At 48.0% G+C, this 461,373-nt stretch carries 379 protein-coding genes, 5 tRNA genes, 3 pseudogenes and 1 riboswitch (1 of these 388 running past the window's edge); of the genes and pseudogenes, 262 read left to right on the forward strand and 125 right to left on the reverse strand.

Annotated features, from left to right (window positions below; genetic code table 11):
- Positions 1-32, forward strand: the 3' end of a protein-coding gene (locus CWC46_RS09875; RefSeq protein WP_021016752.1) for a right-handed parallel beta-helix repeat-containing protein. 1,630 nt of this gene lie to the left of the window's left edge; the window shows 32 of its 1,662 coding nt (coding positions 1,631-1,662); the start codon falls outside the window, past its left edge; it ends in the stop codon at positions 30-32.
- A 9-nt stretch (positions 33-41) separates the two neighbouring features.
- Here the strand turns inward: CWC46_RS09875 and CWC46_RS09880 are convergent, their stop codons facing one another.
- Positions 42-923: a LysR substrate-binding domain-containing protein gene (locus CWC46_RS09880; protein WP_021016751.1), complete on the reverse strand. Its 882-nt coding sequence runs from the start codon at positions 921-923 to the stop codon at positions 42-44.
- Between the two features lie 118 nt (positions 924-1,041).
- On the opposite strand from CWC46_RS09880, the gene CWC46_RS09885 reads away from it, so the two are divergent.
- A complete protein-coding gene (locus CWC46_RS09885; protein WP_021016750.1) occupies positions 1,042-2,574 on the forward strand; it encodes an MFS transporter in 1,533 nt (510 codons plus the stop codon).
- On the opposite strand, the gene CWC46_RS09890 is transcribed toward CWC46_RS09885, so the two are convergent.
- A complete protein-coding gene (locus CWC46_RS09890; RefSeq protein WP_021016749.1) occupies positions 2,553-3,329 on the reverse strand; it encodes a YdcF family protein in 777 nt (258 codons plus the stop codon). The two genes, CWC46_RS09885 and CWC46_RS09890, sit on opposite strands and share 22 nt — an antisense overlap.
- Positions 3,330-4,414: 1,085 nt before the next feature.
- On the opposite strand from CWC46_RS09890, the gene CWC46_RS09900 reads away from it, so the two are divergent.
- The 14 genes from CWC46_RS09900 to CWC46_RS09965 all read left to right on the forward strand — a co-directional run bounded on the left by CWC46_RS09900 (position 4,415) and on the right by CWC46_RS09965 (position 16,664).
- Positions 4,415-5,806 carry an NAD-dependent succinate-semialdehyde dehydrogenase gene (locus CWC46_RS09900; RefSeq protein WP_021016747.1) on the forward strand — a complete coding sequence of 464 codons (1,392 nt, stop codon included), beginning with the start codon at positions 4,415-4,417 and terminating at the stop codon, positions 5,804-5,806.
- Between the two features lie 277 nt (positions 5,807-6,083).
- A complete protein-coding gene (locus tag CWC46_RS09905) occupies positions 6,084-6,554 on the forward strand; it encodes a GNAT family N-acetyltransferase (protein ID WP_021016746.1) in 471 nt (156 codons plus the stop codon).
- Positions 6,555-7,033: 479 nt separating this feature from the next.
- A complete protein-coding gene (locus CWC46_RS09910; RefSeq protein ID WP_021016745.1) occupies positions 7,034-7,768 on the forward strand; it encodes a helix-turn-helix transcriptional regulator in 735 nt (244 codons plus the stop codon).
- Positions 7,769-7,971: 203 nt separating this feature from the next.
- A complete protein-coding gene (locus CWC46_RS09915) occupies positions 7,972-9,477 on the forward strand; it encodes an asparagine synthase family protein (protein ID WP_021016744.1) in 1,506 nt (501 codons plus the stop codon).
- 8 nt (positions 9,478-9,485) lie between these two features.
- The gene (locus CWC46_RS09920; RefSeq protein ID WP_021016743.1) at positions 9,486-10,238 is read left to right on the forward strand and encodes an enoyl-CoA hydratase/isomerase family protein; all 753 of its coding nucleotides are present in this window, start codon (positions 9,486-9,488) and stop codon (positions 10,236-10,238) included.
- 12 nt (positions 10,239-10,250) lie between these two features.
- On the forward strand, positions 10,251-11,072 hold the full coding sequence (locus CWC46_RS09925; protein WP_021016742.1) for a TauD/TfdA dioxygenase family protein: 822 nt from the start codon (positions 10,251-10,253) through the stop codon (positions 11,070-11,072).
- Positions 11,073-11,126: 54 nt separating this feature from the next.
- Positions 11,127-12,257: a proline dehydrogenase family protein gene (locus tag CWC46_RS09930; RefSeq protein WP_021016741.1), complete on the forward strand. Its 1,131-nt coding sequence runs from the start codon at positions 11,127-11,129 to the stop codon at positions 12,255-12,257.
- Entirely contained in the window at positions 12,258-12,536 is a 279-nt protein-coding gene (locus CWC46_RS09935; protein ID WP_021016740.1) for a 2Fe-2S iron-sulfur cluster-binding protein, read from the forward strand.
- Complete coding sequence (locus tag CWC46_RS09940) at positions 12,530-13,405, forward strand: SUMF1/EgtB/PvdO family nonheme iron enzyme (protein WP_021016739.1); 876 nt, start codon at positions 12,530-12,532, stop codon at positions 13,403-13,405. The genes CWC46_RS09935 and CWC46_RS09940 overlap by 7 nt, the downstream gene beginning before the upstream one ends.
- Positions 13,395-13,928 carry a carbapenem self-resistance protein CarG family protein gene (locus CWC46_RS09945; RefSeq protein WP_021016738.1) on the forward strand — a complete coding sequence of 178 codons (534 nt, stop codon included), beginning with the start codon at positions 13,395-13,397 and terminating at the stop codon, positions 13,926-13,928. Before CWC46_RS09940 ends, CWC46_RS09945 begins: the two co-directional genes overlap by 11 nt.
- Complete coding sequence (locus CWC46_RS09950; RefSeq protein ID WP_021016737.1) at positions 13,925-14,479, forward strand: hypothetical protein; 555 nt, start codon at positions 13,925-13,927, stop codon at positions 14,477-14,479. Before CWC46_RS09945 ends, CWC46_RS09950 begins: the two co-directional genes overlap by 4 nt.
- 191 nt (positions 14,480-14,670) lie before the next feature.
- Positions 14,671-15,918, forward strand: a complete 1,248-nt coding sequence (locus tag CWC46_RS09955; RefSeq protein ID WP_021016736.1) for an MFS transporter — start codon at positions 14,671-14,673, stop codon at positions 15,916-15,918.
- An 85-nt stretch (positions 15,919-16,003) separates the two neighbouring features.
- Positions 16,004-16,309, forward strand: coding sequence for a M24 family metallopeptidase (locus CWC46_RS09960; protein WP_201797194.1), 306 nt, complete (start codon positions 16,004-16,006; stop codon positions 16,307-16,309).
- A 217-nt stretch (positions 16,310-16,526) separates the two neighbouring features.
- Entirely contained in the window at positions 16,527-16,664 is a 138-nt protein-coding gene (locus CWC46_RS09965; protein ID WP_084297648.1) for an isochorismatase family protein, read from the forward strand.
- An 82-nt stretch (positions 16,665-16,746) separates the two neighbouring features.
- Here the strand turns inward: CWC46_RS09965 and CWC46_RS09970 are convergent.
- From CWC46_RS09970 to CWC46_RS09995, 6 genes are all read right to left on the reverse strand, one after another.
- A tRNA-Arg gene (locus tag CWC46_RS09970) sits at positions 16,747-16,823 on the reverse strand.
- 200 nt (positions 16,824-17,023) lie between these two features.
- The gene (locus CWC46_RS09975) at positions 17,024-17,884 is read right to left on the reverse strand and encodes a D-amino-acid transaminase (RefSeq protein ID WP_021016734.1); all 861 of its coding nucleotides are present in this window, start codon (positions 17,882-17,884) and stop codon (positions 17,024-17,026) included.
- A gap of 41 nt (positions 17,885-17,925) precedes the next feature.
- Positions 17,926-18,906, reverse strand: a complete 981-nt coding sequence (dgcA, locus tag CWC46_RS09980; RefSeq protein WP_021016733.1) for an N-acetyl-D-Glu racemase DgcA — start codon at positions 18,904-18,906, stop codon at positions 17,926-17,928.
- Positions 18,903-19,904 (reverse strand): N-acetyltransferase DgcN, encoded by a 1,002-nt coding sequence (gene dgcN / locus CWC46_RS09985; protein WP_021016732.1) that lies wholly within the window; start codon positions 19,902-19,904, stop codon positions 18,903-18,905. The genes dgcA and dgcN overlap by 4 nt, the downstream gene beginning before the upstream one ends.
- Positions 19,905-20,533: 629 nt before the next feature.
- The gene (locus CWC46_RS09990; protein WP_071790887.1) at positions 20,534-20,746 is read right to left on the reverse strand and encodes an Hha/YmoA family nucleoid-associated regulatory protein; all 213 of its coding nucleotides are present in this window, start codon (positions 20,744-20,746) and stop codon (positions 20,534-20,536) included.
- Between the two features lie 185 nt (positions 20,747-20,931).
- A complete protein-coding gene (locus tag CWC46_RS09995) occupies positions 20,932-21,648 on the reverse strand; it encodes a GNAT family N-acetyltransferase (RefSeq protein WP_021016731.1) in 717 nt (238 codons plus the stop codon).
- A 584-nt stretch (positions 21,649-22,232) separates the two neighbouring features.
- On the opposite strand from CWC46_RS09995, the gene alaC reads away from it, so the two are divergent.
- Complete coding sequence (gene alaC / locus CWC46_RS10000) at positions 22,233-23,468, forward strand: alanine transaminase (RefSeq protein WP_021016730.1); 1,236 nt, start codon at positions 22,233-22,235, stop codon at positions 23,466-23,468.
- A 146-nt stretch (positions 23,469-23,614) separates the two neighbouring features.
- Positions 23,615-24,016, forward strand: a complete 402-nt coding sequence (gspS, locus tag CWC46_RS10005) for a type II secretion system pilot lipoprotein GspS (protein WP_021016729.1) — start codon at positions 23,615-23,617, stop codon at positions 24,014-24,016.
- 5 nt (positions 24,017-24,021) lie between these two features.
- On the opposite strand, the gene gspB is transcribed toward gspS, so the two are convergent.
- A complete protein-coding gene (gene gspB, locus CWC46_RS10010; protein WP_021016728.1) occupies positions 24,022-24,657 on the reverse strand; it encodes a type II secretion system assembly factor GspB in 636 nt (211 codons plus the stop codon).
- Positions 24,658-26,080: 1,423 nt separating this feature from the next.
- Here gspB and gspC point away from each other — a divergent pair.
- The 12 genes from gspC to CWC46_RS10070 all read left to right on the forward strand — a co-directional run bounded on the left by gspC (position 26,081) and on the right by CWC46_RS10070 (position 37,527).
- The gene (gene gspC, locus CWC46_RS10015; RefSeq protein ID WP_037381905.1) at positions 26,081-26,899 is read left to right on the forward strand and encodes a type II secretion system protein GspC; all 819 of its coding nucleotides are present in this window, start codon (positions 26,081-26,083) and stop codon (positions 26,897-26,899) included.
- 43 nt (positions 26,900-26,942) lie between these two features.
- Positions 26,943-29,030 carry a type II secretion system secretin GspD gene (gene gspD / locus CWC46_RS10020; protein WP_237160223.1) on the forward strand — a complete coding sequence of 696 codons (2,088 nt, stop codon included), beginning with the start codon at positions 26,943-26,945 and terminating at the stop codon, positions 29,028-29,030.
- Positions 29,027-30,523, forward strand: coding sequence for a type II secretion system ATPase GspE (gene gspE / locus CWC46_RS10025; RefSeq protein WP_021016725.1), 1,497 nt, complete (start codon positions 29,027-29,029; stop codon positions 30,521-30,523). Before gspD ends, gspE begins: the two co-directional genes overlap by 4 nt.
- 1 nt (position 30,524) lies before the next feature.
- A complete protein-coding gene (gene gspF, locus CWC46_RS10030; RefSeq protein WP_021016724.1) occupies positions 30,525-31,751 on the forward strand; it encodes a type II secretion system inner membrane protein GspF in 1,227 nt (408 codons plus the stop codon).
- A gap of 31 nt (positions 31,752-31,782) precedes the next feature.
- Positions 31,783-32,232 (forward strand): type II secretion system major pseudopilin GspG, encoded by a 450-nt coding sequence (gene gspG, locus CWC46_RS10035; RefSeq protein ID WP_021016723.1) that lies wholly within the window; start codon positions 31,783-31,785, stop codon positions 32,230-32,232.
- 6 nt (positions 32,233-32,238) lie between these two features.
- Positions 32,239-32,778, forward strand: coding sequence for a type II secretion system minor pseudopilin GspH (gene gspH / locus CWC46_RS10040; RefSeq protein ID WP_021016722.1), 540 nt, complete (start codon positions 32,239-32,241; stop codon positions 32,776-32,778).
- Positions 32,779-32,780: 2 nt separating this feature from the next.
- The gene (gene gspI / locus CWC46_RS10045; protein ID WP_021016721.1) at positions 32,781-33,158 is read left to right on the forward strand and encodes a type II secretion system minor pseudopilin GspI; all 378 of its coding nucleotides are present in this window, start codon (positions 32,781-32,783) and stop codon (positions 33,156-33,158) included.
- The gene (gspJ, locus tag CWC46_RS10050; RefSeq protein WP_021016720.1) at positions 33,155-33,859 is read left to right on the forward strand and encodes a type II secretion system minor pseudopilin GspJ; all 705 of its coding nucleotides are present in this window, start codon (positions 33,155-33,157) and stop codon (positions 33,857-33,859) included. Before gspI ends, gspJ begins: the two co-directional genes overlap by 4 nt.
- Positions 33,856-34,851: a type II secretion system minor pseudopilin GspK gene (gspK, locus tag CWC46_RS10055; RefSeq protein WP_021016719.1), complete on the forward strand. Its 996-nt coding sequence runs from the start codon at positions 33,856-33,858 to the stop codon at positions 34,849-34,851. Before gspJ ends, gspK begins: the two co-directional genes overlap by 4 nt.
- Positions 34,848-36,050 (forward strand): type II secretion system protein GspL, encoded by a 1,203-nt coding sequence (gene gspL, locus CWC46_RS10060; protein ID WP_021016718.1) that lies wholly within the window; start codon positions 34,848-34,850, stop codon positions 36,048-36,050. The genes gspK and gspL overlap by 4 nt, the downstream gene beginning before the upstream one ends.
- On the forward strand, positions 36,047-36,541 hold the full coding sequence (gene gspM, locus CWC46_RS10065) for a type II secretion system protein GspM (RefSeq protein WP_021016717.1): 495 nt from the start codon (positions 36,047-36,049) through the stop codon (positions 36,539-36,541). The genes gspL and gspM overlap by 4 nt, the downstream gene beginning before the upstream one ends.
- 134 nt (positions 36,542-36,675) lie before the next feature.
- Positions 36,676-37,527: a prepilin peptidase gene (locus CWC46_RS10070; RefSeq protein WP_084297661.1), complete on the forward strand. Its 852-nt coding sequence runs from the start codon at positions 36,676-36,678 to the stop codon at positions 37,525-37,527.
- Positions 37,528-37,579: 52 nt separating this feature from the next.
- Here the strand turns inward: CWC46_RS10070 and ypdK are convergent, their stop codons facing one another.
- Positions 37,580-37,654, reverse strand: a complete 75-nt coding sequence (gene ypdK, locus CWC46_RS23635) for a membrane protein YpdK (RefSeq protein ID WP_101377546.1) — start codon at positions 37,652-37,654, stop codon at positions 37,580-37,582.
- Between the two features lie 364 nt (positions 37,655-38,018).
- On the opposite strand from ypdK, the gene CWC46_RS10080 reads away from it, so the two are divergent.
- The 7 genes from CWC46_RS10080 (at position 38,019) to CWC46_RS10110 (ending at position 44,738) form a co-directional block, all read left to right on the forward strand.
- Positions 38,019-39,083, forward strand: a complete 1,065-nt coding sequence (locus CWC46_RS10080; RefSeq protein WP_416354399.1) for an ABC transporter substrate-binding protein — start codon at positions 38,019-38,021, stop codon at positions 39,081-39,083.
- Positions 39,080-40,096: a FecCD family ABC transporter permease gene (locus CWC46_RS10085; RefSeq protein ID WP_021016713.1), complete on the forward strand. Its 1,017-nt coding sequence runs from the start codon at positions 39,080-39,082 to the stop codon at positions 40,094-40,096. Before CWC46_RS10080 ends, CWC46_RS10085 begins: the two co-directional genes overlap by 4 nt.
- Positions 40,093-40,860: an ABC transporter ATP-binding protein gene (locus CWC46_RS10090; protein WP_021016712.1), complete on the forward strand. Its 768-nt coding sequence runs from the start codon at positions 40,093-40,095 to the stop codon at positions 40,858-40,860. The genes CWC46_RS10085 and CWC46_RS10090 overlap by 4 nt, the downstream gene beginning before the upstream one ends.
- The gene (locus CWC46_RS10095) at positions 40,860-41,594 is read left to right on the forward strand and encodes a molybdate ABC transporter substrate-binding protein (RefSeq protein ID WP_021016711.1); all 735 of its coding nucleotides are present in this window, start codon (positions 40,860-40,862) and stop codon (positions 41,592-41,594) included. The genes CWC46_RS10090 and CWC46_RS10095 overlap by 1 nt, the downstream gene beginning before the upstream one ends.
- Before the next feature lie 108 nt (positions 41,595-41,702).
- Complete coding sequence (gene dbpA / locus CWC46_RS10100) at positions 41,703-43,082, forward strand: ATP-dependent RNA helicase DbpA (RefSeq protein ID WP_021016710.1); 1,380 nt, start codon at positions 41,703-41,705, stop codon at positions 43,080-43,082.
- 215 nt (positions 43,083-43,297) lie between these two features.
- Entirely contained in the window at positions 43,298-43,864 is a 567-nt protein-coding gene (locus tag CWC46_RS10105; protein ID WP_037381902.1) for an RBBP9/YdeN family alpha/beta hydrolase, read from the forward strand.
- A gap of 127 nt (positions 43,865-43,991) precedes the next feature.
- A complete protein-coding gene (locus CWC46_RS10110; RefSeq protein WP_021016708.1) occupies positions 43,992-44,738 on the forward strand; it encodes an SDR family oxidoreductase in 747 nt (248 codons plus the stop codon).
- Between the two features lie 91 nt (positions 44,739-44,829).
- Here CWC46_RS10110 and CWC46_RS10115 read toward each other — a convergent pair whose 3' ends face one another.
- Positions 44,830-45,645 (reverse strand): 5'-nucleotidase, lipoprotein e(P4) family, encoded by an 816-nt coding sequence (locus CWC46_RS10115; RefSeq protein ID WP_021016707.1) that lies wholly within the window; start codon positions 45,643-45,645, stop codon positions 44,830-44,832.
- Positions 45,646-45,909: 264 nt separating this feature from the next.
- Here CWC46_RS10115 and CWC46_RS10120 point away from each other — a divergent pair, with 264 nt between their 5' ends.
- From CWC46_RS10120 to CWC46_RS22830, 6 genes are all read left to right on the forward strand, one after another.
- Complete coding sequence (locus tag CWC46_RS10120; RefSeq protein WP_021016706.1) at positions 45,910-47,187, forward strand: O-acetylhomoserine aminocarboxypropyltransferase/cysteine synthase family protein; 1,278 nt, start codon at positions 45,910-45,912, stop codon at positions 47,185-47,187.
- A gap of 628 nt (positions 47,188-47,815) precedes the next feature.
- The gene (locus CWC46_RS23480) at positions 47,816-48,394 is read left to right on the forward strand and encodes a DUF6387 family protein (RefSeq protein ID WP_021016704.1); all 579 of its coding nucleotides are present in this window, start codon (positions 47,816-47,818) and stop codon (positions 48,392-48,394) included.
- 38 nt (positions 48,395-48,432) lie between these two features.
- Entirely contained in the window at positions 48,433-48,708 is a 276-nt protein-coding gene (locus CWC46_RS23485) for a DUF6387 family protein (RefSeq protein ID WP_021016703.1), read from the forward strand.
- 197 nt (positions 48,709-48,905) lie between these two features.
- Positions 48,906-49,076, forward strand: coding sequence for a helix-turn-helix transcriptional regulator (locus CWC46_RS10130; RefSeq protein WP_021016702.1), 171 nt, complete (start codon positions 48,906-48,908; stop codon positions 49,074-49,076).
- Positions 49,077-49,510: 434 nt separating this feature from the next.
- Positions 49,511-49,894, forward strand: a complete 384-nt coding sequence (locus CWC46_RS10140) for a hypothetical protein (RefSeq protein WP_021016701.1) — start codon at positions 49,511-49,513, stop codon at positions 49,892-49,894.
- A 266-nt stretch (positions 49,895-50,160) separates the two neighbouring features.
- Positions 50,161-50,520, forward strand: coding sequence for a hypothetical protein (locus CWC46_RS22830; protein WP_021016700.1), 360 nt, complete (start codon positions 50,161-50,163; stop codon positions 50,518-50,520).
- Positions 50,521-50,857: 337 nt separating this feature from the next.
- On the opposite strand, the gene CWC46_RS10145 is transcribed toward CWC46_RS22830, so the two are convergent.
- Entirely contained in the window at positions 50,858-52,237 is a 1,380-nt protein-coding gene (locus CWC46_RS10145; RefSeq protein ID WP_021016699.1) for a DUF4062 domain-containing protein, read from the reverse strand.
- Positions 52,238-53,009: 772 nt separating this feature from the next.
- Here CWC46_RS10145 and tnpA point away from each other — a divergent pair.
- From tnpA to tnpC, 3 genes are all read left to right on the forward strand, one after another.
- A complete protein-coding gene (gene tnpA, locus CWC46_RS10150; protein ID WP_021016698.1) occupies positions 53,010-53,312 on the forward strand; it encodes an IS66 family insertion sequence element accessory protein TnpA in 303 nt (100 codons plus the stop codon).
- Entirely contained in the window at positions 53,306-53,641 is a 336-nt protein-coding gene (tnpB, locus tag CWC46_RS10155) for an IS66 family insertion sequence element accessory protein TnpB (protein WP_101377488.1), read from the forward strand. Before tnpA ends, tnpB begins: the two co-directional genes overlap by 7 nt.
- A gap of 66 nt (positions 53,642-53,707) precedes the next feature.
- Positions 53,708-55,240, forward strand: a complete 1,533-nt coding sequence (tnpC, locus tag CWC46_RS10160; RefSeq protein WP_101377489.1) for an IS66 family transposase — start codon at positions 53,708-53,710, stop codon at positions 55,238-55,240.
- A gap of 396 nt (positions 55,241-55,636) precedes the next feature.
- Here tnpC and CWC46_RS10165 read toward each other — a convergent pair whose 3' ends face one another.
- The 4 genes from CWC46_RS10165 to CWC46_RS10180 form a co-directional block, all read right to left on the reverse strand.
- Positions 55,637-56,683 (reverse strand): hypothetical protein, encoded by a 1,047-nt coding sequence (locus CWC46_RS10165; RefSeq protein WP_021016695.1) that lies wholly within the window; start codon positions 56,681-56,683, stop codon positions 55,637-55,639.
- A 20-nt stretch (positions 56,684-56,703) separates the two neighbouring features.
- On the reverse strand, positions 56,704-57,378 hold the full coding sequence (locus CWC46_RS10170) for a hypothetical protein (RefSeq protein ID WP_021016694.1): 675 nt from the start codon (positions 57,376-57,378) through the stop codon (positions 56,704-56,706).
- A gap of 182 nt (positions 57,379-57,560) precedes the next feature.
- Entirely contained in the window at positions 57,561-58,811 is a 1,251-nt protein-coding gene (locus CWC46_RS10175) for a tyrosine-type recombinase/integrase (RefSeq protein WP_021016693.1), read from the reverse strand.
- Positions 58,812-58,990: 179 nt separating this feature from the next.
- Positions 58,991-59,065, reverse strand: a tRNA-Arg gene (locus CWC46_RS10180).
- A gap of 911 nt (positions 59,066-59,976) precedes the next feature.
- Between CWC46_RS10180 and mlaA the strand changes: the two genes are divergently transcribed.
- Entirely contained in the window at positions 59,977-60,738 is a 762-nt protein-coding gene (gene mlaA, locus CWC46_RS10185) for a phospholipid-binding lipoprotein MlaA (protein WP_021016692.1), read from the forward strand.
- A gap of 210 nt (positions 60,739-60,948) precedes the next feature.
- Here mlaA and fadL read toward each other — a convergent pair whose 3' ends face one another.
- Positions 60,949-62,205, reverse strand: a complete 1,257-nt coding sequence (gene fadL, locus CWC46_RS10190) for a long-chain fatty acid transporter FadL (protein WP_021016691.1) — start codon at positions 62,203-62,205, stop codon at positions 60,949-60,951.
- Between the two features lie 391 nt (positions 62,206-62,596).
- Here fadL and CWC46_RS10195 point away from each other — a divergent pair, with 391 nt between their 5' ends.
- The 4 genes from CWC46_RS10195 (at position 62,597) to sixA (ending at position 67,970) form a co-directional block, all read left to right on the forward strand.
- Positions 62,597-62,893, forward strand: coding sequence for a YfcZ/YiiS family protein (locus tag CWC46_RS10195; RefSeq protein ID WP_021016690.1), 297 nt, complete (start codon positions 62,597-62,599; stop codon positions 62,891-62,893).
- Positions 62,894-63,106: 213 nt separating this feature from the next.
- Positions 63,107-64,420: an acetyl-CoA C-acyltransferase FadI gene (gene fadI / locus CWC46_RS10200; protein WP_021016689.1), complete on the forward strand. Its 1,314-nt coding sequence runs from the start codon at positions 63,107-63,109 to the stop codon at positions 64,418-64,420.
- Positions 64,417-66,621, forward strand: a complete 2,205-nt coding sequence (fadJ, locus tag CWC46_RS10205; protein ID WP_021016688.1) for a fatty acid oxidation complex subunit alpha FadJ — start codon at positions 64,417-64,419, stop codon at positions 66,619-66,621. The genes fadI and fadJ overlap by 4 nt, the downstream gene beginning before the upstream one ends.
- An 860-nt stretch (positions 66,622-67,481) precedes the next feature.
- Positions 67,482-67,970, forward strand: a complete 489-nt coding sequence (gene sixA, locus CWC46_RS10210) for a phosphohistidine phosphatase SixA (protein WP_021016687.1) — start codon at positions 67,482-67,484, stop codon at positions 67,968-67,970.
- Between the two features lie 34 nt (positions 67,971-68,004).
- Here the strand turns inward: sixA and smrB are convergent, their stop codons facing one another.
- The gene (gene smrB / locus CWC46_RS10215; RefSeq protein WP_037381893.1) at positions 68,005-68,547 is read right to left on the reverse strand and encodes an endonuclease SmrB; all 543 of its coding nucleotides are present in this window, start codon (positions 68,545-68,547) and stop codon (positions 68,005-68,007) included.
- A gap of 170 nt (positions 68,548-68,717) precedes the next feature.
- Between smrB and prmB the strand changes: the two genes are divergently transcribed.
- The 6 genes from prmB to CWC46_RS10245 are packed head-to-tail and all read left to right on the forward strand — an operon-like array spanning position 68,718 to position 73,312.
- Positions 68,718-69,650, forward strand: a complete 933-nt coding sequence (prmB, locus tag CWC46_RS10220; RefSeq protein WP_021016685.1) for a 50S ribosomal protein L3 N(5)-glutamine methyltransferase — start codon at positions 68,718-68,720, stop codon at positions 69,648-69,650.
- A gap of 47 nt (positions 69,651-69,697) precedes the next feature.
- A complete protein-coding gene (gene aroC, locus CWC46_RS10225; RefSeq protein WP_021016684.1) occupies positions 69,698-70,783 on the forward strand; it encodes a chorismate synthase in 1,086 nt (361 codons plus the stop codon).
- A 6-nt stretch (positions 70,784-70,789) separates the two neighbouring features.
- Positions 70,790-71,620 (forward strand): penicillin-insensitive murein endopeptidase, encoded by an 831-nt coding sequence (gene mepA / locus CWC46_RS10230; protein WP_037381890.1) that lies wholly within the window; start codon positions 70,790-70,792, stop codon positions 71,618-71,620.
- A 3-nt stretch (positions 71,621-71,623) separates the two neighbouring features.
- Complete coding sequence (locus CWC46_RS10235) at positions 71,624-72,427, forward strand: sulfite exporter TauE/SafE family protein (protein WP_021016682.1); 804 nt, start codon at positions 71,624-71,626, stop codon at positions 72,425-72,427.
- Positions 72,424-72,990, forward strand: a complete 567-nt coding sequence (locus tag CWC46_RS10240; protein ID WP_021016681.1) for an elongation factor P hydroxylase — start codon at positions 72,424-72,426, stop codon at positions 72,988-72,990. Before CWC46_RS10235 ends, CWC46_RS10240 begins: the two co-directional genes overlap by 4 nt.
- A 34-nt stretch (positions 72,991-73,024) precedes the next feature.
- Positions 73,025-73,312, forward strand: coding sequence for a YfcL family protein (locus tag CWC46_RS10245; protein ID WP_021016680.1), 288 nt, complete (start codon positions 73,025-73,027; stop codon positions 73,310-73,312).
- A 71-nt stretch (positions 73,313-73,383) separates the two neighbouring features.
- Here CWC46_RS10245 and mnmC read toward each other — a convergent pair whose 3' ends face one another.
- Positions 73,384-75,402 (reverse strand): bifunctional tRNA (5-methylaminomethyl-2-thiouridine)(34)-methyltransferase MnmC2/FAD-dependent 5-carboxymethylaminomethyl-2-thiouridine(34) oxidoreductase MnmC1, encoded by a 2,019-nt coding sequence (mnmC, locus tag CWC46_RS10250; RefSeq protein ID WP_021016679.1) that lies wholly within the window; start codon positions 75,400-75,402, stop codon positions 73,384-73,386.
- A 159-nt stretch (positions 75,403-75,561) separates the two neighbouring features.
- Between mnmC and fabB the strand changes: the two genes are divergently transcribed.
- Positions 75,562-76,776, forward strand: a complete 1,215-nt coding sequence (fabB, locus tag CWC46_RS10255; protein WP_021016678.1) for a beta-ketoacyl-ACP synthase I — start codon at positions 75,562-75,564, stop codon at positions 76,774-76,776.
- A 114-nt stretch (positions 76,777-76,890) separates the two neighbouring features.
- On the opposite strand, the gene flk is transcribed toward fabB, so the two are convergent.
- The 4 genes from flk to CWC46_RS10275 form a co-directional block, all read right to left on the reverse strand.
- The gene (flk, locus tag CWC46_RS10260) at positions 76,891-78,039 is read right to left on the reverse strand and encodes a flagella biosynthesis regulator Flk (RefSeq protein WP_021016677.1); all 1,149 of its coding nucleotides are present in this window, start codon (positions 78,037-78,039) and stop codon (positions 76,891-76,893) included.
- Between the two features lie 314 nt (positions 78,040-78,353).
- Positions 78,354-79,871, reverse strand: a complete 1,518-nt coding sequence (locus CWC46_RS10265) for a tripartite tricarboxylate transporter permease (RefSeq protein WP_021016676.1) — start codon at positions 79,869-79,871, stop codon at positions 78,354-78,356.
- A 15-nt stretch (positions 79,872-79,886) separates the two neighbouring features.
- Complete coding sequence (locus CWC46_RS10270; protein ID WP_021016675.1) at positions 79,887-80,318, reverse strand: tripartite tricarboxylate transporter TctB family protein; 432 nt, start codon at positions 80,316-80,318, stop codon at positions 79,887-79,889.
- A gap of 11 nt (positions 80,319-80,329) precedes the next feature.
- The gene (locus CWC46_RS10275; protein WP_021016674.1) at positions 80,330-81,310 is read right to left on the reverse strand and encodes a Bug family tripartite tricarboxylate transporter substrate binding protein; all 981 of its coding nucleotides are present in this window, start codon (positions 81,308-81,310) and stop codon (positions 80,330-80,332) included.
- 357 nt (positions 81,311-81,667) lie between these two features.
- Here CWC46_RS10275 and tctD point away from each other — a divergent pair, with 357 nt between their 5' ends.
- The 16 genes from tctD (at position 81,668) to hisP (ending at position 97,336) form a co-directional block, all read left to right on the forward strand.
- Complete coding sequence (gene tctD, locus CWC46_RS10280; protein WP_021016673.1) at positions 81,668-82,342, forward strand: transcriptional regulator TctD; 675 nt, start codon at positions 81,668-81,670, stop codon at positions 82,340-82,342.
- Positions 82,329-83,723 carry a sensor histidine kinase gene (locus CWC46_RS10285; RefSeq protein ID WP_021016672.1) on the forward strand — a complete coding sequence of 465 codons (1,395 nt, stop codon included), beginning with the start codon at positions 82,329-82,331 and terminating at the stop codon, positions 83,721-83,723. Before tctD ends, CWC46_RS10285 begins: the two co-directional genes overlap by 14 nt.
- Positions 83,724-83,865: 142 nt before the next feature.
- The gene (pdxB, locus tag CWC46_RS10290; RefSeq protein ID WP_021016671.1) at positions 83,866-85,002 is read left to right on the forward strand and encodes a 4-phosphoerythronate dehydrogenase PdxB; all 1,137 of its coding nucleotides are present in this window, start codon (positions 83,866-83,868) and stop codon (positions 85,000-85,002) included.
- Positions 85,003-85,089: 87 nt separating this feature from the next.
- Positions 85,090-86,100, forward strand: a complete 1,011-nt coding sequence (locus CWC46_RS10295; protein WP_021016670.1) for an aspartate-semialdehyde dehydrogenase — start codon at positions 85,090-85,092, stop codon at positions 86,098-86,100.
- The gene (gene truA, locus CWC46_RS10300) at positions 86,100-86,924 is read left to right on the forward strand and encodes a tRNA pseudouridine(38-40) synthase TruA (protein WP_021016669.1); all 825 of its coding nucleotides are present in this window, start codon (positions 86,100-86,102) and stop codon (positions 86,922-86,924) included. Before CWC46_RS10295 ends, truA begins: the two co-directional genes overlap by 1 nt.
- A 67-nt stretch (positions 86,925-86,991) precedes the next feature.
- Positions 86,992-87,654: a DedA family protein gene (locus CWC46_RS10305; RefSeq protein WP_037382169.1), complete on the forward strand. Its 663-nt coding sequence runs from the start codon at positions 86,992-86,994 to the stop codon at positions 87,652-87,654.
- 231 nt (positions 87,655-87,885) lie between these two features.
- A complete protein-coding gene (accD, locus tag CWC46_RS10310) occupies positions 87,886-88,797 on the forward strand; it encodes an acetyl-CoA carboxylase, carboxyltransferase subunit beta (RefSeq protein WP_037381885.1) in 912 nt (303 codons plus the stop codon).
- An 84-nt stretch (positions 88,798-88,881) separates the two neighbouring features.
- Positions 88,882-90,150 (forward strand): bifunctional tetrahydrofolate synthase/dihydrofolate synthase, encoded by a 1,269-nt coding sequence (gene folC, locus CWC46_RS10315; protein ID WP_021016666.1) that lies wholly within the window; start codon positions 88,882-88,884, stop codon positions 90,148-90,150.
- On the forward strand, positions 90,140-90,847 hold the full coding sequence (gene dedD / locus CWC46_RS10320; RefSeq protein ID WP_021016665.1) for a cell division protein DedD: 708 nt from the start codon (positions 90,140-90,142) through the stop codon (positions 90,845-90,847). The genes folC and dedD overlap by 11 nt, the downstream gene beginning before the upstream one ends.
- Positions 90,848-91,133: 286 nt before the next feature.
- The gene (gene cvpA, locus CWC46_RS10325) at positions 91,134-91,625 is read left to right on the forward strand and encodes a colicin V production protein (protein ID WP_021016664.1); all 492 of its coding nucleotides are present in this window, start codon (positions 91,134-91,136) and stop codon (positions 91,623-91,625) included.
- Between the two features lie 30 nt (positions 91,626-91,655).
- On the forward strand, positions 91,656-93,173 hold the full coding sequence (gene purF / locus CWC46_RS10330; protein ID WP_021016663.1) for an amidophosphoribosyltransferase: 1,518 nt from the start codon (positions 91,656-91,658) through the stop codon (positions 93,171-93,173).
- A gap of 147 nt (positions 93,174-93,320) precedes the next feature.
- Positions 93,321-93,890: a UbiX family flavin prenyltransferase gene (locus tag CWC46_RS10335; RefSeq protein ID WP_021016662.1), complete on the forward strand. Its 570-nt coding sequence runs from the start codon at positions 93,321-93,323 to the stop codon at positions 93,888-93,890.
- Between the two features lie 408 nt (positions 93,891-94,298).
- A complete protein-coding gene (locus CWC46_RS10340; RefSeq protein ID WP_021016661.1) occupies positions 94,299-95,078 on the forward strand; it encodes a lysine/arginine/ornithine ABC transporter substrate-binding protein in 780 nt (259 codons plus the stop codon).
- Between the two features lie 68 nt (positions 95,079-95,146).
- A complete protein-coding gene (locus CWC46_RS10345) occupies positions 95,147-95,836 on the forward strand; it encodes a histidine ABC transporter permease HisQ (RefSeq protein ID WP_037381883.1) in 690 nt (229 codons plus the stop codon).
- Positions 95,829-96,545: an ABC transporter permease gene (locus CWC46_RS10350; protein WP_021016659.1), complete on the forward strand. Its 717-nt coding sequence runs from the start codon at positions 95,829-95,831 to the stop codon at positions 96,543-96,545. Before CWC46_RS10345 ends, CWC46_RS10350 begins: the two co-directional genes overlap by 8 nt.
- 17 nt (positions 96,546-96,562) lie before the next feature.
- Positions 96,563-97,336, forward strand: a complete 774-nt coding sequence (gene hisP, locus CWC46_RS10355) for a histidine ABC transporter ATP-binding protein HisP (protein WP_021016658.1) — start codon at positions 96,563-96,565, stop codon at positions 97,334-97,336.
- 222 nt (positions 97,337-97,558) lie between these two features.
- Here the strand turns inward: hisP and CWC46_RS10360 are convergent, their stop codons facing one another.
- The 3 genes from CWC46_RS10360 to yfcG form a co-directional block, all read right to left on the reverse strand.
- Positions 97,559-98,464, reverse strand: coding sequence for a TIGR01777 family oxidoreductase (locus CWC46_RS10360; RefSeq protein WP_021016657.1), 906 nt, complete (start codon positions 98,462-98,464; stop codon positions 97,559-97,561).
- Between the two features lie 150 nt (positions 98,465-98,614).
- Positions 98,615-98,986 carry a dihydroneopterin triphosphate 2'-epimerase gene (gene folX / locus CWC46_RS10365; protein WP_021016656.1) on the reverse strand — a complete coding sequence of 124 codons (372 nt, stop codon included), beginning with the start codon at positions 98,984-98,986 and terminating at the stop codon, positions 98,615-98,617.
- Between the two features lie 88 nt (positions 98,987-99,074).
- On the reverse strand, positions 99,075-99,701 hold the full coding sequence (gene yfcG, locus CWC46_RS10370; RefSeq protein ID WP_021016655.1) for a GSH-dependent disulfide bond oxidoreductase: 627 nt from the start codon (positions 99,699-99,701) through the stop codon (positions 99,075-99,077).
- A 343-nt stretch (positions 99,702-100,044) separates the two neighbouring features.
- Here yfcG and eat point away from each other — a divergent pair, with 343 nt between their 5' ends.
- The 5 genes from eat (at position 100,045) to yfcD (ending at position 104,955) form a co-directional block, all read left to right on the forward strand.
- Complete coding sequence (gene eat / locus CWC46_RS10375) at positions 100,045-101,430, forward strand: ethanolamine permease (RefSeq protein WP_021016654.1); 1,386 nt, start codon at positions 100,045-100,047, stop codon at positions 101,428-101,430.
- A gap of 14 nt (positions 101,431-101,444) precedes the next feature.
- On the forward strand, positions 101,445-102,836 hold the full coding sequence (locus tag CWC46_RS10380; protein ID WP_021016653.1) for an ethanolamine ammonia-lyase subunit EutB: 1,392 nt from the start codon (positions 101,445-101,447) through the stop codon (positions 102,834-102,836).
- A complete protein-coding gene (gene eutC, locus CWC46_RS10385; protein ID WP_021016652.1) occupies positions 102,833-103,633 on the forward strand; it encodes an ethanolamine ammonia-lyase subunit EutC in 801 nt (266 codons plus the stop codon). The genes CWC46_RS10380 and eutC overlap by 4 nt, the downstream gene beginning before the upstream one ends.
- Positions 103,634-103,715: 82 nt before the next feature.
- Complete coding sequence (gene yfcE, locus CWC46_RS10390; RefSeq protein ID WP_021016651.1) at positions 103,716-104,267, forward strand: phosphodiesterase; 552 nt, start codon at positions 103,716-103,718, stop codon at positions 104,265-104,267.
- A 79-nt stretch (positions 104,268-104,346) separates the two neighbouring features.
- Positions 104,347-104,955 carry an NUDIX hydrolase YfcD gene (yfcD, locus tag CWC46_RS10395; RefSeq protein ID WP_021016650.1) on the forward strand — a complete coding sequence of 203 codons (609 nt, stop codon included), beginning with the start codon at positions 104,347-104,349 and terminating at the stop codon, positions 104,953-104,955.
- 320 nt (positions 104,956-105,275) lie between these two features.
- Here the strand turns inward: yfcD and pta are convergent, their stop codons facing one another.
- Both pta and ackA read right to left on the reverse strand, forming a co-directional pair.
- The gene (gene pta / locus CWC46_RS10400; RefSeq protein WP_021016649.1) at positions 105,276-107,414 is read right to left on the reverse strand and encodes a phosphate acetyltransferase; all 2,139 of its coding nucleotides are present in this window, start codon (positions 107,412-107,414) and stop codon (positions 105,276-105,278) included.
- Between the two features lie 77 nt (positions 107,415-107,491).
- On the reverse strand, positions 107,492-108,694 hold the full coding sequence (ackA, locus tag CWC46_RS10405) for an acetate kinase (RefSeq protein ID WP_021016648.1): 1,203 nt from the start codon (positions 108,692-108,694) through the stop codon (positions 107,492-107,494).
- A gap of 417 nt (positions 108,695-109,111) precedes the next feature.
- On the opposite strand from ackA, the gene yfbV reads away from it, so the two are divergent.
- The 4 genes from yfbV (at position 109,112) to CWC46_RS10425 (ending at position 112,831) form a co-directional block, all read left to right on the forward strand.
- Positions 109,112-109,567: a terminus macrodomain insulation protein YfbV gene (gene yfbV / locus CWC46_RS10410; RefSeq protein ID WP_021016647.1), complete on the forward strand. Its 456-nt coding sequence runs from the start codon at positions 109,112-109,114 to the stop codon at positions 109,565-109,567.
- Between the two features lie 154 nt (positions 109,568-109,721).
- On the forward strand, positions 109,722-110,216 hold the full coding sequence (locus CWC46_RS10415; RefSeq protein ID WP_021016646.1) for a YfbU family protein: 495 nt from the start codon (positions 109,722-109,724) through the stop codon (positions 110,214-110,216).
- An 18-nt stretch (positions 110,217-110,234) separates the two neighbouring features.
- Positions 110,235-110,891, forward strand: coding sequence for a sugar phosphatase (locus CWC46_RS10420; RefSeq protein WP_021016645.1), 657 nt, complete (start codon positions 110,235-110,237; stop codon positions 110,889-110,891).
- Between the two features lie 104 nt (positions 110,892-110,995).
- Positions 110,996-112,831: an SLC13 family permease gene (locus CWC46_RS10425; RefSeq protein ID WP_021016644.1), complete on the forward strand. Its 1,836-nt coding sequence runs from the start codon at positions 110,996-110,998 to the stop codon at positions 112,829-112,831.
- Positions 112,832-112,841: 10 nt separating this feature from the next.
- On the opposite strand, the gene yfbR is transcribed toward CWC46_RS10425, so the two are convergent.
- On the reverse strand, positions 112,842-113,441 hold the full coding sequence (gene yfbR, locus CWC46_RS10430; RefSeq protein WP_021016643.1) for a 5'-deoxynucleotidase: 600 nt from the start codon (positions 113,439-113,441) through the stop codon (positions 112,842-112,844).
- Between the two features lie 163 nt (positions 113,442-113,604).
- A complete protein-coding gene (locus tag CWC46_RS10435; protein WP_021016642.1) occupies positions 113,605-114,819 on the reverse strand; it encodes a pyridoxal phosphate-dependent aminotransferase in 1,215 nt (404 codons plus the stop codon).
- A gap of 1,356 nt (positions 114,820-116,175) precedes the next feature.
- Between CWC46_RS10435 and lrhA the strand changes: the two genes are divergently transcribed.
- The 14 genes from lrhA to nuoN all read left to right on the forward strand — a co-directional run bounded on the left by lrhA (position 116,176) and on the right by nuoN (position 132,845).
- A complete protein-coding gene (gene lrhA / locus CWC46_RS10440) occupies positions 116,176-117,105 on the forward strand; it encodes a transcriptional regulator LrhA (protein ID WP_021016641.1) in 930 nt (309 codons plus the stop codon).
- Between the two features lie 612 nt (positions 117,106-117,717).
- Complete coding sequence (locus CWC46_RS10445; protein WP_021016640.1) at positions 117,718-118,161, forward strand: NADH-quinone oxidoreductase subunit A; 444 nt, start codon at positions 117,718-117,720, stop codon at positions 118,159-118,161.
- An 18-nt stretch (positions 118,162-118,179) separates the two neighbouring features.
- Complete coding sequence (locus CWC46_RS10450) at positions 118,180-118,854, forward strand: NuoB/complex I 20 kDa subunit family protein (RefSeq protein ID WP_021016639.1); 675 nt, start codon at positions 118,180-118,182, stop codon at positions 118,852-118,854.
- Between the two features lie 101 nt (positions 118,855-118,955).
- On the forward strand, positions 118,956-120,755 hold the full coding sequence (nuoC, locus tag CWC46_RS10455) for an NADH-quinone oxidoreductase subunit C/D (protein WP_021016638.1): 1,800 nt from the start codon (positions 118,956-118,958) through the stop codon (positions 120,753-120,755).
- 2 nt (positions 120,756-120,757) lie between these two features.
- On the forward strand, positions 120,758-121,309 hold the full coding sequence (gene nuoE, locus CWC46_RS10460; protein ID WP_021016637.1) for an NADH-quinone oxidoreductase subunit NuoE: 552 nt from the start codon (positions 120,758-120,760) through the stop codon (positions 121,307-121,309).
- Entirely contained in the window at positions 121,306-122,655 is a 1,350-nt protein-coding gene (gene nuoF, locus CWC46_RS10465) for an NADH-quinone oxidoreductase subunit NuoF (protein ID WP_021016636.1), read from the forward strand. Before nuoE ends, nuoF begins: the two co-directional genes overlap by 4 nt.
- A gap of 120 nt (positions 122,656-122,775) precedes the next feature.
- The gene (nuoG, locus tag CWC46_RS10470; RefSeq protein WP_021016635.1) at positions 122,776-125,502 is read left to right on the forward strand and encodes an NADH-quinone oxidoreductase subunit NuoG; all 2,727 of its coding nucleotides are present in this window, start codon (positions 122,776-122,778) and stop codon (positions 125,500-125,502) included.
- The gene (gene nuoH, locus CWC46_RS10475) at positions 125,499-126,473 is read left to right on the forward strand and encodes an NADH-quinone oxidoreductase subunit NuoH (protein ID WP_021016634.1); all 975 of its coding nucleotides are present in this window, start codon (positions 125,499-125,501) and stop codon (positions 126,471-126,473) included. The genes nuoG and nuoH overlap by 4 nt, the downstream gene beginning before the upstream one ends.
- A gap of 16 nt (positions 126,474-126,489) precedes the next feature.
- Complete coding sequence (nuoI, locus tag CWC46_RS10480) at positions 126,490-127,032, forward strand: NADH-quinone oxidoreductase subunit NuoI (protein WP_021016633.1); 543 nt, start codon at positions 126,490-126,492, stop codon at positions 127,030-127,032.
- A gap of 10 nt (positions 127,033-127,042) precedes the next feature.
- A complete protein-coding gene (gene nuoJ / locus CWC46_RS10485; protein WP_021016632.1) occupies positions 127,043-127,603 on the forward strand; it encodes an NADH-quinone oxidoreductase subunit J in 561 nt (186 codons plus the stop codon).
- Positions 127,600-127,902: an NADH-quinone oxidoreductase subunit NuoK gene (gene nuoK / locus CWC46_RS10490; protein WP_021016631.1), complete on the forward strand. Its 303-nt coding sequence runs from the start codon at positions 127,600-127,602 to the stop codon at positions 127,900-127,902. Before nuoJ ends, nuoK begins: the two co-directional genes overlap by 4 nt.
- Positions 127,899-129,749, forward strand: a complete 1,851-nt coding sequence (nuoL, locus tag CWC46_RS10495; protein WP_021016630.1) for an NADH-quinone oxidoreductase subunit L — start codon at positions 127,899-127,901, stop codon at positions 129,747-129,749. Before nuoK ends, nuoL begins: the two co-directional genes overlap by 4 nt.
- Before the next feature lie 96 nt (positions 129,750-129,845).
- On the forward strand, positions 129,846-131,381 hold the full coding sequence (gene nuoM, locus CWC46_RS10500; RefSeq protein ID WP_021016629.1) for an NADH-quinone oxidoreductase subunit M: 1,536 nt from the start codon (positions 129,846-129,848) through the stop codon (positions 131,379-131,381).
- Between the two features lie 6 nt (positions 131,382-131,387).
- The gene (gene nuoN, locus CWC46_RS10505) at positions 131,388-132,845 is read left to right on the forward strand and encodes an NADH-quinone oxidoreductase subunit NuoN (protein ID WP_021016628.1); all 1,458 of its coding nucleotides are present in this window, start codon (positions 131,388-131,390) and stop codon (positions 132,843-132,845) included.
- A gap of 214 nt (positions 132,846-133,059) precedes the next feature.
- On the opposite strand, the gene CWC46_RS10510 is transcribed toward nuoN, so the two are convergent.
- Positions 133,060-133,257, reverse strand: coding sequence for a YgaP family membrane protein (locus CWC46_RS10510; protein WP_021016627.1), 198 nt, complete (start codon positions 133,255-133,257; stop codon positions 133,060-133,062).
- 361 nt (positions 133,258-133,618) lie between these two features.
- Between CWC46_RS10510 and CWC46_RS10515 the strand changes: the two genes are divergently transcribed.
- Positions 133,619-133,924 (forward strand): ElaB/YgaM/YqjD family protein, encoded by a 306-nt coding sequence (locus tag CWC46_RS10515; RefSeq protein ID WP_237160224.1) that lies wholly within the window; start codon positions 133,619-133,621, stop codon positions 133,922-133,924.
- Positions 133,925-134,050: 126 nt separating this feature from the next.
- Here CWC46_RS10515 and CWC46_RS22835 read toward each other — a convergent pair whose 3' ends face one another.
- A complete protein-coding gene (locus CWC46_RS22835) occupies positions 134,051-134,266 on the reverse strand; it encodes a hypothetical protein (protein ID WP_021016625.1) in 216 nt (71 codons plus the stop codon).
- 456 nt (positions 134,267-134,722) lie between these two features.
- On the opposite strand from CWC46_RS22835, the gene CWC46_RS10525 reads away from it, so the two are divergent.
- The 9 genes from CWC46_RS10525 (at position 134,723) to CWC46_RS10570 (ending at position 150,557) form a co-directional block, all read left to right on the forward strand.
- Positions 134,723-135,844, forward strand: coding sequence for an acyl-CoA dehydrogenase family protein (locus CWC46_RS10525; RefSeq protein ID WP_021016624.1), 1,122 nt, complete (start codon positions 134,723-134,725; stop codon positions 135,842-135,844).
- A 98-nt stretch (positions 135,845-135,942) separates the two neighbouring features.
- A complete protein-coding gene (locus CWC46_RS10530; protein WP_201797195.1) occupies positions 135,943-136,965 on the forward strand; it encodes an HAD-IIIC family phosphatase in 1,023 nt (340 codons plus the stop codon).
- A gap of 103 nt (positions 136,966-137,068) precedes the next feature.
- Positions 137,069-137,662, forward strand: a complete 594-nt coding sequence (locus tag CWC46_RS10535) for a hypothetical protein (protein ID WP_021016622.1) — start codon at positions 137,069-137,071, stop codon at positions 137,660-137,662.
- Positions 137,663-137,708: 46 nt separating this feature from the next.
- On the forward strand, positions 137,709-138,371 hold the full coding sequence (locus CWC46_RS22840) for a hypothetical protein (RefSeq protein WP_021016621.1): 663 nt from the start codon (positions 137,709-137,711) through the stop codon (positions 138,369-138,371).
- A 9-nt stretch (positions 138,372-138,380) separates the two neighbouring features.
- Positions 138,381-139,118, forward strand: coding sequence for a hypothetical protein (locus CWC46_RS23520; protein WP_021016620.1), 738 nt, complete (start codon positions 138,381-138,383; stop codon positions 139,116-139,118).
- A gap of 250 nt (positions 139,119-139,368) precedes the next feature.
- Positions 139,369-142,116: a pentapeptide repeat-containing protein gene (locus CWC46_RS10555; protein ID WP_021016619.1), complete on the forward strand. Its 2,748-nt coding sequence runs from the start codon at positions 139,369-139,371 to the stop codon at positions 142,114-142,116.
- Between the two features lie 98 nt (positions 142,117-142,214).
- Entirely contained in the window at positions 142,215-146,588 is a 4,374-nt protein-coding gene (locus tag CWC46_RS10560) for an NHL repeat-containing protein (protein ID WP_021016618.1), read from the forward strand.
- Between the two features lie 68 nt (positions 146,589-146,656).
- Positions 146,657-149,212 carry an NHL repeat-containing protein gene (locus CWC46_RS10565; RefSeq protein ID WP_021016617.1) on the forward strand — a complete coding sequence of 852 codons (2,556 nt, stop codon included), beginning with the start codon at positions 146,657-146,659 and terminating at the stop codon, positions 149,210-149,212.
- A 7-nt stretch (positions 149,213-149,219) separates the two neighbouring features.
- Positions 149,220-150,557: a collagen-like triple helix repeat-containing protein gene (locus tag CWC46_RS10570; RefSeq protein ID WP_021016616.1), complete on the forward strand. Its 1,338-nt coding sequence runs from the start codon at positions 149,220-149,222 to the stop codon at positions 150,555-150,557.
- Here the strand turns inward: CWC46_RS10570 and CWC46_RS10575 are convergent.
- Positions 150,538-150,777, reverse strand: coding sequence for an acyl carrier protein (locus tag CWC46_RS10575; protein WP_021016615.1), 240 nt, complete (start codon positions 150,775-150,777; stop codon positions 150,538-150,540). The two genes, CWC46_RS10570 and CWC46_RS10575, sit on opposite strands and share 20 nt — an antisense overlap.
- Before the next feature lie 193 nt (positions 150,778-150,970).
- Between CWC46_RS10575 and CWC46_RS10580 the strand changes: the two genes are divergently transcribed.
- On the forward strand, positions 150,971-164,713 hold the full coding sequence (locus CWC46_RS10580; RefSeq protein WP_021016614.1) for a type I polyketide synthase: 13,743 nt from the start codon (positions 150,971-150,973) through the stop codon (positions 164,711-164,713).
- A gap of 29 nt (positions 164,714-164,742) precedes the next feature.
- Here CWC46_RS10580 and CWC46_RS10585 read toward each other — a convergent pair whose 3' ends face one another.
- From CWC46_RS10585 to CWC46_RS10595, 3 genes are all read right to left on the reverse strand, one after another.
- Positions 164,743-166,098: a 2OG-Fe(II) oxygenase gene (locus CWC46_RS10585; protein ID WP_021016613.1), complete on the reverse strand. Its 1,356-nt coding sequence runs from the start codon at positions 166,096-166,098 to the stop codon at positions 164,743-164,745.
- 11 nt (positions 166,099-166,109) lie between these two features.
- On the reverse strand, positions 166,110-166,871 hold the full coding sequence (locus tag CWC46_RS10590; RefSeq protein WP_021016612.1) for a TIGR02466 family protein: 762 nt from the start codon (positions 166,869-166,871) through the stop codon (positions 166,110-166,112).
- 198 nt (positions 166,872-167,069) lie between these two features.
- Positions 167,070-167,918, reverse strand: coding sequence for a 3-hydroxyacyl-CoA dehydrogenase family protein (locus CWC46_RS10595; protein WP_021016611.1), 849 nt, complete (start codon positions 167,916-167,918; stop codon positions 167,070-167,072).
- Between the two features lie 84 nt (positions 167,919-168,002).
- On the opposite strand from CWC46_RS10595, the gene CWC46_RS10600 reads away from it, so the two are divergent.
- Entirely contained in the window at positions 168,003-168,743 is a 741-nt protein-coding gene (locus CWC46_RS10600; RefSeq protein WP_021016610.1) for a 4'-phosphopantetheinyl transferase family protein, read from the forward strand.
- Between the two features lie 289 nt (positions 168,744-169,032).
- Here the strand turns inward: CWC46_RS10600 and CWC46_RS10605 are convergent, their stop codons facing one another.
- Entirely contained in the window at positions 169,033-169,920 is an 888-nt protein-coding gene (locus CWC46_RS10605) for a PhzF family phenazine biosynthesis protein (protein WP_021016609.1), read from the reverse strand.
- A 178-nt stretch (positions 169,921-170,098) separates the two neighbouring features.
- Here CWC46_RS10605 and CWC46_RS10610 point away from each other — a divergent pair, with 178 nt between their 5' ends.
- The 14 genes from CWC46_RS10610 (at position 170,099) to CWC46_RS10675 (ending at position 185,347) form a co-directional block, all read left to right on the forward strand.
- A complete protein-coding gene (locus tag CWC46_RS10610) occupies positions 170,099-171,691 on the forward strand; it encodes an ABC-F family ATPase (protein ID WP_021016608.1) in 1,593 nt (530 codons plus the stop codon).
- 624 nt (positions 171,692-172,315) lie between these two features.
- Positions 172,316-173,443, forward strand: coding sequence for a hydrogenase 2 small subunit (gene hybO, locus CWC46_RS10615; RefSeq protein WP_021016607.1), 1,128 nt, complete (start codon positions 172,316-172,318; stop codon positions 173,441-173,443).
- A gap of 3 nt (positions 173,444-173,446) precedes the next feature.
- Positions 173,447-174,463, forward strand: a complete 1,017-nt coding sequence (gene hybA / locus CWC46_RS10620; protein WP_021016606.1) for a hydrogenase 2 operon protein HybA — start codon at positions 173,447-173,449, stop codon at positions 174,461-174,463.
- On the forward strand, positions 174,450-175,649 hold the full coding sequence (gene hybB / locus CWC46_RS10625) for a Ni/Fe-hydrogenase cytochrome b subunit (RefSeq protein ID WP_021016605.1): 1,200 nt from the start codon (positions 174,450-174,452) through the stop codon (positions 175,647-175,649). Before hybA ends, hybB begins: the two co-directional genes overlap by 14 nt.
- Positions 175,627-177,333: a hydrogenase 2 large subunit gene (gene hybC / locus CWC46_RS10630; RefSeq protein WP_021016604.1), complete on the forward strand. Its 1,707-nt coding sequence runs from the start codon at positions 175,627-175,629 to the stop codon at positions 177,331-177,333. The genes hybB and hybC overlap by 23 nt, the downstream gene beginning before the upstream one ends.
- On the forward strand, positions 177,333-177,833 hold the full coding sequence (locus CWC46_RS10635) for a HyaD/HybD family hydrogenase maturation endopeptidase (protein WP_021016603.1): 501 nt from the start codon (positions 177,333-177,335) through the stop codon (positions 177,831-177,833). Before hybC ends, CWC46_RS10635 begins: the two co-directional genes overlap by 1 nt.
- 49 nt (positions 177,834-177,882) lie before the next feature.
- Entirely contained in the window at positions 177,883-178,380 is a 498-nt protein-coding gene (hybE, locus tag CWC46_RS10640) for a hydrogenase-2 assembly chaperone (RefSeq protein WP_037382133.1), read from the forward strand.
- Positions 178,381-178,384: 4 nt separating this feature from the next.
- On the forward strand, positions 178,385-178,726 hold the full coding sequence (hypA, locus tag CWC46_RS10645; protein WP_021016601.1) for a hydrogenase maturation nickel metallochaperone HypA: 342 nt from the start codon (positions 178,385-178,387) through the stop codon (positions 178,724-178,726).
- A 77-nt stretch (positions 178,727-178,803) separates the two neighbouring features.
- Positions 178,804-179,853, forward strand: coding sequence for a hydrogenase nickel incorporation protein HypB (gene hypB / locus CWC46_RS10650; RefSeq protein ID WP_021016600.1), 1,050 nt, complete (start codon positions 178,804-178,806; stop codon positions 179,851-179,853).
- The gene (hybG, locus tag CWC46_RS10655; RefSeq protein ID WP_021016599.1) at positions 179,844-180,131 is read left to right on the forward strand and encodes a hydrogenase maturation factor HybG; all 288 of its coding nucleotides are present in this window, start codon (positions 179,844-179,846) and stop codon (positions 180,129-180,131) included. The genes hypB and hybG overlap by 10 nt, the downstream gene beginning before the upstream one ends.
- Positions 180,118-181,233, forward strand: a complete 1,116-nt coding sequence (gene hypD / locus CWC46_RS10660; RefSeq protein ID WP_021016598.1) for a hydrogenase formation protein HypD — start codon at positions 180,118-180,120, stop codon at positions 181,231-181,233. Before hybG ends, hypD begins: the two co-directional genes overlap by 14 nt.
- Positions 181,233-182,261, forward strand: a complete 1,029-nt coding sequence (gene hypE / locus CWC46_RS10665; protein ID WP_021016597.1) for a hydrogenase expression/formation protein HypE — start codon at positions 181,233-181,235, stop codon at positions 182,259-182,261. The genes hypD and hypE overlap by 1 nt, the downstream gene beginning before the upstream one ends.
- Positions 182,262-182,453: 192 nt before the next feature.
- A complete protein-coding gene (hypF, locus tag CWC46_RS10670; RefSeq protein WP_021016596.1) occupies positions 182,454-184,739 on the forward strand; it encodes a carbamoyltransferase HypF in 2,286 nt (761 codons plus the stop codon).
- Positions 184,740-184,870: 131 nt separating this feature from the next.
- A complete protein-coding gene (locus CWC46_RS10675) occupies positions 184,871-185,347 on the forward strand; it encodes a YlaC family protein (RefSeq protein WP_021016595.1) in 477 nt (158 codons plus the stop codon).
- A gap of 159 nt (positions 185,348-185,506) precedes the next feature.
- Here the strand turns inward: CWC46_RS10675 and agp are convergent, their stop codons facing one another.
- Entirely contained in the window at positions 185,507-186,817 is a 1,311-nt protein-coding gene (agp, locus tag CWC46_RS10680) for a bifunctional glucose-1-phosphatase/inositol phosphatase (protein ID WP_021016594.1), read from the reverse strand.
- A 213-nt stretch (positions 186,818-187,030) separates the two neighbouring features.
- Here agp and CWC46_RS10685 point away from each other — a divergent pair, with 213 nt between their 5' ends.
- The 5 genes from CWC46_RS10685 (at position 187,031) to fdhE (ending at position 194,000) form a co-directional block, all read left to right on the forward strand.
- On the forward strand, positions 187,031-187,366 hold the full coding sequence (locus CWC46_RS10685) for a YgaC family protein (RefSeq protein WP_021016593.1): 336 nt from the start codon (positions 187,031-187,033) through the stop codon (positions 187,364-187,366).
- A 1,102-nt stretch (positions 187,367-188,468) separates the two neighbouring features.
- Positions 188,469-191,519: a formate dehydrogenase-N subunit alpha gene (fdnG, locus tag CWC46_RS10695; RefSeq protein ID WP_021016592.1), complete on the forward strand. Its 3,051-nt coding sequence runs from the start codon at positions 188,469-188,471 to the stop codon at positions 191,517-191,519.
- 12 nt (positions 191,520-191,531) lie between these two features.
- Positions 191,532-192,452: a formate dehydrogenase subunit beta gene (gene fdxH / locus CWC46_RS10700; RefSeq protein ID WP_021016591.1), complete on the forward strand. Its 921-nt coding sequence runs from the start codon at positions 191,532-191,534 to the stop codon at positions 192,450-192,452.
- Positions 192,439-193,074 carry a formate dehydrogenase cytochrome b556 subunit gene (fdoI, locus tag CWC46_RS10705; protein ID WP_021016590.1) on the forward strand — a complete coding sequence of 212 codons (636 nt, stop codon included), beginning with the start codon at positions 192,439-192,441 and terminating at the stop codon, positions 193,072-193,074. The genes fdxH and fdoI overlap by 14 nt, the downstream gene beginning before the upstream one ends.
- Positions 193,074-194,000: a formate dehydrogenase accessory protein FdhE gene (gene fdhE / locus CWC46_RS10710; RefSeq protein WP_021016589.1), complete on the forward strand. Its 927-nt coding sequence runs from the start codon at positions 193,074-193,076 to the stop codon at positions 193,998-194,000. Before fdoI ends, fdhE begins: the two co-directional genes overlap by 1 nt.
- Positions 194,001-194,050: 50 nt before the next feature.
- Here the strand turns inward: fdhE and rpiB are convergent, their stop codons facing one another.
- Positions 194,051-194,506: a ribose 5-phosphate isomerase B gene (rpiB, locus tag CWC46_RS10715; protein WP_021016588.1), complete on the reverse strand. Its 456-nt coding sequence runs from the start codon at positions 194,504-194,506 to the stop codon at positions 194,051-194,053.
- 419 nt (positions 194,507-194,925) lie between these two features.
- Between rpiB and alsR the strand changes: the two genes are divergently transcribed.
- From alsR to alsK, 6 genes are all read left to right on the forward strand, one after another.
- Positions 194,926-195,804, forward strand: coding sequence for a transcriptional repressor AlsR (gene alsR, locus CWC46_RS10720; RefSeq protein WP_021016587.1), 879 nt, complete (start codon positions 194,926-194,928; stop codon positions 195,802-195,804).
- 156 nt (positions 195,805-195,960) lie between these two features.
- Positions 195,961-196,893 carry a D-allose transporter substrate-binding protein gene (alsB, locus tag CWC46_RS10730; protein ID WP_021016586.1) on the forward strand — a complete coding sequence of 311 codons (933 nt, stop codon included), beginning with the start codon at positions 195,961-195,963 and terminating at the stop codon, positions 196,891-196,893.
- A gap of 58 nt (positions 196,894-196,951) precedes the next feature.
- Positions 196,952-198,484 carry a D-allose ABC transporter ATP-binding protein AlsA gene (gene alsA, locus CWC46_RS10735; RefSeq protein WP_021016585.1) on the forward strand — a complete coding sequence of 511 codons (1,533 nt, stop codon included), beginning with the start codon at positions 196,952-196,954 and terminating at the stop codon, positions 198,482-198,484.
- Between the two features lie 11 nt (positions 198,485-198,495).
- Complete coding sequence (gene alsC, locus CWC46_RS10740) at positions 198,496-199,443, forward strand: D-allose ABC transporter permease (RefSeq protein WP_021016584.1); 948 nt, start codon at positions 198,496-198,498, stop codon at positions 199,441-199,443.
- A 9-nt stretch (positions 199,444-199,452) separates the two neighbouring features.
- A complete protein-coding gene (gene alsE / locus CWC46_RS10745; RefSeq protein WP_021016583.1) occupies positions 199,453-200,127 on the forward strand; it encodes a D-allulose 6-phosphate 3-epimerase in 675 nt (224 codons plus the stop codon).
- 1 nt (position 200,128) lies between these two features.
- Positions 200,129-201,088: an allose kinase gene (alsK, locus tag CWC46_RS10750; RefSeq protein WP_021016582.1), complete on the forward strand. Its 960-nt coding sequence runs from the start codon at positions 200,129-200,131 to the stop codon at positions 201,086-201,088.
- Between the two features lie 211 nt (positions 201,089-201,299).
- Here the strand turns inward: alsK and CWC46_RS10755 are convergent, their stop codons facing one another.
- Both CWC46_RS10755 and CWC46_RS10760 read right to left on the reverse strand, forming a co-directional pair.
- Positions 201,300-202,493 carry a multidrug effflux MFS transporter gene (locus tag CWC46_RS10755; RefSeq protein WP_021016581.1) on the reverse strand — a complete coding sequence of 398 codons (1,194 nt, stop codon included), beginning with the start codon at positions 202,491-202,493 and terminating at the stop codon, positions 201,300-201,302.
- Positions 202,490-203,098: a TetR/AcrR family transcriptional regulator gene (locus CWC46_RS10760; RefSeq protein ID WP_021016580.1), complete on the reverse strand. Its 609-nt coding sequence runs from the start codon at positions 203,096-203,098 to the stop codon at positions 202,490-202,492. Before CWC46_RS10760 ends, CWC46_RS10755 begins: the two co-directional genes overlap by 4 nt.
- Positions 203,099-203,217: 119 nt before the next feature.
- On the opposite strand from CWC46_RS10760, the gene CWC46_RS10765 reads away from it, so the two are divergent.
- Genes CWC46_RS10765 through CWC46_RS10775 form a run of 3 tightly spaced genes read left to right on the forward strand, consistent with a single transcriptional unit; the run spans position 203,218 to position 208,931 of the window.
- On the forward strand, positions 203,218-204,360 hold the full coding sequence (locus tag CWC46_RS10765; RefSeq protein ID WP_021016579.1) for an efflux RND transporter periplasmic adaptor subunit: 1,143 nt from the start codon (positions 203,218-203,220) through the stop codon (positions 204,358-204,360).
- Positions 204,361-204,362: 2 nt separating this feature from the next.
- Positions 204,363-207,503: an efflux RND transporter permease subunit gene (locus CWC46_RS10770; protein ID WP_021016578.1), complete on the forward strand. Its 3,141-nt coding sequence runs from the start codon at positions 204,363-204,365 to the stop codon at positions 207,501-207,503.
- Positions 207,504-208,931, forward strand: coding sequence for an efflux transporter outer membrane subunit (locus CWC46_RS10775; protein ID WP_021016577.1), 1,428 nt, complete (start codon positions 207,504-207,506; stop codon positions 208,929-208,931).
- A 114-nt stretch (positions 208,932-209,045) separates the two neighbouring features.
- Here CWC46_RS10775 and CWC46_RS10780 read toward each other — a convergent pair whose 3' ends face one another.
- Both CWC46_RS10780 and CWC46_RS10785 read right to left on the reverse strand, forming a co-directional pair.
- Positions 209,046-209,822 (reverse strand): ABC transporter substrate-binding protein, encoded by a 777-nt coding sequence (locus CWC46_RS10780; RefSeq protein ID WP_021016576.1) that lies wholly within the window; start codon positions 209,820-209,822, stop codon positions 209,046-209,048.
- Between the two features lie 69 nt (positions 209,823-209,891).
- Positions 209,892-211,055 carry a methionine aminotransferase gene (locus CWC46_RS10785; protein WP_021016575.1) on the reverse strand — a complete coding sequence of 388 codons (1,164 nt, stop codon included), beginning with the start codon at positions 211,053-211,055 and terminating at the stop codon, positions 209,892-209,894.
- 157 nt (positions 211,056-211,212) lie between these two features.
- Between CWC46_RS10785 and CWC46_RS10790 the strand changes: the two genes are divergently transcribed.
- Together CWC46_RS10790 and CWC46_RS23250 are read left to right on the forward strand one after the other, a co-directional pair.
- Positions 211,213-212,094, forward strand: a complete 882-nt coding sequence (locus tag CWC46_RS10790; protein WP_037382119.1) for a LysR family transcriptional regulator — start codon at positions 211,213-211,215, stop codon at positions 212,092-212,094.
- 426 nt (positions 212,095-212,520) lie between these two features.
- Positions 212,521-212,988, forward strand: coding sequence for a GyrI-like domain-containing protein (locus CWC46_RS23250; protein ID WP_021016573.1), 468 nt, complete (start codon positions 212,521-212,523; stop codon positions 212,986-212,988).
- A 201-nt stretch (positions 212,989-213,189) separates the two neighbouring features.
- On the opposite strand, the gene ggt is transcribed toward CWC46_RS23250, so the two are convergent.
- The 7 genes from ggt to CWC46_RS10835 form a co-directional block, all read right to left on the reverse strand.
- A complete protein-coding gene (ggt, locus tag CWC46_RS10800; RefSeq protein WP_021016572.1) occupies positions 213,190-214,953 on the reverse strand; it encodes a gamma-glutamyltransferase in 1,764 nt (587 codons plus the stop codon).
- A 395-nt stretch (positions 214,954-215,348) separates the two neighbouring features.
- Positions 215,349-216,602 carry a glycosyltransferase gene (locus tag CWC46_RS10810; RefSeq protein WP_021016571.1) on the reverse strand — a complete coding sequence of 418 codons (1,254 nt, stop codon included), beginning with the start codon at positions 216,600-216,602 and terminating at the stop codon, positions 215,349-215,351.
- A 433-nt stretch (positions 216,603-217,035) separates the two neighbouring features.
- Entirely contained in the window at positions 217,036-217,794 is a 759-nt protein-coding gene (gene dhbA, locus CWC46_RS10815; RefSeq protein ID WP_021016569.1) for a 2,3-dihydro-2,3-dihydroxybenzoate dehydrogenase, read from the reverse strand.
- The gene (locus CWC46_RS10820) at positions 217,791-218,669 is read right to left on the reverse strand and encodes an isochorismatase family protein (protein ID WP_021016568.1); all 879 of its coding nucleotides are present in this window, start codon (positions 218,667-218,669) and stop codon (positions 217,791-217,793) included. The genes dhbA and CWC46_RS10820 overlap by 4 nt, the downstream gene beginning before the upstream one ends.
- A 17-nt stretch (positions 218,670-218,686) precedes the next feature.
- Positions 218,687-220,300 carry a (2,3-dihydroxybenzoyl)adenylate synthase gene (locus CWC46_RS10825; protein WP_021016567.1) on the reverse strand — a complete coding sequence of 538 codons (1,614 nt, stop codon included), beginning with the start codon at positions 220,298-220,300 and terminating at the stop codon, positions 218,687-218,689.
- Positions 220,297-221,499, reverse strand: a complete 1,203-nt coding sequence (locus tag CWC46_RS10830; protein WP_021016566.1) for an isochorismate synthase — start codon at positions 221,497-221,499, stop codon at positions 220,297-220,299. The genes CWC46_RS10825 and CWC46_RS10830 overlap by 4 nt, the downstream gene beginning before the upstream one ends.
- A 189-nt stretch (positions 221,500-221,688) precedes the next feature.
- A complete protein-coding gene (locus CWC46_RS10835; protein ID WP_021016565.1) occupies positions 221,689-223,905 on the reverse strand; it encodes a TonB-dependent siderophore receptor in 2,217 nt (738 codons plus the stop codon).
- 315 nt (positions 223,906-224,220) lie between these two features.
- Between CWC46_RS10835 and fes the strand changes: the two genes are divergently transcribed.
- From fes to CWC46_RS10850, 3 genes are read left to right on the forward strand one after another with little or no spacing between them, the layout of a single operon-like run.
- Positions 224,221-225,528 carry an enterochelin esterase gene (gene fes, locus CWC46_RS10840; RefSeq protein ID WP_021016564.1) on the forward strand — a complete coding sequence of 436 codons (1,308 nt, stop codon included), beginning with the start codon at positions 224,221-224,223 and terminating at the stop codon, positions 225,526-225,528.
- Positions 225,529-225,551: 23 nt separating this feature from the next.
- On the forward strand, positions 225,552-225,779 hold the full coding sequence (locus CWC46_RS10845; RefSeq protein WP_021016563.1) for an MbtH family protein: 228 nt from the start codon (positions 225,552-225,554) through the stop codon (positions 225,777-225,779).
- Positions 225,780-225,838: 59 nt separating this feature from the next.
- Positions 225,839-234,415, forward strand: a complete 8,577-nt coding sequence (locus tag CWC46_RS10850) for a non-ribosomal peptide synthetase (RefSeq protein WP_021016562.1) — start codon at positions 225,839-225,841, stop codon at positions 234,413-234,415.
- Between the two features lie 131 nt (positions 234,416-234,546).
- Here CWC46_RS10850 and CWC46_RS10855 read toward each other — a convergent pair whose 3' ends face one another.
- The 3 genes from CWC46_RS10855 to fepD are packed head-to-tail and all read right to left on the reverse strand — an operon-like array spanning position 234,547 to position 237,437.
- A complete protein-coding gene (locus CWC46_RS10855) occupies positions 234,547-235,359 on the reverse strand; it encodes an ABC transporter ATP-binding protein (RefSeq protein WP_021016561.1) in 813 nt (270 codons plus the stop codon).
- A gap of 24 nt (positions 235,360-235,383) precedes the next feature.
- The gene (gene fepG, locus CWC46_RS10860) at positions 235,384-236,418 is read right to left on the reverse strand and encodes an iron-enterobactin ABC transporter permease (protein ID WP_021016560.1); all 1,035 of its coding nucleotides are present in this window, start codon (positions 236,416-236,418) and stop codon (positions 235,384-235,386) included.
- Positions 236,419-236,429: 11 nt separating this feature from the next.
- Positions 236,430-237,437, reverse strand: a complete 1,008-nt coding sequence (gene fepD / locus CWC46_RS10865; protein ID WP_237160226.1) for a Fe(3+)-siderophore ABC transporter permease — start codon at positions 237,435-237,437, stop codon at positions 236,430-236,432.
- A 221-nt stretch (positions 237,438-237,658) separates the two neighbouring features.
- Here fepD and entS point away from each other — a divergent pair, with 221 nt between their 5' ends.
- Entirely contained in the window at positions 237,659-238,936 is a 1,278-nt protein-coding gene (gene entS / locus CWC46_RS10870) for an enterobactin transporter EntS (protein WP_021016558.1), read from the forward strand.
- Positions 238,937-239,018: 82 nt separating this feature from the next.
- On the opposite strand, the gene fepB is transcribed toward entS, so the two are convergent.
- A complete protein-coding gene (fepB, locus tag CWC46_RS10875) occupies positions 239,019-240,047 on the reverse strand; it encodes a Fe2+-enterobactin ABC transporter substrate-binding protein (RefSeq protein ID WP_021016557.1) in 1,029 nt (342 codons plus the stop codon).
- 30 nt (positions 240,048-240,077) lie between these two features.
- The gene (locus tag CWC46_RS10880) at positions 240,078-241,550 is read right to left on the reverse strand and encodes an AMP nucleosidase (protein ID WP_021016556.1); all 1,473 of its coding nucleotides are present in this window, start codon (positions 241,548-241,550) and stop codon (positions 240,078-240,080) included.
- 602 nt (positions 241,551-242,152) lie between these two features.
- Here CWC46_RS10880 and licT point away from each other — a divergent pair.
- From licT to CWC46_RS10895, 3 genes are all read left to right on the forward strand, one after another.
- On the forward strand, positions 242,153-242,980 hold the full coding sequence (gene licT, locus CWC46_RS10885; protein ID WP_021016555.1) for a BglG family transcription antiterminator LicT: 828 nt from the start codon (positions 242,153-242,155) through the stop codon (positions 242,978-242,980).
- Between the two features lie 167 nt (positions 242,981-243,147).
- Positions 243,148-245,043 (forward strand): beta-glucoside-specific PTS transporter subunit IIABC, encoded by a 1,896-nt coding sequence (locus CWC46_RS10890; RefSeq protein ID WP_021016554.1) that lies wholly within the window; start codon positions 243,148-243,150, stop codon positions 245,041-245,043.
- Positions 245,044-245,069: 26 nt separating this feature from the next.
- Positions 245,070-246,542, forward strand: a complete 1,473-nt coding sequence (locus CWC46_RS10895) for a glycoside hydrolase family 1 protein (protein WP_021016553.1) — start codon at positions 245,070-245,072, stop codon at positions 246,540-246,542.
- A gap of 157 nt (positions 246,543-246,699) precedes the next feature.
- Here CWC46_RS10895 and CWC46_RS10900 read toward each other — a convergent pair whose 3' ends face one another.
- The 4 genes from CWC46_RS10900 to CWC46_RS10915 form a co-directional block, all read right to left on the reverse strand.
- Complete coding sequence (locus CWC46_RS10900; protein ID WP_021016552.1) at positions 246,700-247,599, reverse strand: DMT family transporter; 900 nt, start codon at positions 247,597-247,599, stop codon at positions 246,700-246,702.
- Between the two features lie 5 nt (positions 247,600-247,604).
- Positions 247,605-247,832 carry a 2OG-Fe(II) oxygenase family protein gene (locus CWC46_RS10905; RefSeq protein ID WP_084297645.1) on the reverse strand — a complete coding sequence of 76 codons (228 nt, stop codon included), beginning with the start codon at positions 247,830-247,832 and terminating at the stop codon, positions 247,605-247,607.
- On the reverse strand, positions 247,823-248,290 hold the full coding sequence (locus CWC46_RS10910; RefSeq protein WP_021016551.1) for a GNAT family N-acetyltransferase: 468 nt from the start codon (positions 248,288-248,290) through the stop codon (positions 247,823-247,825). Before CWC46_RS10910 ends, CWC46_RS10905 begins: the two co-directional genes overlap by 10 nt.
- Positions 248,291-248,529: 239 nt before the next feature.
- The gene (locus CWC46_RS10915; protein ID WP_021016550.1) at positions 248,530-249,321 is read right to left on the reverse strand and encodes a sulfite exporter TauE/SafE family protein; all 792 of its coding nucleotides are present in this window, start codon (positions 249,319-249,321) and stop codon (positions 248,530-248,532) included.
- Between the two features lie 105 nt (positions 249,322-249,426).
- Between CWC46_RS10915 and CWC46_RS10920 the strand changes: the two genes are divergently transcribed.
- The 3 genes from CWC46_RS10920 (at position 249,427) to ada (ending at position 252,906) form a co-directional block, all read left to right on the forward strand.
- Positions 249,427-250,812 (forward strand): aminotransferase-like domain-containing protein, encoded by a 1,386-nt coding sequence (locus CWC46_RS10920; RefSeq protein WP_021016549.1) that lies wholly within the window; start codon positions 249,427-249,429, stop codon positions 250,810-250,812.
- Positions 250,813-250,979: 167 nt separating this feature from the next.
- The gene (locus CWC46_RS10925) at positions 250,980-251,591 is read left to right on the forward strand and encodes a DNA-3-methyladenine glycosylase family protein (RefSeq protein WP_021016548.1); all 612 of its coding nucleotides are present in this window, start codon (positions 250,980-250,982) and stop codon (positions 251,589-251,591) included.
- A gap of 223 nt (positions 251,592-251,814) precedes the next feature.
- The gene (gene ada, locus CWC46_RS10930) at positions 251,815-252,906 is read left to right on the forward strand and encodes a bifunctional DNA-binding transcriptional regulator/O6-methylguanine-DNA methyltransferase Ada (protein WP_021016547.1); all 1,092 of its coding nucleotides are present in this window, start codon (positions 251,815-251,817) and stop codon (positions 252,904-252,906) included.
- A gap of 10 nt (positions 252,907-252,916) precedes the next feature.
- Here the strand turns inward: ada and CWC46_RS10935 are convergent, their stop codons facing one another.
- The gene (locus CWC46_RS10935) at positions 252,917-256,999 is read right to left on the reverse strand and encodes a CHASE domain-containing protein (RefSeq protein WP_021016546.1); all 4,083 of its coding nucleotides are present in this window, start codon (positions 256,997-256,999) and stop codon (positions 252,917-252,919) included.
- Positions 257,000-257,410: 411 nt separating this feature from the next.
- Between CWC46_RS10935 and CWC46_RS10940 the strand changes: the two genes are divergently transcribed.
- Positions 257,411-258,358 (forward strand): diguanylate cyclase, encoded by a 948-nt coding sequence (locus CWC46_RS10940; RefSeq protein ID WP_021016545.1) that lies wholly within the window; start codon positions 257,411-257,413, stop codon positions 258,356-258,358.
- A gap of 174 nt (positions 258,359-258,532) precedes the next feature.
- On the opposite strand, the gene CWC46_RS10945 is transcribed toward CWC46_RS10940, so the two are convergent.
- Positions 258,533-259,639, reverse strand: coding sequence for an ABC transporter ATP-binding protein (locus CWC46_RS10945; RefSeq protein ID WP_021016544.1), 1,107 nt, complete (start codon positions 259,637-259,639; stop codon positions 258,533-258,535).
- 356 nt (positions 259,640-259,995) lie between these two features.
- Between CWC46_RS10945 and CWC46_RS10950 the strand changes: the two genes are divergently transcribed.
- From CWC46_RS10950 to CWC46_RS10975, 6 genes are all read left to right on the forward strand, one after another.
- Complete coding sequence (locus tag CWC46_RS10950; protein ID WP_021016543.1) at positions 259,996-261,231, forward strand: extracellular solute-binding protein; 1,236 nt, start codon at positions 259,996-259,998, stop codon at positions 261,229-261,231.
- Between the two features lie 60 nt (positions 261,232-261,291).
- Positions 261,292-262,599 carry a carbohydrate ABC transporter permease gene (locus CWC46_RS10955; protein ID WP_021016542.1) on the forward strand — a complete coding sequence of 436 codons (1,308 nt, stop codon included), beginning with the start codon at positions 261,292-261,294 and terminating at the stop codon, positions 262,597-262,599.
- A gap of 10 nt (positions 262,600-262,609) precedes the next feature.
- Positions 262,610-263,461 (forward strand): sugar ABC transporter permease, encoded by an 852-nt coding sequence (locus CWC46_RS10960; protein ID WP_021016541.1) that lies wholly within the window; start codon positions 262,610-262,612, stop codon positions 263,459-263,461.
- Between the two features lie 4 nt (positions 263,462-263,465).
- Positions 263,466-264,668: a glycoside hydrolase family 53 protein gene (locus CWC46_RS10965; RefSeq protein WP_021016540.1), complete on the forward strand. Its 1,203-nt coding sequence runs from the start codon at positions 263,466-263,468 to the stop codon at positions 264,666-264,668.
- A gap of 144 nt (positions 264,669-264,812) precedes the next feature.
- A complete protein-coding gene (locus CWC46_RS10970; RefSeq protein ID WP_021016539.1) occupies positions 264,813-266,873 on the forward strand; it encodes a beta-galactosidase in 2,061 nt (686 codons plus the stop codon).
- Between the two features lie 72 nt (positions 266,874-266,945).
- Positions 266,946-267,260 (forward strand): PTS sugar transporter subunit IIB, encoded by a 315-nt coding sequence (locus CWC46_RS10975; protein WP_021016538.1) that lies wholly within the window; start codon positions 266,946-266,948, stop codon positions 267,258-267,260.
- A 181-nt stretch (positions 267,261-267,441) separates the two neighbouring features.
- On the opposite strand, the gene CWC46_RS10980 is transcribed toward CWC46_RS10975, so the two are convergent.
- Positions 267,442-268,692: a maltoporin gene (locus tag CWC46_RS10980; RefSeq protein WP_021016537.1), complete on the reverse strand. Its 1,251-nt coding sequence runs from the start codon at positions 268,690-268,692 to the stop codon at positions 267,442-267,444.
- Between the two features lie 263 nt (positions 268,693-268,955).
- Between CWC46_RS10980 and CWC46_RS10985 the strand changes: the two genes are divergently transcribed.
- Positions 268,956-270,038, forward strand: coding sequence for a LacI family DNA-binding transcriptional regulator (locus tag CWC46_RS10985; RefSeq protein ID WP_021016536.1), 1,083 nt, complete (start codon positions 268,956-268,958; stop codon positions 270,036-270,038).
- A 322-nt stretch (positions 270,039-270,360) separates the two neighbouring features.
- Positions 270,361-278,958 carry a glycoside hydrolase family 94 protein gene (locus CWC46_RS10990; RefSeq protein WP_021016535.1) on the forward strand — a complete coding sequence of 2,866 codons (8,598 nt, stop codon included), beginning with the start codon at positions 270,361-270,363 and terminating at the stop codon, positions 278,956-278,958.
- A 158-nt stretch (positions 278,959-279,116) separates the two neighbouring features.
- Here CWC46_RS10990 and eno read toward each other — a convergent pair whose 3' ends face one another.
- The 5 genes from eno to CWC46_RS11015 form a co-directional block, all read right to left on the reverse strand.
- A complete protein-coding gene (eno, locus tag CWC46_RS10995) occupies positions 279,117-280,403 on the reverse strand; it encodes a phosphopyruvate hydratase (RefSeq protein ID WP_021016534.1) in 1,287 nt (428 codons plus the stop codon).
- Between the two features lie 12 nt (positions 280,404-280,415).
- Complete coding sequence (locus CWC46_RS11000) at positions 280,416-280,841, reverse strand: adenine nucleotide alpha hydrolase family protein (RefSeq protein ID WP_021016533.1); 426 nt, start codon at positions 280,839-280,841, stop codon at positions 280,416-280,418.
- Positions 280,842-281,126: 285 nt separating this feature from the next.
- Positions 281,127-281,196, reverse strand: a riboswitch (Fluoride riboswitch).
- Between the two features lie 154 nt (positions 281,197-281,350).
- Positions 281,351-282,046 carry a LutC/YkgG family protein gene (locus tag CWC46_RS11005; protein ID WP_021016531.1) on the reverse strand — a complete coding sequence of 232 codons (696 nt, stop codon included), beginning with the start codon at positions 282,044-282,046 and terminating at the stop codon, positions 281,351-281,353.
- Positions 282,046-283,467, reverse strand: coding sequence for a LutB/LldF family L-lactate oxidation iron-sulfur protein (locus tag CWC46_RS11010; protein WP_021016530.1), 1,422 nt, complete (start codon positions 283,465-283,467; stop codon positions 282,046-282,048). Before CWC46_RS11010 ends, CWC46_RS11005 begins: the two co-directional genes overlap by 1 nt.
- 9 nt (positions 283,468-283,476) lie before the next feature.
- Positions 283,477-284,196, reverse strand: coding sequence for a (Fe-S)-binding protein (locus CWC46_RS11015; RefSeq protein ID WP_021016529.1), 720 nt, complete (start codon positions 284,194-284,196; stop codon positions 283,477-283,479).
- 410 nt (positions 284,197-284,606) lie between these two features.
- Between CWC46_RS11015 and CWC46_RS11020 the strand changes: the two genes are divergently transcribed.
- The 4 genes from CWC46_RS11020 (at position 284,607) to CWC46_RS11035 (ending at position 288,819) form a co-directional block, all read left to right on the forward strand.
- Positions 284,607-285,416, forward strand: coding sequence for a helix-turn-helix domain-containing protein (locus CWC46_RS11020; protein ID WP_021016528.1), 810 nt, complete (start codon positions 284,607-284,609; stop codon positions 285,414-285,416).
- A 592-nt stretch (positions 285,417-286,008) separates the two neighbouring features.
- On the forward strand, positions 286,009-286,365 hold the full coding sequence (locus CWC46_RS11025) for an Aca2/YdiL-like domain-containing protein (protein ID WP_021016527.1): 357 nt from the start codon (positions 286,009-286,011) through the stop codon (positions 286,363-286,365).
- A 12-nt stretch (positions 286,366-286,377) separates the two neighbouring features.
- Entirely contained in the window at positions 286,378-286,956 is a 579-nt protein-coding gene (gene aroL / locus CWC46_RS11030) for a shikimate kinase AroL (protein WP_037381862.1), read from the forward strand.
- A 651-nt stretch (positions 286,957-287,607) separates the two neighbouring features.
- On the forward strand, positions 287,608-288,819 hold the full coding sequence (locus tag CWC46_RS11035) for an MFS transporter (protein WP_021016525.1): 1,212 nt from the start codon (positions 287,608-287,610) through the stop codon (positions 288,817-288,819).
- Between the two features lie 42 nt (positions 288,820-288,861).
- On the opposite strand, the gene CWC46_RS11040 is transcribed toward CWC46_RS11035, so the two are convergent.
- The gene (locus tag CWC46_RS11040; RefSeq protein ID WP_021016524.1) at positions 288,862-289,758 is read right to left on the reverse strand and encodes a LysR family transcriptional regulator; all 897 of its coding nucleotides are present in this window, start codon (positions 289,756-289,758) and stop codon (positions 288,862-288,864) included.
- 744 nt (positions 289,759-290,502) lie between these two features.
- Between CWC46_RS11040 and CWC46_RS11045 the strand changes: the two genes are divergently transcribed.
- From CWC46_RS11045 to CWC46_RS11070, 5 genes are all read left to right on the forward strand, one after another.
- Positions 290,503-291,771, forward strand: coding sequence for an MFS transporter (locus CWC46_RS11045; RefSeq protein WP_021016523.1), 1,269 nt, complete (start codon positions 290,503-290,505; stop codon positions 291,769-291,771).
- A gap of 74 nt (positions 291,772-291,845) precedes the next feature.
- The gene (gene ydiB, locus CWC46_RS11050) at positions 291,846-292,712 is read left to right on the forward strand and encodes a quinate/shikimate dehydrogenase (RefSeq protein WP_021016522.1); all 867 of its coding nucleotides are present in this window, start codon (positions 291,846-291,848) and stop codon (positions 292,710-292,712) included.
- Positions 292,713-292,870: 158 nt separating this feature from the next.
- Positions 292,871-293,629, forward strand: coding sequence for a type I 3-dehydroquinate dehydratase (aroD, locus tag CWC46_RS11055; RefSeq protein ID WP_021016521.1), 759 nt, complete (start codon positions 292,871-292,873; stop codon positions 293,627-293,629).
- 386 nt (positions 293,630-294,015) lie between these two features.
- Positions 294,016-295,611, forward strand: coding sequence for an acyl CoA:acetate/3-ketoacid CoA transferase (locus CWC46_RS11065; protein WP_021016520.1), 1,596 nt, complete (start codon positions 294,016-294,018; stop codon positions 295,609-295,611).
- A gap of 14 nt (positions 295,612-295,625) precedes the next feature.
- Positions 295,626-296,777 (forward strand): acyl-CoA dehydrogenase, encoded by a 1,152-nt coding sequence (locus CWC46_RS11070; RefSeq protein WP_021016519.1) that lies wholly within the window; start codon positions 295,626-295,628, stop codon positions 296,775-296,777.
- Between the two features lie 277 nt (positions 296,778-297,054).
- Here CWC46_RS11070 and CWC46_RS11075 read toward each other — a convergent pair whose 3' ends face one another.
- Positions 297,055-297,966, reverse strand: a complete 912-nt coding sequence (locus CWC46_RS11075; protein WP_021016518.1) for an AraC family transcriptional regulator — start codon at positions 297,964-297,966, stop codon at positions 297,055-297,057.
- Positions 297,967-298,875: 909 nt separating this feature from the next.
- On the opposite strand from CWC46_RS11075, the gene CWC46_RS11080 reads away from it, so the two are divergent.
- The 4 genes from CWC46_RS11080 (at position 298,876) to CWC46_RS11095 (ending at position 302,305) form a co-directional block, all read left to right on the forward strand.
- Entirely contained in the window at positions 298,876-299,640 is a 765-nt protein-coding gene (locus CWC46_RS11080) for an electron transfer flavoprotein (protein ID WP_021016516.1), read from the forward strand.
- A gap of 22 nt (positions 299,641-299,662) precedes the next feature.
- On the forward strand, positions 299,663-300,616 hold the full coding sequence (locus CWC46_RS11085) for an electron transfer flavoprotein subunit alpha (RefSeq protein ID WP_021016515.1): 954 nt from the start codon (positions 299,663-299,665) through the stop codon (positions 300,614-300,616).
- A gap of 109 nt (positions 300,617-300,725) precedes the next feature.
- Complete coding sequence (locus CWC46_RS11090) at positions 300,726-302,015, forward strand: FAD-dependent oxidoreductase (protein ID WP_021016514.1); 1,290 nt, start codon at positions 300,726-300,728, stop codon at positions 302,013-302,015.
- Positions 302,012-302,305, forward strand: a complete 294-nt coding sequence (locus CWC46_RS11095; RefSeq protein WP_021016513.1) for a ferredoxin family protein — start codon at positions 302,012-302,014, stop codon at positions 302,303-302,305. Before CWC46_RS11090 ends, CWC46_RS11095 begins: the two co-directional genes overlap by 4 nt.
- On the opposite strand, the gene CWC46_RS22850 is transcribed toward CWC46_RS11095, so the two are convergent.
- Positions 302,302-302,448, reverse strand: a complete 147-nt coding sequence (locus CWC46_RS22850; RefSeq protein WP_157831366.1) for a hypothetical protein — start codon at positions 302,446-302,448, stop codon at positions 302,302-302,304. The two genes, CWC46_RS11095 and CWC46_RS22850, sit on opposite strands and share 4 nt — an antisense overlap.
- 93 nt (positions 302,449-302,541) lie before the next feature.
- Here CWC46_RS22850 and fadK point away from each other — a divergent pair, with 93 nt between their 5' ends.
- Complete coding sequence (fadK, locus tag CWC46_RS11100; protein ID WP_021016512.1) at positions 302,542-304,233, forward strand: medium-chain fatty-acid--CoA ligase; 1,692 nt, start codon at positions 302,542-302,544, stop codon at positions 304,231-304,233.
- A gap of 130 nt (positions 304,234-304,363) precedes the next feature.
- Here fadK and CWC46_RS11105 read toward each other — a convergent pair whose 3' ends face one another.
- The 3 genes from CWC46_RS11105 to CWC46_RS11115 all read right to left on the reverse strand — a co-directional run bounded on the left by CWC46_RS11105 (position 304,364) and on the right by CWC46_RS11115 (position 308,051).
- Entirely contained in the window at positions 304,364-305,350 is a 987-nt protein-coding gene (locus CWC46_RS11105; RefSeq protein WP_237160215.1) for a helix-turn-helix domain-containing protein, read from the reverse strand.
- A gap of 147 nt (positions 305,351-305,497) precedes the next feature.
- On the reverse strand, positions 305,498-306,799 hold the full coding sequence (locus CWC46_RS11110) for an MFS transporter (protein ID WP_021016510.1): 1,302 nt from the start codon (positions 306,797-306,799) through the stop codon (positions 305,498-305,500).
- Positions 306,800-306,884: 85 nt separating this feature from the next.
- Positions 306,885-308,051 carry an acyl-CoA dehydrogenase family protein gene (locus tag CWC46_RS11115; protein WP_021016509.1) on the reverse strand — a complete coding sequence of 389 codons (1,167 nt, stop codon included), beginning with the start codon at positions 308,049-308,051 and terminating at the stop codon, positions 306,885-306,887.
- A 598-nt stretch (positions 308,052-308,649) separates the two neighbouring features.
- On the opposite strand from CWC46_RS11115, the gene CWC46_RS11120 reads away from it, so the two are divergent.
- The 9 genes from CWC46_RS11120 (at position 308,650) to CWC46_RS11160 (ending at position 318,419) form a co-directional block, all read left to right on the forward strand.
- A complete protein-coding gene (locus CWC46_RS11120; protein WP_021016508.1) occupies positions 308,650-309,798 on the forward strand; it encodes an acyl-CoA dehydrogenase in 1,149 nt (382 codons plus the stop codon).
- 86 nt (positions 309,799-309,884) lie between these two features.
- Complete coding sequence (locus CWC46_RS11125; RefSeq protein ID WP_021016507.1) at positions 309,885-310,436, forward strand: desulfoferrodoxin family protein; 552 nt, start codon at positions 309,885-309,887, stop codon at positions 310,434-310,436.
- Between the two features lie 258 nt (positions 310,437-310,694).
- On the forward strand, positions 310,695-311,561 hold the full coding sequence (locus CWC46_RS11130) for a LysR substrate-binding domain-containing protein (protein WP_021016506.1): 867 nt from the start codon (positions 310,695-310,697) through the stop codon (positions 311,559-311,561).
- A gap of 149 nt (positions 311,562-311,710) precedes the next feature.
- Positions 311,711-312,595 (forward strand): carbohydrate ABC transporter permease, encoded by an 885-nt coding sequence (locus CWC46_RS11135; RefSeq protein WP_021016505.1) that lies wholly within the window; start codon positions 311,711-311,713, stop codon positions 312,593-312,595.
- A 10-nt stretch (positions 312,596-312,605) separates the two neighbouring features.
- Positions 312,606-313,565, forward strand: coding sequence for an ABC transporter permease subunit (locus tag CWC46_RS11140; protein ID WP_021016504.1), 960 nt, complete (start codon positions 312,606-312,608; stop codon positions 313,563-313,565).
- Positions 313,566-313,613: 48 nt separating this feature from the next.
- Positions 313,614-314,855, forward strand: coding sequence for an extracellular solute-binding protein (locus tag CWC46_RS11145; protein ID WP_237160216.1), 1,242 nt, complete (start codon positions 313,614-313,616; stop codon positions 314,853-314,855).
- Between the two features lie 21 nt (positions 314,856-314,876).
- Positions 314,877-316,442, forward strand: a complete 1,566-nt coding sequence (locus tag CWC46_RS11150; RefSeq protein WP_201797196.1) for a CehA/McbA family metallohydrolase — start codon at positions 314,877-314,879, stop codon at positions 316,440-316,442.
- Entirely contained in the window at positions 316,432-317,154 is a 723-nt protein-coding gene (locus CWC46_RS11155; RefSeq protein WP_021016501.1) for an HAD family hydrolase, read from the forward strand. The genes CWC46_RS11150 and CWC46_RS11155 overlap by 11 nt, the downstream gene beginning before the upstream one ends.
- Before the next feature lie 131 nt (positions 317,155-317,285).
- Positions 317,286-318,419, forward strand: a complete 1,134-nt coding sequence (locus CWC46_RS11160) for an ABC transporter ATP-binding protein (protein ID WP_021016500.1) — start codon at positions 317,286-317,288, stop codon at positions 318,417-318,419.
- A gap of 262 nt (positions 318,420-318,681) precedes the next feature.
- On the opposite strand, the gene CWC46_RS11165 is transcribed toward CWC46_RS11160, so the two are convergent.
- Both CWC46_RS11165 and mtfA read right to left on the reverse strand, forming a co-directional pair.
- Positions 318,682-318,757: transfer RNA gene (locus CWC46_RS11165), tRNA-Asn, on the reverse strand.
- A gap of 148 nt (positions 318,758-318,905) precedes the next feature.
- Positions 318,906-319,664, reverse strand: a complete 759-nt coding sequence (mtfA, locus tag CWC46_RS11170; protein ID WP_021016499.1) for a DgsA anti-repressor MtfA — start codon at positions 319,662-319,664, stop codon at positions 318,906-318,908.
- Positions 319,665-319,757: 93 nt separating this feature from the next.
- Between mtfA and CWC46_RS11175 the strand changes: the two genes are divergently transcribed.
- Positions 319,758-319,847 (forward strand) — tRNA-Ser (locus CWC46_RS11175).
- 918 nt (positions 319,848-320,765) lie between these two features.
- On the opposite strand, the gene CWC46_RS11180 is transcribed toward CWC46_RS11175, so the two are convergent.
- From CWC46_RS11180 to moeA, 6 genes are all read right to left on the reverse strand, one after another.
- Positions 320,766-322,241: a diguanylate cyclase gene (locus CWC46_RS11180; protein ID WP_021016498.1), complete on the reverse strand. Its 1,476-nt coding sequence runs from the start codon at positions 322,239-322,241 to the stop codon at positions 320,766-320,768.
- A 369-nt stretch (positions 322,242-322,610) separates the two neighbouring features.
- A complete protein-coding gene (locus tag CWC46_RS11185; protein WP_021016497.1) occupies positions 322,611-323,165 on the reverse strand; it encodes a flavodoxin family protein in 555 nt (184 codons plus the stop codon).
- Between the two features lie 231 nt (positions 323,166-323,396).
- Positions 323,397-323,996, reverse strand: a complete 600-nt coding sequence (locus CWC46_RS11190) for a nitroreductase family protein (protein ID WP_021016496.1) — start codon at positions 323,994-323,996, stop codon at positions 323,397-323,399.
- A gap of 175 nt (positions 323,997-324,171) precedes the next feature.
- Positions 324,172-324,567, reverse strand: a complete 396-nt coding sequence (locus CWC46_RS11195) for an acyl-CoA thioesterase (RefSeq protein WP_021016495.1) — start codon at positions 324,565-324,567, stop codon at positions 324,172-324,174.
- A gap of 95 nt (positions 324,568-324,662) precedes the next feature.
- Positions 324,663-325,415 carry a molybdopterin-synthase adenylyltransferase MoeB gene (gene moeB / locus CWC46_RS11200; protein WP_021016494.1) on the reverse strand — a complete coding sequence of 251 codons (753 nt, stop codon included), beginning with the start codon at positions 325,413-325,415 and terminating at the stop codon, positions 324,663-324,665.
- Positions 325,415-326,650 (reverse strand): molybdopterin molybdotransferase MoeA, encoded by a 1,236-nt coding sequence (gene moeA / locus CWC46_RS11205; RefSeq protein ID WP_021016493.1) that lies wholly within the window; start codon positions 326,648-326,650, stop codon positions 325,415-325,417. Before moeA ends, moeB begins: the two co-directional genes overlap by 1 nt.
- Positions 326,651-326,778: 128 nt before the next feature.
- Between moeA and CWC46_RS11210 the strand changes: the two are divergent.
- Positions 326,779-327,081: pseudogene (locus CWC46_RS11210) on the forward strand (glutathione ABC transporter permease GsiD); the annotation flags it as partial.
- A gap of 47 nt (positions 327,082-327,128) precedes the next feature.
- On the opposite strand, the gene CWC46_RS11215 reads toward CWC46_RS11210, so the two are convergent.
- The 6 genes from CWC46_RS11215 to bioA form a co-directional block, all read right to left on the reverse strand.
- Positions 327,129-328,826 carry an NAD-dependent malic enzyme gene (locus tag CWC46_RS11215; RefSeq protein WP_021016491.1) on the reverse strand — a complete coding sequence of 566 codons (1,698 nt, stop codon included), beginning with the start codon at positions 328,824-328,826 and terminating at the stop codon, positions 327,129-327,131.
- Between the two features lie 170 nt (positions 328,827-328,996).
- On the reverse strand, positions 328,997-329,884 hold the full coding sequence (cdd, locus tag CWC46_RS11220; RefSeq protein ID WP_021016490.1) for a cytidine deaminase: 888 nt from the start codon (positions 329,882-329,884) through the stop codon (positions 328,997-328,999).
- A gap of 195 nt (positions 329,885-330,079) precedes the next feature.
- Positions 330,080-330,775, reverse strand: a complete 696-nt coding sequence (locus tag CWC46_RS11225; protein WP_021016489.1) for a CidB/LrgB family autolysis modulator — start codon at positions 330,773-330,775, stop codon at positions 330,080-330,082.
- Complete coding sequence (locus tag CWC46_RS11230) at positions 330,775-331,170, reverse strand: CidA/LrgA family protein (RefSeq protein WP_021016488.1); 396 nt, start codon at positions 331,168-331,170, stop codon at positions 330,775-330,777. The genes CWC46_RS11225 and CWC46_RS11230 overlap by 1 nt, the downstream gene beginning before the upstream one ends.
- 173 nt (positions 331,171-331,343) lie before the next feature.
- Positions 331,344-333,323: a glycoside hydrolase family 3 protein gene (locus CWC46_RS11235; protein WP_021016487.1), complete on the reverse strand. Its 1,980-nt coding sequence runs from the start codon at positions 333,321-333,323 to the stop codon at positions 331,344-331,346.
- A gap of 611 nt (positions 333,324-333,934) precedes the next feature.
- Entirely contained in the window at positions 333,935-335,233 is a 1,299-nt protein-coding gene (gene bioA / locus CWC46_RS11240) for an adenosylmethionine--8-amino-7-oxononanoate transaminase (protein WP_101377549.1), read from the reverse strand.
- Between the two features lie 91 nt (positions 335,234-335,324).
- On the opposite strand from bioA, the gene bioB reads away from it, so the two are divergent.
- The 4 genes from bioB to bioD are packed head-to-tail and all read left to right on the forward strand — an operon-like array spanning position 335,325 to position 338,941.
- Entirely contained in the window at positions 335,325-336,362 is a 1,038-nt protein-coding gene (gene bioB, locus CWC46_RS11245) for a biotin synthase BioB (RefSeq protein ID WP_021016485.1), read from the forward strand.
- Positions 336,363-337,511 carry an 8-amino-7-oxononanoate synthase gene (bioF, locus tag CWC46_RS11250; RefSeq protein ID WP_021016484.1) on the forward strand — a complete coding sequence of 383 codons (1,149 nt, stop codon included), beginning with the start codon at positions 336,363-336,365 and terminating at the stop codon, positions 337,509-337,511.
- Positions 337,498-338,268 (forward strand): malonyl-ACP O-methyltransferase BioC, encoded by a 771-nt coding sequence (bioC, locus tag CWC46_RS11255; protein WP_021016483.1) that lies wholly within the window; start codon positions 337,498-337,500, stop codon positions 338,266-338,268. Before bioF ends, bioC begins: the two co-directional genes overlap by 14 nt.
- A complete protein-coding gene (gene bioD / locus CWC46_RS11260; RefSeq protein WP_021016482.1) occupies positions 338,261-338,941 on the forward strand; it encodes a dethiobiotin synthase in 681 nt (226 codons plus the stop codon). Before bioC ends, bioD begins: the two co-directional genes overlap by 8 nt.
- Positions 338,942-339,471: 530 nt before the next feature.
- On the opposite strand, the pseudogene CWC46_RS11265 reads toward bioD, so the two are convergent.
- Together CWC46_RS11265 and CWC46_RS11270 are read right to left on the reverse strand one after the other, a co-directional pair.
- Positions 339,472-340,196, reverse strand: a pseudogene (locus CWC46_RS11265) (transposase).
- 154 nt (positions 340,197-340,350) lie between these two features.
- Positions 340,351-341,271, reverse strand: coding sequence for a LysR family transcriptional regulator (locus tag CWC46_RS11270; protein WP_021016480.1), 921 nt, complete (start codon positions 341,269-341,271; stop codon positions 340,351-340,353).
- A gap of 156 nt (positions 341,272-341,427) precedes the next feature.
- Here CWC46_RS11270 and CWC46_RS11275 point away from each other — a divergent pair, with 156 nt between their 5' ends.
- From CWC46_RS11275 to acnB, 10 genes are all read left to right on the forward strand, one after another.
- On the forward strand, positions 341,428-342,513 hold the full coding sequence (locus CWC46_RS11275) for a 4-oxalomesaconate tautomerase (protein ID WP_021016479.1): 1,086 nt from the start codon (positions 341,428-341,430) through the stop codon (positions 342,511-342,513).
- 76 nt (positions 342,514-342,589) lie between these two features.
- Entirely contained in the window at positions 342,590-343,825 is a 1,236-nt protein-coding gene (locus CWC46_RS11280) for an MFS transporter (RefSeq protein WP_021016478.1), read from the forward strand.
- A 64-nt stretch (positions 343,826-343,889) separates the two neighbouring features.
- Positions 343,890-344,753: a fumarylacetoacetate hydrolase family protein gene (locus CWC46_RS11285; protein WP_021016477.1), complete on the forward strand. Its 864-nt coding sequence runs from the start codon at positions 343,890-343,892 to the stop codon at positions 344,751-344,753.
- A 15-nt stretch (positions 344,754-344,768) separates the two neighbouring features.
- Positions 344,769-345,794, forward strand: a complete 1,026-nt coding sequence (citC, locus tag CWC46_RS11290; protein ID WP_021016476.1) for a [citrate (pro-3S)-lyase] ligase — start codon at positions 344,769-344,771, stop codon at positions 345,792-345,794.
- A gap of 15 nt (positions 345,795-345,809) precedes the next feature.
- Positions 345,810-346,103: a citrate lyase acyl carrier protein gene (gene citD, locus CWC46_RS11295; protein WP_021016475.1), complete on the forward strand. Its 294-nt coding sequence runs from the start codon at positions 345,810-345,812 to the stop codon at positions 346,101-346,103.
- A complete protein-coding gene (gene citE, locus CWC46_RS11300) occupies positions 346,100-346,975 on the forward strand; it encodes a citrate (pro-3S)-lyase subunit beta (RefSeq protein ID WP_021016474.1) in 876 nt (291 codons plus the stop codon). The genes citD and citE overlap by 4 nt, the downstream gene beginning before the upstream one ends.
- Before the next feature lie 10 nt (positions 346,976-346,985).
- Positions 346,986-348,509: a citrate lyase subunit alpha gene (citF, locus tag CWC46_RS11305; RefSeq protein ID WP_021016473.1), complete on the forward strand. Its 1,524-nt coding sequence runs from the start codon at positions 346,986-346,988 to the stop codon at positions 348,507-348,509.
- Positions 348,506-349,045: a citrate lyase holo-[acyl-carrier protein] synthase gene (gene citX / locus CWC46_RS11310; RefSeq protein WP_021016472.1), complete on the forward strand. Its 540-nt coding sequence runs from the start codon at positions 348,506-348,508 to the stop codon at positions 349,043-349,045. The genes citF and citX overlap by 4 nt, the downstream gene beginning before the upstream one ends.
- The gene (citG, locus tag CWC46_RS11315; protein ID WP_021016471.1) at positions 349,023-349,862 is read left to right on the forward strand and encodes a triphosphoribosyl-dephospho-CoA synthase CitG; all 840 of its coding nucleotides are present in this window, start codon (positions 349,023-349,025) and stop codon (positions 349,860-349,862) included. The genes citX and citG overlap by 23 nt, the downstream gene beginning before the upstream one ends.
- Positions 349,863-349,906: 44 nt before the next feature.
- Positions 349,907-352,504, forward strand: coding sequence for a bifunctional aconitate hydratase 2/2-methylisocitrate dehydratase (acnB, locus tag CWC46_RS11320; RefSeq protein ID WP_021016470.1), 2,598 nt, complete (start codon positions 349,907-349,909; stop codon positions 352,502-352,504).
- A gap of 756 nt (positions 352,505-353,260) precedes the next feature.
- On the opposite strand, the gene CWC46_RS11325 is transcribed toward acnB, so the two are convergent.
- Both CWC46_RS11325 and CWC46_RS11330 read right to left on the reverse strand, forming a co-directional pair.
- Positions 353,261-353,629 (reverse strand): cytochrome b562, encoded by a 369-nt coding sequence (locus CWC46_RS11325; protein ID WP_021016469.1) that lies wholly within the window; start codon positions 353,627-353,629, stop codon positions 353,261-353,263.
- 570 nt (positions 353,630-354,199) lie between these two features.
- Positions 354,200-355,624: an EmmdR/YeeO family multidrug/toxin efflux MATE transporter gene (locus CWC46_RS11330; protein ID WP_416354390.1), complete on the reverse strand. Its 1,425-nt coding sequence runs from the start codon at positions 355,622-355,624 to the stop codon at positions 354,200-354,202.
- A gap of 538 nt (positions 355,625-356,162) precedes the next feature.
- Here CWC46_RS11330 and dsrB point away from each other — a divergent pair.
- Positions 356,163-356,369 carry a protein DsrB gene (gene dsrB, locus CWC46_RS11335; protein ID WP_021016467.1) on the forward strand — a complete coding sequence of 69 codons (207 nt, stop codon included), beginning with the start codon at positions 356,163-356,165 and terminating at the stop codon, positions 356,367-356,369.
- Between the two features lie 53 nt (positions 356,370-356,422).
- Here the strand turns inward: dsrB and CWC46_RS11340 are convergent, their stop codons facing one another.
- Positions 356,423-358,153, reverse strand: a complete 1,731-nt coding sequence (locus CWC46_RS11340) for a methyl-accepting chemotaxis protein (protein WP_037381855.1) — start codon at positions 358,151-358,153, stop codon at positions 356,423-356,425.
- A 1,326-nt stretch (positions 358,154-359,479) separates the two neighbouring features.
- On the opposite strand from CWC46_RS11340, the gene flhD reads away from it, so the two are divergent.
- The 14 genes from flhD (at position 359,480) to CWC46_RS11410 (ending at position 374,329) form a co-directional block, all read left to right on the forward strand.
- A complete protein-coding gene (flhD, locus tag CWC46_RS11345) occupies positions 359,480-359,830 on the forward strand; it encodes a flagellar transcriptional regulator FlhD (RefSeq protein ID WP_021016465.1) in 351 nt (116 codons plus the stop codon).
- 5 nt (positions 359,831-359,835) lie between these two features.
- On the forward strand, positions 359,836-360,414 hold the full coding sequence (gene flhC / locus CWC46_RS11350) for a flagellar transcriptional regulator FlhC (RefSeq protein ID WP_021016464.1): 579 nt from the start codon (positions 359,836-359,838) through the stop codon (positions 360,412-360,414).
- Between the two features lie 126 nt (positions 360,415-360,540).
- A complete protein-coding gene (gene motA, locus CWC46_RS11355) occupies positions 360,541-361,428 on the forward strand; it encodes a flagellar motor stator protein MotA (RefSeq protein ID WP_021016463.1) in 888 nt (295 codons plus the stop codon).
- Positions 361,425-362,525: a flagellar motor protein MotB gene (motB, locus tag CWC46_RS11360; RefSeq protein WP_021016462.1), complete on the forward strand. Its 1,101-nt coding sequence runs from the start codon at positions 361,425-361,427 to the stop codon at positions 362,523-362,525. The genes motA and motB overlap by 4 nt, the downstream gene beginning before the upstream one ends.
- An 11-nt stretch (positions 362,526-362,536) precedes the next feature.
- Positions 362,537-364,570, forward strand: coding sequence for a chemotaxis protein CheA (gene cheA, locus CWC46_RS11365; protein ID WP_037381852.1), 2,034 nt, complete (start codon positions 362,537-362,539; stop codon positions 364,568-364,570).
- A 36-nt stretch (positions 364,571-364,606) separates the two neighbouring features.
- The gene (cheW, locus tag CWC46_RS11370) at positions 364,607-365,104 is read left to right on the forward strand and encodes a chemotaxis protein CheW (RefSeq protein WP_021016460.1); all 498 of its coding nucleotides are present in this window, start codon (positions 364,607-364,609) and stop codon (positions 365,102-365,104) included.
- A gap of 137 nt (positions 365,105-365,241) precedes the next feature.
- A complete protein-coding gene (locus tag CWC46_RS11375; RefSeq protein ID WP_021016459.1) occupies positions 365,242-366,930 on the forward strand; it encodes a methyl-accepting chemotaxis protein in 1,689 nt (562 codons plus the stop codon).
- Positions 366,931-367,451: 521 nt separating this feature from the next.
- Positions 367,452-368,324, forward strand: a complete 873-nt coding sequence (gene cheR, locus CWC46_RS11380) for a protein-glutamate O-methyltransferase CheR (RefSeq protein ID WP_021016458.1) — start codon at positions 367,452-367,454, stop codon at positions 368,322-368,324.
- Positions 368,324-369,376 (forward strand): protein-glutamate methylesterase/protein-glutamine glutaminase, encoded by a 1,053-nt coding sequence (locus CWC46_RS11385; RefSeq protein WP_021016457.1) that lies wholly within the window; start codon positions 368,324-368,326, stop codon positions 369,374-369,376. The genes cheR and CWC46_RS11385 overlap by 1 nt, the downstream gene beginning before the upstream one ends.
- 34 nt (positions 369,377-369,410) lie before the next feature.
- The gene (gene cheY, locus CWC46_RS11390; protein WP_021016456.1) at positions 369,411-369,800 is read left to right on the forward strand and encodes a chemotaxis response regulator CheY; all 390 of its coding nucleotides are present in this window, start codon (positions 369,411-369,413) and stop codon (positions 369,798-369,800) included.
- Between the two features lie 9 nt (positions 369,801-369,809).
- Positions 369,810-370,454, forward strand: coding sequence for a protein phosphatase CheZ (gene cheZ / locus CWC46_RS11395; RefSeq protein ID WP_021016455.1), 645 nt, complete (start codon positions 369,810-369,812; stop codon positions 370,452-370,454).
- A gap of 230 nt (positions 370,455-370,684) precedes the next feature.
- On the forward strand, positions 370,685-371,836 hold the full coding sequence (flhB, locus tag CWC46_RS11400) for a flagellar biosynthesis protein FlhB (RefSeq protein WP_021016454.1): 1,152 nt from the start codon (positions 370,685-370,687) through the stop codon (positions 371,834-371,836).
- The gene (gene flhA, locus CWC46_RS11405) at positions 371,829-373,910 is read left to right on the forward strand and encodes a flagellar biosynthesis protein FlhA (RefSeq protein WP_021016453.1); all 2,082 of its coding nucleotides are present in this window, start codon (positions 371,829-371,831) and stop codon (positions 373,908-373,910) included. Before flhB ends, flhA begins: the two co-directional genes overlap by 8 nt.
- Positions 373,910-374,329 carry a flagellar protein FlhE gene (locus CWC46_RS11410; protein WP_021016452.1) on the forward strand — a complete coding sequence of 140 codons (420 nt, stop codon included), beginning with the start codon at positions 373,910-373,912 and terminating at the stop codon, positions 374,327-374,329. The genes flhA and CWC46_RS11410 overlap by 1 nt, the downstream gene beginning before the upstream one ends.
- Positions 374,330-374,378: 49 nt before the next feature.
- Here CWC46_RS11410 and CWC46_RS11415 read toward each other — a convergent pair whose 3' ends face one another.
- From CWC46_RS11415 to flgA, 3 genes are all read right to left on the reverse strand, one after another.
- Positions 374,379-374,816 carry a flagella synthesis protein FlgN gene (locus CWC46_RS11415; RefSeq protein WP_021016451.1) on the reverse strand — a complete coding sequence of 146 codons (438 nt, stop codon included), beginning with the start codon at positions 374,814-374,816 and terminating at the stop codon, positions 374,379-374,381.
- Positions 374,817-374,821: 5 nt separating this feature from the next.
- Complete coding sequence (flgM, locus tag CWC46_RS11420) at positions 374,822-375,118, reverse strand: flagellar biosynthesis anti-sigma factor FlgM (protein WP_021016450.1); 297 nt, start codon at positions 375,116-375,118, stop codon at positions 374,822-374,824.
- A gap of 139 nt (positions 375,119-375,257) precedes the next feature.
- The gene (flgA, locus tag CWC46_RS11425) at positions 375,258-375,875 is read right to left on the reverse strand and encodes a flagellar basal body P-ring formation chaperone FlgA (protein ID WP_237160230.1); all 618 of its coding nucleotides are present in this window, start codon (positions 375,873-375,875) and stop codon (positions 375,258-375,260) included.
- Between the two features lie 207 nt (positions 375,876-376,082).
- Here flgA and flgB point away from each other — a divergent pair, with 207 nt between their 5' ends.
- The 11 genes from flgB to flgL all read left to right on the forward strand — a co-directional run bounded on the left by flgB (position 376,083) and on the right by flgL (position 386,445).
- Positions 376,083-376,496, forward strand: coding sequence for a flagellar basal body rod protein FlgB (gene flgB, locus CWC46_RS11430; protein ID WP_021016448.1), 414 nt, complete (start codon positions 376,083-376,085; stop codon positions 376,494-376,496).
- A 30-nt stretch (positions 376,497-376,526) separates the two neighbouring features.
- Complete coding sequence (gene flgC, locus CWC46_RS11435; RefSeq protein WP_021016447.1) at positions 376,527-376,931, forward strand: flagellar basal body rod protein FlgC; 405 nt, start codon at positions 376,527-376,529, stop codon at positions 376,929-376,931.
- Positions 376,932-376,943: 12 nt separating this feature from the next.
- Positions 376,944-377,618: a flagellar hook assembly protein FlgD gene (gene flgD / locus CWC46_RS11440; RefSeq protein ID WP_021016446.1), complete on the forward strand. Its 675-nt coding sequence runs from the start codon at positions 376,944-376,946 to the stop codon at positions 377,616-377,618.
- A gap of 63 nt (positions 377,619-377,681) precedes the next feature.
- Positions 377,682-378,890, forward strand: coding sequence for a flagellar hook protein FlgE (gene flgE / locus CWC46_RS11445; protein ID WP_021016445.1), 1,209 nt, complete (start codon positions 377,682-377,684; stop codon positions 378,888-378,890).
- A 21-nt stretch (positions 378,891-378,911) separates the two neighbouring features.
- Positions 378,912-379,670 carry a flagellar basal body rod protein FlgF gene (locus CWC46_RS11450; RefSeq protein WP_021016444.1) on the forward strand — a complete coding sequence of 253 codons (759 nt, stop codon included), beginning with the start codon at positions 378,912-378,914 and terminating at the stop codon, positions 379,668-379,670.
- Positions 379,671-379,697: 27 nt separating this feature from the next.
- The gene (gene flgG / locus CWC46_RS11455; protein ID WP_021016443.1) at positions 379,698-380,480 is read left to right on the forward strand and encodes a flagellar basal-body rod protein FlgG; all 783 of its coding nucleotides are present in this window, start codon (positions 379,698-379,700) and stop codon (positions 380,478-380,480) included.
- 129 nt (positions 380,481-380,609) lie between these two features.
- A complete protein-coding gene (locus CWC46_RS11460; protein WP_037382091.1) occupies positions 380,610-381,326 on the forward strand; it encodes a flagellar basal body L-ring protein FlgH in 717 nt (238 codons plus the stop codon).
- Between the two features lie 16 nt (positions 381,327-381,342).
- The gene (locus CWC46_RS11465; RefSeq protein ID WP_021016441.1) at positions 381,343-382,452 is read left to right on the forward strand and encodes a flagellar basal body P-ring protein FlgI; all 1,110 of its coding nucleotides are present in this window, start codon (positions 381,343-381,345) and stop codon (positions 382,450-382,452) included.
- Complete coding sequence (gene flgJ, locus CWC46_RS11470; RefSeq protein ID WP_021016440.1) at positions 382,452-383,411, forward strand: flagellar assembly peptidoglycan hydrolase FlgJ; 960 nt, start codon at positions 382,452-382,454, stop codon at positions 383,409-383,411. The genes CWC46_RS11465 and flgJ overlap by 1 nt, the downstream gene beginning before the upstream one ends.
- 119 nt (positions 383,412-383,530) lie before the next feature.
- A complete protein-coding gene (gene flgK, locus CWC46_RS11475) occupies positions 383,531-385,450 on the forward strand; it encodes a flagellar hook-associated protein FlgK (RefSeq protein ID WP_021016439.1) in 1,920 nt (639 codons plus the stop codon).
- Between the two features lie 32 nt (positions 385,451-385,482).
- On the forward strand, positions 385,483-386,445 hold the full coding sequence (flgL, locus tag CWC46_RS11480) for a flagellar hook-associated protein FlgL (protein WP_021016438.1): 963 nt from the start codon (positions 385,483-385,485) through the stop codon (positions 386,443-386,445).
- 232 nt (positions 386,446-386,677) lie between these two features.
- Here the strand turns inward: flgL and fliR are convergent, their stop codons facing one another.
- From fliR to fliF, 13 genes are all read right to left on the reverse strand, one after another.
- On the reverse strand, positions 386,678-387,460 hold the full coding sequence (gene fliR, locus CWC46_RS11485) for a flagellar biosynthetic protein FliR (RefSeq protein ID WP_021016437.1): 783 nt from the start codon (positions 387,458-387,460) through the stop codon (positions 386,678-386,680).
- A gap of 2 nt (positions 387,461-387,462) precedes the next feature.
- On the reverse strand, positions 387,463-387,732 hold the full coding sequence (fliQ, locus tag CWC46_RS11490; RefSeq protein ID WP_021016436.1) for a flagellar biosynthesis protein FliQ: 270 nt from the start codon (positions 387,730-387,732) through the stop codon (positions 387,463-387,465).
- A 48-nt stretch (positions 387,733-387,780) separates the two neighbouring features.
- A complete protein-coding gene (gene fliP / locus CWC46_RS11495; protein WP_021016435.1) occupies positions 387,781-388,563 on the reverse strand; it encodes a flagellar type III secretion system pore protein FliP in 783 nt (260 codons plus the stop codon).
- On the reverse strand, positions 388,560-388,976 hold the full coding sequence (gene fliO, locus CWC46_RS11500; protein ID WP_021016434.1) for a flagellar biosynthetic protein FliO: 417 nt from the start codon (positions 388,974-388,976) through the stop codon (positions 388,560-388,562). The genes fliP and fliO overlap by 4 nt, the downstream gene beginning before the upstream one ends.
- Positions 388,976-389,392 carry a flagellar motor switch protein FliN gene (gene fliN / locus CWC46_RS11505; RefSeq protein ID WP_021016433.1) on the reverse strand — a complete coding sequence of 139 codons (417 nt, stop codon included), beginning with the start codon at positions 389,390-389,392 and terminating at the stop codon, positions 388,976-388,978. Before fliN ends, fliO begins: the two co-directional genes overlap by 1 nt.
- A complete protein-coding gene (gene fliM / locus CWC46_RS11510; protein WP_021016432.1) occupies positions 389,385-390,407 on the reverse strand; it encodes a flagellar motor switch protein FliM in 1,023 nt (340 codons plus the stop codon). The genes fliN and fliM overlap by 8 nt, the downstream gene beginning before the upstream one ends.
- Positions 390,408-390,412: 5 nt before the next feature.
- The gene (fliL, locus tag CWC46_RS11515; protein ID WP_021016431.1) at positions 390,413-390,898 is read right to left on the reverse strand and encodes a flagellar basal body-associated protein FliL; all 486 of its coding nucleotides are present in this window, start codon (positions 390,896-390,898) and stop codon (positions 390,413-390,415) included.
- Positions 390,899-391,047: 149 nt separating this feature from the next.
- On the reverse strand, positions 391,048-392,337 hold the full coding sequence (locus tag CWC46_RS11520) for a flagellar hook-length control protein FliK (protein WP_021016430.1): 1,290 nt from the start codon (positions 392,335-392,337) through the stop codon (positions 391,048-391,050).
- Positions 392,334-392,780 (reverse strand): flagellar export protein FliJ, encoded by a 447-nt coding sequence (fliJ, locus tag CWC46_RS11525; protein WP_021016429.1) that lies wholly within the window; start codon positions 392,778-392,780, stop codon positions 392,334-392,336. The genes CWC46_RS11520 and fliJ overlap by 4 nt, the downstream gene beginning before the upstream one ends.
- Positions 392,777-394,159, reverse strand: coding sequence for a flagellar protein export ATPase FliI (fliI, locus tag CWC46_RS11530; protein ID WP_021016428.1), 1,383 nt, complete (start codon positions 394,157-394,159; stop codon positions 392,777-392,779). The genes fliJ and fliI overlap by 4 nt, the downstream gene beginning before the upstream one ends.
- Positions 394,159-394,869, reverse strand: coding sequence for a flagellar assembly protein FliH (gene fliH / locus CWC46_RS11535; RefSeq protein WP_037381849.1), 711 nt, complete (start codon positions 394,867-394,869; stop codon positions 394,159-394,161). Before fliH ends, fliI begins: the two co-directional genes overlap by 1 nt.
- Complete coding sequence (gene fliG, locus CWC46_RS11540) at positions 394,862-395,854, reverse strand: flagellar motor switch protein FliG (protein WP_021016426.1); 993 nt, start codon at positions 395,852-395,854, stop codon at positions 394,862-394,864. The genes fliH and fliG overlap by 8 nt, the downstream gene beginning before the upstream one ends.
- Positions 395,851-397,572 (reverse strand): flagellar basal-body MS-ring/collar protein FliF, encoded by a 1,722-nt coding sequence (fliF, locus tag CWC46_RS11545; RefSeq protein WP_021016425.1) that lies wholly within the window; start codon positions 397,570-397,572, stop codon positions 395,851-395,853. Before fliF ends, fliG begins: the two co-directional genes overlap by 4 nt.
- Positions 397,573-397,912: 340 nt before the next feature.
- Here fliF and fliE point away from each other — a divergent pair, with 340 nt between their 5' ends.
- A complete protein-coding gene (gene fliE, locus CWC46_RS11550; protein WP_021016424.1) occupies positions 397,913-398,227 on the forward strand; it encodes a flagellar hook-basal body complex protein FliE in 315 nt (104 codons plus the stop codon).
- 158 nt (positions 398,228-398,385) lie between these two features.
- Here fliE and fliT read toward each other — a convergent pair whose 3' ends face one another.
- Genes fliT through fliD form a run of 3 tightly spaced genes read right to left on the reverse strand, consistent with a single transcriptional unit; the run spans position 398,386 to position 400,662 of the window.
- Positions 398,386-398,751, reverse strand: coding sequence for a flagella biosynthesis regulatory protein FliT (gene fliT, locus CWC46_RS11555; protein ID WP_021016423.1), 366 nt, complete (start codon positions 398,749-398,751; stop codon positions 398,386-398,388).
- Positions 398,752-399,162: a flagellar export chaperone FliS gene (gene fliS, locus CWC46_RS11560; RefSeq protein WP_021016422.1), complete on the reverse strand. Its 411-nt coding sequence runs from the start codon at positions 399,160-399,162 to the stop codon at positions 398,752-398,754. It lies immediately after the preceding gene.
- A gap of 27 nt (positions 399,163-399,189) precedes the next feature.
- Positions 399,190-400,662: a flagellar filament capping protein FliD gene (gene fliD, locus CWC46_RS11565; RefSeq protein WP_021016421.1), complete on the reverse strand. Its 1,473-nt coding sequence runs from the start codon at positions 400,660-400,662 to the stop codon at positions 399,190-399,192.
- A gap of 290 nt (positions 400,663-400,952) precedes the next feature.
- On the opposite strand from fliD, the gene CWC46_RS11570 reads away from it, so the two are divergent.
- The 13 genes from CWC46_RS11570 to CWC46_RS11625 all read left to right on the forward strand — a co-directional run bounded on the left by CWC46_RS11570 (position 400,953) and on the right by CWC46_RS11625 (position 421,207).
- The gene (locus CWC46_RS11570) at positions 400,953-402,152 is read left to right on the forward strand and encodes a FliC/FljB family flagellin (protein WP_101377495.1); all 1,200 of its coding nucleotides are present in this window, start codon (positions 400,953-400,955) and stop codon (positions 402,150-402,152) included.
- A gap of 144 nt (positions 402,153-402,296) precedes the next feature.
- Positions 402,297-405,980: a glycosyltransferase gene (locus CWC46_RS11575; protein WP_021016419.1), complete on the forward strand. Its 3,684-nt coding sequence runs from the start codon at positions 402,297-402,299 to the stop codon at positions 405,978-405,980.
- Positions 405,981-406,632: 652 nt separating this feature from the next.
- Entirely contained in the window at positions 406,633-410,157 is a 3,525-nt protein-coding gene (locus CWC46_RS11580) for a glycosyltransferase (protein WP_021016418.1), read from the forward strand.
- Between the two features lie 89 nt (positions 410,158-410,246).
- The gene (locus CWC46_RS11585; RefSeq protein ID WP_021016416.1) at positions 410,247-411,371 is read left to right on the forward strand and encodes a DegT/DnrJ/EryC1/StrS family aminotransferase; all 1,125 of its coding nucleotides are present in this window, start codon (positions 410,247-410,249) and stop codon (positions 411,369-411,371) included.
- 80 nt (positions 411,372-411,451) lie between these two features.
- Positions 411,452-412,522 (forward strand): class I SAM-dependent methyltransferase, encoded by a 1,071-nt coding sequence (locus CWC46_RS11590; protein ID WP_021016415.1) that lies wholly within the window; start codon positions 411,452-411,454, stop codon positions 412,520-412,522.
- 133 nt (positions 412,523-412,655) lie between these two features.
- Positions 412,656-413,834, forward strand: a complete 1,179-nt coding sequence (locus tag CWC46_RS11595) for an ATP-grasp domain-containing protein (RefSeq protein ID WP_021016414.1) — start codon at positions 412,656-412,658, stop codon at positions 413,832-413,834.
- Positions 413,834-414,961, forward strand: a complete 1,128-nt coding sequence (locus tag CWC46_RS11600; protein WP_021016413.1) for a Gfo/Idh/MocA family protein — start codon at positions 413,834-413,836, stop codon at positions 414,959-414,961. The genes CWC46_RS11595 and CWC46_RS11600 overlap by 1 nt, the downstream gene beginning before the upstream one ends.
- Before the next feature lie 66 nt (positions 414,962-415,027).
- Positions 415,028-417,460: a glycosyltransferase gene (locus tag CWC46_RS11605; RefSeq protein WP_021016412.1), complete on the forward strand. Its 2,433-nt coding sequence runs from the start codon at positions 415,028-415,030 to the stop codon at positions 417,458-417,460.
- Positions 417,461-417,875: 415 nt separating this feature from the next.
- Entirely contained in the window at positions 417,876-418,598 is a 723-nt protein-coding gene (locus CWC46_RS11610; RefSeq protein ID WP_021016411.1) for an RNA polymerase sigma factor FliA, read from the forward strand.
- 51 nt (positions 418,599-418,649) lie between these two features.
- Positions 418,650-419,162: a flagella biosynthesis regulatory protein FliZ gene (gene fliZ, locus CWC46_RS11615; RefSeq protein ID WP_021016410.1), complete on the forward strand. Its 513-nt coding sequence runs from the start codon at positions 418,650-418,652 to the stop codon at positions 419,160-419,162.
- A 161-nt stretch (positions 419,163-419,323) separates the two neighbouring features.
- Positions 419,324-419,605 (forward strand): hypothetical protein, encoded by a 282-nt coding sequence (locus CWC46_RS22855; protein ID WP_021016409.1) that lies wholly within the window; start codon positions 419,324-419,326, stop codon positions 419,603-419,605.
- A gap of 82 nt (positions 419,606-419,687) precedes the next feature.
- The gene (gene phoH, locus CWC46_RS11620; protein WP_021016408.1) at positions 419,688-420,476 is read left to right on the forward strand and encodes a phosphate starvation-inducible protein PhoH; all 789 of its coding nucleotides are present in this window, start codon (positions 419,688-419,690) and stop codon (positions 420,474-420,476) included.
- Positions 420,477-420,736: 260 nt separating this feature from the next.
- A complete protein-coding gene (locus tag CWC46_RS11625; protein ID WP_021016407.1) occupies positions 420,737-421,207 on the forward strand; it encodes a VOC family protein in 471 nt (156 codons plus the stop codon).
- Positions 421,208-421,426: 219 nt separating this feature from the next.
- Here CWC46_RS11625 and CWC46_RS11630 read toward each other — a convergent pair whose 3' ends face one another.
- A complete protein-coding gene (locus CWC46_RS11630; protein WP_021016406.1) occupies positions 421,427-422,035 on the reverse strand; it encodes a TetR/AcrR family transcriptional regulator in 609 nt (202 codons plus the stop codon).
- Between the two features lie 105 nt (positions 422,036-422,140).
- Here CWC46_RS11630 and CWC46_RS11635 point away from each other — a divergent pair, with 105 nt between their 5' ends.
- Both CWC46_RS11635 and CWC46_RS11640 read left to right on the forward strand, forming a co-directional pair.
- Complete coding sequence (locus CWC46_RS11635; protein ID WP_021016405.1) at positions 422,141-423,106, forward strand: alpha/beta hydrolase; 966 nt, start codon at positions 422,141-422,143, stop codon at positions 423,104-423,106.
- A 37-nt stretch (positions 423,107-423,143) separates the two neighbouring features.
- Entirely contained in the window at positions 423,144-423,905 is a 762-nt protein-coding gene (locus CWC46_RS11640; protein WP_021016404.1) for an SDR family oxidoreductase, read from the forward strand.
- A 436-nt stretch (positions 423,906-424,341) separates the two neighbouring features.
- Here the strand turns inward: CWC46_RS11640 and CWC46_RS11645 are convergent.
- A tRNA-Ser gene (locus tag CWC46_RS11645) sits at positions 424,342-424,431 on the reverse strand.
- Positions 424,432-424,617: 186 nt separating this feature from the next.
- Positions 424,618-425,256 carry an RpiB/LacA/LacB family sugar-phosphate isomerase gene (locus CWC46_RS11650; RefSeq protein WP_021016403.1) on the reverse strand — a complete coding sequence of 213 codons (639 nt, stop codon included), beginning with the start codon at positions 425,254-425,256 and terminating at the stop codon, positions 424,618-424,620.
- A gap of 279 nt (positions 425,257-425,535) precedes the next feature.
- On the opposite strand from CWC46_RS11650, the gene CWC46_RS23640 reads away from it, so the two are divergent.
- The gene (locus CWC46_RS23640) at positions 425,536-425,646 is read left to right on the forward strand and encodes a TetR family transcriptional regulator C-terminal domain-containing protein (protein WP_157831367.1); all 111 of its coding nucleotides are present in this window, start codon (positions 425,536-425,538) and stop codon (positions 425,644-425,646) included.
- Positions 425,647-426,060: 414 nt separating this feature from the next.
- On the opposite strand, the gene fabA is transcribed toward CWC46_RS23640, so the two are convergent.
- Both fabA and CWC46_RS11665 read right to left on the reverse strand, forming a co-directional pair.
- Entirely contained in the window at positions 426,061-426,579 is a 519-nt protein-coding gene (gene fabA, locus CWC46_RS11660; protein ID WP_021016402.1) for a bifunctional 3-hydroxydecanoyl-ACP dehydratase/trans-2-decenoyl-ACP isomerase, read from the reverse strand.
- A 67-nt stretch (positions 426,580-426,646) separates the two neighbouring features.
- Positions 426,647-428,399 (reverse strand): annotated as a pseudogene (locus tag CWC46_RS11665) (AAA family ATPase).
- A 207-nt stretch (positions 428,400-428,606) separates the two neighbouring features.
- Here CWC46_RS11665 and matP point away from each other — a divergent pair.
- A complete protein-coding gene (gene matP, locus CWC46_RS11670) occupies positions 428,607-429,062 on the forward strand; it encodes a macrodomain Ter protein MatP (protein ID WP_037382084.1) in 456 nt (151 codons plus the stop codon).
- Here the strand turns inward: matP and CWC46_RS11675 are convergent.
- Both CWC46_RS11675 and CWC46_RS11680 read right to left on the reverse strand, forming a co-directional pair.
- On the reverse strand, positions 429,040-429,588 hold the full coding sequence (locus CWC46_RS11675; protein WP_021016399.1) for a 2-thiouracil desulfurase family protein: 549 nt from the start codon (positions 429,586-429,588) through the stop codon (positions 429,040-429,042). The two genes, matP and CWC46_RS11675, sit on opposite strands and share 23 nt — an antisense overlap.
- 108 nt (positions 429,589-429,696) lie before the next feature.
- On the reverse strand, positions 429,697-429,882 hold the full coding sequence (locus CWC46_RS11680; protein ID WP_021016398.1) for a GhoT/OrtT family toxin: 186 nt from the start codon (positions 429,880-429,882) through the stop codon (positions 429,697-429,699).
- Between the two features lie 682 nt (positions 429,883-430,564).
- Between CWC46_RS11680 and CWC46_RS11685 the strand changes: the two genes are divergently transcribed.
- The 5 genes from CWC46_RS11685 (at position 430,565) to mdoH (ending at position 438,514) form a co-directional block, all read left to right on the forward strand.
- Positions 430,565-430,837, forward strand: a complete 273-nt coding sequence (locus CWC46_RS11685; protein ID WP_037382079.1) for a hypothetical protein — start codon at positions 430,565-430,567, stop codon at positions 430,835-430,837.
- A gap of 152 nt (positions 430,838-430,989) precedes the next feature.
- Positions 430,990-431,259, forward strand: a complete 270-nt coding sequence (locus CWC46_RS11690) for a hypothetical protein (RefSeq protein ID WP_157831368.1) — start codon at positions 430,990-430,992, stop codon at positions 431,257-431,259.
- 657 nt (positions 431,260-431,916) lie between these two features.
- On the forward strand, positions 431,917-433,587 hold the full coding sequence (locus tag CWC46_RS11695) for a methyl-accepting chemotaxis protein (protein WP_021016395.1): 1,671 nt from the start codon (positions 431,917-431,919) through the stop codon (positions 433,585-433,587).
- 855 nt (positions 433,588-434,442) lie between these two features.
- Complete coding sequence (locus tag CWC46_RS11700) at positions 434,443-435,978, forward strand: glucan biosynthesis protein (RefSeq protein ID WP_173861227.1); 1,536 nt, start codon at positions 434,443-434,445, stop codon at positions 435,976-435,978.
- On the forward strand, positions 435,971-438,514 hold the full coding sequence (gene mdoH / locus CWC46_RS11705; protein WP_021016393.1) for a glucans biosynthesis glucosyltransferase MdoH: 2,544 nt from the start codon (positions 435,971-435,973) through the stop codon (positions 438,512-438,514). Before CWC46_RS11700 ends, mdoH begins: the two co-directional genes overlap by 8 nt.
- 109 nt (positions 438,515-438,623) lie before the next feature.
- Here mdoH and mdtG read toward each other — a convergent pair whose 3' ends face one another.
- Together mdtG and CWC46_RS11715 are read right to left on the reverse strand one after the other, a co-directional pair.
- Positions 438,624-439,850, reverse strand: coding sequence for a multidrug efflux MFS transporter MdtG (gene mdtG / locus CWC46_RS11710; protein ID WP_021016392.1), 1,227 nt, complete (start codon positions 439,848-439,850; stop codon positions 438,624-438,626).
- Between the two features lie 146 nt (positions 439,851-439,996).
- A complete protein-coding gene (locus CWC46_RS11715; RefSeq protein ID WP_021016391.1) occupies positions 439,997-440,917 on the reverse strand; it encodes a Kdo(2)-lipid IV(A) acyltransferase in 921 nt (306 codons plus the stop codon).
- A gap of 373 nt (positions 440,918-441,290) precedes the next feature.
- Between CWC46_RS11715 and trhO the strand changes: the two genes are divergently transcribed.
- A complete protein-coding gene (trhO, locus tag CWC46_RS11720) occupies positions 441,291-442,340 on the forward strand; it encodes an oxygen-dependent tRNA uridine(34) hydroxylase TrhO (RefSeq protein WP_021016390.1) in 1,050 nt (349 codons plus the stop codon).
- 241 nt (positions 442,341-442,581) lie between these two features.
- On the opposite strand, the gene bssS is transcribed toward trhO, so the two are convergent.
- The 3 genes from bssS to pyrC all read right to left on the reverse strand — a co-directional run bounded on the left by bssS (position 442,582) and on the right by pyrC (position 444,605).
- Positions 442,582-442,836, reverse strand: coding sequence for a biofilm formation regulator BssS (gene bssS, locus CWC46_RS11725; RefSeq protein ID WP_021016389.1), 255 nt, complete (start codon positions 442,834-442,836; stop codon positions 442,582-442,584).
- A 359-nt stretch (positions 442,837-443,195) separates the two neighbouring features.
- Complete coding sequence (gene dinI / locus CWC46_RS23000; RefSeq protein WP_021016388.1) at positions 443,196-443,435, reverse strand: DNA damage-inducible protein I; 240 nt, start codon at positions 443,433-443,435, stop codon at positions 443,196-443,198.
- 126 nt (positions 443,436-443,561) lie between these two features.
- The gene (gene pyrC / locus CWC46_RS11730) at positions 443,562-444,605 is read right to left on the reverse strand and encodes a dihydroorotase (RefSeq protein ID WP_037382078.1); all 1,044 of its coding nucleotides are present in this window, start codon (positions 444,603-444,605) and stop codon (positions 443,562-443,564) included.
- A 181-nt stretch (positions 444,606-444,786) separates the two neighbouring features.
- On the opposite strand from pyrC, the gene CWC46_RS11735 reads away from it, so the two are divergent.
- Complete coding sequence (locus tag CWC46_RS11735; RefSeq protein ID WP_021016386.1) at positions 444,787-445,074, forward strand: putative quinol monooxygenase; 288 nt, start codon at positions 444,787-444,789, stop codon at positions 445,072-445,074.
- A gap of 74 nt (positions 445,075-445,148) precedes the next feature.
- On the opposite strand, the gene rne is transcribed toward CWC46_RS11735, so the two are convergent.
- Positions 445,149-448,364 (reverse strand): ribonuclease E, encoded by a 3,216-nt coding sequence (gene rne / locus CWC46_RS11740; RefSeq protein WP_021016385.1) that lies wholly within the window; start codon positions 448,362-448,364, stop codon positions 445,149-445,151.
- Positions 448,365-448,946: 582 nt separating this feature from the next.
- On the opposite strand from rne, the gene rluC reads away from it, so the two are divergent.
- The gene (gene rluC, locus CWC46_RS11745; protein WP_021016384.1) at positions 448,947-449,903 is read left to right on the forward strand and encodes a 23S rRNA pseudouridine(955/2504/2580) synthase RluC; all 957 of its coding nucleotides are present in this window, start codon (positions 448,947-448,949) and stop codon (positions 449,901-449,903) included.
- 43 nt (positions 449,904-449,946) lie between these two features.
- On the opposite strand, the gene CWC46_RS11750 is transcribed toward rluC, so the two are convergent.
- Positions 449,947-450,531, reverse strand: a complete 585-nt coding sequence (locus CWC46_RS11750; RefSeq protein ID WP_021016383.1) for a Maf family protein — start codon at positions 450,529-450,531, stop codon at positions 449,947-449,949.
- 140 nt (positions 450,532-450,671) lie between these two features.
- Here CWC46_RS11750 and yceD point away from each other — a divergent pair, with 140 nt between their 5' ends.
- From yceD to CWC46_RS11815, 13 genes are all read left to right on the forward strand, one after another.
- Entirely contained in the window at positions 450,672-451,193 is a 522-nt protein-coding gene (yceD, locus tag CWC46_RS11755; RefSeq protein ID WP_021016382.1) for a 23S rRNA accumulation protein YceD, read from the forward strand.
- 16 nt (positions 451,194-451,209) lie between these two features.
- Positions 451,210-451,380, forward strand: coding sequence for a 50S ribosomal protein L32 (gene rpmF, locus CWC46_RS11760; protein ID WP_021016381.1), 171 nt, complete (start codon positions 451,210-451,212; stop codon positions 451,378-451,380).
- 28 nt (positions 451,381-451,408) lie between these two features.
- The gene (gene plsX / locus CWC46_RS11765; protein ID WP_021016380.1) at positions 451,409-452,452 is read left to right on the forward strand and encodes a phosphate acyltransferase PlsX; all 1,044 of its coding nucleotides are present in this window, start codon (positions 451,409-451,411) and stop codon (positions 452,450-452,452) included.
- Positions 452,453-452,458: 6 nt separating this feature from the next.
- Positions 452,459-453,409, forward strand: coding sequence for a beta-ketoacyl-ACP synthase III (locus CWC46_RS11770; RefSeq protein WP_021016379.1), 951 nt, complete (start codon positions 452,459-452,461; stop codon positions 453,407-453,409).
- Positions 453,410-453,427: 18 nt separating this feature from the next.
- Entirely contained in the window at positions 453,428-454,357 is a 930-nt protein-coding gene (gene fabD / locus CWC46_RS11775) for an ACP S-malonyltransferase (RefSeq protein ID WP_021016378.1), read from the forward strand.
- Positions 454,358-454,370: 13 nt separating this feature from the next.
- The gene (fabG, locus tag CWC46_RS11780) at positions 454,371-455,105 is read left to right on the forward strand and encodes a 3-oxoacyl-ACP reductase FabG (protein ID WP_021016377.1); all 735 of its coding nucleotides are present in this window, start codon (positions 454,371-454,373) and stop codon (positions 455,103-455,105) included.
- A gap of 155 nt (positions 455,106-455,260) precedes the next feature.
- A complete protein-coding gene (gene acpP, locus CWC46_RS11785) occupies positions 455,261-455,497 on the forward strand; it encodes an acyl carrier protein (protein WP_016940845.1) in 237 nt (78 codons plus the stop codon).
- A gap of 83 nt (positions 455,498-455,580) precedes the next feature.
- On the forward strand, positions 455,581-456,822 hold the full coding sequence (fabF, locus tag CWC46_RS11790; RefSeq protein WP_021016376.1) for a beta-ketoacyl-ACP synthase II: 1,242 nt from the start codon (positions 455,581-455,583) through the stop codon (positions 456,820-456,822).
- 128 nt (positions 456,823-456,950) lie between these two features.
- Positions 456,951-457,754, forward strand: coding sequence for an aminodeoxychorismate lyase (gene pabC, locus CWC46_RS11795; RefSeq protein ID WP_021016375.1), 804 nt, complete (start codon positions 456,951-456,953; stop codon positions 457,752-457,754).
- A gap of 5 nt (positions 457,755-457,759) precedes the next feature.
- Entirely contained in the window at positions 457,760-458,776 is a 1,017-nt protein-coding gene (gene mltG / locus CWC46_RS11800; protein ID WP_037382077.1) for an endolytic transglycosylase MltG, read from the forward strand.
- A complete protein-coding gene (tmk, locus tag CWC46_RS11805; RefSeq protein ID WP_021016373.1) occupies positions 458,776-459,429 on the forward strand; it encodes a dTMP kinase in 654 nt (217 codons plus the stop codon). Before mltG ends, tmk begins: the two co-directional genes overlap by 1 nt.
- A complete protein-coding gene (gene holB, locus CWC46_RS11810; RefSeq protein WP_021016372.1) occupies positions 459,429-460,442 on the forward strand; it encodes a DNA polymerase III subunit delta' in 1,014 nt (337 codons plus the stop codon). The genes tmk and holB overlap by 1 nt, the downstream gene beginning before the upstream one ends.
- Positions 460,443-460,460: 18 nt before the next feature.
- Positions 460,461-461,258: a metal-dependent hydrolase gene (locus CWC46_RS11815; protein ID WP_021016371.1), complete on the forward strand. Its 798-nt coding sequence runs from the start codon at positions 460,461-460,463 to the stop codon at positions 461,256-461,258.
- The last annotated feature ends 115 nt before the right edge of the window (positions 461,259-461,373 follow it).

Here is a 461,373-nt window from a genome sequence, read left to right on the forward strand (position 1 = left end):
GAGCTTTTGCCACTGGAAACCCGCCGGGTTGATAACGATGATTACCCTAGCACTTGTTTTTCGGTCAGAAAATCAATAAACACCCGTACCTTTGGCAGCATATGGCGGCTGCTTGGCCACACCACCGAGAACTTTCCACCTTCTTTTAGATAAGACGATAATACTGACTCCAACTGTCTCGAAGCCAGATAACCACGCACGATAAACTCCGGCAAATAGGCAACGCCTAGCCCTTGCAATGTCGCCTGCAATATAGACTCCAGGTTGTTGCTGCTCAGCGCCAGCGGCAGTTCCAGTGGTGTCGGGGTATTAATTCCCCACGTCTCCCACAGGCCGTTCCCCGGGAAACGGTAGCGTAGACAAGCGTGATGCTGTAGGTCTTCTGGCGTCTGCGGCACCGGATGTTGTTTGAAGTATTCCGGGCTCCCGACAATCGAAAAACGAAACGGCCCCAGGCGGCGCGACATCATTTGTGAGCTACTCAGTTCGCCACTGCGGATCGCAATATCAAACCCTTCATCAATCACTGCCACTATCCGATCGCTGAAATCGAAATCCAGTTCTACCTCGGGATAACGCTGACGAAACTCAGACAAATGCGGTAACAGCATGCGGTAGCCGATGGCTGGGGCGGTAATGCGTAGTTTCCCGCGCGGTACGGCGGAAATCCGCACCAGTTCCTGCTCGGCTTCTTCCAGTTGCACCACGATATTCTGGCAGCGTTCAAAGAACATCTGACCTTCATCAGTCAGGCTGATGCGACGTGTACTGCGGTTAAACAGGCGCACGTTGAGTTTCTCCTCCAGCCGCACCACACTTTTTCCGACCGCAGAAGCGGATATGTTCATTCGCTCTGCCGCTGCGGCAAAACTCTGGCTTTGCGCTGCGCGAACAAAGGCCAGTAATCCGTTGAGATTATCCATTTCATCCTCTCACTCATTAGAGCGTTTTAGTCCGTAATAATCGGAAATAAAGCCTGTTTCGATAAGATTGACGACATTTTATCATTATTAGCATGTTTTCTTTCTGTTGGGGATACTAATGAATTCATCATCCACCCATCCGGCAGGTAGCCTTCGGGTTCTGGTCACGGTGTGTCTGGCGGCGGTGATCCTGCCGCTCAATTTTGTCAGTGGCGCGGTGGCGACACCGGCTATCTCCCATGAACTCGGCGGCAGTGCACAGGCGCTAAGCTGGATAACTAATGCTTTCATGCTCAGCTTCGGTTGCTTCCTGATGGCAGCTGGCGCACTGGCCGATGAAATTGGTCGCAAGAAAGTGTTTATCAGCGGCGTCTCACTATTTGCCCTGCTGTCATTGTTACAGGCATTCAGTAACAGTTTGTTGTGGATTGATTTGCTGCGCGCTGCACAGGGGATCGCCGCAGCAGGGGCCTTGGCCGGTAGCGCCGCGGCACTGGCGCAGGAGTTCGACGGTGCCGCTCGCACCCGGGCTTTCAGCCTGATGGGCAGCAGTTTCGGCGTCGGGCTGGCGTTTGGGCCGTTTCTGGCCGGTGTGCTTATTGCGCATTTTGGTTGGCGCTCGGTATTTTTTTCCGCCACGGTAATTGCGGCTCTCTCACTGATCATCGGCGCATCTAAAATGCGCGAAACGCGCAATCCTCAAGCGTCGGGCATCGACTGGCCGGGCACCGTGTTGTTTACCGCCATGCTGGCGTTGCTAACCTGGGCGTTAATGACCATTCCACAGTTCGGTCTGCAAAGCCCGATGGTACTGACACTGCTGGTTGGTGCCGCACTGTTGCTGGCGTTGTTTGTGGTGATTGAGCTGCGTGTGAAACATCCGATGCTGGATTTGTCGCTGTTCCGCTATGTCCGTTTTATTGGCGTACAGGCGCTGCCGTTGGCGACGGGTTTTTGTTTTGTTGTCTTGCTGGTAATACTGCCGATGCTGTTCATCGGTGTCGCCGGGCTGAGTGAGGAGTGCGCTGGTCTGATTATGATGGCGCTATCAGTACCGATGTTAATCGTACCGCTGCTGGCCGCCTGGCTGACGCGCTGGATTTCAGCGGGTGTGCTATGTACCTCCGGTCTGGTAATTGCCGCAGGCGGTCTCGGCTGGCTGAGTCAGGCCGTTCTGGCACAGAATATTACGGGGATGATTGCGCCGATGTTAGTGATCGGTGTTGGCACCGGTCTGCCGTGGGGGTTGATGGACGGGTTATCGGTCAGCGTGGTTCCCAAAGAACGTGCAGGGATGGCGACCGGTATTTTCAGCACCACACGTGTTGCCGGTGAAGGTGTTTCGTTGGCAATAGTTGGCGCCATTCTCGCTGCACAGCTCCATGATGCGTTGGTTTCGCGTTTCGCTTCCGGCGATATCAGCCAGGCAGCGCAAAGACTGGCAACGGGCAATCTTTCGCTGGCGAAACAGCTGATTCCGCAGGCCAGTACGGCGCAACTTCAGCAACTGTACGCTGCGTCTTTGCATCCTTTGTTGTTATGCCTGATGGCGATCACGCTGTTTTCCGCGCTGGTGGTGTTGCTGGCATTGCGCGGAAATGCGCAACCCCGTGAGGTGATGGCGATTTGTCAGAAGGATCTGTCGCCATAATTCACTTCCAGTACCGGACGCAGCCGTGCGTAGATTGTTTCAATCTCCGCCGGTATATCCACCTCGGCGATAAAGTCGGCACCTCGCGGGCCGTATCCTCCTGGTGCATTGCGCAGACGGGGGATCTCCCCCAGCAGCAACGAAGCAAAACGGGGTAGTGACCACAGACTCTGGTTATCCCTTCCGGCAAAACGCAGGCTTTCGCCATCGCGCTCAAGCTGTGGCACAAATGTCGGCCAGTTAAGGAAACTGATTTCAGGACGATCACGCCAAACGTGGCGGAAACTGGCGTCGGTACGTAATTGCATCAGCGGATCCTGGGTCAGGGTGATTTGCATATGCGTATCACCGGCGGCTTCCAGCACACGGCGTGCCTGTAATGCATTATCGCCGCAGTTGGCCGACGCAGTTTCTAATAGCAACTGCTCTGGCGACAGCGCAAAGCACTGCACGCCGATGTCATATAACACTTCCGCTTCGCTGCGCCCATCCGTGGCAATGTGCTGATAACGCGGATGTTGCTGCACCGCTTGGTATAGCAACGTTGTGGAATGACCGATGCCTCCGGCAATCAGCAATCTTGAAACAGAACCCTGAATCAGTGCCTGAAATGCCGCCTCGGCAGTAGGTAAAATCGCGTTGCCCAGCAGGATCAATAGCGAAGGCTTGCCAACCGGCCCGTGTCCGGTCGTCTGATCATAAGCGAGAAAACGTGCCAGTTGATTCATATCGGCAATAACAGCATCAGAAAACATCACCATCTCCATTCAATAAGTTCTGACATCAATAATTGCTTAACCTGACGCAAAAAGGTAAAAATTTCATCACTAACTCAGTAATCAATAAGATTAAATGCAAGTCTATAGAACAAAAATTATTGTTAAGACGCGGTTTGCTTCAAGGTTGACGTCACCGGATTTCTCTTCTGAATGAAAATAATACTCAGTTTTATCTGAGATAGTTTACCGCTTACTTAACGCCAGTTTTACAGCAAACAGGATATACCCGTCATACTTCAATTTTCAGGTGTGTTGGCTGCGTTCTTTCACCCGAATCACTTATCTGAGTAAGCTCATCGGGATTCACTCTCTTGCCGCCTTCCTGCAACTCGAATTATTTTGGGTATAAACGATCCGCCAGTAAAACGATCCATCCACTTGACTACCGACGCCTTATTAAGGCGGTGAGATATACGACGGGTCATTACTATCAATGGTAATGACCAGAGTGTACCAATCATAATGGTGTTATTAATTTATTTAATGAGCATCTGGCTATTATATTGACTTAACGATCCAATCATTCCATGTGTAGGCATTATAGTTAGTAACAGAATATTTTATTTATGAGAGAACTATGAAGCAATTAATTTTAAATTTAGTGGCTTTGTAATCCCTCCGACTTCAGTACCTCGGTTATCGAGACGCCTTCGTCGGATAGTTGTGGCCATGCTGATCGTCTTCCCGAGCGTTGGAAGGTGAGGAGGACGGGAGCGATGGAACACTCATTGTGGGTCTATTTGTGAATTTAGTTAAGAGTGATGAAGAATAGTGTTGCTTGCGTAAACAATGTGACACATCGTACGATGCCAGACAGTGGAAAGAATTAATATAGGATCAACGGGACGTCTACCTCGCCAGATGTTTGAGAGTGCGGGAAGTACTCGACCTCCGTGTGAAAGAGATCATTCTGACTGATCACCCAATATTCCGTATGGGTCCCGGTCAATGAGGCCTGCGAGCGGATAGTGCGCGTCGATGCGCTACCGTTCGTGATCGACATGGTTTCATGGTCCGCCGTGCGTGTTTAAGTCCACAAGTAACTATAGAGGATCATCAATATGGCATACGCTAGCACCAATCCCTACACGGGAAAAACCCTGAAGACGTTCCCTAACGCTACCGACATGGAAGTGTCGCAGGCATTGGAACAGGGTCAAGCAGCGTTCCTTAAGTGGAAGGATGTCACTATCGCTGAGCGTGTTGCAGTGCTACAGAAGGCGGCTGATTTGCTGCGCAAGAAATGCACTGAGTACGCCGGGGTACTGACTCTGGAAATGGGAAAGTTGCTAAGCGAAGCGAAAGCGGAGGTTGAATTGTCCGCGGCGATTTTTGAGTATTACGTCGAGAACGCTGAAAAGCTTCTGGCACCGCAGACGCTGCCATCCAAGGATCCGGCAGTGACTGAAGCGATGATAGTGCACGAACCGCTGGGGATTATTCTGGCGATTGAACCCTGGAACTTCCCGTATTATCAAATCGCCCGCATCATCGCCCCACAGTTGGCCGCTGGTAACGTGGTCGTGCTTAAGCATGCCTCTAACGTACCCCAGTGCGCTGACGTCTTTGAGAAATTGATGCTTGAGGCCGGTTTGCCGGTCGGCGGCTTCAAGAATCTCTACGCCACCCGCAGCCAGATCGAGATGATGATTAACGACCCACGCGTGCACGGCGTGGCGTTGACGGGCTCGGAAGACGCTGGTGCCATTGTTGCTGCCCAGGCGGGCCAGGCGCTGAAGAAATCCACGATGGAACTCGGTGGTGCTGACGCCTTTGTGGTATTGGCCGACGCCGACCTGGATAAAGCGGTGAAGTGGGCGGTGTTCGGACGCCACTGGAATGCGGGTCAGGTATGTTGCTCGTCCAAGCGCCTTATCGTGGTCGAGGCCATCTACGATGAGTTCGTCAAACGCTATGCTGCGGGTGTGGCCGCGCTCAAGGCCGGCGACCCGATGGATCCATCTACCACTCTGGCGCCACTGTCTTCTCAAGGTGCAGCCGATGATGTCATAAAACAGGTTGAAAAAGCGGTTGCTCAGGGGGCTACTGCTACCGTGATCGGTGCCGAAGTACCATCCAACGGTGCTTTCGTCCGACCCGTGATGTTGACCGAATTGACTGTGGATAATCCCGCTTATTATTGGGAGTTCTTCGGTCCGGTGTCGCTGATCTTCAAGGCAAAAGACGAGACAGAAGCCATCGCTATCGCCAACGACTCACCGTTTGGCCTCGGTGGTTCGGTATTTACCCGGGACATTGCGCACGGTGTTGACGTAGCCAAAAAGATCTCTACTGGTATGGTCTACATTAACCACCCGACCGCTGTGAAGGCTGACCTGCCTTTCGGTGGTGTGCGTCGCTCTGGTTATGGTCGTGAGCTGATTGATCTGGGCTTGAAGGAGTTTGTTAACCACAAGTTGATCGGTGTGACGGATATTGATGGTGCGTTTTGACGTGTTGTTAGCGCGGCCTTTTAGGTCATGAACGTTCCCATCATGATGACTTCATGCCAGCCGATTCATCGGTAGCAACGAAGGCCAAATGCATGAAGGGTGACTTGTCTGCCGGGTATTCCTGTTTCGTTGGGAACGCCCGGCAGGCGGACTAGGACGGTCTGGATCAGTGACAGTAATTTGCCCAGCACAGCCGATTTACGTTCGGTGAATTACGCCTCTCGCCTCATTTAGCATTTTTGATAAGGGTGACAACGACATTACGTGAGTGCAGCCAATGTTTACTATTTCGGAAGTAAAAAAGGACTCACTTGAGCTGAAAGCGCTTATCTCTGAGCTGGATGCTTTTCAATTGCCACGCTATCCCCTGGAAAGCGCTCACTGTATCGATTTAAGTGCACAAGATGATGATGCGATTTGTTGTTTATTAGTTCGAAATTCAGATGGGGCAGCTATAGGTTGTGGTGCATTATTATTTCAGGATGGAAATGCGGCTGAAATAAAAAGGGTTTTCATTAAGCCATCCTGCCGAGGTGTAAAGTTAGGGTATAAAATCATTTCCCATCTCGAAAAAGTCGCTATTGTGAATGGTTGTAAAATAGTGAGACTCGAGACAGGTATTTATCAACAATCTGCGATAAATCTGTATCAAAATTGTGGCTATCAATTTTGTGATCCTTTCTTTCCATACACTCAGGACCCACTGAGTGTTTATATGTATAAATGTTTAGATAAATCTCATCGTTAACAGAAATGGCGACATACTGATGGAGTGAATATATTAAAATAGTCAATTATGAAATTTATATTACCATATCAGCCTCTCCTTTTTCGTTGCAACATGCCTATATTACCAACAGAGTGTTAATAAAAACATTGCAAAATAAATAATAAATCCATTAATTGTTATTGGTGATAATCATTTTATCCTCAGCATACTTTACGTTGTCAATGTGTTTGTGCTGGTCGCTTTTACTCACTTCAGTTACTTACTTATACCAGCACCTGGGGATTGACTTGACTGCCGCCTCCCTGTGATTCGAATTATTTAAGGTGTGTTTAGTTAATATGAATATAAAATGTTGACGAATTGTTTATGCATTGATATGGTTGGTAACCATTAGAGTCATGATGTTACATATCAATAATAATGACTGGGCTTGTTTTATCAGGGAAAATATCGGTAATTCTCGCGTTTTTTACTAATATTTTCTGGGAATATTGTTGATGAATAAAGAGATCAGTTATTTTATAGAAAGAAAGCTAAAGGCCTATGGGAATGTTTTATTCGCTTACTTTATGATGGATAAATCTTCTTTATCAAATCCTGTTTTTATTTCTAACTACCCCCAAAAATGTATTGATACCTATATTGATAATAAACTTTTTATCAATGATCCTGTTATACATTACTCTTTAAAAAGAGTAACTCCATTTTCCTGGGATGATAACGATCTCGCTGTATTACGGTCCGAAAATGAAGATGTTGCCATGTATCTAAGGGAGCATGACATCACTGTAGGTTACACATTTGTTCTTCACGACCATGATAACAATCTGGCGATCCTGACTATTGCTAACAATGATGAAAAAAATGATTTTGAGGATTTTATAAAGAACAGAGAGAATGATTTACAAATGTTGTTAGTGACTACTCACGAAAAAGCAATGAAACATAAACACTTCGTTAAAGGTAAAACGGCGCCCTTGGATTGCTTGCAAAGTGCATTGATTACACCACGTGAAACAGAAGTACTTTTCTTGGTCAGTAGAGGGAATACTTATAAAGAGGTGTCCAGAACACTGGGTATCAGTGAAGCAACAGTGAAATTCCATATCAATAACTCTGTCAGAAAACTTAATGTCATTAATTCTCGCCATGCCATAAGCAAAGCACTTGAGCTCAATCTGTTTCGAGCCTTTACGGGATCTCTCATGACCAGAAAATTGGTTGCAATATAGTATATTTTAATACTTATATTTCGTTATATGGCTGACCAACCTTTAGATGATGCTGTACATCTATTACCTATATAAAAGAATAGTATCACCTATACCAATAATATTTTCAGACTATTCTTTTACGAAGGTTGTTTTTTTATCTGATTAGTTATAATTAACGCAGAATTAAAAATCGATCTCTTCGTCATATAAGGTATATCACTGTGAGCAATGGTTTTTGTGTCATTTATAAAGGAACAGATGCCGATATAGACAAACTTCAACAATCCTTTAGTGGCAAAGGTGAAGTATTACATAGCGGGTATCTTTATATAGGTCAAAATACACCCTACCATAAATTCCCTTTTGAAAAAGGGACTGCTTATCTTATTGGCACACTCTACAATCCAGATTTTCTGAAAACGGTAGCCGGAGTGTGGGATGGGGAAGCCTATACCGCAAATAATGCCGCTTTACTGGCTCTGCTGTATATGCGTCTTGGTGAAGGGGCGCTTGCGATGGCAGAAGGAGAATTCTGCTTCTTGATTGAGGATCCTCAAGGTGAATTGACCTTGGTGACCGATTCACGGGGTTTCTCACCTGTTCATGTTGTAGAAGCGGGAAAAAATTGGGTTACTAATTGTCTAAAATTTGTGACTACGGTTGAAGATGAGAACGCATTATATTTTGAAAGTGAAGATCGGGTTTGTCAGCGTTCTCTGCAGGCTGATGATTATACACCCATAAAAAATGCTCAGCGTCTGAAACCGGGTTCAATCAATGTCATTACCTATGATAGTGAAGGTTATTTATTTAATAACTGCAAAGCACTGGTTAGCCCATCCAGTAATCACACCTTGTACCTGCACCGCAAAATCCTTCTTGGTCTGATCGAACGTTACCTTACCGCCCCTCTCGACGAATTATCCCAATGTTATGACACGGTAGGAATTCCCCTTTCGGGTGGCCTCGATTCTAGTCTCGTCACCGCCATGGCCAGCCGTCGTTTTAAACAGCTTAATACGTATTCGATTGGGACAGAACTTAGCAACGAGTTTACGTTCTCTCAACAGGTAGCTGATGCTTTGGGAACTCACCATCAGGTGAAGATTCTTTCCGAAGCCGAGGTTATCAACGGCATTATCGAGTCTATTTACCACAACGAAATTTTTGATGGTTTATCTGCTGAAATTCAGTCGGGTTTATTTAATGTCTATCGGCAGGCACAGGGGCAGGTGAAATGCATGCTGACGGGTTATGGCTCTGACTTACTGTTTGGCGGCATTCTTAAACCCGGCATGCAATACGATAATCCTAACCAACTCCTATCCGAGCAAGTTTATCGCACCCGTTGGACTGGGGAGTTTTCAACACATGGCGCTAGCCATTATGGAATTGATGTTCGTCACCCCTTCTGGACGAATCATCTGATTGCCCTCTGCCATACGCTGGAGCCTGATTACAAAATTTATGACAATGAAGTCAAAAATATCCTGCGTGACTATGCCGATACGCTTCAACTGCTACCGAAAGAAATCGTTTGGAGAAAGAAAATAGGTATCCATGAAGGATCATCGGTTAATCAGGCGTTTGCCAATGTCCTTGGATCCCATGTCGATAATTATCAGGTCAAGAGCCGTTTTACCTACCGTGTTTATAAAGCATTTCTACAGCGGAGACTGACCATCGATGAAGTCACTCCATCACAACTTAGCGCTTTGATTAATTAGGAATAATTATGGTATTAGAAGAAAACCGAGGAGCGGTTAGGTTAATTACGCTGAACCATCCTAATGAGCATAATCCTTTCAGCCGTTCACTTGAAAATTGTGTCAAGGAAGCACTTGCCCGAGCCAATGATGACGATGCTGTGCGAGCCGTGGTGGTATATGGCGGAATTGGCCGTTCTTTTTCTGCTGGCGGTGATTTCAATGAGGTTAAACAACTGTCCCATAGCCGCGATATTGAAGCCTGGATTGATAGAGTTATCGATCTGTATGAAGCCGTACTGAACGTAAATAAACCAACGTTGGCCGCCATTGATGGCTATGCCATCGGTATGGGATTCCAGTTTGCCCTGATGTTTGACCAAAGATTAATGTCAAAAACGGCGAATTTTGTCATGCCAGAATTAAAACATGGCATCGGTTGTTCCGTCGGTGCGGCAATTCTGGGATTTACCCATGGCTTTAGCACGATGCAAGAGATCATTTATGAGTGTCAATCGCTTGATGCGACACGCTGTATTGACTACCGGCTGGTTAATCAAATCGTGGACAGCGAGGTGCTGCTGGATATCGCCATTAAGCGAGCGGAAAGCATGGCAAATTATCCAGTTGCTGCGTATCGCAATACAAAGAAAACAGTAAATCAACCGTTTATCAGTCTACTTGAAGAAACGCGCGAAGCGTCGAAATGGGTTCACAAAGCGGCTTTTCAGGCGAGAGATGCTCAACATCATTTTAAAGAAGTGCTAGGCGAAAAATATTAAAAGGAGAGGGTAATGGATAACAATGTGAAATTTAATCCGATCATGGCATCTGGTTTTGGTGCTTATATCGATCATAAAGATTTTCTGGAAGCAAAAACTGAAACCATAAAAAAACTGCTGATGCGGCAGGGATTTGTGGTGGTTAAAAACCTGGATATTGATGCCGATACCTTTCGCGATATTTATTCTGCCTATGGCACTATCGTAGAGTATGCGGACGAGAAAATCGGTGTGGGGTTTGGTTATCGGGACACACTAAAGCTGGAAGGGGAGAAAGGTAAAATTGTCACAGGACGTGGTCAATTACCTTTTCATGCCGATGGTGGCCTACTGCTTTCTCAAGTTGATCAGGTATTCCTGTATGCAGCAGAGATCAAAAACGTGAAATTCCGAGGCGCGACTACGGTATGTGATCATGTCCTTGCTTGCCAGGAAATGCCCGCTCACTTATTACGCGTACTTGAGGAAGAGACCTTTGAAGTTCGCGTTTTAGAACGAGGATATTATGTTGATGTATCACCTGCGGGGTGGTTTAAGGTACCCGTTTTCACTGATCTCGGCTGGGTGAGAAAGATGCTTGTTTATTTCCCATTTGATGAAGGGCAGCCAGCTAGTTGGGAACCGCGTATCGTCGGTTTCAGCGACCAGGAAACCCGAACTTTCTTTAAGGAATTAGAAACGTTCTTCAAGCAACCCCGCTATTTCTACAAACATTTCTGGGAAGATGGTGATTTGCTCATCATGGATAACCGCCGCGTGATTCACGAACGTGAAGAATTTAACGACGATAATATTTTGCGTCGACTCTATCGCGGACAAACAGCTGATCTTTGATCCACCTCTTTCCGGTGTATTTATGCGCCGGAAGGTTATTCTCTGGGAATAAAAATGAACAAAGATCTCGCCATAATCTATAAACGTTACTCTTCAAGTGAACTACTTTTTAAATATTTATCAACAAAAACGCTTACTCATAAATTGACACGTAAATTCTCACTTCTTTTCCTGAAAAAATATCTATCTCGACCTAAAGGGAAACTGTTTTCATTAATTAATGACATCTATTTTGGTGGTCAGACGTTAGATGAAGTAAAACAGACCGCTGTTAATCTGGCGCAAGCGGGTATCTCAAGTATCCTCGATTATGCAGTCGAAGGTGAAAACGATGAAGCACAGTTTGATTACGCTGTGGAGAATACCCTGCGTTTAATCGACATGTCACAAAAAATGGAAAGTATTCCATTTGTGGTCATCAAGCCCTCTTCACTAGGGCGCTCGGCAATATATGCCAGACAGAGTAGGGCATCTGTGCTGAACGCCTCGTCAGATGAAGAATGGGCTGGAATTGAGGCTCGATACCGCCGTATTTTCGAATACGCCGAAGCTCACAACGTCCGGGTAATGGTTGATGCCGAGCAAACAGCCATTCAGCCGGCAGTGGATCGGTTGGTGTTGAATATGATGCGCGTGTTTAATGTCAGAACCGCCACCATTACGCTAACGTTGCAATTTTATCTGAAAGACCAATTGCGCCTTCTTGATGAATATTACCAGGAGGCCTGTTTATATGATTTCGTATTAGGCGTGAAGGTTGTGCGTGGTGCTTATCTGGAAGAAGAAAAAAAAGTTAATGGTGGCGCGTGCTGCTTTTCCACCAAGCAAGAAACGGATCGCAGTTATAACGCAGCCATTGACTATATTTCACCACGCCTTGACAGGATTTCACCCTTCTTCGCTACACATAATGAAGACAGTCTGTCTCGTATTATGAAAAGTGAAGTGCTACATGCTCACCAGGTCTGGGTGGGGCAACTGTACGGCCTGGGAGACCACATCACTTATTCCTTATCGTGCCTGGAATTTCGTGTGTGTAAGTACCTACCTTATGGTCCTCTTGATAAGTCGTTACCCTATTTATTGCGGCGAATCGAAGAAAATGCGATTGCCACGGCAACGTTTAAAAAAGAAAATAAACTCCTGCAGAAGGAGTTACTGCGACGTTTGGCCGGAGGAGTATAAATGGCTGATTATCAATGTAAGGTAATTAATTCCAATACTACGTTTTTACTGTCATCAGATGAAACTATTCTGAGTGCAGCCTATGAGGCTGGCGTTAAGCTTCCCTACCGATGTGCCGCTGGTCATTGCGGCGTATGTAAAGTGCGTCTCACGGCCGGTAAAGTCAAAATGGATCACTCCGGCGGTATATCGCGCAACGACATTGCTAGCGGATATATCTTGCCATGCTGCTCTATACCACTCACTCACCTCGAAATTGAACCTGGGTCGTCATGTTGAAAAATCGTATTGCTTATTTTTTGCTACTTTTCACTTTCCAAAATGTGGGTAGCGCCCACGGAGAAATATTACCGATAGATGAAGTAAACGTAGACGGGGGGGATTTCTATGTCGGCCTCGTTTTTGGTAAAGAGGATTATGCAGCCCACGCCAACACGCATCTGACACCGTTTTCTATCATGAGAACGGAAGTTACGTATCACCAATATCAGGCATTGCAAGCATGGGCGGAGACGCGAGGTTATCAAATAAGTGGTGGTTGTAACGGCGCTACGTTTGAAGACTGCTGGCCATCAGAAAAAGACGGCGGTCGGCATCCTGTCACTAATGTTTCCTGGTGGGACGCGGTTATTTTCGCCAATGCATTAAGTGCCCAGCACAACTTACAACCCTATTATGTTACCGCCGACGGCCAGGCACTGAAAATTCCGCCAGAAGAGGGTACCGACCGCGGTATACGAGAAAATCCTCAGGCATCGGGCTATCGCTTGCCTACGCTAGCAGAGTGGCAGGTAGCGGCCAGAGGAGGAAATAAAGGATTGAGCGATGGAACCTATGGCAGCCGCTATGCAGGTAAAGACCAACCAGCGAGTGTTGCAAACCTCCCGGTATCAGGAACCCAGACATTCAGCACGCTACCCGTGGCCTCTAAACAACCAAATTCGCTGGGTCTGTATGATATGAGCGGTAATGTTTCTGAGTGGTTGAATGAGAATTACGCGGTAAAGGGCGGCAAAAAGATGTACTACTTTTGCGGTGGAAGCTATATGGATCGGGTTGGTTCATTAGCGAGTTGCGATGTACATACTCCCGGTTTTGCCATGTCTGATATTGGTTTTCGTTTGGTGAGGCCGATCGATGATAAATAAATGCTTCTGCTTATTTGCCCTGCTTATTAGCTGCGCAAACGCCTATGCTTTGACACCGGTAACGCTGAAAAATGGCGTCAATCAATTGGATATAAACCAAGATGGGTTAAAGGATTACGTCGTTCTGGCGCAGTTTGATAACAATACATCGCATCCCAATCTTGGGCTCACCTTTTTTATCCATCGTCCGGATGGTGGATACAGCATCATGCCGGTAACAAATAGTTCCGAATTCACCTGGTTTGATTATCGATTGTCTGCCAGCGCTGATTTTCTTGTTCAGGATAATCGGCTGTTCAAGATAAAAAAACACTATTATCTAGTGACGGCGAGGAAGACAGAGGAAGATTTATTCGATGTCGGCAAAGTTTCACTAACGATTTATCGTTTCAAGGTTTCGCGAGATGATCCCGGCGTGCCACTCTATGAATGGTCGATGAGTAAGACCGTAACAGCCCAACGCTCCTATCAGTCGGCCGATGAAGCTTATCAGGAAGTTGATGAGGCAATGTTAACAAGATGAAAATCTACCCCCTGATGCTCTTGATGTCGCTGTTTTCTGGTGATGCGTTGGCAAAAAATGACAGTAATACCTACCGGCAATTACTTCAGGATTTTTTTGGTGCAGAGCCGCCACTGTGTTTGGGAGAAAGAGCGTGGCCGGTGAACAGTCATACTCATGATTCGCCCTGGGTCAGCGGTCGCCTGAATGCGCTGGTGGATGCACGGCTGGCACGAAAGACTCAGGAGGGCAAAAAAATAATTTATAATTTGACTCCTCTTGGGGCGAAAAACTGGCGGAAATATGGTGACTTATGTTACGGCCGAATGCATGTCACACGTATTGAAAAAGTCGATCACATTAACCGCGAGTTGACGGTGGTCTATTTCTACTACCGCCTGGAGCCGCTAGAACGTTGGGCTCAAAATCGTTCGCTACGTTTTGCTTTTAGTGAGCTGGATAATCTGGTGAACGGAATGGATAAGATACGTTACACCGCTACTATCCGCGAAACCCTGGGTGGCGCGGCCAAACTACAAGATTACCCTACACCGGTTGAGCTGGATTATTGATCGCTAACGAGCAGGTAAGATGTCCGCTTGACACTTATTATTGCATCTCTCTTTGTTCATCCCATTGGCTGCGATGGGCAACCTGTTCGGCCGCTTTATGTCATTGGCACACACTGTGAACACACCCGTTGGTTTATGTCCACCGATAGTCGTTGTCCCGGCTACTGGACCGAAGATCTGGAGTATCTACCATGACTGATGCCGTAACTGTGCTGCGTGGCAACCGCCATCGTTGGAAAGTGCTGGGTATTGGCGTAATAGCGAATGTCTGCTTTTCGATGATCGTGGGCGGTCTGCCGGCGACTGCGGTGTTTGTGCGCTCCGGCTACCACATTACCAATGCTGAACTGGGATTTGTGTTGGGGATGTTAGGGCTTGGAATTGCGCTCAGTGAGCTGCCGTGGGGACTGCTCACCGATCGCTGGGGAGATAGGCCAGTATTGTTGACTGGACTGTTCAGCACTGCGGTGATGTTGCTATTAATGGCGGCGTTTGCTGCGCCATATACTGATTTTATTCCCGCTTATGGTCTGTTGATTGCAGGCGTTTTGGCGATTGGATTACTGGGCAGTAGTGTCAATGGTTCCAGTGGGCGGGCAATCATGGCTTGGTTTCAGGAAGGCGAGCGCGGTTTGGCAATGAGTATCCGTCAAACTGCCGTGCCAATGGGCTATGGCCTTGGTGCTCTGCTGCTGCCTTTTCTGGCGGCAAATTACGGGTTTGTGGTGATGTATATCGTGGCGGCGATATTGTGTGTGGTTGCCGGCTATTATGCCTGGTTATGGTTGCATGAACCGGATCCCCAGCATCATGCCAGCATGGCAGCGGGGATTCAGTTTCAGGTAAGTAAGGGGCCGCTGCATGATATTGCTGTCTGGAAAATTGTGTTGGCCATCGGCTTTTTGTGCGTCCCACAGTTGGCTTTACTGACCTTCGGCTCAGTATTTCTGCATGATTTTGCCCATCTGGACATGATGTTGGTATCGGTTAGTCTGGCCGTGATCCAGGCTGGAGCGATAGTTTTCCGTATCTGGAGTGGTCGTTGGACCGACAAAAACAAGAACCGTAAAAATTATCTGAGAACCTGTACCGCAATGAGTATTGTGGCATTTGCTGCGCTTGGTTTACTGGTCCATTACTGGCCGGGTATGCAGAATGGATCCCTGTCTACCGGGTTGCTGGTGGCCCTGTTTGTGTTCTCGGGCGTAGTGGTTTCTGCCTGGCACGGTGTGGCCTATACCGAGCTGGCATCAATGGCTGGCGTTAAACGTGCCGGTACGGCGTTGGCGATGGGAAATACCAGCGCGTTTATCGTTATGTTTATCACCCCGATAGCCATTCCCTGGTTGCTGGTTTTTGCCACCTGGAGTTCAGTCTGGTTGGTTTCGGCATTGTGTGCCGTAGGCGCGCTGATCTTCTTCCCGAGAGTCGGAAAGTAACGGTAGCTGGAGTTATGGATCGTACTCGCTCAAGAGTGATGAAGAAATAGCTGTCCTGAAGTGGTCGGCGGACGTCGGTAATAAAATGAGCTCAGCGATGCGCGGGTGGGTCTGCTGGCAAGTTCATCCCCTCATTCATTCGCTGACGCCATATAACATGATCGGCGCGGGCGAGCGTATCACTGACCTGCCTGAGATGGCCCGTTATGGAAAAGTGCTGCCATTCCCGTCGATGGGCACCGACCGGGTACTCGAAGCCGGAATGGTATTTTCCCTTGAGCCCAACTACGGCATCGGTCGGCGAGTGATCAATCTCGGCGGGACCGTTATCGTCGGCGAGAACGGCGGGATTGAGCTCAACAGCAACTCGACACGATTGATGCATGCTTAGCGTTTATCCGGGGAAAACGGACACCGGTTTTTAAAAATAAGATATTTTAAAACAAGGAATTATCGCATCTATGCACTCTCGCTCCAGGTAGGACGGTTGCTTCTTTATAGTCAAGCCGCCGTCCTTTCTCACGGCGTTCCTTCGTCGACTGAAGGAGAGCGGTTTCGTGACGCCGGCGGTCTAACGCAACCTACAAGCGTAAATCGACCCGAGCGATATGCATGACCGTGATTATACCATCATGGTGGTCGAGGATGCCTGTGCGGCCAGTTCTGAAGAAGAGCATCGGGAGTCCATGAAAGTTCTGGCGACGATTGCCGGGGTCGTTTCGGTAGAGAATTTGAAAGATCTATGATGAGGCTGGCGCGATTGTAGAAGTGTATATGCTGAATTGCAAAGAAAAAGCAGACTTTGAAAGAAGAGAATAGAAGAAAAGATGGTACGCCCTACTGGATTCGAACCAGTGACCTACGGCTTAGAAGGCCGTTGCTCTATCCAACTGAGCTAAGGGCGCTTTACGCGGATACTGTTGAATATACGATTGTTAAATAGATAACAGTGGGCTGGATTATACCCACCCGTCCCGGTGAGTCAATGTATTGGCGTGTGATTCAGACCATACGGCCAATCCCTGAACAAATACGCCACCGGCGAAGGGGATAATGACTGATAAGGCGTCGCCATCTTTGTACTACAGATGGCGGTTAAGCAGCGTTACTTCACTTGCTTGAGCACCATCTCAATATAAATTTCTCGTAACCGACGGGTTATTGGCCCCGGTTTTCCATCACCAATGATTTTGTCGTCCAGGCTGACAACCGGCAGCACAAATGTGGTCGCGGAACTAATGAAAATTTCACTGGCATGGTAAGCCTCTTCTGGCGTGAAACACCGTTCCTCCAGACTAAGGTGGTCCTGCTCGACCAGTTTCAACAGTGACTGGCGGGTAATGCCATGCAGAATATCGTTACTGAGCGGGCGAGTGACGATGGTTTTATCGGCCAGAACGATGTAGCAGTTGCAAGAGCTGCCTTCGGTAATGAAACCATTCTCAACCATGAAGGCGTCATCCGCATGCCGGGAGTGGGCATACTCTTTTGCCAGGCAGGCCGCCAGCAGGCTCACTGTTTTTATATCACGGCGATGCCAGCGAATATCAGGACTGGTCACCACATGCAGGCCACTTTCGGCCTTGGGATTGTCGAATATGGCGCGGGCCTGGGTAAACAGCACCAGCGTAGGTCTCACATCGGCAGGCGGGAAGTGAAAATCACGATCGCCCGCATTACCCCGACTGAGTTGCAAATAGATACCACCTTCTTGCAACTGATTTTTTTCGATCAAGGTTTGGTGGATATTTCTCAACTCGTCAACCGACATCGGTAAAGGTAGTGACAGCTCATGGCAGGAGCGCTGCAAACGCGCCATGTGGCCGTCGAACTCCGCCAGTTTTCCATGAATTACCGAGGTTACCTCGTAGACGGCATCAGCGAAGAGAAAGCCGCGGTCAAAGATGGATACCGTGGCATTCTGCTCTTCGACAAACTTCCCATCAACATAAACAATACGTTGCATCACAATACTCCTGATCATTATTCAATGCACGACGATGTGCGTTATCCCCATAAGGCAGCTTGCGGCGGCAACATGGTGCTGCTGTTATATTGCAGACCTGCGTCACGATCGCGTTGTAGTAACAACGGGCCGTCGAGATCAACCACACTCGCTCCTTGTGCCACCATAAATGCCGGGGCTATGGAAAGTGACGTGCTGACCATACAGCCAACCATGATCTGCATCCCTTTATTCAGGGCAAGTGCGCGTAAGCGAAGCGCTTCAGTCAGACCACCGGTTTTATCCAACTTGATGTTTATCATGTCATAACAATCCAGCAGCTTGTCCAATGACTGACTGTCATGGCACGATTCATCGGCACAGATAGGTATCGGATGAGGCAATGTCGCCAGAATGGCATCTTTTCCAGCGGGAAGCGGTTGTTCGATCATTGTGACGCCGAGCTGTGCCAATTCAGGAACCAGTAAGGTATACAATGTGGCGTCCCAGCCTTCATTCGCGTCGACGATCAGTCGGGCGAGGGGGGCGCCTTTACGTACGGCGGCGACGCGCGCCAGATCGTCTTTATCAGCCAGTTTCAGTTTCAGTAATGGACGATGGGCATGCTGTTGCGCAGCCCGATACATATGCTCCGGTGTATCCAACGACAAAGTATAAGCCGTTTCCAACGTGGTGAGATTAGGATAGTTCAATCGTTGCCAGATCCGCTGTTGGTGCTGTTTACATTCCATATCCCAGAACGCACAGTCGAGAGCGTTGCGGGCTGCACCTGCCGGAAGCCGGGTTTGCAATGTTTCCCTGTCCATATCATTGCGCAAATCGCTGGTGAGCGAGGAGAGTTGTTCCATTACACTCTCTATTGATTCACCATATCGAGCATAAGGAACGCACTCACCATATCCGGTCAGGTCGCCGGAATGCAGGGCTACCGTCACGACATCAGCCTGCTTTTTACTGCCACGCGAAATGGTAAAAACATGACTCAGTGGCCAGCTCTCATGAAAGAATTCTATTGATTTCATATTGTTGCCAATTGGTCCACAATGCGCCCAACGCCTTGACGGAAAGTATCCACCGTGGGAAGTCCCAGTTTGTTTTCGATATTGGTCATTAACAGTATGGCTTCCTCGTCGCTAAGTGCCGCCGTATTGACCGAGATACCGACAAATCGGCAATCAGGGTTGGTTAATCGGGCCATGGCAAGGTTCAATGCCATACAGTCAGCCAAATCGGGGATCGGGTAATCGACGCCGCGCATGGTTTTGCGGGTCGGTTCATGACAAAGTACCAGTGCATCAGGCTGAGCCCCATGAATGATACCGGTGGTAACGCCCGCAAAAGAAGGGTGGAACAGAGAACCTTGCCCTTCGATAACATCCCAGTGGTCGGCATCATTTGCCGGTGTAAGGGTTTCTACTGCACCGGCGATGAAATCGGAAACCACCGCGTCAATGCTGATACCCGCACCGCTGATAAGAATACCGGTTTGCCCTGTTGCTCTGAATGTGGCTTTGCCACCACGGGCGAGAATCTCTTTTTCGATGGCCAGCGCGGTATACATTTTTCCACAGGAGCAGTCGGTACCAACCGGTAATAATCGCTTCCCTGAACGTTTACGTCCGTTGGCTACAGGATAGGACTCGGTGGGATGGCGGACATCAGACAGTGAACGACCGAGTTTGGTCGCCAGTTCACTTAATGCCGGTACATCGGCCAACTTATTGTGCAATCCGGCCGCCAAATCCATTCCGGCTTCCAATGCTTCACTCAGTACGGTAATCCATTGTTCCGAAATAATGCCACCCCGGTTAGCCACGCCAATGACCAGCGTTTGTGCCCCGGCCGCCCGTGCTGCGTGAATATCGACGTCCGGCAATCCACAATCGGCATGGCAACCTGGCATACGATATTGTCCGACACAATATTCCGGATGCCATTGTTTAATACCGATAGCCACTTTTGCGGCTAATTGATCGTGGGCATCACCAAGAAATAACAAATAGGGCTTTTTAATATCCATTCTTTTTCCTCATAAACGTTATAGGGCGAATAAGTGAAACATGGTCAGATGGTGATTTTATTGGGGTATAAAAAGATTGTGTAATTGATAATATATGTAGTTGTTTATGTCAATACATCTTGCTTATCTAATTCATAAAATCAGATTATAGTATTTTTATGGATTTTTAATCCAATAATTTAAATCTGACAAGATTATTATGCTGTATAAATTAATTTTATCTGTTTTTTGCGGTTTTTTATAAAAAAGAGGATTCGTAATGAAATGTGTTTCTTATTATATGTTTGATTTTTAAGTATTTTTATATTTTCCGTTTTATGATCAAATGCACCATTTTGGTGCGTTGATTTATTATTGGGCCCTAAAATAAAGCATGCCTGATATTGTTTTAAGTTTGTTAATTGATATCAGCGAGACAGTGATTGTCTGAGATCGAGGGAACTCGAGTCTATTCAAGGATGCAGATAAGATAAGTAATGATATAAAGGTAATGTAATAACCACATTACACCCTCTCAACGCGCCTTTCTCTTTATCCGTACTTTATCTGTTCTACTTGTTGAGGCAGTAATAGGATTATATCTAAAATAACAGAATGAGGTGTGTTTATTACCATAATCATTATAGAATTTACTGAATTAACTTTAATTTTAACAATCTTATAAAATAAAACCATTTGACATATGACCAGACGAAGTCGGTGCTTTTTTTATACATACGATTCATGGTTAATTCAGCCAAGCGATAATCTGTTGCTGAGTTAAATCTTTCTTCCTTGTCGTCACTCGTTAGGCGTATTTCCCCAGTTATTCGATCTGATGCGTCTATTTTTTGCCAATGAATTTAATGATAATAATCAATTACCCCTTATGGTTTATTCTTACATAAAATGTAAAATCAGTTTTTTCAGATTGAAGAGCCCACTATCCATAGGTTCTTCATCTTATAAAAAACTGAACTGCCCACGCTGGGTAATCGCAATCCGGTGCTTAACCTGTTCGCTCAGGATTAACCATTATAGAAAATGATTAACGTTCTCCTGTCGGAGGCATAAACTTAGCCAGACTTTGTTTTTGCTTACCCATTTCGTCCATGTTAGCCGGGTTTAGCCAAAGTTGCATAGCCTGACGGATCCCTGGCCACTCGTCATCAATGATCGAATACCAGCGGACGTCACGACTATGCCCCTTGGAGACCTGCGTCTGTCTGAGGGTACCTTCATATTTAAATCCCAGACGTTCTGCTGCATTAATCGCATTCTGATGCAGACTGTCACATTTCCACCCACATCGCCGGTATTGCAACGTTTCCAGCGTATAAGACAGCAAAAGATATATTGCCTCGGTACTACATAAGGTTCGTTTCATCAAAGGTGACCAGTTTATCCACCCTATTTCTATAGCGCCATTATTTGGATCGATGTGTTGCAAAGCGACAAAACCCACAGCTTTACCTGTGGAAGCGCTAATCACTGCATAAAAAAGAGGATCCTTGCTTTGAGCAAGAGAAGCAATGTAGTGATCGCATTGCTTAATAGTGATGGGTCTTCTGATGTGAAAGTAGGTCCAGTCGCGCTCGTCATCAATGCAGTACCAAGCGGCAAATAAATCCTGGCTATGCTTGATGTCAATCGGCTCAAGAAGACAATAGTCTCCTCTGAGGATAATTTTTTGAGGGAGAGGTCGAGCCTGCCAGTCGGGTAATGATTTGCCCAATTCTTGACCATAAATATTTATTTCTGTCATTATCAAGCCCACCTGTGTTGTCGAATTTATAAAAAATGTAGACAAAGCATCCAGAAAATATTTTCACGCCTATTCGGCTGGATCTATCTCAATTCAATACCTTTCCCAGCGGCAAACAGGCAAGCTTTGCCACTTGGTCTATCCAGTTGATCATAGAATAACCCCATCAAATTGCTATATTACCGGGAACACTTACCTTATATATCGCACATAATCCGAATGACTATACACACGTTGGATAATATCCACGTTGTTCATGGTGTTGAATATGATACAGGGCAAGGGATGGCTCAATATTCTGCAACGCACAGCATTACCCTGATAATTTGACTCAACCAATCGCTTATATGGGGCAACTGTCCTATTAACCATTTTGTAAAAATGGATATACAACACATTATTCTTTGTATCGTTACCAAAGGTTATTTTGCAGAATAAAGTTTCGCCAAAGCTGAGATTTAGATAAAAATTTGTTGGTAGTGATATCGACAGACTGCGTAATCTGAGATAGTTTGAGTGACAGCTCTGAATGGGCTACAGCGTCGCTCGGACGGTCCGGGCGCTCACGTTACTTCGAGGATCTTATGGCTGATTTCAATTCTCCGCGTTGTTTTACTCGTATCGATCGTCTTCCCCCTTACGTATTTAATATCACTGCTGAATTAAAAATGGCTGCGCGTCGCCGTGGCGAGGATATTATTGATTTCAGTATGGGTAATCCGGACGGCCCGACGCCACCCCATATTGTAGAAAAACTTTGTACCGTAGCGCAGCGTGAGGATACCCACGGTTATTCCACATCCCGCGGCATTCCGCGGCTACGCCGTGCCATCTCTCGCTGGTATGCCGATCGTTATCAGGTTGACATTGATTCAGAAAGTGAAGCGATCGTGACCATCGGCTCGAAAGAAGGGCTGGCGCACTTGATGTTGGCCACACTCGATCATGGCGACACGGTATTGGTGCCCAATCCCAGCTATCCCATTCATATCTATGGTGCGGTTATCGCCGGTGCTCAGGTCCGCTCTGTACCATTGGTGGAAGGTGTGGACTTCTTTAATGAACTGGAGCGGGCAATCCGCGAAAGCATCCCCAAACCCAAGATGATGATTTTGGGTTTTCCATCAAACCCGACGGCGCAATGTGTTGAGCTGGATTTCTTTGAGCGGGTGGTGGCGCTGGCCAGGCAGTATGATGTATTGGTAGTCCATGATCTGGCCTATGCAGATATCGTCTATGATGGCTGGAAGGCCCCGTCCATTATGCAGGTGCCGGGTGCGAAAGAGATTGCGGTTGAATTTTTCACGCTATCCAAAAGCTACAACATGGCTGGCTGGCGAATCGGCTTTATGGTGGGGAATGCCGAACTGGTCAACGCGTTGGCCCGTATTAAGAGCTATCACGATTATGGTACTTTTACGCCATTGCAGGTAGCTGCTATCGCAGCATTGGAAGGGGACCAACAGTGTGTGCGTGATATTGCCGAACAATATCGGCAACGTCGTAACGTGTTGGTGCGTGGTCTGCATGAAGCTGGATGGATGGTCGATGAACCCAAGGCTGCCATGTATGTGTGGGCAAAAATACCGGATGCCTATGCTCACCTGGGATCGTTGGAGTTTGCCAAGCGTCTGCTTTCTGAAGCGAAAGTCTGTGTGTCTCCGGGGATCGGTTTTGGCGATTATGGCGATACGCATGTACGATTTGCATTAATAGAGAATCAGGATCGTATCCGCCAGGCAGTCAGGGGAATCAAGGCTATGTTCCGGGCGGACGGTTTGTTGCCAGCGCTTCGTTCAGGCGCTGCCAAGGTTGATTAAGTAGTGCGACAGCCTTTTTTGCCGGCAGAGAAATTTTTCTGATAGTTTGATCACGATGTGCTTTACCGTTACTTGTAGCGGTAAAGTGATAGTGTTTTTCTATCAGCCCTAATAGATGGAACTTAACCAATAAGACGAGTCATGTCATGCGCTTATCGCCATTGAAAATCTTGTTTATCAGTATATTTTGTCTCAGTGTCGTGGGGTGCCAACATTCTGCGCCGGTGAAACCGGCTTCTGGTCATCAGGCAGTGAACACGCCAGTTAATGAGCAGATTAATCAACTTGCCTCGTTAATTGCAGCTGGCAATTATCTGAAGCTGCAATGTAATCGCAGTGATTTGCCAGATAATAACACTATGCAGAAAACGGCATTACAGTTGGCGAAACAGAAAGGGTGGGACACCAGTCACTACCAGGCATTGCCGCAACTCAGCGCGAATCTGTATCAAGGGTTATTAAAAGATGGCACATTGAAAGCAACGCAGTGCTCCGCTTTTAATCGTTCGCTAGAACCATTTATTGAGGCTATGCGCAGTAACAAGTGACATTGTCATTCGGCGGGAGGTGCTGCCGGCTTTCCTCCCGGCCAGTCTTCCAGTGCATCAAGGATAACGGGTTCACCGTTAAAGCTGAACACGGTGACATCCTGCTCAATTCGCTCAATAATCAATCCTTTTATCGGGCTGTCTCCCTCATGATAAAGCTGCCGATTAAGCGTAATGCTGCGCTGTTTCTGTCCAGAGGTATAGACATGTGCGCTATAGATTAACGGCGGTAATTCCCCCGGTTCCACTGTATTCAGCGCACTATTATTGATGGTGTGCTTTACCGGGAGTCTGTTTTTTTTATGCTGTGTTTGAGCGGGGGTCAGGTTTCCCACCAGGCGGCCGGTTGTGTTTTGAGCCTGAACAGTGTGCGGCAGAATGGACGCGGCAATAGCGGTGGTGGGAACTATCAGCGGGGGATTTTCCATTTCCGTCCAACGTTGATGACTTAGCCATCCAAGAGAAATCAGCAGCGTGGCGTAAATTGCCAGCAGGTAGCCGGGAATACGATAACCCGCGGTAACGTCCGTGGCTGATGATTTGACTTCCGGTGTTTTATCCACATCTACCTCAAACGTTATCTCAATGTGATGCTCATCCCAAGCAAACGGCAAGAACAGCAGGAGCCAGCAGCATTTCATGCCTTATTTTTAATAAAATGGGAAGCGTTAAAAAGTCTCTTACACCATTTGTGTGACCTGAACTTCATTTCGACAAAAAACTGTTATCTTAGTAATTAATACCGGCAAAAACTTGAGCTTTGTCGCAAAAAAAATACATCAATATGTTTTAATGAAACAATGTTTTGATATTGTTTTTTTGTTGTTTCTTTTTAAGTTATAGTGCTAAATAAAATCAGTGTGTAAGACAAAATGTTGGAGGTTAAATAGTCGAATCAGGATAACAATAATATTATTGTCATCCTATGATAATGATGATAACGGAAAATCTGTGCCAATAGGTATAAGTGGATTTTATGGGCATTTTATTTTGTTTGATGTTATTAAACCGTTATAACCATGATATGGCACTGTATGCCAGATAGATTTCAAGTGCATGGGGAGAGCAGTGAATGATTCCCGATGCACTGACATGATTTATTGATTTTAATAAGTGAAAAACGTGTACAGAGCCAGTTTCAATACTGGCTATATCCAAAATAATTCGAGTTACAGGAAGGCGGCAAGAGAGTGAATCCCGATGAGCTTACTCAGATAAGTGATTCGGGTGAACGAATGCAGCCAACACACCTGCAACTTGAAGTATGACGGGTATATAGTGGTTCTTGGAAGATCGGACAACAACGCCAACACCAACACACCATATGACGGGTATAAAATAACGAACGATAAGTATAATGATATTGCTGTTTTTTAGTACACCATATTTGAATTATGCGTTTGCTAATAATTAATATTTTCATGTTGTGATTAATGAAAGCAGATTATAGACATGGTGAATGTTTGTAATGAACGTGTCATGTGTTTATTATCAGGATATTACCCGTTTCTAGATCGCAGTCGCATTACTAATATCGAAGAAGAACTCAATTGATTTATCTCGGTGATTGTTCCTGATTTTTGGTTAAATGTGAGTCTATACCCAAAATAATTCGAGTTGCAGGAAGGCGGCAAGAGAGTGAATCCCGATGAGCTTACTCAGGTAAGTGATTCGGGTAAACGAACGCAGCCAACACACCTGCAGCTTGAAGTATGACGGGTATATATCCAGAAAAGAGTGTTACATAAAAATAAAGAGGTTTTTGCTCTAGTGACGGGAATCTGCAATTACTGCTTAAACACCATTTCTATTGGTGATGGATATACAGTGATGGCATATGTCTATGGTTTCCCCTTAAACCGGGATGTGTTTCATTGGGGAGCGTATTAAATATATATCGACCGGGATTATTATCCAAGTATGCAATAAGACAGCAGAAGTGGTAGGCAGCATGATGATGTTTTCACCTGTGAATGCCTGCCATGTAGTAAACCCTTTGCTTCATATCATCTCCGCGGGTGGGGGAATAATAGGGCCGCGAACAAATAGGGACAATGTTTGCAGATGAAAATTTCACGACTGCCACCTGTATCTCCGCTTGTGATCAGGCGTACTTTGCTCTGTGTGTTGCTGTTACTGATTTGTCAGCAATTGGCGATGTTAGTCTGGCAGATGGTATTACCACAAAATATGCCACTGCCTGCTGCGCATGTCATGCCGGTACAGGCTAAACAGCAGTCTGTGACGCTGGGTGCTTTCACATTATTTGGTGTCTCGTCTGAAAAAACTAAAACGGCTGGCGGGCTGGATTCCGTCCAATTGAACAATCTACCGCTTTCTTCTCTGAAATTAAGTCTGACTGGCGTTGTCGCCAGCCGCGAGAGTGGCCGATCAATAGCTATTATTAGTAAGGATAATCATCAGGTTAGCCGTGGCGTCGGTGAGCGGGTACCAGGCTATGATGCCAAGATTGTCTCTATTCAGTCGGATAAAATCATATTGCAGTATCAGGGACGCTATGAGGCGTTGGGCTTATATGATCAGGAGCGGGGCGGTCAAACCGATATCGCGCAGTTGAAGGAGCAACTACAACAACGTCCTGCAGCAGCGATTAGTGATTATCTCGCTTTTTCTCCTGTGATGACAGATAGCAACAAACTTTCCGGCTATTTACTTAATCCTGGAAGAGACAGTGATGCATTCTATCGGGTTGGTTTTCAAGACAACGATCTGGCTGTGGCGATGAACGGCCTGGATTTGCGGGACGAAAAGCAAGCCAAGAAAGCGATGGAACGCATGTTGGATGTGCATGAGTTCACCGTGACAGTAGAGCGGGAAGGGCAGCGGAAGGATATTTATTTAGAGCTTGGGGGAGACGAGTAAAGTGTTTGCTAAAGGAATAATAAAACGCTGGGGTTGGTTAGGCATAATCGCCCTTTTGCTCGGATCATCCTGTGGATGGGGCGCCGAGTTTTCAGCCAGCTTTAAAGGCACCGACATTCAGGAATTTATTAATACCGTCAGTAAAAACCTGAATAAAACTGTCATTATCGATCCGACGGTACGTGGCACCGTAACGGTACGCAGCTATGACATGATGAATGAGGGGCAGTATTACCAGTTCTTTCTCAGTGTGCTGGATGTATATGGTTTCTCTGTCGTATCAATGAATAACGGTGTGTTGAAAGTGGTTCGCTCAAAAGACGCCAAGACATCTTCAATACCGGTAGCCAGTGACGAGCAGCCGGGGGTAGGCGATGAATTGGTTACCCGCGTTGTCCCTGTCAATAATGTTGCCGCCCGCGATCTGGCGCCGTTATTGCGTCAACTGAATGATAATGCCGGTGCGGGCAGTGTCGTACATTACGAACCTTCCAACGTTCTGTTGATGACCGGGCGTGCCGCTGTCGTGAAGCGGCTGATGGAAATTATCGATGAGGTAGATAAAACCGGTGACCGCAATGTCGTGACTGTTCCGCTGGTTTACGCTTCTGCGGAAGATGTGGTCAAACTGGTAACCAATCTTAACAAGAGTGATGAGAAAAATAGCTTGCCGAGCACAATGCTGGCAAATGTGGTGGCGGACGAACGCACCAATTCGGTGGTGGTGAGTGGTGAAGCGCACTCCTTAAAGTGGGCAGTAGACATGGTCCATCAACTGGATCGCAAATCGGTGGCACAAGGCGGGACTCGGGTCATTTATCTGAAATTTGCCAAGGCATTGGATCTGGTGAATGTGCTTACGGGAAGTAACAGCGGCAGTAGTAATAGCCGAAATACGTCCAGCAGTAGCGGCAACAAAAGCAAGTCGGGAAGTTCAGACTCAAGTAGCAGTAGTAGTACAAGCAGTTCGTCTTCTGGTAGCAGTTCTTCTGATAGTACCAGCACGGGGTTTGGTTCCGCTTTTGGCAGCAACTCGAGTTCCGGTGGAAAGACCATCATCATTCAGGGCAAGGAAGTGACCATTCGGGCGCACGATCAGACCAATTCATTGATCATTACCGCGCCGCCTGATATCCAGCGCGATCTGGAAAAGGTTATCGATAAACTGGATATTCGCCGTCCACAAGTGTTGGTTGAGGCCATCATTGCGGAGGTCCAGGATGCGGATGGCCTTAATCTGGGTATCCAGTGGGGTAACAACCGTGCGGGGATGACGCAGTTTACCAACACTGGTATGCCCATTTCGACTGCGATGATAGGTACTGATCAATACCGTGCAGACGGTACGTTAACCTCGGCTTATTCCAGCGCGCTTGGCAGTGTGAATGGTATTGCAGCCGGTTTCTATCACGGGAACTGGTCAATGTTGCTGACAGCATTGTCCAGTAATAGCAAGAACGATGTGCTGGCGACGCCCAGCATTGTTACGTTGGATAACATGGAAGCGACGTTCAACGTGGGGCAGGAAGTCCCGGTTCTTACCGGTTCTCAGACGACCTCCGCCGACAATATTTACAGTACGGTGGAGCGCAAAACAGTGGGTATCAAACTGAAGGTTAAACCGCAAATTAACGACGGTGATTCAGTGTTGCTACAAATCGAGCAGGAGGTCTCCAGCGTTGCGGACTCCAGCAGCAGTACAACCAGTGATCTGGGCGCGACCTTCAATACCCGCACAGTGAATAATGCTGTCATGGTGAACAATGGCGAAACCGTCGTGGTTGGCGGGCTGCTCGATAAATCTACCGTCGAGACGGATAGTAAGGTTCCGCTACTGGGCGATATTCCCTGGTTGGGTAGCTTGTTCCGTTCCAAGAGCCGTACGGTGTCAAAACGTAATCTGATGCTATTTTTGCGGCCAACCATCATTCGTGACCGCGAACAGTTTCGGGATGCATCGGTGGCTAAGTATCGTTCCTTCGATCATGAACAGGATCAACAGCGTGGTGCGGGGCAGGGAGAGCGAGTATTGAATAATGATACGCTGCATTTACCTTCTGGCGGCAATACCTACATCTTCAGTCAAGTACAGTCCGCCATTGCCACGTTTTATCCTCGGGAGGGCCGATGAGCGAATCGCTTATCGACGCTGTCGAGTCACGTCCTCTGCTGCCATTCGCCTATGCGCGAGCCCAACAGATTCTGCTGTTACAGGGTGAGCTAACCTCGGTTGCACAGGTTCTCTGTGTACCGCAAACATCGGCGATGGCGCTTCTGGAAGCGCGGCGCGTGGCAGGAGTACCGCTAAATATCAGTCGGGTGAGTGCCGAAGCGTTTACGCGAGAGCTGGTGATGCGCTATCAGCGCGATTCAGAAGAAGCGCGGCAACTGATGGAAGACATCGGTAACGATATTGATTTCTATACATTGGCGGAAGAGCTGCCCAATAGCGATGATCTGTTGGATGCTGAAGATGATGCGCCAATTATCCGCCTGATTAATGCCATGCTGACGGAAGCCATCAAAAACAAGGCATCCGATATTCATATTGAAACCTACGAACGTAATCTGCTGATTCGTTTTCGTGTCGATGGTGTATTGCGGGAAATTTTGCGGCCGCAGCGCCAGCTGGCATCGTTGCTGGTTTCGCGTATCAAGGTTATGGCCAAACTGGATATCGCCGAGAAACGTGTCCCGCAGGATGGTCGTATGGCATTACGCATTGGTGGCCGTGCCATTGATGTGCGGGTTTCAACATTGCCATCAAACCATGGTGAGCGGGTGGTGTTGCGTCTGTTGGACAAAAACAGTGTGCAGCTGGACCTGGATGCACTCGGTATGACAGAGAACAACCAGAAGCAGTTGGACACGCTGATTCACCGGCCACATGGCATCATCCTGGTGACCGGGCCGACCGGCTCGGGGAAAAGTACCACGCTTTACGCTGCGCTCAGCCGCCTTAATGCCACCGAGCGCAACATCATGACGGTGGAAGACCCGATTGAATATGAATTGGATGGTATCGGCCAGACGCAGGTGAATACCAAAGTGGATATGACATTTGCCCGTGGGTTGAGGGCCATTCTGCGCCAGGACCCGGATGTCGTGTTGGTTGGAGAAATTCGTGATAGCGAAACAGCACAAATTGCGGTGCAGGCATCCCTGACCGGTCATCTGGTGTTATCCACACTGCATACCAACAGTGCGTTGGGTGCGCTGTCGCGCCTGAAGGATATGGGCACCGAACCTTTTTTGCTGTCTACCTCTCTGCTGGCGGTGTTGGCCCAGCGGTTGGTGCGTACCCTGTGTCCGGAGTGCCGTCAGCCTTATGCGATTGATGAAGAGCAAGCCCATCAGTCCGGTCTGCCTGTCGGTACGACATTGCATCATTCGGTGGGCTGTGAGCAGTGCAACTTCACTGGCTATCGCGGCCGTACCAGCATCCATGAACTGTTGTTGATTGATGACCGGGTCCGGACGGCTATCCATCGTGGTGACGGCGAATTGGATATTGCCCGTATGCTGGGCCATAACCGCACCACTATTCGTCAGGATGGAATGGAAAAAGTATTGGCCGGTATCACTACCTGGGAGGAAGTGGTGCGGGTGACCAAAGAGGAATGACATGGCGCTATTTCAGTATCAGGCGTTGAACGCGCAGGGGAAAAAATGCCGTGGCTTACAGGAGGCCGACTCCGCTCGTCAGGCGCGGCAGCTTTTACGTGAAAAGGGACTGACGCCGTTGAAAATGGATGAGCAACGTGGTGAAACGACGGCGCAAAAAGGTTTTGGGTTGTCATTACGACGCGCTCACCGTATCAGCTCGGGTGACCTGGCATTGCTGACCCGACAACTGGCAACCTTGGTTGCCGCGGCGTTACCGTTGGAAGAGGCGTTAGATGCGGTTTCGAAGCAGAGTGAAAAACCGAAGCTGAGCCAGTTGATGTCATCGGTTCGGATGAAGGTCATGGAAGGACATTCGCTGGCTGAGGCCATGAGCAGCTTCCCCGGCAGTTTTGAGCGATTGTATTGTGCCATGGTGTCAGCCGGAGAGGCCTCCGGTCATCTTGATGCGGTGCTTAATCGTCTGGCTGATTACACCGAACAGCGCCAGCAGATGCGTGGGCGTATTCAGCAGGCGATGATTTACCCTTGCGTGCTGACGGTGGTAGCCATTGCGGTGGTGAGTATTTTGCTAACGGCAGTCGTGCCTAAGGTAGTGGAGCAGTTTATTCACATGAAACAGGCATTGCCATTGTCAACCCGCTTGTTGATGGGGATAAGCGATGGAGCACGCACCTTCGGGCCCTGGGTGGTGTTGGCTATGGTACTCGGCATTATGGGGCTACGGGTGTTGTTACGTCAGGAACAGCGGCGTATTGCCTTTCATCACCGCCTACTGTTTTTACCGCTGATTGGACGTATTGTGCGGGGCCTGAATACCGCCCGTTATGCCAGAACCCTGAGCATTCTCAATGCCAGTGCAGTGCCACTGTTACAGGCGATGCGCATCAGCGGTGATGTGATGACCAACGATTACGCTCGCTTTCGGCTGAGTCAGGCGACCGATGCGGTACGCGAGGGCGTCAGTTTGCATCGGGCGCTGGAGAAGACGGCGCTGTTTCCCGCCATGATGCGCCACATGATTGCCAGCGGAGAACGCAGCGGTGAACTGGATAGCATGCTCACTCGTGCCGCCGACAACCAGGACCGTGAGTTCAATGCGGAAATGACGTTGGCACTGGGGCTGTTTGAGCCGTTGCTGGTGGTCAGCATGGCTGGGATCGTGTTGTTTATCGTTTTGGCTATTTTACAGCCGATTCTGCAACTGAATACCCTAATGAGCATGTAGTAAAGACTGATATTGAATGAGGTAATAAAAGATGGAACGACGTCAACGAGGTTTTACCCTGTTGGAAATCATGGTGGTTATCGTCATTCTCGGCATATTGGCGAGCCTGGTGGTGCCTAATCTGATGGGAAATAAAGAGAAGGCTGACCGGCAAAAAGCAGTTAGCGATATCGTGGCGTTGGAGAGTGCGCTGGATATGTACAAGCTTGATAACAACCGTTATCCCTCAACGGAGCAAGGATTGCTGTCGCTGGTGAAAAAACCAACGGTACAACCAGAACCACGCAACTATCCACAGGATGGATATATTCGCCGTCTGCCGCAGGACCCGTGGGGCGCGGAGTACCAACTGCTTAATCCAGGACGTCACGGCAGGCTGGATATTTTCTCCTATGGTCCAGATGGCATACCGGATACGGAAGATGACATCGGCAACTGGAATGTTGGCACGCGTGCGCACAATAGCACCACTAACGAGTAATCAATTGTGCGGCAACATGGATTTACTCTGCTGGAAATCATGTTGGTCGTCCTGTTGGCTGGACTGGCCGCCATGATGGTCATGATGTCCATCCCGGTTCCCAAGTCGCAGGACAGTGCCTGGCAAATGTCCCGTTTCCGGGCACAACTGGAATTCGCGGTGGCGGACAGCCAGATGAATGATCACATCCTCGGTATTTACATCTTCCCTCAGCGTTGGCAGTACGTTTTGTTACAACGTCAGGTGATGGATTTGCCTGATGATCAACAGCGTTTGAGCTATGCGTGGCAACCATGGACACCCCATCGCATGGCATCGGTTACCGAGTTGCCTTCGGTATTTCAACTGGAACTGGCGGGTGCGGGAAAAGCGGCAGGCAACAGCAAGCGCGTTTCTGCTGCTGACAGAGACCCCGATATTATCGTTTTGCCCGGCGGTGAAGTGACGCCGTTTCGGCTGGCATTTCGAACTAAAGATCAGCGCGCGACCTGGCTACAGGTGGATGAGAACGGCAATTTGCTCACGTCACAGGGTGTGGAAAGATAGCGATGAAGCAACAAGGGATGACACTGCTGGAAGTGATGATCGCGCTGGTGGTTTTTGCGCTGGCAGGCCTGACGGTGTTAAAAACCACCGCGCAGCAGGCTGGCACGCTGAGTCGACTGGAGGAGAAAACCTTTGCTTCCTGGATTGCGGACAATCAACAGGTACAGGTGCAACTGGAGAACAGTTGGCCGGATACCCGCTGGATAGAGGGCGAAGTTCCCTTTGCCGGAACGCTGTGGTACTGGCGTTTGCAAGGTGTGGAGACGGCCGATAGTCATGTACGCGCGTTAGATGTCGAGGTCCGTCACAATAAAAACTCACCGTCGTCGGATGCCTGGTTGCGCAGTTATGTGGTTCGTAAGGGAGAGCCGGCACAGTGAAACCCTATTCAGCGATACGTGGCTTCACCTTACTGGAAATGATGTTGGCGCTAGCGGTATTTGCGGCGCTGAGCCTGAGTACCTCTGAAGTGTTGAATGGCGTAATACGCAACGATACGGTCTCAGCGCGCAAAGCCGGTAGACTGGCCGAGTTGCAGCGTGCATTTTCGCAGATGGAGCGGGATTTCTCACAGATTGTTCCCTATCGTCGTGCAGGAAGCAAACATGGCTTTTATGCCGGGCGATATCAGTTTGACAGCAACGACTGGGCTGTCAGTTTTATCCGCAATGGCTGGCTTAATCCACTGGGTGTATTACCGCGCTCAGAGCTGCAACCCGTGAGCTATCGTCTACGTAACAATACCCTGGAACGTCTGTTTTATGATTCTCCCGATCCACTCAATGGGCAGGAACCGGCAATCCGGCCGTTACTGACCCATGTCGATGGTTTCGTCCTGCATTTTTTTGGAAAGAGAGGCTGGCAGGATCGTTGGGACGATCCCGATAATCTGCCGGAAGGTATTGCTGTGGTTGTGAATCTGCGGGATTACGGCGAAATAACGCGGTTGTTCCTGCTGACGCATACTTACAAAGAGAAGAAAAAGAATAAGACTGGTACACAGGATGGCGACACGGAAGCGCGTCAGGATACCACCTATAACCCTGATGCGGGGCAGTCTGCGAGCGGGAATGGTTCATGAACAGTCGGCAGCGTGGTGTCGCGTTGTTGGTCGTGATGCTGATTCTGGCACTGATGGTGACCGTAGCGTACTCGATTACCGAGCGAACAGGCATGGCCTGGCAACGTACGGAAAGTCAGCTTAACCGGATGCAGGCGAAGTGGTATGCCCGAGGCGCGGAAGCTTTGGTAGAAAGCATCTTGTTGCAGGATGCGCTAGCCTCACCGAAGCAGACTTCTCTGGGGCAATCCTGGTCGCGGGTGATGCACCAGACGTTGTCCGATGGCGGAGAAATCCGCAGTCAGGTGCAGGATGGTTTGACCTGTCTAAATTTGAATGCACTGAATCAACATGACAACAAGAATGGAAATACGGAAAAAACCAGCGATACGCTGATGTCTGCGCCTTATGCCGCGAAAGTATTACGGCAACTCATTATTGGTCTGGGCGAAGATGCCACACGGGCGGACAACGTGGTTGACGCTATCCGTGACTGGATCGATGAGGATAGTCAGCCACGAGCCAAGGGCGCTGAAGACGAAAGCTACCCGGCCTATCATCCTGCAAACCAGAATATGGTGGATGTGAGCGAACTGCGCGTGGTGTCCGGGATGGATACCGCGCTTTATCGCCGGTTATTACCGTATGTCTGCGTCCTGCCAGTGAAGACGATGATGATTAATGTGAACACCCTCCGTGTTGAGCAGGCTCCGCTGATGTCTGCATTGTTTATGGGAGAGCTTAATACCGAGGATGCGCAAGCAGTATTGTCACAACGTCCGGCGAAAGGATGGGGCAGCGTGAACGAATTTATCCGGTTGCAGCAGTTACCTGATGGCAGTAAGGCTGGCGCACAGAAAGTGCTGGCGATTAAAAGTGAATGGTTTTTTGCCGATGTGCAGGTTCTGGTCGGTGACAATGACTTTTACCAGCGCAGTCTGTTCCATATTGATGGTAAGAAAATTGATGTAATACAACGGCAATACGGGGGATATAGGACGGTGAACCCATGAACAGGACAGAGAACGCCAGTGGGAAACAGCATCTTGTCGTGCGTTTATCCGCAGACGCGACAGACAGTCTTGAATGGCTGATTTGGTCACCCGGTCGTCAGTTGGTTGTCGCTCAAGGGAGCGGTACGGTAGCGGAGTTGAAGGAGAGTTTGGCGGCTTGCCCGGTAGTTTCCGCCCGGGTGCTGGTCCCTTCTACTGACGTGGTTTTTCATACATTGACGTTGCCACGTCAGTCACGACGGCAATTGTTACAGGCAATTCCCTTCATGTTGGAGGATCAACTGGCGGCAGATGTTGAAAAACTGCATTTTGCCGTTGTAGAAATACGTGATGAGCAGGGTACGGTCGCCGTTGTGCAGAAAGATCGGATGAGGCAATGGCTGAAACAGTGCCACGAGATTGGGGTCAGTGTGGAAACGTTGTTGCCGGATGTGTTGGCATTACCCCGGCTGGACAGTGCCTGGAGTGCGTTGAGTCATCACGATTTGTGGTTGTTTCGACAGGATAGCGGTATCGGCATGGCGGCAGAAACCTGCTGGTATCAGGAATTGATAAACGCGTTTCAGCCATTGCCGGCAGTACATTGCTACAGCCCGGTTCCTGCCGAAGCTATCACCTGGCAGCCACAACCTGTCACGGACTTGTTGACACTGGCCGCGAAAGCCTCATTACCGGTGAGTATGGATCTGCGACAGGGCGAATTTGCGCTGGTGAAATCCTGGCGTCAGGCTGTTCAGCCATGGCGTGGTGTATTGATCGCGCTGTCCGTCTATCTCTTGTTGCTGGCAGGGGATGCTGGTTGGTCACATTATAAACTTTATCAGCAGGCAAATTATTGGCATCAGGAGAGTATCCGTGTTTACCGCAAGCTGTTCCCGGAGGAAACCACGGTTGTCAATCCACGGGCGCAGATGCAACGTCATTTGCAGCAGGCCCAAGTGGGGAATTCGTCCGCTACCCTGACCGAACAGATAAGTCGCTTACAGCAGTTGGTCGCTCACAATGCCGGAATTCAATTACAGTCACTGTCTTATGAACATGCCCGGGGTGAGTTGCGGTTGAATCTACGCGCTAATTCATTTGAACAAATGGAGCAGTTTCGTCAGCAGGCGATGGCTTATTATCAGATTCCACCGGGTGAGATAAAGCAGGAAAAGGACCATGTGGAAGGGCAACTGTTATTAAGGAGTCAGCCATGAATGAACTGCGGCAACGCTGGCAGAGTATGAGCCTTCGGGAGAGGGGGTTGATGCTGGTATGTGTGGGGTTGGTGGTTCTGTGCTTGCTGTATTACCTTCTGTGGCAACCCTGGCAACGACAAAGCCAGCAATGGCGGCGGATGATTGAACGTGAACGACAGACGGTCAGTTGGATGCCGAAGCAGGCGGCGCGGCTACCGACATCGAGGGGACTGAAACCGCCGGTGAGTGGACGGGAGGTCAGCCTGACAGTACTAATTCCGCAAACCGCCGCACAATATGGCATCACCATTCAACGTTTACAGCCGCAGGGAAATCAGGTGTCGGTGACATTGTCTCGCAGTGATTTTAATACCTTGATGCGCTGGCTGTTGGAACTGGAGCAGAAAAACGGTGTGACTACTCAGGTACTGGATGTCGCCGCGGTGGAAAACAGTACGGGAGATGTAGACGTGAATCGACTGTTGCTGGAACGATTAAAGGGTGGCTAACATATTGATGGTTCGCCACAAAATGCGGGATGCCGTGCAAACATCATCGTCGGATTACGGTGATGATTGGTTTGATACCCAGGCTATGCCAGCATCGTTATCACAGCAGGGAGAACAGGGGGGAGTAACGCATGATGGATCTAAATACATTTGCCACTGTATTTCCGTGGACATGGCAGGCCGCTCTGTTTGTGTGCGGATTATTGATTGGCAGTTTTCTCAATGTGGTCATCCATCGCTTGCCAATTATGCTGGAGCGTCGCTGGCAGCAGGAAGCCTGTTTTCATCTTGGTCTGGCTGAACCAGAGCCCGTTTCTCGCTATGATCTCTGGTGGCCGCCCTCTACCTGCCCTGATTGCCAGCAACCGCTGCGTTTCAGAGATAACGTTCCTGTACTGAGCTGGCTGTGGTTGCGTGGGCGCTCTCACTGTTGTCTCCGACCTATTTCCTGGCGCTATCCGCTGATTGAAGTGTGTACCGCGCTGCTATTTGTACTGGCTGGCAGTTGGTGGGCACCGGGATTGGCGTTACTGGGAGGACTGGTACTATTCTGCTTCCTGTTAGTGCTGGCGGTGATTGATATCCGAACCCAATGGTTACCGGATGTGTTGACGTTACCGTTGCTGTGGCTGGGGCTTCTGTTTAATCTGTTTGAAACCTTTGTGCCCTTGGGTCAGGCAGTAGTGGGTGCAATGGCGGGTTATCTTTCACTGTGGTTGATTTATTGGCTGTTTAAACGCTTCACGGGGAGAGACGCTCTGGGATACGGTGATTTCAAGTTCCTGGCCGCACTGGGTGCCTGGGTGGGATGGTCGGCATTACCAAACCTGGTGCTGATCGCTTCATCACTGGGATTATTACTGACGCTGTTGTGGCGTGGTGCTCGGCGGCAGAATATACAGCAGCCGCTGGCGTTTGGCCCCTGGCTGGCGCTGGGTGGCGGCATCAGTTTGGTACTGAATGCCGTTAGTGGATTGAGTGGGTAATGCCAGGACTCCCCCAGGAATTAAGCGGTATCCTCGGTCAACATACCGGGGTTTACTCCACCATCAGTATGAAAGTCCCTACCCACAAAAACAGGATGAATGAAACCCCCATAAAGAAGTACTTCATTTATTTTTCTCCAGAAAAAGTCACTTGAGCAACGATGGCGATTGCACGTTTATTGTTCAGGGTATCATACCGACAATTACCCCACTGACGGTGCCCTGTATCATCGTCGGACTCATATCAGTCATGATGGAATTGGCGCTAAATTTACGCCTGGTATGGAGTGTAATTCAAGCAATAAATTCCTTTATAAACAGCTAATACCACTAAAAGTCGCTGCATGATATTACGTGCTATGGCGCTATTTTCCCCCATCACTAATTGACATATTCCCAGTCGGTTGAAGCCTAATAATGCGCGAGATCAGTATTTTTATACATTCAATCGTTATATTGTTTTATATATAACGATTGGCAAGGGAAAAATGATGCAAAAACAATGGCGGTCATTACTGATTATTGCGCTTTTCATGATTTCGACATCGGGGTGGGCAACGCGTCAGGTTACTGATCAACTAGGACGTCGTGTCACCATACCGGACCAGGTAACCCGAGTGGTCGTTTTGCAGCACCAAACGCTGAATCTGCTGGTGCAACTGGATGCACAGGACACGCTGGTCGGCGTCTTGTCCAGTTGGAAAAAACAGTTGGGTGAAGGTTATTTACGCTTGGCACCCCGCCTGGCAACGCTGCCAATGCCGGGTGACTTGACGCAAGTTAACATTGAAAGCTTGCTTAAACTGGCTCCGCAGGTGGTGTTTGTCGCTAACTATGCGCCGCCTGAGATGCTGTCACAGATTGAACATACAGGCATTCCGGTGATTGCGGTTTCGTTGCGTCAGGATAAAGCCAGTGAGGCGGATAAGATGAATCCGGCGATGGATGATGAAAATGTGGCTTATAACGAGGGACTGAAAGCCGGTATTCGTCTGATTGGCAACGTAGTTAATCGCCAGTCACAGGCAGAAGCGCTGATTGCTTACACGTTTAAACAGCGCCGTATCGTGGCGGCGCGTTTAAACGATATTCCGCTGAACAAACGGGTGCGTGTTTATATTGCGAATCCTGATCTCACGACCTACGGATCAGGTAAATATACCGGGCTGATGATGTCCCATGCCGGGGCTATCAATGTTGCTGCCGCTTCGGTGAAAGGATTTCGGCAGGTATCGATTGAGAGCGTACTGCAATGGAATCCACAGGTCATTTTAGTGCAAAACCGTTACCCGGATGTGGTGGGACAAATCATGCATGATCCGGCATGGCAGTCGATTGATGCGGTGAAACATCACCGAGTATATCTGATGCCTGAATATGCCAAAGCCTGGGGCTATCCGATGCCGGAAGCACTGGCGATTGGTGAATTATGGTTGGCAAAGCAGCTTTATCCGGCGCGTTTTAAGGATATCAATATGCAGCGTGCCGCCAATGACTACTACCGGCGCTTTTATCGTACGGATTACCAACCCGCTGTTCTCGCTACAGTAAAATGATGAGGGGCAGTTACCGAATCACGTTGTTGTTGATTGTACTCTTGACGTTACTGATCGCCGTGGGATCGCTCGCGGTGGGTCAGTTTGATCTGCCTATTGAGCGTATTATGTCGATTCTGATTTCACCGTTTACTGGCGTAGATTCGACTATCACTGAGGTGGAAAGGCAGGTGGTGTGGGATGTCCGGCTACCGCGCGTATTGTTGGCATTGTGCGCCGGTAGTGGGCTGGCGCTATGCGGTGCCGCATTGCAAGGGGTGTTTCGTAACCCGCTGGTTGATCCACACATTATTGGCGTGTCGGCTGGTTCCGCTTTCGGTGGCACATTGGCTATCCTGTTTGGCTGGCCGCCTTTGTTGTTACTACTGTCCACGTTTACCGCCGGCATGGTAGCCCTGCTGTTGGTGTTTATGATCGCGTCACTGTTGGGCAGGCAACAGATTCTGGTATTAATTCTGGCAGGGGTACTGCTCAGCGGTTTTTTCGGCGCGCTAGTCAGTCTGATGCAATATCTGGCGGACACGGAAGAAAAACTACCCAGCATCATATTCTGGTTGTTAGGCAGTTTCGCTACGGCACAGTGGGATAAAGTGATGATGCTGGCCGCATCGTTGACGGTGGCCGGTGGACTTTTACTGCGATTACGCTGGCGCATCAATGTGCTTTCCATGGGAGAACAGGATGCCACCACGTTGGGTATTCCCGTTCCGCTGTTACGTTGGCTGATTCTGACGCTCTGCGCGCTGATTGTCGCCGCACAGGTTGCGGTAAGCGGCTGTATTGGTTGGGTGGGCCTGGTGGTTCCTCATCTCGCGCGCTTGTGGGTCGGTCCGGATCATCGTCGTCTGTTGCCGGTATCGATGTGGTTGGGCGGCGGTTTTATGGTGTTGGTTGACGATGTGGCCCGCAGCCTGACGACGGCGGAGTTACCACTTAGTATCATTACGGCATTGTTGGGCGCACCGATGGTCGTGCTGTTGCTGTGCCGTAACCGAAGGGAGAATCGACTGTGACTGCCCCGATGTTGACAACAGAAAATCTGGGGTGTGGTTATTCTGCCAGGCAAGCGCTGTTTGCTCCGTTGAATCTCCACATTCAGGCTGGTGAGATTACCGCCATACTGGGGGGCAATGGACGAGGGAAAACCACGCTGATGCATACGCTGCTTGGGTATTTATCACCGTTAGCTGGCCGTGTGACACGTTATGGCAGTATCGGGTTTGTGCCACAGCGCTTTGCGCCATCTTTTGCCTACAGTGTGCTGGATATTGTACTGATGGGACGGGCAAGTAAGATTGGCTGGTTATCCATGCCTTCAGCGCAGGATATCGCACTGGCTAACGCAGCATTATCTCAACTGGATCTGATGGATCTGGCGGATCGACCATTCAACACGCTATCCGGCGGGCAGCAACAGCGGGTATTGATTGCCCGGGCACTGACCACGGAGTGCCAGATCCTGATGTTGGATGAACCTACGGCGGCACTGGATTTACAGCATCAGGCCAGCGTGTTGCAACTGCTGCGACGGCTGGCAAAGGAGCAGGGGATTAGCGTGGTGTTTTCCACCCACGATCCCGCGCAGGCGATGATGATCGCGCAGCGCTCACTATTGCTGATGAATGACGGTGAATGTCTACACGGGCTAAATGGTGACGTTCTGACGGAAGACAATCTGACCCGGTTGTATGGCATCCCGGTCAAAATGCTGACTGTTGCGTTCGCTCAACAGCATTATCGTACCTTGATCCCTCTGTTTACGGCGATGGAGTCCTGATGAATCGGGCATTACGTGTCTTTGCCGCAGGAAGTCTGAGACAACCTTTCAGCGTGCTGCTGAAAACATTCACACAACGCTATGGTGTGGAAACAGAACCCACGTTTGGCCCTGCGGGGTTGTTGTGCCAACAACTGATGAGCGGGGGTGTCGCCGATTTGTTTGCCTCCGCTGACTGTGGGCATCCGTTACGCTTACAGTCGCAGGGAATGACCGGGAAAACGGCTCGTTTTGCGACCAATCAGCTGTGCATAGTGATGCGCAATGATCCCGCATTGACCGGACAAGACTGGTTGTCAACGTTGCTCGATTCGCGCTTCACACTATCAACTTCTACACCGGGTAGTGATCCTGGTGGCGATTATGCGCATCAGTTTTTTGATCGGATCGAGTGTTTGCATCCCGGTAAAGGAAACCTGCTGCGCAGCAGGGCGAAACCTTTACTGGGTGCGGGACTCACGTCATTGCTTCCGGCGGGGACGATAGCTAGCGCTAACCTGATCCTTACCGGACAGAGTGATATCCATATCGGTTATGCCAACTACATTCCACAGATGCGACGTTATCCCGAACTGCACATTGTTAAACTGGCAGCACCTTATGCCGTTACGGCAGAATATATGTTGGCAACGCTCAAACCTGAGCAGCCAGAAGCGGTATTACTGGCGCGTTACCTGCTGTCTGAAACGGCACAGTGTTGTCTGGCCGAATATGGTTTCGGAATGATGATGTAACGAACGGTGTTATTTTGCCGCACGGTCAGGAGAGCGATTCTGGTATGATGTCTGTCGTTTTACGCTGGCGATGGGCTGGCGTCGCCTTCGCTAACGGGAGCACTTACCTTGATTTCCACCGATTTTTCTTCTCTCCCACTTCCAGCGTCGCAATTATCCAATTTGCAGGAACTGGGGTATGCCTCGATGACACCCGTGCAAGCGGCTGCGTTACCCGCCATTCTGCGCGGTGAAGATGTGCGGGCCAAAGCCAAAACCGGCAGTGGTAAAACGGCCGCTTTTGGTATTGGTCTACTAAACACCATCGAGACAAGTTCATTTACCACTCAGTCGTTGGTGTTATGCCCCACGCGAGAGTTGGCCGATCAGGTAAGCAAAGCGCTGCGTCGACTGGCGCGGTTTACCCAAAATATTAAAATCCTGACCCTGTGTGGTGGGCAGCCGATGGGGCCACAACTAGATTCGCTGGTTCATGCGCCTCACATCGTGGTGGGAACACCGGGGCGGGTTCAGGAGCATCTGCGAAAAGGGTCATTGTCTTTGGCCGCGATGAAAATTCTGGTACTGGATGAAGCCGATCGTATGCTGGATATGGGGTTTACCGAGGCGATTGATAATGTGATCAGCCATACGCCATCTCAGCGACAGACGCTGTTGTTTTCCGCTACGTATCCGGCGGAAATTGCGCGTATCAGCGCCCGGGTACAGCGTCAGCCAGTCAGTATCGAAGTTGATGAAGAACACGATGATACCGCTATTGAGCAGCATTTTTACGAAACATCCCGTGAACGTCGGCTTCCGCTGCTGGTTGCACTATTGAGCCAGCATCAGCCGGCCTCCTGCGTGGTGTTTTGCAATACCAAACGTGAGTGCCAGAGCGTGTTCGACGCGCTGGCCGCACAGGATATCAGTGTGCTGGCGCTGCATGGCGATATGGAGCAGCGGGATCGCGATCAGGTGTTGGTCCGTTTTTCCAATCATAGCTGTCGTGTGCTGGTGGCAACTGATGTGGCCGCACGGGGGCTGGATATCAAGCAACTGGAACTGGTGGTGAATTTCGAACTGGCGTTTGATCCTGAAGTGCATGTCCATCGTATCGGACGTACCGGGCGGGCGGGTATGCAAGGGCTGGCGATCAGTCTGTGTACGCCGGAGGAGATGAATCGTGTTCATCTGCTGGAAGATTATCTTGGTATTACCGTGAACTGGCGCCAGGCAGCGTCGGTAGGTGGTGGCATGGTGGCGCTGGAGTCGGAAATGATCACGCTGTGCATTGACGGAGGGCGTAAGGCTAAAATCCGTCCGGGTGATATTCTTGGTGCCCTGACAGGGGACGCTGGCTTAACCGCGGCGGAGGTGGGTAAAATCGACCTGTTCCCGGTTCATGCTTACGTGGCTATTCGTAAAAGTAGTGCCAAGCGTGCTTTGCAACAGCTTCAACAAGGGAAAATCAAAGGGAAAAGCTGCAAAGTTCGGTTGTTACACTAAAGCTGGTATCTGCTTGTATAACCCCGATACAAATCGATGATCACGTGGTAGGCTGGTAACTTATATCTGGAACAATGTTGCTACCGGATGTTAACAAAATGGAGTCGGCACAAGAGGATGAGGCCCGTTCGACGGTGATACCGTGTGGCTAAGTGAGTCAAGCTGTTATGCCCGCTCCATTGATACAGTTAATCAACAGGGAGAAACTGAGCCTGATGCAGAAAACAGAAGTGGACCTGCGGCTGGCGGAAATTGACCAACGCTTAACGATGATATTGGTGCCGGGATTACGTGACAGTGATGACGAACACTGGCAAAGCTGTTGGGAACAACGATTCCCTTTCTGGCAGCGTATCCGTCAGAAAGAGTGGTATCAGGCAGATCTTGATCGTTGGGTGTTGGCGATTCGCCGTGAGCTGTCGGCCTGTACCCAGCCGGCGATTTTAGTCGGTCACAGCTTTGGGGCACTGGCTTCCTGCTATGTCGTGCAGCAGAAAATGGAAGGCATTGTCGGGGTGATGTTGGTAGCACCTGCGGAACCTATGCGTTTTGAAATTGAAGATCGTATTCGTCCAGATTTGCTAACAGTGCCCAGTTTGGCATTTGCCAGCCATAATGATCCGTTAATGACGTTTTCCCGCGCAAAATACTGGGCGAAGGCCTGGGGTAGTGAACTGGTGGATGTTGGCGAAGGGGGACATATCAACGCGGAGTCCGGTTTCGGTCCGTGGGAATATGGGCTGCAACGTCTGGCTGAATTTGCTGAAAAAATCGCACATTGATCACATTGTCTGGGGAGACGTTCCGCGTCTCCTGTGATTGTCTCCTTTTCTATCCCGGCGTGACCCCCTCCTTTTAAACTGGCTTACTTATCGCCGTATCTTCTCTGATACTCAAGGTAGGAAAATAATGGATAAAATTACCCTGATTACCGGGGGATCTCGTGGTATCGGTCGCGCAACAGCACTCTATCTCGCTGACAAAGGGCATAAAATCTGTATTGGTTACCATACTCGTAAAGACAGCGCTCAAGAGGTTATTGCGGCTATTTGTCATAAAGGTGGTAAGGCTATCGCCGTTCAGGCGGACATCGCAGATGAAGAACAGGTGCTGGAACTGTTCCGACAAACCGACAAAGATCTGGGGTGCCTGTCTGGTTTGGTGAACAATGCCGGGATCCTTAAACCACAGGCAACCATTGAGCAGGTGAATGCTGATCGTCTGAACGCGATATTTGCCACCAATGTGGTGGGGAGTTTTCTCTGTGCGCGTGAAGCGGTCAAACGTATGGCCTTCAGACATGGCGGGCAGGGCGGTGTCATTGTCAATGTATCATCTGCCGCATCCCGGCTGGGTTCGCCACATGAATATGTTGATTATGCTGCCTCGAAAGGGGCAATTGATACTCTGACGATCGGCTTGTCGCAGGAAGTTGCCGGGCAAGGAATACGGGTTAATGCCATTCGTCCTGGATTCATTTATACCGAAATGCATGCTGATGGTGGAGAAGCCACTCGCGTCGATAGGATAAAAGATAATCTGCCGATGAAACGCGGCGGTCATCCTGTCGAGGTCGCACAGGCGATAGCCTGGTTGCTGTCTGATGAGGCTTCTTATGTTACTGGGAGTTTTATCGATCTGGCTGGCGGGAAATAGGCATCGCGCTGAATGATGCCCCGCAGTAAAGCAGTTAGAGAAACGGTAATACAAAAAGGCCGTAGGTAGCATACGGCCTTTTTGATTATATTTACTGCCCTGACCAGGACTGAATGGATCTATCCCGAACCTGTAATTTTTGTGCCGGGGTGAGTTTGTTGTAGCCGTTACTCATACCGCTTTCCCAGTCGCCATACAGGGGATTAGGTAACACAATAAACTGTGTACCAAATTTGATTTGGTTATGACGGACAAATTCACGTCGCTCAGCATTTTCCTTATGGTAAGTGGCGGCGCCAAAATCATTCAGATTATCGCCGATATATAGCACGATATCGTTTCCGGCTGACTTGACGGCGTTAAAGCGTTCCTGCTTGTTCGAATTCCCGGTATTTAGCAATACAGTTTGCGCTGATACACCGGGGAAACCCAATTTAATCATGTTATCGCGGGTATCATTAAATTCTGATTGTTGACGGTTTGAGATATAAACCATCTTCCCGCCGTGGCTGTTAACATAGTTGGCGAACTGCACCGCGCCTGGAATAGCTGATGCCTGTTTGGCTTGAATCCATTTTGCCCAGCTTTTACTATCAAAAGGTTGGTCATGTTTGACTTGCCAGCCGCTATAAAGACTGTTATCCAGCATGGTTTCATCAAGGTCAACTACGACAACCTTTTTCTTGCCTGGCGCGGCGGATGCATTATCAAAAGCACTCCGTGCGGTGTTAAATGCTTGATAGCATAATGCCTGATATTCGCCTGATTCTTGGAACCAGTTAAGCGCCAGCACGCTCTGATTGGATAATGTGGCCTGTGCTTGTGCTTCCTGGTGCGCTTGCTGTGCACAGCCAGTTAAGGCCAGCAATACGACCAGTGTCCCTGCCTTGAAGGTCAAATTTCTCATTGTCTCTCCTGTATGTATTCTGCCTGATAAAAAACAAAACTCATCAAATCAGTACGACTATAGGCTGTAAAGCTATTCATGCCAGTTTTACACACCTTACTCAGTTCAGATGACGAGAAAATTTTATTTATGAACACATCGGTTTTTCGCCGGGAATTACCACGGTATATATAATGTAATGCTTTTTATTTATAACGAATTTTATAGATAACATCGTATTCTACGGATGAATTGCCTACTGACATCATACATAGAGACTACTTTATGAAACTGGAATCGCTGGCTTTACACCACGGCTATGTATCAGAAGCGACCACGAAATCGGCCGCTGTACCTATCTATCAGACAACCTCTTACACCTTTGATGATACTCAACACGGCGCTGATCTTTTCGATCTAAAAGTGGCAGGCAACATCTACAGCCGTATTATGAATCCAACGACTGACGTGCTTGAACAGAGGCTCGCCGCGATTGAAGGCGGTGTCGGTGCGTTGGCGGTTGCTTCTGGTATGGCCGCCATCGCCTATTCCATACAGGCATTGACTGAAGTCGGCGATAATATCGTCAGTACCAGCCAGCTCTATGGTGGTACTTATAACTTCTTTGCACACACGCTACCTCGTCAGGGCGTTGAAGTCCGTATGGCTAACTTTGATGATTTTGACGGGCTTGAATCGCTTATCGACGATCGAACGAAAGCACTGTTTTGTGAATCTATCGGCAACCCAGCAGGTAACATTGTCGATATTGCACGTCTTGCACAAATTGCTCACCGGCATGGTATCCCCGTGATCGTGGATAATACGGTGGCAACGCCTGTATTGTGCCGGCCTTTCGAACACGGTGCCGATATCGTGGTTCATTCACTGACTAAGTATATCGGCGGACACGGTACGACTATTGGCGGAATAATTATCGATTCAGGAAAGTTCGACTGGGTTGCTAATAAGTCTCGCTTTCGTTTATTGAGCGAACCCGATCCTTCTTATCATGGCGTGATTTATACCGAAACGTTTGGTCCTGCGGCTTATATAGGCCGTTGCCGTGTCGTACCGCTGCGTAGCACGGGTGCTGCACTCTCGCCGCATAGCGCCTTTTTATTGCTTCAGGGGCTTGAAACATTAAGTCTTCGCATGGAGAAGCATTGTAGCAATGCACAGGCGTTAGCCGCTTTTCTTCAGAATCATCCGTTGGTTAACTGGGTTAACTACGCCGCGCTTCCTGGCAGTCCTTATAAGTCGAACTGTGAAAAAATAACGTCTGGCAAGGCTTCAGGGATTGTGAGTTTTGGAATAAAAGGGGGCAAAGATGCCGGTGGACATTTCATCGACGCATTAAAAATGATCTTACGACTGGTTAATATCGGTGATACCAAGTCTTTGGCTTGTCATCCGGCCAGTACAACCCACCGACAGCTTAACCCGGATGAGTTGGCTCGCGCCGGTGTGAGTGAAGACTTAGTCAGGATTTCTGTTGGTATCGAGAATATTGAAGACATCATTGATGACATTTCACAGGCCCTGGACGCTTCTCAAAAATAATATCTTTGGCTCTCCTGATAATGATCACATTTCATGTCGAAAGACGGCATTAACGGAGAGCTAATAGGAAAATCCCCGCGACAAAACGATGTATTCATAAGCAGGATTTTTTCGTCATCTGAACGGGGAAAATCGCTATGATCCGAAGGGTAGTGAAGCTCATAAATCGCGTTTCATCGATAGTCAAATTATGGCTATTAAAGTTGGGCTGTAATGGACTTTTATGGAACTGAATGGGATGTTGTTTCTATTTTACTTGGTGATTTTATGCACCATGGGATGTGTGGAAAGTGGTTTTGGTGCCCTGCAGGAATCGAACATTTACTTAATCCTATGTTATTTAGAAATAATTAATAATACTTCAATATTTATAACAACAAATGTACCAACATTTTTAGTCGTGAATAACTATATTGTCAATTAAAATCAATTCATTACGTCACTGAGATATAGTGTACATCTCTGGATGATAAGAATCGAACACAGAACCAGCTACAGGCATCTTGAACGATTTAGATAAAAAATGCTTTCTTTCAGCGGCCTAACCCGCTACACCAAGAGTCTTGACGTAACCAAAAGATAAATCAGCGTTTACGCTGTTAATACAGTCAAGGAAATGGTAATACAGATGAAAGCCAGCGACACAATGAAGGCTGTCAAGCGGTGGTTCAAGTTAAGCAATTATGACGTTCTTGAAGAGATCACAGTTAACGACCTGAGTTATGAAATCAGTCGGCGTGTATCATTGCACCGACATGATTTTAGTAAAGAAGAGCACTCCCGGCATGAACGCTATCTGCAAGAAGAAGCCAAGATTCTGGCTGGTCATCCTCTTTTAGCGAGTTCGACAGAAAGAACCGCCCCAACTACTAAAAAGAAAAACCCTTTAGTGGATGCTCGGCTGCATGTCAGGCATATGACCGTCAACGACATTAGTCGCTACGAGGCACGGCTACGGGACCTTGATCTACTTCAACGAGTAGGTTACTCAGCTGATGCATCGTCTGTCCCGACATCAAAAGAGGTTGGGGTGCGGAAGCTGAGAGACATTGACGAGTTTGATGATGGGCATCCACTGTATTTGTGGTTAAACATTAAGTTCCTGACTGACGATGAGGTTATTGAGCATATCAAAAGAATGCTTCCTGAATGGCGAAAGGAGCATACCGTTGGCGGCCAGCAATTGGTTCGTTTCGGTTCGGACTAAGCACTGTCAAAAAGGTGATCAATCTCAGGGTTATCCCAATGCTGGATCTGCTGCTTTGGGCGAAGCGGAATGATGCCAAAATCTCTTATGAGCAGTTTTCCCGTCTCCTCTACCCTAACGACTCTGAAGTCATCAGAGGCGGCTCTCAAATCAAGGATACCGACAAGCCGTTTGCTGAAAAAGTTCTCAAGCGCGAATTTGATCGGCTGTTTAACCTCTGGCTGAGTAAAAACGATTACATGATGGATACCAAGGTAGCCGAAGCGATGAAGATGAACGAAAAAGAAGAGGAAGACGAGAGAAAAGGAAAGTAACTCACTTCCTGCACGTAGGGGACTGCCGACAAGTCTGGTCCCCATTCTTCAAAACCAGCGAAATCCACAAACTCCCATTTTCCCCGAAAATCATTTCTTTCGACTTCCTCATAAAAATCTTGTTTGCCAATCTCTGCATCCTGCGATCTCAATGTTTCCTACTATAGCTCTTGTCGAAACAACAGAGGAAAAGACAAATGAGAAATGAAATCGCAGGAAAAACATTAATCCGTGTTCCTGAAGTTCTGAGAAGAGTCGGATTTAGTCGAACCACAATGTATGAGCTTATCAAAGAAGGACGGTTCCCGGATAAGGTAATCATAGGGGCAAGATGTGTAGCTTTTGTGGAAAGTGAGATTGATGGCTGAACCAGAAGAAGCCAAAATTGTTCTGGTGAAAACCAATAACGGCTGGGCAGCTCGGTAATTACAGGAAGAATGCAATGAACTCTATCTATTGGGTGCTTTTCATTGGCCTGCTGATGAACATACCATCACTGATTCCGGTGCTGTTTCTACATAAGATATCAAAGAAGGTGAAGGTATCGATGGCACTGAGGCTTTTTCTGCTATAACTTACTCCATTATCAGGTTTCTTAATATCAATGACTTTCTTAACTAAAGATTTTGTGTGATTAGATTAATATAACATGATGCTTTGTTGATCGATATAGTTAAAGTATATTCATATAATTGATTGTTGTTTTATATACATATATGGATATGAAAATGAGCCGCAAAGATTTTGAAACTGTCAATTAAACATTAAAGGATTTCTATCTGACAAAAATATCAAAACAAAAATGTCTCATATTTTAGATAAAGGTACGAGTGATTGGGAAAAAGGGTTTCAGATTGAATTTGAATATTTTATTGAGAATTCGTTAGGACATAGTGCTAAACGAGAGGTTCGCGCTATTGCTGACCGGCGTCATCAGTCAGGTAGGAAACATATGTATGTTGATTTGATATTCAGAAAGAAAAATACTCGCATTGATCGGTTTATTTACCTTGAGTTTAAATTGGCTAAAAATCCGAAAACTTTAGTCAATAATATGTGGAAATATATCGTTGAGAACTACGAAATAGTAAAATCTCATTTTAATAACTCAGATAAAAAACGCAGATCTGTATGGAGTATTGATTTTTTTATAGAAATTTCAACCCAACAAGTTTGGCTAATGTGAACAGAAGTTTGGGGGAAGAGTATGCTGAAAACTTTTATATTTAACATGAGTCAATTTTTATGTGTAAATGTCAAAGTAAAAAATATTCAGATGAGTGTAATAAATTGGGTATTACCATCATAGATTCTGGTGCCGATGAGTAACTAATTACCGGATAGGTCTTAGATATACTCGTTGTCGAAATTTTTTGTGTGAGGAACCGCTAAAGTATTATCTCTGAATGCCGATACTGGTGGTGTAGATTCGCAATTTAAAAGGATACTGACATGGATATTACGTTTTCAGATGCTAAAGTTCTTAACAGTTTGATGGGGCACTCTAACTTAGTTCAGTTGACATATTCTGTTTCTGATTTATGGCTAACTTCTAATTCTGTAGTTCTATATTGCTCTTCTTTTCAAATCGTAATTCTCCGCAATGAAAATAATAATGTCATCAATATTATTAATTTAAGATCAAGTGGTGATGTAAATAGAGAAACGATCTTAGTTCCACCAAAACCTCTTGTCACAACATGTCTTCAAAATGAACTATCAGCAAATAGACCATTTAATATGTCATGCTGTGAGTTTTTTGATGCAAGTAATCATAAAAATCCTCTGGGGGGCTATATTTCAATCCAGTAATCATGCTTGTATACATATCGTGTAGAGAATACCAATAATAAAATTAGCTACTATAATTGTAGATTAAATATCCCTCCTTCATATAGATAATGTGAAGAGAAGGGTTTATAGATCCTAAAAATAATTGCTATGTTCAGTTTTGTTACTGGTAAGCCTATATTCTCGTAAAATATTATTTTTAGGCGAAGGATTTAAAGCCGGGGGGGTATTTATGATAAGTATATTTTTATTTGATAAAATGTAAATTTTAAATTATTTTATATCTATAAAAATATAGTTTTATCATATATGATTGAAGATTGACAAAGGCCACTTTATTACAGCGTGGCCTTTTATTTTAAATTATTTTTAGTGTGAATTCTCTAGTGTTCCATTTACTGAACTCATCACAAAGAATAGAAACAGTGAATTTAAATTCACCTTTTTTTAATGGGATTAATTTGAAATCATGTGGTATTGTCGAAATGCAATCCTGTCGAACACACTGAATTCTTCCTGTGATTACTTTTGGATTATCGTCAGAAATATAAAAGTAATCTTCATCTACAAGTGACCTGCTTAAAGATGGGATCATCGAAAGTGAGCCGTGATTATATTGCATATTGCTTCTGTGTGATAAACCAAATAAATCACGTGAAGCAAAATCTCTTATATTCCTCTCTTTCCCTTCATCCTCTTTTCTTTTAATGGCTAAATCTATTGGTGATGCAGGAAAGTATATTGAAGGTTTTTTAATGTCCTTAATACTTTCTGTATCTAAAATTTCAACTGCGTCAGGAAATGTTATTTTAATTGAAAGGTTATTAGCTTTAATCTCTCCGCCATTTGAAATTTGAAGTAAAGTTGAAGTTGAATGTACTTGTTCAAAGTATTTCATTTTGCTGTTGTATTCATCAACCTCCTGTGCGGAAGGGTTTCTCTCATTATAATGTGTAATATCTTCATCATATATATATGGTGTAAGATCTTCTGGAACATCAGTTCTGTAAAAATTAGGTTTAACTGTTTCTAGTTTTAATTTTGGGAGGTCATCTGGCTCTAATATTTTTAAAACTAGATTATCATCACTTAGGTCGATATCATTAATATGAAATGAAATAATTGGTGCTTTAATCTTATTAGATTCTTCCAGTTGTTGAATTTGTTTTTTTAAATGACTATTTTCCTCCATTGCATTAACTAGTTTAGTTAATACTTCAGGATCCCCAGAATCCCCTCGAATCCATCCAGTGCGTGGCTCGTCTGTAAAAATTTTATATAATGCTGCTGATACTTTGTGAATCAGATCATCTTCCGAATTCCATAAAGAACATAATTGATCACCTTTTATTTCTTCAATCAAAGAATTAAGTTTTTTTATTTTTTCAAGATCTGACTCTCTATTGGCTCGAGTGGTTTGATAGTTTTCATCAGGAATAAAACATAGAGTAGGCAATCCAATTTCACGAGCATATCGATATTCTTTTTCTGTAAAGCTTATACCATCAACTTCTGAAATGCTGCCATAACGTTCACCAATAATTAGTATATAATAGTCGCTATTATTAATAGACTTTTGAATAGTGTTCCATTGTTCTTTACCATTTGCAGAAAACATTTCCATTCCAGCAGGAATGTGATTCATGCTCAATATATGTTCTGATATTTTCTTGCGAGTCTCAATTAGATCGCTATATGTGGAGCTTATAAATATTTGATAACGTTTGGGGGCGTTCATGTAATACTCCTTGGCCTTCTATTAACCCATGGGAATAAATAATGTACATTAATTTTTATTCTCTGGGAAGTATAATGTAAGTCATTGTGAACATATATGAACGATTGAATTTCTATTATGATTTGATTCTATATCCCGGTGGTTTAAGTTTTGGGGAGGTTCTATCGTTCTGAAATGATGTTATGGCAGGAGTTAGATCCATACTTATGTCAATATGTACCTTTTTCTCCTTAAGACGGCTTGGAAAACGCCTGATCTCATCAGGTGTTGGACTATAATTGTCACTGTTAAATCTGGCACATCTTTCATGCTCAGCGCGTGGGACGTAGATGCCTTGAACTTCATCGAACAGTCATTGTCTTTTATCCTGAATGTATAAGATCAATATAATGATACCACAAAAAAGATAAAAAAATAAAACCAGTCCACTTTAGATTTTGTTATTAATATTTTCATTGATTATATATTCAACAGCCATGACCTGTTTTTTATTTTTGGTAATTAATTAGTACGTGAAATAAAAAAGGACGATGAAAATTAACAAACAAGATAAAAAAGGGTCTCCATGTTAGAACTCGTATTGGTACTGGGCGTGGATAGTATGATGGCTTTTATGCGTTTTCAGGATTTGGCAGTGGTACTAAAGTCATAGGGATTACAGCAATTTTTTATACAGGCAAGTTTAATGTAAGCGTCCGGCGAACTCGTATTGTTAACAAAACTCTGCTGCCACATGCTTCCCTCATTCAATACAACGAATCGGAGGTGAAATATGGCAAAACGGTATTCTCACAGTGAGCGACAACAGCATCTCGATGCCTGGCAACAGAGTGGATTAACCAAACAGCACTATTGTCAGCAACACGATTTGAACCCTGCCACCTTTTATTATTGGCTCAAACATCATCGCAATGACGCTACCGTGACCGTTCCCGCCGCCTTCATTCCAGCTCGCCGGGTTCTGCCTGAGAATAATGACGCCGACACCGTGACGCTCAACCTCCCCAACGGCTGTTCGGTCAGGTGCCTTCCCGCTCAGTTGCGGACCGTGATGCAGGCCTTGTCCCTATGCTAACGCCGCAGCATATCTGGCTGGCGCGAGAGCCCGTCGATATGCGTCGGGGGATTGATACCCTGACGCAATATATTACCGACCACCTGCACCAACCCTGGCAAGGGGAAGCCGCTTTTGTCTTCTGCAACAAGGCACGCTCGCGTATCAAAGTCCTGCGCTGGGACAAGCACGGTGTCTGGCTGTGTCTTCGTCGTCTTCATCAGGGCCACTTTATCTGGCCCAGGCAAGGTGATGTCGCCTGGCTGCTGTCACCCGAGCAGGCAGACTGGTTGATGAAAGGCATTGACTGGCAGCGGGTGGATGGCCTGGATTTAACCGGCTGGAAATAACAAAAAATAGTATTTAATACATTGATTATCAATGACAATCTGGTGCCACGTTGATAAAATGGTCGCATGAATATCGATGCCTTGCTGACCTCAAAAGACCCCGATGAACTGCGCGCTCTGGCGTTGAAATTACTCGCGGACCTCGAGCAGCAGACGCAGCGAAACCAGACACAAACGTGCTATATCCAGCAACTGGAAGAGGCGCTAAAAAATGCCCGCCAGTGGCGCTTCGGGCGTAAAAGCGAAGCCTTCCAGGGTGAACAGCGCGGACTGTTCGATGAAGATATCGCGGCTGATGCCGCCGATATTGAACAACAGTTGGCCACGTTATTACCCGAACCCAAAACCGACAAACCCGCCGTGCCCACACGCCGACCGCTGCCGCCGGAACTACCACGCCAGGATATTCACCTTGCCCCGGCATCCGATAGCTGCCCGGACTGTGGCCATGCCCTGCGCTTTATCCGTGATGAAATCAGCGAAAGGTTGGAGTATGTGCCGGCGCGTTTTATCGTGCATCGCCATATCCGCCCGCAGTTCAGCTGTGAACACTGCGATACCGTGGTCAGTGCTCCGCTGCCGGCACAGCTGATAGAAAAAGGCCAGCCCGGCCCAGGGTTGCTGGCGCAGGTGGTCAGCGCCAAATGCCTCGATCATCTGCCGCTCTATCGCCAACAGGTTATCTATCAACGCAGCGGTGTTGATATCCCGCGCAGTACGCTGGCGGGTTGGTTCGGCGCCGTGGGCGCGGCGCTCAAACCGCTGGCCGAGCGCCTGCATCACGACCTGCTGCAACATCCGGTGCTGCAAGCCGATGAAACCACGCTCTCTATCCTCGACCCTGGCAAAGGCAAAACTCAACGCGGTTATCTCTGGGCCTATGTGACTACCCACAGTGCCGAGCAGGCGATAGTGCTGTATGACTGTCAGCCGGGGCGCAGTGGTCAATATGCGCGCGACATCCTTGATGGTTGGCGCGGTACCCTGGTAGTAGATGGTTACGCCGGTTACCAGGCCTTGTTCGACAGCGGCCAGGCCCTGGACGCGGGCTGTTGGGCGCACGCCCGACGAAAGTTCTTTGAACTGTTTACCATCAATAAAAGCCCGGTGGCCAAACTGGCCCTCGACAGCATCCGTGAGTTGTACCAACTTGAGCGTAAAATCAAACAGCGTCCGGCGGATAAAAAACGCCAATGGCGACAGCGCTATGCGAAACCTAGACTGGAGGTCTTCCATCAGTGGCTGGTGTTGCAACAGCCGCAGGCCGCGCCCAACTCCGCGCTTCGCAAAGCGTTGGAATACATCCTGAAACGCTGGCCGGCCTTACTGCGCTATCTGGATGACGGGCGAGTACCCATAGATAACAACCGCTGTGAAAATGTGATACGTCCGGTGGCTCTTGGGCGCAAGAATTGGATGTTTGCCGGTTCGTTGCGTGCTGGGCAACGGATGGCGGCTATCCTGAGTCTGCTGGAAACCGCCAAACTCAACGGCCACGACCCGTATATCTGGTTGCGAGATGTACTGACCCGCTTGCCGACCTGGCCCAACAACCGAATCAGCGAGCTGTTGCCCTACGCCGAAAACAGCTTCAGTTAATATCTGCCAGCTTATTACATTATTTTAATCACACAACGCGACTTCGCCGTACGCTTACGTAGGAAAGACGTTTATACTGATTTGACTTTATGGCGAGATGATATCACATGCCTTGAAATAAAATTGGTTAGCGAAAGGATAACCCGTTGGTGGGGAGATGGATGTGGAAGCTGCAGCCCCGGAAGTTTCTCATATTCAAATGGTGTGGTCCAGATAGGGGTAAATCAAGCATTTGTTGAAAGAGAGTTTACTTTGTCATGGTGGTAATAGAAGACATCAATCCTGTGGGTGGAAACAGTAGTGCTTTAATATTCTAATTTGGTGGCTTTTTTCTCTAAGGCAATAAGAAAGAACCTTAGGTCCTTTCTTATTACAGTTTCTTCATTTACAGTTATTTCAATCTTTCTCGTTTTCAATGTTTGCGATGATTACAGTTCTGGAATGTAAGCAGTCATTATAGTTTTCAACTTGTAGCGTCTTGGTTTTATAATCAGGAAAGAATTGAACTACTCGTTCACTTTTAAAGATACTTGGGGAAAGTGGTTTTTTTGCATATGGATTATGAAATATCATCAGACCATCCAGAATATTTTCATTATACTCAGAAGGTTTGCATATTGTTCCTTTCGGCTTGCCTGTGGGGGGTACCGCCCAAACTGAACTTATTTGCCCAAGAGGATTGTTTTTATTCGCTATTGCAACTACTTTTCCCCAAGTTGCGTTGCAATTAAACATTACTGCGCTAATGTTTTCGTATTGTTCATCGCAAAAAAAACCAAGAGGGATTTCTGTGCCATTATCTTTTGTAATATAATCTAAATACTGGTTAGGCGGTCCGTCAGGATAAAGCTCTGGGTTGTCTAAATATGCGTCTTCATTTATATAGTCACTATACAACACTGCTCTAATTGCACGATCATACTGTAAGTTAAAATATGGCTGCTCAAATGGAGCAACTGCCAGTACAAATGATTTCCCTTTGACATGATCCAGCTTTGAATAGCTGCTGCTATATTTTTTTTCTTTTTGTTTTATAGCGTTACTGATCCTTACCATAGCTTCTCTATTCAGCTCTCCAAATCGATTTAACTTTGCCATTTCTTCTGTGGTGTATTTTTTATCCCATTCAGGTGTCTTATCTTTTGCGGCATTTGCTGTTGTCGCTTCAATAACTATTTGCGCATCAGGAATACAAAAGTCAGGTGAAGAGAAAGTAAAATCAACACTCAGGCCATAATGCTTCAAAGCAGCGTGTAAATATACCTCCCAAAAGGTGGAGTTGAAAGATGTTTGAAATTCCTTTATTATCTTGTTATCTCTGTCTACAAATTCTGCTGCCCATTTATTGAAAAGATTTTGAGCTAGCTTGTCATTCTTTAATAATACTCTTTTAAAGTTCTCATGAAATTTATCTTCATTGACTAAAGGTAAGAAAAAATCCATAGAAGATCCTTGTGATTATATTAATTAGAGTTGCAATCGAGATAAACTATTTTCTCTTTTGCCCATAGCTCTTGTGTATTTTTCACTCCATTAAACTGGAGTATTGCAGAAGGGTATCCAAATGTGCCTTTAACGGTTTCTTTTAGTTTTTCGTCAACAACTCCAACATTCAATGGGCATCCATAGCCTTTCATTCTTTCATTTGCCTGTTTCATTAATGAAATGTCAGAGTTTTTATCTATTATTCCATAGTATCGAAGGATGTTGTATCCTGTGAAAGTTAATGCTGTGACTGAAAGTAAAATAATAAAAATCCCCCCCAAAGTTAGTAATGGATATTTTCGACAGAATCCAACTATCTCTCTGGATTTACTTAGTTCTTTATTGTCAATTATTATTTGTGGTTTTTTGAAAGCAGATATGAAATCTAAGGATGGAAAAAATGTTATTCTTAGCGATTCTTTGGGATCTAATTTTTGGAATGTTAGTTCATATTTTTTTGGATCGTAATTGTATTTTATAATGCGGTGTGTTTTATTTGTTCTCACTATTGGGGCATAGGATAAAGGTGCCGTAAGATTAATCCTTATATTATCTAATACTTTTCCTGATAGATTTTCCACCCATACTTGAGCGGTGAAAAAACCTTCTATCTCTGCTTTATCATGTAATTCGGGAGGCAACAAACTTGGCATCGGTGCCTCGTATTGAATGTTCACAGCCTCCGGGGCGTCTTTGCTTAACGAGTAAAGAAATGTGAAAAAAGAGAGAGGGTTTATCAATGTTGAAAATCCTATTCTATTGATTAACTTAATGTAGTTACTATTGTTAGTATCTCATCCCTCTAAGAAGAATCAACCATCCTTGGTTGTAATCGCTATAATTTTTTAGCAAATTCAAACGGCCTGATCATACAGTTGCTGTTGGCATCAAGGAAATTAGCCCACCACTGGAGCATTAGGCGGCGTTCATCCAGATGTTCAGCCTTATGGATGTATGCGGCTCGAACAGAGCTACGTTCTTGGTGACTCATCTGTCGTTCAACGGCATCTCTTGACCATAATCCTGATTCAATCAGAGCGCTACAGGCCATTGTGCGGAATCCGTGGCAACAAACGTCTTTTTGGGTGTTATAACCCATAGCACGTAATGCCTTATTAATCGTGTTTTCACTGATAGGCTTGTCGGCATAGCTGAAACCTGTGAATACAAATTTATGAGCGCCACTGATGGCTTTGATTTCTTTCAGAATGGCGAGACTCTGCTTGCTCAGCGGCACCAGATGGGGACTCTTCATCTTAGATCCGCGATGAGAGAACTTGATGTTTTTAAGGGGTTCTCGTTCTGCAGGAATCGTCCAGAGCGCATTTTTGAAATCAAACTCTGACCAACGCGCAAATCGTAACTCGCTGGAACGAATAAAGGTCAACAAACACAATCGAACAGCCAATTGGGTAAGTCCTTTACCTTTATATGCCTCTATACGTTCCATCAATTCAGCAATACGTTCAAGGGAAAGTGCTGGACGATGAACACTTTTGACTGTTGCTATTGCTCCCGCCAGATCATAAGCCGGGTTATGCTCAATAAGGGCATTATGTACTGCATAACGCATAATGGCGGTGATACGTTGTTGAAGTCGTGAGGCCAGTTCCAGATGCCCGGTTTGTTCCGCTTTTTTTACAGGAACCAATAAATCACGAGTTTTCAGGTCAGTAACATTTCTTTGACCGATGATCGGAAAAACATGAGTGGTTAGGCTGTTGAGTATCAGTGTGCGGTGGCCTTCTGACCATGTTTTATTGCTGGAATGCCAGCTTCTTGCTACCGTTTCAAAAGTTAAAGCGCCACTCTCTTCAATTTTATCCGCTTTTTTCTTTTCGCTGGGATCAATGCCATTAGCAATCAGTTTTCTGGCGTTATCACGTCTTTCCCTTGCTTCAGCTAGGGAGACGGAAGGATAGACACCAAGCGCCAGCATCTTTTGTTTACCAGCGAAACGGTATTGAAAGCGCCAATACTTTGAACCATTTGTGTGGACAAGTAGATGCATACCAAACCCGTCAGTGAGCTTGATTGGCTTACTGGAAGGTTTTGCAGATTTAACTTTTAGATCAGTTAGCGCCATTGGTTGCACCTCCCTGTGTTGGTACAAAATATATCGAACTTACGATACCAACAGATATACCAACAAAGCAAGGTTGATGTAGGCGGACGTTAACGGTTTTTGGCGAACAACAGGATATGGTTAACTTATTGTTTTTTAGATGATTGGTGGCTATCTCAGGACGTTGTCGAACAAGTCTCTGGTGTCCCCAGCAGGAATCGAACCTGCAACTAGCCCTTAGGAGGGGCTTGTTATATCCGTTTAACTATGGGGACGTTAAGGGAGGTCATTATACTCAATTCTGCCTTGATCATAAGCACTTATCGGCTCGATTGCTCAATCCGCCACCACTCGGTCGTGATTATTTTTCTCCTATAGGATTTTTCTTCGCTTTTGGCGGTGGTGTCGTTATCTGAGTGTCCATGGTTGCCAACATCCAGTGCCTCTGCATCCGTAAATCTCGCTGCCTGATACGCCAATATAAGATGTAACCCTTTGACGGAGGACAATAGTCACCTGTGGTATTATTACTGCCACAAAAATTGGTGATAAACTTTCGATATGGAAGCACTGCACCTAATTTGTATCTATGCTAATCAGTAGGTTGAGTCTTGTGGTAGCGCCAGACATGGTCTGGATGGTGCTTACCACCTCGTCGCGGAATAATTCGGCAACAAAATTCAAAAGTGAGAAAATATGAAAGTGACCAGATGCATGTCTAACGCCGCTGCGGGAATGACCATGAAGGTATCGTCCAGCGTTTAATGGTGGAAACTGTTTATCACTTTTATGGTCTGCTTGAGGGTTACTGAGCTTCGTCTATTTACTGCACAAATATTACTGAGCCACGGCTTAACTGTCTGATTAGTGCACCATGCTGAGAAAAATGTAGCGGGAACATGCATGCCAATCACTCAATTGTGAAGAAATCGCACATTTGGCGCTAGCGCTACACAATTGGTTACAGCAGGATCCTCATACTGAAATAATGGGCCTTCGGATCTTATTTTCACCGCCGCTGAAGTGAGATCAAGTATCTGCGATTGTAGGCAAAGTAGATGCGGTGAAATAAAATGTTACACTGTTAGGAAGGCTATCACTTTATTTTCTTAATCCATTCTTAACTGAGAAAATAAATACACATTTCTGCCAAATGGCTACACGAAAATGATCAGGGAGAACTATTATGAATTTCCGCCTGAGTGGAGTGGTATTGACGAGTTTATTGCTCGTCGGATGCGCCAGTTCCAAGGAGTCCGCGCCACCACAGCGTTCAGACCCCTTTGAGGGCTTTAACCGTTCTATGTTCAACTTTAACTATTATGTCCTGGATCCCTATCTGATTCGTCCTGCCGCTGTTGTCTGGCGTGATTATCTACCGCAGCCTGCGCGTAATGGGCTTGACAACTTTTTTGGCAACCTGGCTGAACCAGCTGCCATGATTAACTATTTTATTGAAGGCAATCCTTATAGAGCGATGGTGCATTTTAACCGTTTCTTTCTCAACACATTGCTGGGTATGGGCGGTTTTATCGACGTGGCGTCTATGGCGAATCCTAAACTGGCGAAGGACGAACCACTCCGTTTCGGCAGCACGCTCGGGTATTATGATGTGGGTTATGGTCCTTACATTGTTTTGCCAGCTTATGGTAGTGCGACAATCCGTGAAGATGGTGGTGATGTCGTGGATACGCTTTATCCGCCATTGAGCTATCTAACCTTTTGGATGTCGGCCGGGAAGTGGGTACTGGAAGGATTGGAAAGCCGGGCACAGTTGCTGGATTCCGATGGCTTGCTGCGTAATTCGTCAGATCCTTATCTGGTGGTTCGCGATGCATACTTCCAGCATAATAATTTCCTGGCTAATGATGGCAAGTTCACGCCACAGGTGAATCCCAATGCGAAATCAATTGAAAGCAGCTTGAGTGAGATAGATTCAGGCAAATAACTATGCCAGTTTGTTCTCCAGAGCGCCCTGGCCGGGACCGGAGAGGTTGGCAATTATCGAGTCTGAACGGTTGCTGTTGCGTGATGCCGTTCACTTGAACCGGAATACCACGTTTGGTTTCCTGTAGATGCCAAACGTGGTCGTTGCCTGGGTATTCCGGTTTCTTGGCTGACGAGCATTGTCTACATTATGGCGACCTAAAGGCTGTGATCAGAATTTGTAGTTGACGTTGACACCATAAAGCCAGGCTTTGCCTTGGGAAGTGAAACTATAGGAAGGTAACGACGCACTCACTCCCGGTTCCGTTATGTTCACTTTTTGTCCATGCATGTAAGACACCCCGACGTCGACAGACGTATCTTTATTGAACGCATAAGTGGTACCGGCACTCAACCAGAAACGATCTTGATCGGGGATGGAGATAGTGCGTTTATCGGAAGGAACCGGACTATCGTCATAGGCAATCCCGGTGCGGAACGTCCAGTTATCGTCAAAGTAATAGGTCGTTCCCAGCGCAATACGGTAGACATCATGGAAATTTTCATCTTTAAGAAACAGCGTTTGTCCATTGCTACCCGTGGCTTTCAATTGTTGGAAATGACTCCAGCCAGTGTAAGTGAGGCTGTAGTGAACCGCCCATTTTGGGGCTACGCGGTGGTAAGCGGAGACTTCCCACATTTCCGGCAGATTAAGGGTTAATTTCCCAGGTATTGTTGCACCTGCAGTGGAAATGGCGCTGCTGAATTTGCCATCAAAATCAATATCTACTTTTGATCGATACGTAAAGCCGAAACGATTGTTTTGATCTAACTCGTACAGGATGCCCGCGTTCCAGCCATATCCCCAGTCATTGCCTTCAAGTCGGGTGATTTCAGCAGAAGAACTCAGACCAAATGCCGGTCCGATTTCACCTGCATTACGCACGATTTTTGCGTCGGCATAAACGGCGTCGATTCCCAGGCCAAAACTGAAATGTTTATTAAGCCGGTAGGCGGCGCTGAGGTTTAGGTTCGACGTCGACAAATCGGTTTTGCCACCGATTGAGCCTGCAGAGTAATTGTCACTGAATTCAGTCGACAAACCATAGTAGGTGACGGCAGAAGCGCCTACGGCCCACTGCTCATTCAACGGCATAATGAAATGGAGATTCGGCACCCAGGCATGTGGGGCAATGTTTTTTGCCCCCGCATCCTGGCCACTGGAACTGGAGCCAGATAGATTGATATCAGGATTAATATAGGTCACGCCACCAGAGAATGCCGGGCGATCAAACAACGTCATAGTCGCCGGGTTACGGCTGCCGGACGTTGCGTTATCAGCTATGGCACTTTCGCCAGAGAAAGCGCGTCCGAGACCTGATGATGAATATTCATTGAGTTGAAAACCGGCAGCGGAAGCATTAGTGGATATCATGGTCACAACGGCAGCAAGTGACCATTTTTTTAGCGAACTTTTCTGGTTGTTCATGACCAAAACCTCATCATCTGCTCGTTATTTAACGCTGTTGTACATGTAACAAAGGATGTGCACTTCAGGGAGGGCTACGGGCAAGCAGAGTAGGCCCAGTGACAAAAATATAAAAAACAAAGCTAAGAATATTTTATTAAAATGTTAAAATTGTTAGCAAAATTATGCGTAAAGTGAGTAAAATATAACGAAAATGATAGCTTTCTTTATATTTATTTACATTTTCTTTTTTGGTAAGCCATCCAGAAATGTGATCGGTTTCACTTAATATCCCTGTGACCAGTAAGTTCTAGTGATATCTCTCAGTGACGAGTAAAATGAGCTGGAAGATATCATTTTACGATCTAGGTCGTGCCTGCCCGTCAGGTTATTGCCGTAGGAGAGTTTTGCGATGACAAATGTAATAAATAATTGCCATGCCGAAGAAACAGCTGCTTGTTGTTGTGTTGATGTAGGTACGGTGATAGACAACACTGACTGTACGGCCTCTTATAGCCATGTATTTGTTGCTCGTGCTGAAGCAGAATCCATGCAAAAAGCGTTGTCGAATAAAGCGCGGGCGGTAGAATCAGACCCCTGCATCATTAGCAGCACGTTGTCAGATGTGGAAGGCGGGGTAAAACTGGACATGAATTTCATTTTCAGTTGCCAGGCTGAAACGTTGATTTTTCAGTTAGGTTTGCGTTAATTCCTTTCCTGTCAGGGGGATGCTTTCCCCCTTTTTTAACTTCTTTTTAATACCTCATTCCTGATCTTGTTTTTTATTCAGCAAAGCTCGCCATAAAACGTGGATAGCGTCTATTTTTATTACTTATTGGTTTGTTGGTTGTAATAATGTAGCTAACAATGAAATCAAATCATATCAGTCGTACCCCTCTTCTTAATATCAGCAGGAGTATTTATGGGCGAGGTATTACCAATGGTAACCCGTCGGGGCGATCGCATTGCGATTGTCAATGGGTTACGTACCCCGTTTGCCCGTCAGGCAACGGCGTATCGTGGTATACCGGCTTTGGAATTGGGCAAACTGGTAGTCACAGAGCTATTGATACGTAGCGGTATTGACTCGGAACTTGTTGAGCAACTGGTTTTTGGTCAAGTGATTCAGATGCCTGAAGCGCCGAATATTGCACGGGAAATTGTCCTGGGAACAGGCATGAGCGTTCATACTGATGCCTACAGCGTTTCGCGTGCCTGTGCTAGCAGTTTTCAGGCGGTAGCCAATGTGGCAGAAAGTATTATGGCCGGTACAATTGAGGTAGGTATTGCGGGAGGTGCGGATTCATCGTCGGTATTACCCATTGGTGTCAGCAAGCGACTGGCTCGTATATTGGTGGATCTCACTAAAGCCCGTAACCTGAGACAACGACTGGCCTTGTTTGCTCAACTGCGCTTTAACGACCTGTTGCCAGTGTCGCCAGCCATCGCCGAATATTCGACCGGACTACGGATGGGTGATACCGCAGAGCAGATGGCTAAAAGCTATGGAATTACCCGTCAACAGCAGGATGAATTGGCGCATCGCTCACATCGTCTGGCGGCACAGGCATGGCAGCGCGGTGTGCTGCGTGATGAAGTGATGACCGCCTATGTGCCTCCTTACCAACAGGCGGTAGAGGAGGACAATAATGTTCGCCATGACTCCTCTCTGGCGCAGTATGCGCGGTTACGCCCCGCATTTGATCGCCAACATGGCACCGTCACTGCGGCTAACAGCACACCAATGACGGATGGTGCCGCCGCGGTATTGATGATGAGCGAATCCCGGGCCAATGCGTTGGGATTGACGCCTCTCGGTTATCTTCGCAGTTACGCTTTCATCGGCATTGATGTGCGGCAGGATATGTTACTAGGACCGGCCTACGCCACGCCGCTGGCGCTCGATCGCGCTGGTATCACCCTATCAGATCTGACCTTGATTGATATGCATGAGGCCTTTGCGGCACAAACGTTAGTTAATCTGAACCTGTTCGCCAGCGCCGATTTTGCCCGGCATCAACTGAGGCGCAGTGAGCCGCTGGGAAACGTGGATATGGATAAATTCAATGTGTTGGGGGGATCAATTGCTTATGGGCATCCTTTTGCTGCGACGGGAGCACGTATGATCACTCAAACATTACGTGAATTACGGCGCCGTGGCGGTGGTTTGGGGTTAACCACTGCCTGTGCGGCCGGAGGATTGGGGGCCGCAATGATTCTGGAGGTGACAGCATGACGGAACAGCCGGCAATTGTAGCGCTGGAGAAGGAGAAATCGGCTTTCTCGCTGACGTTGCGACCCGATAACATTGGTATTATCACAATGGATGTCGCGGGTGAAAAAGTGAATACCCTGAAAGCGCAATTTGCCAGGCAAATCATGGCGGTATTAACTCAGGCGCAACAGCATGCCGCTCTGCGGGGGTTGATTTTTGTGTCAGCCAAAGCGGATTCCTTTATCGTCGGGGCAGATATCACCATGTTGGATAATTGCACTGATGCCAAACAGGCCGAAGCGTTAGCCAGAACAGGGCAGGAGACACTGGCGTATATCGCCGGACTGCCTTTTCCCGTCGTCGCCGCCATTCATGGCGCTTGTCTGGGCGGCGGACTGGAGCTGGCACTGGCATGCGATTATCGGGTTTGTACCACAGAGGATAAAACCGTATTGGGATTGCCGGAAGTTCAGCTAGGTTTGTTACCTGGTTCAGGCGGAACACAGCGTTTACCCCGCTTAATTGGTGTTGATAAAGCGCTGGATCTTATGCTGACAGGAAAGCATGTTCGCAGCCAACAGGCTCTCAGGCTGGGCCTGGTGGATGACGCCGTACCATACAGTATTTTGCTGGAGACGGCCGAGGCGATGATACGACAAGGCAAGAGAACATCATCGCCAGTGAATTGGCGTATCGGTTTTATGCATAGTCGTCTGATCAGATCGTTGTTGTTCAGGGTGGTTAAGCAGAAAACACAGGCCAGGACGCAGGGACATTACCCGGCCACCGGGAAAATTATTCAAGTGGTACGCGATGGTTTGGAAAAGGGTGAAGCGGAAGGATATCTGGCGGAAGCGCGAGCGTTTGGCAAGCTGGTCATGTCACCAGAGTCCATCGCTCTGCGTGGTCTGTTTTTCACCGCTACAGCACTGAAAAAAACGTCGGAAGCCGGTGGTGAAGCGCGGGTGATCCATCGGGTTGCTGTGCTGGGTGGCGGTTTGATGGGGGGAGGTATTGCCAGCGTAACGGCGATTCGAGGCGGGCTGCCGGTAAGAATCAAAGATATCCAGGAAAAAGGGGTAAATCGCGCATTAAAGCACCATTGGCAGAAGCTTGAAAAACAGCTAACCCATCGACGCATAACGCATATCGAGCAGCAACGGCAAATGAGCCTGATGACTGGCAGTACGGATTATCGTGGTTTTGAGCAGATCGATATTGTTATTGAAGCGGTATTTGAGGATTTAGCCCTGAAGCAACAGATGGTGTCAGAGGTTGAGCAATTTGCCTCACCTGATACGATTTTTGCTTCGAATACGTCCTCGTTGCCTATTCATCAGATTGCCGCCAAAGCCAGTCGACCAGCACAGGTTATCGGCCTGCATTATTTCAGCCCGGTGGAGAAAATGCCGCTTGTTGAGGTTATTCCCCACACTGGTACTAGCGCGGAAACTATTGCCACTACGGTGGCATTAGTAAAAAAACAGGGAAAAACGGCTATTGTTGTCGCTGACCGTGCGGGGTTTTACGTTAACCGGATTCTGGCGCCTTACCTTGATGAAGCGGCGCGTTGCCTGCTGGAAGGCGAGCCAGTAGATACTATCGATCAGGCGCTGGTTCGCTTCGGTTTTCCGGTCGGGCCTTTTACGCTGTTGGATGAAGTGGGAATTGACGTTGCGATAAAGATTGCTCCGATCCTGACTCGTGAGCTGGGTGAACGTTTCAGTGTGCCTCCCGCGCTGAAGGTTATTGCCAGCGATGATCGTCAGGGACGGAAAAATGCGCGTGGTTTTTACCGTTATGGTTATCAGCGGCATATCTGGCAACGGTCTAAGAAAGATGTTGATAATACCGTTTATCCGTTGCTCGGTGTTACCCCGAAAGCGCATTTGGATTCGGCATTGATGGCACAGCGTTGTGTGATGCTGTTGCTGAACGAAGCAGCGCGTTGTCTGGATGAAGGCATTATTCGTAGTGCCCGCGAAGGTGATATCGGTGCGGTATTGGGTATTGGTTTTCCACCATTTCTGGGAGGACCATTTCGCTACATCGATCATTTGGGGAGCGATACGGTGGTTAAAACACTGCAAGTATTACAACAACAGTATGGTGATCGTTTTGCGCCTTGTCGTGCTTTGCTTTCCCGGAGTGAAAGCGCGGAACCGTATTTTTATCCTTCAAGGCATTCTGATACGTCCGCCCTGAAATCTGAGGCAGGGTAATTAGCTTTCAGGGATTCACTCGATTGCCTTTTCCCTGCATTTTGAAATCTGTTGGGTATATTACGAATGGCGGTCATCTATACCGAATAGATCTTTTTATTAAATAGACTAGAAGCCAATAATTAATTAGCTCATTGCGTTTTAACAGTGATATACCCTATTGGGCTATGACCAAATAAAATATGTTAATGTAAAAACGGCGAATATAGTAAAAAACAGTGCGCATTGAAGCGGAACGTGCATGTAATAAATGGGCTGAATAAGTAGTGAGTTTACTGATATAACAGGGGGTTTTGATTCCCTGGATGTTGGGCATAACCCTAAAATAGGACAGGAGAAAAATACAGTGAGTCTTCATTAATAAATGTAGATGAACAATCCTATTTTTCCAATCGCATGAAATGAAATTGTCATAAATAAGCGTCACGATATATTTAGAATAAAACTGGCATTATTTGTTCTGTATTTATTACTTTATTGGGCTTTTATGCTTAATTTGTCTTGTTATTTGGGTGAAAATAACGGAAAGAAAATAAATAAAGACATTGAAAAGAATATTGTTTTTATAATAACAGTGTCAGCCATCCCGTATGCAAGAGTAATGTGCTGAAAAGGTAGAAAATTACATCCCAATGCGTGATATGACGCTTTTGTCGGATAGTCGAGTGGTATGGCTGGTTGCTATCCAAGGATAAATGGGGTAAAAAAATGCGCTTTGTATTGGTTAAAACTGCTGCAAATATGCATTCAAGTACGCTGTTCCAGTCTGTGATGTAGAGCAACACGAGGGCGCGGCGTTTCAGGTAATCTATGATTGTTATAAATTTTTACCATCATTTTCATCAATATAGCGGTGTAATATGCAAGTTTTGATCATGCGTCATGGTGATGCTGTACCTGACGCAGCCAGTGATGCGCTCAGGCCTCTTAGCGCCCGGGGCTGTAATGAGACACATCAAATGGCTGCCTGGTTGAATAATCAGGCGATTGATATCGATCGAGTCTTGGTCAGCCCTTATCTCCGTGCCCGTCAGACGTTGCAGGCTGTGCGGAGCACACTTCCCCTGCCAGAGGAAGATGAATGTCTGCCGGAATTGACACCAGGTGGTGATGCGAAACTGATAAGCTACTATTTGCAAACACTGGCAAAAGAAGGGACTGGCGGTGTGCTGATCATCTCTCATTTACCGCTTGTTGGCTATTTGGTCGCCTCGTTGTGTCCTGGTGAAACCGCACCGATGTTCGCTACTTCAGCGGTTGCCTGCGTGAACCTGGAAGCGGAGTCCGGTGTCGGCGAGTGTCACTGGCAAGTGAGCCCTTCGCAGTTAACGATTAAAGCCAGTAGTTAGTAAAGCCAGTAGTTAGCCAAGCCACCTGGTCCTATTATTCCACTGTCGGAATATCCATTGCGACAAGTACCAATAGCGCGGCGTCGCCGCCGAATTCCCGTGGTGCCTGATGAAACGCCAGCACATCGGGGTGTTGGGCCAACCAGAGTGGCGTCTGCTGTTTTAGAATGTGTTTGCCGTGTCCATGCATGACGCAGGCGCAATACACATGTTCGCGGCGGCAGGCGGCCAATAGCGCCCCAAGTTCCTGTTTTGCTTCCTGCTGCGTCAGTCCATGTAAATCCAGAAAAAGCTCGGGTGAATAGTCGCCACGGCGCAACTTTTTCAGTTCGTAGTGGTTGGTATCAGGACGAATGTAGCGCGTCGGCCCTTCATTATCCAACTGGGGCTGAAATTCGTCAGAGAAATAGAAGCTGGCATCTACTTGTTCCTGTGTCACCCGACGAGGCGCTAATTCCCCAAGTTTACGACGTTCTGGTTTATGAACAAAAGTATCCTGACGTAACCGACGGGCTCCTGCCACAGAGGAGCGAAAAAGCTGTAATTCCTCCTCATTTAGCGTGTATTTTTTTTTCATAACGGTTTCACTTCGCGATAATTTCCTCACAGTGTACATTTTCTTCCTGACGTCACTAAATAAAACTCGGTATTACCGGGCGTTGGGCGGTGATATCTGCTGATTTGTCGTAGGCTTCATGGCAAACTAGACGCCGACTTTATATTGAGAGACATCTGCGGAGGGCAGACTTGGACAAAATTTTCGTCGATGAGGCGGTCAACGATCTGCATACCCTTCAGGATATGTTGCGTTGGACCGTGAGCCGGTTTAACGCAGCCCATGTCTATTATGGTCACGGTACTGATAACCCGTGGGATGAAGCGCTGCAACTGGTATTGCCCAGTCTGTTTCTGCCGCTTGATATTCCCGAGGATATGTATCGTGCCCGGTTGACCTCCAGCGAACGCCACCGCATCGTTGAACGGGTGATCCGCCGGGTGAACGAGCGTATTCCGGTAGCCTATCTGACTAATAAGGCCTGGTTCTGCGGACTGGAATTCTATGTGGATGAACGTGTTCTGGTGCCACGTTCCCCGATTGGGGAGTTGATCAACAACGGTTTCCAATCCCTGTTGCCCACATCGCCGCATCATATCCTGGATCTGTGTACTGGCAGCGGTTGTATCGCTATTGCCTGCGCCCAGGTTTTCCCGGAAGCTGAGGTGGATGCGGTGGATATTTCCCTCGATGCGCTAGCGGTAGCCGAGCAGAATATCCAGCAGCACGCTATGGAATATAACGTTACGCCCATCCGTTCTGATCTGTTCCGTGATTTGACTGCCATTCACTATGATTTGATCGTGACCAATCCTCCGTATGTGGATGAAGATGATATGGCCGATTTGCCACAGGAGTTCCGTTATGAGCCGGCACTGGGACTGGCGGCGGGTAGCGACGGGCTCAAGCTGGTGCGCCGGATTCTGGCTTGTGCGCCAGATTACCTCAGTGAAGAGGGAGTGCTAATCTGTGAAGTGGGCAACAGCATGGTGCATTTGATGGAGCAGTATCCGGATATTCCATTCACCTGGCTTGAATTTGAACACGGTGGTGACGGCGTCTTTATGCTGACTCGATCACAGTTGGTGGATTGCAAAACGCATTTCAGCATTTACCGCGACTGAATCTGTCCGGTAACGACCTAATTCTTTTATCACGCTAAGGAGATGTGATGGCAGGAAACAGTATTGGTCAGTTTTTCCGTGTCACCACCTTTGGTGAGTCTCATGGTATTGCCTTGGGCTGCGTTGTGGACGGCGTCCCCCCCGGTATCCCATTGACTGAAGCAGATTTACAGCACGATCTTGATCGCCGCCGTCCGGGAACTTCCCGCTATACCACCCAGCGTCGGGAGCCGGATCAGGTCCGTATTTTGTCCGGCGTATTTGAAGGGGTGACTACCGGAACCAGTATTGGCCTGCTGATTGAGAATACCGATCAGCGCTCGCAGGACTACGGTGCTATTAAAGATCTGTTCCGGCCGGGGCATGCAGATTACACCTATGAACAGAAATACGGGATCCGAGATTACCGTGGCGGTGGGCGGTCCTCGGCTCGTGAAACCGCGATGCGTGTGGCTGCCGGGGCAATTGCCAAAAAATATTTGCAGCAACAGCATGGTATTCAAATCCGCGGTTATCTGGCCCAGATCGGGGAAGTCAGTTGTGAATTGAAAGACTGGGATCAGGTTGAACAGAATCCGTTCTTTTGTCCGGATCCAGATAAGCTGGAAGCCTTGGATGAACTGATGCGTGGGCTGAAGAAAGCCGGGGATTCCATTGGAGCCAAGATTACGGTGGTAGCAGAGTCTGTCCCGGCAGGGATGGGAGAACCGGTGTTTGATCGTCTTGATGCCGATCTGGCCCATGCACTGATGAGCATTAATGCTGTAAAAGGTGTGGAGATCGGTGACGGCTTTGCGGTGGTGACCAAACGTGGCAGCGAAAACCGCGATGAAATAACCCCGGATGGTTTTCAGAGCAATCATGCTGGCGGTATTCTGGGGGGTATCAGTAGTGGTCAGGCAGTTATTGCACATCTGGCACTGAAGCCTACATCCAGCATTATGGTGCCGGGCCGCACGATTAACCGCGACGGTGAAGCAACCGAAATGGTTACCCGTGGGCGTCACGATCCTTGTGTGGGCATTCGTGCCGTTCCTATCGCTGAGGCGATGATGGCGATTGTGCTGATGGATCATCTGCTGCGTCAGCGGGCGCAGTGTGGTGATGTTGTCAGTCAGGTTCCCCGTTGGTAAGGCAGCATGAAAACAGGCTTGATAGCAATGGCGGCACTGTTGCTGAGTGTCGCAGCCGAGGCAAAAACGCCCTGGCAGGAAGTTACCCACCCGATAGCTGGCACGGCACAGTCCATTGGCAGTTTTGCCAATGGCTGTATCATCGGTGCGCAACCGTTAGCGCTGCAATCGTCGGATTATCAGGTTATGCGCGTCGATCAACGCCGTTATTTCGGTCATCCGGAGCTAGTGGCGTTTATTTATCGTCTGAGCTCGCAAATACGTCGTGCCACCGGGGCGGAATTGCTGATTGGCGATATGGGAATGCCTGCCGGTGGTCGTTTCAGTAGCGGCCATGTCAGCCACCAATCTGGTCTGGATGTGGATATCTGGTTACAACTACCTCGTCGCCGTTGGAGCCAACAACAACTACTTCAACCACAACCTGTGGATTTGGTGATGGCGGGTGACCGGCAAGTCAATCCTCATCTGTGGCGACCTGAGATCGACTATTTGATAAAAACGGCGGCACAGGATAGAGACGTAACACGTATTTTCGTTAATCCGGCGATTAAAAAGCAGCTTTGTCGTGAAGCCGGTGAGGATCGTGCATGGTTGCACAAAGTCCGCCCGTGGTTTGCTCACCGTGCCCATATGCATGTCCGTCTGCGTTGTCCGGCCGATAGTCTGGAGTGTCAGGAGCAGGACTCTCCGCCCGCAGGTGATGGTTGTGGGGCTGAACTTTCCAGTTGGTTTCAGCCGCGCCAGCCGAGTACTAAAACACCAGTAAAAACGTTACCACCCCCGTTGCCCCCGTCATGTCAGGCACTCGTTGACAGACATTTTAGTGTGGAATAATTCATGGAATGGTTTGTTGTAGGGCCAGAAATGCTGGGCCTGTTGTTTTTCGTTGGCATGCTGGCGGGGTTTATTGATTCGATTGCTGGAGGCGGCGGACTGCTGACCATTCCTGCATTGTTAGCGGCGGGGCTTTCGCCTACGCAAGTTTTGGCGACCAATAAGCTCCAGGCCGTGGGCGGCTCTTTTTCCTCCAGCTTGTATTTTATCCGCCATCGCGCGGTAAAACTGGGAGAGCAGAAACTGGCTATCGCTTTTACTTTTGTGGGGGCGGTTTTCGGTGCCTGGCTGATTCAGCAGATTCATGCCGGTTTCTTGCGACAGCTTTTACCGGTACTGGTGATCGGGATCGGCCTTTATTTCCTGTTGGTGCCCAAAATAGGAAATAATGATCGGCAGCGTCGTTTATCCGCTGTGCCGTTTGCTCTGGTTACTGGCGGCTGTGTCGGATTTTATGACGGTTTTTTTGGGCCGGGAGCGGGATCTTTCTTCGCTCTCGGTTATGTCACACTGCATGGTTTTAACCTGGCGAAAGCGACTGCTCATGCCAAAGTACTAAACTTCACATCCAATTTTGGTAGCCTGCTATTTTTTATTCTGGGTGGAAAAGTCGTATGGGGATTGGGTGGGGTGATGCTGCTGGGACAAATCATTGGCGCGCGCCTCGGTGCCAGAATGGTCTTGACCAAAGGACAAAAACTGATTCGTCCTATGCTGGTGATGGTTTCTGCACTGATGAGCTGTAAGTTAATTTATGATAGTCACGGCAGCGCTATTTCGCAGTGGCTGGGACAGATCTTTTCATGACAACGTCACCACAACACACCGTAGTTCATCGCTATGATCAACTGATCCAACTGTTTAATGACTGCTTTAGCCGCGATTACAACACTCAGCTAATCAAGGGTGAGGATGAGCCGATTTATCTGCCAGCGGATGAACAGGTACCCTATCACCGGATTGTGTTTGCACATGGTTTTTATGCCAGCGCCATGCACGAAATTTCACACTGGTGTATTGCGGGTGCAGCGCGTCGTCTGCAAGTGGATTTCGGTTACTGGTATTGCCCTGATGGGCGCGATGCCGAAACTCAACATCAGTTTGAAGACGTTGAAATAAAGCCTCAAGCGCTGGAGTGGTTATTCTGCGTCGCGGCGGGTTTTCCCTTTAATGTTAGCTGCGATAACCTCAATGGCGAGGTAACGCCGGATCGTATTGCGTTTCAACGGCGGGTCCACGGCCAGGTTATGCACTATTTGCAGCATACTATTCCTGAACGTCCGGCGCGCTTTATTAACGCGTTACAATTGTTTTACAATACAGCGCCATTAACGAGCACGGACTTTCCATACCCCGACGATCTCTGCTGAGTGACCGGTAAATATGAATAACTGAGGACGATAGATGATCGCAGAATTTGAAGCGCGTATTTTGACGCTGATCGATGACATGGTGGAACATGCCAGCGATGATGAACTTTTTGCCGGTGGCTACCTGCGCGGTCATTTGACGCTGGCTGTCGCCGAGGCGGAAGAGCATGGCGAGAATACGGCTGAAGCGCTGTGTACCCGAGTATATGGCAGTCTGCACAACGCGATTCAACATGGCGAGCTTTCCCCGCCCGACCAGGCGTTGGTGAATGACATGTGGGAACGACTTTATCTCCAGGCGCAGCACCAGCAGGCAAGTTAAGCCATGCTGTCTCATGGGCTGATTGATTGGCCCATGTTCGATTTATCGCCTGGACAGATATATAGATAACATTACACTGGCCGGCTTTTTAGCAACTTTCTTATCCAAAAGCGGTTTGGATTGAGTGCTGCCAGGGTTTCCTTATCCAGCGGCAACGGCTCACCGTATATCTGTGATGCCAGAATTTCTGCCGCCAGCGGTGCTGAACATAAACCCCGTGAGCCAAGCGCCCCCAGAATAAACAGGTTGTGGTGAACCGGCGCGGCAGCGCTCGCGTTTCCCGTCGCCAGTTGTTGTGGTAAATCCTGATAGTCTGCCACTGTCTGCTGATAATCAGGCACCGCTCCCAATAATGGCAGATGATCGCGAGTGGCGCAGCGGATACCACTGCGCGCCAACTGACCGCTGATATCAATGTCTTCTGACCAGGCGACATCTGGCAGACAATCAATCAGCCGTTGATGGTTCTGCTGCTGATCCTCTTCGCGGTAATCCGTTCCGCTATCACCACGCTGGTAACTGGCACCGATACAGTGCTGCTGATGCTGTGGGCTGAGTGGTGTCAGGTAGCCATTGTAGCAGAGTACCTGTTTAAGTTGTCTCAAGCGTGGGGTGGTGGGGATATGCGTTACCTGGCCGCGGACGGGATAGGCAGGTAAATGTCGGGTCTGTTCCCACTCTGTTAATCGATGACCGTTGGCCAGAATCACTGTGGCGTGGTTCTCTTCCCGATCTTCATTGAGTACCAGCGTCCAGCCTGACGAAGTCTGTACCAGACGCTTTACCGGGGTATTCATCTGTGCTACCAGTCCACGCTGTTGTGCCAGCGCTAACGTGGCGGTCGTCAGTTCTGCTGGGCATAACCAGCCGCCTTGTGGATAGGTGATACCATGAGTTTGTAACGGCAAATCGACGAGTGTGGTCAATTCCTCTGCTGAATGGTCGGCAACCAGTTCCAACGGCCAGTGACCGGCAATAATTTTTGCTATCTTGCGGGCGCTTTTGTCATCGTAAGCCAGCTGACTTACACCACACCATTGGTGCTCAAATTGAATGCCCTGAGCGGCAAGGGCATCATAATAGCGCCGTGCATAGGTAAATGCATTGGCGAAGAAACAGGATAGGGCATCGTGTTTATCGTTCAATAGCGGGTAGAGTGCCCCCTGGCGGTTGCCTGACGCACCTTGCCCCACCGTGTCGTCGGTACAATAAAGCGTGACGTGAGTTCCTCGCCGTTGCAGTGCCAACGCCGTTAGAATACTGGCTATACCACCACCGATAATTGCCACATCATGGGAATCTGTTGCCGCAGGCCGGGTATACCAGGGCGTGGTATCGAGTGCTGTTATGGCTTCTGGCACTGTACCGCATAGCATTTCCCGTTTATGACCAAACCCTTTGATTTTACTTACGTTAAAACCCGCTTGTTGTAGTCCGCGGCGAACGAATCCCGCTGCCGTGAAGGTTGCAAACGTACCTTGCGGACGACATAGCCTGGCCATTGAACCGAACAGATTCTCCGTCCACATATCCGGATTTTTGGCCGGGGCAAAGCCATCCAGAAACCAGGCGTCAATTTTGTGTGTCAGACTATCGTCCAATTGGGGTAGCAACGTATTGATGTCACCGAACCATAAATCCAGCGTGATAGCGCCTTTTGCCAGAATCAGACGATGACAACCGGGTAATGCCATTGGCCACTGTTGACGCAATTCATTGGCATAGTGTGCCAGCTCCGGCCACTGAGCATGTGCGGCGGCCAGATCGTGGCAACGTAACGGAAACTTTTCAAAACTGATGAAATGAAGTCGACGCAGCACAGCATGTGGTGCCTGTTTGCGAAACTGATCAAATGCCTGCCACAAGGTAAGAAAATTCAACCCAGTACCAAACCCGGTTTCCGCAACAGTACATACCGCATCGGAATGGTAGAAAAAACGTACCGGAAAATGGTTCCCCTGTAAAAAGACGTAGCGGGTTTCATCCAATCCATTCTGATTGGAGAAGTAGACGTCATCAAACTGTTGCGATACAGGTGTACCCTGATCGTTCCAACTCAGTACAGCATGTTGAATGGGAAGGGCTGTCACGGCAACTAACTCATTATTCAGGCAGTGGTGCGATTTTAGCGATCAGTCGGTTAGGGCGCAAATTTGAGAAGAGTTCGTCTGATCGGACTTGTTCAGCTTACAAGTGTACGCTAAAGTGCATGGCTAAATCCCAAACTATATAAGTGGAAGAGGTATTGAATGAAACGTGCTGTAATTACTGGTCTGGGGATCATATCTAGTATCGGTAATAACCAAGAAGAAGTCCTGGCATCTTTACGTGAAGGCCGCTCAGGCATAACGTTTTCCCAAGAGCTGAAAGATTCCGGCATGCGTAGTCACGTATGGGGAAACGTTAAACTGGATACCGCTGGACTTATCGATCGCAAAGTTGTGCGTTTTATGAGTGATGCATCTATTTATGCTTATCTTTCCATGGAGCAAGCTATTGCAGATTCCGGTTTAGCACCGGATCAGGTTTCTAATGACCGTACTGGTCTGATTGTGGGCTCTGGTGGTGGTTCCCCACGCAACCAAGTGGCTGGTACAGATGGTATGCGTGCCAAAGGTTTGCGCGGTGTTGGCCCCTATATGGTAACCAAATCCATGGCATCTGGTGTTTCTGCCTGTCTGGCGACGCCGTTCAAAATCCGTGGTGTTAACTATTCCATCAGTTCTGCCTGTGCAACTTCGGCTCACTGTATCGGTAATGCGGTAGAGATGATTCAGTTGGGCAAGCAGGATGTTGTTTTTGCTGGTGGTGGTGAAGAGTTGTGCTGGGAAATGGCCTGTGAGTTTGATGCCATGGGCGCGTTGTCCACCAAGTACAATGACACGCCGGAAAAAGCGTCACGTACCTATGACGCGGATCGTGATGGTTTTGTTATCGCTGGCGGTGGCGGTATTGTGGTAGTGGAAGAACTGGAGCACGCATTGGCGCGTGGTGCGCACATCTATGCGGAAGTTGTTGGGTATGGTGCAACCTCCGATGGTGCTGATATGGTGGCTCCGTCAGGTGAAGGTGCCATGCGTTGTATGAAGATGGCTCTGCAAAGTGTTGATACACCGGTTGATTACATTAATACACATGGTACATCTACACCAGTAGGTGATGTGAAGGAACTGTGGGCGATGCGTGAGGTTTTTGGCAACAATGTCCCGGCGTTCTCTTCAACCAAGTCGATGACCGGCCACTCTCTGGGAGCCGCAGGCGTTCAGGAAACCATCTACTCGCTGCTCATGCTGAAGCATGGTTTTATTGCACCGAGTATTAACATTGAAACGCAGGATGAACATGCCGAAGGCATGGAAATCATCACTAAGCCGACTGAGCGTAAGCTGAACACCGTGATGTCCAATGGGTTTGGTTTCGGCGGAACTAACGCCGTGTTGGTAATGAGTAAATATCCGCAGTAATTCTCTCTGATACCGGGGTAGCATCTATCTACCCCGGCATTCTTCAGTGTTCCGGTTATGGTTTTTCCTCAGCAAAATTTCCTATTATTAGAGCCCCGATAAGTCGCTACTTCATCAGAACAGCATCCACAGCAGAAGCATTACCAGTAATGTACCCATTATGGCTAATGCCATCGGTTTGCCAAATAATGGCCGCCACTCTGTGGGTAGCATGGCAATAAACGGGTTGACCAGTGGCTGACCAGATAAGGCGTAGGCAGACGACGCTTTTTCCTGCGTATTCTGCAAACGTTTGCTGAACAAAAAAGTCACTATGTCATTGATCTGAAAAGGTGTTAGCTGGGTTTGTGGTGTAGCGTTAAAATGAGTTTGGGCGTAATTCAGCAACATCTGCTGTTCTTGTGTATCGACAGGCTGTTTCAGTACGGTTTGCAGCGTTGCCAGCGTCGGCGCTGGATGATGCTGAATTAATGCCGTCTGCGTTTGCAGGAACTGGCTCAGTATTTGAAAATTTTTCGCGGGAATGGGATCCCCACTATCCAGGCCCTGGATATTCATCAGTGTCAGCCATACCTTGGCGACGGGTTCACCAGTGAGTGCTGTCAGGCGAGATACGAGTTGGTTCAGGCTGTTGTGTTCAGCAGGCAACAACGGTCGTTCCAGCGGTGTGGCGACCGATAAGGGAATGGGCGTGACAACCGAGCCGGGGGAAATGCCTTGCCCAGATTGTAACAATGGTCCTGATGGCGCTACCTGACCCGATGGCGGGAGTACTCCCGATTGCAATGACTGGCTGGCCTGCGGCATTTTGCCATTTTGCAGTAGTGTGACGACCTGTTGTAATTGTGAATGACTTAGTGAGCTGAGCACGGTATGACCGAATTGCTGACGAATAAACTGACTGACTGCCTGACGGTTATTCCCTTGCGGTAACAGTTCGGTAAGCTGTTGTAATAACTGGCGAGCGCCAAGTGTATCTTGTGCGGTGGAGAGTCGGGTCTGTAGCACTTGCTCGGCAGCCTTGAATTGCGTCGACATAATCTCCGCACCATTCTTGATTCCGAGATCATGGCGTAAACCAGCCCATATTTCCGCTGTTTTAGACGAACTGAGTGCCATGATTTTTACAATCAGCCGTTCCAGCGTGGTTCGCTGTGCTGGCGTCAAGGGTAAGTCTTCTCCCTGGGTACTGGCCTTTAACGATGGCGTATCGACTGTCTTGTCGCCTTGTAAAGAGTTACCGGGGCCGCTTACTGGTTGCATTGGGGATCCTTACCGGGTCGCTGTTCAGGGATTGTGCAACAGATTGAATAAAAGATAACCATGATATCAATCACCGGATCTTACGGGTAGTCAGGTCGCATGATTGTATAAAAAATTTTAGTCGAAAAGAGAACAGTGCACGTAAGCATAGATGCTGAATCGAATGGAGACCTCTGCGAAAAGGCGGTGTAACCGGAGTGAAACCTGTTGCCACCGTAATATTATGTCTACAGCATCTCTAATAACTGATGATGCCACGGAGGCAGTTCCGCTATCTCCGTGACGATATGTTGTTGTTTAACGAGGGGAGTACGTTATATCGGTTCTACTGATGACGTGCGATGATGGTATTTGCGCCAGACTTTCAGCACAACTGGCAGAATCAGCACGGCGATAGCCAGTATCAGCAGGCTTTTGCTGATAGTGCTGTCCCACAGAATGGCTAACCCGCCATTACTGATGGACAGAGCACGACGCAGATTTTGCTCCAACATGTCCCCCAGAACAAAGCCGAGAATCAGTGGTGACATAGGGAAATGCATTTTGCGCAGAATATAGCCAAATACGCCCAATCCCACCATTAGCATCAGATCGAACGTCGTACTGTGAACGGCATAAACACCCACAGCAGAAATGGCGGCAATGGCCGGAACCAGAAGTGACATAGGAACGTTCAGCATGCGGGTGAACAGGCCGATCATCGGAATGTTCATGATCAGCAGTATCAGATTACCAATCAGTAAGGCGGCAATCAGTCCCCAGACGATATCTGGCTGCTCGGTAAACATGGCCGGGCCGGGCGTAATGTTATATAGCGTCAGTGCTCCTACCATGACAGCGGTGGTGCCAGAACCAGGGATACCCAGTGTCAGCATGGGAATAAATGAACCGCAGGCCGAGGCGTTATTTGCCGCTTCAGGCGCGGCGATACCGCGAATATCACCTTTGCCGAAGGTGTCGCTATTGCCGCTGAGTTTTTTCTCGGTCATCCAGGCGATAGCGCTGGCAATGGTGGCGCCCGCGCCAGGCAGTACGCCGATAAAAAAACCCATTAGAGAAGAACGAATCGTCGGGCCGGCGCACTGCATGGCTTCTTTGGCGTTAAATAGCATGCGGCCGGTGTGTTTTACCGCTTTTTGTCCGCCACTGGTGCTTTCCAGCATCAGCAGAATTTCACTCACGGAGAACAGGCCGATGACCACGACGACGAACTGGATACCATCGGAAAGATGTACGTTATCAAAGGTGAAACGATATACACCGGTATTGGCATCCACCCCTACGGTGGCCAGGCTCAACCCTATCAATGCCGCCAGAAATGACTTCAGCGGATTTTGACTCATCATGCTGCCCAGACACGCAATAGCGAACACCATCAGGGCAAAATACTCCGCCGGACCGAAGGCCAGTGCCCAGTTAGCCAATAATGGTGCAAACAGAATAATGCCGAGAATGGCGATAGTGGAGCCAATAAAGGAACTGACAGCGGAAATCGAAAGTGCGATACCCGCCTTGCCTTGCTGTGCCAATGGATAGCCGTCCAATGCTGTCATGATGGCGCCTGCATCACCAGGCACATTAAGCAGGATAGATGAAATACGGCCACCATATTCACAGCCAATGTAAACTGTCGCCAGTAGGATTAATGCTGACTCGGCAGGCAGTTTCAATGCAAAGGCTAAGGGCATCAGGATAGCGACGCCGTTGATTGGACCCAAACCGGGAAGCAAACCTACCACGGTACCGATAAAACAGCCAATCAGGGCAATGACCAGGTTTTCCGGCGTCATGGCTACCGCAAATCCTTGCATCAGAAAATACCAGGTTTCCATTGTATTTATCTCCCCTTAGCTGAATACGCTGCCAATCGGCAGCGTGACATCAAGTAGTCTATCGAAGGCGTAGAACAGAAAAACGCCCATAACACATCCAGATATTGCAGCGGCCCACCAGGTGGCGCCAAATAACATGCCAATGCAAAATGCCAGCAGGGCGGTATCCAGTGGAAATCCCAGCCGCTCAAACCACCAGGCGTAAACAAACAGGGCGACAATCAGGGTCAGAAGGCGTTTTAACAACATGTAATGCGGCCATGACACCGTATCCGATTTCCGTATCAGCATAAAAATGGCACATATGGACATCAACAGCAGAATGCCGATAGGAAAAGGACGTGGTCCTACAGGTTCGTAACTGTATTCACTCTGAATGCCCCAGCCGATATATAGTCCAGCGAGACAGAGCAACAACCAAATGCCTGCGAATAAACGGTCACTCATGGCAACCTCCATTATTTTGCCAGACCAAAGTCTTTTGCTTGCTCGTGATAGTCGACGACCTGTCTTTTGACATAGGCATCAAGGTCTTTACCCGTCATATTGAATTCAAACAGACCACGCATATCGCGTTGTTTCTTGAACTCGTCGCTGGCGGCCATTTTTTTGAAAATCGTTTCCCACCACTGGTAGGTAGCATCACTGACTTTCGGACCGAGGTAAAAGCCGCGAATGACCGGCCATACCAGGTCATAACCCTGCTCTTTGGCCGTTGGAATATTGGCTAACTGACCGGGTAGACGGTTATTGGAAAATACGGCCAACACACGGATTTTCCCACTTTTTAAATGGGGAACCATTTCACTCATATCGCCAGAAACCACCTGAACATGTCCACCGAGCATGGCGGTCAGTGGTTCACCGCCACCTTCAAAAGCGACATAGCGCATTTTTCGTGGGTCGATACCGGCATAGCGTGCCAGCAACGCACTTTTCATCCAATCCTGACTGCCGATGGAGGCGCCTGCACCGATAACCACCTGATCGGGGTTTTTCTGCATGGCATTGAGTAGATCTTTCAGGTTTTTGTAAGGCGAATCGGCGCGGACGACCACCATGCCATAGTCGGTCCCCACGGCTGCCAGCCATTTCACATCATCAACGGTATAGCGGCCGAATTTTCCCTGCGAAAGATTAAGCAGTGAACCACCTGAAAACGCTACCACGGTGCCTGGCTCATTCGGACGCTGTGCAATGATGGTGTTATAGGCTACTGCCCCCACGCCGCCTGGCATATAAGTGACGCGCATCGGACTGTCTATCAGTTTGGTTTCCTGCAATGTCACTTGCAGCAGTTTACAGGTGAGATCAAATCCACCGCCAGGTTTGGCTGGCGCAATACACTCGGTACGTGATGGTGTGTCTGCCGCCTGAACCATGGGTACTGCAAACAGTAGAGCAGAGGCGGTAAGGGTAAGGCAGAGGTATTTTTTCATGATGACTCCTCATATTTATGCTGTTGGTGCATCCCTGTCACGGGAACGGTCGGTTGTTGAATTGTTACGGATGTAACCTTTCAGTTACCTTTCAATCGCTATAAAAGTTTCACTGATGTGATTTACATCGCTTAAAACAGGTGATAGAGGCGACAGGAATAGATGAAAGTGTTAATGGAATGCTGGATGTTGGTTCGCAAAATGAAACTTTTGTTGTGTCCGTCTTCCCATCAATGGTCATTATTGCCTTGGTGATGTGGTAAATAAATGGTGTCTGAAATACGAATGACTGATAAGGCAATTTTTTGATGACAACGATTTTTAACCAGAATAGTTTTTCACAATAGGTTGTTTGTAATGCGTATTTTACTTGTCGAGGATCATCCGGAACTGGCGCACTGGTTGCAGAAAGCACTCAGTGGTGCCGGGTTCGCGGTAGATCTGGTCGGCGATGGGCTGTCAGCAGATCATCTGTTGCAGAACGAATGTTATGCACTGGTTGTACTGGATGTCTCTTTGCCGCGGATGAACGGGCTGGAATTGTTGGCTCGGATCAGAAAACGTGGTCAGAGCCTGCCAGTGCTGTTGCTTACGGCACGCTCCGGCGTGGCTGATCGCGTCAAGGGGTTGAATTCAGGGGCGGATGATTACCTCACCAAACCGTTTGAACTGGAGGAATTGGAAGCCCGACTACGGGCTTTGCTGCGGCGCAGTCGCGGGCAGATGCAGGAAGTGCAACATTTTGGTGACTTGAGTTGGCATGACGAGGGGTATTTTTTGCTACAGGGCAAACCTCTGACATTAACGCCACGGGAATTGGCGGTACTGAATACGTTAATGCAACGGTGTGGTCGCCCGGTTTCCCGCCAACATGTTTACGACCAGGTATTTACGCTGACCGATGATGCCAATCCGGAAAGTATCGATCTTTATGTCCATCGTGTGCGTAAAAAACTGGCGGGCAGTAATGTGGTTATCGTGACATTGCGAGGGCTGGGATACAGTCTTGAGTGCCAGAATGCGTCTGACTGACTCATTACGTGGTCAACTGATTTTATATCTCGGCATGCCGATGCTGCTGTTGTGGGCACTATCGGTATGGACGCATTACCATAATGCGGTAGCGGCGGCCACGCAGGCTTATGATCGCATGTTGCTGGCTTCTGCACGGACGGTTGCAGAGCGTCTGACCGTGCGGCAGGGTCACCTGATAGTAGATGTTCCCTGGGTAGTGCTTGATAGTTTTGAGCGTAACATGAACGATCATCTCTATTACCAGGTGTTGTCTACCAACGGGGAAACGCTTTCCGGCTATGATGACCTACCGCCTTTGCCACCCAATACACCATTATCGACGCTTTATCCGGCATTGGTGCATTTCTATGATGCGCAGTACCGTGGTCGGGATATTCGAATTGCCGCGCTTTGGCAACCGGTCAATGAAGATAGTGTAGACGGCATGGCGCTGATTCTGGTGGCGGAAACGTTGTCTTCCCGACAGGATTTTGCCCGTCAGTTACTGATTACCGCTATTATCAGTCAGGGTGCTCTGGTTTTGATCACGGTGATCCTGGCTATTTTTCTGTTGAAAAAACTGCTGCAACCGCTGCGTCGTCTTTCCAGTCTGATGTTGCGGCGTGATCCCGGCGATTTAACGCCATTGCCGCCCATTTTACCCTGGTCGGAAACCCAACCATTGATTCTGGCTTTCAATCGTTATATCGAGCGCCTAAGCAACATGGTTTCTCGTCAAGAACGGTTCAGCGCGGATGCTGCTCATCAGTTACGAACCCCCCTCGCTGTACTGAAAACCCAAGTTTCGGTTGCGTTATCCAGCCCTCAACCAGAATTGTGGCGTGAGAGTCTGGCGGGGATGAAACAAACGCTGGACAGCACTATCCAGTTAACCGATCGCTTATTACAACTGTCACGTTTGCGGGCGTACGATAATAGGGAACAGACATGGCAGACGGTGAATTTAGCCGAGCTGGTACGTGAAACCTGTTTTTCCCGTTTGCCACAGGCGCGCAGTAAATGCATTGATTTGGGGTATGAAGGCGCGGTGTCTTGTCTGATATGCGGTGAGCCGTTATTGCTGACAGAATTGTGCGCCAATTTATTGGATAACGCGTTGAAATATACACCATATGGCGGTGTGGTAACGGCCAGGGTCATCGGCCAACAACTTGAGATCGAAGACAGTGGTCCCGGAATCGCTGAAACTGACCGGGCACAGGCGATGATGCCGTTTCACCGTCTTGACAGTGGCGCAGGACTGTCGGGTACGGGATTGGGACTGGCGCTGGTCAAGGACATTACCGCTTGGCACGGGACGCGTGCCGAGCTTTCTCAGGGCGCTGAGCTGGGGGGGCTGCTGGTTCGAGTGCAGTTCAAAAAGCGCCCATCTGCCTGAACCATCGCTCTGCCATGTAGCACGTCGACAAGGTGTATTCCCGCGCTGCCGGTATTCCCTTACAGTGGTTTGTGGCAAAATACCCCCCTTGCTTTCACTGGAACCGCGCGTTTGTCGCCAGACGTAAATCAGGAAATATAACGTGAAAATCCTCGTTGATGAAAATATGCCTTATGCCCGTGAGCTGTTCAGCCGACTGGGTGATGTTATTACCGTGCCGGGAAGGCCGATTCCGGTTGAGGCGCTGAATGGCGCTGATGCTCTGATGGTTCGCTCGGTCACGAAGGTCAATGCCAGTCTGCTGGCAGGGAAAACGATCAAATTTGTTGGTACGGCTACGGCGGGAACTGACCATGTTGATGAGGATTTCCTTCAGCAGCAGGGCATTGCCTTTTCTGCGGCCCCTGGTTGTAATGCCATTGCAGTGGTGGAGTACGTTTTTTCTGCCTTGTTGATGCTGGCGGAACGTGATGGATTCAGTCTGAAAGATCGCTGTGTCGGTATTATTGGTGTAGGGAATGTGGGGTCTCGTCTTCATGCCCGACTCAAGGCTTTTGGCGTCCGGACTCTGCTATGCGATCCGCCGCGTGCCGAACGTGGTGACAACGAGGACTTCCTGTCGCTGGAGCAGGTGGCGGGACAGGCAGATATTCTGACTTTCCATGTCCCGTTGTTTAAAGACGGTCCGTATAAAACCTGGCATAACGTGGATGCGACACTGCTTGATTCACTGAGAGACGGCACTATTCTGATCAATGCCTGCCGTGGTCCGGTGGTAGATAATGTCGCCCTGCTCAATGTGCTCAAACAGGGGAAAAAACTTAGCGTAGTGCTGGATGTCTGGGAACCTGAGCCCGAGTTATCAACGGAACTATTAAGTCTGGTCGATATCGGTACTGCCCATATCGCTGGCTATACATTGGAAGGCAAAGCGCGCGGTACAACCCAGGTATTTGAGGCCTGGAGCCGTTTTATCGGCCAACCACAGCAGGTGGCATTGTCATCCTTATTACCGGCACCGGAGTTTACTGAAATCACGTTAACCGCCTCGCTGGATGAACGGCTGTTAAAACGGCTGGTGCATCTGGTGTATGATGTCCGCCACGATGATGCATTGTTGCGTCAGGCGGCACCTATTCCCGGTGGTTTTGATCGGTTACGCAAATTTTATCAGGAACGTCGGGAGTGGTCGTCACTGCATGTCATTTGCGTTGACCAGGGCAGTGCAGAACTGTTGAAGCAGTTAGGATTCAATGCTGTGGTCCAGGGTGAACGCTAGTCATTAGTTTATCAACGAATTCGTTTTTTCAGGCGGTGTCTTCACCGCCTGAGGTGTTTTATAAAAAGGTTGGGGGAGAAGAACCACATGTCCAATGGCTGGAATATAGCGGTGCTTGGCGCGACGGGCGCAGTAGGCTCTGCGTTGCTGGAGTTATTGCAGGAACGTGAATTTCCAGTGGGTGAGCTGTATCCGCTGGCCAGTGAACGCAGTGCGGGGGAAGTTATACGGTTCAATGGTCGCTCCAGACCGGTCGAAAATGTCGCAGACTTTGATTGGTCACAAGCGCAACTGGCTTTCTTTGTCGCCGGACAGGAGGCCAGTTCCCTCTATGCTGACGAAGCGGGGAATGCTGGGTGCCTGGTTATTGACAGCAGTGGCCTGTTCGCGCAGGAACCGGATATTCCACTGGTGGTGCCGGGTGTTAATTCGCAGGTGCTGGCTGATTACCGTAATCGTAATATCGTGGCAGTGGCAAGCAGTCTGACCAGTCAGTTGCTGAGGGCCATTAAGCCACTGACAGAACAGGCCGGACTTTCCCGCTTGCATGTGACCAACCTGTTATCAGTGTCGGCGCATGGTAAAGCTGCCGTGGACGATCTGGCCGGGCAAAGTGCTCGCTTGCTCAATGGTATTCCGCCAGAACCGGGAATTTTCCCGAAACAACTGGCATTCAATCTATTGCCATTACTACCCGATAATGAAGGAAGTGTAAGAGAAGAACGTCAACTGGTAGATCAAGTAAGGAAGGTATTGCAGGATAATGGTTTGCCAATTTCAGTGAACTGTATTCAGTCACCGGTGTTCTATGGTCATGCTCAGGTCGTTCATCTTGAGGCATTACGTCCATTATCGGCAGAAGAGGCCCGTGATGAACTGAATCAGGCTGACGATATTGTGCTTAGTGAGGATCAGGATTACCCCACTCAGGTGGAAGATGCTTCTGGCAATATTCATCTCAGTATTGGTTGTCTGCGTAATGATTATGGCGTAGCAGAACTACTGCAATTCTGGTCGGTGGCGGATAATATCCGCTTTGGTGGTGCGCTGATGGCGATAGAAACTGCTGAACGTCTGGTTGAGGAGTATCTGGGGTAATGACCGAGTTGCAGGTTGATGAAGGTGCGGTATCACTGAAGATTGCCCTGGGAATCGAGTATGACGGCAGCCGCTATTGTGGCTGGCAGCGTCAGGCAGACGTAGAAAGTGTACAAGGTTATCTTGAACGAGCGTTATCACAAGTCGCCAACGAACCGATTACTGTTTTCTGTGCTGGTCGGACGGATGCCGGCGTTCATGCGACGGGACAAGTTGTCCATTTTACAACGCATGCAGTGCGTAAAGATGCCGCCTGGACCATGGGCGTCAATGCGAATTTACCGCCTGATATCGCGGTTCGTTGGGTTAAAACCGTGGACGATGATTTTCATGCCCGTTTTAGTGCTACCGCCCGCCGTTACCGTTATGTCATCTATAATCACCGCTATCGGCCGGCTATCTTGTCTCGCGGTATCACACATTTTTACCTGCCACTGGATGCGGAACGTATGGAACGAGCGGGGCAGTGTCTGTTAGGGGAACATGATTTTACCTCGTTTCGCGCGATGCAATGTCAGTCCCGTACGCCGTGGCGGAATGTCAAGCATCTAAAGGTCACGCGTTATGGTGACTATATTGTGGTAGATATCAAAGCCAATGCCTTTGTGCATCATATGGTGCGCAATATTGTCGGCAGCCTGATGGAAGTGGGATGCGAAAACCAGCCGGAAGGCTGGATTGCCGATCTGCTGGCGGCCAAAGATCGTTCGTTGGCAGCTGCTACCGCCAAAGCGGAGGGACTTTATTTGGTGATGGTTGATTACCCGGCGAGTTTTGGTCTTCCCAAACTGGCCATGGGGCCATTATTTCTGGCTGATGACTGATTCTGGTTTATTCGGGAACGGAGTGCGCTGTTGCGCGGAGAAATAGCATGATGAGATATCCAATATGATGGAATTTGTACGGTTTGTTATCGATTTTATCTTGCACATTGATGTCCATTTGGCGGAATTGGTAACGCAGTATGGCGTTTGGGTCTATGCCATTTTGTTCATTATTTTATTCTGTGAGACCGGGCTGGTTGTTATTCCCTTTCTGCCGGGGGACTCCTTGCTCTTTGTCGCTGGTGCGCTGGCGGCGTTGCCATCAAATGCACTGGATATTCATCTGATTGTTGTTTTACTGGTGATCGCAGCTATTTTGGGGGATGCGGTGAATTATGCCATCGGATGGTTGTTTGGTGAGAAACTGTTCCGCAATCCTGATTCAAAGATTTTCCGTCGCCGCTATCTGGACAAAACGCATCAGTTTTATGTTCGTCATGGCGGGAAAACAATTATTCTGGCGCGCTTTGTACCGATTGTGAGAACATTTGCGCCGTTTGTGGCGGGAATGGGACGCATGAGTTACCGGTACTTTGCCGCTTACAACGTGGTAGGCGCATTACTGTGGGTATTACTATTTTCCTATACGGGCTATCTGTTCGGTGATTTACCCTTCGTGCAGAAAAATCTGAAACTGCTGATTGTGGCAATCATCTTCATCTCTATTCTGCCCGGTATGATTGAGTTCTGGCGTCATAAAAGAGCTACGATACACAGTAGTAGGAAATAAGTGGAAAATTATTTTAACGCCCGGTTTGACCAGTTTTTTATCCACAGATCGGCGTCGTTATGCTTTAATGAGCGGCATTTATGGCTATGTTTATGTGGACAGCTATGAGTGCTAATGCCTACTCCTGTTCTTTCAGGTGTTCAGGCATCGCTTTTTCGGCTGCGTTACCATGGAATGGTAGCGCATAAGCAGCGTACTGGCGTACGCCAGGTTCAAGCAGAAAGGTTATCAATGAGCTGGATTGAACGAATTCTTAACAAAAGTAATATCACACCAACCCGCAAGGCGAACATCCCCGAAGGGGTTTGGACTAAATGTGATAGTTGCGGGCAGGTACTTTACCGCGCTGAACTGGAACGTAATCTGGGCGTGTGTCCTAAATGTGACCACCACATGCGTCTGTCCGCCCGTGCCCGTCTCAGCGCCTTCCTTGATAAAGAAGGTGCGATTGAGTTAGGTAGCGAACTGGAACCCAGAGATGTACTGAAGTTTAGAGACTCCAAAAAGTACAAGGATCGTCTGGTTGCTGCACAGAAGCAATCCGATGAAAAAGACGCCATGGTGGTCATGAAGGGGACGCTTTATGATATGCCAGTGGTAGTGGCATCCTTTGAGTTTTCGTTTATGGGCGGTTCCATGGCTTCGGTCGTCGGTGCACGGTTTGTGCGGGCTGTTGAGCAATCGCTGGAAGATAACTGTCCGCTAGTGTGTTTCTCCGCCAGTGGTGGTGCCCGTATGCAGGAAGCGCTGATGTCGCTGATGCAAATGGCGAAAACCAGCGCCGCGTTAGCCAAAATGCGTGAACGTGGACTGCCGTATATTTCAGTCCTGACTGATCCCACCATGGGTGGGGTGTCAGCTAGTCTGGCGATGCTCGGCGATCTGAATATTGCTGAGCCGAAAGCATTGATTGGTTTTGCCGGACCACGTGTTATTGAGCAGACGGTACGTGAAAAGTTGCCACCAGGCTTTCAGCGCAGTGAATTTCTGTTGGAAAAAGGCGCGATTGATATGATCATTCGCCGTCCCGAGATGCGCTATAAACTGGCGACTCTCCTGGCCAAGCTGACTAACCATCCCGAGCCGGAGGACATTGCTGAACATCAGCAAGTTGCCACTACCGAATCTCAGGATGAAGCCTGATTAAAATGATGAACAGGATTCGCGAGCACTACTGTGTTTCTCCGTGTTCTGTGTCAATGAACCGTAAGTCAGTGAACGGGACTCATGGATAATCTTCAAATACCACAAGCCACGTCGCCTTTGGCCACGTGGCTTCATTATCTTGAGCATCTGCATGCCCAGCCCATTGAACTGGGACTGGAGCGTGTCAAACAGGTTGCCGAAAATCTCCAACTCTTACAGCCTGCCAGCGTCGTATTTACGGTCGCTGGAACCAATGGTAAAGGGACAACCTGCTGTACGTTGGAATCAATCCTGCTGGCCGCCGGGAAGCGGGTAGGGGTTTATAGTTCTCCTCATTTGTTGCGTTATACCGAGCGGGTCCGCATTCAAGGCAAAGAACTACCTGAAGCGGCGCACTGCCAGGCTTTTGCGGATATCAACACTGGCCGGGATCGTGTTTCTTTAACTTATTTTGAATTTGGTACGCTGGCGGCATTGCAACTCTTCAAACAGGCGCAACTGGATGTGGTCATCCTTGAAGTTGGTCTGGGAGGGCGCTTGGACGCAACCAATATTGTTGATGCTGATGTGTCCGTAGTGACCAGTATTGCACTTGATCACACCGATTGGTTGGGAAATGACCGGGAAAGTATCGGCCGGGAGAAAGCCGGTATCTTCCGTCGTGGTAAACCCGCCGTGGTAGGTGAGCCGGATATGCCGGCATCGATCGCTGTTGTTGCGGAAGAAAAAGGGGCCGTACTGTATCGTCGTGGTAACGAATGGCGTTTTGTCTCTCAACCAGCCAGTTGGTGTTGGGAAAACACGTCGCATCAGTTAACCGGACTGCCGCTACCGCATGTGCCGCTGCCAAATGCCGCTACTGCACTGGCCGCGCTGTATTATTCTCCGTTAGACGTAGATGAATCTGCAATTCGACATGGCCTGCAGCAGGCAACTTTGCCGGGACGTTTTCAGATTGTGAACGAAAAACCACTGCTGATTCTGGATGTGGCGCATAATCCTCATGCGGCCGCTTATTTGGCCAGCCGTCTGTCTGCATTACCGCGAAGAGGTAAGATCCGCGCAGTAATGGGGATGCTGGCAGATAAGGATATTCCTGGCACGTTGGCGCATTTGACGCCGCTGGTGGATGAGTGGTATTGCGCTCCGCTGGAGGGCCCGCGAGGTGCCAGTGCCGATGAACTGGCCCGGTATCTTGATGCTTGCCGGCAATATCCGGATGTAGTGTCTGCTTGGCGACAGGCTATGCAAGAGGCGCTCGAACAGGATATCGTTATCGTTTGTGGTTCTTTCCATACAGTAGCGCATGTTATGGAAGCGCTTGACGGGAGCAGAATGCATGGCGAGTAAATTCCAGAATCGCCTGGTGGGAACCATTATCCTGGTCGCATTGGGTGTCATTGTCCTGCCTGGACTGCTGGACGGTAAGAAAAAACATTACGAAGATGAGTTCGCGGCTATTCCGCTGGTGCCCAAACCGGGTGATGCCGTGGAGGCAGAGTCTATGCCGTCAATTAATCAGTTATTGCCGACTCAGCCGCCGGAAGGTGCCGAAGCTGCGATGCAGGATAAGAATGACGGTTCGACCATGGCGGCACCGACAGCGAAAGAAGACGATGGATCTACGAAGCGTGTTTCACACTCGGAAACGCAGTCTGTGCCGGTAGCTGTAGCGCCGCCCGTTGTTGTTAAACCTGAACCCAAGTCAGAGATAAAACCAAAATCGGAAACCAAATCGAAAGAGGTGTTAAAACGGGCCGAAGGGAAACCGGAGACATCAACGCAAGAGCAGACGGCGCCAGCAGGTCAGGCATTTGTCGTTCAACTGGGTGCTCTGAAAAATTCAGACAAAGTGAATGAGATTATCGCTAAATTGCGTCTTTCCGGTTATCGGGCCTATACCACGCCTTCTGTACCGGTAGCCGGACAGATTACGAGAATCTATGTAGGTCCGGATGTATCAAAAGAGAAACTGCAATCATCATTGCATGAACTGAAACAACTCAGTGGATTGAATGGTCAGATAAAAACGTACAGCGCACGTTAGAGTGGCAACGGAAGGAGGAAAATGACCTTACCTTTTGCCGGTTTTATTTTACTGTATTGAATCAAATGATCGGTGTTGCTGTTGCAGGCGTACCCGGGTATTACAGCGGGTAATAAAATTTTCGTGCGGGTATCTCTATGGAGATTCGACGATTTTTTTATTTATGCATTTATTGAATTAATGACAGGGAAATCCGCTACGCAAACGTTTTCTTTTTCTGTTAGAATGCGCCGCGAACAGGATGAGCGGTGCTGTCGATAGTTATTGTTCATTATTAGGATAGTTCATGGTTTGGGTTGATTACGTCATTATCGGTATTATCGGATTTTCGGCTCTGGTCAGTCTTGTCCGCGGGTTTATACGTGAAGCGTTGTCGTTGGTTACCTGGGGATGCGCGTTTTTCATTGCAAGCCATTATTATGCGTACCTTGCGGTGTATTTCACGCGGTTTAATGATGAATTGGTGCGTAACGGCATTGCCATTGCCATTCTGTTTATTGCGACGTTGATTGTGGGTGCTATTGTCAACTATGTGATCGGTTCGCTGGTTGAACGTACCGGGCTGTCAGGCACTGATCGTGTTCTGGGGATCTGTTTTGGTGCCCTGCGTGGTGTGTTGATCGTCTCTGCTCTGCTGTTCTTTTTGGATACCTTCACTGGTTTTTCACAGAGTGCCGACTGGAAGCAGTCTCAGTTAATTCCGCAGTTCAGTTATATAATCAGGTGGTTTTTTGACTATCTGCAAAGCACGTCGAGTTTCTTGCCGCGGCACATTTAGCCACGGTAGCGCTGATGAGGAAAAGACAACATGTGCGGTATTGTCGGTATCGCCGGTTTTACACCGGTCAACCAGTCGATTTATGACGCATTAACGGTGTTACAGCATCGTGGACAGGATGCCGCAGGCATCGTCACCATTGATGCCTTTAATTGTTTTCGCCTGCGTAAGGCCAACGGCCTGGTAAAAGATGTGTTTGAAGCACGGCACATGCAGCGATTACAGGGTAACATGGGGCTGGGTCATGTGCGTTATCCAACAGCCGGCAGCTCCAGTGCTTCTGAAGCCCAGCCTTTTTATGTCAATTCCCCTTTTGGTATCACACTGGCACACAACGGTAATCTGACCAATGCTCACGAACTGCGTAAACAGTTGTTCGAGCAAGGTCGCCGGCATGTGAATACCACCTCTGATTCTGAAATCCTGCTCAATATCTTTGCTAAAGAGCTGGACCGTTTTCAGCATTATCCGCTGGAGGCTGATAATATTTTTGCCGCTGTTGCCTCAATGCAGCAGCAAATTCGCGGCGCCTACGCTTGTGTCAGCATGATTATTGGCCACGGTATGGTCGCATTCCGCGATCCGAACGGTATCCGCCCTCTGGTGATTGGTAAGCGCACACTGGAAGACGGACATAACGAATATATGGTTGCATCCGAGAGCGTGGCGTTAGATACGCTGGGCTTTGAATTTTTACGTGATGTTGCACCAGGCGAAGCGATTTACATTACGGAAAAAGGGCAACTGTTTACCCGGCAGTGCGCGGAGAATCCGAAGAGCAACCCTTGCCTGTTTGAATATGTCTATTTCGCACGTCCCGATTCGTTTATTGACAAGATTTCGGTTTATAGCGCCCGTGTACGCATGGGGCAGAAATTGGGTGAAAAGATTGCCCGTAATTGGGAAGACCTGGATATTGATGTGGTTATTCCGATTCCGGAAACGTCTTGCGATATCGCACTGGAAATCGCTCGCATTATCAACAGACCTTATCGTCAGGGGTTTGTGAAAAACCGTTATGTTGGTCGCACGTTTATCATGCCTGGGCAGCAGACGCGCATAAAATCGGTGCGGCGTAAACTGAATGCCAACCGGGCTGAATTCCGTGATAAAAATGTACTGCTGGTGGATGACTCTATCGTGCGTGGTACTACGTCGCAACAGATAGTGGAAATGGCGCGTGAAGCGGGTGCTAAACGAGTTTATCTGGCCTCGGCGGCACCGGAAATCCGTTTCCCGAACGTCTACGGTATCGATATGCCCAGCGCGAATGAGCTGATTGCGCACGGCCGCGAAGTAGAAGAGATTCGGCAGATTATTGGTGCCGATGCTCTTATTTTCCAGGATCTTAACGACTTGATCGACGCGGTACGTGAAGATAATCCTGACATTGTCCAGTTTGAGTGTTCCGTATTTAATGGCATTTATGTGACCAAAGATGTGGATCAAGGTTATCTGGATTATCTGGAAGTGCTGCGCAACGATGATGCTCAGGCATTGCGTAGTCAGAGCGAAGTGGAAGACCTGGAAATGCATAACGAAGGGTAAAACCAGGGAGTTGTGACACATCAAAAGGGGAGACGCTGATGCGGACTCCCCTTTATCATTGTTATTCTTGCCAATCACTGGCTGATGCGGCAAAGTCAGCGCAGATCATTTTACCGTATCCAGATATGGTATGTCAGAGGTCATCTTATGAAACGACTCATCATCGGTATTTCCGGTGCCAGTGGGGTAATTTACGGTATACGTTTATTGCAGGTTTTGCAGTCGGTGGAGGGGATAGAAACCCATTTGATCATGAGTCAGGCGGCACGACAAACGCTGTCGCTGGAAACCGATTTGAATGTGAAGGACGTACAAGCGCTGGCAGATGTGGTGCATGATTCACGTGATATCGCCGCCAGCATTTCTTCTGGATCATTTAAGACTGCGGGCATGGTTATTTTACCTTGCTCGATCAAAACCCTTTCCGGAATTGCCCACAGTTATACGGATAGTTTGCTCACCCGTGCGGCGGATGTAATGCTGAAAGAGCGGCGTTCACTGGTGTTGTGTGTGCGGGAAACGCCATTGCATTTAGGTCATTTACGCCTGCTGAATGCCGTTGCAGAGTTGGGGGCTATCATCATGCCACCTGTCCCAGCGTTTTATCATCGCCCACAAACTGTGCAAGATATCATCGATCAAACAGTCAACCGGGTTCTTGACCAGTTTGATATTAGGTTGTCACAAGATCTGTTTACTCGCTGGCAAGGTACGTAATCATTTATTTTATAGTGAAATTTATCTCCGGAAGCGCCTTTTCATGATTAACGGCTGAACATCGCGCATGTAACTATTTTGCCCTAGTTTACTACAGTGCACTATTATGATGCAGTAATGTGATCTAATTTGGTGCAATGTGATCTCTATTCATGCTTTTTTATCCGAAAATATGGCGAATGAAACGTAGGTGGAGAGCTGCCTAATTAATTGATTACATTGATTGATTAGTACAGTAGTGGCCATATTATTTCCCTTTGTTACTGGTATTTATTATGGCACGAAAAGTGCATTGCCATGCTGTAGCAAACACACACATAGTAAATACAATGGCATTATCGACTAAAAAAGCGTTTTGATTCAATGAATAGCTTCGGCGTTCAACCATTTATTGATAAGGGTAACTTTATGAAAAATCTGTTTAAACTTTTGCCTTTAGCGTTGGTATTCGCAACGAGCAGTGTCCTTGCGGAAATACCAAAAGATATAAAAATCGGTACTGATCCAACGTATGCACCGTTTGAATCTAAAAACGCTAGCGGTGAACTGGTAGGATTTGACATCGATCTGGCGAAAGAGATGTGTAAGCGTATGGCGGTTAAATGTACCTTTGTCGAAAGTGACTTTGATGCGTTGATTCCGTCGCTGAAAGCGAAAAAAATTGATGCCATTATTTCCTCTCTGTCTATCACTGAAAAACGTCAGAAAGAGATCGCCTTTACCGATAAACTGTATGCCGCCAATGCTCGTCTGATTGCTAAAAAAGGCGCCAATATTCAGCCGACGGTGGAATCATTGCGTGGAAAACGGGTCGGTGTATTGCAAGCGTCAACCCAGGAAGCTTACGCCAATGCCAACTGGCAGCCGAAAGGGGTTAATGTTGTGGCTTACCAGAATCAGGACCTGATTTACTCTGACCTGATTGACGGTCGTATTGATGCCGCCTTCCAAGATGAAGTGGCGGGGAGCGAGGGTTTCCTCAAGCAGGATATGGGTAAAGACTATGCTTTTGCCGGTCCGGCAGTGAAAGATAACAAATTTTTTGGCGTGGGCACCGGTATGGGGCTGCGTAAAAATGAAACCGAGCTGAAAGCCGCGCTGAATAAAGCTTTTGAATCTATGCGTAAAGACGGTACTTACAGCAAATTGGCGAAAAAATATTTCGACTTTGACGTATACGGCGGTTAACCCTTCCGTGATTAACTTCTGCCTGCTCTGGCAGGCAGAAGATGGTTTTTACTGAACGGATATACGTGATGTTGTATGGTTATTCCGAATTAATACTGGAAGGCGCGTACATGACGCTGCAACTGGCGATATGCTCGTTGTTACTGGCGTTGGCGATTGGTTTAATCGGTGCGGGTGCCAAGTTATCTTCTAATCGGCTATTGTCGATCTGCTTTTCTGGCTATACCACCTTGATTCGCGGCATCCCTGATCTGGTGCTGATGTTGCTCATTTTTTATGGACTGCAAATAATACTGAACAATCTGACTGACGCGGTTGGTCTTTCACAGATCGATATCGATCCGTTATCAGCGGGGATTATCACGTTAGGGTTCATTTATGGCGCTTATTTTACCGAAACATTTCGTGGAGCGTATCTGGCGGTGCCACGCGGACAAATCGAGGCCGCAGTCGCTTTTGGTTTCTCTCCGTCACAGGTGTTCAGGCGCATCATGTTTCCCTCGATGATGCGTTTTGCTTTGCCGGGTATTGGCAATAACTGGCAGGTTATTTTGAAAGCAACTGCTCTGGTTTCTCTACTGGGGTTGAGCGATGTGATTAAGGCGACTCAGTTAGCGGGTAAGAGTGCTCATCAACCTTTCTTTTTCGCCATTGTCGCGGGTGTGATGTATCTGATTTTTACTACCTTGTCTAACGGGGTGCTGTGGTGGCTGGAACGCCGTTATTCTGCAGGAGTCAGGAAAGTTAATTATGAGTGAGATCCTGCAACAATACTGGCGGCCTTTGTTATGGAGTGATGGCTATCACTTTACTGGTCTTGCCATGACACTTTGGCTGCTGATTATTTCGGTCGTGATTGGTGGCTTGATGGCGATTCCACTGGCCGTTGCCCGGGTTTCTCCCCGTCGTCGCTTTTCCCTGCCGGTGTGGTTATTTACCTATATTTTCCGGGGAACACCGCTCTACGTACAATTATTGATTTTTTATTCCGGTGTCTACAGTCTGGAGATAATCCGTGGCACGGATTTACTGAATGCTTTTTTTCGTAGTGGCCTGAATTGCGCCATCCTTTCACTGTCGCTTAATACGTGCGCCTATACTACCGAAATTTTTGCTGGTGCGATCCGTTCTGTTCCTCATGGTGAAGTTGAGGCAGCCAGAGCCTATGGATTTTCCCGTTTCAGGCAGTATAGTTGCATTATTTTGCCAAGCGCGCTGCGTATTGCACTTCCTGCCTATAGCAATGAAGTGATCTTGATGCTGCATTCTACTGCGCTGGCATTTACCGTTACTGTGCCGGATATCCTCAAGGTTGCACGCGATATTAACGCGGCGACTTATAAGCCGTTTTATGCTTTTGGCATTGCCGCCGTCATGTATCTGTCGATTTCATTTGTGCTGATCTCCTTGTTCAGAAAGGCAGAGCAACGCTGGTTACGGCACCTCCATACCCGTTCATCTCATTAGATATGCAGGAATATAGCATGCAGAATAATAAGCTGATGGTGACGGAATTACGTAAACGTTATGGTCAACATGAAGTGCTTAAAGGTATTTCATTGCAGGCTAAAGCGGGGGACGTTATTTCAATTATCGGATCGTCGGGATCAGGTAAAAGCACCTTGCTACGTTGTATTAATTTTTTGGAAAAGCCGTATGAAGGTTCTATCCATGTGGGCGGTCAGGAAATTCACATGGTGCGGGACAAAGATGGTCAATTGAAAGTGTTTGATAAAAAACAGCTTCAATTGTTGCGTACCCGACTGACGATGGTGTTCCAGCACTTTAATCTGTGGAGCTTTATGACAGCTCGGGAGAACGTTATTGAAGCGCCGGTACAGGTGTTAGGGCTGAGTAAAGCTGAAGCCCGTGAGCGGGCGATATTTTATCTTGATAAGGTCGGTATCACTGGTGTGGCACAGGACAAATATCCGGCTGATCTCTCCGGTGGTCAACAGCAACGTGTATCAATTGCCCGTGCGTTAGCAATGGAACCGGAAGTCTTGCTCTTTGATGAGCCGACTTCCGCGCTGGATCCTGAACTGGTAGGTGAAGTTCTGCGTATCATGCAACAACTGGCCGAGGAGGGAAAAACCATGGTGGTAGTTACCCATGAAATGGAATTTGCACGCCATGTTTCCAGCCACGTTATTTTCCTGCATCAGGGGGTTATTGAAGAACAAGGGCCACCAGAGCAGGTCTTTGGTAACCCGCAGAGTCCGCGTTTACAGCAGTTTCTATCTGGTGCACTGAAATAGCCTGAATATCCATTCAGGCTCAGACGGCTGACCGCGCTTTTCTTCCTCTATAAATATACTCCCGAGAAATCGGGAATATATTTATAATCAATGCATTAAATTACAAATAGCTCACGCGATTTTGTGGGCATGACAAGATTAAGATGTTTTTGTCATCAACCATAACCTAAACATTTGTTCAGGCCGGTATAGTGTTAAGTATCATGTCGGGTTGGGCCGGTTTCAGCCCGCGTTTTTAATCAGATCATTCAACGCTTCTTCCAATTCAAAGAACCGGAAACCGAATCCTGCTTGTTCCAGCCGATAGGGAATAGCGCGTTGTCCACCTAGCGCCAACGTTGCCGCTTCTCCCATTATGAGCTTCAACGCCCAACCAGGCATGCGCAAAAAGCCTGGGCGATCCAGCACATTGGCCAGCATGGCGGAGAATTTCTCATTACGGACTGGATAGGGGGAAACCATGTTGAATGGGCCACTCAGGATTGGATTATCCAGCAGGTAAAGAATACCATTGACCATATCGTCGATATGTATCCATGGCAGATACTGTTTGCCAGTGCCTATTGGCCCCCCCAAACCCAGACGAAATAACGGCAGCATCTTGGCCAGCGCCCCCCCTTTGGTGGAAAGCACTACGCCAGTACGTAGCAGACATACTCGCGTTTTATCGCTTTCAGCAGCTTGTGCCAGTGTTTCCCAATGAGAGCATAGTCGATAGGTAAATTCATCATGAGGCGTCTCGTCTTCTGTTACCAGCGCTTGTCCTTGGTCGCCGTAATATCCGACTGCGGAACCTGAAATAAATACTGCTGGTGGTGTATCGCTGTTTTTGATCAGTTGCGCCAGTTGCTCGGTTATTTCCCAACGGCTGTGACATAACCGATCTTTCTGGATAGTTGTCCAGCGTTTATCCGCAATAGGCTCACCTGCCAGATTGATAACGCCGTTAAAACCATCAAGGGACGTTTGATTCCGCAACGTAGGCCAGTAATCCACTTGATTACCCAACAGCCGACGGGCTTGTTCAGGATTGCGAGTCAATACGGTAATGCTGTGGGAAAGTGACAGTAATCGCTGAATCAAATGACGACCGATAAGGCCGGTGCCACCGGTGATTAATAGCTGCATATATGGCCTCGCTTAGTGCTTATCCCAATAGACTACGGTTGCCATGCTTGTGGTAGATAGTACTTACTGCGGTTCCTGGATACTGAGTGTATGCATCGATTCTAAAATACACATCTGAATCATCTTCCGCGTGGCATACCAGAGAGCCAGCTATATCTTGTGATAGCTCATGGTCATAGAGACGGAATCGGCATAACGCAGAGCAAACAGTTTATCGACCTCGACTTCTGCATAAGTCACCCATTCGTGCTCGCAGATAATATTAAGTATATCCTGCGTTAGTTTCTCCAGCAGTGAGAAACGGTTTCCCTCTACATGATGAATCACTTTTTTTGTGATGGTGCGATAATTCAAGGCATCGGTGATATTTTCGCTGTTTCGCGCCTTATCCGCCGGGTAATGGATCACAATGTTGATGACAATGTCCTGTTTATTATTGATTTCCTCTTCCTTGATACCAATAAAAGTGCGTAATCGCAGATTTTTTATACGAATAACAGCATTAGCGTAATGTTGCAGCATAGCGGCTCCGATAGTATTACTGGCATGACCTTTTATTTACCATACCAGAATTTATCGTGGGTCAATGTACTGGAATAGTGGGAATTAATTACTGTTCTGCGAGCTTATAAGCACGTTGAGTGGCAGAGCGATCCCGGATGCGTTCGAACCAGTCTTTTATTGCCTGAAATTCTGACAAGGCAATATTCTGCCGTTCATGAGAAACGACCCAGGGATAGGTTGCCATATCAGCAATACTGTAGTTTTCACCGGCCAGCCATGGCGTCTCCCGTAATTGTTTATTCAGTACGGTATAGAGACGATATGTTTCCTTTTGATAGCGCTCAATCGCATAAGGCACAGGCTGCGGCGCATAGTGATTGAAATGATGATTTTGTCCCAGCATCGGCCCGAATCCGGCGACCTGCCAGAATAGCCATTGTAGGGTAGCAGTACGTTCCCGCAAGTTTGTGCTCAGGAACTTGCCCGTTTTCTCTGCCAGATAAAGCAAAATGGCACCCGACTCAAACAGGTTTATGGGCTGTCCGTGATCTACGGGATCCAGATCAACGATCGCTGGAATTTTGTTATTGGGTGCGATGGCCAGAAAATCCGGTTTGAATTGATCGCCGGCGCTGATATCGATGGGATAAAGCTGGTAGGGAATCTGAGCTTCCTCCAGAAACAGTGTGACTTTATGGCCGTTTGGGGTAGGAGCGTAATACAGGTTAATCATGAACGGTACCTCCGTGTCATTTGATTCATCAAGACATAAGCATGACTGTAGTACAGAATCGTGTTTCATAGAAAACCGAATTAACTACTACCTTGATTCCAACAGCAATGACTATTGTCACATCAGTGGGAGGTATGATTTTTTGATCGAATTCAGGTGCGCATTTATGGAGCAAAAAGTGCTGTGTTCTGGTGCATTTGATTCAGAATGGCGCAGCATGACCGTGGTCGGATGAAGCAGATGATGGCTAACGTATAGCGGTGTTTCGATTTCACACTAATCTGGCAACTGGTACAACCTTTGCACTTCCCTGAACAATGATTGCTTCCAAGGGGAAAAGAGAATGCAACAGCATCCATTAGCGACAGGGTTGAAACGCACATTAGGTAGCTTCCATCTCTGGGGGATTGCCGTCGGCCTGGTGATATCTGGGGAGTATTTTGGCTGGAGTTATGGTTGGTCACAGGCAGGAACGTTAGGTTTTCTGATTACAGCACTGGCCATTGCTGCTATGTACTGCGCATTTATTTTCAGCTTTACCGAGTTAACCACGTCTATTCCTCATGCCGGAGGGCCTTTTGCTTACGCTTATCGGGCCTTCGGTCCTACAGGCGGATTCATCGCCGGGTTCGCAACCTTGATTGAGTTTGTTTTCGCGCCACCAGCGATTGCCATGGCCATCGGTGCTTATCTGAATGTGCAGTTTCCAGCGTTGGAGGCCAAATGGGTAGCCGTCAGTGCTTATCTTGTTTTTATGGGGTTGAATATTCTGGGGGTCGGTATTGCGGCCACATTTGAACTGATAGTGACACTATTGGCGATTTTTGAGCTGTTGGTATTTATGGGGGTGGTCGCCCCTGGATTTGAATGGAGTCATTTTACTCATGGTGGATGGGCTGGAATGGACACCTTCAGCCCGGTGGCCGTTTCGGGTATTTTTGCTGCCATTCCCTTTGCTATCTGGTTTTTCCTGGCGATAGAGGGAGCGGCGATGGCGGCGGAGGAAGCGCACGATCCACAACGTACCATTCCACGCGCGTTTATTGGTGGCATTTTAACGCTGACACTGCTGGCGATCGGGGTAATGTTGTTTGCCGGTGGTGTTGGCGACTGGAAACAGCTGTCGAACATCAATGACCCATTGCCGCAGGCGATGAAGTTGATGGTGGGAAACAGTAGTGGTTGGCTGCATATGTTGGTATGGCTGGGGCTATTCGGGCTGATAGCATCATTCCACGGTATTATTATGGGATATTCCCGTCAGATCTTTGCCTTAGCCCGAGCGGGTTATCTACCTAAAATGCTGGCTAATGTCCATCCGCGTTTTCGTACGCCGAACCGGGCCATTATTGCCGGTGGTATAGTGGGTATTGCTGCCATTTTTTCTGATTCTCTGGTGACGATTGGTGGTCAGCCGTTGACAGCCAACATTGTGACCATGTCAGTATTCGGGGCTATCGTGATGTACATTATTTCCATGTTGTCGCTATTCAAGCTGCGTCGCAGTGAGCCAAACTTGATCCGTCCATTTCATGCACCGCTGTTCCCATTCGTACCCGCCTTCGCACTGGTGATGGCCAGTATCTGCCTGATCGCGCTGGTCTATTATAATGTCTTACTGGCATTGGTGTTTACCGCTATGATGCTGCTTGGCTATGGCTGGTTCCGATTAACCACGCAGGCTCGTGCGATGGCCGTGTTTGATCCGCATTTGACTGTGTTGAAGTGAATGTCAGGGGACATATGTATCAGACGACGTTAGGACATCGCCGTTATATCTTCAGGGATTTGCGGGAATTAATGGCCAAGGCCTCGCCTTTTCGTTCTGGTGATGCATTGGCTGGCATTGCTACACAAAGTGCGGAAGAGCGCATGGCAGCACGCATTGCACTGGCGGATGTTCCTCTGCGCGCATTTTTACAGCAGGTATTGATTCCTTATGAGGAAGACGACGTTACCCGGTTGATTATTGACAGCCACGATAGTGTGGCGTTTGCATTGATCTCTCATCTGACAGTAGGCGAATTTCGCAACTGGTTGCTTAGTGAACAAACTGACAGTGCGCTGCTTGCTAAAACGGCCCCAGGCATCACGCCAGAAATGGCGGCCGCGGTCAGTAAAATCATGCGTAATCAGGATTTAATTCTGGTAGCCAAGAAATGTCGGGTGGTTACCCGTTTTCGTAATACCATCGGCTTGCCGGGACATCTCAGTGTACGGCTACAACCGAATCATCCTACTGATGATCTGAAAGGTATCGCTGCCAGTATGTTGGATGGGCTGTTATATGGCTGTGGTGATGCTGTCGTGGGGATCAATCCCGCCAGTGATAGTTTGCCGCTGTTGGAGAAGCTCAACTACATGCTGGATGACGTGATTAGCCATTTTGGGATTCCCACCCAGTCTTGTGTATTGACCCATGTTACCAACACACTGCGGCTGATTGAACGTGGGGTTCCGGTGGATCTGGTGTTTCAGTCGATAGCCGGAACGCAAGCAACCAATGCCAGCTTTGGCTTTAATCTGGCAATGTTGGAAGAGGCACATCAAGCGGCATTGAGCCTGAATCGTGGCACGCTGGGCAACAACGTGATGTATTTTGAAACGGGTCAGGGGAGTTGCCTGTCTGCCAATGCGCATCATGGCGTTGATCAGCAAACCTGTGAGGCCCGGGCATATGCAGTGGCTCGTCACTATTCACCGCTGCTGGTGAATACCGTGGTAGGGTTTATTGGCCCTGAATACCTTTATGATGGTAAACAGATTATCCGCGCCGGTCTGGAGGATCATTTCTGTGGCAAATTGCTGGGTGTGCCATTGGGCTGCGATGTTTGTTATACCAACCATGCCGAAGCCGATCAGGATGATATGGACACCTTACTGACTCTGCTGGCGACGGCTGGTCTTACTTTCCTTATCGGCGTACCCGGTGCGGACGATATCATGCTCAATTATCAGAGCACGTCTTTTCATGATGCCCTTTATATCCGTGAATTACTGGGACTGAAACATGCCCCGGAATTTGGCGACTGGCTGACACAAATGCAGATTATTGATGCACAAGGACGATTGCAAGATGCGAGTCACCAACATCCATTATTGCAGCATCGACCCTATCTTGAGGGGGAGGTATGAAGCCGGTAGTTCATCCCAATCCATGGCAGGAATTACGTGAATACACCGCCGCGCGTATCGCCTTGGGACGTACCGGTGCCAGTATGCCAACCGATGAACTACTGAAGTTCGGTCTGGCTCATGCGCGAGCGAGGGATGCAGTACATCAGCCTTTTGACAGTGAAATGCTAGCGAATTCACTGCACGAGGAAGGGCTGAAAACATTGACGGTACACAGCGCGGCAGAGCGTCGTGAACAGTATTTGTGCCGCCCGGATCTTGGGCGTCGTTTGTCGTCGGATAGTCGTGAGCTATTACTCGCGGTTGCCGATAAACCGGCCGATCTGTTACTGGTGGTGGGCGATGGTCTGTCTTCCAAGGCGGTTCATCGTCAGGCATTGCCGCTGATTCAGGCTGTGTTGCCCTATGTTGCACAACTGGAATTGACGTTGGCGCCGATTGTATTGGCACATCAGGCCCGGGTGGCGTTAGGTGATGATATTGGTGAGTGTTTGCAGGCGAGAATGGTGGCAATACTGATTGGAGAACGGCCCGGTCTGTCATCGCCGGACAGTTTGAGCATTTATATGACCTGGGATCCAAATACCTGCCGTCTGGAATCGGAGCGAAATTGCATTTCCAATATCCGTCCAGAGGGGTTGAATTACCCTCAGGCGGCCTACAAACTGGCCTGGTTGCTGGAACAAGCTTTCCAACGTCGCTTATCCGGCGTACAACTGAAAGATGAAAGTGATAACCCGGTAATGCAGGGACTTATCCGACCGTTGGCGTCTTTGCCGACAGCAAATGACGCATGAGGATTTTGCAGTCACGACTGACAAATGTTTTGGTAAACTTCTCCTGGTCTGATCTTTTTCCAAGACACTTCGGGAATTAACCATGAAACTGATGTTTGCATCTGATCTGCACGGCTCTCTTACGGCGACAGAAACAGTATTGACGCAATTTGAACGCAGTGGTGCGCAATGGCTGGTTTTGCTTGGCGATTTTCTTAACCATGGCCCGCGTAATCCGCTACCAGAAAACTATCTGCCAGCAGAGGTGGCAGTCAAACTTAATGAGTATGCTCCCCGGATTATTGCGGTGCGAGGAAACTGTGATAGCGAAGTGGATCAGATGTTGCTGCAATTTCCGATGATGGCACCCTGGCAACAGGTACTGCTGCCGCAATGTCGGTTATTTCTCACCCACGGACATCTTTACCACCCCGATCAGCGGCCTCCGTTACAGGCCAACGATGTTCTGGTTTATGGGCATACACATATCCCAGTGGCTGAACGGCATGATGATATTTACTGCTTTAATCCGGGTTCAGTCAGCCTGCCGAAAGGGGGATATCCCGCCAGCTACGGGCTGTTGATGCAGAATAGATTGCAGGTTGTGTCACTGGCTGGGGGAGAAGTTATTGCGCAGGTAGTCATTACACACTAATTTAGTTCTACTCTCATGCTACATCTATTATTCAAACAAATGGGCGCGATAACGCGCCGCTACTAAAAGGTTTCAGAGGATGGCGGAACAAACTCAGATGGCAGGTACCGAGTGGGTGGATATCGTTGATGAAAACAATGAAGTAATCGCTCAGTCAAGCCGCCAGCAGATGCGTGCGCAGTGCCTGAGGCATCGCGCTACCTATATCGTTGTACATGACGGCATGGGGAAAGTCCTGATCCAACGTCGAACCGAAATCAAGGATTTTTACCCCGGCTGGCTGGATGCAACGGCTGGGGGCGTTGTACAAAGTGGTGAAAACATGTTGGAATCAGCTCGTCGAGAAGCAGAGGAAGAGCTTGGTATTGCTGGAGTCCCCTTTGCCGAGCACGGCTTGTTCTACTATGAAAGCGACGACTGCCGTGTATGGGGGGCGTTGTTCAGCTGCGTGACTCATGGTCCGTTTGCGCTGCAAGAAGAGGAAATTGACGAGGTAAGTTGGCTGACACCAGAAGAGATAACGTCGCGCTGTGATGAATTTACGCCGGATTCACTCAAGGCATTATCACTGTGGTTAACTCGTAATAACGCCAACGAGTATGGAAAAATTCTGCCGCGGCCGGCACGTACACTGGTTGATGATCTTCCTGGGCCTGAAGATCGCAGTGCGCTGGAAGAGGAAAAATAGTACCACGTGATATTTTCTCTACATGGGATAGAAGAGGAACCGGCCTTGTCTTATCCCGTTAGGTGGAACACCAATAAAAAACGCCAGCGAAAGCTGGCGTTTCAGACCGTTGACAAACCTACGTATAGCGTCAGAACGGTGATAATGAGAGAGAAGAGTAAAGCATCCGCGCCAGGGATGGCGCGGCTTGAGCTTACAGGGAGGTACTTGCAGCGTCTTTACGATCTTCTCATTATCGCCGCTATATAGACGTTGTCATCAAACTCAAACTCAAACGCCAGCGAAAGCTGGCGTTTTGGCAGATAAAACTGACTAATTGATTAGATCTGAGTCGCCTGAATAGCAGTCAGCGCTACGGTGTACACGATATCGTCTACCAATGCACCACGGGACAGATCGTTAACCGGCTTGCGCATACCCTGTAGCATCGGCCCAATGGAGATCAGGTCTGCTGAACGTTGTACCGCTTTGTAAGTTGTGTTACCGGTGTTCAGGTCAGGGAAGATGAACACCGTAGCTTTACCGGCAACCGGTGAGTTTGGTGCTTTGGATTTTGCAACATCAGCCATGATGGCGGCGTCGTATTGCAGAGGGCCATCAATAATCAAATCCGGACGTTTTTGCTGGGCGATATGGGTGGCTTCGCGTACTTTTTCCACGTCGCTACCCGCACCTGAATCACCAGTGGAATAGGAAATCATCGCAACACGAGGTTCTATTCCAAATGCAGCTGCAGAATCAGCCGACTGAATGGCAATCTCAGCCAACTGTTCAGCTGTCGGATCCGGATTGATGGCACAGTCACCATACACCAGAACCTGTTCCGGCAGCAGCATGAAGAATACAGAGGAGACCAGTGAACTGTTTGGTGCGGTTTTGATTAACTGTAATGGCGGACGGATGGTATTGGCTGTGGTGTGAACCGCACCGGAAACCAGACCGTCAACTTCATTCTGTTCCAGCATCAGAGTACCGAGTACCACGTTGTCTTCCAATTGTTCACGGGCAACGACTTCAGTCATGCCTTTGTTCTTGCGCAGTTCAACCAGACGGGCTACATAGCGCTCACGAACGGCGACAGGATCGACGATCTCAATACCTTTACCCAGTTTCACACCCTGAGCGGCGGCAACACGCTGGATTTCATCTGGATTACCCAACAATATACAGTGTGCGATACCTCGTTCGGCACAGATAGAGGCGGCCTTAACGGTACGGGGCTCAGTACCCTCAGGAAGCACGATACGTTTGCCAGCTTTACGTGCCTGTTCCGTCAATTGGTAACGGAAAGCCGGAGGAGACAAACGACGTGAACGTTCAGAAGCGGCAGACAGAGAGTCTATCCATTGGCTATCAATGTGACGGGCAACGTATTCCTGGACTTTTTCTACACGTTCATGGTCGTCGATCGGCAGTTCCAGGTTGAAGCTTTGCAGACTCAAAGAGGTCTGCCAGGTGTTGGTGTTAACCATAAATACCGGCAGGCCGGTCTGGAAGGCACGTTCACACAGCTTGCTGATGCTCGGATCCATTTCGTAGCCGCCAGTCAGCAACAGTGCTCCGATTTCGATACCGTTCATCGCTGCCAGACAGGCTGACACCAGTACATCGGGACGGTCCGCTGAAGTTACCAGCAATGAGCCGGGACGGAAATGTTCCAGCATATGAGAAATACTGCGGGCGCAAAAGGTGACGGACTTAACGCGGCGAGTCTGAATATCGCCTTCGTTGATGATCTTGGCATTCAGATGCTTCGCCATATCGATCGCACGAGTAGCGATCAGATCGAAACTCCAGGGAATGCAACCTAATACCGGTAGCGGGCTGTTGGCAAACAGCAGTTTGGGATCAATGTTGGCAACGCTGGCCTTGGTTGAATCATCAAAAATTTCAGACAGGTCAGGACGGGTGCGACCTTGTTCATCCACCGGCGCATTCAGTTTATTAATGATGACGCCAGTGATGTTTTTATTCTTACTACCACCAAAACTAGAGCGTGCCAGCTCGATGCGTTCTTTCAATTGGGTTGGTGAATCGTTGCCCAGCGCCAGAACGAACACGATTTCTGCATTCAGGGTTTTGGCGATTTCATAGTTTAGCGCATTGGCAAACTGATGTTTGCGGGTAGGCACCAGACCTTCAACCAGCACAACTTCAGCGTCTTTCGTATTGTCGTGATAGCGGGCAATAATTTCTTCCATCAATGCGTCCTGCTGGTTAGTGCTCAGCAGTGATTCGACGTGGCTTATCTGTAGCGGTTCAGCGGCATTGATGGCGGAAGTTGCACGAATAATAGCGGTGGTCTGGTCCGGTGCATTGTCACCGGCACGGGGTTGGGCGATCGGCTTGAATACGCTCAGTCGAACACCTTTCTGTTCCATTGAACGGATGACACCCAGGCTGACACTGGTCAGACCCACACTGGTGCCAGTAGGAATCAACATAATTGTACGGGACACGACTTAACCTCTTTACGGTTGCTCGTTGTTCAAAAACAACTCCGTCAGCCTGAGCTGACGGAGTTGGGATACTTTATTTATGCGGTCAGACGGAGAGCATCTTGAGCGATAACCAGTTCTTCATTGGTAGGGATTACCAGAGCTGGTCGGCTGCTGTCTTTGGCAATGTTGCCACTGTTACCAAAACGGGCGGCAAGATTACGTTCGTGGTCGATTTCAAAGCCCAAAATACCCAGTTTGTTCAGTGTCAATTCACGGACCATGGCCGCGTTTTCACCAATACCACCGGTGAAGACAACTGCATCAAGCCGGCCTTCCATCAGCGCACTGTATGCCCCGATGTATTTAGCCAGACGATGGCAGTAAACGTTCATGGCGCGTTTGGCATTCTCTTTGGTGGTGTAGTTGTCTTCTACATAACGGCAGTCGCTAGTGACTTCTGTCAGACCCAGCAGACCTGATTCTTTGGTCAGCATTTTATTGATATCAGCAACGCTCATGCCCAGAGAGTCATACAGATGGAAAACCACTGCCGGATCGATATCACCGCTGCGGGTGCCCATAACCAGACCTTCCAATGGAGTCAAACCCATGGAGGTATCTACACACTTGCCGTTGAGGATAGCGGAAACTGAACCACCGTTACCCAGATGGCAGGTAATGACGTTCAATTCATCAACAGGTTTGTTAAGTACTTTAGCCGCTTCTTGCGTAACATAGAAATGGCTGGTGCCGTGAGCGCCATAACGACGAATATGATGTTCTGTATATAATTTGTACGGCAGGGCATACAGATAAGCTTCTTCCGGCATGGTCTGATGGAATGCGGTGTCAAAAACAACAACATTCTTGTCAACCAGTTTCGGGAAGGATTTCAACGCTTCGTCGATACCAATCAGATGCGCCGGATTATGAAGGGGTGCAAATGGGATGGCATCTTTGATACCCTGCAAAACATCAGCATTGATAATAGCAGAATGAGTGAATTTCTCACCGCCATGCACGATACGGTGACCAATCGCAACCAGTTGAGCAGAAAGCTCCGGTTTCTGGCCGAGAATGGTGTTAACGATGAAGCTCAGTGCTTCACTATGGGCAGCTCCTGCACCCAGCGCCGCTTCTTGTTTGCCACCATCCATTTTCCATTTGATTCGTGCTTCAGGAAGGTGGAAACATTCGGCTAGGCCAGACAGGTACTCGTCCCCGTTAACTGCATCAATGATGGCGAACTTCAGGGATGAACTACCACAGTTAAGAACCAGTACTAACTTACTCGACATGGAAGTACCTACTTGTTATACATGGTTAAAAAATGTCATACAGCACTCAGCATAGCGTACAAGGCGATTGACATTTATGATTAACATCATGGCTTGGTAGAATTTACCAGTCATGACATGAAAAGTGCCGTTGCTTAGGTATCTTCTGACGCACGGAACGCCGATGAATGGCTGGCATCAACACTCTAAAACCTTCGATTGTTGAATGAGAACTGACTACTGCATATTTAGTATGGAGTAAAGAACGTGCCTTTACTCGGCATATAGTCATACTACGTTAGTATATCAGGGCCAATTAAGGCCGAATTAGAATACCGATAGCGAACATCAAACACAAAATATATTTTAAGGTTGTCAATTGAAGTTGGTTGTTTGTACAAAAATTTTATTTTTTATATGTGAAGTTGAGGTTTGACAATGACGACAAAACCCACCGGCAAAATTGGCTGGTTACAGTTATTCCAGCGAGGCCAGCACTACATGAAAACCTGGCCGGCAGATAAGCGCCTGGGCCCTCTGTTCCCGGAAAATCGCGTCGTTCGCGTCACTCGTCATGGTATTCGTTTTATGCCGCCACTGGCGGTATTTACGCTGACATGGCAAATCGCTCTTGGTGGCCAGATAGGACCATCTGTTGCCACAGCGCTGTTTGCCTTGAGTCTACCCCTACAAGGGTTATGGTGGTTGGGACGCCGTTCTATTACACCGCTCCCACCTTCTTTATTGCATTGGTTTCATGAAATTCGTAGTAAATTATTGGAATCAGGCATATCGCTGGCTCCGCTAGAGGATAAACCTACCTATCAAATGCTGGCCGATGTGCTGAAAAGAGCCTTTAAACAGCTGGATAAAACGTTTTTTGACGACCTTTGATCTGGACTGGGTTTTTGCTTTGGATATTGGAATATTTTTCCATCCAATTCTGTTTTAAATCAATAAACCGGATGCTATTGCTACCGTGGCAACATCCAGTATGCGATTCTGCCGTCAATGTAATTTAGGCCGGAATGTGATTCAGGAGAGCACCATGGAAATGACAAATGCCCAGAGATTAATCCTTTCAAATCAATATAAAATGATGACGATGTTGGATCCGGATAACGCTGAGCGGTATCGTCGATTACAAACGATCATTGAACGTGGTTATGGTTTGCAGATGCGGGAATTGGATCGTGAATTTGGCGATCTAAGCGAAGAGGTTTGCCGCACGATTATTAATGTTATGGAAATGCACCATGCTTTGCAGGTGTCCTGGGCGAACCTGAAAGAAAAATCGGATCTGGATGAGCGTCGTCTGGCCTTCCTCGGTTTTGATGCGGCTACAGAAGCCCGTTATCTGGGATTCGTGCGTTTTATGGTGCATGTGGAAGGGCGCTACCCGCATTTCGACTCAGGAACACATGGATTTAACTCGCAGACCAAAATGTGGGATAAATACAACCGTATGCTGGCAGTGTGGCAATCCTGTCCTCGTCAATATCATTTGAGCGCAGTGGAAATCGCTCAGATTATCAATGCCTGAACATTAAAGGGGATGTCTGTGGAGTGTAAAGGTTTTCTGTTTGATCTGGATGGTACGTTGGTTGATTCATTACCCGCAGTGGAACGCGCCTGGAGTAATTGGGCAAAGGATCATGACATAGAACCACAAGAAGTTCTTGATTTTATCCACGGTAAACAGGCAATTACATCATTGCGTCATTTTCTTGCCGGGAAAAGTGAGGCGGAAATTCAGTATGAGTTTGTCGCGCTGGAAAAAGTGGAGGCGGCGGATACCAACGGGGTGACAGCGATGCCGGGCGCCATGGCATTGCTGGAACGACTGGATGCACTGAATATTCCCTGGGCGATTGTCACTTCAGGCACGATACCGATTGCCCATGCCCGTCACCGTGCGGCAGGGTTACCACAGCCAGCGGTTTTTATTACTGCCGAACAGGTGGCAAAGGGTAAACCAAACCCTGATGCCTATCTGCTGGGTGCGGAGAAACTGGGATTCCTGCCTGCTGACTGTGTCGTGGTAGAAGATGCGCCAGCTGGTGTACTGTCTGGTCTGTCTGCCGGATGTCAAGTGGTTGCTGTCAACACCCCGGCCGATACACCTAAGCTGGAACAGGTCAGTCTGATATTACATTCTCTGTCATCACTGCGTGTTGAGCCCACAGTCGACGGTGTGAGTGTTATCACATTTCCCTGAGTACAGAAAAGTGTAATGAAATATGATCAAAACCCTGCTTTGACAGGGTTTTTTTATGCCATGCTGAACCTATTCCATAAAAATTGTCCGCGTCAAGGTGGAGTATGCTGAATAGCGAACTTCTCTGGGTCTTATCCCTTTTGTTTATCACCATTGTGCTTTTTGCCACCAACAAGCTACGTATGGATGTGGTGGCGTTATTGGTGATTATTACTTTTGTGCTGAGTGGCACGTTAACGTTGCAGGATGCATTAGTTGGTTTCAGCGATCCGAATGTGATTCTCATTGCTGCCTTGTTTGTCGTCGGTGAAGGACTGGTCCGTACCGGGATAGCCTACCAGGTCGGAGATTGGCTGATGCATGTTGCCGGCCACAGTGAAATACGCATGCTGGTTTTACTGATGTTTACCGTTACCTGCCTGGGCGCGGTAATGAGTTCCACAGGCGTCGTGGCGATTTTTATCCCCGTGGTTTTAAACGTTTCGACGCGGATGAAAATCGCACCAGCACGGTTGATGATGCCGCTGAGTTTTGCCGGTCTGATCAGCGGTATGATGACGTTGGTGGCAACACCGCCGAACATGGTCGTCAGCAGTGAACTGATGCGTAATGGTATGGAAGGATTTCGTTTTTTCAGTGTCACGCCAATTGGTGTTGTCGTGTTGCTGATGGGGATTGTTTACATGTCCGTTGCCCGGTATTGGCTGGGTAATACTGAAAGTGATACCCATAAAAAAATATGGAAAAGAAAAACCTTCCGGGATTTGATCCGTGATTACAAACTGACGGGCAGAGCCCGACGTTTAGCGATTAGGCCCGGTTCATCGTTTATTGGTCAGCGTCTGGATGACCTACGATTACGCCAGCGTTATGGGGCGAATGTGGTAGGAATCGAACGTTGGTGGAAATTCAGACGAGTAATGGTCAGTGTGGCTGGCAACACGGAACTGAACCTTAATGATGTTTTACTGATTGATATGTCGGCTTCTGACATGGATTTACGGGAATTTTGTACCTCTCAGCGCCTCGAACCGATGGTGTTGCGTGGGGAATATTTCTCTGCACAGGCGCGTGATGTCGGGATGGCCGAAGTATCACTTCTTCCTGATTCAGAACTGGTGGGTAAAACCTTGCATGAAGTGGCATTCCGCAGCCGTTATGGTTTGACCGTAGTCGGGATCCGTCGTAATGGGGAGGTCATGGAAGGCGCGCTGGCAGATGAACCCTTAAAATTGGGGGATATCCTGCTGGTGATCGGTGACTGGAAAAATATCCGTCAATTACATCAGCAAAAGTACGATTTTATCGTGCTTAATCTTCCTGCCGAAGTCGATGAAGTGGCCCCAGCGGCCAGCCAGGCACCGCACGCGTTATTCTGTCTGGCATTGATGATTGCCATGATGCTGACTGATGAAATCCCGAATGCAGTGGCAGCATTAATTGCCTGTTTATTGATGGGGCAGTTTCGTTGTATTGACATGGAAAGTGCTTACCGAGCGGTGCACTGGCCGAGCTTGATTCTTATCGTCGGCATGATGCCATTCGCGCTGGCATTACAGCAAACCGGTGGTGTGGCATTGATTGTCCAGGGATTGATGGACGTCGCGGGGGATTCCGGGCCGCAAGTGATGCTGGCATGCCTGTTTCTTCTGTGTTCCGTGACGGGGTTGTTTATTTCCAATACCGCAACAGCCGTATTAATGGCACCGATAGCGATAGCCGCCGCTGGGCAAATGCATGTTTCTCCTTATCCCTTTGCCATGATTATTGCGATTGCGGCCTCAGCAGCTTTCATGACACCGGTATCATCGCCAGTGAATACGCTGGTATTGGCGCCTGGTGGTTATCGATTCGGGGATTTTGTGCGCATCGGCGTTCCTTTCACGCTGTTAGTGATGATTGTCAGCGTGATAATGGTGCCCTGGATCTATCCTTTTTAGCTGACGTCGCCTAGAGCGGTGAGTCCTGACTGATTTCATCCAGCGACAAACTGAAACTGGGAATGAATATCGTCACAAAATAATCCATCTCGGGACTTTGACGCTGTTGAAGCGTCTTTTCCAGACGCGCTTTCGCCATCAGGAATTCATTATTTCCAGCAGAAAGCTCTTCCAGACATTTCAGGTAAGCGCACAACGTATCCGCCTGCTTGACGATAGCGTGCTCATCTTCACTGGTAAATTTATCATCCAGCAACATGCTGTAATCTTGCTGTAGTTCTGCGGGCAGCATTTCGATTAACTTTTGCTGGGCGATTTTCTCTATTTTTTTATATTCGTGGGCAATCTGTGCGTTGTAATACTTGATCGGCGTAGGCATGTCGCCAGTGAGAACTTCACTGGCATCATGATACATCGCCAGCAAGGCAATCCTTTCTGCATTGAGATTACCATTGAATTTACGGTTTTTGATGACGGCCAGTGCGTGGGCGACAAACGCTACTTGCAGACTATGTTCTGAAACGTTTTCCATCCGTACATTACGCATCAAAGGCCAGCGGACAATCAGTTTCAGGCGGGATAAGTGAGCGAAAAAGTGACTCTGAACCATAAACAATCTCTCAGATAACAACAGGGAGGACTTCTATTGTGAGCGTCTGATGGTGAATAAGCAAATCAGTCACTGAACGGCCGAAGTGTCATAAAAGCAAGCTGGGGTCAGGTCCGAGCTTGCTTTAAGGCATTAGATATTTTCTGGCTTATTGGCTAAAAAATTACTGATGGTAGCCTTCCAGGAAGCGCCCCAGTTTATGTATCGCCATATCCAGTTCATCAATTCGTGGCAATGTGACAATGCGAACATGATCCGGTTCCGGCCAATTGAAGGCCGAGCCTTGCACCAACAACACTTTTTCTTGCAGGAGTAAATCGAGAACCAGCTTTTGATCGTCGTGGATGTTAAAGCGTTTGGCATCAATGCGCGGGAACATGTACAAAGCGCCATCGGGTTTTACGCAAGAGACGCCAGGAATCTGGTTGATAAGTTCCCAGGCTCGGTTGCGTTGCTCATATAGTCTCCCTCCGGGATGAATAAATTCGCTGATACTTTGGTAGCCACCCAGCGCTGTCTGAATGGCATGTTGCATTGGCACATTGGCACACAAGCGCATCGAGGCCAGCATTTCCAATCCTTCAATATATCCCTGGGCGTGTTTTTTCGGGCCATTAAGCACCATCCATCCCTGGCGGAATCCTGCAACACGATAGGTTTTGGATAAACCATTGAAGGTAACCGTCAATAAATCCGGCGCCAGTGTGGCGATCGAGTGATGTTGAGCATCATCGTAGAGGATCTTGTCGTAAATCTCGTCCGCAAAAATAATCAGATTATACTGGCGGGCGATGTCCACTATTTCCAGCAGTAGCGCTTTGCTATATACGGCTCCTGTCGGATTATTGGGATTAATAATAACTATGCCACGGGTATGGGGGGTGATCTTGTTGCGGATATCATCCAGGTCAGGGAACCATCCTGCTGCTTCATCGCATCTATAGTGAACCGCATTGCCACTCGATAACGAAACTGCTGCCGTCCACAGTGGATAGTCTGGTGCGGGCACCAGCATTTCATCACCCGTATTTAATAATGCTTGCATTGATTGAACAATTAACTCAGACACGCCATTGCCGATGTAGACATCTTCAACGGTCATATCACGCATATCACGAGCTTGGTAATGTTGCACAATCGCTTTGCGTGCCGAATAGAGCCCCTTTGAGTCACAGTAGCCTTGGGCTGTCGGTAAATTACGGATAACATCAACCAAAATTTCATCAGGCGCATCAAAGCCAAAGGGAGCCGGGTTTCCGATATTGAGCTTAAGTACCTTGTTTCCTTCTTCTTCCAATCGTTTTGCTTCTTTCAGTACCGGACCACGAATGTCATAACAAACATTTTCCAGCTTTTGGGATTTTTCTATCGGGGACATATACCAAGCCTTTTGCAGAGAACGCCTATTTTTCAGGTGGAGTAGCATAAGCGGCTTAATGTACTCCTCCTGTAGATACTTTTGAAGAATGATTCTTGGTTATGGCCGACATAGACAAAGTAATTATCTGTGTGGTTAAAAGTACCGCCATGGATACTAAATTAGGTTTTTATCACTATAAAAAGTCTTTTGTATTCATCATTAATGATAAATCTATGCATTAAAATAGAGATTTATTCGATGCTGAATTTGAGGGCTGTACCACGTTTCGGTTATGTGAATAATCTATGCTAATCACTCAAAAACGAATATTTCAAAAGTAAAACAATGCCACTATAAGCTAGAAAAGAGACTGTAACCGGTATCAGTAAATAGAAAATTGAACTTTTATAGTTTTTGTGCTCATTTATTTCTGTTGAAAGCAGCCATGTGGATGAAATGTTTTTTTTTAGTGAAAAGTTCATATGACTAATGCTAAACGTATAAATTTTTTATGGACCAGGTAATAGAAAAGGGTCTTTTCTCCAATAGTGAAGACAAATCAGCCGACGAATAATAGCAGCTGCTAAAATTTTATTTCCCTCGAAACTATTTCATACGGGCTAAATTTGGATGAATGCAGAGTATTGAGTGAAATTTATGGAAATGAAAAACCTATGCCTGTCTGTTAGTTTGATGATGAAATCGGATATCGGTTCGCATTAAAAAAACTGTTTTAGAACGTCTGACTGATCTGCATTCAGTTGGTGTTTATTAATGTATTACGTTGAAATATTGGTGGAAATATCTGATTTTGCTGAAAAAAAAGATATTTCGTAACTGAGTGTCATTAATCTGTCCAATTGATTTTGTCAGAGATTTTATGGGCTAATATGAAATGAAGTTTCAATTCATGCAATGATTGGCTCGTGCATTAATCATGAAAAATGCCATCTCTTTCCTTTGTTTCTAAGCGATTATCGATTTCGGGATGCACAAAATATGTGTAAAAAGGTAAAAATAAGAAATGCTTGTATATTAATAAGGTAGGAAAACAGTAAACGAATGCGCAGTCAAAATCTTATATCATGACCCTTCACTTTTTTATGACAGAAGTGTGGTCTGGCATTCTGAAGGCTTTTATTTTATGATCTAAAACAAATAAAAAAGGTTCTTTTTACAGGATTAATAGCATAATAAGATAATCAATAAGGAGGTCGAGAGTAAAAAGACGATTATGGTAACGAAGTATAAGTATTTTTTTGCCCTGATCGTTCGTCTGCGATATTGTCTTTCATTGTGTCGGACCTTACCGATGCAACGTATCAACACCAGGTATGTTTTGTTAAAAATTAAAATAGATAAGTGAAGAACCGTATGACAAATGCAAATCGCCCAGTACTTAATCTGGATCTAGATCTGTTGAGAACGTTTGTCGCTGTTGCAGATTTGAATACCTTTGCGGCAGCTGCCGTTGCGGTGTGCAGAACGCAATCGGCGGTCAGTCAACAAATGCAACGACTAGAGCAACTCATTGGCAAAGAACTCTTTGCTCGCCATGGGAGAAATAAACTACTTACAGAACATGGTATCCAGTTTTTGAATTACGCCAGAAAAATTCTGCAGTTTAACGATGAAGCCTGTGCATCTCTTATGTACAGCGATATTCAGGGCGTGCTGACTATCGGGGCCTCGGATGATACAGCGGATACTATTCTGCCTTTTATTTTGCAGCGTGTGACAACCGTGTTTCCCAAATTATCTGTTGAGGTAAGCATTAAACGCGGCACGGAAATGATGGATATGTTACAGGAAGGAAAAATTGACCTGATCATAACTACGGTCAACAATACTGATTTGCCACATGTCCTGTTAAGAACTTCACCAACTTTATGGTATTGCGCTGCTGATTATCAGTTTCAGCCAGGTGAGACGGTGTCGTTGGTGTTACTTGATGAGCCGAGCCCATTCCGTTCACTGGCATTAGAGCAACTTACGGCAGCGGGCATTCCTTGGAAAATATCCTATGTTGCCTCTACGTTATCTGCTGTCCGTGCTGCGGTAAAAGCAGGTTTGGGCATCACTGTTCGTTCGGTCGAAATGATGAGCCCGGAATTGCGAGTACTTGGTGAAGAAGAAGGATTGCCAAGATTGCCTGATACTCGCTATTACCTATGTAAAAATCCACAGCATGAAAACGAGTTGAGTACCGCGCTTTTTAATGCTATTGAGTCTGGTGCACGTTCTCATCTTCTTCCTGTCGGGATGTTACCGAATAATGATGTACGGGAACCACCTTTAGAGTAACGGTTGAAGGCGTGGCCTGATAGAGAAGGTCGTGTTACCCCGATATGGAAAACATCGTTAATACGGATGGTGTGGTTTACTCTGTCACCATCCGTCTTTTATCTGGCGATCTCAGTTTTCCGTTTTTAATGAAACAAAGGTTCTCTTTTTTTAAATCTTTGTTACTAAAGAGTAAGTGTTAACATTAGTGTACTCATTTTGGTTTTTTTAATAACATAAAGAAGGAAAATGTGTTCTGGATCAAAAAATAACCCTATTAACCCTACGGGGGGGAACGGTATTCGCTGCGAAAATGATATAGTGTTCATGCAAATAGACGTTTTTTGTCTTTAAAATTTGTTAACATGTGGTATCACTGACTCGATTTAGCTTAATAGCAGCACACAAAATGTTAACGAAAACCGCGTGCATGTGAAGTAATGTACTGTTAGTTTTAAAGAGGTTGAGAAAAGGTTACAAAACAAGGAATCAAACCATATTTTTATACCCACTTAACCCCATAAGTTGTGGTTCTTGATGTGGTGAAAAATCCTCCCTTTTAATCGATGTGGCGCATTAACTGCCGACAAAAGAGCAGGTGTACAGGCCACTTTTGATGAGTAAGCAAAGAGTATGTCAACAACTACTGAAGTTCTCGCCCACCATTGGGCTTTTGCACTATTCCTTATCGTTGCCGTAGGTCTCTGCGGTTTAATGCTGACCGGTGGGTTCTTGCTGGGTGGCCGTGCCAGAGGAAGATCTAAAAACGTTCCTTATGAGTCCGGGATCGATTCTGTAGGTTCAGCTCGTTTGCGTCTGTCCGCCAAATTCTATCTGGTCGCCATGTTTTTCGTCATTTTTGATGTTGAAGCCTTGTACCTTTATGCCTGGGCCGTTTCTATCAGAGAAAGTGGCTGGGTGGGTTTTATCGAGGCCACTATCTTCATTTTGGTGCTGTTGGCTGGTTTGGTCTATCTGGTGCGTATCGGCGCGTTGGACTGGACACCTGTGCGTTCCAAAAGACAGGTTATTAAATCAGACATTATGATCAACACCACCAACAATCATCAGCAGTAATAGCGAGGCATTAATAAAATGGACTATACGCTCACCCGCATAGACCCGGACGGTGAGAACGACCGTTATCCCCTTCAGAAGCAGGAAAGCGCTAGCGATCCTCTTGAACAGCATGTTCACCGCAGCGTATTCATGGGTAATCTGGAGCATGCTTTACATGATATGGTGAACTGGGGGAGAGGTAATTCCCTGTGGCCTTTTAACTTTGGCCTTTCCTGCTGTTATGTCGAAATGGTTACTTCGTTTACTGCGGTACATGACGTAGCTCGTTTTGGTTCCGAAGTATTACGTGCCTCGCCACGTCAAGCCGACTTCATGGTGGTCGCCGGTACGCCGTTCTTGAAAATGGCGCCTGTTATCCAGCGCTTATATGATCAGATGCTGGAGCCAAAGTGGGTGATTTCCATGGGAGCTTGTGCTAATTCCGGCGGGATGTATGACATTTATTCTGTTGTACAGGGTGTGGATAAATTTTTGCCGGTAGATGTTTACATTCCCGGCTGTCCGCCTCGTCCCGAAGCTTACATGCAGGCACTCCTGTTGCTTAAGGAATCGATTGGGAAAGAACGCCGCCCTCTGTCATGGGTGGTTGGCGATCAGGGTGTTTACCGTGCCAATATGCAGTCCGAACGGGAACGTAAACGTGGAGAGCGTATTGCAGTAACCAATTTGCGCTCTCCCGATGAGATTTGACCTGTGAATGATAAGCCAGTAGTGGTTGCGTAATATTATGATAATAGTGTGTAGCCATTATCAGTCACAGAAATAGCACATTTACTGTGGTGACATAACTTATGACAGATTTAACGACGCAGGATCTCGCACTGCCTGCATGGCAGACTCGCGATCATCTTGACGATCCGGTGGTAGGCGAACTGTGTAACCGTTTTGGTCCAGAAGCGTTTACTTTTCAGGCGACCCGTACAGGAATACCCGTTGTTTGGGTAAAGCGTGAGCAGTTACTGGAAGTTCTCTCCTTTTTGAAAAAGCAACCAAAGCCTTATGTCATGCTATTTGACTTGCATGGCATGGATGAGCGGTTACGTACTCACCGTGAAGGTTTGCCATCAGCGGATTTTTCCGTTTTCTACCACATCATTTCCATCGAGCGTAACCGTGACATTATGATAAAGGTTGCGCTGAGCGAAAATGATCTGTATTTGCCGACGATAACCAAACTCTTCCCTAACGCTAACTGGTATGAGCGTGAAACATGGGAAATGTTTGGTACTGTTTTTAATGGCCACCCGCATTTGACGCGCATCATGATGCCGCAGTCCTGGGAAGGACATCCATTGCGCAAGGATTATCCGGCGCGTGCGACCGAATTTGATCCTTTTGTTCTGACCAAACAAAGGGAAGATCTGGAAATGGAATCGCTCAAGTTCAAACCTGAAGACTGGGGTATGAAACGAGGTACAGAAAATGAAGATTTCATGTTTCTGAACTTAGGGCCAAACCATCCATCATCGCACGGTGCTTTTCGTATCATTCTGCAGTTGAATGGTGAGGAAATTGTAGACTGTATTCCTGATGTCGGTTACCACCATCGTGGCGCTGAGAAAATGGGAGAACGTCAATCCTGGCACAGTTACATTCCTTATACCGATCGTGTCGAGTATCTCGGCGGTTGTGTAAACGAAATGCCGTATGTGCTGGCGGTTGAAAAACTGGCGGGCATTGAGGTGCCGGAACGCGTCAAAACTATTCGCGTTATGCTGTCTGAGCTATTCCGTATCAATAGCCATCTGCTCTTTATCAGTACATTTATTCAGGATGTTGGTGCTATGACGCCGGTGTTCTTTGCTTTTACCGATCGTCAAAAAATTTATGATCTGGTAGAAGCCATTACCGGTTTCCGCATGCATCCTGCCTGGTTCCGTATCGGCGGCGTTGCCCATGATCTACCGCGTGGCTGGGAGCGTCTGCTACGTGAATTCCTCGACTGGATGCCGGCACGCCTTGACACCTATGTGAAAGCTGCTTTGAAAAACACCATTTTAAAAGGGCGTTCCCAAGGTGTGGCAGCTTATAACGCGAAAGAAGCGTTGGAGTGGGGTGTAACCGGTGCCGGTCTGAGGGCAACGGGTATTGGTTTTGATGTGCGTAAATGGCGTCCATATTCCGGTTATGAAAACTTTGACTTTGAAGTGCCAGTTGGCGACGGCATTAGTGATTGTTATAGCCGTGTCATGCTGAAAGTCGAAGAGCTGCGTCAGAGTTTGCGAATTCTGGATCAGTGTCTGAAGAATATGCCAGAAGGCCCGTTCAAGGCTGATCATCCTCTGACCACTCCACCACCTAAAGAACGGACACTACAGCATATCGAAACCCTGATTAACCATTTTTTACAGGTTTCCTGGGGGCCGATCATGCCCGCCAACGAATCATTCCAGATGATTGAGGGAACCAAGGGAATCAACAGCTATTACCTGACCAGTGATAACAGCACCATGAGTTACCGAACTCGTATCCGTACGCCGAGCTTCGCGCATCTCCAGCAGATTCCTTCAGTCATTCGAGGGTGCCTGGTATCCGATTTGATCGTGTACCTTGGCAGTATTGATTTTGTCATGTCAGATGTGGACCGTTAATTATGCATGATCATAACAACACTCAGGATCATATTGATGCGCAGGGGCAACCTGCTGTTGCGAATACGACGACGGGAAAGGATGTTTTTGTGTTAAGCGATGCTGAGCGCGATGCGATAGAACACGAAAAACACCATTATGAAGATGCCCGCGCCGCTTCTATTGAAGCGTTGAAAATTGTGCAGAAGCGGCGTGGATGGGTGCCTGATGGTGCTATTAATGCCATTGCGGACATCTTGGGTATCCCAGCCAGCGATGTGGAAGGCGTGGCGACGTTTTATAGCCAAATTTTCCGCCAGCCGGTTGGCCGCCACATTATCCGGTATTGCGACAGCGTAGTTTGTCACATTACCGGCTATCAGGGGATTCAGGCCGCACTGGAGAAAAAATTGGCGATTAAACCAGGACAGACCACATTTGATGGCCGTTTTACGCTATTGCCGACGTGTTGCCTGGGTAACTGTGATAAAGGGCCGACGATGATGATCGACGAAGATACCCACAGTAAGCTAAAGCCTGAAGATATCGATTCGTTATTGGAGCAGTATCAATGAGTAAAAACATTGTTCTGACTGCTGAGCAACACCCTCTTACCTGGCGTCTGCGCGCAGATAAACAACCAGTATGGTTAGACGAGTACCGGAGTAAGAACGGTTATTCCGGAGCCCGGAAAGCACTGGGTGGAATGGCCCAGAATGACGTTGTTTCTCTGGTCAAAGATGCAGGACTGAAAGGGCGTGGCGGTGCTGGTTTTTCCACTGGGCTGAAATGGAGTTTGATGCCGAAAGACGAAAGTATGAACATCCGCTATCTGTTGTGTAATGCAGATGAAATGGAACCGGGTACATACAAAGACCGTCTGCTAATGGAACAACTGCCACATCTGCTGATTGAAGGCATGCTGATTGGCGCTTATGCACTCAAAGCCTACCGCGGATATATTTTCCTGCGTGGTGAATACATAGAGGCGGCGGCAAATCTGCGCCGGGCAATTGCTGAGGCAACGGAAGCCGGGCTGCTCGGTAAAAACATTATGGGTAGCGGTTTTGATTTAGAGCTGTTTGTTCATACCGGTGCCGGGCGTTACATTTGCGGTGAAGAAACCGCATTGATTAATTCACTGGAAGGGCGCCGTGCTAACCCGCGTTCCAAACCACCATTCCCGGCATCTGCTGGGGCATGGGGTAAGCCTACTTGCGTAAATAACGTAGAAACTCTGTGTAATGTTCCAGCCATTATCGAGCACGGCGTGGAGTGGTATCAGGGGATTTCTGCTGGTAAGAGCAAGGATGCGGGTACCAAATTAATGGGCTTCTCCGGCCGGGTTAATAATCCGGGATTGTGGGAGTTACCTTTTGGTACGACGGCGCGTGAGATTCTGGAAGATTACGCCGGTGGCATGCGTGATGGATTAAAACTGAAAGCTTGGCAGCCTGGTGGTGCGGGAACTGATTTTCTGACCGGTGATCATCTTGACTTACCGATGGATTTTGAGCACATCGGTAAAGCGGGCAGCCGTTTGGGAACAGCGTTGGCGATGGCAGTCGATAACGAAATCAATATGGTATCACTGACGCGTAATCTGGAAGAGTTCTTTTCCCGTGAGTCCTGTGGCTGGTGTACACCATGCCGGGATGGTTTGCCCTGGAGCGTGGAAATATTGCGTGCTCTGGAACATGGCGAAGGCCAACCGGGTGATATCGAAACGCTGGAACAGTTATGCCGCTTCCTTGGCCCAGGCAACACTTTCTGCGCGCATGCGCCGGGTGCCGTTGAGCCACTGCAGAGTGCAATAAAATATTTCCGGGAAGAGTTTGAAGCGGGGATCGCTCAAAAAACCAGCAATAATGCCAAACCCATTCGTGGAATTCAACCGAATCTGCTGAAGGCGCGTTGGTAGTTGGTCGGTAGCGTGAGTGCTAAAACTCTCGTGTCGGGCGAGCTTGACTCTTATTCTGGTAGACAGAATTTTTTGATTAGTGCCTGCTATTAAGCGGGCCATTATGGAAGCATGCTGACTATGGCAACGATTCATGTAGACGGCAAAGAATATGAAGTGGACGGAGCAGACAACCTACTGGAGGCGTGTCTTTCTCTGGGACTTGATATTCCCTACTTTTGCTGGCACCCGGCGCTGGGGAGCGTCGGTGCTTGCCGCCTGTGTGCGGTTAAGCAATACCAGAACGCGGAAGATACCCGCGGTCGTCTGGTAATGTCCTGTATGACGCCTGCGACTGATGGCGCTTATATTGCTATCGAGGATAGCGAAGCCAAACAGTTCCGTAAAACCGTGGTGGAGTTTCTGATGACTAACCATCCCCACGATTGCCCGGTTTGTGAGGAAGGGGGGAACTGTCATTTGCAGGATATGACGGTAATGACTGGGCATAATACCCGTCGCTACCGTTTCACCAAACGTACTCATCATAACCAAGATCTGGGGCCGTTCATCTCTCATGAAATGAACCGCTGTATTGCCTGTTACCGTTGTGTGCGTTATTACAAAGACTATGCGGGCGGTACTGATCTGGGCGTTTATGGCGCGCATAACAATGTCTATTTTGGCCGTGCGGAAGATGGCGCATTGGAGAGTGAATTCTCCGGTAACCTGGTGGAAGTTTGTCCCACTGGCGTGTTTACTGATAAAACACACTCTGAACGCTATAACCGTAAATGGGATATGCAGTTTGCGCCCAGCATTTGTCAACAATGCAGCGTCGGTTGTAATACCAGCCCGGGTGAACGTTATGGCGAACTGCGGCGTATCGAGAATCGATACAATGGTAGCGTTAACCACTATTTCCTATGTGACCGAGGTCGTTTTGGTTATGGTTACGTCAATCTGAAAGATCGTCCGCGCCAGCCGTTACAGCGTCGTGGTGATGACTGGATCGCACTGAATGCTGATCAGGCTCTTCAAGGGGCGGCAGATGTATTGCGTCAGGCGAAGAAAGTCATTGGTATCGGTTCTCCTCGCGCCAGTGTGGAAAGTAATTTCGCGTTACGTGAGCTGGTCGGCGCCGAGAATTTTTACACGGGTATTGCCCAGAGTGAGCAGAACCGGCTACAACTGATTCTTAAAGTATTGCGTGAAAGCGGTGTACACAGCCCATCCTTGCGAGAAATCGAAAGCTATGATGCCGTTCTGATATTGGGTGAAGATCTTACCCAAACCGGTGCCCGTATTGCACTCTCAGTCCGTCAGGCGGTAAAAGGCAAAGCCCGTGAAATGGCCGCCGCCCAGAAAGTAGCTGACTGGCAGATTGCCGCTATTCTGAATATCGGTCAGCATGCCAAGCATCCCCTGTTCATTACGAATGTAGACAGCACCCGCTTGGATGATATCGCTGCATGGCATTATCGTGCCCCGGTGGTCGATCAGGCTCGCCTCGGTTTTGCCATTGCTCATGCATTGGATAACGCCGCACCAGCAGTTACCGATCTGGCTCCAGATTTGGAGCAAAAAATAGATGTTATCGTGCAGGCGCTGGCTGGCGCGAAAAAACCGCTGATCATTTCTGGTACCAATGCGGGTAGCGAAGAAATCATCGCGGCGGCTGCCAATGTGGCGAAAGCGCTGAAAGGGCGTGGTGCTGATGTTGGTCTTACGTATGTGGCGACGGAGGCAAACAGTATTGGCCTCGCCATGGTGGGCGGCTATTCGCTGGATGAAGCATTGACCCAACTAGAGAGTGGCGACGCTGATAGTGTTGTGGTCCTTGAGAATGATTTGTACCGTCATGCGCCAGCGGCTCGGATAGATGCTGCCTTGGCGAAAGTAACCAACCTGCTGGTATTGGATCATCAACATACTGATGTTATGGACAAGGCCAGTCTTATCCTGTCATCAGCCAGTTTTGCCGAAAGCGATGGTACGGTAATTAATCAGGAAGGTCGCGCGCAACGCTTCTTCCAGGTATATGACCCCACTTACTATGATGACAAAGTAGTGATGCTGGAAAGCTGGCGTTGGTTGCACGCATTGTATATTACTTACCATAGTCGTCAGGTTGACTGGACACAGCTCGATCATGTCATTGATGCCTGTGTTAGCGCACTGCCTCAACTGGCTGCGATCAAACAGGCTGCGCCTGACGCATCCTTCCGCATCCATGGACAAAAACTGGCTCGCTCCCCTAATCGGTCCAGTGGCCGTACTGCAATGCGTGCCAACATCAGCGTGCACGAACCACGGCAGCCCCAAGATAAAGACACCATGTTCGCTTTTTCAATGGAAGGGAATAATAGTCCAACCTCCGATCGTCAGGAGATTCCATTTGCGTGGGCTCCAGGTTGGAACTCACCTCAAGCCTGGAACAAATTCCAGAATGAAGTGGGCGGACAGTTGCGTCATGGTGATCCGGGTGTACGTCTTATTGAGGCGGGTGACGATACCCTGGGATATTTTGATCATATTCCGGCACCGTTTGTGGTTCAGTCCGGGCAGTGGTGTGTCGTACCTTACTATCACTTGTTCGGCAGCGAAGAGATGTCTCAGCGTTCAGCTGTGATTCAGCAACGCATGCCACAACCTTATGTGATGGTGAATTCCGCTGATGCAGCTCAGTTGGGGGTTAATCCCGGGACCTTGCTGGAGATTATCTGTGATGGTCAAACGTTACGTTTACCTTTACGGGTGAGTGAAGAATTAGGTCAAGGGCAAGTCGGTTTGCCGTTAGGCTTCCCGGGTATCGCCCCGGTGCTGGCGGGTGCGACTGTTGAGAAGATGCAGGAGGCCGCGCAATGAGCTGGTTAACACCGGAAACAATGGATATTTTGATCGCTGTAGGTAAGGCAATTGTTATCCTGCTGGTTGTGGTGACGTGTGGAGCATTCATGAGCATGGGCGAACGCCGTCTGCTTGGATTGTTTCAGGGACGCTATGGGCCGAACCGGGTTGGTTGGGCCGGCTCATTACAATTGGTCGCTGATATGATCAAAATGTTCTTCAAGGAAGATTGGGTACCAAAATTTGCTGATCGGGTGATTTTCACCTTGGCACCGATGATTGCCTTTACCGCATTATTACTGTCCTTTGCCATCGTTCCGGTAAGTCCTACCTGGATGGTGTCAGACTTGAATATCGGATTACTGTTCTTTCTGATGATGGCCGGGCTCGCGGTTTATGCCGTGCTTTTCGCCGGCTGGTCCAGTAACAATAAATATTCGTTGTTGGGCGCGATGCGTGCATCGGCGCAAACCCTGAGTTATGAGGTATTTTTGGGGTTGTCGCTGATGGGGGTGGTCGCTCGGGCAGGATCCTTCAATATGGGGGTTATCGTTGATTCGCAAGCCCACTTATGGAATATCATTCCTCAGTTTTTTGGCTTCCTTACTTTTGCTATCGCGGGTGTTGCAGTCTGTCACCGTCATCCGTTTGACCAGCCAGAAGCCGAACAGGAACTGGCCGATGGGTATCATATTGAATACTCAGGTATGAAGTTCGGTCTGTTCTTCGTGGGCGAGTACATTGGTATTGTTACGGTTTCCGCATTGATCGTCACGCTGTTCTTCGGTGGCTGGCATGGTCCGTTCCTGCCGCCATTTATATGGTTCGCATTGAAAACGGCCTTTTTCATGATGATGTTTATCCTGATTCGTGCTTCTTTACCCCGTCCGCGTTATGACCAGGTGATGGCCTTCGGATGGAAAATCTGTTTGCCATTAACGCTCCTTAACCTGTTGGCGACAGCCGCGGTCGTTTTGTATAACGCTTAACAAGGGTGAATAAACCATGACATTGAAAGAGCTAGTGATTGGTTTCGGCACCCAGATTCGCAGTATCTGCATGGTGGGTTCCAACGCGTTCAAAAAACGTGAAACCAAGATGTATCCAGAAGAGCCAGTTAATCCGCCACCACGTTATCGTGGACGTATTGTACTGACGCGTGATCCCGATGGTCAGGAGCGGTGTGTTGCCTGCAACCTGTGTGCTGTAGCTTGCCCAGTGGGCTGTATTTCTTTACAGAAGGCGGAAATGACGGATGGGCGCTGGTATCCGGAATTTTTCCGCATTAACTTTTCACGCTGTATTTTCTGCGGGATGTGTGAAGAAGCCTGTCCAACCACGGCAATACAATTGACGCCTGATTTCGAAATGGGTGAATTCAAACGTCAGGATCTGGTGTACGAAAAAGAAGATCTGCTGATCTCGGGGCCGGGTAAGTATCCGGAATATAACTTTTACCGGATGGCCGGCATGGCAGTTAATGGGAAAGGAAAAGGCGAAGCAGAAAACGAAGCCAAACCCATTGATGTCAAAGGCCTGCTGCCTTAAGGAGCCAAGCATGGAATTCGCTTTTTATGCAGCTGCGATAATTGCGGTATTGGCGACATTACGTGTCATTACTCATACCAATCCAGTACATGCACTACTTTATCTGATTGTTTCATTGTTAGCCGTAGCGGGTGTTTTCTTTTCATTGGGCGCCTACTTTGCCGGTGCATTGGAAATCATCGTTTATGCTGGTGCCATCATGGTGCTGTTCGTCTTCGTTGTAATGATGCTCAACTTGGGTAATTCCGTGGTAGAGCAGGAAAAAATATGGCTGAAACCCGGTGTCTGGATCGGTCCTGGCATATTGTCGCTGCTGCTGCTCGGTGTGATTGTCAAAGGTATCTTCAGCGTTACCGATCAAGGTATCGCAGGCAATATGGTCGATGCCAAGACTGTCGGTATCAGCCTGTTCGGACCTTATGTACTGGCCGTTGAGCTAGCATCTATGCTGCTGCTCGCCGGGCTAGTTGTGGCTTTCCATATCGGACGTGAAGACAAACATGGTGAATTGATCAGTAAAGAATCGGTGAATCAGGATGTTGATAAAAAAATAACGGGGGAACGGGCATGATTCCGCTACAGCATGGTTTGCTTCTGGCTGCCATCCTCTTCATTTTAGGGCTGACCGGACTGATTATCCGTCGCAACTTGCTGTTCATGTTGATCAGCCTTGAAATCATGATTAACTCGGCTGCGCTGGCTTTTGTTGTCGCCGGTAGCTACTGGGGACAGCCAGATGGTCAGATTATGTATATTCTGGCGATTACTCTGGCAGCCGCAGAGGCCAGTATCGGTCTGGCGATGTTGCTGCAGTTGTATCGTCGTCGTCATACTCTGAATATTGATACAGTCAGTGAGATGCGCGGATGAACTTACTCTATTTAACTATTTTATTTCCGCTAATTGGATTTCTGTTGCTGGCATTTTCTCGTGGTCGTTGGTCGGAAAATTTTTCCGCCACGATAGGTGTCGGATCCGTTGGTCTAGCGGCATTAGTGACGTGTTATATCGCTGCCGACTTCATTAGCCACCAGCATGGCGGCGGTGTCGTATTTTTCAATCAGCATCTGTGGACCTGGATGGCAGTCGGGAATTTTGACATCAGCGTTAACCTAACGCTGGATGGATTGTCTCTGACCATGTTGTCGGTTGTCACTGGCGTCGGTTTCTTCATTCACCTGTTTGCCTCTTGGTATATGCGTGGTGAAGAGGGGTATTCCCGCTTCTTTGCCTATACCAACCTGTTTATTGCCAGCATGGTAATACTGGTGCTGGCCGATAATCTGATGCTGATGTATCTCGGTTGGGAAGGTGTAGGGTTGTGTAGTTATCTGCTTATCGGTTTCTACTATTTGAACCCAAGCAATGGTGCTGCGGCGATGAAAGCCTTCATCGTAACCCGTATCGGGGATGTGTTTCTGGCGATTGCACTGTTCATCCTTTACAAAGAGCTGGGTACGTTGAACTTCCGTGAGCTGATGGTGCTTGCACCGCAGCGACTGGCAGAAGGTTCTTCGGTCATTACCTGGGCAACCTTAATGCTGTTGGGTGGCGCGGTTGGTAAGTCGGCTCAGTTGCCACTACAGACTTGGCTGGCTGATGCGATGGCTGGCCCGACCCCGGTATCTGCGTTAATCCACGCCGCGACTATGGTAACCGCCGGTGTTTATCTGATAGCCCGTACTAATGGTTTGTTCCTGATGGCGCCGGAGGTGTTGAATCTGGTCGCCTTGGTAGGTGCTGCCACCTTATTGCTGGCTGGCTTTGCGGCTTTGGTGCAGACCGATATTAAACGCGTACTTGCCTATTCCACCATGAGTCAGATTGGCTATATGTTCCTGGCGCTGGGTGTACAGGCGTGGGATGCCGCTATTTTTCATCTGATGACGCATGCATTCTTTAAAGCATTACTCTTCTTATCTTCCGGTTCGGTCATTCTGGCTTGTCATCATGAACAGAACATTTTCAAAATGGGTGGGTTACGTAAAACCATCCCACTGGTCTATGTCTGTTTCCTGGTGGGTGGCGCGGCATTGTCCGCGTTGCCATTATTGACGGCCGGCTTCTTTAGTAAAGATGAAATCCTTGCAGGTGCCTGGGCTAATGGCCATGTCAATTTAATGTTTGCCGGTTTGGTAGGGGCCTTTATGACCTCGTTATATACCTTCCGCATGATTTTCATTGTGTTCCATGGTGAAGCAAAGATAAAAGCACATGCTGGAAAAGGCCTTTCTCATCATCTTCCACTGTTGACCTTGTTGATATTATCCACCTTTGTCGGAGCATTGATCGTTCCACCTTTACAAGGTGTGTTGCCTGAAACGACTCATCTTGGACACAGTCAGGTACTGAGGCTGGAGATAACATCAGGTATCGTGGCGATTGTGGGTATTCTGGTGGCAGCGGCACTGTGGTTAGGGAAGCGTCAGTTGGTCAACAGTGTGGCAAACAGCGCACTGGGACGGTTCTTTACCATCTGGTGGTTCTATGCCTGGGGTTTTGACTGGTTGTATGACAAGATTTTTGTCAAACCGTATCTGGCTATCGGGAAGCTGTTGCGGCGCGATCCGTTGAATTCACTGATGAATATCCCGGCGGTGTTTGCCCGTTGGGGCAACCATAGCTTGATCGTCAGTGAAAATGGCCAATTGCGCTGGTATGTCGCTTCCATGAGTTTAGGCGCAGTTGTCGTGCTGGCGTTGTTGTTGCTGGTATAAACGGTGACGTGGTGATGTGAAGGGCGGGTTATCCCTGCAGGAATAACCCGCGGCAGCAAGTTTTCAGTTTTCTTTAATTTAGGGACACAAAACGCCATGCTACTACCTTGGCTAATTCTTATCCCCTTTATCGGCGGTCTGCTGTGTTGGCAGTTCGAGCGTTTCGGTACTAAAGTGCCGCGCTGGATCGCGCTGATTTCAATGGGATTGACACTGGCACTGTCTCTGCAGTTATGGCTGCAGGGGGGATACTCACTGGCGGTACCAACCGGTCTGCCACAATGGCAATCTGAATTTGATATGCCGTGGATACCGCGTTTTGGTATTTCAATTCACCTGGCATTAGATGGCCTATCACTGTTGATGGTGGTACTGACCGGCTTGCTGGGTGTGCTGGCTATTCTGTGCTCATGGCGTGAGATTCAGCGCTATCAGGGCTTTTTCCATCTGAACTTGCTTTGGATCCTCGGTGGTGTAATCGGTGTGTTCCTGGCTATCGACATGTTCCTGTTCTTCTTTTTCTGGGAAATGATGTTGGTGCCCATGTACTTCCTGATTGCCTTGTGGGGGCACAAAGGTTCTGACGGTAAAACACGTATTGCAGCGGCAACGAAATTCTTTATTTATACCCAGGCCAGTGGTCTGGTGATGTTGATTTCCATTCTGGCGCTGGTGTTTGTGCACTACAATGCGACTGGCGTCTGGACATTCAACTATGCGAATTTGTTGCATACCAAAATGTCTCACGGCGTCGAATACCTGCTAATGCTGGGATTCTTCATCGCGTTTGCGGTCAAAATGCCGGTGGTGCCGTTACATGGCTGGTTGCCGGATGCACATAGCCAGGCGCCAACAGCCGGTTCTGTTGACCTGGCAGGGATTTTGCTGAAAACCGCGGCTTACGGTCTATTGCGTTTTAGTCTGCCTCTGTTCCCGTATGCTTCACATGAGTTTGCACCTATCGCCATGTGGTTAGGTGTCGTCGGTATCTTCTATGGTGCCTGGATGGCATTCAAGCAGACCGATATCAAGCGTTTGATCGCTTATACCTCTGTCTCCCATATGGGATTCGTGATGATTGCCATTTATTCCGGCAGTCAACTGGCCTATCAAGGGGCCGTTATCCAGATGATTGCACATGGCTTGTCTGCTGCCGGTCTGTTTATTATCTGTGGCCAATTATATGAGCGTCTGCATACCCGTGACATGCGTCAGATGGGTGGATTATGGGCACGTATCAAATACCTGCCGGCGTTGTCTCTGTTCTTTGCTTTGGCCACATTAGGGATGCCGGGCACCGGTAACTTTGTCGGTGAATTCATGATCCTGTTCGGCAGCTATCAGATTGTGCCAATGATTACGGTTATTTCGACCTTTGGCTTGGTGTTTGCGTCTATCTACGCATTGGTCATGATGCAGCGTGCTTTTTATGGCTCTCCAAAATCTGATGAGCCGTTGCAAGCCATGAGCATACGTGAACTGTCGCTCATTATGCTACTGGTTGTTTTGCTGGTGCTATTGGGTATATACCCACAGCCGATTCTGGATACGTCCAGCGCAGCGATGACCAATATTCAGCATTGGTTCATGTCATCGGTCCCGGGTTCAATAATTTCAACAACAAGGCTGTAATTCGCCATGACAATAACTCCTCAACAACTGATCGCGCTATCGCCGCTGTTAATCGTTGGATTGACAGTAGTGGTTGTGATGCTGTGCATTGCGTGGCGACGCAACCATTTTGTCAACGCAACACTTACGGTTATTGGCCTGAATATCGCGTTGTTTTCCCTTTATCTGGTTAGTCAGGTAGGGCCAACAGACGTTACTCCACTGATTCGGGTTGATGGCTTTTCCATGTTCTATACCGGGCTGGTGTTGTTAGCCAGTCTGGCAACCAGTACTTTTGCCTATTCATGGCTGGAAGGCTATCCAGACAATCGTGATGAATTTTACTTGCTGGTTCTGATTGCAACGATGGGCGGCCTTTTGCTCGCCACCGCCAATCATCTGGCTTCATTGTTCATTGGTATTGAGCTTATCTCGCTGCCGTTGTTTGGTTTGGTGGGATATGCTTTCCGTCAGAAACGGTCACTGGAAGCAGGCATCAAGTACATGCTGCTCTCTGCTTCAGCATCGTCTTTCCTGCTGTTTGGTATGGCACTGATATACGCGGAGTCTGGCGATCTGAGTTTTGCCAGTCTGGGCAAAAGCCTGAGTGATCACCAACTACATGAACCGGTGCTGATGGTCGGGCTGGGTATGATGCTGGTGGGGCTTGGCTTTAAGCTGTCGCTGGTACCTTTCCACCTCTGGACACCAGACGTTTATCAAGGTGCGCCGGCACCCGTTTCAACATTCCTGGCAACGGCCAGCAAGATTGCTATCTTTGGTGCGGTTATGCGGTTGTTCCTGTATGCGCCAATGGTGGATAGCGAGTCTGTTCGGTTGACGCTTGGCGTGATTGCTTTCGCCTCTATCCTGTTCGGTAACCTGATGGCGTTGGCGCAGAGTAATATTAAACGTTTGCTGGGCTACTCTTCTATCGCGCATCTCGGTTATCTGCTGGTGGCATTGATTGCAGTACAATCGCACCAGTTGGCATTGGAAACAATAGGTGTCTATCTGGCAGGATATCTGTTCAGTAGCCTAGGCGCTTTCGGTGTCGTCAGCCTGATGTCCAGCCCATACCGTGGTTCAGATGCTGACTCCCTGTTCTCTTATCGAGGGCTGTTCTGGCATAAACCGATCCTGTCAGCGGTAATGACCGTGATGATGCTGTCCCTCGCCGGTATTCCGATGACCTTAGGGTTTTTCGGTAAGTTCTATGTGTTGGCTGTGGGTGTGAATGCCCACTTATGGTGGTTGACAGGCGCAGTGGTTGTGGGGAGTGCAATTGGTCTTTACTACTACCTGCGTGTCTTGGTGAGCTTGTATCTTAGTGCACCTCAGACGTTGAACCGTGATACACCGAGCAACTGGGCATTAACTGCCGGTGGTATTGTGGTGCTGATTTCCGCGGTTATGGTTCTGTTCTTTGGTCTGTACCCGCAGCCATTGATTTCTCTGGTGCAGATGGCTCAACCACTGATGTAACTGTCATTACTGTTGTAGATATCTAAAACGCCGAAGGATAATACCGACGGCGTAATGAAATGGTCACTCCACCCTGTAGCGGTACGTTACAGGGTGTTTTTTTCTAAAGAGACTAGATTGTGAATACGATTGCATGTATTGATATCAATCTCGGCAAGTATTCATTTCATATCCATCGCCAGAATAAATCTGGCTGGATTCATTGGGTTGGATGTTATTTCTTCGACTTCAATGAACAGGTATTGATTCCCATCAACGGATAGAGCGGACAAAATCCCACCACTCCCGTCAGAAATGGAATAACACCAATCCAACCCCACCATCCGATCGTGCCAGTTGCGACCAGTGCGATGAGCACCAGGCCAATAACGATACGGACGATACGATCCACGCCACCTACATTCAATTTCATAATTTTTCCTCATTGAAAACTTGATGACAAAACCGTTGTGATCTACCGGCACGTTGTCTCAGAGCCGGTTTATGCGGTGAGTACATTACAATTCTAGTGCATTATCAGCAACACACGGACTATCTTGCAGTCATTTTCTTTTTATTACTTAGACTTATACAATTTAGGACATACTAATGTAATAGCAAGCCACATAGCCTGACCGGTTGGTGCGTAATTACGATCCCACCGGTTAGCACCTCGCTTTCCTTATCCCATAAATACAATGATCCGACAGTCCTGTCTTAGTTGTGCGAAATTATCTATAGTTAATTCTGAGAGTAAAAAAATCTTTTACAAATAGGAGAATATCATGGCGTCGATCCATCAACAGCCTGGAGAAATCCATATTGAAGATGATTTGAAACTGCTATCTGAAATATTAGAAGAGATAGTGCGTTATTCGGGTGATTATGCAGATAAAACTTATCAAGAGCTGAAAAATAAAGCCGAGACTTCATTACAGCAGGTAAAGGCACATCTCAATGATATGTCTGATGGTTATTGCCAACGAGCAAAGCAGGTTGCTGATAAAGCGGATATTTATCTGCATGACAATCCCTGGTATGGGGTTGGAATCGGGGCAACCGTTGGTCTGGTATTAGGTGTTTTGCTGGCGAAAAGATAGTCCCTACCGATGTGCTAATTGCGATGGAAACCTGCGCTACTTCTCATTACTGGGGCGCACTTTTCAATCAATGGGTTTTCTCGTCCGGCTTATTCTCACCCAATATGTCAAAGCATTAGCACATCATCAGAAAAACGATGTTAATGAAGCCCTGGCAATCGGTGAAACTTGCTGTACGCCGATACTCATTTTGTTGCTATAAAAACCGTTGAACAACAGGATATTAAGGTTCTTTGTCGTGTCCGAGGCGAACCAGTCTTGTGCACTGGCAGTAGAACAAGGAGGTTCAGCCTGCTTGAGGGCAAAGACAATTTGCTCTTCGGTGAATAGTGACTTTTTCATCGGCACCACCTTCTTCAGGGGACTCTTCATCATGCCAGAATTCTGTTTCTGAATGGGGCAGGATTCCGGGTCAGGATCAGTTCCAGTAAACCTTGAAAAAGAGATATTTATTTTTGAGAAAATCGGGGTATCTGATGATAGAGCAGTGTTACACCGTATACTCTGTGCCGACTTTTGTGCGTTGATTTTATAACGAATAGTCTGAGCATTGCTCACTAAATACGGAGGTAAGCGTTATTGTGAATAATTCAGAAGCGGATTTAATTACATTGGGGTTTCTTGACATAGAATAGGCTATATCCTAAAAATCTTACTAGTGTCTTTTTTTTTCCTTGCTCGGTTCAATGCATTTTTAGCTTTTAAAATACAACTAAATTAAATTTATTAGCCTGCTTTTAATTGGGGCGGAAATTACTGCACTCAACGTTAATCGTTAGAAAAAGGCGGGAATATACCGTGGAATCAAGGCTGACTAATTCACAGAAAGAACTACGTGAAAACTGTAAAACCTTTGTAGAACAGAATATTGCTGTCAGGGCAACGCAATTTGATATGACAAGAGAATTTCCCAGAGAAATTATTTATATAATGGGGGAACGGGGTTTTCTTGCCCCGTTATTATCAAGGAAATTCAACGGTCTTGGCTGTAATGCTGTGAGTTTTAATTTAATTAATGAAGAAATTAATAAAGCCTGTTCGACGGCAAGAAGTTTAATTACGGTAATGTCAATGGTGTGCTATGCCATTGAAAGATGGGGCAGCGAAGAACTCAAAATAAAATGGTTACCCGGTTTGGCCTGTGGCGAATTTATTGGTGCCTATGCGTTAAGTGAGCCTGATATCGGTAGCCAGGCAAGCGGGGTGACACTGTCCGTCACCGAGGAGGGTGATCGCTTTATCCTGAATGGTACGAAAAAATGGATTTCGTTCGGCCAGATAGCGGACGTCTTTTTGGTGTTCGGGCAGTCAGCAGGCAAGTCGGTAGCTTGTCTGGTCGAGAGTAGCACTCCGGGGATTACCCTGAACCCGATTAATCACGTGATGGGCTGCCGGGCCAGCATGCTGGCGGAAATTCAGTTCCAGGATTGTGCCATAGACAAAAAAAACCTGATCGGTGGCCTGGGGCTGGGTATCTCCGCTGTGGCAATGTCGAGTTTATCAATAGGGCGGATGAGTGTTGCATCAGGCTGTGTGGGTATGGCGCAAGCCGCAATGGCGGCGGCATTTGATTATGCTGCCGGGCGACGCCAGTTTGATCAAAAACTGATGAAGTTCCAATTGATAAATCGCATGCTGGCGGAGATGAAAACCAAGATTGCCGCTGCCAGAGCTCTCTGCTTTCAAGCCGCGGATGCATTGGATCATAATCTGGATTCAAGCAGTGAAGAGATCGTGATGTCCAAGTATTTTGCCAGTGGCATGGTGAATGACGTGCTGCGGGATGCGGTACAGATTTTTGGTGCCAATGGCTGCTGTGAAGGAACGTTAGTAGAGCGGTTTTTTCGTGATGCCAAGATCATGGAAATCATTGAAGGCAGCAACGAAATACTGCAGTTGAAGTTGGGGATGAAAAGATGACCGTCAAATCTCATCGGAACGACACCTTTCCATCTGCTACTGCGACATGTTTACCGGCCAGTTTGCCCCAAAGGGAAAACAACAGACGGGTAAAATGTGTGGTGTGGGATCTTGATAATACCTTGTGGCAAGGCACGCTATTGGAGGGCGACTATCTGCACGTGACTGATGACGTGAGGAACATTATCAGGCAGTTGGATAGCCGGGGCATTCTGCAATCGATAGCCAGTAAAAATGATTACGACAGCGTACAGCATCGGTTGCAAGCGTTGGGTCTTTGGGATTATTTCCTTTACCCCCAAATTTCCTGGCAGCCTAAATCGGAATCCATCCAGAAAATTGCTCTTGCTATCAACATTAATCTTGATGCCTTTGCTTTTATTGACGATCAGGAATTTGAGTTGCGGGAAGTTGGCTATGGGTTGCCTGAGGTCTTGCTGATTAATAGTCAATCATTGCCAACGTTATTACAGCTACCCTGTGTTAATCCCGAATGCATTACGACGGAAAGTGCGCTGCGTCGCCATTACTATCAATCTGAGCAGCGTCGAACGTTAGCAGAGGAGAGATTTGATGGCCCGAACGAAGCATTTTTAGCGTCGCTGAATATGTCCGTTACGGTCACTTATGCTACCGCGCAGGATTTGATCCGCGCAGAGGAATTAACACAGCGCACGCATCAGCTCAATACCACGGGTTATACCTATAGCCAGTCGCAATTACAGGCATTCTGCAAGTCTGACAACCACCTGTTGCTGTTGGCGACGCTGTCTGACGATTTTGGCAGCTACGGAACAATCGGCCTTGCGTTGCTTGAGAAAAACCGTGATTTCTGGCAGCTCAATCTGTTTCTGATGTCCTGCCGAGTGGTCAGTCGGGGGATTGGTAATGTTCTGCTGGGCATTATCATGAAGATGGCGAAAAAAGCTGGCGTCAGCTTGCGCGCCGAGTTTGTTGCCAATCCGTACAATCGTCTGATGTATATCACTTATAAATTCAATGGATTCAAAGTGTTACATGAAAACAATGGATATACGTTGTTTGAACATAATCTAGAACAACTATCGGTCTTCCCTGCATTCATCAAAGTCAATACACCAGAGCTGGGCGATATCAAATAAGCCATCGGCAAGGATGCCGTGGCCTGAATACATGAAGGTTTCATAGCGTGCTGTTGGCTTAAATGGTGATGTTATCGTTAAAACCCTAAGTGGAGATAAACACATGTCAGTGAAGAATAAACTAACCCCAGAATTGAAACAGCGTTTTTTGGACAGCCTGGAAAAGCATGGCATTTCCCAGACAAAGGTCATTGCCAATGTTGTGACTACTGGCCCCAAAAACTACTTGAGTGATAGACCTGGTGTAGGCTCGCTTATTCCGGCAAACAAAATAGCAATCCATACGCTAGATGAGCTGAAAGCATTAGCAGGAAACTCGGATGACGATTATGCAAAAGGTGTGATGCAAGTACACTTACATGAAGACCTGCCTGCATGGAAGAAAAGTAAAAATGGACATGCCCCAGACAAGCTTTCCGTTGAAGAAAATGAAAATATTGTAAAGGCCTTTAAGACCTATATTTATGGTGATTCAGCTAAGGTCGCGAGCTATAAGGATATTATTCACCAGCACTTCTTCCCGATGACGTTGGCGACTTATGCAGCGGAAAATCTAACCGTAAAATCGGGGCATGTATTGATTGTTGATGGCAGCAAGGCCGTTGCGAAATTCGGTACGGTTACCGTAGAGCAAGGCGGGTCAATCAGCTATGAGGTGGATGCTTCCTGGACCGTCCAAAGCATGATTTTTGAATAACACCCTGGTCACTATAACCCAAATTAATAATTGAGGAGAATACCCCATGGCAGGTGTAAGCAATATCGGCAAAGACGGTGCGAATAATACCACGCAGCCGCCATCGCAAGGCTCGGTAAACCCCTCTGTCGCTGCATCCGGTAACGCGGGGTCGGACGACGGTAAAAGTTGTGGAACCGAGGCGACCAACGGCACCGATGGCATCATCGGTTTGACCGGGGTAACTGGCAGCAACGGCGGTAATGGCGGCAGTGCCAATATTATCAAATGGACCAATACCAATATGACCGGAACCTACACATTCGTCACGCAAGGCGGAAATGGCGGCAATGCCAGCCAGGGCGGGCAAGGTGGGCCAGGGCAAGATGGCGGCGAGGGCGGCAGCGGTTCCAGCCACTGTGGTGCAGGAAAACAAGGTAAAGGTGGCCCAGGGGGCACCGGGGGAACCGGGGGTGTTGGTGGGAGTGGCGGCAATGCCAACGACATTTACATCACCTACCAAAACGATCCAGGCGTTCCTCCTCCATCAATTACCGCAACCGTGACCGCAGGTTCCGGTGGTACCAGCGGCACCGGTGGACCGGGCGGTCCGGGGGGCAAGGGAATTACCACTGGGGGTACCGGCGAGACCGGACCATCAGGCGCTCCGTCCACCAACGGCGCTAATGGTCAGGTGTATGTTAACGGTAAAGCTATTGCCAGTAGTTGAGGATAACCTATGACTTTTTACAACATCATATTGAATGGTACTTCCGGCAACGCTGGCATCAATCAAGGGAACGGAAAAGATGCTGAACCGCTTGGCCCTTCTGGCGATGGCAAGGACGGTCAGCAAGGTGGCGGAGACCACAAGCCGAAAACTTGCACTCTATCGGCTAGCAACGGCAGTGCCGGCAACACTGGTTATCCGGCCCCGCCCGCGGGTAGTGGGGGACCAGGACAACCACCACCTTCATTGACACTCAAATGTGTTCAATTCAGCGGCACATTGAGTATCCAGACGGATGGCGGCAACGGGGGTAATGGTGCCGACGGAGGAACTGGCGGCAAAGGTTCTGCTGGCGGTAGAGGGGGCTCCCAACCCGAAGTTTGCCTTAAAGAGTACGGCAATACGACCGGAGGCATCGGTGGTAATGGCGGGGCCGGCGGCGATGCGGGCAACGGAGGCAATGGGGGTCGCGGTGGAAATATTGATGCGACTTATAGCAACAAAATCGCTAATCCCATCAGTAGTTCCAGCAACCAAGGGGGATCTCCTGGCAATGCGGGGCAGATTGGCATCGGGGGAGCCGGTGGCATGGGGGGGATGAACGGTGACGAAAAAACCTATGCGCCAGATGGTGGGCAGGGAGCCTTGGGTAAAACAGGCAACGCTGGCAACGGCGGTGACAGCGGTTCTTTCTCCTGTTCGCCGGCAGAAACAACTGACTTTCAATTTATGCTAACCGTCAGTTAATTGCCTTATTAGATGTCTGGCTGTGTGCCGTTATTTATTTTCACCGGCATGACTGACGGTGTATATCCGCTATCTTTCAAATTGCAGAATATTGCCTGCGCTGAAAGTTCATCGGGTATTAATTTGCATTTAATAGCGGAATACAGCCCGTTTTTTATTTATCGACCAAACACGCAGGTGAAATAAGTCATTGTCTGATAGTAGACCACCTGTAATAGCAATGTTGGTGAAATAACTGGTGGAATAGACAATGAACTTTATCGGCAAGTGGTCATTTCAGCAAAACAACCATTATCTGACGTTGGATAGCACTTCCCAGCAGCTCACCATGTCGGGTACAACCGAAGGTGGCGCGCAAAAATGGAATGCCTATGGTACGGAAGAACAGTTTATTTTACAGGCGCCAAATGGGAAGTATGTTTCCTATGACGGTAGTGCATATAAAGCAAATTGGAATAGAGATGATGCAATTAGCAATTTTGCATTGGTGATAAAAGAAGGGCAAAACTGCAATATTGTCGATCTGGGCATTGACGGAAAAGGGCCTGACCAGTTTTGGTGGAATGTGAGCGGCACCAGTTTGGTGAGATTGGCCAAAACGGGGACGGCTCCGGATTCAGCGCTCTTGGTGCAGAATATTGTCACCGTCGGCATGGAGCAATTTCTGAATTTCGGATTCTCATCACCACAGCCGGATCTGACCTGGGTTTATCTGGCAGGAGAAGATCTCAGCAGCGCCACCGAACTTATCCAGGTCAATTTTACTCAGGCTAATTTGTCCGGTGCGAATTTGTCCGGCGTGCCAATGACCTCCAGCAACTTTACCAACGCCATCGTCACCAATGCCAATATGTCCGGTTTTGCCACCGATTTGACGAGCGCAATACTGACCAATGCCGATTTTACTGGCACCAAGCTCAATTCGGCACAATTGCTAGAGGTGAACTTTACCGGTGCCAACATGAGCAATGTCGATATGACAGATGCTAGCCTGACCAAACCCAACTTTACCGGTACCAATCTGACCGGGGTTAAGATGAGCAACCCCAGCACTGGAGGCGGTTTTGGCGGCAGTATCGATCTAACGGAAATGACGTTCGACAACAAAACCTGTTTTACCCTTTGCCAACTGCGTTATAACGACCTGAGAAACTGCAATTTTACCGGCATGGTATTTAACCATGCTGATTTGACCGGCTGCCGGATGGATAAAACGATCCTCGACTATGCCGAAATGTCGTACTGCAACCTGAGTGGCACGTCCGTTACCGGCAATGTTTCTATGGTGGGCACCAACTTTAGCAATGCAACCATGACCGGTGCCGATATGACCGGCGCACGGATGGGCTCAATCAGCTTGCGCTTCCGGGTTACCGGGAGCACTAACGTGAGTACGTTTGAAACCGCCCTGATCAACGACGATGTCGCAACCGTCCAAAGTATCTTCACCCAAAACGGCTACCCGCTTACGGGGAACATTGTAATTACCTCATCGCCGTATGCCACCGATCGCGTGTGGACGGTGCAGACCAACAGCGAAAACTACACTGTACGAAAAGAAGGATCAGACTCGGGGGTCAGTCTGGCCGTTTATCAAACCGTCGTTGCCGCCATTCTGGCGAATGCCTTTATGAAAGATGTCATTTTGACCTCTGCCAATCTGTTTAATGTCAGGGCTCCCGGCGCGCAGATTTATGGCAGTGCCAAACTGGATGGCAACGCCATTCTGGAGGGGGCGCAATTTGATAATGCCAATATGGGCGGTATCAACCTGAAGCAGGCGCAGCTTTACGGCGTCAACTTTGACTATGCCACCTTGACCGGGGCCCAGTTTCAAGGGGCTGAATTGACGGTAGCGGCCACTGGCGGAGCAGTCAGCCTGACCCGAGCTAACTTACAGGGCGCAAATTTTTCAGACAGCAAACTTGCCGATGCCATTTTTACTGATGCGGCGGTGTCGGTGGCCAATCCTGCCAATGCCAGCGTGACCTGGGGCGTTTGGCTGTTTGATACGTTGTGCTCGACGGGATTGTTAGGTGAAATACAAGCGGCGGTTAACAGCGTTGAATTGGCAACCGAGATCCTGCCTTACATCCAACAGGGGAAAATTAGCAAGCAGCTTCAGGCCGGTTTCAGGCAACAGGGCATTACTATCAGCGACAACGCACTGGTTACCATCCAACAATACGGCCCTTATTGGACCATTACTGACGGTAAAACCAACTATGTCGTCTTCCACAGTTGCGATTCCGAACAGTATCAGCCCGCTCTTGGGGTGGCATTAGGTACCAGTGACACGGCAGCACCGCAGTTTTTTATTCCGCTATACCTTGAATCTCAATTAAAAACCGGCACCGTCACGCCTGACGTTATCGCCGCGTTTAAACAAAACGGTCATGTTACGTTGAGCAGTAGCTCTCAGGTCGCCGCCTGTCAGGAAGCCACCGACTGGCTGGTTACCGATGTCGATATCTCTTACAACCTATGGCGCGGGCTCAATAAAATGTGCGAGCTGGCGCTGACGGCAAGAACCGCAATACCTAACTTGCTCTCGGTGTTTAATGTCAATTCTCTGCCGCTCAGCTCACGCGCACTGTTTAGCATCAATACCAGCGGCGGCTGGTTGCTGGACAATGATGCCGATAACCCGTTTAACGCGGTGATTAATTACATCAAGTTTACACTGATCTCCGACACCACCACCGGCAATCTGAACGTGTATGGGCAGATGATGCGCGTCGTCCGGCTCTCTGCCCAAGGGCAACAGGAGTATGAGAACCTACGGTGCGATGTCACGGTGCTTGGCAAAAATATGTTACAGGCTTCAACGGTTTGCCCAAACAGTGCCCGCACCGATGTAAATAATGCGGCCGGAACCCCGTTTATTACCTGGATGAGGGCTCAGGAAATGCCAAAAGCGCCTTTCTGCGTACCTTCTGCCGACGGTACCTATTATTGCCCGCAAAAACCGCCGTCCAGTCCTGTAACCCTTGAATGATCTCTCCGTTGGGCAACGTTTCCCGTTGCCCGATATTTGCTGTTGTCTGTTAAAGCACGGCCTGTGTCACCCCCGAGTTATCAACAAAGGATACCGCTATGAGAGTCAATGAAAGTACGTTACTGCATTTTGATTTGAGCCATTGTCCGCAGGGTAAAAAATTCACCATCATCGGCGGAGATGGCAAGAACCATGAAGTGAAGTCCTATGCAGATCATCCTCAAAAGTTTGAAGAGCACAGGAAACTTAACAAAGCTTTGGCGATGATCCCTAAAAGTCATCAACACCTGATCACCCATTTTATTGAAGATGTACCAATGCCAAAGCACCAGGCATCTTTACGGCGGATTGTTTATGAGTCTCTGGACGATCATCCATTGCCGGAAATTGCCATGGCGTTTATCCATATCCCCAAAAAGGCCCATAAGAGCTCGCTGCATCCCAAAGCGAAAAAGACCGCGCTACACCAGCACCCACTTTTCAGCTATTACGGTATGAACCTGGCGGCGGTGAGTCGAGCCGATCATGAGGAACTGCTTAGTAGTGCCAGCACCATCAAGCCCCCTTATGAAACCGCGCGGGCGATTATTTTACAGCACCCGGAGCTGGGCTCGGTAAACCCGGCTGTCAGTAAATATATATTTGATAATTATGTAAATAATACCCAAGACTTTCAGGAGCTGATTACTTATATCGAACAAAACCCTCCTGGCTCGGATAGCTGTTGGTATAAGAAAGGCTGGATTATGTGGACCAATCCAGACACGCAGCAGTGGGAGCCGATTCCGGCCAATATGGATCTGAAATATAAGGATGGTGGTAAAACTGACTGGCCGGTGAACCCGGATACCGGTACACCCGGCATTCCGAATTATGAACTGACTGATGATACAGGGACCACGAGTGATAGCGGGGTCATCGGTGCCGCTACGCCAGCGGTGCAGAAAGTCCTGCTGCTGACCAAACAAGACGATACCCTGAACGGCCAACTGTGGACCAGCCAGAACGGCGTGACTGAAAAATCCCATACCGACGTGCCGCCCAACCAGACTCTGGTTGCCAAAGCGGTCGGTCAGGCAACGGCCTCCGCACAGGATAAGCCACTGTCGTTTGCGGCGGTTGAACAGACCGACAGCGCCAAAGGGTTCGGTATCAAGAACACCACCTCCAGCTATGGCCTGTATTTATACGATCAGGACATGAGCTACGACGCAGCGAGCAGAAAGTTAACATTCCCGGTCAAGAACTGGCCAAGCCGCTACCTGAGTTGTTATGTGGAGTTTTTAAAACAGGACGGTACGCCGATTAAACGGGTGGATATTTCTGGTTGGCAGGATGGGCTGCCGGAGTTTTTGCAAGCCGCCTTTGAAGCCAGCCCGACCAAAAACTATCTTGACTGGCTCAGTTCGGGCAATGCCGTATTTGGTGTGCCGGTTCCTCCATTGACCGGCAAGACCGATGTTGAGTTCCTGTGGCCAGAAGAAGCCAGTTCTGCCCGCGTCCTGCTGGGTGGCCTGGGGGCAGCTAACGGTTTTAAAGACTGGGATTCCGACGTTGATATCATTGGCGTATTGGGAACCGGGGTCGTTAACTACGGGATTTCGGTGTTAAGCATGCTGCTCACCGTCTATGTGGTTAATCCGTTTATTAGTGGCCTGAAAGGGGATGCTAAAATCGCCTTTTATATCATCTGCGGCTTTGGTGGCTCGGTAGCGGCGATCCTGGGAGGATTAGAGTATAAAACCAATATGGGCAAATATATTCTGGCGAAACTGTCTAACATCGCCAGCGGCATTATTTTTGGCGTGGTGGCCCAAAAAATCGTGGAGCAGGTCTATAAAGAAGCTATCGCTGTTATCATTGCGGAAACCGTTGCTGAGATCACCACGGAAGAAGCGCTTGGGCAAATCCCGATCGCGGGTTGGGCGCTGAAGGTGGCCAGCATCGCGGCCGATCTGGCGGCAATAACCGCCACGACGGTGGAGTGCGTACTGTCACCGGCAACCTATGATCTGCAAGTCCTGCACACGATGGATCTGACCGTGACCGTTAAGCCAGACCCACAGCACGGTACTGAACAGCAGGCACCGATTTGGCCAATGGTGAGTGACCATTATGTGATCCAGGTGAAATACCCGAAAGGTAACGGGCAGGATGGTGGTACAACTTATACCAAGGCCGGCCCGATGCCCGGTAAGCACGATCAGCCCATTCAGGTGACGTTTGCGGGCATTCCTGCTGGCGGCAAGATTGAGGTGGTGGCCAGTATTTACTCTAACAATGACTGGTTGGCGGGGGTCTATAACAGTGGCTGGATCAACGCCGATCCGGATGTCAATGCCAAACAGTCGGTAACCGGGGCGATCGTGGAGAATCTGGTGCCATTGACAGCCGACACCGCCTACAGCCAGAAACAGGCGTTGGCCTATACCGATGCCCGTAAGCACTACTGGGAAGTTACCCAGTTCACTGCCGATGCGGCACTGATCCCCGACTTTGATAAGGGCGGCAACCCGGATCAAGCCATTCGCGACGCGTTTGCCGCCAACGGTAATGATCTATCGGCATCCAGCCAAATCACTATTATTACCGCCGGTAGCGCCTGGACACTGAATGATCAAGGGGCAGGGATCGCTTACAGCGTGGTCAAGAAGCAGATTTACAGCGGAGACGGGCAAACGCTGTATGAACTGGCGGTGCAAAATACCACCCATCCGGCCCCAGGCCTACCGGCCGTGCCGAATGATTGCGGCTCAGACGGGCATCGTATGTGTGACCGCATGAATATCACCATCAACAACAAAGAGTATCAATTGGGTTATGCCTGGCGCGCTTCGGGTCAAAATATGCCTCTGGATTACGACAATACGGTCAGCAATGGCCAGATGTACACCTTCCAGAGCATTTCTACCTTGGCCAGCCCGCAGGATGCAATCATTGAGCCTAGTCGAGGCTTCTCTTCGCCCACCTTTATTGCTTATGACCAGTTCGGGCTCACCTCGCTGTTTGAGTTGGACTACCAAACCTATTCCGCCGAACTTAACCAGGGCGGGCCGGTGCCTGCCGGGGTCAGCAAAGAGTTTGCCGGTTTTAGTCTGCCGTTGCCGGAAGGGGCTACGGTCACCGTTGTAACGGCGAATCAGGATTGGACGATAGGCGTCAGTGGCCAAACTCCGGTATATGAGTTGGCTACTGAACGCGTGGTGATCGATGGTGAATGGGCCAGCATTATCAGCGTGTTCTCTTATCCGGTGCCGAAATTGGATAATTTCTATCTGGACTCGAGAACCTACACCCAGACAAACCCGCTCTATTATTTGCGTGGTGTCCAGTTCGCACCGGGGCAAACCACTTTCAACTACGACCAAACCAAAAGCTGGGGATCATTCCAGGATGTCACCATCAAGGGGCTGGCGGTACACCCGGAAGGTTATGTGGTGGGTGCCGATTATGATAATCACAAGCTGTTGACGCTGCGTCTGCCAGGGGAGGCGGTGGACAACGATCTGGCACCAGTGGCGATGCCGCTTTCTGGAGAAGGCTTGCGTGAAGGCTTGCTGCACCAGCCGGTTGCGTTAACCATCACCTCCACTGGGCGCATTCTGGTGTTGGAAGAGGGCAATAAACGTATCCAGGCTTTTGACATCAAGGGTAACGCCGTACCTTGCTTTACCGTTGGCCAGACCACCTGGCCCATGAGCACCAGCTTTATTCCACAGTTGGATGACAATACCCCGCAAACCGATATGGTGCAGCTGTTCCAGCGCAATGTTATTCCGGCCCGTGCGCCTTGTTTTTCCGGTGAGATGAGCTCTGTCGGTGCATTGAATAATGGCCAGGTTGACAGCGCATTAAGCGAGGATTTCGTCAATAACGGCTATTCGTCCGGTGCAGATTCGCAACCAAACTTCACGGTCGTCGTGACGGAAACAGACAAACTATGGCTGGTTACCGATACCGATTCCGGGGCGGAGTTTGATGTCCGTGTGATGCCTGACGATCTTGACATCGATCATCTTTATGTATTCCGGGCTTTCAGTTTGAGCGTCACCATTAATGCGCGAGGATTACGTTGGGAAATTAACGACACCATGAACGCCATGAATTTCCAGGTCGTTAAACCGCTCAATGGAGACTTACAGGTAACACAGTTGGTGGCCTTGATGCCGCTGCGCGATATGGGGAAACAGAATGTCCGTTATCTGGATCTGGCTGTTGAAAACAAAGGTTATGTGTACGTATTGATGGAAGTAGGTAACAGTACACCGGTCTTTATGCTGGATATCTACAACCCGGATGGATCGGTTCTGTTAACAGAACCGCAGCAAGGGGTCAATGCGGCGCGATTGACAGTGGACCAATGGCGTACCCTGTTTACGCTGAACTATGACCTGTTCCTTGGGCCAAACCAACGAACGGAACCCGGTATCAGCACCTGGATCCCGTCAACTCCAGGTAAACCTACCGCGTAACGCTGGAAGACTCGATTGGCTGGTATCTGCCAGCCAATCTTTTCTGGTTCTCACTTGAGGAGTGCATCATGACCGTTTTACCTCCGTCTCAAGTACCTGGCGCCGTTGCATCATCTTTTCCCGAGTTGTTGATGCTGGCTCCCAATATCCAAACCGTCATCTCCGGCATTATCAAGAACAGTGCTGGACTGCAATCTTTTCTACAACTGATTGAGCAACAAGGAGCGCCCGCCAATACCAGCGGCTGGGCCTACACCCGAGAGCTGGCAGCGCAACCGTCTCTTTACCGCCTGGATCTCTCGCCGCAAACCTGCGCGGCCATCCCGGCGTTTATGCAACCGATCCTGAATCAGGCGATGGATTCACCCGATCTGAAAAACTGGGTATGGACAGTGCAACAAGGCCGTTTACCTGGCCCAACGCCTGGGCCGTCATCGATTCCCGACTGGGAGCTCACAACATTAACCCCCCAGGGCGGTGTGATGTTCCCGAGTATAAAATTCAACGGTAACGGCAACGCATTTTCGCTTTCATTAACCAACCAGATTGCCAGGCACCTGGGTGTATATATCGAATTTCTTAGCGGCGGGAGCAGTGTGGTGCCCGCAGGCTGGCAGTCCCGATTACCTGCCGGCGTCACTTCGGCTTTTGAAACGACAACCATTAAATACCTCGGCTTACTGTTGCCCAATACCGCAGTCGCTGGGATTGAGGTTTCGCCAGCCGCGCAAACGTTTAACGTCGTATTGCCCGCCAATGCGGATACCATCCGGCTCTCCTTTGGTGGCATTGGCAACGGCAGCTGGCAAAATATCCAGGATAGCGCCGGCGTATTCGCTTCGTTTATTTATGATTACGCTGTGCCATTGATGTTAAGCCGGGCCAAGACCGGTGGAGTGGACTTACCAAGCTGGTTTCAACAATTGTTGAGTAATCAATCAATTCTGGCTGACGTGCTAAATGCCGGTCAGGGGTTGCTTTCAACGACGGATTTCCCTTCGGTTACCCGTGTATTGCAGTGGCTATCGGACAATACCAGCGAGCTGTTCCTGGGGGATCCGTTGGCTGCGCTGAGAGAAGAGATTAATAAAAAGTTTGGCGATACGACGGTGGAGAATTCCGCTGCCTATTTGGGCTGGCCAGCTCAGACGCTATTATCCCTGCTGGACGATCTTCATAATCCTGGCGGGGGCTATGCCATTGCCACCACCAGCCGTCTGTTGGCCTTACCTCCGCAGTTTTCCCTTTCACTTTCACCCAGCACGCTGGTGGATTTACTGGTGACTATTCAACCTGATGCTGAATATGGTCAGTGGTTGCTACAGGCCGACAAGATGAACGCCGAGGTGGTCTATTGCGGCGGTTATAGCCAGCAACGGCAGGCTGATATTCCTGTTACCGATCTGGCCAGACCGGTAACGTTGACCTTCGGTAGCGTCATCAATAAAAGCCAGATTAGCGGCCTGGTGAAGGTAAACGATAGCACGGGGAATCCAGTATCCACCGGCATCATTAGCGGACAACTGAACACCGCAGCAAGGCAGGCAGCGTGGTCTTTGCCGATCCTTGATACGCAAGCTGGCATCAGTACGGCAACTCGCTATGATCACAAATGCAAACTAGTCTGTAGTGAGGGTGAATTTAGCTGGCAAAATGGGGCCGCACCCACGGCAACCCTAGCCAATTTAACGGCCAATTCCCCGTTGTCGCAATTGATTGATATCACGTTGCAGCAGGCACAATCCAGCCTTGGCTATACCTGGCGCACCACGGAGCAAGGGGTTAAGGATTGCAATAGCGGAGGCGTGTTGAGTAATCCTTATTACATCCAGAATATCGGTGTTGCCCAAGCGCAGGCCGGTTTGAAAATGGTCAACTGCGGGTTTGTGCAAAGACCAGCGTTAGTTTATGCAGATTCCCCCTCTATTTCTGGGCCGAGCAGTTTTTATCTGGATCCACGCAACGGCAGCTATTTACGTCAGGTCGATCTCTCGCAAGCTGGCAATTTTGATCTGAATACACATCTGGCGGTTGCGCAATTTGAGGAAAGCAATCTGACAGGGTTCTCGCTTCATCCTGATGGTTTTGCGATAGCGGTTAGCTGGGCTAACGCCAAACTGGAGCGGGTGCTTCTGGCAGAACAACCCGTCAGCGAGCAAGAGGCGCCCCAGGCACAAGTTCTCAGCGGGCCAGGGACACAGCCTGGATTATTAAGTGGCCCGGTAGCGACGGCCGTCACCCCCGCCGGGTTTATTCTGGTGTTGGAGAATGGCAGTAAACGGGTTCAGGCCTTCGATCGCTACCTTAATCCCGCCCCCATATTCAATGATTCTGCTTATTTACCTTTGCAGGCAACCAGCGGAGCGACATACCAGGATATTGCGGTTGCCCCGAACGGCTGCATTTATCTCTTGTTGTACGTCGGTGACGGAGCATCGGTTACCGATTACTTGCTGGATATTTATCAACCAGACGGCAGCTTTATCAGCCGTACCACCGGTGTTAACGGTGCGCGTCTGGTGGTAGATACTCAATGCGTTGTTTATACACTGAACTTTGAGGTTATCTCCGGACCTGACAATCGGAGACAGCCTTCCATCAGTAAATGGCTACCACAGGAATAGACAAATCATGATGTTGAAGACGAGAGACGCTAATTTACTGGATCATTTCCCGGGCTTACCCAGCTTTGATGATTTTTGCCGACACTATTTCGGGGTGTTGCGCTGGTCGTCAGCCGCTTTTCCAACCGCCAGAGTGGATACTGGTGAAAATGACGATGTAACCTGGTTGTCCAGGGATGTCCGTTTCCCCAGCTGGATTAAGGCGACTTACTTTCTGGTGGAAAATGTAGCATTGCAAAAGTCTCTTGGTGGCATTAGTGATGATATCTATCAGCAGGAGAGGCTGGTGGATCATGTGGTAACCCCGCTTCCATGGGACTCAGGCTGTAACAACTTTGCTGCGACCACAGCGTTAACTACGGCGCAAAAACATGCTATTTGCCAGGCGCATTCGGCCTTTATATTTGGTAATAGCCAGCATGTTGCCAGCTACCAGCAAATTATCGATCTGGTGCATTATCCCTGTCACTTGGCCATTTTTTCTGGGCAACAGCTAATCGTGCGCAAAGGCCACCCACTGATCACCAAAGCTCAGTATGACGGTGAACCCGTTGTGCTGTTTTTCGATCAACTGTTTCTTGAGTCAGGGGCGGTGATTAACTGTTTAGCCGACACGTCGATTTACGTGCGTGAATTGATCCAGTTTGCAGGCGAGATTAGCAATGTTGTCACTGAGGCAGATTTGGCCAATGTAGAGCCGGTGGTGATCCAGAGCCTGGGGGAAGACGGGAAGCCAGCAAAGCCGGGAGAGGCAGGGGCCCACGGACAGGATGGCCAGCCTGGGCAACCGGCTCAGGATGGCAATATGTGCTGTGCCATGCCGGCGTCGATGGGCGGCCAGGGTTCCCCCGGTTTTCCTGGCAAACATGGCGGCAACGGCTCACGCGGTGAAGATGCCTTTTATATGGTACTGAAGGTTGGTTATCTCCACGCCAGAGTGGCATTAAGCAACTATGGAGGAAACGGTAGTGACGGTGCTGAAGGCGGCGACGGCGGTGATGGTGGTGATGGAGGAAGCGGTGGTGCACGATCCCGGTTTTGCCCTGCCGGTACGGTGGGGTTGGGCGCGGTCGGAGGAAACGGGGGGAATGGCGGCAACGGCGGTAATGTTGGCGATGGCCGCAATATCTACATTACCTGCTGGCGCTATGCTGAAAATAGCTGTTTTACTGTGCTGTCATCACGACAAAAGCCGGGCCGGGCGGGAAAAGGTGGTTCAGGTGGAAAAGGAGGATTGCCCGGGGGCATCGGTGGCCAACCTGGTGTTCAAGGGGAAAATGGCCAGCCGGGGCGACCATGCAAAGTCTTCGAGAATATGCAACTGCTTAAGCCAGCTTATGACTAATATAGCGAAACAGATGGTTTATCGTGTTGAAATTTTCTATATCCAGCTCCTGATTTTGCACGGTAATAGCGAAATTTTTTTCGACAAAATTGACCAATTGCAAAGCAAATATGGAGTTAACCCAGCCTTGGGTAAAAATGTTGTCGTCATCCTGAATGTCAACATCGTGAATATGCTGAGAAAGAAAGTCTTTCAACTGGGATTTAATCATCGCTGTCATGTTAATTGCACCATGATATTACTTTTGGTTTTCATGGTAGTCCGTATTGAATTAATTGCAAAGATGTAAGAATTAAAATAGCGACATGCAGACCCACTCCCCAGCGGTAAATACGGATAAATAGGACGAGTGAGCGTGGTGGCTTTTATTTAATACATTATTTAATGCGTCATTCAGGTAACAGAGGCATCGCATGGATAAAATAAACGCTGGTCATCTTCTTGATAGCCTGTTCGCAAGCGCAAAAAGTGAAAAAGGGATGTTACTGTATGACAGGTTTTTGCAACCACGCTTTATTTCTTACGCGCAGTTATTACGGGATGCCAGTGTGCTTTGCCAAAGCCTTGGGTGTCGTGGCGTCCCCAAAGATTCACAGGTCATTATCCAATTAAGCGATAACCTGCAATTTCTTACCTCGTTTTGGGCCTGCCTGCTGGGTGGTTACGTGCCGGTTCCGTTATCCTGCGTGGCCAGTAGTGAAGCGGCAAAAAAGTTATGGCAGGTTTTCCAACAGAGTGAACGTCCCGTTATCCTCACCGGCCTATTACAACGAGAAAATATTGCTACATTTCTTGGTGAGCGATGTGAGCCACAGGACATTGAACGTATCCGTAAAGCGGTGCTGATAGTTGATGAACTGGTAGCTAATAGCCCATCGGACGGCGTTATCTTCCCAGACAACCATCGGCAGAAAACCGCGTTTATACAGTATTCATCTGGTTCCACCGGTGAACCGAAGGGCGTGGTACTGAGCCATGAAAATGTGCTCAGTAATATCAAGGACATCGGCGAAAGAATACGCATTACCGAGCAGGACAAGACGCTCAGTTGGCTGCCTTTAAGCCATGACATGGGGCTGATTGGCTTTCACCTGGTTCCACTGGTATTTGGTTGCGATCAAGTCATTATTGAAACAGCCAACTTTATTCGCCGCCCGGCTTGTTGGCTCGAACTTGTCAGTCAAACTCGCGCCAGTATTACCGTTTCCCCCAACTTTGGTTTGAAACATCTATCCAAGCAGGTGCCGCCAGAGAAAATAAGCCCGTTGCAATTGGCGTCTTTACGGCTGGTATTTAACGGTGCCGAATCGATTTCTTATCAGGTGTGCCGCGACTTTCTAGCGGTATATGAAGATCATGGATTAAATGCAGACTGTCTGTTTCCTGTATACGGACTGGCAGAGGCCAGCCTGGCGGTTACCTTCCCTCAACCCGGCGCCAGCCTGACGGTCACTACGTTTTTGCGAGAAAGCCTGGTGCCAGGGCAAACGGCAATTGCCCTGTCTGGGACAGAAAACCAAGAGCGTCATGATGCAATCACCCTGGTGGCGGTGGGCACGCCGCTTGCCGGTTGTCGTGTGAATATTATTTCGCCGCAGGAACACGTCTGTGCCGATGGACAGGTGGGCTACATTGCAATCAAAGGTAAAAATGTGACCCGTGGTTATTACCGAGCGGAAAAAGCCTTGGGCAACAAGTACGGCTTGAATACTGGAGATCTCGGTTTATTTTATCAAGGCCAACTCTATATTACCGGGCGAGCCAAAGAGTTATTTTCAATCAATGGGCAAAATTATTACTCAACTAATCTTGAGCAGTACATTGAGTCATTGGCTATCCAAGGGGCAGAGCATACTGCCGTTGTGGGCGTAATAAATGCGCAGGGCCAAGAGGAGGTTATTTGTTTTGTGCGCTTCAAAGGCGCACCGGCTGACTTTATCCCGTTGCGCCGCGAAATATCCGCCGCTATTGCGGAAGCGTTTCATATGGAAATCTCCCATATTCTGCCAGTAAAACAGTTGCCAAAAACCACCAGTGGGAAATTAAAACGCACACTGTTGCAGCAACAATATCTCAATGGGCAGTTCGCCGATATTATCCAAAACCAGCACGATGCTGATGAGCGTTCGAGCCATAAATATACCCCTCAGCAGATCGCAGAGTCGATTTTATCGTTATTCAAATCATTGCTCAGTGAACAATCGATCGCTATAGATGATAATTTCTTAGAGATTGGTGGTGATTCAGCCTTGGCATTACGCTTAAAAACCCGCCTCAGCCAACGGTTTTCCATCGAATTGGAGGACAGCGTATTATTCAAATACCCAACCATTCGTGCCCTTAGCCATTTTATCTGGCAACGATTGACGGGAAATAGCGAGGAACAACCGCCAGCCGCAAATGGCCCAACGCGCGATACCGTTCAGGATATTGCCATCATCGGCATCTCGTGCCGGTTTCCCGGTGCCAGGAACAGTGAAGAATTCTGGCACAACCTGAGCAACGGAGTGGACAGTGTCAGCCATTTCAGCCAACAAGAGCTTGCGGACAGCGGTATTCCTGAGCAGTGGCTTGCCAGGGAGAACTACATCCGAGCAAAAGGAATTATCGACGACAGCGACTATTTTGCTGCCGGATTCTTCAATTATTCACCTTCAGAGGCGGAGAAACTGGATCCGCAAATGCGTTTTCTGCATGAATGTGCCTGGGAAGCGTTTGAGTATGCAGGATATGATCCGATTAACTATGCTGGTCCGATTGGCGTCTATGTGGGAGCTTCACCCAATCCTGCATGGCAGGCCAAATGGCAATCCGAAGGCTCGCAGGATGCCCGGCATTTTCTGGATACCCAGTCGGCGGACAAGGATTTTTCCGCTACCAGGCTCTCCTACAAATTAAACCTCACGGGCCCCAGCGTCACCCTGTATACCGCTTGTTCCACCGGTCTGGCGGCGGTAGAGATGGCCTGCCAGGGGTTGCTGTCCGGTAGCTGTGAGATGGCGCTCGCCGGTGCGGCTTCGGTATTGCTCCCCATAAAGCGCGGTTATTTTTACCAGCCGGGGATGCTATTTGCTCAAGATGGCGTTAATCGTAGTTTTGATGCCAAAGCCAGCGGCAGCGTTTTCAGTGATGGTGTTGGCCTGGTGCTGCTAAAGAAACTGGATCGGGCACGGCAGGACAACGACAATATTCTGGCCGTGATCAAAGGCATCGCGATTAACAATGACGGGCAGGGAAAGGCAGGATATACCGCACCGTCCATGCAGGGGCAGGCGCAGGTGATCTCGGCGGCGTTGCAACTCTCTGCGGTGGATGCCGAAACCATCAGCTATGTTGAGACGCACGGCAGCGCCACACCACTGGGGGATAGCATTGAGATTGATGCGCTCAAGCAAGCCCTGGATCGGCCAGGAAACGTCACTCTGCCCCAGTGCGTGCTGGGTTCAGTAAAAAGCCAGGTCGGGCATATGAATACCGCCGCCGGTATTGGTGGTTTGATTAAGGTGGTGCTGATGTTGCAGCACCGTCAACTGCCCGCCAACTTGCACGTCAACCAGGTCAATCCAAATTTACAGTTGGAGAACAGCCGTTTCTATATCAACCAGCAACATCGCCCCTGGCAGGGCAGTGTGTTGCGTGCTGGCGTCAGCTCTTTTGGTATCGGTGGAACTAACGTCCATGCCATTCTGGAGCAGGCGCCCGTTGCGACCTGCAACACCGAACCAACACGACCGTTGCTGTTTTTGCTGACGGCCAAGACGGCACAGGAGCTGGGTGCGCTAAAAGCGCGCATGCTGCAGTATATCAGCCAACAACCTTCTGCGTTGCTGGCCGATATTGCCTATACCCTACAGGTAGGCAGACATCATTTCCCCTTCAGAAGCTGTTTTATTTGCCAGACCAGGCAGGAGGTCCAAGACTATTTGTCAGGGGTACTGCCAGCCCGTCAACAACAAGTAACGGACGCTAAAATCCATCAGGTGCAGGGCCAATTAGAGCAGACGTTACTCTCGGCATCGGGCACACCGGCTTTCGCGGAGCAGTTGCAGCAGTTGGCAACGGGATGGCTGGCCGGTGCCCGCATCGATTGGTCCTTATTGTACTCAAATCAACAACATCGGCGTCTGCCTTTACCCACCTATCCCTTCAGCCGTGAATGTTATCCGCTCACACTAGAGGTTCCGGCGAGCCATGCAGAGAATGCGAAACAAACCTCGGTGCCGCAAAGTATCGATATTTATTGCTATTACCCGGAGTGGCGGCTGGCAGAACAAACTGCGCCACAACCGGATGCCTCCCTGTTGGCAGACGGGGTAATACTCATTACCCAGCCAACGACGCTTGCCACCATGTTGGAAAATGGTCTGAAGGATATCGGCGTAAAAAGCCTGGTGCTGGCACAGGACAGCCTGGTCACTGAGGCGGATTACGACAACGCTTTCGCCCGCATTATTGCCGAGCAGGGGCATTTACCCAAGCTTATCGTGCATCAGGCCAATATCGTTGAAAACCCGCTGACAGAGCAGGACAGCTATCAACGGTTTATCTCAGCTTACCAGCGGGTTTGTTTACTGTTCAAAGCGTTGCAACCGTTGTGCCATGAGCACCAGCTACAAGTGCTGTTGCTCAGTAACAGCCTGGCGGATGAGTTTGATTTTTCCCCCGAGCTGGCCGCCATCTCCGGGCCGTTACAGGCCATTCACCCAGAGGCGGGGAATATACACACCGGCGTATTGGAAATTGACTGGCCACAACCAACAGCCCAGGTTGCCGAACAGCTAAAACAGCAGTTACTGGTGGAAATTACCCGGCCGTTCGACAACAGCGGACAAAAAATTCTGTTGCGCGGCCAACAGCGTTGGCTGCCACAGCTAAGAGAGATGATTACGCCGGAATATAATGCCGCTGTTCCAGGGCTGAAAAAACGGGGAGTTTACGTCATTCTGGGTGGATTAGGCGGGGTTGGTTATGCATTAGCGCAGTATTTGGCGCAACAATGGCAAGCCACCCTGATATTGATCGGTAAGACGCCGTTACCGCAAGCGGCGCAATGGGATACCTGGTTAACTGACCACGGCCACGACGATCGTATCAGTATCAAGATTCGCCAGGCACAACGGCTACGGGGATTGGGGGCCACGCTATGGACACTGAATGCCGATCTGGCAGATCCTCGCCAGATAACAGACGTATTTAGTCAAATTTATGGTCGTTATCCCCAGATTCAGGGGGTGATTCATGCTGCCGGCGTTGCGGACGGTGCGCTAATCGTCAACCGTCGGCTTGACGCTGACCGTGCATTCTTTTCCAGCAAGGTTCAGGGGACGCTGGCGCTATCCCGGATACTGCAATCTGCGCCGCCGGATTTCCTGTTATTCTGTTCTTCTATCGCCGCCGTTTTGAACTTGCCGGGGCAGGCTGCTTATATCTCGGCCAATAATTTCATTGATGATTTCTGTCGCTACTTTTCTCAGCGGATCGTCAGTAAAGTCGTTGCTGTCAATTGGGATCACTGGCGCGATCTTGAATATTCCACTTTCAATCAGCACGATATTTTCAACCGTATTAGCGAGCAGCGGGTCGGTTTAAGCGCCGCGCAGGCGGGGCAGGCATTATTACGAGCATTGGCGGCAGAACAGTCCCAGATCGTCATCTGCGCCGCTCCCTTTTCCACCAGACAGGCGCAAATTCAGCAGGTTATCAACGCCGTCACGAGCCATTCTCAGGTTAATATCCGTCCAAGGCCGACGCTGAATGTCAACTATGTAGCCCCTGGCTCTCACGAAGAACAACGGCTAGCGACGATTATTCAGAAGTTCACTGGGTTGCAACAGGTTGGCATACATGACAACTACTTTGAGTTGGGGCTGACGTCGCTGGATATTTTCCAGATCAACCAAAACCTGATGCTGCAATTGGGCAGAGAGTTGCCCATTACCGCATTTTATACTTACCCGACAATACGGCTTTACGCCAATTTTCTGACCAGCAATGAAGCACCACTTGCTCCGCCAATCCACCGGTCGACACCGCCTCATGCCGAGGCCGGCGGCGGCATCGCCATCATCGGTATGGCTGGGCGGTTCCCCGGCGCAGGCAATGTCGAGGCATACTGGCAAAATCTGCTTGCCGGTATTGAATCCGTGCAATTTTTCTCACGAGAATCACTGTTGGCCGCAGGTATCGACCCGCTGTTATTGGACGATCCAAACTATGTTAGTGCCAAAGGCTATCTGGCCGATACCGACTGCTTCGATCACGAGTTTTTTGGGTTTTCGCCCAGGGAAGCGCAAGTGCTGTCGCCACAGGTGAGACTGACTTATGAGTGCGTCTGGAGTGCGCTGGAAAATGCCGGGTATCCGCCAGACAGTCACGAATTGTCCATCGGCTGCTTTTTGGGGGCGTCACACAATACCTATTGGGAAGAGCAGGTCAAACACTCTGCCGAAGGCGACAGTCTGGGCGAGTTTGTCAGCACGTTGCTCAGCCACAAAGCGTTTATGGCGACCCGAATCGCCCACAAACTCAACCTGAATGGCCCGGCCATCAACCTGTTTACCGGTTGCTCCACCTCGGCAGTTACGGTACATCAGGCTTGTCAAAGCCTGATGGCGGGCGAATGTGACATGGCGGTAGCGGGCGGGGTATCGGTGGAGTTCCCTGTCATCTCTGGGTATCTCTATCAGCCAGGTATGTTGTTTTCTCAGGATGGCCATTGCCGTTCTTTTGATGAACAGGCTTCTGGTTCCTGTTTTGGCGATGGTGTGGGCATTGTGGTGCTCAAACCGTTGCATCAGGCGCTAGCCGATGGTGATGTTATCACGGCGGTGATCAAAGGTTCGGCGATTAATAACGATGGTGCAATGAAAGTAGGTTATACCGCCCCCAGTGTTAAAGGGCAGGCGGCGGTTATTGCCAAAGCGCAGCACAATGCCGGTATTGTGCCCGATAATATCGGCTATGTTGAAACGCACGGTAGTGGGACCCCGGTCGGCGATCCTATTGAACTGACTGCATTAAATTCCGTTATCCCACGGCATTCCGATACGGAAGCGCCTTGTTATATTGGCAGCGTGAAAAGCAACATCGGCCATTTAAATACCGCTTCCGGCATCGCGGCACTGATCAAAACGGCCAAAATTATTCAGACCGGGGAGATCCCGCCCAGCCTGCATCTGACACAACTTACCTCCAGATTTGATTTTGCCAATAGCAGGCTGACAGTGTGTACGCAGCGGACACTATGGCCAAAGATTGCAGGCCCAAGACGAGCCGGTGTCAGTTCGTTTGGTATTGGCGGTACCAATGTCCATCTGCTGCTTGAAGAGGCACCACCGCAGATTGCTGCCCCGACGCAAGAGAAGGCTGGTTGTCTGCATCTTCTGCTGTTGCAGGCGAAAAACTTATCGGCATTACGGCAAATGGGGGCTCAACTTATTACCTTTTTGCAGCAGCAATCCGTTTGTCTGGCGGATCTGGCCTATAGCCTACAGGTGACCAGAACGCCGATGCCATGGTGCAGAATGGTCATTTGTCACGACAGGCAGGATGCCATTTCGCAGCTGCGGCAGGAATGGGAAACGCTGGAATTCATCAGGCAATGTGAAGACAGGTTTTACGTTTCTGTCCCCAGTACTGCCAGAACGGAAAACGCCATCGATCTTATGTTGTACCACCGTAATCTGCGGCAAGAGACCGAGCAAGTTCCTCGCTTACGGCAGTGTTTGCAAACCTTGCAACAGCAGGTGGGTGCAACCTTTCGGTTACCGTCAGCATCAAGTATTGGCCGCCAAATCCTGCCGTTACCCACTTATCCATTTGCACGTATAAGCCACTGGCTGGGAGCACAGCCAGCCGTTTCGCTAAAAGCAGAAAATGTAGAACAAACGCACAGTTACACGCCAATGTGGCTGGCTGACGGGGCCGTGACCGCCTGCGAAGGGGAAGGGTGTTGTTTATTGCTGTGCCAGCAGCAAGGGTTGCAAGGAAGCAACTTGCAGCAACGGCTATGGGCGAGCGGTATGCAATCGTTGTTGGTGACCCATGGTGAGAAAGCTGGGCAAGACTCGGACGATAGTTTTACCGCCTGCTTTAGCGATGTACAGCAATTGACGGCCTGTTTTCGCAGACTGAAGCAGGCATCGCGGCTACCGAGGACCGTGGTGCACTATGGCTCTGGTGAAAATAGCGAGGACGCCCAGAAAGCATTATCAGGGCTGGTCAATATCATCCGGGCTTACAAGGCGGTAGACGGCGACGCAGAGCTGAAGCTGTTAATCATTACGCAATATCTTTACAGCGATAAAGGTGGCAGTGAATCGGCTTGTCAGGCGGTTAAAACCGGCTTTGCGCGGGTCATCAATCAGGAATACCGGGACATTCATTGCCAGCTTGTCGATTTTGAATCTGACAAGGTAGCCGATATTGCCGCTGGCCTGCTGTTTGAACTGGCTAACCCAAGCGGCCAGGTTATTGTGCTTTACCGCGAAGCACAGCGCTGGTTAGCGCACTGGCAGTCCAGCAGGTTAACCGGCCAGCAGTCCCCTGGCTTCCGCCAGGGTGGGGTCTATTTGATAACCGGGGGATTAGGCAATATTGGCTTCGCTTTGGCACTGCGCTTAATTCATAAGTTTCAGGCAAAAATCGTCATTATTACGCGTTCCGACGGGCTCAGTGACTATCAGCAACAACAGTTGTCGGGCAAGCAAAATAATCTATTGATCTGCCAGGGGTCCTGTGCCAACCCGGATCAGTTGCAACAGTCAGTCACTGAGGCCGAGCAGGTTTTTGGTCCGATCCAGGGTGTTATTCACGCCGCTGGCTGGGCGAGCGAAGAGTCGGTCAGTGTTATTGAGAATATGGATGAGGCGTTCATCCGACGCCATTTCAATGCCAAAGTGGCAGGAACGCAGGCGTTGGTTCAGATATTCGCTGACAAGTCGCTGGATTTTTGTCTGTTGATGTCATCGATCTCCGCACAGTTAGGCGGGATTGGCATGGCGGCCTATGCCGGTGTTAATCACTATCTGGATTGCATGGCCCGTTATCAGAGGAGTAAGGGGCTCCCCTGGATAAGCGTGAACTGGGATCGGTGGCAAGGCGCCAGAGGCTGGAACAATGCCTATTTAAAACGGGTGTTGGGGGAGCGGCAAATAGCCGTTGAACATGGGTTGGATTGCATTGAGCACATTGTGCAGAACACGGCAAATTGCCAGCTACTGGTGTCCGGCAAAGATGTGCTTGGGCAACTCAATACTCAGAACCACATTTCCATCGCGTCGGCGACAGTGGCCGACGAAACCAACGGCTTACCGTTACGGGTCAAGGACAGAACCCATCTCAATAGCCGGTTTGTCGACGCCCGAAACCCGCTGGAACGGTTGATCACTGATGTTTTCGAGGAGCACTTCGGTTTTAGCGGCATCAGTATCCATGATAATTTCTTTGATTTGGGGGCCTCCTCCGTGGATTTGGTGCGGCTGCACCTGAAGCTCAACAAGCGGGTAGATACGCCGCTGACGATTGCCAACTTTCTCAACTATCACAGCATTTATACGTTAGCGCGATTTATTGAAGGGGATGCGGCAACTGACGAGCCTCAACTGTCTGGCGATGACCCAGAACCAAACGCTGATGAAAGCACCAAGCCGGGGGATAGTACCCCTCCGTCCGTAGCCGACGAAATGGATATCGCCATCATCGGTATGGCGGCTCAATTTCCTGGCGCACCAAACATTGATACATTCTGGCAAAACCTGCTGGCGGGCGTCGAATCTATCAGCCGATTCAGCCCGCAGGAATTGCGCAGCGCTGGCGTGCCGGAATCCTTGACTCGTGATCCCAGCTATGTTCCGGCCAGAGGCATACTGCCGGAGTCCCAGTCGTTTGATGCTGCATTCTTTGGCTACAGCTTCAAAGAGGCGCAAACGATGGACCCGCAAACCCGCGTAATGCATGAATGCGCCTGGCGAGCCCTGGAGCATGCCGGTTACGATCCACAGGGCTATGCAGGAAAAATTGGCTTATATGCCGGAGGGGGGCCGCATCCCTATTGGTCGTCTGTTTACTCATCCGCTGTGGTCAGGTCTGATAAACCCTCTGAACAATACGCCACAGTACAGCTCTCTGATAAAGATTTCTCCGCCAGCCGTATCGCCTACAAACTCGGTCTGAAGGGCAATACCCTCAGCGTTTTTACTGCCTGCTCGACCGGGTTGGTCGCGGTACATCTGGCAGCCAGTAGCCTGTTGCAAGGGGAATGCGATATGGCGCTGGCCGGTGGCGCTTCGGTGTGGTTGCCACAGAAGATGGGCTATTTACACGAACAGGGCATGATACTGTCAGCTGACGGGCACCACCGGGCGTTTGACGCGCAGGCTTCTGGGTCTGTTTTTAGTGATGGCGTCGGCGTCGTATTACTAAAAAAACTGACCAGGGCCATTGCCGACGGCGATTCAATCCACTGTGTGATTAAAGGTACAGCAATCAATAATGATGGTAACCGTAAGTTGGGATACACGGCGCCCAGCGTGGAAGGCCAGGTCGAGGTAATCAACGGGGCGTTAGCCAGAGCGCACATCACGCCGGCACAGTTAAACTATATCGAAACACATGGCAGCGCCACATCGTTGGGCGATGTGGTGGAAATTGAAGCATTGAAAAAAGTTTTTGCTGGCGATAATAACGTTGGTGCTGCTTGCGTATTGGGCGCGGTGAAAAGCAATATTGGCCATACCAACAGTGCTGCTGGTATGGCCGGCTTGATTAAAACGGCCCTGGTACTGAAATACCGCCAAATTCCACCCACCCTCCACTTTCACGAGCTTAATCCCAATATCAATTTGCAAGACGGTCGGTTACAGATAAATTCGACCTTGCAGCCGCTGTCAGGCGGCGTGACGTCCTGTTTCGCCGGGGTGAGCGCCTTCGGTATCGGTGGTACCAACGCACATGTGATTTTGCAGGGATACGAAGATCGCACTGTTACGGCAGACAGCGCCGGCCCCTGGTTATTGCCGTTGTCAGCCAAATCACCTTCGGCTTTGGCCGCTGCCAGCGCTAGCCTGGGTGATTATTTGCAGCAGAACCCGGCGATTAATATGGCCGATGTAGCTTATACATTGCAGGTTGGTCGTCCGCATTTTGCATATCGCACTACGGTGATGTGCCACTCTCTTCAGGAAGCGATTGACGCATTTACCGGTACCGGGGCTGGGAACATATTGTCAGGCCATTGCAAACGGGGTCCGCAGGCGATCGCTTTTATGCTGCCCGGGCAAAGTGCGCAATACATCAATATGGGAAGGGCGTTGTATGACCGGGAGCCGCTATTTCGGCAGGTGATGGATGCCTGCTTTAGCCACTATCAGACAATGACTGGCGAGGATATCGCTGAGGTGCTCTATCCGGCGCATCATGATATCGTCGCCTTGACCAACACTGCGCTGAGTCAGCCATTGTTGTTTATGTTTGAATATGCGCTTGGCCAACTGTTGATCGGCAAGGCTATCCGGCCTTCGTTGCTTATTGGCTATAGTTTTGGTGAATATGCAGCGGCCTGTATTGCGGGTGTATTCAGCTACCAGGATGCGCTGGATCTGATCATTATCCGTGGACGGCTGATGCAACTCATGCCGGCAGGTAAAATGCTCAGCACGACGCTGGCAAAAGAGCAGCTTATTCCGCTGTTAAGCGGTTCGTTATCCATTGCCATCGAGAATCCATCCAGTCTGATCGTCAGCGGTCTTGAAGCCGACGTGCTGAAACTGGAAAAGGCGCTTAAAACACAGCGTTGTTTTTGCTTCCCGGTAGATATCCATCATCTGGCGCATTCCCCGCTACTGAAAAAAATACTGCCAGCGTTCAAGGCGGCGTTGGCTAACGTTCGTTTTCATGCGCCACAGATACCCTATATTTCCAACGTAACCGGTAAGCGGGTGACTGCCGAGCAGGCAACGAGCAGCGATTTTTGGTGCCAACATCTTACGCAGACGGTGAAATTCAGCCAGGGGCTGGATTGTTTGCTCGAACAGGTTGAGGGAGTGGCGCTTGAGCTAGGCCCAGGGCACGATTTGAGTGTCTTGCTGCGTTCTAAAGCGCCAACGGCCACTCGGCTTGTGGCCATCAATCTGGTGGCTAACAAACATGAAGCCGTCGATAGCTATGGGTACTTTCTGGCAAAAATTGGCCAGATGTGGTTGCACGGCGGCGTTGAAGACTGGCAGATACTTCATTGCGAAGCGAGAAAACGCATTCCACTGCCGGGATATATATTTGAAAAACAGTTTTTCCCACTTGAGCCGTCTATTTTGTCAGAAACCGCTTGGCAGGGCGTCACCAAGACGATCCATAAAACACCAGAATTACAACAATGGTTTTATCGCCCGACTTGGCGGCCGCTCGCGCTCGCGTCAGACGACGCGGGCACGCCGCCGCCAGCGGGCTGTATCCTGGTGTTTATGGATGACATCGGTGTCGCTAGCGAGGTATGTAGCATACTTTCCGCGCAGGGACATACGCCGATAGCGGTAGCCAAGTCATCTTCTTTCCGTCAATTCGGCGAACGTAGCTTTGCCATCAACCCGGCGTGTTTGCAGGATTATCTTGACCTGTTTTCCGCCCTGAGGGGACGCTTGGGCGAGGATCTACAGCTGTATCACTTTTTTAGCCTGGGCAAGCCAGAGGATCCCCTTGATGCCGATGATATCGCTCCAATGATGTCTGTCGGTTTTTACAGCCTGTTGCATATTGCCAACGCGCTGGCAGAAACAACCAACCTTCGGCAGGTGACGCTTAGCGTCATCAGCAATCATCTATATCAGATCGCTGCCGAGCAGCACACAGCCGGTGCGAAAGGTGCGTTGCAAGCCGCCTGTCTGGTCATTCCGCAAGAACACCCGCATATTCAGTGCCACAGCATTGATGTGATGGTTCCTGACCACCCGAGACAGCGTTCCCGGCTGATCCAGCAGCTATGTCGTTTCCTGATGGCGAAAAGCTCACGGCCGGCAGCGGCGATACTACGGGACAACAGCCTATGGGGCCGGAGTTACGAACGGCTAGCCGCCAATGCGGCTCAAACTGCAGCGACACCGATCCGTAAACGGGGCGTATACCTTATTACTGGTGGTTTTGGCAGTATCGGCCGGTTGCTGGCAAGTCACCTGGCAACCCAGTATCAAGCCAGTGTGATCCTGAGTACCAGGGGAATGGATGACAATACGGAAAAAGGACGAGAGAAACACCAGTGGTTACAAACGCTGAGAGCGTCGGGAGCACAGGTTGAGATTATCTGTGCCGACGTGACAGATTATCACGCGATGGAAAAAGGGCTGGCTGTGGCCGAGGAGATATGTGGTGCCGTTAACGGTGTCATACACTGTGCTGGCTTGGTCGGTCAGATGTATCTGAAGCCGACGGCGAGTTTAACTCCGACAGATTGTGAGGAGATATTCTCCGCCAAAATAACCGGTGTTCAGGTGCTTGCCGCCCTATTTGAAGGTAAAAAACCGGACTTTTGTTTGTGCATGTCGTCGATCTCCAGCGTGTTAGGCGGATTGGGGCACGCGGCTTATATCGCCGCCAATATTTATATGGATTATTTTGTACAACAACAAAATCTGACTGCCGATTTTCGCTGGTTAAGTGTCAACTGGGACGGTTGGCAAACTGAACGTATGCAAGCACAGCGTGAAGGGGTAACCATTACCCAGGACAAGTTCGCCATGTCGCCAGCCGAAGGGATCGCCGCCTGTGAGTGGGCGCTGGCACAGAACGAGACGGATTTGCTGGTACACTCCACAGCTGATCTTGACGCGCGTATTAAACAGTGGGTAACGCTGGATAGTCTACAGGATCAACCCCGGTCCGTTTTCCCCAGGCCTCAGTTGGATACGCCATATGTTGCACCGGAAGATACCTTGCAGCAGGCATTGTGTACCATGATGCAAGAACGACTGGGAGTGGATAAGATTGGCATCAATGATGACTTTTTCCAGCTGAATATGGATTCGTTCATTATTGTGCAAATAACCAACATGATAAAAAAGCAGCTGAATGTCGATATTCCGGTGGTGACATTTTATAAATATCCCAACATCAATGTGCTCTCTGCCATTATTCAGCAGTTGGGATATGGGCCTGAAAATAATGGATAACGCTCAGGGACGTCTTTAACTGGTGTTGTTTACTCAACACGAGTGGCAAATACGACCAGTGAATAGCGTTTGCCTTCGCAGATGTTGCTGACGCCGTGGATCAAATTGCCGGCATGTAGCACCGCGTGGCCAGTTTTCCATGGGGCGATCCGCAATTGATCATCGTCTGCCATCATCAGAAATTGGCCGCCGCTGAATTCCTGATGGTCATTAAGGGCGATCACACAGGTGTAAGTACAAATATCTGAGTGAAAGGCGATATAAGGTCGGGTTTGTGCTGAATAAATCCGCAGAAACAGATTGAATTGTAGCGTTTCGTTTTCGCCTTCAGATTGACCATCGTGAAGTAAAGAGGGCAAGTTGAGCAGTTTGTCCAGGGTTTCTTGATTCAGCAACGCTGTCAACTGTGCAATGGATAGATTGACCTGATACTCGGGGTAGCCGTCTACTGAATCGGGCACGACGGCGGTAATGTGTCGATCGAGGTACGCTTTCAATTGACTGCACTGTTGCGCTGACAATACCGGAACCTGATCAACCACGCGGGTTTGTCGGTAATCCTGCTGCTGCAAACCGTGTTGCCGAATTAACTGAATTTCCTCTGGCGTGGCGGTGGCGGGTTCGGCATTATCGATCAAGAACCTTCTCACTACCGGGCTGCCTTCCAGTCGGTAGCGGATCGCCGCCTGCCGGTTTACCCACTCTACCTTCTGTTGCAGCATCTCCAGCGATGGCGTAGGAAGTGACAGAGGAAGGGCTGTGGCGGCCGCAAAGACGGTGGTATCAGCCAGGTTCTGGTGATGAAAAGTACGATCTTGCAGGGTAGCTACCCGGGCTAATTCAGGCAACGCGACGTCGTAGTGCAACACAATCGCGGCGCCGGTGACTTTGTGGCGTCGAAACCCGCTACTGATTAGCATAGCGCCGGGCAGGAGTGGTATCGCTTCGCCCTCTTCGAACTCTAGCCAGCAAGCAGCATCAGCGTCACCTGATGAGAAATCAAGGCGGACATGAACACTCAACGCATGTCTGCCACGCAGGTAAGGTTCACAACTTTCTGGCGTTCGAACCTGCAAGGACAAATTGAGTACGGTAGCATTGTTCAGTGGGATAGTGCGCTCACGCAAATAGCAGTAAAGCTTATCCACCGAGTTCCTGAATGCTTGCTGTTGCTCGCCGCCAAACAGTAGCTTCACGGTGCCGGTGAAGTCATGATACCAGTACTCTTCGGGAAAACCCTGGACAAGCTGTTGGCAGTCATGCCAGAGCGCTTCACTGGAGATATGCGGGAAAACAACGGCATCCCACAAGATATGCCCCTGGTGCGCGACCAGAGTGTAATCATCAATAGATTGGTAATAACGGGTGATCGTGGCGAGGTGCATTTTTCATCCTGTTAAACTGGGCGCGGTGTTTCATCTACATCGATTCGCGGGCCTGCCAATAGGGTATTTCTGAGCCTACTGTCAAATTTTTTCCAGTTTTCAGGTGAGGGCATCAAAAATTCTGGGGTTGCCTGACCCATATTTTGCCTGGCGGTAATAATGATATCGTATGAGATAGAGATACGCTCTTCATCGGTCTGGTTGGCAAGCACATCATGAGGTTGTTTGGCTGGAAACAGCAGTAGACGCCCTTCAGTAGGATAATAATTTACATGAGTATAATTAAATGCATTATATTCGCTATAGCCCTCGGTCATATTTGAATCTATACCATTAGACAGTTCGTTACTTTTTTTATCATTAAAAAAACGAGTCTGTCCGGCATCGCCTTCTTTCGGGATAGAGACATAATAAACCGCGCTTAGGTTGGCATTATGATGAGCGTGACGTGAAACCCACTGGCCTTTATTCGCGATAACTGGCCAAGAGCGTTGTATATATAACTCAATTTTATCCAGATCGTGTCCCAGCGTTTTTAGATAAAGTAGTACATGGCGTTCAATTTGCTGTGTTAACCAGGCGAAAACCGGGTCGTTATGTATCCCATCGACTTTATGCACGTCCCCCGTCCAACTGGCTGTTTCTGAGGTGCGTTTTTCACCGGAACCCGCTCGCAACTGCTTAATTCGTTCAATATATACCGCTTTATATTGCCCATGTTCTGGCAAGTCTTCATAGTAAATAGCTAGAGGAAACCAAGCGTCAATAGCCATACAATACCCTTTGTTTTTTGCGATGAAGGCGGTTGTTGATTCTGCTCAATCAGTATTGGCGATGCTGATAGATCTGTCCAACCGGACTTCTGGTCAACACAAGAGCGTGAAATTTATTTTCATCTCTTGGTTTTAATTCTGAGGTTAATTAAATCAAAATAGTGAGTGTGTTATGTCTTTAACGTTGATTATTTCACATTAATATTTATAGAAGCCCTGACCAGACTTTCTGCCATACAGACCAGCGTCTACCATCTGTTGTAACAGCGGAGCCGGGCGGAATTTGGGATCCGCTAAACGTTGATATAACTCTTCCAGCGTCAGTAATACGGTATCCAATCCAATTAAATCAGCCGTTTCCAATGGCCCGGTTTCATGGTTGTAACATTGTCTAAAAATGGCATCGACCTGTTCAGCACTGCCGATTTTTTCTTGCACGACCCTGATAGCTTCATTGATATATAGATGGGAAATACGGTTGGCGACAAAACCAGGGGCATCGTTCACGACAATGTGGCGTTTCTTAATCTGAGCGAGGAATGACGCTGCGCGATCAATGGTGGCATCGCTGGTGTGTTTTCCTCGTATGGTTTCGACCACCGGTTTCTGCGGAACCGGATTCATAAAATGCATGCCCAGCACTTTGTCTGCCCGCCGCGTTAAATCGGCCAGGCGGGTAATTGAAATGGCCGAAGTATTGGCCGCAAATATACAGTCAGGAGGGCAAATATCATCTATCTCAGGATAGATTTTTACTTTAGTGGCCCATTTTTCAGTGGTATTTTCTATAACAAAATCAACATCTTGAATATCATTGAGTGACGTTGTTACGTGGATAAGTGAAAACAGGACATTCAAATCCAGATCCCGATTCATTTTGCCCATCAACATATTTAGCCGAATATTTTGCCGGATTGTTGTCAGGGCATTTTCCAGAATAGCGTGCTCAAGATCCACCAGGATGACATCAATATGATGCTCTGCTAATACCTGACTGATGCCGGTACCCATGACACCCGCACCGATAACGGCAACTTTACCGATCATGTTAGATCCTTATTCTTGTACCAAGATTTTCTTGGCATTACGATAGAAACTTAATGATGTTCAGGAAAGGTAGAGCAAATAACAATGTCTTTTTCTAGCTCATTTCTGCTGACTCAATTTATGAAACTGACGGTTTCTCCTTTAGTGTACAACGCGAATTTACATGTCGCCAATTGCTGGTTCGATATCAGTCGGTTTGATGACGACTTGTTTATAAAAGAAAATATTTTCCTGCCGGCCACGGTGAAATGTTCGACGGGAAAAAGGCGCGCCGAATATTTTGCTGGCCGTTATTTGGCAAAGCAGTGTCTTACCGAAATGGGAATACAACAGTTTAATGTATTTAGCGATAGCAACCGGTGCCCGATATGGCCGGAACATTTGCTGGGATCGATCAGCCACAGTAACGATAGCGCCATATGTATTGTTGCTAAGAAAAAAGATTATGCCGCAGTTGGAGTCGATACAGAAAATTGGGTTGTTCAGGCAAACGCAGCAGAAGAGCTTGGCAATGTTGTACTCGATCAGCGTGAACGGTGGCTGGTTAACACGATGAGTGAAGGGCTGGATAAATACTTTACGCATATTTTTTCTGCCAAAGAATCTATATTCAAAGCGCTATATCCGGCGGTGGGACGGTATTTCAATTTTTCTGCGGCTAAATTGATAAGTATGGATCTGCCGCAGGATTCATTATGTTTCGAACTGGCGGAGAACCTGGCTGACGCCTACTGCGAGGGCGTGCAGCTACGGGTCTGGTTTAACGAGTCGGCAAGCGGCGTCACCACGTTGTGCTTGATTGAACACAAAAATATTTCCGGATGAGTGATTTTAGCCGTGCGGCAATGATAAAGGCGTCTTGCAGATCGAGATAGACGGGGCAACCACAGCGCAAGGCGCGCCATCGGCTGACGGAGACGAACTTATCGCTGCGTGCCCCCTAAAAATTGGTTTTATCATCAATCTGACAGGAGAATGCTATATTTCATTACCCTGGAGTATTAAAAATAAAAAATTATATTGTATTGGCTTTTCTCATTATTCTGCGGGCAGAAAACGAAACGGGTTAGCCAGCCATGCTTCCCCGCTATTATTGGTATCTTGATGAGTAATGCTAGATTTTGATAATACCGTCGATAAGGGTTTGGCTGTATCCTCCGATCCAGGGATGTCCATCGATATAAGCTACCTTCACTCGTCCACTGTGATTGAGGATTGTGCCCTGACGGACGCTGTAACCCAGCTTCAGCTTTGTGTCCATGTTATCTGGATAATATTCCATTTGTAGTAACCGGGCGATGCAGGCATTGGCGCTACCTGTCACCGGATCTTCAACCAGTTGTCCATTCTCTATGGTAAATACTCTGACTTCATAATCGTCCTGCATTGTGTTGTCATGAGGCCCGTAAAGGGCCAATCCATTGGACTGGCATTGTTGAAGCAGAGATTCGAGCGATGCCAGGTCGGGCCGGACATTCAGGCAGGTTGTTGCTGTTTCCATGCGTACCGTAATCCAGCAGGTCCCCATACGGACGCTGGCGGGCGCATAACGGTGATCTCTCAAACCGTGTTGCAGTGTCGCATCAATCAATGGGTATAGTTCTTCATGGATGACGTCAATGCAGGCCTCGGGTGCCCGAAACGCGAGCTGACCATCGGCGGCGATATTGATGGATACCAGGCCAATGCCACACTGCTGGATAAGCTGGCCGGAAACATGTGGTTTCAGTCCTGCTTCCAATAAGGCATGTGCGGTGCCCAGCGTGGGGTGCCCGGCAAAGGGGAATTCTGACACCGGTGTGAAGATACGCACCTGATAATCGGCTGCCGGGTCGGTAGGTGGAAATACGAAGGTGGTTTCAGAAAGGTGAGTCCAGCGCGCGATATCTTGCATTTGCTCATCACTCAGACCATCAGCATCCAGTATAACGGCCAGTGGGTTGCCTTTGTATGCAAGGTGAGTGAAGACATCGACTTGCTTAAACTTACGTTCTGACGGCATCGGGCACTCCTTTTTGGGCAATGAAAGTGCCCATATTATGGTTATTGAAAGACATTTGTCCTGTAGGGGATAAATATTGGGTCAGAAGAGATTAAAACTCACACAAATCTGACCGGGATTCTGACTCCGGCTTATGGCATAATGCGCGCCAAATCACATTCTAACGTGAGTAAGTGCTGTGTTAAGTACCAACAATATTACGATGCAATTCGGCAGTAAGCCGCTATTTGAAAACATTTCCGTGAAGTTTGGCAATGGTAACCGCTATGGGTTGATCGGTGCCAATGGTTGCGGTAAGTCCACCTTTATGAAAATCCTTGGCGGTGATCTGATACCGACCGCGGGCAATGTGTTTCTCGAACCTAATGAACGATTGGGGAAACTGCGTCAAGATCAGTTTGCGTTTGAAAACCATACTGTACTGGATACGGTGATTATGGGGCACGCTGAGCTGTGGACGGTAAAGGAAGAACGTGACCATATTTATTCCATGGCGGAAATGAGCGAAGAAGATGGGTATAAAGTCGCTGATCTGGAAATAAAATATGGCGAAATGGATGGGTATACTGCCGAGGCCCGTGCTGGTGAGTTGCTGCTGGGCGTCGGTATTCCGCTGGAACAGCACTATGGGATGATGAGTGAAATTGCGCCTGGCTGGAAGTTGCGTGTATTGCTGGCACAGGCATTATTTGCTGATCCTGATATTCTGCTGCTGGACGAACCGACCAACAACCTGGACATTGACACGATTCGTTGGTTGGAACAGGTGCTGAATGAACGTAACAGCACCATGATCATCATCTCCCATGACCGTCACTTTTTGAATATGGTATGTACCCATATGGCGGATCTGGATTATGGTGAGTTGCGTATTTATCCCGGAAATTATGACGAGTATATGACGGCATCGACGCAATCTCGTGAGCGTCTGCTGGCGGATAATGCCAAGAAAAAAGCGCAGATCTCTGAATTGCAGTCATTTGTCAGCCGTTTCAGTGCCAATGCTTCCAAATCCCGTCAAGCGACGTCCCGAGCCCGTCAGATAGAAAAAATCCAGTTGGAAGAGGTGAAAGCCTCCAGCCGCCAGAATCCGTTCATCCGTTTTGAACAGGATAAGAAACTGTTCCGTAACGCATTAGAAGTGGAAGGACTGACTAAAGGTTTTGATAATGGCCCACTGTTCAGCCAGCTAAAATTGCTGATTGAAGTCGGCGACAAGGTGGCTATTCTCGGTAATAACGGGATTGGTAAATCGACGCTGATGAAAACGCTGGTTGGTGATTTACCACCGGATGCCGGTACGGTGAAATGGTCTGAGAATGTAAAAATTGGTTATTACGCTCAGGATCATGAATATGAGTTTGAGGACGATCTCACCGTATTTGACTGGATGAGTCAGTGGAAACAGGAAAAGGATGACGAACAGGCGGTGCGTAGTGTATTGGGTCGTCTTCTGTTCTCCCAGGACGATATCAGAAAGAATGTCAAGGTATTATCCGGCGGAGAGAAAGGCCGTATGTTGTTTGGCAAGCTGATGATGCAGCGTCCGAATGTATTGGTGATGGACGAACCAACTAACCATCTGGATATGGAATCCATTGAATCACTGAACATGGCGCTGGAAATGTACCCAGGTACGTTACTGTTTGTGTCGCACGACCGCGAATTCGTTAGCTCATTGGCGACACGTATTCTGGAAATTACACCGCAGAAAGTGGTGGATTTTTCCGGTAATTACGAAGATTACCTGCGTAGCCGTGGTATTGAGTAATCGTTAGCGTCAATATACATGGTAATTACTCAAGGTAGTGGAGGAATCTCCGCTACCTTTTTTATCATCTGATGTCGGATTCGACTTGGTAAGATTAAATCTATTTCAGTATGAAAACAGCGATGAATATCGTGAATGCCACTAAAATTTGCGCCCAGAGAGTGTGTTACTTGCTTAGGAAAAGATAATATCCGTCAGACTTTTTTGCTTTTTAAACTAAAGTATTTAAAGTAACTATAATACAGCAGTGAATATAAGCCTCATGGTAATAAATGCAGGTTAAAATAACAAAATGAGCATCAGCAGTTTTAATGGAAATCCACTAAAATCAACATAGTATTTTATTTTATTTTTGAGTAATTATCTGTGTTAAATCGATTAAGCACTATCAGTAAAAGTGAAAATAGTGGTCTTAACGAGAGATTGCGATAATTTCTCATTCCACCGGATGACAAAAAAATTTTTAAAAGACAGCATGTGTATACAGTCACAGAATATACATAAATAAGATGGTTATTCTCCTGCGGATTGATAGAGATCAAGTCGGTTAAACTAATTTCCTCATTACCATATTCCCACACATCCGCGTGTTACTCCGTCTGAGTTACAGGAGAATAATAAAAAATGAGTGGGGAAAATTTAATGCTTTCCCATCACGGCGTTAATCGTCGTGATTTTATGAAGTTATGTGCAGCACTCGCCGCAACCATGGGGTTGACTGATTCAGCTGCGGCAGAAATAGCGCAATCCATTACATCACCGCAGCGTCCACCGGTGATTTGGATTGGTGCTCAGGAGTGTACCGGCTGTACTGAATCATTATTGCGTTCGACTCACCCGACCGTTGAGACTTTGCTGTTAAATACCATTTCGTTGGAATATCACGAAGTGCTGTCCGCTGCTTTTGGTGAGCAGGCAGAAGAGAACAAACACCGCGCGATTGAACAATATAAAGGGAAATATGTACTGGTGGTGGATGGTTCGATACCGATAAAAGACGGTGGCATCTACTGCGTGGTGGCGGGCAAGCCGATTGTCGAACATATCCGTAACGCAGCAGAAAACGCTGCCGCCATCATTGCCATCGGTTCCTGTTCCTCCTGGGGCGGCGTTCCGGCAACGGGAGGAAACCCGACTGGTGCCGTCAGCTTGCAGGACGTGTTACCGGGTAAAACGGTCATTAACATCCCCGGTTGTCCACCTAATCCACACAACTTCCTGGCCACTGTAGCCCATATTATTACCTATCACCGCGCCCCTGCCCTGGATAGTCACAACCGTCCGATGTTCGCCTATGGTCGTTTGATTCATGAAAACTGTGAACGTCGCCCGCATTTCGACGCCGGTCGTTTCGCCAAAGAGTTTGGTGATGAAGGTCATCGTCAGGGATGGTGTTTATACCATCTGGGCTGTAAAGGGCCGGAAACCTATGGCAACTGTCCGACGCTGGAGTTCTGCGATATCGGCGGCGGTATCTGGCCGGTAGGGATTGGCCATCCATGTTATGGCTGCAACGAAAAAGGGATTGGTTTTACCAAAGGGATTTTCCAGTTGGCTAACGTGGAGAATCCAACGCCACGAGTTGAAAAACCGGCAACTAACAGTCCTGAAGGTGGACAGAGTTCGGCGACAGCGACCGGGCTTATCGGTGGTGTGCTGGGTGCGGTTGCGGGTGTCAGTCTGATGGCGGTACGCGAACTGGGACGTCAGCAAAAACAGAAGGATGCCGGAAAATCATCCCGGGAGGATTGAGCCGTGAACAGACGCAATTTTTTTAAACTGGCTTCTGCCGGTGCGTTACTGGCCGGCACACCGCTGGCCAGTCAGGCGGAGGCGACCAATAAGCCGCCGATCCCTGGCGCACTCGGAATGCTGTATGACTCCACGTTGTGTATCGGCTGCCAGGCATGTGTGACCAAATGCCAGCAAGTCAACCATCTGGAACACAACCCGGACAGTAAAATTTACACCGGCGGTGCGCCGACCTGGTCCAACAACGACAAACTGAGTCCTTATACTAATAACATTATCCAGGTATGGAGCTCGGGTGATGGTAAAAACAAGGATCAGGAGCAGAACGGTTATGCTTACATTAAAAAACAGTGTATGCACTGCGTTGATCCTAATTGTGTGTCGGTGTGTCCGGTTTCCGCATTAAAGAAAGATCCAAAAACCGGTGTGGTGCACTATGACCCTGACATCTGTACCGGGTGTCGCTACTGCATGGTGGCCTGTCCGTTCGATGTGCCGAAATATGACTATGAAAATCCGTTCGGCAAAATTCATAAATGCGAATTATGCAATCAGCCCGGTGTTGAGCGCCTGGATAAAGGCGGCATGCCTGGGTGTGTTGAAGTCTGTCCTACCGGCGCGGTGATTTACGGTACTCGTGAGGATCTGCTGGCAGAGGCCAAACGCCGTTTGGCACTCAATCCGGGTGATGAGTATCACTATCCGCGTCAGATGTTGGATAAAAACGATACCTATCTGCACGCCGTGCCGAAATATGATCGCTATGTCTATGGTGAAAAAGAAGCTGGCGGCACGCAGGTACTGGTGTTGGCGGGTGTACCTTACCAGAATCTGGACTTGCCAAAACTGGATGAGCTTTCTACCGGAGAACGTTCCGAGCATATTCAACACACGCTGTATAAAGGCATGGTGCTACCACTGGCGTTATTAGCCGGGATTTCCGTACTGGTCCATCGCAATACCCGTGAAGACAGGCAGGACCATGATAAGTCACAGGAGGACGATCATGACGGCGCATAAAGCAAGTCCGTTGGGTGGGCGCCTGGTCAGTTGGCCCGTGATGCTGCTAGCACCGTTTGTGGTGATCTGTGCGGTGCTTATTCTCAAACGTCTGGTGTTGGGGCTTGGCTCGGTGGCTGACCTGAATGGCGGGTATCCGTGGGGGATCTGGATCTCCTTCGACCTGCTGGTCGGAACCGGGTTCGCCTGTGGTGGCTGGGCGTTGGCCTGGGCGGTATATGTCTTTAACCGTGGTCAATACCATCCATTGGTACGCCCGGCGCTGCTGGCCAGCCTGTTTGGCTATTCGTTGGGGGGGCTGTCCATCACCATTGATGTCGGACGTTACTGGAATTTACCGTACTTCTTCATTCCCGGTTTCTTCAACACCTCATCGGTGCTGTTTGAAACAGCGGTCTGTATGACCATCTACATCGGGGTGATGGCCCTGGAGTTTGCGCCGGTCATCATGGAGCGCTTTGGCTGGAAGGTTTCGCTCCAGCGGATGAATAAAGTGATGTTCTTTATCATCGCGCTGGGGGCGTTACTGCCGACCATGCACCAGTCCTCAATGGGGTCGCTGATGATTGCCGCCGGTTATAAAGTGCACCCGCTGTGGCAGAGTTATGAACTGTTGCCGCTGTTGTCTCTGTTGACCGCCTTTATCATGGGATTCTCGATTGTTATTTTCGAAGGCTCGCTGGTGCAGGCGGGGCTGAAAGGACGGGGACCGGATGAAAAAGTGCTGTTTAACCGGTTGGCACGCGTCACCGATGTATTGGTGTTACTGTTTCTGGTGGTGCGTTTCGGCGAAATTTTCTGGCACCACAAGACCCGTTATCTGCTGGCATTTGATCGCTACTCCATCATGTTCTGGTGTGAATCGGCACTGATGCTGTTCCCGCTGCTGATGTTCCGTCTGGAGCGTTGTCGCCGCGACTCGCGCTGTCTGTTCATCGGCGCAGTCAGTATGTTATTCGGCGCCGCTTTGTGGCGATTGAGCTATTCGCTGCTGGCATTCAATCCTGGTGGTGGTTACCACTATTTTCCTAAAGCGCAGGAAATTCTGATTTCCATCGGTTTCGTAGCGATTGAAATCTGCGCATACATCTTGTTAATCCGCCTGCTGCCGGTACTTCCCGCGCTGGAAGGCGTTCATAAGAATCATCAGGCCGAGGTAAAGCATGAGCCAACGCATCACCATTGATCCCATCACCCGCATTGAAGGGCATCTGCGCATTGATTGCGAAATTGAAAACGGGAAAGTCACCAAAGCCTGGTCATCCGGCACGATGTGGCGCGGCATGGAAGAGATCGTTAAGGGCCGCGATCCACGTGATGCCTGGATTATTGTGCAACGTATCTGTGGCGTATGTACCACGGTGCACGCGATTGCTTCTGTACGTGCAGTAGAAAATGCATTGGGTCTGAACGTACCGGTTAATGCGCAATACATCCGTAACCTGATTCTGGCGTCACATAGTATTCACGATCATATCGTGCATTTTTATCAACTTTCCGCGCTGGATTGGGTGGACATCACCTCGGCACTGAAAGCCGATCCGCAAAAAGCGGCCGATCTGTTGAAAGGATTGTCTGCGTGGCCACTCAATAGCGCCGCGGAATTTGCCAAAGTGCAGCAGAAGCTGAAGGATCTGGTCGCCAGTGGGCAACTAGGGATCTTTGCCAACGGTTACTGGGGACACCCGGCGATGGCATTGCCACCGGAAGTCAATCTGATTGCCGTGGCGCACTATCTACAGGCGTTGGAATGCCAGCGTGACGCCAACCGGATTGTGGCGATTCTGGGGGGTAAATCACCACATATCCAGAATCTGGCAGTGGGTGGCGTTGCCAACCCCATTAATCTGGATTCGCCAAGTGTGCTCAATCTTGAGCGTCTGATGTATGTGAAAAGCTTTATTGACCGGCTGGGGGATTTCATCGAGCAGGTTTATAAAGTGGACTGTGCCGTTATTGCGGCCTATTACCCACAATGGTTGACGTTGGGTCGTGGGGCTGATCACTATCTGAGCGTGCCGGAATTGCCGACCGATGACAAGGGCGGTAGCTTCCTGCTGGCGGGGGGCTACATTGAAAGCGGCAATCCTTCCACCTTCCGGCCGATTACCAGTCATAACGATCGGTTCCTGATCGATGGCATCAAGGAGAGTGGTAAGCACGCCTGGTACAAGGATGACGAACCACTGGCGCCGTGGGAAGGACTCACCCGTCCTGATTACACTGGCTGGCAGGAGGATGGGAAATACTCCTGGGTGAAATCACCGACGTTCTACGGCAACACGGTGGAAGTAGGGCCACTGGCCTGGTTGTTATGCAGTCTGGCTGCCAAACACAAGGATACAGAAACCCATTTCGCACAGCTTGGCGCTGCTTACCGGAAACTCAGTGGCCGCACGCTGGAAGAGAAACAACTGCACTCCACATTGGGCCGTGTGATTGGTCGCACCATACACTGTTGCGTGTTGAAGGATACGCTGGCACACCAATGGCAGGCGTTGGTAACCAACATTGGCAAAGGTGATCATGAGACCTTCATTAAGCCGGATTTTTCTCCGGATACCGAGTTCCGCGGCGTTGGTTTCGGCGAAATGCCACGCGGTATGTTGTCGCACTGGGTGGTGTTCAAAAACGGCAAGATAACCAACTATCAGGCGGTTGTGCCATCGACCTGGACCTCCAGTCCGCGTAACTATGAAGATAAAGCGGGTCCGTATGAACAATCACTGGTGGGAACGCCAGTGGCCGATCCGCATAAACCGTTGGAAGTAGTTCGTACCATTCACTCGTTTGACCCTTGCATGTCCTGTGCGGTGCACGTGGTGGATACGGTAAACGGCAATGAAGTCACACGGGTGAAGGTGCTGTAATGAATATACTGGTGTTGGGGATAGGTAATCTGTTGCTGAGCGATGAAGCTATCGGTGTGCGTATTATTGAGGCGTTGGAACAGCGCTTCATATTTACGCCCGCCATCGATATTGAGGATGGTGGCACGTCGGGGATGGAGCTGCTTGAAACCATGGCTGACCGTGATCACCTGATTGTCGCGGATGCGGTGCTGACGGGAAACGCGCCGGGAAACGTGGTGGTACTACACGATGACGAAGTACCGGCGCTGTTTACCCGCAAAATATCCCCGCACCAGTTAGGCCTCTCCGATGTATTGATGGCACTGCGACTTACCGGTGAGTTCCCGAAACAACTCACGCTGGTGGGCGTAGAACCTGACTCGTTGGCGCCAGGGATTGGGTTATCTGCTACGGCGACAGCGGCGATAGAGTCGGCGTTGCTGCATATTGTCGCCGCATTACGGCTCGGTGGTGTGACAGTGACTGAGCGTCAATGCAGTGAGGTGCCTTGTGAGTAATATGGGAAATCCTGAACACAGTGCTGCGTTGGTGGGCGATCAACACACTATGCCGGGTGAGCGCAAAGAAAATTCACTTATTCCGGTGCATGATCATCATCCGGCGGCCTGGCTGGAAGCCATATTTACCCGGATAGCGCAGGAAAAAATGCAGTCACTGCCTTTTTATCGGGCGGCAGTTCCGGTCCGGGCCTGCGGTTTTACCCTATTTGAACACCAATGGTTCGGTTGTCTGCTGACGCCCTGGATGATGAGTCTGCTGGTGTTGCCCGGTCCGCAACAGGACTGGCCGAGGCGTACTCTGGCAGAGCGTCTGGCGTTGAGTCTGCCGTGTGGTAATGTCAATTTTATCGTCGGTGAAATGGACGATGGCATTCAGTATCTCTCCTGTTCGCTGATGTCGCCGATAGATTCGGCATTAAGCGGAGAGCAGGCGATACAACTGGCGGAGCAAAGTGCCAAAATGGCGCTGTCCCTGCCAGTGACGGATGGTGAAGTACCGCAGAATCTTGGCCGACGAGCGCTGTTCAGCCTAAATCGGAGTTAGCAGCATGCATGAGATTTCCATGTGCTACAACGCGCTGGAACTGATTGAACAACAGGCCCGTCAGCATGGCGCACGGAAAGTAAAAGAAGTGTGGCTGGAGATTGGGGCGTTGTCCTGTATTGAAGAAAGCGCGCTGCGCTTTTGTTTTGAATCCGTATGCCGTCAGACGATGGCGGATGGCTGTGAACTGCATTTGCAGGTGCAGCCTGCGCGCGCCTGGTGTTGGGAGTGTAGCGAGATAGTCGAAATCACGCAGCATGACGCTGGGTGTCCGCGTTGCGGCAGCTATAATTTACGCGTTGATGGCGGTGACAGTTTGCAGATAAAACAGCTCGCCATTGAGTGACCACTTGTCCCGGAATGCTTGCCGGGCAAAAACGAAAAGTGTCAGAAACGGTTTTGTAACCGGGAGGAATTATCCCTATGTGTACCACATGCGGTTGCGGTGAAGGGGAGAGCAGAATAGAAGGCGATGAACCCCTTCATTCACATGATCACCATCATGAACATGCTCACGAACACACCCATTCTCATCCCAATACTCACTCACATCAGCACCATCATGCTCACGGGCATCATGATCATCACCATGATGAGGGTGAGGCGCGTTATGTCATTATTCATCATCATCACTATTACCATCAGGGCGACGTCAATCACTATTACTATGCCGCGCCGTCTGCGGAGCCGGTTGCTGCTCCGGTAGTGACCCGTGTGTCCGCCGCGCCGGATGAAGAAGACGTGTTCCAGCCAACAGTTGATCAGCAGGATTTGCATTACGGTCAGGGAGTGGCGGGGACTCATGCACCAGGTATTGGCCAGCAACGTCTGCTAAAGATTGAAATGGATGTCCTGAGTAAAAACAATCATCTGGCGGAACATAATCGGGAACACTTTGCGGAGCAGAATATTCTGGTGTTGAATCTGGTCTCCAGTCCCGGTTCCGGCAAGACCACCTTGCTTACCAGCACGCTTCATCTGTTGCAGGATCATCTGCCCTGTGCGGTGATTGAAGGTGATCAGCAAACGACCAATGATGCCGAGCGTATCCGTGCGACTGGAGTGAACGCCATTCAAGTCAATACCGGTAAAGGCTGCCATCTGGATGCGCAGATGGTGCATGACGCGGCACATCGTCTGCAACTGCCGGACAACAGTCTGCTGTTTATCGAAAACGTTGGTAATTTAGTGTGCCCAGCCAGCTTCGACCTTGGTGAGCGGCATAAAGTGGCAGTCCTTTCAGTAACGGAAGGCGAAGACAAGCCGCTGAAATACCCACATATGTTTGCAGCGGCATCACTGATGATTATCAATAAGATCGACCTGTTGCCATATTTGGACTTTAATCTGGAAGATTGTGTGGCCAATGCTCGCCGGGTGAACCCGGAGATTCAGGTCATTGCCTTGTCTGCCCGTACCGGAGAGGGGATGGACGAATGGTTGGCCTGGCTGGAGGGACAACTATGTGCTTAGGTGTCCCCGGTAAAGTGACCTCGGTAGGTGAAGATATTCATCAGCCTGCCTGGGTGGATGTGTGTGGCGTACAACGTGCGGTGAATATCGCGTTGGTGTGTGAAGGTGAGCCTTCTGCGTTGGTGGGACAGTGGGTGCTGGTACATGTCGGTTTCGCTATGAGCTTGCTGGATGAACAGGAGGCTCAGGATACGTTGGAGGCGTTGCAGTCAATGCAGGCTGTCGGACTGGAACTGGATGAAGTACGGCAAACGGGAGCCATTTATGCAGTACGTTGATGAATTCCGTGATCCTGAATTAGCCAAAGCGATATTGCAGCGCATTCAGGCATTGGTGGCGGATATGCCGCAACTGAAGACGCGACCACTACAGTTAATGGAAGTCTGTGGGGGGCATACTCATGCCATCTTCAAATTTGGGCTGGATCGGCTGTTGCCACCAGAAATCGAGTTTGTTCATGGACCGGGCTGTCCGGTGTGTGTATTACCGATGGGGCGTATTGATGCCTGTCTGGAGATTGCCGCCCATCCAGACGTGATTTTCTGCACATTTGGCGATGCGATGCGCGTCCCGGGCCGCAACGGCTCATTGCTGGATGCCCGTTGTCACGGCGCGGATATCCGGGTTGTCTATTCGCCGCTGGATGCGTTGGTGTTGGCGGAAAAAAATCCTGACCGGCAGGTGGTGTTCTTTGGACTGGGATTTGAAACCACCATGCCCAGTTCGGCGCTGACGTTGCAGCAGGCGAAACGGCGTGGTATCAAAAATTTCACGTTATTTTGTCAGCACATCACCATTATTCCGACGCTGCGCAGTCTACTGCAACAGCCCGATTTGCGTATCGACGGCTTTCTGGCGCCAGGTCATGTCAGTATGGTCATCGGCGCGTATCCTTACCAACCGCTGTGTGACCAGTTCCATAAACCGTTTGTCGTGACTGGTTTCGAGCCGCTGGATATTTTGCAGGCGTTGCTGATGCTGGTGCAACAGTTGCACGATGAACGCTGCGTGGTGGAAAATCAATACCGCCGAATTGTGCCGGATAATGGCAATCCGCTGGCCCAGCAGGCGATGGATGAGGTGTTTGAGGTCAAAGCCAGTAGCGAATGGCGTGGTCTGGGTGAAATTGCCTTGTCTGGTATGCAACTGCGTGAAAGCTATGCCGCTTTCGATGCTGAGCGACGCTTCATGCCGAAGCAACAGGATGTGGCGGATGAACCGCTTTCCCGCTGTGGTGATGTGTTGACCGGACGCTGCAAACCGGGTGATTGCCCGTTGTTTGGTCAGCGGTGTACACCACAGAACGCCATTGGTGCGCTGATGGTGTCTTCCGAAGGAGCATGTGCTGCTTATTATCAATACCGCCGGGAGTGTGCCTGATGACGACAGTAGTTCAGCCTAAAGAGATCACGCTGGCCCATGGCAGCGGCGGTCAGGCGATGCAGCAGTTAATTGAGAGTCTGTTTTTACAAGCGTTTGATAATCCATTGTTGGGGCAACGGGAAGATCAGGCGCGTTTGCCGCTGGCGCCGTTGGCCAGTGCCGGTGACCGGCTGGCGTTTACGACTGACAGCTATGTGATTGATCCAATCTTTTTCCCCGGTGGTGACATTGGCAAGCTGGCGGTATGTGGTACGGCCAATGACGTTGCCGTCAGTGGCGCCAAACCGCTTTACCTTTCCTGTGGTTTTATTATTGAGGAAGGGCTTAGCGGTGAAACATTGGTTCGCATCGTCAACTCGATGGCGCAAACGGCGCGGGAAGCCGGTATTCAGATTGTGACCGGTGATACTAAAGTGGTGCCGCGTGGTGCTGCCGATAAAATTTTCATCAATACGGCTGGTATTGGTGTGATTCCGACGGACGTGCGCTGGGGGACCAGTGAAATCCGTCCCGGAGATAAGATTATTGTCAGTGGAACGCTGGGGGATCACGGCGCTACCATCCTCAATCTACGTGAGAATCTGGGGCTGGAAGCGGAGTTAACCAGCGATTGCGCGGTACTGGAACCGATGATTGCTCCGCTGCGACAGATTGATGGCGTGCGTGCGCTGCGTGATGCCACCCGCGGTGGTGTGACGGCTATTTTGCACGAGTATGCGCAGGCCAGTGGCTGTGGCATGGAGGTACTGGAAAGCACGATCCCGGTGAAACCGGCAGTGCGTGGTATCTGTGAGCTATTGGGACTGGAAGCGCTGAATTTCGCCAATGAAGGCAAGCTGGTGCTGGTGGTTTCACCCGAGGCCGAAAACGCGGTACTGGATGCGTTGCGTGCTCATCCGCTGGGGCGTGATGCCACCACGATAGGTAGCGTGACAGAGAAAAAGCAGGTCCGTCTGTGTGGGGTATTCGGCGCGACTCGTCTGCTGGATTTACCGCACAGTGAGCCGATGCCGAGAATTTGCTAGTGTCCTTAATTTCTGGGCTATCAAAAAAGTGTCTTTCCATTGTTTATGCGCTTAATCCGTGGTTTTTTCTGACGTAATCGGGTTCTGGGGCGGAGGTGGCTGACCGCCCCAGGCTGGACGTAAACCGGATAGTTTTGGGAGACACAGGATTTTTTAGCGTTCAACATTATTTACGGTGCCCACAGACTCTCTATGTCATCAAACCACAACGGCATTGAAATCCGCGTAAAAGGCAAAGTGCAAGGGGTGGGGTTTCGTCCTTATGTCTGGCAGCTTGCCCATCGACTGCAACTGTGCGGCAACGTCAGTAATGATAGTGCTGGCGTGCTGATCCATCTCTATCCTGCGGCGGCGGCAGATGTGTTTCTAGTGATGTTACAGGCGGAATGTCCGCCGCTGGCCTATATCGACAGCGTGGCGCATCAGCCTTATCACTGGTCGGCTATTCCCACCGAATTTGTGATTGAACACAGCGGCGCCGGGCAGATGGATACCCAGGTAGTGCCGGATGCCGCCACCTGCGATGCTTGCCAGCAGGAGTTACACGATCCCGCCAACCGCCGTTATCACTATCCGTTTATCAACTGCACCCATTGTGGCCCGCGTTTTACCATCATCCGCCAGATGCCTTATGACCGTCCCTATACCGCGATGGCCGCATTTCCACTCTGCCCGGATTGTTTGCATGAATATCAGAATCCGGCTGACCGCCGTTTTCATGCCCAGCCGAACGCTTGTCCGACGTGTGGGCCACATGTGTGGTTGAGTGATGGTCAGTCAACACTGACAACGGATGATGATGCTATCGTTCAGGCCGCGCAGGCACTGCTGGCCGGGAAGATTGTGGCGGTAAAAGGATTGGGTGGGTTCCACCTGGCTTGTGATGCCACCAACCCGCAGTCGGTGGCATTATTACGGCAGCGTAAACACCGGCCGGCAAAACCGCTGGCTGTTATGTTGCCCGATGAAGCGTGGCTGGCGCGTTGCACGACGACGGATGATATCCCGGCAGCATTACGGTTACTGAAAAGTCCGGCCGCCCCGATTGTTCTGCTGCCACTGCGTAAATCGGGGCCGCTGGCAGCGGATATCGCTCCTGCGCTGGACGACGTCGGGTTGATGCTGCCTGCCAATCCGCTACAGCATGTGTTGCTGAAGCAGGTAGGGTGCCCGTTGGTGATGACGTCTGGCAATGCCAGTGGCAAACCGCCGGCATTGAGTAACCAGCAGGCACTATCCGATTTGGTGGATATTGCCGATCTCTGGCTGTTGCATAACCGTGACATCGTTCAGCGGGCGGATGATTCAGTGGTGAGGATGCGCGGGCGTCATGCCGAAATGCTACGGCGTGCACGAGGTTATGTACCGGACGCCTTACCGCTGCCACCGGGTTTTGACCCGCAACCGTCGCTGTTGGCGATGGGCGCTGATCTGAAAAACACGTTCTGTCTGCTGCGAGGGAATCACGCCATTGTCAGTCAGCATCTGGGCGATCTGGCAGACAGTGATATCGAACAGCAGTACCAGCAGGCGATCGCCTTGTTTGAGGATATTTACCGGTTTACGCCACAGGCGATCGCCGTTGATGCACATCCCGGTTATCTCAGTCATCAGCGGGGAAAATGGCAGGCGTTACAACAACAGATTCCGTGTATTGAGGTGCTGCACCACCATGCTCATCTTGTGGCTTGTATGGCGGAGCATCAACGCCCGCGTGATGCCGGGCCGGTCATCGGCCTGGCGCTGGATGGTATCGGTTATGGCGACCACGGTCAGTGGTGGGGGGGCGAATGTTTGCTGGTGGATTATGCACATTGCCGGTCCTTGGGCGGATTGCCAGCGGTGGCCTTGCCCGGCGGTGATCTGGCGGCCCGTCAGCCATGGCGTAACTTGCTGGCGCAGTGGTTGACGTTTGTACCTGACTGGGCGGATTTGTCTGAGGCCGCCGTTATTCCGGCGGCCTCGGTACCGTTACTGACGAAAGCGATCGAGCGAGGTCTTAATACGCCGTTGGCATCCTCTGCCGGACGGCTATTTGACGCGGTGGCTACCGCGACCGGTTTTCCTTCCGCAACCCAGAGTTGGGAGGGCGAAGCGGCCTGTTGGCTGGAGGCGCTGGCCCGGCAACATCAGCAGGCGAAACCGCCGGTTACGATGCCTGTGCTGGGAAACACGCTGGATCTGGCTACCTTCTGGCGGCAGTGGCTGGCGTATCGTGCTGCCCCGGCCGACAGGGCGTATGCGTTTCATGTGGCGTTGGCACAGGGGCTGGCAGCGCTGGTTCAGCGAGCCGCGGCACAGGCTCAGGTTGACACGGTGGTGCTTTCCGGGGGCGTGATGCACAATCGGCTATTGGTACAGTTACTTCGACAATCGCTGTCTGAGTTTGAGATATTGCAGCCCAGCCGCTTGCCCGCCGGTGATGGCGGTTTGTCGTTGGGGCAGGCGCTGATTGCTGCTGGTCGCCTCTCGTCTTGAGTTGACGCTTAGTCCAGTATGAGTAACGGTGGTGGTTTTTAACTCAAGATTGCGCCTTGCCTGGGTGATGATGCTGTGCTTAACTTTTTTGATTAATGTTATTCAGCATATTGCTAACGGGGGGGAACAGCATGGATGTTGTCAGGCGGATTCTTATTGAAGAAATTGAAAGCATTAATCGGGACGAGCGACGGGATAATCGTATTCGTTTCAGCCGTAAATTTATGGTTACTCACCCCTGGTTGTTTGGCGCGATGCTGGTAAGTTATGTCCCGGTGGCCGTTATCCTGCTTTATTCACCCTATTTCGGTTTACCTTATCTGATCGGATTCACTCTGTTTTTGGCGACGATGGTGCTGGCGCTATCAATGGATATCAGCCCGCGCTATCGGTTTGAAGATATTGATAAACTGGATCTGCGGGTTTGTTATAACGGCGAGTGGTATAACAACCGCCATGTTTCTCCGCAAGCGCTGGAAACCATCTTGCATCATCCGCAGATTGACGCGACCGTGAAAACGGGAATTTATCAAATCCTGCAAACCAAAGGTGATGTGTATTTTTACGATATATTCTCATTAGCTTATCGTAAGCCATCCGCAGTGTGATATGGCTAATTTGTACTGATATTGTCAAGGCCGTGTTCTTCCTCCGCCGGGAGTGGCGAAAGTGAGAAAACGTGAGGAGATGACTGGTTACGGCATCAGTTGCCCCCTTATCGGCTAAACCCTCACCGGTAGCACTGAGACTGCTGGTGAGGTATCCGGTTATTGTCCTTGCAGATCATGGGCGATAGCGGTCTTGAAGTCCGACATCGGACAGAAACCGTTAGCGTCAGTGTTACAACCGTCAATATGCAACGTCACCCGCTGTGCCGGTTTTTTCAGTGACAACGGCGTAGCGTTACGGATTTGCTCGGTAGATTGATAGACATATTCAATTTTCATCAGATCCTGATTAGTTTTTTCATCATGCCAGCGCTGAAATACGATCTTGCCGCTGATCGGGGTGCTTTCATACTGATTGGGTAATTGATAAGGCGCGGTTTTCATCGCGGCAAGCAAGGAGGCAATATTGGAGTCATGACCAACCAATACGGTAACTTTAGCTTTTTGCGCTGTGGCGGCCAGTTTGTTATCTGACGGTGTGCCATTCAATATGGCGCTGATAAAAGTCAGCAATGGTGCGGCGGCATTCTGCGCTACGGCCGGCGAACCAAACAGTGTTTCATGGTATAGGTTTTTAATCTCTTCCAGTTGACGCCACTGTTTTTTATCGCTGATTTTACCCCAGGCGACTTCATGTTTCGGGTAGCCTTCATAGTATTGCAGCATGAAACCATCGGCTGCACCAGTACCCATCCGCAGTGGACCACTGATTCCCGGCTCCTTGTTCTGTGCGAGAATCACGACGTTACTCTGTGTAGCCAGTGTGCAGGTTTTCTTTTCCATGCAGATTTTAGCGTGTCGATAATCCATCACCTGTTGCAGCACCTGATAATTGTTTTGCAGTCGTTGGTTAATTCCATCGACGCCGCCGGGGCCAGCATGTTGGTTGATGGAAGCCAGCGCCTTGTTCTTAAAATCATCGGTAACGTTGGCGGTAATGATCGGATTGAAGGTAGGGTCCATAGTGCCTACGTTGTCCTGATGGTAGACGGTTATTGCACAGCCAGGAAATCCACCCTGCACAAAACTTTTGGCTGTATCAATCGTCCGCGGCAGACTGTTGGCATACACAAATACCTCACCTTCCGGCGGACAACCTTGCGCTGGCAGAACGCCGTAGTGACTGAGCCATTCATGCGTGTATTGAGCAGATATCGCTTCTACCTTCGCCCCTTTGGGCGTCAATAATCCGCCTTCGGTTTTCCATTTTGGCCAATGATGGGGCGTCGATTCCGCCAGAATGTCACCATATCCCACCAGTGGCGCCCGGATGCCGTGACGGCTGAAAATTAACACCTGTTGCAACTGATAGCTGGCTGGTGGTTGAGCCGGTTCAGCCGACTGTACCGATAACGGCAGAATCAGCGCCAGGGTACTGAGGGTAAACATGGGGATTATATTTTTCTTCATTATTTTCCATCCTTTTGTTGTGAAACGGTCAGTTACACCGTTCGTATTAACCATTCTCTAGCATAGACGTGGAAATAAAGAGAGAACGGGTTAGCGTCGGAAAAACAGCAAAGAAGTTATCACCAGTGCTTCAGGTTCGGATAAGTCTGGTTGTTCGTGATGCTCAGTGAGCTATGGTCACAGATTCCGATTAGTATAGATGGAGGATTGGCGATGTATCTGCGCCCTGATGAAGTGGCTCAAGTTCTTGAGCATGCAGGTTTTACCCGGGATTATGTTACGGATAAAGCCTATGGATTTTATAAAGGCGAATACTACGTGTATGTGAATCGTGAAGCGAAAATGGGGCGTACCTCATTTATTCTTCACCCGGATCAGGGTCCGAAAAGTCTGAAATATGCTTATCCGGCAGAGGCATTACGCAGTAGCCCGGCGTATGTCCGTTTCCCGCGCGATCCTCAGGCTGTGAGCCCCGCATTTGTTGGCATTCCACATGGTTTTACCTCGCGGGTGATGCTGAATCGTTATCTGAACAACATGTTTCAGTAGATCCATTGTGCTGCCTGGCATTCGCGGGGCAGCGCCGATTATGTCATCTCCCGGTTGCTGGTATGTTGCCTGTCTTCTGTGGCTCAGTGCATCCCTGAAACTTGCTCTTCTGAGATCAGGGTCGCGGCAAGCCACGTTCAAATCTGTTTCCGGCAAATTTATTACCCCGGTATACCCGTCATACTTCAAGTTGCAGGTGTGTTGGCTGCGTTCGTTCATCCGAATCACTTACCTGGGTAAGCTCCTCGGGATTCACTCTCTATCGCCTTCCTGCAACTCGAATTATTTTGGGTATATTGGCGTTATTTAAAACCGAATAAAAACAGTGAATTTGGCGTTGTCGTTTATATTTAAAATAGAATCAGGTGTTGATTTTATGATTTTTACTGTCGGGATAAATAGTATCTCGCCGTATTTTAGGCAATGCCGCCTTATTTTTTGCGTGGAAGATAAACATCCTCCTTATATCTCTTTTATCGTGAATTAATACAATAATCGTTATGTAATTACATTTATAGCGATGAGCAATCACATCGTGAAAATAATGATAACCATTATCATTAATCTGGCCAATTGATTTAAAAAAACGCGATTATTGTGAGTATATGTGATGCATTTGTTGTTATTAAGATAATTACTTGAGGTTTTTATTAACGGATGCATAATGTATTACAGTTAATGTGGCTTTGCCATATTCACGTCTGAAAACAATTTATACCCAATAAATTTCAAGATGCAGGAAGGTGGCAACCAAGTGAATTCCCAGGCGCTTATTTTGATAAGTGATGGCGAGTCACTGAAGGCCAATAACGTGAACAATGACGGGTATATATTAATCAATAAACAATTACCACCTATATCCAATGGATTTCGAGTGCCAGGAAGTCGACAAGCAAATGAATCCCGATGAGTTTACTCAGATAAGTTATTTCGGTGATAAATCTGCTCCTGGCGGATGGATTTTGACGCAGCTTGTAGTCGCTCACAGAGGCGAGACGCAGAAATAGTCGAGCCATTGGGCGTAGTCAGCGCATCTGCAACGTGAAAGCGGGTGGATATAGATGGGATATGACTCTGGGTGATGTGGTGCAAGGAGTTCCCGATGCAGATCAGCAGACGACAATTTTTTAAAATATGCGCAGGCGGTATGGCCGGAACCACGGTTACGGCTTTGGGATTTTCTCCCGCTGTGGCATTGGCAGAAACACGGCAGTATAAATTATTGCGTGCAAAAGAAACGAGGAATAATTGCACATACTGCTCTGTCGGTTGCGGTGTTTTAATGTACAGCCTGGGTGATGGCGCCAAGAATGCAAAATCATCCATTTATCATATCGAAGGTGACCCGGACCATCCGGTTAGTCGTGGTTCTTTGTGTCCTAAAGGGGCCGGGTTGATTGACTTTATCCATAGTGCCCAACGCCTGCAATACCCGCAGTACCGTGCGCCAGGGTCTGATAAATGGCAACGCATCAGCTGGGACGAGGCTTTGGATCGTATTTCCCGCCTGATGAAAGAAGACCGTGATGCCAATTTCGTGGAAAAAAACAGCGCTGGGGTAACCGTTAACCGATGGCCGACTACCGGTATGCTCTGTTCTTCGGCGGCCAGTAATGAAACCGGCATGCTGGATCAACGTTTTTCCCGGGCACTGGGCATGGTCGGTATCGATACACAGGCTCGTCTGTGTCATGGGCCAACTGTTGCCGCACTTGCCGCCACGTTTGGCCGGGGGGCCATGACCAATAACTGGGTCGACATCAAAAATGCCAACATCGTCCTGGTGATGGGAGGCAATCCGGCGGAAGCGCACCCAGTAGGCTTTAAATGGGCGCTGGAAGCCAAGGTGAAAAACGGCGCTAAACTGATTGTTGTTGACCCACGATTTAACCGCTCTGCCGCAGTTGCCGATCTGTATTCGCCCATTCGCGTAGGCTCGGATACCACCTTTTTGCTCGGCGTCGTAAACTACCTGCTGTCTCATGACAAAGTGCAGATGGCGTATGTCAAAGCCTATACCAATGCCAACTTGCTGGTTGATGCAGATTATCGTTTTGATGAAGGCATCTTTAGCGGCTATAACGAGCAAGAACACAAATATGACCGTACCTCCTGGCAATATGAACGGGATGAAAATGGCTATGCCAAACGCGATCCAACCCTGAGCCATCCGCGTTGTGTCTGGAACTTGCTGAAAGATCATGTCAGTCGTTATACGCCGGACATGGTTACCAGCGTGTGTGGTACGCCGAAGCAGGATTTTCTCACTATCTGTGAATTGCTGGCGTCAACCAGTGTTCCCGACCGTACCGCAACTATCATGTATGCGCTGGGTTGGACACAGCATACGGCCGGTGCTCAGATCATTCGTACCGCGGCGATAATCCAACTGTTATTGGGGAATGTCGGTATGGCCGGCGGCGGTGTCAATGCGCTGCGTGGACACTCAAATATCCAGGGTTATACCGATTTGGGGCTGTTATCGTTGAATCTGCCTGGCTATCTTCCGCTACCTTCCGAAAAACAGCCCACGTTACAGGATTATCTGGTTCAGACCACACCGAAGGCGTTGCTGCCGGAACAGGTCAACTACTGGAAAAACACACCTAAGTTTTTTATCAGTTTGCTGAAAAGTTTTTGGGGAGACAACGCGCAGAAGGGAAATGACTGGGGTTATGACTGGTTGCCTAAATGGGATAAGAGCTACGATGCGTTGGCCTATTCCCACATGATGCAGGATGGCAAGGTAAACGGCTATATTGTGCAGGGATTTAACCCGATTGCCGCGTTTGCCGATTCCAACAAAGCCAGGGACGCACTGGCCAAACTCAAATATCTGGTGGTTATTGATCCACTGGCGACGGAAACGTCCAGTTTCTGGCAGAACCACGGTGAGCTGAACAATGTGGACCCCAGCCAGATCCAGACTGAAGTCTTCCGCCTGCCGTCCAGTTGTTTTGCCGAAGAAAATGGCTCCATCGTTAACTCCGCACGCTGGCTGCAATGGCATTATCAGGGTGCGGAACCGCCTGGTGAAGCTCGTCATGACGGTGTCGTTATCTCTGGCATCTTCCTGCGTCTGCGCGAGCTGTACGCGAAAGAGGGTGGTGCCAACCCGGCACCGATACTCAACATGGCCTGGGATTATCTGGAACCGGCGGATCCGTCGGCGGAAGAGATCACCAAAGAGGCCAATGGTCGCGCGCTGGCCGATTTGTTTGATGACCAAGGTAAGCTGATCCTCAAAAAAGGTCAGTTGTTATCAGATTTTTCGCAGTTGCGTGATGATGGCAGTACCGCCTGTTTCTGCTGGATTTACTCAGGCTGCTGGACGGAGCTGGGGAATCAAATGGCCCTGCGTGATAATGCCGACCCTTCGGGGCTGGGATGTACGCCAGGGTGGGCCTGGAGCTGGCCGCAAAATCGCCGCATCCTATATAACCGCGCTTCTGCCGATGAGCAGGGCAAACCCTGGGATCCCAACCGTGAGCTGATTCGCTGGAATGGCAACAAATGGACGGGAACCGATGTGGCCGATTATGCGGCGACAGCGGCACCAGGCAGCAGTGCCGGGCCTTTCATCATGCTGTCGGAAGGGCTGGGGCGTTTGTTCGCGATTGACAAAATGGCGGATGGACCATTCCCTGCACACTACGAACCTATGGAATCTCCGCTGAAGTTCAATCCGGTTTATCGCAGGGCGATACATAATCCGGCTGTACGCCTGTATGACGCGGATCGTCTGCGTATCGGCACAGCTGCCGAGTTTCCCTATGTGGCAACCACGTATGCGATTACCGAGCTGTTCCGTCACTGGACCAAACATGCGTTATTGAATGCAATTGCCCAGCCAGAACAGTTTGTGGAAATTGGCGAAGGGCTGGCGAAACAAAAAGGTATTCAGGCCGGGGATGTAGTGAAAGTCAGTAGCAAGCGGGGCTACATCAAGGCTAAAGCTGTGGTGACCAAACGTGTCCGCACGCTGATGATTGAAGGGCATCCGGTGGAAACCATCGGTGTGCCTTGTCATTGGGGGTTTGAGGGTACGACAAAGAAAGGTTTTCTGGCCAATATACTGACGCCAAATATTGGGGATGCCAATAGCCAGACGCCGGAATATAAAGCGTTCCTGGTGAATGTGGAAAAGGCGTAGCGGAGAAATACTATGGCAATGCAATCGCAAGATATTATCCGTCGCTCCGCGACCAACTCACTGACACCGCCGCCACAGGTACGCGATCATAAAGAGGAAGTCGCCAAATTGATCGACGTTACGACCTGCATCGGTTGTAAGGCTTGTCAGGTGGCTTGCTCGGAATGGAACGATATTCGTGATGAGGTGGGGCACAACGTTGGTGTGTACGACAATCCCACTGATTTGAGCGCCAAATCCTGGACGGTTATGCGGTTTTCCGAGGTTGAGGAAAACGGTAAACTCGAATGGTTGATTCGTAAAGATGGCTGTATGCACTGTGCTGACCCTGGCTGCCTGAAAGCCTGTCCGTCGGAAGGTGCCATTATCCAGTATGCCAATGGTATTGTGGATTTTCAGTCGGAACACTGTATTGGTTGTGGTTACTGCATCGCGGGATGCCCGTTCGATGTGCCGAGAATGAATAAGGATGATAACCGGGTATACAAATGCACACTGTGTGTGGATCGGGTGGATGTCGGTCAGGAACCCGCCTGTGTGAAAACCTGTCCTACGGGGGCGATTCATTTTGGCACCAAGGCAGAGATGAAGGTGTTGGCGGCGGAGCGCGTGATAGACTTGACGAGTCGTGGCTATAAAAACGCCGGATTGTACGACCCCGCAGGTGTCGGCGGCACACATGTGATGTACGTGTTGCATCACGCTGATCGTCCGCCGCTTTATCATGGTCTGCCTGACAATCCAAGCATTAGTCCGGCAGTCACTTTCTGGAAGGGTGTCTGGAAACCTCTGGCGGCGATTGGTTTTGCTGCGACCTTCGCTGCCAGTGTATTCCACTATGTCGGTGTCGGTCCCAACCGGGTAGAAGAGGACGAATCAGAGACGGATGAGCAGAAGCAGAAGCGCGAGGACAAACAGCATGAAAAAGAGTAATCGGATTCAGCGTTACAGTGCGTCTGAGCGCATCAATCATTGGATTGTGGCTTTCTGTTTTGTGTTTGCCGCACTCAGTGGGTTGGGATTTTTCTTTCCATCACTAAACTGGCTGATGAACATTCTGGGTACGCCACAGCTGGCACGGGTTCTGCACCCGTTTATTGGTGTGGTGATGTTTGCGGCGTTTCTGTTGATGTTTTTCCGTTACTGGAAGCATAACCTGATTCAGCGTGACGACATCGAATGGGCTAAAAATATCCATAAGGTTGCTGGAAATCAGGAAGTTGGCGACACAGGTAGATATAATTTCGGCCAGAAATGCGTGTTCTGGCTGGCTATTTCCAGTCTGTTGTTGCTGTTGGCGAGTGGTGTCGTTATCTGGCGTCCCTATTTTGCCGGCGCTTTCCCGATTCCGGCTATTCGCCTGGCCTTGCTGGTTCACTCAGTTTCAGCGGTCGTGTTGATCCTGGTCATTATGGTTCACATTTATGCGGCGTTATGGGTCAAGGGAACCATTACGGCGATGGTTGAAGGCTGGGTATCGACATCCTGGGCGAAGAAACATCACCCACGCTGGTATCGTGAAATTCAACGTAAACAACAGGAAAATAAACCCTGATGAGTATTCGTATTGTTCCTCAGGAACAGTTAACCGGTAATGAACAATCATCTACGGTGGGCGCAATCCCACCGCTGCTTTTTGCCAATCTGAAAAGTCTGTATAGCAGTCGCGTCGAGCGGTTGCGCCAACTGGCGGAAAACAACCCGCTAAGCGACTACCTGCATTTTGCCGCTACGGTAGTTGACGCCCAGCAGACCGTACTGCATGACCATCCGTTGCAAATGGATTTAACCGACATTCTGCAAAAAGCAGCCGGTCGCCCACCGCTGGATATTGCGACTTTCCCCCGCAATACCCATTGGCATACTTTGTTGCAGGCACTGATTGAAACGCTGAAACCAGACGCCAGCGGTCAGGTGTTATCGACGCTGGAAAATCTGGAAAAAATGCCAGTGCAGGAATGGGAAGCCATGGCTTCAGCATTATTCAATCATGAATTTACGGCGGAAAGTAATGACAAAGCCCCCTTTATCTGGGCTGCGCTCTCTCTTTACTGGGCGCAGATGGCAAGTCAGATGCCGGGTAAGGCTCGGGCCGAACAGGGTGAACATCGTCAGTTTTGCCCCGTGTGTGGCAGCATGCCGGTTTCCGGCGTGGTGCAGTTAGGTACCACCAGCGGTCTGCGTTATTTGCACTGTAATCTGTGTGAAACGGAATGGCACATGGTGCGTGTGAAATGCAGTAACTGTGAGCAATCCGGCGATCTCAACTATTGGTCGCTGGATAACGAGCAGTCGGCGATTAAGGCTGAAAGTTGTGGTGACTGTGGTACTTATCTGAAAATCCTGTACCAGGAAAAGGATCATCGCGTCGAAGCCGTCGCAGACGATCTGGCTTCGTTGGTACTGGATGTCAAAATGGAAGAGGAAGGTTTTGCGCGCAGTAGTATCAATCCTTTCCTGTTCCCGGAAAGTATGAATTAATGTTTAAAGACGCCCGGTTCTTATTTTAGAACCGGGGGCCGTCTGTTTGTTTATCCCTTCATGTGCTGCGAATGCTCTATCGCGCTGATCTGATCGATCCGTTCCTGATGTCGTCCGCCCTCAAAACGGGCACTGAGCCACTGATCAATAATCATTTTTGCCATCTCTGAACCAATAACCCGTGCGCCCATAGCCAATATATTGGTGTTGTTATGTTCGCGTGACAGTTTGGCTGAATAGGGTTCGCTACAGGCAACCGCACGGATACCGGTCATTTTGTTAGCCGCAATCGAGATACCGATTCCCGTTCCACAGATGAGAATGCCCAGCTCGACTTCACCTGCAATGATGGATTCTGCAACTTTACGTGCATAAATCGGATAATCCGTTCTCGTACTGGAGTTTGTTCCCACATCAATAACCTCAATACCCTGGGATGATAGGTACTGAATGATGCCACTTTTCATGTCAAAACCAACGTGGTCACTGCCGATTGCCATCTTCATAAGTGTCAGTTCCTGCTGTATCAGAGGTGAGTTATAGGCCAGCCAGTGGGTCTGTGCTGACCGAGAGTGGCTTATCGATTTATTTTCACAAATAAATTAATTTTGTGAAGTTTATAGGATTGAAACCCATGTTCACAACTGATTTTCTGAGCATTCATATGATGATAATCAGTTTGATATGATGATAGATAACGAATGATTCATCGTGGCTGTTTGCTGAAATAATCAACATATTATTGATTTTAATAAAAAATAATAATTTATCTCATCTGTAATGGTGCGATTGGCTCCATTGAGCGATATCTTTTCATGAATTTTATTAATTTATAAAAAAACAATATTTGTGAAGTTTGTTGCATATTTTTACTATCAGATATGGTGTTATTATTACCGGGATATGGATAAACCAGGTAATAACAATGAGCGAAACTGAATCAGAGAAAACGATCCCCAGGGGTATAAGCATTGCGCCTTATATTCGTATGAAGCAGGAAGGCATGACGGCGAATGAAAGCCGGATCGCCGAATGGTTTCTGGCGACGGGTAATGTCGGTGACAGTACAGCGATTAAAGACGTCGCCAATGCGTTGAATGTGTCAGAAGCGATGATAGTCAAGGTATCGAAAATTCTTGGGTTCAGTGGTTTCAGGCAGCTAAGAAGCGCCATTGTCGAATATTTTGAGCATGCGGCACATGACTCATCTGCGGAGCTGTCACTGACGGATAGCCCGGAAGATGCAATTAACAAAGTGTTTAATCTGACGCTGCGAACGATTGCCGAAGGACAAACTATCGTTAACCCGGAAGAGATATACCAGGCTGCCAGACTATTTTATAGCGCAAATCAGCGAGAGTTATATGGCGTAGGCGGTTCCAATTCGATATGCGCTGATATACAGCATAAGTTTTTACGCATTGGTGTGCGCTGTAATGCTTATCAGGATGCTCACATCATGATGATGTCGGCGTCGATGCTTAAACCAACGGATGTTGTATTAGTGGTATCACATTCTGGGCGCACCAGTGATTTGATGAAAGCGGTCTCTATCGCCAAGAATAATGATGCAAAAATAATTTGCATCACACATAGCGCCAATTCCCCCATTGCCAAATTGGCTGATTTTAATATTTGTTCGCCTGCACCTGAGACACCCCTGTTAGGGAGAAATGCCTCTGCACGTATTTTGCAGTTAACTTTGTTAGATGCATTTTTTGTTTCAGTAGCACGGCTGGATATTGAGACTTCCAGTAAAAATCTGGAGAAAACCAGTGCTATTGCGAGTTATCTAAAGCTTTAGCATTCATAACTATGCCCAAATAGATATCAAAATGCAGAAAGGTAGCAACCGAGTTAATTCCTGAAAACTTACGCTGATAAGTGACAAGGGTTAGCGAGGCAAGGCAACGCCTCTGTAACTTGAAAGATGACGGGTATATCTCACGGAGAAAGAGTAATGAATACGCTATTGAAAACGACGGGTGCCGCACTATTGGGATTATGTTTTTCTGCCATGGCTCACGCTGCCGATTATGCCGTCATTCTTAAAACGTTATCAAATCCTTACTGGGTTGAAATGAAAGGCGGAATAGAGAAAGAAGCCAAAGACCTTGGTGTCACGGTGGACATATTTGCTTCCGCTTCTGAAGGTGATTTTCAGGCACAGATGCAGTTATTCGAAGATCTGGTAAATAAAAACTATAAAGGTATCGCTTTCGCGCCGTTGTCTGCATCTAATCTGGTGATTCCGGTATCCAAAGCGTATCAGAAGGGTATTCGTTTGGTTAATTTGGATGAAAAGATAAATCTTAATAATCTGGCGAAAGCTCACGGTAATGTATCGGCATTTATCACTACAGATAATCAGGCTGTCGGTGAGAAAGGAGCAAAATTCATTATAAGTCGACTAGGCACTCAAGGGGGTGATGTCGCCATTATTGAAGGTAAAGCAGGTAATGTTTCCGGCGATGCCAGAAGAACCGGAGCAATGATAGCTTTTAAGGCCGATCCCGCGATTAAACTTGTTGCCAGCCAACCTGCGGATTGGGATCGAATTAAAGCCCTTGATGTTGCCACCAACGTATTACAACGGCACCCGAACCTGAAGGCATTTTATTGTGCTAACGACACCATGGCCATGGGTGTAGCACAGGCTGTAGCGAATGCTGGCAAGACCGGCAAGGTTATTGTCGTGGGAACGGATGGCATACCGGAAGCCCGTAAAATGATAAGTGAAGGCACATTAACTGCAACGGTTGCCCAAAACCCTGCTGATATTGGTGCATCGGGCCTGAAGTTATTGGTTGACGCTGTGAAGTCGGGCAAACAGATTCCTTTGGGTCAGGCACCTAAAGTCGAAATGGTTGATTCAGTATTAGTGACAAAATAATCGTACCTGGAGACGGTAAAAGAACTTGCCGTCTTAAATCACTAATCCGGGGAGTTATATGACCATTCCATATATTAAGATGGAAGGGATCGGTAAGTCTTTTGGTCCAGTCCATGCATTAAGTTCTGTCAATATAGCGATTAACTCAGGAGAAATACATGCGCTATTAGGTGAAAATGGCGCCGGGAAATCAACTCTCATGAAAATACTGTCAGGGGGATATGAACCGGATAGTGGTCATATATTTATTGACGGTAATGAGTATGGAAAGATAGACCATAAACTGGCGGCAAAACTCGGAATAGGGATTATTTATCAAGAGTTAAGTGTCATTGATGAACTGACGGTGATGGAAAATCTATTTATTGGAAAATTACCGGTAAAACGTTTTTGTGGCATCAATGTTGTTCATTGGCAAGAGATGAAAAAACGTGCCGCAATGATGTTGCTCCGGGTAGGGCTAAAGGTCGATCTGTTTGAGAAAGTTGGGAATTTGTCAATCAGCCATAAACAGATGTTGGAAATTGCCAAAACCCTGATGCTGGATGCCAAAGTTATTATTATGGATGAACCGACTTCATCCTTGACCAGTAAAGAAGTTGAGTATCTTTTTATTTTAATAAAACGATTAAAACAGGAAGGGAAAAGTATCATTTATATTTCCCATAAGCTGAATGAAACCAGAAAAATTTGTGACCGTTTCACGGTGCTGAAAGATGGAAGTAGCGTGTGTTCAGGGGAAATTAGCGATGTCAGTAATGACGATATTGTCAGGCTGATGGTAGGAAGAGAGCTTCAGAATAAATTTACTGCGATAAAAGAAAAAACGGGTACGGTAAACGAGCCGGTTATTTTCGAAGTCAGGGATATTACCAGTAAAGATAAACGACGTGTGAGGAATATCTCTTTTCAAGTAAAGAAAGGTGAAATTTTGGGATTCGCCGGATTGGTAGGTTCGGGACGTACCGAGTTTATGAATTGCATTTTTGGTGCGGAGCCTATCAGCTCTGGTCAGGTTTTACTGAACGGTGTGGAGATAACGCCTCGCTCGCCACTTGATGCGTTAAAGAAAGGCATGGGATATATCACCGAAAGTCGAAGAGAGAATGGTTTTTTTGACAATTTCTCAATTGAACAGAATATGGCAATCAGTAAAAGCCTGAAAGAGGGTGGATATAAAGGCGCAATAGGTTCGGTTAACCGTCATGATGAGAAACGCATAGCCGAAGAGCAAAGAAAATTATTGTCGTTAAAGTGCCGTTCTGTGGACCAGAATATTACTGAGTTATCGGGCGGTAATCAGCAGAAAGTCCTTATCTCAAAATGGTTGTGTTGCGATCCGCAGGTAATGATTTTTGATGAACCGACACGGGGTATTGATGTCGGTGCCAAAGCGGAAATTTATAAAGTTATGCGCGAACTTACCTTACAGGGGAAAACAATATTAATGGTTTCTTCCGAATTGCCAGAGATTATGTCTGTTTGTGACCGTATAGCCATATTTTGTGAAGGGACGCTTGCCAATATATTGGTTAATGAAGATGGGCTCTCGGAGCAAGATATTATGAAATGGGCTCTGCCAAATGATTGAGGATTATGTCAATGTCAGAATCAACATTTAATTTCCCTCGCTTTTGGGAAAAGTATGGCACGTTTTTTATATTGGCCATTATCGTTGCGATTTTTGGTGGTATTTCAAGCGAGTATTTTTTAACGACGAGTAATATCAGCCAGATATTTGTACAGAGTTCCGTTACCGTTTTAATCGGCATGGGGGAATTTTTTGCCATCCTTATTGCAGGTATCGACTTATCCGTTGGCGCGATTCTCGCTTTATCAGGTATGGTTACGGCCAAGCTAATGCTGGCTGGATTCGATCCCTTCCTGGCGGCGTTGATTGGCGGTGTCATCGTCGGGGGCGGTTTGGGGGCGATTAATGGTCTTTTGGTCAATTGGACCAGACTGCATCCTTTTATTATTACGCTGGGAACTAACGCCATATTCAGAGGGATGACATTGGTTATCTCTGATGCTAATTCCGTTTATGGTTTTTCTTTCGGTTTTGTTAATTTCTTTGCTAAATCGTTATTAGGTATTCCGATGCCGGTTATTTTCTCACTGGTTGTGGCGATTATTCTATGGTTCATTACCGCACATACCCGGCTTGGTAGAAACATTTATGCTTTGGGAGGAAATAAAAATTCGGCATTTTTCTCAGGAATAGATGTCAAGTTTCATGTGCTGATCGTTTTTGTTATCTCTGGAATATGCGCCGGTCTGGCGGGCGTCGTATCAACGGCACGGCTTGGTGCGGCAGAGCCATTGGCTGGTATGGGATTTGAGACTTATGCCATCGCCAGTGCGATTATCGGCGGAACCAGTTTCTTTGGCGGAAAAGGGCGCGTTTTTTCGGTCGTTATTGGCGGGTTGATTATAGGTACTATCAATAATGGGCTCAATATTCTCCAGGTACAGACATATTATCAATTAGTGGTCATGGGCGGTTTGATTATTGCGGCAGTGGCACTCGATCGACTGATTAGTAAATAGGAATAGAAGATGAAAATTTCCCCTTCATTAATGTGTATGGATCTGTCTAAATTTAAAGAGCAGATAGAATTCATTGATAGTCATGCTGATTATTTCCATATTGATATTATGGATGGTCATTTTGTACCGAATTTGACATTGTCGCCATTTTTTGTACAGCAAGTAAAGAAAATAGCCAGTAAGCCATTGGATTGTCATCTGATGGTGATGAATCCACAAGATTATATTGAACCGTTGGCTAAAGCGGGCGCCGGATTCATCACATTGCATCCGGAAACCTTATCTGGCCAGGCATTTCGTCTCATAGATAAAGTCAGATCGCTTAATATGCGTGTTGGTTTGATTCTGAACCCGGAAACCACTATCGCAGCAATGCATTATTATTTGCATAAAGCGGATAAAATTACGGTCATGACGGTCGATCCAGGGTTTGCCGGTCAGAACTTTATCCCGGAAATGCTGGATAAGATTGCGGAATTAAAACATTACAGAACAAAAAATAATCTTGCCTATGAAATTGAAGTGGATGGTTCGTGCAATCAATATACCTATAAGAAGCTAATAGATGCTGGTGCCGATGTGTTTATTGTGGGTACCTCCGGGTTATTCAACCACTCGCCGCATATTGAAAATGCCTGGGAAGTAATGAAAAGCCAGATTCAGGCGGCGCAACGCGAGGTGTAGCATGAATGACAAACAGCCGGTTGTCGTTGGCGTGGATATGGGCGCAACGCATATACGAATATGCATACTGTCATTGAAAAATGAAGTATTGGTCACCTCACGGGAAAAAACAGATAACGTTATTCTGGCGGGGTTGGTGGATGGCATAGCAAATTTTATTCACACTTATGTAGGTGCCCGAAGCCCTATTTCTGCCATTGTTATGGGCCTTCCGGCGTTGGTAGGAAAAGATAAAAAAACGGTTATATCAACGCCGAATCTTCCTTGCCATAAAAATGATATCGAAGGACTGGCTGAGAGGCTGGAGAATGTATTGCGATGCCCGGTATTGTTTGAGCGTGATGTCAATTTGCAGCTGTTTTATGATGTCAATGAATTCAATTTGGTTAACAAGTTGGTATTAGGGTGCTATCTGGGAACCGGATTTGGTTTTTCTATCTGGATGAATGGTATGCCTTTTACTGGTGCCCATGGCGTCGCTGGTGAGCTTGGGCATATTCCTTATGGCAATAATAGCCGACATTGCGGTTGTGGTAATGCAGGATGTCTTGAGACGATCTGTTCAGGTGTGGCATTACGGCGATGGTATGAAAAAGAATCAAGAGAATATGCGCTATCGGATCTTTTTATTCACGCGCAAGACGATGACGATATTATCCAGTTCATTGACGATGGTGCAAAAGCGATTGCGACGGGAATTAATCTGTTTGATCCTGATGCCGTGGTTCTGGGGGGTGGGGTAATTGATATGACCGCATTCCCGTTGGATATGCTGATTCAGCACATCCAACGCTATATCAGGAAACCATTACCTTTTGAAACCGTCCGTTTTTTAAAAGCGTCGTCATCCGCTTTTAATGGTGCGATTGGTGCCGCCCGTTTAGGGTTAAAAGATATACCCGTCATCTCTCAGGTTGCAGGTGCGTTGGTGGCACCCAGTCATCCGAATCACTTACCTTAGTAAGTTTATCGGGATGCTTTCATTTGCATCTTCCTGCAACTCGGCATTTATTGGGTATAGATAACGATATTAATGATTGTTGGGAAGGAAATATTTTTATCAGTAAGCGTTCTATTTGTAAGGTAATTGTGTGTCACATCAGGGAATATAATTCTATAAAAAAATAGCCAGGATGTTGCTTTCCCGGCTATTCATTAAATCAGTATTCTGGTTATTTTCTTTTGGATTTTGGGACTAGCACAACATAGGTCATGATCGCCAGTACGTAACACAGCATCATAACCAGCGCCATTGAGAAGGCGGATGTTCCTGTCAGCCCGGTCAACGGTACGCTGACGGCACCCAGCGCAAACATGCTAAGGCCAATCAAGGCCGAAGCACTACCTGCTTTGTTTCCCTGACCTTGCATCGCCAGGGCTGAAGCGCATGGACCAATCAATCCGATGACAATGACAGCGAAAAACAGCGGCACCAATACCCACAGTAACGGGGCGTGCAGATAACCGGCAATCAACAGGATAGCTGTCGAAACAACGGCAATGCTTAGCCCCAGTTTCAGCACCCGGGTTTCTCCCCAATGTAGGCTGAGTGCGGCAGAAAACTGGCCGGCAGCAATCAGGCCCACGCCATTAATGGCAAAGCACAAACTGAACATCTGTGGGCTGAGGTGATAAATATCCTGTAGCACAAACGGGGATGCCCCGATATAGGCAAACAGTCCGGCGCCAGACAACCCTTGTGTCAGGCATAATCCCATGAATTCACGTTCTTTGAGCAAACTGCCCAGTGAGGATAGCAATACGTTGACTCCCCCGGTGACCCGACGTGCTGGCGGCAGTGTTTCACTTAAGCGTAGCGCGGAAAGTACCAGCAGCAGGATGGCGATAACGGCTAACGCGATAAAAATGCCGCGCCAGTCGGTCAGACTCAACAGTGCTCCACCCAACACAGGGGCGAGAATCGGTGCGACGCCATTAACCAGCATCAGCAGGGCGAAAAAGCGGGTCAATTCATGCCCGGTATAAAGATCGCGCGCCACCGCACGGGAGAGTACGGCGCCTCCCGCGCCTGCGAGCCCCTGGAGGAGACGTGCGACGATCAACTGGTTGACATCCTGTGCCAGTGCGCACCATATCGAGGTCACCAGAAAAAGTGCCAACGAGATCAGTAATGGGCGCATCCTACCCAAGGTATCACTGAGTGGACCAAAGATGAGTTGGCCAGCACCGAGTCCTAGCAAACCGGCAGTCAGGCTGAGCTGGGCGCGGGAGGCAGACGTTGCCAGTTCTGTTGTTAACTGGGGTAACGCGGGGAGATACAGATCGGTACACAGTGGCCCTAGTGCGGCCAGCATTCCCAGCACGATGGCATAGCCAAGCCGGGAGGGCTTCTTGATGTTATTCATGAATAATTGTCTTCGGGAAAAGTTAACTGGAAGATATGTTGATAGAGCTGCGTTAGCGTAGCGATCGGTGCTTTTTGCGGGAGTACCGATCTAAAAGTAGTTCCCTCTGATAGCACCGCCATAAATTCTACTCGTGCCGCAATGCTTTCGGGTGAACATTGAGGGTAGCGTCGTTGCAGCAAGGTAACTGCCTGATGGAAAAGTTTGGCATCGGCTTCTTGCAGAATATCTGAGACGCGGGGATTCCGTGTTGCTTCCGCGGTCACCTCCAGCGTTAATGCCTTGTCGTCGTCATGTATCAGATCATCATTTAATGACTGTGTTGTCAGCGCATGTGCCATGAGTGAATGCGGATCTTTTTCTTCCAGCATCAGCATCAGTAGCTGAATTTTTTTATCGACGATACGCCGGACGATCTCCTCAATAATGGCGTCTTTTTTGGTAAAATAGCGGTAAATCTGGCCTACACTTAACTCTGCATGTCTGGCGATTTCCGCCATGCCAGCCCCATGAAAACCAGAGCGGCGAAAACAGGTTATGGCAGCGGAGATAATCTGATCGCGTCGGGTCTGAGCTTTGTCACCTTTCGTCTGTATTGGTTGCACATTACCTTCTACTGTCGACAGTTATACTTACAGGACATTACAGAACGTTATCGGACGACTTACTCAAATTTCTTTATATTGAGAATGAATGCTCATTCTAAATTCTAAGGCATCATTTCATGCGAAGTAAAACATTTCTTTTATTGATGGTCTTTTCTCTGGTGGGTTGTGATAGTGCTACCAGCCCAAAAGTTGACCATGCTCCGGTAACGGTGGTGGTCAAAACGTTGAAAACCCAGTCAGTCGTGCTGAGCAGCGAATTGACCGGACGAGTCACGGCAGCAATGGTGTCTGATGTCCGGCCGCAGGTGGACGGAATTATCCAGAAACGGCTGTTTACCGAAGGCAGTGAAGTGAAAGCCGGACAAGTGCTGTATCAGATCGACCCCGCCAGTTATCAAGCGTCTTATGATCAAGCCGTGGCGGCGTTGAAAAACGCAGAGGCTACGGTGCGTTCGGCCAAATTGAAAGCCGAACGTTATGCCCGGCTGGTGAAGGAAGATGGCGTTTCCCGACAGGATGCTGATGATGCACAAGCCAGCTACGAGGAAGACGTGGCCACGGTAGCGGAAAAAAAAGCATCACTGGAAACTGCACGGATTAATCTGGCTTATACCAAAATCAAGGCCCCGATCAGTGGGCGTATCGGTATCTCTTCGGTGACTCCAGGGGCGCTGGTAACGGCAGATCAGACTACCTCACTGGCTACTATTCGCCAGCTCGATCCTATTTTTGTTGACTTAACCCAGTCCAGTAGTCAGCGACTGGCAATGAGAGAACAGCAGAAGAATGCGCAGACGCCGGTAACACTGACATTGGAAAATAATAAACCCTATGCGCAGAAAGGGATCCTGAAACTGGCAGAGTTGTCAGTGGATGAATCCAGTGGCACCGTAACGGTGCGGGCTGAATTTCCCAATCCACAGGAAACCCTGTTACCTGGAATGTTCGTCCGCGCATCGGTGGAAGATGGTGTTGATCCCACAGCGGTTCTGGCGCCACAGCAGGGCATCACCCGGGATGTGAAAGGCAACGCGACGGCACTGGTAGTGAATGATAAACAACAGGTCGAACAGCGTCAGGTGGTTACCGGGCAGGCTATTGGTAACCAATGGCTAGTCACTTCCGGACTGAAGGCCGGTGACCGGTTGATTATTGAAGGTACCGATAAGGTAGCGCCCGGCGATACAGTACAACCAGTAGAAGACGGTTCGACTGCTCAACAACCCTCACCGACAGCCAATAATACAGGGAATCGTTAAGTATGTTTTCTCGCTTTTTTATTCACCGGCCGATATTTGCCTGGGTGATTGCCATTGTCATTATGTTGGGTGGGGCGCTGGCCATTCAAACACTGCCGGTAGCCCAGTATCCTGATGTTGCTCCGCCATCCATCGCCATCAAGGCTACTTACACAGGGGCTTCGGCACAAACGCTGGAAAACAGCGTGACACAGGTTATAGAACAGCAACTGACCGGGCTGGACGGCCTGCTCTATTTTTCTTCTTCCAGCAGTTCTGATGGCGAAGTGAAGATCACGGTTACCTTTAAGCAAGGTACCGATCCGGATATCGCGCAGGTACAGGTGCAGAATAAGGTTCAGCAGGCAGAAAGCCGCTTACCGACCGAAGTGCAAGAACAAGGGGTAACCGTCACCAAATCACAGAGTAGCTTTCTGTTAATCACCGCATTATATGATACGACAGATAAAAGCACTTCATCGGATATCGCCGACTATTTGGCCAGTAACCTGGAGGATCCTCTTGCGCGAGTGAGTGGTGTGGGGAGTGTGCAGGTCTTCGGTTCGCAATATGCCATGCGCATCTGGCTGAATCCGGCTCGTCTGGCGGCTTATAGTCTGATGCCTTCCGATATTTCATCGGCGATTGAAGCACAAAATACACAGGTGTCTGCCGGTAAAATCGGTGCCCGGCCTTCCAGCAGTGAACAGCAATTAACGGCAACGGTAGTCGCACAGTCGCGGCTGAGAACACCACAGCAATTTCGGAATATTGTGGTGAAAAGTGAGTCTGACGGCTCCATTGTGCGGTTAGGTGATGTAGCGCGCGTTGAGTTGGGAAGTGAAGATTACAGTAATACCACACGGTTGAATGGACATCCCGCTGCCGGGATTGCCGTCATGCTGGCACCGGGAGCCAATGCCCTGAGTACCTCGGAGCTGGTAAAAGCGAAGGTGGCTGAGCTCGAAGGTAGCATGCCACAGGGCTATAAAGTTGCCTATCCCCGAGATAGCACCGACTTTATCAAAATTTCCATCGAAGAGGTGGTGAAAACCCTGTTTGAAGCGATTCTTCTGGTAGTGATCGTCATGTTTGTCTTCCTGCAAAACTTGCGGGCGACGCTGATTCCGGCGATTGCGGTTCCGGTCGTGTTGTTGGGGACATTTGGCGTGTTGTCGGTGTTTGGTTATTCCATCAACACCCTGACGTTGTTTGGCATGGTGCTGGCAATAGGTTTGCTGGTGGATGATGCCATTATAGTGGTGGAGAACGTCGAGCGTTTGATGCGGGATAAAGGATTGTCTCCCGTTGCGGCGGCGGAAGAGTCCATGCGAGAGATTTCCGGTGCACTGGTGGGCGTGGCGTTGGTGCTGAGCGCGGTCTTTTTGCCGATGGCTTTTTTTGGTGGTTCTACCGGCGTGATTTACCGTCAGTTCTCCATCACGATTGTTTCTTCCATGCTGCTGTCGGTACTGGTGGCCTTGATATTGACGCCAGCATTGTGTGCCACAATGTTAAAACCGGTGGTGCATATAGCCGCACCTCGAGGATTTTTTGCCGCCTTTAACCAGCGGTATGGACGCTTGCAGTCATCTTACATCGAACGCGTTTCCCGGATACTGCGCGGTCCGTGGCGTTATCTGGCACTGTACGGTGTGATACTGATAGTGCTGGGAGTATTGTTTGCACGTTTGCCGGGCGGCTTTCTGCCGACGGAGGATCAGGGCAGCGTGATGGTGCAATTCACCTTGCCGGCAGGGGCGACCGCAAACCGCACGGACAAAGTAGGTAAAGTGATTGAGCACTATTTTCTTACTCAAGAGAAAAAAAATACCAAGGCCATCTTTGTTATTACCGGCTTTGGTTTCAGCGGGAGCGGCCAGAACGCGGGTATGGCATTCGTAGCGTTGAACGATTGGTCTCAACGTCCTGGAACGAAAAACAGTGCCGACGCAATAGCCAAGCGCGCGATGGGCGCATTCTCCAGTATCCGCGACGCTAAAGTCTTTGCCTTGACACCGCCTGCGGTGGACGGGCTGGGGCAATCTAATGGTTTTACTTTTGAATTGCAGGCTAGCGGTACGACCGATCGCGACAAGTTGCTGCAGTTGCGTAACATGCTACTGGCGTCGGCGGCCAAAGATCCCAAACTTTCGGCGGTTCGCCCCAATGATCTGGCGCAGATGCCGCAGTTGAAAGTGGATATTGATACCGCGAAGGCTGAAGCGTTAGGACTATCAATAAGTGATGTGACGTCCACGCTGAGCAGTGCCTGGGGTGGAACTTACATTAATGACTTTATTGATCGCGGGAGAGTGAAAAAAGTATACATGCAGGGCGAAGAAGATGCCCGCAGTAAACCGGATGATCTGTACAAATGGTTCGTGCGTGGCAGTGGAGATGTGATGACGCCATTCTCGTCCTTCGCCACTACCCACTGGACTTATGGGCCGGAAAGTCTGTCACGGTATAACGGACTTGCCTCGTATGAGATTCAGGGAGGCGGTGCTTCTGGTGTCAGTTCTGGTGAAGCGATGGATGAAATGCAGGTGTTGGCGAAAGCCTTGCCGACGGGCACCACATATTCGTGGAGCAGCTTGTCTTACCAGGAACGGTTGGCCAGCGGCCAGGCAGTATCGCTGTATAGCATCTCCATTCTGGTGGTATTCCTTTGTCTGGCGGCGCTGTATGAAAGCTGGAGTATTCCTTTCTCAGTCATACTGGTTATCCCGCTCGGCATAGTGGGCGCTGTGTTGGCCGCGACCTTCCGTGGGCTGGAAAATGATGTCTATTTCCAGGTTGCGCTACTGACGACCATCGGCCTTTCGGCAAAAAATGCCATCCTGATTGTGGAGTTCGCCGAAGCGGCCTATCAACGAGGGGCCACGTTATATGAGGCGGCGCTGGAAGGCGCACGAACCCGCTTGCGGCCTGTATTAATGACGTCTCTGGCGTTTATTGCCGGGGTTTTCCCGTTGGCCATTGCTACTGGCGCGGGTGCCAATAGTCGGGTGTCCATCGGCAGTGGTATTGTCGGCGGTACATTGACGGCGACAGCATTGGCCATCTTTATGGTGCCGATGTTCTTTGTTCTGGTCAGACGCGTATTCCCCCGTCGTGCCGGGAAAGTTGTAACGACGGATGATAAACAGGGAGACGCGTAAATGCGATATGAATTCTGGTTACTGAGCAGTGCCCTGATGCTGTCTGGATGCGTTTCTCTGGATCCGCACTACCAGCGCCCGGCGTTACCGGTGGTAGCTAACTGGCCAAAGGGGCAGTCCTATCCGGCAGCATCACCGGCGGCTCTTAACGCCAGTGATATACCCTGGCGGAATGTCATGGTGAATACCAATTTGCAGCGGGTCATTGAAATGGCGTTGACCAGCAACCGTGATTTACGCAAGGCCTTGGCGGATATCGAAGCGGCTCGGGCGCAATATGGCATCCAAAGAGCGGAACAGTACCCCTCGCTTACAGCCGGGGTGGATGGTACGCGCAGTCGCTCGTTGACCTCTGGCTCAAACTCTACCACCGAGCTGAGCAGTAGTTATAATGCGGATTTGTCCGTCAGTTCGTTTGAATTGGACTTGTTTGGTAAAAACCGGAGTCTGACCGGCGAAAAGCTGGAAGCGTATCTTTCTGAGACAGAAACGGCCAAAAGTACCTGGCTGACGCTGATTGCTGATACTGCGTCTGCCTATATCGCGTTGGCTACCGATCTCAGCAATCTGGCATTAGCGCAGGAGACGGTAATCAGTGCCCGGAAGTCGATGGAGGTAACCAGTAGCCGTCAACGTAACGGCGTGGCCTCAGGGGTGGATGTAGCGGAGGCGGAAACTACTTATCAGCAGGCACGTTCGGATGTTGCCAGTTACATGACCAGTGTCGCCCAGGATAAAAATGCACTTGTTCTGCTGGTCGGACAGCCTGTACCGGAGACACTGTTACCGCAGAATCTCGCTTCTCTGGCTACGGCTATCAAACCAGTGGCGGCGGGAATTTCTTCCGATGTTTTGTTTCAGCGTCCTGATGTGTTAGCGGCCGAACATACCCTGAAATCGGCTAATGCCAGTATTGGGGCGGCACGAGCAGCGTTTTTCCCCAGTATTAGCCTGACTGCCAGTAATGGATTAAGTAGTGGTGAGTTATCGTCATTGTTCAGTGGTGGCGCCCATGTCTGGTCGTTTGCGCCCAGCATCAGCTTGCCGATTTTTGATGGTGGTTCGAATCTGTCTTCGCTGCGTTATGCCGAAGCCGAGAAAAAAGGTTATATCGCCAGCTACGAGAAGACAATTCAATCAGCTTTCAAGGATGTGGCGAATGCGTTGGCACGTAAGGGAACGATAGATGAACAGCTCGCGGCACAACGGGCATATGTCGCTTCGGCGCAACGTAGTTATCAGTTAGCTAACGATCGTTATCGGGAAGGGGTGGATACTTACCTCAATGCGCTGGACGCCCAGCGAACGCTTTATACCGCCAGGAAGTCTTTGATCAGTACCGAGCAAACCCGGCTGGATAATTTGGTGACGTTGTATAACGCGTTGGGCGGTGGAGTGAAAGCGGAATATGGGGTGAAAGCGGAATAGTTGTCAGACCCGGTGTTATGCCTGTGTATGCCCGGACATTCCGGGCATACATCGCCATCAGACACACACGCCGTTTGGGACATTTTTATTCAATACAGAGAACGGATTGAAAAATTATTTTACCCGCACATCAAAGCCGGGGAAGTATTTCTTGGCCAGTGTATCAACGGTACCATCGGCCTGAACTTTTCTGATGGCATTGTTGAGTTCAGTGGCTAACGTGGTATCACCTTTGCGCAACCCGAAGCCGATGCCACTGCCCAGAATTTTGCTGTCTTCCACGGGCTGACCAATAAACGCAAAACCTTTGCCTTCGGGTTTGTCCAGAAAACCGGATTGTCCGGCTGCGGCCATAACCAACGTACCATCCAGACGACCAACCGTCAGGTCGTTATACACCAGGTTCTGATCTTTATAGGAGATAACGGTGACGCCTTGCGGTTCCCAGTGGGCTTTGGCAAACACTTCCTGAATTGAGCCCTGCAAGACACCGATGCTTTTACCTTTTAGTCCTGCCGCCGTTGGGGCCAGACCCGCATTCGACTTGCCGACAAGCTGGGTTGGGATACGGTAAATCGGGTTGGTGAAATTAATGGCTTCTTTGCGTTTATCCGTGATGTTCATCGCCGAGTTGATGGCATCAAATTTCTTGGACTCTAACCCTGGGATCAGAGCATCAAATGATCCTTCCACCCAGGAGCATTTAAAATTCCCGGCTTTACAGATAGCGTTCCCCAGGTCGATATCGAACCCTACCAACTGGCCCTGAGCATTTTTACTTTCAAATGGCGGGTACTCCGCTTCCAGACCAAAGCGTAGTTCAGTTTGCGCTAATACCACAGTGGAGGACAGGAAGCCCAGCGATAACAGCAATATGCTTAATTTTTTCATTTTTAGGATGCTCTCTGGTGAATAACACGATAATTAACGAAACATATATGGGATTTCTATCAGACGTCTTTATTTCACCTGGCACAAAGCCTTTGCACCGGCGCAGATAGTCATTTCATCTTTGGAAAATGACAAACGAATCAATTTATTATCCGTACCATCGGCATAGAACGCCGACAGTGGAATGGTGGCAACACCATGGTCAATAATCAGCCGCTTCACCATGTCATTGTCGCTTTCATCACTGAAATGAGCATAACTGGCGAGCATAAAGAAGGAGCCGGCCGAAGGCAGTAATGTAAACGGTCCATCGTTTAGTTGATCGACCATTAGATCTCGTTTCTGTTGATAGAACGCGGATAGTGACAGATAAGTGGCCGGATCAGCCATGTAATCCGCCAGTGCGTACTGCATCGGCGTGTCGGCGGAAAACATCAGGAACTGATGTACCTTCAGGATTTCATTCATCAGATCGGCAGGCGCCAGACAGAAACCCACTCGCCAGCCGGTCACGTGGAAGGATTTACCGAATGACGACACAATCACGCTGCGAGTTGCCAGCTCGTTATGGGTTGCCATGCTGTGATGCACCTGATTATCAAATACGATGTGTTCATACACTTCATCGGAAAGTACCACGATATCGGTGTTGCGGGTCACATTAGCTAGCTGCATCAGGTCTTCGGCATTCAATACCTGTCCGCTGGGATTGTGCGGCGTATTGATGATAATCATCCGGGTATGCGGAGTAATGGCGGCCTGCACTTCATCCCAGTTAATGGAAAATGATGGCACGGACAATTTCAACGCTACTGGCGTGGCCCCTTGCAGCCGGACAATGGGGGCATAACTGTCAAATGAGGGTTCGAAGTAGATCACCTCATCCCCCGGATGCACCAGCGCCGATATACTGGCATACAGCCCTTCGCTGGCACTGGCGGTAATCGTGATTTCGCTGCCGGCGTCATAGGTTTGCCCATAAAGCCGTTTCACTTTTTCAGCCACGATATCTTTCAGCGACACCAGTCCGGACATTGGCGCATATTGGTTATGACCTTGCTCCATCGCATGGGTGACCGCGTGAATCAACTTTGGCGAGCACGGAAAATTGGGCGCACCCTGTGACAGGTTGATGGCATGGTGTTGACTGGATAACTGACCAATAACGGTGAAGATGGTAGTACCTACATCCGGTAATTTAGAGCTGAATTGTACCGGGGTTTGAATCGGCATAGTGTTCTCCGTTTTTGCCGTTATAAATGAATAAGTATTCACTCATTAGACGTTTCTCGTATTGTCGCCACAATCGAATTGTTGTCATAATAGCCATGAGAAAAACGCATGGCTTATGCGGTAAATATAAATGACTGGATCCGGGTTAAAAGATCGAATGAACAAACGAAAACCTCCTCTTAATGCACTGCATGCCTTTGTGGTCACGGCGCGGCATCTTAATTTTACCCGTGCGGCGGAAGAGCTGTTTGTCACGCAAGGCGCGGTCAGCCGTCAAATTGCGGCGCTGGAAGCCTGGCTGGGGTTTTCCTTGTTCCAACGTCAGGCCAGAGGACTGCGGCTCACACAGCAAGGCAGTTTACTGTTGCCGGAAATCAGGGAAGCGTTTGATCGGCTGTTTACGGCCACTGATAACGCCTATCGTAAGAACGGGATTATCCGAATGAAGGCGCCGACTTGTGCGATGCGCTGGCTGGTACCACGGCTGATGAATATTGAGCAGGAACGACCCGATATTCATGTGTCATTGACCACCACCACGGAACATGATGTCGATTTCAACATCGAAGACTTCGATGTGGCCATCGTTTTCGCGCCGGATGTTGCACCACAGCAGCATGACGGCAAATTATTTGATGAAGTATTGTCGCCGGTGCTGGCACCGCATCTGTTGCCTGACGGGCCGGGTACGCTGACGCAGGCGTCGCTCTGCCGACTGACGTTTTTGCATCCGACTTATGACCAACGGGACTGGCGGTTATGGTTGAAAACGCACCCCATCGACGAGCAGGTGATGCGTCGTAACCAGCAGTTTGACACCATGGATTTGGCTATCAGCGCGGCAATTCAAGGGTTTGGTATTGCCATTGCGGATATCACTCTGGTGGCGGAGGATATTCAGCAACAGCGGCTGATAATGCCGTTTGACGACACGGTGAAGACCGGCGCCGCCTATTATCTGGTACACCGACCAGGCATGCAGGCCGAATGGTTGAACGACTTTATCAATTGTTTTATTGGCGGGATCGCCGTGCCCTGACGGTGACGTCAGCCGCATGCGCAGGCATAGTTGGCTGCGGTGAGTCGTGGGGCAGCAACAGCGGTATGTCTCACGTTTTGATAAGGTGCTCGACTGCATCTAAGATTATCTACATGAATCGATGACGGTGGCGTGTCTCAGCCGGGTTTCTACTTTTTCACACTTTCACCTACGTTTACTGACTGTATTGGTATCACCGTTTCTGGATATATTCTACGGCTGCGGCGCGCCACTCACTGACTTGATTTTGAACGCGGCGTCAGAGTAATTGATGTGGCGCTAGAGGTCGGGTGTAAAACACTGGGGTCGTTTACGTGTTTATTCAGGAGCACCTTTGGCCAGCCGCTGTCTACTTTTCAACGGCCTCCCGACGGGGATACCTGACATTATGTGTATCGATTCCGTTTACCGGAAAGGAGAATCATTATGCAGGTTGACATCGTTGATTTCAAAACCACACGGGTTGCGACACTTGAGCACTGTGGTCCGATGGAAAAACTTAACGATACCATCGATCGGTTTATCCGTTGGCGGCGGGAAAGCGGTCTGTCGCCGCAAGGCAGCAACCGGACGTTTGGTATTGCCTACGATAATCCCGAAACCACAGAGCCGGCACTGTATCGCTTTGACATTTGTGGTGAAGTGACCGCCGACGTCCCAGTCAATGCTCAGGGCGTCATCGCCAAAACAATCCCCGGTGGCCGTTGTGCCAGAGTCAGACACTATGGCGCACATCAGCGTCTGGGGGAAAGCATTTCCCCCTTGTACCGGGACTGGTTACCACAGAGCGGTGAGAAACTGAGGGATTTTCCGCTCTACTTTCATTATGTCAATCTGTTTCCGGAAACGCGGGAAACAGAATTGGTTACTGATATCTATCTGCCATTGAAGTAACACGCTGAAGTGGGAAAGCACCGGGAGAGTCCATATGCGCTTCGCTGGTGCTTTCCGCTATATTCATCGTTACCCGTTTTTTACGTTATACATGGCTATGCATACAAATGCATAGCCATGCGTTTCTCTGCTTCTGAAGGGTAAAAGCCGTGTTTTTCCATCACCATGCTTTCACTCTCTTCGTCAGTGTTGTGTGGCGCGTCAATAACCGATAGCGGCACCGGACGGGCGGCGTGAATCGTTGGCACCGTACAAATATCCCTCACGGACTTTGCCGGATACGGCGGCGTCATTGCCAGACGATGCCGAGGAGACGCCTGCCGCGCCAGGCAGACCGACCATAATCAGTTCAGCCGCGCCCCACGGTGTTTGTTCCACCATGTCATAACCCCGTTCTTTCAATAATTTCAGTGTATCAGCAGACAATCCGCGCTGCTCGTAATAGACCTTATCCGGTAACCATTGATGATGAATACGTGGCGCATCCACCGCTTCTTGTGGTGCCATACCGTAGTCGATGATATTCAGTGCGGTTTCCAGAGTAATGGTAATGATCCGCGATCCTCCCGGCGAACCCAGCACCAGGAATATTTTACCGTCTTTGGTGACCAACGACGGGCTCATGGATGACAGCGGACGTTTACCGGGCGCAATGGCGTTACGCTCTCCTTGTACCAGACCGTACAGGTTTTGCGCACCGACCTTGGTCGTGAAATCATCCATTTCATCGTTGAGGAAAAAACCGGTACCAGGGGCGATGACTCCCGCACCGAAACGGCCATTGATGGTGTAGGTGGTAGAGACGGCGTTGCCCTGATTATCGACAATCGAATACTGCGTGGTTTCCAGTTTTTCATGCGGCGCTGCCCCGGGTTTCACCTGGGTGGAAGGCGTGGCGTCTTGCGGTTTGATTTTTTCGCGTATCTCGGCGGCATAGGTTTTGCTCAGCAGTCGATCGAGTGGGTTTTTTACAAAGGCCGGATCACCCAAATAGGTGTTGCGGTCCATATAGGCATGACGCATGGCTTCGGTCAGAATGTGTATTGACTGCGCGGAGTTGAAACCCATGCTTTTCAGGTCATAACCCTCAACAATATTCAGTATTTCACACATCGTGGTGCCGCCGGAGCTAGGGGGTGGGGAAGAGACAAAGTTGTAGCCGCGGTAAGTACAACTGACTGGCGCGGTTTCAGTCACTTTGTAATTGGCGAAGTCTGCCGATGTCAGTATTCCGCCGCCTTTTTTGGCTGCGTCGGCGATGATTTGAGGCACTTTCCCCTTATAGAACGCATCCGGGCCGTGATCGGCAATCGCCTGTAGCGTATTGGCCAGATCGGTTTGCACCAATCGGTCACCTGGTTGTAACGGGCTGCCGTCAGGACGCAGGAAAATGCGAGCGGCTTCCGGGTCCTGTTTGAAACGCTTGACAGTGGTATCCAGAATATCGGTGTCGTAACGGGTCAGGATGAAACCTTTGCGTGCCAGTTTTATGGCGGGGGCCATTACCTGTTCCCTGCTTAGCTTGCCATACTCTTTCCGCGCGGTTTCCAGACCGAGTACGGTACCGGGCACCCCGGCAGCCAGGTAACCGTACAGGCTGGCACCTTTCTTCACGTTACCGTCGGCATCCAGATACATTTTGGCTGTTGCCGCTGCGGGTGCTGTTTCACGGAAGTTGATAAACGTGTTCTTGCCATTGGCCAGATGAATAGTCATGAACCCACCACCACCAATGTTGCCGCAGCACGGATTCACCACAGCCTGGGCATAACCAACGGCGACGGCTGCATCAATGGCGTTTCCGCCCATTTTTAGCACATCAATGCCCACTTGTGAGGCAAGATGCTGTGAACTGACAACCATGCCATTTTTTGCTTCTACGGCGGGAATAGATGCGGCATGAACGGTTCCACTGATCAGCAATGCGGCCAGGCTGACTGTCAGAAACCTTTTTCCTGAAGCCATGATTACTCCTGTTGGTTTCATTTAAGGTGTTTGTCTTTATATACAACCAATGGGTCATGCAATTTGCATGCACTTTTTTATTGCGTGTCGTCATCGGGTGATGAGATAAATGACTATACCCGTCATACTTCAAGTTGCAGGTGTGTTGGCGGCGTTCGTTCACCCGAATCACTTACCTGAGTAAGCTCCTCGGGATTCACTCTCTTACCGCCTTCCTGCAACTCGAATTACTTGGGGTATAAAATAGTATTGACGGTTAACGCGAGAAAAAATAGGGCGCTATGAAGGAAATATCTGTGCGGAATGGTTTTTGTGAACTGAACCCAATCTGGATGATATGAAAAATGACCGGAAATGCATCAAACCGGATTGGGTTATTCAGGAACGTCGGGTTTTCAGACCATCGGGGTGTTGTGATTCAGTTGTGCGGCACGCACGATGGCGACTATTTGCTCGTACACATTCTGATTTGCCTGAAACTGGTTTTTTATGTAGCAACAATGTTGGGCGATGGAGCGGTCAAATAAAATGCGTCCCAGCTTTTCGTCAAGGATAGCGTCGTCTGTCTCACTGAGGGCCAAACCACAGTTAAGATTGCTGATGCGCCGTGCATTGTCGAACTGATCAAATGCGCTGGGGATAATCAGTTGAGGTATGCCCGCGAAGAAAGATTGCGCGGTCGTACCAATACCGCCGTGATGGATAATAGCGACACAACGATGCAGATATTTTTCCAAATTGATGTGGTTCTCAATACGAATGCCTTTATCATGGTCATAAAGTGAATTCTTATTCCCAATAATAAGACATTGAAATCCTTTTTTTCTGACTTTTACTATTAACTCAGCTACCACGCTGTTATTAGCACTAAGTGCCCAGCTTGGCATAAATATGACGGTTTTGTTACTGGCATTAAAAAAACAGTCCAGATCATCGGTTTCCTGATGCGCTAATAAATTAAACAGAGGAAACCCGACCTGTTTAATATGTCGCGGCCAGTCAGGTTGTGGCGCGGCGAACCAGTCTGGGAAAAGACAAATAACATTGGAATCTGTTTTATGCGTCCAGGATGTGAGGATTTTATGAATTTTAGGCAAGCCGATAGATACGCGAAACTGATTAATATAGGGGGCTAATTCCCGATCGATAATATATCTTTCGATTAGCCCTAGCACGATTCTACGGATTCTGATCGGAAAGTGTGATAACCAGGCAGTATACCGATGAAGCGCGGTTTCATAAGCTGACATGAGAGTTGAAGGGCTGACTCTGACGGGAATAACACAGCAGCCTTTTTTCTCACTTAACATCTTGGCAGAAAACGCCCATAAAGAAGTCAGTATAATTGAGGATTCATCTGTCACGCTATTCAGTGCATCATAAAGCGGCTGTTGTTGTTGCATCATGAAGTGACAAATTTCTTTATAGGCATATTTCGGATGCCACAATCGTTTGGAGTTAACAGCGGCCAGATAATTTTCATTGGTACCCACGGAAATAAATTTTAGATGCCTTTCAAGTGCGGTCTTTTCGAAAAAAGGGTTGGTACAAAGATAAACATCATAACCGGCTTGTATAAGTGACTCGCCAATGGCGATAAAAGGATAAACATCACCCGCGGAACCTAGGGTGGCCAAAAATATCTTCATTTCTCCCTCCATAGAACGACTACTTCCATTATTCCTATTTGCCTTATTATATAAAGCAAATATATTACTGTTTTGTTACTATCATCATTTTCAAGAATGAAAATAAACAACTTCATGCAGTGTATGAAAACTGAATTATTCTGTACAGAATTAGTTACTGCCGGTTCCGGCTTCGGAACCGTTGATCATGATAGTTGTTAAAACTCTGCCGGATGATGCTCGGGGAATAGTAAAATTTTCGGTATATTTCTGATGTCGATAACGAGATTTGACGTTATTTGTCAGTCAATGACCGCCGTCGTGAATATTGAAATACAGCACAATATGTTTTACTGGTTGGAAATCTGTACCTTCCGCATTTGAATACGATGCCCAATATTTAGTGCCTCTGTGGTTATGTCCACCGCCAGCCATGGTGTGCGGTGGTACATGATCAGGCCCCCAGTGTTGCGCCACCATCAATCACCACATCCTGTAATGTGATATGGCCGGCCAGGTCGGATGCCATAAACAGAACCGCGTTGGCGATATCTCGCGGATGGGCAATTTTTCCCAGCGGGATGCCCAGCTTGAACTGTGTGGGGAACCCGGTAATGGTGTCTTGTTCTGACGAGGGGGAGTGCCACAAGCCGCGTTGCATCAGCGTATCTGTCGAGCCTGGAGAGATCAGATTACAACGGACACCATAGGGGGCCAGTTCCAGGCCTACTGTCAGACATAAGCTGCGTAACGCGGCTTTGGAGGCGCAGTATGCCGCCATACCTGCCCGGGGAACATGCGCGGCGTTGGATGAAATGGAAACAATGACCCCGCTACGTTGTTGTTGGAACTGGGGAATGACGGCCTGAAACAGGTTGAACGCACCGCCGGCATTGACCGACAGACACGCCTGCCAGTCCTGCTGGCTGAGTATTTCAGTCGCGCCTATGCGCAGAATGCCGGCCCCATTGATCAAAACATCCAGGCTGGGCGTTCGCATCAGTAACTCGCCACAGCTGTCGGCGACTGCGACAGCATCACTGATATCCAGCACCCTGGGCGTAAAAGGGATATCGTAATCAGGAAACGCCAGATCAAAACCGATAACGTTTGCTCCGGCCTGGGTGAAACGGCAGGCGATTTCATAGCCTATACCACGTCCGGCGCCGGTTACCCATACTTGCTTACCACGAAAATCGATCTGTTGGTTCATGCTTCCTCCCGTTGTAGGGCATTGAGCAGCGACAACCAGTGACTAATGGTGGGTTTTTTCACCAGCGAGATAAAGTCCAGGTCGTGACCAGCCTGTCGCCAACGCGCGACCAACGACATAATGTGCACGGAATCCAACCCGTAATCGAGCAGGTTTTCATCATCGCCAATGTCGGCGCTATCGTCATCCAGTAGTGGCAGTAACTCGGCTCGCAGGCGTGATGGGCTGTAACTCATGGGGGATGGTGTGGTTGCCAGCAACTGATCAGTGGTTATCACACATCCGCAACGACCCGCGGTATAGCGCAGCGCCATCATGTGTTCTTCCCGCGAGAAGTCAGCCAGCGCATCGGCGACCATGAAGGGTTTGATATCTCGCATGAAGGCGTCGTTGGCTGTGGTCAGACAGCCGATATGCGCATACACACCAGATATAATCAGCTGATTACGACCGGCATCACTGAGTTGTTGTTCCAGCGTGGAACGCTGGAACGCACTGTAGCGCCATTTGACGAGTACGGTATCGGTGATTTCCGGCGTCAGGGCCGCAACAATTTTTTGTTGTTCGGGATAGCGGTTAATACCCGGCCCCCACATATCGTTGAGCAAGGCCCGGTCGGCATCGTGCTGATGATTGGGTTGGGCGGTATAAAATACCGGGATACCTTGCTGACGGCAAAAGTGTTTCAGGCGCACGATATTCTGAATCAACTGAGTGGTCAGCGCGCTGTTTTCGCCCCAGAAATTCAGAAAGTAGTCCTGCATATCATGAATCAGCAACGCGGCTCGTTGTGGTTCCAATGGCCAGTTCACTTTGTTGCCAGGCAGTTCACCGGTTGTGGGAAGGGGGTAGTCAGTCAGTTTCTGGATGCTCATGGGTTATTCTCCTGCAATTAAGGTTGAGTGCGCTGCTGTGCGAGCTGGCGCAACCGCTGTTTATCAACTTTGCCTACCGGTGTTTCGGGCAATGACGAGATGTGTTCAAAACGATCCGGCAATTTATAGTCGGCAATACCTTGTTCACGCAGATGGCGACGTAGGGCCACGGGTTTGATGTTTTCGCGGGCGACGATAAAGGCACAGCTTTTTTCACCCATCAATGGATCCGGAATTGCCACCAGCGCGGCGTTTATCACCCCGGGGTGGCGTAACAACAGGTTTTCAATCTCTTCAGCGGCAATTTTTTCTCCACCACGATTAATCTGGTCCTTTTCCCGGCCAACAACCTGCAAGTAACCGTTTTCTGTCTGGATAACCAGATCGCCAGAACGGTAAAATCCTTTTTTATCAAAAACTTGATGATTGTAGTGCGGGCTACGATAGTAACCACAGAAGGTATAAGGGCCGCGGGTCATCAGTCGCCCCACTTGTCCGCATGGTAAGGGATTTCCCTCGGCATCGGCGACCCACACTTCGTCATCCTCACTGATAGGGCGCCCTTGCGTAGTGAACAGATGAGTTTCATCGTCATCTAGCCGGGTATAGTTCACCAGACCTTCCGCCATGCCGAAAACCTGCTGTAACTGGCAGCCGATGCAGGCCGGAATACGTCTGGCCAGCGCTTCACTCAAGCGAGCGCCACCGACTTGCAGTAGCCTGAGACTGTGTAGCGAGGCGTTGCTCCCGCATAGTTCGATGGCTTCCAGCCATAACGTGACGGTTGGCGGCACCAGCGCGGTGACATTAATTTGATGGCGCTCAATGAGTGGAAAACAGCTGGTGGCACTGGGATCACTCGCCATCACCACGCTGCCGCCGGCGAAAAATACGCCCAATGCTCCCGGTGAACTCATCGGATAGTTATGGGCTGCCGGTAAGGCACACAGGTAGCGGGTATGGTGATCAAAATGGCAGATCTCCACGCTGGCACGAATGCTGTAGTAGTAATCGTTGTGCGTACGTGGGATCAGCTTGGGTGTGCCGGTACTCCCGCCGGAAAGCTGGAAAAAGGCGACATCGTCAGCCGACGTAGGGGCGGTTGGCAATATAGGCGTTTCTTCTTGTAGCAATATCGCCAGATCGTCGGGGGAGCCATTATCGCCACGCAGTATAATGTGTTGCAGGGAAGGGTAACGCTGCTGTAATTCCTGAATGAAACTGTCATCGTGAAACAGGCTGTGACTGCGATCGGCGATCAGTAATGCCGGGGTGATCTGTTCGGCATAGGCACACAGTTCGCTGCGCTGATGGTTGAACAGGGCATTCACCGGCACTATGCCAGCGCGTAACAGCGCGAAATAGGTCAGGTAAAATTCGGCGATATTGCCCAATTGTACCAGTGCGGTTTGCCCATGTTGCACCCCGCGGCGCAGAAGCGCGGAAGCCAGACGATTGGCAGATTGGTGTAGCTGGCGATAACTGAACCTCCGTTCACCGCAGATCAGGGCGATAGCATCGTTGTTGGCCTGACGGTCGAGAATATCGCACAGTGGCAAATCGACCCAATATCCACGTTCCCGGTAGCGTTGTTCCCGCTCTGCCGGCCAGCGAGTGAATTCAATACTCATGCCGCACACTCCTCATCCTGCCTCAGGCCAAAGGCGCGCAACATGGTGCTTAATTTGACGCCGGTTTCGTGCCACTCCGCCGTGGGCTGTGAGTCGGGCACAATACCGGCACCAGCAAATAATCTGATGCTGTTCTTATGGACTTCACCGCAGCGGATGGTCACCACCCATTCACCATTACCTTGTGCATCACACCACCCGACAATGCCGCCGAAGCGTTCACGATTAAACGGTTCCAGTTTGTCGATCAGGTTTTTAGCCTGCTGATATGGCGCACCGCATAACGCCGGCGTCGGATGCAACAGGCAGGCGATCGACAGTGCATTCTCCAGTGGGTCACTGACTTCACCGATAATGTGGGTCGCCAGATGCCACAGCACTGGTGTGCTGAGCAGAGAAGGGGTTCCCGGTATCTGTAATGTGCGACAGCGAGGGGCCAGCACGTGCCGCATCTCTCTGATTACCAGGTTGTGCTCGTGACGATCTTTGGCTGAATCCAGCAATGATTGGCGCAGTTGGATATCTTCGCCGGAATCTTCGCTACGGCGGACGGAACCGGCCAAGGGTTGAGAGGTGATGTGATTGCCCTGTTTATGTAACAAGAGTTCCGGGCTGGCTCCTAGCAGCGCGCCCTGAGCCAGCGGCACATGAAAGTTATAACTACCGGGATTCTGTTGATTAAGCTGTAATAACAGGCGGATTGAGTCCAGCGGCTGATCGGTTTCTATCTCCAGCAGGCGGGAAAGTACCACTTTATCCAGTATGCCATTGCGGGTGGCATTAACACCCTCACGGATCATTTGGCAAAAGTCTGCGTTGGCCGGTATTTGACGCAACTGACGGATACGAATGGCCGCTTCTGTTTGTACGCCGGTTGCCAGCGTGTCGCGCGAAAACCAGTGTTGACTCTGTGGCATAAACAGATTGGCTGGCTGCTTTTTATCAAAAGGGATGGCACCGACAATCAGCGGGTTTTCAATACCATCACGGTGTGCCTGGGCGAATAACCGACGAACCTGATGCTGAAAATGGCCGTTGAGCATCGCGCCATCATCAACCGGGTGCGTTAGTGACGCATAACATCCGTGGGTATGCAGACTTTTGTCAGGTGACAGGAAAAGAAAATCGTCATGATGAAGATTGCTGATATCCAGAGACGAGGCGTGAGCAAATAAAGGCTGAGCAGATCGAATAGACACGGTTTGTTCCTTATGTCTGTTAAATGAGCATCGCAGCAGGTGCGATTCGCATTTCTATAGGTAAATGTACCGATTACAGATAAATGAACGACAGTTAGTGCGTGTGACTTGTTCAGGACACGGTGCTGCAACGCTATCCGCGCCTGCCTTTCAGACCGGGGCGTCGTGCCCCGGCGTTATGACTATGGGTTACCAGCTGTAGCTGACGGTGGCGACAATGCTACGACCACTGCCATAGAAACAGGAGGTAGTGCCGCTACAGGACGCGACATAATGTTTATCTGCCAGGTTATTGACGTTGAGCTGTACCGCCGCCCCTTTCAGGTGTGACGACGCTTCGGCCAGATCGTAACGGACCATGGCGTCATACAAGGCATATGAGGGAACCTTGAAACTCTCGGCGTTATCACCATAGCTGGTGCCGATATAACGCACACCGCTGCCAACGGTAACGCCTTTCAACGCACCGTCCAGGAAGCGATAGCTACCCCAGGCTGACGCGGTATGGCGAGGAATTGATGACGGGCTCTTATCGATCTGGTTGGCGGTGTTGCTCTCCTTGGTGACCGCATCAGTATAGGTATATGCCGCCATCAGGCTGATTTCCGGCGTCAGTTGCGTATGTACCTCGGTTTCCACCCCTTTGGATTTCACCTTGCCGATTTGTTCGTTATAACCAAGCACGCTGTTGTAAGAGGTAATGTTTTTCTGGGTGATATCAAACAGTGATACGGTCAGTAGTGTGTTACTGCCTTTGGGCTGGAATTTTATCCCGACTTCTTTTTGTTCGCCGGTCGTGGGCTTGAATGGATCGGAGCCAGGGGCGCCATTGTCCAGGTTGGGTTCAAACGAGGTACTGTAACTGATATAAGGCGAAATGCCGTTGTCAAAGGCATACAGCAGGCCGGTACGGCCGGTAAACTTATGGTCATTCTGCTGGGTTGTGCTGTCAGTTGTGCGATCCAGTGTGCGGACTTCACTCCAGTCATGACGACCAGACAACAGCAGATTCCAGTGGTTCCATTCCAACTGATCTTGCAGGTAGACCCCGACTTGAGTCAGTTTTTTCTTGGTGCTGGTGATGAGATTCAATGCACTGTCATCCACAATGGCAGACCCGCCATAAACAGGATTAGCCCAGTCAAAATCGTACTGACTGCCCCCCAATCGCCAGTACTTATAGTCACGGTTTTGCCATTTATAGTCGAGACCACCAACGGCGGTATGTTTGACTTCACCGGTATCAAACTTTGCTTTTAGCTGGTTATCCGCGCCGAATTCACCGACCTCTGTCTCTTCCCGTTGCTGACGTCGGGATAGTATGGTGCTGGTTTCTGACCCCCCGGTGGTGTAAACGAGATACTTATATTTTTCATTCAACTGGCTGTATCTGACGTTCTGTTGGAAGGAGAATACGTCATTAAAGGAGTGATCGAAGATATACCCTATTGAGGTTTGTTCCCGCTTTGACTGGTTATAGTTCGGATCGCTGACATTCAGATCGTAAGGTACCGTACCGGCACTGTTTCCCAAGACCGTGCCGTAGGCTGGCAGAAAGTTACGGAATCCAGCCTTCGGGTCATCCTGGTAGCTGGTCAGCAGCGTAAAACTGGTATCGGCGTTTGGTAGCCAGGTAATCGCTGGCGCAATCGCTACTCGTTGTTGTTTAGAGTCCTTGACGAATTCATGCTTGGTGCTGGCGATACCGTTCAGACGGTAAAGCAGGGTTTTATCGTCATTCAACGCGCCGCCAAAATCAAACGCCGCCTCGCCCAGATGCTGGTTCCCCGTGCTGAACTCTATTTTATGGATCGCTTCAGCGGTTGGGCGTTTGCTGGTCATGTTGATCATCCCACCGGGATTTACCTGTCCGTAAAGGACTGACGCCGGACCATGCACTAACTCGACACGTTCCAGCAACCAGGGATCAATTTTACCCAGTGCGGCGCCCTGGCCGCTCAGACCATAACTCAGGCCATCAAGAAATTTGGCGGTATAGCGGAAGCCACGGGAGATAACTTCATCATTGCGGTTGGAAGAGCCTCGATAGTTGGTGACGACACCGCTGGAGTAGTTAAAGGCGTCTGCTACCGAGGAAACCGCCTGTGCGTCCATCTGGTCACGGGTTACCACGCTGATGGCCTGTGGTGTTTTCACCAGTGGGGTATTGGTCTTGGTGCCTGAGGCGCTCTCTTTGGCCACGATCCCTTGCAGTGGTGCGGTAACACTTTCTGTGGTGTCAGCGCTGACAACAATGGTGTCGCTGGTGTTTGCTGTATTAGTCGCTGCCTTAGCATGCGCCAGCGGCGTCATGAGCAGAGCAGACGCCAAAACAAGCGGCATGCTGCGATTATCGGCGTGCAAAAACATCATATTTTCTAATGGTTTTTTTGTCGTTTTAAACATGTAGTGATCCCTTCAGAAGACGGCATTGTTTTAAATACATCAGCTGTTTTGAACCATGTCGGTTATGGCATGTGCCGAAAATCCACGTTAACCACCTCACGCGATTAGCGTGTGGTATGAATTTTCAGATTGGTAGCCCGTAAAACACGTTGGTTTCGCACTCTCATGAAAAGAGAGGTCGTTATCTTATTGCAAATGTAAATAATTCTCAATATTATTTGTGTTTGTGTGTCTGGCTATGTGTTTTTATATAAATCATTAGTTTTGTTAACTAAGTGTAAGCAAATTGAAGAGGCCATAACCTGGGAGGTTTACATGTCGGAAACGCAGTCGTCGGGTTGCGCAGCAGAACTCATTTCATCGCCGACGGCGGGGGAGGAAAACTGGTGGCGTGGTATCGCCAGTATGGGGACGCCGTTAGTGGAATCATTGGATGGGAAACGAGTGCGAGTGACGTTCTTCTGGCGCGATCCTGCCGGAGATGAGCGGCAGTCCGCCATTCAGCAGGTTTACATTGATGTCAACGGTGTTACCGATCACCACAGTTTTCAGCCGCAAAGTTTGCAGCGTCTGGCCGGAACGGATGTCTGGCATTGGTCACTGGATATTGAAGATGATTGGCGAGGAAGTTACAGCCTGATTCCGGTTACCGGGAAGCAATTGCCGCCGGCGTTTAGCGGTGATCGTCAACAACGTTGCCAGCAACAACGTGAGTGGTGGTGCTCATTGTTTCCGCATGCCATTGCCGATCCGCTTAATCCACTACAACCACATCTCACACATCGGGGGGAATCTCTTTCTGCGGCTCATATGCCGTATGCCCCGCCTCAACAGGCATGGCTGGCATTGGATCAGGGGCAGGCAACCGCGCCGGACAGTCGGCGGTTGCAGATTTTCCAATGGGAAAGCCTGCAACTGCGTAATCAGCGACGTATCTGGCTATATAGCACGGGTAATACTGCACTACCAACGCAGCGCCCACTGATCATTGTGTTGGATGGACAGAACTGGGCCGAGGAAATACCACTGTACTCCGCGCTGGAGATAGAAACGGTCAGCGGCCAGTTACCGCCGGCCGTTTGGTTATTCATTGATGTGATTGACATGGATTGTCGTGAGCGGGAGCTGACGTGCAACGCAAATTTCTGGCAGGCCGTGCAGACCGAGCTGCTGCCGTTGGCGGCACAGCACACCTCTTTTAGCGATGATCCACAGCGAACCGTGGTAGCCGGCCAAAGTTATGGTGGACTGGCGGCGTTGTATGCCGGTTTGCACTGGCCACACCGGTTTGGTCGGGTGTTGACCCAATCCGGTTCGTTCTGGTGGCCGAATCTGAAGTTCATCACTCAGTTTAACGCGTGCGACAGCCATGAGCCCGGTTGGCTGGTGGAACAGGTACGACAAGGTGTCGGCACACAAACGCCACTGACCATCTTTCAGGAAGCGGGTGATCGTGAACAAGATATTGATTTTGTCAATCAGCAGATGAACCAGGCGCTGGTCGCCGCCGGACATCGGGTGAATTACCGCGTCTACGCCGGTGGTCATGATGCGCTCTGCTGGCGCGGTGGCCTGATTGATGGCACTCGCTGGTTGCTGGCTGATGTGGCCGGATACGAATGAAACCAACAGATGAGGTGATATGAATGCATCAGGAACAGCAAAACCCGTTTGATGATGACAGCCTGGTCTTTTCAGTGCTGATGAATGAACGTCGGCAATACAGCCTGTGGCCGGTGTTCGCGGCATTACCCACGGGGTGGGAAAGGGTATTCGGACCACAATCGCGGGCGTCTTGCATTGAGTACATCGAAAATCACTGGCTCGACATGCGACCGGCTGACCTGAAAACCATATCGGTGACTGAACGCTGAGAGCGCGAATTATCAGCCGGTATTGCAATATTTCCCCGTTGCGAAGTAAGGAAAACAACGTGTCTGAAACAATGTTAACGCCTGATGTTCAGGCGGAATATCTGGAACTGCCCCTGATTGCCGCCCAGCCTGGAATCTGGATTGCTGATCAAATCGCCAGCCAACGTAATACGTTTACTGTGGCACATGCTGTTGAATTGTGCGGGAGTCTGGATCGTCGCTGTCTTGATGCCGCCATCCGTCAGGGATTGGCGGAGGCGGATACGGTTCATGCCTGTTTTTATCTGGACGATGAGGGTACGCCGTTACAACGCATTCCCCGGCGATGGACGCCGCAGCAGGTTATCGCCCCGGAATGGCTGGACTTGAGTCAGGAGGCGGAAGGAGAATCCGCCGCACGTGCGCTGATGGCTGACGACCTCGCCGCTGAACTGTCGGCTGATGGGCAGCGTCCGTTATATCGTCAGGTCGTGATACGCGTTTCAGACTATCCTGAACGCTGGTTTTGGTATCAGCGCTTCCATCATCTGCAATTGGATGGTTTCGCTTTTGATGCGCTGACCCGACGTATTGTGGATATCTATAATGCGCTGTGTCGCGGACGACAACCCGCCGACACGCCATTTGTCCCATTCGTGCGGGTGGTAGAGGAATATCAGCACTGGCAGAACACACCGGCTTATCAATGCGCCGCTGCATTCTGGCAGCAACATGCCAGTGACTTAGCCACGCCCGTCTCGCTGGCGACAGAAGTATGTCATCCGGTGCCTGAAGGAACCCGCACGCTACATCAACATTTGTCAGTCGATGCGTCACTGTTTGATGCACTGAAATGCGATACGCGGTTACAACAGGTACAGCCAACGGACATCGTGATGGCGGCGTTATATGTCTACCTCTACCGAATGAGCGGTGAATCACGTTTGTCGGTGGGTTTCCCATTTATGCGGCGCATGGGGTCGGAGGCGTTATGCGCCACGGGTCCAGTGGTTAACGTATTGCCGCTGCAATTGACTCTGCAACCGGATATGACGCTGATCGACGTTACACTGGCATTGGTGCGTGAGATCAAGGCAGTACGTCGCCATCAACGTTATGAGGCGGAACAACTGCGGCGTGACCTTGGTCTGGTGGGCAGCAGCCAAGGATTGTATGGCCCGGTTATCAATTTCAAGATCTATAACACTGAACTGAGACTGAATGGGGTGCCTGCCGTCACTCATACACTAGCGATGGGGCCGATCGACGATCTGGAATTTGAGCTCGGTTTCCATGACGGCACACTTCATCTGGAGCTGGTGGCCAATCCGACACGTTATGATCGGCAAACGCTGCAATGGCATGCCGAGCGTATCGATTACCTGCTGCATCAATTGGTGCAGCAACCACAACAGGCGATTGGTCTACTGTCATTGATCAACGACGCTGAGCGACAGCGTGTTGCTGGTTGGGGCAGCGGTCCACTCCTGAGTATGCCTTCCGGCGTGGAATCCGTACTGGATATGTTTTTACAGCAGGTAGTAAAACAGCCGGATGCGGTAGCGTTGATCTGTGGCGATGAGCGGCTCAGCTACCAGGAGTTGTCGGCCAGAGTAATGCGGCTGGCGAGGGTATTGATAGATCAGGGCGTGGGATCTGAGGATGTGGTGGCGATCGGTATTCCTCGCTCGGTGGATTCGCTGGTGGCTATTTTCGGTGTACTGGCCAGCGGTGCCGCCTATATGCCGTTGGATCTGGATTATCCACGAGAACGTCTGATGCTGATGTGCGAGGATGCCAGACCGGTGCTGCTGCTGACGTATCGAGCGGTTGCGCCGCAACTGCCGGAACTGTCGCAGAGGTTATATCTGGATGATGCTGTGGTACGGGCTGCATGTGATGCCATGTCGCCGTTACCGGTGAGCAATGCCGAACGTCGTGAAACTCTGCGCAGCGAACATCTGGCCTACATGATCTATACCTCTGGTTCAACCGGACGGCCGAAAGGGGTGATGAGCACTCACGGTGGGTTGCTAAACCTGCTGCTTTCCCATGCCACCTTGCTGTTTGGTCCGGCGATTGAAAAATTTTCTCGGCAACATGGTCGTCGTATGCGCGCCGGTCATAGCGCGTCATTCTCGTTTGACTCGTCATGGGAACCGCTGTTTTGCCTGATGCTGGGCAGTGAACTGTGTATTTTCGATGAAGAGTTACGTCGTGATGCCTGGGCGCTGGTGCAGCACATGAAGCAGATGCCCATCGATTTGCTGGATATCACGCCCTCATTTTTATCACAGTTGATCGACAGCGGTTTGCTGGAACCTGACAACCACCAACCGGCCTTCATTATGATTGGCGGGGAAGCGGCCACACCACGGCTGTGGCAACTTATGCAGCAGCACCCGGAAATCGATATTCACAACTACTACGGGCCGTCGGAATATACCATCGACACATTGGGCGCCAGCATTGGGGTGGCGGATCAACCGGTAATCGGTCGACCGGTCGCCAATACTGAGGTCTGGTTACTGGATCATCGTTTACAGCCGGTACCACCGGGTGTGGCGGGAGAGCTGTACATCGCCGGCGCGGGGATCGCGCGGGGTTATCTGCGCCGTCCAGATCTGACAGCTGCTCGCTTTGTGGCCAATCCGTTCCGCTGCGGCGAGGTAATGTACCGTACCGGTGATCTGATGCGCTGGCGTAGCGATGGTCAGTTGGCATTTATCGGGCGGGTGGATCACCAGATTAAAGTTCGTGGTTTCCGGGTTGAGCTGGGCGAAGTGGAAAATGCGCTGGTTGCGTTACCGCAGGTCAGTACCGCGGTAGTTATTGCGGAATCGATAGGCGTCACACATCGATTGATTGGTTATTGTTCGGTGCCGGATGATGCTTTGCGTGCAATGGCGGATATTTCCGGCGGTCTGCTGGCGCAACTGGCGACGCAATTACCCGAGTATATGCTGCCGTCCGTACTGGTGGTGATGGAGACGTTACCGCTGACCGTCAACGGGAAAATCGACCGTCAGGCGTTGCCTCGGCCACAGCCGGTTGCTCTGACGCAGGGGCGTGAGGCGAAAAATGAGCAGGAAGCCCTGCTTTGCCAGTCGATTGCCGCATTGCTGGGGCTGGAACGTATGGGAGCCGATGATGATTTCTTCGCCTTGGGCGGCGACAGTATTTCCGCTATGGGGTTGGGAACGTTATTGCGTCGGGCCGGCTGGCAGTTACGTCCACGGGAAATCTTTGCTCAGCGAACGCCGGCACGAATGGTATTGGCGATGCAGCCGGTTGATACGGGGAATACCTTGCCGTCGGTGCTGCAACAGGGCGCCATTGACGGACTGCCGATTTTGCACTGGTTTGCGCAACAACAGGGAATCGATTGTTGTTTCGCACACGGTGTATTTTTACAGGTGCCGGCCGGGTTACAGCTAACGCATGTCGAGCAGGCGCTGGCCGCACTGACTACAGCACATCCGGCATTGGCGGCGTTTACTCGCGACAATCGGCTGATTGTTGGTGAAACACCCCCGATTGAGGTCACGGCACGTGGTTGTGTATGGACAGTAACCGATGATCTGGCCTCCAGCGCGGAACTGGCGTTTGAAGCAGTCATCGAACAACTGGATTCTGCCGCCGGTCGGATGGTTCAGGCGGCGCTGCTGCAAGACGAACACCAGTCTTGCGGGTTGGTGTTGGTGATTCATCATCTGGTGGTGGATGGCGTATCGTGGCGGGTACTGTTGCCCGAATTACAACAGGCAGCAAATGCCGCAATGGCCGGGCAGACTATTACGCTGGCGGCGGAAGAGTACTCCCTGCATGATTGGTCAGCATATCTACAGGCGGATATGCCACGGCGGCGAGCTGAACTGCCATTCTGGCAGTCGATGCTGCAAGACGCGGTGCCGAGGCTGGGACACCGGGAGCTGGATCGTGAATACGATCGTCAGCACACACAGTGTGAAAAACGTCTTTTGCTGGGAACGGCGCAAACTGCGGCGTTGCTGGGGGTGCTGCCCCGCTACTATCGGGCCAGTGTCGAAGAAGTGCTGCTGTGTACATTGAGCATGGCATGCGCTCGGCGATATACAGTTTCCCAACTGCGTTTCACGCTGGAATCTCATGGGCGTATCGACGCCGGGCATGGTGTGGATCTGGCGCGTACGGTCGGCTGGCTGACGGCAGAATATCCGGTGCAGATTGGCTGGGCTGCCGTGGGTGATGATCTACCCTGGCAGGCTATCCGGGCGGTAAAGCGTGTTCTGCGGGCGGTGCCGGATCGCGGTATTGGCTACGGCGTGCTGCGTTATCTGGATACCGACAACGAAAATGTGCTGGCTACACTGGAGCAACAGTATGCGCCGGAAATCCTCTTCAATTACCTGGGGCGCTTTGCTGCCGGGGAGGGCGAATGGACGCCCCAGCGCACGCCACACCATTTCCGTGATGCGTTCGCGGTGGCGCAAGACCGTCAGATGCGTCTGGGCCATGCGCTGGAAGTGAATATTTTTGTTGATGAGCACCCGGCAGATTCCCGTCTGGCGATTAACTGGGGGTGGGCCGAAAGCCTGTTTACCGAACACGATATTGATGAACTGCATCGGGCAATGGCTCAGGCGGTGAATACGCTGCTGGCGTTCGCTCAACAGGATCCCCTGCGGGCGGCTGACACACTGGTTGCTGCGGACGTTGCTCTGCCGAGAGTAACGGACGACGATTTAGCCCAATTGACACGAACGTATGGACCATTGGCTGATGTGTTGCCCGTTCTGCCGCTACAACTCGGATTACTGTTTCATGCCCAGGTGTCTGAAACGGCGGGGAGTTATAATTCGCTAACCCGTCTGTCATTAAGCGGCTCGCTGCCGGCGGCGCATCTCCGTCGTGCGCTGGAAGCGGTGGTGCGCCATCACCCTCAGTTGGCGGCCCGTTTCGATACTGAACAGACGTTGACACCGTTACAGTTATTACCGTTACTGCGTGATGACACGGCTTATTGGTCGTTAGATGTGCAGTCGTTGCCGGCACTGGACATACAGAACGAGGCGGCAGCGTTGCTGGCGCTGGAAAAAGTGGAGCTGGCACGGGATCTGTTTCATCAACCGGGCGCCATGCTTCATGCACTGCTGGTTCAGCATGCCGACGAACCACGTTATACGCTGTTTCTTACCGCCCACCATCTGGTGGTGGATGGCTGGTCGACACCGGTATTGTTGCGCGATCTGTTCACCGTATTACACCATGGCGAAGCCGCGCTGGATGCGCATCGTGTCAGTTATCCTGACGTTATTCGTCAACTGGTGGCACGAGATCGTGCTATTTCCCGTCAGCACTGGCAGCGCGTTTTGCAAGGTGTCCGTCCGACCCTGCTATTTGGCGAGGCGTCGCCTACCAGTGAGGTCAGTGAACTGGAACTGTTGCTGGAACCCGCGCTCGAACAGGGGTTGGTAAGTTGTTGCCGGCAGCATGGGCTAACGCTCAATACCTTGATGCAGGGTATCTGGGGTGTGTTATTGAGTGCCTACAGCGGATTTGATGATGTCATTTTCGGCTCTCCGGTGTCGGGGCGCTTCGGTCAGATCGACGGTCTGGAGCAGCATGTCGGGTTATTCAGTAATACGCTGCCGGTACGAGTGCAACTGGATGTGCAACAATCGCTATTAAGCCAGCTATCCGGTTTGCAGGCTCAGCAAATTCAACTGATTGAGCATGATGATCTGGGGCTGGGAGAGATTCAGCAATTGGCTGGCAGCGGCACACTTTTTGATACCCTGTTGGTGGTGGAAAACTACCCCGATCACGGTGTACCCGGTGAAGGTGTAATGGGGGTGCGTTGTGACGGTATCCACAACCGTGGTTACACCCATTATCCGTTGACTCTGCTGGTATTACCCGGCGAACGCTTGCGTCTGCTAATGGAGTATCGGGCGAATGTACCGCAGCCCCGTCGTTTGGCGCAGCGTTTGTTGATGTTGCTGGAGCAACTGGTTAAGCGACCAGAAGTACCGCTTGGTGAATGGGTGCTACAGACTTCGGACGAGCAAGCGCTGCTGGCCGTCGTCAATCAGACCGATCATTTCGTTCCCGCAGGAACCCTGCATCAGGCAGTGGCCGAACAGGCGTACCGCACACCGGAACGTGTGGCGTTGGTAGATGGAGAACATCAACTGACTTACCGTCAGATGCGGATACAAACCCGTTTGCTATTGGATCGATTGATAAACGCCGGGGTGCGACCGGGAGACATCGTGGCGGTGGCGTTGCCGCGTTCAGTGCGGCTCAGTTTGGCGCTGATGGCGATTCTGGAAGCCGGTGCCGCCTGGTTGCCGCTGGATACGGGCTACCCTGATGATCGCCTGGAGTTAATGGTGAACGACGCCCAACCCCGGCTGATTATTACAGAAAGTCACTTACAGTCGCGTTTTGCGCCACTCGCCATGACACTGCTGTTGGATCGGCTGGCGGCGGCTGAGGTGGAACTGCCGCCGGTATCATCGGTGGTGGCGGTAGACCCGCGACAGGCCGCCTATGTGATTTATACCTCTGGTTCAACCGGGCGTCCCAAAGGTGTGGTGGTTAGCCATCAGGCGATCGTTAATCGTTTGTGGTGGATGCAGGATTGTTATGCGCTCACTGACGATGATGTGGTATTGCAGAAAACGCCGTGCAGCTTTGACGTATCGGTGTGGGAATTCTTCTGGCCGTTGATGACCGGCGCACGTCTGGTCATGGCGCCGCCGGAAGCGCATCGCGATCCGGATGCGCTGCGGCAACTGATTGCCGATTATGCCGTCACTACCCTGCATTTTGTGCCGTCAATGCTGGCCGCCTGGGTCGGCGCGCTGGAAATGCGCCAGCGTCAGGACGTTGGATGCGATAGCTTGAGACGCGTATTTTGTAGCGGCGAAGCGCTGTCGCGAGATCTGGCCGAAAGTTATCAGGCGCTGGTTGCCGCGCCGTTGCATAACCTGTATGGCCCGACGGAAGCCGCTGTGGACGTTACATATCAGCCTGCGTCGGGTGACGCGCTGGCACGGTGTTATGCGCCAGGCGTTCCGATCGGGAAACCAGTATGGAATACCCGGTTATATATACTGGATCGCTATCTGCGCCCGGTTCCTGTTGGTGTCGCGGGTGATCTCTATCTGTGTGGTGTGCAACTGGCGGAAGGCTATTGGCGACGTCCAGATCTGACGGCGAGCCGTTTTATCGCCGATCCTTTTGCGTCAGGCGAACGGATGTATCGCACGGGTGATATCGCCCGCTGGCTGGAAGACGGCGCGGTGGAATATCTTGGCCGTAGTGACGATCAGCTAAAAATCCGTGGACAACGCATTGAGCTGGGTGAAATCGAGCAGCAACTGCTGGCACAGCCCGGTATCGCACAGGCGGTGGTGTGCGCCCGGGAACTGGGGGAACACGGAAATCGCTTGCGTGGCGCGGATGCCCGCCAACTGGTGGCCTGGGTGATCCCGCAGGAAGGAACCTCTCTGGATGCTGATGCATTACATCAGGCGCTGGCGCGGCAATTACCTGCCCACATGCTGCCGGTCAGCTATGTACAAATGGACAATTTCCCGCTTAGCGCTAATGGCAAGCTGGATCGCAACGCATTGCCGGCACCCGCCGCGCCGCAGAATAGCGGACGTTTACCCAGATCGGACGGCGAACGTTTACTGGCGACGCTATTCGCCGATGCACTAGAACGCGAAACCGTCTTCGCTGACGATGATTTCTTTGTTTTGGGCGGTCATTCATTGTTGGCAATGCGTCTGGCGGCGGACATCCGTCGTCGTCTGAACCGGTCATTATCCGTCGGGCAGATCATGGTGGCACGTAGCGTTGAAAATATCGCTGCACTGCTGGACGGCACGACGGATGCCGATTCAGCGGAAAACCGGGGGATGGGGGACATTCTGCCACTGCGCACGGGTCGGGGTCCGACACTATTCTGTCTGCATCCGGCATCGGGTTTTGCCTGGCAATACACGGGGCTGCTGCGTTATCTGAGCGGACGTTACCCGCTGGTCGGCTTACAGTCGCCACGACCACAAGGTGGGATTGCCGATTGTGATTCGCTGGAGGAGATGTGCGAACGCTATCTGGTCACCATTCGTCACATTCAGCCGCAGGGGCCGTATTTTCTGTTGGGGTATTCGCTGGGCGGTACGCTCGCTCACGGCATCGCCGCACGCTTGACACAGGTTGGTGAACGGGTGGCTTTTTTGGGGCTACTGGATACCTATCCGGTGGAAGGACAGGACTGGAGCGGGCCGAGTGAAGAGGACGCGCGTCATGAAGTGATGCGTGAACAGGCGGCGTTTATGGCGGCGGCGGAAGAGGAACCCGATCCGCAACTGCGTGCTGAAAAGGCTACCATGCTCAACAGCATAGTGGCGAATTATCAGGATGCAGTGCGTCTGCTTTCGCAGGCCGTCACTCCGGATTATCACGGTGAAGTAACCCTGTTTGTGGCGACGCACACGTTGCCTGCGGGAATGGATATTCAGTCAACCTGGGCACCGTATGTGAGTTCTCTGGCGCTATATCCGCAGCCTTGTGAGCATGCTGATATCCTCTCCCCGGCATCGCTGGAGCGTCTGGGGCCGTTGCTGAATCGGTTGTTGGCGGAATATTCGGAACTGGCATAGTGGTGCTGACAATGGCCGGGTCGCGGGGGAACCCGTTTCCCGGCCATTGTTATAGCCAGCGTTAAACCATTTTCTCGGGCCGTGGTGAGCGTTGTTCCGTGGTAACCCTCGAGCAAGAAAAACGGGAAGGTTTAGTCTGGCTGACTGCCGGGCGCGAAGTGATAGCGCCCGCATGGAACGATAAGCGGTGTGTGAGATACCGGGTCGTCAATGATGATACAGGACATGCCAAACACCTCTTTTACCAACTCCGCGTTAATGATATCGGTCGGTTTTCCTTGGGCGATTACGCGTCCGGCGTGCATCACGATCAGATGGTCGGCATAACGACAGGCCTGATTTAGATCATGCAGTACGGCGATCAGTGTTCGTCCATGCTGTTGATTCAGCTCGCGGAACAAGTCCAGCAAGTCAATCTGGTGTGTGATATCCAGCCAGGTCGTTGGTTCATCCAGCAGTAGCAGCGGTGTCTGCTGCGCCAGTACCATGGCGACCCACACTCGCTGGCGCTGCCCGCCGGATAATTCATCCACGTTGCGCTCGGCCAGCGCACTCACATTTGTCGCTATCATCGCCTGTTCAACCGCTTCCCTATCGGCTTGACTCCATTGCCGGAGTAGACTCTGATGCGGATATCGACCACGAGCAACCAGATCAGTCACGGTAATGTTGTCTGGAACGATAGTGTGTTGCGGTAATAAACCAAGCTGACGTGCCAGCGTTTTGGTGGGGATCTGATGAATATTTTTCCCATCCAGCAACACTTCCCCTGCCTGTGGTTTTAACAGTCGGCACAGTGCACGCAGCAGGGTCGATTTACCGCAGGCGTTGGGACCGATGATGACGCTGAACAGATTTTGTGGAATGGTAACGCTCAGGTCATTCGCAATGATTTTATTGTCATACCCAAGTGTCAGGTTTGAAGCATACAAGAGAGGCGGCATTGATGTTCTACTCTTCATTGACGGTTAATGGCGTGATTCACGAATCAGCAGCCAGATCAGATAAATACCACCGATGCTGACGGTGACGGCCCCAACGGGTAGCTGCATATTGGTAAAAGCATGCTGGGCCACGATATCCGCGCTCAGCAGCAAAATGGCGCCAATCATCGCCGCCGAGAATAGGGGGATCGAACTGGCGCGGGTCAAGCGGCGTGCAATCTGTGGTGAGGCAAGTGCAATAAACGAAATGGGCCCGGCGGTGGCGGTCACTACGGCAGTCAGAATAATGCCAGACAACATCAGGCACAGGCGACTGGCTTCGGCATTGACACCCAGCGCACGTGCGCTGTCATCACCCATTTCCAGTAGTTGAAGGCGTTTTGCCATCAGCAATGCCGCGATGGTTGCCAGCGGTACCAACAGTAGTGCGGGCTGGCTTTTAGTCCAGGTGATGCCATTCAGTGTCCCGGCGCCCCATAGTGCAGCGGTCATTGCATGTTCCAATGAGCCGGTAATGATCAGCCAGGTGTTGAATGCGGTCAGAATGGCACCGATGGCAATGCCGACAATAATGAGTCGAAAACCGACGATGCCATCGCGCCAGGCCAGCAAATAAACCAGTACCGCCGTAATCATGCCGCCCAGTACCGCGCCGCCAGAGATCTGATAGTAGCTGCCATTGAGCAGGATAATGGTCGTCAGTGCGCCGGTATAGGCACCGGTGCTAAAGCCGACCACGTCAGGACTTCCCAGCGGGTTACGAATGATCGACTGAAAAATGCCGCCACTGATGCCCAACCCTGCGCCTAACAGCAGCGCCATCACGGCGCGCGGTGCTCGCCACTGAGTAATCACGGTGATGATTCCTGGCTCACCCTGACCGGCGAAGGCTCGCCAGACCTGTAGAGGCGACAGTTGCAACGTGCCGTAGCTGATAGCCACTGTCATCAGCAGCAGGCTTAACAGAATCAGCAGGCTGTTAATTAATAAAACACGTTTGGATAGGCGTCCGCAGATTATGTCCCGGGGCGTGCTAAAATACAGCGCTTTAGCAATCATGTCGTGTCTCCTCAGGCTTTACGCCGCCGTACCAGCCAGATCAGCACGGGGGCACCAATAAAGGCAGTAATGATTGAAACCCGCAGCTCCCCCGGCACCAACAGGCGACCAACAATATCGGCGCTCAGCAGCAGGATAGGGGCGAACAGGAATGAGTAGAGCAGGATCCAGCGCTGATCCGGCCCAGCCCACCAGCGTGCGATATGGGGAATCATCAGCCCGACAAATCCGATAGGGCCGACCAACGCCGTGGCTGAACCACACAGCAACATGATGGCGATGATGGAAACCAGCCGCACCAGAATCACTCGGGTGCCTAATGAGGCGGCGAGATCTTCACCCATGCCGAGGGTGTTTAGTGACCGGGCCGCTATCAGTGCCAGTATGCTGCCGAGCAAAATGGCGGGAGTGACCAGCGCGATGTTGTGCATGGAGCGGATATCCAGCGTGCCAGCCTCCCATAAGCGGAGTTGATCAAACGCTTCGGGATTGAGCAGAGAAATAGATGATGTAATGCCCATCAATACGGCACTTAGCGCCACGCCGGCCAGTGTCAAACGTACCGGGTTGACACGACCTCCACTCAGCGTCCCGATAACCCACACCATCAGACTGGTGACAAACACGCCTGCCCAGGCAAAACCCAGCCATGACCCCATGCTGTTAATGCCAAACACGGTAATACCGATCACAATGGCAAAACTCGCCCCGGCATTCACACCGAGGATACCGGGATCGGCCAGCGGGTTGCGGGTCAGCGCCTGAATCACGGCGCCAGCGCCGCCCAGCGCTATCCCGACGATAATACCGGCAAGAGTGCGAGGTAGCCGAGCAGCAAGAATAATCGTGCTGTCTGCGTTGGTTATCTGACCCGTCAGACTTGACCAGACCACATCCAGTGGAATGGATTTGGCACCCAGTATCAGGCTGGCGGCCACCACAACGACAATAATCAGTAAACACATCCCTACGCCGTATTGGCGTCGTGTATGAACACGACAATATGAACGGGGGGGCATCGCGACAGCGTCATGATGCGTCTGATGAAGTGGCATTCCCAATGACATTTCCTCTACTAAAGAAATCTATATGATTATTATTATCATTAACGTTATTGAGAAGCTATGGTAGCATGAGTTCTTCATCAAATACATTGACATAAACCTCGTGTTGAGCTGCCTGTCCGCTTCTGACAGAGGGTATGGTCAATGAATAACCTTCAACTTTCGTTTGGGTAATCATGGCTAAATCGTCCATTCTGCTGGATTTCAGCTTGCTGAAAAACAATGCGCCATTTCGCGCGATCTTTGTCGCCCGTATGTTGTCAGTATTTGCGCTGGGTATGCTGGCAGTCGGCGTACCGGTACAAATTCAGGCCATGACCGGGTCAACGCTCCAGGTTGGTATGGCGGTAGCGCTGGATGGCGTGGGCATGTTTATCGGTCTGATGCTGGGTGGCGTGCTGGCCGATCGCTTTGATCGCCGTAAGCTGATTCTGTTTGCACGTGGTACTTGTGGGCTGGGGTTTGTGGCTCTGAGCATGAATGCTTTTTCTGATTCACCGTCATTGTTGGCGCTCTATGTGCTGGCCGCCTGGGATGGTTTCTTTGGTGCGTTGGGTATGACGGCGCTAATGGCGGTTATTCCGCTGCTGGTCGGTCGTGAAAACCTCGCTGCCGCAGGGGCGCTGAGTATGCTGACGGTGCGTCTTGGCGCTATTCTCTCCCCGGCACTGGGCGGGGTGATTATCGTTGCGGGTGGCGTGGGCTGGAATTTCGCCATTGCCGCAATAGGAACCTTGGCCACATTGATTCCGTTGGTGCGTTTACCGCCCTTGCAACCGGGAGCACGCGAGCCAGAGCATCCGCTACGGGCTCTGGTCAGTGGCGTGCAGTTTGTCTGTACTAATAAAGTGGTCGGTTGTGTGGTGTTAATTGGCATGCTGGTGAGCATTGTGGGTGCCATGCGTATCCTTTTCCCGGTACTGGCCAATGACGTTTACCACGCCGGCCCTTCTGCGGTTGGCCTGATGTATTCCGCTGTCCCGCTGGGGGCGATGCTGGGAGCCTTTACCAGCGGTTGGGTATCGCATGTGACACGGCCGGGCTGGATACTACTGGGTAGTGCTACAGGCGCTTTTTTGGCGGTGACGTCGCTGGGGCTGGTTGGGCATATCCTTCCCGCATTAATGGCACTGGTCTGCTATGGCTATCTGAATGCCATCGCTTCTCTGCTGCAATTTACGCTGATACAGAGCCATACGCCGGATCACTTGCTGGGGCGGGTGAACAGTCTGGGTACCGCGCAGGATGTGAGCGGGGATTCTCTGGGAGCATTGGGACTGGGGATGATGGGACGGTTACTCACGCCGACACTGAGTGTTTTATCATTTGGCGCCGCTGCCGCTCTGTTAGGGGGATTGCTGGCCATCTGTGTGCGTCCGTTACGTCACTGTACCTTCAGTAATGCACAAGAGAATGAACCAGAGGAACAAGCCGGTGAGGTACCCGCCCGTTAATCCTGGGTGGCAAAAAGAGCAATAAACACCGGTTCTATCTGATGCCTGCCGTGAGTCGACCGGCATCACTCGCTGCGTGCGGTTATGGTTTTTTGAAATGCTGTTCAATGTGATTGAGCATATCGCTGGCACTATAGTAATCCAGGCGGAACGTATCCAGCCCCATTGCCCATACCCGATGCTGCGCTACTGACTCCAGATGGTTGAGAAATGGGTTGGCATTTAGCTTGCTGACCGTGCTGTCATCGGCGGCAAAAAGCAGCAGACTTTTGCCGTTCAGACTGTCGGCCGTGTTTTCACCGGATATTTGCACGATATCCTGGCGTTTCCCCTGTTTGGTTTCGGTTTTTATGCCAGCGGGCAGAGTACTCAGCGTGAAGCCCAGTTCTGTCAGTAACTGGCCTTGTGCGGAAGCCGCCGTCCAGAGGTTTATACCGCGGCCATCCTCATAATACACCAGTGCGGAAACTGGCTGTGGTGGCAGGGTAATCATCCTTTTTACCGTCTGAACCCGTTGTTCAAACCGGGTAATAATACGCAGGGCATCGGCATCATGGCCGGTGGCCTCACCCAATTGTTGCGCCAGTTGCTGCCAGCTTTTATTGCCATAATCAATGACTAATGTCGGGGCAATCGCCGACAGTTGTTTATACAGTTTTAACGCGGAATCACCGCCGGTGGCAGCAATCACAATCAGATCTGGCGCAGCCGCGGCAATGGCTTCTGCGTTCGGCTCGGTAATGTAAAGCGGTTTCACGCCACGGGCAGTGGCTTCCTTGCTCCATTGAGTAAAGAATCCCTGGCTGTCGGAAACGGCGGTATTGGGACTGGTTGCGCCGGAAGCGATCAGCGGCGCGTTAATCGCCAGCAGCGTACCGCTGATCGTCACACTGGTTGATACGATGCGCTGTGGCGGATGCTGTAATGTCAACGGCCCTTTAAGGGTTTCAATAGTCCGGGGCCAACCGACCTGATGCATTTGCGCTGTTGCATGAGGTGGAGGAGGGGGCAATGCCTCTTTATCGTCGCAGCCACTCAGCAGGACGTTTGCCAGAATACTGACAATAATTGCCTGTATCCAGTGTGTCATCGTCGGTACTTTGTGTTGCATGTCGTTTTTATTCCCTTTTAAATCAGTTTGTTAACGAAATGGCGGCTCATTAAAGGTGCGCAGTTTGCGTGAATGCAGGCGATCACCTTCTGCCCGAAGCAGTTCAATGGCGCAGATGCCAATCTGTAGATGTTCTGAAATCGCGCCTTCGTAGAAACGGTTGGCTTGGCCAGGCAGTTTGATTTCACCATGCAGTGGTTTGTCGGAAACACACAGTAGTGTGCCATACGGTACTCGGAAACGATAACCTTGGGCGGCAATTGTGGCACTTTCCATATCGACGGCGACAGCGCGGCTTAGGTTGAAACGCAGGGCAGAGGCTGAATATCGCAGTTCCCAGTTACGATCATCGGTGGTGACAACCGTACCGGTGCGCAGCCGTTGCTTCACTTCTTCACCGGGCATACCGCTGACGGTTTTGGTGGCGTCATACAGTGCGCGCTGTACTTCGGCGATGCTCGGAATCGGAATATCCGGCGGCAGTACTGAATCCAGTACATGGTCGTCACGCAGATAAGCGTGAGCCAGAACGTAGTCGCCGATGGTCTGGCTTTCGCGCAGGCCGCCACAATGGCCGATCATCAGCCAGGCATGTGGACGCAGTACCGCGAGGTGATCGCAGATGGTCTTGGCGTTGGATGGGCCGACGCCAATATTGATCAGTGTGATTCCCCGGCCACCGGGTGCGATCAGGTGGTAGCCCGGCATTTGATGATTTTTCCAGGTGAGGTCTGAAACGACCTGTTCCGGGTGGGTGACGTCAGGGGTGATATATGACCCGCCAGCACAGGAAAGCGCTTCATATGGGCTGTTCGGATCGGCAATTTGCTCACAACTCCAACGAACAAACTCATCGACATAGCGGGTGTAATTGGTAAAAAGGACGAAGGGCTGGAAATGTTCCGCCGGGGTTCCGGTGTAATGCCGTAGCCGGGCCAGCGAGAAATCGGCCCGTAGCGCGTCGAAGTGCGATAGTGGAAAGCGCGTGATGGTCTGCGTGGTGGTTTGAAATATTCCGTCGGCGGTTTCATCGCCGATTTGCGCCAGCTCGGTGGTTGGAAAATGCTGCGCAATTCCGGCACTCATCGACCGGTTAAGGACCAGATTCGAGCCGTCAATCACATAAGGGAAGGGGATTTCCTGTTGTGACGGACCGACATCAATAATGGCCGAATACTCTCCTGCCAGTATGGTGAGCTGGTCTGCCAGATAACGGCGGAACAACGCGGGTCGGGTGATGGTAGTAGTGTAGTGACCGGGATGAGTAAAACGACCATAGGCCCGGGTTTTGGAGTGGTTGGTGGAAGTGCCGTCCCAACTGATACGTAGCTCGGGATAAACGAATAACCCGTTGGCGCGCGCCTTCACGTCAGGCAATGTATTATCCTTGATGAAATCGCTGATGGCGTCGCGCAAGGCGCAAACCGCGCTGTTGTACAACGCTTCCAGTTTATCAAGCGCCTGTTCGACGGTGAGGGTCGTGCCGGATTCGTTGCTATGCATGCTTATTCCTTTCTGCTCCCGATTTTTCACCGGATAGTAACACTACTGCGGTTAATTTAGCGTTTTGTCAGAGGTGAGATCAATTTATCTTTTTGATTTTATTTGAATAAAATTAACCGATAGGGATAGTATAAGCCAAATAACCGTTCTGGGTCACAGTCGACGTCATTTGCGTTTTGCTGGTATTTGTGGAAATAGCGCTATATGGATTGATTAAACTGAATATTTGGTTTTGCGTGGCGTATTTTGATTTGCATGATAGTTCTCTGCCGATTTCCTGTTACTGATCTACTTAAGGCACGATTTATCAATACGAACATCTTGAGTTATTTCATGGTAATTATTGGTATAAATCACCAATAAGCATCATCTAAATCCGAGAGCCAACTCGAAAAAATCTTATTATTAAACCAATTTACAAAACCACCGACAGTTTGAGACTCGTATCACAATAATAGTGCGAGTATCTATAAATGCGCTTGATCATTTCTTAGATTAACTATATAACTTGCATCAAGAAATGGATTGTTACTGTTACAAAACAGGCAAAACCTAAAAGAAGACTCTTTCTTTTAAGTTTTGCCTTTTTTTTGGGCCAAATTATGAAAATCAGTAAAGTGCTAAACAACAACGTAGTGATCTCATTTGATGATAATGGCAAAGAGTGCATTGTTACTGGGAAAGGCGTTGGTTTTCATAAAAAACCTGAAGATATCATTGATGTTAACTGTATCAAAAAAATATTTCGCCTTGATGATGAACAAGATATAACGTTGAACGATGGATACTTTAACAGTGTATCTGATGAATTATTTAATATAGTTATTGATATAGTTAAACAAGCGAATAATCGGTTAGATAGGAAGCTACATAAAAGTGTTTATGCCGCTTTAATTGACCACCTTAATTTTGCATTAGAAAGAGCCAAACAGGGCGTATTTGTTAAAAGCATGCTCCTTTGGGATGTCAAACATTTATATAAAGACGAATTCAACATAGGATTGGCAGCAGTTCAAAATATTAAAAACAACATGGGAATTGAGTTACCAGAGGACGAAGCTGCATTCATTGCGCTGCATTTATTGGGGGCGCAAAAAAATGGCGAAGTTCCAGATATTAAAAACATAGCAAAAATAATTCAAGATATTTTAAATATTGTTAAATATCATTTTAAAATTGAATATGATGAAGAGTCTATAAATTTTCAAAGATTTGTTACGCATCTGAAGTATTTCGCACATCGATTAATTAATGGTTCTTATGTTGCCGGTGAGAATGGCTCACTGTACGATGTGGTAATAACAGAATATAGCCTGGCATATGAATGTGCAAAAAAAGTTAATAAATGCATTACATACGAGTATAACCGTTCTTTAACTGATGATGAAATGATGTTTCTTACAATACATATAGAACGAGTGAGAAACTAGTTGCATAGGTTTGTGACTGGCTAATGATTAATGATTTTTATTGTACCATCGTTTGAAATTTTTAAAATACACAAAAACAAATCATACCCCATAGATGTATGTGTACGTATGTACACGACTATTTTATGGATATATTAATGTTAGAGCAAAACTAATTAGGCATACCTATGAGTGACTTTAACGTGCTCTCAAAGAAAATTGTTGAGCTTGTCGGTGGAAAAAATAACGTATTATCGTTAACCCATTGTATTACCCGCTTAAGATTTTCACTAAAGGACGCTACAAAGTTCAACAAGAAGGCGTTGGATAATTTAGATGGTGTTATTCTGGCTATTGAAAGCAATGGTCAATACCAAGTGGTAATTGGTGATCATGTTAGCTCTGTATATAAAATTATTACTACTGATCTAGGCGTTCATGGTAGCGCACCGATATCTGGAGAAGATGCGAGTTCAGCTACTGAAGTAAAAGGTCATTTTCTGGCGCGGCTGTTCAACACAATGTCATCAATTTTTGTTCCTGTCGTTCCAGCGTTGACTGGCGCAGGAATGTTAAAAGCGTTGTTAGTTATTCTTACTACTTATCACTTCCTGGCAATTGATAGCAGTTCATATAAAATACTCGCAGCGGCAAGTAATAGCGTATTTTATTTCTTGCCAATAATGCTGGCTTTTTCGAGTGCTAAAACATTTAATGCACATCCATTTGTTGCCGCAGGCATTGTTGGGGCACTACTTGAACCAAATTTCACCGGATTGTTAGTAAATCAAGGTGATGTTACTTACTTCTTGGGAATTCCGGTTGTGTTGATGAAATATATGTCTACCGTAATTCCTGCCATTTTGTCGATTTGGGTCTATTCACATCTGGAACGATTGATGAAACGGTTTGTACACCACAGTATTGAGATGGTTATCATTCCAATGCTTGGTTTACTGATCATGGTTCCGCTTATTGCTATTGCGATTGGGCCTCTCGGTGTATTTCTGGGTAATGGTATTGCTAACTCAATTGCTTTTCTGACCGCTCGTAGTGGTTTGTTGACCGGCGCTATTATTGGTGGTGGTTGGACATTATTGGTCATGTTTGGTCTGCACTGGGGGATCGTCCCTGCCATGCTGAATAACATCGCCTTACATGGTTTTGACACCATCAAACCTGCTACGGCGACCGCTACATTCTCACAAGCTGGTGCTGCATTTGGTGTCTTCCTGAAAAGTAAGAACAAAAAAACCAAAACATTTGCACTATCTACAATGGTGCCGGCTTTGCTTGCTGGGGTTACTGAGCCAATCGTATACGGTATTTCAGTTAAATATAAACGCCCAATGATTGCAGCCCTTATTTCAGCAACAGTAGCTGGGGCATTTGTCGGTGCAATGCATACAACAGTAATGGCATACGTGTTCCCATCATTATTGACACTCCCTGCTTTTATGACATCAACATTTTTGTTCTACACGATTGGTATTTTCAGTGCGTTCATTATGAGTGCTGGGCTGACTTATCTCCTCGGATTTGAAGAACACATTGAAGATGATGGATTTGAGGAAAAAGCTGATGAAGACACGTTGGTTACCTCTTCAAATGGTCAATCTTTACCAGCGACACTGCTAGCTGCTCCACTGAAAGGTGACATCATCGCTTTAACTGATGTGAAAGACCCTGTGTTTGCCAGTGAATCGATTGGTAAAGGTATCGCTATCGTACCGACAGAGGGGAAAGTCTACGCTCCGCTGAACGGTGTTGTGACCACATTATTTCAAACTAAACATGCGGTAGGTATTACATCTGATAACGGCATTGAAGTACTGATCCATGTTGGTATCAACACAGTCAAATTGAACGGTGAACTTTTTGAAGCCCATATTAAGCAGGGCGACTGGATCAACACGGGGGATCTACTAATTACTTTTGACCTCGATGAGCTGAAGAAACGTGGTTTCGACGTAACAACACCAGTAATTATTGCTAATACTGAAGAGTGCGATCAGATCATGAACACTAACCGTCAGCATGTAGATCAAACTAATACATTAATGACTGTATCCTTGCGCGTATAGAAATAGTTTTTTAGGAGGTAACTAAAATGTTTGAGAAGAAAATTGAAGGATATCCAGACGGTTTTCTGTGGGGGGGGGCTGTAGCAGCGAATCAAGTCGAAGGTGCCTGGAATGTCGGTGGTAAAGGATTATCAACAGCTGATATGGCCATCAACAAAAAGAATTTAAAACCTGAAGAGTATGAAAAGCACTATACAATCACTGAAGAACAGATCAGTGAAGCAATGGCTGCGACTGATGCAACGAACTATCCAAAACGTCGTGGCATAGACTTCTACCATCGTTATAAAGAAGACATCACACTATTTGCTGAAATGAATTTTAAAGTATTGCGTGTATCTATCGCATGGACGCGTATTTTCCCTAAAGGCGATGAAAATACACCAAACGAAGAAGGTTTGAAGTTTTACGATGATCTGTTTGATGAGTTGGTTAAAAATGGCATAGAACCGTTGGTGACACTATCTCATTACGAAATGCCAATGCATCTGGTAAATCACTACGCTGGTTGGAAAGATCGCCAGACAGTAGACTTCTTTGTGAAATTTGCGGTCACGGTCTTTGAGCGTTATCAGCGTAAAGTAAAATATTGGCTAACGTTTAATGAAATTGATAGCATTATCCGCCATCCTTTTACAACCAGCGGTATTGTTCCTTGTCGTTATTCTGCTGATGAAATTGAGCATGTAATTTACCAATCCCTTCACCATCAATTTGTTGCCAGTGCTTTAGCTGTTAAACATTGTCATCAAATCCGCCCTGATGCAAAAATTGGTTGTATGTTGACTCGTCTATTAACATATCCAGAAAGTTGTGCACCAGAAGATGTATTACTGGCCCAACAAGAAAACCAATTAAACTATTTCTTTACTGATGTACAGATCCGAGGCCATTATCCTAAGTTCATGCAACGTCGTTTTGAACAAAAAGGTATCAAGATTGATATGCAGCAGGGTGATGAAGAAATATTGCAGCAACACACTGTGGATTTTTTATCATTCAGTTATTACATGTCCCTCGTAACCAGTATCAATGCAGATAAAATGGATAAGGTGGGTGGAAATATTGCAGGTGGCGTTAAGAACCCTTATCTGCAAACCACAGAATGGGATTGGCAGATCGATCCGATTGGCTTACGAATTGCGATGAATGACATGTATGATCGTTATCAAATCCCACTATTTGTAGTCGAAAATGGTATGGGGGCTGTGGATAAAATTGATGAAAATAATCAGATTAACGATGATTATCGTATCGAATTCTTTAAATCTCATTTAACACAGATGAAGGAAGCGATTAAAGATGGTGTTGAGGTGATGGGATATACTTCCTGGGGGCCTATTGATTTAATTAGTGCATCAACATCAGAAATGGCAAAACGCTACGGTTTCATCTATGTTGATCAGGACAATGATGGTAACGGTACACTGGCGCGTTATCGCAAGAAAAGCTTCTACTGGTATCAACATGTGATTGAAACTAACGGTTCTGAACTTTAAACGAATAGTTACGATTAGACGCAGATCTGAACGTAACCGATCGGTTATCTTTCTCTTCCCTGGTTAAAGAAAATCCATCGCTGAGTTCGAATTCATGAAAGACGGCGATGGATGAACGATAATCAAATGAATTAAAAAACCCACAAGACGAAATTTTTCATCTTGCTTCTCTCAGTTTCATTATGAAGGGTTTTAAAAAATTAACTAAGACTGCACTTGTTAAAATTAAAATGAAGCCTACAATTTGTCGGATTGATGGTATCTCATTTAAAAATGATGAGGCTATTATTACCGTAATTACAGGGGACAACAAAGTAGCATAGCTTGCATACTCAGCACTTTCATTCTGAATGAGATAAAACCATATGTAATAAGCTACAGCATTACCCACAATACCTAAATAAAGAACCGACATTAAACAACGAGGGTCAACAAATGCTTTTGATATTGGTTGTAGTAACTCACCGCTCTGAAAAAAAGGATATGTTGCACATACCAATATAGTCGACATCAGCATTTGCCAGAACAGCCTGGCTTTAAATGGGATAGTCGAGACTATCTTTTGTGATATGATTGCCCCAACCGCCCAGAAAATTGCACTACATAATATTACCGCTTCACCCAACCCAAACTTCACTTCCTTCAAAATGAACATTATTCCCGACAGGCATAAAACAAGAGAGAAAAGAGATATGATGTTTACCTTACCAGATATCGCCATAAGAATAAGTGAAGTAAAGCAGGGCATTGTATAGACAAGAATGGTTGCATTAGTCACTGATATATAGTGTAAAGCGATACTATTTAAGGTTGGGACAAGAAAGACATTTGGAACAGCAATTATGAATATTCTTATAAATGCTGACCTATCGATCATTTTAAAACTTGAAATAATGGTTTTATTAAAAAAAATGAAAATAACCAAACATGACATAAGTGAACCTGCAACCCTAAATGCATAAGGTCCTATTATATCAATGGCGATTTTAGAAACGGGAAAAGACGTTCCCCATATCAAAGCCATAAAAAATGTTAACCACAAGCTCCTTATAGCCATCTAATCTATGCCTTTCCGTATCTTGCTATCACAGACATTCTTTTATTTTTCTGGTTGACATTAATCATCGATACTAAATGAGGAATCTGAGTTTGAGATGTATCAAACAAAAAAAGTTCACCAAATGTTGGAGTAAGCGTATCTATAACTTTCTTTCTGTTGTGATCGAGGATGTGAGTAAGGCCACCATAATTATGATCCCAATCTTCAGTTATATTAAGAGCTATGCCAATACATCGATTTTAAGTTGATACATAATAAAATCGCTGGCCGAGCCTGTATATTTATCGTAGAAACTCCTACCGCGATAATTATAGTTTTGTGTCAACCATCTAAGTACCGGCCAATTGCGCTCCTCAGAGATTTCTTTTAGTTTCTCAAAAATTTTATCCGCTATTCCCAAACCTCTAAATTTCGGGTTAATAAAAAGATCATCTAAAAATCCCATGTCTTTACCTGAAAGACTGCGAGGGCAAGCTCTAAAATGTGCCAATCCAACATGGCAACCCTCTGAGGTTACTGCTAATAACCCCTCTAATGGATGTGAAGGATCTAATAACCATTGCCATACGGTTTCCTTAATCTCCGAGGACACTGATACTTTGTAAAAATCAGCATATCCTTGGAACAGCTCAAACCAAGCCTTCTTATCACTAGAATCAAGACCTCTTACCGTTATTCCGGAGCTCATTTATAAACCTCACTTAGATTTTCATGTTGGGACTATGCATCATAGGGAAATACACCTTATAGTATAGGATAGATTTGTATCTAAATACATATACTTAATACTAATGTGTGAACTGGATTTGTCGTGAACAAGAAAAAGTGGCCACAGTTTTAGTATCATTCTTTCCATTGGTTTTTCCAAACCCTGATGAAGTTCCTGTATCTAATGCAACTTTCCGAGTATTCATGACTTCACCTCACTTAATATAAATACTTAACGCATAAACTTATAAACAGACAAAGTATGGAGAAAATCAATACAGACTTAACTAAATTTCCCCCCTTTTTTACAGCCATATTGCTGCCAACATGATTGCCAAATACGTTACTAATAACAAGTGGCAGCGCCAGTGTGTAAATAATTTTCCCGGCAATAACAAATGCAACTAAAGCACCCGCATTCGAGGCCAGATTAAATATTTTAGTATTGGCTGATGCCTGAATAAGATTTAACTTTAACAGGTAATGAAAGGCGATGATGAACATGCTGCCGGCGCCAGGGCCAAAGAAACCATCATAAAACCCAACAACAAAACAGGTGATTGATGTTTTAATATAGAATTGTACATTTTGTTCTACCTTTTTATCACCGATAATGTTTTTGTCTTTTGGTATAAGGAATAATATAATTCCTGCGGGAATCAGTAGTAAAAGCAGTTTAGCTACCCACTTTGGGTCTATCAGCAATATGCTATGAGCTCCAGCGTATGCACCAATAAGTGAAAATGGAATACCAATGCCAATGACACCCCAAACCATTTTATGGTCTTTTAAAAAGTTTCTAATTGCAGCTAATGTTCCAAAAGTGCTGACTATTTTTTCTTGCCCAAGAGCCACTTGAGGTGGCATGCCCACAAGTAGAAAACCAGGCACAAGGAATAAACCACCACCGCCGGCAATGCTGTCTACAAACCCGGCGCAGAATGCAATAAGGCATAGTAGTAGTAATGCAAAATACCCGTATTCTTGCCAAAATAGGCCTAATAATTCCATTATATTTTCCCCACTCAAGTCGTGGGACTCAATTTAATTGTTCCTGTATGATGTTTGTATACACAGTTCTATAGAACATTTTCTATAACAGTTCATCGAGCTAACATGAAAGAACTACCCCAGTATGTAAAAATAGCGCAGTTTTTATGTACACCCATTGATAGTGGAACCTTAAAACCGGGAGATAAGCTCCCGTCAATAAGACAAATAGCGCGAGAGCATAAAGTAAGTACGATGACTGCATTACAGGCGATCCGCTTACTTGAAACGAAAGGAAAAATTACTGCTTATCCTCGATCAGGCTATTTTGTCGCAGAAATATTACTTACTGAAAATAAAGAAAAAATTGATTTTTTACCCCTAACGACAGACGAAGATCTCCATCTGTCATTAGTGGGAACCCCTTGTCGGATCAGGTTGGATCTCGCCAATGCCTCAACTGAGCTATATCCGACGGATAAACTAAGCATCATCATGCGGCAGTTGATCTATAAAACACCTGCGTTGCTCGGTGCGCCAGTAAATGGAATGGGATATGAACCCCTCAGGCACCAGATAGCACGCAAAGCATTAGATTATGGTTGTGCTCTTGATATCGATGAAATCATTGTAACCAATGGTTGTATTGAAGCGCTTTCACTGGCGATCAGGGCGACAACTAAACCAGGCGATACCGTTGTCGTCGAGTCACCAACCTATTTCGTTATACTGCAAATGCTACAGAAACTCGGGCGGACTGTTATAGAAATACCAACGACAGAAAGTGGTTTAGATCTAGAACAGTTAGAGAAAGCTATCAATATGCTCAATATTAGAGCAATTATTACCATCCCAAATGCAAATAACCCGATGGGAAGTACGCCGGATGAGCATGCTAAAAAACGCTTGGTTACTCTGGCTGAAAATAATGACATCATCATTATTGAAGACGATATATACGGTGATCTTTGCTACGCTAATAATCGTCCCAAGCCTCTACGTGCTATAAGTAGCAATGTGATCTTGTGTAGTGGGTTTTCCAAAACATTGTCACCAGGCTTTAGGATTGGTTGGGTTGCGGCAGGAAGACATACATCAACATTGTCAGCCATAAAATATACCACAACCATGGGGACAGCCATCTATCCTCAAGCCACCATTGCTGAGTTTCTAAGGTCGGGTAGTTACGATATTCATATAAAAAAATTACGAAAAGCGTTGTCTGTTCAAATAAAACATATACGAGATACTATCACTCAGTATTTCCCTCCAGGTACCACAGTCACTGATCCCAAAGGGGGATTTGTACTATGGGTCACGCTTCCTGAACATACAATAAACACCCGTGAATTATTGAAAAGGGCACGGTTAGAAGGTATCGGAATAGCGCCCGGGGCCATTTTTGCATCGGATAATCGTTTCGATCATGCATTTAGATTGAATGCGGGTTTTGGCTGGAATACGGAAGTGAAAAACGCAATTATCACGTTAGCCGAACTGGTTTGTAATTAAATAGCTTCTGTCGATAGCGGCAGAAGCTATATTGCCGAATAAATTACTCATTGTATCTGGCGGGAATTACTTATAACGAATAGATGATATAAATAAAAATTTTTAATGAGACAATTGACGATGTAGCCAGTATGTATATCCATTGAGCATAGACATCAGGAGCGTTCATGACTTTTTTTATTTATGGTGATACCGAAACTGACTGGTTAAGCAAGCGTGATAAACGAATGGCGGAGGCTATCGCGCGGTTCGGTGTTATTCGCCGTCCGTCCATGCCGGATTTATTCAGCGCACTGGTGACCTATATTGTTGAACAACAGATATCAGTTGCGGCTGCCAGAACGGTGAATCAGCGATTATTAACATTGTGCGATGGCGCATTAACCCCTGAAAGCGTGTACAACCTCAGCCCGGAGGATATTCAGGCATGTGGTATGACCATGAAAAAGGCCCATTACATTCTGGGGGTAGCGCAATCTGCTGTCAGCGGGGCAGTGGATCTGTCGGCGGTTCAGCATATGGATGATCAGGCGGTGATAAAAACCCTGACCACGCTGAACGGTGTCGGCGTCTGGACTGTCGAAATGCTATTGATTTTTTCACTGCGCCGGCCTGATGTGTTGAGCTGGGGGGATCTGGCCATTCAGCGAGGCATGATGCGACTGTATCATCATAAAAAACTGTCCCGGGAGCAATTTGAGCGTTATCGGCGTCGCTACTCCCCCTACGGAACCACTGCGTCGTTCTATCTGTGGGAAATGGCGAAAGAGATACCATAAGAAAACATGGCGGCACGGTAAAACGTTTTCAATAATAAGTGTCGGAATGACGCGCCATCATTCGGCGTTATCGTGGGTAAAATTAAAAAGCAAATAACGGAGTTTATTGTCGTTAGGTGACGGGCATAATCGCCACTATGCGGCCTGATCCGGCTCGTCATTGGCTGGCGATGATGACGATGGCTCCGGTAAATCGGGTATTGATTGTGCACAGGAGAATAGAATGATGAGTGATAACGCATCGTCGCCCGAACCTTGGGAAACGGATGACGCCCGTTGGCAGGCGGTGGTTGAGCGAAACAGTGCGGCTGACGGCAGTTTCGTGTTCGGTGTCACGACGACCGGCGTATATTGTTCGCCATCCGGTGCGGCCCGACTGCCAAAACGCGAAAACGTGGTGTTTTTTGATTCAGATGCCGCGGCAGAAAAGGCTGGTTTTCGCCCTAGCCGACGGTATAAGAGGGGGCAGCCGCCGCTAGATGCCGTTCATGCCGCTAAAATAACCCAGGCGTGTCGCTATATAGCGCAGACCGACGGTGCGGTAAAACTGGCCGACATAGCGACGCATGTCGGTATGAGTGCATTTCATTTTCATCGATTATTCAAAGCGGTCACCGGTTTGACGCCCAGGGCTTTCGCCAGTGCGCATCGAGGCCAGCGTTTGCGTGAAGCATTGGGTAAAACCGGCCGTGTGACGGACGCGATTTTTGATGCGGGGTTTAACACCACTAGCCGATGCTATGAGCAATCCGACGCCATACTGGGCATGTCGCCCAAAACCTGGCAGTCAGGCGGCAAAGGGATGCGTATCTGGTTTGCGGTCGGCGTCTGTTCATTGGGAGATATACTAGTCGCGCAGAGCGAAAAGGGGATTTGCGCCATTCTGTTGGGTGACGAGGCCGAAACGCTGGTTTGTGACTTGCAAGATCAGTTTCCACAGGCCGAATTGATCGGTGGCGATGATGATTTCGAGCAGGTTATCGCCCAGGTGGTGGGGTTTATTGAAGCGCCGGGACGTAATCTGGCTTTGCCGCTGGATATTCGTGGTACCGCTTTTCAATTACGAGTCTGGCAGGCGCTGAAGGATATTCCGCCGGGGACCACCGTGAGTTATAGCGACATCGCCCAGCGCATTGGTTCACCCAAAGCCGTGCGGGCTGTCGCCAGCGCCTGTGCCAACAACCGACTGGCGGTGGCGATCCCATGTCATCGTGTGGTAAGGCGTGATGGTGCTCTGGCGGGATATCGCTGGGGGGTGGAGCGCAAACGCGCGCTGTTGGATAAAGAAGCCCGCGAATTTGTATTATTGCGCTGATGGCCCTGTTTCAGTGCTGTTTGTTCGGCTGGAAGAGGCCTGAATTGAGCTGTTGATTTGCGGCATCAAATTCAAGGTTATTCGCTTGTCTGGCGATTTCATGCATGGCCTGGGTTTGTTCAGGCGTATTCCAGGGGTGTGCTGAGAGTTCTTCGGCAAGATCAATTGCTTTCATGTTTTTCTCAATTAGCAGGGATGACAGTAAATTCAGTTTGACGCGGATTTCTTGATGATTGTTCTGCTTATCAGAAGTCGGAGGCTCTTCATGCGTTAATGACAGATCGGCAAGCGCTTTATCCAGTACATCCAGATTGCCATGGAGCAGTGTATCCAATTCTTGAATATTCTGATCTGTTAACTCGGTATGAACCGATACACCACCCTCTTTTTTCGCTTTTAACCTGCTTTCAATCTCACCTACCTTACGAAAGAATACGTCCGCCCCGATATTGGCGGCAGAACCTTTAAGTGTATGTAGCGTCATTAATACGGCATTAAGATCGTCAGCTTTTGACTGCTGAGCCAGTTCAGTTAAAAGCCTTGTCGCGCTGTTTTTATATTGGGTCAGCATTTTTCTATAGAAGCTCGGGTTATTTCCAAAACGAGCGAGTGCTTTTTCGTGCGCATCCGATGGTTCAACCGCTGGCGGTGGCGCTATTTTCTTCGGGGTTATCTGCTGTAAAATAGTAGAGACAATATTATCAATGCTGAGTGGTTTACCCAGATGGGCATTCATTCCGGCGTCGATACAGGCTTGTACATCACTGGGATTAACATTGGCGGTCATGGCAATGATGGGGAGTTCTGTCTGGGAGCGGCTTTCCCGGATCAAGCGGGTTGCCTGTAAACCGTCCATTTTAGGCATTTGCATATCCATAAGGATAACCTGGTAATTTTTGGCGTGAGAAAGCACTTTCTCGGTAGCTTCAAGTCCATCAGTAGCGGAGTCCAGATCGGCGCCTTCTGCGGCCAGTAATTCAAAGGCAATCTGGCGATTGAAATCATTGTCCTCAACCAAAAGTATACTGATACCAGACAACCTTTTTTCCTGTGCTGCTTCATGCTGGTTCAAAGGTAGGGGCGCGGTTAACAAAGTCGGTGATTTATTCCTTAAAGCTCGCCTAATCGCCGATTTGATTTGCCCTGGTGTGATAGGTTTCATCAGGAAATCATCAAACAATTCACCATCGATGTGATGAGATGCTGACTGTAATACGTCATTTTCAAAGGCGCTAATAATGAGTACCACCGGGGACTCATCAGGCAAAAAGTGTTTTCTTATCTGACGTGCAACGTCGAGCCCGTTTATGTTGGGCATAACATAATCAAGCAAAATGACATCAAACGGTTTTCTGTTACGAAAGCTCATCAATGCCAATGCTTCTTGCCCACTACTTGCACATTGGGTTGTCCACTCTTCTTGTTTAAAATACTGCTTCAGAATATTGAGTGATGTCGCATTATCGTCTACCACCAGGCAACGAAGGTGTCGGGTATAATCGGCAATAGCCTGGTTGTGAGGGTGTTGAGTGGGAAGTGACAGGGAAATATCAAACCAGAAGCGACTGCCTTTTCCCAGTGTACTTTCAAGGGACAGGTGCCCGCCCATTAAATTGACCAGTTGCTTACTGATGGATAATCCCAGACCGGTTCCACCAAATTGCCGAGAGATTGACGAATCTGCCTGAGTGAAGCTTTCAAAAATAAGTGACTGTTGTTCGTGGCTGATGCCGATGCCGGTATCCTGAATAGAAAAACGCAAACGTGAATGAGTGCTGCCATATTCCAAAAGAGAAACACTGATAGTGACATTCCCGCTTTCTGTAAATTTGACGGCATTACTGGAAAGATTAATCAGGATTTGCTGGAGGCGAATCTTGTCGCCAATAATCTTATTGGGTATTTCCGGGTCAAGTTCGAACATGATTTCAACACTCTTTCCGCCTTGGCTGCCAATTAAAATAGCGGACAGTTCGGAGAATAATTCTTCTATGCTGAACTCTTGCATCAAGAGTTCAAGCTTGCCAGTTTCTGCTTTTGAATAGTCAAGAATATCGTTCAACAGATTGAGTAGCAATTTGGCAGCGGTGTAGGCTTTCGTCACGTAATCCTTCTGTTGGACAGAAAGCACCGTGCGCTGAATAAGTTGCAGCATACCGAGAATCGCATTCATCGGGGTGCGGATTTCATGGCTCATATTGGCCACAAACATCGATTTTGACCGACTGGCAAGGTCAGCTTTATTTTTCGCCGACTGAAGCTCCATTTCATATCTTCGTTGCTTAGTAATATCTTGATTTATACCAGTAATCCTGACTGGATTGCCATTGATGTCATACTGCACAAGACCTGCGCTTTTGAGGTAACGAATTTCACCATCAGGTTGTAATATTCTGAACTCCGGCAGAACTTCGATTTTCCCATCGCGCAAATTTTGTAAATTGGAATGAATCAGCGCTATGTCGTCGGGATGCAGGCGATCAAGTAACGCTTTAATGGGAATATTATCTTTATTGATATATTCAGGGAGCGTATAGAGTTCAACCATTTTATCGTTTAACGCGATCGTGTCTGTTGCCAGATCCCAGCACCATATCCCTAATCCTGCAATTTTTGCCGCTGTACTCAATTGATTGCTGGTGGTCAGTAAATCATCGGTTTGAATTCTGACTTTTTCTTCCAGGGAAGTATTAAGAGCATGTAATTCATCTTGCATCTGTAGCATCTGCGTGATGTCACGGAAGGTAATTGAGGCACCGGTGATTTCTCCAACGGGTTTGGTCAGTGGCGCCGCCGATTCTGAGAGGATGACGTGTTCCCCGTTTTTATGCCGGCGCTGAGTTTGTACGCGTGACAGTGATTGACCCTGGTTTATTATCTTCAATAAATCATATGATTCTGGTTCTTTCTGTATGGGTTCAGCCAGCGTCAGCCATGATTGACCAATGGTTTCTTTTTTCTTATATCCAAGAATGGCTTCGGCACCGGGATTCCAGCTCTCTATAATGCCTGCGCAGTTAATACTGATGATACCGTCTGAAGAACTTTCAACAATAGCCGCCAGCGACGCCTGTTTCGTATGAACACGCTTGCGTTGCTGTAAAAGAATACCGACACTTCCGGCAAGCAGGGTAATTAAAACACTTATTATTTCACTGATCAGGAAAACCCGCTGCGGTGATAAAAGATGCAACCCGGTAATAAACTCTGGAGAAACCGCGAGGGTGTACTGCCAGTGGCGCCCAAATAGTGTGAGGCCGCCGGTTATCGTTTTTTCATATAACGCGGTGTCCTGAGGGCTTTGATAAAAATGAACGGGGGTTTGGGCCTGAGTGATGTCAGTCAGGCTCAGGTGGAACTCACTGTTAAGATTAATGGCGTGTAAAACATCTTCTGTTAATAAAGCGGCGTAGCTCCATCCGATTAGTTTGCTGACGCGCTCTGATTCGCTTTCCGGCGTCACCGCATCGCGGTAGATAGGTAAAAGAATCAGAAATGACTGGAGTGGTTTCCCTGTGGCCTGTACCAGAGTAATCGGCCCGCTTAGTATGACCTTGCCAGTTTTCATTGATTGTATTGCTGCTTCTCTACGTGTTTCCTGAGAAGCAATATCCAGGCCGATGGCTTGCAGGTTAGGGCCTTCCGGCTCAATATATCGAATGATATAATGATCCCCGTGATGTTCTGTCAGTTGTTTGACAGTAAAATCACTGTGTCGAATGGCACGCACTTGTGTAACAAATGCGGCCAGTTGATCGTCCGGGACGCGCTGGATATAGCCAAATCCTCTGGCTCCCGGAAACTCATTTTTTATATTCCGGGTGCGGCTATAATTGGCAAAGAGATTTTGTGTCAGGTTGTCGCCGGCGACGATGATGGCGCCACGGGCTCCCCGTAGCCCGTACTGGTAGAGTGTGATTTGATCAACCAGTTGTTTTGTAATGTTCTGTGCCGATTTCTGTATCGCTTTTTCTACGAGCAGTTTGTTCTCTTCATGCCTGTTAACGGCTATTAGTACGCTGACTATTGTCAGGCTGATAAGGAGACTGGCGGACCAGTAGTTTGAAAAGATGCGTTTCAATCGTCGCAGCATGGGATTATTCTCGGCAAATTATCATTTTTATTTCTTTAATAACGTCAGTTCAGTTATAGCATTGAAATTATTAACCTGCTAAAAACAGTAGCAAACATGTCATTATTGTTATCTACCATCAATAATGATAGAGCATGCTGGTCTTTAGCATTTCCGATCCATACTATAGTGAGATAAAAATAATTTTTATGTCCGTTATACTTCAAGTTGCAGGTGTATTGGTTGCCCTTAATGGCTCGGTTTCCGTCTTTCTGTAACTCGAATTATTTAAGGCATATCTGGATTTTTAATCTGCAATAGAAAAATATAGGTGCACTATTTATATTATGGCGTATTTAACTGTATAACTTATTCTATTTGTTAAGTAAGTCATCATAACGGTGGTCACTGCTGTAGTGATAAGGGGAAGAAATGAGTAATGAGAGACTGGCTTTCCCCGGACAGGAGGAGAAGCAAAAAATACTGATTGTGGATGATCAGGTCGTCAACATAAAAATACTGAACGAAATATTTAAAAAAGATTACGACATTATTATGGCAACTTCTGGAAAACAGGCGTTACAACTTGCCAGAGAGCAAAAGCCAGATCTGATTTTACTGGATATTGTGATGCCTGATCTTGATGGCTATTCTGTGTGCCGGGAACTGAAAGCTTCTGTTGAAACCTCATATATTCCGATTATTTTTGTTACTGCCCGTGATGATGAGGGGAATGAGGTACAGGGTTTTGAAATTGGCGGTGCTGATTATATTACCAAGCCGGTAAACCCGGTGATTGTATATGCCAGGGTGAAAACCCATCTGATGCTTAAAAAGCAATTTGATTTGTTGGAAAATCTTGTCAATCAGGATGGGTTGACCCACATTGCGAATCGACGCAAATTTGATGAGATGTTGTCATGCCATTTCAACGTTTGTCAGCGTGAGTCATTACCCTTATCGCTTTTAATGATCGATGTGGATTTTTTCAAGCGATTTAATGACCAATATGGCCATGTCGCCGGCGACAAATGCCTACAGAAAATGGCTATCGCATTGTCTAATGAGTTTCGGCGGCCCTGGGATTTATGCTGTCGTTATGGTGGTGAGGAGTTTGCGTGTTTGCTGCCGCTTACCAATAAAGATGGGGCAACGAGCAAGGCACACTCGGTGCTGGAGGTTATTCATGATTTGAACATTCCACACGTGTCATCCGATGTCAGTGATCGGGTATCGGTAAGTATCGGTGTCGCCAGTATTATCCCTTCTGCCACGAATAGCGGCGAAATGCTTATCCAGCAGGCTGATGCCGCACTGTACCAGTCCAAGCAGGATGGTCGTGCAAGAGTGACAGTGTTTACGGAGATGCAATCTGATTAACGCCGGTTACTGGTACGTTGCACCGGTAACCGCGACGGGTAAAGATATGTGTGATGGCCGGTAGCCGATCCTTCATTATCTTGAATGGCGCACTCTATGCCAGTTCACCGTGTTAGCGAGCCGGGCTGAGTGAAGCACTGGCGTTAGGCATTGACTAAGCGGTAGTCCAGATTTTTATTGCTGGTTAACCTGAATATCGGCGCTGATTCGTGTGCCGTGTTCATCAAATATCAAACACTGCCCGGAATCGAAACCCAACTGCAATTTTTGATAGGGCGTGAAATGGGCATCCCCTGGCAGCAGTATTTTGAAGCCATCATGACCGTGGCACTGACCGAACAGATAGGTGTTATTGCCCAGTCGTTCCACCACTTCACAGTGAAAGTCCAGTTGTAACGGCATTGTGCTTGCTGTGGACAGGTGTTCCGGGCGGATACCGAGCGTCACGTTCACGTTGGGCTCTACCTGTTGAGTCCGTATCGCGAGGGTGAGGGTTTTACCGTATTCAATGGCCACGGTGAGCTTCTCGGGTTTCCAGTTCACCACCGTTGCCGGTAGAAAATTCATTTTTGGTGAACCGATAAACCCGGCGACAAATCGATTGTCAGGGTTGTAATACAGGTCCATCGGTGACCCCATTTGTATTACCCGCCCATCGTTCATCACCACAATTTTATCCGCCAGCGTCATCGCTTCAATTTGATCGTGGGTAACATATACCATGGTGGTTTTCAGTTCCTGGTGCAGTTTGGCGATATGCAGACGCATATCAACCCGCAGCTCGGCATCCAGATTGGAGAGTGGTTCATCAAACATGAACACGTTGGGATTACGTACGATGGCGCGACCAATCGCGGTGCGCTGTCGCTGGCCGCCAGAGAGTTGTTTGGGCTTTCTGTCCAGCAAATGGGAGAGTTGCAGTGTTTTGGCAACCATCTCTACCTGATGGCGGATCTCTGCCTTTGGTGTACCGTTGACTTTCAGCCCGTATCCCATGTTTTCGGCGACCGTCATATGCGGATACAACGCATAGGACTGAAACACCATGGCCACGCCACGGTGAGCAGGGGCGACATCGTTAACGCATTCATCGCCAATCAGTACCTCTCCTTCACTAATCTCCTCCAGACCGGCAATCATGCGCAGTAACGTGGATTTGCCGCAGCCCGAAGGACCAACAAATACCGCAAATTCCCCTCCCTCAATATCAAGATTGATATTGTGCAGCGTCACCGTTTTGCCAAAACGTTTGGTGACATTTCTCAGTCTTATGCTGGACATCGGTTGATCCTCGGAACGTTGTCAGTAAATGAGTCGTGTTAGAGAATGAATTACTCTCTTGATGTAATACGTATAACAAAGTTTAATTAATAACTATAACAGCTAAAAAGTCTTTAAAAGACTATAACTTGGCTAGATTTTAAGCCATATCATCGCGTTTCATTTATGCAATCATGATCACACATTGATGATAATTATATAGATTTAACAGTGATCTAAGCATAGCGTATAACAACTGAGGGAACGGGTGAGCTCTGTTTAGTCATGTTGTGGGATAGATCATTCATGTATCGATTGAATATCAAAATATGAACATGAATTAAAAAAATGTAATACCTTCACAAAAGAGGTGAGTGATGAAAATCAAAAAAATAACCGCTCTGCTCCTGACCGCACTGGTGGCGGGCCAATATTCCACTTTCGCCGCTGCCGCGGCAAGCCGGCAACTGACGGTGTGGGAGGACATAAAGAAATCTGTTGGCATAAAACAGGCCGTTAGTGATTTCGAAAAACAGTACAACGTGAAAGTCAATATGCAGGAAATGCCTTATGCACAACAGATTGAGAAGCTGCGTCTGGATGGCCCGGCAGGCATTGGTCCTGATGTGCTGGTGATCCCTAACGATCAGCTCGGTTCTGCGGTCGTGCAAGGATTGCTCTCGCCACTGACGGTCGACAAAGCGGAAGTCGCCGCCTTCACGTCGTCGTCCATCCATGCCTTCACCATGAACAACCGGCTGTACGGTATTCCCAAGGCGGTAGAGACATTGGTGCTGATCTACAACAAGGATCTGTTGCCCAAGCCGTTGGCTACGCTGGATGACTATTACCGCTTCTCCAAAAAACAGCGGGCGGAAAATCGATACGGTTTGCTGGCGAAATTCGATCAGCTTTATTACAGCTGGGGCGTCATGGCGTCGATGGGCGGCTACATCTTTGGCAAAGACAGCAAAGGTGGATTGAATACTCTGGATATCGGTCTCAACACCCCGGGTAGCGTGGCGGCGGTCAACAGCCTGAAAAAATTCTACACCGACGGGCTATTCCCCAGAGGGATCATTGGTGACAGTGGTCTTAATGCCATTGATTCTCTGTTTACCGAGAAAAAGGTGGCGGCGGTGATCAATGGGCCATGGGCCTTTCAGCCTTACGCTGACGCCGGTATCAATTATGGTGTTGCGCCGCTACCGAAACTGGCCAATGGCCAGTCGATGAACTCTTTTCTGGGGGTGAAAGGTTACGTGGTGTCCACCTGGGGCAAGGATAAGGTGCTGGCACAGCAATTTATTACATTTATCAATCAGCCTGAGTATGTGAAAACCCGTTATCAACTGACCAAAGAGATCCCACCACTGGTCGCAATGATTAATGACCCGTTGATTAAAAATGATCAGCGAGCCAGCGCCGTCGCTATTCAGGCCAGTTTGGCGACCGCCATGCCCAGCGTGCCCGAAATGCAGGAAGTCTGGGGCCCGGCTAACGCTGCGCTGCAATTGAGCATGACCGGCAAACAGGCACCTCAGGCCGCGCTGGACGATGCGGTGAAACAAATCAAGATGCAAATTGAGGCGATGAAAGCCAGCAATCAGTAACTCCGGCCTCCGCTTATCCTGAACGGGAGGACGGCTCCCGTCATAAAGAAGGAACAGTTTGTGATTATCACTCCCAGTGAAAAGTTAACCGTTGTTAAGGGGCGGTGTCGCCATGCGGCGGTCGCATTGCTGTTTGCCCTAGTCCCCGGTTTTGGCCAGTTCTATCACCGGCAGTGGGCGAAAGGGCTCATTTTCCTGGTTCTGCTTAGCAGCTTTATCGGTGTGTTTCATGACTTTCTCATGGAAGGTGTGTGGGGTCTGTATACGCTTGGCGAGCAAGTACCACGTGATAACTCCATTTTTCTGTTGGCGAAGGGCATTATCAGCCTGTTGATCATCGCGTTCGGGTTGGCAGTTTACGCCTTGTCACTACGTGATGCCTGGGTCAATGGGCAGAAACGGGATGAGGGGTTGGCGCTTAATAGTGTGCGGCAGCAATATCAGATATTGCTGAGTGAAGGTTTCCCGTACCTGATGATCACGCCGGGGTTTATCCTGCTGGTTTTTGTGGTGATCTTTCCCATTCTGTTTGGTTTTTCAATTGCCTTTACCAATTACAATCTGTATCACACCCCGCCAGCAAAGCTGGTGGATTGGGTCGGTCTCAGGAACTTCGTCAACATTTTTACCTTGTCTATCTGGCGGTCCACCTTTCTGGATGTGTTGCAGTGGACAGTGGTCTGGACGCTGCTGGCTACCACGCTACAGTGCAGTGTGGGTGTGTTGCTGGCCATTTTGGTCAATCAAAAGGATTTGCGATTTAAGCCCTTGATCCGCACCATTTTTATCCTGCCGTGGGCGGTGCCGGGTTTCGTCACTATTCTGGTATTTGCCGGCATGTTCAATGACTCTTTCGGTGTCATCAATAATGCCATTCTGGCGTTTTTCGGTATTGCCCCCAAAGCCTGGCTGACCGATCCGTTCTGGACTAAAACCGCACTGATCATGATGCAAACCTGGCTTGGTTTCCCGTTTGTGTTCGCCATGACCACCGGCGTGTTACAGGCCATTCCAGAGGATTTGTATGAAGCGGCGACGATGGATGGCGCGAGTGTCTGGACCAAATTAAAAACCATTACACTACCGTTGGTACTCTACTCCATTGCACCAATCATCATTACGCAATACACCTTCAACTTTAACAATTTCAACATCATCTACCTGTTTAACAATGGCGGCCCGGCGGTAGTCGGTTCCAACGCCGGAGGCACGGATATCCTGGTCTCCTGGATCTACAAACTGACCATGTCCTCTTCGCAGTACGCCATTGCCGCCACTATCACCATTCTGCTGTCCATTTTTGTGGTCGGTTTGGCGTTGTGGCAATTCCGTGCCACCCGTTCATTCAAAAATGATGATATGGCTTAAGGGGATAACCATGGCAACGTCGAAGAGCATAAAAAAAGAGAAGTGGGTGCGGCTGTCCCTGTCCTGGCTGCTGATTCTGCTGGTGTCGGTGATTATCATCTACCCGCTGGTGTGGACCATCGGGGCATCATTGAATGCTGGCAACAGCCTGCTGAGCAGTTCTATCATCCCGGAAAATCTCTCGTTTCAGCACTATGCCGACCTGTTCAACGGCCAGGTTAGTTACCTGACATGGTATTGGAACTCGATGGAGATCAGCGTGCTGACCATGATATTGACGCTGATCAGTGTCAGCTTTACCGCCTACGCGTTTTCCCGTTTTCGCTTCAAGGGCCGGCAAAACGGCCTGATGCTGTTTTTGTTGCTGCAAATGATTCCACAGTTTTCCGCGTTGATTGCCATTTTTGTCCTGTCACAGTTACTGGGGTTGATCAACAGCCACCTGGCATTGGTGCTGATTTATGTGGCCGGCATGATCCCGATGAACACCTATTTGATGAAAGGCTATCTGGATGCTATCCCGAGGGATCTGGATGAGTCGGCGCGCATGGACGGTGCCGGTAATTTCCGTATTTTTGTGGAGATCATCATGCCACTTTCCAAACCGATTATCGCCGTAGTGGCGCTGTTTTCCTTCACCGGCCCGTTAGGAGACTTCATTCTTTCCAGCACCATCTTGCGGACACCGGATCAATATACCTTGCCGATCGGTCTGTACAACCTGGTGTCCGAGAAGATGGGGGCCAGTTACACCACCTATGCGGCGGGCGCGGTACTGATCGCCGTACCGGTCGCTATTTTATACCTGGCCTTGCAAAAATATTTTGTATCCGGCCTGACCTCTGGCAGTACCAAAGGATAATGTCATGAATACAAGCACGTTGGCGTTTTTAGGGTTTTGTCTCGTTTTAGCCCCCGCGGCCCCGGTAGTGGCGGCTGACCCGATAGTGATCACCCCGCTGCGCCATGAGCCCACCGGGTTTATTAAAGGCGTGGATATTTCCACATTGGCTGATGTCGAGCAGCATGGTGGCAAGTTCTATGATGAGCATCACGTCCGGCAGGACCCACTGGTCATTCTCCGACACAACGGCGTGAATTACGTCCGTCTGCGCCTGTGGGTCGATCCGAAGGACAGCGCTGGTAACCCGTATGGCGGGGGTAACAATGATCTCGCCACCACACTGGCGCTGGCAAAGCGCGCCAAGGCGCAGGGGATGAAGTTGTTACTGGATTTTCATTACAGCGATTTCTGGACCGATCCCGGTAAACAGTACAAGCCCAAGGCCTGGCAGGGGATGGGATATGAACAATTGAAAACGGCGATTCATGACTATACCCGCGACACCATTGCCACGTTCAAACAGCAGGGAGTGCTGCCGGATATGGTGCAAATCGGCAATGAGATTAACGGCGGCATATTGTGGCCGGAAGGCAAAAGCTGGGGACAGGGTGGTGGTGAATTTGATCGTTTGGCTGGACTGTTGAACGCCGCGATAAGTGGTCTGCGGGAAAATCTGACCTCGCCATCACAGGTGAAAATCATGCTGCATCTGGCAGAGGGAACCAAGAATGACACCTTCCGCTGGTGGTTCGATGAAATCACCCGACGTAATGTACCGTTCGATGTCATCGGCCTGTCAATGTACACCTATTGGAATGGTCCGATCAGTGCGCTGAAAGCCAATATGGATGATATCAGCAAGCGCTACGGTAAGAACGTGATTGTGGTGGAAGCCGCTTATGGTTACACCCTGGCAAATTGCGATGATGCCGAAAACAGTTTTACCGACAAAGAGGCAAAAGCTGGTGGCTATCCGGCAACGGTTCAAGGGCAGAGCGATTTCATTCACGATTTAATGCAAAGCATCATTGATGTGCCCGATGGTCGCGGTAAAGGGATGTTTTATTGGGAACCCACCTGGATTGCGGTGCCGGGTGCCGGGTGGGCAACGCCAGCGGGCATGAAATATATCCATGATAAATGGAAAGAGGGAAATGCCAGGGAAAATCAAGCCTTGTTTGATTGCCAGGGAAACGTCCTGCCTTCCGTCAAGGTATTTAATTGATTTTTCACAACATCGTTATACCCGTCATTTTTCACGTTACAGGTGTGGTGTCGACCTTGGAAATTCCTGCGGTCGGCACCTTTCTGCAACTCGAAACCTATTGGTAAATACAGAAATTCAGTGGTCAATATTCAAGAGGTTGTAATGAATAAATTTCCTCCTTTAAGCGCAAAGGTTGCTGGCTTATTGCACGGAGCAGACTATAACCCGGAGCAATGGATTAATTATCCGGGGGTAATTGAACAAGATATTCAAATGATGAAGCAGGCGAATTGTAATGTCATGTCGGTGGGTATTTTCAGTTGGTCAATGCTGGAACCGGAAGAGGGAAAATATCAATTCGACTGGCTGGATGATGTGCTGGATAAATTGAATGCCGCCGGTATTCGGGTCTTTTTGGCCACGCCCAGTGGTGCCAGACCGGCGTGGATGTCTCAGAAATATCCTGAAGTGCTGCGCGTGGGGCGTGACCGGGTACAGGCATTGCATGGTGGTCGGCATAATCATTGCCCATCGTCACCGATTTATCGCCGCAAGGTCAATGCTATCAACCACCAGCTGGCACATCGCTATGCGTACCATCCAGCGGTGATTGGCTGGCATATTTCCAATGAATATAGTGGCGAGTGCCATTGCAGCCGTTGTCAGGATAATTTTCGTCGCTGGTTACAGCTGCGATATCAGACGCTGAACAAGTTGAACGAAGCCTGGTGGAGCACGTTCTGGAGTCATACTTATAGCGATTGGTCACAGATTGAATCACCGGCACCACAGGGTGAGGTGTCCATCCATGGTTTAAATCTGGACTGGCGGCGTTTTTGTAGTACGCAGGCCACCGATTTCTGTGCACAGGAAATCGTCCCGCTGAAAGCGGTGAACCCGAATCTGCCCGCCACCACTAATTTTATGGAGTATTTCTACGATTACGATTACTGGCAGTTGGCACAGGTGATTGATTTTATCTCCTGGGACAGCTACCCGCAGTGGCATAGCCAGCCGGATGAAACGGAACTGGCTTGCTACACGGCCATGTACCACGATCTGATGCGTACGCTGAAGCAGGGAAAACCGTTTGTGCTGATGGAATCCAGTCCAAGCGTCACCAACTGGCAACCGACCAGCAAGCTGAAGAGACCCGGTATGCATATTCTTTCTTCATTGCAGGCGGTGGCGCACGGTGCGGATTCTATCCAGTACTTTCAGTGGCGGAAAAGTCGTGGTTCGGTGGAAAAATTTCACGGTGCGGTGATTGATCATTCTGGTCGCCTTGATACCCGGGTCGGACAGGAAGTCAGTGAGCTGGGTCGCCTGTTGGGTGTTATGGCCCCGGTGGCGGGTAGCCGGATTGACGCTCGTGTGGCTATCATTTTTGATTGGGAAAGTCGTTGGGCAATGGATGATGCGCAAGGGCCGCGCAACCATGGACTGTATTATGAGAAGACTGTGGCGGAGCATTATCGCCCCTTCTGGGAACAGGGCATCGCCGTGGATATCATTAATGCCGATTGTGATCTCAGTGGTTACCAACTGGTGATTGCCCCCATGCTGTACATGGTACGTGACGGGTTCGCCAAAAACGCCGAAGACTTTGTCAGGCAGGGAGGGCAGTTTGTCACTACTTACTGGAGTGGGATCGTCAATGAGACCGACCTGTGTCATCTTGGCGGTTTCCCCGGTCCTTTGCGTCCGCTGTTGGGTATCTGGGCAGAGGAGATCGATTGTCTGAAAGAGGGTGAAACCAATAGCGTTAATAGCACACCTGGCAATACGCTAGGGCTGCAAGGGGCCTGGTCGGCGCGCCACCTGTGTGAATTGCTTCATCTTGAGGGGGCGACGGCGCTGGCGACTTACGGCAGTGATTTTTATGCCGGGCGTCCCGCTGTGACGGTCAACCGGTTCGGCGCGGGTGAGGCCTGGTATGTGGCTTCACGCAATGATGCGGCATTCCAGCGCGATTTCTTTGGCGCACTGGCGGCAAAGCTCAATCTGCCTCGTGCACTGGAAACCGTGCTACCTTATAGTGTTACGGCACAGCGACGAACTGATGGTGAGTGTGAGTTCGTTATTGTGCAGAATTTCAGTGATGAGATGAAAACGCTATCCCTGCCAGCGGGTTATGTAGATATGGCAAATGGAAAGGCGTTGTCGGGCATGATCACTTTACTGCCATGGGGCTACCGTATTTTATCCCGTTATCTGGCATAGGTTGATCTTTATGGATTGCGCCCGTTCTATTGATCGGGCGTTTTTGTTTTTGCATGATATGAGGAAATAAGAATGGTAAATTTGAAATCTTTTATCAACTATTTTTCCCACCCCAAAAAAATGGTGGAAAATAGTGATATTGACAACCAGTATCTGGAAAAATTAATACAAAACTTTGGTGGAAGAGAGAACATAAAATATGTAGATGCCTGTATTACGCGGCTGCGTGTTACCGTTAATGACCTGTCTATGGTGGATTCTAGCGGGTTGCAGAAATCAGGGGCATTAGGCGTGATTATTATTGGTCAGGAGGTTCATGCCGTATTTGGTACGCAATCGGATAATCTACGTAAATTACTTGAAACACGTTTTTCTATTAATGATTAAGAATAAAAAATATTGATAACCACTTGAAGTGGTTATCAATAAATGAATCTAGGCTCGTTATCCTGAAGTCTATTTTTTTATAGATAAAACACATTGCCAGCAATAGCAAAACTCAATTGCTGAGGGAAGTAATGTACAATTAATTTCAGTATGGAACGTTGCGGTTTATTCTATTTTTTTATTACCACCATGCTTCCACCTGTACACCAAAATTCCAGGTGTTGCTGGCCGTGCCATCCTGAAATGATTTCCCCTGCTCAGAATCATTCAGGTACGAGGCAAAGATGCGTAATTCCGGACGTGACATGAACGCCGGTCCATCCGCTAACCCCAGTGCAATGGTGTATTTCTCGCCACCCTGTTTGTACTGACTGCCATCTTTGTGGTCATCTTTCTGGTAGAAGACACCGACTTCGCCAATAGCGCGGACATAATCGGTGAATTGATACTGTGCACGGCCAACCAGCGAGATCAACCGGCTTTTATCGATTTGGGCGCTGATATTGTTTGCCGAGCCATAGGTCAATACGTGATTGAGCGAAAATTTATCGGTAATCGGGATCAGACCGGTATTGATCACCCGGTAGCCCGTGGCATCATCAGTATTGTTCCAAACGTCATACCAGCCGCCGCCCTGAGACACCATATTCTGCGCCAGACCTTTGGTGGCATACTGCAACACGATCTTGTCATAGCCACCCAGCATGTCCTGACTGATTTCACTGGTGAGCATCACGCCATTCTTGGCGTCGTACAGGCCACCATACTCTTTCTGTTTTTTGGTTGGATTAGGCATGGCGTAATCAATACCAAATTCTGTCCAGGCGCCAGACCAGGGTTTCCAACCGGCATAGCGTAGGTCGAGATAGTTGATGTTGAGGTCGTTATCGTTATTTACCCGGTAGTCCACATCATTGCCATCACCCCGGATCCAGGCCACTGAAACCGCGCCAGGACCAAAGGACAAATTTTCCACGCCCGCGCCCGCACCAGAGATATTCCAGTATTTAGTATCAATGATGTGCAGATCGTGGCGTTGGTAATAGCGTTTGCCGCCCCAGATCACCGCGTTTGGATCGCCAGGGATCAGACCTTTGATCTGTAAATTAAGCTGGCGGAGCCCGAACTGAGCGTTATCGCCAATAGTGGTTTCATTGTCAGTGGCACCGTTAGACACCATGCTGACCATACTGTCCACATAGAAACTGACATCATTTTTTTTGTAAACCTCACTGCCCAGCTCAACTTCGCCATAAGTGTCGGATTCATTTCCCAGACGACCTACCTTGTTTTTTTGCCACTCCTCCAGGCTGCCATTACGCGAGACACCCACACCAGATCGCAAATAGCCGTGAAAATCAATGGCAAACAGAGAAGGGGAAGTGAGTGTCACTGCAATAGCGACGGATAGGGTACGCAACGTCGTATTCATGTATGCCTCTTTTATTTGTAATACGTTCACATTTAAAAGGCTATGAAAGTACTAATTTATATAACAAGCAATTCTCTTATCAATTTATTGTGATTTAATGCAAATAAAACAGCGTTATTTGTAATAGGAAGTGAACTTGATCACTTGTTCTAATATGTGAACGAATAACTTTTATGGTGACTTTTTGACGTATTATAACGATAACTATGTTGGTGACGGAGTGCCTGTTACAATTAAGACATCACTATTGCAGGGAGCGAACCATGAAGTCGAAAAGTAGTACGTTAGAGGATGTCGCTCGTCATGCCGGCGTATCTTATCAGACGGTTTCCCGGGTACTGAACAAGTCTGCCAATGTGTCAGAATCCACGCGCCGCAAGGTTGAACAGTCTATTGAGCTATTAAGGTATGTGCCGAATCGTCTGGCACAACAACTGGTAGGTAAACGCAGCCGGACGTTGGGGCTGGTGACGATTTCACTGGCATTACATGCGCCTTCCCAGGTGGCGGCAGCGGTAAAACGTTACGCGAATACCGAAGGATATCTGGTGTTGATTTCAATGATTGATGAGAACGTCAATCATGCTATCCAGGACTCCATCAACGAGCTTAAGTCCCAACTGGTGGATAAAGTTATTATCAACGTCCCACTGGAAACGGCGGCGGCGGAAAAAATCGCTGCGGACAATGACGATATCATCTGTCTGTTTCTGGATGTTGACCCGTATAGCTCGGTGTTCAACGTCTCCTTCAATCCAGCAGATGGCACCCGCGCCAGCGTGAAGTATCTCTATGAGTTGGGGCACCGTGATATCGCGCTGTTGGCTGGTCCCCAGCACTCTATTTCAGCCAATCTGCGGCTGAAAAACTGGCAGGAGGCGCTGCATGATTACGGACTGAATCCCGTTACGGTGTTGCATGGTAACTGGGATGCGCAAAGTGGTTATGCGGGGGCGCTACAAATGATGCGGGAAACACCGCACTTCTCGGCGGTGCTGGTGGGTAATGATCAGATGTCACTCGGTGTATTGAGTGCTTTCCACCAACATCAATTGTCCATTCCCGGAGAGAAATCAGTAATTGGTTACGATAATACCTATGAAAGCGCGTTCTTTTATCCGGCATTAACCACCGTATCGCTGGATCTGGACTTGCAAGGCAAAGAAGCGGTGAGACGAGTGCTTGGGGTCAATGAGGACGACGCACAGCGTTCGTCGTCGATCCTGCCGGCAAAACTGGTGATACGTAATTCGACCGGGCCGCAGGTTCATGATGACAATAACTTGCAGCAGATTGCAGATGAATTGCGAGCGCTCGCTCAAAAGATAAGCCAGATGGGTGTTTGAGTGCCGGACGTGATACCTGCCAATCATGCCTGGAAAGGATTCCAGGCTGAGTAAGATAACGCCCTGCTTTGATAGAGTTGGCGTTTTGTAACCTACCTGCTCCGACAGAATATTCAATGGTCGGACATTTTATCTACTATACTTAAATTCGCTTTACTTTTAGTCACCTCCGCTCATGACGTGAGCGAATTCGAGCGGATGTTCGCACTCTCATAACTTTATTAAAGCACTGATACTCCTGTACCCATAAGGTTTGTCAGCTTTTTTGACGTTACTTTCAATACCACCTGTGCGGATTTTGCGCTCAGGTTAAAAGGCGATTATGAAAATATTCTCTCGATCACGGTTTAATTCGCGTGAATCCTCGTCGCCCTGGAATGATACTCTACCGGTAAGAGGCGAGTTATTTGGCCCGGAACGTTTGGAACAAAACGGGCGCACATTGGCTACCGTTCAGACGGTGACGAGTTCACCGCCTTTTGTTCCGCCGTTACACCATCGACTGAATGATAATGCTAAAGTGCTCCTGGCCGCTTATCGCGCCAATGCCGCCGAACTGGAAAAAGGCCGACGTGTGGTGCCGGCAGCCGAGTGGTTATTGGATAACTATCATCTGGTCGCTGAGCAGATTCGTGAAGTCCGCGAAGATCTTCCCCCACATTATTACCGACAACTGCCTAAGTTATCTCAGGGGCCGTTTGTCGGTTATCCCCGGGTACTTGGTCTGGTGTGGGCCTTTGTCGCTCACACGGATAGTTATATTGATCCAGAAGCATTACGCCGTTTCATCATGGCATATCAAGAAGTGCAGCCCTTGACGATCGGGGAACTGTGGGCTGTTGCCATTACCTTGCGTATTGTGTTGATTGAAAATCTACGCCGCCTGGCTGACCAAATGACCGCAGGGCGTCTGGCGCGAGCCGAAGCGGAATCCGTTGCGAATAATCTTTTGCGTGCCGGGGATGGGCAAGCTGCATTGGCTAATGAAATTGCCCGTTACAACAAGGCACCTTTGTCTGATACGTTTGCGGCTCAGTTGGTGAAACGCTTACGCGATCTGGATCCCCGAACTACACCCGCACTGGGATGGCTGGAATACCGACTGAGCCAGCAGGGAAGTTCGATGGATGAAGTCGTGCAATCCACCCAGCAACGCCTTGGCGCGTCCAACGTCACTGTGCGTAATATTATCACCAGCATGCGGCTAATCTCCGACATGGATTGGGCGACATTTTTTGAAAGTGTCAGTCTGGTTGATGTGTGTCTACGGGAAGGCAGTGCATTCGATGAGATGGATTTTACCACCCGCAATCTATACCGCAGTGCAATTGAGCATCTTGGGCGTCGGGCGCCGTGTACGGAATTGGATATTGCGAAAGAAGCCTTACTGATGGCGCAAGGTGATCCTGATTCATCGCCTTACGATGATCTCAGTGCCCGAAAACGCGATCCAGGTTATTACCTGATTGCAGAAGGGAGACCGCAACTGGAAGCGGCTATCGGTTTTCGGCCTGGCGCAGCACTGTGTTTTAACCGGTTTACCCGGCGTGTTGGCATGACCGGTTATCTGGGATCAATCGGGTTTTTTACTGCACTGTTATTCGCAGGGATAGGGGTCATATTGTCACTCCCCGTGGTTTCAGCCGTCTGGCTGATATTGATCGGCCTCGTCTGCCTGATTCCATTTTCTGAAGTTGCGATAGCCTGGGTTAACCGCCTGATTACCGCGTTATGCGGTGCCTCGCCATTGGCTGGGTTGGAACTATTATATGGTGTGCCAACGCGTTACCGGACCATGATAGTAATACCGACATTGCTGTCCAATGAGCAGGATATCCTGCAACAAATAGCGCAACTCGAAGTTCATTATCTGTCCAGTGGCCAGGGCGACATGACGTTTGCCTTGCTGACGGATGGTATTGATGCCGATACGGAAACTATCGAAAGAGATCGAGCGCTGTTAAGCCTGGCATCACGAACCATCCAGCAGCTTAATGATCGCTATGAACCGGGGCCTGCCGGCAGGCGTTTTTTATTGCTGCATCGTAAAAGACTGTTCAACGCCAGTGAAAATGTGTGGATGGGCTGGGAGCGTAAACGGGGAAAATTGCACGAACTTAACCGCTTATTGCGTGGTGCTACGGATACCAGTTTTATACCGGTTGAGCAACAAGCTGTTTATGTCCCGCCGGATGTCCGCTATGTGATTACGCTGGATGCGGATACGCTTTTACCTCGTGATACGGCATTAAAACTGATTGGCAAAATGGCGCACCCGCTTAACCAGCCATGCTGGGATGCCAGCGGTCAGCATATTGTCGCCGGTTATGCCATTTTGCAACCCCGTATTACGCCATCGCTGCCCGCAGGACATGAAGGGTCACGGTATCAGCGTATTTTCACTGCGCCGGGGGGCATTAATCCTTATGAAGCCGCAGTATCTGATGTCTATCAGGATTTATTCGGCAATGGCTCCTATACCGGAAAGGGAATCTATGACGTGGATGCTTTTGAACGGGCATTAGAGGGACGCATTCCTGAAAACACGTTATTGAGCCATGATCTGTTTGAGGGCAGTTATGCCCGTTCGGGACTGGCATCGGATGTTGAACTGATCGAAACTTTTCCCTCCCGCTATGACGTTGTTGTCGAGCGGCAACACCGCTGGACGCGTGGTGACTGGCAACTCTTACCGTGGATCCTGGGGCTGGCGCATACCGCTACAGGTAAGACGGCGTCGTTATCCGCAGTAGGACGCTGGAAGATGGTTGATAACCTACGGCGTTCGCTTTTAGCCCCCAGTTTGTTATTGATGATGTTTCTTTTTAATGTTTTGCCGTTGGCGCTGGCGTGGAAAGGTTTCCTCGTGGTGCTGTTGGTACTGGCATTCTCGGCTTATTTGCCGATTTTCTGGGATATTATTTCCCGCTGCTGGTGGGGACTGACACGCCAGAAGTCATTGCAGCAGAGCCATCCCCTCGAACATCTGCTAAGTGACCTCAAACTGGCATTCATGCAGGTCTTCCTCTTGCTGGCGTTTCTTCTCGATAATACCTGGCGAGTGCTTGATGCTCTCTCTCGTACCCTGGTGCGTTTGACTATCACCCGCAAGCATTTGCTGGAGTGGACGACCGCGGCGGAATCCGGGCGGCGCCCTCGTCTGACGCTGGTGGGCTTTTATGTTTACATGGCTGGCGGTTTGTTGCTTGGCGTGATTGTGGTGGGTGGCGCGCTGGTGATGTCACCCTGGAACTGGCCACTTTGGCTTCCGCTGGCATTGCTATGGTTAGCGGCACCCGTGTTGGCATTATGGGCCAGCGAAGAGCGTGCTATCACACGGGAGGAAAACATTAGCGAGGCGGATAAACAGGCGTTGAGATTGATCGCCCGGCGTACCTGGCGTTTTTTCGAAACCTTTGTCACTGAGCATGAACATGACCTGCCACCGGATAATTTTCAGGAGCGTCCAAAACCGGTTATTGCTCACCGTACCTCGCCCACCAATATTGGTCTGTATTTACTCTCCACGGTGTCAGCGCGAGATTTTGGCTGGATTGGCATAGAGAATGTGCTTGATCGTCTGGAAGCGACGTTCACCACTCTGGATCAGTTACAGCGTTTTAATGGCCATTTTCTTAACTGGTATGACACGCAGACGCTCCAGACATTATTACCGGCTTATGTCTCTTCGGTGGATAGTGGCAATCTGGCTGGTGATCTGATCGCATTGGCGAATGCCTGTGAGTTATGGCAGGAAGCGTGCTGGGAACAGGATGTTCGTGAGCCATTAGCCGACCATCTCCAACTGATTCGTGATGCGCTGTCTCGGCATCAGGAGACTCAGAATGAGCCTTTGCTACTCCAGTCGTTAGACAATATTGAGAATTTACTGAACAGTGATCTTGCCCCTGAACGTCTGTTATCGGCATCTCTTCGGCAGTTGGAACCGTTGTTGCAGCGAACTTATGCGTTGTTACCGCGAACTGATGATGGTGTTATCGTCGACCCCATTTTCTGGATGAATGCCGCGCGATCGATGTTAGTTGAGCAGGAGAGGGAACGGGTCTGCCCTGGTGCTCTGCGCGAGATGCTGGTTGAGCGGTTGCAGAACCTGGCTTCCCGGGCACGGACGATGGCGATGGAAATGGACTTTAAGTTTCTTGTTGACCCGGAGCGTAAGCTGCTGTCGATTGGCTATTTAATGTCGGAAAATCGCCTTGATGTCAGTTGCTATGATCTGCTGGCTTCCGAGGCGCGATTAGCCAGTCTGTTTGCTATCGCCAAAGGCGATGTCGGCACTCGACACTGGTTTCGTCTGGGACGGGGCGCCACGCGTATCGGCCGTAGCTCGGCACTAATGTCATGGTCGGGTTCGATGTTCGAGTACCTGATGCCATCGTTGTTGATGCGTGCGCCATTAGGGAGTTTGCTGGAACAGACGACCCGTCTGATTGTGGCGCAGCAGCAAACTTATGGCCGAAGCCTATCACTTCCCTGGGGCATTTCTGAATCGGCCTATAATGCGCGTGATATCGATTTCATCTATCAATACACCAATTTCGGTGTTCCTGGTCTGGGGTTGAAACGGGGACTGGCGGATAATCTGGTGGTGGCGCCGTATGCGACCGGGTTGGCAACCATGATCGATCCGCTTGCCGCCTGCCGAAACTATGAGCGCTTGGCGGCGTTGGGGGCTTCTGGCCGCTATGGATTTTATGAGGCAATGGATTTTACACCTTCGCGCTTGCCAGATAATGAAAAGGTGGCCATTGTTTACAGCTTCATGGCACACCATCAGGGGATGACACTGGTGGCGATCGCCAACACGTTGCATGATGGCAATATGCGCTGCCGTTTTCATCGTGAACCGATGATTCAGTCCTGTAACCTGCTGTTACAGGAAAGCCGGCCAGTGCACGTCGCTATTGCTGAGCCGCTGCCAGACGATGTGAAAGACAGCCGGAGTGAAAGCACTAATGAAGCGGCCATATTGCGGCGTTTTTCCGCTATACCCGTAGGGGCGCCCGTAACACATTTACTTTCCAATGGCCGCTATGCCGTGATGCTTACCACAACCGGATCCGGTTATAGCCACTGCCGTGGGTTAGCGGTTACACGCTGGCGGGAAGACCCGACCCGGGATAACTGGGGGAGTTTTATTCTGTTACGTGATATGCGCAGTGGAAGAATCTGGACTGCGGCTGACGAACATCCGTTAATGGAACCGGCGGGAAATCTGCCACCCCCTTCTAACATCATCAATAGTGCAATTGGCGAACCCCCCCATCGTCACGATGTTATTTTCGGGGAAGATCACGCCTCCTTCATCCGTTATGAACGCACATTGACCACTACGATGGATGTATTGGTTTCGTGTGAAAGCGATGGTGAAGTACGCCGTATTACCCTGACGAACAGTGGCCGGCGGCAGCGTGACATTGAACTGACGTCCTATGCGGAAATCGTGCTGGCTCCGCCCAGCGCCGATAATGCCCATACAGCCTTTTCCCGTTTATTTATACAAACAGAGTATCTGGATGAATTTTCTGCATTAATTGCTACCCGTCGGCCAAGAAGCCAGGATGAGCATCCGGTCTGGGCTGCACATTTTATGGTGCTGGAAGGGACGGATGGCAGCGAAATACAGTATGAATCCGACCGTGCGCGTTTTATCGGCCGGGGGAAATCAGTCATGACTGCCGATGCTATTTCAGGCCATAAGGCGTTGTCGAATACCACAGGCACGGTACTTGATCCCATATTTTCACTGCGTCAGCAGGTGACGGTTCCCGCCGGTAAAACGGTTCGTCTGGCGTTCTGGACCGTTATCGCTACCTCGCGTGAAGAACTGATTGATGTGATCGATAAGCATCATGATCGTAGTGCGTTTGAACGTGATAAAACCTTTGCCTGGACACAGGCTCAGGTGCAATTGCGTCATCTTGGTGTGAAGGCGGAAGAAGCGGCGGATTTTCAACGTTTGGCGGCCCCGGTACTCTATGCCGATCCGCGTTTTCGGGCCCCGGTTGAATCGATAGTCCGTGGTGCGGGAGCACAATCGGGTCTTTGGCCGATGTCGATTTCGGGTGATTTGCCCATTGTGCTGCTACGTATTGATGATATTGATGATATCGCCCAGGTTCATCAACTGCTGAGAGCGCATGAATATTGGCGTATGAAGTTGCTGAATGTGGATCTGGTCATCGTTAATGAGCGCGCATCGTCTTATATACAGGATCTACAGATGGCTATCGAAACAGCGATTCACAGTAGCCAGTCCAGACCGCGTTTGGGAGGGGCACAGACCCGGGGATCCGTATTTGCCCTGCGTGCGGACTTAATGTCGCAAGAGTCAAGGGCTTTGCTGCTATCGGTAGCGAGAATATCGTTGGTTGCCCGTCGAGGGGCAATTTCCCACCAACTTGACTTAATCCCGTATGCACCTCCCCGGCGTCGTCTGCCACGCATGTTAAAGCTGAGTGTGCCAGACAAGATGCCGCTGACGGAGGAACTCGAGTTTTTTAACGGTATTGGCGGGTTTGCCCGACAGGGGCGTGAATATGTCACGGTCCTCGAGGCCGGGCTCACAACCCCTGCGCCGTGGGTGAATATTATTGCCAACCCAACGTTTGGTTTTCAGGTGTCGGAAGTGGGTAGTGGTTACACCTGGGCGGAAAACAGCCGTGAAAATCAGCTGACGCCCTGGGGTAATGATGCGGTGTCTGATCCCGGTGGAGAAGTGCTGTACGTACATGATGATGTCAGCGGTGTACTATGGACGCCAACAGCATGGCCGATTAATGATGGTGGGTGCTACGTCGCCCGGCACGGGCTGGGTTATAGCAAGTTTGCTCATAATGCCAATGGCATTGAGCTGGAATTATTACAGTATGTCCCACTGGTTGATCCGATAAAAATATCTCGTCTGAAAGTACATAACACCTCAACGCAAGTGCGCTATCTGACTATTACTGCCTATGCCGAATGGGTGCTGGGTGGTTTACGTAGCGCCAGTGCGCCTTATCTACTCAGTCATGTAGATGCACAGACGGGCGCGATGCTGGTGAGTAATCTCTGGTCCGGCAGTTTTCCAGGACGCATCGGTTTTGCTGATTTAGCGGGTCAGCAGTCATCATTGACCGCCGACAGAACCGAATTTATCGGTCGTAATGGACAAATGAGGTTGCCAGCGGCACTGATGGAAAACCGTCAGTTATCAGGGAATGTAGCGGCCGGAGTCGACCCCTGTAGTGTGTTACAGACACAGATCCATCTGGCCCCTGGAGAGCAGACCGAGATAGTCTGGTGTATCGGTCAAGGGACCTCCGTTGAACAGGTCAGAGACCTGATTGAGAAATATCGGAAAATCGATCTGGATCAGGTGCTGAGTGAGGTTGAAGCGCATTGGGAGGCAATAACCGGTGCGATACAGATTAAAACACCAGACAGAGCAATGGACATTATGCTCAATGGCTGGTTGCTCTATCAGACGCTGTCATGTCGCATTCAGGCCCGTTGCGGGTTTTATCAGGCCAGTGGCGCATATGGTTTCCGCGACCAGTTACAGGATGGCATGGCATTGACCTTCTCCTACCCTCAGGAGACGCGGCAACACCTGTTGCGGGCGGCTGGACGACAGTTTGTCGAAGGTGATTTTCAGCATTGGTGGCTACCACATAGCGGTGCCGGGGTAAGAACCCATATTTCTGATGATCGTGTCTGGCTGGCTTTTGCCACCGCAACGTATGTGCAGGTCAGTCAGGATTACAGTGTTCTGGCCGAGTCCATCTGCTTTCTGGATGGGCCGCCGGTTGCCCCGGATGAGCATGATATCTTCTTCCAACCCATGCCGTGCGCTGAGTCAGCGTCTCTGTTTGAGCACTGTGCTCGAGGGTTGGATCAGTGCCTGTCGTTGACCGGAACTCATGGTTTACCGCTGATGGGGAGCGGGGATTGGAACGATGGCATGAATCGTGTCGGGGAAGGCGGGAAAGGCGAAAGTGTCTGGCTGGGATGGCTGCTCATCCGCACAATAGAAATCTTTGCCCCACTGGCCGATGCTTCGGAAGCAGAGCGCGTCTCACGCTGGCGTGAGCATGCCGAGTCGGTGCGGCAGGCTATTGAGCGTACAGCATGGGACGGCGCCTGGTATCGCCGGGCAACGTTTGATGATGGCACCTGGCTTGGCAGTCATAGCAATGATGAGTGTGTCATTGATTCGATCGTGCAGTCATGGGCGGTACTTTCCGGTGCTGCCATCCCTGAGCGCGCGGCGTTAGCCATGGCCTCGATGGAGGACTACCTGATTCGACGAAAAGAGGGACTGGCTTTGCTGTTCACGCCACCGTTTGATCACACTATGCATGATCCTGGTTACATCAAAGGCTACCCACCCGGTCTTCGCGAAAATGGCGGGCAATACACCCATGCCGCGCTGTGGGCGGTGCTGGCTTTTGCCCAGATGGGGGAAGGTGATAAAGCCGCAGAACTGTTTGCATTGCTTAACCCAATCAACCACGCTTCAACGCCGGAACAGGTTTCCCGATACCGGGTTGAACCTTATGTCATCGCTGCTGATGTTTATTCCGTTGCCCCCCATACCGGGCGTGGTGGCTGGACCTGGTACACCGGCTCGGCAGGGTGGATGTACCGGGCGGGTATCGAGGGCATTCTTGGCATTCATCGTGAAGGTGATCGGTTGATTCTTTGCCCTTGTATTCCATCACACTGGCCAGGTTTTGAGGCAACCGTCACGCTGGGGGACGCTCACTATACTATTCGCGTGGTGAATGATTCGCACCGGTGCCGAGGGATTGCACAGGCAACACTGGATGATGTGGCTATCCCCGTTGAGGCAGAGGAAGGATCGGTACCGGTTACGGTGGTGTCAGGGGATCATCAGATACTACTCACGCTGTGAGCGGGATCGGGATTTGAACAGCAGGAAAGTGGTTTAAGCGTTTTATCCATTGTCGGCAGAAGGTTGGCGAGTAATTAAGCCTCCATATAACATGTCCATAGCGGACGATGTTCAGTGGCGGCTACTATTGTTTGCGCCTTCTGCCGATAAACAGTGGGTTAGTATGTCACGAAAGCTGATTTACCTGCATAGACTGCCGCACTGCCAAGTTCCTCTTCAATTCGCATTAACTGATTGTATTTTTCTATACGTTCACCACGACATGGTGCCCCGGTTTTAAGATGACCAGCCATCAAACCGACTGTCATATCGGCAATAAAGGAATCCACGGTTTCGCCACTACGGTGCGATATAAATGTCCCCCAACCATGTTGATGGCACAGGTGAACCGCATCAATGGTTTCACTCAATGAGCCAATCTGGTTCAGTTTTATCAACGCTGCATTGGCTAACTGTTCATCTATCCCACGCTGTATGTATTTTACGTTGGTAACAAACAGGTCATCGCCGACCAATTCCACCTGGTGTCCAATGGTGTCATTAAGATATTTCCACCCGTCCCAATCATCTTCTGCAAGGCCATCTTCAAGCAGAATGATGGGGAAGTTTTTAATCAGCCCCTGGTAATAATCTGTCATTTCCTGGGATGTTAAGGCGACATTTTCGGTGCGGAGATGATATTTACCCTCTTTACAGAATTCGCTTGATGCCGGGTCCATACATATTCCGATATCATCCCCAGGACGATATCCGGCTTGCTCGATTGCCTGGACAATCAGTTCCAGCGGCTGTCGATTGGATGAAACGATAGGCGCAAACCCGCCTTCATCGCCAACACCGGCACTCAACCCCTTACTGATGAGAATTTGTCTTAAGGTTTGATAAACTTCGCTACCCCAGCGCATGGCTTCACGGAAAGTAGGCGCGCCCACTGGCGCAATCATATACTCTTGGAAATCTGCGCCCTGACCCCGGGCGTGAACGCCGCCATTGATGATATTCATACAGGGTACAGGTAATAAATTGGCGCTCATTCCCCCGATATAACGGTAAAGTGGCATGTTATAGACTGACGCCGTTAAACGAGCCACGGCCAGCGAAACACCCAGAATGGCATTGGCACCCAGTTTGCTTTTATTTTCTGTGCCATCAAGCGCAATCATTTTATTATCAATTGCTTTTTGATCCCGTATGTCCTGGCCAATAAGCATGTCGCTTATTTCATGTGTGATGCTGTTTACCGCATTCTTGACGCCTTTCCCGCCAAACCGGTTTTTGTCTCCATCACGTCTCTCTATAGCCTCTCTCTCGCCAGTGCTCGCGCCTGATGGTACGGATGCTCTGGCAAAAGCGCCACAGGGAGTATATACCTCTACTTCAACGGTTGGGTTGCCTCGGGAATCCAGAATCTCTCTGGCCAGGATTTTTTCAATTTTGAAACTCATAATGACTCCTAATTAAGCATTAATATGTTTTATAAGCACATCAACATCAAGGTGATTGATAAATTCAAGGGAACGGGAACTGATAATTCCCAAAAATCGATTAGTATGTCCCGCGATGACAAGATCTATATTTTTTTCATGGATAAGTTTTTCAACATCATCGAATCGGCGTAATGTGACGAGTACGACTGTATCGACATTTTCAGGAACAGCCGTAACGACTTTACTAAACATTGACTTGGCTTCTATTACTTCTCTTGATTGCACACCCTCCGTACGAGAGTCAGAAATATAATTCATGGCAAGATAATTGAAACTAATATGCCCAAGTGTGATTTTCATATTGCCATTATCTGAAATCTTTGCCGCGTGCCTTAATAAAATGGCGCCGTCTTTCTCATCATGGATTAAAACCAATGCGTGTTTATAGATATTCATGGCAGTCTCTCTTGTTGCTGACGTTATTGAGTGAATCCCGGAAGACGGTTTTTCCCGGCTCATTGACGCTGACAGACAGGTAGTATCGGGACCGATAAGTTTTACCTCCATGAGCGGAGGAATATGGAATGTCACAGGCTCTTGGCCAGGCGCAGCCAATTATGTTGGTATCAGAATTTTTATAATCAGTCATGTAACACATAATCTCCCCTGAAATAGTGCAGAAGAGAAACAGATGTCGAGAAAAATAGCCTGACATACGATACTCCTCCTTGATTAAGGAAACGTAAGCCAGGCGTCATCAGCTATATTCTATAGCGGTTGGGGAAGGTAGTACGCCATTACCTTTTATAGGTATGAATATAGACCACACATTATATCTTCACAACCGACAGACTGTATGGAAGTGTTACGTATTGACTCAGGGTGATCACTGTTTTGGCGATCACCCGAAGTCACTGGCCGCTTGAGCAAAGCGCCTTCATTTGCGCGGTGTGCCGTCGCCTGTATCAGCAATCCTCTATGATCAAATAAGCGGCATTGACCGGACCATGCACCCCGACCACTTTGATCAGCTCAATATCTGCCGTGGAGCTGGGCCCACTGATGAGATTGATGCAAGAAGGCATACGCTCACCTTGCTGCGCCATCTGATGCAGGCGCTGCGCCAATTGGGCGACGCGTGGCAGTATAGCGCTCTTGCGCAGCACAAAGATCGAGGACTCGGGTAGTAAACTGATCGCACAGCCTTGCTCCGCTGTCGAGAACAGTACTACACCACCCGACTCAGTCAGGCCGTACTCGGCGTAGACCACACCAATTTTGGCTTGTTCGGCCTGGCGGATCGGCGCATTACTGTCGATTGATGACCAGACTGCCGCCTGACATTCACGCTGTAGCCATGGGGTAATGCCCAGAGTGGCCAGCCGGGAATCACCACTTACGATCACCGGAGCATGTCCATATCGGTCACACAGTTGTAACGCCGCCTGTGCTACATCCGCTTCAGACGTCAGTTCACAGTGCGTCAGCATGACATTGGAAGCAATGTCGATAAACGTCTCATATCGCTGTTGGATGCTCAGTTCCGTTAGCCGTGTGCGGGCATAATTGTTCATCAGCGTTGGGAGCGGTTCTGGTGTATGACGAACGTCGCGCCCAAGTTGTTGAGCGATCCCGGCCAGAAATGCATCACGGTTTTCCATTATTTATTCCCCTGCGCCTGATGTTTTTTGAACCAGCTGCGAAAGCTTTCACCGTCGGCTTCCGGTAGATCCCGTGCTTCGGTCCATTCTCCGATGGCACCGATGTCGATCGGCGCTTTACCGCCTTTAATGAACCAGCTTGCCGCACGTGCGCCAGCAACCATACCGACTTTCCACAGCGCTGGATGACTATTGACGTAAGTGAACATTTTGGTCGCTCGCTGCTCGGCCCTGGATGTCATGCCACTTTCCGCCATGATGCGCCGGTGTTTGAGGATCAGTTTTGAGAGCGGAATCCGCACCGGACATACCGAGTCGCAGGCGGTACACAATGAGCAGGCGTAAGGCAGATCTTTGAAATCCTGATAGCCACCTAACAGTGGAGAAAGCACAGCACCAATCGGTCCGGGATAAATCGATCCGTAACCATGACCGCCGATATGGCGGTAGGCCGGACAAGTATTCATACAGGCCCCGCAGCGAATACAGCGCAAAATATCGCGAAACGATGAACCGAGTACCTGTGAGCGACCGTTGTCGACAATCACCAAGTGAAACGCTTCCGGACCATCAACATGGTTCGCCTGGCGTGGACCGGTCAGCCAGGTGTTATAGCCGGTCAAGCGCGCCCCTACCGCGCTGCGTGCCAGCAAAGTGATCAGTACGTCCACTTCTTCAAACGTTGGTGCGATACGCTCCATGCCCATCACCGCGATATGGGTTTTGGGCAAGGTGGTGCACAATCTGGCGTTACCCTCATTGCTGACCAGGCAAACCGAGCCGGTTTCCGCCACGGCAAAGTTACAGCCGGTGATACCAACCTCGGCGCTGAGAAAATCCTGGCGAATTTTCTGGCGGATAAACAGGGTCATTGCCTCTGGCGTTTCCGGGCCGTCATAGCCGAGTTTTTCATGCAACACCTGGCGAATCTGATAACGATCCTTATGGATGGCGGGCACTACCACATGGGAAGGCGGATCCTGGTCCAACTGTAAAATATACTCGCCAAGGTCGGTTTCAATGACGTTGATGCCGGCTTCCTGCAATACGTGGTTGATACCGATCTCTTCGGTAACCATTGATTTGGATTTCACCACCTTGCTGGCATTTTTAGATTGAACAACCTGTAGGATGTACTGGGTGGCCTCTTCTTTGGTTTTTGCGAAGCAGACATGACCCCCGTTGGCGATGACCTGTTCCGATAATTGGTAGAGATAGGCGTCCAGATTACTGAGCACATGGTCGCGGATTTGCCCGGCATAGTCACGCCACGCTTCCCAATGGCCCAATTCATCCACCATTTTCTGTCGATTGGTGCCGATACGCTCCTGCGCGTTGGCGACGGCCTTGCGCATGATAGGGTCTTCAATCTGGATACGGATGCGATCCTTGAATTTTACGTCGCTGGTTTTCAGGTACATATCAATTCCTTATCGACTCATCAGTGCTTCGGAGATGTGCATCACTTTGACGGGATGACCTTCGCGCTGTATGCGCCCACCAATGTTGATCAGGCAACTCACGTCGGCGCTAATCAGATAATCCGGTTGAACGGCCATCATATGGCTGACCTTTTCTTTGACCATTTCGCCGGAGATCTCCGCCATTTTGACCGAAAAAGTGCCACCGAATCCGCAACAGGTTTCCTGGCCTTGAAACGGTAACAGTTCCAGGTCTCTGATATGGCTAAGCAGTGTGAGCGGCTCTTCGCGAACGCCCATTTTACGGAACAGGCTACAGGAGGGATGATAGACCGCTTTGCCGGGTAACCGGGCGCCCACATCGGTTACCCCCAGATGATTGACAATAAATGACGTGAGATCGTGCATACGGTTGGCGACAGCTTCGGCGCGGCGCATCCACTCGGGTTCCGCCGTCAGATAGGTAGAATAGCTCTTGATGGCGTAGGTACAGGAACCCGCTGGCGAAATAATCGGATCGTTGTTTTCTTCCAGCGCGGCAATAAGATTTTTCATCCCGGGAATAGAATCCTTGATGTAGCCGCTGTTGATGGAGGGTTGTCCGCAACATCCCTGTTTTTCCGGAAAGTTGACCGTACAGCCAAGCTGTTCCAGCAGTAGCACGGAATCGCGTGCCATACGTGACTTGAGAGCATCACCGATGCAGGTGACGAAAAAATTAATGTTCACGACAATTCTCCTGTTGCGCTAGCGGATTAAAATACCTGGCTGGAATTGACGTTTGTCCAGGTTGTCTATTGCCATCCTGATTCTGTTTTTAACGCTTTGCGGCATTGTTATCGGTATTGCTATTTTGCATGCATAGACGCTTCATCTGTTTCTGCCATCATAAAGTCAGCGATGACGTAGAAACGTCTGATCTCCCCAGATGTAATTAATGGGTTGGTAAATTGGGATCGGATAGTTCAAAAAAACGATGCCATCCCAATAACCATTATTAAAAACACTATGTGAATTTAAGGGCAGATATCCCGTTTACTCATTGCGACAAGATGCTGAACTCAGCATGATTATCACCCAAAATATGATGTCTTATGTTATTATATAACGCCGTTATCTATCGATTAGAGGACAACTTTATGCCGCATCATTACACCGGGCTGGCAAAGAAGCCATATGAGCTGTATTTGCCGGTTTCTGTCCCTGAAGAAGTGAGTGACTTGCCGCGTCCGGTCTATTTTCGAACCTACCCGTTGAAAAAAAAGATATATATCGTGCGACATCAACATGCGTTTATTGAGTTTCTCTATGCGCGTGAAGGCAGTATGCGGGTGGAGATTGATGGCAAAACGCTTATTGTGCCGGTATTCCATGGCATATGGATTCCCGCCAATACGCCGCACCGTATATGGGCTATGAGTGATGTGCTACTCGAGTGTTTATATCTTGAACCTGATTTCATCAATATTAACAACAGTTACTGTAACGTAGTGATAATCAGTCATTTTGTTAGGGAATTTATTCATTACGCTACGGAAAACACTCCCGTTCTTTATGATGAAGATCAGCACGATGGTATGCTGGTAACGGTATTGGTTAATCTTCTTTTACAACTGCCGGATGCCGGGTTTTCGTTATCCTGGCCACGTTCCCCTACATTTATGCATGTCTGTAGAGAGATACAGGCAAATCCGGGTATGGCTCATAGCATTGAAGAGTGGGCAGAGAAAACCAGTATGTCGATACGCACTTTTTCGCGTCGTTTTAAAAAAGAAACGGGTATTTCATTCAGCGAGTGGAAAAAGAAAATGAGGTTATTGGAATCCGTCATCATGCTGAAAAATAATCGCAGTGTTACCCAGGTGGCCCTGGATCTTGGTTACTCCGGCATTGCGTCTTTTACCTTCGCTTTTCGCCAGATGTTTGGCGTTCCTCCGACACGTTACTAACATTTGCAATCCAATACTCATATCGGCGGAAGGGGATCAAGACGGCTGCCGCACAATGCCGTTCCGTTTTAAACGGATGGCCAGATGGGCATCGATTGTAGTGTCGAAAGGGGGGAGATTCCCTGACTTCCTCTGCATAAAAATCTCTCTTGGCTAAACAGATATTTTAGCCGTATACGTTAATAAGTATGGAGGGCGGTGGCGCAAAAGTATCGGACTGGACATTGTGATTGTTTCCGAGGCGTTTTTGCTACAACATCATTCTCTTCAATATTAACACTTTTATTCTGTCTGTCTCCTCAGTATAAATTAATGTGCCTTACCAATTAGGGCGTAAAATGCCTAATCAAATAACAAATGCACTCGATTTCTACTACTAATTTTATATGATTATCGGTTTGTAACTTTGAAATAATATAAAACAAACATAATGACTACATTTATAAAGCCGGAAGATATTTACTTTTCAGTGAAGATATTTTGTCTGTTCTTTTTTTTATTCAATAAAAATGTGATATTGATCATACTCCATGGCTGTGTGAAAGTGATATTTAATTACAGATCAATCCTGAAAATTTAGGAGTAATACACTATGAATCATCTGGAGCTACAGGCAATGCGCCAGCTTTTTCTGTTGAGTGTAGAGGAAGCTGCGCTCCATATTGCTGGAGATGGGAACACCGAGCAATGGTTAATGTGGGAAAGAGGGGAAAAGGAAATTCCTCCCTCGGTTATTGAAAAACTATCTCACCTTAATAAGGAAAGAAAAGAGAGGATTAACGCTATCATTAAAAAAATAAACAATCGAATTGGTAATAACACCATGCGATCCTTTATCGATTTTGATGCGTTTCTTTCGGTTTATACGGATGGTGACTTTTTGGAATGGAAGGTGTATCAATCCGTCGCCAATGAGCTTTATTCCCGCGATCTGGAACGATTGTGTTGAAGGGATAGATAAATGATAAATACGATCATACTTGTGGGACCCCGCGCGTCAGGAAAAACGACAGTAGGAAAGATGCTTGCAAGATGTTTGAAGCTTAGCTTTGTTGACACGGATGAAATGGTACAGAGAAAAACCCATAAAACGATTGCACAGATTGTCGATGAACAGGGCTGGGATGCCTTCCGTATGATCGAAAGCCAAATATTGAAGGAAGTTGCCATTTCCGGTTATATCGTCGCTACTGGTGGGGGAATGGTGATTTCAGAGATGAATCGTAATTATATAAAAAATAAAGGTATTGTGTTTTACCTTTCAACATCGGTCGAGATGGTGATCAGGCGTCTCGAATCCAATCCGGCGGTAAACCAGCGTCCTTCGCTGACGGGGCTATCCATTACCGATGAGATTTCCGATGTGATCAGAATACGTGATCCGCTTTATCATGATGCGGCCCATTATGTGATTAATGCCAACGAAGAAAAAGAACAGGTTGTCGAGGCGATTAAGTCTATATACCGTGCATTGCTGAATGACGCTGCCAACGATGTCTCTCGTCTTTTTCCCATTGAGAGGGCTACTCATTCAGAATAACATCTATAGCGTTCTCATTGACTCATAATATTCGACAAGGGAACAGGACGTTGGGTAAATTCTGTTTCTGGTAATGTACCCTCTATTTTTAGGGTATTTCAAAAATAGAGGGTACATGTTGCATTTATGTCCTGATTTATGTGAATGAAAATGGTTTTTTTATTTTATTTATGTCACTTGGCTCACAATATTATTTATCATCGGTTTCTCTATAGAAATAATCTATGGGTTTTTAAGAAAAAATTAATTATTTATTGTGCTAAATAGTTGGTAATGTAAAAGGTATCGAAATATTTTATTCTGGAGTCTACTTGTGGCCATTTAAAACCCTGTTTTTTGTCTTCACTCTGTCAGATATTTTACCGTGAAGTGCGGGGAGGATGAATAGTTACACCTGTTTTTTACCGCTTATTTTATTCATTGGAATAACACTAAAAAATCGTATTGTCATACTTTCGATAAGCAGAATTTTGGGCTGTAAGGTTTTTGAAAGACGGGAGTCATTTATAAATTTTCAGGCTCTGCACTGAGAACCCAGGAGAGAAACAAGATTATCACTCATTCAATGGACTACGCATTTTTGGCATCCGGGCAGGGAAGATAATACCGGTCATTGCATCAAAAACATCCTTTTCTGAACCGAAGGCCTGTATGAAAAATCGCTATATACCGACTGCGTTCGGGTTATATCTTAACTATCTGGTGCATGGGATGGGTGTCATATTGATGAGCCTGAATATGCAGCACCTGGAGCAACAGTGGCAAACTGATGCAGCTGGCGTGTCGATCGTCATTTCGTCATTAGGGATCGGTCGGCTAAGTTTGCTGTTGTTCGCCGGTTCGCTTTCAGACCGATTCGGTCGTAAGCCTTTTATCTACCTGGGAATCATTTTCTATCTGGTGTTCTTTCTGGGTATCCTTGGTACGAAGAGTATCGCCGTCGCATACTGCTTTGGCCTTATGGCAGGCATGGCAAACAGTTTTCTTGATTCCGGCACCTATCCGACATTGATGGAAGCGTTTCCCAACAGTCCTGGCACAGCTAATATCCTCATCAAAGCATTCGTTTCCTGCGGACAATTTCTGTTACCGATGGTGATTAGCGTATTGGTTTGGGCTAATCTCTGGTTCGGCTGGTCGTTCCTGACTGCTGCTGGCATCATGTTGCTAAACGCGGTATGTCTGTTCCGGCACCCTTTTCCCCCTTTTCGGCCTACACCTAAAGTAGATAAAAAACCGAACACGTCAGCGCAAAGGCGCACTAACGGTTGCACCTGTTCTAAACTGGATCTCGTTAGTTTCATTGTTTATGGATACATTTCCATGGCCACCTTCTATCTGGTCAGCCAGTGGTTGGCACAGTATGGACAGTTTGTGGCGGGTATGCCCTATGAGATGTCGATCAAATTGCTGAGTCTTTATACCGTAGGTTCCCTGTCGGGTGTTTTTATTACCGCTAGTCTGGCGAAGAAAGTCACCAATTCCAGTATGGTGTTGATGCTCTGTACGTTTGTCTCATTCATCACACTGTTGTTTGTGTGTCTGCACCCGACCGTTGCGACAGTGTTCGTGTTTGCCTTTGTGATTGGTTTTTCTGCTGCGGGAGGCGTCTTGCAATTGGGGTTAACGATCATGGCGCTCCGTTTTCCCCATGCAAAAGGGAAGGCTACTGCTATTTATTACAGTGCGGGCAGCTTGGCTACTTTCACTGTCCCCTTGATTACCGCCTGGCTGTCGCAAATCAGTATCGCCAGTATCATGTGGTTCGATGTCGGCCTCGCCGCTGTTGGTTTCCTGACAGCACTGTTTATTGGTTATCGTGACATGGAAGCGCGCATCAACATGAATCAGATAGAGATTTAACACCTGGCTGACAGGGAACAACACCGCGGGATATTTGCATTCCTACTGTATCGACTGACAGGAACTTAATATGAACTGCTTAAAGGATTCCGCCGCCGGCGATAGTATTCTGTCCTTGTGCGTCGCCAGATAGACATAACGGGTCTGTCCAGGATCCCGAATGCGCATAACATGCACATTGGAGTGAGCCAGTGTGCTGATGCGCGGCATGATGGCGATACCATAATTAATGCCAACCAGGCCCACCATTGCCATGTCCTCTTCTACATAGCAGGTAATTTCAGGGATCAGTTTTTTCTGCATGAATATTTTATCGATGAATTGGCGCAAGCCGCTTTTCTGCGAAAAGAAAATAAACGGATAGGAGATAGCTTCCTCCAGCTCGATTTCGCTGTCATGGCGTTGTGCCAGCGGGTGATCGCGGGCGGTAACCAACACCAGTTCCTGGCTGATTAACGGAGTAAATTCCACATCCGTTTCATCCTCAATATGGGAACAAAGCGCCATATCGAATTTGTCTTCCTTGAGTTCCTTTACAATAGACAGGGTTGTTCCTTGAAAAAAGGAAAAACGCTTATTTTTATTATCTGGAATGTGAATAAAACGATCTATTAGCTGTGGCACCACTGTTTCGCCCATAGTGTAAATAAAGGCCAGATTGATGACGCCATCGTTGGCGCCACACATTTTCTGCAATGCAATGCGGCCTTTTTCCAGTTCAAGAAGCGCATTGTCTACATAGGGCAGAAAGGTTTTCCCGCATTGTGTTATACGAACATTTCGGCCGCATTTTTCAAACAGAGTTACACCCAGCTCTTTTTCCAGCTCGGAAATAGCGTGGCTCAATGAAGGTTGTGTAATATACAGACTTGATGCCGCTTCCGTATAATGTTGTCTTTCCGCCAGTCTTTTGAAATAGTGCAATTGTTTTAAATTCATTCTACATCTCATGAAGTTAGTGAAGCGTGTATTTTTGTGGCCTGACAATATCAACATACTGCAAGCGAGAGGAAGATGTCGCTGATTAAATCACATTATGTCGTGTGGGCCTACTTACATGGAGTCAATGAGTATCGCAGTAAAAACCGTACTATCTTGTCTCGGTGTGCAAAATTATTATGGTGTGATGCAATATAACATGTCCTCTTGTCACTTTATGCCGGGAGAAAACGTAGCTAAGTTGTTAATTGATAATTGTCATAAACATGAAAAAGGCAAATATCGTCTACTATCGGGTATCACGGTTAGTTAAAAGATACCGTCTGATGCTTATTCATTCACATTAAAAATGTTATTTTTTTCCTGATTAGCCTCTTTTACAAAAAAAACTTATGTTATTTACTCGGGAACAAAAAATAAATTTGATCTATCTCTCAGTATTTATTTATTATGTTGATGTATCTCGTGATGGTATTTCATCTGCATAATGTGTTTTTTTTGTAAAATAACAAACAAATCCTCAACAAAGATCGACACTCTCTTCCTTGATTGCGTGCAATAAAGTTGACAACAAAAACCTTATATTACGTATTAATTGTTTCCTTTATTTTATACATTAACCATGAATATTAATTTGGTAAAATTTTATAAAGTATATGAAGACAGTGTAAATAAAGAACAAAAATGTGAAGTAAGACATCAGGAAATGAGTAATAAAAACATTAACTATAAACGGAGAAAAGAATGAGCCAGAATAAGGCCTTCAATGCGCCATTTTTATTAGCTGTCATAGGTATATATCTGAGCTATTTTCTTCATGGCGTCAGTGTCATTACCTTGGCACAGAATATGACCCCTTTGGCCACCAAGTTTGGCACCGATAATGCCGGTATTGCCTACCTGATTTCAGGTATAGGATTGGGTCGACTGATCAGTATCCTATTCTTCGGCGTAATATCTGACAAGTTTGGTAGACGTTTCGTGATCCTGCTGGGTGTCATCTTATATATCGTGTTCTTCTTCGGTATTCCCGCCAGTCCTAACTTGATCGTTGCATTTATTCTGGCCGTCTGTGTCGGTGTAGCGAATGCGGCATTGGATACCGGTGCATACCCGGCATTAATGGAATGTTACCCCAAAACATCCGGTTCTGCGGTCATTCTGATCAAAGCTATGGTCTCTTTCGGTCAGATGTTCTATCCGTTATTAGTCGGTTATTTACTGGTGAATCATATTTGGTATGGCTACGGTATCATCATCCCGGGTATTCTATTTATCTTTGTCACGTTACTACTGCTTAAGAGTAAGTTCCCCAGCCAGCTGGTTGACGCCAATATTACCAAAGACTTGCCACAGATGAACCAAAAGCCGCTGGCATGGCTTGAAGGGGTCGCCTCAATTGTGTTTGGTGTCGCCATATTCTCAACGTTTTATGTGATTGTTGTCTGGATGCCCAAATATGCAATGGCCTATGCGGGTATGGCAGAAGCTGACGCATTGAAAACAATCTCTTACTACAGTATAGGCTCGTTAGTGTGCGTGTTCGTTTTTGCCTTGCTGTTAAAAAGAATGGTCCGTCCCGTTTGGGCTAATGTGTTCAATTCTGGATTAGCCGTAGCTGCCGGTATCGTGATCTATCTGTATCCATCATCGCTCGTCTGTAATGTTGGTTCCTTCATCATTGGTTTCTCCGCCGCCGGTGGGTTGCTGCAACTCGGCGTTTCCGTCATGTCCGAATTCTTCCCGAAAAGTAAGGCCAGGGTGACGAGCCTCTATATGTTGATGGGCGGGTTGTCAAACTTCCTTATTCCACTGATTACCGGATATTTATCAGAAATCGGATTGAATTACATTATATTACTGGATGTCGCATTCGCTATATTAGCCTTTATCACCGCGATAATTGTTTTTGTCCGTTACTATAAAATATTCAATATACCAGCTAATGATGTGCGGTTGGGAGAGCGCTTTTTTATAATAAGAAAAGAAGACGGAAAACCACTGCATTTATAAATAACGCATTGTATGAGAAATACGTTTTTAATGAACTTTGCGTTAAATTGAGAGAATAAATTAAGGAGTTTCTAATGGATGTAACTGCAAAATATGAACTGATTGGATTAATGGCTTACCCCATCAGACACAGTTTATCACCTGAAATGCAGAATAAAGCACTGGAAAAGGTTGGCTTACCTTATACCTATATGGCTTTCGAAGTTGACAATACGTGTTTTGGTAAAGCAATCGAAGGGCTGAAGGCGTTAAAAATGCGTGGTACCGGTGTTTCCATGCCGAATAAGCAACTGGCTTGTGAGTATGTGAATGAGTTAACCCCAGCCGCCAAACTGGTGGGCGCCATCAATACCATTGTGAACGATGATGGTTATCTTACCGGCTATAACACCGACGGTACCGGGCATATCCGGGCTATCAAAGAAAGCGGCTTTGATATTAAAGGTAAGAAAATGGTGTTGGTCGGCGCTGGCGGCGCATCTACGGCTATCGGCGCCCAGGCCGCAATCGAAGGAATTAAGGAAATCATGTTGTTTAACCGCAAGGATGAGTTCTATGAAAAAGCGGTTGCCTTTGCAAAACGGGTGAATGACAACACTGATTGTACTATTACGGTTCATGATCTGGCTGACCAGAAAGCATTTGCCGATGCCATTGCCAGCGCGGATATTTTGACCAATGGTACGAAATTGGGTATGAAACCGCTGGAAAATGAATGTATCGTCAGTGACAAATCGATGTTGCGTCCAGACTTGCTGGTTTCCGAGTGCGTTTACAACCCGCATATCACCAAGCTATTGCAAATGGCAATGGATGCTGGCTGTAAAACGGTCGATGGCTATGGAATGTTATTATGGCAAGGCGCAGAACAGTTTAAACTTTGGACGGGGAAAGATTTTCCGTTGGAATATATTAAAAAGGCCATGGGGTTTAACGCATAGTAATCCGGTTTGGATTATTTTATGTTGCCAGTCGCTACAGTATGGCACCTGAACGGAACGGACCACTACTCGTCCAGGTTGCCAGCAACATTATCTGGGCGTTGTTCGTGTTCACACTGGCTGATGTCCACCATAACGCATTAATGTAAGGGAAAAGAATGAAAACCGTAACCGTGAAAAATCTGGTAATAGGTGAAGGCGCGCCGAAAATCATTGTGTCATTAATGGGAAAAAATGTGCCACTGGTTGAGTCGGAAGCGCAATATTACAAAGATTTTGACTTTGATATCCTGGAATGGCGTATCGATCATTTTGATGATGTGAAACATATCGATAGCGTTATCGATGCCGCCCGCAAACTCCGGCGTATTATTCACGACAAACCGATCCTCTTTACCTTCCGTACCGCAAAAGAAGGGGGTGAAAAAAGCATCGCGCCCGATGAATACATTTCCCTGAATAAAGCGGTTATTGATAGCGGGCTAGTGGATATGATTGACCTGGAGCTGTTTACCGGCGATCAACTGGTGAGTGCCACAATAGAACATGCTCACGCCAAAGGGGGGAAAGTCATTATGTCCAACCATGACTTTCATAAAACGCCGCCTAAAGACGAAATTATCAAGCGTTTGTGCAAAATGCAGACGTTGGGAGCGGACATTCCCAAAATCGCCCTGATGCCACAGAACAAGACCGATGTGGTGACGTTGCTGTCAGCCACACTGGAAATGAGTGAAAAATATGCGGATCGCCCCATTATTACGATGTCTATGTCGCAATCCGGTATCATTTCTCGCTTATCGGGTGAAGTATTTGGGTCAGCAGCAACATTCGGAGCATTGAAAAAAGCATCTGCTCCTGGGCAGATAGCAATTAAAGAATTAAGAACGGTTTTAAATATATTACATCAGTCATAAAACAATCTGTGGTTGACTATTTATTCGAGAACCTTCGTGGTTCTTGGATAGATATATATGGTCACTCAGGCTGTAGGTGTATTAATGTCCTGCAATAGATGGTTTATTGGGCGTATAAAATAATCATTTAAGTAAGTGATAGACACTTTTATAGCATTTTTCGTGGCTATATATACCCAAAATAATTCGAGTTGCAGGAAGGCGGCAAGAGAGTGAATCCTGATGAGCTTATTCAGATAAGTGATTCGGGTGAACGAGCGCAGCCAACACACCAGCAACTTGAAGTATGACGGGTATAGATTATCTCGGTTATTTAAGCTGTAGTGAAGTGTCTTATATTTTTAGGTGATTGAGAAAAATAAACTCGATCATGATTAGGAGTACCTATGAAACTGGAAAAACCGAAAAGAATTAATGGTAGAGTCCCGGTGTTGTCTGCGGAAGACGCTGTGAAATATATTCCGGATGAAGCCACACTTTGTGTCTTGGGGGCTGGTGGCGGCATTCTTGAAGCCACAACATTAATTACGGCTTTATCTGAACGTTATAAAAATACACAATCGCCTCGAAATCTTTCTTTAATCAGCCCAACGGGTTTGGGTGACCGGGCAGAAAAAGGAATTAGCCCACTGGCCCAGGAAGGTTTGGTGAGATGGGCGCTTTGCGGCCATTGGGGGCAATCGCCACGTATTTCCGAGTTGGCCGAACAAAACAAGATTATCGCCTATAACTACCCGCAAGGTGTTTTGACGCAGACTATCCGGGCTTCAGCCGCCCATCAACCCGGTGTTTTGAGCGATATCGGTATCGGTACGTTTGTTGACCCACGACAGCAAGGTGGGAAGCTCAATGAAGTGACCAAAGAAGATTTGATCAAACTGATTGAAATCGACAATCAGGAGTATCTCTTCTATAAGGCCATCGCACCTAATGTTGCCTTTATCCGCGCCACGACATGTGATAGCGAAGGTTATGCCTCATTTGAAGATGAAGTGATGTATCTGGACGCGTTAGTGATCGCGCAAGCCGTGCATAACAATGGCGGTATTGTGATGATGCAAGTGCAGAAGATGGTCAAGAAAGCGACGCTTCATCCCAAGTCAGTCAGGATCCCTGGCTACCTTGTCGATATCGTGGTTGTCGATTCGGCTCAGACGCAGCTTTATGGCGGTGCGCCCGTTAATCGGTTTATTTCTGGTGATTTTGTGCTTGACGACAGTACCAGAATGGATATTCCACTGAATCAGCGCAAACTGGTTGCACGGCGTGCGTTGTTTGAAATGCGCAAAGGGGCGGTGGGAAACGTAGGCGTTGGTATTGCTGATGGCATTGGTCTGGTTGCCAGAGAGGAGGGCTGTGCTGATGACTTCGTATTGACGGTAGAAACCGGCCCTATTGGCGGCATTACCACTCAGGGGGTCGCTTTCGGCGCTAATGTTAATACCCGCGCTATTCTGGATATGACCTCCCAGTTTGACTTCTATCATGGTGGTGGACTGGATGTTTGTTATTTAAGTTTTGCTGAAATAGACCAGCACGGTAATGTCGGTGTTCATAAATTTAATGGGAAAATTATGGGCACGGGCGGGTTTATTGATATCAGTGCGACGTCGAAGAAAATTATATTCTGCGGAACATTGACGGCGGGTAGCTTAAAAACAGAAGTTAGTGAAGGAAAACTAAAAATTGTTCAGGAAGGGAAAGTCAAAAAATTTATAAAAGAGATACCGGAAATAACATTCAGTGGAAAAATAGCACTGGAGCGTGGGCTGGATGTTCGCTATATCACTGAACGCGCGGTATTTACGTTAAAAGAAGATGGATTACATTTGATTGAAATTGCGCCCGGTGTTGATCTGGAAAAAGATATTCTATCTCAAATGGACTTCAAGCCAATCATATCCAGTGACTTGAAACTGATGGATGAAAGAATGTTTTATGACAAAGTCATGGGATTTGTTTTACCTGAAGTAGATAAATAATAGGAGTACAGAATATGGACTTTGGTTTAACCGAAGAGCAAGAGTTGCTGTTGGCAAGTATTCGGGAACTTATTACCAATAATTTCCCTGAAGAATATTTCAGAACATGCGACCAAACGGGAACTTATCCCAAAGAATTCATGAAGGCGTTATCTGACAATGGTATTTCTCTATTAGGTGTACCAGAGGAATATAATGGTATTCCGGCTGATTATGTGACACAGATGCTTGCGTTGATGGAAGTCTCAAAATGTGGTGCTCCCGCATTTTTGATCACCAACGGGCAATGTATTCACAGTATGAGAAGGTTCGGTTCGCCAGAACAGTTGCGGAAAACGGCGGAAAGCACATTGGCCACCGGCGACCCGGCTTATGCGCTGGCACTCACTGAACCCGGCGCCGGGTCAGACAACAATAGCGCGACAACAGCCTACACTCGCAAGAACGGCAAAGTGTATTTGAATGGTCAGAAGACTTTTATTACCGGGGCCAAAGAATACCCTTACATGTTGGTGCTGGCGCGGGATCCTGAACCAAAAGATCCGAAAAAAGCGTTCACGCTCTGGTGGGTGGAATCGAACAGTCCAGGCATCAAAATCAACCCGTTGCATAAAATTGGCTGGCATATGCTGAGCACCTGTGAAGTCTATCTGGATAATGTCGAGGTTGATGAAAGCGACATGGTCGGTGAAGAGGGCATGGGTTTTCTGAATGTGATGTATAACTTTGAAATGGAACGTCTTATCAATGCTGCTCGCAGTACCGGTTTTGCCGAGTGTGCATTTGAAGATGCGGCCAAATATGCTAACCAGCGCATTCAGTTTGGCAAACCTATCGGCCATAACCAGATGATTCAGGAAAAACTGGCTTTAATGGCGATAAAAATCGAAAACATGCGCAACATGGTATTGAAAGTGGCATGGCAAGCCGACATGCATCAATCATTACGAACCAGTGCCGCACTCTGTAAATTGTATTGTGCGCGTACCGCGCTTGAAGTGATTGATGACGCAATTCAGATCATGGGTGGATTGGGTTATACGGATGATGCCCGCGTTTCCCGCTTCTGGCGCGATGTTCGTTGTGAACGAATTGGCGGTGGAACTGATGAAATCATGATCTATATTGCCGGGCGCCAGATTCTGAAAGATTATCAGAATAAGTAGTCGTATTTGGCCATCTCCGTTCATCCCCGATGGGGTGAACGGGTTCAACTTACTGAGAAATTCAGGCGTTTTACTATTAATAGCTTCCCCAGTTTCCCTTTCGCAGAGAAAGGTCGGGGGTGATATTAGCACTAGAATATCTATCACTATACCCGTCATACTTCAAGTTGCAGGTGTGTTGGCGGCGTTCGTTCACCCGAATCACTTACCTGAGTAAGCTCCTCGGGATTCACTCTCTTTCCGCCTTCCTGCAACTCGAATTATTTGGGGTATAAACTTAAATTAACACTTCTGGGCGTTCGCCAAACTCTGTTATATATTCCAGCCCATTGAGATCGTTTTTGAACTGTTTTCTGTATTCAGAAGGAGAACAACCCACATGCCGAATAAATAATTTTGTGAAGTGATCGACATTCTCATATCCGACCCTGAAAGAAATTTCATTCAGGCATAACTCTGTGTTAGTTAACGAAAACTTCGCTTCCGTGATTCGGCGTTTAATAACATAGTTTATTGGTGATATATGGTACTCTTTGGTGAATTCATGGCAGATATAGCTGACGCTGGCACGGAATTTTTTCGCGAGTTGATCTAAGGTGATTTTTTCTCTGTAATTGTTGTTTAAATAAACCAGGATATCTTTTACCAATACATCTTTTATTATATGTCCTGAGTCAGTTCGATACGCACTCTTGAAGTTCTCATAAAACATGACGGTGAGAACATAACCAAATGCATCATAGACTGGTGATGAGAGACCATTCATTTGCTGAGGTAATAACATGCTGATTTCATGGAAAATATTTTTTATAACATTTTTATTTTTTGCTATTGAAACAATAGGACATGAGTTTGGTTGCATTATCCTATTTTCCTCAAGACCCGTAATCTTGAAATCATAAACTGCACAGGTATAGGTCGTTGCGGGTAATGTGGCATCAGAAGCCACGGAGTGCAAACAACCGCGTTCGATGACAATAATGTCGCCCTCCTGAGCAACATAATTCGATGAATCAATCGTCAGGTTGACAAGCCCTTTTTTTACATAGATCAGTTCGGTTTCCACTTCATGCACATGATGACCGGATTCCCAGTTGGGATCGTCGCTAATAACATATCGAGAGAGTTTAGGTGTCAGTCCATTTTCGAATATGGCATTCGTTTTATTGTCAAACCAGCGTTGATACATGACTACCTCCACATTGAACCGTAAGGTCTAAGCCAACCATTGAGTGGCACGACATACCCCATGCTTCACGTCGCAGAAGCGTTGGCTGCCCAGTCGCTTACTTACTATGCTATCGCTTGAGGATTGGCCCGGCTGTTGTCTTTCTGTAACTCGAATTATTTAGGATATATATAGTAAGCGAAGATAGTTATAACATGAACCTGGCGCACGAAAACAAGATTGTTTGTATGTCATGCAAGATAGTACGCCGGTCCAGACGTACTATAAAACATGCCGCTGTTACAGAAATTAATCAATTTACTGGTTCTGACCTACACATTGAGCTAATCAATAATATACATATTTGCCACATTGAATTTACAATATGAACGTAATTTCATTTTTAACTGAATTTAATAATGTTTTTTTTAAAAGAAATAATCATATTTATGATGTGCGTCACATCTTGTTTTTTCATCTCTTTTTGCGCATTAGTCTCATGTTTAATATCTGCCTTATTTTATGCACCAATTCATTGCGTGGGATAAAAACAAATAGCTACCGGGTTGTGTTAGATAACACTTTTTTTGCAAGATAGTTGGTAACTAAAACATATTATCATGTCGTTTTTTCTTCGGAGCAGTATCAATATATCACCATGAATTTTGTCTACTTCCTTTAGATGCTTGAGATAAATTATTTTTATCTAATAAACGGTCATTAGGGAAGTAAAGAAACTTACTTCATATATTAAGTGGATATATATTTTTAACCGGAGAAAAATATGAATCAACAAAAAGTATCTCCTTTTCCTTTATTGCCAGCGATTGGCATCTCTCTGAATTGTTGTATTAGCCTGTTGCGTCATCATTCAGGTATGCAAACCTTCACCATTAATTCAAATATCTGTTATTGCCGATAGGAGATACCATGAAAATTATAACCTGCTTCAAGCTGGTACCCGAAGAGCAAGACATTGTGGTTACCGCAGAGCGGACGCTCAATTTTGATCGCGCTGATGCCAAAATCAGTCAGTTTGACCTGAATGCCATCGAAGCGGCCACCCAACTGGCTGGCACTGATGGTCAGGTAATGGCGCTCAGTGTGGGCGGCAAGTTTCTGGAAAATACCAAGGTGCGTAAAGACGTATTGTCACGCGGTCCACATGCGCTTTACCTGGTTCAGGATGCATATCTGGAACACTCGCTCCCTAAAGATACCGCCGCGGCGTTGGCTGCCGCCGCCAGTAAAATCGGCTTCGATCTCATACTGTTTGGCGAAGGTTCAGGCGATCTATATGCCCAACAGGTCGGCTTGCTCGTCGGTGAAATGTTGCAACTTCCCACTGTTAATGCCGTCAGCAATATTCAGGTGGTTGATAACCATATTCTGGTTGAACGTACCCTGGAAGATGAAGTGGAAATTCTGGAACTACCGCTTCCGGCGGTGCTCTGTGTTACTTCAGATATTAATGTTCCCAAAATCCCGTCGATGAAAGCTATCCTCGGCGCCGGGAAAAAACCGGTAACGCAGTGGAAGGCCGCCGATATTGGCTGGACGCCAACGCTGCCTTTTACCGAACTGACTCATATCCATGTGCCACCGCAGGCAGAGCGTAAACACATCATCATTGAAAGTGATGCGCCAGAAGCGATTAGCGAATTGGCGGAACATCTGAAAAAAGTGCTGAACTAACCCGGGATGGAGAAAAATCATCATGAGTAAATTAACCAATGTATGGGTGTTCAGCGACAATATCGATCGCTACGCCGAATTGTTGGCTGGCGCACGCCAGTGGGGTGAGCATGTCAACGTACTGGTACAGGATGCTGATACTGTGCCTGGCATTAAGTCGCTGGGTGCGGATATGCTTTATGTGCTGGGGGAAAAGTCCGCTCAGCAGCGTATAGAAAACTATGCTGAAACCGTGGCTTCCATTGTGGAGAAACCAGCCGCTCAGTCTCGGCCCGTTACACTGATTCTGCTATCCGCGACGAAACGTGGTAAAGCGTTGGCCGCCAGATTGAGTATCTTGCTTGATGCGGCAGTGGTTAACGACGTTACGTCATTAACGGTCAGCGATGAAGGCACCCGTGTCGAACACCGTATGTACGGGGGGCTGGCATTCGGTAGCGAAAAAATCAACACACCGATCGCCATTATCACTCTGGCGCCCGGTGTAATGGAACCTATCGCGGCTAATCCTTCCCATGACTGCCCCGTCTATCAGGCCGCTTATGTCACGCCACGTCAGGAAATCTTGTGTAAAGAGCGTCGTGCCAAATCCTTGAGCAGTGTCGACTTGAGTAAAGCCAAACGTGTCGTTGGTGTGGGCCGTGGCCTGGTCTCTCAGGATGACCTGCGCATGGTACAGGAACTGGCGACGGCGATCGGGGCGGAAGTCGGTTGTTCCCGTCCGATCGCGGAAGGTGAACACTGGATGGAACGTGAACGTTACATCGGCGTGTCCGGGGTGCTGCTGAAGTCCGATCTCTATCTGATGCTGGGTATTTCCGGCCAGATTCAGCATATGGTTGGGGGCAACGGCGCTAAAACCATCGTCGCCATCAATAAAGACAAGAACGCGCCTATCTTCAAATATGCCGACTATGGCCTGGTTGGGGACATCTATAAAGTGGTTCCCGCCCTTATTGAGCACTTGACCCGTTAATGACGCAAATCCCGCCACGTTATATCGAATTGATTACGGATTGCAGGAAGTGAAGACGTCTGCAACGTAGAAGATGACGGATATCGTGGCGGGATAGGGAGCCGAAATAATGTCGGAAGAAAAATTTGATGCCATCGTGGTCGGCGCTGGCGTAGCCGGTTGTGTGGCGGGTTATGTCATGGCGAAAGCCGGGCTGGATGTTTTGGTCATTGAGCGTGGCAACACCGCGGGTAGTAAAAATATGACCGGCGGGCGTCTGTATGCACACAGTCTGGAAAAAATCATGCCGGGCTTTGCGCAAGAAGCGCCTGTCGAGCGCAAAGTCACCAAAGAGAAGATCTCGTTTCTCACCGATGAAAGCGCCGTCACATTGGATTTCCATAGCGAGCAACCGGATATACCACTGAAAGCCTCTTACACCGTACTGCGTAACCTGTTCGACCCCTGGCTGATGGAAAAAGCGGAAGAGGCCGGTGTGCAGTTCATCCCTGGTGTCCGGGTCGATTCGCTGCTCAGGGACGGTAATCGGGTGATCGGTGTACAGGCCGGTGAGGAGTCGCTGGAATCCAACATCGTTATTCTGGCCGACGGCGTTAACTCGCTTCTTGGCCGATCGATTGGAATGGTGCCGACATCAGCGCCTCATCACTATGCCGTCGGCGTTAAAGAACTGATATCCCTGTCGCCATCCCTGATAGAAGACCGTTTTAACCTTCCTGCTGGCGAGGGGGCTGCCTGGCTATTCGCCGGTTCGCCGTCTAACGGTCTGATGGGCGGCGGATTCCTTTATACCAATCGGGATTCTGTCTCGCTGGGACTGGTCTGCGGGTTGGGTGACATGGCGCATGCTACCAAAAGCGTACCGCAGATGCTGGAGGATTTTAAACAGCATCCCGCTATTCGTCCGCTTATTCAGGGCGGAACCATGCTGGAATATTCTGCGCACATGGTGCCGGAAGGTGGTCTGGAGATGGTGCCGCAGCTGGTAGATGACGGCGTCATGATTGTCGGGGATGCCGCGGGACTCTGCCTGAATCTGGGTTACACCGTGCGGGGTATGGATTTGGCTATCGCTTCAGCGCAAGCCGCTGCCCTGACCGCTATCGACGCGAAACACCATCAGGACTTTTCCGCCAACCAATTGATGCGTTACCGGAAAACACTGGAGCAAAGTTTTGTGCTACAGGATATGCACCGCTATCGCAAGGTGCCGGCGATGATGGAAAATCCGCGCATGTTTACTCAATATCCGCGGATGATCGCCGACATCATGACCGATATGTTCATTATTGATGGCAGCCCTAGCCAACCCGTGCGATCGAAAATATTGCGCCGGGCCAAGCAGGTCGGGCTGATGAATCTGCTGAAGGATGGCATCAAGGGGGCGAGTGCGCTATGAGCAGTGAAAATACGGTAAATGTGGACGTGAAACTGGGGGTCAACAAGTTCCGGGTGGACGAAAGCAACCCGCATATTGTTCTGGTCGATGATCCGGATAGGGAGCAATTCCGCAAGTTGCTTAATGCTTGCCCGGCAGGTCTCTACAAGCAGGACAGCGAAGGCAATATTCACTTTGACTATGCGGGATGTCTGGAATGCGGTACTTGTCGAGTGCTGTGCGGCGATACGATCCTCAAGAAATGGGAATATCCGCAGGGCACCTTTGGCATTGAGTTCCGTTTCGGCTAATGCTCTCCGCCGGAAAGCGGACGTCCCTCGATATAAAGAGGATAGGTATTGTCCGCCGTATCGTCGATTGTCGATACGGCGCAGTGCCACGTTATGCCTTCACGTAAATGCGGGATACAGGGTGGAATCCAGGCGTGAGACATTTCTCTGGGAACCGCCGGTATTTCTCTCCCGATCATGGGGTTGAGCGCATGGCATTACGCGGTGGAAGGACTGTTTATAACTGAGTAAAACCAATGACTGTCACAATAAAATTCAACGCTGCACGCAGGGAATTATATCGACAACAAGGTTACTGGGGAGATGCCTCACTCGCCGACTACTGGCATCAGGCGGTGAAAGCGGCTCCCGAAAAAAACGCCGTTATTGATAATCAGGGAGCCTCATATACATATGCCGAACTGGATCGCACGGCAGGATGTCTGGCTACCTATCTGCTGGCCTGCGGCATTCAGCCAGGAGACCGGGTTGCCTTTCAACTCCCCGGCTGGTGTGAATTCACGCTGATTTACCTGGCCTGTCTGAAAACCGGTGCTGTTTCGGTTCCCCTGTTGCCCGCTTACCGTGAGACGGAACTCCTCTGGACGCTCAATAAGAGCCAGGCCCGCGTATTGTTTGTACCGACGAAATTCAAGAATACCTGTCCGATGGAGATGATTACGCCTCTTCGTTGCCAACTCCCGTATCTAGAACAGGTGGTGGTGGTTGATAAACTCGCTCCCGCTCTCTCGGCTACGTCGCTCAGTCAGGTGTTGCAAGACTATCCACCGCTGGAATATCCGATCAAGGTGCATGGTGATCAACTGGCAGCGGTGTTGTTTACTTCTGGTACGGAAGGGGTTCCCAAGGGCGTTATGCTTACTCATAACAATATCCTGGCCAGCGAACGCGCCTATTGCGCAACATTGAATCTGAGTTGGCTGGATACAATATTGATGCCCGCGCCGCTGGCCCATGCCACCGGCTTTTTGCATGGCGTTACCGCACCGTTTCTCATCGGCGCCCGCAGTGTGCTGCTGGATATTTTTAACCCGGTGCATTGCCTCACCTTACTGGTACGGGAAAAATGTACTTGCGTCATGGGAGCAACCCCGTTTGTCTATGACTTGTTGTGCACAGTACAACAACAGCATTGTGACCTGTCTTCACTGCGTTTCTTTCTGTGCGGCGGTACCACTATCCCGAAAAAAATCACCCGCGATTGTCTACAGGTCGGCATCAAATTGCTGAGCGTCTACGGCGCGACGGAAAGCTCGCCCCATGCTGTCGTTAAGCTCGACGATCCGCTGTCCCGCGTGATCAATACTGATGGTATCGCCGCTCCCGGTGTCGAAATCAAAGTCGTCAGTAAAGATCGCTCGCTGGTTCCTCGTGGTGAAGAAGGTGAGGAAGCCTCCCGCGGCCCCAATGTCTTCATGGGATATCTGGATGAACCCGAACTGACTGCTCGATCGCTGGATGATGACGGTTGGTACTACAGCGGTGACCTCTGTCGAATGGATGAGGAGGGGTACATCAAAATCACTGGCCGGAAGAAAGATATCATTGTCCGTGGTGGTGAGAATATCAGCAGCCGTGAAGTGGAAGAGATTCTACTGGAACATCCATACGTGCGCGAGGCGGGCATCGTCGCGATGCCGGACGAACGTTTGGGCGAGCGTTCTTGTGCGTATGTGGTGTTGAAAGAACCTTCCCACAAGTTAACGTTGGAGGACGTCATCGCCTTCTTCGGCCGTAAGCGCGTCGCCAAGTATAAATATCCTGAATATCTGGTCGTGGTGGATAATCTTCCCCGCACTGCATCAGGGAAAATCAAGAAATATTTGCTGCGACAAGATATTATCCAGCGCCTCGGGTTGACGCCTGCAACATCTGGCGAGCCAGCGACGGCAAGTTCGATGACGCCGGGTTCCTTGCTGTCCCTATGAAATGGGCTGATGGGTAGTTGATGGGTAGCTGATGGGTAGCTGTTCGATATGGTCTGACGTCATTTATCTCCGACGCCGATATACTGGCGCCGGAGAATATTCTGCGAAAACCGGCGTACTGACTTCCTCGTTACGCGAGCGCTATCGGTTGTGATCCTTCTGCGTCAGCAAAGCCGCTTTTAAGACCATCGGTGGCCGAGACATCGGAGATGGTCTCTGATGAAACAATCTGCCGCACGGCCAACTCACGAAATTGTGTGGGACTGACGCCGACATGTTTGTGAAAGAAACGTGTGAAATAGGCTTCATCATTGAACCCCAGAGCCGCTGCCAGTTGCTTGATGGTTTTGGCGGTATAGACCAGTTCACGCTGGGCTTCCTGAATCACGCGCATGTTAATCACATCCAGACTCGACATACCGAGCGTCACACGACACAAACGTGAAAGGTGACCCGGCGACATGCTCATCTTGCAAGCGTAGTCATTGACCGATAGCCGTTGACGAAACTGATGATCGACCAACTGCAAAAACTTGTTAATCTGCGTCGTTTTGCGCGAGCAAATTTCATACTCCTGTGGTTCGACAACCTGCCCGCTAATCCGGGCCAGATGCAGAAACAACGACGTCAACAACGACACCCCCATGGCGATCTGATTGATGTTCGGAATACGCAGTTCGCGCAGCATGGCCTGGTAATAATCCTCTACAACATCACGGTTATCCTGTGCCTGCGCCAGTGAAATGATGCACGGAGTCGCAATCAGTTTCATGACATTGGGCGCCAGCAGGCTTACCACCGATTCCAGCGGTTTTTGGGATGCCGTAATCGTCAACCCCTCGGAATCCGGGGTATATTCAAGGCCGTGGATGGTCTGTGCCGGCACCAGAATGAGGCACGGCGCATGAGCGTTGAAACGGGTATAATTCAACAGGACGTCAACGTCCCCTTGCTGGATAAGTAGCAATTGCAGTAAGGATTCGTGTACGTGGGGAGACACTTTCCAATCCAATGTTCTGGAACGGAAAGACAGACGTTCCACATTGAAGAAATTCTCCCAGCTCAATTCAAATTGTTCGCCATAAAGCGCATAAGCAGGAATGGTGGTAGTCATCATGATTCCTTTTTTGTTCCGGCTTTAAAACGGATACCCGGTTATATATTGACAGCTAGCCGATTGGCCTGTTGGGCTCGTCCGCTGTGAAGCCTTTCTCGCAAGCGAAGACATTATCGATAAGTATGGCCTTATTTAGACGAAAACCATCTAACCTGCCTGATGCAATGAGTGTGTATGTCTGCTCTTGCCGGTAATAGGCTGAATGCGCGCCATCCACATGAACAGTGCGCCGACAATGGCGATGGTAGCGCCGAGATAGAGGGCATATTCATATTGTCCGGTCAGGTCGATGATCAGACCGGAAAACACCGGGGCGAGAATGCCGGCGGTGGTGCCGAACACACCGTTAAGCCCTACCAGCATTCCTGTGTTCTTCTGGGAAAAAACCATCGGTATTGAGAAGTGTGCCCCCATGGTAAAGCACAGGAAAAAGTTGGATGCCGAGATTAGCGCCGCCGCATTCCACAGACTGTTGGCGCGGGTACCGAGGATCAGAAACATCCCGGCCAGTAGCAGCCCGGCGATGGGGGTCAGCTTCCTGCCGGCATTCTGTCCCAGTCGCCGGACAGCGCCGTCTGTCACAATCCCGCCCAGCGGATAGGCGATAATGGCCACCAGATACGGCAGCATCGACAAGATGGCGCTCTGTTTCAGGTTGATGCCGCGGCCCATGGCGAAGTAGGTAGGCAGCCAGGTCATGAACAGAAAAAACAGGTAGTTGGTACAGAAATAGCCCAGCGAGCAACACCAGACCGAGGGGGTGGAGAAGATGTCCCGTTTGGTCAGCGGTATTTCCGTATTCCCTGATGCATTGGCGTCAGGTTTCTGCCCCGCTACGATATAGGCCAGTTCAGCCGGACTGACACGAGGATCTTCCTGAGGACGGTTTTTCCCTAGTCGCTGCCATAATAGACACCAGACAACACCCGGTACGGCTAACAGATAGAACACGTGTTGCCACCCCCAGGTCTGGATAATCCAGGCAGCGATAATCATCGCCGCTGCAATGCCGGCAGGGCAGCCAACCTGCAATAAGCCGGTGCCTTTGCCGGATTCGCTTTTTGGCACCCAGTTCGACAAAAGTGAAAAGTTGGCCGGCACCAGTACGCCTTGTCCGATGCCCACCAGAATGCGTAATGCCATCATGGAACCGAGCGTGGTGCCCAACGGCGTAAGAAAAGTGAATACCGCCCACCACAGCGTACCGATCATCAACACAATGCCACCGCCGAGACGGTCGGACAACATGCCCGATGGTAGCATGGTAATGGCATAACCGATAAAGAAGGCAGTGGAAACCCAGCCAAATTCGGTGGCGCTCCAACCGAACTGTTGCATCAGAATCGGGCCGCACATGGACATGCTGCTTCTGGCCACAAACATGACGAAATAATCGATAATCAGCAAAGTGACAATGCACCAGCGTCGAGACCCTATTGATGTGCTCATGATGACTCCCACATGGATCAAAAATGGCCGCCCGTCGTTTGTTACGGTGCGGCCATGAGGTTTTTCGTTATCGTTCACGGACGCATCATTTGATCACGCCGCGGCTCTCAATCAGTGGGCGGGCGATGGTCAGCCGTTGTACGGTACGCGGGCCCTCTTCGAACCACAGCGCACGGGCATCCCGATACATTCTTTCTACCGGCCCGTAGGGGTTGTCTTCGAAATAACCGATACCACCAAAGATTTCCAGACAGCTATCGGAGACGGTACGCACGGTATCGATGCCGTGCAGTTTGCACATGGCGGAGACCATTTCAATGTCTTCGCCGCGATCGAATTTCTGAGCACAGTCACGTAGCATGACGCGCAGTGCATGTACCTGAGTTCCCATATCCGCCAGCGTTTGCTGAATGGCCTGACGGGCAATCAGCGCTTTGCCAAAGGTGACACGGTCTCTGGCGCGGGTGATCGCCAGTTCCAGAAAGCGTTGGGACATACCCAGACAAGTCACGGCGATCATGGCGCGAGAGTGGGCCAGCGCGTTCATGAAGATATCCAGTCCGTCGCCCTCCTTGCCCATGATGTTGTGCGCTGGGACTTCACAGTTTTCAAAGCGCAAATAGGCATGACCGGCACCGCGGCAACCCATCATGTGGGGCATCGGATCGATGTAGTAGCCAGGGGTGCTGGTTTCCACAAAGAAGGCGGTCAGGCCGCCTTTCTTGCGCTTGTTCTCATCAGTGACGGCGATGACATAGGACGCATCGGAGATATCGGTGTGGGAGATCAGGGTTTTGGTTCCGTTAAGAATATATTTGTCGCCTTTACGCACCGCAGTAGTCCGGATATCCGCACCCGATCCGCATCCGGCTTCGGTCAGCGCAAAGTTGATATAGGCGTCTTTATTGGCCAGTTTTGGCAGCCACTTTGCCCGCAGATCTTCGGCGCCATGATCGTAGAGGATGCGCCAGTTTAGCCCGTTGGCATGATGCAGATTCATGCGCATTCCGCCTGGTCCGCGACAAAATTCTTCCATGACAGAAAAAAACTGCTCACAGTTGAGACCCATGCCGCCGTATTCCTCGGGAATGGCTAACCGGAATAAATCGTTTTTCCGACAGATATCATAATAGGCATCGGGAAAAACATTGGTTCTTTCCACTTCCAGTTGCAATTCTTCAAGATCGTTTTCTGTTACTCGCCGAATTCTTTCCTTTAACTCTGCCAGCGTACGTTCTGATAATATTGCCATATGCTTGCCTCTACGCATTATCAATTAATTCTCAACATAAGAACAAATAAGCCGGTGGATCAGGTAAATTATTCATGTTGTATAATGTAAAACGCCACTTCTCCCGGCTTCATTATTTCATTTCGTTTCATGTCGAGTATAAGCGCAGCATATTAATTCAAACCATTGACATTTAGATCATAATACAGGACAAATCGAACCTGTGTGATTATATTCTTATATATCAATATATTGATTGGTCATTCTGTTGGTGTGGTTGTTATTTATTCTCTTTATTGAGATTGTGTCGGCGTTTTTACGCTGATAGCGCTGTTACTTAAAATGGTTATTTGTAGTAAATGAAATAAAAATGAAAATCTTTCTTTTTAAATGGAGAAATAAGAAATAATGTTCGTTTTGTCCTGGTGATTATCAAAATTGTCTATCCACTATTATTTATGGGGGTTTTATTCTGTTGCTGGTCAATGGATTCATTCTTCCTGTTATATTGCCATGAATAATTTCACGCCCGGGACAATAAATAGGGGGTAATAAAAAATGCCTTGCAGAAGGTATTGTCATTGATGGATTTCCGGACCAGACATCAACAGGAGTCATTATGGATTTTGCTCTAACCGAAGAACAGGAATTGCTGCTCACCAGCGTTCGGGAACTTATCAGCCGTGATTTCCCCGAAACGTATTTCAAGACATGTGATGAGCAGCGTCGATTCCCACGAGAGTTTTTCACGGCACTGGCGGATAGCGGCATCAGTTTGTTGGGCATTTCTGAAGAATTAGGCGGTGTACCAGCGGATATGCAAACGCAGATGCTGGTGCTGGAAGAAATTGCCCGCATGGGCGCGCCTGCTTACATCATGACGGAAGGGCAATGTATCCACAATATGCGGTGTTTCGGCAACGCCGAACAACTGGCTAAAACGGCGCAAGCCGGTTTGACCGGGATTCCAGCCTATTCTCTGGCCTTTACCGAGCCGCAAGCCGGGTCGGACAATAACCGCATTGCCACCCTCTACACCCGTAAAAATGGCAAGGTGTACCTCAATGGGCAAAAGACTTTTATCACTGGCGCTAAAGATCTTCCCTACATGCTGGTGTTGGCGCGCAACCCGGAACCGCAAGACCCTAAACGTTGCTTTACGTTGTGGTGGTTAGATCCGAACTCCCCCGGCGTCAAGCGCAATGACCTGCATAAAGTCGGCTGGCATATGATCAGCAATTGTGAAGTGTTCCTCGATAACGTGGAAGTGTCGGAAGAGGATATGGTCGGCCGTGAGGGTTGGGGGTTTATCCACATGATGGAAAACTTCGAAATCGAACGGTTGGTGATAGCCGCTCATTCGTTAGGGGTGGCGGAATGCGCCTTCGAAGACGCGGCCCGCTACGCCAATCAGCGTGTTCAGTTTGAAAAGACTATCGGCCAGTTCCAGATGATTCAACTCAAACTGACCCAAATGGCCATCAAAATCCAGAATATGAAAAACTTCGTTTACCGCGTGGCCTGGGAGTGTGATAACGGTTTGCCGATGCGTTTGTCGGCGCCGATGTGCAAGGTCTATTGCGCCCAGTCCGCCTGTGAAGTGGTGGATGACGCCATGCAAATCCTGGGCGGCCTCGGCTACACCGATGACAGCCGGATTTCCCGTTTCTGGCGTGATGTCCGGGTTAACCGTATTGGCGGCGGCACTGATGAGATTATGGTTTATATCTCCGCACGCCAGATCCTCAAACAATACGAGGACAAATAACAGGCGGTGCGGCAGACAACCAGGACGCTAATTGATAATGGTCATTATCACCCTGATCCCCATTTTCTGTCTGACAGGAGGTACTAATGATATCGCCTTCCCCGGCATGGAAAACCACGAAGACCGCACAACGCCGTACCCGGATCAGGAATAGCACCAAACCGGGGTTTATCGTACCAGAACCGATCTTCTATCGTTGTGGGCAGTGTCGGCGACTGGTCGTACAGACAACCCTGTCGGAAGCGGCTACGCCAGTCTCCTGTTGTGGTACACCCATGTCGCAGTTGGTGGCGCAGGAGGCGGATTCGTCGTTGGCCGGTATTCACCGTATCACCATGGTTGTATCCGGCGGCTTCGACTCCAACGCCTTGTCTGTCACGGTAGGTGAACCGCCTCACCCGATGGAAACCGGACATTATCTGGAATGGATTTACCTCTATACCTTTCAGGGAGGACAAATCAAATTCATGTTGCCCGGTGATCTGCCGTCAGCACTATTTTCGCTGGCGGAAAAGGATGCCTATGTCTATTGCGACCGCGCTGTCTGTAAGGGCAAGCGCTGCAAGTTCAATTGTAAGCGCGGTTTTTGCGTTTTTTGTTACTGTAGTCAGCATGGATTATGGCGCAGTGCTTTTTAGACCATGTCCGCTTTAGGCCATGTCCGCATATAGATGAAAGAGGACTACATGCAATACTGATACTGGCTATTCAGTTGTGAAGACTGATATATATGGCTGTGACTGTTCTTTCAGAACCGCGGATACCCCATTTGTAATGAAAGGGTGTTTATATATTTGCCTGGATTTACAGGATATTGTTTTATCCATCTTACTTTCTGCTGATAATCAGCGTGTCAGTGCGCTGAATTATCCTGCTTTTTTATAAGGGGAAAAAACATGTTACCGTCATTACGCGCGTTGGTGGCTTTTGAGACGGTCGCGAAATTGGGTTCTATTGGCGCGGCGGCCAGAGAGCTGCATGTCACCCAGGCCGCCGTGAGCCAGCAGTTGAAAAGCCTGGAGGATTATCTCGACTGCGCCCTGTTTGAGCGTAGCCAGCGAGGTGTGGTATTGACGGCGGTGGCCCAGCAATACCTGCCGGTGGTGACTGGCTCCTTGCAGCACTTGCGGCTACAGACGGAAGTGCTGTTTGGTAAGCAACAACCTGATGTTTTGCGCGTTAAGGCCAATCATTCCATTGGTCATAACTGGCTGATCCCCAACCTTAACGATTTTATTACCAAGTTCCCTTTTATCCGTCTGGATCTCACCCTGGTGGATTGGCCGTCCCGTGAACCTTGTACTGATGCCGACGTGGAAATTACCAACGGTTTTATCGAAACTGAACATACCCGTGCTGAGCGGTTGTTTCAGGAGTCATGGCTGATGGTGTGCTCGCCTTGCTTTAAAGCCCTGCATGCCGAAGCGTTATCAAAAGGCGACTTGTCTTCATTACCGGCCATTCAGGTTAAAGGCTATGAAGAGAGCTGGATGCAATGGTTGGCACATAACAAGATGGTGCCTGTCGCCCCCAATATTCAGTTGGAATTAAGTAACTCGCTGCATGCCCTGGAAGCGGTAAAGCAGGGGATTGGGATACTACTGGTGCGTTCGCTTGTCGCGGCGCGAGATTTGCAGGCCGGGTATGTGGTTGAAGCGTTACCGGGTTCGATGCCTTCAGAGTCCGGTCATTATCTGATCACGGCCAACAAGCGGGATGCCAAAGTGAACTTTTTCTGCGACTGGTTACATCAGCAAAATTAGTCAACTCCCCCTATAGTTTCTGATCCTCACACCATTATCCCCCAATAAAATCTTATGACTGGTATTGGAAAATATAACGTCACGGCAAACAAGTCTGTCATAGAGGCTGCATAGGATATGCCCAACACATAACAACAGCAGCGCGTCCCATGAAGATAAATTTTCAATCATTGACGGTGAAGATCAGGGTGCTGATATTTATCGCGCCTTTGATGGTGCCGCTGCTGACTTTCTGGCTGATTCCTTTTGGCTGGAGTGTCTATATCAGTTTTACCGATTGGGACTATATCTCGCCTCATTATCATTACGTTGGTTTTGATAATTATCAGTACATGCTGGAAGACAGCGGCTTTCATCAGGCGTTGCTCAATACCTTCTGGTTCGCGCTGGGCGTGGTCATTCCAACCGTGGTCCTCGGATTGATGTTTGCCCTGTTGTTGCATAAGAAATTTGCCGGCAGTCAGTTTTACCGGGCCGTCATTTTCTCGCCGTGGATCACGCCAACCGTGGCGGTTTCAATTGTGTGGTCTTGGGTGTTCGAAACCAAGAACGGTTTGGCCAACCTGCTACTCACCAGGATGCACATTGCCCCGATTCCCTGGCTGGAAAACGGCAATAGCGCGATGGTGGCGGTTATTATTGTGACCGTTTGGCAGGCCATTGGCTGGACCATGCTGTTTTATATCAGCGCGCTGAACAAGATCCCCGTATCGCTCTATGAAGCCTCATTAATTGATGGTTGCAGCCCGATGACGCGTTTTTTCAAAATCACGCTACCACTGATTTCTCCCACCACTTTTTTTCTGGTGATCGTCAATATGATCACGGCGATACAAGCGTTTGACCAGTTCCAGATCCTGACTCAGGGAGGGCCAAGTGGCACCACCCGAACCTTGCTTTATCTGTTCTATCAGCAGGCATTCGAGCAATACAACATGGGACCAGCTGCGGCAACGTCACTGATTATTCTGCTGATAACGGGTGTGCTCACCCTCCTTAATACCTTGATGGGTAAACGTTGGGTGTACTACTAAAGGCGGCGTTATGACAATGCAATCAATTGATCTTTCAGTTGGAAATAACCAGGGCTCAGCCAGAGTCATGTCAGGGGAAATCAGGGAAATTTCATCCGATACTGCATTCGTTGACCGCGAAAAAATCACGGTGCGTCGCAAGATTTTTCCAGCGGCGACCATCGCCAGACATGTTTTCCTGGTTTTTTCCGGCCTGATTATGTTGTTCCCGTTCATCTGGATGTTATCGGGGTCGATGAAGTCCAATAGTGAGATTTTCAGCAATCCGTTGAACATTATTCCCAGGCATTTCCGCTGGGAAAATTTTGTGACAACCTTCCAGCTGGCGCCTTTTGGTCAGTACATTTTCAACAGTTTTACTGTGGCATTTTTCACAACGCTGATGGTTATCATTAACTCGTCGATGTTTGCCTATGCCATCACGCAGTTGCGTTTTCGTAGTCGAACGTTGCTTTATTTGGTGGTTATGGGCTGCTACATGCTGCCCGGTGCCGTGACCTATATCCCGTCTTACATCATCCTGGCCAAAATGGGGCTGCTGGACAGTCATACCGGACTGATTTTTTCCAGCGCCGCCAGTGTGTTTGGCGTGTTCTACCTGCGCCAGGTGTTTTTGAAAATCCACCCGTCGCTGGTGGAAGCCGCCCGCATTGATGGCGCCGGTGAGTTGAAAATTCTTTGGGCAATCGTTTTGCCACAGTGCAAGGCCGCCATTGCGACGCTGTCCTTGATCACCTTTATCACGGAATACAATAGCTACATGTGGCCGAGCCTGGTTATCACCACTCAGGACCGGCATCTAATCGCAGTAGGAATACGTCAGTTCTTTATTGCGCAAGGTAACTATGGCCTTAACTGGTCGCAGATTATGGCGGCCAGCACTATTGCTGTGGTGCCTTTGTTGGTTCTTTTCATGGTATGTCAAAAAACGATTTTATCCGGCATTGCCGATAACGGTGTTAAAGAGTGAATGGATATGAAACTGAAAAAACTCGCAATAATATGTACAAGTTTTGCTATGGGTTCGCTGGTTGTTGCCGGAAATGCGTCCGCTCAAACCGAGGTCGACTTCTGGTACTCAGGTGGCACCAAGCCTCAGCAGATGATGACCAAACTGATTGACGAATTTAACAGTCGTCAGCATGACTATGTCATCAAAGGCGCGTTGCAGGGTAATTACGCCGAGACTTTCCAGAAGTTACAGGCGGGCATGGCGTCTAAAACAGCGCCGGAATTTGCCCTGTTGGCGGCGGATCAAGCTGAATCCATGGCACACCGGGGACTGGTTCGTGATCTTCGCCCGTATATGGATAACGCCTTCCATTTTGATGATTTTATCAGTGCTTTCCGTCAGCAAGTGACCTACCCGGACGGTACTGTCTATGGCTTGCCAGCTTACGGTACCACACAAATTTTCTACTACAACAAGGCGAAGCTGGCTGAGTACGGCTTCACGCCAGCCGATTTGGCAACCTGGCAAGGTGTGGCTAAAGTGGCGGCCAAAGTCACCAGGAAAGACGCCAGCGGCAATACTGTCTATTACGGTTGGGAGCCGATGTGGGGCAAGGACAACATGATCGATGCCGCGCTTTCCAACGGGGGCAAGATCATTAGTGATGACGGCAAAACCGTACTGATCGACTCTCCACAGTGGGTCACGGTGTGGGAGAGCTTCCGCACATGGCTGCATAAAGACAATATCATGCGTATCCACCACGGTGGTCAGGGTTGGGAATACTGGTACAAAACCATTGATGATGTGATGAAAAACCAGGCGCTCGGTTATACGGGTTCTTCTGGCGATCAGGGCGATCTGGATTTCACCAGGCTTGCCGCGACGACTCAGCCTGGCTGGGGCAATCATCCGGCGGCACCTCAGGCGGGAGCGTTGGTTTTTGTGATGCCAAAAGGGACTGATGAGAAGGCCGCCAGGGGCGCTTTTGAATTTATGAAATTTTACACCAATGCGGAAAATACCGCGCGCTGGTCGATGTTTACCGGTTATATCCCGGTGCGGAACAGCGCGAAGGACGTAGCGGAGTATCAGGCATATACCAAAAAGAACCCACAGGCGCTGATCCCGTTGGAACAGGCGACGACAGCCAGCAAAGACTTCCTTGATCCGACAAATGGCCAGATTGGTGATGCGTTAGCGATTGCGGCTGATCAAGTCGAAATCGAAAATATCCCCGCTGAGAAAGCGCTGAAACAAGCTGCCAAACGTGCTCAGCGTGCGCTGGATCGCGTTAACCACCCTTAATCTGAGAAATAGCTGGTGGTGATGGCTGGGCTATTACCGACATCACCGCCTGCTATGACCGGTTGTCCGGATTTCCCTACCGAGAAAGAGGTAACTATGTTGACGTTTTCCGGTGAGCTGGCTTTCGGTCATCAGCTTGAAACGTTTGACGTGCCAGCAGGCACGGTGAGTCTGTCCTTGTCAGGAACCACGCTCAAACAGGGCTTCCTGTATGCCTATCTCTATGATGCCCGGCTGCAATTAAGAGCCTGTATGCTTTGGCAGAAACCGGAGAAGACCGTGGTGATTGGTTGCGAAAGTGCTTCCCTGGGCGGCATTGCGGGTGAGATCCCGGCCGGCCGGTGGGAACTGCATATCTACAACCTCGAGGGGGAAGATCGTGGGCATAAACCGATGCAATATCGGGTTGACGTAACAACCAGTGAAATAGCCGATGATGAAAATATGGGCATTCAGGTGCCAACGGTAACCAGCCTTAACGCGGATAATCATATTATGTTTGACTACCACGCGATAAAGAACCCGGCATCCGGTTGGTACCGCGGTGATATGCACGCCCACACGGTGCTTTCTGATGGGCATAACCGGCTGGAGGCGGCGGTAGATATTATTGCGCGTCAGCAGTTGGATTTTATCTTCCTGACTGAACACAACATTTGTCATCCGGCGTTACCTGACGGCGGTCGTACGTTGGTGCTGCCGGGTATAGAGGTCACTACTGATAGAGGTCATTTCAATGTTCACGGACCGGCAATGGGTTTGGCGATGCGTGATGCTGATTTTTCCAGTGAGGGGGTGATCCGTCAGGGGTTGGCGATAGCCAGGGGATCGGAACTGCACGGCAAGCCGACCGGGTGGGGCGGCGGCACTATCAGTATCAACCATCCGATGATGAAACCCTGGCACTGGCATTTTGCAGATATGCCGCTGGTACAAGTCAATACTCTGGAAATTTGCTGCGATCCAACCTGGTCGACATCACCCGCATCCACTGAAGCGGCGCTTGAAGTATTGAGCGCCATATGGAACAGCGGCCAGAAGATCTATGCCGTGGGGGGCAGTGATGCCCATCTTGAGCCCCAGGAGCGTAATCCACAGGCAACTGAGCCCTCTATTTACGGAGATCCTTCCACTTTCGTCTTTTCCCGGGGATTAAGCGGTGCGGGGATACTCACCGGGCTGCGTCAAGGCCATGTCTATGTCGAACGGCGGTGTGGTCTTGGGGTCAGTATTAACCAAGGGCGTGTCCTGCCGGGCCAGGATGTGGGTGATAGTGAGCTGAATTACCATCTGAGCGTTGCTGACCGCAGTGCGAGTTATTATGCCGAGTGTGTGGCCGATGGAAAGGTGATTGCGCGGGAGCAGATTACACCCAAAGGCATTGATGTTGATGTTGATATGCAGCATCAACAGTGGGTGAGAATTGATATTCGGCGTGGCAATCTTGCCACCTTGCCAGCGGATACGCGTGGCGAGTTCGAAGGCGTCATTAACCCGGTATTTAATGGACAGCATGTACGCTTTGCTCAACCGCAGGTTAACACCTGGGGAGAGTTGATGGAGACAATGGGAAAAAATGGAAATTAAAGGCGTATTGTTCGACAAAGATGGCACTTTACTGGAGTTCCATCAAATGTGGCTCAAGGTTTCGCAGGGTGTAGTCGGGGTGTTGTTAGAACGTTATCCAAACCAGTCTGTGATCAGTACAGAGTGCCTGCTGAGCGCGATTGGTGTATCGGGTGAGCGGGTTGACAATAGTGGTTTGCTGGCCTCAAACCCGGTTGAAGATATCGCCTTGGCCTGGTTTGAGATACTCATACCGGATTGTTCGCCAACACGCTTTATCGATGAAGTTAAAATGTTATTTAATCAACAAGTTGAGAAAAACTCGGCATTAATTCAGGCCTTGCCGGGCATCGAAGCTGTGCTCATCGCACTGAAACAAAATGGGTTCAAGCTGGGGATTGCGACGGCTGACACCAAGGCCGCAACACTGTACTCCCTGGAACAGGCTAACTTGCTTGGTCTGTTTGATTTTATTGGTTACTCCGATGGGGACATTGCCCCAAAGCCGGCTCCGGCGCTGATGGAAGCCTTCTGTCGCCAGTGTGGACTGACTGCCGGCCAGGTGGTGATGCTGGGGGACACGGTGTCTGACATGAAATTTGGTCGTAATGCCGGGGCGATAAGTGTCGGTGTGCTAACCGGGACGGCAACGAGAGCTGAACTGGCGCCACATGCCAGATTGGTGCTGGCATCGGTTGCCGATTTTAATCCCGGTTTACTGGACATGGCATAAGTCAGTGTGTGAAGCCCCTTGGCGAAACATAGCGTGTTCCCAGCATCACCACGCTGAACTTGCCGCTGATGAGCGCATCAGCGGCGTGTAATTAAACCGGCGAATAGCCACCGTCACAATGGGAATGCACCATGGCAGAAGTTGTACTTCGCAATGTAGAGAAAATTTACCCGAACGGATTCAACGCGGTGAAAGGTATCAGTCTGACTATTAAAGAGGGCGAATTCATCGTATTCGTCGGCCCTTCAGGCTGTGCAAAATCGACAACATTGCGCATGATTGCCGGTCTGGAAGAGGTAACCAGCGGCGATATTCTGATTGGTGACAAACGGGTCAATGATTTGCCGCCCAAAGATCGTGGTATTGCCATGGTATTCCAGAATTATGCCCTTTACCCGCATATGTCGGCTTATGAAAATATGGCCTTTGGCCTAAAGCAGCAGAAGCTGGATCGCAGTGAAATCGACGGTCGAATCAGGGCGGCCGCTGAAACGCTTGAAATTACGCACCTGCTGAATAACAAGCCAGGGGAAATGTCGGGTGGTCAGCGCCAGCGTGTTGCGCTTGGTCGGGCTATGGTGCGCAAGCCCGAGGTATTTCTGTTTGATGAGCCGTTATCAAATCTGGATGCCAAATTACGGGTATCAACCCGCGTCAGTATTGCTCAGTTGCACAACAACCTGAAAGCCGAAGGACAGACCGCCACCATGATCTATGTGACCCACGATCAGGTGGAAGCAATGACGCTTGGCGATCGTATCTGCGTGCTCGATCATGGGCAGATAATCCAGGTCGATACACCCATGAATCTTTACCAGTATCCCGTTAATAAATTTGTGGCGGGTTTTATCGGTTCGCCAGCGATGAACCTGATTAAAGCAACCGTTGAAGTCGAGGGTACGATAACCTACATCGTGCTTGAGAATGGCACCCGACTGTCACTGCCGGCGGATAAAGCGGCAAGAGTGCAGAATAAGATTGGCCTACCGGTGTGGTGTGGGTTGCGCCCTGAGCATATTACTGTTGCAGATGATATATCTCTTGATCCCCAGAGACAGAATATCGACATACAAACCATCAATGTGGTGGAGTCAATGGGGAACGAACTCTATCTGTACTTTAACATTGGTAACGACAATCTGGTGGCACGAATTCCATTTGAACCTCAGCGCATGATTACGCGCGGGGAATCAAAACCGCTCTATTTTGATCTATCCCACTGCCATCTGTTTGATATTGATACAGAGCAGTCTTTGCTACGGTAATAACCAGGCCGAAACCGTCAGTGGGCTTAACCACTCCGATGACTTGGCCTCTTTTACTTCGGTATCAGTATGTGGCATGACGGTACCCCCTCTTTCGATTGCTGGTAAAAGAAAAATTGAACCAGATTTGCCAGCATTTCTACCAGCAAAAAGGCGTGGCTTCGAGAGGTTTTTAACAGACGGGTGTAAACGTGGGAGAGGGGATACACAATTGATAAAAAATAAAAAAGCAGATGCCCGTAGACATCTGCTTTCTCTTAAATGGCTCCTCTGACTGGACTCGAACCAGTGACATACGGATTAACAGTCCGCCGTTCTACCAACTGAACTACAGAGGAATTGTGTGAACGGGGCGCATCTTATCCGTCCATCCCTAATGCTGTCAACGCTAAAATCACGATTGCTGGCTGACTGCTTAGCCTCTGTACAATTCGGTAGGGGAGTGGGCACCGATAAAAGCCAGGAAGGTGTGGTGGGGGAACGCGGTTAGCGTTGCAGACGGGCCAATGGTGTCTGGCGGTAGAAGGCACAGAAATCCTGATATACATCAGGGAAACGCTCATATAATAGCTCAGGAGCGCTGAAAAAATACTCTGATAATACAGCGAAACACTCCGCCGGATTGGTAGCCGCATAAGGATCCATACTGGCCGCGTCTTCCCCCACCAGTTCTATCTCTTCTTCCAGGGCTGTCATCACAGCATGAATATGGTGTTCCCAGGGAGCGACGTCGCGCAATGGTATAGCGGGAACCCCATTGCTCATTCCACCGTTACGGATGTCCAGTTTGTGGGCCACTTCGTGGATGATCAGGTTAAAACCTGACAAATCAAAAGAGTCCTGCACCTCCAGCCAGTTTAATACAATCGGACCTTGTTCCCAGCTTTGTCCTGACTGTACTAACGGGCCTGCGTGTATCAATCCAATATCATCCTGCCATTCATCCTGCACAACAAAAGGGGCGGGGTGGATTAACACTTCATGAAAACCATCCAACCAGTCAATCCCCAATTCCATGATCGGTAGCACGAAAAGCAGGGCAATCCGTTGTTCTATCAGTTCTGTAAGCGTCAGCCCTTGTAATGGCACCAACCGTTTTTGTCGCAAAAACTGTCTGGCGAGCGTCACCAGCTTCTGTTGTTCCGTATCATTTAACGGTGTCAGCAGAGGAATAGAGAGTGCCGGTTGCCACTGCTGGAGTGTTTCCGGATCGGGTTGATGTGTTTTCCATTGCCACTTAATCATGGTATTGCTCGTTAACTCATCACTTGAATTTAAAGGCGCGGGGTAGGTCTGTTAAAATGCCACAAAAACGTGCATGATAAGCACCACTTACACGGAGAGGTGCCGGAGCGGCTGAACGGGACGGTCTCGAAAACCGTTGAGGGAGTAATCCCTCCGAGGGTTCAAATCCCTCCCTCTCCGCCAGCATTCAATCAGTTACCCCAATCTTTTTCAGTGACCAAAATCCCGTTGAGAAAATCTGCTGAGAGTATATTGCCTTGGATCAAGCTCCGACGCTATGGTTTGATATTGCATTTTTCTATTTAGTGTTGGGCTTATTCTGGCTTTGCGGCCATAAACAAGAATCTGTGAGCCGGTTTTATGTCCACTGATCTGTACCAGTGGCAGGCGCTCAGGTTCGTTGCATACTATGGCTATCTGATGCTTTTCGATAGTCAGTTTATTTGTCGGCGCTAGACGTACCGCTGTGGGCTGACGGTTTTCAGACTGCCTTAGATATTGTGCTGAAAAGCTTTATTGAAGCGCTTAATTTTCACCATGTTAATTCGTAAATCATGAAAAATTAATTCCTTCTAAATGTTGTAAAATTGGCTCTCTTGTCGACTGTTTTGGCATAATTACTCATGAATAGTATTCTGCTCCTCACGTGGTTTTTTGTTGCGAATGTCAAAAATTATGTTAATAAAGTCATCTCGTGCTAAATAATTAATATTATTGTTCAAAACTAAATCAATATCCCAGTTAGTGTGTTTGCTGGTTGATTTTCACAAATAATTTTTAATTATTCAAAGAGATGCTATTTAAAAAATGAGCGTCTCATGGTGCCGATTAATTTCATCTCTGGTTAAAAAGTCTTCTCAATAATGAAAGTATTCGCCTTCGAGTTGGATTAATTTTATATTTTAATTCATTTTTTATTTGTACCGTTTGATTGAATGCATTTCTTGCGTTGTTCAACATCACGAGTGAAACGTTTAATTAACTCATCTCTTTGATTATTCGATGATATAGCATCAGACCTTGTTGAGGAAGACATATGAAATCAAGCTCTACAATCGCACCATGCTCATAATCTGCATGCGTCTTTCTTGGTAGATGAGACTACTCTTCTGCCATCACCACTTTATTTCGGCCCTGATCTTTTGCCTGGTAGAGTGCGATGTCTGCACGGTTAAGCAGCATATCCAGATTTTCTCCCGTCTGGAGCTCGGCTACACCACAGCTGACGGTGAAGTGTAATGCGTGTTTTTTGACTAAAACTGTCGAGATATCAACTGCACGGCGTAGTGTCTCCGCTCGTTGCAGTGCATTTTCCTTACTACAACCATCAAGCAGAATAACGAACTCTTCTCCTCCCCAGCGGCAGGCTTTATCGGTACTTCGTATGGTTCTTTGAATCAGTCTGGTGAGGTTTTGCAATGCCCGATCACCAATACCGTGCCCATAGCGATCATTTATCTGTTTGAAGTAATCGATGTCGATAAGAATAATCGATATCGACTTACGGTGTGTGAAGCGTAGTGCCCGCAATCGTCTGAAGAACTCTTCGAATGTCTGTCGGTTCATCAGCCCTGTCAGTTTGTCTGTTGTCGCCATTGTCTCTAGACGACGCTGATAATTACCGATGGTTAGCCACATCAGTAGCAAGAACAGTACACTGACGAAAATACTGATAAACAAGTTTTTGAGCAGCATGATCCATAACTGATGTTCATGGTGATAACTACTTTGTTCTACCATCAACCGCCAGCCGAATTCAGGGATGAATCGGGTATTGAGAAAGATATTTTCATTATCACGGCGATATTGATAGCTGCCGCCTGGCATAGTCAGTATCGCGGTTGCAATCCGTTTAATGCCAGGTTGTTGGTGGATATTAGCTGCTCGATGGTAATCTCCGCCATGTAGCATGACTTCACCATCATCATTAATAAAATAGATAGTCCGGTTATAACGTTGCTCATATTTTTCAACCAGTATCTTCAGGCTTACTACAGACAAACCGATACCGACCACACCAATGAAATTCCCCTGATAGTCCAATACCTTATGATTAATAAAAATATCCAGATGGTCACGGACTTCCGGGTCATGCCCAATATTTATACTGTAAGGTATGTTATCGGGGAGCTGTTTGGTGTCAAAGAACCATTGGTTTTCTTCATCCGGTTTAGAGGCCATTTTGAATACTTGGTGGGGATCATAATAAAGTTTGGTTTTGTCAGAAGCGAAAAAAGAGAGAAAGGTAGAAAAACGACGATCAATTTCCTTGAGATAGCGAATCATCGCCTGTGAGTCGGATTCATTATTAAGTGCCCAGTCTTTGAGAAAAGTATCATGGGCCATTAACGAGGAAATGAAAATTGGTCGTAACAAGTCCCGTTGAATTTCAGAGTAAACATTGTCACTGGTTAAAGGTAGCGAATTTTCTTCTATTTCTTCAAATACGGAATGGCTGGCAACTTCGTAGCTGCTCCAACTGATAATTAAAAAGGCGATTAATAGCATGATGGCGAACGAAGCGATTGCTCGTTTTTTATTCAACCAATTAAGGTCGGAAATTACATCATGCTGCAAAATAACATCCTCTATACGCTACCTACGACAAAAAATGACGAATATAAAACCATTAAAAAATACCCACTTTATTGCAGTTAAGCAATAGAACCACAAAATATCAATACTGAACACCATATTTAAGGTATGTATGGTGTTGTCTGTGCATTGGTTCACGGCGATTCATATTGAAAATTCAATGTTACCGCACGGGTCTTCAGATAATGATGTATTATGTTGTGATTGATAAAAGTGTTAAATACGATGGGATTAAAGGCAGATAGATTAACAGGTAAAAAAAATCAACATCGTATTGAACAAAAATGCCTGGTAAATAATCCAGGCATAGGGAAATGAGTGATATTCGGACAGGCAAAACAGAACTGGATATCAACTATTCAGGCGTTGAGCAATTTCAGCAACCCGTGCACCGTATAATTTTGCCGTATCCAGATCGCCAGCTGGGATAGCATCAGCACCCGCATCGGAAGGTGACTGGATCAGCGCGCCGACTGACCCGCCCAGATTATTGATATCATTACGAGTAGCGGCCTGCGTATTGGCAGGTAGTAGCCCTAAGCTGACCCAAATTCCGCCGTGCTGGGACGCCAGCGTCTGGAGATAAATCATGCAGACTTGTTTATCGCCATTCAGACTGGCGCTATTAACAAACCCGCCAAATACTTTGTCTTTCCAGCCACTTTGAGACCAGACTTTAGAAGAGGCATCGGCGAACTTTTTGAACTGCCAGGGCACAGAACCCATATAGGCTGGTGAACCGAAAATAATACCATCCGCATTGTTCAGCGTTTGCCAGTCATCTTCAGTAATATCACCATTGTTATCAATGGCGATCAGTGTTGCTTCTGCGCTTTCTGCCACTATTTCTGCAACGAGCTTAGTGTGGCCATAGCCAGAGAAATAAATTACTGCGATTTTACTCATATAGATTTCCTTATTTTTCATCAGAGTAAATCAGATGCTTCAGTCTTGATAGGAAAGTACAGAGAAGCTCTGATGAGGATATTGAAATAGTATCTTTTAATTATTGGCTAAACAATAAGTTACCTTTCAGTTCGCAGGTTACCCAGCGGTAACCTGTTACAGAACAACCTGAATGCCAGACAAGATAACTATTGATAACACCGTTGGCCTACCCAGCCTGCGAAAACGTTATTATTTAAACACGCGAAAGCGTTGTTCATCCGGCATAAAGGTTTTTTCACCAGCAGGTTGTACGATAGAACCGAACGGCATTTGCGAGCGAAGTTTCCAGCTGTCTGGCAGGCCCCACTCATTTTTTACATCGTCATCAATGAGCGGATTGTAATGTTGCAGTGATGCGCCAATGTTTGCCTGTGCCAGTGCACTCCAGACAGAGAACTGAGCGATACCCGTCGAATGTTCAGACCATACTGGAAAATTATCAGCATAAAGTGCGAACTTTTCCTGCAAGTCTTTCACCACCTGGCAATCTTCATAAAAAAGTATCGTACCTGCTCCGGCGGCAAAAGAAGCCAGTTTTTGCTTTGTTGCGTCAAAAGCATCGGCTGGAACGATCTTTTTCAACTGCTGCCCGGTGATGTCCCACAGTTTTTTGTGTTGCTCCCCAAGCAGAATGACGACCCGGGAACTTTGAGAATTGAAGGCAGAAGGGCTGAGCTTTACTGCCTCGGTAATAATATGAGTAACCTGATCTTCCGATATTGGTAGCACACTGTTTATGGCATAGATGGAGCGCCGTGCCTTGATCGTTTCTAAAAATGCATTATTCATTGTTAACTCCTCTTTTACAGGGTTACTGATGCGCCAGCACTTCTGCACCGATAGTAACCAAATTCAATGAGCCGGTATTGGGTTTCCCTATGGAAAGGCATAACGCCAGTGGAACCGAATATACTCTGCCTGTACTTGCCGTTTCCTGAAATGCTCCAGAAAATGGGATAAATAATCAGAATAATGGTACTGGACGGCCATCATCATTGACGGCAACAAAATTGAATTGTCCGGATATAACCTTAGTCCGTTCTTCGGTATACATCTGTTCAAGAAATACGGCAACGTCTACCGTCAGGCTGGTTCTGCCCACCCGGCTGACCTGACCGATAAGCTCAATGATAGTGCCTGACGGGATCGGCGTATTGAAATTAATCTTCTCCGTCGATACGGTCACCAGTGGTTTATGGCAAAATCGCGTGGCGGTGATAAACGAGATTTCGTCCATCCATGATAGCGCCGTGCCGCCAAACAGCGTGGAATGATGGTTAATATTGGTGGGGAAAACGACCTTTGCCACACGAGTAATCGCGTTCTGAATTCTTTCGTCAATGGTTAGTGTTGGGTTCATGGTACTGACAACCTGATAGACCGATAGGCTATTATCTTACACCAATAGTTTCCGGTGCGGCGGCTCAGCTATATTATGCTGAGCCGCCGTCGGTATCAGGAATGACAAACGTCGCAATCAGGGTTTTTCGGCAGTTTCATTTCACGGAATTGCAGGGTCATGGCATCGAAAATCAGTAGTCGCCCAGACAATACCTGTCCATAGTGGGTTAGTAGTTTGATGGTCTCCATGGCCTGCAGGGAGCCTATCGTGCCAACCAGCGGTGCCATCACTCCGGCTTCCACGCACGTTAACGCTTGTTCACCAAATAATCGGCTCAGACAGTGGTAGCAGGGTTCGTCCGGTTGATAGGTAAATACGCTGACTTGACCCTCCATACGAATGGCTGCGCCGGAAACCAGCGGCTTCTTTAACAAGAAACCGATGCGGTTCAGGCGATCACGAATCGATACGTTATCAGTGCAATCCAGCACGACATCGTGTCGCCCGGCCAGTGCCTGCAATGGCTCATCGTCAAGATTGTCGTTCACCGCGTCTACTGTCAGATGGGGATTTATGTCCATCAATGCGATACGGGCAGATTCCACTTTCGGCATGCCAATACGCTCGTCACGATGCAATATCTGACGCTGTAAATTAGAGAGTGATACGGTATCGAAATCTAACAGCGTCAAGTGACCCACACCTGCAGACGCCAGATATTGCGCGGCGCTACAACCCAGACCGCCAAGGCCGACAATCAGTACGCGTGAGGCTTTCAGCTTTTCTTGTGCGTCGAAATCGAACCCACGCAAGACTATCTGACGGTTATAGCGCAGTGTTTCGGCATCAGTAAGTTCCGGTAGCATTATGCTTTTCCCAGTAGCGCGTTAAAGGGTTCAATATCCACCCATTCTCCGGCCGCAATATTACTGCGTTCGGCTTCCAGCACGATAAAACAATTACCCAGACTGAAAGAGCTGAATACGTGCGAGCCTTGATGTCCGGTGCTGCGTACCTCTAGTTCGCCCTGTGCATTGCGGCTGAAAATGCCACGCTGAAAATCGAGGCGCCCTGGCGATTTCTTCAGCGCGCTAACCGTTTTGACTCGAATCCGTGGCGGCAACTGCCAGTGTGTATAGCCGGAAAGCCGTGCCAGCAGCGGTTGAACCAGTTGATAAAACGTGACCACCGCCGACACCGGATTTCCCGGCAGGCCACAGAACCAGGCCTGTGACAGTTTACCGAAAGCGAACGGTTTGCCGGGTTTGATTGCCAGTTTCCAGAAGTGAATATTACCCAGCTCATCCAGGATCTGTTTGGTGTAATCCGCTTCGCCCACGGACACACCACCGCTGCTGATAACCAGATCAGCCGCATGATCCGCTTCTTGAAACGCCTGGCTCAGTGCGCGGGGATCATCGCGGATAATGCCCAGATCAATGATGTCATAACCTAGTTGCTCCAGCATCAGGCGCACGGCAAAGCGGTTAGTGTCGTAAATCTGCCCATCCTGTAATGGCTGACCAACTGGCTGTAACTCATCTCCGGTTGAAAACACCGCCACTCGCAAACGACGATAAACATTGACCTGTGCAATACCTAATGAGGCCAGTAGTGGTAGCTCAGCTGTGCCGAGCCGGATACCGGCAGGTAACACCTGGGCATTTTTATGGATATCTTCACCGGGCAGTCGAATATTCTGCCCACGTTTGATCTCCCGGGTAATACGCATACCCGCATCATCGCTTTCGGTATGTTCCTGCATCACTACGGCCTCGGTGCCATCAGGTAGCGGGGCGCCGGTCATGATGCGGATACAGGTCCCTGTTGGCCATTCACCCTGAAATGGTGCGCCAGCGAAAGCTTTGCCAGCGACCGGCAAAGGTTGATGGGACAGATCGCTGCACCTTATGGCATAACCATCCATCGCTGAATTGGCGAATGGCGGGACGTCAAACGGCGAGGTAACAGGATGGGATGTTATTCTGCCTGATGCCGTGTGGAGTGAAACGGTTTCGGTACCCGTGATCGGATCAACCTGTGCCAGCATTTTTTCCAATGCCTGTTGCAAAGAGAGTAAACCGGGTTTTGATGTGTTCATGGGGGCTCCGTGATCAAGTGTGTCTCGCCGGGATGAACGGGCGAAAACAAATTGCATATGCAACCATTATGTCAGAGATCGATGATAGGGAGAACGCTGCTCATTCATGGAATCAAGGTGTAGTGATTATTGTATGGCGTCATATTTTACCCGATACGACATCGGCCATTATGGTCTGTTTTTCAATGTGCATAGGGATGTCGATCAGTCCGTCATTTATTGGTCTGAGCGCACTAGTCGTGACGCCGGAATGGGGAGCGATGCTAAATGAAGCCCGAGCCGACATGGTTATTACCCCTCATATGGCGGTTTCCCCCAGTCTGGCGTTATACCTCGCAGTGTCGGCGTTTAATCTGCCGGGTGAGGGTTTGCATGATGCACGAGATTCGGAATTGAAGAATTCGCGTGTATTTCATGTTGATGAAAGTTGATGAAAGAGCGGGCGCAGCCAGATGCTGCGCCCGTATATCAGGGACAATCAGAAAGAGGTCCGCTTGTAAGTGCGGTACTGAGGTCGCCAGAAGTTGTGGGTAATCGCTTTTATCAGGGCATCTTCAGAGGTTAGCACAGCAACCCCTTGCTGCTGAGCGGCTTTACCTACTTCCTGCGCAATGTATTTTGATACGTCCTGAATATTGGCAAGATCCGGCAATAACGAGCCTTCGCCGTGGTTGGCCAGCGGTGAGCAGTCAGCCAGTGCCCGGCTGGCGGCCATCAGCATTCCATCGGTGATGCGGGTAGCGCCGGAAGCCAGTACGCCAAGACCAATGCCTGGGAAGATATAAGAGTTGTTGCACTGATCTATCTGATACACCTTGTCTTTATAGGTTACCGGTGTAAACGGGCTACCGGTTGCGACCAACGCGGCACCATCAGTCCAGTTAATAATGTCTTCCGGACGGGCTTCCACGCGGGACGTCGGGTTGGACAACGGCATCACGATGGGGCGCGGGCAGTGGCGATGCATTTCACGGATGATCTCTTCCGAAAACAACCCAGGCTGACCGGATACGCCAATCATGATGCTGGGTTTGGCATTCCGTACCACTTCCAGCAACGAGATAGCGTCGCTGCTGACATCCCAATGAGCCAGGGCACTGCTTTTTTGTACCAGCTTGCTCTGGAAATCGAGCAGATTAGGTAGCTTATCTGTCAGCAGGCCGAAGCGGTCAACCATGAAGACTCGACTGCGTGCTTCTTCGTCGCTTAGCCCTTCAGCTTTCATCTGGGCAATAATCTGTTCGGCAATACCACAACCGGCGGAGCCGGCACCGAGGAAGGTCACCGTCTGATCACGCAACTGGCTGCCTGCGGCACGACTGGCGGCAATCAGGCTTCCCAGCGTAACGGCTGCTGTACCCTGAATGTCATCGTTGAAGCTACAGATCTCGTCACGATAACGGTTCAGCAGTGGTGTGGCGTTGTTTTGGGCGAAATCTTCAAACTGCAACAGAACGTCCGGCCAGCGGTTTTTTACTGCCTGAATGAAATCATCCACGAATGCATAGTATTCATCACCGGTAATCCGTGGGTGACGCCATCCCATATAAAGCGGATCGTTCAGACGCTGTGGGTTATTGGTGCCAGCATCCAGTACCACTGGCAGCGTGTAGGCTGGGCTAATGCCACCACAGGCGGTGTACAGTGACAATTTTCCGATGGGAATACCCATGCCGCCGATACCCTGATCACCCAGACCGAGAATGCGTTCACCGTCGGTCACGACAATGACTTTGACATTCTGTTTGGTGGCGTTTTGCAGCATATCGTTGATATGTGCGCGATTGGGATAGGAGATAAATAATCCGCGGGCCCGGCGGTAGATATCGGAGAAGTGCTCACAGGCTTCGCCTACTGTCGGGGTGTAGATGATGGGCATCATCTCGCTTAGGTGATTTTCCAACAGACGATAGAACAGCGTTTCGTTTGTATCCTGAATATTGCGCAGATAAACGTGTTTCTCAATATCATTGGTAAATTCCTGATATTGACGCCAGGCACGTTCTGCCTGTTCTTCTATGGTTTCAACGGCTTCGGGCAACAGACCATTCAGGTTGAACTGAGCGCGTTCTTCTTCGGTAAAGGCACTGCCTTTGTTCAGCAGCGGGAATTCAAGCAGAATGGGACCAGCATAAGGGATGTAGAGGGAGCGTTTACTTTCGTGTTCTAATTCCATGACTTTTAACTCTTTGAGTAACAGAAATGTATACGGTGGCAAGATGTTAGCGGGGATCTTAAGGTACCCGGAGAATATGTACAGAAAATGTTAATTAAAATAATTACAGATAGGTTGCATCCAGCAGCAAAGCGAAGGGGGTTACAATTCGCGCCTCTACTAATGAGATATCAATTAATTAGCTGTTGTCGTATATCAGAACAACCCAGCGTGGAGAGTATGGAATGGGTTATTGACCATTGGCTCAGTAACGAATTTTTACGTTCTACCAGTACAGCATGTTTGATGTCGGTAAGTGCTTCACCCGATAGGTTCATCATATTCAGTGCAGTTTGTAATGGCGACAGACTAGGGTTAAACGCCGCGTTTTCTGCATAACTTCCGGCATAAACCGCACCGGTTATACTCTCCAGCGCCACACCGCTGAATGCCTGACTGTAAGGGGCATGGCTACGATTGGCCGCTGCTAGCGCCGCCACTGTCAGCGGATCGGTTTCGGCCAACGTCAGTCCGTGATCTACCGTATCCATCAACAGTGTGCTAATGGAGAGATCCTGTGGACCAAAAGCGTCCGGCAGATAATGGCTCAAGGGCGCTGGCTGTCGGTTGGGTAAACAGATTTTCAGCGCTGGCGCACTATTCAACTCGGCCATAAACTGCCGGCAGTGACCACAAGGCGTGTAGTTGACCATGAGTGCACGTAACTTTCTTTCGTTACGCATCCAGGCATGTGTAACGGCGCTTTGTTCCGCGTGCATGGTTTGCTGTAGAGGCATGGTGGCCAGCTCGATGTTGGCGCCGAAATACAAGTTACCGCTGTTACCCTGTGCAATCGCTCCAACATGAAAAGCGGAAATCGGCGTCAGGGCACAGGCAGCGGCCAGGGGAAGCAATGATAAAGTCAGTGTCTCCGCATCCATCCCGCAATCCGCGCAGATGCGGCTTACTTCTTTGGCGCTCAAACAAGCGGCGAAATGATCGTTGTCCAGAACAGGTTTAAGCGCGGATTGAAGAGACAAGGGCAATTGCGCAAAAGCGGAATGAAAACGAGGTTGCATTATTATTCACCTTATCTAGTGATCCCATGACGGCGTGGTAGGCAGGATGCGATTATTATCACTTTAATAATGATATCAGCGAAAAATTATTAACGAATAGAGTATGGATATCAACTTACTGATAGGCAAGGATGCAAAGATAATTGCCCTCTCACAATCTTAATGACTGTGAGAGGCAGATTCAAGGATGAACACTTAACTGAACAGGTGCAATAACACAGGAAACAGGAAAGGTGCGATCAGCGAAGTAATAATGCCGCAAATGACCAGCGCCAATGAGCTGAAAGCCCCTTCCTGGAAATCAACTTCCGCACAACGAGCAGTGCCCAGCGCATGGGAAGCCGTCCCCATTGCCAGACCGCGTGAAGCTTTGGTGGTGATTTTCAGGCGGTTAAACAAACTGTGGCCTAACACGGCGCCAAGAATACCAACAAAGATAACGCATACCGCGCTGATGGCGGGTATACCGCCGATCGCGCTGGAAACCGCCATGGCGATCGGCGTAGTGACCGATTTTGGCATGACCGAAGCGGCGATTTCTGGCGAAGCGCCCATCCACAGTGCGACTACTGTGCCAGAAACCATAGCCGTTACGCTGCCGATGAAACACACGCTGATGATGGATTTCCAACGGGCGCGAATCTGGTGCAACTGTTCATATAAAGGAAACGCCAGTGCGACTACGGCGGGTTGCAGTAGACTGTTGAGTATTTGACTGCCCTTGAAATAGTGCTCATAAGGGATTTTTAACACCAGCAGGATAGGGATAATCACTGCCATTGCGACCAGCAACGGGTTGAGCAATGGCATTTTGACTACGGTTGCCAGCTTGCGGGCCGCAAAAAAAACCAGCAGGGTTAGTGGTAGTGACCACCATAAATACGCCAACATTACTTTTTTCCCTTATCGGTGCTGGTGATGCGTTCGCGCTGCATGATCTGTGTGCTGTAACCTACCACGACCATGATAATCAGAGTGCTCACCAGGCAGGAAACAATGATCGGGCCGAACTGGCTGACCAGCAGCGAATAATAATTCATGACGCCTACGCCGATAGGAACAAACAGTAGCGCCATATAACGGATAAAGAGGTGACAACCGGGTTTGACCCAGTTGGCGGGTAAAATTTGCGAAGCCAGCAAGGCGAAGAGGATGAGCATACCGATAATACTGCCGGGGATGGTAAGCGGAAGTAACGCTGATATCGCATTGCCTGCCAATAAGCACAGGTAAATCAGTGCGAAAGCGCGTAAATACTGCCAGCACACGTTGAACGTATTACGCATGAGAAATTCCTGATGAACTGAAGGTGTAATGATAACGCTAAAGTTATTAGCGTGCTACAGTTCACAAATTTAGAATTTAAAGAAAATGCCAATCAGTGAAGGCTGACTGGCATAGATAGTAGATGTTTTCTTGTCAAACGGGGAAAGGGCGGTTGGGTGTCGGTTTCCAGTCTTTAATGTTCCAGACCAAACCCGAATGGAAACAAGGCATTTTTACTGTCGTAGGGCAGATCAGCATGCTGTTTACGTACTGCGCTCATGGACGAGGGGAGCTCGAAAGGCAGTTTTCCGGTAAAGGCATTAGTGGAGGTGAGCTTGCTGAGCAGTACATCGTCACTGACACCGAAGTTGGCGATAATCGCCCGGGTTTTATTCACTATATTGCTGAGAATCGCCGGGCGATCCAGGTACACCGTCACGACTGTCGGTACTTTGGCGCTGACGCTGGCAATGACTCGATAATCCGGATTATCAGCGTTGAATGCCAGAGAACCTTCGTGATGTTTGGCACCAAAGTAGTAATTTTTGTGTGGTTGCTCGTAGGGTGCCTGAGTACGGATCAGCGCGATTTCAGCGTTCTCCGGGTCGGCCACCACAATGAACCCGGCTTTCTGTGCGGCCTGTTTTTCTACGCCATAAAGCCATATTTTCTGTCCTTTATGCAATGGCAGCAGATGGTGGTTCTGCAATAACACCAACGAACGAGCCTGAGCGTTATCAGCTTGCTGTTGCCATTCGGGGTTTCCAACAATCTGATTTGCCTGTTGCGCATTGACGTAAGGCCGTTCGAACAAGCCGGTCTGGAATTTCTGTTTCAGTATTCGGACTACTGACTCATCCAGACGGGATGCTGTCAGTCTTCCGTCCTGAACGGCTCGAATCAATACAGTGGAGTCGGTTACGCCGCCAAACTGATCAATACCCGCCTTGACTGCCTGAATAAATCGTTGATCGACCGTCATATGCTCAACACCCCAGGGCATGCCGCGGGGTACTGGTTTTTCACCGGGTTTGAAACCGTTGATGCAGTCAGCTTTGCAATCTTGGGTAATCAGCCAGTCGCTGAGGATGACGCCGTTGAAACCATATTGGCCGCGAAGCAGATCAGTCAGCAGGAATCGATTGAAGCCCGCACCCAACGGTGCAATTGTTTTTCCTCGCCAAGTGGCGTGTTTAAGAATCGAATAGGTGGGCATGACACCGGCGACATGCGCCTCGAATGCGCCGGTAAAGGGTTCGATATGCTGTTGCAGATTATTCTTGCTGAAGACGGCATATTTACCATAAGCGTTGTGACTGTCCCAGCCGTCTTGTGCCGCGCCATAACCGACCCAATGTTTGACAATAGAGATAACACTCTGATCATTCAGCCCATTTTCGCCGTTTTGCATACCGGTGACATAGCCACGTACCATCTTTTTGGTTAGCGCGGGATCTTCACCAAACGTGCCATTGATTCGTGGCCAGCGTGGCTCCGTCGCTAAATCTGCCTGTGGTGACAAAGCCTCGGTGATTCCTACGGCGCGATATTCCTGACGAATAATATCGGCATAGTGGCGGGCCAGTGTTTCATCACCAATGGCGGCAATGCCCAATGTTTCTGGCCATTTGCTGAATTTCCCGGAAGCGACGGTCGCGCCGACCAGATACTGAAATGAATTCCGGGGGTCGGTACTGATGGTGACCGGTATTCCCAGCCGGGTATTTTCGGCAATTTGTTGCAGCTGGTTGTTCTCTTCCGCCATCTGTGCCGGGTTTTCACCGGACAGTCTGGTAATCAAACTATTGACGTGTTTTCCTACGATCATCTTTTTTGCCGCCACAAAATCGTAAGTGGTTCCCGCGCCGGTCACGCTACCTGCGGTAGGCGCAGAACCATGCATCATCACCCCGGCTTTTTCTGCCAATGTCATACGTGACACCAGATCGGCGGTACGCTGTGCCGCGGAGAGTCGCCAGTCTTCATAGGGGTTAAGCTTGCCATCACGGTTGAGATCTTTAAATTGTAAGCCATCGACAGTGATGAGCTTTATTTCCCGGTATTCCAGCGTGGTTTGTTGTCCGGCCAGTACCAATGGAGAGAAGAGTAAAGGGAAAATGGTAATGAATGGGAACGATAATGGGATAGCACACCGAATATGATAATTATTCATAACATCCTTACCTGGAATTGAAGTATTTCTGACACTTTATGAGCAAAAAACACCTTGTCATTATCTGGAATAAATTTGCGTGTTATCGAAACAGCCTTTTACGCCATTGGCGTCATTACGTTGGGTGTTGTTTTGTTAAAAAAGCCTAGTTCACTCCTTATGTGGAGTACAACCTCAGGCCTGGAAATTTAGAACCCGATCAAAATAATTATTATTAGGCAGATTTTTAGACTATTAAATCAATTCATTATGTTCGCTCAGTGGGAGGCATTTCTGCTTTTTATATTTATTGAGCGTATATACCCGTCATACTTCAAGTTGCAGGGGTGTTGGCTGCGTTCATTCACCCGAATCACTTATCTGAGTAAGCTCATCGGGATTCACTCTCTTGCCGCCTTCCTGCAACTCGAATTATTTTGGGTATAGAATTTATAAAAAGGATAATGACCAGGATAAGGTTTTACTCTCTGAAAACGTCAGTACTTATCATCATTGCAACGTTAATTGTGTTATTTCCGCACTCATCGGGATGAAGACTAAACTGTTTTTTTAACCATCAATAACGATATTGAGTCTCGTTATTGATGGCCTGTCGTCGTGGAAGTAACGCGCTATTGATGTGTCTGCGGGAATAACGCCGTATCGTATACTGCGTCCTGGATGGCGTCGGTCAGTTGTTGCAACTGTGCTGGCTGGATAATAAACGGCGGCATCAGATAGATGAGTTTGCCAAATGGTCGAATCCAGACACCTTTTTCCACAAAAAAACGCTGTAACCGCGCCATATCGACCGGATGTCGGGTTTCTACTACGCCAATCGCCCCCAGTACCCGGATATCCGCTACCGGCGGAGCTTCAGCCAACGGTAACAAAGCCTGACGCAATTGTTGTTCGATAGTCTTGACCTGCGCCGACCACTGTCCTGACGCCAGTAGCGTCAGGCTGGCATTGGCCGCAGCACAGGCCAGTGGATTGGCCATGAACGTCGGGCCATGCATGAAGCAACCGGCTTCGCCGTTGCTGATAGTTTCCGCAATGTGACGAGTAGTCAGCGTGGCCGACAGTGTCATGTAGCCACCGGTCAGCGCTTTGCCCAGACACAGGATATCCGGTGTAATGCCTGCATGTTCACAGGCGAATAGCTTACCGGTACGGCCAAAACCGGTGGCAATTTCGTCGGCGATCAGTGGAATGGCATAGTGATCGCACAGCTCACGTACCCGTTGCAGATAGGTCGGATGGTAGAATCGCATCCCGCCTGCGCCTTGCACGATGGGTTCGAGGATCACGGCCGCCATCTCATCGGCATGCTGCTCTAACAGCGTCTGGAACGGCTGGATGTCCGCTTCTTGCCATGTGTCGTCAAAGCGGCATTGGGGCGCGCTGGCAAACAGATGTTGTGGCAGATAGCCCTGATACAGGCTGTGCATGGAGTTGTCTGGATCGCATACTGACATGGCGCCAAAAGTATCGCCGTGATAGCCGTGGCGTAAGGTCAGAAAACGCTGTCGTGACTGTCCCTGGGCCTGCCAGTATTGCAGCGCCATTTTCATTGCCACTTCCACTGCGACTGAACCGGAATCTGCCAGAAAAACACACTCCAGCGTAGCCGGGGTCATCGCCACCAGTTTGCGACATAACGTAATGGCGGGCGCATGGGTGATACCACCGAACATGACATGTGACATCTGTGCCAGTTGTTGTTGCAGCGCCAGATTGATGTGCGGATGGTTGTAACCATGAATGGCGGCCCACCAGGATGACATGCCATCGACCAGGCGTTCCCCATTTTCCAACTGTATTTCAACCCCATGAGCCGAGGTGATCGGATAACAAGGGAGCGGGTGGGTCATTGACGTATAAGGGTGCCAGATATGGCGTTGGTCGAAGTTGAGATCGTCGGGTGTTATCATTAACGTAAACCAAATCATGATCAATTTGGTTGACAGTATAACCCCATTAATTACACTGACTACACCTTTTTCACCCGGAGTAGTCATGATGACGAAAAGCATTCGCTGGACACTGAAGCAAGCGCAAGCGCTGTTTAATAAGCCTTTTTTAGAATTAATGTTCGAAGCACAACAGATACATCGTCAGCACTTTGATCCCCGACAGGTGCAGGTCAGTACACTGCTTTCCATCAAGACTGGTGCCTGTCCAGAGGACTGTAAATACTGTCCGCAGAGTTCCCGCTACCATACCGGTATCGAAACGGAACGCCTGATGCAGGTAGAGCAGGTGATGGAATCCGCCCGGCAGGCGAAAGCAACGGGTTCAACCCGTTTTTGCATGGGGGCTGCCTGGAAGAATCCACATGAACGCGACATGCCTTATCTGGAGGAGATGGTGAGAGGCGTAAAAGACCTGGGCATGGAAACCTGCATGACGCTGGGAACGCTGAGTGCTGATCAGGCGCTGCGTCTGGCTTCGGCTGGACTTGACTTTTACAACCACAATCTGGATACCTCGCCGGAATTCTACAGCAATATCATTACCACGCGGACGTATCAGGAACGGTTGGATACGTTGGAGAAAGTCCGGGATGCCGGCATCAAAGTCTGTTCCGGTGGTATCGTCGGGCTGGGAGAAACGGTGCGTGATCGCGCCGGACTGCTGGTACAGCTGGCAAATCTGCCGACACCACCGGAAAGTGTGCCGATCAACATGCTGGTGAAAGTAAAAGGCACACCGTTGGCGGGAAACGACGACGTTGAACCGTTTGATTTCATCCGCACCATTGCCGTGGCCCGTATCATGATGCCGACATCTTATGTGCGCTTATCCGCTGGCCGTGAGCAGATGAATGAACAAACCCAGGCCATGTGTTTTATGGCGGGCGCCAACTCCATTTTCTATGGGTGTAAATTGCTGACCACGCCGAATCCGAAGGAAGACAAGGATCTGGCCCTGTTTCGTAAGCTTGGGCTTAACCCGCAACAGACCAGTACCGATTACGGTGATAATCAGCAGCAACAGCGCCTGACGGAACAGCTGCTGCATGCAGACAGTGATCAGTACTATAACGCGGCGGTGTAAATGAGCTGGCAACAACGTATCGAAGGCGGGCTGGCGCAACGGCGACAGCAAGAGGCTTATCGGGTTCGGCTGGCGAATGATGGCGGTGGTGGCCGTTGGCTGGAGTACGACGCGAGACGCTATCTTAACTATTCCAGCAATGATTACCTGGGGCTGGGCGCACATCCGGCTATTGTGCGGGCGTGGCAACAAGGCGCTGAACGCTATGGTGTGGGTAGCGGCGGCTCTGGTCATGTAACGGGATATACCCACGCACATGCGATACTGGAGCAACAACTGGCCGACTGGCTCGGCTATCCACGGGCGTTACTGTTTATTTCTGGTTATGCCGCCAATCAGGCGGTGGTCGCCGCGTTGGCGGAGCCGGGCGATCGTATTCTGGCTGACAAGCTCAGCCATGCTTCACTGCTGGAAGCCGCCGCTCACTCTCCGGCGACGCTGCGCCGTTTTCATCACAATCAGGCTGACTCGTTACAATCATTACTGAGCAAACCTGCCGGTGGGCAGACGCTGGCGGTGACGGAAGGCGTGTTCAGTATGGATGGCGATTCCGCCCCGTTGGCTGCATTACATCAGCATTGTCGTGAACATGCGGCCTTGCTGATGGTGGATGATGCCCACGGTATTGGCGTGATGGGCGAACAAGGTCGCGGAAGTTGCTGGCAGCAGGGTGTTAAGCCGGAATTATTGGTGGTTACGTTTGGCAAGGCGGTAGGTGTCAGCGGTGCGGCGGTATTGTGCAGTGAACCGTTGGCCGAGTATTTCCTGCAATTTGCTCGCCATCTGATTTACAGCACATCTATGCCGCCTGCGCAGGCCTGTGCGCTGAGCGCGGCTCTGCACGTAGTACAGGAAAGCGATGATCGGCGTGCCAGGTTGCACGCCAATATCCGATGTTTTCGTGAAGGTGCGCGGTCATTGTCATTTCGTATGCTGGATTCTTCCAGCGCCATCCAGCCACTGATTATCGGTGATAACGGCCGGACACTGGCGGTGTCCCAACGGTTACGAGCGCAGGGTCTGTGGGTCAGCGCGATGCGGCCGCCCACCGTGCCGCCAGGCTCGGCTCGCCTGCGCATTACCCTTACCGCGACACATCAACCAGACGACATCGACCAACTGCTGGAGGCGTTACATGAGGCTGGCTGAACCCCATGATAAACAGGCGATCGCCCGGGCATTCGGCCGAGCAGCCGGTCGTTATGACCGTTTCTCTACCTTACAGCGCGAGAGTGGCGAAAAACTGATGGCGTTAATTGCCGATCATCCCGGTATTGATGTACTGGATGCCGGCTGTGGTACTGGTTATTTCAGCGCACGCTGGCAGCAGCGGGGAAAAGCAGTGACGGCACTTGATTTATCTGAAGAAATGCTGAAGTACGCACAGCAGCAGCAGGTAGCGACGCATTATCTGTCAGGAGACATTGAGTGTTTGCCCTTATCGGATGCGAGTGTGGATATCTGTTTCAGTAATCTGGCGGTGCAGTGGTGTGATGATCTATCCCAGGCGCTGGCAGAACTGTACCGGGTGACTCGTCCCGGTGGCGTGATTGCCTTCTCCACTCTGACCACTGGGACACTGGCAGAGCTGGATTCAGCCTGGCAACAGTTGGATGGTTCCGGTTCCCGGCATATTAACCGCTTTTTGGCTCATGAGACTGTTGTGGCTGCCTGTCAGCGCTACCGTCATCAGGTCTTTTCCGACCCGGCTATTTGCTATTTCCCGGACGTGATCAGTGTGATGAAGTCGCTGAAAGGTGTAGGTGCGACCTGGCTTCATCAGGGCAGGAACGCCGGATTACTGGGGCGTTCACGATTCAATGCGCTGGCTGCGATTTATCCGCGTCAGGATGAGGGCTATCCCCTCACGTATCAACGATTGTTTGGAGTGATTTATCGTGATTAAACGCTGGTTTGTTACCGGAACAGATACGGACATCGGTAAGACTATCGCCAGTAGCGCACTGTTACAGGCGGCCAATCGGGCCGGATATCGCACTGCGGGCTATAAGCCTGTGGCTTCGGGCTGTGATATAACACCGCAAGGACGGCGGAACAGTGACGCATTATTGTTGCAGGCAAACAGCAGCGTGGAACTGAGCTATGAAGCGGTCAATCCGCTGGCGTTTATCGCGCCAACGTCACCGCATATTGTCAGTGTCATGGAGCAGCGGCCGATTGCGTTTGATAGCTTAAGCCACGGGCTGCAAAGGTTATCCACACAGGCGGACTGGATAGTCGTTGAAGGGGCTGGTGGCTGGTTTACACCGTTATCCGAGCAACAGACTTTTGCTGATTGGGTGTATCAGGAACAACTGCCGGTGATTCTGGTTGTGGGGGTCAAACTGGGTTGTATCAACCATGCCATGCTGACGGCCCGTGCCATTCAACAGGCCGGACTCACGTTCAGCGGTTGGATTGCCAATGTGGTGACCCCACCAGGGCGGTATCACACCGAGTATCTGGCAACACTAAAACACTGTTTATCTGCACCGATGTTGGGGGAGATACCGCATTTGCCGTATCCCTCACAGCAGGAGCTCGGCCATTACTTAAATATAGCTTTACTGTCTGTCTGATAATGCGTTTCCCTAAGTGACTGCTTTTGCTTCTGACTGACAATATTGATAGACAGAATCATCTTGAAAATGCGGTCTTATCCATTTGAAGCAGTAAAATGGCTTCTTTTTTGTCAGAGATGATTATCACTTTTTCATATAATAGGTAACAGTTGCGTAACCAGAATTTTATTCAAAAAATCCATATTGTCGGACCAGTCAGAAGTACCTGTTATGGCGCTAGTGTAGGAAGGATGCGCACTTGTGGGAGTTATCCACTATTTCTGTGGATAACTGTGTGTATTAGGATTAGAAAAGCCATGCCAACCAAGAGCTGGCGCGGCTCTTGCTCCGGTTGTCGTTATTCTCTTCTTTTTTATAAAAACATTAAAAATCAATTGATTATCTAAAATCAAGCATCTTGTTCAAGGTTGACAACCGGTTGCATAAATTAGTAGCACTGGTAATAACAGTTAAGTTGAGAAAAATGATTTCTGGGGATAAATGCGCTATTTTTTTCTGGATACCAACCTCACTCTGTGCTAGCGATGTTAAGGGATATGTCGACTCCCCGTTATCTGAGACAGACACTGATTAGCGTTTTCTAACTGTTTACGGTATATCTCCGGAGGGAGGTTATTCAAACTTTCATGTGCACGATTCAGGTTATAATCCTGCTGCCAGAACCAGGCCATCTCTCTGACCTGACTCAGTGACTCAAGCAGATGAGGGTTTTTTCTCATGTCGTGAAAGGATTTTTTTAATCCTGCGCTTGAGATTTAGACCCAACCGGCAATAAACACGGTACACGCGTTTATGATTAACGGTATATCCCTTGAATCTGAGCCGGTAATAACATTTCCAGAAGCCTGCCTGGGGTGACTCAGCCAGAACGGCCTGAATGGCATCAATAACTGCTTTATCTTTTTCCCGCCAGTCGATTTCCCGTCGGTAAAAAGAAGACCGCGGTAAAGATGTCAGTTTGCAGGCAGTAATAACCGACAGACCTGCGGCCGTCAGTCATCTGGCACAGGACTTTTTCTCGGTTGCTACCAACCCGTTTTTGCAAAAAGCTCCTTCACGGCATGATTTCCAGACTGACTTCAGCAAACAATTTTTTCAGTCTGGTATTTTCATCCTCAAGTTCTTTTAATCTTTTAACATCACTGGATTCCATTCCACCATACGTAGATTTCCAATTATAAAAAATGGCATTATTGATCCCATTCTGGCGACACATTTCCTCAACTTTCATATCTGAATCAGCCAGTTTCAGCGCTTCATTACGGCATTTGGGCGATGCAGTTTCCGTGGCTTCTTGTTGATTGCTATAGGCTGTCCTGCCAGCAACTGCGGATTCAGTATTGACTCATTGCACCGCGTGTTCGCTCTTGCGGGGTCTGCTCGCCCCGCTCTTCTCACGGTACGCTTTAGACTCCGCCAATCCAAAGATTTTTCTCCTCTTCTGACCACAAGTGCAGAAGCATTTCTCTGAATTTTTCCGCCGCCGTACTCATCGTATTACCTCTTTTGAGCACCAGTCCAAGCGTTCTTCTTATCACCGGATCAACCAGGGGACGACTGACGAGGGTGTGGTGTTCTTCCATGGGCATCGCAAGTTTAGGCACGACTGCAATGCCCAGACCCGCTTCAACCATACCTAGCGAGGTGGATAAATGCCTGACTTCGTAAAACCAGTTTGGCTTCCATTCTAACGATTCCAGTGCACTGTCGATCAATAATCGGTTTCCACTCGATCTGCGTACCCCAATTAATTTTGCATCAGACAATTCATCCCAGCTAATGAGTTCCTTTTTTGCCAGTTCATGATCATTTCTGCAGGCTAAAACAAACGGCTCATTTACCAGCGGGGTGAAGTCGATATTTGAATGTGTGATGTTTATCATGTTTATACCGAAATCAGCATCACCATTCAGTACGGCCTCAAGACAATCATTGGCACCGTGCTCAAGGATACGAAATCGAATATTTGGGTAGAGATTGTTGTAATCTTTAATTACCGAAGGTAAAAAATAGAAGGCCGCTGTCGGCAGGCAAGAAATCGTTATCATCCCACTTTGATGGGTCGCCATTTCTTTTATGCCAAAAATGGATGACTCATAAAAATCTAGTAAATTCTTAGCCTTAGGTAAAAAACTACGGCCTACCGCAGTCAGTTTTACTCGTCGCGTTGTCCGCTCAAATAGCGGCGTACCCAGATTATCCTCCAGCTTTTTGACTCTTCTGGTTAATGCGGGTTGTGAGACATGTAAAACTTGTGACGCACTGGTAAAACACCCTATTTCTGCAATTTTTACAAAGGCTTGAATACCCTGGAGCTCATGGAGCATTTCTCATTATTCCTGTTGTGGTTATACAACAAACTCTAGCGGATTATTTATTAATACGCAAAACGCATGAATCGCTGGTTTTTTGGCATTAGAAGTATCTATTCCTCTGTGGAACACTGCCTGCCAATGAATAGCACCTAAGCTGAGAAACTCAACATGTTCCAAATTCCTTGCGTATTAATGCGTGGTGGTACATCAAAAGGCCCTGTAATTCTGGCAAGCGATCTACCTGCCGATATCAAAGCACGCGATGCCGTTTTATTAGCGTTGATGGGGGCCGGGCATGAACTGGAAATAGACGGTATTGGTGGCGGAAGCCCGCAAACCAGTAAAGTGGCTATCGTCAGTAAATCAGAAAGCCCGGATGCCGATATTGATTATTTATTTGCGCAGGTCATGGTCAAAGAACGACGCGTGGATACGATGCCCAACTGCGGTAATATGCTGTGCGCCGTCGGACCGTTCGCCATTGAAAAAGGGTTAATCGCAGCCCAGAATTCGGTCACAACGGTTCGCGTGCGTAACGTGAACACCAATACCTTTATTGATGTTCAGGTGCAGACACCGGGCGGCCGGGTCAGTTATGAAGGTGATACCCATATTGATGGTGTGCCGGGTAAGGCCGCACCACTCGGCCTGACTTTTTTAAATTCCGCCGGTTGTAAAACCGGGAAATTACTCCCGACGGGAAATGCTGTTGACAGAATTGATGGCGTTGAGGTGACCTGCATCGATATGGCAATGCCTATGGTATTGATTGATGCGCGAAGTCTGAATAAGACAGGCAATGAATCACCGGCCGAGCTGGATGCTGACAAAGCTTTTATGGCCCAACTGGAAAACCTGCGTTGTAAAGCCGGGTTGGCGATGGGGTTTGGCGATGTCTCGGGTATGGTTATCCCTAAACCGGTATTACTGAGCTCGCCAACAGCGGGTGGGACGATTAAAGCCAGATACTTTATGCCGCATAATTGCCATAAATCGCTGGCTATCACCGGTTCTATTGGTATTTCTACCGCGACGATTATTCCAGGATCAATAGCAAATAAAATTACTAATAATAACTCTGTTCACACAAACACTGAAATTGTTGATATTGAACATCCCAGTGGGAAAATTTCCGTTTCTCTGCTTCGTGGCAGTGAAATAGAAAATACGCGGGCCGCTGTCATCAGAACCACACGAAAGTTGTTTGAAGGTAATGTGTGTATACCCGATGTAGCCTTAACTGAAACTGTTTAACTCATTATCCGAATTCACACAAATACTATTTTAAAATGTGAAACCCTACCTATGAAATAATGAAGCCGAGGACTCTATGGCTAATAATAATGCAACTGGAAGTGAAAGCGTGATGAGCGCTAAGTATATTCGTATAACAATAGCTATGGCATTATCGGGATTAATTGAACTGGCCTCTTTGTTCTTTATTCAACCGTTAATGCCGGAATTAGCTATTAACTACCATGTTCCGGTACAACATGTAAGTATTATCTTGTCAGCCAAAACGGCATTTATGGCAGTAGGTCTGCTTTTTACCGGTACGTTGGCAGATTATTTTGGCAGGAAGCAGTTAATTATAGGCTCGTTAGTTTTGGGCGGTATGCTGACATTGCTGTGCCCGTTGGTGCATTCCTGGACCTCACTGGTGCTCATTCAGGCGACAACGGGTCTGGCATTGTGTGGGATTGCCGCTGCGGCCACTGCTTATATTAGTGAAGAAGTTGTTCCTGTGATCGCCGGTATGGTGACGGGATATTTTGTGTTTGGCAATTCAGTCGGCGGTATGTCAGGCCGTATTGTGGCAAGCCAATTAATGGGGAATGTATCTCTTGATGCAATTTTCTACGGTTTTGGTATTTGTTTACTTATTGCCTCGGTTGTGGTTTTCCTATTGCTGCCCGCATCGCAAAACTTTAAACCGACACCGAGTCTGAGTGTACTGAAAATTATTAAAGAAGGTATTGTGCACTTTAAAAATAAGAATTTAGCCCTGGTGTTTGTGATCGGCTTTATTATTTTTGGGGTGTTTACTTCTCTGTACAATTATCTTGCCTTTTTCCTGAAAGGAGAGCCTTTTCATATCTCACCCGTTCATGCTGGATTGTTATCCTTTAGTTTTGCCTTGAGCTTCTTTACTGCACCACAGGCAGGACGGTTATCCACAAAATACGGCAGTATGAAAGTATTGCGTGTATTACTGATAACAATGGCTATCGGAATGTTGTTAACGTTAATGCCAAATGTGTATGTATTTATTGCTGGCTCTGTCATTTTTACCGCATGTTTTTTTGGTTGTCATTCCGTAGGGCTGAGCTGGGTAAGTAAAAATGCATCTCATGCTCGTGGCCAGGCTGTCGCGCTGTATTTGTTCTTCTATTACATGGGTGGGGCCACGGTTGGTTTTATCAATGGCTTTATTTTCCATTTTACGGGCTGGAAAGGAATGACTGTTTTAATTGTTATTTTATTAGCCATTGGTGCCTTGGTAGCAACCTGGCTGGATGCAACCCATAAATCGAAAACCGCTCTGGTTGCAGTTGAAAATAAATAGGCATTGTTTACATAACTCGCTGTACGGGCATCAGATGTGCAGCGAGAAAAATAAAGGTATTCGTATGAAACTGGCAAATTACATTCATGCCGGGCGTAAAAGCTACGGTATTTATACCGATGCAGGAATTATTGACCTTGAAAGCCGCATAGGAAAGATATATCCCACACTGAAAGATTTTTTGGCTGCTAGTTTTATTAGCATTGCTCAGCAATATAGCCGGTCGCCTGTGGATTTAAGCGAAAACGACGTTCAGTTTTTGCCGGTCATTGATGAGCCCGGAAAAATTCTTTGCGTTGGCATGAACTATGCCGATAAGCGCAAAGAATTCGATCAGCATAATCCGGCACCTACGCTGTTTGTGCGTTTCCCTGATTCACAAACCGGGCATAACACACCAGTGCTGAAGCCGTGTCTTTCCAGTGAGTTTGACTATGAAGGCGAACTGGCGGTCATTATTGGCAAGGGCGGCGAACATATTCGTGCGGATGTCGCACTTTCTCATGTGGCTGGGTATAGCTGTTACATGGACGGTTCTGCGAGGGACTGGCAGCACAGCTGGTTTACCGCCGGTAAAAACTGGCCCCAAACCGGGGCATTCGGGCCCTGCATAACCACCACGGATGAAATCCCCGATCCCCATCAGTTGGTTATTCGTACCTGGCTTAACGGAAGAATGGTTCAGGAAGATACGACGGCCAGTATGATCCATCGGGTAGCAAACCTTATCGAATACATCAGTACATTTACCTCTCTGAGCACTGGCGATGTCATCATCACCGGATCGCCGGGCGGCGTGGGTAAAAAGCGCAATCCTCCGCTTTTCATGCATGCAGGAGATAGGATCGAAGTTGAAATTGAACGTATCGGACGTCTGAGCAACATCATTATGGATGCCCCGCAATATGAAATGGCGGAATCTCTGTAACCGGGGCGGTGTGGTATGACAGAACTTACTCTCACTTTCAGCGTTACCGACCTTCAACGCCACCCTCAACGCGTGGAGCCTGTTCGTCAGTTACTTGCTGATAGCGGACTGGATATGGACTGCGATATTCACTGGATGGTGGAAGCTCGCAGAGGGGGCGAATTGGTAGGCTGCGCGGGGCTTGTCGACAACGTTATCAAGTGTGTTGCGGTGAGCAAAAGTTTGCGCGGGGAGAATCTCAGCGCGCGTTTGCTTAGCGAAGTGCAGAATTTGGCGCTGTCCCACGGTCATTTCCATCTGTTTCTCTGTACCCGGCCCTGTAATCGTGAGCGCTTTCAGCACAGCGGGTTCTGTCCAGTGGCGCAAAGCGGCGAAAACGCCATTCTGATGGAAAACACGCCACGGGGGATCCAGCGTTACTGTCAGCGCCTGGCCGCATTCAGACAACCCGGTACGCACATCGGCGCGATTGTGATGAACGCCAACCCTTTTACCAAAGGGCATCGATATCTGGTGGAGCAGGCCGCCCGTAGCTGTGACTGGCTTCATATTTTTGTGGTGCGCGAAGATGCCTCTTTTATTCCTTTCGCCGATCGTCTGGCGATGGTGCAGAGTGGCGTCTCGGGGCTATCGAATGTAACCGTGCACCCAGGTTCGGACTACGTGATTTCACGAGCCACCTTTCCTGCCTATTTTCTGAAGGATACCGGGAAAGTTCAGCGTGCATGGAGTGAGATTGATGTCCTGATTTTCCGCGATAATATCGCGCCGGCATTAGGCATCACCCACCGTTTTATAGGTTCCGAACCTTTCTGCAAGATAACCCGACAATACAACCAGACGCTGCACAGTCTCCTGCGTGGGCATATCACCATGGTGGAATTACCGCGCATTGAAGCGGACGGACAGGCTATATCTGCCTCAGAAGTCCGCCGCTTACTGAAGACAGAACAATTTGCTCGTCTTCGGGACATCGTCCCGGAGACAACCTTTACACACCTTGTCGCTCGCTATGCGGCGGCGAAGATAGTAGTGGCTTAATACCAGGACAGGAATATGAAGATTGTTAAGGAGGCGCTGGCAGGAACGATGGAGTCCAGCGACCTGATGGTCAAAATCGCTCCCGCAAACGGTGAGCTGGAAATCATTATTAACAGCGAAGTGATCAAGCAATTTGGAGAACAGATCCGACAGGTTGTGACAGATACGCTACGCAAAATAGATGTTCGTGAAGGTCTGATCATGATTGACGACAAAGGTGCGCTGGATTGTGTGATCCGCGCACGTTTACAGAGTGCCATTCTCCGCGCCGTTGATGTGCAGGATATCGACTGGGGAAAACTGAAATGAAAAAACTCCGTCGCAGTATGTTGTTCCTGCCAGGCGCCAATGCCGCCATGCTTTCCACTGCATTTATTTATCACCCGGACTCTATCATGTTCGATCTTGAAGATGCCGTGTCGTTGCGTGAAAAGGACACCGCTCGTCTGCTGGTATTCCATGCGCTTCAACACCCGATGTATCAGGGGATTGAAACTGTGGTGCGCATCAACCCGTTGAATACGCCTTTTGGTCTTCCTGATCTGGAAGCGGTGGTTCGCGCCGGTGTTGATGTGATTCGCCTGCCGAAAACTGACACACCTGAAGATATTTACCAGCTGGAAGATCATCTGGAACGTATTGAGGCTGACTGTGGTCGTGAGCCGGGCTCAACCAAAGTGATGGCCGCCATTGAATCAGCGATTGGCGTTATTAATGCGGTTGCGATTGCGCGTAGTTCAAAACGCTTGATTGGTATTGCTCTGGCGGCATTTGACTATGTGATGGACATGCAAACAGAGCGGGGTGACGGTACAGAACTGTTTTACGCACGTTGCGCGGTACTTCACGCCGCCCGGGCAGCCGGTATTGATGCATTTGATGTTGTCTGGTCTGACGTTAACGACGAGGCCAGCTTTCTTCGCGAAGTGGATCAGATCCGCAAGATGGGCTTTAACGGTAAGTCATTGATTAACCCACGGCAGATTGAGTTGCTGCATAACGCGTACGCTCCGACCCAGCAGGACGTGGATTATGCAGCTCAAGTCATTGAAGCTGCGCAAGAGGGCGCTCGCAATGGGCTGGGTGTCGTGTCGCTGAACGGAAAAATGGTCGATGCCCCGATAATTAACCACGCTCAAATGGTACTGGAGCGTGCAGCTGCTTCTGGCGTGCGCCGCTAAGGACAACATCATGAATCAAACAGAACATCTTCATAAACAGTTTCCTCACCTGAATCTGAAGCCTTTCGAACATGCGCACACGGCAACCCCGTGGCTGGATAACATCGACAGTAAGCATCAACGCAAGCTGTGCGGTTCTCTGGTTGAAGCGATTGAACGCAGTGGATTGCGTGATGGAATGACTATCTCTTTTCATCATGCCTTTCGTGAAGGGGATCGGGTGATTAATCGGGTCGTGTCACAACTGGCTGCGATGGGTTTCAAAAATCTGACTCTGGCGTCCAGTTCGCTGATGACCTGTAATGACGAACTCATTGAGCATATTAGCAACAACGTGATCTCCCGTATATTTACCTCAGGGATGCGCGGCAAATTGGCGGAAGCTATTTCTCATGGCCTGATGGCTGAACCAGTGCAAATTCATTCCCACGGCGGTCGCGTTAAATTGCTGCAAGATGGGGAATTAAAGATTGATGTCGCCTTCCTGGGCGTACCGTGCAGCGATGAGTTTGGCAATGCCAATGGCACAGGAGGCCTGGCACGTTGCGGTTCGCTTGGCTATGCAATGGTGGATGCGCAGTTTGCGCACAAAGTGGTGCTGCTGACCGAAACGCTGGTGCCATTTCCGAATATGCCCGCCAGTCTGGGACAGGACCAGGTGGATTATATCGTGCAGGTGGATAGCGTTGGTGACCCTGACAAAATCAGTACCGGCGCCGCCCGTGTCACCAGTAACCCGCGTGAACTGATGATCGCCCGCCAGGCAGCAGAGGTCATTGAGCATTCCGGCTACTTCAAGAATGGTTTCTCGATGCAAACTGGATCTGGTGCTGCCGCAACGGCCTGCACTCGCTTCATGGAAGAGAAAATGGAGCGTAATGGTGTACAGGCGCGCTTTGCGCTTGGCGGTATCACCGGCAGCCTGGTCGATCTTCATGAGAAAGGGTTGATAGAAAAACTGCTCGATACCCAGTGCTTTGATAGCCAGGCCGCCGCCTCACTGGTGCGCAACCCTAATCATATTGAAATTTCAACCAATGTGTATGCCAATCCGGGTAGCAAGGCTGCCTGCTGTGATCAGCTGGATGTGGTTATCCTCAGTGCTCTGGAAATTGATGTCGACTTTAATGTCAATGTGATCACGGGATCGGACGGCGTGATGCGCGGTGCTTCCGGGGGGCATTGTGACGTCGCCGCCGCGGCTAACCTGACTATAGTGGTCGCCCCGTTGCTGCGTAGCCGTATTCCTACCGTAGTGAAACGTGTTACCACACGTTTAACGCCTGGGGAAAGCATTGATGTGCTGGTCACCGATCATGGTATAGCGGTAAATCCTGCCCGCCCGGAGATTCGTGAGCGTCTGGAAAAAGCGGGGCTGAAGGTGGTGACGATTGAGGCGTTATACCAGCGCGCTATCTCTCTGACTGGCGTGCCAGAACCGATTGCGTTCACCGATAAAATTGTCGGGGTTATCCGTTACCGTGACGGCAGCGTGATTGATGTCGTCTACCAGGTTAAGGAAGCAGAAGCATGACTATCTCGACGTCTGTGAAAACAGGTGTCAGCCTGGATGCGCTGCTCAGCGCGAGAGACAATCGTGCCGCGCGACAGACGGGCTGGCTGACCCACTACCGTAAAACAGTGATTTCGCTGACCCTGGTCACGCCAGGGGCGGTGAAGGACAGCATCCGTTATCGCAATACGATGGGGGTGGCGCTGCAGGCCTGCGATCAACTGCTGTGGCAGCAACGCTGGCGCGTCCTGGATCGCCAGGTGCTGTGGCTACCCACCGGGCCAGAAGCGATGTGGTGCGTGGACCATGCTGCCAGCGAAGTGAAAGCGCTCAGTGCTCAGCTTGAACAAACGCATCCGCTGGGGCGGCTGTGGGATATTGATGTGATTTGCCCGCAGCAGGGACTGATCGGCCGTAAAGCCTTGGGAGGCACGATGCGCCGATGTCTGCTGTGTGATGAACCTGCTCATGTCTGCGCCCGCTCTCGCCGGCATTCTCCAGCGCAAGTGATCGCGTGTGTGGAGGCTATGATTGATGACTGGTTTGCCCGTGACTAAACGGATTTTCCCTGATGTTTCAGTCCTGGCTGAAGAGGCGCTGCTTCGGGAACTGGAGCTAACGCCGAAGCCCGGGTTGGTCGACAGGGATAACAACGGTTCACATCGGGATATGGATCACCGCTTGTTCCAGAAGAGTATCGACGCGATTTCGCCCTGGTTTCAGATTTTTACCGAACAGGGAGAGCTCTATGCACATTTGCCTGTGGATCAACAATTGCAACTGCTGCGTCCTTTAGGCATGGACTGCGAGCAGGCCATGTTTGCCGCGACGGGGGGAGTCAATACCCATAAAGGCGGCGTTTTCTCTCTCGGATTGCTCTGCTTTGCTGCGGGACGTTTGCAGACACAAGGGCAATGGCTTAGCTGTGAGCGGCTGTGCGATGAAGTCAGCAAAATGCGCCAGGGCCTGGTAGCTCGCGAGCTGGTGGGCCGTAATGAAAGTGACATGGCAACAGCAGGTGAAAGACTGTTTCGCCGCTATGGGCTGCGTGGCGCAAGAGGTGAGGCCGAAAGCGGTTTTGCCACTGTCCGTCATCATGTGTTGCCGTTCTGGAATCAGGAAACAGAAATGCGACAACTTCACAGCGCGCTGCTCAGACTGATGGCCGTCAACCTTGACAGTAATCTGGTGTCGCGTGGCGGACCTGATGGGCTGGCATTTGTGCAGAACTATGCCGCTGAACTGTTAAAAAATGGCTGGGCGCACCGCGATCTCTGTGCAATGGATAAGATCCTCATCTCCCGCAATCTTAGCCCGGGCGGGAGTGCGGATCTACTCTCTGTTTCCTGGGTGCTGGCGTCAATTCAGGCGTAGCGATTCGGGGTACCTCCCTCGCATTATTCATAAGGAATTTAATTGTGTTAAATGATTATTGTCAGGCGCAGGCCGGGCGTGCGGCTCAACATATTCCTCCTCTGCCGCTGAATCAACACCAGATGAGCTCACTAACTGAGCTTCTGAAAAATCCCCCGGTGGGCGAAGAGACTTTTTTATTACATTTGCTCGTGCACTGTGTGCCGCCGGGCGTTGATGACGCCGCTCGTGTTAAAGCCGAATTTCTGGCTGCAATCACGAAAGGCGAAGCAATTTCTCCATTGGTATCACCGCAAAAAGCGGTCGAACTGCTGGGAACGATGCAGGGAGGTTACAACATTGAGCCGCTGATTGCGGCATTGGACGCGCCGCAACTGGCACCGATCGCCGCCAGGGCGTTATCACAGACACTGCTGATGTTTGATAGTTTCTATAATGTTGAAGAGAAAGCAAAAGCGGGAAATGTCTTTGCCCAGCAGGTGCTACAGGCGTGGGCCGATGCACAATGGTTCCTCTGCCGACCGTCTATCCCCGAAAAAATCACCGTAACGGTCTTTAAAGTTACTGGTGAAACTAACACCGACGATCTCTCTCCGGCCCCGGATGCCTGGTCACGGCCCGATATTCCGCTTCATGCGCAGGCTATGCTGAAAAATGTACGCGAAGGCATTGTGCCGGATGAACCTGGGGTAGTGGGGCCCGTTGCGCAGATAGCGGCGTTAAAGAGTAAGGGATTCCCTCTGGTCTATGTGGGCGATGTGGTGGGTACCGGTTCTTCGCGCAAGTCTGCCGCTAACTCTGTGCTCTGGCATATGGGTAATGACATCCCGTTTGTACCCAACAAGCGGGCGGGTGGCGTGGTGCTGGCCGGGAAAATTGCGCCAATCTTTTTTAATACCATGGAAGATGCGGGGGCATTACCAATAGAAGTGGATGTGACTCGCCTGAATATGGGCGAGGTAATCGATATCTATCCGTATCAGGGGGAGATTCGCCAGCATCAAAGTGGTGAGTTAATCGCCACGTTTACGCTTAAAACGGATGTGTTGCTGGATGAAGTGCGGGCGGGCGGGCGAATTCCGCTAAGCATTGGGCGAGGCCTGACCGCCAGAGCGCGTGAATCCCTGGGCTTGCCAGTAAGCAATGTTTTTCGGCAGGCCAAAGAAGTGACCACCGGCCAGCGCGGATTCACCCTTGCGCAAAAAATAGTGGGACGGGCTTGTGGTGTACGGGGAATGCGCCCTGGGTGTTATTGCGAACCGAAAATGACATCAGTGGGATCCCAGGATACCACCGGACCAATGACGCGAGATGAACTTAAGGATCTGGCTTGCCTCGGTTTTTCGGCCGATCTGGTGATGCAGTCTTTTTGTCACACCTCGGCGTATCCGAAACGCGTCGATGTTCAAATGCAACAGACCTTACCGACTTTCATCATGAACCGGGGCGGCGTCTCACTGCGCCCGGGGGATGGTGTTATCCATTCCTGGCTCAACCGGATGCTGCTGCCAGATACTGTAGGGACAGGGGGTGATTCGCATACGCGCTTCCCTATTGGGCTTTCCCTGCCGGCGGGCTCAGGCCTGGTGGCATTTGCTGCAGCAACGGGCGTTATGCCGCTCGATATGCCTGAATCGGTGCTGGTACGCTTTAAAGGAACCATGCAACCGGGCATCACTTTACGCGATTTGGTTCATGCTATTCCGTATTACGCTATCCAGCAAGGGTTGTTGACCGTTGAGAAGAAAGGGAAAAAGAATATCTTCTCAGGCCGCATTCTGGAGATAGAAGGGCTGCCCGATCTCAATGTCGAGCAGGCTTTTGAACTCACGGATGCCTCTGCGGAACGCTCGGCGGCGGGTTGTACTATCAAGTTGAATCAGGAGCCTGTCGTGAAGTACCTGCAATCGAATGTTGTGCTGTTGCGCTGGATGATTGCAGAAGGATACGGTGACAGACGCACACTGGAGCGTCGTATCCAGGGAATGGAAAAATGGCTTGCTGATCCTCAATTGCTGGAAGCCGATGTTGATGCTGAGTACGCCGCTATCATCGAGATAGATTTGGCGGAGATTAAAGAACCCATCGTCTGCGCGCCAAACGATCCTGACGATGCCCGCTTACTCTCAGAAGTACAGGGAACGAGCATTGATGAAGTTTTTATTGGTTCCTGCATGACTAATATCGGTCATTTCCGGGCTGCCGGTAAGCTGATGAATGAACATCAGGGCGTGTTACCGACACGGCTATGGGTTGCTCCGCCGACGCGTATGGACGCCTCGCAGTTGATGGAGGAAGGTTACTACAGTGTATTTGGTAAAAGTGGTGCTCGCGTTGAATCGCCTGGCTGTTCCTTGTGTATGGGGAATCAGGCACGCGTCGTTGAGGGTGCTACAGCGGTGTCAACTTCGACGCGTAATTTTCCCAACCGGATGGGGACTGATGCGAATGTCTACCTTGCTTCTGCTGAACTTGCGGCTATCGCCGCGCTGACCGGGAAACTTCCCTCACCAAAAGAGTATCACCAGCGGATGTCCGCGATTGTAGACACTACTGCGGATACGTATCGTTATCTGAATTTTGATAAGATCCGGCAGTACACTGATAAAGCCGGGGATGTCATTTTTCAGACGCAGCCTTAACGCATGCAGGTGCAACACCCTGGCAGGTACATTCTGCCTGCCAGGGCGCGGGAGGAACGCCGGTATATTAACGATTCAGGAAAATATTGCGCATTATTTGAATTGTGACGGCTTCGGGCCCCCATTCTTGAATGACCCGTGGCGTAGTTTAACCAGCGTATTGTTTCCTCAGTTGTATTCACAATTCAAAGATGTCTGTGCCCCCGTTCTGTTTAAAAAACCGGCTTGTCACGGGATGCGTTCTGTTTTCCTGGTAACTCAGACATCGACGGAGGCCACGCTGATGATGTTGGACAGTTGCCTCGATATCTGGGATTAACATTACCCGCGAATCAGCAAAGGCCGGTCTATTCCCGGAGCAAATTTCATGCCTTCTTGACTATCAAGACGTGTAAGATATCTCCGATGGACTATTTAGTGCGTAACGTTATTTATCTGGTGATTCAGCCAACATTAAAAAAATGAAGTATGCCGATCCAGAATTGGCGGCGGATAATGACCCTTTCTACTATCGATTCGGTGACCGCTCTGAGCGATCTGAGCGATCACCTTTAATTCTGTGACAGTTATACCCGTCATCTTTCAAACTGCAGGTGTGTGTCTGTCCCCCTTTACCCTAGCCGCTTATTGACGTATGCCCCCGGGTATTCACTCAGTTGCCGTTTTCGTGCAATTTGAAATCTATTGGATATATAAGTAATTATTTACAAGGTACATGTTTTTAAATAATCACAACCTTGATAATTTAGTTTTTACTCAGACACCGAGTTTTCTATGATATTCATCTCGGATTTTTCTGATATTTGCAGTGGCAACCTTGGCTTCCTTTAATTTCCCTGCATCAACTAATGCAATAGCATCGTCAATTTGTTTAATAAGCTTGGTCAATCCTTCATTGAAGACTTTATCTTTCGTAAATCCAGGATCTGCTTTCGCTTTGTTGGCATGTTCTTTAAGCTTCAATAAATCAGCTTTGAGCGTAGCCGCATCTGTAGCAGTAGAAGCGGCACTGTAATTTTTCTGCATAGAATGCATTTCACTGTTCACTCCCGCAATGCTGGTGTAAGGCAGCATTGTGGCTGAAACAGATAACGCTAAACAGATTGTCATCATCGTTTTTTTCATTGCTCACTCCTGTTAATTAAGTCAATAGCATGGCTGGTAGGTAATTATTGCCGTAGCAGTATTAATAACAATTGAGTGTCGGTCAAATAAAAAATATCTTATGGAAATAAGAATCATTCAAATTAATAAGTAGAGGATTACTATGTTGTAGAGCATTGCGAACTGAATTAATTAACTAATGTAATGGGTTGAGAAATATGTCAATACATGTCGTCTTTCAGATCGCAGATGCGTTGGCGGCGCTTAATTACTCGGCCCATCTTCTGGAGCTCGCCTTTTTGGGGCCGCTGCAAACAGTGCCCAAATCTGCGCCTTGCAGAGATTTGTTACCTGAATGACTTATCAGCGTAATTTCATCGGAATTCCTTTACTGGCCGCCTTTCTGCAATTCGAAATATATTGGGTGTAATGTTTTAAATCTAAAAAATAGTGCATTATTTTTATTCTATCTTCTGTTATTAACCTGTTTTAAATTTCACCAACACAGAATCCAGTTGTGAACAATCACTATTTAATATTAATGGTCGCTGTCGACGTGAGGTCTGATCATCAAATAGCAAATCGCGTTTATTATTGCCCTAATGGACGTTGATAGCGCCATAACCATTTGCCACTGATCATGCGGTGATAGAATAGTATGCCGCGTACTATCCAATCAAAAAACATTCCCATCCATATGCCGACAACACCGAAACCTAATATAACGCCCAGAATATATCCGGCAATTACCCGACATCCCCACATGCCCGCTAAAGCGACCCACATTGTATAGCGGGCGTCTTTTGCTCCTTTAAGTCCGGCAGGCAGGACCCATGAGGCGGCCCAGATTGGCATAAACAGCGCGTTTAGCCAGATTAGTTGCTGAACGACTCTGATCACTTCAGGTTCGTTAGTGTAAAATGACGCCAGCAGTCTGGCGCTGGGTACTGACAGTAGGGCTAGGGTACATAAACCAATATTGGATAACCAAAATATATATTTAAGCTGCCGGATGGGTTGCATAATCTGTCCTTTCCCTAATCGAGTGCCAACAATAATCGTAGAGGTAGAACCCAGAGCATTCCCCGGTAGATTAATTAATGACACGATAGAAAAGGCAATAAAATTTCCGGCAATTACCTCTGTGCCCATTCCGGCTACAAACCGTTGGGTGATCAATTTTCCTACATTAAACATCACAGACTCAACACTGGCAGGAACTCCAATACTAAGTACTTCGTATAATATGGCCGTAGTAAAGGGGGTAAAATACCCTTTAAAAGGAATACGCAAAGCACCATTGAAACCTTTCATTAATGTCAGAATGACGAATAGGGCACCGATATAGCGAGAAATGCTAATCCCTATACCCGCACCGATAAATCCCATGCCCTTCCAGGAGAAAATACCGTAAATCAAGATACTGCTAAGTAGAATATTCAGTATATTCATGCCGATATTAATGAACATCGGTAGTTTGGTGTTACCCGCTCCGCGTAGCGCACCACAACCAACTAGTGTGATGGCCACCGCGGGATAACCCCACACGGTAAGCCTCAAGAAAGTCAGTGCCAGGCCTTTGACCGCCACATCCGCATTATGTGCAATGAGGTTGATGATGGTATCGCCAGCAAACTCAACAAGACCAACCAGCAGAAATGAAATGAGTACTAGCAGGGAAATTGATTGTCGAGCAGCAAGCCTTGCTTGTTTGCGATTACGTTTCCCCAAACTGAACGAGACGACAACGGCGGTTCCTAGTGCTACGGCAGTAAAAAATGCGATGATCAACATGTTGAAGCTATCGGCTAACCCAACAGCAGCCATGGATTCTTTACCCAGCCAGCTAACCAGGAAGGTGCTGAATATGCCCATCAATATGACACAGAGCCCTTCAATGAATATAGGTACGGCGAGAGGCACTATTTCTCGGTAAAACAAGACATGGTTGGAGTGACGCTCTTTGTACCAGGTTGTTTTCTGCAATATTGCTATGAAGTGCTTTACTGTACTCAAATTCAGGCCTACCTATGTTCACGGGCGCAGGGTGTCGCATACTCGCTGTTCAGCGTTTTTCATCGTAGAAAGATGGCAGCAGAAAAGGCGCTGTCAGTGCTGATTTCAAGTCAGGATGTAGAGCAGTGTGTAATAGGTTGAACATGTAAACCATGATCTTATTGGGCTTCTTTATCTGCCTTTCCCAGGGGGTAAAAATGAACCTTCGGATCAGTGAGTATTCATCTGTATCGCATTGATACCGCTGAATGAGATTGGTGCAGATCATGGCCAGCGGGGCTATAACCAAGAGTTTACTACGGTTGACAAACTATCCACATTGGCGATTATAACCGGTACATGTAGTGCTCGCGATTACCAAAGAGTATAAAACACTAATTTGGATGAAACGCTATTTCAAAATTGTATATGCAAAATTTATCTCTATCTGAACGAGCTATTGTGTGAATAAATTCTGTCGTGATTCCTTTTATTCATTGACTTAAAAAACTGAAAATTAGTTCATCGTTAAAACCGGAAGAAGAAAAAGAGATTCACTATGAAAATAAATGATTTAGTCACGGTAAAAACCGATGGGGAGGCTCGTCGAGAGGGCGTTATTCTGGCAGTGGAGGTGTTTCAGGAAGGAACGATGTATTTGGTTTCTCTTAAGGACTATCCTGCCGGTATCTGGTTTTTTAATGAAATTAACAGTAGTACCCCTGATAGTGTTTTTGTCGAACCAAGGATATTGACTAAAAAATAACACCGGTACTCGCCTTATCGGGAAATTGTAGGCTAATACCGGTGTCGTGGCTGTTAGAACGTTTCCCAGTTGTCATTACCCGGTTTGGTGGATGGTCGTCTGGTTAGTGCTAAGGCTGAAGCGGACTGTGCTGCCAGTATTGGCTGAACTGTTGGGGTCGCAGCATAATCCTGAGAATGCCGTGAAGATAATTTGAATGCGGCTACAGCTCGTGTTAATACGGCAGCCTGCTCTTCCAGAGACGCTGCGGCAGCCGATGCTTCTTGAACTAAGGCGGCGTTTTGTTGTGTCACACTATCCATTTCAGAGATAGCCTGCCCGACTTGTGTAATGCCTCGACTCTGTTCATCAGAGGCTGAAGCAATCTCATTCATGATATCGGTTACGTTGGTCACGGCATGGACAATCTCTTGCATGGTTTGTCCGGCTTTATCGACGAGAGTTGAACCGCTGTTCACTAATGACACCGATTCCGAAATCAACCCTTCAATTTCTTTTGCAGCCTGTGCGCTACGCTGAGCCAGATTGCGTACTTCTCCGGCCACGACAGCAAATCCACGCCCTTGTTCTCCGGCTCTGGCTGCTTCCACTGCGGCATTGAGGGCCAGAATATTTGTCTGGAAAGCGATGCTGTTAATCACGTTAGTGATTTCGGATATTTTTTTGGAGCTACCGGTAATATTATTCATGGTACTAACAACACCAGCAACAATTTCGCCGCCTTGTCTGGCCTTACCTGAGGCATTTGATGCTAGTTGGCTGGCATTATGTGCGTTGTCAGAGTTCTGTTTTACTGTGGCCGTTAATTGTTCCATGCTTGCTGCCGTTTGCTCGATAGCAGCTGCCTGCTGTTCCGTGCGGGAGGATAAGTCTGTGTTCCCGGCGGTAATTTCTATTGAACCCTGATAAATGGAATCAGCGCTTTCCCGGACGGTAGATACAGTGTGGACTAATGCTGCCTGCATTTGCTGGACATTTGAGCCGAGTATCCCAATTTCGTTATGACCATAGTTTTCATCTGGCTGGGTGAGATCGCCTTGAGCAATACGCTGGATGCGACTCACCAGTTGATTCATCGGTTTAATCAGCACGCTTTTCAGTAACAAGAACGTGATAATCGTCATGATTGCTGCAATGATAAAACTGACACCCATCAAGCTATATCCCAGGAGCGCGTCTTTTTGCGCTTTTGTATTCAGCGCCTTGGCTCGTTCGGTTCGATAGGCAACAGCTTGCAACAATGGTTTATTGTATGCGGCATCTAGAATACGATTCTCTTCTGATTCATGTGAAAGGACTTCTTCAAAGTAGCCATCTTTGGCAGCTTGTAACGTTGGCATGATGCCTTGTTCTATATAAGCGTTGTAAGCTTTTTTCAGTGCCGGATCGAGAGCGATATCCGTTGCGGTTTTAATACTACGGTTCTCATAAACCTGATAAGCACGTTTGGATTGTGCAATGCGGCTTTCGGCCTGCTGCAGATTATCATTATAAACTTTAGTGTCACCAACACGGACTGCCGCGGCAGCCTGAATAAGTAATAAGCGGGCGGTGCGCAGGTTATTAGAACTGTTAGAGATGCCTAAGCGAACATCAATCTCTTGTGTTACGTAATCCAGGGTTTGGTTGCTGCGTACCAGAAAATAACTGGATACCCCGATAGACAATGCAAACAGTAGCATGATGCCGCCCAGAATAATGACGAATAAAGGCACTAAACGGAGGTTATTCATCGTTCCAATTTTACCCTGTTGTTCTGATTTTGATATCATTTTCATATCCATTTGCTCATTTTCAAAGGGAAGTAATGGTGACTCACCTTACTACTCACTGGTGTGTGGACGTTTTTGCTAAAAAATCGGTTGTGCCAACGGCTCGACTTTTCTAGAACCAATATAAAAGATAATGAGTATCTAGTGGGAAACATTAATGTGCATCAATGCGACGTTGATCACGATTTTGCCGTCTAAAAAGAGGGATGGGAAAGACAGTGATTAATTATTCGGCATATTAATTATTTGATTATATGAATAAAATAATATTTATACCTGCTGGTACATAATTGCTTAATGGCTAACATTTTAAGCTATGACCAGTTACATAACCAGAAATCTATAAAATACAGATGAAGGCACTTATAGAAATGAAATGTGAACATGAGCACTACTGTGGATAAAGCGGCCGTGAGATGAGTAACTTTAGGAAACTGCCGGGGAGGATTATGCCGTTAATAGATAATTAATATTATTATCTCAAATTACTTTTACTGCATCTACCAGAGTGAAGGTGTTAAAGTCAAGTTAAATATCTTCGAGGGTTAATGTGAATTCGTTTTCTTTTTATATTTTACATATGGTCAGTATTTTGTGTCCTTGTTTCCTATTTATCCTATTCTTAACAAAAATTCTGGAATTTTAAAGGAAATATTCTCTTATTTTGCTGATTTTATTCTATCCTATCCATAAAAGAACCCGGTTTGGAGTAAAATACTAGAATCAGACATGTCAGGGACATTGGGTCAGTGTTTTAAAAGATGATGTAATAGTAACTGAAGTGATGATCTGAATCATTATGGATGAAAAACCCTGTGATCTTATATTTAATCTTCGTAATTGATAAGTGGTTTGTTTTTTTATTTTATAAATCAATCCGTTAAATTTAATTGATCAATAATAGAGTCTGTTTTGATGAGGTCGTGTGTAATTGTGGTTATTTCGTATGCAAGAAAATAGGTATTAATTATAAAAAAGGAAATAATTAGGACCAATCCCTTCATTTTTGTGATCTACATCACGTTTTTGTCAAATTTCATGTACTATCGCGTTGTATGTGCTACGGCTTAGGCGGTAGAGTAAACAGGAATTAAGATTATTCTTATGCTCCATGTGTCAGGATGATTGTCAGCAAAGGATGGGTTGGTGTTATGGGCAAAGGGAATCTGATGTGCTTTAAGGACAGTGCTGCTGTCTTTGTCATAATAAAATATTTTAAAATTATAAATTTCATTTGGCACCGATAGTTTTCATGCCACCTATGGAGAGTATTTATTGAACTGGATGATATACACATCATCTAATTTATGTTTAAACATAGCTTGCCGGGATGAGATTATGGGTACTTCTGAGTTACTTAAGCATATTTATGACATAAATTTGTCTTATTTGTTACTTGCGCAACGTTTAATTAACGATGAAAAAGCATCGGCCATGTTTCGCCTTGGTATTAATGAAGAAATGGCTAATGCGTTGATGCAACTTACCTTGCCACAGATGGTGAAATTAGCTGAAACTAATCAGTTGATATGCCATTTCCGCTTTGATGATCACAATACTATTAAACTATTGACACAAGAATCCCGTGTAGATGATTTACAGCAGATACATACAGGTATTCTATTGTCGAGTCAGTTGTTACAACAATTTTCTTCAAAAGAAGAAAATTTGCCTAAAAAAAGGGCGTAATAATAATGGTGGAAAAAAGTATTGTTCAAGAAGCTAAGGACATCCAACTGGCGATGGAACTCATTTCTCTTGGTGCCCGCCTGCAGATGCTCGAAAGTGAAACGCAGTTAAGCCGTGGGCGCTTGATAAAGTTATATAAAGAGTTAAGAGGAAATCCTCCCCCTAAAGGGATGTTGCCTTTTTCAACCGATTGGTTTATGACATGGGAGCAAAATATTCATTCCTCCATGTTTTATAATGCCTATATTTTCTTACTGAAAAATGGACACTGTAGTAGCGTTGAGGCGGTAATTAAAGCTTATCGCCTTTATCTTGAACAATGTTCACCTCAAAGCGAAGCCCCTCTATTAGCATTGACCCGAGCATGGACGTTAGTCCGTTTTGTTGACAGCGATATGCTTCAATTATCGCCCTGTAATTGTTGTAGCGGTCTGTTTATTACCCACGCACACCAGCCTAAAAATGGATTTGTCTGCAGTTTGTGTCAACCCCCTTCCCGAGCGGTAAAAAGACGTAAACTTTCGCCGAATGTTGCCGATATCATACCTCAACTGCTGGATGAACAAGTAAAACACGCAGTCTGAGCCTGGTAGCGATTTATAAGCCTGTCACTTTTCTGGGTAAAGAGTGGCAGGTTTATCCTCAAGTAAGTTCCTGGCAAAATTGCACGATAACTCATCCATACGACCTCTTGATTATAAGGAATTCTTGTGCTGGTTATATTGGGTTATATCGTCATCATAGGCTCCATACTAGGCGGTTATCTTATCGTAGGTGGGGAGTTGGGTGCACTTTATCAGCCATCAGAGTTGTTGATTATCGCCGGTTCGGCTATAGGTGCATTCACTGTCGGCAATAACGGTAAAGCAATTAAAGCAACTGCTCGCAGTTTACCGCTGTTGTTTCTTGGTACTAAGTATACCAAAGCGATATACATGGACCTCATGGCCGTGCTCTTTCGCCTAATGGCAAAATCCCGTCAGCAGGGCATGCTTTCTTTAGAGTTTGATATTGATAATCCGCAAGATAGTGAGATTTTTTCTAGTTACCCCCGTATTCTGGCAGACGCTTATATTGTTGAATTTGTTACTGATTATCTACGATTGATGGTTAGTGGCAATATGAATGCGTTTGAAATTGAAACACTGATGGATGAAGAGATAGAAACGGTCGAGCACGAAATCGAGGTCCCTGCCAACAGCTTGAATTTAATCGGTGATGCTTTGCCGGCATTTGGTATTGTTGCCGCAGTTATGGGGGTTGTACATTCTCTTGCTTATGTAGACCGTCCAGCCGCTGAATTAGGCATGATGATCGCACATGCCATGGTCGGGACCTTTTTAGGGATTTTGCTGGCATATGGTTTTGTATCCCCGTTGGCCTCTTTACTGCGCCAGAAGAATGCCGAAAAGATAAAAGTATTACAGTGTATCAAAGTGACCCTGCTATCGAATCTTAATGGTTATGCTCCACAGATAGCCGTTGAATTTGGACGTAAAACATTGTATTCCACCGTTCGGCCTTCTTTCACCGAAATGGAAGAGCATATTCGTAGCGTGAAAGCTCCGGCTCAGCAGGCAGCGGAAAATGACGCATGAAACACCAGCATCCCATTATTCGCAAAAAGCGTAAATCTGGACACGCAGTTCATCACGGCGGTTCATGGAAGATAGCCTATGCTGACTTCATGACTGCCATGATGGCACTATTTTTAGTCATGTGGCTCATCTCCATCTCTTCTCCATCTCAATTGGCTCAAATCGCAGAATATTTTCGTACCCCTTTAAAAGTGGCTATCACCAGCGGTCCTAAAATGAGCGACTCGACGAGTCCTATTCCTGGTGGTGGTGACGATCCGACCCAGCAAGAAGGGGAAATGAGAAAGCAGATAGATACTATGGATGGGAAGCTAGAGGAGATAAGGCTGAATAAGCTGCGTGAGCGTCTGGATCAATTGATTGATACTGATCCGCGACTGAAAGCATTACGTCCACATTTGCTGATCGAAATGGTTGATCAGGGATTGCGTATTCAGATTATTGATAGTCAAAATCGCCCTATGTTTAAAACAGGCAGTGCTCAAGTAGAGCCTTACATGAGTGATATTCTGCGGGCGATAGCACCAATTCTGAATGATATTCCTAATAAAATCAGTCTCTCCGGACATACTGATGATACGCAATATGTAACGGGTGAGCGCGGTTATAGCAACTGGGAATTATCAGCCGATCGTGCAAATGCATCTCGTCGAGAGTTGATAGCAGGTGGGCTTTCTGAAGGGAAAGTTTTGCGCGTTGTCGGCATGGCGGCCACGATGAATTTGAAGCAAGCGCAGAATGGCAATGATGCTATTAATCGTCGCATTAGTTTATTAGTGCTGAACAAGCAGGCTCAGGAAAAGATTGAGCATGAGAATTCCGAAGACAACGCAGTCAGCATAGATAAAATAGAAAATTTACAAAGTATGGGGTTGGATAATGCTAAACCTGTGACCCAACCTGCCGAGAATAGTAATAGTGGTGCAGTTTTGCCTAGGCCCATAGCCAATGATATGCCTGCATCTGGTACGACTGAAGTATCTGGGAAAAATAAAGCACCGGCAACGGGCCGTCAGCAGCCGACTACAAAACTACCTGCTGCACCCGATAGCCAGGCGACACCTTCATCAATAGGCCGCGATTCACAGCAGAGGTGACCCACGTGAGCATGGATATGAGCGCTTTTTATCAAACATTTTTTGATGAAGCAGACGAATTGTTGGCGGACATGGAACAACATTTATTGTTGATTGATCCGTTAGCACCTGATACCGAGCAGATGAACGCAATATTCCGTGCTGCTCACTCAATCAAAGGTGGCGCAGGAACTTTTGGTTTTACGGCATTACAGGAAACCACTCATCTGTTGGAAAACCTGTTGGATGGTGCCAGACGCGGTGAAATGCAATTGAGCACCGATATCATCAACCTGTTTTTGGAAACCAAAGATATTATGCAGGATCAGTTGGATGCTTATAAAACTGCGCAGGAACCCAATGTTGAAAGCTTGGAATACATTTGTCAGGCCCTGCGTCAACTCGCTCTGGAATCTAAAGAGCAAAGTGAATCTGTTTCTGCTACTTCACCTGAAACAGGTTCAATAGTTTCTACTGCTTCAGCGTCGGCCCCTGATGGCGGACAAAATGAATTACATATTGTACTGACCGATCTTAAAGCGCAGGAAATCCCCCAACTGCTTGAAGAATTGAGTAATCTTGGCACCGTAAAAGATTCTCACCAAACAGATAGCAGTATTGAAGTTACATTATCCACATCCACTGATAAAGATGACATTAGCGCAGTGCTTTGTTTTGTTCTTGAACCAGAGCAAATCAACTTTAAACCCGTGGGCGAGGCTGCGGCGGCGGCACCTGTAGTTCAGTCGCCGGTTGATAACCCAACGGTACCAGCAGAGAGCGCCCCGATAACACCAAGTAAACCCGCTACTGCAGTACCTGCAACTGCAACAGTTGCGGCAAAAGTTAATGAAGCAGCCAAGGGCCGGATGAAAGCGGGTGACACCAGTATTCGTGTCGCTGTCGAAAAAGTTGATCAACTGATTAACCTGGTTGGTGAACTGGTGATTACACAATCAATGTTGGCTCAACGTTCAACAGAACTGGATCCTGTTGCTCATGGTGATTTGCTTAACAGCATGGGACAGTTGGAAAGGAATGCACGTGATTTGCAAGAGTCAGTGATGTCCATCCGGATGATGCCGATGGAATATGTGTTTAGCCGATTCCCTCGTCTGGTTCGTGATTTGGCTGCGAAGTTGGGGAAAGAAGTGGAATTGACGTTGTCCGGGAGTTCAACTGAGCTCGATAAAAGCTTGATTGAACGCATTATTGATCCGTTGACGCATCTTGTTCGTAATAGCTTGGACCATGGCATTGAATCACCAGAAAGCCGTATTGCTGCGGGTAAACCGGCTGTAGGGAACCTAACGCTGTCTGCGGAGCATCAGGGCGGAAGCATCTGTATTGAGGTTGTTGATGATGGTGCCGGGTTAAACCGAGAGAAAATATTGGCTAAGGCGCTTTCTCAGAAAATGGCGGTTAGCGAAAGCATGACTGATGAGGAAGTCGGTATGCTGATCTTCGCACCTGGATTTTCAACAGCAGAAAAGGTTACGGATGTTTCTGGCCGTGGTGTCGGGATGGATGTTGTGAAACGTAACATCCAGGAAATGGGGGGACATGTTGAAATCCATTTTCAGAAAGGAAAGGGTACTACGATACGTATCTTGCTACCACTTACATTGGCCATTTTGGATGGTATGTCGGTTAAGGTTAGCGGTGAGGTTTTCATTCTGCCACTCAATGCAGTAATGGAGTCTCTACAACCCCAGTCTGAAGATTTATATCCTTTGGCGGGGGGAGAAAGAGTGCTGCAGGTTCGTGGTGAATACCTGCCATTAATTGAGCTTTACCAAGTCTTTGATGTTGCCGAGGCTAAAACGGATGCAACACAAGGGATCGTTGTAATCCTGCAAAGTGCTGGCCGTCGTTATGCTTTGTTGGTCGACCAATTAATCGGACAGCATCAAGTTGTCGTGAAAAACCTGGAAAGTAATTATCGCAAGGTGCCAGGAGTTTCAGCCGCTACTATTTTAGGTGATGGTAGTGTCGCGCTAATTGTTGATGTTTCAGCGTTACAGGCGCTTTATCGGGAAAAGCGTGTGGTTGAAACCGCTGCTTAACAACAAAATAACGGTTATTGATTAAAGGTGATAAACATGACTGGACTTGCAAACGTCACAAAACTAACGGGTGAAACGGTGGGACAGGAGTTCTTGATCTTTACGCTTGGTGACGAAGAGTACGGCGTTGATATTTTGAAAGTGCAGGAAATTCGTGGTTATGACCAAGTAACCCGTATTGCCAACACTCCGGCCTTTATTAAAGGTGTAACGAATCTCCGTGGTGTTATTGTCCCAATTGTTGACTTACGTATTAAATTTGCGCAACAAGAAGTGGATTATGACGATAACACCGTTGTTATTGTCCTGAATTTGGGTCAGCGTGTTGTAGGGATTGTTGTTGATGGTGTTTCTGACGTGTTGTCATTAACAGCTGATCAGATTCGTCCTGCACCGGAGTTTGCAGTAACCCTGTCGACTGAATATTTGACCGGATTGGGATCTCTGGGCGAAAGGATGCTGATACTGGTTGATATTGAAAAACTGCTTAGCAGTGAAGAAATGGCGTTGGTAGATAGTGTTATGAAAGTTTGATTAACCACTATTGATTTGGACCACCTATTGCGTGGTCCAAACTATTCTTACTACACTTTTCCATAAATTGGAAGTCAATAAATATATCTTAATGAATGCCGTTAATATCGGTAATAGGTGTATAGAAAAGGCTCAATATGTTTACTCGTATAAAAGTAGTTACTAGTCTTATTATTGTACTAGGGTTATTTTGTATATTACAGATTATATCAGGTAGTTTATTTTTTAATTCATTAAAAGCAGATCGGGAAATATTTAGTAGCACGCGAATTATTAATCAGCAAAAATCAGAACTAGATGCAACATGGTCTTATTTGTTACAAACACGTAATACGCTGAATCGCGCAGGTACCCGATTTGCAATGGAGTCATCCGGTAACGTTACTGGCGGCGCGACTACCAAAGATTTGATTGAACTGGCAAAAAAACAATTAATGACAGCTAATGCTCATTATGCTAACTATGAAAATATTCCTTATTTAGACAAAGAAGACAGCCAGGTTGCCAAATCTATCAAGAGTAATTACGATGAATTAAATGCTGCTTTAACAGAGTTAATCCAGTTTATTTCCACTGCTCGATTAAAAGAGTTTTTTGAACAGCCAACACAAGGCTATCAAGACCGTTTTGAAAAAGCTTATTATTCTTATAAAGAGTCCTACGATAAAATCAACAGTATTGCCATAGCAGAAAATAATGCAGCTTATTCTTCTGCACTTTGGATTCTGGGAACGATTATTACTATTGTGATTATTGCTGTAGTCGTTGTCTGGTTGGGTATCAATAGAACCTTGATCCGTCCATTATATAACCTCGTTGAACATATTCGTCACATGGCCAAAGGTGATCTAACTCAGCGGATTGATTTTAACGGCACTAATGAAATGGGTATGCTGGCAGATAGCTTGCGGCATATGCAAAATGAATTTATCACGACAGTAAGCGCTGTCCGCCAAGGGAGTGAAGCAATTTATACTGGTGCCACCGAAATCAGTGCCGGTAATAATGATTTGTCTTCCCGGACAGAGCAGCAGGCAGCCTCGCTTGAGGAAACTGCGGCCAGTATGGAACAGTTGACTGCGACAGTTAAACAGAATGCTGAAAATGCACGCCAGGCTAGTCAGCTTGCTTTAAGTGCATCGGAAACTGCACAGAAAGGCGGTAAGGTCGTCGATAATGTTGTGACGACAATGCATAACATTGCTGGAAGTTCCCAAAAGATTGCCGATATAACGAGTGTAATTGATGGCATCGCTTTCCAGACAAATATTCTGGCCCTCAATGCGGCAGTAGAAGCAGCCCGAGCTGGCGAGCAAGGACGTGGATTTGCTGTCGTGGCCGGAGAAGTGCGTAATTTGGCGCAACGTAGTGCTCAGGCAGCAAAAGAGATTAAGACTTTGATTGACGACTCAGTTAATCGGGTTGATGAAGGATCTGTTCTGGTGGAAAGTGCCGGTGAAACAATGGCCGAGATTGTGGGCGCGGTGACTCGGGTAACTGACATCATGGGAGAAATTGCTTCCGCATCTGATGAGCAAAGCAAAGGTATTGAGCAGGTGGGTCAGGCAGTAACGGAAATGGATCAGGTAACTCAGCAAAACTCAGCGTTGGTTGAGGAGTCTGCGTCGGCTGCCGTTGCTCTAGAAGAGCAGGTTCGTGCCTTGAATCAGGCTGTGGCAGTTTTTCAGTTACCTAGAGAAAATGACAATTTTCGATCAACAGGCCAAGCAACTGTACCAGAAACGGCCACACTGCTGACGACATCCGTAGAAACCGGTAAAAAAGCCAAAGCAAGCCAGACGACTGATAACTGGGAAACATTCTAAAATAATTGGTAGACATAAGCTGGTGTAAAGCTGGCTTATGTCTGATGTGAAGTGGCTATGTGTTTAGCTGATTATTTATTCCAACAAGCCATTTTTGTTGTGAGTAATCCTGGAGACCTGGCTATTGCGATCATCGTTATATTTTATCTTTTTACCACAATAATTACTCCAATTTAGCTAAAGAAAGCGTTATTACAGCCGATGGAGATAGTACGTGGATATTTTAACCTGATTGTGGTGGTCGTTTATCTGGGTAGATTGCGGCTTTTCCCACAATAAAATTCGTATGAGGTTTGATGTAGATTGAGTCGAGACGACCGGCAGTATGGTGAATGGCGTTAGAGAGATCTCATTAATGGATTACTTCGTTTTTTCGATGTACAGCGTCGGTATTGAGTGGGTAATAGGTGCTCCCGAAAGGATGGATGTCTGACAAATGAAAGTACAAACCTGCAGTTGATGTGAGGAACGTCCTGATTGGACAACAATAAAATAACCTATCCATTTTCGGGCGGTTAGATATGAAAAATATACCATCGCCAAATCGTACTGGTTCTGCGTCCATTTTGACGCAGATGGTTGAACGGTTACCTCTGTCTGATGCGCATTTTCGGCGTATCAGTCAGCTTATTTATCAGCGAGCTGGTATTGTGCTGGCCGATCACAAACGGGAAATGGTTTATAACCGTCTCGTTCGTCGCTTGCGACTGTTGGGAATAACTGATTTTGGTCAGTATCTGGCGTTATTAGAGTCAGATCTCAACAGTGCGGAATGGCAGGCATTTATCAACGCATTGACGACTAATCTGACGGCTTTTTTCCGTGAAGCACATCATTTTCCTATTCTGGCAGAACACGCTCGAAAACGACCTAATGGATATACTGTCTGGAGTACGGCAGCATCGACAGGGGAGGAACCCTATTCATTGGCCATGACATTATCTGAAGTGTTAGGCGAACGAGTTAGTGGTTGCCAGGTCTGCGCCAGCGATATAGACACCCAGGTCCTGGAAAAGGCCGCCGCTGGCATATATAGGCAGGAAGAGCTGCGTTCGCTTTCTCCTCAGCAGTTACAACGTTTTTTTTTACGAGGTACCGGTCCGCATAGTGGGCTAGTGCGCGTCCGTCCGGAATTAGCTTCCATGGTGCATTTTCAGCAACTTAACTTGTTGGCGCCAGATTGGCCTGTCCCAGCACCATTTGATGCCATATTTTGCCGCAATATTATGATTTACTTTGATAAAGAGACGCAGGAACGCATCTTGCGTCGTTTTGTTCCACTGCTTAAACCGGGCGGGCTGTTATTTGCCGGACATTCAGAAAATTTCAGTCAAATCAGCCGAGAATTCTACCTGCGTGGGCAGACTGTCTATGGGCTGGCTAAGGAAAGATAATGAACAAAATAAAAGTATTATGTGTTGATGATTCTGCACTGATGCGTCAGATCATGACTGAAATTATTAATAGCCATCCTGATATGGAAGTCGTTGCTACCGCGCCAGACCCATTGGTTGCACGTGATTTGATTAAAAAATTCAATCCCCAAGTATTAACGCTTGATGTTGAAATGCCGCGTATGGATGGTTTGGATTTTTTGGAAAAACTGATGCGTCTTCGTCCAATGCCCGTAGTCATGGTGTCATCATTGACGGGGAAAGGTTCTGAAATTACGTTACGTGCATTGGAACTAGGGGCAATAGATTTTGTTACTAAACCGCAGTTGGGTATTCGTGAAGGTATGCTGGCTTATAGCGAGCTGATTGCGGAAAAAATTCGCATGGCAGCCAAAGCCAGGTTACCTCAGCGTAATGCTAATAATATACCAACAGTAATGATCCCCAGCATGCCATTGCTCAGCAGTGAAAAATTGATCGCAATCGGGGCTTCTACAGGAGGAACAGAAGCAATTCGTCATGTATTGCAGCCGTTACCTCCAACTAGCCCAGCTTTGTTGATCACGCAGCATATGCCACCGGGGTTTACCAAGTCTTTCGCCGAACGTCTGAATAAATTGTGCCAGATAACGGTTAAGGAAGCTGAAGATGGTGAACGTGTTCTGCCTGGTCATGCTTATATTGCACCAGGTGCCAGACATCTTGAGTTAGCGCGAAGTGGCGCGAATTATCAGGTGAAATTGCATGATGGCCCACCAGTCAATCGGCATCGCCCATCAGTTGATGTATTATTTCGTTCTGTAGCACAGTATGCAGGAAGAAATGCAGTGGGCGTTATCCTGACTGGCATGGGAAATGATGGTGCGGCTGGTTTACTAGAGCTTCACCAGGCAGGAGCCTATACCTTGGCTCAAAATGAGGCAAGTTGTGTGGTATTTGGTATGCCTCGCGAGGCTATTGCTCTCGGTGGTGTTGATGAAGTGGTGGATTTGCACCAGGTGAGCCAGCGAATGCTGGCACAAATTTCCGCCGGACAGGCGTTACGTATATAGCAGCTCCGGGTGAGCAATAAAATTAGGAGTAGGTATGGCTGATAAAGAACTCAGATTTTTAGTAGTCGATGATTTTTCAACAATGCGGCGTATTGTTCGAAATCTACTAAAAGAGCTGGGCTTCAATAATGTGGAAGAAGCAGAAGACGGCTCTGACGCACTTAATAAGTTGCGTTCTGGTGGTTTTGACTTTGTCATTTCTGACTGGAATATGCCCAACATCGATGGGTTAGAACTGCTAAAAACCATTCGTGCTGATGCTGCCCTTTCCAAACTACCAGTATTGATGGTAACCGCTGAGGCCAAGAAAGAAAACATCATTGCTGCGGCACAGGCCGGTGCTAGCGGTTATGTAGTTAAACCATTTACTGCTGCTACGTTGGAAGAAAAGCTGAGTAAAATTTTCGAAAAACTGGGTATGTAAGGAGATGCTATGAAGTCACATCCGATGCCCATTAACGATAACGCATCAGCCACAGAGATCATTTCTCGTATTGGGCAGTTAACGCGTATGTTACGTGATAGCCTGAAAGAACTCGGGCTGGATCACGCGATTGCAGAAGCTGCGGAAGCTATTCCAGATGCTAGAGATCGTCTTGATTATGTCGTACAAATGACGGCACAAGCAGCCGAACGCGCTTTAAACTGTGTTGAAGCAGCACAACCACGTCAGAATCAGTTGGAAGCTGATGCCAAGTCTTTAAAAGTTCGTTGGGATCAATGGTTTGAAAACCCGATAGAGCTGGCAGATGCACGTGAATTGGTTACCGATACGCGTAATTATCTGCAGGATGTACCAGAGCATACGTCGTTTACTAATGCGCAATTGTTGGAAATCATGATGGCTCAGGATTTCCAGGATCTGACGGGTCAGGTTATCAAGCGTATGATGGACGTTGTTCAGGAGATTGAAAAACAGTTATTGATGGTATTGTTGGAAAATATCCCGGAAAAACAGAGTCCAGCCAGACGTGAGAGTGACGGTTTGCTTAATGGACCTCAAGTCGATAAGAGTGCTGCAGGAATCGTATCGAATCAAGACCAGGTCGATGATCTGTTAGATAGCTTGGGATTCTGATTAACGTCCTGCGAACGCTGCTGTATTCAACAAGTAGCACGCAGTTTATGATTGCATATGTGTGGTTTTTTGCGATCGGGAGCATTCCCGGTCGTAAATTCCCATACTTATTTTCTTATGCTTTAAATAGCCATGTCTTTTCTCCTTTTTTCCACCCATAAAGTTTGAACATATTTGTCATGCTAAGCAGAAGATATTTCATGATTGCCAAGTGATATAGGTACGCTGTAGTGGCTGATGATAGTGATCTAGAAAAAACAGAAGATCCTACCCCCCAACGAGAAGAAAAAGCGCGAGAAGATGGCCAAATACCTCGTTCCCGGGAACTAACCTCTATTTTTATGCTTATCGCTGGACTGTCCATTTTATGGATAGGGGGGACCGCGATGGCGCATAAGCTCGCTGTCATGTTGACTCAAGGGTTATTTTTTGATCATGACATCATCAGCGATGACAAGCAGATGATACGACATGCCGGAGTCATGCTTAAATTAGCAGCATCTGCATTGATTCCTATCCTGCTTGGAAGCGTGATAGTAGCTTTGGCTGCCCCCATGCTGTTGGGAGGAATATTATTTAGTGCAAAAGCAATTAAATTTGATTTAAAAAAGCTCGATCCTATTGCGGGAATAAAGCGTGTGATTTCGACGCAGGCATTGGCCGAGCTTTTCAAAGCTATTCTTAAAGCCGTGATGGTAGGATCCATAACCTACTGGTTTTTATTGTATAACTGGCCAAAGATGTTGCACTTGGTTTCAGAGTCGCCTGTTACCGCATTGAGTGATGCATTAAATCTGGCAGTTAAATGTGGTTTTTTGGTCATCATGGGACTGATTCCTATGGCGGCGTTTGATATTTTCTGGCAAATCTGGAGTCATATTAAAAAGTTACGTATGACAAAACAGGAAATTCGTGACGAATATAAGGAAAGCGAGGGTGATCCTCATATCAAGGGCAAGATTCGTCAGCAGCAACGTGCCATGTCTCAACGGCGTATGATGTCAGATGTCCCTTATGCTGATGTGATCGTTACCAACCCAACACACTATGCCGTAGCTTTGCAATATGATGAGAAAAAAATGAACGCGCCTAAAGTCCTTGCCAAAGGTGCAGGGCAGGTAGCGTTACGGATTCGTGAGTTGGGGAGCGAACATCGGATTCCTGTTTTGGAAGCTCCCCCATTAGCGCGTGCGCTTTATCGACATTCTGAAGTCGGACAACATATTCCCGCTGTACTTTATGCCGCAGTGGCTGAGGTTCTTGCCTGGGTTTACCAACTGAAGCGGTGGAAACGTGAAGGCGGTTTAATACCGCAGAAACCTAAACATTTGCCGGTGCCAGAAGCGCTGGATTTTGCTAAAGAGAATATGACTGATGGCTAATCTGGCCGCTTTACTCCGTTTACCCAGTAATTTAAAAGATACTCATTGGCAAATACTGGCAGGGCCGATATTGATCCTGCTTATTTTGTCGATGATGATATTGCCATTACCACCATTTGTATTGGACCTGTTATTTACGTTCAATATCGCACTGTCCATCATGGTTCTGCTGGTAGCGATGTTCACCCATCGTACTCTTGATTTTGCTGCATTCCCTACTATTTTGCTTTTTTCAACCTTATTACGGTTATCACTGAATGTTGCTTCAACCCGTATCATTCTGATGGAAGGGCATACCGGGGCTGCAGCAGCTGGCCGTGTCGTTGAAGCCTTTGGACATTTTCTGGTTGGTGGTAATTTCGCTATAGGGATCGTTGTATTCATTATTCTGGTGTTAATCAACTTTATGGTTATCACTAAAGGCGCCGGTCGTATTGCAGAGGTCGGCGCACGTTTTGTGCTGGATGGAATGCCTGGTAAGCAGATGGCCATCGATGCTGATTTGAATGCGGGGCTGATTGGTGAAGACGAAGCTAAAAAGCGACGTTCTGAAGTCACTCAGGAAGCTGATTTTTATGGTTCGATGGACGGTGCCAGTAAGTTTGTTCGTGGTGACGCAGTTGCGGGATTAATGATTATGGCCATCAATATTGTTGGTGGCTTATTGGTCGGGGTTCTTCAGCATGGTATGTCGTTAGGGCAATCAGCCGAAAGTTATACCTTACTTACCATTGGTGATGGGCTAGTCGCTCAGATACCTGCACTTGTGATATCTACTGCGGCAGGTGTCATTGTGACACGTGTCAGCACCGATCAGGATGTTGGCCAGCAAATGGTCACACAGCTTTTTAATAACCCGCGAGTAATGGTATTAAGTGCTGGAGTGCTTGGCCTGGTCGGGTTGGTACCTGGCATGCCAAACCTGGTTTTCCTTCTGTTTACTGCGGGGCTGCTTGGTCTTGCCTGGTGGATGAGAAAAGATGCGGTAAAAATGCCTTCTCTGGCGGCAGAACCTTCTGTGGCACATGATTCTCCACAGATCGTTGAGGCTAGCTGGTCTGATGTGCAACTGGAGGATCCATTAGGTATGGAAGTAGGATACCGGCTTATTCCAATGGTGGATTTTCAGCAGAATGGGGAGTTATTGGGTCGAATTCGCAGTATCAGGAAAAAATTTGCCCAGGAAATGGGTTACCTGCCACCCGTCGTACATATCAGGGACAATTTAGATCTACAGCCGGCCAGCTATCGTATTCTGATGAAAGGCGTCGAAATCGGGAGTGGTGAAGCGCATCCAGGGCGTTGGATGGCGATTAACCCTGGAAATGCGGTAGGTGATCTCCCTGGGGAAGTAACGAAAGATCCTGCTTTCAATTTACCCGCGGTATGGATAGAAAGTGCACTTAAAGAACAGGCACAAACCCAAGGTTACACAGTGGTTGAAGCGAGCACGGTAGTTGCGACACACCTTAACCATTTACTTGGTATGCACGCCAGCGAACTGTTTGGCCGCCAAGAGGCACAGCAGTTGATGGAGCGAGTTTCTCAGGAAATGCCTAAGCTAACAGAAGACTTTATCCCGGGTGTTACTACTCTAACTACGTTACATAAAGTCCTGCAAAATCTGTTGAGTGAAGGGGTTTCAATTCGTGATATGCGTACCATCATTGAAACGCTGTCTGAGCATGCCCCGGTGCAGACCGATCCTTACGAATTAACGACCGTCGTTCGTATTGCATTGGGTAGCTCAATTACCCAACAATGGTTCCCCGGTAACGCTGAACTTCAGGTGATTGGTCTTGATGGTTCTCTGGAGCGTTTATTGTTGCAGGCGTTACAAGGTGGAGGCGGTCTGGAACCAGGCCTGGCTGATCGCTTACTGGAGCAGGCCAAACAAGCGCTCCAGCGCCAGGAGATGCTAGCAGCTCCACCCGTCTTACTTGTAAATCACGCTCTGCGTGCATTGTTAGCGCGATTTTTGCATAGAAGTTTGCCGCAACTGGCTGTTTTATCGAATCTTGAGATTAGTGATAACCGGCAAATTCGTATGACCTCTATTATTGGTGAGGTGTGATGATCAGAGCGCTGACGGCTTCTCTTCTCTGTGGGGGATTGATATTTCCTTTTTTCGTTAGGGCTTCGGCGGGAGGATGGAATGCAAGTCATCTCGGTGTGACACTGGAGTATCGGGGCGTTATGGCGGCTTCTCCGGCATTTTTACCCCCCAAAGGACTAAACGTTAGCAGTGCTGATACGGTAACTGTTGTTTACTGGCGTTATTTTTTAACATCACCGCCGCCACCTGATTTGGTTGTGAAGTTGTGTTCTGTGAACCGGTGCGCGAATTTAGACGGTGCGAGTGGACAAACGAGAGCATTGGGGGGAATTGCTGCTAACAGTGAATTCCGATTTATTTATTATATTCCTGGAGGTGGGAGATTGCGTACAGCAGTAAAAGTAAGAAGTAATGAAATTTCAATAAATTATAAATAGATTATAAGAGATGACAGAGACTGTTATTGGACAAAGTGCTACGTCTACTTCATATACTTATTTTTCGTCCGGAGATAGATTTGTTTTTAGAGTAACCGTCTGGTCCGTAAAGGGACTGAGTATGGCGAGGTTTTAGAACATCCAAGGCTTCATTGGTGTAAGCAATGTGTTGTTTCAATAGCAAGCCATTATGTTGATTTTTATTGTGTAAACTCTGAGTCATATTCTGAATATTGTCCCAAAGTTGATTTAATTCTCCATCTAAGTCATAAGGAGCCTGTAGGCGTATACGATTCTCTTCCTTGTGGCGGCCTTCTTCAAGATATTGCATGGTAGCTAATAGTGAGCTTTTTTTTTCTGTTATCTGCTGAAGTGCTGAACCGTTGATTCGACCTGCGCAGAGCAGCTTTTGCTCTTCATCCAAAATGGTTCCCAGATCGAGCAGGTTATTATACAGTTGCTCTAGCAATGTCTGTAGTTTTTCCATAACAGTCAGTTACCTGAAATCATGTCTTGAGCATCTTTAATTAATGCATCGGCAATTTTGCCAACATCCATTTTTAACGAACCATCTTGAATGGCTTGTTTTAGTGTTTCAACACGTTTCATATCAATATCTTGCGAAGAAGGTTGCATCAGTTTTGACTGTGCATCGCTAAGTTTGACCTGAGTACCTGCGACTTCAGTCTGAGTTCCGGCTGTCTTGTGTTTAGATTTGACAGCATCACCAGGATCTCGAGACTGAACCTGGTTGACAGGTTTCAATGGCTGGGTACGTTCGATGCTCATAATAGTCCACTCTTAATCTGAAAAATAAATGATTAACAATCAAAAGGATATTGTTTCATATGGGAATATCCGGCTGAAATGCAAAGTCATCAACTGTGATGCATATAGCATCGACCACAGTAGGGAAAACTTTAATAATTTATTCTGAGATCAGAATAATCCCATCTTCATTAACCACCCCTGAAACGATTTGCCCTGAAGGGGTTCTGACCCTGGCTGACTGACCGATTGCCGCATTGTTCATCGCTTTGCCTTCGTTACGGATAGTGAAACCTATGCCTTGGACGAGAATTTGTACATTCTGTCCGGCACGAATAACCCATGGCTTACGTATCATCGCAGAAGTAACAGCTTGCCCTGGCGCGATGTTTCGTAATGTTATGGCGCCTTGAGCGTCATTCAGTAACAGTATAGCGTGTGTCGGTAACTGGTCGAGTCTTCCTTGTGTAATACGAAGATCATTGTTGCTGAGTGTTGTGCCTCGGGGGATCATCCGGGATGTGACAACGTAATTTCCAGTCACCTGAACGTCGACCTGAATGAATCTCCGTTGCTGATTGCAGCGAATGGAGACGGAGACATTCCCCCAGACCTTGGCATTACTGGACAAAGATAATTGCGGATTATCGCACTGCAACCATTGAGACTGTGGCGATTTTATCACCACATTTATATGGTTAGGTGAGTTTTGAAAATTAGAAGCAAAGAAATTGTTTAATTGAGTCTGAAGATCGGCTGCAACGGCTGCCGTGGGCATGACCACTATGCTTGCCAATAATAAACCAAGACAACTACGAATACCCATCAACGTTCCCCAGACTACATCATGCTAGCTCATCAGTATAACGGTGGACGTACAAGGTTAAAGCAATAAATAGCGCTGCATTTTATGTCTATTCTTCCGATGACCTTGTCACGATAAGAATTATCCTATCTCCTCCAAATTCTAACTTGCGGAGGGAGCATGCTCGGTAAATTGGACACGTTTCTACAATTTCAGCAAGAGGCGTTGAATCTCCGAGCCCAACGGCAGGAAATTCTGGCTGCCAATATTGCGAACGCAGACACGCCAGGCTACCAGGCTCGTGATATTGATTTTGCCAGTCAGCTCAATAAAGTGCTTGAGCAAGGGCGAGCAAGTGGCACGAGTATCGCGTTGAGCTTAACGTCTGCACGGCATATCCCGGCGCAAAGCGTGCAGCCACCAGAACTCGACTTGCTCTATCGTGTCCCGGATCAACCTGCGTTAGACGGCAATACCGTGGATATGGACCGTGAGCGTACTAATTTTGCTGATAACAGCCTTAAATATCAAACTAGCCTGACTCTGATCAGTGGGCAGATAAAAGGCATGATGTCGGTATTGCAGTCAAGTTAATGATAACAGCATTGTTACAAGGTAGGTTTCATGTCTCTACTGAACATATTTAATATATCAGGTTCTGCGCTGTCAGCTCAGTCCCAGCGTATGAACGTTAGTGCCAGTAACCTGGCAAACGCTGACAGTGTTACTGGACCTGATGGTCAACCTTATCGTGCCAAGCAGGTTGTGTTTGAAGTCGATGCGGCACCGGGGCAGTCAACGGGAGGTGTGCGCGTCGCCAAGATTGTTGACGATCCCTCGCCTGAGAAACTCATCTTCCAACCGGGTAACCCTTTGGCAGATGATAAGGGATACGTTCGCATGCCAAACGTGGATCCCGTCAGTGAAATGGTTAACACCATTTCTGCGTCTCGTAGCTATCAGGCTAACGTGGAAGTATTGAATACCACGAAGTCCATGATGCTGAAGACATTAACGATTGGTCAGTAATCTGGAGGACTCATGGCTACTAGCGTAACGGATACTACTTCCGCAGGTAATGTTCAAAGTACGACTCCAACGTCTTCTATCAGCGGAAGCAGTAGTGCCGATCTACAGAACAGCTTCCTGACGTTATTAGTTGCTCAGTTGAAAAATCAGGACCCAACTAATCCAATGGATAACAACCAGTTGGTCAGTCAGTTGGCACAGCTCAATACCGTCAGCGGGATTGAAAAGTTGAATACCACGCTGGGGTCTATTTCAGGACAAATTAACAGTAATCAGTCAGTACAGGCCACAACGTTGATTGGTCATGGTGTCATGATCCCCGGGAAAAGTATTCTGGTTGGTCAAGGCACTTCTACGCCATTTGGGGTGGAATTGGAAAGTGCGGCAGAAAATGTGACCGTTACCATTACTGATGGTAGTGGAAAGGTAGTACGCAGCATGGAATTGGGGCAACTGACTGCCGGCGTTCATTCCTATTCCTGGGATGGTAAGAACGATGATGGGACTACTGCCGCAGACGGTTCCTATGCAATTGCGGTATCTGCTACCAGTGGTGGTGTGCAGCAAGTGGTACAACCGCTGCAATATGGCCTGGTTAATGGCGTGGTCAATACAACGGATGGTGCGGTGCTTGATTTGGGGCTGCGCGGTCAGTCTACGCTGGATGATGTACGCCAGATCTTATAGCAGTAACTGAAAGTGTGCCACGCCTTCTAGTGGGACAGTCATTTAATTTATCTGGAGAGCAATATGGGCTTTTCTCAGGCGGTCAGTGGTTTAAACGCTGCATCTAATAATCTGGATGTAATTGGTAATAACATTGCAAACTCCGCAACCGTCGGTTTTAAATCGGGTACGGTTTCTTTTGCTGACATGTTCGCGGGTTCGAAAGTCGGTATGGGTACTAAAGTCGCTTCGGTAATGCAGGATTTTAGCAACGGCACCATTACCAGCAGTTCACGTGATTTGGATATTGCCATTAATGGTAATGGTTTCTTTCGTATGCAGGATACCAATGGCAGTATCTACTATAGCCGTAATGGTCAATTTACCCTTGATGGCAGCCGCAATATCATTAACATGCAGGGTATGCAGCTAACCGGATATCCGGCAACGGGTACGCCTCCGACAGTTCAGCAAGGCGCTAATCCGGTAGCATTAAGCATTCCGGAAAATACCATGGCGGCGAAAGCGACCACCACGGCTTCAATGCTTGCCAATCTGAACTCATCTGATAGTGCCAATACCTGGAATCCTGCTGACCCAACTAATACGTCCAACTACAAAGGTTCTATTACAACCTATGATAGTCTGGGAAATGCGCATGATTTCGCTTTATATTTTGTGAAAAGCAGTACTGCCAACACGTGGGATGTCTACGCACAGGACACCAGTATCGCTGGGGCCGCTTTTCAGGCACCAGCCACGCTGACTTTTAGCTCCAGTGGTGCGCTGACCAGTACTACACCCGCTACCTGGAATATTAATCTGGATACGTTGAATGGTTCTGCAGCAAGCACCTTTACAATGTCTTTCGCTGGTAGTGTGCAGCAGAACAGTGGTTCCAACAGTACAAAAACGCCGACACAGGATGGGTATGCGCCAGGTGACCTGACGGGATACAGCATCAGTGATGATGGCACTATCCTTGGATCTTACTCTAACCAGAAAACCCAGACGCTGGGGCAAATTGCGTTGGCAAGTTTTGCTAACCCAGAAGGCCTGTCTCCTCAGGGTGATAACGTATGGTCTGCCACTGATAATTCCGGACAGGCGGTGGTCAATCTGGCCGGGACGGGCAACGTTGGTAAATTGGTAGGTAAAGCTACCGAGAGCTCTAACGTCGATCTCAGTAAAGAACTGGTCAATATGATCGTCGCTCAGCGTAACTACCAGTCCAACGCGCAAACCATTAAAACGCAAGATTCGATTCTGCAAACACTGGTTAGCTTGCGTTAATCATCGTAACGGGGATATTGCATGGATCACGCTATTTACACAGCCATGGGTGCAGCAAGCCAGACGTTGGAGCAGCAAGCGATCACGGCCAACAACATGGCAAACGTATCGACACCGGGCTTTCGTGCTCAGTTGTCAGCCCTGCGAGCGGTACCAGTACAAGGGGTGACTAACCCAACGCGCACGTTGGTTGTCGCATCTACACCTGGTGCAGATACTACTCCGGGAGCGATGGATTATACCGGTCGTGCAATGGATGTTGCATTATCTCAGGATGGCTGGTTGGCTGTTCAGGCTGCAGATGGCAGTGAGGCATATACCCGTAACGGTAATATGGAAATCGACGCGAATGGGCAGTTGACCATTCAAGGACATTTGGTTATTGGGGATGGTGGTGGGCCCATTGAGGTCCCCCCCCAGTCGCAGATTACCATTGGTCCTGATGGTACGATTACCGCGCTGAATCCGAGTGATGCACCAAATACTATTGCACAGATTGGACATCTCAAGTTGGTAAAGGCGACGGGTAGCGAAGTTGTTCGTGGTGATGATGGCTTATTCCGTGTATCACCTGCTGTGCAGCAGCAGCGAGGCACTGTACTGCAGAATGATGACACTATGCGTGTGATGGCAGGTGTGTTGGAAGGAAGTAACGTCAATGCGGTTGAGACGATGGTTGACATGATTTCTAACTCACGACGCTTTGAGATGCAGATGAAAGTAATTAGTAGTGTTGATGAAAATTCACAACGTGCTAATCAAATATTGGCAATGAGTTAAGCGCCATCGCGCATTAGGAGTGATTCGATGATTCGTTCTTTATGGATTGCTAAAACCGGCCTGAATGCTCAGCAAACCAATATGGATGTTATATCCAACAACCTGGCAAACGTCAGTACTAACGGTTTTAAGCGTCAGCGTGCGGTGTTTGAAGATTTGATGTATCAAACTATCCGGCAGCCAGGGGCACAGTCTTCTGAGCAAACAGTTCTGCCGTCGGGATTGCAGCTGGGTACAGGGGTTCGGCCAGTTGCTACCGAGCGTATTCATACGCAAGGCAGTTTTTCTGAAACGGGTAACGTTAAAGATTTGGCTATCAAGGGTCAGGGCTTTTTCCAGGTGTTGATGCCAGATGGCACAACTTCTTATACCCGTGATGGTTCTTTCCAACTGGATTCTAATGGGCAACTGGTAACGTCCAGCGGTTTTACGGTTCAGCCCGCCATTACTATACCGGCGAATGCAACCAACTTAACGGTTGGACGTGATGGTGTGGTTTCGGTGACACAACAGGGACAAACGGCAACCACACAGGTGGGGCAGTTGACCTTGGCCACCTTTATTAATGACAGTGGTTTGGAAAGTCTTGGCGAAAACTTGTATGCGGAAACGGGCAGTTCAGGCGCACCAACACAAAGCACTCCAGGATTGAACGGTGCTGGTCTGATCTATCAGAAATATGTTGAGACATCGAACGTTAACGTGGCTGAGGAACTGGTTTCTATGATTCAGACCCAGCGTGCTTACGAAATCAATAGCAAGGCAATTTCAACAACCGACCAGATGCTACAGAAGTTAACTCAGTTGTAATTGATCATTAGTGATGTAGCAGGAGGTAGTGAACCCGACATCCTGGCTGGCAACAAGCTTATTGGGTTCACCACTTGGATTATCAAGATGTTGATATATTTTACATGTAAGGCGATATCCGTAGTGATGATGAATGCAAAGTCGGTTGTGTTTCAACAGTTACGCCGGTCTCGTTTGCCGGTATTAATCGTAACGTTAGCACTCAGCGGTTGCGCCTATATTCCACATGATAAGGTCGTGAAGGGTCCGACAACTGCACAACCTTCGCCGCCGACAATGGCGATCCCTGACGGTGCCATCTTTCAGTCCGGTCAGGCGATGAACTATGGTTACCAACCTATGTTTGAAGACCGGCGTCCACGAAATGTCGGTGATACGTTAACTATTGTGCTACAGGAAAATGTTAGCGCCAGTAAAAACTCCTCGGCAAATGCCAGCCGTGGAGGGTCATCATCCTTTGGTATGACAGTGACGCCACGATTGCTTGAAGGGCCGCTGGGGAATAGTCGTGCTGCATTTGATGGCAGTGGAAAAAATGATTTTACGGGTAAAGGTGGTGCCAGTGCCAATAACACCTTTAGCGGCACCATTACTGTTACTGTCGACCGAGTATTGGCTAACGGTAATATCCATGTCGTCGGCGAAAAACAGATTGCTATTAACCAGGGAACGGAATTTATTCGCTTTGCCGGTGTGGTTAACCCAAGAACCATCAGCGGTAGCAACACCGTTGCTTCTACCCAGGTTGCGGATGCGCGTATCGAATATGTCGGAAACGGCTATATCAATGAGGCGCAAAATATGGGATGGCTACAACGGTTCTTCCTTAATGTATCTCCGTTCTAAGATTATGAGGCGCACGATGCGGATTATTTCATTTTTTACCGTGCTGTTTGCCCTGTCGGCGATAGTAGCTACTCCTGCTTCAGCAGAGCGTATTCGTGACCTGGTCAGTATCCAGGGTGTGCGCGACAATGCCCTTATTGGGTATGGTTTGGTGGTAGGTCTGGACGGTTCCGGTGACCAGACCACACAAACTCCTTTTACGACCCAGAGTCTGAGCAACATGCTTTCCCAACTGGGAATCACTTTGCCTACAGGCACGAATATGCAGTTGAAAAACGTTGCGGCCGTGATGGTTACGGCAAAACTGCCGCCCTTTGCCCGTTCTGGGCAGGCCATTGATGTTGTGGTTTCCTCGTTAGGGAATGCTAAAAGTCTGCGTGGTGGTACGCTTTTGATGACCCCACTGAAAGGGGTGGATAATCAAACATATGCAATTGCTCAAGGAAATGTGCTGATTGGCGGTGCGGGTGCGGCAGCGGGTGGTAGTAGTGTCCAGGTCAACCAATTGGCAGGTGGACGTATCAGTAACGGTGCGACCATAGAGCGTGAGTTGCCTAGCACCTTTGGAGCCAGCAATGTCATCACGTTGCAATTGAATCAGGATGATTTCACGATGGCGCAGAGTATTAGTGATGCCATTAATCGTCGTGGTCTTGGCGGCATTGCCACCCCGCTGGATTCCAGAACGATCCGTGTGGTCGTGCCTCAGGGGAACAGCTCCCAGGTTAGATTCCTGGCTGATATGGAAAATATCGAGGTTAATGTAGGTACGCTGGATGCTAAGGTTATTATCAACTCGCGCACTGGATCTGTGGTGATGAATCGTAACGTTCAATTGGAAAACTGTGCCGTCGCACAAGGCAATCTGTCTGTGACGATTAACCAACAATCGAACGTCAGTCAGCCAAATACGCCGCTGGCAGGTGGGCAAACGGTGGTGACACCACAGACGAATATTTCTCTGCGTCAAGAAGGTGGAGCGCTACAGCGAGTGAATTCCAGTGCCAATCTGAACAGTGTCATCAGAGCATTAAATTCTCTTGGGGCTACATCCATGGATTTGATGTCTATCCTCCAGGCGATGGAAAGTGCAGGGTGTTTACGGGCTAAACTGGAAATCATCTAATGAACGATATTCAGACATTAGGCAATGCCGCCTATGACGCGCAATCACTGAATTCACTGAAGCGGGAGGTTTCAGATAACCCGCACAGTAAAGAAGGGATCCGGGCTGTTGCCAAGCAAATGGAAGGCGTTTTTGTACAGATGATGATGAAGAGTATGCGTGCGGCATTACCGCAGGATGGGCTGTTCGATAATGATCAGACGCGTATGTTGACATCACTGTATGACCAACAAATTGCTCAGCAGGTATCAAGTGGTAAAGGTCTGGGGTTGGCCGATCTCATGGTTAAGCAGATGTCTGGACAAGGGATTGCTGGCACGAGTACTGGCATGGGCGCTAATCCAGTTCCATTCGAGTTTGGTAGTGATCTGGTGCGCAATATGCCGTTATCTACTGTGGAGCAAATGATACGTAAAGCCGTGCCAAAATTTGCAGATAACAGTGCACAATTACCACTAAGCAGCACCAATTTTATCTCCCGCCTCTCTGCACCTGCACAGCTTGTCAGCGAGCAAAGCGGTATTCCGCATCACTTAATTGTGGCCCAGGCTGCTTTGGAGTCAGGTTGGGGAAAACACGAAATACCGACGGCCGACGGACAGTCCAGCCATAACATCTTCGGCATCAAGGCAGGTAGTAATTGGGATGGTCCTGTAACAGAAATCACCACGACTGAATATGAACAAGGTGTGGCTAAAAAGGTTAAGGCAAAATTCCGCGTTTATAACTCGTATCTGGAAGCGATCAGCGATTATGTGAAACTACTAACGCAGAATCCGCGTTATGCCGATGTCGTTAATGCTGCGACCGCTGAACAAGGGGCAATGGCGTTACAGCAAGCAGGTTATGCTACCGATCCTGGTTATGCGAAAAAACTGGTGAATATGATTCAACAGATGAAAAGTACCGGTGAAAAAGCTGTCAAAGCTTATACGCATGATCTGAGCAGGATATTTTAAATTATCTTCAAGTTTTAGTTTTGCCAGCCGATAACAACAGTAAGTATTAGGGTGGTTTGTGCACGACTAACCCCTATTTAATAATGCACTGCTCCGCGAATGTGTAAAAGGAACTCCGCATGTCTAATTTAATTAATACCGCGATGAGTGGGTTAAGTGCTGCACAGGCGGCACTTAGTACAGTCAGTAACAACATCAGTAATCAGGCGGTAACGGGTTATAATCGTCAGAATGCACTTTTTGCACAAGCCGTTGGTACCGACACTTCGGCAGGTTATATCGGTAATGGTGCGAATGTAATAAGCATTAATCGTGAGTATAACGATTTTATTGCAGCACAGCTCCGTTCCGCAGAAATGCAGAGTAGTACTACTTCAACGTATTATGATCAGATTTCCAAAATCGATAACCTGTTGGCTGATAGTACAACCAGCCTGTCCTCGACGTTGCAAGATTTTTTCCAAAATCTCCAGAACCTGACCAGTAATTCTGGTGACTCCTCCGTTCGTCAAACTGTATTGGGTAAAGCTCAAGGGTTGGTAAACCAGTTTAAAGTGACGGACAACTATCTGCGTGATATGGACAACGGAATAAATAGTCAAATCAGCAGTACCGTTCAGCAGATCAATACTTATTCCAGTCAGATTGCTGATCTTAATAATCAAATTATGCGCCTCAAAGGTGCAAATGGCGGAGATGAACCGAATGCTCTGCTCGATCAGCGAGATAAATTAGTTAGCGACCTGAATAAGCTTGTTGGTGTTGATGTTACTGTGCAGGATGGCTCCGTTTATAACGTATCATTAAAAAACGGGTTGAATTTAGTACAAGGAACACGCAGCAACAATTTAGTAGCGATGAGTTCCAGCAGTGATCCAGGTCGTACAACAGTAGGATATAACGATAGAATTGCTGGTGTTTCTGAAATTAATGAAAAAACACTAACTGGCGGATCTTTGTCAGGATTGTTGACTTTTCGTACTGAAACTCTCGATAGCGCACGCAATCAACTAGGACAGATGGCACTGGCATTTGCTGATGCTTTTAATGCTCAGCATAGAGCTGGGTATGATATGAATGGTGCGCAGGGGGGCGATTTTTTTGCTGTTGGTGGTTCGAATGTGCTGAAAAATGATAAAAATACATCCACAACAGAAATAACGTCTTCTTATGCCAGTGATAAATATTCACTCCAATTTGACGGTTCCAATTGGAATATCACGCGCTCTGATAGCTCACTTGCTGCAACCTTTCCATCGGGTACGACTGCACTGAAGTTCGATGGTTTCGAGCTTGATGTAGCAGGGACACCTGCTACTGGTGATGCATATAACTTTTCAGTATCTCCAGGGGTTTCTGACATTACACAAACATCCAGTGGTACTGCTGGTGCTTCACTTGCCAGAAATGATGATAACTACATCAAGGCCAGTGATTATTCAGTGAAATTTATGGGACCAAACCCGCAGGACTGGAAGATTACACGACTGTCAGATAACGCCGATCTTTCATCTTCCGCTAACTACACGGCGGCAAGTGGTTCAACACCAGCCAGTTTGGTGTTTGATGGCATGAAGCTTGATATTACAGGTACACCCGCTGTCAAAGATTCATTTACTGTAAAAAGTGTTACTGATGTTGTGGCGAATATGTCGGTTAAAATTACCGATTCTAATGCTATTGCAGCTGCAGGGGCACCTATTACATCATCTGACGGCGGTGTAGGTGATAATAATAATGCCAAGGCACTTTTGGATTTACAAACGAAAAAGATTATCGAGGACAAGTCTACGGTCAGCGGTGCATATGCCAGTTTGGTCGGTGATATCGGTAATAAAACCAACACAACCAAGATTAATAGTACGTCTCAGCAGAATGTAGTGAAACAATTGACCGCTGAACAGCAATCTGTTTCAGGTGTTAATTTGGATGAAGAGTATGGTGAATTGATGCGATTTCAGCAGTATTACCAGGCTAATGCACAGATTATCCAGACCGCAGCCACGATTTTTAGCACCTTGATTGGTATTCGTAGTTAATTAATCACCGCCTGGAAAGGGGAATATATACCATGCGCCTGAGCACCAGCATGATTTACCAGCAAAATATGCAAGGCATTACTGATGGATTGTCTGCTTGGCAAAAAACCGGTAATCAACTTTCAACAAACAAGCGTGTTATCAATCCTTCAGATGATCCCGTTGCTGCCTCTCAGGCTGTTATGGTTCGTCAGGCTCAGTCTCAAAATCAGCAATACACATTGGCGCGTACATTTGCTAAACAGAATATGCAGCTTGAGTCTTCTATCCTGGACAGCGTAAATACGGCGATTACCAGTGCAAGTAGTGAGGTTATCAGCGGTGGTGGTGTGAAAAGTGATGATGACCGTAACTCTGTGGCTCTGACGCTTCAAGCGTTGAAAGATCAACTTCTTAATCTGGCCAATACGACAGATGGCAATGGTAACTTTATTTTTGGCGGCTATAAGACGGATTCCAAGCCTTTTGTCACCGATGCATCAGGTACGGTGAGTTATGCTGGGGGAACACAGCCTATTTCTCAGCAGGTTGATGCCAGCCGTTCGATGAATGTGAGCCATACAGGTAACCAGGTATTCAGTGGTGTGACTGGAGATGCTGTAAAAGAGCCGGATGGCGTCACTGTTCAATCCGATTTATTCCAGACCCTGGATATCGCTATTGCTGCATTAAAAAAGCCATATAATAATGCCAGTGATGCAGATAAAGCGCTAATTGATGCGGATCTTGCCAAAGCAAACCGAGGATTACGTAACTCGCTGAATAATGTCTCTGCGGTTAATTCTGAATTGGGTATACAGTTAAACGAAATTGATTCGCTTGATAGCCTTGGCGCAGATCGTGATATGAATAATAAAAATGAACTCAGTGCTTTGGTTGATGCTGATATTGTATCAGTCACATCAACATATCTGATGCAGCAGCAATCACTGCAGGCGGCCTATAAAGCATTCACAAATATGCAAGGATTGTCACTGTTTCAGATTAATAAATAATAGGCTAACCCAACTAAGCCACTAGAATTTTCTGGTGGTACATGCTTCGGATACGCTTAAACCGGGCGTATTCTTTAGGCATGTCATCTTTAATATAAAGAAGATGACATGCCATTTTTTGTGTTCCACATAATAAGATCTGCCCTCAGCTTCGTTTCCTCGCCATTCTTTTATATTCTATCTGTACTTAGTCTTTAATTAATCATCAGGCCATCAGAAACTCTACTATAGTTCACGTTGGCATTTTACTCAGTATCTCGGCGAGTAAGTCGAACACTTCCCCGAAAAGCTTTTCCGCATAAGGGGAAATCAGCAATATTAAAAAACCAACGGTGATAATGCCAGAGAGTAACGTAATAGGAAAACCTATTACGAAGATGGTTAGCTGTGGTGCCATTCGGCTTAAAAAGCCTAAAGTCATATTAATGGTTAATAGCAGAGTAATAAGTGGTAATGCTAACATTAAACCGTGTGAGAATATTAACCCTCCGGCTTTTGCTAATGCTAGAAATGCATTGCTATTAACTGGAGTGGCGCTGATCGGAAGAGTATGAAAGCTGTCAGCCAATAAGGAAATTAACCACAAGTGCCCATTAAAAGTGAGAAACAACAAAATGGCCAATAAATTCATGAGGCGGGAGATAACCGGCATATTCGGTCCGCCAGAAGGATCGAAAAATGTTGCGAACGATAACCCCATCTGTAGACCAATTATTTCACCAGAAAGTCTGATGGCAGCAAACGCTAACTGCATGGATAACCCTAAAGCAGTACCAATCAATATTTGCTGCATGAGTAGCCATACTCCAGCTGCAGAAAGAATGGGCGTATTGTTTGGCGGTAGATAAGGGGCAACAAGAATAGTAATAAACAGCGCTAAACCGACTTTTACACGTCGACTTACGGATCGTTCATTAAATATAGGTGCTGTGCTGAGGAGAGCGAGGATCCTCACCAAAGGCCAAAAGAACTGGTTAAGCCAGCTCATTATGTCAGCACTGTTAAACGTGAGCATGCCTATCCGATAATATGAGGTAGTTGGCTAAATAAAGTACGCATATAGTCGAGCATGAGATTCAACATCCAAGGACCTGCAATAACGAGAGTAAGAAATACTGTGAGCACTTTAGGAATAAAAGAAAGTGTCATCTCATTAATCTGAGTTGCGGCCTGAAGTAAACTGATAATCAAGCCACTGAATAGTGCGGCAAGGAGAGGTGGTGCAGCCAGCGCCAGGGCTATCTTCATCGCTTCATATCCCATCGCCATGATGGATTCGGGTGTCATATACTATTCCTCTATGAAGCTTTGGATGTTTGATATAAGCATTATGTGCTAACTGTAAAAACTTTGCGCTAGCGAACCCAGCAATAATTGCCAGCCATCTACTAAAACAAAAAGCATTAGCTTAAAAGGAAGAGATATCGTGGCTGGAGGAACCATCATCATCCCGAGTGCCATTAACACGCTGGCGACAACCAAGTCAATTATCAGAAAAGGAATGAATATCGTAAATCCGATTTGGAATGCTGTTTTTAACTCACTGGTGACATACGCAGGAACCAAAACCCGCATAGGTACCGATTCAGGGCCTTCCAGTGAAGGAATTTCTGCCAGCCGGGTGAACAGTGCCAAATCAGTTTCTCTTGTTTGTCTCAGCATAAACTCACGTAAAGGTTTAGCACCTTTATCGATAGCCACCTCCATATTGATTTTATTCTCGCTAAAGGGGAGATAGGCATCTTGATAGATGCGGTTTAATACTGGTGACATGATGAAAAACGTCAGAAAAAGGCTCAGTCCGAGAAGTACCTGATTAGGTGGCGCTGTTGGTGTGCCGAGTGCATTTCTCAGTAAGCTTAATACGATAATGATACGGGTGAAACTGGTCATCAGTAGTAATACTGATGGTATGAAAGTCAGCGAAGTGAGGAATACCAGCGTTTGTATCGGTAAAGACCAGCTTTGCCCACCGTTAGCAAGCGGTTGACTGACAATACTCGGTAACTGTGCCCAAACAGTTGGCGTAATAAAAAGAAAAACGAAGGCTAATGGATAACATAAAAAACGAAACTGTATATGGGAAAAGGAGGTTAACAACCGTGAGACGATGTTCATTCCGATTTTTCCGGACGTTTAGTGATTTTTTGTAAGAGTTGGCGAAAGTCAACTGACTTGATTTGGACTGTCGATGAACTATTGGCAATAGGTTGTGCGGGCATTGTATGTAGCTTGGTGATTTGTTGTGCTGTCACACCTAACACAAGCCATGTATTCTCAACTTCAACAATGACTATACGTTCACGCTGACCAACCGGGCAACTCGAAACCACTTTCATCATATGGTTATGCCTGGACTGGGGAGCTAAACCCAGTTTGCGAACCAACCAGGCAATAAACAGGATTAAAAGTAATACACCACCCAGCACACTACTGACTTGTGTCAGCAGTGTGCTGCCGGTCAATGGAGACTCAGCCACAGCGATTGTTGATTGCTGTGTCGTCAGCGTGGGCTGTTGCTGAGTTGGCATTAGCGGCTCAGTCTGCGCATACGCTCAGAAGGCGTTATGATATCAGTGATACGTACACCATACTTGTCCGAAACCACAACGACTTCACCTTGGGCAATGAGATAGCCGTTGATCATAATATCCAACGGTTCACCAGCCAAACCATCAAGAGCGACTACAGAACCTTGAGATAACCGTAGCAGTTCTTTGATTGTCATTTTAGTACGACCTAATTCGACCGTTAGCTTGACGGGAATATCCAAGATAAGATCAATATCCTGCATTCCACCCAGATTATCCTGCGCATCAAGCGTTTTAAAAATTCCGTCAGTGCTGGCACTTTTTTCTTTTTCTACTGACTGTTGCTCGTTAAATGCATCAGCCCACAGATCGTCTACAGAATCCTTTTCTTCAGACGGTTTCTTGGTGTCATTCATCGGGCTGTTCCTCGTTATTCAGAGAATTCAAAATAGGGTTAATCAAATGTTCAACACGCAAAGCATACTGCCCGTTTAAAGTGCCGTATTGGCAGGTTAGAACAGGGACACCGTCAACATGGGCAATTAGGCGGTCGGGTTTATCTATGGATAGGACATCGCCAGGCTTAAGTTTTAAAACTTTAGATAAGCGCAAGGGAATGTCTGTAAAATTTGCTACCAATTCCAATTCAGAATGCTGGACTTGTTTAGCCAGGGTTTCACGCCAGTTTTGGTCTTCCTGCCTGGAGTTCTCAAGAGGAGGATTCGCCAGCAATTCACGTAGGGGCTCGATCATCGAGAACGGAATACAAATGCTGAACTCACCTGTCAGTGTACCGATTTCCACATGAAATGGTGTGGTGACCACGATATCATTAGGTGATGTTGTGATATTGGTAAACTTAACCTGCATTTCAGAGCGGACGTACTCAACATCAAGTTTGTAAATGGCGTTCCAGGCTTCACCATAAGCCTCCAATGCCAGCTTCAACATTCGTCTTACTACTCGTTGTTCCGTATGTGTAAATTCACGGCCCTCAACTTTGGTGGGAAAACGTCCGTCGCCACCAAAAAGGTTGTCGACAGCAATGAATACCAGACTTGGTGAGAAAACGAACAGCGCTGTGCCGCGCAAGGGCTTCAGATGTATCAGATTTAGGTTTGTAGGTACCGGGAGATTACGCGCGAAATCATGATAAGGCTGGATTTTAATTGCACCTACTGTGATGTCAGGACTACGGCGTAATAAATTGAACAACCCCATACGAAACTGGCGAGCAAAACGTTCGTTAATGATTTCCAGTGCCTGCAAACGCTCGCGAATAACGCGACGTTGCGTGTTAGGATCATAAGGTTTAACGTCGCCGACACCGGCGTCGCTTTTTGCTGGCGTAGTGGTATCAGCAGTGCTGTCACCACTATCACCGTTTAACAGTGCATCAATTTCTGCTTGTGAAAGAATGCTGTCGCCCATAATGATTACCGCAAGATAAAGGCAGTGAACAAGACATCAGTTACCACCTGGTTTGGCTGGCCGGGGACCAGCGGTGGACTCAGCACCTGTTTAATATCTTCAATCAGTTTTTGCTTACCTTGTTCTTTAGACAAAACAGTCGCATCCTGACGTGAGAGTAACAATAACAATCTACTGCGCACTTCCGGTAGATAACTGATTAGCTTGGCGCGGGTAGCTTCATCCGGGAGACGTAATGTGAAGCCGATATATAACACGCGATCCAGGTTGTTATCGGGACTCGTCAGATTAACAGTAAATGTATCCAAAGGCATAAAGACCGGCTTTGGCGGCGGCGGTGGTGTTTGTACTGTAGCTTCAGCGTTTTTCAGATGTAAAAACCACCAACTTGCCCCTGCGGCAGCAGTTGCAGCAAGTGCAATTATAATCAACAATATCAGCCAGATGGAACGTCTACGTCCCGACTGAGCTTTTTTACCATTCGTAGCCAATGATAGGTCCTGTTACTTATCGATACTTAGCTGTGAATACATCACAGCTAAATTAATGCGTAATATTAATGATTATCCCGTCTATTCAGGCGATCAATAGCGTGAATAGACCAAGAAAACCGCGTTAACTTATACGTTCATCCTCAATATCAGGCAAAGATATCAACACCGTTTACTGAAGAAACCATAGATTGCAACCGTGTCGGAATGGGTAGTGGGTCTATTGTTTTACTGGTCGTTTCACTAAACTGCTGTTTATAGGATGATGAATTACCAGAGTTACTATTATTGTTGTTTGCTGTCTGTTGCTGGGCCTGTTGCCAACCTGCTGCGTCACTGCCTACACTGCTTTGTCCAAGGTTGATTCCACTTTCTGCCATAGCATTACGCAGATGTGGCAATGCGGCTTCCAGTGCTGAACGAACCTGGCTGTTACCCGATATCAGATGGATCTGTGCCTGGCTATCATCCAACTTGAGGCTGATCTGGAGTGACCCTAGCTCTTCGGGGTGCAAGCGTAATTCAGCGGTTTGCTGACCGCCACGCATGAACATGATCACTTGTTGACTCAATGTGTCATTCCACTGCTGGGTTCCTACCGGTACATTGATCTGTCCGGTGACATGTTGTGCAGCAGGAAGCGAAGGTACTGACACATTTGTGAGTGTGGATGCCATGTTTTGGAGGGATGCAGCATTAGACGTGCTATTGGTGTTAGCTGAGAGTGCCGAGGTTTGTTCCACGCTATCTTTTGCTGTTCTCACTAGTGTGGAGTCAACTTTTACCCGATCCTCTGGTGTCTGGGATGGATTCTGGTTCTGTAAGCGACTATCTTTCAGTGAAGCCTTAGTGTCTAAACTTATGAAAGATAATGCACTGTCTGATGCATCATCCTTGCTCTTTTTGTCATCGGATTTCCCGGTATCGGTAAACAACGCTGCATTGCCGCTTCGTTTATCATTAACTAACCTGGGTAAAACGTTCACACTGCCAGTGTCGTTGTTAGCAGTTTTCGTGACAGATGTTTGGGTATTTTGAGTAGGCAACATTGCAAAAAGTGCCTGCATGGCCAGCGCATTATCGTCAGATTTATTGTCTTTCTTCTCTTCGGTCTTTTTCACTTTGGATAAAAGGTCGGTTACAGAATTTAAATCTTCCAGAGAAATGGAACCATTTGAAAATGCGCCAAGGAGATCATTGAGTTCGTTGCCATTGACCATGATGCCGTTTTGCTGAAGTGTATTCAGAAGATCGTTTTTTTCACTATCAGTAACAACGGCTTCTTTATTACTGTTGCCAGTCGCTAAATTCTTACTCAAAAGCTGAATAAAATCTTTAGGTAAATTATCCTTCCCTAAAAGAGCGGTGAGGGTATCACCCGGCGAAACACTGCCTGTATTGCTGATATTGGTCGTAGTAGATAATGCGGGCAGATTCATGGTTCTATTTTCCTCATTGAGGCTCGTTGAGCAAATTCATCCATTTGCTTTTGTTCTAACCGATTTTCCCGGGCAAGCTGTTTAGTCTGTTCACGATCTCGCAAGGTTTCAAAAGCGTTCAGACGCTGCTGTTTTTCTTGCCAGGTCTTCATCACCAGATCCAGACGAGAAGTCCACTGTAATAGTTGTTGTCGATGTTGTTCAATCGCTTTATCCAGAGTCAGAATAAATTGTTGATAGTTTCGCCAACTGGTATTAGCCATACCGTCTGTCATCGAATCATTAAGCTTCTGTCGATAGTCGTCTTGGTAGTTTAACAGCATATTTAGCTGCTGTTCAGCCTGCTGATATGCTTGTTGTACTTGTCCCAGTTGACTGGTTGCCTTTTCAACTTCTTTTTCCGCTAATTCGCGTAACATGGCAAGAGATGACGGATTTTTCATCTTTCCTCCTGTTCATTACGAGGAAAAATGGTATTTAATGCCTGATAAGAGTCTGCATAATTGCTTCGTTCAAACATCCCTTGCTGTAGAAAAGCTTCCATTTGCGGATATAAACGGATAGCACGGTCAAGTGTCAGATCGCTGCCTGCAGCATACGCCCCAACGCTTACCAGGTCACGGTTACGTTGGTAGCTTGATAATAGCTGTTTGAATTGACGGACCGAGCCATAATGCTCCTCGTCGATCAGAGACGTCATGGCACGACTGATGGATGCCTCTATATCAATTGCTGGATAGTGCCCCGCTTCAGCCAACTGCCGTGAAAGTACTATATGCCCATCCAGAATTGCGCGAGCCGAGTCGGCAATAGGATCCTGTTGGTCGTCACCTTCAGTTAAAACGGTATAAAAAGCAGTTATAGAACCACCGCCATGAATACCGTTGCCTGCGCGCTCAACTAATGCAGGCAATTTAGCGAAAACAGAAGGGGGATATCCTTTGGTTGCTGGAGGTTCCCCAATCGCTAACGCAATTTCGCGTTGTGCCATGGCGTACCGGGTCAATGAATCCATGATCAATAATACATGCTGACCATGGTCGCGAAAATCTTCAGCTATACGTGTCGCATAAGCAGCACCTTGCATGCGCAGCAACGGTGAAACGTCTGCCGGTGCAGCGATAACGACAGAACGCGCGCGACCCTCTGGGCCTAGAATGTTCTCAATGAAATCCTTTACTTCGCGTCCACGCTCACCGATCAATCCCACAACAATGATATCAGCCTGAGTGTAACGTGCCATCATTCCCAGCAATACACTTTTACCGACACCTGAACCGGCGAATAATCCCATACGCTGCCCACGACCTACGGTAAGCAGGGCATTGATTGCTCGAACGCCGACATCAAGTACATCTTCAATGGGGGTCCGTTGCAAAGGATTAACGGGTGGCGTAATTAATGCTGCGCGATAGCCTGTATCGGGTGCCGGCAATCCATCCAGTGGTTTTGCGCTACCATCAAGAACACGTCCTAGTAACTCGGGGCCTAATGGCAATTGTTTTCCCTGGGTTTTCCCCTCCGGGCCCATTCGTTCGTAAACACGGGCACCCGGTATAATGCCTTCTACTTCTTCCAATGGCATGAGAAATAGTTTTTGTCCGTTAAAACCGACAACTTCACTTTCTACTTCCTCGACCTGATGTCCGTTCTGGCGCTCAATCAGACAGGTTGCCCCCAAAGGCATATGTAAACCGGTAACTTCGAGTACCAAACCTGTTGCTCGGGTCAGTCGGCCATAACGACGCACCGAAGGCGTATTGGCGATCCGCTTCTCAAACGAATCCAACGTGGAAAGCCAGCGAGAGAGACGGACGGTCATTATAGTTCTCCCGGTGCTGCCAGGCGGCAGAGTTCGTGCCAGCGAGTAGCAATACTGGCATCAAGGTCACCTTCTTCCGCACTGACTTTACAACCACCAGGGTGGAGCTGATTATCGGCTAATAATCCCCATCCATGAAGGCTAAGCGTTGGGCCGAGATGTTGCTCAACCCGTTCTATATCTGAAGGGTGCACCCGTAATTGTGGTTTACCAGTGAACAGCGGTTCTTGTTGAATGAGCTGTTGAATCTGGCTTAGTAATGCGTTTCCATCACACACCGCTGTCTGACCGATAACCTGCTTCGCAGCGGTGAGCGCCAATTGCATCAATCGAGATGCAATGACGCTGTCAAGCGCATCAAGCGTTTGCTGGAATTCAGTTACCATCTGCTGCATTTGGGTAATCATCGGTTGCTGCTGTTGTACCGCATCTTGTTGAGCTTGTTGCAGACCCGTATTCAATCCTTCTTGATAGCCTGCTTCATATCCTTGCTGGTGACCTTCCGAATATCCGGTATCGTGCGCTTGCTGTTGAACCTGCACACGTAGCGCTTGCAAGCTGTCATCATTCTGCTGATTGATAATGTCAGTAGAAGTTTGCGGCGGCTCACTGAGGTCAGATTCCTGCGCCGGTGGTTCCTGGGCGCCAGAGGACGCAAGATCGTCTGGTTTCCAGAGTTGCCAGGGCAGGTTATTAGATGAATCAGACATAAGCGTCATCGCCACCACCAATGATCATTTCCCCACTATCAGCCAGACGACGAACAATAAGCAGGATTGCTTTCTGTTCGTTTTCTACCTGAGACATGCGTACTGGACCACGGGTGGCCAAATCGTCGCGCAAAATCTCTGCAGCACGTTGGGACATGTTGCGCAGGAATTTTTCGCGCAGACCCTGCTCGGCACCTTTCAACGCAATCAGCAGAGATTCGGACTCCACTTCCTGTAGTAAACGTTGGATACTGCGATCGTCCACTTCCACCAGATTTTCGAACAAGAACATTTCGTCGATAATTTTTTGCGCCAGTTCACCATCAAATTCGCGCACGGCATCCATAACAGTTTCTTCGTGTTGCGTTTTCATCAGGTTGATGATTTCAGCAGCAGTACGAATACCACCCATCTTACTGCGTTTCAGGTTCTGACCATCCAAAAGGCCATTAAGAACTTCGGTTAATTCAGCCAGTGCTGATGGTTGCACTCCACCGAAAGTGGCGATACGCAGCATGACATCATTGCGCAACCGCTCATCAAATAAAGCAAGAATATCTGCTGCCTGGGCGCGTTTGAGGTGAACCAATATGGTGGCAATAATTTGTGGATGCTCGTCCTTGATAAGGTCGGCAGCACTTTGTGGTTCCATAAAGTTAAGCGTTTCCATGCCGGAAGATGTTTCTTTGCTTTCCAGAATATCTTCCAGCAGGCTGGATGCCCGCTCTTCACCTAACGCCTTGACCAAAACAGAGCGTAAGTAATCACCAGCATTTATACTCAGTGCCGCATACTGTTCGGCGTCACTTTCAAATTCTTTCAGTACTTCCAGCAATTGTTGTTGTGAAACTTGTCGCATACTGGCCATCGCTGTACTGAGATGTTGGACTTCACGTGTAGAGAGATGAGTGAATACATCTGCTGCGCGATCTTCTCCGATGGTCATCAATAAAATGGCGCTTTTTTCCGTACCGGTCATACTCATAGTTCGTTACCCATCCATTGACGGATTACCAGTGCGACGACACGAGGATCGTTTTCGGCCAGTTCACGTATCCGCTGACTTTGTAGTTCGGCATGAACGCGCTGCTGGGATTTCCTCTGTTGTTCCTCTTCATCTGTGCTGATATTCACAGTGACATCATCATTCCCACCGCTACTATTACGTAATCCAGCGGCTGCTTGAGCGGCTTCTTGCAGTTGTGCTTTTCGTTGTAGATGCGGACGTACCAGTTTTCGGTACATAATCAAAGCAACAATCAGTACCAGCAACCAGCGCCCGCCTTCTATTAACAGGTTGAAGAAGGCCGGTGTTTTCCAGAAGGGGAGTTCACCGCCACTTTGATCAACTTCTGAGAACGGCGTATTGACAACATTGAGCGTATCGCCACGTTTGCTAGAGAACCCCATTGCTTCGCGAGTTAATGACTCAATTTGCTTAATTTGTTCGGCAGTTAATGCGCTTGGCTTGCCATCAGTCCCAGTAGGGAGATAGTTGACGACAACGGCTACAGATAAGCGCTGAACATCGCCGGTGCTATGTTTAGTATGAAGGATAGTGCGGTCAACTTCATAGTTAATGGTTTGATCATGACGACTGCTGATCGTCTGGTTTGCAGCCGTGGTTCCTGTTGTCTGCGCCGTACTAGTGCCAGTGTTAGCTTTATTCGTATTATTGTTGGCATTGTTGGCATTGTTGGCCGGTGGTGTTGAAATCGGCGCTGTAGGTGCGGGTGCCGGTGTGTTAGATAATGCACCAGGAACGCCCCCTACATTTGGGCCGCCACGCTGATCGCTCTGACTTGTTTGTTCAGAACGCACGGCTGATTGGTTCGGTGCCTGGTTCGGCTGATACTGCTCGTCGGTTTGTTCGCGACTTGAAAAATCAATCTGGGCCGTGACCTGGGCGTGAACATTTCCGGAACCAACAATAGGTGCAAGGATCGATTCAATCCGGCGTTGATAACGGCTTTCTACTTCGCTCGCATATTTCAGTTGCGTGGAATCCAAACCGCGGCCAGCACCGTCAGATTGAGTTAGTAAATGCCCTGACTGGTCAACAACCGTCACTTTATCTGCCGGTAATCCTGCTACGCTACTGGAAATCAGGTAAACAATGGCATTGATCTGACCATCATCGAGTGCGCGCCCCGGCTGTAATGTCAGTGTAACTGAAGCGGAAGGCGACTTTTGCTCACGAACAAAAAGAGAAGGCTTTGGAATAGCGAGATGGACTCGTGCACTTTGAACCGGTCCCAACGTTTCCATGGTACGCGCCAGTTCGCCTTCTAGTGCTCGTTGGTAATTAATCTGTTCACTGAACTGGCTGATGCCAAATTTCTCTTGATCAAGCAATTCAAAGCCGACTGCTCCACCTTTCGGCAACCCTAGTTGCGCGAGACGTAAGCGAGTTTCATAAACTTTGTCTGTAGGAATCAGAATGGCCCCACCACCTTCAGAAAAGTGGTAGGGGATGTTCATTTTACCTAATTCCGTGACGATAGCACCACCGTCACGATCATCTAAATTACTGTAGAGTACCTGGTAACTTGGCCCTTTGGCCCATAAAGATAACGCTATAACGATGGCAATGGTTGCTGCCGCTGCTATTAATAGGGGTATTCTGGGATTGGCACGCAAGCGGTTGAGTATTTCGCCAAAGCCATTTCCACCGGCAGCTGTTCCTGATGTTGAGGCATTCATACTCTATTTCTGCCTAATTGTTGGACAATATAGCTAACGTTGTTACGTGACAAAACAGAACTCCGTGATTGCGCAATCATAAACGATTCATTGCCTACACTTGTCGGCATGTCATTATTTTACGTAATGCAAAATTCGATGGGCCGATAAGCCAGCATTTTTAACGCTAATTAACCGATTTAATACATCATGCATATGGTAGGGTGACAGCCGTGAAATAAAAAATGATGGACCATCGTGGATATATAATGCACTTGGTTATTTTTATTTCATTATTTATCAATTAGTTAGCGCGAATCTGCGGTTAAATCGATTTACCCGATAGAAAGTGAGGGGCAGTATGTCAGTTCAAGGCATTAATGGTGTATTACAACAAATGCAGGTTGCCATAACACAGGCAGCAGATAATCCGGTCACCAGACCTGCTATGGGACCAGGGTTTGCTAGCGAATTAAAATCAGCCATTGATAAAATCAGTGACACTCAACAGAGTGTCCAGGTTGAGGCCAAAAATTTCACTATGGGTGTCCCTGGGGTTGCACTGAACGATGTCATGGTGGATTTACAGAAGGCATCTGTTTCACTTCAAATGGGTATTCAAGTTAGAAATAAACTGGTTTCTGCTTACCAGGATGTGATGAATATGACCGTATGAGCGTGGCGTAAATATTATTACGACATAGCTTGCTGTTCTATATTACTTTTTATTCCAGTTTATGTTTGTTTGGGCATTAAACTCAGTCGGAAGCCAGCTTTTGATTGCTGGCCCATAGTTTATCAAAATGGTGTGATATGAATTTATGATTGTCATGCTCATGATTGTGGGTCGCCAGGCAGTGTTCGATGTTGGGAAAACTTACCATATGCGTCATTAATATTTTTTTGATTTAGCGATTTACCCATCAGTTCACCCAACTCATCCATCCGTTTCTGGAGCAAATGCTTAACGGTGGCTTCGTTATCTACAATTTCCTGCAAAATTTCCCGGAAATGTAACTGCGTAACGCTATCAATATTTGTAGGCAGCGGCGTCTTTGTTAGTGTTTCCACTGATTGGATATAAATAATTTCCTGTTTAACTAGTTCATCCCAGTGGCCATTAACAGCCAAAGCTAAAACCTCTTTGCTGAGAGATAAAAGCTGTCGGTAATTGTTGAGAAACTGATGGAGATTGTCCATTTAACGCACTTCCTGCTCAGGTTGATAATTTGGACCAATTCTGCGCCATGCATCAGCAATATTTTCCAGTAGGATATCGACTTCAATTATTGCCTGTTCATCGTTGTGTTGGTTAGCGTGTAATAATCTACGGGACATATAGTCATAAAGATCAGAAAGGTTATCTACCAGTTCATCATTACCTTCTGTATCCAGCCCTGCTTTTAAACCATTAATGATAATGTTAATAGCTTTTGATAAAGCATTACCTTTGCCCTGAATATCACCTTTCTGCATCAGGATTCGAGCACGGACAAGCGCACTGTGCGCGCCGTCAAACAACAGTACGATCAGTTGATGGGGACTTGCGCTCATTACACTACTTTCCAAGCCTACTCTCTCATAGGCTTGGCTACCATTTCTGTTATACATAAATTTCTCTCTTATCAACTACTCAAACTACTTGCTACTGGAACTCGAAGAACTCAGCAAGGAAGTCAGAGAACTACTGGTTCCGTTTAACTGTGATACCAACGTATTGAGCTGAACGAATTGAGCCTTATAGCGCGCAATATTATCATTAATACTGTTTGTCGTATTTTCGATCTGCTTACTCAGCGCCTTTAACGAGGTGTTGATGCCATCTGTAGAGGTTTGAATAAGTCCGTTGTTAGTATTTAACACTTCTGTTAGATACTGGCTGCTCTGTGTAGCGAAGCCCGTTGTTTTCCCATCACCCAGAAAGAACGCTTTTACGTTATCAGGTTGTTCATTAAGTGCTTTTTGCAATTTCGTTGTATCGACTTCCAATTTCCCCTGATCGGTACCAGTAGCGATCTGTTTAATCCCTAAATCATTAAGGATTTTGAGTGTGCCACTTTGGCTTTGTATCGAAGTCAACTGGCTTTGTAATTGGCGTTGGATACCCTGAACAGTACTGTTGCCTAATAATGCACCATTACCTGTACTCTGAGTCGTATCACCTGGACTAACAGCAACGTATTTGGTTTGCGACTTAATAGTGGTTTGCAGCGAGTTGTAAGCATCGACCCATGCTTGAATAGCCGTCTGTAACTGGGATGTGTCTTTAGAAACAGTCAGATTTTCAGTTTTGTATGTGGAAGGTGTGGTGGTGGTATCAAGATCTGATAGTTTCTTCAGATTAAAGGTAACGCCATCAATGGCATCATTGATCGTATTGCTCTGGCGTTCTATCGCGATGCCATTTAATGTAAAGGTAGCGTTTTGAGCCGCAGTGAGCTGAGTGGATTTATTATTAGCTGGCGTAGTGGTTTCGTAATGAAGCAGATTATCTAAAGAAGTGTCATTAGATTGGACGGTGATTTCAGATTTCAGTCCGGTGTCGTTAGCTGTTAACATCAGTTGAAAACTACTATCGTTGGCTTTCACTATACTTGCAGTTACGCCAGAATCCGATTTATTGATGGCGTCACGAATCTCGGTCAGAGAAGTCTGTGAGTCGGATAACGAAATCGTTGTTGTTTTATTTAGCCCCGGTTGGGCAATTGTTAGTGTTCTGTCGGTGGTCGGCGTACCTAACTTGTCAGTTTCGCTGGCTACTGAGGTGGATATCAGTGATTGCGCCTGTGCGATCTGGGTTACAGCCACTGCATAGTTACCCGCTGCCGCGTTGGCGGTGGTCGTCGCAGTGAACGCGGTATTGGAGCTACTGACAGAAGTTGTAGCGATATCGTTTATTTTCGCCAGCGATTCAGTGGCAGTATTCAGTTTGTCCAGCGACGTCTTTAAAATGCCAAAGGACGTAATTTGGCTGTTATAAGCCGTCTGCTTATTGGTTAAGGGAGTAAGGCGACCTTGCTCCTGAGTTGTTATGTTGGTAAGTAGACTATTTAAATCCAGTCCTGAAATATTTAAGTTATTTATGCCCGCACTCGCACCTGTACTTGCCATGAGTATTGATCCTTATTTTTTGTGCTAATGATGCTATATCGGATGTTGCGCTGAAAAGTTTATAGTAAAAATGAATTTTATTATCTCTCATAACTATATGAAAACGTAATGTCATGATAGGTAATGCGCTGCCATGAGAAAGTACCTGGTTCTTAAAAGGATCAACCGACTTTTTTAAAAAAAACTAAAGCTTCTTTAGGCCGTGCCGATACAACTTAGGACGGTGATTTAACGCCGTGGGCAACAGCCCGAAACCTAAAACCGACTTGAATTGAAAAGGAAACACCATTATGGCACAAGTCATTAATACAAACAGCCTGTCGCTGTTGACCCAAAACAATCTGAACAAATCTCAGTCATCTTTGAGCACCGCTATTGCTCGTTTGTCTTCGGGCCTGCGTATTACCAGCGCTAAAGATGATGCAACCGGCGAAGCTATTGCTAACCGTTTCACTGCTAACATCAAAGGGTTGACTGTCGCTGCACGTAATGCCAACGACGGTATTTCCATCGCACAAACCACTGAAGGTGCACTGGACGAAATCAACAACAACTTACAACGTGTGCGTGAACTGACAGTTCAGGCACAGAACGAATCCAACTCTGCTAGTGACCTTTCTTCTATGCAGGATGAAATCCAAGCCCGTATGGATGAAATTGACCGTGTATCGGCTCAAACTCAATTTAACGGTGTAAACGTACTGAGCAAAGATACCACCATGTCTATTCAGGTGGGTGCTAATGATAACCAAACTATTGATATCGGACTGAAAGAAGTAACGTCCAAAACTCTGGGCCTGGATGGTTTCAATGTAACTGGTCCAAACGGCGGCACTGCAACGGGTGCCTTGGCTACGGCAGATTACCAGAAAGCTTATGGTTCAACTACCAATGTAACGGGTACTACTGCCGCTGAATCAACCCCTGGTGATTTGGCAACAAAACTGGGTGTCGCTTCTGGTAGTGTTACTGTTGCTACGGGTGCCACTCAGGATAGTAAAGGCAACTGGTTTGTTAAAGTTGACATCACTGCTACCAGCGCTACTGAAGAAAACAACCTGAAAGCAAACGGTTTTGATATCGCTTCTGGTACTACTGGTTCCTTCTACATTGCAGTAGATCCGCAGAGTGCCGATACCAGCACGACTACTGGTACCGCAGCATTTAAGCTGGATACAGCGAACATGAGTCTGAAGAAGCTGACTTCTGGTGCAACGAGTAGCCCGTTGGCTGCAATTGATAAAGCAATATCATCGGTTGACGTACAGCGTAGTTCGTTGGGTGCGATTCAGAATCGGTTCACCTCTGCTATCAGTAACCTGAACAATACTGTTAACAACCTGACGGAAGCTAGAAGTCGTATTCAGGATGCTGATTATGCAACTGAAGTTTCTAATATGAGCCGTGCCCAGATCCTGCAACAGGCGGGTACTTCTGTTCTGAAACAGGCTAACCAGGTTCCACAGACCGTTCTGTCTCTGCTGCAGTAATAGCTGTGAATTTTACGTTCAAACCCGGCGAAAGCCGGGTTTTTTTTGCTCTTAACCAGCCATTGGTATTATTTCAGTATGCTAATGTGCGTATTCTGTTTTTCTATCTGCCCCTCGACGATGCTTACTTTCAAGGATATTTATATGCCTCGTGCATTATTGAGTATTAATCAACTTTCTGAATTCCACTATGAGCAAGTCGTCATACTGGAGGCCATTCGCTATTTAGTGACTAATGGATGGTTGGTTGATGTTTATACACATTATTATGGTGGTGCATGTCAGAAAGAAATAGGACAGTGGGATTTAAAAGATCAGATCCTCATCGTCGACCAATGGAGTCATGAGAGTTATGAATTTGATAACCATTATGAGTTTCTATGGGTGCAGGATTCGATTTTCAGTGTTGATATGCTGAGTCGATTAGAATCTACTGGTATTGAAAGTAATATTGTCTTTTCCCACTTAAGTACTTCACCGACTACATATCTTAACCATTATTTGGAAGGCCAATTAGCCGATAGCATACTTTGTGTATCCTCTGCTCATGCACAAATGTTTATTCAGGCGGGTATTTCGCACGATAAAATTGAGTCTGGTTATTGGGTAGCTGAACATTTCTGCAAGTCAGAGCATTATCGTCGTTGTGAAAAACTATCTCACGCGCTCATTATTACAGAGCAGTCTGCGCAGGAAGTCCATGAATTACAGAAACAATTGATGGTTAATGGAATAACCAGTGATTGTGTTACGAGTGGAGCTGCATCAGCCGCGCAATTTAATAGTGCGGATGTTGTTATTTCTACTCTGGAAGGGGTTGCCTATGCGCTATGTATGGGGATTCCCGCTTATGTTTATGGTGAGCATGGTGGGATTGGCTACCTTAGTGACAAAAATATTCAGTTGGCCATCAAAGAGGGTTTTTCAGCTAGTGAATCATCACGCAAGATTGACATTGCTTCACTGATTAATGAATTGCGCAGCGGGTTTGAGATTGCTCTAAATTTCTCGGTTGCACATCAAGCTGAATTCATTAACCGCTGGAGATTCTCTCGGCGTTTTAGTTCATTACTGGAAAAACTGGCTCCTCCTTATCTCAAGAAAATTTCCGAACCAGTAGTCCAGGAATTAGCGCTTCACAATAAAATACGTAAAAGTGTCGCTCTGCCACCATATTCACTGGCTCGCTGGCAACAAGATCGGCGACCATCTGCTACCCGAGCCATATTGTTACGTACTATTCTTGAGTCGCAGGACAGTTTGGGGAAAATAGCGGTAGTGCTGGTTGATAATAAGGGCAACGCTATAGAAATCAAACGGTCTTTAGCGAGTCTTAGCGAGCAATTATTATTACCTAGTCAGTTATTGATCATTTCACCATTGGTACAGCCTGATGGTTTTACTCAGGGTGAATGGATTACGAGTTCGGTCCACTGGGCGGAGGAGATCAACACTCGCTTGACAGCCTTTGATGAGGGCTACCTATTTGTTATCTACTCTGGTGATCTACTTGAACCACAAGCGTTGTTACTATTGGCGGAGCACCGGGTATGTAATAGCCATTCATTAGTTTGCTATGTCGACGAAGATGTCCTTAATGGCTGTGAGCCAGAAAAATTAGTACTGAAACCAGATAGTAATATCGACATGCTGCGTAGTTTTCCCTATATCGGCAAATCGTTAGCTTTTTCTCCTCAACATGCTGTTCAGGTTGGTGGGTTGAACACTGAATTACAGGATGCAGTACTGGTTGATTTAGCTTGGCGATTTGTTGAGCAAGTGGGGGCTCAGGCACTGGGACATGTTACTGAGGTGCTATTACATGCTGAAGAGTCAGTGGTTGATTGGTTGCAAAAAGGTAAGGTACTAGACCTCTCCGCAACGGCGGTAAAGGCCCACTTATCGCGATTGAGTATCGGTGCACAGGTTAGTGGCGGTGCATGTCAGGGAACGCTAAAAATAAGTTACGATCTCCCTGTCCAGCCGCTTATATCAATTGTTGTCCCAACTCGCGACAATCTGTCGGTACTACGTAAATGTGTTGAGAGTCTGATGGAGCGGACACTATACCCACATTATGAATTGTTAATTGTAGATAATAATTCACAGGATGCAGCGGCCTGTCAGTTCCTTAACCAACTGGACTGTATGAAGTTGGGCAATATTCGGATACTACGCTGGCCGGATGCTTTTAACTTTTCAGCCATTAATAACTATGCTGTAGAACATGCTCGCGGTGACGTTCTACTGTTTTTAAATAACGATATTGAAATCACAGATAGCAACTGGCTATCTGTGTTGTTGCAACATGCATTGCGTCCTGAAGTGGGCATGGTGGGTTGTAAGCTGGTATTTTCCAATGGCAGTATTCAACATGCCGGGTTCATTTTAGGGCTGGATGGCGCTGCGGCTATTGCTTGTCAAGGGATGGATGGTGATAGTGATGGATATCTGAACGGTTTGAAAGTTACACATAATGTCAGCGCGGTGAGTGCGGCATGTATGATGATGCGTCGGGACGTGTTTACTGAATTGGGCGGATTTGATACACAGGATTTTCCTGTTTATTTTGGCGATGTCGATCTGTCACTTAAAGCCCGTCAGCGTGGTTATCTTATCGTTTGGACTCCTGAAATCCAGTTGCATCATCAAGGGGGGGCAACCCGCTTGCGATCCGATTTGTCTGGTATAGAACCTCAGGCTGATGACGCCCAGATTGATAGGCTTTTCCAACATTGGTTACCCCAATTAGCTAATGATCCGGCTTATCATCCGGCATTCAGCCGTGAAGTACCTGGATTTCAGTTTTCAATAACATCATCCCGTTGTCAGACACCCTTGCCAGGACGCCCGTTACCGGTTGTTCTGGGATGCCATGCTGATTGGTTTGGCTGCGGGCATTACAGAGTAATACAGCCATTTAAACATCTTGAACAAAATGCCTGCATTGAAGGTGGGCTTCATCTGGGGCCGATGATTAATCTCACTGATGTCGCGCGCGTCGATCCTGATGTGATCATCTTACAGGGTGCGACCGGTGAGAAAATTCCTCAATTGATGCAGCATTATCGTAAGTATAATCGGGCTAAGGTTGTGTTGGAGTACGATGATTATTTACCCAACATTCCTGTAGCAAACCATGCTCGTCATCGTATTTCTCAGGATGTGATAAGACGTATCAGGAGAGCAATAGAGCAGGCCGACTGGTTGGTCGTTTCTACACCTGAATTAGCAAAGGAATATGAACCGTTTCATTCTGATATCCGGGTTGCACTTAATCGTTTGCCTCCTGAGTTATGGGAAAATCTTGTCAGTTATCGCCGTATTAGCAAAAAAGCGCGTGTAGGCTGGGCCGGAGGAAGCTCACACGCCGGAGATTTAGCGCTGATTAAAGGTGTCGTGAAAGCTCTCGAAAATGAAGTTGAATGGGTATTCATGGGCATGAAACCCAGTGATGTGGCTTGTGAATTTCATATGGGCGTTCCTATTGAGTTTTATCCAGAAAAACTTGCCAGCCTGAATCTTGATTTGGCTATAGTCCCCTTGGAAATAAATCAATTTAACCGATGTAAAAGTAACCTCAGGCTGCTTGAAATGGGGGCATGTGGTGTACCGGTAATTTGTACCGATATTGAACCATATCGCTGCGATCTCCCTGTGACGTTGGTGAATAATCGATTCAGGGATTGGGTGGATGCAATTCGGATGCACATTAATGATATAGAGGCGACATCGCGTATGGGAGATGCTTTACGCAATGCAATCCGTCAAAACTGGATGTTGGAAGGAACGGGGCTAGAAAGCTGGCTTACGGCCTGGATGCCTTAAAAATAAATCATCCAAATACAAGGAGGAGTTATCTTTTCTTGTTTTTTAAAAAGAATATGTAATATGACATTACGTCCCCTCATAGTATTCACCCCGATAGCTTATGACTAATAGCATTTTCAATGCAGGGAATAGAGCAGGAAAACAATAGGTATTCATAGGCTAGATTATGTGTCTTGCATGCCAGTTAATGATGTTTTTATTGGTATCATGAGGTGGGTACTCTTTGTGTACCGTAATGGTTTTTTACAAAAACGGGCAGTTGGTCTGGTATTCGGATTAATTACTCAATGCAGACAATGTTTCTGCATCTTGATGGATGTGATAAGCGTGTTGGTTGCTGTTAGCCAAGGCGGTAGCGTGGCCTTGGCTTTTTCCCCACATACCAAAAAGACTTTAATACACCATTTGCAACTGTCACATAATTATAGACATTGTTAGCCTAATACCTCTTTTATTCAAATGAATATAGGCACAATAAATAGATATACCCATCATACTTCACGTTTCAAGCATGTTGACTACTATTGCTCACCCCAGTCACTTACTTATGTAAGCTATTGGGAATTTATTCGATTGCTGTCTTCCTGCAACTCGAATTATCTAGGGTATACATCACGTTGAATGCTTCTCTCTTATCGTCGGATTACTAATGAGTAAAAGAAATAAATACCCATACTATATTACATCACCGGATTACCGAGAGTCTTCTTCTGGCATCCGGGTGCTTCATCGCTTGTGTCATTTAATTAATGAACAGGGTGGAGAGGCATATATGGTGGGGTGTAATGTAGGAAACCCTGACTGGAATGCTCCTTTATTGAGTGTAGACGATTCACAGAGACATCAATTAAACGGCGGGATTTTTATTGCGGTATATCCGGAAATTATTTCAGGCAACCCGATTGATGCCCCTGTGTGTGTTAGATTTATGCTTAACAAAGAAGCATTGCTTAATGGAAATATGCTTGAAGAAGGTGAGGATGACTTATTTTTTTACTTCCGTAAAGAGCTTGCTGATAATGAAGCTAACGTAAATCTACTCCGATTGGATTTTTATGACTTCGACCTATTTTGCGATGATAATAGAGAAAAAGATCTTGATCTTTTATATTTAAATAGAGTGAGCCCGGATTCTATAGATTATTCAACTTTACCTGAAGGCATAAAGATATTATCTATTTCCAATCCATTGCCATTGAACGAATTGGCACAAGTGCTTAAAAGAGGCCGGGTATTATATACTTATGAAGCATCGAGTACTTGTGTGTTAGCAACGCTATGTGGCTGTCCTGTTATCTCAAGGATTGCACCTGGTTATGAAAAGTATGCCATTACACAAGAAACAATGTCTGATATTGGTAATGTGGGGGTGGCTTGGAGTGATGATCCGGCAGAAGTGGCGTCAGTAAAATCTAATCTCCATAAAGTAAAAGAGCATTATGAAAGACTAGAAGACACATTCTTACAACAATTAAATGTGTTTTTTGAACTGACGCAGGAAAAATCTGAGCAATATGCGTGTACAAAAACAGTACGTGATTTAAAGGGTTGGCTATCTACACGAGAGGTATCATCTGGGCAAAAGATATTAATCAAAAAAGCATTTGACGAGCACCGTGTGATGCCTAAATTTTGCATTGCTATCCTTAATATTGGTGGCAATAAAGATGATCTATATTCAACCATTGACTCGTTGGCTGTGGCCAGGCAAGAATACCCATATATTGAGTGTGTTATCCTGACCGTTGATCATATTGAGTTATCTGAATCTGTAACAGATTGGGTAAGCCTTCTCATCGCAGAGCAACCACATACGCTGCTTAATCAGGTTATAGAACAGTATAATTTTGACTGGTTACAGTGTGTATATTCAGGCACATATTTTACTCCGAATGGCTTACTTATCGCCGGTTTAAACCTGGCAAAAAACGAGAATTGCTACGCGGTTTACAGCGATATGCTAGTGAATGACTCTGAAGACAATATTGCTGCTGACTTTTTCCCGGATTTTAATCTTGATTTATTACTAAGTTTACCCCAGAGAATGGCTAGACACTGGTTATTTCAACGTCAGACATTAATTGATATTGATGGTTTTGATTCTGGCTTCATCGTGTCTTTTGAGTTCGATGCTATTATCAGATTAATTGAAAGTAAAGATATCTCTGGTATTGGACATTTATCTGAACCTGTATTGATTGATGCTGATCGAATCAATAACACCCATGAAGAAAATATTTCTATTATCATGCGTCATTTACAGAATAGAGGTTATTCGGGGAGTCAGGTTATTCCACATTCCGTAGGTGGATATAGGTTAGTATATGGGCACCAGCAGGCGGCGCCACTGGTTTCAATTATTGTCATCGTGCAAGACTCACTTTCCTCGCTGCAACGTTGTGTGACCAGTCTGCTGGAAAAAACACAATATGCTAAATATGAATTAATCCTTGTTAAAGGAGAGTCATGCAATGGTGAAATTCATACTTGGCTAAGCGCGGTGGCAGAAATAGATTCATCACGTATCCGCGTTTTGTCGTATCCTCATTTGTCAACTATTCCGGCATTAATGAATCATACTGTAGAAGAGGTTAATGGCGAGTTCATATTACTATTAGATATAAATACATTGCTAGTTCAGGTAGATTGGCTTGATAACCTTTTAAATCAGGGGCTGCGCCCTGAAGTGGGGTGTGTAGGGGCTAAGCTGATTAATCTTGACAAGACAATAAGTTCTGCTGGTGTCATCTTGGGATTGAATGGTATTTCTGACAGCCCATTTATCGGTGACATATTTGACAACACCGGTTATATGCAGCGCCTGAACGCTGACCAAAATTATTGTGTGTTGAGTGGAGATTGTTTGCTGGTTAAGAAATCGGTATATACTCATGTTGGTGGAATGGACGAGAATATTCAGGTTGCTTCACTTCGTGATATTGATTTTGGACTTAAAGTCAGAGAATCAGGATACATGTCGGTATGGACGCCACATGCAGTTATTGCTCAAGACAATACAGGAAGATCGCCATCTTCGTATGAAGAATTGAGTGAATATGAAGTTAATGTTTATCGGCGTTGGTTACCTTTGATAGCAAATGACCCTTCTTACAATAAAAATTTGTCATTAAAAGGGAAGGGGTATGAACCTGAATGGAATTCCGCATTAACCTGGCAACCACTGAGCTGGCGTCCAGTACCGGTGATCATGGCCTGGCGCGGTGAAGATAAACGAAGTGCTGATTCCCGTATCATATATCCGTTGGAAAAGATGAAGTCTGACGGGGTGTTGGATGGAATCGTGATTCAGAAGGCATTAACCATTCCTGAATTATATCGCTTTAATCCTGATGTGTTGATTGTCCAGGGATGTCATCTCGCTGAACATTATCATTGGTTGGATCAAATCAAATCTTTAAACCCTATTTTTACTGTGTGTGATATCGATGAGCATTTCTTATCTGTTGGTTTAGTCAAGAAGAACGGGCATGGGAAAAGTAAGCATTTAATAGCACAATTTGACTTTATTGATCGTGTGATAACAACGTCAGAGACATTGGCTGAGCTTTATAGTAAAGATCACCGTGATATCTGTATCCTGCCTTCTTTTCTGAACAGTGAATGGAAAGCCCTGCAACAGGAATGTCAACCATCTGAAAAAGTGAGAATAGGGTGTGTTACTCATGATTTAAGCCCTGGTGATATTAATTTGTTAGCGACTATTATCAGGGAATTATCGGAACAAGTAGAATGGGTCTTTCTTGGGAAATATCCGGAAAGACTCAAGCCTTATATTACTGAGTTCCACCGATACCCTGGTAATGTGGATTATCCAAAGATACTTGCCGGTCTTAACCTGGATCTCGCTATTGCGCCTCTGGAAGACACTTTATTTAACCGATGCAGGAATAATTTACGTTTGCTAGAGTTTGGTGCATGTGGTATTCCTGTTATTTGTAGTGATATAGAAAGTTATAAAGATAATCTCCCTGTTAAAAGAGTTAAAAATCGCTATAAAGATTGGCTATCTGCCATCCAGATGCATTTGCATGATAGAAATGCAATGGACGCTAAAGGTAAAGAATTAAGACATCATGTCTTTAGCAACTGGATGCTTGAAAATGATAATATTAAATTATGTCTCCGATCCTGGTTACCTAAAGAATCATGGTAATTACTATCCGGCTATTTTTGTAAATTTGTTGTTTCTATATCCTCTGGTTTGGCAGGATATATAAAATCTTGCGAATAAAAGGTCGCATTATGAAAAATAATATATATGTCACAAGTCCATTATTGCCGCCACTGAATGAGTTTATTCCTTATCTGGAAAAGATCTGGGAAAATAAATGTCTGACAAATGGCGGGCCATTCCATCAACAATTGGAGAAAGAACTAGCTGATTATCTTGGGGTGGAGCATTTGTGCTTGTTTACCAATGGTACCTTGGCCTTATTGACCGCATTACAAGCGCTGAAAATTACGGGGGAAGTGATTACGACCCCTTATTCATTTGTTGCCACATCTCATACATTATTATGGAATGGGTTAAAACCGGTTTTTGTCGATATTGATCCTGTGACCTGTAATATTGATCCTGATCGAATCGAGGCCGCTATTACACCTGAGACGTCAGCTATTTTACCCGTGCATTGCTATGGCATTCCTTGTGACGTTGATAAAATTCAGAATATTGCTGATATCTATGGTTTGAAGATCATCTACGATGCAGCACATGCTTTTGGTGTGAAAAGAAACAATAGTAGCGTACTCCATTATGGTGATCTTTCTATTCTTAGCCTGCATGCGACAAAAGTTTTCAATACGTTTGAAGGTGGTGCAATTATTTGCCCTGATGCCAAGATGAAACAACGAATAGATTACCTGAAGAATTTTGGTTTTGCGGAAGAAACCAGAGTAGTGGCTCCGGGGATCAATGGGAAAATGAGTGAAATACAAGCTGCATTCGGGTTGCTTCAGCTAAATTACATTGAGAATGCATTGATAGAACGGCAGTCAATATATAATCGATATTGTGAATTATTAGCCTATATTCCTTATATTTCAATGCCTGATATCCCCGAGTCTATAGAGTGGAATTATTCTTATTTTCCAATATTCATCAAGAGTGAATCTCCTATTAGTAGAGATGAATTATTTATTACATTAAAAGAGAATGGAATTTTCACCAGGCGATATTTTTATCCTTTGATTAGTGATTTTCCCATGTATCGAGGATTACCTAGCGCATGTGCTTCATTACTGCCCATGGCTAATAGTGTTGCATGTTCTGTTCTTTGTCTCCCTATCTACCCGGGGTTATCAGCGTCTGATCAAGATAGAATTATTTCTATCATAACATCTTCAATAGCTACGGCATCGAATTAACTGCTACCTGCATACGATGATGATTTACCGGTTGAGCGCGATAAAACGACGTCTCAGATGGACATTTTAAAGGTTTTTTTATGAACAATAAAAGTAAACTACTTGTCTTCCCCTGTAATTTACCAGAAGCAGAGGAATACGCGCAATCAGCGATACTTATGGGAATGGAAGTGGTTCGTGCATCTTCTGATCCTGAAGGATTAAGCTATAAATCGGCTTATCTACCTTATATCAGCCAGGACAGTTTTGATAGTGAATTTAAGTCACTTTTACTTAAAGAAAATATTAGTCATATTTATGCGCCTCATGACGTAGTGCTAAATTATTTGGAAAAATTCAAAGAGAAAAATAAGACAAAATTTCATTTCCAGTTATGTAATGATTATATACATAAGCAGTTATATAAAAAATTCGATGCAGCTTATCATTGGGCTGAGAATTGTATTGATGATGTATTTCAAAATATAGAACTAACGGCCCCTGCACTTAGAAAAAATCAGTACGCAAATTTAATTATTAATTACAATAATGTGCCAGGGCAAAGTGATGAAAGTAAACTTAAAGTGTTGTGCTATTTATTTAGAAATATCCCATGCGGGGATATTGTAGAAATTGGTACTTTATGGGGAAGATCGGCATATGCAATGGCTTGGTTAGCAACGAAGCATCATATTGGAAATGTGATATGTGTGGATCCGTGGGCCTATATTTATGTCGGTGATCAAGGTGAACAGGCAAAACTTGTCAATGATATGGCAGATACTATTAATTATGACAAGATTTTTGAAGGTTTCCTCGTCTCAGCAGCGGAACTTGATAATATTAATTATATTCGTGAACCTTCCGTTATTGCTGGTGAAACATATGTCGGATGTAGATCGGTTGGTAAATTAACTACACCGGAATTTGGTGAAACATCTATCAATGGTAAAATATCCATTCTTCATGTTGACGGTAATCATAAATATGAAGATGTGAAAAATGATATTGAAACCTGGATGCCACATGTACAGCAAGGCGGATGGATATTGCTTGATGACTATGATTGGGCCTTTGGCGACGGTCCCAAACGTGTAGGTGATGAATTAATTCATCATCCGCGAGTTACATCACATTTCTTGATTAGCGATACGTTATATATAAAACTATAAGTATAAAAATATTTATTTTTATCAAAAGAATAGATATCACTTTCTTTCGTTAATATTATTTATTACAACCACTATAGGAAATAATCATTAATCTATCTTTTATTATTATAAGTAGCATTATCTGGGAGCAATAATGGCAAAAATAGATGCGCTAATCCTTGATGCTGGTTTTTCTTCCTTGCCACTTCTTCAGGCCAGTATGTCTTTTGGGCATTCTGTGGGAGTTTGCAGCGGTAAAGTTTCTGATCCCGGTCACTTATTGGCTAAAAAATCATTTCCTATAAACTATGCCAACCGAGAAGAGGTTCTTAAACTGGCTCAGAAAGAAAATGTTCAGGCGATATTACCAGGCGTAACAGATATGTCTTATCTTAGTGGCGCATGGATAGCAGAGCAATTGGGATTGCCTGGTTTTGATTCTACGGATACAACGAGTCTTTTGCTTAAGAAAGATAAATTTAGAGTATATGCACAAAAAAAAGGCTTTCCGGTTCCCAATGCGGTAACGTCGATTGAGGCTGCTAACCAGCTGCATTACCCTATTTTAGTTAAACCGACTGATGCATATAGTGGCCGTGGTGTCGTTCAGGTAAATCAGAAAGAAAATGTAAAGGATGCCTACCTGACAGCTATCCGTGAGTCAGTTTCTGGCGAGGCGGTACTGGAGGAGTTTAAAGAGGGCTCTTTACACAGTCATTCGGCGTTTATTCGTGATGGGCGTATCGCTTGTGAGTTTTTTGTCAATGAATTCTGCACTATTTATCCTTATCAGGTTAACAGTAGTTGTTTGAATATTCAAATGGATGAGACGCTAAAAAATAGAATCAGTGATTGCTTGCAGGCTCTAGTTTCAGATCTTCAGCTTTGCGATGGACTATTACATACGCAGTTTATTTATAATGGAAAAGATTTTTGGCTGATTGAAGTAACACGGCGCTGTCCTGGTGATTTATATAGTCAATTGGTTCAATATTCGACAAATATCGCTTACTCAACATTATTTGTTGCACCATTTTTTCGACATTCCGTGCCTATTTCTGAATACAGACCAGCATTAAAACGATTTATTTCCAGACATACCGTATCAACCAGTGAATCTGTTCCTTTTATGGCGCTCCAATGTGAAAGGGCGCCTTTCAGAGTTATTGAAGCTGTTTTGCTTAAAACATGTGGCGAGGTTTTACAAGCAGCACCACAGGATCGTGCGGGTATTATATTTTCTGAGTTTAAGAATGTAGAAGAAATGTCATTCCATACTCAGTTTCTTAAAAACTATTTTTTTGTTAAAAGTACTTTTGCGAGGCAGGAATAATGAGAGATATCTCAAAGCACTATCCGAGGCTGAAGATCGGTTTTATCGGCGGAGGAATAAATTCAGCTGTGGGCGAAACCCATAAAATTGCTTCTCAAATGGATGGTAGCTTTGAGCTGGTTTCCGGTTTTTTCAGTCGTGAAGCACAAACTAATAAAATTACCGCAGATGATTGGGGTGTCTCACTTGACAGGGCTTATAACAGTCTTGCTGAGTTTCTTGAAGCAGAAAGAAAAATGCTAGACGCAGTAGTCGTACTCACGCCTACCCCTATGCATAAAGATATTGTTATCTCCTGTATTGAACAGCAATTGCCCGTGATTTGCGAAAAGGCATTAGCCGTGAGTACCTGTGAAGTCGAAGAAATTCGTACTGCATTGAACTCTCATCAAGGGACGCTATTGGTTACGTTCAATTATTGTGGTTACCCCATGATTAGAGAATTGCGTCAGCGAATTGCTCAGCAAGAATTTGGGGTAATAAGACAAATAATGATTGAAATGCCCCAGGAAGGTTTTTTACGCCATACAGCAGAAGGTGAGTCTCCCCGGCCTCAGAATTGGCGCCAACGCGACGGTGTAATACCTACGGTTTCATTGGATCTTGGTGTGCATGTTCATCAAATGGTTGACTTTCTGATTGGAGAAACGGCACTGGATGTTTACGCTACACATCATACATTTGGTGAAGTCCCACATGTTATCGACACTGTTCATTGCATATCTAATTATACTAATGAAATAGTGTGTAATTATTGGTACAGCAAAGCTGCTCTTGGTTATCGTAACGGTCTAAAAATACGTGTGTTTGGTAGTGAAGGCTCGGCTGAATGGATACAGATGGACCCTGAACATTTGCGTATCAGTAACATAAGCGGTAGTTCCTGGACTGTTGACCGTACACACCCTGACAATATTGTGGCGAATCATGCACGATATAGCCGATTCAAAGCCGGGCATCCAGCTGGATTTATTGAAGCCTTCGCTAACTCTTATGAAGACATTGCTGCTTCACTCAGAGGAGAATGCAATAGTGATGTCTTTGGCATTGATGTCGCGTATCAGGGGCTTGATTTTTTAAGTAAAGTCAATGCCAGTGCAATTAAGGGATGTAAGGTAAAAATATAATTATTACTATTGGTTAGCATTATGTTAATCGTGCCATTATATCCTTAAAATTATAGAGAGTTGAGCATGAGTGCTGAAAATAACTTATTAAACAATGTCATTAGCAGCGTGAATAATGATGCTATACCTCCAGCCAGGATTGTCAATTCTCTTGATGTGGATAGCAAGTCTCTTACTGTGGCTTTTGGTGAGAGTAATTTTCCTTTCTTCTCTATTGTTATTCCTGTTTATAATGGCGAATCCTATATCCATAATTGCTTGTTAAGCATTGAACGTCAGGAAAAAATCAATCCCCTGATGTTTGAAGTCATTATTATTGATGATTGTTCTACTGATCAAACATTTAATCAATTGCAATTATCAACGTATAGTTTCAATGTTAATATATTAACCACGCCAATTAATAGTGGTCCAGGTATTGCGAGGAATATAGGAATATTCGCGTCAAGAGGTAAATGGATTATATTTTTAGATGCCGATGACCTTCTCTCTGCTGATGCACTTGAGATACTTTTTAATTATATTAAAGATAACGATGTTCAGATTGTTGCATTCGACTGGCAATATACCCGAGAATCTGAAGAGAGCCAGCGTGGTGGAAGAACAGATTTAGTTAATTTGACTAAAAAGAAGCAAAAACTAATCTGCGATTATATTTCATTGAAAATGGATGGATCCGTTATCTATACAGCGATAGAGCGCAGGTTAATTCTTGACAATGAGATTGTTTTTCATGGCGGATTTCATGAAGATATAGATTTCATTTTTAAAGTATATTTCCATGTGGAAAAAATAGGTGTTGTAAATAATCCAATTTATTTAAAAAATAATAGAAGTGGTTCTATAATCAATATTATAACACCCTCTCATCTTGAAGGTTTTTTTCGGGCCTTTAATGAAATTCATGATTTTTTGATTAAACAAGATTCGTTATCTCCACTGTTGCTCAGAAATTTGTATGTGGGGTTTATTGGTATAGTAGCGACTCGCATCAGAGAAATATGGGTACTAGATCCTAAAGATAAAAGAGAATTGTATCAGGTTATTTATACTTTATGGAAAGAGGCAGAAAATAGGCTGTCTGGTGTAAAGAAAATTGCTTTAAAAACAAAGTATTTCCTAATACATGAGAAATTCGTATCTCTGATGGAAAAAAATGATGATGCTGTTGTATCAAAGATATCTTCATTTATGCAAAATATAAAAAATAAAATGTTGAGTTGCTATGATTTACATCATTCAGTATTTTTTGCTCCGGATGAAATCCGTACTTGCTGCAAACGATTCTTCGTAAATGGCATAATGAAAGGCGATGTAGTACTTTTGAATAAAAATAACTATACTTTCAATCAGTTTACAAATGAGAATATATTAAAAGAGAAGAAAGATTTATTTTTACGCATTAATAAAGGTGAAGCCCCTGAGTGCGATGGATGCCCATTCCTGGAATTTAATGAGTGGGGAGATCTTGATGAACTGAAACCTGAGCACCTTTCATTAGAATATCACTCTGTATGCAACATGAAATGTGAATACTGTAGCGATAAGTATTACGGTGGGAAAGAGGCCAGCTACGATATTTATGGTTTATTGAAAAATATAGATCTTTCATTATGTAACTCTATTGTTTGGGGTGGAGGGGAACCAACTCTGGATAAAGAATTTTCTGCGCACTTAAGATATTTATCTAATAAATTCCCCAATTTAAAACAACGAGTCATTACTAATTCAACCAAATTCATCGATGCATTGTCTGATGCCATTAATAATGATAGGGCAAATGTCATTACCAGTATTGATGCAGGAACAAAGAACAAGTTTTTTCAAATAAGACAAAACAAAGGATTTGATAGAGTTATTAATAATTTAAAGAAATATGCTTCATTAAAACCACAAAACATAACAATAAAATATATTTTTACGGAAAATAATAATGATAAAAGTGAAGTATTAGCTTTCGTTAAAACCATGCTTGAAAATGATCTTTTATCTTGTAACTTTCAGATAAGCTATGATTTCAAAAAAGAAACAGTTGATGCTATATCAGCTGTGTCAGCTATTTTATTGTATGGGCTTTTGGTTAAAAGTGGATGCCGGCATGTATTTTTCGACGATTTACTCCGTCAGCGGATATCGTCTGTTCCCTCAGATAGATATACTGAGATAGTAAGCATATTATCTTCAATGGGGCAGGAAAATATTTTGGCAAATAAAAAGAATTTTTCAAGTGTAATTATTTGGGGCGCGGGTGCGCAAACAAAATTATTACTGGAAAATTCTAACTTCTTTAAGATGGTATCGGTTAAATATATAGTTGATAATACGCCTTCAAAGATAAATACTCAATTTTTAGGCATTGATGTTTATCATCCGGATAAACTGTATGAATCTGATGATCCAATATTAATTTCTGCTGTGCAAAGCAGTCCCAAGATACTTGAAGTTTTTAACAAAATGGGATTGTCTTCACAAAGGTTAATCAAGGGGTTGGTGATTTAAATTTAGTAAGTGGGCGCTGAAAAACTTTCTATAAAACACTTCATGGCCTTTGTTCTCACTGGTTAACCCGATGGATTGATAACATTAATAACGACAAATCATTTTGTGTATCATTGATAATGGTTATCATTGATGACATTTTAACAGACCATTTAATAACGCGAGGGTAATATTTCTCAAATAAGATAGCATATTGTGTTAGTTATGCTTAACTAGTAATGTCGGGCTGAGAGGCTGAGTAGTGGCGTACTGCTTACATTAGGTGCTACGTTGGGCTGTTTCAGTCGGAGAAATGTAAAGATTTTTCAGTATGGGAAGAAATAGCGGCTCTTTTATAGAGTTATTCATTCGATTATCTATGTAGACCAAACGCATAATAGTATCGATAACATTATCATCGTAGGTATTTGTCACTGTGAGCGATCTGTATACCGCCGAAGGCACAATGGATAAAAATTCTCTCTGGCAGCGCTATATCCCCTTGGTGCGGCACGAGGCTCTGCGATTGCAGGTTCGTCTCCCTGCGAGCGTAGAACTTGACGATCTGTTGCAGGCGGGAGGTATTGGTCTGCTCAACGCGGTGGAGCGTTATGATTCGTTGCAAGGCACGGCATTTACGACTTATGCCGTACAGCGTATCCGTGGTGCGATGTTAGACGAACTCCGGAGTCGGGATTGGGCACCTCGTAGTGTGCGACGTAATGCCCGTGAAGTGGCTAATGCTATGCGTCAGGCTGAACAGCTGCTAGGTAGGGCACCCACTGAGCAAGAAGTTGCTCAGGCTCTGGATATCACTCTGCAAGAGTATCGTCAGATCTTGTTGGATACTAATAATAGCCAGCTGTTTTCTTACGATGAATGGCGCGAAGAACATGGTGATAGCGCTGGTGCGTTGTTGGAGGGAAATGAAGAGGCCAATCCGCTGCGTCAGCTCATGGATGTTAGTGTTCGTGAGAGAGTGATGGAGGCGATTGAAAATTTGCCAGAGCGTGAAAAGCTGGTGCTGACTCTTTATTACCAGGAAGAACTGAATTTGAAGGAAATCGGTGCTGTTCTGGATGTTGGGGAGTCACGAGTTAGCCAGTTGCATAGCCAGGCGATAAAGCGTCTGCGTGTAAAATTAATGAACGATGTTTAATTGGAAGCGTAGACATGTAGTTATCTTACTATACTGTTATGGAATGGACTCATGCCGCAATCAACTAGGAAGAAACAACTTCTCAGCCGTTATTTAAAAGACTTCAAACATAGACAAACACATTGTGCCAATTGTGGCAAAGAATTAGATCGTGTTTCGTTAGTATTTCGTAATCAACTTATTAATAAAAAATCAATCGGTGGTATGGATCAGCTAATTGATAACGCTGTCTGGTTATCAGTGCAGGAGGAGTTAATTCCACTATGTCGTTTCTGTAGTGAAGTATACTGCAATACCCATGCTAACTATTTTGATATTAAGGCATTTACACAATATCTGATTGAACAGACGGAAGTTCGGCATAGCACAATGCGTGAATATGTTATTCGATTGAGACGACTGGATGAACTGTTGGTAGCGAAAAATTACCCACAGGAGCGTTTTGTGACCAGCGATAATATTCAGCAGCGAATCTGTGATTATTTACCGGATATTGAGCAAAATACCTACCGCAGCGCTTTGCGAAAATATGATCAATATCTCAGTTGGCAGCGGCATTATTGATTGGATCGTTTTCATCGAGTTGCGAGGGTGATACTTATCGAGTATATGTTTATGTTATGGCAGTGTGAAAGTGCTTGCCAAAGCGGGGTAGATTATTGCACTGTCATAATACTGAAACCGTCTGGCGGTAATTTTGCTTCAGATGGTTATCAGGATCTTTAATGCGGTCAATTATTATTCGTGGGAATAGTGGTTGTCACAGTGAGGAGCTCGAATGGCAGAGTCCTTCTTTGGACGAAATAGTCAACAAATCCAGCATTTCCTTCTACCGACTTATCAATGCGGAGGATTTCCCTCCCACTTCGTTTCTCCACTGTGTTATCGCTTTATCTTTTGTCGATATGACCATCCGCATTTACGCCGAAAGCCGATTGCAACTCAGCGATGCTATTTCGCACGAGTGCTCATCGGCTTTTTTCATTTCATGTTCTTCACCGGCTTAATAAGGAAGCCAAACCTCATTTGTGAGTGAAACGCCGTAGGATTTGAGTCTACGGTAAGTGAAACAAACTGTAAGGTGCCACTATGGGAAGACAAAAAGCAGTGATCAAAGCACGTCGTGAAGCCAAGCGTGTTATCAGACGTGAATCACGTAACCATCGGCAGCGTGAGGAAGAATCGGTCACTTCTCTGGTTCAGATGGGGGGTATTGAGTCTATCGGAATGGCGCGGGAAAGCCGTGACACGTCGATGATAGAAGCCCGTACATCCGCCCAGGAACATTACTTGTCTGCAATAGAAAATAAACAGTTGGTTTTTGCCACTGGAGAGGCTGGTTGTGGCAAAACGTTTCTCAGTACGGCCAAAGCGGCCGAAGCACTAATTCATAAAGAGGTTGAGCGAATAATCGTGACCCGTCCGGTATTACAGGCCGATGAAGATTTAGGCTTTTTGCCTGGCGATATCAATGAGAAGTTTGCACCTTATTTCCGACCGGTGTACGACGTCTTACAGCGTCGTCTGGGTTCTTCTTTTCTGCAGTACTGTCTGCGGCCTGAAATAGCGAAGGTAGAAATTGCACCTTTTGCTTATATGCGTGGTCGGACATTTGAAAATGCAGTGGTTATTCTGGATGAAGCGCAGAATGTCACTGTGAATCAAATGAAGATGTTTCTAACGCGTTTGGGTGAAAATGTAACAGTGATAGTAAACGGTGATATTACGCAATGTGATTTGCCGTCAAGTGTGAAGTCGGGGCTCTGTGATGCTCTGGAGCGGTTTATAGAAGATGAAATGGTGGGTATTGTGACGTTTGATAAGGACGACTGTGTACGTTCTGAATTATGTCAACATGCCTTGGTTGCTTACAGCTAAGTCCAGAGCATCGAGGGCCGTATTGCCGTCTGGTCCTCGGTGTGTTTGTGGCTGAAAAGCGAGTGTTACTGTTGTAGATCCTGAAATTAGTCGTATCGCTTCACTATAGAAAAACCCTCTGCCGCAAGTCAGGGGGTTTTTTTACGATCATGAGCTACCCGTTGGAAAAACCGACGTCATTATGTTGCTGGATAGAAAAGCAAGCTTGCGTTGTACGAACTACACTATTCGATTGAAACTTGGTCAGAAGAGGAGGGCATATGGTTCGCGTCGTTGGGATAGATCATCTTGCCATTCGTGTCGGCAACCTGAAGGAATCGAAGCATTTTTACGATAGCGTGCTGAACTTCATGGGGTTTGAGCTTGAATGGGAGTTCGATGAGGTTGTTGGCTGGAATAACGGAGAAACCATGTTCTGGATCACCCAGGCTGACACGATAGGCGTGCGTCATAAACACCGTACGGGCGATGTTGGTTATCACCATTATGCCTTCGAGCTGGCGGCACGAGAAGAAGTCGATGCGCTCTACGATTTTCTGATGAAGGAGAAAGTGACGATCGTCGATGCCCCGGCAGATTATCCCAGTTATGGTGAAGGTTATTACGCTGTCTATTTCCTCGACCCTGATGGTTTGAAGCTTGAGGCAATGCATTTTGTTGAGAAGGAGAAGCGTCGGGCGCGTCGTATCCGTGAGAAAGGTCCTGACAATGAGATAGGTGAAAGCCAGTGAGCTGACAACCCCCTACCAATAGCGGTATTTTTATATCATAGGGTACAAAGGAAAATTACTGGGGGATGCTTCGGCTGCCTAAGTAAGGGAAATCGGTATCCAATCTAGGGTTGAAATGGCGGGTCGAGAACGACGAAAACGGATGCCATAATCCTTTAGCGACGCACTCTGTTTGCCGGAGCGCTGGTCACGAGATTTTTGGAAAATCAGCAGTCGTCATTAAGATGGCGGAGATTGCAATGGTCTGAGGGCATTATCGATCAGGTCTTGTCCGTATTGTTCCGTCAAGGGTGCAAACCGTAGCAGCAATCGATAATAAACAGGGGCAAAAATAGCGTCGACGAGCAATTCCGCGTTTACATGCGCGGGAAATTCTCCGCTTGCTTTGCCTCTTTCGATATCGGCTATTGTGGATGTGCGTCTGACGCTGATGTGACGATTATAGAGTTCGTGCAAAATTGACGGGTCGCTCTGGCCCTCGGCGATTAGGTCCGCCATCACCTTGCCGAACGGCCCGTTAAAGGCGGCGATGAGAAGACGCATCTTGGCGCGGATCACCTCCTCCGATGTCGAGGCATGGGGCACCTCCTGCTTGGCGACGAGCCGTTCGTGAAACATGGCGAAGATGATGGCCGCCTTGGACGGCCACCACTTGTAGAGGGTTGGCTTTCCTACCCCCGCACGCTTGGCGATGGCCTCCATAGTCAGGTCACGCACCGAGCATTCCTGCAACAGTACATAGACCGCATCAATGATCGCGGCATGGGCGTCGGCTGCGTTGCTGCGCGGCCGGCCGGGCCGCTTTTGTGTCGTCGTCGATGTGTTCATGTGATTTATTTTAACGGACCAGAAACTAAATTGACAGTCGTTATAATTTAATATACGTTACGTTCAGTAAATTAAAAATATTTCACGACGACAGGACTGACCGATATGCAATCAGACTTTCAACTATCGGCGCGCAACCTCGCAATTGTTGAGCATCTGCTGACGCCCGAAGACCGAAACGCCATCGCTGCCATGCGCACGATGGTTGAACCCAATAAGGGGATGCTTGAAGGTATTTCGGCGCGCGGCCCCTTCGATGCGATCATGGCGCGCGTTGCGCCGGCTGAGGGCGTTTCATACCGCCCCGACGTTATTGGCGGCATATCCGGCTGGTGGTGCCTTCCCACTGATGCGCGACCGCGACAGGCAATTCTCCATCTGCACGGTGGTTGGTTCAACTGGGGTTCGGCGGAAGCGTTCAGACACTTCGTCGGACATATCGCCCGACGGGCGGGCGTCGAGGCTTTCGTGCCGGACTATCGTCTTGCACCCGAGCACCCGTTTCCAGCCGCCATCGACGATGTGCTCGCCTGTTACTATGGGTTGCTTGGGCGGGGGGCGAACAGCATCGCCTTGACCGGAGACTCGGCAGGCGGAAATCTGGCGCTGGCGCTGCTGTCACTCGCCACGGCCCAGGCATCTGCTGATCGTCCCGCTCCAGTTGGAACCGTGGTTCTGTCGCCGGTGACGGATCTGACGCTGGGCGGAAAGAGCTGGGAAACGCGGGCGGCTGCCGACCCATATTTCACCCTGGGACAAGCACGCCAACTCGTCCGCTCCTACACCGGCAGCCGCGATCCGGTTGATCCTTTGATTTCGCCGCTTTACGGCACTCTCTCCGGACTGCCACCGATCCGCGTGCATGTCGGCGATGCCGAGGTGTTGCTGGATGATTCGCTGCGTTACGTCGAGCGTGCCATCGATGCCGGGGTCGATGCCACGGCAGATGTGTGGAGCGGTATGCCGCATGGCTTTCTGGCGGGCGTAGGGCGGTTGACTGCCGCCGATCAGACGCTAGACGCGATTGGGACCTTTCTCTCGGCGCAGCTGGACGCTGTTGAGGCGAATTGATCAACAAAATTAACAATCCATAAAAGAGGGGAACATCATGCAAATCGTCGGTAATACGATACTTGTTACAGGTGGCAATTCCGGCATCGGCCAGGGGTTGGCCGAGGCCCTTCATCGTCTCGGAAATCAGGTCATCATCGCCGGGCGGCGGCAATCGGCACTGGACAAAGTGACCGCCGCCAATCCTGGGATGCAGTCGACGCTGCTCGACATGGATGATGCCGGCGCATTTCGCGCCTTCGCTACGGACATGGCGGCGCGCTTTCCAACCCTCAATGTACTGGTCAACAATGCTGGCATCCAGCGGCCGGAAAATTTGTTGAATCCATTGGAAGATTGGTCTGCTATGGAAGCGATGGTCACGATCAATCTGCTCAGTCCCATGCGTCTGACGAGCGCAATGCTGCCGCTTCTCCTGCGCCAAAAGCGATCGACGGTGATCAATGTGACCTCCGCAATGGCCTTTGTTCCCGGCGTGGGCGTCCCGACCTACTGCGCGACGAAGGCGGCGATGCATTCCTACACCCAGTCCCTGCGACGGCAGCTCAGGGAAACCAGCGTCAACGTCATCGAGATCATCCCGCCTTATGTTCAAACCAATCTGGGACCGGGTCACGGGACGGACTCCCGCGCCATGCCGCTTGCCGATTTCATCACGGAGACGATGGCCATCTTGCGTGACAATCCCGAGGCGACAGAGGTCGTCGTCGAGCGAAGCAAGCAGCTTCGATTCGCCGCCGAACAGGGCCGGTATGACGCTACGTTCAAGGGGCTGAACGAGGCTATGTGGTCAGCGTGAAAACATCCTGAAGGTTCAAGCCTGTTGCATGTTCCACGGTTCACAGCGCTGTCGTCGTCGAATCACGGAGAGGTTCTGACGACGGACGATCCGCGCCATCGGCGGGTTTCCGGCAGGTGCATGCCGGGGAGAGTGATATAGTGGGCCGACATTACGCCACTATAAAATTGATCGATAATCGATGGAGCGAGCGAGCCGCTTCCTGGCGTGCTGGCGGAATATGTGACGCTTCATGAGAATATCGCGGCCAAGGCACCCGTATGATGAGGAAGCGTCCACCTTGCCGGTCGCAGCACTGACGACAGGGTTTGTTCTCATTGAGATGTTACAAAGTACCAAGTGTAGGGTCGAAGCGTAGAATCGGCGATCGCTACTCCGCTTGGTGCCATGAGGTGATCGGCGGGAATATCGTGCCGCAGGGGGCAATCAGCGGGGCTGGCGGTGAGGGAGGGATTCGAACCCTCGATACGTTTACACGTATACACACTTTCCAGGCGTGCTCCTTCAGCCACTCGGACACCTCACCGGATTTGCTGCCACCTAGGCAACGGGGCGCTACTATATGAAGTCGCCTTCATTCGGTCAAGTAGTATTTAGTGGTTTTGAAACATCTGGTTAAGCATTGAACGTGGCATGAAAAACAAGGGTAAACCTGAAACAGGAAAGAGATAAAAGCCACCGGCAATGCGGTGGCTGGATGTTACATTTTCAATTAGGCTAGCAGTGATTTGATATAGCTGGTAAGTACTTCATCTTTGCTGTTGGCGAAGAAATATTCCTTGAATTTAGGACCAGCAATAGCGCCTTTCAGCAGATCTTGATCAATACCGTTCAGGATGCTGATCAGATCGTTATAAGCAACTGCCTTGACGGCATCCAAAATCTTTTTGTTACGCTGTTCTGGAATCACGCGATCACGTGGATAACCTTGGCCACCTTCGCATTCAAATAATTTTTCAAAGATATATTGCAGGTTCAGTTCAGCGCCCCAACCAAAACCTTTGGCGAACGGTAGCGCGATAGCGTTACCATCGTTGATCTGGGCAAACATGTACGCATCAGAGGGATCGATCACCAGACCGCAAATGACCCCTGGAAAAGTGTTACATGCCAGCATGGCACCGGAACCAGTGCCACACCCGGTTACCACATAATCAGCCGCGCCTGAATTAAGCAGGATGGCTGCTAGAATACCGTTTTGAACATATGTCAGCGCAGCGGTATCTTCAGCAGAATATTGACCGTAATTGAAAACAGTATGGCCCATGGGTTCAACCACTTTAGTCAAGGTCGCGGCAATCAGTTCGTTTTTGGCAGCCTGGCTGTTTTCGTTAATTAGAGCAATTTTCATGTTTGTTCCTTTTTTGTGACGGACAACTACATTTTTTAAAACACTATTTCAATTAACTACTGGCAGTATACCGTGAGAAAAAGAAAGCGCAAACCATCCGCTTCAAGATCACACGACTCTATGATCACTATCGCAATTCGTTGGATCGTTTAACCCGAAGAAAGCGACTACGCGTCATTTGATCCGTCAACTGGCGCAAGCCATTAAGTCCCGTCCCGATCACAACAAGTGCCGTTGCAAACACCACGGCAGCGGTTATAGGCTATTGTGGCGGGTAGTTTGGATGAAACGCAAATCAACAGTGCCGCCATGAAAACCTGGCTGGCATTCTGGGCCAATAGCATGCACTCTCCGGTGCTAAAACGGCTACAGCGAGTCAACAGTCGCTGACGCTATTCCCACTTGTGTGTGCGTTCCGACGGGGATTATCCGGCAAACGTCCCCGGGTGGTAGCGACAGGATTGGCGGGTTTGATTGATGGTTTATGATTGCGTAGTGCATTGACTGGCGATGAGCTTAACCATGAAGAGGTATTCTCATTACCTATGATTATATTGACCAGCAGTTGGCTGGAAGCTGAATAGGTGTGTGGATCAAATCTGCTTTTCAAGCGTGACGTTATCTGGAGAGACAGGTAATCTATGCTGATTTCATATCGATAACAACATGTGATGGGGGGATTGATATCCCTGACGACGTATTATTTTCGAGCTCGATTCTCCGTGATATACCGATACTGTGCTCCAGCTTTGTTATTGTGGCGATTGATCCCGGGCGAAAGCGATAGCTTGCCCGAGAATTCGCTTAGAAGTTGCTGGTGTCTTTAAACAGACCAACTTTCAGATCGCTGGCGGTATAGATGACACGGCCATCTACCAGCACTTCGCCGTCAGCAATCCCCATGATTAGTTTACGATTGATAACGCGTTTGAAATGTATACCGTAAGTCACTTTTTTGGCGCTTGGCAGTATCTGGCCGGCGAATTTTACTTCACCTACGCCTAGTGCCCGACCTTTGCCTTCACCGCCTAGCCAGCCGAGGTAGAATCCGACCAACTGCCACATGGCATCTAGACCGAGACAGCCTGGCATGACGGGGTCACCAATAAAATGGCAGCCGAAAAACCACAAATCCGGTTTGATATCCAGCTCTGCTTCTACATAGCCTTTTCCATGTCGACCGCCATCTTCAGTCATTGTAATGACACGATCCATCATGAGCATATTACCGGCAGGTAGCTGGGGTCCCTGTGGACCGAACAATTCACCGAGACCACTGAGAATGAGATCTTCGTTTGAATAGGATGCGCGTTTATCTACCATGTTTCTTTAAGCCCTGTTTTTGTGAAGCACGCAGGTTAGCGTACAGATGTACGCTGAGCAAGTATTGTTAGTGCTGGTTAAACCAGTTATTTGGCAAAAAACCAGGGGAACCTCCGTCGTTCCTGTGGTTGTACCAGAGCAATGCGCTCACGAATAATAGAAAGCAAGTTGGGTTGCTGTTCATCATCATAGGCAACATTAGTCAACAACGGTAGAGCCTCTGCGACGGTTTCAACCGGATAGAGATGGAATTGTCCTGTCCGTACCGCTTCAATAACGTCAGGGTGCAAGCAGAGATGACGCTGATTGGCCGCTGGCAGAATCACGCCTTGATGACCCGTCAGGCCACGCCGCTGACACACTTCAAAAAAACCTTCGATCTTTTCGTTCACACCACCAATAGGCTGAACGTGGCCAAATTGATCAACTGATCCTGTGGCGGCAATCTGTTGATTGATAGGTTGTAAAGCCAGTGCACTGATTAATGTGCTGAACTCCGCTAGGGACGCACTGTCACCGTCAACCTCACCATAAGATTGTTCAAACACAATTGATGCGGAGAAAGGTAACTGTTGTTCCAGCTCCAGTTCTGAAATTAAGAAAGCTTGCATAATCATCATACCTTTGGCATGAAGATTTCCACCAAGTTCTGCTTTACGCTCAACATCGGTAAATTCACCGTCACCGGGATGTACCACACAACTGATACGTGTCGGTTCTCCAAACATTATCGGATAACCGGGGTATTCCAGCACCGATAGACCATTAATCTGACCTATCACATATCCTTCGGTTTCAATCAGAATTTGACCAAGCTCGATCTCATCTTGCATGCGTTCACATAGGTAACCTTCACGCCAGCGCCGTGCCGTTACTGCATCAATAATAGCTTGTGCGGTAATTTCTTTCTGTTGCTGCGCATACAGCGCTGAATACTGTAGCTGATGTGTCAACCATTGCGGACAAAGCGGTAGGCAGCCTTGATCGCCACTATAACGTACCGCCAGCGTAAACAGTTCATTCCAGGCATCGGCAGCCAGCAGCGGTAGCTGATTTTCCCGGCACAATGCATTGATATAGGAACACCAGTGCACCATATCTTCGGGTTCAATCAACTGCAATTGTGATTCGAATTCACCGTAGATGGCCAGTTCGCCCAGCTCGGGTTCCATCTCATGAATATCACCCAGACTTTCTCGATCACCCAGGATAATGACTCTTATATTGATGGGCATCGGAGGAATGTTTACCGGCAAAGGTCGGCGTTCATCAGGAGAAAGCCAGTAATATTGACCGTCAAGGACGATCTGCTTTAATCGAAGCCACATCAGTGGTTGTGCTAGTAACGTCCTGGCAGAAAGAATCAGCGTTCCGCCATTAACCTGATGAATCAGTCCCGGCTGGAGTGAGATCTCATCCTGGAAACAGCGGACGCAGCCGAATAACTGCTCTGGTTCAATCCATTCCCGATACCCACAATGAATGGTGGCCGCAAAGTTGTCATCTTGACGTTGTGCTGGCTGGATGCTGATCTGATGTTTCTCTATCTGATACACGCTACCATATAATTCATCACTGGACGGGACCAGTGTGTTAACCGCATTGGCAATCAGCGCCAGATAGGCGTTGTTCTCCTGTGCCTTCAGCAGCATAAAGTGAGAAGGTGAGCGCGGATGACAAAAAATATTCAACGCATCAGCCAGACGAGCCTGAATCGCTGAAAATTCAGCGGGGGCGAGCTGTGCAGCCTGGGAAAATAACGTCTGATATGGCGTATGGTCGGGCAGTAGGTGCTGCCATTCGAGTTGATTGCTGGTCAAAGTGTCTAATATAACCGTCTGAAGGAAAACCGCAATTATACAAGAATAATGCCGGCTGCACATGAGCAGAGTCGAACGATTCACCAGTTGATTCACGTTGTGATGATATCGTGTGAAAAATAATCAGCAAAAAGTTGCTTGAAAAGGAAACTCAGGCAACAATGAAAAGACAATGGGATACGTTACACGGTCACTGAAGAATTTATGATGAAATATCAGCAATTAGAAAATCTTGAGTGTGGTTGGAAATGGAAATATCTGGTGAAGAAACACCGTGAAGGTGAGCCAATAACACGTTTTTTGGAGCAGAGTGCTGCGGAAGAAGCAGTGAATGCATTATTGAACATGGAGAGTCAACCAATAAACGTGTTGCAGTGGATTGAACAAGACATGAACCCGGCATTGGCAAACCGGATGAAACAAACCATTCGTGCCCGGCGCAAACGCCATTTTAATGCCGAACATCAGAACACGCGCAAAAAGTCTATCGATCTGGAATATCTGGTCTGGCAGCGTTTGGCGGGACTAGCGCATCGGCGTGGCTGTACACTTTCTGAAACCATTGTGCAATTGATTGAGGATGCTGAACATAAGGAGAAATATGCCAGTCAGATGTCGCTACTCAAACAAGATTTGCAGGCTATTCTGAATAATAAGGCGTGATGCGACTCCTTTCTCTCACACCTTCCCGGTTTTGCTGATCATTCTCTGACACTCGTTGTACTAACGCGCTTATATTATGCTCTGCAAACACCTCAATACCATGAATCAGAAGAAGCTCGGCTACTACGCCATAACCGGCCGTTGTCTGCCCATTAAATTGGCCGTTGTATACTCTCTGGCTTCCGCAAGAAGGACTCCCCTCTGTCAGCAATGCGAAACGACAACCATGCTCTTTGGCCATTTTCAGTGCCAACCAGGCACCGAGAATATACTTTTCTGTGACATCCGTACCAGAGGACTCGATTACTCGAGCACCCTGTGTAATAACAGCTCGTCCTGATAAGGAGGGAATAATCTCTGCTGAAGGTCGAGGTGTGGGGAATCCTGCTGCCAGTTCCGGGCAAAAAGTAACCAGCCGGTTTTCTTTGTGCCAGATATCCAGGTATTCCGACACCGTTTTTTTATCAGACCCATTATAACGGACCGGAAATCCTGCCAGGCAGGCGCTAATCAGGATTTTGCTCATCTGAAACCTTTAATCATTAATCACATGAGGACGGTGGCAAGATACGATGATTGTGGCAAGTCATGCATTATACAAGGAAATAATAGGTAATTTATTAACTAATAATAATTAAAAAAATGAAAAAACCAACACCACAGGAAAGCTTAATGGCCATGTCAGGCCAATTATCAACGCTGCCAGGAAACGGATAAACAGGGAATTATCACGACTCATTAGAAAAGTAAATAACATTGAAACCACAAGGCCAATGAAATAAACATATTCCATGATTTCCCATAGGTTATGATGCAACACATTTCTTTCCTTAGTATATAGAGTACAATTATTATAAAATATTAGTATTTAATTATCAATAAGTTAACTTGTCATTTCCGACTGCTCCAAACACGTTGTCAGGATGGTTAGCAAACCACAGTGATAAGTTTAGTCTGGATAAGCCAGCATCTGCTTTGTGTGAATATACATTCCCATATAAGCGGACTCCTATAAAGATTTGCATATGCTATCAATATTAAGGATAGATTATGGCGTCACTGTTTGTTGCTTTATTCATCAGTGTCTGACTATTGTTGCTGAATAATGTTAACGCTAACGGCATCATTGTTTCTGATGGGCATGTCAAAGAAAAAGTTATTCGGTCATCAACCTCAGCCTATTCAGGAAACTCCCTTGTCCGTTTAATATCACCAACAGTGGTTGGTTGTCGCTGTGAAAAGCACTGTGCATGGGATAGACAAGATGGGTGGTGCCTCTATTGGTTACAAAGAGGAGGTAACCGGGAAAAAGATCACATAGTGAAGACAGAAAAATGCCCAATCCACTCGTTAACCAGTATATGTGTAACATGTTCATAATGCAGCGACAGTGGGTGTTTAAGTCATATTTATGACAAAAATATTAATTTTTTGTTCTCCTATGGACATCGTAAGGAGAGTAGCATAGTTTGGGTTTTTATCTCTGTGATAAAGGTAATAAAATGAGTGAGATATCAAGTTTGTCGTTAAAGATTCCCTTGAGTCTGAAAGAGAAGATTAAAGTAGCTGCGCTGGAGAATCAGGTTTCGATCAGTACTGAGGTAAGCGACCGGTTGCTGAAAAGTTTTGATACTGATGTCCATTCCAGTGATGTTGATGTCATCGATAACCAAAATACCGAGGAAATGGCAGAGTTACCTCTTACAGCCAAAGAGATTAAAAAATTACGTCAGTTGCTGAAAGAAAAGCCTAAAAGCGCCTCTAAAAAAAAGTAATGCCTTCCTGAATGCATGCTGTATCACGTTCTGATATAGCATGCTCTAAATCTGTGAATCCCTAGAATGTGAACAAGATCGATAAAATATCTTCGCTTTGTGCCGATAGAGTACCTTTAGGCTGATTTATCTGACAGGGAATAAACATGCTCATGGGTACACTAAAAGAAACGTTACTGTTTGGTGCAACCGGTCAAGTTGGCATTCATCGCTATGAAATCTATAAACATGAGATGAAAGGTGGTTATTTTGCCATCATCTATGTACAAAAAACGATAGCTGTCCATGATAATAGTATGGTGATGTGGGTAATGGAGAATTCATATTTACCACTAAAATCAAATTTTGTACCGAATGCCCGCATGGAATGTGAAGTACATTGGCAAGAAGAAATTGCACCATCTCTCTGTTCTGGGGATTAATGGGTTAAACCTGTAACGGATGGCTCGTAGCTTAATAAACGGATGAGAAGACAAGGACGTTATCTAGATGATACATAAAAACATTTTTTTGATAAAAATTTTACTATTAACACGATTAACTTTTAAGGATTTTAATACTTAGAATACGTAACCGCTATCAAACCCGCGTTAGTGCTCTTTCGATAACTTACTGATCTAGTAAAAATCGTACAAAAATTAATACCAGGCATTATCTTTGCAACACTGATCTGGTCTGGTTGCAGAGAAGGCACAACATCGTTTACGATATCTCACTGCAATTGATTCATGGAGGATGAAAATGATTTTTTCTATGTGGGAAATAACGGATAGTTGCATTGGATATGTCCGTTCTTTGATTTCTATCAAAAATTTATCACATCTGCGACTGCCAACCTGACTTGATTTTCTGTGAACAAAATTATTTTTGTCAATTATTCTGTTTTTCTATTATGGAAATATTTACTACGTCACCTCAAAAATAATAGTCTCAAATATTGCATGACATTGATAATCTTTCTACTAAAGGAAATTAAATCCACAAGGTAGGATTCTGGATAAGCATCTTATTCAATAATAGTGGTTATTTTTATTTTGCTGGATTGTTAATAATAGGATTGAAGTTCAAAGGGGATTTATATGAGTTTTTCTAATTTACGCATAGGTTATCGCCTGGCCATTGGGTTCTTTTTCTTGATATTCATGTTATTGATCGCTGGAGGGGTGGCATTATTTAATATGAGTGATTTCAATAAAAAAATGGATAGTACGGTTTCAGAAATTTATCCGCTCACAGCCAAAGGTAATCAATTAATTGAGGAGTTGAATAATGCACTGATGGGACAACAGGTTATCCTTTTCCTTAACTCCGAATCTGATATCACCCGTAAACTGGAGGAAATCAAGGGGCACTCTGCCACTATCACTACAGTACTTAATGATCTTGAAAAGTCAGTTCACGACAAAAAATCCATTGATTTGCTTAATGAAATTCAAAGAATTCGCAAAGAATATATGATTTCTGGCAATAAAATCATGGAGTTGGTAAATAGTGGTAATAAAGATGAAGCAGTTTCGGAGTTGTTGAATGTCGCATTAACGCTTCAAAGCAAATATAAAAGTAAGGTTTCAGAGTTTGTTGACTATCAGGATGACCAAATGGTTGAGGCAAAAAATGAGGTGAAAAAAAGTTATTTTGAAGCTCGTTTATTGCTGATTTCGGTATTTCTGAGCAGTGTTGTTGTCGGTGTACTCATTGCGTGGTTGATGACTCGTAGTGTTACTCATCCATTACAGGAAGCATTGTTGATTGCTGAAAAAGTGGCGAAAGGAGATCTTTCTTCTGAAATAAAAACGGAGCGTAAGGATGAAACAGGTATGTTGTTGCGGGCACTCAACAATATGAATGCGAGTCTGCGTCAGATTGTCAGTCAGGTTCGAGATGGGGCTGAAATGATTTCCACCGCAGCTTCACAAATCGCTGCCGGTAACCAGGATCTTTCTGCCAGAACGGAAGAGCAAGCTAGTTCTCTGGAGGAAACTGCAGCATCTATCGAGCAACTGACCTCGACTATTAAAAATACCGCTGACAATACGTCACATGCAACATCGCTTGCTAGTGAGGCTTCTGAAACCGTGGAGAAGAGCGGTGAGATGATGGTAAGTGTGACGCAGGAGATGCGTGAGATTAAAGATTCATCTCAACGGATGGCGGAAATCATCGGTGTTATTGACAGCATCGCTTTCCAGACCAATATTTTGGCGTTGAATGCTGCAGTTGAAGCGGCAAGGGCGGGTGAGCAGGGCAGAGGTTTTGCAGTAGTGGCCAGTGAAGTTCGTGCGTTGGCGCAGCGTAGTGCAACAGCAGCAAAAGAAATTAAAGAACTCATCGACGACTCAGTGGAAAAAGTTCTGGATGGGATGTCTCTAGTTGAAAACACGGAATTAACTATGGGGTCGGTGATTCAGAATGTCCAAAATGTGAACGGCATAATCAATGAGATTGCTCAGGCAAGTCATGAACAGAGTGATGGTATTAATCAAATTAATCTGGCGGTTGGACAGATTGATACCACAACCCAACAGAATGCGGCACTAGTTGAAGAATCTGCCGCTGCTGCTCGTTCATTACAGGATCAGGCGCAGAATCTGACTAGAATGGTCAGTGTTTTCAAACTCGGCACATTTCATGTGCATTATGGTGAAAGCAAATATGTCTCGGAAAATAACCAGTTGGCATTAGTTACGGATTTACCCGATGTAAAAGGAAAGAAGATTACAGAGGATATGGCCGATTGGGCAACGTTCTGATATCACTGACATGATTTTTATGCTGAAAACCGTCATGGTGACCACGACGGTTTGTGCGTTTCCATCCTGGAATCGACCACAGCAGGGAAACACTTGACCTCGCCTATTGAGGACAGATTAGCCTGATTCAATGCATGCCAACACCATAGATTACTTCTCTTGATAATCAGCGACTGATGAACTGCTTTCTTGCGCTTCGGATGCGAAGCTATCTGGGAAGAAAACGACAGGTGTATGTTCTACCAGTCTATTGAGCCTCGATGAATATAATCCAGCCAGGCCGGAAAATGTTGCTGGTATAATTGAAGGCATACTGAATTGAGCAGGAGACAATGATTATTTTGTCACTTTACCTGAATCATGATAATGAGGTTATAGGAATGTTCTCTCACTGTGATTTGATGTGAAATCCCGTGGTGAATTTTTCAAAAAAAACGTGTCTATTCGAGTGATTAGAGGGAAGCACTTGCTACCTGTAGTGTGGAAGAGGACAATCAGCTTCTTTCTGTGTCAAAGGACTATTCTTAGGAATATCCTAGTTAGTATCCGTTATGGTAATAGCCATGCATAGAGCAATAAACGGACGGGGTGTTGAGGTGACAATGCACTGGAATTATTGAAAACCCAAATAATTTCTTGCCGGTGCAATAAGTCGATTTATCGGCGTTTTGCTATAAAAAAGCTGTTTATTGTCTTATAAAGATGTCTGTTGTCTAAACGCTGACCTATTATGATAGACCGCATCTTTATGAAGTTGTCGAAAGGCTAACTTATCCATTAATATGGATTTTAGTTGATTTAAGCACAGATACAGGGGGAGATGTGCTGGTTAATAATTTTAGGGTTAAACAGCGAGTGGCAAACCTTCGCTGGCTTTCAGCAGTGGTTATGTTGTCTTTGACTTCTTTACCCGTCTGGGCATTTTCTATTGATGATGTTGCCCAGCAGGCTGAGAAGCTGGCCGCAAAAGGTTTTGAAGCGCCGAAAAGTAATCTTCCTGCACAATTTCGTGATATGAAATTTGCTGACTATCAGCAAATTCGTTTCAAGCAAGACAAATCATACTGGAATGCAGCCAAAACACCGTTCAAACTGCAATTCTATCATCAGGGGATGTATTTCGACCTGCCTGTTAAGATCAACGAGGTTACGGCTACTAGTGTAAACGAGATCAAATATTCCCCAGACTATTTTGATTTCGGTTCTGTAAATCATGATCCTGAAACAGTGAAAAATCTGGGTTTTGCCGGATTCAAAGTACTTTATCCTATTAACAAGGCTGATAAGTACGATGAAATTGTTAGCATGCTCGGAGCAAGCTATTTCCGGGTCGTCGGTAAAGGTCAGGTGTATGGTCTGTCTGCACGCGGTCTGGCAATTGATACCGCACTGCCTTCTGGTGAAGAATTTCCTCGTTTTCGTGAGTTCTGGATTGAGCGTCCAAAACCGAATGACAATCATTTAGTCATTTATGCGCTGTTGGATTCACCACGCTCTACAGGGGCTTATCGTTTTGTTGTATATCCGGGACGTGACACTGTTGTAAATGTGGAAGCGCGAATTTATCTGCGAGATAAAGTGGGTAAGCTGGGTATTGCCCCGCTTACCAGCATGTATCTCTTTGGTGCGAATCAACCTTCGCCAACGTTGAATTACCGTCCAGAGCTGCACGATTCAGACGGTTTATCTATTCACGCGGGCAATGGTGAGTGGATTTGGCGCCCATTGAATAACCCGAAACATCTTGCTGTTAGTACTTATACTATAGAAAGTCCGAAAGGTTTTGGCCTGTTGCAACGTGGTCGTAATTTCTCGTCTTACGAAGATCTTGACGATCGCTATGATCTGCGTCCGAGTGGCTGGGTTGAGCCTTTAGGGGATTGGGGTAAGGGTAAGGTTGAATTGGTAGAAATACCGACGTCTGATGAGACTAACGATAATATCGTCGCGTTTTGGACACCCGATGTATTGCCGGAAAAAGGCAAACCATTGGATATGAAATACCGCTTGCGCTTTACCAGCGATGAAGATCAACTGCATACCCCTGGTATTGCCTACGTTAAGCGAACGATGCGCTCAACCGGTGATGTAAAACAGTCTAACCTGATTCGTCAACCAGATGGAACCACTGCTTTCCTGGTGGATTTTGTCGGACCGGAAATGGCAAAAATGGACCCGGCTACTCCCGTTACTCCACAAGTGAGTATCGGCGCTAACGGTGAAATTGTAGAAGACAGTGTACGTTATAATCCGGTCACTCATGGTTGGCGTTTGACACTGCGTTTACGCGTCAAGGACAATAAACAGCCAACAGAAATGAGAGCAGCATTAGTTAATGGTGATAAGACATTAACTGAAACCTGGAGCTATCAGTTGCCTGCTAATGAATAAGCCAACTTCTTCCTTCGATTATATCGATAAACTCCCTTTGTCTGCTGAGCAAGCGGGTGTCCTGCGTGAAAGATTATCGCGGGCAGATATCCAAGACCAGTCGGCGATTCATCAGGCATTGTCTGATAGGACGGCCGTCAATACCTTTTCAGGCGATGATGTCGCGCTTGCATCAGTGCAGGCACGCCTTGAAATTGCCTGGCCTGACGGGTTAAACGAAGGTAAACAGATAAGCAAAGACAAAGAAGGCCGTACGGCGTTACAGGCGATGCCAGTGATTACTCGTACGTCGATGTTTCCTGATGCATGGCAAACCAATCCGTTGGTACGCTGGTGGGATGGTTTGCTTGGCCGAGCCAAACCGCCTCGCCATCACTCAGAGGAGACAGTATATGAAAGCAGGTGGCGTATGGTTGGAACTATTCGTCGCTATATTCTGTTGATATTAACTTTATTTCAGACAGCCATTGCCACTTGGTATATGAAAACGATTCTACCTTATCAAGGGTGGGCATTTATTGACCCCTCTGAAATGATACATCAGGGGTGGTTTCAGATAGTAGTACAACTCCTTCCTTATATGCTGCAGAGCGGGATTTTGATTCTGTTTGCAATTTTGTTCTGTTGGGTTTCTGCCGGATTCTGGACAGCGCTGATGGGGTTTTTGCAACTGCTTATTGGGAAGGATAAATACAGTATCTCTTCGACTATTGTTGGCAACGAGCCTTTGAATCCCGAACATCGTACTGCACTGATCATGCCGATTTGTAATGAAGATGTGGACCGTGTTTTTGCTGGTCTGCGTGCGACTTATGAGTCAGTGGAAGCCACCGGACAGCTCGACTATTTTGATATCTATGTCCTGAGTGATAGCAATGATGCGGATATCTGTATTGCAGAGCAAAAAGCCTGGATGGATTTGTGCCAGAAAGTTGGAGGGGCAGGGCGTATTTTCTATCGTCGCCGACACCGACGTGTTAAACGCAAGAGTGGCAACATTGATGATTTCTGCCGTCGTTGGGGAACGCAGTACAGCTACATAGTGGTACTGGATGCAGACAGTGTGATGAGTGGCGAATGTTTGACGTCGCTTGTCCGTTTGATGGAGGCTAATCCTAACGCTGGTATTATTCAGTCTTCACCCAGAGCGTCCGGTATGGATACCCTTTATGCTCGTTGCCAGCAGTTTGCCACCCGGGTTTACGGACCGCTGTTTACCGCCGGTCTGCATTTCTGGCAGTTGGGTGAGTCTCATTATTGGGGTCACAACGCCATTATCCGCCTGAAACCTTTCATTGAGCATTGTGCATTGGCTCCTTTGCCTGGGGAGGGTTCTTTTGCCGGTTCTATACTTTCTCATGATTTTGTTGAAGCGGCGTTGATGCGTCGGGCTGGCTGGGGGGTATGGATCGCTTATGATCTGCCTGGCAGTTACGAGGAGTTGCCACCTAATTTATTGGATGAACTAAAACGTGACCGACGTTGGTGTCACGGTAATTTAATGAATTTCCGCTTGTTCTTGGTGAAGGGAATGCATCCTGTGCATCGTGCGGTATTCCTGACTGGCGTAATGTCTTATTTGTCAGCACCATTGTGGTTTATGTTTTTGGTATTGTCGACTGCTTTACAGGTAGTACATACCTTGATGGAGCCACAGTACTTTCTGCAACCGAGGCAATTGTTCCCAGTTTGGCCTCAGTGGCGCCCAGAGCTGGCAATTGCCTTGTTTTCAACCACGTTGGTTTTGCTGTTCTTACCCAAGTTGCTAAGTGTGATGTTGGTGTGCGCAAAAGGGGCAAAGGCCTATGGTGGCATATTCCGGGTGTTTATTTCGCTACTGGTAGAAATGCTGTTTTCCGTATTATTGGCACCAGTTCGGATGTTGTTTCATACCGTTTTTGTTATCAGTGCATTTCTTGGTTGGTCTGTACAGTGGAAATCACCTCAGCGTGATGATGACGCCACTCCCTGGAGTGAGGCATTCGTTCGTCATGGCTCCCAGCTAATCATTGGGCTGGTATGGGCGATTGGTATGGCTTGGCTGGATCTACGCTTCCTCTGGTGGCTGTCACCTATTGTCTTTTCTTTGATCCTGTCTCCGTGGGTGTCTGTGCTTTCTAGCCGTGCAAATCTGGGACTGAGCTGCAAGCGTTCAGGTTTATTATTGATCCCCGAAGAGTATGATCCGCCGTGTGAGCTGGTAGCGACGGATAAATATTTTCGTCTAAATCGTGATGGTAAATTGGATAACGGATTTATGCATGCGGTGTTCGATCCGTCGATTAATGCATTGTCTAGTGCTATGGCAACTGCTCGGCATCGGTGCAGTCAGCCGATTGAAAATATACGTGAACAGCGTGTAGCCGACGCATTGGCTCGAAAACCACAGCAGATTGATAATAACCAACGATTAGCATTAATCAGTGATCCGGTTACATTGTCTCGTTTGCACTATCGTGTCTGGCAGCAACCGGAGCATTATGCCGCCTGGAGTAATTACTATCGAAGTTTACCCGTGCCGGTGATTAAAAATTAATCTTTTTATATTTAGCTATCTGAAAAGCGACAACATAAGTTGTCGTTTTTTTTATATGAAAGAATAACGAAGGTGTTTAAATCTACCCTGAGTGAGGATGAACAATCATCTAATCACCCGGGAGTTCTATCCGAGTGGGTTTACGCTGCAAGCTCCACCACGAATAAACCGTATTGAGTAGTACCACACAAGCCGTCGCAATAAATACTGCCCTGAAACCATAATTAGCAGACACCGTGGCACCCAACAGTGGGCCGGTTACATTTCCGGCATCCCGGAACGATTGGTTATAACTGAAAATTCTACCAGCGACCTGATTGGATGAATGATAGATCAATAAGGTTTGTACCGCAGGCAGTAATGCACCATCAGCCGCCCCCAGTAAAAAACGTAAGACAGCAAGCTGCCATGGAGATTGAACTAACGCCATAGGTATTAACAAAATCACTGATATTGCCAGCATGGCCGTCAGAATACGTTCGGGGCCGACTTTGTCACCGAGTTTGCCTAGTCGGGGAGCACTGATTAACGCGGAAATTCCAGGAATCGCCGCTATCATACCGCTAATGAAGGCCAGATTTTGAGTTTGTCCAGCCAGATCCCTTACATATAAAGTAAGAATCGGGGCGACAGAACCGGTAGCGATCTGAATAATCATCGTTGTAACAAATAAGCTGAGAATAAGTTTTGGATTTTTAAGTGAAGTCATCACTTGTCTTCCATTCAACATGTGTTTCTTGTCTACCGGCGCAAAGTGCTCACGAACACTGAAAAGTGTAATCACAAAACACAAAAAGAGCACAGATGCTGTAATGAAAAACACAGGTTTGAGTCCATATATATCAGCAAGATAACCACCGATCAGTGGACCTATTAATGCACCACTGACGGCACCGGTTGACAGTGTTCCCAGGGCCCATCCACTTCGGTGGCGTGGTACTTGTGTGGCGATGAGTGCATTAGCATTAGGAACAAAACCTCCCAGCATACCTAAGGCAGCACGCAGAAATAAAAATTGCCAAATATTTTGCGCGAGACCCATTAATACCATGACTATAGCCATGCCAAGTGCAGAACGTAATAGCATCAGCTTTCGCCCTTTACGGTCGGCGAGTCTTCCCCAGAATGGTGACGCGATAGCAGAAAAAAGGAAGGTAATACTAAAGACCAAGCCTGACCACAGATTCAAGGCTTCATGACCCGTGATGCCAAGTTGTTCCACATAGAGTGGTAGGAAAGGCATGACTAGACTGAATGCAGCGCCGGTAAAGAAACAGCCTAGCCAAGTAACATACAGATTGCGCTTCCAATCAATCGGTTCTGCTTCAGAGGTCATAAATTCCTAATACAAATGATACATATTCCGAACCGGTGATAGAGGCAATGCTGCTGAAACTTAACTAACAGTATGTGCCTCTGGTCTTATGCCAGTAAATCGAATATTACATGGCATCAAAGGGTATTCTCAGTGAGTTTTCCAACTTAATAAAGGGAAGGCTCCCCTTCCGGGCGTGTCTTAAAGCGGCGATGCAGCCACATATATTGATCAGGTGCCAGCAAGATATTTTGCTCAATGAGACTATTCATCCAGGCAACGGTGGTTTCTTCATTTTCAAGCGGTATATCCGTTTCTGCTGGCTGAATAATTAATTCATATCCGTTGGCATTAGGCAGTCGGCGGGGGACAAATGGGACAACAGCCGGTTTGGCTGCACGGGCCAGCATGTAACTCCCTACGGTGGTGGCCGCTTTATCTACCGCAAACAGGGGAACAAAGACGCTACTACGTGGGCCATAATCATGGTCGGGTGCATACCATATAATTTCACCCTGTTTGAGCGCTCGAATCATACCTTTCAGATCTTTGCGATCCAGCATGGATTTGTTGGAGCGCATTCTTCCCCAGGTTTGTAACCAGTCGAGCAATTTATTGTCATTGGGTCGATAAACACCGATGCCGGCGTTTTGCATTCCAAAGATACGTGCGCCCAATTCCAAAGTAAGGAAGTGCAGGCCAATCAGCATAATACCCCGTTTTTCCTGTCGCAATGGCAACATGTGTTCTATCCCGATGACGGTAACCCAACGGTTGATTCGCCAGTCTGGCCAAAACCAGGCTATACCGGTTTCCATTATCCCCATTCCTACAGACTCAAAGTTTTTTTTCACCATGACATTACGTTCTTCCAGAGACATATCAGGAAAACAAAGTTCAAGATTGCGGTGGGTAATTTCTACGCGTCGCTTCAGAAAGTGCATTGCCAGACGTCCTAATGCAGTACCAATATGATAGATAATTGGATAGGGAAGCAGCACGATCAGATAGAGAACACCAATGCCTAGCCATGTTAGCCAGTAACGGGGGTGAAGCAGAGAGCGATTAAATGAAGGGATTTGTGTCATGGTCTCAAGTATCAAAATCGGCACAAACAGTGCCAGTTGTTAATGGTTAGAAATCAGAACTCACTCGGCAGGTGGATCACCACTGCATTGATAGCATCTGTGGTTACTATGCTACAGCCTAATTTTTATACGAAAATTCAACGTGAGGATTATAATAACATCCGCTATTGATCGTTTTAACTTTTGATGGCAATAAATGAAACAGAACATCATTGTATATATAGCAGAAAACTTGATTTTTATATCCTGATAGCAATTTTACTATCCTGACAGATAGTGTCCAATCAGGTATCATGCCAGCCCACACATTTAAGCAACAATGCTATAACATGGCGTTGATGTTCTAATCTCACTAAAAACAGGAAAGTACACCATGCCAGTGCTACATAACCGTGTTTCCAATGAGGAGTTGAAGGCGCGCATGCTCGCAGAAACAGAGCCTCGCATGACCATCTCCTTTTACCGATATTTTCATATTGATGACCCACAGGTTTTTCGCGACCGATTATATATGGCGTTCACTGCACTTAATGTTTTTGGTCGGATTTATATTGCTCAGGAAGGTATCAATGCACAAATCAGCATACCGCAGAGCCGCTTTGACGACTTTAAGACAACATTATTTAGCACTCATTCAGAACTTGATCACATTCGACTCAATATAGCTCTGGATGACGATGGAAAATCATTTTGGGTTTTGCGAATGAAAGTTCGTGACAGGATCGTGGCTGACGGTATTGACGACCCGACGTTTGATTCATCTCTGGTCGGGCATTATCTGAAAGCGGAACAGGTTAATCAGATGGCCGAAGATCCCGATACGCTGTTTGTTGATATGCGTAATCATTATGAATATGAAGTTGGTCATTTTGAGAATGCGATAGAAATTCCTTCAGATACCTTCCGGGAACAGCTTCCGATGGCAGTGGATATGCTTACTGATTCACGTGAAAAAAATATTGTCATGTATTGTACTGGGGGCATTCGCTGTGAGAAGGCTAGCGCATATCTACTGCATCGTGGCTTTAAAAATGTTTATCATGTCGAAGGTGGCATTATTGAGTATGCACGACAAGCCAAAGTCAAAGGTCTGCCGCTCAAATTTATTGGCAAGAACTTTGTGTTTGATGAACGTATGGGCGAACGTATCTCAGAACATATCATTGCGCATTGTCACCAATGTGGAACGCCATGTGACAGTCACACTAATTGCCGTAATGAGGGGTGTCATTTACTGTTTATTCAATGTCCTGTATGTGCGGAAAAATATGAAGGATGCTGTAGTTCAGCGTGTCAGGAAGAGCGAAAGTTATCACTTGAAGAACAACGATTCCATCGTAGTAACCGGGAAAATGGCATGAAAATTTTCAATAAATCAAAAAAATTATTGAATTTAACGCTACATAAACCTGGAATGAAATGAGTAAATAAACAAGATATTGCTTATCTGAGTTACCAATTGATTTCAGGAAAATAGACAGTATGGTTTGGTTTTACTAAACGCTCAATTTTGAATAAAGTCACACATAATATGAGTCGATGTGCCTATTAACGAGAAGATTTACCTGAAATTAAAAAGAGGCTCTGTGAGCTAAGACACCGCTCATTAAGAGCGGTGTCTATAGTGCTGAAAAGAAAATTGATGTAAATATAAAAATAAAATATCAGTGCTTTAGGTAATCAATAGCTTGAAATTCAGTCGATTCGATCTTGGCAATACCGGCTTCTAAAATATAAATAAGCTGTCTTGCCACATCTGTTGTTAACCACAGTGTGCGATCAACTTGCGCCTCATCGGGTGTTTGATCCGCTTTTGATAAATAATGCAAGCGAATCATCATTGCGTCATAACTGTCAACGGTACTGATATCCCAACCCACGAGTGGATGTGTTTGAATAACTTCATTTTTTCTGTCCATAAATACCCCTTATTGACTAGTTACTAACGTGAGTGACTAACGAGGTTTAAGGCGGCTCTTATCAAGTGAGCAATATCAGTATATCGTTGCTGGATTCATTTATGGAAATTAATTGTAGGAAATTTGCAAATAAAGATGTCGGTCAATAATTATTCAGACGAGATACAGAGAGTGATAAACAATAAAACCCGTTAACATGAGGAAGCTATTGCTTCATTGGCAAATAGTAATGTAGGCAGATCTCAATAAAAACAAGGTGCAGCTACACTGTTGAGTCCGCCTCTAAGCCGAAAAAGCTAAATGATGAAGGAGAAAAACGATCATTCATATTGTGCAAATTCATGATATGTGGATTCTCATTATTCAGATATAAACCAATCGTCAGCACTCTCCCAGGTTTCCTGTAAAATTTCTGAGATCTTTTCTTTGTCTTCCTTACTCCCTCCCAAAACACTCAGATTGTTGGCTGCGGCGTAGCGTACCTTAACCGCCGTTTCCGGGTAATAGTGGCTAATTCGCAAACTGAGTTCATGAGTTAGCGCCTCAATGGCACCAACGGGCAGGATTGATGTTTTTGCTATAGTGACTTCGACGTGCATGATATCCTCCAAAGTTAACTGTTTATTTATACAGCTGTTAACGCAGAAGGACAAGACATTGAATGAAAATTTTTATTTACGGGTAAGTGAGGTTTCACCCTGTCGGAGCAGGGTGAAGAAAGCCGATCAGCGAATAGACCAGTTTAATGTCTGGCCAGCAAGGAATGGGATCAATACGTTGTCACCAGCTTGAACCTCTTCTGGGAATGTGGTGGCTTCACGATGGAGTTCAATAAACGAGTCGTTTACCGGTAAATCATAAAAATGAGGGCCATTAAGTGAACAGAAGGCTTCTAGTTGATCCAGCGCATTCATTTCTTCAAATACAGTTGCATAAGCACTTAATGCTGCCTGCGCATTAAAAACTCCGGCACATCCACAGGATGACTCTTTGTGATGTCGGGCATGTGGAGCTGAGTCGGTCCCCAGGAAGAATTTTTTGCAACCGCTAGTAACTGCATCACGCAGTGCCTGTTGATGCACATTACGTTTTAGTATCGGTAGGCAATAAAGATGGGGGTGAATACCGCCAACTAACATGTGGTTACGGTTAAACATTAAATGTTGAGGGGTAATAGTGGCAGCCAGAAAGTGATCCCCTTCTTGTACATATTGTGCTGCTTCTCGTGTTGTAATGTGTTCGAAAACAACCTTCAACTCAGGAAACTGCTTTCGTAACGGTTCCATGACCCTCTCAATGAAACGGGCTTCCCGATCAAATATGTCTACCGCAGGGTCAGTGACTTCACCATGAACCAGCAGTGGTATGCCTAGCTTTTGCATCATTTCCAGTACGGGATAAATTGTCCTGATGTCAGTCACGCCATGACTGGAATTAGTTGTCGCATGAGCGGGGTAGAGTTTGGCGGCAGTGAATACGCCCCGTTCGTAACCTGATTCCAGTTCTGCCTTATCAAGAGAGTCTGTCAGATAGCATGTCATCAGCGGCTGAAAATTATCCCCTGCCGGGCGCGCGTCTAGAATGCGTTGTCTGTAAGCGACGGCACCTGCAACTGTCGTTATGGGCGGCGTCAGATTTGGCATAACGATGGCTCGGGCGAAAAAGCGGCTGGTGTGTGGTAGGACAGCTTTAAGCATCTGATCGTCACGTAGGTGAAGATGCCAGTCGTCAGGGCGACGAATCTTTAGAACATTTGGCAAGGGGGTCATGAATAACGCTCCGGCGGTCAGTGAATAAACATCATAATTAATGAACTGATACGGCGGGGAATAAGCATAAGCGGAAAGTCCCATCAATGCATCCGTTTGTTGATAAACGGTTGAAATTAATTCCGTACTAGCGTTTTATGGTTAAACATTCAAATACTTATGTAAATAGTAGAGGATAGTTATGGAAATTCGTATTGTTGCCAGTGTGCAGGCCAAACCTGGATACATTCAGGAAGTCACGGCAGTACTAAAACAGGTAGTTGACCCTAGTCGTCAGGAGTCTGGGAATCTACAGTATGATTTACACGAAGAAATCAACAAACCAGGTACTTTTGTGTTTTTTGAACGCTGGAAAAGTCAGGATATGCTGAATGAACATGAACAAACGCCACACTTCCAACAGTTAGTTGCACAGCTAAAGGGTAAAATTGAAGGTATGGACATCAACTTATTGAAATCTATTGCATAAAAAGCCCGTCATAGACGGGCATAGAGAAAAAAACAGAGCACCACGAGATGAACTTACGTGGTGCTTTTTTATGGTCAGTCTTCAGTCGTTGATGATGGCTTTGTCGCTGGTACACTAGCCTGATTAGCTGCGGCATGGCCGCCTGCTGCTCCTTTACCATCAAAATGGTAGCCTGAGCGCTGCCAGTCACTCAATTTTGGCGTGTCAGGCACATAAGAGGGAGCTGGTGCTTTTGTCATCGGTGCAGTTGCATGATGATAATGTGACTTATCATCGGCATCATGCTGTTCAATGACGGGTGAGGGTGCAGACTGAGGGGCTGCGACATAAGGTTCTGGTCGCTCACCAACAGGTTGAACGTCGATTATCTGTGGAGATAACGGCGCCGCTTCCTGTATTTCCTCGACGATTGGCTGAACAGCAACATCTGAAGATGTCTCTTGAGTCAGTGCGGCGACTTCCTCAATAATGTTAATGTCAGTTTCAAGAGCCGGGGATACATCGTGTGAGAGATGTGTTTCCAGCGGTGATGGCGATTGTGCGGTAACTGCTTCTTCTGGTGCAGTTATCGTATCTACCTCAGCGTCAGTGGCTACAGACTTAACTTCTGGTGACATGTCGTGGGATGTTTCCGTCACAACAGTTTCAGTCGCGAGCGTATTTGCTGTAGCCGCAGCTACCGGCAACAAGGGTAATTCAGATGAAGGCATCACGTCCTGTATCTGTTCCTCAGCAACTTCCGGCAATTGAGGTTGTGCTACAGGATATTTAATCCAGACTTTTCCTGATGCTATTTCAGGTGCAGATGCAGCCTGGGCCAATGGCATAGGGGAACTGACCGGATAACGCTCATCCCGATAGCGGCGACGGCGTTGTCCGCTGACGCGTAGATGCCGAGGAGAGCGGCGTGAACGCCGTGGCATCCCATTTTCACCAGTGGTACCACCACGATTAGTTTCTGTGATCTGATGGTTTTCCACTCCATTAGAATTACCTTCAACTTCAACCGATGCTTCTTCCACATCAGCCTGATGGGGCAGCACCAGAGAAACTTCCTCAATAATACCGATTGACGTATCAACAACATCATCCGTGGTAGATACATCACGAACACGGACTTTTTGCGTTAACTGACGACGCTGACGACGTTGCATTACCGGAGCTGGCTTATCCTGTTCCGCCGACGGGGAGGTCTCTTCTGCACTCTCGACAGTGGTATCGAGCGCTTTGACTTCTGGTTGTGTCGGCCGTTTTTCTTCCTGTCGACGTTTCTGACGATCTGCTCGTTGTTCGCGACGCTGTTCATCATGAGGTGCTTTTTCAGTCGTTGCGGCAGCAGCAGTACTACTTTGGTTTTGATCATCATCGGATACGACGTTCTGTGCGCGCTTATTCCGGCGCTGATCTTCACGCGGTTCTCTGTTCTCGCGGGGAGTTCTGTCACGGCGATTGCTGGACTGGCGACGGCTGTTATTCCGACGCTCCTGGCGTGGTTCTTCAGTAACAACGGGTACGGTGTCTTCTTTCTTATCCGTCTCGGTAGCCGGAGAGGCGAAAATGCCTTTCAATGCACCAAACAGCCGACCGAATAAACCAGGTTCAGTAGGTGCTGAGTTGGTTTCAGATGATGTCGCCGGGGAGGGGGAGACAGCTGGCACTTTTTTCTCAGAAAGTGGAATGTCCGGCATGGTAAAGGTTGCCAGTGCGGGTTGTTCCGGTATTTTCCGTTCAATAGGCTGTTGTTCTTCCAGTGCCTGCTGAGTTTCAGCTTCCAGCAATTGGGGAAGCAGGTAGCTGAGCGTCGGCTTCTCTTCGCCTTTGCGAACGCGGACGACAGAATAATGTGGTGTTTCCATACCATCGTGCGGAACGATAATTGCTCGTACACCGCCTTGTCGTTTTTCAACTGCGTTTACGGCATCACGTTTTTCGTTCAGCAGGTAAGAGGCGATAGGTACCGGAACAATGGCGTGAACCTCTTGGGTATTCTCCTTCAGCGCCTCTTCTTCAATCAAACGCAAGATGGACAATGACAGGGATTCATTATCCCGGATAGTTCCCATTCCGCTACAACGTGGACATACGTGATGGCTGGATTCACCCAACGAAGGACTGAGACGTTGACGAGACATTTCTAACAGGCCAAAGCGTGAAATCCGCCCAATCTGGATACGGGCACGATCCTGACGAACAGCATCACGCAGACGGTTTTCAACTTCTCGCTGATGGCGTACTGGGGTCATATCAATATAATCAATGACAATCAGGCCACCGAGGTCGCGCAGACGCAGTTGCCGTGCAATTTCATCTGCGGCTTCAAGATTGGTGTTAAATGCCGTCTCTTCGATATCCCCTCCACGGGTAGCCCGTGCTGAGTTGATATCTATAGCTGTCAATGCTTCCGTGCTGTCGATAACGATAGAGCCACCGGAAGGCAGTCGGACTTCGCGCTGGAAGGCCGATTCAATTTGAGACTCGATCTGATAATGGCTGAACAGTGGAATCTCACCGCTGTACAACTTGATTTTACTACTGAAATCTGGGCGACCCAATGCAGCAATATGTTCTTTGGCTAATTCGAGAACTTTTGGATTGTCGATCAGAATTTCGCCGATATCCTGACGCAGATAATCACGAAATGCGCGCACTATCACATTGCTTTCCTGGTGAATCAGGAACGGTGCCTGTCGGCCTTCTGCTGCTTTTTTAATGGCTTCCCAGTGCTTCAAGCGGAAAGCCAAATCCCATTGCAGAGAGTCAGCCGATTTCCCTACACCGGCGGTACGGACAATAAGCCCCATACCATCGGGTAACTGTAATGAACCCAGTGCTTCTTTCAGTTCTGTACGGTCATCACCTTCAATTCGGCGAGAAATTCCACCGGCTCTTGGATTGTTTGGCATTAGCACCAGATAACTGCCGGCCAGACTGATAAACGTTGTAAGCGCTGCTCCTTTGTTACCACGCTCTTCTTTATCGACCTGAACGATAACTTCTTGTCCTTCACGCAAAACATCTTTGATGTTCGGGCGGCCGTGAGAAGAGTAATTACTGGGGAAATATTCGCGCGCGATTTCTTTAAGTGGGAGGAAGCCATGTCGTTCTGCACCATAATCAACAAATGCTGCTTCCAGACTTGGCTCAATGCGTGTGATTTTACCTTTGTAGATATTTGCTTTCTTTTGTTCATGACCCGGACTTTCAATGTCCAAATCATAGAGGCGTTGACCATCAACCAAGGCAACACGCAACTCTTCTTGCTGAGTTGCGTTAATCAACATTCTTTTCATCGTAACTTACTCATTATTTTTACAATACATTATTGATAGAGCTGCGGATAAATACGGTGCATGACCGGAGAGAACCGATGGCCTCGAGGCTTATTGCAGAGACGTCAACCTCCCGGTTGTCGACTGCATAGAGACGCATTTTTCGGTAGCCTGTAGATCCTGGCGGGAGTTACAGCGCATTTACTGCGGGAACAGCTTCTGAAAATATATTACCAGACCTGATTCCATATGCCGGCCAAGCTGCAAACCGCAGCTCGCTAACTGCTTGATTAAACAATACGTCTTACGCCATTGCTGCGTTTATGTGTAATCAGGCAAATATAATAATTCCGCAATTTCCCTTGTTCTAATGGAAATCAGCATGGAAAACTAAAGCATTATTCCATTGCTGACACGTTTATAGCAAGGTGACTTTGCCTGTCTGTATAAAGCTTGTCGTACTGTTTTTAACCAAACTAGCAATAGTTGATACTAGTACCGGCGAGGCAAACCACTCTAACAATATCTTCATAAGTCAGACTGACAGTTAAGCATAGAAAAAGATGTGGCGCTATCTACCTGTGCTCTTTAGAATCCCGTTTCATGAAAACAGATAATCCATCAGTACAATTTTTGACGATTTCTGCTGAAGAGGCAGGTCAACGAATAGACAATTTTTTGCGCACTCGTCTTAAAGGTGTGCCAAAAAGCATGATTTATCGCATTTTGCGTAAAGGTGAAGTGCGTGTGAATAAGAAAAGGGTTAAGCCGGAATATAAATTGCTTGATGGCGATGAGATCCGTGTTCCGCCCGTACGGCAGTCAGAACGGGCTGAGAGCACTGTTTCGGCCAGTCTTGATAAAGTCTCTGCATTAGCAGATTGCATAATTTATGAAGACGACTATCTATTAGTGCTGAATAAACCTTCTGGTACCGCTGTACATGGTGGCAGTGGCCTCAGCTTCGGCGTTATTGAGGCCTTGCGGGCTCTGAGGCCGGAGTCACGTTTCCTTGAACTGGTACACCGACTGGATCGGGATACGTCTGGTGTGTTGCTGGTGGCCAAGAAACGTTCTGCATTACGGGCTCTTCACGAGCAGTTACGGATGAAAAATATGCAGAAGGATTACCTGGCGCTGGTTCGGGGACAATGGCAATCTCATTGCAAAGCTGTGCAGGCACCACTATTTAAGAATGTTCTTCAAAGCGGAGAACGTATTGTCCGGGTAAATAGTGAAGGAAAAGCATCAGAGACTCATTTTAAAGTCGAAGAGCGGTTCGAACATGCTACGTTGGTCAAAGCCAGCCCCGTAACGGGAAGGACACACCAAATTCGGGTACATGCGCAATATGCTGGCCATCCTATCGCTTGTGATGACCGTTATGGTGATCGTGATTTTGACCGACAGCTGGCGGAAACCGGATTAAAACGGCTCTTTCTTCATGCGCAGGCGCTACGCTTTGAACATCCTAATACGGGAGAAACATTGCGGCTCGAAGCTCCAATGGATAAGGAACTACAGCACTGTCTGCGGGTCTTGCGACAGGCTAAAAAATGATGCATAACGCCTGTCGCTGTTACAGGCATTTTTCTGATGCCGTTTATTGCAGGAGTGGGTGAACCCCTTCTTTACGCAGCATTTCCAATAAAGCGATTAACGGTAGCCCAATTAGGGTATTGGGATCGCGGCCTGACAATCTTTCAAATAATGTGATCCCCAACCCTTCACTTTTGAAACTGCCAGCGCAATCCCAGGGTTGTTCTTTATCTACGTAATGTTCGATCTCTGTGTCGCTAAGGTGCCGGAAGTACACGTCAAAAGGCTCTGTGATACATTGAAGATGTTGTGTCCCACTATTTAACAGTGATAATCCGGTAAAAAAAGTAACACAATTTCCGCTAATCTGACGTAATTGCCGCATAGCATTATCCTTGTTATGAGGTTTCCCTGTGATTTCGCCAGACAGAACACAAACTTGATCAGCACCGATGATTAAATGTCTGGGATATCGGGTAGCCAGTGCCTGTGCTTTTGCTGCTGCCAGACGTATGACAAGCGCAGTGGCATCTTCCCCGGGGAGTGGTGTTTCATCCACGTTGGGTGATGCACAAATAAAAGGGATATCCAGCTTTTCCAGCAGAGACTTGCGATAAATAGAAGTAGATGCGAGAACGATTTGATGCATAAATTTTTTTGGAAACCATAGCGTAATGATGAAAGGCATTCTACACTGAGCGCCGCTCAGGAAGCGAATAGAGGTAAGTGAACTGCTTCACTACCTTTTTCTTTGACTCTATGTCGTTACGACGTTAATATGCGCGCCCTATGCAAAAGGTAAAATTACCCTTAACCCTTGATGCGGTTCGCACTGCTCAAAAGCGTTTAGATTATGTTGGTATCTATACTGCTGAACAAGTAATGCGTGTTGCCGAATCAGTGGTGAGTGTGGACAGTGATATTGAAGCTGTGTTGTCATTCAGTATTGATAACCAAAGATTGGCTGTGATTAATGGAAGCGCTGATGTTGCGGTGACGTTACTTTGCCAACGTTGTAACAAGCCTTTCAAGCATCAAGTTCACGCTACGTTCTGTTTTAGCCCGATCATCAATGATGAGCAGGCCGAAGCTTTGCCGGAAGTATATGAGCCGATCGAAGTCAATGAGTTCGGTGAGGTTGATTTATTGGCAATGATTGAAGATGAAATCATTCTGTCTTTGCCAATTGCTCCGGTGCATGATTCTGAACACTGTGAAGTGTCCGACGCGGATATGATATTTGGTAAGTTGCCGGAAGAGGCAGAAAAACCCAATCCATTTGCCGTATTAGCCAGTTTAAAGCATAAGTAATTAAGGAGTAAGGTCCATGGCCGTACAACAGAATAAACCTAGCCGTTCCAAGCGTGGTATGCGTCGTGCTCACGATGCGCTGACCACTTCTGCAATTTCCGTAGATAAAGTTTCTGGCGAAACTCATCTGCGTCATCACGTCACTGCGGATGGCTACTACCGCGGTCGTAAGGTCGTTGCCAAGTAATTCCTGCGAATTTCAGCAAGGAAATACATTGACACGCCTAACTTTGGCGTTGGATGCAATGGGCGGGGATTTTGGCCCTTGCGTCACAGTGCCTGCGGCATTGCAGGCACTGGCTTCCAGTCCAAGCCTCCATTTGTTATTGGTTGGCGATCCTGCTGTACTTATTCCATTACTTGATAACGTCGATTCCTCTCTACTTTCCCGCTTGGATGTTGTACCCGCTGAATCGGTAATCTCTGGTGATGTTCGTCTATCACAGGCGATCCGTAACAGCAGGGGAACCTCTATGCGTGTCGCATTGGAGTTGATAAAGGAAGGGCGGGCAGAGGCATGTGTCAGTGCTGGTAATACCGGAGTATTGATGGGGTTGGCAAAATTGTTGCTAAAGCCGCTTGAGGGAATTGAGCGCCCTGCCTTGGTTACCTTGTTGCCGCACCAGCGACAGGGCAAAACGGTCATTTTGGATTTGGGTGCCAATGTGGAGTGTAGTAGTACCATGTTGGTGCAGTTTGCCGTGATGGGCGCGGTCATGGCAGAAGAAGTGTTGGGACTGACAAATCCTCGTGTAGCACTTCTGAATATTGGTGAAGAAGAGAGCAAAGGCCTTAATAATATCCGAGAAGCTGCCGCGCAGTTAAGAATGACACCGTCGATCAACTATATCGGCTATTTGGAAGGTAACGAATTACTGACCGGCAAGACAGATGTGATGGTCTGTGACGGCTTTGTGGGTAATGTCGCATTGAAGACTCTGGAAGGTGTGGTGAGGATGTTTTTGTCGCTTCTGAAATTTTCTTCGGGTTCAGAACACAGACAAAAACCGTCCTGGTGGCTGAAATTTTTGGGGCGTTGGTTGCAAAAACGACTTGCGAAGCGTTTTAAGCACCTGAACCCTGACCACTATAATGGCGCATGTCTGTTAGGATTACGTGGAACTGTAATTAAGAGCCACGGTGCCGCGAACCAAAACGCGTTTGCGGTAGCTATTGAACAGGCGATGCAGACGGTACAGAGGCAACTTCCGGAGCGGATTGCTGCGCGACTAGAAGCTGTATTACCCAAGAGTGACTAAGCGTACATGTATACAAAAATTATTGGAACGGGAAGCTATTTGCCCGCACAAATCAGGACAAATGCTGATTTAGAAAAAATGGTGGATACGTCAGACGAATGGATTGTTACTCGTACCGGTATCCGTGAACGACGCATTGCGGCACCTGATGAAAGTGTTGCAACAATGGGGTGTCGTGCAGCTCAGAAAGCGCTTGAAATGGCAGACGTGGATAAAAACAAGGTTGGATTGCTGATTGTTGCAACGACTTCCTCCAGTCATGCTTTCCCAAGTTCGGCTTGCCAGATCCAGCAAATGCTGGGAATCAAAGATACTATCGCCTTTGATCTTGCGGCCGCCTGTGCTGGTTTTACTTATGCACTTAGTGTTGCTGACCAGTATGTGAAAAATGGTGCAGTGGATTATGCTTTGATAATTGGAGCAGATACATTGTCTCGTACTTTGGATCCGACCGATCGTGGCACACTGATCCTGTTCGGTGACGGTGCGGGTGCAATGTTGTTAACCAAATCTGAAGAGTCAGGCATTATTTCCACGCACTTACATGCAGATGGCCGCTATGGTCAGTTACTGACGTTACCCAATCCGGAGCGTACTGGTCAAGAATCCGCTTACCTGACAATGGCGGGTAATGAGGTTTTTAAAGTTGCGGTGACAGAATTGGCCCACATCGTTGAAGAAACGCTGGTGGCATCTAATCACGATAAAAGCGAACTGGATTGGTTAGTGCCCCATCAGGCGAACCTGCGCATCATTAGCGCAACGGCTAAAAAATTAGGTATGAGCATGGATAAGGTTGTTGTGACTCTGGATCGTCATGGTAATACTTCAGCCGCTTCAGTTCCTTCCGCTTTGGATGAGGCGGTGCGTGATGGGCGTATCAAACGCGGACAATTAATCTTGTTGGAAGCCTTTGGTGGCGGTTTTACCTGGGGTTCGGCATTGGTTCGTTTTTGAGTAAACAGGATTTTTGATATGACGCGATTTGCAATGGTGTTCCCTGGACAAGGTTCCCAATCAATGGGTATGTTGTCTGAATTAGCTGAAAAGTTCCCGCAAATAGCAGAAACCTTTGTCGAGGCATCTGCTGCTTTGGGGTATGATCTTTGGCAGCTGGTTCAGCAAGGGCCTGCAGAAGAATTGAATAAAACATGGCAGACACAGCCAGCGCTACTGACGGCTTCTGTTGCTATATGGCGGGTTTGGCAACAGCAAGGTGGCAGAATTCCTGCATTGATGTCTGGTCATAGCCTTGGTGAATATTCTGCTCTGGTTTGCGCTGGAGTGTTGGATTTCAAGCAAACGGTCAGTTTGGTTGAATTACGCGGTAAATTGATGCAGGAAGCTGTACCTGAAGGTACTGGTGCTATGTATGCCATCATAGGTCTGGATAACGAATTGATTACTGGTGCTTGTATTGAGGCTGCGCATGGACAGGTAGTTTCGCCGGTTAATTTTAACTCTCCGGGTCAGGTTGTTATTGCTGGTAACAAGGAAGCGGTCGAACGTGCCGGGGGCCTTTGTAAAGCGGCGGGGGCGAAGCGTGTTTTACCTTTACCCGTGAGTGTTCCTTCGCATTGTGCTTTGATGGAACCTGCTGCCCGTAAGTTGGCGGATGCATTGGAGATAATCACGTTTTGTTCTCCCCATATTCCCGTGGTGAATAACGTGGATGCACGCATTGAAACCTCGTCAGAGGCGATACGCAGCGCGCTGGTTCGCCAGCTTCATAATCCGGTACGTTGGACTGAGTGTGTCGAATTCATGGCTTCGCAGGGTGTGGAAACATTACTAGAAGTCGGGCCGGGTAAAGTTTTAACCGGATTAACTAAAAGAATCGTTAGTACCCTGACTGCGGTAGCAGTAAACGATTCTGCTTCTCTGTCAGCGGCACTTGAACAATAGAAACGGTGAAAATATGATTTTTGACGGAAAAATTGCTCTGGTTACCGGAGCCAGTCGTGGAATTGGACGGGCCATCGCTGAAGTATTGGTTGCACGTGGCGCAAAAGTTATTGGCACTGCAACCAGTGAAAAAGGGGCTGCAGATATTAGTGCCTGGTTGGGAGAAAAGGGAAAAGGTTACCTGTTGAATGTCGCTGATGCGGCTTCAATTGAGAGTGTGTTGGCAAGTATCCATGCGGAATTTGGTGATATTGACATTCTCGTCAATAATGCCGGTATTACTCGAGATAATTTGCTGATCCGCATGAAAAACGATGAATGGCAGGATGTGCTGGATACGAACTTAAGTTCAGTATTCCGCCTATCCAAGGCCGTATTACGTACCATGATGAAAAAACGTTTTGGTCGTATTATAACCATCGGTTCTGTTGTTGGTTCCAGCGGAAATCCTGGGCAGGCTAACTATGCGGCTGCCAAGGCTGGATTGATCGGGTTTAGCAAATCTCTGGCATGTGAAGTCGCCTCTCGTGGTATCACGGTGAATGTTGTTGCTCCAGGATTTATTGAAACTGACATGACACGGGCATTGACAGATGAACAACGTGCAGGCATTTTGGCGGATGTTCCTGCCAACCGTCTGGGTGATGCGAAAGAAATCGCTAGTGCTGTTGCGTTTTTAGCCTCTGATGAGGCGGGTTACATTACCGGCGAAACATTGCATGTCAACGGCGGCATGTATATGATCTAATGAGTACGACCGTAATTTGCGTTAATTTGCGGCGAAAACCGCAAAAAAGCACAAAATCTTGGTTCGACCAGTCTTGATTTTGTTGCATCTTTTTCAACATTTTATACACTACGAAAACCATCGCGAAAGCGAGTTTTGATAGGAAATTTAAGAGTATGAGCACTATCGAAGAACGCGTTAAGAAAATCATCGTTGAGCAGCTTGGTGTTAAAGCGGAAGAAGTGGTAAATAATGCTTCTTTCGTAGATGACCTCGGCGCTGATTCTCTTGACACTGTTGAGCTGGTAATGGCACTGGAAGAAGAGTTTGATACTGAAATTCCAGATGAAGAAGCTGAAAAGATCACAACTGTTCAGGCAGCCATTGATTTCATTCAGGCTAATCAGCAGTAATCGAACATATCTAGGCGGTCATTCGACCGCCTAAGTTTCTTTTTTGCACCCCTGTATCATTTTTCCCTCCCTGGAGGTTCAGCGTGTCTAAGCGTCGAGTAGTTGTGACTGGTCTGGGCATGTTATCTCCTGTCGGCAATACAGTAGAGTCAAGCTGGAATACTTTGCTTGCCGGTCAGAGTGGTATCAACCTGATTGACCATTTCGATACTAGTGCCTATGCAACGCGTTTTGCTGGCTTAGTAAAGGACTTTAACTGTGAGGAATTTATCTCGCGTAAAGAAGCTCGCAAGATGGATTCTTTTATTCAATACGGAATTGTGGCCGGTATTCAAGCCATGCAGGATTCTGGTCTTGAGGTTACGGAAACCAATGCTCCCCGTATTGGGGCTGCAATTGGTTCTGGTATTGGTGGCCTAGGACTTATTGAAGAAAACCATAACTCCCTGGTTCATGGCGGGCCACGTAAAATCAGTCCGTTTTTTGTCCCGTCTACCATTGTTAATATGGTCGCTGGGCATCTGACTATTATGTATGGTCTGCGCGGGCCAAGTATTTCTATTGCTACAGCGTGCACATCTGGTGTGCATAATATTGGCCATGCTGCACGCATTATTGCTTATGATGATGCGGACGTGATGTTGGCTGGTGGGGCTGAAAAAGCCAGTACGCCATTGGGTGTCGGCGGTTTTGGCGCTGCCCGTGCATTGTCGACTCGTAACGATAATCCGCAGGCTGCCAGTCGGCCCTGGGATAAAGACCGTGATGGTTTTGTTCTGGGTGATGGCGCCGGTATTATGGTACTCGAAGAGTATGAGCATGCTAAAAAGCGCGGAGCCAAAATTTATGCAGAAATAGTGGGTTTTGGTATGAGCAGCGATGCTTACCATATGACTTCACCACCGGAAGATGGTGCTGGAGCTGCATTGGCAATGGTAAATGCGCTACGTGATGCCGGAGTTAGTACCTCTCAGGTGGGATATATCAATGCGCATGGAACCTCGACATCTGTGGGCGACAAAGCGGAAACGCAAGCTGTCAAATCCGTCTTTGGGGCAGATGCCTCCCGTGTGCTGATTAGTTCAACAAAATCCATGACCGGTCATCTGTTAGGTGCGGCAGGTGCTATTGAGTCTATCTTCAGTATTCTTGCACTGCGTGATCAGGCTGTACCACCGACGATTAATCTGGATAACCCTGACGAGGGATGCGATCTTGACTTTATTCCTCATGAAGCACGTCAGGTAGCCAACGTAGAATACACTTTGTGTAATTCCTTTGGATTTGGTGGTACTAACGGCTCACTGGTATTCCGTAAGATCTAATATGATGTTTTAGTAGAAAACCCGGTTTTACCGGGTTTTTTTTTGGATCTATATAAAATCAGATAGCGACTACTTGTGAATGATGGCATGCACTGACAAGCTGATTTGGTCAAGGGGGAGTAAATACTATGCTCTGGATTAATGGTGAACAGGAACAACAACTGTCGGCATTGGATCGTGGTACCCAGTTTGGTGATGGCTGCTTTACCACAGCAAGAGTGGTGAATGATCGTATCGTATGGTTTGAGCGTCATCTGCAACGTTTACAGCAGGCGGCAGAAAAATTGATGTTACCCACCGTGGAGTGGCAAAAACTTGAGGCCGAAATGCATCAGGCTGCTCGTGGATATCAAGATGGTATTGTGAAGGTTATCATCACCCGAGGGCAGGGTGGGCGAGGATACAGCCCTGGTGGTTGCCAAGGATCCACGCGTATTGTTATGCAGTCTGATTATCCTGAACATTATGCACGTTGGCGAAGCGAAGGCATTAGCCTGGCGGTTAGTCCGATAAGATTAGCCAGAAGCACATTGTTGGCCGGGATAAAGCATCTGAATCGGCTTGAACAGATATTCATCCGTATGCATCTTGAACAGACCAGTGCTGATGAGGCCTTGGTGCTTGACACCGCTGGCTGGGTGGTGGAATGTTGTGCGGCTAATTTATTCTGGCGCAAGGGAAACGTGGTATATACGCCAGATGTATCGCAAGCTGGCGTGGATGGCGTGGCGCGACAGCATATTATTGCGCAGTTGGCAGTGTCAGATTTCCGGTTGCAGATTGTAAATGCGCCGCTGGAGACATTGGCGGATGCGGAAGAACTGATAGTTTGTAATGCATTAATGCCAATAATTCCCGTAAATCAGGTGAATACCTGGTGTTATCGCTCAAGAAAGCTTTACGATTTTCTGAGCCCTAACCATGAGTCATGATTTTTATGCAGAGAACCAAAATTGGTCTTTTGATCGTAACCTTTCTGATTATTGGCGCAGTCGTTTTTTGGAAACAGGTACAGCGTTTTGCACTATCGCCACTATTGATCAAGCAGGATATCATTTTCACGCTTCCAACAGGAACTGGCCGCGAAGCGCTGGAAACATTGTTGATTGAAAAGCAGGTGATGAAGAAGAGCGCATGGTTTCCCTGGTTATTACGGATAGAACCTGAATTGGCGAACTTCAAAGCTGGCAGTTATCGATTTATTCCTGGCATGACTGTCCGTGAAATGCTGTCCTTATTGGCCAGTGGTAAAGAAGCTCAATTTCCTATTCGTTTTATTGAAGGTTCCCGCCTGAAAGACTGGCTGGAGATATTGAAACAGGCCCCTTATATTAAACATACTCTGAACGATGAAAGTGTTCAGGATATTGCCGATACATTGAATATCAAGGATAAACCTAACCCAGAAGGCTGGTTTTATCCCGATACTTATCTGTACACCGCAGGTACGACCGACAAATCGCTGTTGTTGCGCGCACATCAGCGTATGGAAAAAACACTCAGTAATATTTGGCAGGGACGTCAAGAAGGGTTGCCCTATAAAACACCAGATGAATTGCTGACCATGGCGTCGATTATCGAGAAAGAAACGGCGGTGAATGAAGAGCGGGCACTGGTCGCCTCGGTTTTTATCAACCGTTTACGGGTAGGGATGCGCCTGCAGACAGATCCTTCGGTTATCTATGGTATGGGGGACAGTTACGATGGTGTCATTACGCGCAAAGCGCTTGATACGCCAACCCCATACAATACTTATATTATTACCGGTTTGCCGCCGACACCGATTGCGATGCCTGGCAAGGCATCCCTGGAAGCTGCCGCACATCCTGCCAAAACAAATTACTTCTACTTTGTGGCGACGGGTAAAGGTGGGCATACTTTTACCACCAACCTGGTGGAGCATAACCGAGCTGTTCAGCAGTACCGTTCAGTTTTGGCCAGCGAAGGAAAATAATGAACAGTAAATTCATTGTCATTGAAGGCCTTGAGGGAGCAGGGAAAACCAGTGCTAGAAATGTAATAGTTGATACATTGCGCCGGTTTGGTATTCAGGATGTGATGTTTACCCGTGAACCGGGGGGCACACCATTGGCAGAAAAACTGCGTGATCTGATTAAGCAAGGGATTGATGGTGAAAAGGTAACGGATAAAGCCGAACTGCTGATGCTTTATGCTGCGCGGGTACAGTTAGTTGATAATGTGATAAAACCTGCATTGGCTCGTGGAATCTGGGTAATTGGTGATCGTCACGACCTCTCTTCTCAGGCTTATCAAGGCGGCGGGCGGGGTATTGATCCCCAGTTATTACTATCGCTACGTGATACGGTGCTGGGCGACTTTCGTCCTGATTTGACATTATATCTCGATTTACCACCAGCAATGGGTCTTCAGCGTGCTCGTCAACGCGGTGAACTGGATCGTATCGAACAGGAGTCACTAGCATTTTTTGAACGAACTCGGACGCGATACCAGGAATTGGCCGCTCAGGATGACAGTATCATTACGATTGACGCGTCCCAATCCATTGACGAAGTTGGCAACAATATTAGCAATGTCTTGTCGCAGTGGTTACGGCAGTCGGGAATCTCTGGTGAGGTACAAGACTGATGGAATGGTATCCGTGGCTTAATACCGCTTATCGTCAACTGCTTGGGCAGTATCAGTCAGGACGTGGGCACCATGCATTGCTGATTCACGCATTGACTGGCATGGGCGATGCCTCGCTGGTGTATGCGTTAGGTCGCTGGCTATTGTGTCAGCATCGAGAGGGGATCAAAAGTTGCGGGAAATGCCATTCTTGCCAGTTGATGAGTGCTGGTACACATCCTGATTGGCATGTGCTCCGTCCTGAAAAAGGAAAGCAGAGTCTGGGTGTCGATGCAGTACGTGACGTGCTGGAGACAATATATCAGCATGCCCGTCAGGGGGGGGTGAAACTGATTTGGTTACCGCTGGCAGAGTCATTAACCGAAGCTGCGGCCAATGCTTTGCTGAAAACGCTTGAAGAGCCACCGATGGAAACCTATTTCTTACTGGGATGCAGAGAGCCTTCTCGCTTGTTGGCCACCTTTCGCAGCCGTTGTTTATACCACTATCTTGATGTGCCGGATGAAACGTATAGCGTGCAATGGCTGAGTAGTCACTATCCGATGGACAGTCAGGCGACACTGACGGCGCTGAGATTATATGCCGGTGCACCGCTGGCTGCCGCCAAGCTGTTGCAGCCTGAACATTGGAAACCACGGCAAACACTGTGCCTGACGTTGTCTGATTGTCTGATACAGCGGAACTTTTTGCCATTAGTTACTCCGTTGAATCACGAAGATGTTGATGATCGAATTCACTGGTTGTCTGCATTGTTACTTGATGCCATAAAGTGTCAGCATGGGGCAGAGGAGTATCTGGTTAATCAGGATCAGCTTCATCTGGTGCAACAATTGGCGAACACGCTGGACAGTGATCGACTACACCATGAACTGCGTCAATGGTTACAATGCCGTCATCAGTTGCGCGTCATAACCGGTGTGAACCGCGAGTTATTGTTAACAGAACGGCTGCTGAACTGGGAACAAAATCTGTCGGTAACAACGCTTTTGCCATCCCATCCATTTTCTGTCTGATTACTACTGGATAGCTATATGTTGTTAGTTGATTCTCACTGCCATCTTGACGGACTGGATTACCAGTCTTTGCATAAAAATGTCACCGATGTGCTTGAAAAAGCGCAATGCCGGGATGTTGGGTTTGTGTTGGCTGTTGCAACCACATTGACTGGTTTTCGCGCGATGACTGAGCTTATCGGTGAAAGAGAAAACGTCGCTTTTTCCTGTGGAGTACATCCGCTTAATCAGGATGCGCCTTATGATTATGCTGAACTGCGCGAGTTGGCTTCTTCTCCTGCGGTGGTGGCAATGGGGGAAACCGGCCTGGATTATTATTATCAGCAGGAAACCAAAGTGCAGCAACAAGCGTCTTTTCGGGAGCATATCCGCATTGGCCGCGAGTTAAACAAACCGGTCATTGTGCATACCCGTTCGGCCCGAGAAGACACATTGACGATTCTGGAAGAAGAAAACGTAGAAGCCTGTGGCGGCGTATTACACTGTTTTACAGAAGATCTGCCGACAGCAAGGAAACTGCTGGATATGGGGTTCTATATCTCTTTTTCAGGTATTGTCACGTTTCGTAATGCAGAAGAGCTACGCGAGGTTGCTCGATATATACCGCTGGACAGAATGCTGATTGAAACTGATTCACCGTGGCTAGCACCGGTGCCCTATCGGGGCAAAGAAAATCAGCCTGCCTATGTCCGTGACGTCGCTGAATATTTGTCCGTCCTTAAAGGCGTCAGTCTGGAAACGTTGGCAATGACTACAACCCATAACTTTTCACAGCTATTTCATATTGATTCAGCACGGTTGACCGCCACTGAATAGTGGATGAGAATAGCCGGGTTTTTTTTCGCTTCGTAATTAATGAACGAGAACATAAGTCTAACTCAGCTTGTATCTGGGCCGGGTTGCGGCTTTTTTTAGTGATTGATCACAAATA

This window comes from Prodigiosinella confusarubida (assembly GCF_002847015.1).
GTDB classification, from domain to species: Bacteria; Pseudomonadota; Gammaproteobacteria; order Enterobacterales; family Enterobacteriaceae; genus Prodigiosinella; species Prodigiosinella aquatilis.

Coding starts and splice junctions, on each gene's coding strand:
- CWC46_RS09880 (WP_021016751.1), bottom strand. CDS start 923: ATGGATAATCTCAACGGATTACTGGCCTTTGTTCGCGCAGCGCAAAGC.
- CWC46_RS09885 (WP_021016750.1), top strand. CDS start 1,042: ATGAATTCATCATCCACCCATCCGGCAGGTAGCCTTCGGGTTCTGGTC.
- CWC46_RS09890 (WP_021016749.1), bottom strand. CDS start 3,329: ATGTTTTCTGATGCTGTTATTGCCGATATGAATCAACTGGCACGTTTT.
- CWC46_RS09900 (WP_021016747.1), top strand. CDS start 4,415: ATGGCATACGCTAGCACCAATCCCTACACGGGAAAAACCCTGAAGACG.
- CWC46_RS09905 (WP_021016746.1), top strand. CDS start 6,084: ATGTTTACTATTTCGGAAGTAAAAAAGGACTCACTTGAGCTGAAAGCG.
- CWC46_RS09910 (WP_021016745.1), top strand. CDS start 7,034: ATGAATAAAGAGATCAGTTATTTTATAGAAAGAAAGCTAAAGGCCTAT.
- CWC46_RS09920 (WP_021016743.1), top strand. CDS start 9,486: ATGGTATTAGAAGAAAACCGAGGAGCGGTTAGGTTAATTACGCTGAAC.
- CWC46_RS09925 (WP_021016742.1), top strand. CDS start 10,251: ATGGATAACAATGTGAAATTTAATCCGATCATGGCATCTGGTTTTGGT.
- CWC46_RS09930 (WP_021016741.1), top strand. CDS start 11,127: ATGAACAAAGATCTCGCCATAATCTATAAACGTTACTCTTCAAGTGAA.
- CWC46_RS09935 (WP_021016740.1), top strand. CDS start 12,258: ATGGCTGATTATCAATGTAAGGTAATTAATTCCAATACTACGTTTTTA.
- CWC46_RS09940 (WP_021016739.1), top strand. CDS start 12,530: ATGTTGAAAAATCGTATTGCTTATTTTTTGCTACTTTTCACTTTCCAA.
- CWC46_RS09945 (WP_021016738.1), top strand. CDS start 13,395: ATGATAAATAAATGCTTCTGCTTATTTGCCCTGCTTATTAGCTGCGCA.
- CWC46_RS09950 (WP_021016737.1), top strand. CDS start 13,925: ATGAAAATCTACCCCCTGATGCTCTTGATGTCGCTGTTTTCTGGTGAT.
- CWC46_RS09955 (WP_021016736.1), top strand. CDS start 14,671: ATGACTGATGCCGTAACTGTGCTGCGTGGCAACCGCCATCGTTGGAAA.
- CWC46_RS09960 (WP_201797194.1), top strand. CDS start 16,004: ATGAGCTCAGCGATGCGCGGGTGGGTCTGCTGGCAAGTTCATCCCCTC.
- CWC46_RS09965 (WP_084297648.1), top strand. CDS start 16,527: ATGCATGACCGTGATTATACCATCATGGTGGTCGAGGATGCCTGTGCG.
- CWC46_RS09975 (WP_021016734.1), bottom strand. CDS start 17,884: ATGCAACGTATTGTTTATGTTGATGGGAAGTTTGTCGAAGAGCAGAAT.
- dgcA (WP_021016733.1), bottom strand. CDS start 18,906: ATGAAATCAATAGAATTCTTTCATGAGAGCTGGCCACTGAGTCATGTT.
- dgcN (WP_021016732.1), bottom strand. CDS start 19,904: ATGGATATTAAAAAGCCCTATTTGTTATTTCTTGGTGATGCCCACGAT.
- CWC46_RS09995 (WP_021016731.1), bottom strand. CDS start 21,648: ATGACAGAAATAAATATTTATGGTCAAGAATTGGGCAAATCATTACCC.
- alaC (WP_021016730.1), top strand. CDS start 22,233: ATGGCTGATTTCAATTCTCCGCGTTGTTTTACTCGTATCGATCGTCTT.
- gspS (WP_021016729.1), top strand. CDS start 23,615: ATGCGCTTATCGCCATTGAAAATCTTGTTTATCAGTATATTTTGTCTC.
- gspB (WP_021016728.1), bottom strand. CDS start 24,657: ATGAAATGCTGCTGGCTCCTGCTGTTCTTGCCGTTTGCTTGGGATGAG.
- gspC (WP_037381905.1), top strand. CDS start 26,081: ATGAAAATTTCACGACTGCCACCTGTATCTCCGCTTGTGATCAGGCGT.
- gspE (WP_021016725.1), top strand. CDS start 29,027: ATGAGCGAATCGCTTATCGACGCTGTCGAGTCACGTCCTCTGCTGCCA.
- gspF (WP_021016724.1), top strand. CDS start 30,525: ATGGCGCTATTTCAGTATCAGGCGTTGAACGCGCAGGGGAAAAAATGC.
- gspG (WP_021016723.1), top strand. CDS start 31,783: ATGGAACGACGTCAACGAGGTTTTACCCTGTTGGAAATCATGGTGGTT.
- gspI (WP_021016721.1), top strand. CDS start 32,781: ATGAAGCAACAAGGGATGACACTGCTGGAAGTGATGATCGCGCTGGTG.
- gspK (WP_021016719.1), top strand. CDS start 33,856: ATGAACAGTCGGCAGCGTGGTGTCGCGTTGTTGGTCGTGATGCTGATT.
- gspL (WP_021016718.1), top strand. CDS start 34,848: ATGAACAGGACAGAGAACGCCAGTGGGAAACAGCATCTTGTCGTGCGT.
- gspM (WP_021016717.1), top strand. CDS start 36,047: ATGAATGAACTGCGGCAACGCTGGCAGAGTATGAGCCTTCGGGAGAGG.
- CWC46_RS10070 (WP_084297661.1), top strand. CDS start 36,676: ATGGATCTAAATACATTTGCCACTGTATTTCCGTGGACATGGCAGGCC.
- CWC46_RS10080 (WP_416354399.1), top strand. CDS start 38,019: ATGCAAAAACAATGGCGGTCATTACTGATTATTGCGCTTTTCATGATT.
- CWC46_RS10085 (WP_021016713.1), top strand. CDS start 39,080: ATGATGAGGGGCAGTTACCGAATCACGTTGTTGTTGATTGTACTCTTG.
- CWC46_RS10095 (WP_021016711.1), top strand. CDS start 40,860: ATGAATCGGGCATTACGTGTCTTTGCCGCAGGAAGTCTGAGACAACCT.
- CWC46_RS10105 (WP_037381902.1), top strand. CDS start 43,298: ATGCAGAAAACAGAAGTGGACCTGCGGCTGGCGGAAATTGACCAACGC.
- CWC46_RS10110 (WP_021016708.1), top strand. CDS start 43,992: ATGGATAAAATTACCCTGATTACCGGGGGATCTCGTGGTATCGGTCGC.
- CWC46_RS10115 (WP_021016707.1), bottom strand. CDS start 45,645: ATGAGAAATTTGACCTTCAAGGCAGGGACACTGGTCGTATTGCTGGCC.
- CWC46_RS10120 (WP_021016706.1), top strand. CDS start 45,910: ATGAAACTGGAATCGCTGGCTTTACACCACGGCTATGTATCAGAAGCG.
- CWC46_RS23480 (WP_021016704.1), top strand. CDS start 47,816: ATGAAAGCCAGCGACACAATGAAGGCTGTCAAGCGGTGGTTCAAGTTA.
- CWC46_RS23485 (WP_021016703.1), top strand. CDS start 48,433: ATGCTGGATCTGCTGCTTTGGGCGAAGCGGAATGATGCCAAAATCTCT.
- CWC46_RS10130 (WP_021016702.1), top strand. CDS start 48,906: ATGAGAAATGAAATCGCAGGAAAAACATTAATCCGTGTTCCTGAAGTT.
- CWC46_RS10140 (WP_021016701.1), top strand. CDS start 49,511: ATGTCTCATATTTTAGATAAAGGTACGAGTGATTGGGAAAAAGGGTTT.
- CWC46_RS22830 (WP_021016700.1), top strand. CDS start 50,161: ATGGATATTACGTTTTCAGATGCTAAAGTTCTTAACAGTTTGATGGGG.
- CWC46_RS10145 (WP_021016699.1), bottom strand. CDS start 52,237: ATGAACGCCCCCAAACGTTATCAAATATTTATAAGCTCCACATATAGC.
- tnpA (WP_021016698.1), top strand. CDS start 53,010: ATGGCAAAACGGTATTCTCACAGTGAGCGACAACAGCATCTCGATGCC.
- tnpB (WP_101377488.1), top strand. CDS start 53,306: ATGCTAACGCCGCAGCATATCTGGCTGGCGCGAGAGCCCGTCGATATG.
- tnpC (WP_101377489.1), top strand. CDS start 53,708: ATGAATATCGATGCCTTGCTGACCTCAAAAGACCCCGATGAACTGCGC.
- CWC46_RS10165 (WP_021016695.1), bottom strand. CDS start 56,683: ATGGATTTTTTCTTACCTTTAGTCAATGAAGATAAATTTCATGAGAAC.
- CWC46_RS10170 (WP_021016694.1), bottom strand. CDS start 57,378: ATGCCAAGTTTGTTGCCTCCCGAATTACATGATAAAGCAGAGATAGAA.
- CWC46_RS10175 (WP_021016693.1), bottom strand. CDS start 58,811: ATGGCGCTAACTGATCTAAAAGTTAAATCTGCAAAACCTTCCAGTAAG.
- mlaA (WP_021016692.1), top strand. CDS start 59,977: ATGAATTTCCGCCTGAGTGGAGTGGTATTGACGAGTTTATTGCTCGTC.
- fadL (WP_021016691.1), bottom strand. CDS start 62,205: ATGAACAACCAGAAAAGTTCGCTAAAAAAATGGTCACTTGCTGCCGTT.
- CWC46_RS10195 (WP_021016690.1), top strand. CDS start 62,597: ATGACAAATGTAATAAATAATTGCCATGCCGAAGAAACAGCTGCTTGT.
- fadI (WP_021016689.1), top strand. CDS start 63,107: ATGGGCGAGGTATTACCAATGGTAACCCGTCGGGGCGATCGCATTGCG.
- fadJ (WP_021016688.1), top strand. CDS start 64,417: ATGACGGAACAGCCGGCAATTGTAGCGCTGGAGAAGGAGAAATCGGCT.
- sixA (WP_021016687.1), top strand. CDS start 67,482: ATGCAAGTTTTGATCATGCGTCATGGTGATGCTGTACCTGACGCAGCC.
- smrB (WP_037381893.1), bottom strand. CDS start 68,547: ATGAAAAAAAAATACACGCTAAATGAGGAGGAATTACAGCTTTTTCGC.
- aroC (WP_021016684.1), top strand. CDS start 69,698: ATGGCAGGAAACAGTATTGGTCAGTTTTTCCGTGTCACCACCTTTGGT.
- mepA (WP_037381890.1), top strand. CDS start 70,790: ATGAAAACAGGCTTGATAGCAATGGCGGCACTGTTGCTGAGTGTCGCA.
- CWC46_RS10235 (WP_021016682.1), top strand. CDS start 71,624: ATGGAATGGTTTGTTGTAGGGCCAGAAATGCTGGGCCTGTTGTTTTTC.
- CWC46_RS10240 (WP_021016681.1), top strand. CDS start 72,424: ATGACAACGTCACCACAACACACCGTAGTTCATCGCTATGATCAACTG.
- CWC46_RS10245 (WP_021016680.1), top strand. CDS start 73,025: ATGATCGCAGAATTTGAAGCGCGTATTTTGACGCTGATCGATGACATG.
- fabB (WP_021016678.1), top strand. CDS start 75,562: ATGAAACGTGCTGTAATTACTGGTCTGGGGATCATATCTAGTATCGGT.
- flk (WP_021016677.1), bottom strand. CDS start 78,039: ATGCAACCAGTAAGCGGCCCCGGTAACTCTTTACAAGGCGACAAGACA.
- CWC46_RS10265 (WP_021016676.1), bottom strand. CDS start 79,871: ATGGAAACCTGGTATTTTCTGATGCAAGGATTTGCGGTAGCCATGACG.
- CWC46_RS10270 (WP_021016675.1), bottom strand. CDS start 80,318: ATGAGTGACCGTTTATTCGCAGGCATTTGGTTGTTGCTCTGTCTCGCT.
- CWC46_RS10275 (WP_021016674.1), bottom strand. CDS start 81,310: ATGAAAAAATACCTCTGCCTTACCCTTACCGCCTCTGCTCTACTGTTT.
- tctD (WP_021016673.1), top strand. CDS start 81,668: ATGCGTATTTTACTTGTCGAGGATCATCCGGAACTGGCGCACTGGTTG.
- CWC46_RS10285 (WP_021016672.1), top strand. CDS start 82,329: ATGCGTCTGACTGACTCATTACGTGGTCAACTGATTTTATATCTCGGC.
- CWC46_RS10295 (WP_021016670.1), top strand. CDS start 85,090: ATGTCCAATGGCTGGAATATAGCGGTGCTTGGCGCGACGGGCGCAGTA.
- truA (WP_021016669.1), top strand. CDS start 86,100: ATGACCGAGTTGCAGGTTGATGAAGGTGCGGTATCACTGAAGATTGCC.
- CWC46_RS10305 (WP_037382169.1), top strand. CDS start 86,992: ATGGAATTTGTACGGTTTGTTATCGATTTTATCTTGCACATTGATGTC.
- accD (WP_037381885.1), top strand. CDS start 87,886: ATGAGCTGGATTGAACGAATTCTTAACAAAAGTAATATCACACCAACC.
- folC (WP_021016666.1), top strand. CDS start 88,882: ATGGATAATCTTCAAATACCACAAGCCACGTCGCCTTTGGCCACGTGG.
- dedD (WP_021016665.1), top strand. CDS start 90,140: ATGGCGAGTAAATTCCAGAATCGCCTGGTGGGAACCATTATCCTGGTC.
- cvpA (WP_021016664.1), top strand. CDS start 91,134: ATGGTTTGGGTTGATTACGTCATTATCGGTATTATCGGATTTTCGGCT.
- purF (WP_021016663.1), top strand. CDS start 91,656: ATGTGCGGTATTGTCGGTATCGCCGGTTTTACACCGGTCAACCAGTCG.
- CWC46_RS10335 (WP_021016662.1), top strand. CDS start 93,321: ATGAAACGACTCATCATCGGTATTTCCGGTGCCAGTGGGGTAATTTAC.
- CWC46_RS10340 (WP_021016661.1), top strand. CDS start 94,299: ATGAAAAATCTGTTTAAACTTTTGCCTTTAGCGTTGGTATTCGCAACG.
- CWC46_RS10345 (WP_037381883.1), top strand. CDS start 95,147: ATGTTGTATGGTTATTCCGAATTAATACTGGAAGGCGCGTACATGACG.
- CWC46_RS10350 (WP_021016659.1), top strand. CDS start 95,829: ATGAGTGAGATCCTGCAACAATACTGGCGGCCTTTGTTATGGAGTGAT.
- hisP (WP_021016658.1), top strand. CDS start 96,563: ATGCAGAATAATAAGCTGATGGTGACGGAATTACGTAAACGTTATGGT.
- CWC46_RS10360 (WP_021016657.1), bottom strand. CDS start 98,464: ATGCAGCTATTAATCACCGGTGGCACCGGCCTTATCGGTCGTCATTTG.
- folX (WP_021016656.1), bottom strand. CDS start 98,986: ATGCTGCAACATTACGCTAATGCTGTTATTCGTATAAAAAATCTGCGA.
- yfcG (WP_021016655.1), bottom strand. CDS start 99,701: ATGATTAACCTGTATTACGCTCCTACCCCAAACGGCCATAAAGTCACA.
- eat (WP_021016654.1), top strand. CDS start 100,045: ATGCAACAGCATCCATTAGCGACAGGGTTGAAACGCACATTAGGTAGC.
- CWC46_RS10380 (WP_021016653.1), top strand. CDS start 101,445: ATGTATCAGACGACGTTAGGACATCGCCGTTATATCTTCAGGGATTTG.
- eutC (WP_021016652.1), top strand. CDS start 102,833: ATGAAGCCGGTAGTTCATCCCAATCCATGGCAGGAATTACGTGAATAC.
- yfcE (WP_021016651.1), top strand. CDS start 103,716: ATGAAACTGATGTTTGCATCTGATCTGCACGGCTCTCTTACGGCGACA.
- yfcD (WP_021016650.1), top strand. CDS start 104,347: ATGGCGGAACAAACTCAGATGGCAGGTACCGAGTGGGTGGATATCGTT.
- ackA (WP_021016648.1), bottom strand. CDS start 108,694: ATGTCGAGTAAGTTAGTACTGGTTCTTAACTGTGGTAGTTCATCCCTG.
- yfbV (WP_021016647.1), top strand. CDS start 109,112: ATGACGACAAAACCCACCGGCAAAATTGGCTGGTTACAGTTATTCCAG.
- CWC46_RS10415 (WP_021016646.1), top strand. CDS start 109,722: ATGGAAATGACAAATGCCCAGAGATTAATCCTTTCAAATCAATATAAA.
- CWC46_RS10425 (WP_021016644.1), top strand. CDS start 110,996: ATGCTGAATAGCGAACTTCTCTGGGTCTTATCCCTTTTGTTTATCACC.
- yfbR (WP_021016643.1), bottom strand. CDS start 113,441: ATGGTTCAGAGTCACTTTTTCGCTCACTTATCCCGCCTGAAACTGATT.
- CWC46_RS10435 (WP_021016642.1), bottom strand. CDS start 114,819: ATGTCCCCGATAGAAAAATCCCAAAAGCTGGAAAATGTTTGTTATGAC.
- lrhA (WP_021016641.1), top strand. CDS start 116,176: ATGACAAATGCAAATCGCCCAGTACTTAATCTGGATCTAGATCTGTTG.
- CWC46_RS10445 (WP_021016640.1), top strand. CDS start 117,718: ATGTCAACAACTACTGAAGTTCTCGCCCACCATTGGGCTTTTGCACTA.
- CWC46_RS10450 (WP_021016639.1), top strand. CDS start 118,180: ATGGACTATACGCTCACCCGCATAGACCCGGACGGTGAGAACGACCGT.
- nuoC (WP_021016638.1), top strand. CDS start 118,956: ATGACAGATTTAACGACGCAGGATCTCGCACTGCCTGCATGGCAGACT.
- nuoE (WP_021016637.1), top strand. CDS start 120,758: ATGCATGATCATAACAACACTCAGGATCATATTGATGCGCAGGGGCAA.
- nuoF (WP_021016636.1), top strand. CDS start 121,306: ATGAGTAAAAACATTGTTCTGACTGCTGAGCAACACCCTCTTACCTGG.
- nuoG (WP_021016635.1), top strand. CDS start 122,776: ATGGCAACGATTCATGTAGACGGCAAAGAATATGAAGTGGACGGAGCA.
- nuoH (WP_021016634.1), top strand. CDS start 125,499: ATGAGCTGGTTAACACCGGAAACAATGGATATTTTGATCGCTGTAGGT.
- nuoI (WP_021016633.1), top strand. CDS start 126,490: ATGACATTGAAAGAGCTAGTGATTGGTTTCGGCACCCAGATTCGCAGT.
- nuoJ (WP_021016632.1), top strand. CDS start 127,043: ATGGAATTCGCTTTTTATGCAGCTGCGATAATTGCGGTATTGGCGACA.
- nuoK (WP_021016631.1), top strand. CDS start 127,600: ATGATTCCGCTACAGCATGGTTTGCTTCTGGCTGCCATCCTCTTCATT.
- nuoL (WP_021016630.1), top strand. CDS start 127,899: ATGAACTTACTCTATTTAACTATTTTATTTCCGCTAATTGGATTTCTG.
- nuoM (WP_021016629.1), top strand. CDS start 129,846: ATGCTACTACCTTGGCTAATTCTTATCCCCTTTATCGGCGGTCTGCTG.
- nuoN (WP_021016628.1), top strand. CDS start 131,388: ATGACAATAACTCCTCAACAACTGATCGCGCTATCGCCGCTGTTAATC.
- CWC46_RS10510 (WP_021016627.1), bottom strand. CDS start 133,257: ATGAAATTGAATGTAGGTGGCGTGGATCGTATCGTCCGTATCGTTATT.
- CWC46_RS22835 (WP_021016625.1), bottom strand. CDS start 134,266: ATGAAAAAGTCACTATTCACCGAAGAGCAAATTGTCTTTGCCCTCAAG.
- CWC46_RS10535 (WP_021016622.1), top strand. CDS start 137,069: ATGTCAGTGAAGAATAAACTAACCCCAGAATTGAAACAGCGTTTTTTG.
- CWC46_RS22840 (WP_021016621.1), top strand. CDS start 137,709: ATGGCAGGTGTAAGCAATATCGGCAAAGACGGTGCGAATAATACCACG.
- CWC46_RS23520 (WP_021016620.1), top strand. CDS start 138,381: ATGACTTTTTACAACATCATATTGAATGGTACTTCCGGCAACGCTGGC.
- CWC46_RS10555 (WP_021016619.1), top strand. CDS start 139,369: ATGAACTTTATCGGCAAGTGGTCATTTCAGCAAAACAACCATTATCTG.
- CWC46_RS10560 (WP_021016618.1), top strand. CDS start 142,215: ATGAGAGTCAATGAAAGTACGTTACTGCATTTTGATTTGAGCCATTGT.
- CWC46_RS10565 (WP_021016617.1), top strand. CDS start 146,657: ATGACCGTTTTACCTCCGTCTCAAGTACCTGGCGCCGTTGCATCATCT.
- CWC46_RS10570 (WP_021016616.1), top strand. CDS start 149,220: ATGATGTTGAAGACGAGAGACGCTAATTTACTGGATCATTTCCCGGGC.
- CWC46_RS10575 (WP_021016615.1), bottom strand. CDS start 150,777: ATGACAGCGATGATTAAATCCCAGTTGAAAGACTTTCTTTCTCAGCAT.
- CWC46_RS10580 (WP_021016614.1), top strand. CDS start 150,971: ATGGATAAAATAAACGCTGGTCATCTTCTTGATAGCCTGTTCGCAAGC.
- CWC46_RS10585 (WP_021016613.1), bottom strand. CDS start 166,098: ATGCACCTCGCCACGATCACCCGTTATTACCAATCTATTGATGATTAC.
- CWC46_RS10590 (WP_021016612.1), bottom strand. CDS start 166,871: ATGGCTATTGACGCTTGGTTTCCTCTAGCTATTTACTATGAAGACTTG.
- CWC46_RS10595 (WP_021016611.1), bottom strand. CDS start 167,918: ATGATCGGTAAAGTTGCCGTTATCGGTGCGGGTGTCATGGGTACCGGC.
- CWC46_RS10600 (WP_021016610.1), top strand. CDS start 168,003: ATGTCTTTTTCTAGCTCATTTCTGCTGACTCAATTTATGAAACTGACG.
- CWC46_RS10605 (WP_021016609.1), bottom strand. CDS start 169,920: ATGCCGTCAGAACGTAAGTTTAAGCAAGTCGATGTCTTCACTCACCTT.
- hybO (WP_021016607.1), top strand. CDS start 172,316: ATGAGTGGGGAAAATTTAATGCTTTCCCATCACGGCGTTAATCGTCGT.
- hybB (WP_021016605.1), top strand. CDS start 174,450: ATGACGGCGCATAAAGCAAGTCCGTTGGGTGGGCGCCTGGTCAGTTGG.
- hybC (WP_021016604.1), top strand. CDS start 175,627: ATGAGCCAACGCATCACCATTGATCCCATCACCCGCATTGAAGGGCAT.
- CWC46_RS10635 (WP_021016603.1), top strand. CDS start 177,333: ATGAATATACTGGTGTTGGGGATAGGTAATCTGTTGCTGAGCGATGAA.
- hybE (WP_037382133.1), top strand. CDS start 177,883: ATGCCGGGTGAGCGCAAAGAAAATTCACTTATTCCGGTGCATGATCAT.
- hypA (WP_021016601.1), top strand. CDS start 178,385: ATGCATGAGATTTCCATGTGCTACAACGCGCTGGAACTGATTGAACAA.
- hypB (WP_021016600.1), top strand. CDS start 178,804: ATGTGTACCACATGCGGTTGCGGTGAAGGGGAGAGCAGAATAGAAGGC.
- hybG (WP_021016599.1), top strand. CDS start 179,844: ATGTGCTTAGGTGTCCCCGGTAAAGTGACCTCGGTAGGTGAAGATATT.
- hypD (WP_021016598.1), top strand. CDS start 180,118: ATGCAGTACGTTGATGAATTCCGTGATCCTGAATTAGCCAAAGCGATA.
- hypE (WP_021016597.1), top strand. CDS start 181,233: ATGACGACAGTAGTTCAGCCTAAAGAGATCACGCTGGCCCATGGCAGC.
- hypF (WP_021016596.1), top strand. CDS start 182,454: ATGTCATCAAACCACAACGGCATTGAAATCCGCGTAAAAGGCAAAGTG.
- CWC46_RS10675 (WP_021016595.1), top strand. CDS start 184,871: ATGGATGTTGTCAGGCGGATTCTTATTGAAGAAATTGAAAGCATTAAT.
- agp (WP_021016594.1), bottom strand. CDS start 186,817: ATGAAGAAAAATATAATCCCCATGTTTACCCTCAGTACCCTGGCGCTG.
- CWC46_RS10685 (WP_021016593.1), top strand. CDS start 187,031: ATGTATCTGCGCCCTGATGAAGTGGCTCAAGTTCTTGAGCATGCAGGT.
- fdnG (WP_021016592.1), top strand. CDS start 188,469: ATGCAGATCAGCAGACGACAATTTTTTAAAATATGCGCAGGCGGTATG.
- fdxH (WP_021016591.1), top strand. CDS start 191,532: ATGGCAATGCAATCGCAAGATATTATCCGTCGCTCCGCGACCAACTCA.
- fdoI (WP_021016590.1), top strand. CDS start 192,439: ATGAAAAAGAGTAATCGGATTCAGCGTTACAGTGCGTCTGAGCGCATC.
- fdhE (WP_021016589.1), top strand. CDS start 193,074: ATGAGTATTCGTATTGTTCCTCAGGAACAGTTAACCGGTAATGAACAA.
- rpiB (WP_021016588.1), bottom strand. CDS start 194,506: ATGAAGATGGCAATCGGCAGTGACCACGTTGGTTTTGACATGAAAAGT.
- alsR (WP_021016587.1), top strand. CDS start 194,926: ATGAGCGAAACTGAATCAGAGAAAACGATCCCCAGGGGTATAAGCATT.
- alsB (WP_021016586.1), top strand. CDS start 195,961: ATGAATACGCTATTGAAAACGACGGGTGCCGCACTATTGGGATTATGT.
- alsA (WP_021016585.1), top strand. CDS start 196,952: ATGACCATTCCATATATTAAGATGGAAGGGATCGGTAAGTCTTTTGGT.
- alsC (WP_021016584.1), top strand. CDS start 198,496: ATGTCAGAATCAACATTTAATTTCCCTCGCTTTTGGGAAAAGTATGGC.
- alsE (WP_021016583.1), top strand. CDS start 199,453: ATGAAAATTTCCCCTTCATTAATGTGTATGGATCTGTCTAAATTTAAA.
- alsK (WP_021016582.1), top strand. CDS start 200,129: ATGAATGACAAACAGCCGGTTGTCGTTGGCGTGGATATGGGCGCAACG.
- CWC46_RS10755 (WP_021016581.1), bottom strand. CDS start 202,493: ATGAATAACATCAAGAAGCCCTCCCGGCTTGGCTATGCCATCGTGCTG.
- CWC46_RS10765 (WP_021016579.1), top strand. CDS start 203,218: ATGCGAAGTAAAACATTTCTTTTATTGATGGTCTTTTCTCTGGTGGGT.
- CWC46_RS10770 (WP_021016578.1), top strand. CDS start 204,363: ATGTTTTCTCGCTTTTTTATTCACCGGCCGATATTTGCCTGGGTGATT.
- CWC46_RS10775 (WP_021016577.1), top strand. CDS start 207,504: ATGCGATATGAATTCTGGTTACTGAGCAGTGCCCTGATGCTGTCTGGA.
- CWC46_RS10780 (WP_021016576.1), bottom strand. CDS start 209,822: ATGAAAAAATTAAGCATATTGCTGTTATCGCTGGGCTTCCTGTCCTCC.
- CWC46_RS10785 (WP_021016575.1), bottom strand. CDS start 211,055: ATGCCGATTCAAACCCCGGTACAATTCAGCTCTAAATTACCGGATGTA.
- CWC46_RS10790 (WP_037382119.1), top strand. CDS start 211,213: ATGAACAAACGAAAACCTCCTCTTAATGCACTGCATGCCTTTGTGGTC.
- CWC46_RS23250 (WP_021016573.1), top strand. CDS start 212,521: ATGCAGGTTGACATCGTTGATTTCAAAACCACACGGGTTGCGACACTT.
- ggt (WP_021016572.1), bottom strand. CDS start 214,953: ATGGCTTCAGGAAAAAGGTTTCTGACAGTCAGCCTGGCCGCATTGCTG.
- CWC46_RS10810 (WP_021016571.1), bottom strand. CDS start 216,602: ATGAAGATATTTTTGGCCACCCTAGGTTCCGCGGGTGATGTTTATCCT.
- dhbA (WP_021016569.1), bottom strand. CDS start 217,794: ATGAACCAACAGATCGATTTTCGTGGTAAGCAAGTATGGGTAACCGGC.
- CWC46_RS10820 (WP_021016568.1), bottom strand. CDS start 218,669: ATGAGCATCCAGAAACTGACTGACTACCCCCTTCCCACAACCGGTGAA.
- CWC46_RS10825 (WP_021016567.1), bottom strand. CDS start 220,300: ATGAGTATTGAATTCACTCGCTGGCCGGCAGAGCGGGAACAACGCTAC.
- CWC46_RS10835 (WP_021016565.1), bottom strand. CDS start 223,905: ATGTTTAAAACGACAAAAAAACCATTAGAAAATATGATGTTTTTGCAC.
- fes (WP_021016564.1), top strand. CDS start 224,221: ATGTCGGAAACGCAGTCGTCGGGTTGCGCAGCAGAACTCATTTCATCG.
- CWC46_RS10845 (WP_021016563.1), top strand. CDS start 225,552: ATGCATCAGGAACAGCAAAACCCGTTTGATGATGACAGCCTGGTCTTT.
- CWC46_RS10855 (WP_021016561.1), bottom strand. CDS start 235,359: ATGCCGCCTCTCTTGTATGCTTCAAACCTGACACTTGGGTATGACAAT.
- fepG (WP_021016560.1), bottom strand. CDS start 236,418: ATGATTGCTAAAGCGCTGTATTTTAGCACGCCCCGGGACATAATCTGC.
- fepD (WP_237160226.1), bottom strand. CDS start 237,437: ATGCCCCCCCGTTCATATTGTCGTGTTCATACACGACGCCAATACGGC.
- entS (WP_021016558.1), top strand. CDS start 237,659: ATGGCTAAATCGTCCATTCTGCTGGATTTCAGCTTGCTGAAAAACAAT.
- fepB (WP_021016557.1), bottom strand. CDS start 240,047: ATGCAACACAAAGTACCGACGATGACACACTGGATACAGGCAATTATT.
- CWC46_RS10880 (WP_021016556.1), bottom strand. CDS start 241,550: ATGCATAGCAACGAATCCGGCACGACCCTCACCGTCGAACAGGCGCTT.
- licT (WP_021016555.1), top strand. CDS start 242,153: ATGAAAATCAGTAAAGTGCTAAACAACAACGTAGTGATCTCATTTGAT.
- CWC46_RS10890 (WP_021016554.1), top strand. CDS start 243,148: ATGAGTGACTTTAACGTGCTCTCAAAGAAAATTGTTGAGCTTGTCGGT.
- CWC46_RS10895 (WP_021016553.1), top strand. CDS start 245,070: ATGTTTGAGAAGAAAATTGAAGGATATCCAGACGGTTTTCTGTGGGGG.
- CWC46_RS10900 (WP_021016552.1), bottom strand. CDS start 247,599: ATGGCTATAAGGAGCTTGTGGTTAACATTTTTTATGGCTTTGATATGG.
- CWC46_RS10910 (WP_021016551.1), bottom strand. CDS start 248,290: ATGAGCTCCGGAATAACGGTAAGAGGTCTTGATTCTAGTGATAAGAAG.
- CWC46_RS10915 (WP_021016550.1), bottom strand. CDS start 249,321: ATGGAATTATTAGGCCTATTTTGGCAAGAATACGGGTATTTTGCATTA.
- CWC46_RS10920 (WP_021016549.1), top strand. CDS start 249,427: ATGAAAGAACTACCCCAGTATGTAAAAATAGCGCAGTTTTTATGTACA.
- CWC46_RS10925 (WP_021016548.1), top strand. CDS start 250,980: ATGACTTTTTTTATTTATGGTGATACCGAAACTGACTGGTTAAGCAAG.
- ada (WP_021016547.1), top strand. CDS start 251,815: ATGATGAGTGATAACGCATCGTCGCCCGAACCTTGGGAAACGGATGAC.
- CWC46_RS10935 (WP_021016546.1), bottom strand. CDS start 256,999: ATGCTGCGACGATTGAAACGCATCTTTTCAAACTACTGGTCCGCCAGT.
- CWC46_RS10940 (WP_021016545.1), top strand. CDS start 257,411: ATGAGTAATGAGAGACTGGCTTTCCCCGGACAGGAGGAGAAGCAAAAA.
- CWC46_RS10945 (WP_021016544.1), bottom strand. CDS start 259,639: ATGTCCAGCATAAGACTGAGAAATGTCACCAAACGTTTTGGCAAAACG.
- CWC46_RS10950 (WP_021016543.1), top strand. CDS start 259,996: ATGAAAATCAAAAAAATAACCGCTCTGCTCCTGACCGCACTGGTGGCG.
- CWC46_RS10960 (WP_021016541.1), top strand. CDS start 262,610: ATGGCAACGTCGAAGAGCATAAAAAAAGAGAAGTGGGTGCGGCTGTCC.
- CWC46_RS10965 (WP_021016540.1), top strand. CDS start 263,466: ATGAATACAAGCACGTTGGCGTTTTTAGGGTTTTGTCTCGTTTTAGCC.
- CWC46_RS10970 (WP_021016539.1), top strand. CDS start 264,813: ATGAATAAATTTCCTCCTTTAAGCGCAAAGGTTGCTGGCTTATTGCAC.
- CWC46_RS10975 (WP_021016538.1), top strand. CDS start 266,946: ATGGTAAATTTGAAATCTTTTATCAACTATTTTTCCCACCCCAAAAAA.
- CWC46_RS10980 (WP_021016537.1), bottom strand. CDS start 268,692: ATGAATACGACGTTGCGTACCCTATCCGTCGCTATTGCAGTGACACTC.
- CWC46_RS10985 (WP_021016536.1), top strand. CDS start 268,956: ATGAAGTCGAAAAGTAGTACGTTAGAGGATGTCGCTCGTCATGCCGGC.
- CWC46_RS10990 (WP_021016535.1), top strand. CDS start 270,361: ATGAAAATATTCTCTCGATCACGGTTTAATTCGCGTGAATCCTCGTCG.
- eno (WP_021016534.1), bottom strand. CDS start 280,403: ATGAGTTTCAAAATTGAAAAAATCCTGGCCAGAGAGATTCTGGATTCC.
- CWC46_RS11000 (WP_021016533.1), bottom strand. CDS start 280,841: ATGAATATCTATAAACACGCATTGGTTTTAATCCATGATGAGAAAGAC.
- CWC46_RS11005 (WP_021016531.1), bottom strand. CDS start 282,046: ATGGAAAACCGTGATGCATTTCTGGCCGGGATCGCTCAACAACTTGGG.
- CWC46_RS11010 (WP_021016530.1), bottom strand. CDS start 283,467: ATGTACCTGAAAACCAGCGACGTAAAATTCAAGGATCGCATCCGTATC.
- CWC46_RS11020 (WP_021016528.1), top strand. CDS start 284,607: ATGCCGCATCATTACACCGGGCTGGCAAAGAAGCCATATGAGCTGTAT.
- CWC46_RS11025 (WP_021016527.1), top strand. CDS start 286,009: ATGAATCATCTGGAGCTACAGGCAATGCGCCAGCTTTTTCTGTTGAGT.
- aroL (WP_037381862.1), top strand. CDS start 286,378: ATGATAAATACGATCATACTTGTGGGACCCCGCGCGTCAGGAAAAACG.
- CWC46_RS11035 (WP_021016525.1), top strand. CDS start 287,608: ATGAAAAATCGCTATATACCGACTGCGTTCGGGTTATATCTTAACTAT.
- CWC46_RS11040 (WP_021016524.1), bottom strand. CDS start 289,758: ATGAATTTAAAACAATTGCACTATTTCAAAAGACTGGCGGAAAGACAA.
- CWC46_RS11045 (WP_021016523.1), top strand. CDS start 290,503: ATGAGCCAGAATAAGGCCTTCAATGCGCCATTTTTATTAGCTGTCATA.
- ydiB (WP_021016522.1), top strand. CDS start 291,846: ATGGATGTAACTGCAAAATATGAACTGATTGGATTAATGGCTTACCCC.
- aroD (WP_021016521.1), top strand. CDS start 292,871: ATGAAAACCGTAACCGTGAAAAATCTGGTAATAGGTGAAGGCGCGCCG.
- CWC46_RS11065 (WP_021016520.1), top strand. CDS start 294,016: ATGAAACTGGAAAAACCGAAAAGAATTAATGGTAGAGTCCCGGTGTTG.
- CWC46_RS11070 (WP_021016519.1), top strand. CDS start 295,626: ATGGACTTTGGTTTAACCGAAGAGCAAGAGTTGCTGTTGGCAAGTATT.
- CWC46_RS11075 (WP_021016518.1), bottom strand. CDS start 297,966: ATGTATCAACGCTGGTTTGACAATAAAACGAATGCCATATTCGAAAAT.
- CWC46_RS11080 (WP_021016516.1), top strand. CDS start 298,876: ATGAAAATTATAACCTGCTTCAAGCTGGTACCCGAAGAGCAAGACATT.
- CWC46_RS11085 (WP_021016515.1), top strand. CDS start 299,663: ATGAGTAAATTAACCAATGTATGGGTGTTCAGCGACAATATCGATCGC.
- CWC46_RS11090 (WP_021016514.1), top strand. CDS start 300,726: ATGTCGGAAGAAAAATTTGATGCCATCGTGGTCGGCGCTGGCGTAGCC.
- CWC46_RS11095 (WP_021016513.1), top strand. CDS start 302,012: ATGAGCAGTGAAAATACGGTAAATGTGGACGTGAAACTGGGGGTCAAC.
- CWC46_RS22850 (WP_157831366.1), bottom strand. CDS start 302,448: ATGTCTCACGCCTGGATTCCACCCTGTATCCCGCATTTACGTGAAGGC.
- fadK (WP_021016512.1), top strand. CDS start 302,542: ATGACTGTCACAATAAAATTCAACGCTGCACGCAGGGAATTATATCGA.
- CWC46_RS11105 (WP_237160215.1), bottom strand. CDS start 305,350: ATGATGACTACCACCATTCCTGCTTATGCGCTTTATGGCGAACAATTT.
- CWC46_RS11110 (WP_021016510.1), bottom strand. CDS start 306,799: ATGAGCACATCAATAGGGTCTCGACGCTGGTGCATTGTCACTTTGCTG.
- CWC46_RS11115 (WP_021016509.1), bottom strand. CDS start 308,051: ATGGCAATATTATCAGAACGTACGCTGGCAGAGTTAAAGGAAAGAATT.
- CWC46_RS11120 (WP_021016508.1), top strand. CDS start 308,650: ATGGATTTTGCTCTAACCGAAGAACAGGAATTGCTGCTCACCAGCGTT.
- CWC46_RS11125 (WP_021016507.1), top strand. CDS start 309,885: ATGATATCGCCTTCCCCGGCATGGAAAACCACGAAGACCGCACAACGC.
- CWC46_RS11130 (WP_021016506.1), top strand. CDS start 310,695: ATGTTACCGTCATTACGCGCGTTGGTGGCTTTTGAGACGGTCGCGAAA.
- CWC46_RS11135 (WP_021016505.1), top strand. CDS start 311,711: ATGAAGATAAATTTTCAATCATTGACGGTGAAGATCAGGGTGCTGATA.
- CWC46_RS11140 (WP_021016504.1), top strand. CDS start 312,606: ATGACAATGCAATCAATTGATCTTTCAGTTGGAAATAACCAGGGCTCA.
- CWC46_RS11145 (WP_237160216.1), top strand. CDS start 313,614: ATGGGTTCGCTGGTTGTTGCCGGAAATGCGTCCGCTCAAACCGAGGTC.
- CWC46_RS11150 (WP_201797196.1), top strand. CDS start 314,877: ATGGCTGGGCTATTACCGACATCACCGCCTGCTATGACCGGTTGTCCG.
- CWC46_RS11155 (WP_021016501.1), top strand. CDS start 316,432: ATGGAAATTAAAGGCGTATTGTTCGACAAAGATGGCACTTTACTGGAG.
- CWC46_RS11160 (WP_021016500.1), top strand. CDS start 317,286: ATGGCAGAAGTTGTACTTCGCAATGTAGAGAAAATTTACCCGAACGGA.
- mtfA (WP_021016499.1), bottom strand. CDS start 319,664: ATGATTAAGTGGCAATGGAAAACACATCAACCCGATCCGGAAACACTC.
- CWC46_RS11185 (WP_021016497.1), bottom strand. CDS start 323,165: ATGAGTAAAATCGCAGTAATTTATTTCTCTGGCTATGGCCACACTAAG.
- CWC46_RS11190 (WP_021016496.1), bottom strand. CDS start 323,996: ATGAATAATGCATTTTTAGAAACGATCAAGGCACGGCGCTCCATCTAT.
- CWC46_RS11195 (WP_021016495.1), bottom strand. CDS start 324,567: ATGAACCCAACACTAACCATTGACGAAAGAATTCAGAACGCGATTACT.
- moeB (WP_021016494.1), bottom strand. CDS start 325,415: ATGCTACCGGAACTTACTGATGCCGAAACACTGCGCTATAACCGTCAG.
- moeA (WP_021016493.1), bottom strand. CDS start 326,650: ATGAACACATCAAAACCCGGTTTACTCTCTTTGCAACAGGCATTGGAA.
- CWC46_RS11215 (WP_021016491.1), bottom strand. CDS start 328,826: ATGGAATTAGAACACGAAAGTAAACGCTCCCTCTACATCCCTTATGCT.
- cdd (WP_021016490.1), bottom strand. CDS start 329,884: ATGCAACCTCGTTTTCATTCCGCTTTTGCGCAATTGCCCTTGTCTCTT.
- CWC46_RS11225 (WP_021016489.1), bottom strand. CDS start 330,775: ATGTTGGCGTATTTATGGTGGTCACTACCACTAACCCTGCTGGTTTTT.
- CWC46_RS11230 (WP_021016488.1), bottom strand. CDS start 331,170: ATGCGTAATACGTTCAACGTGTGCTGGCAGTATTTACGCGCTTTCGCA.
- CWC46_RS11235 (WP_021016487.1), bottom strand. CDS start 333,323: ATGAATAATTATCATATTCGGTGTGCTATCCCATTATCGTTCCCATTC.
- bioB (WP_021016485.1), top strand. CDS start 335,325: ATGACGAAAAGCATTCGCTGGACACTGAAGCAAGCGCAAGCGCTGTTT.
- bioF (WP_021016484.1), top strand. CDS start 336,363: ATGAGCTGGCAACAACGTATCGAAGGCGGGCTGGCGCAACGGCGACAG.
- bioC (WP_021016483.1), top strand. CDS start 337,498: ATGAGGCTGGCTGAACCCCATGATAAACAGGCGATCGCCCGGGCATTC.
- CWC46_RS11270 (WP_021016480.1), bottom strand. CDS start 341,271: ATGCTCCATGAGCTCCAGGGTATTCAAGCCTTTGTAAAAATTGCAGAA.
- CWC46_RS11275 (WP_021016479.1), top strand. CDS start 341,428: ATGTTCCAAATTCCTTGCGTATTAATGCGTGGTGGTACATCAAAAGGC.
- CWC46_RS11280 (WP_021016478.1), top strand. CDS start 342,590: ATGGCTAATAATAATGCAACTGGAAGTGAAAGCGTGATGAGCGCTAAG.
- CWC46_RS11285 (WP_021016477.1), top strand. CDS start 343,890: ATGAAACTGGCAAATTACATTCATGCCGGGCGTAAAAGCTACGGTATT.
- citC (WP_021016476.1), top strand. CDS start 344,769: ATGACAGAACTTACTCTCACTTTCAGCGTTACCGACCTTCAACGCCAC.
- citD (WP_021016475.1), top strand. CDS start 345,810: ATGAAGATTGTTAAGGAGGCGCTGGCAGGAACGATGGAGTCCAGCGAC.
- citE (WP_021016474.1), top strand. CDS start 346,100: ATGAAAAAACTCCGTCGCAGTATGTTGTTCCTGCCAGGCGCCAATGCC.
- citF (WP_021016473.1), top strand. CDS start 346,986: ATGAATCAAACAGAACATCTTCATAAACAGTTTCCTCACCTGAATCTG.
- citX (WP_021016472.1), top strand. CDS start 348,506: ATGACTATCTCGACGTCTGTGAAAACAGGTGTCAGCCTGGATGCGCTG.
- citG (WP_021016471.1), top strand. CDS start 349,023: ATGACTGGTTTGCCCGTGACTAAACGGATTTTCCCTGATGTTTCAGTC.
- CWC46_RS11325 (WP_021016469.1), bottom strand. CDS start 353,629: ATGAAAAAAACGATGATGACAATCTGTTTAGCGTTATCTGTTTCAGCC.
- dsrB (WP_021016467.1), top strand. CDS start 356,163: ATGAAAATAAATGATTTAGTCACGGTAAAAACCGATGGGGAGGCTCGT.
- CWC46_RS11340 (WP_037381855.1), bottom strand. CDS start 358,153: ATGGATATGAAAATGATATCAAAATCAGAACAACAGGGTAAAATTGGA.
- flhD (WP_021016465.1), top strand. CDS start 359,480: ATGGGTACTTCTGAGTTACTTAAGCATATTTATGACATAAATTTGTCT.
- flhC (WP_021016464.1), top strand. CDS start 359,836: ATGGTGGAAAAAAGTATTGTTCAAGAAGCTAAGGACATCCAACTGGCG.
- motB (WP_021016462.1), top strand. CDS start 361,425: ATGAAACACCAGCATCCCATTATTCGCAAAAAGCGTAAATCTGGACAC.
- cheA (WP_037381852.1), top strand. CDS start 362,537: ATGGATATGAGCGCTTTTTATCAAACATTTTTTGATGAAGCAGACGAA.
- cheW (WP_021016460.1), top strand. CDS start 364,607: ATGACTGGACTTGCAAACGTCACAAAACTAACGGGTGAAACGGTGGGA.
- CWC46_RS11375 (WP_021016459.1), top strand. CDS start 365,242: ATGTTTACTCGTATAAAAGTAGTTACTAGTCTTATTATTGTACTAGGG.
- cheR (WP_021016458.1), top strand. CDS start 367,452: ATGAAAAATATACCATCGCCAAATCGTACTGGTTCTGCGTCCATTTTG.
- CWC46_RS11385 (WP_021016457.1), top strand. CDS start 368,324: ATGAACAAAATAAAAGTATTATGTGTTGATGATTCTGCACTGATGCGT.
- cheY (WP_021016456.1), top strand. CDS start 369,411: ATGGCTGATAAAGAACTCAGATTTTTAGTAGTCGATGATTTTTCAACA.
- cheZ (WP_021016455.1), top strand. CDS start 369,810: ATGAAGTCACATCCGATGCCCATTAACGATAACGCATCAGCCACAGAG.
- flhA (WP_021016453.1), top strand. CDS start 371,829: ATGGCTAATCTGGCCGCTTTACTCCGTTTACCCAGTAATTTAAAAGAT.
- CWC46_RS11410 (WP_021016452.1), top strand. CDS start 373,910: ATGATCAGAGCGCTGACGGCTTCTCTTCTCTGTGGGGGATTGATATTT.
- CWC46_RS11415 (WP_021016451.1), bottom strand. CDS start 374,816: ATGGAAAAACTACAGACATTGCTAGAGCAACTGTATAATAACCTGCTC.
- flgM (WP_021016450.1), bottom strand. CDS start 375,118: ATGAGCATCGAACGTACCCAGCCATTGAAACCTGTCAACCAGGTTCAG.
- flgA (WP_237160230.1), bottom strand. CDS start 375,875: ATGCCCACGGCAGCCGTTGCAGCCGATCTTCAGACTCAATTAAACAAT.
- flgB (WP_021016448.1), top strand. CDS start 376,083: ATGCTCGGTAAATTGGACACGTTTCTACAATTTCAGCAAGAGGCGTTG.
- flgC (WP_021016447.1), top strand. CDS start 376,527: ATGTCTCTACTGAACATATTTAATATATCAGGTTCTGCGCTGTCAGCT.
- flgD (WP_021016446.1), top strand. CDS start 376,944: ATGGCTACTAGCGTAACGGATACTACTTCCGCAGGTAATGTTCAAAGT.
- flgE (WP_021016445.1), top strand. CDS start 377,682: ATGGGCTTTTCTCAGGCGGTCAGTGGTTTAAACGCTGCATCTAATAAT.
- CWC46_RS11450 (WP_021016444.1), top strand. CDS start 378,912: ATGGATCACGCTATTTACACAGCCATGGGTGCAGCAAGCCAGACGTTG.
- flgG (WP_021016443.1), top strand. CDS start 379,698: ATGATTCGTTCTTTATGGATTGCTAAAACCGGCCTGAATGCTCAGCAA.
- CWC46_RS11460 (WP_037382091.1), top strand. CDS start 380,610: ATGAATGCAAAGTCGGTTGTGTTTCAACAGTTACGCCGGTCTCGTTTG.
- CWC46_RS11465 (WP_021016441.1), top strand. CDS start 381,343: ATGCGGATTATTTCATTTTTTACCGTGCTGTTTGCCCTGTCGGCGATA.
- flgJ (WP_021016440.1), top strand. CDS start 382,452: ATGAACGATATTCAGACATTAGGCAATGCCGCCTATGACGCGCAATCA.
- flgK (WP_021016439.1), top strand. CDS start 383,531: ATGTCTAATTTAATTAATACCGCGATGAGTGGGTTAAGTGCTGCACAG.
- flgL (WP_021016438.1), top strand. CDS start 385,483: ATGCGCCTGAGCACCAGCATGATTTACCAGCAAAATATGCAAGGCATT.
- fliR (WP_021016437.1), bottom strand. CDS start 387,460: ATGCTCACGTTTAACAGTGCTGACATAATGAGCTGGCTTAACCAGTTC.
- fliQ (WP_021016436.1), bottom strand. CDS start 387,732: ATGACACCCGAATCCATCATGGCGATGGGATATGAAGCGATGAAGATA.
- fliP (WP_021016435.1), bottom strand. CDS start 388,563: ATGAACATCGTCTCACGGTTGTTAACCTCCTTTTCCCATATACAGTTT.
- fliO (WP_021016434.1), bottom strand. CDS start 388,976: ATGCCAACTCAGCAACAGCCCACGCTGACGACACAGCAATCAACAATC.
- fliN (WP_021016433.1), bottom strand. CDS start 389,392: ATGAATGACACCAAGAAACCGTCTGAAGAAAAGGATTCTGTAGACGAT.
- fliM (WP_021016432.1), bottom strand. CDS start 390,407: ATGGGCGACAGCATTCTTTCACAAGCAGAAATTGATGCACTGTTAAAC.
- CWC46_RS11520 (WP_021016430.1), bottom strand. CDS start 392,337: ATGAATCTGCCCGCATTATCTACTACGACCAATATCAGCAATACAGGC.
- fliJ (WP_021016429.1), bottom strand. CDS start 392,780: ATGAAAAATCCGTCATCTCTTGCCATGTTACGCGAATTAGCGGAAAAA.
- fliI (WP_021016428.1), bottom strand. CDS start 394,159: ATGACCGTCCGTCTCTCTCGCTGGCTTTCCACGTTGGATTCGTTTGAG.
- fliH (WP_037381849.1), bottom strand. CDS start 394,869: ATGTCTGATTCATCTAATAACCTGCCCTGGCAACTCTGGAAACCAGAC.
- fliG (WP_021016426.1), bottom strand. CDS start 395,854: ATGAGTATGACCGGTACGGAAAAAAGCGCCATTTTATTGATGACCATC.
- fliF (WP_021016425.1), bottom strand. CDS start 397,572: ATGAATGCCTCAACATCAGGAACAGCTGCCGGTGGAAATGGCTTTGGC.
- fliE (WP_021016424.1), top strand. CDS start 397,913: ATGTCAGTTCAAGGCATTAATGGTGTATTACAACAAATGCAGGTTGCC.
- fliT (WP_021016423.1), bottom strand. CDS start 398,751: ATGGACAATCTCCATCAGTTTCTCAACAATTACCGACAGCTTTTATCT.
- fliS (WP_021016422.1), bottom strand. CDS start 399,162: ATGTATAACAGAAATGGTAGCCAAGCCTATGAGAGAGTAGGCTTGGAA.
- fliD (WP_021016421.1), bottom strand. CDS start 400,662: ATGGCAAGTACAGGTGCGAGTGCGGGCATAAATAACTTAAATATTTCA.
- CWC46_RS11570 (WP_101377495.1), top strand. CDS start 400,953: ATGGCACAAGTCATTAATACAAACAGCCTGTCGCTGTTGACCCAAAAC.
- CWC46_RS11575 (WP_021016419.1), top strand. CDS start 402,297: ATGCCTCGTGCATTATTGAGTATTAATCAACTTTCTGAATTCCACTAT.
- CWC46_RS11580 (WP_021016418.1), top strand. CDS start 406,633: ATGAGTAAAAGAAATAAATACCCATACTATATTACATCACCGGATTAC.
- CWC46_RS11585 (WP_021016416.1), top strand. CDS start 410,247: ATGAAAAATAATATATATGTCACAAGTCCATTATTGCCGCCACTGAAT.
- CWC46_RS11590 (WP_021016415.1), top strand. CDS start 411,452: ATGAACAATAAAAGTAAACTACTTGTCTTCCCCTGTAATTTACCAGAA.
- CWC46_RS11595 (WP_021016414.1), top strand. CDS start 412,656: ATGGCAAAAATAGATGCGCTAATCCTTGATGCTGGTTTTTCTTCCTTG.
- CWC46_RS11600 (WP_021016413.1), top strand. CDS start 413,834: ATGAGAGATATCTCAAAGCACTATCCGAGGCTGAAGATCGGTTTTATC.
- CWC46_RS11605 (WP_021016412.1), top strand. CDS start 415,028: ATGAGTGCTGAAAATAACTTATTAAACAATGTCATTAGCAGCGTGAAT.
- fliZ (WP_021016410.1), top strand. CDS start 418,650: ATGCCGCAATCAACTAGGAAGAAACAACTTCTCAGCCGTTATTTAAAA.
- CWC46_RS22855 (WP_021016409.1), top strand. CDS start 419,324: ATGCGGTCAATTATTATTCGTGGGAATAGTGGTTGTCACAGTGAGGAG.
- phoH (WP_021016408.1), top strand. CDS start 419,688: ATGGGAAGACAAAAAGCAGTGATCAAAGCACGTCGTGAAGCCAAGCGT.
- CWC46_RS11625 (WP_021016407.1), top strand. CDS start 420,737: ATGGTTCGCGTCGTTGGGATAGATCATCTTGCCATTCGTGTCGGCAAC.
- CWC46_RS11630 (WP_021016406.1), bottom strand. CDS start 422,035: ATGAACACATCGACGACGACACAAAAGCGGCCCGGCCGGCCGCGCAGC.
- CWC46_RS11635 (WP_021016405.1), top strand. CDS start 422,141: ATGCAATCAGACTTTCAACTATCGGCGCGCAACCTCGCAATTGTTGAG.
- CWC46_RS11640 (WP_021016404.1), top strand. CDS start 423,144: ATGCAAATCGTCGGTAATACGATACTTGTTACAGGTGGCAATTCCGGC.
- CWC46_RS11650 (WP_021016403.1), bottom strand. CDS start 425,256: ATGAAAATTGCTCTAATTAACGAAAACAGCCAGGCTGCCAAAAACGAA.
- fabA (WP_021016402.1), bottom strand. CDS start 426,579: ATGGTAGATAAACGCGCATCCTATTCAAACGAAGATCTCATTCTCAGT.
- matP (WP_037382084.1), top strand. CDS start 428,607: ATGAAATATCAGCAATTAGAAAATCTTGAGTGTGGTTGGAAATGGAAA.
- CWC46_RS11675 (WP_021016399.1), bottom strand. CDS start 429,588: ATGAGCAAAATCCTGATTAGCGCCTGCCTGGCAGGATTTCCGGTCCGT.
- CWC46_RS11685 (WP_037382079.1), top strand. CDS start 430,565: ATGAGTGAGATATCAAGTTTGTCGTTAAAGATTCCCTTGAGTCTGAAA.
- CWC46_RS11690 (WP_157831368.1), top strand. CDS start 430,990: ATGGGTACACTAAAAGAAACGTTACTGTTTGGTGCAACCGGTCAAGTT.
- CWC46_RS11695 (WP_021016395.1), top strand. CDS start 431,917: ATGAGTTTTTCTAATTTACGCATAGGTTATCGCCTGGCCATTGGGTTC.
- mdoH (WP_021016393.1), top strand. CDS start 435,971: ATGAATAAGCCAACTTCTTCCTTCGATTATATCGATAAACTCCCTTTG.
- mdtG (WP_021016392.1), bottom strand. CDS start 439,850: ATGACCTCTGAAGCAGAACCGATTGATTGGAAGCGCAATCTGTATGTT.
- CWC46_RS11715 (WP_021016391.1), bottom strand. CDS start 440,917: ATGACACAAATCCCTTCATTTAATCGCTCTCTGCTTCACCCCCGTTAC.
- trhO (WP_021016390.1), top strand. CDS start 441,291: ATGCCAGTGCTACATAACCGTGTTTCCAATGAGGAGTTGAAGGCGCGC.
- bssS (WP_021016389.1), bottom strand. CDS start 442,836: ATGGACAGAAAAAATGAAGTTATTCAAACACATCCACTCGTGGGTTGG.
- dinI (WP_021016388.1), bottom strand. CDS start 443,435: ATGCACGTCGAAGTCACTATAGCAAAAACATCAATCCTGCCCGTTGGT.
- pyrC (WP_037382078.1), bottom strand. CDS start 444,605: ATGACCCCCTTGCCAAATGTTCTAAAGATTCGTCGCCCTGACGACTGG.
- CWC46_RS11735 (WP_021016386.1), top strand. CDS start 444,787: ATGGAAATTCGTATTGTTGCCAGTGTGCAGGCCAAACCTGGATACATT.
- rne (WP_021016385.1), bottom strand. CDS start 448,364: ATGAAAAGAATGTTGATTAACGCAACTCAGCAAGAAGAGTTGCGTGTT.
- rluC (WP_021016384.1), top strand. CDS start 448,947: ATGAAAACAGATAATCCATCAGTACAATTTTTGACGATTTCTGCTGAA.
- CWC46_RS11750 (WP_021016383.1), bottom strand. CDS start 450,531: ATGCATCAAATCGTTCTCGCATCTACTTCTATTTATCGCAAGTCTCTG.
- yceD (WP_021016382.1), top strand. CDS start 450,672: ATGCAAAAGGTAAAATTACCCTTAACCCTTGATGCGGTTCGCACTGCT.
- rpmF (WP_021016381.1), top strand. CDS start 451,210: ATGGCCGTACAACAGAATAAACCTAGCCGTTCCAAGCGTGGTATGCGT.
- CWC46_RS11770 (WP_021016379.1), top strand. CDS start 452,459: ATGTATACAAAAATTATTGGAACGGGAAGCTATTTGCCCGCACAAATC.
- fabD (WP_021016378.1), top strand. CDS start 453,428: ATGACGCGATTTGCAATGGTGTTCCCTGGACAAGGTTCCCAATCAATG.
- fabG (WP_021016377.1), top strand. CDS start 454,371: ATGATTTTTGACGGAAAAATTGCTCTGGTTACCGGAGCCAGTCGTGGA.
- acpP (WP_016940845.1), top strand. CDS start 455,261: ATGAGCACTATCGAAGAACGCGTTAAGAAAATCATCGTTGAGCAGCTT.
- pabC (WP_021016375.1), top strand. CDS start 456,951: ATGCTCTGGATTAATGGTGAACAGGAACAACAACTGTCGGCATTGGAT.
- mltG (WP_037382077.1), top strand. CDS start 457,760: ATGCAGAGAACCAAAATTGGTCTTTTGATCGTAACCTTTCTGATTATT.
- tmk (WP_021016373.1), top strand. CDS start 458,776: ATGAACAGTAAATTCATTGTCATTGAAGGCCTTGAGGGAGCAGGGAAA.
- holB (WP_021016372.1), top strand. CDS start 459,429: ATGGAATGGTATCCGTGGCTTAATACCGCTTATCGTCAACTGCTTGGG.
- CWC46_RS11815 (WP_021016371.1), top strand. CDS start 460,461: ATGTTGTTAGTTGATTCTCACTGCCATCTTGACGGACTGGATTACCAG.